This window comes from Microbispora sp. H11081, from assembly GCF_012999535.1.
GTDB lineage: Bacteria > Actinomycetota > Actinomycetes > Streptosporangiales > Streptosporangiaceae > Microbispora.
In genome coordinates this window covers 515,257-969,132 of record NZ_JABBWV010000002.1, presented here as the reverse complement: position 1 = coordinate 969,132, position 453,876 = coordinate 515,257, and the positions used below count along the sequence as shown (strand labels likewise).

The following is a 453,876-nucleotide window of genomic DNA, read 5'->3' as shown; positions in this document are numbered from 1 at the left end:
TCGGCCACGGTGATCCCGGCGGCGTCCAGTGCGCGCAGGACCTCGGGAAGCGCGGCGGATCGGTCGCGTACGGGTGCGCTGACGCGCCGGGCGTCGAGGTCCACGGAGGCTTCACCAGGGGCGCCGGCCACCTTGCCGACGATTGCGGCGGCGGCCGGCAGATCGGTGGCGTGCCGTACGACGACGTCGAGGCGGTCGCCGCCGAGCGCGGATTTGAGCTCGTCGGGGGTGCCCTCCGCGACGACGCGGCCGGCGTCGACGACCGAGACGCGGGAGGCCAGTTGGTCGGCCTCCTCCAGGTACTGGGTGGTGAGGAGCACGGTGGTGCCGGCGGCGACGAGCGCGCGGACGGCGTCCCACACCTCGGTGCGGCCGCGGGGATCCAGGCCGGTGGTTGGCTCGTCGAGGAACAGCACCGGCGGGGAGCAGATCATGCCGACCGCCAGGTCGAGGCGGCGGCGCATGCCGCCGGAGAACTGCCCGACGGGTTTGGTCCCGGCGCCGGTGAGGCCGAACCGGGCGAGCAGTTCGTCGGCGCGGGCGCGGGCCGCGGCCGGGCGCAGGTGGTGGAGGCGGCCGAACATGACGAGGTTCTGCCGGCCGCTGAGGACCTCGTCGAGAGCGGCGTGCTGGCCGACCAGGCCGATGCTGCGGCGTACGTCCGCGGCCTGGCGTACGACGTCGAATCCGGCGACGCGGGCCGTGCCGCTGTCGGGCCGCAGCAGTGTGGTGAGGATCCGGACGGCGGTGGTCTTGCCGGCGCCGTTCGGCCCGAGCAGGCCGTGCACGGTGCCTTCCCCGACGGCGAGGTCGACGCCGTCGAGGGCGGGGGTGTCCCCGTATCGCTTGCGCAGTCCTTCGGCCGTGACGGCGTGCGTCATCGCGTTCTCCCGCTTCTCTCCGTTTCCGTACGCTGTACCGTACAGCATACGGAACAAGGGTGCGCATAGAATTCGCTGGCGATGACGGAGTACAGCGCGCAGGGAGACCCGGCTCGGAGTCTGGCCCTGCTGTGGCGCACGGGTGAGCGGACCGGACGCAAGGGCAAGCCGGATATCGGCGTCGACCGCATCGTGCGCGCGGCGATCGCGGTGGCCGACACCGAGGGCCTGGCCGCCCTGTCCATGCGGAAGGTCGCCGAGCAGCTGGGCGTGGGGACGATGTCCCTGTACACCTACGTCCCTGGTAAGGCCGAGCTGATAGACGTCATGCTCGACACGGCGTACGGCGAGCTGCCCGCGCCCGCGGAGGTGCCGGGCGGCTGGCGGGGCAGGCTGGAGCTGATCGCACGGGAGAACCTGGCGTTGTACCGGCGGCACCCGTGGATGCTGCAGGTGTCGATGACGACCAGGCCCCCGCTCGGCCCCAACATCATCGCCAAGTACGACTACGAGTTGCGGGCGGTCGACGGCATCGGCCTGGACGACCTCGAGATGGACTCGGTGGTCACCCTGCTCAACGGATACGTGAGCGGGGCGGCGCGGGGCGCGGTCGAGGCGGCGCAGGCGCCGGGTGACACGGGCGTCACCGACGAGCAGTGGTGGTACGCCCACGCGCCCTATCTGGCCAAGGTGTTCGACCCTCGGCGTTATCCGGTGGCGGCCCGGGTCGGCGCGGCGGCGGGCGAGGCGTACAACGCGGCCTACGACCCTGACCAGGCGTTCGAGTTCGGCCTGCAGCGTGTGCTCGACGGCATCGAGGCGTTCGTCGCCGCGCGCGCCGCCGGATAAAAGAGTCGGCAGGGCGGGCGGGGCTCCGCGCGTGCCTGCGTGACTACCGTCCCTCGTCCGGGGAACCTGCCAGGCGGAGATCCGCACGGGCGGCGGCCGGAAGGGACGGAGGCATGGGCGATGGAGACCATCGCGGGTGAGGCCGGGGCCGGTCCTGAGCCGGCCAGTCTGCGGCTGCCGGGCATCGTGCTCGGGGTGGGGCTGGGCGGGTTCGTCGACGGCATCCTGCTGCACCAGCTCCTGCAGTGGCATCACATGCTGAGCAGCACCGACAGCGACCGCGTCGGGGTGCGCTACTACGATCCCCGCACGGTCTCGGGGCTGGAGATGAACACGGTGTGGGACGGCGTGTTCCACACGGTGTGCTGGCTGGCGGTGCTCATCGGCCTCGCGAGCCTGTACTCCCGTGTCACCAGCGAGCGGCGGCGGGTGTGGGCCTCGCGGGTGCTGTGGGGGTGGATCCTGGTCGGCTGGGGTGCCTTCAATCTCGTGGAAGGCGTCCTGGACCACCACGTCCTGGGCATCCATCACGTCCGTGGCGGCCCTAACCAGCTGTGGTGGGATCTCGGCTTCCTCGCGCTGGGCGCGCTGCTGGTCGCCGGGGGTTATCTGCTGGCGCGCGGCGGGCGGTCCTTCGACCCCGCCGGGGCTCCCAGGTGACGCATCACGGCGCTCACCTGGCGTGGGCCGCGGGCGTGCTGCCGCCGGTCGTCGTGCTGCTCGGCTATCTCCGCCTGGCTCGGCGGGCGCGCCGCCGCAACCCGGTCCTGGGCTGGAGCCGGTGGCGTACGGCGAGCTTCGCCACCGGGGTCGCCCTGGTGGCGGCGGCGCTGCTGCCGCCCGTCGCGTCCTTCGCCCACGCCGACTTCCGCGGTCACATGGCGCAGCACATGCTGATCGGGATGTACGCCCCGATCGGCCTGGTGCTGGGCGCCCCGGTCACCCTGCTGCTGCGGACCCTGCCCGTGGCCGGGGCGCGGCGGCTGACCGCCGTCGTGCACAGCCGGGCCTGCCGGGTGGTGGCCCATCCGGTGACCGCCGTACTGCTGTCCACCGGCAGCCTCGGGGTGCTCTATCTCACGCCGCTCTATGAGGCCGCGGTGGCGCATCCGGCCGGGCACTGGCTGTTGCACGCGCACTTCCTGCTGTCTGGCTGCCTGTTCGCCTATGTCATCGCCGGTCCCGACCCCGCGCCGGCCAGGCCGGGCGTCCGCGCCCGCCTGGTCTGTCTCGGCTGCGCCATCGCCGTGCACGCGATCGTCGCGCAGCTGATGTACGGCGGTTTCTGGGTGGACGTGCGGGCGCCGGTGGCAGAGGTGCGGGGTGGCGCGGAGATCATGTACTACGGCGGCGACATCGCCGAGCTGCTCCTCGCCTTCGCCCTCGTCGCGACCTGGCGCCCGGATCGCCGTCATCGCAGCGTTCGTTTCGCGCGTGGCGGGCGCTTCCGGAAAGCACACCGGCCCGCCGCCGCGGGTGCGGGGGCGGGCCGGTAGACGCGGGAGGATCCCTCAGGCGCGGCTGGCTATGCGCGTGAGGAGCGGCTGGACCAGGCGGGCCGCCAGGGGGCCGAAGGCCGCCAGGATCAGGACGTACGCCGCCGCCAGGGCCCCCAGGTCGGGGTGCGCGCCCGCGGCGACCGCCAGCCCTGCGATGACGATGTTGAACTCGCCACGGGGGATGAGGGCGATGCCCGCGCGGACCCGTCCAGCGCGGGCGATGCCCGCGCGGCGGGCGGCGTATCCGCCGGTCACCAGCTTGGTGACCATCGACACCAGGGCCAGGCCGGCGGCCAGGCCCGCGGCCGGCAGGATCTTGGTGGGGTCGGTCTGCAGGCCGAAGAAGACGAAGAAGATCGCGGCGAACAGGTCGCGCAGCGGCGCGAGCAGCGCCTGCGCGTCCTCGGCGAGTTCGCCCGACACGGCGATGCCGACGAGGAACGCGCCGACGGCGGCCGACACCTGCAGCTGCTGGGCGAGGCCCGCCACCAGCAGCGCCAGCCCGACGACCTTGAGCACCAGCACCTCGGAGTTGGGGCTGGAGACGAACGCCTCGATGTAGCGGCCGTAGCGCAGCGCGACCAGCAGCACCACGCTCACCGCGGCGAGCGCGACGGCCACGGTGATGGCCCCGGCGACCGCGCTCAGGCCCGCCAGCATGGCGGTCAGGACCGGCAGATAGACCGCCATCGTGAGGTCCTCGAAGACCAGTAACGACAGCACCACCGGGGTCTCCCGGTTGCCGATCCAGCCCAGGTCGGACAGGACCTTGGCGGTGATGCCCGAGGAGGTGGCGTACGTCACGCCCGCCATGGCGAGCGCGGCCACCGGTCCCCAGCCGAGCACGAGCGCCAGGATGGCGCCCGGCGCGGCGTTGAGCACGAGGTCGACCAGTCCCGCGCGGGCGTTGCCCTTGAGGCTGCTCACCAGTTCGCCGGCGTTGTATTCCAGGCCGAGGGTGAGCAGCAGCAGGATGACGCCGAATTCGGCGCCGGTGGCGATGAACTCCTCGCTGGTGGCCAGCGGGAGGATGCCACCGGTGCCGAAGGCCAGGCCCGCGATGAGGTAGAGCGGGATGGGGGAGATGCCGACGCGCAGGGCCAGTGCTCCGAGGATGCCGAGCCCGAGGACGACTGCGCCGAATTCCAGGAAAAGTATCGCGGTATTGTGCACGCGCTACCCTCAGCCGCTGGCGAAGAGGTCGGCGACGGCGGCGGTGCTGTCCTCACTGCCCACCACGACCACGACGTCGTCCCCGGCGAGGACGAAGTCGGGAGCGGGGCTGGCGAAGACGCGTCCGGCGCGCACCACGGCAACGATGGAGGCCCCGGTGCGGGTGCGCACCTGTGCCTCGCCCATGGGGCGGCCGACGTAGGGGGAGCTCACCGAGATCGGCAGCTGGAGGCTGACCAGCCCTTCGACCTCACGGTGCAGGGCGTTGAGTCGCTGGACGATGCGGGGAGCGCCGAGGAGTTCGACGAGCGCGTCGGCCTCTTCGTCGTTGAGTTTCACTGTCTCACAGGCCCTGTCGGGATCATCGGGATCGTAGATCACCAGGTCGCGTCGTCCGGTGCGGTGGGAGACGACCCCTATTCGACGCCCGGAACGCGTGGTGAACTCGTGCCGCAATCCGATTCCCGGCAGTACTGTCTGCTCGACGTCCAAGGCGCTGATCTCCGTTCGTATAGGGTCGAAACCTTGTGCAGGAAACCTACCAACGATGAGATGGTGCCTCATTTCCGGCTCTTCGTGAGTGCTGCTGAGGGTGTGGCAGGCTGTCGGCGTGGACGACGACCTCGAACACGCGCTCGTCTCGGTCGGGCCGCGGCTGCGTGCGCTGCGGCGGCAGCGCGAGACGACCCTGGCCGATCTGTCGGCGGCCACCGGAATCTCGGTGAGCACGCTGTCGCGCCTGGAGTCGGGAGCGCGCCGGCCGACCCTTGAGCTGCTGCTGCCCCTGGCGCGGGCGCACGGCGTCACGCTGGACGAGCTCGTCGACGCGCCGATGACGGGGGATCCCCGCGTTCATCTGCGCCCGGTCGTGCGCAACGGCATGACCATGCTGCCCCTGACCCGCAGGGCAGGGGGCATCCAGGCGTACAAGCTGGTGATCGAGGCGGGCAGCGGCAGGAGGACGCCGGAGCCGAAGACCCATGAGGGCTACGAGTGGCTCTATGTGCTGAACGGGCGGCTGCGGATGATCCTCGGCGAGCAGGATCTGGTGCTCTCCCCGGGGGAGGCGGCCGAGTTCGACACCCGGCTGCCGCACTGGTTCGGCGCCGCCGACGCGCACGCGGTGGAGTTCCTCGTCCTGTTCGGCAGCCAGGGCGAGCGCGCCCACCTGCGCGCCCGCCCGAAGGCGAAGCAGGAGCCCGCGCTGTAGGAGGCCCTCCGCGGGGCGGCGTGCTCGCCGCCCCTACCGGTCATCGGCGGCGCGGCCCAGGAACAGGGCCCGCTCCCGCTCGTTGCCCGTCAGCGACGCCGCCCGTTCGAACTCCCGCCGCGACTCCTCCGTGCGGCCCAGCCGGGCCAGCAGATCCCCTCGTACGGCGGGCAGCTGGGGGTAGCCGCGCAGGGCCTTGTCGGCGGCGACGGCGTCGGCGATCTCCAGTCCGCGCGCGGGGTCGCCGGCCATCGCGACCGCGACGGCGCGGTTGAGCTCCACGACGGGGGAGGGGGAGACGTGGGCGAGCACCCGGTAGAGGGCGGCGACGCGCTCCCAGTCGGTGTCGCGGGCGTCGGCCGCCCGGGCGTGACACGCGGCGATGGCCGCTTGCAGGGCGTAGGGGCCGAAGGCGCCGCCGAGCGACTCGGCCCGCTCCAGCGCTTCGAGCCCGCGGCGGACGAGCAGCCGGTCCCACAGCCGCCGGTCCTGGTCGGCGAGCAGGACCGGCGCGCCGCCGGGTCCCGTTCTGGCGCGCAGGCGGGATGCCTGCAGTTCCATCAACGCGGCCAGGCCGTGCGCTTCCGGTTCGCCGGGGAGCAGGCCCGCCAGGAGACGGCCCAGGCGCAGCGCCTCGTGGCAGAGGTCGGGGCGGGTCCAGTCGTTGCCCGCCGTGGCGGTGTAGCCCTCGTTGAAGATCAGGTAGACGACTTCCAGTACGGACGCCAGCCGTCCGGCCAGCTCGTCCGGGGCCGGCATCTCGAACCTGACCCCTTTCGCGGCCAGGGTGCGCTTGGCGCGGACGATCCGCTGGGCCACCGTGGGTTCCGCGGCGAGGAAGGCCCGGGCGATCTCCCCGGTGGTCAGGCCGCCGAGCAGGCGCAGCGTGAGCGCGACGCGGGCCTCGGTGGTCAGGACGGGGTGGCAGGCGGTGAAGACGAGCCGCAGCATGTCGTCGCGGATGTGGTCGTCCATGTCGAAGTCCACGTCGGCGTCCAGGCCGGGCTCCGGCCTGCTGCCGAGGTCGCGGGCGATCTCCTGGAGCTTGTGTTCGTAGCGGCCGCGCCGTCGCAGGTGGTCGATCGCACGGTGCTTGGCGGTGGCCATCAGCCAGGCGCCCGGGTTGTCCGGCACGCCCGCTTCCGGCCACTGCTCCAGCGCGACCAGCAGCGCGTCCTGGGCGAATTCCTCGGCAAGGCCGACGTCGTTGACGAGGCGGGCCAGCCCGGCGACGAGCCTGGCGGACTCGATCCGCCAGGCCGCCTCGATCGCCCTGTTTGTTGCGTGGTTCGCCGCAGGCGGCGGTTCGGTGCCGGTCATGGAGTGCTCAGGCCGGTGGGGCGAAGTCCTCGGGGCCGAACACCTTGACCACCTCGGCCTCGCCCTCCCAGCCTGCCCACAGGTCGCGGTGCAGGCGCATGAAGCGTGCGGCCCATTCGACCGCCTCCTCCTTCGACCGCACGTCGTACAGGGCGTAGCTGATCAGTTCCTTCGACTCGGCGAACGGCCCGTCGGTCACGCTGAGCCCGCCCTCGGCGAGCCGTACGGTCGCCCCGGACGCGCTCGGGGCCAGGCCGGCGGTGTCGATCAGGGCCCCGGCGACGGTCGCCTCGTGGCCGAGTTTGGCGATGGCCTCCATGAGGTCGGCGGGGGGCGGGGTGGCGGGCTGGGCGGCCCTGAGCAGAACCAGGTATCGCATTGGTCCAATCCCTCCGAGTAATGATCTATCAGGTGATGGCGGGATAGGTCAGGCGTTTCGGTAGGTGTGCACGGCCAGGGCGCCGATCCAGGCCCAGCCGAGCACCACGGCGCCGGTGAAAGCGAGGTTGGACCAGGCCGCGCCCGCGGTGGAGACCATGGCCAGGAAGCCGGCCGTGAACAGCACGCCGGTGGCGCGCGATCCCCAGGCCCAGGCCATCCGCCCGCCGCGGGTGAAGCGGCGGGCGAGCACGAAGCAGGCCGCGACCAGGCAGGCGAACCCGACGCCGCCGGAGGCCATGTGGGCGATGCCGTGCCAGCTGACCTCGCCTCCGGGCACGCCACGGGGGAAGCCCTGGGCCGGGTCGGCCCGGAAGGCTCCTGCCGCCACCAGGCTCAGGCCGTAGACGGCCATCAGGCGGGGAGCCCAGCCGGGTCCGGCGGCGCGGCGCAGGCCCAGGGCGAAGGCGATGGTCATCGCCCCGGCCAGGACGAGGTTGGTGATGTGGATCCAGCCGAGGTCGCCGTTGGCGAGCAGGCTCCAGGCGTGCCGGGTGAGGTCGAAGCCGTCCCGCGTGAGCGCCTCGGTGAGCGACACCCCGATGTAGAGCGGGCCGGCGATCACGCCGTACCCAAGCAGGCTGCGGGTGACGGCGCTCTCACGGTCGCAGGCGCGGGTGCCGGTGGTAGCGGTGGTGGTAGCGGTAGCGGTGGCGGTGGTCGCGGTGGCGGTGGTCACGGGTGGTCGTCCCTTCGGGTGGGGGCCGGTCCCTCGCCGGCCCTTCACCCACTCCTCGAACGGGACGGGCCCGGATCGACACGTCTCCCGGATCTTTTTCAAGATTTTTTCGCCGGCCGGCGTCCGGCGTCCTGCGCTCGGCGGGTGGGATACCTTCTAGCTGGCGCCGGGCCGGACAGCGGCCCGCGGAACACGAGGAGATCAGGCACGTTGCCCGACACGCACCATCCCGCGGGCTCCCCGGACGTCCCCGGCGGCGGGCGGCCCGGCCTGCGGGCCGACTGCGCCAACTGCTTCGGGCTGTGCTGCGTCGCGTTGCCCTTCGCCGCCTCGGCCGACTTCGCGATCACCAAGGACGCCGGGCGGCCGTGCCCCAACCTGCGGGACGACTACCGCTGCGGCATCCACGCCCGGCTGCGCGACAGCGGCTTTCCCGGGTGCACCGTCTACGACTGCTTCGGCGCGGGGCAGAAGGTCTCGCGGGTCACCTTCGGGCGCAGTTGGCGGGACGATCCCCGGGTCGCGGCGCGGATGTTCGAGGTCTTCCCGGTCATGCGGCACCTGCACGAGCTGTTGTGGTACCTGGACGAGGCGCTGTCCCTGCCGGCGGCCCGCCCGATCCACGCCGAGTTGGGCGGCGCGTTCGAGGAGACGGAGCGCCTGACGGCGGGCACTCCCGACGACCTTCTCGCGGTGGACGTCGCCGCCCAGCGCGAGAAGGTCAACGCGCTGCTGCTGCGGACGAGCGAACTGGTGCGCGCGTCGGCCGGAGGCCGGTCTCCCGATCGCAGGGGAGCCGACCTCATCGGCGCCAGTCTGCGGAAGGCCGACCTGCGCGGAGCGAACCTGCGGGGTGCCTACCTCATCGGGGCGGACCTGCGCGGCGCCGACCTGCGCGCGGCGGACCTCATCGGCGCCGATCTGCGCGGGGCCGATCTGCGCGGCGCCGACCTCACGGGGAGCGTCTTCCTCACCCAGGTGCAGGTGAACGCGGCCAAGGGGGACGAGGCCACCAGACTGCCGCCCGGCCTCACCCGGCCGTCGCACTGGCAGGGCCCGGCGGCCGGTCCGCCCGAGGAGCCGGGCCGGGTGCCCGCGCGCCGGCCGCGCCCCCGCCGCCGCTGAGGAGAGCGGGCCTGCTCGTCCCGCAGGACCGGTCAGCAGGCGACGTCGGCGGGCGGGAGCGTCCCGGTGGTGAGGAAGTCGTCGACGGCGCCGTTGAGGCAGGGGTCGCCGAAGGAGGGGTACGGCGCGTGGGTGTGCGCGTCGATGGTCACCAGCCGTGAGCCGGGGATGCGCGCGGCGACGGCGCGGCTGTTGGCGATCGGGACGGCCACGTCGCGCAGCGCCGCGGTCACCAGGACTCCGGGCGCCCGGTTGGCCGACAGTCGCACCGGCTCGTCCTTGACGCGGGGCCAGAAGGCGCACGGCGTGATGTTGGCGTTGGCCGGCCCGAACAACGGATACCGCGCGCTGTAGGTGGCGAGGTCGCGCAGGTAGTCGCGGGGGTCGCGCGGCCAGGGGCCGTCCCCGCAGCGGTAGGCCATGTTGGTCGCGGTGTGGTTGTCGGCGGGGACGCCGGGCACCCCGGCGGGCGGCAGCGGGCGGAGGGGGAACGGCACGAACGGCTCCCGCCCGGCGGCGAGGTCGGCGAAGGCCGCCGCGACCAGCCCGAACGAACGCTCGTCGTAGATGCCGGCGACGAGCAGCGACCCCAGTTCGCCGCCGGTCCAGGCGTGTCCCCCGCTGGCGATCGGGGATGTGGCGGCGCGGCGGATGAGCCCGGAGACGGCGTCGGTGACCTCCCGCGCGGTGGCGCCGAGCCCGTACTCGGCGTCGCGCTCGGCCGTCCAGGCGGCGAAGGCGGCCGTCCCGGCCTCGAACGCCGGGGTGCGCGCCAGTTCGTATGGCCGCCACGCCGTGTCGCCGTAGGGCGGGCTGTCCAGCACGAACCTGTCCACCCGCCCGGGGAACAGGGTGCTGTAGGTCGCCCCGAGCATCCCCGCGTACGACCCGCCGAGGTAGGAGATCTTCTCCTCGCCGAGCGCGGCCCGGATGACGTCCATGTCGCGGGCCGCGTTCGCCGTCGTGGCGTGCGGCAGTGCCCACCCGGCGGCGCGGACGCAGTCGCGGGCGTACGCGCGGGCCTCGGCCGTGTCGGCGGGGAAGCTTCCGGGGGTGGCGGTGCGCACCCAGTAGCCGCCGGTCTCCTCCACGGCCTGGCCGCAGCCGATGGGCGTGCTGCGTTCGACGAAGCGCATGTCGAAGCCGATCAGGTCGTATCGGGCCCGCACGTCGGGGGACAGCATCGGCGCCAGGGACGACGGCAGCGGCACTCCCGGGCCGCCGGGGCCGCCTCCGGTGGTGAGCAGCACGCCCCGGCGGCGGGCTGGGTCGGTCGCGGGCAGCCGCGAGATCGCGATCGTGATCGTCCGGCCGCGGGGGCGGCGGTGGTCGAGCGGCACGGTGACCTCGGCGCAGCGCAGGGCCGGGTCGTCCACGCCCGCGCAGTCGCCCCAGCGCAGGTCCGGGCGTGTGTGCTCGCCCGGATGGGGTTGTGGTGCGAAGGCCGCTGCGCTCTGCGCCTTCGCCGTCGCCGGGGCCACCGCCATCATCGATGCCACAGTGGTCGCCGCGATCGCCGCGATCCGCCATGCGCCTGCCCGGTGCGTCATGCCGCACACACTGATCAACGGCAGCCGGGCATGCCACCGGCCGGCTTCCGCGTGGCCCCGGCAGGCGAGCGTGCGCTGCTCAGGGGAGCGGCCCGGGCACCGGCGCGTGAAAGTTTCCGGGCTCTTCCGCACCGAAGACGGCGATCGGGGTTGACAACAGGCAGGCGGGCTCACCACCCTTTCACTATTCAAATAGTGAAAGGGTGGTGGCGGTTGATCGAGTTCAGCCTGGATCGCGGCTCGGGGGTCTCGACGTACCTGCAGCTCGTTCACCAGGTGAAACAGGCCCTCCGGCTGGGGACGCTGCGGCCCGGCGACCAGTTGCCGACCGCTCGCGAGGTGGTCGATAGGCTGGCCATCAATCCCAACACCGTGCTCAAGGCCTACCGGGAGCTGGAGCGCGAAGGGCTCGTCGAGGGCCGGCCGGGGATGGGGACGTTCGTCCGGCAGGGCATCGCCGGCGCGACGCTCGCCGAGCACACGCGGCTGCGGCGCGGCTTGGAGGCGTGGGTGCGTGAGGCCCGCGCGGCCGGGCTGGATCAGGAGGATCTCCGAGCGCTGTTCACCGTGGTCCTGGCCGACGCGGCGAGGGAGGGGGTGGCATGAGCTCCGCGCTGGAGGCCACCGGCCTCGGCGTCCGGTATGGCCGCACGTGGGTGTTGCGCGACTGCTCGCTGTCCGTGCCCGCAGGGCGCGTGGCGGCGCTCGTCGGACCCAACGGCGCGGGCAAGACGACCCTCATGCACACCGCCGTCGGTCTGCTGCGGCCCGCGATGGGGAGCGTCCGCGTCACCGGCGAAGCGGCGTTCGTGGCACAGGACAAGCCGTTGTACGAGAGCTTCACCGTCGCCGAGATGCTCGCCTTCGGCCGCCGCATGAACCGGCGCTGGGACGACGACGCCGCTGCCGCCCGGCTCGCCGGGCTGGGCATCCCGATGCGGCGGAAGGTGGGCAGGCTGTCGGGCGGCCAGCGGGCGCAGGTGGCGGTGACCCTGGCGCTGGCCGGTCAGCCTGACCTGCTCGTGCTGGACGAGCCGCTGGCGAACCTCGACCCCCTCGCCCGCCACGAGGTGATGCGCTCGATCATGGCGGAGGTGGCCGAGCGTCAGCTGACCGTGCTGCTGTCCTCGCACGTCGTCTCCGACCTGGAGGAGACGTGCGACTGGCTGATCGTGCTCAACGCGGGCCGGCTGCAGGTCAGCGGGGACATCGAGGAACTGCTCGCCGGGCATCTCGTGGTCACCGGGCCGGACGAGGCATCGATCGCGGGAACGCGGGTGGTGAGCGCGAGCCGCACCGGCAGGCAGGTCAGCATGCTGGTCAGGGGCGGGCCCCCGCTCGATCCCCGCTGGCAGGCGCGAAGCCCCGGGCTGGAGGAGCTCGTCATGGGCTACCTGCGCAGCCCCGAGTCGGCGGCACTGCCGAAACCGGCGGGGGTGGGGTCGTGATCTGGGTGACCTGGCGCCAGCACCGGGCGCAGATCCTCGTGACAGCGGCCTTCCTGGCGCTGCTGGGGGTGCTGCTGCTGGGCTCGGCGGTGGAGGCGGGCCTTTATGTGGCCGGGCACGCACCGCCCGGCTGCCCGGGGCCCGCCGTGGCGTGCGGAGACCTGGCGGCGGCGCTGGAGCGCCGCTATGACGCGGTCTACTCGCTGTTCGGCTGGATGCCTCTGGTGGCCCCGGCGTTGATCGGGGCGTTCTGGGGCGCGCCCCTGCTCGGCCGGGAGTACGAGCGCGGCACCCACCGCCTGGCCTGGACCCAGTCCGTGCCGGTGGGGCGGTGGCTGGCGGTCAAGCTGGCGATCCTGGGCGGGGCGGTCGTGGCCGGCGGGCTGCTGCTGTCGCTGATGGTGAGCCTGTGGCGGCCGGTGTTCAAGGCGGGGGCCGACTCCTCGTTCGGCAACATCGGCGTGTTCAACATGGTCGGGGTGGATCCGGCGGCGTGGTGGCTGTACGCGTTCGCGCTGGGCACGGCGGCCGGCGCCCTGTTCCGGCGTACGCTGCCCGCGATGGCGCTGGTCGTGGCCGGGGTGACGGTGACGATGTTCACCCTGTTCCGGCTGAGCGACTACTACGCCGAGCCGGCGCGTACGGAGCTGTCGGGCACCGTGGTGCTTGACGACGGCGACGCCCGGCTGGTGAGCGCCGCCTGGGTGGAACCGTCGGGGAGGGAGGTCGCCGACCCGTCGGACAGCCGCTGCCCGCGCCGGGTGGACGCGGGGCAGAGCAGCAGGAACACCGAGGCGTGGCAGGCGTGCCTGTTCGGCAAGGGCTACCGGTTCGCGGTGTACTACCATCCGCCGTCCAGGTTCTGGCGCTTCCAGTGGACCGAGGCGGGGATCCTCACGCTCGCGTCGGCGGCACTCGGCGGCCTGGCCGTGCGCCGCACCCTCCGCCGCTCGGCCTGACCGTGTCAGGACCGCTGGGCGGGCTCGAAGAGTTCGACGAGGTTGCCGGCGGGGTCGGGGAGCAGGATCTGCCGGCCGCCGGGGCCTGCGACCACATCCCCGCGGAACGACAGGCCCGCCGCGCGCAGCCGGGCGATCTCGGCGTACAGGTCGTCGACGACGAGGTGGATGCGGTTGCGGCCCGTGCCGGTGGCGTCGGCGGGCGTGGCCCGGGCGCCGGAGCTGGCGGGTCCCGACAGCAGCAGCCGCAGCGGCCCTCGCACCACGTCGGCGAAGGCGGGTGCGGCGCTGATGTTCAGGGTGAAGCCGAGGTGGGTCGTGTAGAAGCCGACGGCCGCCTCGACGTCGTCGACGAGGTAGCGGACGCTGGCGTAGTGGTCGGTCGCCGTCATGAGTGAGCCTCCGGAGTCTGAGCAAGGACGGGCAGTAGGTGACGGACGCGCGTGTCGATGTCCGCCGCCGCCCGGCCGAGCGCGGCATGGACGTCCTGCTCCGACCGGCCGGCAGCGGCCGGGTCGGGGGTGCTCCAATGGATCCGCCGCGCGTGGTCGCCGAACTCGGGACAGACTTCGCGGACCTTGTCGCACAGGGTGATGACGAAGTCGAACCGGCGGCCGCGGAGCGTGTCCAGATGGCGGGGCCGCTGGTCAGCGATGTCGATGCCGTACCGCTCACGCAGGACGCGTACGGCGTGCGGATTCACCCGTGCCGCGGGCCGGCTGCCGGCGCTGGTCACGGTCACGTGACCGGCGGTGCGATGGCGCAGCAGAGCTTCGGCGACCGGTGAGCGGGCGCTGTTTCCCGTGCATGTGAACAGCACAGAGAGACGGGGCCACCGCGCGGGAGGCTCCGGCGGCTCGGGAACGCCCCGCAGCGCGGGATGCAGGGCGGGATGCAGGGCGGCCCCCGCCCCTGCCAGGGCCTGGGCGCAGCGGTCCAGGTTGAGCCGGTAATAGCTGTCGCGGCCGTCGTGGCTGCTTCGCGTGGCGGTGACCAGGCCGCCGTCGCGCAGCAGCCGCAGGTGGTAGGAGACCAGGTTCTGCGGTGCCCCGACCAGTGTCATCAGCTCACGGACCCTCAGGTCGCCCACTGCGAGCTCGGTCAGCAGCCGCCAGCGCAGCGTGTGGGCGGCCAGGCGCACGAACGCCGGAAGGGCTTGCTCGGACGACGCCATGACCCGGACAATACATCAAACACATTTGATGGAACACCGTTGATTCGAAGTGGAGGAGAGATCGTGGGGGAGAACGCTGTGACGGGTTCGATTCGTGATCTGTTGCGGGGGCTTCCGGTCTTCGACACCGCACTGCCGGAGTTCGACGTCGACGCCGCGCCGTCCGACCCGGTCGACTTGTTCGTGGAATGGCTGACCTCGGCCGTCGAGGCCGGGGTGCGCGAACCGCACGCGATGTCGCTGGCGACCGCCGACGGCCGCGGCCGGCCGTCCTCCCGCGTGCTGATCTGCAAGGACCTCGCGGCGGACGGCACCTGGTATTTCGCGACGAGCGCGGGCAGCCGCAAGGGACGGGAGCTTGCCGCCACGCCGTACGCGGCTCTGTGCTTCCACTGGCCCGAGCAGGGCCGTCAGATCCGGGTGCGGGGCGTGGCCGTCCCGGCGGACGCCGAGCGCGGCGCGGCCGACTTTCTCGCGCGTTCCCCCGGCGCCCGCGCCGACGCGCTGACCGGCCGCCAGTCGCAGGTCCTGGACGACCCCGCCGACCTCGAAGCCGCCCTCCGCGCGGCACACGCCGCGATCGAGGCCGATCCCGGCGTGGTCGCGCCCGGATGGACTCTGTACGGCGTGCGCGCGGAAGAGGTCGAGTTCTGGCAGGCCGACCGCGACCGCCGGCACACCCGCCTGCGCTACACCCGCGAGGCGGCCGCCTGGGCGCGGCACCGCCTGTGGCCCTGAGACGGCACGCCGGCCGGGCCCGAACCCTCGGCCGGGAAGTACGGTGATCGATGTCGGGATCGGAGGTCGTCGTGGGAGCACCGGCCCGCGCAGGGGATGGGCCGCTGGAACGGCGGCTGGGCCTGCCCGACGCCGTGGTCATCGGGCTGGGTTCGATGATCGGCGCGGGCATCTTCGCCGCCCTGGCGCCGGCGGCGCGGGCGGCGGGGTCCGGGCTGCTGCTCGGGCTGGCCCTGGCGGCCGTCGTCGCCTACTGCAACGCCACCTCATCGGCCCGGCTGGCCGCGCGTTACCCCGCCTCCGGCGGCACGTACGTGTACGGGCGGGAGCGGCTGGGGGACTTCTGGGGCTACCTGGCGGGGTGGGCGTTCGTGGTCGGCAAGACCGCCTCGTGCGCGGCGATGGCGCTGACCGTCGGCTCCTACCTGTGGCCGGAGCGGGCCCACCTGGTGGCGGTGGCGGCGGTGGTGGCGCTGACGGCGGTCAACTACGCGGGGATCCACAAGAGCGCCTGGCTCACCCGGGTCATCGTCGCGGTGGTCGTCGCGGTGCTGGCCGTCGTGGTGGTGGCGGGCCTGACGTCCGGCGCGGCGGACCCGGGACGGCTGGACGTCGGATCCGACGCCACCGCCGGAGGGGTGTTGCAGGCGGCGGGCCTGCTCTTCTTCGCCTTCGCCGGGTACGCGCGCATCGCCACCCTCGGCGAGGAGGTGCGCGACCCCGCGCGGACCATTCCCCGCGCGATTCCCCTCGCGCTCGGGCTGACCCTGGTCGTTTACGCGGCGGTCGCGGTGGCCGCGCTCGCCGTGCTGGACAGCGCGGGGCTGGCGAACGCGATCGGCCCTCTGGCCGCCGTCGTGCGGGAGGCCGGCTATCCCGACCTGGCCCTGGTCGTACGCGTGGGCGCCGCGCTCGCCGCGACCGGGTCGCTGCTCGCGCTGATCCTCGGGGTGTCCCGCACCGTGCTGGCCATGGCCCGTGACCGGCACCTGCCTCGTGTCCTGGCCGCCGTCCATCCCCGTTTCCGGGTGCCGCACCACGCGGAGCTGGCGGTCGGCTCGGTCGTGGCGGTCCTGGCCGCGACCGCCGACCTGCGCGGCGCGATCGGGTTCTCCTCCTTCGGCGTGCTGGTCTACTACGCCATCGCCAACGCCGCCGCCTGGACCCTCGGCCCCGAGGAGGGGCGGCCGCCGCGGGCCGTGCCCGTCGTCGGCCTGGCCGGGTGCCTGGTCCTGGCCTTCGCCCTGCCCCTGTCCTCGGTGGTGTCCGGGGCCGCCGTGCTCGCGGTCGGCGCCGTCGTCTACGCCCTGCGCCGGGCGGCCACCTGACGCGTACCGGTTGAGACTCGCCGGCGGCTACCATGAGGCAAATGCGACCGAAGTCTCAACCAAGGTGGAAACGGTGAGCCGACGGGCGCTACGCCCGGTCGACCTGGCGCGGGAGGCGGGGGTCTCCACCCAGCAGATCCGCAACTACGCCGACGCGGGCGTCCTCCCGCCCGCCGAGCGGACGGCCGCGGGCTACCGCAGGTTCGACACGCGGCACCGTGACGCCCTGCTCGCCTATCGGGCGCTGGCGAAGGGGTACGGCTGGGAGGCCGCCCGTTCGGTCATGCTGGCCGTGCACGAGGGCGACCTGGCGGGCGCGCTCGCCCTCGTCGACGCCTGCCACGCGGAGCTGCACCAGCAGCGGCTGGCTCTGCGGGCGACGGGGGAGGCGGTCGAGGCGGTGGCCGGGCAGGACCCCGGCGGCCCCGCGGCGCCGCGGTCCCCCCTGCGGATCGGGGAGATGGCCGCCCTCCTCGGCGTACGGGCCTCGGCGCTGCGGGTGTGGGAGGCCGCCGGGCTGCTGACGCCGCAGCGCGAGCCCGGCACCGGCTACCGGTGGTACGGCCCGGCCGAGCTGCGCGACGCCCGCATGATCCACATGCTGCGGCAGGGGCGCTATCCGCTGGCGCGGATCGGCGACGTGCTCGACGGCCTGCGCCGCACCGGCAGCACCGAGGCGCTGCGCGCGGCCCTGGCCGAGCGCCGGGCCGCCCTCGCCGCCACGGCCGTCGCCATGCTCGAAGGCTCCGCCCGCCTGCACGACTACGTCACCGGCTCCCTCCGGTGAGCTCACGGCCGGCGTCGGAACGGGGCGAGCGTTGCCCGCACCAGATCGGCGGCGCCCCAGTCGGGGTCGAACTGGGCGATCACCGCCAGGTGCTGGCGTAACTGCAGGATCGGCATGCGTTCGCGCCAGTCGCGGTCGAGCCCGGTCAGCTCGGCGTACAGCTCGAAGAACACCTGTGCCTCGGGCGGCGGCGCCGTCGTCCAGAGGTGCGCCAGGTCGACCTCGGCCCACGTGTACGACACCGCCGGGTCGATCAGCGCGGGCCGCCCATCAGGGGTGGCCATGACGTTCAGCGCCCACAGGTCGCCGTGCGTCAGGCACGCGGGCCTGACCGGCAGCAGCTCGGGCAGCCGGTCGCACAGCCGCTCCAGCGCCGCCCGGTCCGCGGTGCCGAGCGCCTCCCGGACGCGAGGCTCGCCGAGCCAGCGCAGCAGACGGTGCCGGGCGAAGAACTCGAACCCGTCGTCATCCCAGGTGTTGACCTGCCGGCGACGGCCCAGCCAGTTGTCCCGGTGCCACCCGAATCGGGGGGATCGCGTGGTGGTGTGCAGGTGGGCGAGCGCGTGCGCGAACCGTTCCCAGAAGGCCCCGGTGTCCGGCCGGGGATTCAGCACGGACAGCACGAGCAGGTCGCGGTCCGCGAGGATGATCTCGGGTGTGGCGACGCCGCCCGCCTCGCGCAGCACCGTGAGCCCTTCGGCCTCCGCGGTGAAGACGTCGTCCGAGGGGGGCTCGCCGAACGCCTTGACGAACACCGGCGTGCCGTCGCCGCGGCGGGCGAGCCCCGCCGTCGCGGCGAGGCCGCCAGTGGCGGGCTCGACCGCGACGACGTCGGTCAGGCCGGCCGCGTGCAGGCGTTCCAGCAGGAAGGACGTCGTATTCGTCACGGGTGAGCTCCTCTGCTCCCCGGCCGGGTTCCGATCACGGCGGTCGCGTCCAGTTCGTCGTCGTGGGTCAGGCGGGCGGTGAGGCCCGCGCGGGCGACGGCCTCTGCGGTCTCCTCCGCCTGGCTCTCGCTCGTCTCCACGAGAAGGTGGCCGCCCGGGGCGAGCCAGGCGTCCGCCCCGGCGACGACCCGCCGTACGACGTCGAGCCCGTCCGCGCCGCCGTCGAGCGCGACCTGCGGCTCGTGCTCGCGTGCCTCGGGCGGCAGCAGCCCGATCGCGCCGGTGGGCACGTACGGCGGGCTGGCGAGCAGGACGTCCACCCGGCCGCGCAGCGCGGCGGGCAGGGCGGCGTAGAGGTCGCCCTCGTACACGGTGCCGACTGTCCTGCCGCACACGGGGGCGAGGTTGCGGCGGGCGCAGCGTACGGCGGCGGGGTCGACGTCGACGGCGTGCAGTTCGACCGGCCCGGCGGCTGCGGCGGCCAGCGCCGCGCCCATGGCGCCGGAGCCGCAGCACAGGTCGACGACGACGGCGCCCGGCCGGGCGAGCGCGGCGGCCTGGCGGACCAGGAACTCGGTGCGCGGCCGGGGCACGAAGACCCCGGGGTCGACGGCCAGTCGCAGGCCGCAGAACTCGGCCCAGCCGATGACGTGCTCCAGCGGCAGGCCGCGGACGCGGCGGGTCACCATGTCGTCGAGTTCGGCGGGCGTGCCCGCGGCGGAGATCAGCAGTTGGGCCTCGTCTTCGGCGAACACGCACCCCGCGGCCCGCAACCGGGCCACGACCGAGGGAAAAGCGAGGGAAAGAGACGTTGACAAGGGAGAGCCTTCCGGTGTGCCGAGGGCGCTCCCGTGGCCGCCTGCTCTACGCGACCGTACGTGTGTGGAGAGGGGAGCACCCGACCTGTTCAGCGGTAATGGGGCTCACCTCCTCGTGTCGTCGCCGCCGTGACCGGCACCCTACACCAGAGCGCCCGCTCACCGGCGGGCCGCGGGCCGGAGCGGAGATGTTGAGGCGGAATGCCCGCGGCCCTATGATCGCGATTGTGACGTTCACGTTCTTCTTCCAGCTCCGCTAGTCGCCGTCGGCGAAGCGAGGCCCCGCCCGTCGCCGACGAGGCGGGACGGCGGTGTGCCGTCCCGGGCCGACGCGGGAGAACAACGATCATCATGCGCTCAGGCGCTGTCACTGTCACTTTCTCCGCTCCGCGTCCCTGCGCTCCCTCCGTCCCATGTACGGAGGCGAGCCTGGTGGCGCGGTGCGTCCACGGACTGGAGCCCACGGTAGCCGCGGAGATACTGCGGAACGGGCTCGGCATGATCACTCATATCGGGCATCGCGAGGTGCACTTCCGCGCGGAGCGACCGGCCGGGGCGCGCCGCCTCGTGCTGGGCCTGCGCACGGCGGACGACGTGTTCCTGCTGGCCGCGCGGGGCGACGACGTCGGCACGTCGCGGAGGGGGGCCGACGCGCTGGCGGGGCTCGCCGCCGCCGCCGACCTCGCCGTCCTCGCGCGGCTGCGCCGCGACCACGGCGGCCCTGCCGGGTTCACCGGCGTCGAGGTGTCGGCGTCGTTCCTGGGCAGGCGCGGCTTCACGAGGTACGACGTGGAGGACGCGGTCGGGCGCGTCCTGGCCGCCCGGCTCGGGGTCGGCTACCACTCGCGGCGCGGTGGTGCGCCGCCGCCGGGGCACAGCGGCTGGCGGGTCACCCTCGACGGGGAGCGGGCCACGCTGCTGCTGCGCGTCGCCGAGCGCCCCCTGCACCGGCGGGCCTACAAGCGGCGCTCGGTGCCGGGGACCCTGCATCCCCCGGTCGCCGCCGCCATGGCGGCGATGGCCGGCGTCGAACCCGGCGACACGGTCCTCGATCCCTGCTGCGGCGCGGGCACCCTGCTGGCGGAGGCGGTGCGGCAGCGGCCGGACATCCGCGCCTGCGGGTTCGACCTGGCCTGGCAGGCCGTCGCGGCCGCCAGGGAGAACGCCGCGGGGCTGCCCGTCGCCGTGGCCAGGGCCGACGCCGGTCGCCTGCCGGTGCCGGACGGCGTGGCCGACCGTGTGCTGGCTAACCCGCCCTGGGGTGGCCAGGTGGCCCCGGGAGGCCTGCTCGCCGAGTCCGCCGCACGCTGGTGGGCGGAGGTGCGCCGGGTGCTCGCGCCAGGCGGCACCGCGGTGGTCCTCCTGCCCGGCGTCGCCGAGGTGCCGCTCGGCATCCGCCACGGCCTCACGCCGGTGCACCTGCAACGCGTACGGGTGGCAGGGGCGGAGTCGTTCCTCGTCCGGTGGACCGCGCCGCGGCCGGGCGGCGGGCGAGGTCAGCCGTCGCCCGCTTCCCGCGCCGTGCGCTCCAGCCGGTCGCGGTAGTCCTGCCACCATGCCGGATCGCCGGGGGGCAGGTTGAGGTTCCCGTCCCGCACCCCGGCTTTCCCGTCGGCGAGTTCCCTGACGATGTCGGCGTGACCGGCGTGCCGGTTGGTCTCCGCGATGACGTGCACGAGGATCTGGTGCAGCGTCACCGTGCTGCGCTCGTCCGGCCACCACGGCACGTGGCCGGTCGCGTCGAGCGCCAGCGTGGCGATGGTGCTGTCGGAGTGCTGCCACACCCGGCGGTACAGCCCGACGATGTCGTCGCGTGACTCGTCGGCGGTCGCCCACATGTCCGCGTTGTCTTCGGCGTCGTCCTCCATCCATGGGAGCGGTTCGCCGAACGGCCGCCCGAACGTGTCGCCGAAGTAGCCTGCCTCCACTCCGGCCAGGTGTTTGACGAGTCCCAGGAGGTTCGTCCCTGTCGGGGTCATCGGGCGGCGGATCTGGTATTCGGACAGCCCGTCGAGCTTCCACACCACGACGTCCCGTGCGGTCTGCAGATAGCGTCGAAGGTCTGTTTTCGGGTCTGGTGTCGCCATGCCGGGAGTGTGTCACCTGGCACCGACAGGCCGCACCGGGTTTCCGCCGCCCTGCCTAGGATCCCTAGGTAGACGCTTAATCGATTGCGGCGAAAAGCGATGGCGGATAGCTTCGTCCGTATGAAGCCGATTTCCGAGCGCGAGATCCGCGCCTCGTTCGTCAACTGCACCAAGGGCGAAGCCAAACGCCTCGCCATACCCAGGGATCTGGACGCGCGGCCCTGGGAGGATCTGGACTTCCTGGGCTGGCAGGACCTCGCGTCACCTGGTCGTGCGTACCTGGTCGCCGAACAGGGCGACCGGCTGGTCGGGGTGGCGCTGCGGCGGGCCGCCTCCAGCGCAGGACAGGTGCGGCGCAGCATGTGCTCACTGTGCCTGACCACCCATTCGGGCGACGGCGTGTCGCTGATGACCGCCCGCCGCGCCGTCGGCGGCGGCAACTCGGTGGGCGCCTACATGTGCACCGACCTGGCCTGCTCGCTGTATCTGCGCGGGAAGAAGGACGTCGGGCCCGGCGGGCGGATGCCCGAGTCGCTCACGCTCGAAGAGAAGATCAGCAGGACCGGGGCGAACGTGAGCGAGTTCCTCCAGAAGGTGACCCAGTAGGCGACCCAGTAGGCGACCCGGTGACCGGGACCGCCCGATCCTGACGGGGCTCCCGCGTCAGCGCGGGGCGAGGACGCAGAACTCGTTGCCCTCCGGGTCGGCGAGGACGATCCACGGGACGTCGCCCTGGCCGACGTCGGCCGGTGTCGCGCCGAGGGCCCGCAGCCGGGCCACCTCCGCGGCCTGATCGTCGCCGGGGCAGGGCAGCACGTCGAGATGGACGCGGGTCCACACGGTCTTCGCGCCCGGCGTCTCCCGGAGGAACTCGAGGTATGGCCCGACACCCTTCGCCGAGCGCAGCCTCGCGTAGTCGTCGCCGACCTCGTGCACGGTCCAGTCCACCGCCTCGCCCCAGAACCGGGCCATGGCCCGCGGGTCGGCGCAGTGGACCACCACCGCGGCGATCGGCCCGGTGTCCCGGTAGACCTCCCGAGGCTCCAGCACGCAGAACACGTTGCCCTCCGGGTCGGCCATGACCGCCCACGGGACGTCGCCCTGGCCCACGTCGGCCGGTTTCGCACCGAGCTCCTTCAGGCGTGCGACCAGCTCCGCCTGGTGGGCCGCGGAGGTGGTGGCGAGGTCGAGGTGCGCGCGGTACCGCACCTTTTCCGGGTCGGGGGTGGCGACGACGTCGACGCAGACGGCGGTGGGGTCCGGCCAGTCGAAGCCCACGGGTTCGACGTTGGTCACACCGGGCCCCTCGCTGGAGACACCCCAGCCGAGCGCCTCCGCCCAGAAACGGCCGAGCGCCTCGTCATCCCGGGCTTTGAAGTTCACCTGGACAAGCCGCAGCGCCATGCCGCCGATCTTATGGCAGCCTCCCTGCGGGTGTTCAGCGGAGGCGGCGCCGGAAGGGGGAGGGGAGCGGCGGGGCGGGCGCGAGCCGTACGCGCGCGTCCACGGCCGCGACGCCGTCCGGCGTCACGATGACGGGGTTGAGGTCGAGCTCGGCGATGTCGGGCTGGTCGTCCATGAGGCGGCCGACGCGGACGACCAGGTCGGCCAGCGCGCCGACGTCGGCCTCCGGGCGGCCTCGGTAGCCGTGCAGGAGCGGCGCGCAGCGCAGCTCGCCGATCATCCGTGCCGCCTCCGCACGGTCGATCGGCGGCACCCGGAAGGCCCGGTCGGCGAGCAGCTCGGTCGTCACCCCGCCGAGCCCCACCATGATCAGCGGCCCGAACGTCTCGTGCGCGACGCCTCCGACGATCATCTCGACGCCCTCGGCGGCCATGGCCTGGACGATCGCCCCCCGCATGGCGGGGCCGAGGCGGGCGGCCATCTCCCGGTATGCCCGCCGGACCTGCTCGGGGGTTCGCAGGCCGAGCCGTACGCCGCCGACGTCGGACTTGTGGACGAGACGAGGGCCGGTCGCCTTGAGCACGGCGGGCAGGCCGGTGAGCGCGGTGGCCTCGGCGGCGGCCTCGGGCCCGTCGACCGCGACGGATGCGGCGACCTGAACGCCGTAGGCCGACAGCAGGCCGGTCGCCGTGCGCTCGTCCAGCCAGCGCCCCCCTGGATGGTCGGCCAGGTCCGCGGCGACGATCCGGCGGACGGCGGACAGGTCGATGCCCGCGACGTCCTCGGCGGGGGCAGGCGGCCGGGCCCGCCAGGCGGCGTGGCCGACGGCCCGGGACAGGGCGTGCACGGCCTGCTCGGGGAAGGCGTACGCGGGCACCCGGCCGTCGACCAGTTCGTCATGCCCGGCCAGGCAGGCGAGCACGGGCTTGGCCGCGCCCATGGTCGTGGCCGCGATGGCCTTCCTGGTCGCATCGAGGCCCGAGCCGAACGGCGGGGTGTAGACGATCAGGACGGCGTCGGCGCCCGGGTCGGCCAGCACCGTCGAGATCGCGAAGGCGAAATCCGCGGCGTCGGCCTCGGCGGTGAGATCGACGGGGTTGGCGACCGCCGCGGCCGGGCGGAGCCGGGCTCGAAGCGCCTGCGCGGTGGCGGGGGACAGGTCCGGCACGACCAGGCCGGCCCGCTCGCAGGCGTCCGCGGTCATCGCCTGCGGGCCGCCGGAGTTGCCGACGATGACCACCCGAGGGCCGTCCGGCAGCGGCTGGAAGGCCAGCAGCCTGGCGGTGTCGAGCAGGTCCTGGACGCTGTCCTCCCTGATCGCGCCGCAGGCGCGTAGCAGCGTGTCCACGGCGACGTCGGGGGTCGCGGCGGCGGCGGTGTGCGAGCGGACGGCCCGGCTGCCCGACGTGGTGCGTCCGCTCTTCACGACGATGATCGGTTTGCGGGCGCTGATCCTGGCGGCGATCCGGCCGAACCTGCGCGGGTTGCCGAAGGATTCGAGATACAGGGCGATGACGCGGGTGGCCGGATCGTCCTCCCAATATTCGAGCAGGTCGTTGCCGCTGACGTCCGCCTTGTTCCCGACGGAGGCGAAGGAGGAGACGCCGAGGCCGACAAGTCCCGCGCGTTCGACCAGAGCGGCCGCGACCGCGCCCGACTGGGACATCAGTCCCAGCGGCCCCGCGGCAGGGCGCCCGGGCAGGAAGCCTGCGTGCAGGCGGGCGGCCGTGTTCACGACGCCGAGGCAGTTGGGCCCGATCAGCCGCATGCCCGCCTCGCGGCAGACACGCAGCAGTTCCCGTTCGGCCTCGCGGCCCCCGGCCTCGGCGAAGCCGGCGGTGAGGACGACCAGGGCGCGCACCCGGTGGCGGGCGCACTCGCGGGCGACGCCGAGCACGGCGGAGGCGGGGACGGCGATCACGGCCAGTTCCGCCGGTCCGGGCAGCGAGGCGATGCCGGGATAGGCGGGCAGGCCGCACACCTCGGCGGCCCGGGGATTGACGGGGTAGATCGGCCCGGGGAAGCCTCCGTCGACCAGGTTGCGCAGCACGCGGTGCCCCACGCGGGCCGGGTCGCGGCTGGCCCCGACGACCGCCACCGAGCACGGGGTGAACACGTGCGCGAGGGAGTTGCGCTCCGCCTCGTGCGCCCGGGCCTCGATCTCGGCCACCAGGCTGTCGGCGGGCCGCGTGGCGATGCGGATCTCCACCCGCCCCTCCTCGTACCGACTCTCCACCGGCAGGCCGAGATCACCCAGGACGCGCAGCATCACCCGGTTCTCGGGCAGGACGGTGGCGACCAGGTCCTCGATCCCCGCGTCGGCCGCGTCCAGGGCGAGGTGCTCAAGCAGCAGCGTGCCGAGCCCCTGGCCGTGCACCGGGTCGTCCAGCAGGATCCCCACCTCGGCCTCCGGCCTGCCGGGGCCGGGGACGTACTCGGCGACGCCGACCATGACTCCGCCGACCAGAGCGACCAGGGCGTGCCCCGGGTAGCCGGGGACGGTGATCCGGTCCATGTACGCGTCGGCCGAGGCGGTGCCACCGGTGAAGAACCTCAGGTACGCCGAGCGCGGCGACGCCCTGGCGACCAGCGCGTGCAGGGCGTCCCGGTCGGATGGGCGCAACGGGCGGATGTGCGCCACCCCGCCGTCCCGCAGGAGCACGTCGCACGCCTCGGCAACGGTTCTGGTCATGCTCCCAGCGTCGGCCACCGCCCGGCACGGCCCCAGGGGCCTCCTCCCCTTCCCGGCAGGGACCCTGGTCCCGGGATCGAGCGCCGCCACCGAGGTTTACGTCCGCCGATCTGCAAGGTGCGACCTCTGCGGGGGCATCACCCATGCAGGTGGAGGTGAACAATGGCTCGGTTGCGTGACTTCCTCCAGCGGTTCCGCCCGGCGGGCGTACCCGGCGCCGCGGCGCCCGCCGGCGTTCCCGCCGACTACGCGGCCGACCAGGCCGCCGAACTCGAGGTGGTCTTCTCCGCCCTGGAGGAGACACGGGCCATGTGCGCTCGTGAGCGGCTTCTCGCACGGTCAGGCGCGGACGAGACGCGAGCCCGCGCCCGGGCCCGGGCCGCCGCCATCGTCTCGGCTGCCCGCCTGGAGGCGGAGGCGGCGCGGGCGGAGGCCGCCGCCTCGGCTCGCCGCGCTTCGGAGCGGGAGAGCGACGCTCTCCTGCGAGACGCCGCGCGCTCCGCCGCCGCGACCCGCGAACGTGCCGCGGAACGCACGCCGGAGATGGTCGCCCGGGTCGTCGCGGAGGTGCGGTCGCTGACCCGTGATCTGTCGTGACCGCCTCCTGGGTCTCCGGCTCGACCCGGGCGAGGGCGCTGGTGCGTCGTGGGCTCGGGCTCCGGCGGGCCCGCCGGCTCGCCGCCTGCGGCTCCGCCGCCGAGGCGGTGGCCATGCTCGCGCTCACCTCCTACGGCCACGACGTGCGGCCCGGTCAGAGCCTGCCCGACGCCCAGCGGGCCGTGGTGGCCACGCTCGCCTGGCATATCCGCGTCCTCACCGGCTGGCTGCCGAGGGAGGGCGGGCAGATGATGCGCGTCCTGGCCCGGTGGTTCGAGATCGCCAACGTGGACGAGCTGATGTGCCGCCTGGCCGGACGGCCGGCCGATCCCGAGTTCGTCCTCGGCTCGCTGAGCACGGCGTGGCCGCGGCTGCGGCGGTCGGGGTCGCTCGCCGAGATCAGGACGACGCTGGCCGCCTCCCCGTGGGGCGACCCGGGCGGTTCCACCCGTCACGACATCCAGCTGGGCATGCGCCTGGCCTGGGCGGAGCGGCTCGCCGACGTGCTTCCTCCCACCGCCCGATGCTGGGTCCTCGGCGCGGCGGCGCTGCTGGTCGCCCGTGAACGGCATGCCGAGCGCCGTGAGCTGTCCGCCGCGGTGCGCGATCGCTGCCGTGTCCTCATCGGTCCGGACGCCGTGGCGGCGACGTCGATCACGGAGATGACCGGGCGGCTTCCCTCGGCCGCCCGCTGGGCGCTGCTCGACGTCGGCGACCCCGGCCGGTTGTGGGAGGCCGAGCCGCGCTGGTGGAAGCGGGTGGAGGACGACGGGCGCGCCCTGCTGACGGGCTCCGGCTTCTCGGCGGGCCCCGTCGTGGGGGCGGTCGCCGTGCTGGCCGCCGACGCGCGCAGGACGGGGGCCGCGCTGGAACTGGCGGCGAGGGGAGGCGCCGCCGATGCCCTCTTCTGACAGGACCCGCGTGACCTGGCGGGAGGCTCTGTGGCCGGTCCGCATGGAACGGGTCGCGATCACGGCGCCCGCCGCCGCCATGACCGACGTCCTGAGGCAGGTGGGCGGCGCGGGGGCGGTCGAGTTGTCCACGGCCGCCGACGCGCCGCTGGAGACCGTCTCGCGGGAGGCCGTGGTCCGCGATGACGTCGCGGCGCTCGCCGGTTGGATGCCCGCCACGCTGGTGACCGGCCTGTCGGCCCGCCTGGCGCCCCACGGCGGCGTGGTCGTCCCGATCTCCCGGCCGGCCGGCGTCGAGGCGCCGTCCCTGCTGCGGTCGGCCGGGCTGCGCGGCTTCCTGTCCCCGGTCGTCGCCACGTACGGAACGGTGCCCTACCGCGACATCGACCCCACTCCGCTGGCGGCCGGCGCCTACATGGTCATGTTCGGCATGATGTTCGGCGACGCCGGCCACGGGGCGCTGCTGCTGGTCGCGGCCGCCGGCCTGTGGCGCCGCCGGCCCAGGCGGCTGGCCAGGTTCCATCGGGCGTGGCCGTTCGCCCTCGGCGCGGGCCTGACGAGCATCGTCTTCGGCCTGCTGTACGGCGAGTGCTTCGGCCCGACCGGCGTCGTGCCGGTGCTGTGGCTGAAGCCGCTCGCCCATCCCGTCCAGTTGCTGCTCGCCGCCCTCGGCGTGGGCGCGCTGCTGCTCGGCTGCGCCTACGCGCTCGCGGTGGTGAACCGGTGGCGCGAGGGGGGCTGGCCGGTCGCGCTCTACTCCCCGGCCGGCATCGCCGGCGCGGCGGTGTTCACCGGGCTCGGCCTGGCCTTCGCCGGATGGTACGCACGGCTGGATCTCCTGGGCGTGGCCGGTGGCCTGGTCGCCGCCACCGGTCTCGCGCTGGCCTGCGCCGGGTTCCTCGCCGAGGCCGGCGGCGGCGCCGGCGGGATCGCCCAGGCCGCCGTACGACTGTTCGACCTGGTCGTCCGGCTGGGCGCGAACCTCGTCTCCTTCGCCAGGCTGGCCGCGTTCGGCCTCACCCACGCGGCCATCGGGTCCATCGTGTGGGCGGGCACCACCAGGCTGTGGACCGGCCACCCGGTGGCCGCGGCAATGATCTTCGTCGCGGGCAACGCGCTCGCGTTCACGATCGAAGGGCTCGTGGCCGCCGTCCAGGCGCTGCGCCTGGAGTACTACGAGCTGTTCTCCCGGCTCTTCCAGGCCGAGGGGCGCCCGTTCCGCCCCTGGCATCTTCCACCGACGTCCGAGGAGGCGAGGCCATGTCCGTCTGGACCAGACGAGGCCTGCAGGCCGTGAACGCCGTCATCGTGCTCGCCGCGCTCGTCCTCCTCGTCTCGGCGCTCACCGCCGCCGGCGCCCCGAGGGCGGACGCGGGCGCCCCGTTCACGGCCGCGGCCCCGGCGGTGAACGGCACCGCGCTGCTCGGCGCGGCGATCGCGGTCGCCGGCTCGGCGATCGGCGCGGGCATCGCCGTCGCCTACACGGGAGCGGCGGCCCTCGCCGCGATGAGCGAGCGGCCGGAACTGTTCGGCCGGGCCATCGTCATCGTCGGCCTCGCCGAGGGAATCGCGATCTACGGTCTCGTCATCGGCGTCATCCTCATCGAACGGGCCTGACCGTGGGAACCGTGACGGTCATCGGGGAGGCCGTCCGCGTGGCCGCCTTCGGCCTCGCGGGCGCCCTGGTCCGCCCCGCCGAGGACGCCGAGGCCGTCCGTGCGGCCTGGCGGACCCTGGAGCCCCACGTGGCCGTGGTGGTCCTCACCCCACGGGCGGCCGAGGCCCTGGGCGACGAGGTCGCCCGCGCGGTGAACGGCGGGCCGCTGACGGTGGTGATGCCGGAATGATCGCGCTGCGGGACGCGCTGGAGCCGGTGGCCGAAGCCCTCCTGCGGCAGGCGCGGCAGGACGCGGACGCCGTCACCCACGCGGCCCGGCGCGGCGCCGCCCAGACCATCGAGGACGCGCGACGGCAGGCCCGCGAGATCATCGACGCCGCCCGCGAGCAGGGGGAGGCCGAAGGGAAGGCCTACTCGGCCGCCACCCGCGCGCGAAGCGCGCGACAGGCCCGCCGCACGGAACTGGCCGCCCGGCGGGACGCCCTGGAGGAACTGCGCAGGCGGGCGGGCGAGGCCGTACGGGCGCTCCGCGACGAGCCCGGCTATCCGCGGCTCGTCGAACGCCTCGCGGAACTGGCCCGCGAGGCGGGCGGCGACGATCTGGTGGTGCGCGAGCACCCCGGCGGCGGCGTCGTGGCGGAGGGACCGGGCCGCCGCGTCGACTGCTCGCTGGAGGCACTGGCCGGCCGTGCCGTCGACGCGCTCGGAGCGGAGGTGGAACGCCTGTGGGCACCGTGACACGGGTCGACGGCCCGCTCGTCGAGGTCGAGGGCCTGACCGGAGCAGCGATGTTCGAACTGGTCGCCCTCGGACGCCACAACCTGCCCGGCGAGATCATCGCCCTGCGCGGCGACCACGCCACCATCCAGGCGTACGAGTACACCGGCGGGCTGGCCCCCGGCGACCCTGCCGGGCGCGCGGGCTCGCCCCTGTCGGCGCGGCTGGGCCCGCACCTGCTCGGCGGCGTGTTCGACGGCCTGCTCCGCCCGCTCACCGGCGCGGGCATGTGGCTGGACCCCGCCGCTCCGCCGCCCGCCCGTGTCGGGGGCTCCTATTCGTTCAGGCCCCTGGTCGAGGAGGGCCGGACGGCGGCACGCGGCACACCGATCGGCAGCGTCGGCAGCGGATCGTCGCCGCCCTATCTGGTGCTCTCGCCCGGCGGCGTCGTCTCACGGATCCGGGAGCCGGGCCCCTGCCTCCCCGGGGACCCCGTCGCGGTCGTCGGCGGCGCCCAGGTCACCCTCGAACGCCGGCAGCCGGTGCGGCGGCCCCTGCCGTACGCGTCCCGGTGCGATGAGCCGGTCCCCCTGACCACCGGGCAGCGGGTCATCGACCTGCTGCTGCCGGTGTCCAAGGGCGGCACGGTCGCCGTTCCCGGCGGCTTCGGCACCGGCAAGACCGTGCTGCTGCAGCAGATCGCGAAGTGGTGCGACGCCGACGTGGTCGTCTACGTCGGCTGCGGAGAACGCGGCAACGAGATGGCCGACGTCGTCGCGGAACTGGGCCGGCTCACCGACCCGCGCACCGGCGGCCGGCTGGCGGACCGGACCGTGGTGATCGCGAACACCTCGAACATGCCGATGATGGCCCGTGAGGCCAGCGTCCACACGGGCGTCACCGTGGCGGAGCACTTCCGCGACATGGGCTACGACGCCGTGGTCATCGCGGACTCGACCTCCCGGTGGGCCGAGGCCCTGCGGGAACTCGGCTCCCGCAGTGGCGCGCTGCCCGCCGAGGAGGGCTACCCCGCCGATCTCGCGTCCGCGCTCGCGGCCTTCTACGAGCGGGCCGGAAGGGTGACCACGCTCGGCGGCGCCACGGGATCGGTCACCGTCATCGGCGCGGTCTCCCCGCCCGGAGGGGACATGACGGAGCCGGTGACCGCGCACACCCAGCGGTTCGTCCGCTCCCTGTGGACGCTCGACCGCGACCTCGCCTACGCCCGCCACTACCCGGCGGTGTCCTGGGCGGGTTCCTTCGCCCGAGACGCCGACGCGATGACGGCCGCGGTCCCCGGCGCCGCCCAGCGGCGCGGCCGGGTGAGCGGCATCCTCGCCGAGGCCGACCGCCTCACCGCGCTGGCCGAACTGCTCGGCGCCGCGACGCTCCCGGCCCACGAGCGCGTCGTCCTGCTCGCCGGGCGCCTCATCCGGGAGGGCTTCCTGCGGCAGAGCGCGCTCAGCCCGCGTGACTGCTTCTGCCGGCCGGAACGCACGGCCCTGCTCGCCGACGCGCTTCTCGCGGTCGTCGACCGCTGCCAGGCCCTCGTGGAGGACCAGGTGCCGGTCGCGTGGATCGAGGGGCAGGACTTCTCCCCGGTTCTCCGGGCCAAGGAGGCCCCGGAGGAAGAGATCACGGCCAGGCGGGACACGGTGCTGGACGCATTGGGGAGATCGCGATGACGGTCTGGGCGCCTCTGGAGTACACCGACGTGGCGGAGCTGCGCGGCCCGCTGGTGATGGTCCGCGGCACCAAGGGCGTGGGCTGGGACGAGTACGCGTCGATCGAACTGGAGACCGGGCAGCGCCGGCACGGCCTCGTCCTGGAGGTCGACCACGACCTGGCCGTCGTCCAGGTCTTCGAGGGAACCGCCGGAATCCGGGCCGAGGGCACCCGGGTGACCTTCGCCGGCCGCCCGATGCGGATACCCGTCGGCCCCGGCTGGCTGGGGCGGGTCTGCGACGGCGCCGGACGGCCGCTGGACGGAGGCCCCCCGGTCACCGGGACGGCCGACGCCTCCGTCAACGGCTTCCCCCTCAATCCCACCCTGCGTGAACCCCCGTCGGAACCGGTGCTGACCGGAATCTCCGCCATCGACCTGCTGACCACGCTGGTGCGCGGTCAGAAGATCGCCGTCTTCTCCACCGGCGGACTGCCTCATCTGGCACTCGCCGCCCAGATCGCCGCCCAGGCGGGCGCCGGCGGCCGGCCGTTCACCGTCGTGTTCGCCGCCATCGGCCTCACCCACCCCGACGCGGCGGCCGTACGGGACAGACTGGAGGAACGGTCGGCCGCCGGGGAGCTGACCCTGCTGCTGAACCTCGCCGACGACCCGGTGATCGAACGGATCCTCACCCCGCGGCTCGCCCTGACCATCGCCGAGCATCTCGCCTTCACGATGGGCCGCCACGTCCTGGTGGTGCTCGCCGACATGACCAGCTACTGCGAGGCGTTGCGGGAGGTGTCGGCCGCGCGCGGGGAGATTCCCGCCCGGCGGGCGTACCCCGGCTATCTCTACAGCGACCTCGCCTCCCTGTACGAACGATGCGGGCGGGTGCGAGGACTGCCGGGCTCCGTCACCGTGCTGCCGGTGCTGACCATGCCCGCGGGGGACATCACCCATCCGGTGCCCGACCTCACCGGCTACATCACCGAAGGCCAGATCCTGCTGACCGGGGACGTCTCCGCCTACCCGCACATCGACCCGCTCTCGTCGCTGTCGCGGATGATGCGGGAGGGGGCGGGACCGGGTCGCACGCGGCCCGAGCACGTCGATCTCGCCGCCCAGATCACCGCCGCGCTCTCCCGCGCGCGGCAGGCACGGGAGCTGGCCGAACTCGTCGGAGAAGGCGCACTAAGCGCCGCCGACCGCCGGTATCTCGCCCTGGCGGAGGCGTTCGAACGCCGGCTGCTCGCGCAGCGGGAGGACGAGTCCCGCTCACTGGACGAGACCTTCGACCGCGCCTGGAACGTCGTCTCCGTCCTGCCGCGCAGGGAGCTGACCATGCTGTCGCCCGAAGCGCTGGACGCGGGCTACCGGGAGGACGGATGAGGCTCCCCGTCCCTCCCGGCAGAGCCGGGCGACTGTGGCTCAGGCGCCGCCTGGCCGTACTGCGGCGCGGACTGGCCGTGCTGGACCGCAAGCTGCGGATCCTGCGGCGGGAGCGAGAGCGCCTCGCCCTCCACGCGGCCCGCACCGGCCGGGAATGGGAAGCGGCCTGCCGGGACGCGGACACCTGGTCGCTGCGTGCGGCACTGCTCGGCGGCCGGAGGGCGGTCCGGCTCGCCGCAGGCGGCGGGCTCGCCGAGGTGTCGGTGGACCGGGTGGACGCGATGGGGACGAGCTATCCCGGCCGCGCCTCCTTCCGGGCGCCGGAGGAGGACGATCCGGCCGCCCCGCTCCCGCTGACCGCGGCGCTCGGGCCGGCCAGGGACGCCTGCCGCGACGCGCTTCGCGCCGCCGTCGAACATGCCGCGGCCAAGGAGGCGGAACGGATCGTGGCCGCGGAGGAGGAGGCCACCGGCCGCCGGATCCGCGCGCTCCGCGACCACGTCCTGCCCCGCCTGGAGGCCGCGCTGACCGAGGTCGAGCTGGCCCTCGACGAGATGGAAAGAGCCGACGGCGCCCGGGTCCGCCGCGCGATCGGCTCGCGGGCGGCGCGGCCGGAGGAGCGGTGACCGCCCTCGGAGGGCGTCGCCCTCGGTACGGAGGTCCCCCGGCCGAGGGACCTCCTGCCCTAAGCAGTAGGAGCGAACCCAGTCAGGCTGAAAAGCGGCAACGGGGTGAGTCATATGCTCACGTTGAGCGTCATCAAGGCTGGCACAGGGGGTTCGCCACTGCGCCGTCCATCCGCGGCTGCCGGCCGAGGCCAGGCGAGATCGCCCCGGCGCGTCACGTGATCCGCAGACCCCGGTCGGCAGCGGGACGAACAAGCCCATTACGGGAGAGATGAGGCAGCCATGAAAGCGGCAGTCGGCGACCGATTGATCATCGAGAGCCGTCACCTCGACGGGCCTCGCCGCACCGGCATCATCACGGGCCTCCATCACAGCGACGGGACCCCGCCATATGTGGTCAGGTGGTTGGACGAGGAGCACGAGACTCTCATTTTCCCGGGCCCGGGTGCCCACGTGGAGCACCGTCGCGAATACGGAGAGCGCGGTAGGTGACAAGGCAGGATGACAACCAAGCGCTGGAACATCGGCATCGACATCACCGAGCAGGACGACGAGACCTACGCCTGCGCCACGCTGACCACGGGCGACGGAGTCAACGTCACGGGCGCCGGTCACGCTCACCGCAGCCCAGACGACCGGTCGATCCCCGAAGTGGGCGACGAGATCGCCACGGCCAGAGCCCTGACCAGGCTGAGCCACTGTCTCAACCAGATCGCGGTCAGGAAGATAGCCCCCCAGCAGCTCGCGCTCCGGGAAGTGGTCGAACTGAACCCGCCCTGGGAGCTGCCTGAATAAGGCATCTGCGCCGAATCGGCCACCAACGCTCGCGACGGGAGGACACGCCATGAGCAAACTCATCGTGGTCGGGGCGGACGGATCGGCACAGGCCCTTTGCGCTGTGGACTGGGCCGCCGCCGAAGCCGGGCGCAGGCATCTGCCGTTGCGCATCGTGCACATCGCGGTCCGCTGGGAGTACAACGTCGCGACCCACGAACCCGGCCTGGAGGCGCCACGGCCGGAGGCCGCAGGACTGGAGGTTCTCCGGATCGCCGAGGACCGCGCCCGCACCTTCGCATCCGTCGACGTCGGCTGCAGGCTCGGGATCGGCCCCATCCCCGCCACGCTCCTTCAGGAGGCGGCCGACGCCGCCCTGCTGGTGCTGGGCTCGCACAGCACTGGGGGTTTCACACGGTCGCTGCTCGGCTCGGTGAGCCGCCAGATGGCGGAACACGCCGCGTGCCCTGTCGTCATCGTGCCCGGGACTGGAACCGGCTCCGGGCCATCTGGGATCGTCGTCGGTGTCGACGGCTCGGAAGCCTCCGTAGACGCCGTGGGCTTCGCGTTCGAGGAGGCATCCCTGCGCTCGGTCGGCCTGCGTGCGGTGCACGCCTGGGCCCACCCCGCGTACCCGAGGGAGATGCGCCCGGTCCGCTACGACATGACGGCGGTCGAACGGGAGGGTGCCAGGCTTCTGTCGGAGTCGCTGGCGGGTTGGAAGGCCAAGTACCCGGACGTTTCAGTGGCCGAAGATGTGATCGAAGGCGTCCCCACGTCGGTTCTGGTCGACGCCTCGGGTGCCGCGGAACTGCTCGTCGTCGGAGCCAGAGGACGTGGCGGCTTTCCCGGGCTCCGCCTCGGCTCGGTCAGCCACGCGGTCCTCCACCATGCGAAAGGACCGGTGGCCGTCGTGCGCGGCCTTCATCCCGGCCGAGCAGGGGCGGGACGGTGACGCCGGGCCGACTGAGCCGCAATTCATGTCGATGTCGCGGTGCGAACCGCCGTCCTCGGTCGCCTGGCGGATCTCCGCCGCGACCTGCTTCTCCCGGGCTGGTGACATCCGCCACCGCCCTTCGCCGCCGCGGACAGCGAGCCTCAGGCGGGCGACATCACGCTGGATCCGGTGCACTACGCGATGACCTCCTGGGATCTGGCCACCCGCCCCGCACAGGGTGCTTCTCGGACACCCGGCCGGGGCCGCCGCCGTGGGTGCCGCAGTCGTGGTTCAGCCCGGCTCCATCCGGGGGCGCCGGAACCGCCGTGGCACGCCGACCCACCGGGCGTGGATCGCCGTCATCGCCCGCTCCAGTGTCTGTTCCGTGGGCGCATCGGTGTCGATCTCGGTCGCGTCCGGCCAGGGCGCCATCGTCGCCGTCATCGCCGCGGCGATCGCCTGGTCCGCGTCCGATATCCCGCCGATGCGGCGCGCGAGCCGCTCGGTGGTCACTCGCGGAGGGGCGGTGCAGCACAATGCCAGGAGATCGGCGGAAGTACGCCGAGCCAGGCACACCGCGGCGGTGCGGTGCGCGGCGTCGGTCCAGGAGGCGTCGACGACGACCGGCTCGCCGAGACCGAGCAGCCTCTCGGCCCTGGACAACAGCTCGGTGTAGGTCCGTCGGGTGAACTCCGCGCGGTAGATGCCTTCGCCGAAGGGGGCGGCCGCGGGCTGGTGAGGCGATATGCCGGCGAGTTCCTTGCGAAGACGGTCGCTGGTCAGCAGCGTGCAGCCGAGCCGGTCGGCGACGGCGGCGGCCAGGGTCGACTTGCCGGTCCCCGGGAGCCCGCCGACGAGGACCATGGTGACCGCGCCCGCCTGGAGATGGCCCAGCGTGAGCTCGGCCAGACGCCGGGCCTTCCACGCCGCTGCGGTGTCTCCCTGTCCATGGCGCAGGCAGGCGACCTTGGCGCGGACGAAGGCCCGGTAGGCGACGTAGTGATGCCACAGCGAGGGCGGCGAAGGGTCGCCGGAGAACTCGGCGTACCAGCGCAGGAACAGCTCCGCCAGGCGAGGCGCGCCCAGTCGCTCCAGGTCCATGGCCAGGAAGGCGGCGTCGTCCAGGCCGTCGACGAAACGGAGCAGGTCGTCGAATTCCAGGCAGTCCAGGATCCGAGGCCCGTCGTCCAGGCAGAAGATGTCGTCGGCGAGCAGATCGCCGTGGCCGTCCACGATCCGGCCTTCCGCGACCCGGCGGGCGAAGAGCGGTTCCCGGCCGCCGAGGAAGCGCAGCGTGAGCCGTTCGATCTCGTCGAGGACCTCGGTGTCGATCACCGCCTCGGGCAGCGCCCGCAGCTCGCGGAAGCTGGCGGTCCAGCGTGATCGCAGCGCCTGCCCGTCCCCTTGTGCGTCGATCCGGGGGCTGTGCGGGGATCGGGCGTGCATGCCCGCGATCATTCGCGCGACCTGGCACACGGCGTCCTCCACCGGTTCTCCCGCGCGGACGAGCGCCGACAGGCGGCGTTCGTCCGGCATACGCCGCATCACCACGAGGTGCTCCCGGACCCGTCCGTCCGGACCGGCCACGTCGGCCACTCCTTCGTAGACGTCCGGCGCCAGCCGGCGGTTGAGCTCGACCTCCTTGTGGCACATCGCCCGCCGGGCCTCCAGCGTGGTGAAGTCCAGGAAGTCCAGATCAACGGGCTTCTTCAGCTTGAAAGCGTGATCGCCGAGGAGGATCACCACCCCGGCGTGCGTCTCCTTGACCTGCGCCCATGGCCTCATCGAGGTGCCCCCGTCCCCGGCCGGTGCCGGACGGCGTCTCCACGTCTGCTTCCCGGAGACATTCCCCGCGCACCGGCTCCACCCCTCGGTTGTGGCCCGGCGATGCCCCTGCCGGTCATGGACCACGATCAATCGGGGTGCCCGGTGACGCCAACGGTGATCTCACCGCGGCCGCCTTTTTCGTCTGCCGGACGACGGCTACGGGGCAGGGAGCCCAAGCACGGCCCGCGCAGCCGCCTCGGCATCGGGTCCCCAGCTCGCCGGCTGCGGGACGAGTGGCACGAAATACGGCCAGCGCAGCGCCGCGTACACGATCCGCAGCGGCGCACCGCGGAGCGCGGCTTCCTGGCCGGCCCAGCCGGCTGCCTGAAGCGAGGGCGTCGATCCGTCGACACCCACGACGATAGGCTCTGCCATGCCGTCACCCCTCACGCGTTCCCGATCGACGATCGGCAGGTAAGGCTGTAACAGCAGTTGTGCCCGCCTCCGTGCCCCGGCTGGCGCACCGTCAGGGGCGGGATGTCCATGTCGCGGCCTCGCCTGCGCAGTACCAGCCGGAGTTTCCCGCTATCCGAGATCGGGCTCCGACTCCGGCGCCCGGAGGTCACCGGCTCCGAACAGACCCACGAGCGTGCCATCTGCCCGGGTCACGACGACGTGCCGGATCTTGGCGTGATCCATGTGTTCGGCCAGCCGCGCGACCTCTGTGCTCGGACGGGTGGTCGTGACGCCGACGCGCATGACACGCTCGGCCGTAGCCGTGGGATCCGCGCCGATCAGCTCAAGCGAGCCGATCACCCCGTGAACGACGCCATCCCTGTCGATCACCACTGCCAGCCCTGCCGGATCCGCGATGACTCTGTCCGCTACTTCCACGAGCGGATCCTCCAGGTAAGCGATCACCGGGTCACGACGCACCTGTTCTCTCACAAGGGCAGCGTGCCCTTCATAGGGAAGATCGGCGGAGATCCAGTCCATCTTGCCCGGCGAGTAGTCGTGAACGGAGTCAAATCCCAGCCTCTCCAAGCGGTGGGCCGCTCGGGGACTCAGATCGCAGAGCCAGTCGTGGCAGTAGACGATGATCGGCCGAGACCTGTCCAGCGTGGCGGCGGACAGGTCGTCGAGATCCCGCATCGGGTGGTTGACGGCAGACGGGAGGTGCGCCCACTCGTACTGCTCCCTGGGGAGCACCTCGACCAGCTGAGCCCGCCCGGCTGAGACAAGATCCTGCACAGCTTCTCGAGTGACAACCTGCACCATGTTGCGGGGCCGTACCCCGCGGACGGAGAGTATGCCGGTTGAGAAGTCGCGGGCCGTCCTGTCGCCGTCGTCGCGGCAGCGCCACCAACCGGCCGGCGTGCGCGAAAAATCGCCGGGAACGCTGTGACCCACGACGGTATGGGGCCGATGTCCGCTCCCCAGTGATGGACGCACGCCCCCGTACACCGGCGGAATGTGGGTACGGATGGGCGCAAGGACCAGGCCCTGTGCGGTCACGGGGAATGGCCGCTTGAGCGGTGGTTCCGGGGGTGGGCGTATGTTTCTTGATCGCCATGATGCGGGGGTACGGCTCGCCGAGGAGTTGCGCCGGCGTGCCGGGGCTGAGGATGTGGTCGTCCTGGGGCTGCCCAGGGGTGGGGTACCGGTGGCGTACGAGGTGGCCCAGACGCTCGGCGCGCCGCTGGACGTGATCGTGGTGCGCAAGCTCGGGGTGCCATACCAGCCGGAGCTGGGATTCGGCGCCGTCGGCGAGGGTGGGGTAGGCGTCGTCAACCGCGATGTCGTACGGCTTGCGCATCTCAGACAAGCGGAGATGTCCGCTGTGGAGGAGCGCGAGCGGGCCGAAGTCGAGCGCCGGGCCCGGCGTTTCCGCGGTCACCGCCCGCCCGCGGACCTTTCGGGCCGTACGGTGATCGTGGTCGATGACGGGATCGCGACCGGGGGAACGGCTCGTGCCGCCTGCCAGGTCGCACGCGCGCGTGGCGCTTCACGGCTGGTGCTCGCGGTGCCGGTGGGGGCGCGGGAGACGGTCGAGAGTCTGCGCGAGGACGCCGACGAGGTGATTTGCCTTGACGTCCCCGACCACCTCTACGCGATCGGCTTCTGGTATCACGATTTCTCCCAGACCACCGACGAGCAGGTCGTCGAGTTGCTGCGGCGGGCCGCGTCCCGACATGAGGCCACCGCAGGGTCTGATCCGCAGGGTCTCGCCGAGGATGTGGAGGTGGACGCCGGGCCGGTCCGGCTCCCCGGCCGGCTGGTCGTCCCTCCGAAGGCGCCAGGTGTCGTGGTTTTCGTGCACGGCAGCGGCAGCAGCCGGCACAGCCCCCGAAACCGGTACGTCGCGACCGCACTCAACCATGCGGGTCTGGGAACGCTGCTGTTCGATCTACTCACCGCGCAGGAGGAGATCGACCGCGGCAACGTGTTCGATATCGGGCTGCTGGCGGGCAGGCTCGTCCAGGTGACCGGCTGGGTAGGTTGTCAGCGCAGGTTGGCGGGGCTTCCGACCGGCTACTTCGGTGCGAGCACCGGCGCGGCGGCAGCGCTGTGGGCGGCAGCCGAACCTGGCAGGGAGATCGCGGCCATCGTGTCCCGCGGCGGCCGGCCTGACCTCGCTGAGCCCCGTCTCGGTGAGGTGCGCGCCCCCACCCTGCTGATCGTGGGAGGCCGCGACACCGTGGTGCTCGGTCTCAACCGGGCGGCCCAGGAGCGGTTGCGCTGCGAAAGCTCGCTTCAGGTCATTCCCGGCGCAACGCACCTGTTCGAGGAGCCGGGAGCGCTCGAGACGGTCGCCCACCTCGCCTGCGACTGGTTCACCGACCACTTCACGCTCCATGCCGCATGAGGTCGCCAGCCTCGGCTGCGAAGACCGGGCAGCCGCGAAGGTGGCAAGGCCGCCGTGGCCTTCGCTGAAATCCAGGCTGTGTGCCCGGCCCTGACCTTCCGCCCGTCGTCCAGACGTCTCGCCGACAGGGATGGCGGGTTTTCCGTCCGTGTCAGAGGGGATTTCCGCTCCTACGGGTGCGTGATGAGCCAGATTCACGCCGCAGCGGAGGCTCAGCGCAACTGAGGAGGAGGCCGCGATGACCTGGGAGCCGATACGGAAAACAGGACAGGAGGCGGCGCGGTCCAATCTGACGGACTACGAACGCGAGTGCCATGGCTTCTCCTGGCAGACGGCGCGGCGATCCGTGTCCGGCCTGCCCGAGGGCCGGGGGCTGAACATCGCCTACGAGGCCGTGGACCGCCACGTGGGCACGCCGCGAAGCGATCACGTGGCGCTTCGGTGCGTCGGCAGGGACGACACCGTCACCGAGATGACCTACGAGGATCTCCGCTCCGCCACCAACCGCTTCGCCAACGTGCTGCGCGGCATGGGGGTGGGCAAGGGCGAACGGGTGTTCACGCTGCTCGGCCGGGTTCCTGATCTTTATGTCGCGGTCCTGGGGACGCTGAAGAACCTGAGCGTGCTGTGCCCGTTGTTCTCCGCCTTCGGCCCCGAACCGATCCGCGAGCGGTTACGCCTCGGCGACGGGCGTGTCCTGGTGACCACCCCGGAGCTCTACGCCCGGAAGGTCGCCGTGATCCGCGAGTCGCTGCCCGGTCTGAGGCACGTGCTGGTCACCGGCGATGCTCCCCCGCCTCAGGGCACCGTGTCCCTGCGGGGATCGATGGCCGAGGCGTCAGCGGAGTTCGAGATTCCCTCCACCGACCCGGAAGACATGGCGCTGCTCCACTTCACCAGTGGGACGACCGGCACACCCAAAGGCGCCGTCCACGTACACGAGGCAGTGGTCGCACACCGCGTCACCGCCACCTACGCCCTCGACCTTCGCTCCTCCGACGTCTTCTGGTGCACCGCCGACCCCGGCTGGGTCACAGGAATGTCGTACGGAGTCATCGCGCCGCTCAGCCTGGGAGCCACTCTCGTCACGGACGCGGGGGAGTTCGACGCGCGGCGCTGGTGCCGCGTCCTTCAGGATCAGCAGGTCACCGTCTGGTACACCGCCCCGACGGCGCTGCGCATGCTCATGCGTCATGGCGACACCCTTCCGGGCGAGTACGACCTGTCCGGGCTGCGCTTCGTCGCCAGCGTGGGGGAGCCGCTCAACGCCGAGGTGGTGGTGTGGGGGCCGCGCGCGCTCGGCCTGCCGATCCACGACAACTGGTGGCAGACCGAGACCGGTGCCATCATGATCAGCAATTTCGCCGCGATGGACATCAAGCCGGGCTCCATGGGCCGTCCACTGCCCGGCATCGAGGCGACCGTGCTGAAAAGAGGCGCGGACGGGAGAGCCCGCGTCGTCGACGGCGAGGTGCGGGTGGTGGAGGAGCCCGACATCGAGGGAGAACTCGCACTCCGCCCCGGCTGGCCCTCGATGTTCCGCGCCTATCTCGGGAACCCGGAAAGGTACCGCAAGACGTTCGCCGGAGGCTGGTATCTGAGCGGCGACATTGTGCGAAGGGACCGGGACGGTTACTTCTGGTTCGTCGGCAGGTCGGACGATGTGATCAAGTCGGCGGGGCATCTCGTCGGGCCGTTCGAGGTGGAGAGCGTGCTGATGGAGCATCCCGCCGTGGCCGAGGCGGGTGTGATCGGCAAGCCCGACCCGGTGGCCGGCGAACTGGTGAAGGCCTTCGTCACGCTCAACACCGGCTTCGAGCCGACCGAGAGGCTTCGGCTGGAGCTGATCGCCTTCGGCCGGCGCCGCCTCGGCGCGGTCGCTCCGAAGGAGCTGTGTTTCGACCAGAGCCTGCCGCACACACGCAGCGGCAAGGTCATGCGCCGCCTGCTCAAGGCTCGGGAGCTCGGACTCCCCACAGGGGATATCTCGACCCTCGAACGCCACGAAGGTAGCGCACCGTGACAGCCATTAAGGACCGGCTGCTCACGTCGCGTGGACGGCGAGGAAGTCCGCTCCGCCGGCGATGGTGGCGAAGGCCGGGTAGTCGTCCTCCTCGATCCGGCATCCGCTGGATTCGCTCAGCGTCTGCACGTAGGTGAGAAAATCGAGCGAGTCCAGCTCCAGGGCGTCGCGGATGTCGGCGTCCCGCGGCAGCGCCGCCGGGTCCGTGTCCGGTGCCACCTGGCTCAACGCGCTCGTGATGAGTTCCCGGGCTTGTTGCGGCGTCATAGCGTTTCCGGCTGGTTGAGTAGCCGGTCGACGATGCCGAGGAACCGCCCGCCGGTGTAGCCGTCGGTCGCCCGGTGATCGGCGGCCAGGGTGACGGTCACCAGCGGCCGGACGCCCAGCAGCCCGTCGACGGCCCACGGGCGATCGAGGATCTTCCCGAAACCCACCAGGGCCACCTGCGGTGGGTAGATGACGCCGTGCACCGCTTCGACTCCCTGGTCACCGAGGTTGGTGACGGTGATGGTGGCCTCGGTCATCTCGGCACCGCGCAGCCGCCCTGTACGCGCCCGGGAGACCAGGTCTTTCAGAGCGGCCATGAGATCCTCGATCGCGAGGCGGGCCGCGTCGTGCAGGGCCGGGGCGATCAGGCCGCCGCCTTTGAGGGAGATCGCCACCCCCAGATGCACGGCCTTCCCGGGTACGAAGGCATCGTCGACCCAGAAGCCGTTCAACCTCGGCACCTCGGCGGCGGCGCGGGCGGCCGCCTTGAGGAGCAGGGCCGCGGGGAGCAGCCGACGTGAGACCGGCAGATCGCGGTTGCGCTCGCGCAACCATGCGAGCGCGCCGGTGAGGTCCACCGTTGCGCTCAGGTAGTAGTGCGGAATCTCCCGTTTCGACTTGGCCATCGCCCTCGCGATCGCCTGGCGCATCGCCTCCCGCCGGCGTTCCAGGTCAGCCTCCGGTACGGCTCGCACCTCCACCGGCTCGGCAGGCGGACGGGCGGCCTCCTCCACCGCCTCGGGCGGCCGTGGCCCGGCACCCCGTTCGGCCGCCTCCCGCACATCCTGGGCGCGGATCGCTCCGGCGCGCCCCGTGCCGTGGACGTCGGCGAGGTCGACGCCGAACTGCGCGGCGAGCCTGCGCGCCAGCGGCGAGGCCTTGGCCCGCGGCGAGACCTTGGCCTGCGGTGGGGGCTCCACATGCTCGACGTCCGCGCGGGTCACCCGTCCGTGCGGACCCGTCCCCCGTACGCGGGCGATGTCCACTCCGCGTTGCTCGGCCAGATGCCGCACCAGGGGTGAGGCGACCGGTGACGGAACGTGCGGCGCGTTTGGCGTCGGCAGGCGCGCCGGCGTCGGCCGTCGTGGGCGCGCCCGCTTCCTCAGGGGCCGAGCCGGCACCGGCTCGGGAGACACCGGTTCGGCAGCGGGCGGGGTGCCGACGATGACGGCGAGGGCCGTACCGACGGGCACCCGCCGACCGGTCCCCACCAGGAGACTCTCGACCGTCCCCGTGTGAAACGACTCGACCTCGATCGTGGCCTTGTCGGTGTCTATCACCGCGATGACGTCACCCTTGCGCACCCGATCCCCTGGCTTGACCAGCCACTCGGCGACCGCGCCCGACTCCATGTCCGCACCGAGCGAAGGCATCACGAACTCCGCGCGCTCGTTCATGAGGCGACCGCCTCTCGCGCGGCGGCGACGATCGACGGCACCTGGGGGAGGGCGGCCTCCTCCAGGTGGCGGGCGTAGGGAACGGGGACCTCCGCTGTGCAGACCCGCTGGATCGGCGCGTCCAACTGGTAGAAGGCCTGCTCCACGATGCGGGTGCCGATCTCGGCCGACAGGCTGCCCGACCGCCACCCCTCGTCCACTATGACGGCCCGATGCGTGTTGCCGACCGACTCCACGATCGTGGCGTCGTCGAGCGGGCGCAGGACGCGCAGGTCGATCACGTCCGCCTCGATGCCTTCGGCGGAGAGCGCGTCGGCGGCCGCCAGTGCCTTCCCGGTCGTGCCGCCGTAGGCGATCAGTGTGATGTCCTTGCCGGAACGCCGGAGCGCGGCGGAGGTGATGTCCACCGGGCCGGGGCGCGGCTGCCCCGACATGCCGTACAGCGAGCCGTGTTCGAAGATCAGTACGGGGTCGGGGTCCTCCAGGGCCGGCCAGAGCATGTTGCGGGCGTCCTCGATCGTCGCGGGTGCGAGGATCCGCAGGCCCGGAATGTGGGCGTACCAGCCTTCGAGGCTGTGCGAATGCTGCGCGGCGAGTTGCCGTCCGGCTCCGGTGGTCATCCGGATCACCAGCGGGACGTTCAACTGCCCGCCCGACATGTGCAGGAGCGTCGCGGCGTTGTTGAGGATCTGGTCGAGGGCCAGCAGGCTGAAGTTCACCGTCATGATCTCGACGATGGGGCGCATCCCGCCCAGCGCCGCACCGATGCTCGCGCCGACGAAGGCGGCCTCCGACAGCGGGGTGTCCCGGATACGCTCGGGGCCGAATTCCTCCAGCAGGCCCAGACTCACCGCGAAGCAGCCCCCGTACGCGCCCACGTCCTCGCCCATCAGGAACACGCGGTCATCGCGGCGCAGGGCCTCGCGGATCGCCTCCCGCATGGCCTCGCGATAGGTGGTCGTCGCCGCGCTCACGACGCCGCCTCCACCGTCCCCCCGCGCGCGCCGCCGCTCGCCAGGGGCGTCTCGCTGTAGACGAAACGGGAGAGATCCTCCACGGGCTCGACCGGCGCCTGCTCAGCGAAGGCGACGGCCTGGTCGATCTCCGCTGATATCTCCTTCTCCAGCACGGCGAGATCGTCGTTCGTGATCTCGCGTTCCGCCTTCATCGAGGCGACGAGGGCATCGATGGGGTCGCGCTTCTTCCACTGCTCGATCTCCTCCTTGCTCCGGTAACGGTCTGGGTCGTACATCGAGTGGGCGCGGAAGCGGTAGGTGCGCAACTCCACGAAATACGGTCCGGCCCCGGCACGGATCGCTTCGGCCGCCCGGGTCGCCGCGTCGGCGACCGCCAGCACGTTCATCCCGTCCACCTGCCACGCCGCGACGCCGTATCCCGCCGCGCGAAGGGCCAGATCGGTCTGGGCGTGGGACTTGGCCAGCGCGGTGCCCATCGCGTAGAGGTTGTTCTCGCAGGCGAACAGCACCGGCAGCCGCCAGAGCGCCGCGAGATTGAGGCATTCGTGGAACTCGCCCTCGGCCATGGCGCCGTCGCCGAAGAAACACACGGTCAGCCGGTTGCGGTCCCGCAGTTTGTCGGCGAGGGCGAGCCCGATCGCCAGGGGAAGTCCGCCGCCGACGATCGCATTGCCGCCGTAGAAGCGGCGGGCGACGTCGAAGATGTGCATCGAGCCGCCGCGCCCCCGGCTGCACCCCGTGACCTTGCCGTACATCTCGGCCATGATCGTTGAGGCGGGCACTCCGCGGATGAGCGCGTGCCCGTGTTCCCGGTAGGTGGAGACGACCACGTCGTCCGTGGCCAGCGCGTGGCAGACGCCCGCGGCCACCGCCTCCTCCCCGATGTAGAGGTGCATGAATCCGCGGATCTTCTCGCCGCTGTACAGCTCGACACAGCGTTCCTCGAACCGCCTGACGCGCAGCATCTGGCGCAACAGGTCCCGATGCGACTCGGCCCGCGCGCTCTTCTTTCCAGCCATAGGTCCGTCCTCATGCGCGGTTGCTCGCCTCGACCGTCTGGCTCCGGGTCCAGGCCGCACCTCGTCCGGGAATAATTGATCAGGCATCTCGCTGTTCACCCTCTACCTGGCGTCCTTACCCACAGATAGGGGCAATGCGCGGATCGGACAGGAAGTGCTGGACGACGGTGAGTCACGAGGATCCGCGCACGGCGATGCCCCGGCCCTCCAGCCACGTCCGCAGTTCCCGTCCTCTGGTGGAGTACGCGGCCTGGTGGCGGCTCTGGACGCGGCAGGCACAGGCGCTTCCCGTCGTGTTCTTCACCTTGGCCAGGTTGTGTGACACGTCGTAGACCAGGGCCAAGGTGTCACCTTCGGCATGCGGTCGACCAGGGGGATCATGAACCGCACACCGGGATCGCGGACGTCGCGGACCCTGCCGAGCCGGAACACCACACCTCGCTCGTACTGCCGCACGATGGCAATGCCGAGATGGCGTCGGCTGATGCTCATGGCCAGGGTGGGTATAAGGGCCGGGACGCGAGTCATCGAGTGTGTCGGGGGCACCGATGAGCGTAACGGATATGGGCAAGAAGGCACGGGACGTGATGCACGAAGGCGTTCAGTGCATCGGTGAACACGAAACGCTGCGTACCGCCACGCAGATGATGGCCGACCTGGGAGTCGGTGCGCTGCCCATCTGCGGGGACGACGACCGGCTCAAGGGGATCATCACCGACCGCGACATCGTGGTCAAGTGCTGCGCGCACGGCATGGACATCGACCGGACGACCGCCGGCGAACTGGCCCGTGGCCTGGTGTGGGTCGATGCCGACGCCAGCGTGGAGGAGGCGCTGTTCGCGATGGAGGAGCACCACATCAAGCGCCTGCCTGTGATCGCGCGTCATCGTCTGGTCGGCATCATCAGCGAGGCCGATCTGGCCAAGGAGTTGCCGGACAGCAAGCTCGCGGAGTTCGTCCACCGCGTCTACGCGCTCGACTGACCGGCGGCGGCCGCACCTCCGCTGACCGGAGTTGCGCTCGATGACGCGGTGCAGGCTGGAACCAGGCCGACGACGCGGCCGATGGCGGAGGTGACCGGGTATGGACCGCCGTTCTCCGGGGAGCGCGCTCGATCCTTCCGAGGTACAGGTGGAGACCAGAGGATCGGTCCCGGCCGGTTCGGCCGACGAGGCCCGCGAGACGGTCGCGGGCCTCACCGCGCTCGCGCACGAACCGGTGCTCTACGCCCGGGTGAAGCTCGGCGTCTCGGCCGACCCGGCCGTCCCCCGTCCCTGCGTCGCCCAGGCCAACCTCGACGTGAACGGTCGGCTCGTCCGGGCCCAGGCGGTCGGCGAGCACATGCACCAGGCCATCCGCCTCCTGGAGGACAGGCTCCGGGTCCGGCTGCGCCGTACGTCCCGGGACTGGGAGGACCTGCGCGGGGGATATCCCCTGGACGTCGACCAGGAGTGGCGGCGTTCGAGCCCGCCTCGCCACCCGCTGCCCCACTTCCCCCGACCACCCGGCGAGCGGCAGGTCGTACGGCACAAGGCGTACGAACTCGCCTGGGCGACCCCGGACGAGGCCGCCTTCGACATGGAGCAGCTCGACTACGACTTCCACCTGTTCCGGGAGGTGGACACCGGGCAGGACAGCGTCATCTACCGCAGCGGAGAGGGATACCGGCTGGCGCAGGTGTCGCCCCGTCCCGATCGTCTGGGCCCGGTGTCCGTACCGCTCACCGTCAGCACCACGCCCGCACCGGTTCACACACTGGAGGAGGCCACGGCCCGGCTTGAGACGAGCGGTCTGCCCTTCGTGTTCTTCGCCGACAGGCGGACGGGCCGGGGCAACGTCGTCTACCACCGCTACGACGGCCACTACGGACTCATCACGCCCAGCGGCTGACCGGCGTCCCCGCTGGGACGCCGGCACTCAGGCCGGCGGCCACGACTGCGCTCCGCGGACTGCCGGGGCAGGTTCAGGGGCAGGTTCCCGGCGTTCCTGTCCACGCTCGGCCGCGGCGACGTTCTCCTTCACCGAGAAGAAGCTGTCGGGTGCGACGGAGATCGAGTCGATGCCCGCCTCGACCAGGAACCGGGCGAAGTCCGGGTCGTCGCTGGGCCGTTGCCCGCAGAGCCCGACCTTGCGCCTCTTCGCGTGCGCGGCCGAGATGAGGTGCTCGATGCTGCGGGTGAGGGCGGGATTGCGTTCGTCGAACAGGTGCGCCAGCTCGGCGGAGTCCCGGTCGACCCCGAGGGTGAGCTGGGTGAGGTCGTTGCTGCCGATGGAGAACCCGTCGAAGCGGTCGGCGAACTCCTCGGCCAGGATGATGTTGGCCGGGATCTCGGCCATGGCGTAGACCTCCAGGCCGCCTCGGCCTCGCCCCAGGTTCTCCTCGGCCATGACCCGCAGGACCCGGTCGGCCTCCTCGACCGTACGGCAGAACGGGATCATCACGATGACGTTGGTGAGTCCGATACGCTCCCGCACCCGGCGGACGGCGCGGCATTCGAGGGCGAAGCCCTCCCGGTACCCCTCCGTGTAGTAGCGGCTTGCCCCGCGCCACCCGAGCATCGGGTTCTCCTCGTGGGGTTCGAACCGCCGCCCGCCGACGAGCCGCGCGTACTCGTTGGTCTTGAAGTCGCTCATTCGTACGATCACCGGGTCGGGCCAGCGGGAGGCGGCGATGCGGGCGATGCCGTGGGCCAGCCGCTCGACGAAGTACTCCGTCAGGTCGTCGTAGCCGCGGGTGAGCTCGGTGATCCTGCGGCGGGCGTCCTCCTCGACGCGGCCGGGGTGCACGAGGGCCATGGGGTGGATCTTGACGTGGTTGTTGACGATGAACTCCATCCGGGCCAGGCCGACGCCGTCGGCGGGCAGTCGCCACCAGCGGAAGGCCGCGGCGGGGTTGGCCAGGTTGAGCATGACCCTGGTCGTGGTGGCCGGGATGTTCTCCAGGCTGATCTCCTCGTCCTCGTAGTCGCGCAGGCCCTCATAGACGAAGCCCTCGTCGCTCTCCGCGCAGGATACGGTCACCGTCATGCCGTCACCGAGCAGGGCGGTCGCGTCGCCGGTGCCGATGATCGCGGGGACGCCGAGCTCGCGGCTGACGATGGCCGCGTGGGACGTGCGGCCGCCGTGGTCGGTGACGATCGCCGCGGCCCTTTTCATGATCGGCTCCCAGTCGGGGTCGGTGATCTTGGTGACGAGCACCGATCCGTCCACGAACCGGTCGATCTCCGCCGCGCTGGTCAGGTTGCACACCGGCCCTGCCGCTATCGCGTCTCCGATGGCCAGCCCCTTCACCAGCGGCTCACCGGCGTCGCGGATGCGGTAGGTGCGCAGCAGCGACGCCTCCCGGCGCCTCTGGACGGTCTCCGGGCGGGCCTGGACGAGGAAGATCTCGCCGGTCCTGCCGTCCTTGCCCCATTCCATGTCCATCGGGGTGCCGTAGTGGTCCTCCACCGTGGTGGCCCAACGGGCCAGCAGCAGGATCTCCTCGTCGTCCAGCGCGTAGCGAACCGCCTCATCCTCCGTGGTGTCGAGCTGGCGGGTTCCTCCCGCGGCGTCATAGACCACCTTGCGTTCCTTCCGCCCCCGGGCCTTCGACACGATGGGAAACAGGCCCGGGTCGCCAAGGAGCGGCTTGAACACCACGTACTCGTCGGGATCCACCCTGCCGCCGACCACCGTCTCGCCCAGCCCCCAGGAGGCGTTGATCAGAACCGAGCGGGGGAAACCGGTTTCGGTGTCGATCGAGAACATCACTCCGGCGGCGCCCAGGTCGGAGCGGACCATGCGCTGCACCCCCACCGACAGGGCGACGTCCAGGTGACCGAACCCGCTGTCCTCCCGGTAACTGATCACCCGGTCGGTGAACAGGGACGCGTAACAGCGAAGACAGGCGCCGAGCAACGCCGCCGCTCCGCTGACGTTGAGGAAACTCTCCAACTGCCCGGCGAAGCTGGCCTCCGGCAGGTCTTCCGCGGTCGCGCTGCTCCGCACCGCGACGTCCGGGTCGATGGTGCACAGGCGATCGGCCAGCTCACCGTACGCCTGCTCGACGGCTGCCGTGACCTCCGCCGGAAGTTCAGCCGCCAGGATGGCGTCCCGTATCGCATGGCCGACATCCGGCAGATCAGTCCCCCCGTGCAGGCGGCCGATGTGCTCCGCGATCACTTCGTTCAGCCCGTTCACCTGGATGAACCGGTGATACGCCTCGGCGGTGAGGGCGAAGCCCTCCGGCACGCGAACCCCCGCTCGGGCCAGGTTGCGCGTCAGTTCCCCCAGGCCCGCGTTCTTGCCGCCCACGAGGCCGACGTCCGTCCGGCCCAGCTCGGCGAACCACTTGACCAACCGCGACATGGCCCACCCCGCTACATGTCGGCTACGGAAGTCCCTCCCACCCTGTGCCTCGCGCAGCCGGCGAGGTAGGGAACTTGGTCTTCTGCCCGTGGACGAACGTCCCGCCCTGCCGGAGGCTCGTCCAGTCGAAGTGAAATCACACCGGTCCGTGGGTACGGAGCCAAGGACCAGGGGGTGGATACGCGAGATGCCCAGTCACGTTTTCCAGGACGAGATGCGGCAGGTGCTCGACGAGGTATACCGCGAACGTGAAACGGTCGCGGTCCGGGATGTCTACGCGAACGCGTCGGCGCGTCTGCACCTGACCGCCGACATGCTCGCGCACCTGAACGAGATCCCGGAGGGCGCCTACACCAGGCAGGAGATGATCGAGGCGATCAACAGAGTGATCCGGCACCGTAACGAGCAGGACACTCTCGGCCTTATCGAGGAGCATTCCCGGACCGGGGAAGCGGGGGACACGGCCGAGACGTAACGCGGCGCCGACCCGGGAGGCGCCGCGATGACCCGCCATCGGGGGGCCGAGCACTGTCCGGACCCCACTCGGATCGACCGGGGCAGATCCGAGAGGAGCTGCGGTGAACCCGTGGTCACTGGTTTACGAGGGCTTCGATCCAGGTCACGAGGGACTGCGCGAGGCCCTGTGCACGCTCGGCAACGGCCGGTTCGCCACGCGAGGCGCGGCGCCCGAAGCCGGGGCAGACGCCGTCCACTACCCGGGCACGTATGTCGCCGGCTGCTACGACCGGCTCACCTCCGACGTCGCGGGTCACGAACTGACCAGCGAGGACATGGTCAACCTGCCGAACTGGCTGCCCCTGACGTTCGCGACCCCCGGCTCTGACTGGTTTCTCCCCGGCACGGCCGACCTGCTCCGGTATCGGCAGGAGCTGGACATGCGCCACGCCGTCCTGCACCGGCTGATCCGCTTCCGTGACGCCGAGGGACGCGTGACGTCGGTGCGGCAACGCCGTCTGGTGTCCATGGCCGACCCCTACCTGGCCGCTCTGGAGACGACCTTCACGGCCGAGAACTGGTCGGGCCCTCTGCGCGTACGCTCCGGGCTGGACGGCCGAGTGGTCAACGGGGGAGTGGCCCGATACCGCGAACTGCGCGGCGACCATCTGACGCGGCACGCGACCGGGACCGAAGGACGCCTGACCTGGCTTCGGGCACGGACCCGGTCCGCCGGTGTCGAGGTCGTCCTGGCCTCGCGGGCCGACACCTTCCCGGAGAACGTCGACGGCCCCGACGTCGAACCGCACGACGACCACGTCACGCAGACACACGTGCTGCGCCTGGAACGAGGCCATCCCGTCAAGGTCGTCAAGACGGTCGCGCTCACCACGTCGCGGGATCACGCGATCGCCGACGCGACCTCGGCCGCGCTGCGGCGGGCCGCCCTCGCCCCCGGGTTCGGCGCGCTGCTGCACCGGCACGAGATCGCCTGGCGTGACCTGTGGGAACGGGCCCGGCTTGAGGTGACGGGCCCGCACGTCCAGCGGGACATCCGCCTGGACACCCTCCACCTGCTGCAGGCCCTGTCACCGCACAGCGCCGATCTGGACGTGGGCGTGCCCGCCCGCGGGCTGCACGGCGAGGCGTACCGGGGACACGTGTTCTGGGACGAACTGTTCGTGCTGCCCTGGCTGACCCTGCGGTTCCCCGAGATCGCACGCGGGGCTCTGCGCTACCGTCTGCGGCGGCTGCCGGAGGCCCGCGCCGCCGCCCGCGCCGCCGGCCTGCGCGGGGCGATGTTCCCCTGGCAGAGCGGCAGCGACGGCCGCGACGAGACCCCGCGGTTCCACCTCAATCCCCGCTCCGGCCGGTGGACGCCCGACCACACCCGCCTGCAGCGGCACGTCGGGCTCGCCATCGCCTACAACGCCTGGCAGCACTACGCGATCACCGGCGACATGGAGTTCCTGGCCGGGACGGGCGCCTGCCTTCTGGTCGAGATCGCCCGCTTCTTCTCCTCGCTGGCCCGGCTCAACCCCGTCTCGGGCCGGTACGAGATCCAGGGCGTGATGGGGCCGGACGAGTACCACGACGGCTACCCCGGTGGGGAGTCACCCGGCCTGGACAACAACGCCTACACCAACATCATGACGGTGTGGCTGCTGCTCCGCGCCCGCCAGGCGCTCGACCTGATGCCGCGGCGCGCACGGGAGGACCTGCGCCGCCGGCTCGGCCTGACGGACGTGGAGACCGAGCGCTGGGAGGAGATCACCCGGCGGATGCGCGTGGACTTCCACGACGGCGTCATCAGCCAGTTCACCGGGTACGAGCACCTGGCGGAGCTGGACTGGGATCGTTACCGCGGCGTACGGCGGCTGGACCGGGCGCTGGAGGCCGGCGACGACAGTCCCAACCGCTACCGGGCGTCCAAGCAGGCCGACGTGCTCATGCTGTTCTACCTGCTCACGGCCCGGGAGGTGCGGCAGATCCTCGACCGGCTGGGCTATCCGGCGGCGCCCGGCCTGACCCGCCGCACCATCCGCTACTACCTCTCCCGCACCTGCCACGGCTCGACCCTCAGCGCCGTGGTGCACGCCTGGGTGCTGGCACGATCGGACCGCACCGGCTCATGGCGGTTCTTCACCGAGACGCTGACCGGCGACATCACCGACGTACAGGGAGGGACCACCGCCGAGGGGGTCCACCTGGGCGCCATGGCCGGCACGCTGGACCTGGTGCAGCGCTGCTACCTCGACCTCGCGGCGCGGCCCGACGGCCTGCACCTGAACCCGGTGCTGCCCGAGCAGCTCACCACGTTGTCGCTGTGCCTCCGCTACCGAGGCGGGGAACTCGCCGTCGACGCGGACCCCACCCGCGTACGGATCACCCGGGCCGATGACGGCCCGACCGCCCTGGATTTCGTGGTGCACGGCCACCACGCCCGGCTCCGGCGCGGCGACAGCCGCACCTTCCCCCTCCCGGCCCGGAGACCGGCCGACGTCGCCGACCTCGGCACGCCGTGACTGTCGAGGACCTCGTCTACCAGCGGTCCCAGTGCACGACCTCGGTGACCGGGACGCGGCGAGCGGGCCTGAACTGCGTGCCGATCGTCCAGGCGACGGGGATCAGCGCGCACTGAACGGTCGTCTCGTACGGCAGGCCGAGGAGCGTGGCCGCCTGGCGTTCGTAGTTGAGATGCGGGGTGGTCCACACGGTGCCGAGCCCACGGCTGCGCGCGGCCAGCATGAAACTCCACACGGCGGGCAGCACCGACCCCCAGGTGCCGGCCTGCGTCGCCGGATCGTCGAGTTCCGCCCGTGATCCGACCTGGATGCAGGGCACCATCAGGACGGGGACCTGATCCAGGATGTCGAAGAGATGGTTCAGGCTGTCGGCGATCGCCTGCCAGCCCGACTGCGCGGTGAAGGCATGGCGGGCGGGGCCGTCGTGGTGCTGCGGGGCGGTGGGATCGACCAGGCCGCGGCGCCAGAGGTCGGCCAGGGCGCGCCGCTGGGCGGGGTCGGTGACGAAGACGAAGTCCCAGCGCTGCCGGTTGCGTCCGTTGGGGGCCTGCTGGGCCAGGCGGGTGCAGTCGAGGAGCACCTCGCGCGGGACCGGCCTGGTCACATCAAGCCTGCGCCGCACCGCGCGGGTGGTGGAGAGCAGTTCGTCCGTGGTGAGGTCCAGCGTGAGCCGGTGCGTTTCAGGCCGGGACATGGTCACTCCTGGTGGGCCGGTGGCCCGTCCTGTTCGGACAGGTCGCCATCATCGATGGCCGTCGACATAGGTGTCGACACAAGTACAGGGCCGGATATACCTCACAGTCCACGTCTTTCTCGGCACCTCTGCTATGTTCCGCGGGCATAGCGCCGAGCGGACGGGTGAGGAGAGACTGTGGAGCTTCGGCACCTGCGATACTTCGTCGCGGTGGCGGAGGAGGGCTCGTTCTACCGGGCCGCCCGGCGTCTGCTGGTCTCGCAACCGTCGCTGAGCCGGCAGATCATGGACCTGGAACGGCGGCTCGGCCAGCGGTTGTTCGAGCGTACGTCTCGAGGGGCGCGGCTGACACCGAGCGGAGAGGCGCTGCTGCAGCACGCCAGACAGATTCTGGGCCTGGCCGCGGCTACGCAGGAGGTCGTCTCGGAAGCGGCGCGGGCGCGGCAGGTGGTCTCCATCGGTGTGCCACCCGCGACGCCAGGGCCCTGGTTGTCCTCCGTCGTCGAGGCGGTGGACACCACGCTGCCCCACGCCGAGCTGAGCTACGTGGAGGCTACGAGCTTCGATCAGCTCCGGCTGCTCCACGAGGGCAGGCTCGATCTGTGCCTGGTTCATCAGCGGCCACCCGGCCACCACGCCTCATGGTTGTTGCGCCGGGAGATGCTCGGGCTGGCGGTGCGGCCGGGTCATCCACTGGCCGACGAGGCCTGCTACCGGATCGGTGACCTGCACGCTCTCCGGGTGCTCGTGCACGCCCGGGAACGCGAGCCCGCACCTGAGAGTGTCACGGCGGCCGTGCTGGCCGCCGGCGTCCGGCCGCACTGGCGGTTCGCCCAGTTCACTGAACACGTCCTGGCCTGCGCGCAGGCGACACGGTCCGACGCCGCGCTGGTCGCCTCGCACGTCGCCGCGCTGAGGCTGCCCGGTTGGCGCTGGCAGCCCGTACAGGAGCTCCCGCACGCCGTGATGACGACGTGGCTGGTGTGCCAGCGGCCCACGCGTGCGGTGGTGGACGAGGTGGCCGCCATTGTGCGGTCCGTGCCGGCCTGACCAGGCGTCGCTCCGTGGGAAAGTTGATCTGCAGTGGATCGAACAGGTCTGGAGGGTGTTCCCCTTCGTAGCCCCATTCGGCCCGATCTCTTTCGCGACTGATAACGCCAGATGCGGTGCGGGTGTAATGGATATATCGTCCTGAATTCGCGCGACATAACGCCCTCTGCCAGCGGAAACTCTTGAAGCACTTCCATGGGTCATGCGCCGATTCAGGCGGTTCGCCGGAAATTAAGGGACATATCGCCACAGATAGCAGCGTGATGGGATTGTTACTGTACGTCGCGTCAACCGTTCCATCCCGTCGATCATCTCTCTTGGAGAGGGTGAATAGGGGTGGGTCTCAATGCAGAATTCGGAATCATCCTTACAGCTGGTCTATCTAGTCACATACTGGCGCGAATGGCGCAAGTGGCAGCAGGGCGGCGGTGAGGCGGAGGACCGCATCATCAGGAAACTGCTCGAATCGAGCGACGGCACGGAGCCCAGGGTGTGGCTGGCGACCTCACCGGACGGCCTGCTCGACAACGTCAGGTGGCGGACCGGAGCCGACGCCCTGACCAAGCTCGCCGAGGGCAACGCGAAGATCGACCAGGCGAACCGGGAGATCGAGATCGGTTACCTGGACGTGGCCGACCGCCTTGAGTGGTACCACATCCTCATCCACCCCGACCATCAGGTGGAACCGTTCCGGCAGGTGGGGGAGGGCAGAAAGCCGTGGATCCTGTTCGACATCCAGTTCCGCAACCGCTGGAGTTCGCGGACGATGTTCATCGGCGTCAGCTTCTGGGTCGGGGACCCGGTATGGGTGCCAGAGGCAGCCGGGGGCTGGGCGTTACCGGAGGAGGGCGCCCCGACCTGGCACGAATGGTTCGTGGACTACGAGCGGCAGGCGCGCAGGCACGTGGGGGACCACTTCAGGAAGCTGGAGCAGGACACCGTCCGGGAGTACGAGGCGCCGGAGTTCTGGATCGCCAGGGAAAGCGATGTCGTCCGCGGCTCCCAGGAATTGCACTCGGCGCGCGAACTGTACGAGGCGATGCACGGGGCCGACCCGTCCCGCAGGGAGACGAGGCGTTCCCTGCTGCGGCGGCTGGTCGGCGACGACGACGTCACTCCACCCCTGAGCAGCGCTGACGTCTGTGTGGTCTCCGCCCGGCGACCGGTCGGCGACGACGAAGCCGATCTCCTCCTGAGCGGCGCGGACGCCTCCGAGGGCTCTGACCGGCCGCACAGCCGGACGGTGCGTGAGTGCTATGTGGTGCTGCCGGACACGGCGCATGTGAACGGAACTGTCGTGAGCGGGCGGTTACGGTCGGCGGTGGTGGGGCTGCTCACGCTGGAGGCACTGGCCGCCGTCGGCAACGACATCCGCGACCAGCTGGAGGTCTGGCGTGAGCACGCCATGATCTACCAGCATGCCGCGCGCACGATGGGGACACTGTGGGACGGGGTGGCCACCCATCTGCCGATCCGGCGCTGGACCAGGTTGAACCGGGCGCATCGGGCCGTGGAGCTGATCCACCTGACGTTGCTGCAGGGCATGGCGGACCTCGCCGACGTCGCCAGTCACGTCGACGAACGGGTGAGCCGGCTCGAGCGGCTGGAGCATCTGGCCGACGAACGGTTCGCGGCGACGCTCGGCTGGGCGGGCCGGGGGGTGCGCGAGGCGCTGGACGACGCCGGCCACCTCCGCGACCACAAGCGGTTCGGAGAGCGGGCGGGAGACGTGGCGGACCGGGCGACCGAGCAGTACAAGAACCTGCTCGACTCCATGACGTTCGCCTTCGACGAACGACGGGTCCGGGAGCTCGACGTGTTGCAGCGGGCCGGGTTCGGGCTGAGCATCACAGTGGGTGCTTTCACCGTGCTGACGTTCATGGACTTCTTCACGGAGGTCCACCACTGGCCGGTCGACGCGTACTTCATGTCGGGCGGAATGCTGGGGGTCGGCGCCTGGGGTATCCTCGCGGCGCTGGCCCTGGGCGTGGTCGGCTCGTGGGCGTACTCGATGTGGTCGCGGCGGATGGGGTCGAGGTGGTTCCGCCGCAGATTCCGGGAGCTTGAACGATATTTGCGCCTCTCGTCCACCCGGGAGCTGGAGCTGATGCGCGCCTCGGACCTGCCGACCGAGAAATGGGTGGAGCGGGACAGGGACCTGGCCGCCCGGTTCGCCGAGTTGTGGGACGCGGCTGCGGGCCGGGTCATCAGCCGGCCGTCCAGGCCGCGGGTGCCGTCCCGGGCGAAGCGGGACCGGGGGCCGTCGGCTTGGCCGCAGGCGATCTGGGTGGCGCTGCGGGGCCAGTGGTGGACGGGCCGAGACCTGGCTGCCCAGGGCCGCGACATCGAGGCGCTGATCCTGCGGACACTTCTGCTGGCGGAGCGCACGCCGACCCTGCGCAGGTACGGCCTGCCGCGACTGGCCCTGCTGCACCGGCACTGCGGACGGCTGCCCAACAACTGGTTCGGTGACTTCGACGGGGTGTCGCGGGCGGAGTTGCGGGTGGTGTTCGCGGCGGCCGGTCTCAGCGAGAACCTCGCGAAGAGCATCGACGTGTCGCTGACGAAGAAGATCGCCAACACGATAGCCGGGGTGGTTCCGGCCGAGAGCGGCGAAGCGGTCACCAAGCCCGATGCGGTCCCGGTTCGAGGCGAGGAGACCGCCCCGAAGAAAGAGGAGGCCCGAGACAAGGACAGTGCGGAGGACGGTGAGGCCGAGACGATGGCCGAGGTCGCATCGGCCGAAGGGGCGACGAGGATCAGGACCGCCCGGGAGCTGTTCGCCGCGATCGAGGAGGAACTGCCCAGACCGGGTGCCTGACGCCGAGCGGTCGACCGCGCTGGGCCGCACTGAGCCGCGCCGCATCCCTTTCCTCGCCACGCCCGACGGTCGACGGTAGGGCCACCCCGGGGTCTTGACCTGCGCTCGACTCGTGTGGAGTCGCGACCTTCACCGGTGTCACCCTCCGGGGCGAGTCTCCTTCGCGGCGGCGAACCGCCGGAGCGCGTCGAGGGCGGACAGGCCGTAGACGTCCTCGACCGCGTCGGCCAGCAGGTGGCACATGCGGAACCTGTCGAGCGGGGTCAGGCCCATCCGGGTGAGGTGCAGGTAGGTGTAGTTGAGCAGCACCCGATAGCGGAGGAAGCCGGGGTCGGCGAAGACCGCCTCGTGGTAGGCCTGACTGTCGAAGATCAGGCGCTGGAGCTCGTTCGGTTCGCGCTGCGGCACCGGCAGGTCGCCGAGTTTCGCCTCGAACGTCTCGCCCGGCCGGGTCGTCGGCTGGACCAGCCGGCCGTCGTCGATCAGGGCGCCCGCCCGGGCGCGGTACCGCTCCAGCAGCGCCGCCCAGTCCCGCGCGAACGGCGCGGGCGGGGCGGCCGGGTGAGCCGGGTCGTCGAGCGCGGCGACGACGTCCCGCACTCGCGCTGTCAGTGCCTCGCGCCGCTCACGGAAGTCGCGCTCGAAGGCGGCCCGGGTGGCCTCGGGGTCGGCCGCCCAGGTGATGAAGCCCTCCGCGTGCATCCGGTAGGAGAGGTAGCTGCGGGTGATGGGGTGTGAGGTGTGCGCGACGGTCAGCATGAGGGTCAGCGCCAGGCCCAGTTTGCTGTCAGCACCCCCGCGGACATGGTCGAGCATGGCGAACAGCAGTGGCGTGCTCTCGGCGTAGAACGAGGTGAGCAGGTCTACCGCCTCGTCGCTGCCGAGGACGTGCCGCCGGGAGTCGTACGGCGCGTCGCGGATGGAGTTGTCGGGTGGCCACGGGGTGAGCGGCCCGTGCTCCTGCTCGCGTACGGCGAGCAGTCGGTGCCGCGTCAGACTCTCGTCCGGGTCGAGCACGGTCGTGGAGGGATGCTCGCGCAGGTAGGCCCCGACGACCTGGTCGACGCGCGGGCGCACGACCTCCTCCCACAGCCGGGGCGTCGCCTTGACGTTGATCCGCACGTGGGGGCCCTGCCTCCAGTGCCGCAGCACGTACGCCGCCTCCACCTGGCCGCGAAGTCCTTCCAGCAGGGGGCGTACGGCGTCGAGCAGCAGCCCGTCCTTGTCGGGGGCGTGGTAGTAGACGTGGACGCAGTGCCAGATCGGGGCGTCCTGCGTGGGCGAGCCGGTCAGGGGGACCACCTCCGGGAGCCGGCCAGGCCGGCGAGGTCGGTGAGGGCGCGGGCGACGAGGAAGGACACGTGATGCTCGGTTCCCGCGCGCAGCCCCAGCCGGTTGTGGAACAGATGGGCGCATCGCAGCAGGATCAGCGGCACCGTGCGACGCTCGGGCGGCACTGCGGTCGCGAGGAAGGCGTGCGGCGAGCCCGAGTCGGACGGCCCGCACCTGCCTGCGGCGTGCAGCGCGTCGAGGTCGTCGCGCAGGGCGCGCACCGACGACGCCCACATGCCGAGCAGGCCGCCGTCGCAGTCATGCGGATCAGCTCGGTTCGGCAGATCCCACAGCGCGCGGGTCTGGGCGAGCACGGCGTCGCCGCGGCGCAGCCAGTCGTCCTCCCCGCCGGGAATCTCGGGCCGCCGGTCCGCCTCCCCGAGGGTCTCCGCGAACGCGCGCGCGGCGGTGAGCAGGTCGGGCTCGCAGGCCGCCAGCGCGATGGTGAGCGCGGCGAGCCCGATGGCGGCGCGCTGCTCCATCAGCGCTCCCGCTCTCAGCACGTCGAGCGCGAGCGTGCTCGACACCGTGAAGTGCCGCTCGGCGGCCTCGACGCAGGCCGCGTCACCGTAGGCCGCGTGCTCGGGCCGGTAGGCGACGAACTCCACCGAGTCGGCGGGGCGCAGGCGGTCGTCGTACCGCTCGCGCCGCTCGCCCCGGGCGACGGTCGCCGCGAACGCGCGGTACGCCTCCAGGTCGACCGGGGGAGAGGGGTGCGCGGCGAAGTGGGCCGCCGCCCGCTCGCGCACGAGGCGGTGAACGCGGGAGACCCGCGAGGGGTCGGGCACCTCAAGCCGCAGCCGCACATGCTGGCCGCCCTCCCAGTAGCGGAGGAAGAAACGGCCACGCGCGGTACCGTCCGCGACCAGTTCCCGTACGACCGGGTCCACGACACCGGTGACCAGGGCGTCGAGGTCGCCGAAGTGGAACAGGTGGGCGCTGACCCAGCGGCCTCCATCCTGCTCGCCGTCATCCGTCCGCGTCGCCGTCATCGGACCGGCCTCGCCGACAGCTGGACGACGTACTCGGTGACCCGTCTCCCTGTGCCGTACAGGGGGGCGTCGGCCGGGTCGGGCAGGGCCTCCTCCAGCACCACGAGCGATCCGGGGTCGCGCAGTGAGCGCACGAACCCGGCCAGCAGCAGCGTGTCGGTGACGTCGACGTACATCGGCTTGCGGTCCTTGCTCAGCAGCCCGACCAGGAGGCCGTCGCCGAGGCCGACCACCCGGGCGAAGAAGCGGCGGGGAACGCCGTGCGTCGCCAGCCACCCGGCGAGCCGCGGCAGGTAGGCGGCCTCGCCTTCGCCCTTGGCGGGCACGGGAAAGTCGCCGGCCCGCAGCCGCCAGGCCGCACGGGCGAGCGTCACCCGCCCGACGTCCATCCGCGGCCACCGCTCCACCTCGCCCTCGGCCGGCACGTCGCCGCGCGTACGGAAGACCCAGCCCGGCACCATGGCCGTGGACGGCTCGCCGAAGGTCCGTACGAGGAACTGCAGCCAAGGCGGCAGCCAGTGCTGGGCGGTCATCCCCAGGTGGACCGGCCGGACGGCGCGGCCCTGTCCGTCGAGGAGCGCCAGCCGGTCGCGCCCGGCGTCGTAGCCGACCGCCAGACGCGCGGGCGCGAGGGGCGGCAGGTCGTCGTCCCCCGGCGCGAAGGGGTAGTCGAGGGCGAGGTCGGCCGTCGCGGGGCGCACGTTGAGCCCGCCGCCCACGAGTCCACGGCACTCCGCCACCAGCACGTCACCCTGGTCGGCCCGCAGCTCCGTGGCGGGCGGGACCTCCCCTCCGGCCAGGGCGACCAGCCGGTGCAGCCGCGACAGCCCCCGGCCGTACCCGGCGGAGACCGAGTTGACGACGGCGCGCACCCCGTCCGGCCCGTCGGACACGGCCTGCAGGTAACAGCAGACCGACCCGGGTGGCTGGACGAAGCGCGGCCACGAGGCGGCCACCTCGGCCAGGCGGGCGGCGGCGACCTGGACCGTCGCCTCCCGCGCCGAGGGCCCGGCCCCCATCAGCTCCCAGAACCCCCGCCGCAGCTCGGACAGCTCGCGCAGGCCGGGCGGGGGCTCCTCTCCGGGCACCGCGCGGGGGACGGCGACGGGGTTGCGCAGCATCCCGCGCAGCAGCGCGCCGCCCGCCCCCGGCGCTCCGGAGTGGATCCGGCGGTAGAAGTCCAGGGCGGGGATCCGGGCGCCTGGGCCGTGCAGATCGAGGAAGAAGGCGGTGGCCGCGATCTTGACGGGCAGGTCGGGATCGAACAGGCCCAGCACGCGGCGTACGGCGTCGAGGTCGTCGAACACGGGCCGCCAGGCCGTCGCGTTCAGCCGTCCCGCTACGCCGGGGATGACGGCGCTGTGCCAGAGCAGGTTCCTGTCGGGCAGCGACGACCCGGCCGGCAGCACCTCCACCAGCGCCTCCCGCGCTACGGCGGCGGGATCCGCGGTCCCCTCGTGCGGCACGCGGGGTGAGGCGTCATGGGCGGCCTCCCGCACTGCTCCGGCGATCCTGGCGACCGCCGCCGCGTGCGGCGCCGCCTCCCGGCCCTCGGCGAGCCAGGACGCCAGCAGGCTCACCGGGTCGGCCGCCTGCTCGTCGTACGGCGGGACCAGCTCCAGCAGCCCCGCGTCGACCAGCGGCTCGATCCCCGGCGCATCGACGAGGGTGGGGAAGGGCCGCCCCCGGACCCAGTCGAGGGCCTGGCGCACGGCGGGGCCGGCGGCCACGCTCGACAGCGGCTCGTCGGCTCCGGGACCGAGGAACCAGATCCGGCTCCCGTCGTCGGCCGCCGACGGGTTGACCCGCAGCCGCGCCCGCTCGCGCACGGCCCGGTGCCGCGTGAGCGCCGACCACAGCGGGCGCAGGACCGCCCGGTCGAGCTCGGCGACGACCTGCCAGGACGGCTCGCCGCCGCTTCGCACCGCGGGCCCGCCCGCCGTCCACTGGCCGAGGCCGCTGAGGGTGAACGTGGCGTACGGGCTGGTCTTGACCGTCGCCCTGGCGACGTACCTGGCCAGGCGCAGCAGCTCCTGCCGGTCCGGCGGGCGGTCCGCCGGACCCGCGAGCCACGCGTCGAGGCGGGCGGCCAGCACCGGGCTGCCCAGGGCGAGTCCGCGCCGGAAGGCGGGGTCGGCCACCACCTCGCGCAGCAACGCCGTCTTCTCCCGGGTCTCCTCCGCCAGCAGGGCGGGCAGCGCGGCACGCAGCGTGTCGGCGTGGTCCCTGCGTGCGGTCCACTCCCTGACCCGCTCGGCCAGGTCCCGGGGGAGAGCGGCCATCACCTCGGCGGAGACGGCCCGGCCGGACGGCCGGCGTCCGGTGAACACCGCGCGCCGCAGGGCGACCAGCCCCGCCTTGCGGGCGCCCGCCCCCGTTCCGCCGATCACGTCGTGCAGCGGGCCGGACAGGTCGGCGCCCTCCCGCCGCAGCCACGCCGAGACGTCCGCGAGCTCGTCCACGACCTCCCAGGTGCGGGTGCAGCGCAGCCGGTCGAGCCCGGCCAGGGGCAGGCCCGCGACGCGTACCGCGAAGATCGGCGACACGGCATAATCTCGACCGGCGAGCCGTGCGGGACCGCCGCTCTCGGTGACGGGGGCGGCGTGCGCCAGATGAGTCAAAGGAACGCGCTCCTCGTGTGGGTCGCCGGGGGCCGAGGGCGCCCGTGCCGTGGGCGCCCTCGGCCCTGCTGCTCATCTCACCGGCGGCCCGTCGGGGTCACCGGTCCTGATCGCCGCCCGAGGCTCGCGGCCCGGGCGCCGCGTGGCTTACGCCTCGGGAGTCCAGCAGCTGGTGGCCGACAGGTAGGAGGAGCAGTAGCCGGCGGCGGAGGAGGCGCCCGTCTCGACGGCGCCGTGGCCCTCCGCCACGATGGAGTCGGCGGACAGCACGTCGATGGAGTCGACGTCGAGGCCGCGCAGGTCGAGCTTCAGGCTGTCGTTGGACATGGTGCGTCTCCTTTTTCGGGAAATGTCACTGCTTGCCGTACTGTTTTCCGCTTGCCGTACGGGCCGTGCGCCGGAGGGCACGGCGTCATCCTGTGGCGGGCCTCACCTCCTCGTGCGAACCGGCCGGGATCCCGCGGGCCACGAGGGGCCCGCTGGTCAGGGGCGTGCCCATCGCCAGGAAGGACAGGCTCCGCAGCGGAGTTCCGGCGATCCCGAGCACCTCGTCGGTGGTGTCGTTCGCGCCGTCGGAGTGGATGCGCGCGGCCAGGCCGAGGGCGGCGGCGGCCAGCGCCGCCCGCTGGACGGCCAGGCCCGCCTCGGCCTGCTGAAGGCGATACCAGCGGTCGCCGAAGACGCCGGCGCCCGCCAGGGGATCGCCCATCGGCACGAGTACGGCGGCCGCTCCGCGCAGGGCGGCCCGGGTGTTGCCCAGCAGGCGCCCGGCCGCCATCGCGGGCACCGGGTCCCGGCCGGCGGCCTCGTGCAGCACCCGCCGGTCGTGGTCATACCAGTACGCGCCGGGGGGCAGCCCGTGCACCCGCAGGGCCAGCAGGCACAAGGCGGTCGCCGCGAGTCCCGTCCCGGCCCCGGGCAGGTCGGCGGGGTAACCACCGCCCGCGGCAGCCAGGACGGCGCCGAGCTCACCCGCCCGCAGGGGGACCGGGCGGTAACCGGCCGGCGGGGACGCGCGGCGCGGCACCCCCGCCGCCAGGCACACGGGCTCCGGCTCAGGGACGGGGATGGCCGGGCCGATCCCCGGGGGAGGGGCGGGCCTCAGCCGGGTGGAGGAGGACGATGACGCGGCGCCGCCGGCCTTACTCGTCCGGTGCAGCGCGGCGGCCGGGCCGTCGGGCATCGGCAGGGGGAGCGGCATGCTCTCCGCGACCGTCTCCTCGGCCGCCTCCGCGATCGCCTCCCCGGTCCCCGGGGCTTCCCGGCGGCCGGCGAGGGAGTCGTGCGCTCGGGGCAGCGTGAACGTGAGCACGGCCATCGCGGCCTCCCGCGCGCCGTCGAGCCCCAGCAGGCGGTCGACCTCCTCGTCCGGGAACCGCAGGTGCGCCCGGCCCGCCACGCGCAGCCGTCCGGCGACGGCGAGCGCCTGGGCGATGAGCACACCGGTCTCCTGGCACATCAGGCGGTAGCCGAAGTCGCCGTACTTGAACATCGACCGCCAGAACACCGCCGACAGCACGACCGTGACGTCCGGGTCCCGCGCGTCCGCGACCAGGCCGGCGAGAGCCGGGGCGTGGTCGCCCTCCCGCACGCGTTCCAGCGCGTGGTGGACGGGGTCGTAGTGGTACAGGGCGGCGGGCAGGCCGGGCACGCGGCGCTCCCCGGCCACGACGTACGCCTCGATCGGGTAGAGCCCGCCACCCGACGGCGCCGGGCGGCCGAGGAGGAACATGGGCGGCTCCCCCAGCGGGTCGCCGACGTCGTCCATCGGATGGAACCACACCACCCTGGCCATGCCGAGCAGTTCCCGCAGCAACTCGCCGACCAGGCCGAGTGGGGTGTCGTCCCGGGTGGCCCAGGGCAGGGCGACGCGCTCGGCCCCCGGATAGCGCTTGTGCCGGGTCGGGGCGTTCGCCCAGTCGACCGACAGCGGGCCCCGGTCCCGCATCGCGGCCAGGTAGCGGCGCGTGGCGTCACCCGGCGCGCTCGTCGCCGTGCTGCCGTGCATCCGGTCCGCCTCGCTTCCTTCGTCGGTGCCGATGGGGCGCGTCATGGGAAAGGATGGGGGTGCGGGTTGAGGTCCTCGGGCCGCAGGTCGTCGTCCCGGTAGCCGAGCAGCCGGGGCAGGGACAGCAGCCGCGGCAGGCCGTGGACGCGCCGGTAGCGGTGCCCGAACGTCATCGGCATCGCCCCCGGCACGATGACCTTCGCGGCGGCGAAGCCGCCCGCCCGGGCCTCGGCGGAGGTGATGTCGACGGCGATCACGTCGAGGCCGCTCGCCAGGTAGCGCCCGGCCAGTTCGGCGAGGTCCGCGGTGAGGTCGTCGTGCTCCGGCCAGCCGAGCCGGGCCGTGACCTCCGCCACCGTCAGGGCGGGCCCGTCGACCGGCAGGAAGCCCAGCCGCCCGAACGCCTCCGGGTGACCGTAGAGCAGAGGATGGTGCTCCAGGAGCCGCACCTTCTCCGGGTCGGTCGCCAGCCTGGCCGCCTCCACCGGGTCGTACCTCTCGATGTGCCCCGCCAGCATCGGGCCGAGGTCGTCGAGCGCCCGGCGCAGCGCACGCTCGGGCGTCAGATCGGCGGCGGTTCCGCACAGCGCCCGCGGCCGGTCGGGTCGTCCGGTCGCCTCGACGGCCATCACCCAGAACACCGGCACCCGCTGCTCAAGCATGGCGGCGAACGCGTGCACCTCGTAGCCCAGCCGATCCCGTACGCGCTGGGCGATCATGGGGATGCGCCGGTCGGACGCCGACGCCAGGTCGACGCGGGGGATGGGCATCCGGGCGTACCACGTGGTGAGGAACGCGTCCCGCTCGGCCACCTCGAGCAGGCCGTGCAGGATCGCCTCGGCGGGGTGGCCGCCGAGGGCGCACCCGTTGGAGCACTCGTAGGCGAACCCGCGGTCCTCCTCCGGCCGAGGGCCGAAGTAGGCGTAGCTCTCCGGCACCAGAACCGGCTCGTCCCGCTGGAACGAGTACGCCCACACCCACGACGTGGGCCGCTCCGGCCGGAAGCGGGTGAACCAGAAGCCGGGCCGGTCGTACCAGCCGTCGGGGTAGAGGCCCAGCGTCCTCGGGTCGAGTGCATGGCCGGCGACGTCGTCGTACGCGGCGCGCACGACGGTCCGCCGTCCGCGCGGATGGATGCCGGCGATCCGCTCCAGCGCCTCGGCGACCGCGGTCGCCCGCGCCGAGGCGAAGTCGTTGCTGCGTCCGTACCCGTGGTGGCTCTCGTGCGTGGTGCGCGCGGGGCTGAGCCGGGCGACCGCCATGGCGCTGCCGCCGCGCTCCTCCGCGACCAGTGCCTGCACGATTCCGGTCTCTGCGTCGACGAACCGCCCCTCCAGCTCCCCGGCCCTGCCGCTGATGCCGCCGACCCTGAACGCCCCCGGATGCGGTTTGGGCGCGGGCGCGGGGACGTAGCGGCCGGCGCCGGGCCCGTCGTCCGGCCGGTCACCGCAGTCCGGGCAGAGCGGGTCGGGCAGGAACGGATGGCGGCGCACCATCCCGGTCGGCACGTGCATCCTGAGCAGCGCGCCCGTGGTCCGCGCGGACGCGGGGTCGCGCCGCAGCCGGTCCACCTCGTCGGCCACCAGTGCCGCGACCGCATTCGCGACGAGCGGCGTGAGGAGGGCGCAGGGCCGGGTGTCCAGCTCCGTGCCGTACCGCTCACGCAGCGCGTCACGCCCCAGCGCGTCGAGCCGGTTGCCCCTGCGCCGCCGCTCGACGCAGGTCGGGCAGCCCGGCAGCGGCGGGCGTGCCGCCGGGCCGACCAGCACCCAGCCGGCGTCGACCCGGACCGGCAGCCACGGCACACCCCGCTCGGCCGCGCGGCGGGCCACGGAGGGATACGGCCGGGCGTCGTCGGCGTCGCTCGCGACGACGATCGCTCCGCCGCCAGGACCGGCGGGTCCCCGAGCCGTGACGGCCGCGCGGATCGCGGCGCCCAGCCTGCCGGTTCCCAGCACGGTCACGAAGGACGGTGACTCGGTGAGCGCGCTCGCCGGCGCGTTCTCAGCCCTCAAGGAGCACGACCTGTGTGACGTAGGGAAGCAGCCGCGAAGCCTCGGGATCACCGCCGAGCGGCACCGCGACCGGCACCCTGCCGGCCGCGCACAACGCGCCCGCCATCAACCGCACGGCCTCAGCGGGGTCCCCTTCGGGTGCCCAGAGGGGACGGGCCGCGGCGTAGGCGCTCTGCCCTTCGGCCCGGGACTGCCAGCGCAGCAGCAGCCGTTCCAGTCCGTCCCGCAGCGCGGCCGGTGCGGTGGCCGCGGCCGACACGAGGACCGGCTCGCCGGGAACGCTGAAAGACAGGGCGGGCACGCCGAGGACGGATGTGTGGTCGCGCACGTCCGGTCGCTCGCCGGCCAGCGTGAGCTGCCGCTCCAGCGCGCCGGCGGTGAGATCGACCGGCACGCCCGCCGCCGGGTCCTGCCGCAGGCGCGCGGCCAGCAGGGTTTCGCAGTGGGTCCGCAGCCCGGCGGCGACCGCCTCGGCCCAGCTCAACCCCGCCCCCGCGCCGTCGGCGGCCTGGAGTGCCCCGGCCCCGGTGAGGCGCAGGGCGGCCGCGGGCACCGGGCGCGGCCGGCCGTCCGGCAGTTCGACCCCCCACAGGACGTCCTCCCCGTCGGCGCGTCCGGCCGGCCCGGCGGCGAGCACGCCGTACGTGGCGAGCGCGGCGAGCAGGCAGCGCAGCCGTGCCGTCCGCCGGTCCTCGCCCCACCCGGCGACCCGCGGAGGCGGTGCCCAGCGGGGCAGCGCCCCGAACGGGTCGGAGACGGTCGCCAGGCAGACGGACAGCGGGGTCTGCGCCAGTCCTTGTTCGTCCAGCATGCCGAGGATGCCCAGCCGGGAGTCGACCACGTCCTTCGTCCGGTCGAGCAGTTCCCCCGCGTCGACCGAGACGCCCGCCGACAGTGACCGCACCGTGTCCAGCACCGCCTCGGCGCGCGGGACGGCCGTACGGGCGACCGCGCGGGGATGGGGGACGAACCGGTGCGGGACGGTGTCGAGGTTGCGCAGATCGACGCGGGTGAGCTGGAGCTTCTGGCTCGTGCCGACGGCGTCGAGGCCGGTCAGGTGGGAGAAACAGGCCAGGGCCAGCATGGAGGCCACCACCGCGGGCACCGGGCCCGTCAGCCAGTCCTCGCCGGAGTGGGGCGGGGTCGCGGCGGGCAGGGCGGCCAGCCGGTGCCAGCCCGACTCGGCAGCCGTCGCCGAGGGCCTGCCGACCTGGCCGAGCCACACCTCCGCGGGGCGGACGAGGGCCTGCCCCAGGACGACTCCGGCCGCCTCGCAGGCGCGGGCGCTCGTCACGAGGGTGTCGATGTCCGTGCCGATGTGGAGGACGACGTCCGCGTCCCGGGTGAGGGCGCGGTGCTGGTCCTCGGCGGAAATGGCGTGTATCTCCTGATCCGGATCGCGGCGGGCGCGGTCCGCGGCCTGGGCGACCGCCTCCGTATCGGGGCATATGACGGTGATCCGCTGCCAGCCCGACCCGGCGCACGCCTCAAGGAGCGCCACCAGCAGTGGACCGTCGCCCGCGAGGATCAGCCGGGAGCGGCGGAGCCGCTCGAACCGCCACTCGGGGGAGTCGAGCACGTAGCCGATAAAGGCGATCTCCTCCGCGTACGTGCGCAACTCGGCCTCGGTCAGGCCGTGGGGCCGCACCTGCCGGGCGTCGACGACGAACCGCTGCTCCGCCAGCCGGCCCACCAGGCCCTCGACCATGTCGCGCTTGTCGTCCGGCAACTGCGCGGTCAGCTCCGCCAGGCTGTGCCGTCCGGTCAGCACCGGAGCCAGCCTGCTCAGCCAGGCGTACGCCTGACGCCCCCGCAGCGTGCACGATCCGTAGTCGCTGTGGACGTACACCCCCTCGGGGCATTCGACGAACCGAACGTCGTCCCGCAATCGCGGCCGCATCGCCGTATCGGCGTGTGGGAGCGCTCCCATAGTTTTCGATATTAAGATCGAATGACAATTAAGTAAAGTATGTGTTGATCTTTTTTGTGCAGCCCTTTCCGTGTAGGATCCCGGCCCCGACTCCGGCGTTCGGCAGGCGGGGGAGGGCGGCGCGGGTCAGCGCGGCGGGGCCGAGCAGCGGACCTCACCCGGTCCGCTGCTCGGCCCCGCCGGTTCCTCCACGGCACCGGCCTGGCCACATCGGCGTTGATCAGGAGGACGTCGATGCGACCATGTCGGGCGGTGACCTCGGCCACCGCCTCGTCATGGCTCGGGTCTCGGGGAGGGCGCCGACTGCTGATCACCTTGAGCAGGCGCTGCGGCCTGTCGCGGCGATCGGCGACTTCGTCACCGGCCGAGGAAGCACGACAGGAGCCGCCTGAAGTCCTGCGGGTGCTCGAGTGCCGGCACGTGCCCGCACCGGCCGAACACGTGCAGACGAACATCGGCCAGGTGTTCCAGCAGGGGCAGGGCCGCCGTCCCGAGCGGGGTGACTCGGTCCTCGGCGCCGTGGACGAGCAGCACGGGCGCGCGGATCCCTGCCAGCGTTTCCGCCGAGAGGGTGAGGTCGTCGGCCCACCGTGCCCTGGGCGGAGGGAACAACGACGCGTACGCGGCCGCTCCCTCCTGCATCGCGGCCGCACGGGCGGCGACGGCCGACTCGGTCACGAGCGACTGGTCGAAGACGAGGCGACCCAGCATGTCTCGTGCCCCGAGATGGCCGGCGGGGGCGGCCCAGACCGCGTCGAGGTCGGCGGACAGCGGCGCCCCGGGGGCGCCCATCGTCGAGACCGCCACGACATGGGTGACCTGCTCGGGGCGCGCGGCCGCCAGCGCCAGCGCCACGGCACCACCCATGGAGTGGCCCACCACGGCGTAGCGCTCGACACCGAGAGCGTCCATCAGGCCCGCGGCCTGCTCCGTCCACAGCCGGAGCCCACCCCTGGAGCCGGCCGGGATCGGTGTGCGGCCGAACCCCGCCTGGTCAGGAGCGACCAGGCGCCAGGAGGTGCCCAGCGCCTGCGCCGTCGCCGCCCAGGCGCCGGATCCGGTCGTACCGGGTCCGGAGCCGTGCAGCATCAGCACCGCGGGCCCGGTGCCGCTCTCCAGGACGTGGACGGGAGAGCCGTCGACTGTGACGGTCCGAAGTGCCGTCACCGGGACACGTCGGGTGTGCTCATGCCGATGCGGAGTTGATGGACTTGGAGAAGACTTCCATCATCACCCGGCCGAACTGCGGCATGTCGGGCCATCCGCGGCAGGAGACGAGGTTGCCGTCCACGACGTCCGGAGCGTCGATGACGGTAGCGCCCGCGTTCTCCATGTCACCGGTGATGGGAGGGAAGCACGCCGTCTTCCGGCCCTTCAGCAGCCCGTACACGGCCGGCACCTGCGCGCCGTGGCACACCAGCGCGATCGGGAGGTTGCGCGCGAAGAAATGCTCGGTGATCCGCCTGACGTCGGGGTCGACCCGGATCCACTCCGGGGCGCGCCCCCCGGGGATGATGAGAGCGTCATAGCGCTCGACGTCGACCTCGGCCCAGGGCACGTCGACCGGCAGCTTGCGGCCGTTCTTCTCCACATAGGCGTCGGAGTTGGGGTCGAACTCGTGGATGACCAGCTGAACGTCACGCATCGTCCGCGACGCGACGTCGACGTCCCAGCCCCCCTCCTGCACGCGGTAGTAGGGATACATGGTGTCGAGCTCCTCGGCGGCGTCGCCGGTAAGGAGCAGTGCTCTAGGCACCTACTTCTCCTCGATCTGGGGCGGTTGAGATGAATCCGATCGGATCTGATCCGGTTGAGTCAGCATTCCTCGGCACGGCCCGCCCGTCAAGCCTTTACCGCCATTCCTTCCGCGTCCGCGTCCCTGGTCTCGCCGGACAGCAGGATGTGCCGGCGCATGGCGTAGGCGGCGGCGTCGGCCGTAATGCGAACACAACCATCACCAACGCCGTATACAGCGGCAGCACCCGGGGCCGACCCGTCGAAGCCCCACTCGGCCATCTGCGCCAACGCTGCGGAATGCTGACGCCCCACTCGGATCGTATAGGAAAGGTGGCGGATGTCGGCCATCCTCCACCCACTGCGGAACCGCCCGCCATCGCTCCGCTTCGATCAGTCGGAGCTCCTATGAGCAGGCTCGACGTCCTGCTCGGTTCGCCACCGGGCCGCACAAGGACCGAAGGACTTCTCGACTGACTGAAGACCCAGTACGGCGCGGCGTAATCGTGAGGCCCGGTCTGTGGGGCGGCGCCCGCGACAGCCCGGATGGGTCACGTGCGGCACCTACCGATGTTTCGTTGGTGATCATGAGAAGGCCGTGCATGAATCCGCGATAGTGGTGCGCTACAGCGTCAGCGCGGCGGGAGCGGCGATCCACCGCCCCCGCCGCGTGAACGGGTCAGCGGTTGCGGTTGAGGTTCTGCATCCACTCCCGCAGCTCGCGCGCCTGCCGCGCGAGCTCGGAACGCGCCGCAGCGTCGCCGGAGGCCTTGTTGTTAGCCAGGGCGACGATCGAGTTCAGCGCCGGGATGGCGGTGGTGTAGTTGGTTGCCAGGTAGCTGTTCCGCGCGATGTCCAGGGCGGCATCGGCGGCGTCCGCGGCGTCCGCGGTCAGTAGCCCGGCCGCTCGGTTGGCCTCGATCAGCAGGCTGGTCTCGCGGTAGGACGAGCAGTTGGCGGCCGTCCGGCCGGCGGTCGTCTCGATCCCGCCGAGGATGATCCGCATGAACGAGTCGTCGTAGTAATGCGTCCGGAAGTGGCCGAGGATGTTCGAGAACGCCTTGCCACCGCCCCAGTTCTGGCACCACGCGATCGGGTGGTCTCCGTTCATCAGCCGCAGCGGGTTGGTGGCCGCGTTGCCGCTGTTGAGGCTGCGCTGGTAGCTGTCCTCGTTGAGGCTCAGCAGCGTGTGCACGTCGGCCCGCATGTTGCGGTCGAAGTTGTAGAGCTCGTCGACCGTCATCCACTTGGCAGGGAGATGCGCGGTCGCCGGGTGCGTGTTGTCCTCGGTCACCACCTCGGCGTGGATGCAGCTGCCGCACTGGCCGAACCCGTTCTGGCCGCTCGGATGGTTGGTGAAGAACCCACCGACGAGGTTGCCGTACCACGGCCAGGTGCGGATCTCGAACGAGTCGGCGGCGCCGTGGATGCCGACATAGCCGCCTCCCTGGTTCATGTAGGCCTCGAAGTTCGGCTGCTCGGTGATCGCATTGAGCGGGCCCGGGTGCCCGACGTTGGACTCGAAGACGATCGTGTCGTACTTCTTGAGCGTGTCGAGGCTCAGGAACGGGCTCGTGGGCAGCGTGACGGTCGAGAGTTGCGGGTCGTAGACGTCGACGTTGAAGTTGCGCTCGATGCCGAGCTTCTGGATCGCGGCCACGGTGTGCGGGATGTGGTCGTGCCGGAAGCCCGTTGTCCTGGAGAAGACCAGGACGTTGTAGTCGGCGTCCGGGTTGTGCGGGAGCGGGGCGAGCACCGGGTCCGGGATGAACTTCGGACCCTCCGCGGGCTCAGACTCGAGGCCCGTCGCGGGCTCCGGCGCGAGCCGGCCCTTGAGCTGGTCGATCAGGTAACGCGCATCGCCCACGAGTGTGCTGCGGGCCGAGCCGGGCCTGATCTGGCTGTTGGCGAGCGAGACGAACTCGTTCATGACCTTGCTCGCCTGCTTGGCCGAATCGGCGTCGGCGAGCGCCTTCGCCTCGTCGAGCTTGGCCTGGAGCGCCGCGCCGACCTCCGCCGGGACGCTGCCGGCGGTCACGAACCGGCCGATCAGCGTGCCGACGTCCGCGAACGATGTCGTCACGATGAACGTCTGCGTGTACTTCGCGCTGTTGGAAGCAGCGTCAGAGAGCTGCACCGCGAGCGTGTGCACGCCGAGCGACAGGTCGGAGGTCTGCACCGGCAACGGCGGGACCAGCTTGCCGTCGAGGTACATGTTCAGCACAGCCACTCCGCCCGAGGCGGGGGCGGGGTCCGTGCGCGTCGGGATGAGTGTGGCGACGTGACCGACGTGACCGTCGGTGATCGCCGGGTACGATGCGACCGGCGCGCGCGTGTCGATCCGGACCGAGATCGAGCGGAACGCCGCGACGTTTCCGGACGTGTCGACCGCGCGGTACCGGACGCTGGTGTTGCCCTCCTGCGTGATCACCGCCGACGCCGTGGCCGACGCCGGCGCCCCCGCGACGGGCACGTCGATGTAGGCGGCGCCGCCGTTGAGCGAGTACTGGAACTTGGCGATGCCGACGTCGTCGGTCGCCGACATGTTCAGCGTCACCGAGCCGACGTACCAGTTGTTCTGGCCGGTCGGCGCAGAGGGCGACAGCGTCGCCACGTTGATCGTCGGCGGTGTCGTTTCCTCTGCCCACGACGGTGCCGTGGGGATGAGTGCGGCCGCCGTCACGCAGGCGACCACTGCCGATTTGCGAAATCTTCTTCGCATGAGTGTCTTCTCTCTCTTGCCGCTGTACGGACGGGTTCGCTAGCTGCCGACGCCCGTGCCGACGAACTCGGCCCAGTTGAGGTTGAACAGGTTGCCGCCCGTGGAGCCACCCGTGACCGAGCGGAACACCAGGAAAAGCTCATGCGTCCCGGACATCGAGACCGGGAACGTCTGGCTCGTCCAGGTTCCCGTCCCGCCGGTGGACACGAGGTTGGCCGTCGTCAGGATCGGTCCGTTGATCGAGTCCTGACGGACCTCGATCGCCGCCAGCGGCGACCCGGGCGTGCGGTTGTTCGCCGCGTCCGCCACGCGGAACGTGACCGAATCGATGTTGGTCAGGTTGAATGGGCCGTTGAGCTGGAGCCAGTCGCCCGAGCCCAGGCTGCCACGGTGCACGCCGGCGCCGCCGTCGGTGTTGGTCGCCGTGTTGGTGCCGGACTGGCTGACGACGAACTCCACCTCCTGGTGCTTCTGGCGGATCTGGTGCTGGCCGGTCGTGGTCAGCGCTGGGACGCCGCCCGGACCGCCGTGGTCGGTGTAGCGGGCCTGGATCACGCCGGAGACGTTGCCGCCGTGTGAGGCGTCGTCGGCGATCGTGTGGAGCACGCCAGAGCAGCCGTTGACGGACTCCTCGGCGTGGCCGTGCTCGTCGTGGGCGAGCACGAACGTCACCTGCACCTCAGAGCAATTCACCGTCCCGTCCTCGGGGTCGGTGACCGTGACCGAGAACGGGATGTCGTCGCCGAACTCGAACGTCCCGCCCTCCACCGGGGTATTGACGACCACCTTCGGGCTCGTGTTGCCCACGGTGATCACGGTGCTGGTCGAGGTGTGCTGGCCGGACGAGTCGAGCACGGTCAGCACGGCCGTGTAGCGGCCGGACTGCGTGTAGGTGTGTGCCGGGTTCGGGTCGGTCTCGATCGCCGAGCCGTCGCCGAAGTTCCACTCGTAGCGGATCGAGTCCCCGGGATCCTCATCCAGCGAGCCGGCGCTGGAGAAGTTCACGGTCAGCGGCGTCCCGCCATCGGTGCGGTCCGTGGTGAGCACGGCCTTCGGCGCGCGCTTGCCCTTGACGTACTCCCACTTGTACATGCCCGCGTCGGGGCTGATGACGTTGAACCCGTTGCCGTAGGTCAGCAGGTAGAACGCGCCGTCAGAACCGAACTGCAAGTCCATCGGGTTGTCGCACTCGAACTTGAACCTGCCTGCCCCGGCGTTCGCACGGCTGCCGCAATCCAGGAAGTTGTTGATCTTCTGGACGTGGTTGGTCTGCTTGTCGAGCTTGACCTCGCGCAGCGTGTCCTGCGTCCACTCGCTGATGATCACCGAGTCGTCGTAGTACGGCGGGAACTTGTTGGGGTTCGGGTTCTCCGGGTCGTAGTGGTACTTCGTGACCCCGTGCGGACCGACGCCGCCGGTGTAGAGCTCGGGGAACAGCCGCGGGCATTCGGTCGTCGAGCCGGGCGCGATCGGGCCCGGGGTCGGCGCGTAGCCGGCCTCGCACGGGGTGCCGAGCGGCGTGCTCGTGTTGTTGTCGCGGTAGGAGTACCAGATGTCCGGGTCGGTGACCGGCGGGACGTCCCTCAGGCCCGGCTCGACCGTCGGACCGCCCTCAATGTTCCACAGCGAGTCGTTGCGCTGCGTCGGCCCGTCGCAGTCGAACTTCTGAGCCGGGTTGTTCAGCGGCGTGCCCGCGGTGGTGGTGCCGGGCGCGAACTCGTGGAAGTTCCACTCGTAGTACGCGAGGTCGCGCTTGTAGCACGTCGGCCAGCCGTAGTTGGACGGCTTGCGCACGATCTCGTAGCGGCCGGTGCCCGACGGGCCGCGCGAGCGCTGCGGTGTCTGGGCGTCGGGCGAGTAGTCGCCGACGTAGGCCACGTCGTTCTCGTCGACCTGGATCCGGAACGGGTTGCGGAAACCCATCGCGTAGACCTCCGGCCGCGTCTTGTCCTGCGGCGCGCCCGCGACCAGCGGGAACAGATTGCCCGACGGGATCGAGTAGGCGCCCGTGCCGGAGCCCAAGTTGACCTTGTTGGCGTCGGCGGCGGAGATGTTGCCGTCCTTGACCTTGATCCGCAGCACCTTGCCGCGCAGGTCGTTGGTGTTCAGCGCGGTGCGGCGTGCGTCACCGGTGAGCCGCTGATACCAGCCGCCCGCCTGCGCCGTGTTGGTGGCGATCGCCGGCGTGGCGGTGCCGGTCAGGCCGGCGCCGTCGGCGGTGATCTGCGGCTGATCGGACTGCTGCTTGCCGCGGCGGAAGAACACGTTGACGTTCGAGGTGTTGACCGGGCCGCCGCTGGTCTGGATCTCATCCGCCTCGATGTTCGGGAGCGCCTCGAGCGCCGCGTCGATCGCATCGCGATCCGCGTTCCACGCGATCGGCTGCGTCGTCTGGCCATCGAAGGTCAGCGTGAACGTGCCGCCCGTCGCGTTGGTGACGCGCACGGTCTGCTGCTCGTCGGTCTTCTGCGAGTTGAACGGCCCGTAGCCGCCGGCGTTGATGCCGCCCGCGGGCGTGTCATCGCCGGTGACCAACCAGAGGTTGCCGTGCTTGTCGAAGTCGATGTCGCCCCCGACGTGGCAGCACTCCTGGCGGTTGACCGGCACGCGCATGATCTGCTGCTCGGAGCCCATGTCGAGGTGCGCCGGCGTGCTGTCGGTGGCGTCGACGAACTTGAAGCGGCTGAGCTGGAAGTAGCCCACGTACGGATCCCACGCGGTCTTGGACGCCGCCACGTTCGGCGGATTGGTGTTCGGCGTGGTCTGGGTGACGACCGATCCGTCGCTCAGCTTGACGTCGGTGACCTGCTTCGGCGAGTAGTAGAGGTAGACCCACTTGTTGGTCGCGAAGTTGGCGTCGACCGCCGGGCCATAGAGCCCGTCCTCGCCCGCGGAGTAGATCTGCTGCGTCATCGGCAGGCTCGTGTCGGCGAAGTTGGCGACGACCGTGGTGACGCCCGTGGTCGAGTCGTGCATGCGCAGCGAGCCGAGGCGGTCCGTCTGCAGAACGCGGCCGTCCGGCAGCTGGTCGAAGCCGATCGGCTCCTGCAGGTTCGGCGGCGAGCCGATCTTCGTCTGCTGGTAGTTGGCCAGCACGGTCGCGCCGCAGTCGCTGTAGACCGGGTCGGCCTGGCCCGCGGCCCAGCCGATCGCGCCCTTGAGGTGCTTGGTGAGGCCGGCGTCGAAGCTCGCGGCCGTGTTGCCCAGGCCGGTGTAGAACGAGCGGCCGCCCTGGAAGTCCTTACACCACGAGACCGGGTGATCGGCGCCCATCGTGCCCCCGGCGATCCCGTCGAGGTCGGCGCCCTGCGGCTGCGGCCCGAACGGGTCCTCGACGACGGTGGCGAGGACGTGTGACACACCGCGGACGTTCTTCGTGAAGTTGTACCAGTTGTCGGTCCGCGACCAGAACTGCGGCAGATCCTTGCTCGCGTCGTGGACGCGGTCGGCGACCTTCACGTCTGCCGATTGCACGTCGGTCCTGCCGGACGCACGCGTCCCCAGGAGGTCGGTCAGGAACGACCAGGACTCGTCGGTCTCGACCGCCGAGCCGACGCCGACGAAGCCGCCGCCCTTGCGGAAGTAGCTCTCGAAGTTCGCGCGTTGCGCGTCCGTGAGCGGGCTCGCGACACCCGTGTCCAAGAACACGACCGCGCGGTACTGCTCCAGCTTCTTCTCCGTGAAATGGGAGCCCACGCCAGCGGGCGCGGGCGCCACGACCGTGAAATCACCGGTTTTGGCCGCATTCCGGATCGCGTCCAGGCCGGCCGACGACACTGCGTTCTGGGTGCTGCGCACCACGAGCACCTTGAAATCGGGCTTGGCCGCCGAGGCCGCCGTGGCGGCCTCGGAGCTCACCGGGGTCGCGAGGAGCGTGATGAAAGGGGCGATGAGGGCCAAGGCCATCGTGGTCGCGGTGCGACGTCTCGGGCGTCGTCTGTTTTCTGGCGGGGCTGCGTCGAGCAGCCTGGCCCACGTTCGATGATGCGGTGACATGAAAAACCTTCCTGACTGGGGGGAGGTCAGGCAAGGCGCGCGCCGCCACGCTTGTTGCCACTTGGCGATACCGGATATTGCGGTTGCTGGAGGGTGCCATCTCCAGGTCTGTGGGGCCGTCAGTATGGTGCCGGCCTGGGTAAACCCATGATCATGGTCGGGTCGTCGATGATGTGGTTGATCTCCACGCTCGCCGCGCCACGGGAGGCGGCGCCGAAGCCGAGCCTGGAGGCGACGAATCGGTACTGGGCGGCTGGAGCGGCTACCACGAGCCGTTGCAGCTGGTCTTGTGCGTGTGGCAGCAGCCACTGGGCCAGCGAGGCGAAACAGCCTCCGATGACGATCACTCGCGGGTTGAACAGGTTGGCCAGGATCGAGTCACCGAGCCCGGCCAGGTGTGCTCATGCCGATGCGGAGTTGATGGACTTGGAGAAGACTTCCATCATCACCCGGCCGAACTGCGGCATGTCGGGCCATCCGCGGCAGGAGACGAGGTTGCCGTCCACGACGTCCGGAGCGTCGATGACGGTAGCGCCCGCGTTCTCCATGTCACCGGTGATGGGAGGGAAGCACGCCGTCTTCCGGCCCTTCAGCAGCCCGTACACGGCCGGCACCTGCGCGCCGTGGCACACCAGCGCGATCGGGAGGTTGCGCGCGAAGAAATGCTCGGTGATCCGCCTGACGTCGGGGTCGACCCGGATCCACTCCGGGGCGCGTCCCCCGGGGATGATGAGAGCGTCATAGCGCTCGACGTCGACCTCGGCCCAGGGCACGTCGACCGGCAGCTTGCGGCCGTTCTTCTCCACATAGGCGTCGGAGTTGGGGTCGAACTCGTGGATGACCAGCTGAACGTCACGCATCGTCCGTGACGCGACGTCGACGTCCCAGCCCCCCTCCTGCACGCGGTAGTAGGGATACATGGTGTCGAGCTCCTCGGCGGCGTCGCCGGTAAGGAGCAGTGCTCTAGGCACCTACTTCTCCTCGATCTGGGGCGGTTGAGATGAATCCGATCGGATCTGATCCGGTTGAGTCAGCATTCCTCGGCCCGGCCCACCCGTCAAGCCTTTACCGCCATTCCGTCAGCGCCCTTGACCTCGTCGAACAATCGCCGGAACCGCTCGCCGGACAGCAGGATGTGCCGGCGCATGGCGTAGGCGGCGGCGTCGGGGTCACGTGCGGCGATCGCGGCCAGAACCGCTTCGTGCTCGGCCATGGCCAAGTGAGTGACCTGGGTGTCGTGGAGAAGCCGGAACAGGTGCACGTGCGTGTGCAGGCGGGCGAGCGCTTCGCGGATGACCTGGTTCTCCGCGCTCAGGGCGACGAGATCGTGAAAGGCGGCGTCGCGCAGCCCGAAGGCGCCGTAGGCCATGAGCCCGTCGCCCCCCTCCAGCTCCGCCATCTCATCCAGCATTCGCCGCAGGCCTTCCACCTGCTTCAACGATGCGCGTTCCGCGGATCTGCGCGCCGCCGCCGGCTCGAGGAGCAGGCGGAGCTCAAGCATGTCCTCGAATCGCTGGCGGGTGATCTGGGGGGGAATGCGATAGCCGGCATGGGGCACACGAACGACCAGGCCCTCGGCCTCCATGCGGTTCAGAGCGTCTCGGATCGGCGTCTGCGAGACCCCCAGCTCTCGCGCCAGGACATCGATCGTGACGCGGGAGCCGGGCTCGATCCTCAGCGACATCAGCTGTCCGAGCAGCGTGTCGTACACCTCGTCGGCAAGCCGGCCGCGAGATCTTCCCCGCGGCGTTCCGCCCGTCATGGCCCCACGGCGCCGCGCGATCATCACTTCGTCGTCCATCCTGACGTGAGGTCCTTTCTTAGGCATACGGGAACCTGTTGACATCGGTCGCAACGCTGCGGGATGTTGACGCCCCCACTCGGATCGTATAGGAAAGGTGGCGGATGCCAGCCATCCTCCACCCATTGCGAAACCGCCCGCCATCGCTCCGCTTCGATCAGTTGGAGCTCCTATGAGCATGCTCGAGGTCCTATTCGGTTCGTCACCGGGCCACACAAGGGCCGCAGGACCTCTCGGCTGCTAGAAGCCCCATTACGTCGCGGCGTACTCGTGACGCCGGTCTGCGGGTCAGCCCCTGCGACAGCCGGCAACACGCCTTAACACCCCCCAAGCAACTGCTCGGCGAAGCGCGCAGTAAGGCTCCAGAGCCCCCCACTCAGAAAGCAGGCAAGAAGATGCGGTATCCGAAGCGAAGCGGACGACTGTCCGTTCCCCGTAGAACGGCGCAACTTGCGGCGGCGGCCATGTTGGTGGTCACCTCCATGGCGGCTTGCGGGGGGGACGAGGGCACGAATGCGAGCGCCCCCAAGGCGCCTGCGACCATCCCGGAGCTGACCAAGGACCCGCTGACCCTCAGCTTCATCTGGTTCGACTGGCCCCCCGCCCACGCCCTGGAGACCTTCGCGAACGCGGAGTACACCAAGGAACGGCCGAACGTGACCATCAAGGTCAACACCGTGCCGAACGCGAACTGGCACGACGCGATGTTCACCCAGTTCGCAGCGCACAAGACCGACTTCGACATCCCGATTCTGGACTCGCAGCACATCGGCGAGGCCGTGACGAACGGCAACATCCTCGACATCACCGACTTCGTCAAGCAGAACATCGAAGTCGACGCCTACAACCCGTACCTCCTGGCGGCCTACGGCCAGTTCCCCCAGGCGGAGACCGGGAAGCGTGACGAGAACGCCAGCCTGTACGGCCTGCCGCTGCTCGGCGACACCTGGACGATGATCTACCGCAAGGATCTGATCGGCGACACGCCGCCGCAGACCTGGGACGAGATGATCTCCGTCGCCGAGAAGTGCCAGACGGACAACCCCGGCGTCAGCGGACTGGCTTTCCACCAGGCCAACGGCTCCGACGCCGCGGCCGTGACCTACAACACGGTCAACGGCGTCTACGGCGGCAACCTCTGGGACGCCAAGTCGCGCAAGATCGAGGGCGTCCTCAACGACGCTGCGGGCCAGGAGGCGATGGACGTCCTGGTCAACAAGATGAAGCCGCTGACCGCCAAGGGCTCCGGCAACTGGTTCATCGACGAGGTGAACGCGGCGGTCGCCCAGGGCAAGGCGTGCATCGCGTTCAACTGGATCGCCGCGAGCGGCGCCCTGCTCGACCCGAAGGAGTCGACGCTCGGCACCACAAAGGAGGAGATTCTCAGCAAGCTGGGCTTCGCCACCCTGCCGAGCCAGAAGACGAACCTGGTGCCTCTCGGCGGCATGGGGATGCACGTCTCGGCCTACTCCTCCGAGGAGAAGCAGGCGGAGGCGCTGAACTTCATGAAGTGGTTCGAGCAGGCGGACATCCAGAAGAAGTGGGCCGCGGCCGGTGGCGTGCCGGCGCGTACGGACGCCCTGGAGTCGCCCGAGTTCCTCAACGCCGGGCCGTTCAACAAGGTGTACGCCGACTCGGTCTCGCGGATGCGGGACATGTGGAACGTCCCCGAGTACGCGCGCCTCATCGACATTGAGAACACCAACGTCAACGCGGCTCTCAACGGCGCGAAGAGTCCGCAGGACGCGCTCAACGACATCGCAAAGGAGCAGCAGGCCGTGCTCGACTCCAGCAGCCAAAAGGGCGGCGGCGGACTGTGAGTGACCCCGTCTCTCTGACGACGGACCACCCCGGGCAGGCGGCGTCCGCGACGCCGCCTGCACCGGGCAGGTCCCGCCACTTGAGCGACCGCTGGCTCGCCGTGGCCTTCATCTCTCCGGCGTTGCTGCTGTTGCTCGCGATGTCGGTGTTCCCGTTGCTGTGGGCGTTGTACCTGTCGTTCACCGACTACTCGGCCACCCGCGGGGGGCCCGCCCATTTCGTCTGGTTCGGGAACTACACCGCCATCCTGGCTTCGGAGCAGGTCCACCTGAGGGCCTTGACCACGTTGATCTACGTGGTCGGCGCGGTCACCCTGCAGACCGTGCTCGGTTTCACCATCGCCTACCTGATCTCACGGCGTACGCGCGGGCGAGGACTGCTGACCACGCTGTTCCTTATTCCGATGATGCTGTCGCCGGTCGTGGTGGGATTGTTCTGGCGGTTCATGCTCGACGCGCAGTTCGGCGTGATCAACAGCATGCTCGGCTCGCTCGGCCTGGGACAGGTGGAGTGGCTCACCCGGCAGCAGACGGCGTTGTTCTCCCTGATCGTGGTCGACACGTGGCAGTGGACGCCGTTCATCATGCTCATCGCGCTCGCCGGCCTCACCGCGGTCCCCAAGTACCTGTACGAGGCCGCCTCGATCGACCGGGCGTCCGAGTGGTTCCGGTTCCGCACCATCACTCTTCCGCTGGTGTGGCCGCTGCTCCTCATCGCCGTGCTGTTCAGGGCCATCGAGGCCTTCCGGCTGTTCGACCTCGTCTACATCCTCACCAGCGGAGGTCCGGGGGTCTCCACGGAGACGTTGTCGTTCCACGTCTACAAGGTCGCGTTCCTGGGCTTCAACACCGGAACCGCCTCGGCGTACGGGATCCTCATGGTCCTCATCGTCATCATCCTCACGCAGCTCTACCTGCGCTACCTCAACAAGCTCAAGGAGGACTGATGGCCGTCTCCGTCGACGAGGCCGTGGCCACAGGTCCTGCCCGGGATCGCACGCCCTCCGCGCGCCGCCTCGGTGGCCGGGGCCGCTCCGTGCTGGAGGTCGTGCTACTGACCGTGCTGGCCGTCGTGATGCTGTTCCCGGTGCTGTGGATGATCGAGACGTCCATCAAGGAGAACCGGGACGTCTACGCCATCCCGGCCAAGTTCTTCAACTTCACGGTCACCATGGACCATTTCAAGGACGTGTTCGTCGCTCCGGGCGGCGGTCGCTCGGCCTTGTCCGCGGCGTTCCTCAACTCCGTCCTTGTCGCCGGGGTCTCCACGGCGCTGGCCACCGTGCTGGGTGTCCCGGCGGCCTGGGCCTATTCACGCTTCTCCGTGAAGGCCAAGAAGGACCAGCTGTTCTTCATCCTGTCCACCCGTTTCATGCCGCCTGTGGTGGTCGTGATCCCGATCTTCCTCATGTACCGCCAAGTCGGACTCATCGACTCCAAGCTGGGCCTGATCCTCATCTACGCCGCGTTCAACGTCCCGTTCACGATCTGGATGATGAAGGGGTTCGTCGACGAGGTGCCCTCGGAGTACGAGGATGCCGCCATGCTCGACGGTTACACCCGTTTGCAGGCGTTCTGGCGGTTCACCCTTCCCCTGCTCCTGCCCGGGATCGCCGCGACGGCGGTCTTCGCACTCATCTTCTCGTGGAACGAGTTCGTGTTCGCCATCTTCCTCACCTCCAGCGACGGCGTGCGGACGGCCCCACCCGCCATCGCCGGCCTCATCGGTGGAACCACTGTGGACTGGGGTCTCGTGGCCGCCGCCTCCCTGGTGTTCGCCCTGCCGGTGCTCATCTTCGCCTACCTGGTGCGCAAGCACCTCGTCGCCGGTGTGACGCTCGGGGCGGTGCGACGCTGATGGCGGGCATCGAGGTGACCGCCCTGCACAAGCGCTACCCGGACGGGACGGTCGCGGTCGAACACGTGGACCTGTCCATCCGCGACGGCGAGCTGTTCGTGATGCTCGGCCCTTCGGGCTGCGGCAAGACGACCACACTGCGGGCCATTGCCGGTTTGGAGAGGCAGACGACGGGCGACATCCGCATCGGCGACACGCTGGTCAACGACCTGCCGCCGGCCGAGCGCGACATCGCCATGGTGTTCCAGTTCTACGCTCTGTACCCGCATCTGAAGACCCGCGACAACCTGGCGTTCCCGCTGCGGGCCGAGGGCCTGCCCAAGTCGGAGGTGCAGGAGCGGGTCGACGAGGCCGCCCGGCTGATGCGGCTCGGTCCGCTCCTGGACCGGCGACCGCACCGGCTGTCCGGTGGCGAGCAGCAGCGCGTCGCGCTCGCTCGCGCCCTGGTGCGGCGACCGCGCGCGTTCCTCATGGACGAACCCCTCACCAACCTGGACGCGGAGCTGCGTGCGGACATGCGCACGGAGATCAAGCACCTGCAGGGGGAGCTGGGGACGACGATGGTCTACGTCACCCATGACCAGGTCGAGGCGATGTCGCTCGGTCACAGGATCGCCATCCTCAACAAGGGGCGCGTCGAGCAGATCGGCACGCCGCTGGAGGTCTACGACCGTCCGGCGAGTCTTTTCTGCGCCGCGTTCATCGGCTCCCCGCCGATGAACCTGATCGAGGTGGAGGTGGCCGACGGGAAGCTGCGCAGTCAGGGCGGGCTGACCCTCGCCCCACCGCCAGGCCTGCCGCGCGACCGTCGCCTGGTCGCGGGCGTCCGGCCGGAGGCGCTGGAAGTCACAGAGCAGGGGGCGGAACGCTCGGTCGCGGCCCGCGTGGTCTCGGCGGAGTGGCTGGGCGACGAGATCATCTACGTGGTCGACCACGGCGGCCAGCGCGAAGTACGGGTTCGGATGCCACCGACTGTCCGTTTCGCCGCTGACGCACCGGTCGGGCTGCGGCACACCGGCGGGCCGCCGCCGGTCTACGACGTGAGCACGGAAGAGCTGGTGGCCTGATGGGAACCGTGGCAGTGGAAGGGCTGCGCAAGTCCTTCGGTAAGGTCCAGGCCCTGGACGGGGTGACGCTGGACGTGCCGGACGGCTCGTTCTTCGTCGTGCTCGGGCCCTCCGGGGCAGGCAAGACGACGACCCTGCGAGCGATCGCCGGCCTTGAGAAGCTCGACGCCGGGTCGGTGCACCTGGACGGGAAGGACGCGACCGGTGACCCCCCGGCCGCACGCGACCTGGCCATGGTCTTCCAGAGCTACGCCCTCTACCCGCGGCTCACGGCGTACGAGAACATCGCGTCGCCGCTGCGGGCACGCCGCTGCTCTTCGAGCGAGATCGCCGCCGCCGTCGAGCGGATGTCGAACCTGCTGCACATCGAACGCCTGTTGCAGCGTCGTCCCGCGCAGATGTCGGGCGGGGAGATGCAACGTGTCGCCCTGGCCCGGGCGCTGGTCCGCAGCCCGCGCGCGTTCCTCATGGACGAGCCGCTGACGAACCTCGACCTCAAGCTCCGCGTCGAGATGCGCACCGAGCTCACCCGCATCCACCGGAGCCTCGGGGGAACCTTCATCTACGTGACCAACGACCAGGTCGAGGCCCTGTCCATGGCCGACCAGGTCGCGGTCATCAAGGAGGGGAAGGTGCAACAGGTCGGAACGCCGACAGAGGTGTACGAGCGCCCGGCCAACCAGTGGGTCGCGGGCTTCGTCGGGAGCCCGCCGATCAGCCTGCTCGCCTGCCGCGCCGAGGGAGATCGTCTGATCGGGGACGGCTGGACGCTGCCGCGGCCCCGCTGGACCACGGCTGAGGACGGTCGTCCGCTGATGCTGGGGCTGCGCTCAGAGGACCTGTCCGTCGAGCAGCGCGGGGACGCGTCGCTGGCGGGTGAGCTCTACGGGCTTGAGCCGCTCGGCGACCGAACGGTGGTCGACGTCCGAGTGGGCACGGAGATCATCAAGGTCAAGGCCCGGCCCACCGTCACCGGTACGCCGGGCGAGCGGCTGCATGTCACGGTCGACCTGGACCGTGCGCACCTGTTCGACGCGGGCACCGGGCTGGCGCTGTCCGAGGCCGGGAGGTAGCCGCCCAGGAGGTAGCCCCCGGGAGGTAACCGCACAGGGCGGCGACGTCAGCAGGCGCCCGCACGTGGCGATCGAGCCTCGGCGGACCGTCACCGGTGAGCACGGCCTGACGACGCCGAAGCGGCCATGGCCGGACAAGGCGATCGGTGGCGCGGGGCGTCGCCCTGCGGTCAGGGCCAAGGCCGCTTCCGACCCGCTTCGGCGACCTCGGTCCCGACGAGGTCGTGTGACCCGTTCGCCGACGCGCGTGGCGCGATCGCCGAGGTCACGCAGGACATCACCAAGAACATCACAGGAGGCGACGCTTTGACTGACCCCATGAACGTCCTGGCCCCCGAGCACCGTCGGCTGCGGATCGGCGACGCCTGGCGCGACGCCGCCAGCGGAGCCACCTTCGCCGTCGAGGACCCGGCCACCGGCAAGACCATCGCCGAGGTGGCGGACGCCGGCGTCGCCGACGGGCTCGCCGCTCTGGACGTGGCGAGCAAGGCGATGGCGGAGTGGGCGACGACCCCGCCGCGCAAACGGTCAGAGCTGCTGACCGCGACGTACCGGGCACTGACCGAGCGGTCCGAGGAGGTCGCCCGGCTGATAACGCTCGAGATGGGCAAGCCGCTCGCCGAGGCTCGGGCAGAGGTGGCCTACGGCGCCGAGTTCTTCCGTTGGTTCGCCGAGGAGGCGGTGCGCATCGAGGGGCGCTACAACACCGCTCCCGGTGGTGGCTATCGCATCCTCACCGTGCCGAAGCCGGTCGGGCCGTGCGTCTTCGTGACGCCCTGGAACTTCCCGTTGGCCATGGGCGCCCGCAAGATCGCTCCTGCGCTGGCGGCGGGCTGCACGACGATCACCAAGCCGGCGGCCCAGACGCCGCTCACCATGCTGTTCCTGGCCCGCATCATGGAGGAGGTCGGCGTTCCCCCGGGCGTCGTCAACGTCGTGACGACCAAGCGTTCCGGCGAGGTGGTCTCAGCGCTGCTGGCCGACCGTCGGACCCGCAAGCTCTCGTTCACCGGGTCGACCGAGGTCGGGCGCGTGCTGCTACGCCAGGCGGCGGACAACGTGCTGCGCACCTCGATGGAACTGGGCGGCAACGCGGCCCTGATCGTGTGCGCGGACGCGGACCTGGACGTCGCGCTCAACGGCGCCATGGTGGCCAAGATGCGCAACATAGGGGAGTCCTGCATCGCGGCGAACCGAATCTACGTCGAGGAGCCGGTGCGCGAGGAGTTCACGGCGCGCTTCGCCGAGCGGATGGCCGCGCTCTCGGTGGGCCATGGTCTCGACGACGGCGTGGACGTCGGCGCGTTGATCGACGAGCCCTCGGTCGCCAAGATCGACGAGCTGGTCGCCGACGCGGTCGATCGCGGCGCCCGTGTCGTGGTGGGCGGCGAACGTCTTGATGGGCCCGGCCACTTCTACCCGCCTACGGTCCTCGTCGACGTGCCAGAAGACGCGCGGATCCTCGAGGAGGAGATCTTCGGCCCGGTGGCGCCGATCATCTCGTTCACGTCCGACGACGAGGTGATCGCGAAGGCCAACGACACCGAGCACGGCCTGGTCGGATATGTCTTCACCCGTGACCTCCAGCGGGCGCTCCGGTTCACCGAAGGGCTGGAGACGGGGATGGTCGGCATCAACCGTGGCCTCATCTCGGACCCGTCTGCTCCGTTCGGAGGCGTGAAGCAGTCGGGGATCGGCAAGGAGGGGTCGCACGAGGGCATCCTCGAGTACCTCGACGTCACCTACGCGGCGATCGACCTACCGTGACCGGTCCGCTGCTCCGGGCGCCCGCCAAGGGCGACGTCTTCATCGCGATGGACCCGTGGGCGCCCGGGCGCGACCGAGTCCGGGAGCCCGGCGCGCGCCTGCGCCACCCGGCAGCCAACCATGGCGACGCCGTCCCGGTCTCGCACGTGACCTGGCCGTCCGCCCAGCAAATCACCGCCGACGTTCCAGAGAGGCACTGACATGCTTGAGACCGTCCGCGGACCACGCCAGCTGATTGTGGGCGAAGGGGTCGCGCAGAACATCCCACGAGTGGTGGCCGAGTGTGGCTCGCGCGTCCTCATCGTGACCGACCGGGTTCTTCTGGAGCAGCCGGGCGTGGCCGAGATCGTGGCCGCCGTACGGGAGAAGGTGGCGGTCGTCGGGGTGTTCGCCGACGCGACTCCGGACGTGCCGCTCTCCGATGTCGACCTGGCCGTCTCGGCCGCCGCGGAGGTGGACGCCGACGTGATCCTCGCCATCGGGGGTGGCACGGTGATCGACCTCGCCAAGATCGTCGGCGTCATCCGGTGCCACGGTGGGACGCCGCGCGACTTCTACGGCGAGTCGAGGGTGCCGGGGCCGACGATTCCTCTCGTCGCGGTCCCGACGACGTCAGGCACCGGCTCAGAGCTCACGCCCGTCTCGGTGCTGACCGACCCGGACCGCGAGCTGAAGGTCGGGGTCTCCAGCGTCCACATCGTGCCCGACTTCGCCATCGTCGACCCCGAGCTCACCTACACCTGCCCTGCGACCGTCAGCGCCCACTCCGGCATCGACGCGTTCTGTCACGCGGTGGAGAGCTACACCGCGCGACCCCGGGCGTACGGACCGCGCGACACGGTGGAGCAGGTCTTCCTCGGCCGCAACCCGGTCACCGATCACTACGCGCTCCTGGCCGCGGAGCGGATCGCCCGCAGCCTGCCCAATGTCGTCAGGGACGGAGGCGACAAGGACGCCCGCGCGGACATGTCCTACGGGTCCATGCTGGCCGGGCTCGCGTTCTCCCACGCCGGCAACGCGGCTCCGCACGCCCTGCAGTACCCCATCGGCGCAGCCACCCATACGCCGCACGGCCTGGGCGTCGGGCTGCTGCTGCCCTACGCGCTGGACGCGGCCAAGGACGCCATCAGCGACCGGCTGGCCATCCTCGCCCGGGTGTGCGGGCTCGACGTGACCGGCGCCTCGGATGCCGAGGCCGCGGACATGTTCCTCACCTGGCTCGACCGGCTCCTCGCCGACATCGGCATCCCCAGCAGCCTGGCGGACATCGGCGTGGCACGCGCCGACCTCCCGCGCTTCGCGGAGATGGCCAGTGGCGTCACCCGCCTGATCCAGAACCATCCGGGCCCGACCGACACCGACAGCCTGACCGCGATCCTCGAAGCGGCCTGGAGCGGGGACCGGACCCGAAACGTCCTGACTCCCGAGCAGAGATAGTCGGGCCTTTCACACGACGACGAGTTACCCGGTCGAGGTCTTCGATGCGGGATAGCGCGGTCGCCGCGGCGGGCGGGCTTGCGGCGCTCCGGGCGCAGGCCGGGTTGGCGACGAGCAGTTCTCGGCGCTGGGCCCAGGTGGTGAAGGAGACCAGAGCGGACAGGTGCCGGTTCCAGGTGGCCGCGGCTGCGGTGGTCCAGCGGTCCATCACCGCGGCGTACTGCTCGGGGGTCAGTCCGCTGTTCCTCCTGCAGGGGATGCATCTTCCGATCTCGCGAAAACCACGACGAGCTCCAGCCCGCCGCCCGGGTTGGGGTTCGCTCGTACGTCGGCCCCGTGGGCCTTCGCGATCGCCGCGACGATCGACAATCCGAGCCCGGCGCCCTGTCCAGGAGTCGTGTGGAGCCGTCGGAAGGGCTTGAAGAGGTCGCCGAAACGTTCCTGGGGCACGTGCGGGCCGGTGTTACGGACCGCCAGAACCCCATGAGAGAGCGTTACCTCAACGGTTCCGCCGGGATGGTTGTAGCGGACCGCGTTGTCGAGGAGGTTGGTGACGAGCCGGCTCAGCAGGACAGGGTCCCCATCGACGACGAACGGCTCTGCCTGCCCCGTCACACTGACGCCGTCCGCATCTCTTTCCGCCAGGACGCGCCGTACCACCTGGTCCACCGCCACCGGACTCCTGTTGTCCAGGCCGTGTTCCGCCTGGGCCAGGACCAGCAAGGCGTCGATGAGGTTCTCCGCGCGGCGGTTGTGGCGCAGGAGCGTGCCGCGGATCTCGCCGACGTCCTCGGGAAGCCCGATCTCGATCGCCGCCCGCTGGACGGCCAGCGGAGTCCGCAACTCGTGGGAAGCGTTCGCGATGAACCGCCGCTGCCCCTCGACGGAGCGTTCGAGCCGGTCGAGCATCGCGTCGAAGGTGTCGGCCAGTTCCTTCAGCTCGTCCTTCGGCCCGGCGAGCGCGATCCGTTCGTGCAGTGTCGACAGGGACAGCCGCTGCGCGGTGGCGGTGATCCGGTGGATGGGCCGCAGGATCCGCCCGGCGAGCAACCACCCGACGGCCAACGAGACCAGTGTCAGGGCCCCGACCGTCAGCACGGTCACCTGCCACTGGTAGCCGATCACGGTGTTCACCAGTTGGGGCAGCTGTGGCAGCCGATCGTTCGGCACGCCCCGGGGCGGCGCCGCCCCTCCGCCGGACAGCCGGCCGATCCGCGCGTCCAGCGTCCGACGCAGCAGGAGGTTGACCGTGACCAGCAGCACAACCGAGGTGAGTAGGAACAGTCCGGAGTAGATCAGCGTGAGCCGTACCCGGATCGTCGTCACAGCAGGTATCCCGCGCCAGGAACGGTCTGAATGCACGGCGGGTCCCCCAGCTTGGCCCGCAGGCGGCTGACCAGGACCCGCACCACCGTGCTGAACGGATCGGCGTTCTCGTCCCAGGCCTCTTCAAGCAGCCGTTCGGAGCTCACGACCCCGCCGTCCGCCCTCATCAGCACCTCCAGGACGGCGAACTCCTTGAGTGACAGATGCAGGTGCCGCCCGTCCCGCGAGGCCTGCAGCCGGTGCCTGTCGAGCACGATCCCGTGCCGCGTCAGCACCGGTGGCACCTGCGACTGGCTGCGCCGCCCCAGCGCCTGCACTCGTGCGACCAGCTCGGTGTAGTCAAAAGGTTTGGGCAGGTAGTCGTCGGCCCCCATCCCGAGACCCGCGACTCGCTCCGGCACCGACGCCGCCGCCGTCAACATCAGGATCCGCGTACGGCTCCCGCGCGCCACCAGCTCACTGCACACGAGGTCGCCGTGGATCTCAGGCAGGTCCCGGTCCAGCACGAGAACGTCGTAGTCGTGCACCGCCAGCCGCTCCACCGCGGCGGCCCCGTCGTACACCACGTCGACGGCCATGGCATGGCGGCGCAACCCCACCGCCACGAGATCAGCCAGATCTCGTTCGTCTTCGGCCACCAGAATCCGCATCCGACATTCCTACTGGAACCGGAGTCTCAGTGGCGTTAACGGATCCGTTCACGACCGTGTAAGCCGCTTCAGGCCACGCTAGCGGCCATGATCAGAGCCCTCTGTGCGGCCGTCCTGGTGGCGGCCCCGCCGAAGGCATCGTGCTCCCGCTTGAGAGTGGACCCATCGAAGGAGTGGATCGTGAGCAATACCGCCGGCACGCCCGTACTGAGCGCCCGCGGGCTAAGGAAGGAGCACGGCGAAGGGGGAGGATTGGTGCGCGCCGTCGACGGCGTCGATCTCGACGTCAGCACGGGGGAGATGGTAGCGATCATGGGACCGAGCGGCTGCGGAAAGTCGACGCTGCTGCACCTGCTCGGCGGGCTGGATCGGCCCTCGGCTGGAGAGGTGTGGCTGAACGACCGGCGCATCGACAACATCAGCGAGAAGGCCCTGGCCGGGATGCGGCGGACCGACGTCAGCTACGTCTTCCAGTCCTTCCACCTGCTGGAGGAGCTCACCGCCGTGGAAAACGTCGAGCTGGCGGCGCTGCTGGCCGGACGCTCGCCGCGGGTCGCACGGCGGCGCGCGGAGGAGCTGCTGGATCAGCTCGGGCTCGCCGGCCGGGCGCGGTTCCTGCCCTCCGCGCTCTCCGGCGGCCAGCGGCAGCGGGTCGCGGTCGCCCGGGCGCTGAGCAACGAGCCGCTGGTCGTCCTCGCTGACGAACCGACCGGAAACCTGGACAGCGCCGCCACCTTGGACGTCCTCCAGCTCTTCAAGGACCTGCACGAGTCGGGGCAAACGCTGGTCATCGTCACCCACGACGCGCGGATCGCGGCCACCGCAGACAGGAAGTTCTCGATGCGCGACGGCGCGCTCGTGGACGAGAGCCGGCTGACCGGCGGCACCACCGGTCAGGTCGGCGTGCTCGCCGGGCTGGAGGACTGACCGGAATGGGCCGCGTCCTCCTCGTGGTCCGCCTGGCCCTGCGAGACCTCCAGCGTCGCCGCACCGAGGCCGCGCTTCTGTTGCTCGCCATCCTGGCCGCCACCACAACGCTGACGCTCGGGCTCGTCCTGCGCGACGCGGCCGGCGACCCGTACCAGAGCACCCGGGCGGCGACCAACGGACCCGACGTGGTCGCCAACGCCGGCCAGGCCGACGACCTCGCGGAGCTCGGGAAACTGGCCACCGCCTCCGGCGTCACCGAGCACAGCGGACCGTACCCCGTCATCGCGGGGAAGCTCGAGGCGTCCGGCCGGACGGCGGATGTCCAGACCATGGGCCGCGACGCCGCTATCGCGGCGGTCGATCAGCCCGCGGTGACCCAGGGCAGTTGGGTCAGCGACGGCGGCGTGGTGCTCGAGGCCGCCTTCGCCGACTCGCTCGATGTGGGCGTCGGAGACTCCGTCACACTGGGCGGTAGGTCCTTCCAGGTCGTCGGCGTCGCGATCACCGCCGCCATGCCGCCCCATCCCGGGGCGTCCTGCATCGTCTCGGCCGGCTGCATCAACGGCGCTATTCCCGACGACCGGGAACTGCCGGCAGGGTTGCTGCACAATCCCGGGCTGGCCTGGCTCACCGAGGCGGACGTGCTGAGCCTCGCCTCGGACCAAAGCTCCCTGTCATACGTGATGAACCTGAAGCTGGCCGACCCGGACGAGGCCCAGGCATTCGTCGACCGGAACAGCGGCGATCACGGCGGCGCCATGCCCATGCAGACCTGGGAGAGTATTCTCGCCGACGCCACCGACCTGGCCCGAGACTCCCAGATCCTGCTGCTGATCGGCGCCTGGCTGCTCGGCCTGCTCGCCGTGGCCAGTCTTTCGGTGCTGGTCGGCGGGCGGATGGCCGATCAGACCAGGCGTATCGGGTTGCTGAAAGCAGTCGGCGGCACACCGGGCCTGGTCGCTGCCGTGCTACTCGCGCAGTACCTCCTTGTGGCCGTCGTCGCGGCTGCGGCCGGGCTGACGATCGGAGCGCTGACCGCTCCGTTGCTCACCGAGTCCAGTGCCGGCCTCGTCGGCGGTGCGGGGACGGCGTCGTTGACCTGGTCCACGATCGGTCTGGTGACCGCCGTGGCACTCGGCGTCGCGGTCGTGGCGACCGCTGTTCCGGCCGTGCGCGCGGCCCGCTCCAGCACCGTCAGCGCGCTGGCCGACGCGGCACGCCCACCTCGCCGCACCGGTTGGCTGATCAGTCTGTCGGCGCGACTGCCCGTACCGCTGCTGCTCGCTCTGCGGGTCGCCGCCCGCCGGCCGCGACGGGTGGTGCTGGGCGTGGTCAGCATCGCGGTCACGGTCAGCGGGATGTACGTCCTGCTGGTGCTCAACGCCTTCCTCGGCGACCAGCCAGGCACCGGCGCATACACCGAAGCTCAGGTGGCGGTGCTGCGGCACGTGCTGCTCGTCTGGACGGTCGTCCTGCTCTCCCTGGCGGCGGTCAACGCCATCGTCATCACCTGGGCGACGGTGCTCGACAACCGGCATGCGGCGGCTCTGGCCCGCGCCCTCGGCGCCACCCCCCAGCAAGTGACCGCCGCCCTGGCCACCGCGCAGGTGCTGCCCACGCTCCTCGGCGCCGTCCTGGGGATCTTCCCGGGAGGCTGGGCGCTGCTCGCCGCAATCAACACGATCGCCGGCGGCGACAGCGACAAGGCCACGCTTCCCGCGCCCTGGCAGCTGATCGCCCTCGTGCTGGCAACCGTGCTCGCGATAGTGGCGCTCACCTCTGTTCCCGCCCACCTTGGCGGCCGCCGTCCCGTGACCGCGACTCTTTAAGCCGGCCACCACGGCCATAGAGCCGTCTCGAGGATCTCGAAAGGGGTGGCCGCTGAGGCGGCACCACCCGGTTCAGATAGCTTGCGAGAATTACCCATCTCCCAAGTGATCCGTGTCGTCGCGTTGCGCAACGGATCACTGTTTCTAATTTTCTATTTCCAGAAAATTAGAAAATGGGTAGGCTGAGCCGCTGTGACGACCCCTGTGACCACCACCGCCTGCAAGCACTGCGGCGCGCCCATCGAGCAGCCGGTACGGCGGGGCAGGCCGCGGGAGTACTGCCCGGACGGGGACTGCCAGGCGGCGGCCAAGAGGGAGCGGGAGATCCGCCGTGCCACGCCGGGCCTGGAGGGCGCGCTGGCGCGGGTGGAGGACCTGTACGAGCGCATGGAGAAGGGCATGGCGGCGGCGATCGAGCCGCTGGCGCTGGTGCTGGCCCAGGAGCTGAGCCCGGCCGGGGTGGAGGCGAAGCTGAGCGCGGTCCAGGCCGAGGCGCACACGAGCGTCGCCATCGCCCGGGCCGAGCGCGAGCAGGCGCTGGAGCAGGTGCGGCTGGCCCGCGAGGCCGCCGACGAGGCCCGCAGGGAGGCCGAGGAGTCCCGCCGCCGGATGGAGGAGGCCTATACCGAGCGCGACACGGCCTTCGCCGACGCGGAGACCGCCCGCGAGCAGGCTCTGGCCGCGCTGCGGGAGGCCGCGAGCACCGAACGCCGGGCCAGGCAGGAGGCCGACCAGGCCACCCGCCGGGCCGAGATCGCCGAAGCCGCCCGCGAGCAGGCCGTACGCGAACTCGCCGAGCGGGTGGACCAGGCGGAGGCCGACGTCCGCCTGGCGCGGGAGCAGGCCGAGCAGGCTGCCGGGGAACGCGACACGGCTCAGACCGAGGCGCGGGAGGCGCGCGCGGAGGCCGAACTGGCCCGCCGCGCGCACCGGGAGGCCGAGCAGGCCAGCGCCGGCGCGCTGGCGCGGGCCCAGGCGGCCGAGGCAGAACGTGACCGCTCGGTCGCCCGGGTGGAAGCCGAACGCGACCGGGCCGTGGCGCAGGCCCACGACGAGCGCGACCGGGTGCTGGCCAGGGCCGAGACGGCGGAGGCCGCCCGCGAACAGGCCGTGGCAGAGGCCGCCCGGCTGCGCGCGGAGGCGGCGCAGGCCGAGGCGCGCGCCGCCGCCGCCGGTACGGAGGCCGCCCGGGCGGGGCAGGACGCCCGGGCCGCCGCCGCCGAGCGGGAGAAGATCCAGGCGGAGCTGACGCTGGAGCGGGCCAGGCTGGCGGACCTGCGCGCGCAACTCGACGTGGCCAGGGCCGAGGCGGCCCAGCTGCGCGAACGCGCGGTCGCCGCCGAGCTCCGGCTGGGCAGGGAGGCCGCGGAACCGCCGCCGGGGCCGTGACGCCCGTCTGCGGTTGAGCGCCGGTGTTCGCGCGTCATCCTCCTGGCGTGATGATCAGCTTGCCTCGCTTGCCGGTGGCTTTGCGCTCGAACTCGGTGAGCGCCGGGATGGCTTGCGAGAGCGGGACGGTGCGGGCGATCGGCAGCCGCAGCGTTCCCCGGCCGGCGGCTCGGGCGACCTCTTCGAGGTCCTTCGTGACCGGCCGCGCGATCAGGGTGTGGAACGGCCCCGGCAGGGCGCTTCTCGCGAGGTTCGACGGGGTGGGCAGGATACTGACGATGCGGCCGCCGGGCTTGAGTATCGTCCGCGCGGCCTTGACCGGGAGGGCGCCGGCGGTGATGACGACGAGGTCGAACCGTCCGGCGAGCGAGGCGGGGTCGAAGTCGAAGTCGACGACCGGGTCGATGCCGAGGTCACGCGCTTCGGATCGGGCGGTGGCGCGGCAGCTCCCCGCGACCGTGGCCTGGTGCGCGAGGGCGAGTTGCACGGCGGAGCGGCCGACTCCGCCGAGGCAGCTGTGAACGAAAACGGACTGGCCCGGCTGTAGCTTTCCCTTCGTCATCAGGGCCTGCAAAGCGGTGATCCCGACCGTCGGGATCCCGGCGGCGTCCTCGAACGAGAGGTTCCCCGGCTTGTTCACGATGCCCTTCTCGTGGGCGACGACCACGTCGGCGAACGCGCCCGCCTCCTTGATCGACGTCCCGCCGAGCACTTCGTCGCCGACGCGCAGCCGGGTGACGCGGTCGCCGACCGCCTCGACGACGCCCGCGAAGTCATAGCCCATCGCGCGCGGGAATCGGCGACCGGTCACATGCTTCATGCGGCCGGCGCGGATCCCGAAGTCCATCGGATTGGCCGCCGCCGCGCGCACCCTGACCAGGACCTCTTCCGCGCCGAGCGGCGCCGGCTCGAAGTCTTCGAGCCGCATCACTTCCGGCCCGCCGTACTCGTGGTATTGGATCCGCTTCACTTCGCTCGTCCCCTTCATCGCTTTCCTGTGCGGCCCTGTCACGGCGTGACCAGGCCTTCGCCGCCTCGCAGGGCCAGTGATGGGACTTTGTCTCATCACTGCGGTCATCACCGTAGCACAGGTGCATGGGACCAAGTCCCGTACACTTCTGCCCATGGCTCGTTGGGAACCGAACGCGGCAGAACGGCTCGCGCACGCCGCCCTCGACCTGTTCGCCGAGCGCGGTTACGAGAACACGACCGTGATCGACATCGCGCAGCGGGCGGGGCTGGGGAAGAGCACCTTCTTCCGGCACTTCCAGGACAAGCGGGAAGTGCTGTTCGGCGGCGGCGCGATGGACGGGCTGCTCGTCGAGGCGATAGCCGCGGCCCCGGCCACCGCCACCCCGCTGGAAGCGGTCGCCCACGCGCTGGACGCGGCCGGCAGGGAGGTCTTCACGCCGGCACGCCGCGAGTTCATCGCCCGCAGGCAGGCGGTGATCGCCGCCAATCCCGAACTGCGGGAACGCGAAGCGCTGAAGAACCTCGCCCTCATCGCGTCGATGACCGACGCGCTCAGACAGCGCGGCGTTCCCGACCTGACCGCCCGCGTGGCCGCGGAACTCGGCGCGCTCGCCTCCACCATCGCCTTCGAACGCTGGAGCCGGACGGCCACCGGCGACGACTTCAGCGAGATCGCGCGGCAGGCACTCGACGACGTGCAGGCGTCCACGTCCCTCTGCTGACGGTCGCGTGCTTGGGAGACGGATCGGTGGCGAGTCAGGTGAGGGCCCGGACGTCGTCTCCGGCCGGCCGCGCGACCGAGGGCGTACGGGGCAGGACGAGGTAGGTCAGGGCCAGACCGGCCAGGCTCAGCACCGCGCCGGCCAGACCGGTCCAGCGCAGGGCGCCTGCCGAGACGATGACACCACCGATGACCGAGCCGGCGGCCGCGCCGAGGTTGAAGGCCCCCACGTTGGCGGAGACGGCCAGCGTGGGGGCATCGCCCGCGTGCCGCAGGATGAGCCCCTGCAAGGGCGCGATGGTGGCGGTGGCGAGCAGGCCGAGCACCAAGACCGCCGCTACCGCGGACGGCCGCCAGGCGGCGGCGAACGGAAAGAGGAAGAGCACCCCGGTCAGCCCGCCGAACACACCGCGCACGGTGGCGCTCAGGGACCTGTCGGTGAGCCGGCCGGCGATGAGGTTGCCCAGAAAGCTGCCCGCTCCGTACGCGAGCAGGAGCCCCGAGACCGCGGTGGGGGAGAAGCCCGACACGCGCGTGAGCAGCGGGGCGATGTAGGTGAACACCGCGGCGACGCCGGAGAATCCGACCACGGTGGTGGCGATGGCCAGCAGGACCGGGCGGCGGGTCACCACCCGGACTTCGTCCCGCAGCCTCGCGGCCGGGGCCGGCTGCTTGGGCAGGACGGCTGCGAGCAATGCAACGCCCGCCAACGCCAGTGCGGTCAGGACGGCGAAGGGGGCGCGCCATCCGGCGCTCTCTCCCAGCAGCGCGCCCAGAGGCACACCGAGCAGGGTCGCCACGGTGAAGCCGGAGGCGACCGTGGAGATCGCCGTGGCGGTCTTGTCCGGCGGCACCACGCTGGTCGCCATCACCAGGGCCAGGGCGAGGAAGGCGGCGTGGCTGAACGAAGAGACCAGGCGCCCTGCCAGCAGCAGTTCGTAGGAGGAGGCCAGAGCGCAGATCGCGCTGCCCGCCGCGAAGAGCAGCATCAGACCGAGCGCGAGCCCTTTGCGGGGCATTCTGGCGTTCAGCATGGCCACGACGGGCCCACCGACCACAACACCGAGCGCGTAAACGGTGACCGCCTGCCCGGCCGCGCCCACCGACACCTTCAGGTCGGCTCCGACCTGGGGCAGCAGCCCGGAGATCAGGTATTCCGACGTCCCCAGGACGAAGACGCTCACGGACAGGGCGGCGAGCGTCGCGAAAGTCCTTCTCATGGAGAGGACGCTAAAGTCTCACATAGATGTGAGAGTCAAGTCGCGTCGGCGACTTCCTCGCGGCGGGGCCAGGGAGGGCTATGCGCATCGGCGAACTGTCACGACGGACCGGCGTACACGAGCGCCTTTTGCGCTACTACGAGGAGCAGGGCCTGCTGCATCCCGAGCGGCGCCCCAGCGGTTACCGGGAATACGGCGACGCGGACATCGGCACCGTCCGCCGAATCCGCAGCCTCTTGGCCGCCGGACTGAACACCTCCACCATCGCCACAATCCTCCCCTGCCTCCGCGATGACGGCGACCGGCTGATCCCCACCTGCTCGGACCTGCTCGCCGATCTGCACCGGGAACGAGACAGGATCACGCAGTCGATCACAGACCTGCGGGCGTCCCGGGACGCACTCGACGACGTCATCGCCGCGGCCCCGCCCGATGTCATGAGCCGTGCGCTCGCCGCGCTCGACGACTCGGCCGCGGATCGAACCGATTAGGTTTCCGCGCCGTGCCCGTCTGTACGTGTGAGATCGACTCACGGAAGGCTGACACGATGCGGAAACTGATCTTCGCCATGAACCTGAGCCTGGACGGCTACATCGCCGCGCCCGGCGACGACCTCGGCTGGAGCGTGCCGAACAACGAGCTGTTCCAGTGGTGGTCCGACCGGGTGGGAGCGACCGACCTGGCACTGTACGGGCGCAGACTGTGGGAGACGATGAGCTCCCACTGGCCGACCGCCGACCGGCAACCCGGCGCCACACCGGCGGAGATCGAGTACGCCCGCCGCTGGCGGGACATGCCGAAGGTGGTGTTCTCCTCGACGATCAGCACGGTCGACTGGAACACCCGCCTGGTCACCGGTGACGCGGTCACCGAGATCGCCCGGCTCAGGGCCGAGGACGGCGGCCCCATGGACATCGGCGGCGCCACGCTTGCCGCAGCGGCCATGCGGGCCGGGCTGATCGACGAGTACGTGCTGGTCACCGCACCGGCGTTGCTGGGCGGCGGCACGCCGTTCTTCACGGCCCTGGACAGCTGGGTGAACCTGAACCTGGTGGAGACGCGGACGTTTCCCGGCGGCGTGATACTGACCCGGTACGAGACGAGGCGATGAACTCCGGGCATGAGGACGCCCCGCCGGCGTCGCCGGCCCGTGCGCCGCGTCGGCGACGGGGATTCGTCTGATCAGAGTGTCGGGGGCAGGCCCAGCCATGGTTTGTCGGCGGCGTCGAATCCGGTGAGCTCGGCGATCTTCCCGTCGACGATGTGCAGGACCGCGATGGTGAACAGCCGGTACGCCGGGTCGTCGGGGGTGCGGAGGTACAGCACGGCGGTGGGCATGCGGTTGACCGTCGTGGTGACACAGCGCCAGTCGTCGTAGCCGCGCTGGAAGAGTCCATTGGAGACCCAGCCGTCCACCGCGTCCTCGGCCGTCACGATCACTGTGCCCGGATCGGGCAGCATCGCGAAGCGCAGGTCGTCGCGCAGCAGGGACACCAGCCCGTCGAGGTCGTTGCGCTCGTGGGCGTCGATATACGACTTCACCACACCGCGCTCGTCGTTCGACAGCTCGTGGGTGGCGGGGCTCCGCCAGTCGAGGCGGCGGTCGGGCAGTCGCTCGCGCATTGTCACGCGGGCCCGCTGCAGCGCGCTGGTCACCGATGCGACGGTCAGTTGGAGGGCGTCGGCGGCTTTCGACGCCGGCCAGCCGAGTACGTCGCGCAGGATGAACGCCGCCCGCTGCCGGGGCGGAAGGTGCTGGACGGCGACGATGAACGCCAGCTCGATCGTTTCCCGCGCCACCACCGACTCCTGCGGGTCCTCGGGGAGCATCCAGTCGGGGTACGGCTGCAGGTACGGCAGCTCGGAGCCGGGGTCCGGCAGCCCGGACGGCACGGGTGTGCGGTCGTTGCGCTTCTCCAGGAAGTCGAGGCAGGCGTTCGTCGCGATCCGGTACAGCCAGGTCCGCAGGGCCGCATGGCCCTTGAACGACTCCCGCTTGTTCCACGCTCGCAGGAACGTCTCCTGCGTCATGTCCTGGGCATCCTCGTAGTTCGCGAGCATCCGGTAGCAGTGCACCTGCAGCTCGCGCCGGTGGCGCTCGGTCAGCAGCGCGAACCGCGCGGGATCCTCCGCGCGGACCGCCGCGATGAACGTGGCCTCGTCGGCGCCCGGCCGTCTGGCGTCGGTCATGGTCGTCAATCCTTCCACCGGTGCGAGAGGGCTGACAGAACTGACGGTGCGGCGGCGGATTTCTGATCGGTCGTCGGCGCCGGACCGCGCCCGCTGCTCAGGGACCGTGTTCGCGCGCCTCCGACCGCGAGGTGGTGGTGCTTTCCCGCTGTCCGTGTCACACTCACTGTTATAGAACTCTTCTCAGCGTTATAGAACGATCGGAGTGTGTCATGAGAGAGGCTCCGCCCCGGCATAGGTTAGTCCCGCTCGGCGGGACGATGGACGGGCCCCTAGCGCGGGGCAGATTCGGCGACTACGGCGGGCGGTACGTCCCGGAGTCCCTGGCGGAGGCGTGCCGCGAGGTGGACGAGGCGTTCCGGGAGGCCTGGGCGGATCCGGGGTTCCGCGCCGCCCTGGTGCGACTGCTCGCCGTGCACGCGGGGCGGCCGACCCCGCTCACCCCGGCAGAGCGGATGTCGGAGGCGCTGGGCGTGCGGCTCTACCTCAAACGCGAGGATCTCACCCACACCGGGTCCCACAAGATCAACAATGTGCTGGGCCAGGCCCTGCTGGCCGTCCGCATGGGGCGGCGCAGGCTGATCGCCGAGACGGGCGCGGGCCAGCACGGGGTGGCCACCGCGACCGCCGCCGCGCTGCTCGGCCTGGAGGCCACGGTGTTCATGGGCGAGCGCGACATCGAGCGGCAGGCGCTGAACGTCTTCCGCATGCGCATGCTGGGCGCCGAGGTGGTCCCGGTGACGACGGGCAGCCGTACGCTCAAGGACGCCACCAGCGAGGCCATGCGGCACTGGGTGGGCGCGACCGCCGACTCCCACTACTGCGTCGGCTCGGTCATCGGGCCGGATCCGTACCCCTGGATGGTCAGGGAGTTCCAGCGGGTCATCGGCGAGGAGGCCCGCGGGCAGTGCGCCGCCGAACTGCGGACCGGCGTGCCCGACTACGTGGTCGCGTGCGTCGGAGGGGGCTCCAACGCGGCCGGCACGTTCGCCGGGTTCGCCGACACCTCGGCACGCCTGGTCGGAGTCGAGGCGGAGGGCGGCGCGGGGGCGGCCCGCGGCAGGCTCGGCGTCCTGCACGGCTGCCGCTCGCTGTTCCTGCAGGACGGCGACGGGCAGATCGTCCAGGCGCACTCCATCGCCGCCGGGCTGGACTACCCGGGAGTCGGCCCCGAGCACGCCCACCTGCGCGACCTGGGCCGGGCTCGCTACGTCACGGTCACGGACGAGGAGGCGGCCGAGGCGGCGGTACGGCTGGCGCGCGCCGAGGGCATCGTCCCCGCGCTGGAGTCCGCGCACGCCCTGGCCTGGGTGATCGGCGCGGCACGCGGTGGCGAGTTGCCGGCGGGCTCGACGGTGCTGATGACGCTGTCCGGCCGGGGCGACAAGGACGTCTCTACCCTGAAGGAGCTGCTGTGACGGACGCGACCGTGACCGCGGGCGCGGTCGAAGGCCACCTGCGGGCCCGCAGGGACACCGGCCGCGGGCTGCTCATGCCGTACGTCACCGGGGGGATCACGCCCGGCTGGACGGACTACCTGCGGGCGTTCGCCGACGCCGGGGCGGACGCCATTGAGGTCGGCCTGCCCTTCTCCGACCCCACGCTGGACGGCGTCACCATCCAGCAGGCGAGCGACATCGCACTGGCCCGGGGGGCGAGCCCCCGCCGGATCCTCGCCGACCTGTCCCGCCTGCCCGACCTGGGCGTGCCGCTGGTCGTCAGCACCTACTACAACCTCGTGCTGCACGACGGCCCCGAGGTGTTCTGCGCCGCCCTGCGCCAGGCCGGCGTCGGCGGCCTGATCGTGCCCGACCTGCCGGTGCACGAGGCGGAGGAGCTGACGGGGGCGGCAGAGGCCGCCGGCGTCGAGCCGGCCCTGCTGGCCTCGCCCGCGACCCCGGAGCCGCGGCTCGCGGAGATCGCGCGCCGCAGCCGCGGATTCGTCTACGCGGTGTCGCTGATGGGCACCACCGGCGAGCGGGCCGCCCTCGCCGATTCGGCGGCGGAGCTCACCGAGCGGATCAGGCGCGTCACCGACCGGCCGGTCTTGCTAGGATTCGGCATCTCCACCCCGGACCAGGCACGCGAGGCCCGCCGGCACGCCGACGGCGTGGTGGTCGGCGCCGCGGTCATGCGGCGGGTGCTCGACGGGGCCGGGCCGGACGACCTGCGGGCCTTCCTCACGTCCCTGCGGCGGGCCCTCGACCAGGAGTGTGACCGACCACGATGACCCCCGACGCCGGGCACGAGGCGAGATACCGCGCCATCGCCGCCGACCTCGCCGCGAAGATCCGGTCGGGACACTACGCCCCCGGGGAGGCGCTTCCGCCGCAACGCGAGCTGAGCGCCTCCTACGGGGTGACCCTCATGACGCTGCGCCAGGCGTTGCGGCAGCTCAGCGACGAGAGACTGATCGTGCAGCAGCCCGGCAAGGGCACGTTCGTCGCCCCGCCCCATCTCGCGTACCAGCTCGACTCGCTCCGCAGCCTCGTCGACGACCTGCGCAAACAGGGCCACGACGTGCGGACGGCGGTGGCCGGGCGGGCGATGCGCCGAGCTCCCGCCCGGATCGCCACGGAGCTGCGGCTGCGGCCCGGCGACACCGCCCTGCGGCTTGAGCGGGTCCGCGAGTTCGCGGGACGTCCCGCCGTGCACCAGGTGTCCTGGGTACGCCGGCCGGCGGCCGACGAGATCCGCGACCGCGACTTCACCGCCGTCTCCCTTTACACGGCCCTCGCCGACGCGGGAGTGACGGTCGCCCGCGCGTCCGAGGTGGTCAGGCCGGGTCTGCTCGACCCCGTCGCCGCCCGCCACCTCCAGGAACCGCAGGGCAGCCCGGTGCTGGTCAGCGGCCGGGTCACCTACACGCTCGACGGCACCCCCGTGGTGTCCGACCATGCCACCATCCTCGGCAGCATGATGGAGATCCGCACCGAACGCGCCGCCACCGGCATCTCTCTCACCTGGGGCGCCACCAGCTGAGGAACCTGTGCCGAGCAGGCCCCCGCGGACCTTGGCCGTTCGCGCGGGGTCCCCTTTCGCTCGATCTCACCATCAGGGCCGCGGCCGTGGAGGTGACACGGAGGCGGCGCGCTGTGGACATCGCCCGCACGAGATCCTGAAGATCGCGGTCACCGACATGCGGGACAGCCAAATGTTGCCGGAAATCGGGATGAAACTATCTGGCGGGTCCGGACAGGTACGGGGTGTCGGACCTTTCGGATGAGAGAAGGCAGCGTGATCCGCCATGACCGCAAGCAGCGCTTCGAGGTGATTTACGTTGCCAACTATGCCGACATCCTTGCCTACGTCCGGCGGCGTACCGACTCCCACGAGGATGCCGCCGATGCCCTCGCTGAGACGTTCGCTACGGCCTGGCGCCGGCTGGACGACATCCCGGAGGGGCGGAACGCGCGCCTGTGGCTGTTCGGCGTGGCCCGCCGGGTGCTGGCCAACGGCCGCCGCGCCGATTCGCGCCGTAGCGAGTTGGTGGAGCGACTCCGTCACCAGCTCGCCGTGTGGGCGGAGCACACCGAGGCCGACGAGAGCCTGGCGGGCCTCCAGGAGGCGTTCGCGCGGCTGACCTCCGACGACCGGGAGATCCTCGCGCTGGCCGGCTGGGAAGGGCTGAGCGCCGACGAGATCGCCAACGTCCTGGGATGCTCGGGGGCCAACGCCCGGCTGCGGCTGCATCGGGCCCGCAAACGGCTGGCCAGGCACCTGAACGAGGCCGGAGTCGACGTGGCCCGCATCGGCTTGCGTGCCGTCGCGATGACGAAGGGGGTTATGTGATGCACGAGATCGACCGCCTGGTGGCCGGCATCGCACCCGATCCCGGTCCCGGCACGACGCCGATCGCCATGGAACTGCTTGAGGAGATCACCTCCGTCCCCGTCCCCGAGCGCCGCCGCAGTTGGTTCGGCCTTCCGCGGCGGCGCAGGTGGACGGCCGTGCCGGTGCTGGCCGCGCTGACGGCCCTGCTGTCTTTCGGCGTTGCTCAGGCGCCCGCCTCCGCCGCGCTCGACATCGAACTGGTGGACGACCACTACGTGATCACGGTGAAGGACCTGCTGGCCGAGCCCGAGGTGTACCAGCGGGAGCTGCGGGCCAGAGGCTTGGACATCACGCTCGATCTGGTGCCGACCTCCGCGAGCCTGACGGGCCAGATAGTTGTGATCAACGACATGGATCGGTTGCGGTCCGGCGAACCGGTGCCCGGCGACGGCCCAATCACCACCATCGACGCCCCGGGGTCGTGCGAGCGGTTCGCTGGCTGCCCTGTCGGCCTGAAGGTGCCGGTCGACTTCGACAAGAAGGCTGAGGTCACTCTCGGCAGGCGGGCCATGCCCGGCGAGAGGTACAAGATGCCGCCCGGCATCGCCCTGCCCGGCGAGCCTCTGCACTGTGTGGACTACGTCAACAAGAGCGTCGCCGAGATCTCGGCCCTGCTGCGTGAGCGGGGCGTCACGCCGTCGTACATCCAGTACGGCAAGGCCTCGGGCCCCTCGGCCCCCGGCGGCTGGTACGTGCACGACGGCGTCATGAGCGCCGACGGCCAGGCCCTCCTGCTGGTCGGCGCCGAGCCGAGCACCAGCCCGGTGCCGCGGTCCCGCTGCTGACCACGGCCCGGCGCTGAGACCTTCCACCCGGAGCGCGCGCGGCTGAGCGCGCGCCCCCATCACCGCCATGTGTTGTCCTCGGCATGCGCGGACCCCTGTCATGCCCCCGCGATCGGATTTCGTGTGCTCACCGACACCCGCGTGGCGCTGCCCTCGCAGCGCCGCCCAGCCGCCCTCGCCGACCACCGCGTCTTCGCCACGTTGCTACTGCTGGCTGCCGTGTTGCGGGTGGTGACGATGCTCGGCTACCGCCCCGTCACGCTCTACTGGTACGACTCCTTCACCTATCTCGACACCGCCGTGCACCTGGCCCCGTCGGCGACCTTCCACCCGATCGGCTACCCGCTGCTGCTGCGGGCGCTGCTGCCGTTCCACAGCGTGGAACTGGTCGCGGCTGTCCAGCACCTCATCGGCCTGAGCACCGGCATGCTGCTCTACGCGGTGCTGCGCCGCAGGTCGGTGCCCGGCTGGGCGGCGGCGTCGGCGACGGTGCCGCTGTTGTTCGACGCCTCCTTCCTGCGGCTGGAGCATGCCGTCCTGTCCGACACGCAGTTCATCTTCCTTGTCGTGGCCGGGCTGGCCGTGCTGATGTGGTCGCCACGGTTGACCGTGCGCGCCGCCGCCGGAGCGGGCCTGCTGTTCGCCGCGGCCGCGCTGACCAGGACGATCGCGCTGCCACTGCTCCTGCTCGTCGTGCTCGTGCTCGCCGGGCAACGTGTGGGGTGGCGGCCGCTGGCCGCGCTGGTCCTGGCCGGCGCGCTGCCCCTGGCCGGGTACGCCGCCTGGTACGCCCAGCACCACGGCCGGTTCGCCATCAGCGGCGCCGACGGGGTCGCCCTGTGGGCGCGCACGATGACGTTCGCCGACTGCGCCCGCATCCAGCCGCCGCCCGATCTGGCGCGCCTGTGCCCCAACGGGACGAAGGTGGATGCGGCCTCCGAGTACGTGTGGGCCCCCGGAGCCTCACTCAACCGGCTGCCCGGCGACCGCTTCGAGCATAACGACCTGGCCCGCTCATTCGCGATCGACGCGATCTTCGCCCAGCCGCTGGACTACCTGGGCGACGTCGCACGCGACACCGCCATCGCCTTCTCCTGGACGCCGATCCCGCACCCCGACCGCACCACCCCGGCGTTCGGCTTCAGGAGCGAGCACTGGGAGCTGCCCAACCAGCCGCTGATCGACAAGGTCAAACGGGAGTACGACCCGGACATCCGCGGCCTGTCGTCGGTGTCGCCGTACGCGGATTTCCTCATCGCCTACCAATACGCCGCCTACCTGCGCGGCCCATTCCTGGGCCTGATCCTCCTGGTGGGCATGGTCGCCGCGGTCCGGCGGCCCCGCGTGGCGCTGCTGCCGTGGGCCGTGGCAATGGGCCTGCTGATCGGCCCGGTCGCGGTCCTGGACTTCGACCACCGGTACGTGCTGCCCGTCATACCCGTCGCCTGCCTGGCCGCCGCCCTCGCTTTCCAAGCGGGAGAGCATCCCCGTCGTAAGGAATCTGGACGATAACGCCCGACGGGGAGCATCACGACAGAAACTCCTCAAGCTGACCGCCCAACCCACCCACTCGAAGCTGAAGTCAGGTCAACGCACCAGGGGGCGGTTCGGATCGACGGCGGCCACCGAGCAGTCCTGGCCGCTGGCCGGGTCGTCGAGGAGGGCGATCATGAGGAGCTCGTACGCCGCGGCGGCCGCTACGCCGATTTCCTCCACGTTGGTGCGGTAAGTTCCCCGGTAGCAACTAGCCAAATTTGGCTAGTGAAGTTCGGGAGGGTTCGGTTCGATGAAGCCGGTACGGCTGCTGGTCCTGGGCGCGCTGCGCAGGCGTGGGCGCGCCCACGGCTACCAGGTCCGCGCGGATCTGGAGTCGTGGGGCGCGCACGAGTGGTCGACCGCCACCTCGGGCTCGGTCTATCACGCGCTCAAGAGCATGGCCGGCCAGGGCCTGCTGGTGACGCACGAGACGGTCGCCTCCGAGGCCGGGGGGCCGCCGCGGATCGAGTACGAGCTGACCGAGCAGGGCGAGCGAGAGTACCTCGCCCTGCTGGGCCAGGCGCTGGCCGACCGCGAGCCGAGCCTGGACGTGCTGGGCGCCGCTGTCGGCCTCATCGAGGACCTTCCCCGGGAGCGGGCCCTGGAGTTGCTGCGCCAGCGGGCCCGCGCCATGCGCGAGTGGCGCGCGAGCATCACCGCGCACCTGCCCGAGGGCACGGATCTGGAGACCTGGGGCCCGGTCGGCGAGGTGCTGTCCCTGTGGCTGAGCACCGCCGACGCCGGCGCCCAGTGGACCGACCGAATGATCCGCCGCCTGGAGGAGGGCGCGTTCACCTTGGCCGGCGAATAGGAGTCCTCCGATGGCCAACGAGATCGCCATACCGCTGCTTCCCTGCCGCTCCATCGACGAGATCGCCGACTTCTACACGATGCTCGGTTTCCACCAGATCTACTACCAGGTCCGGCCGAACCCGTACGTGTTGCTCAAGCGCGAGGATCTCCAGCTGGGCTTCTTCGGCATGCCGGAGGCGTTCAAGCCCGAAGAATCCTACGGGACCTGCGTGATCGTCGTGCCGGACACCGGAGAGCTGTTCGAGGCGTTCGCCGCGGGCATGCGCGCGGCGCACGGCAAGCTCCTGGTCTCCGGCATCCCCCGGATGACCCGGCCGCGCAGGCGGAAGAACGACGGCAACCACTCCGGCTTCGCCGTCATCGACCCCGGCGGCAACTGGATCCGCTTCATGGCCGACCGCCCCCAGCCAGAGAAGGAGGAGGCCACGAGCAGGCTGACCACCTCGCTGAACCGGGCGGTTGTGATGGGCGACTCCAACGGCGACCACGAGCGGGCGGCCGAGATCCTGGACGGCGCCCTGGAGCGGGACAAGGACACCGCGTCGGCGGCCGAGCTGCTGGAGGCGCTGGTCTACCGGGCCGAGCTCGCCGTCCGCGCCAAGGACCACGCCGCCGCCGGGCACGCCCTGGCCCGGGCGCGCGCCCTCACCCTGACCGAGGCAGAACGCGAGCAACTCGCCCAGCCCCTGGCGGCCATCGACGACCTCGAGGCCGTGCTAAGTCTCTGACCGGGCACGGCGCTGCGCCGCGGTGAGCCACACCGCCCCTGCGAGGCCGAGCACGGAGGCGGCGGTGAGCCACCAAAAGGCGGCGTGGAAAGCGCCCTCCACGCCGAGGGGCAGCCGGGCGGTGAGCACCACGGCGAAAACGGTCCCGCCGAGCGCGCCGCCCAGCCGTTGCAGGATGTTGACCTGCGTGGTGGCGTCCGCGAGCTGCTCGGGGGCGACCGCCTGATAGGCCGCGATGCCGGCCGGGGTCACGGCGAGGGCGAGGGCCATGCCGCGCAGCAGCAGCAGGCCCTCCACCACGGCCGGGTTCATGTCCATGCGGAGCAGCGCGAACGGCACGGTGGTGGCCACGGCGGCGAGGCCGCCGTACACGCTGACGATGCCGCCGCCGAACCGGTCCACGAGCCGGCCGCTGACCGGCAGGAGCAGGGCGGTGCCGAGGCCGAGCGGAATCAGCGCCAGCCCGGTCCCGGTCACCCCGGCGCCCCGGCCGAGCTGGAAATACAGCGGGAACAGCAGCGTGGCGCCGAACATCGCGGCCCCGGTCAGCGCGGCGGTCGCCGTGGCGGCGGCGTACGCCGGGTTGGCGAACAGGCGGAGGTCGAGCACCGGGTGGGTGGTGCGGCGCGTGTGCCGGGCGAACGCGGCGAGTGCGAGGGCTCCGGCGGCGACCGGCCCGAGCGTGCCGCCGAAGCCACCGCCGGATCCCCCCGAGAAGACGCCGCGCGCGCCCCACGCGCTCAGGCCGTAGATCAGGAGCGGGACGCCGGCGGCGACGAGCAGCAGCCCCGGCCAGTCGAGACTCGCCGGGCGCACGGCCGGCCGATCGCGCGGCACGTGACGCACGCCGAGATACAGGGCGAGCGCGCCGAGGGGGAGGTTGACCAGGAACAGCCACGGCCAGGGGCCGAGGTGCAGGAGGACGCCGCCGAGGGCCGGGCCGAGCGCGGGTGCGAGCGTGACCGCGATGCCGAGGGTCGCCATCACGCGGCCGAGGCGATGGGCGCCGACCGCCTGGCCGAGCACGGTCTGCCCGGCGGGCAGGAGCAGGCCGGCGGTGAGCCCCTGTGTGACGCGGAACGCGACCAGCCACCCGATGTCGCCCGCGAGGGCGCACAGCCCGGAGGTGAGGGTGAAGCCGGCGAGCGAGGCGAGCCAGACCGGCCCGGCGCCGTACCGCCGCACGAGCCAGCCGCACGCGGGCAGCGACAGGCCCAGGGCGATCAGGTACGCGTTCGCCACCCATTGGGCGTCGTCCAGGCCGGCACGCAGATCCGTCGCGATCGTGTCGAGGCCGACGTTGACGACCGAGGTGTCGAGCTGGCTCATGAACGCGCCGAACGCGATCACCAGGGCGAGCCGCCAGACGGGCCAGGAGATGGGCGCGTCCCTCGTTCCGGGGGCCGTGGGCGCGGTCATCACGCGGCCGCCGGACGCCGGACGGTCCGCAGGGCGGCGCCCCAGGCGGTGAGCTGGTCGAGCAGGACGTCCAGCTCCCGATCGCGCGCGGGTCCGGGGGTGAAGTCCTCGCCGTCGAAGTCCGCCGACAGCGACAGCGCCACCTGCGCCCGGACGTCGGCGACCTGCAGCTCGCCCATGACCACGCGCAGGTGCTCGACCGCGCGGGCCCCGCCCGCGTCGATGCCATAGCTGACGAAACCCGCGGCCTTGTTGTGCCACTCCCGGTAGAGGTAGTCGATCGCGTTCTTCAGCGGGCCGGGGATCGACCGGTTGTACTCGGGAGTCACGAAGACGTAGGCGTCGAAGCGCGCGATCGCGTCCGCCCATGCCTTTGTGTGGGGCCTGTCGTAGCGTCCGTGGGCGGCCGGCCAGGGCTCGTCCAGCACCGGTAGGTGGTAGTCGGCGATGTCGACGAGCTCGGCGACGAGGCGCTCTCGGCGCACGGCCCGCCCCTGCACCCAGCGGGCGACGGCCTCGCCCCGGCGCCCCGGCCGGACGCTACCCACGATGACGGCGAGAGTGAGTTCGGGCTGCATGACGTTTCCTCCAGAGGTAAAGTAAACCGTGTACGGCAAAAATTAGCGTAACCCCGATGGAGGACATGTGGACGGGTCGGATCGGCCGGAGGGCCCGAGACGTGGAAGACCGGCCAAGGACGAGGCGATCACCCGGGCCGCCCGCGCCGTCTTCGGCCGCGACGGGTACGCCCGCACCACCACCGACGCGATCGCCCGTGAGGCGGGCGTCTCGACCCGCACGCTCTACAAGCATTTCGGCAGCAAGGAGCGATTGTTCTCGGTCGTGCTCGCCGAGAGCGCGACCCGGGTCGCCGACGCCTTCGCCGAGTACGTCGAACGCGGGCTGCGCGAGGCGAGCGGGCCGGAGGAGCGGCTCGTCGCGGTCGGCAGTGCCCTGGTCGCCCATCGCGTCGACTTCCCCGAACACTTCGCGCTCGTGCAGATGATCAACACGGAAGGGCCGCACTTCCCCCGCGAGTTGCTGGAGGAGTGGCAGGAGGCGGGACCGCTGCGCGTACGGGGCGAGGTCGTCCGCCGCCTGGAGGAACTGGCCTCCGAGGGCCTGCTCCGCATCGCCGACCCCGAGCGCGCGGCGTTGCACTTCATCGCTCTGGCGACGTTCGAGACCTCCACGCGGTCATCGGAGGGACCGCTCACCGGCGAGGACATCACGGACATGGTGGCCGCGGGCGTACGGGCCTTCCTGGACGGATACCGCAGCGCGGAGGGCTGAACGGCGGCCCGGCTCCCGCCGCTCGCCACCGCGGCTCCGAGCGGGCCCGGCGGGCGCTCTCCGCCGTGATTGGGACGCGTCGCAGGTCAGGCCATGGATGTCGGCTGCCCGGCACGACGAATTGTCAGTGGCGCGACGTAGGCTTCTCGCGTGAGCAGCAGAACCGCCCCGGAGCAGCACCTGCGCGATCTCGCGCTGCTGCGCCGCGTCCGTGACCGGATCGACCGGGAGTACGACCGGCCCCTGAACGTCGAGGCGCTCGCCCGCGGGGTGAACATGTCCGCCGGGCACCTCAGCCGTCAGTTCCGGCTCGCCTACGGCGAGTCGCCGTACGGGTATCTGATGACCCGGCGGATCGAGCGGGCCATGGCGTTGCTGCGCCGCGGTGACCTGAGCGTCACCGAGGTCTGTTTCGCGGTCGGCTGCTCGTCGCTGGGCACCTTCAGCACCCGTTTCACCGAGTTGGTCGGCGTGCCGCCCAGCACCTACCGGCGACAGGACGGGAGCGCGACGGCCGGCATGCCCTCGTGCGTGACGAAACACGTCACCAGGCCCGTCAGGAATCGAGAAGCGCGCCTCGCCGGCCGCGGCTAGCGTGAACGCCATGGACGTCACCATCCACTCGGCCTTCCTCCCGCACGACGACCCGGAGGCCGCCCTGGCCTTCTACCGGGACTCTCTCGGCTTCGAGGTCCGGGGCGACGTCGGTTACGGCGGGATGCGGTGGATCACGGTCGGCCCTCCCGGCCAGCCGGGCACGTCGATCGTCCTGCACCCGCCCGCCGCCGACCCCGGCGTCACCGACGCGGAGCGCCGCACCATCGCCGAGATGATGGCCAAGGGCACCTACGCCATGATCGTTCTGTCCACCGACGACCTCGACGGCGTCTTCGACCGGTTGCGGGCCAGCGGCGCCGAGGTCGTGCAGGAGCCGGTCGAGCAGCCGTACGGGGTCCGCGACTGCGCGTTCCGCGATCCCGCCGGCAACATGCTCCGCATCAACGAGCGGCGCATCGACGAGCCGCGCTGAACCCCCGGCCGCCGTACGCCGATTAGGGGTGGAGATCGCAAAGAACCGGGCGTACCGGGGCGAGGCTGGTGAGATCATGCCAGGCGACGCCGCCTGCCTGCACGATAGGGAGACACGATGAGCATGACCCCGAGGACGGACACGCGGTCGCCCTCGCCGCACGCCGCCGACGCCCACGATCTGATCCGTGTGTACGGCGCCCGCGAGAACAACCTCAAGGACGTCAGCATCGAGATCCCGAAGCGCCGGCTCACGGTGTTCACCGGCGTCTCCGGCTCGGGCAAGAGCTCTCTGGTGTTCGCGACGATCGCCGCCGAGTCGCAGCGGCTGATCAACGAGACCTACTCCGCCTTCGTGCAGGGTTTCATGCCGACGCTGTCCCGGCCCGAGGTCGACGTGCTCGACGGGCTGACGACGGCGATCGTCGTCGACCAGGAGCGGATGGGCCCCAACCCCCGCTCGACCGTCGGCACCGTCACCGACGCCAACGCGATGCTGCGCATCCTGTTCAGCCGGCTCGGGCAGCCGCACGTCGGCTCGCCGCAGGCGTTCTCCTTCAACGTCGCCTCGATCAGCGGAGCGGGCGCGGTCAATCTCGAGCGCGGCGGCAAGACCGTGAAGGAGCGGCGCGAGTTCAAGATCACCGGCGGCATGTGCCCGCGCTGTGAGGGCATGGGCCGGACCTCCGACATCGACCTGTCCCAGCTTTACGACGACTCCAAGTCGCTCAACGAGGGCGCGCTCACGATCCCCGGCTACAGCGTCGACGGGTGGTACGGCCGCATCTTCAGCGGCTCCGGTTTCTTCGATCCGGACAAGCCGATCCGCGAGTTCACCAAGAAGGAGCTCCACGATCTGCTTTACAAGGAGCCGACCAAGATCAAGATCGACAACATCAACCTCACCTACGAGGGCCTGGTCCCGCGGATCCAGAAGTCGATGCTGTCCAAGGACAAGGATGCGCTGCAGCCGCACGTCCGGGCGTTCGTGGAGCGTGCGGTCGCGTTCATGACCTGCCCCGAGTGCGACGGCACCCGGCTCAACGAGGGCGCCCGGTCGTCCAAGATCAAGGAGATCAGCATCGCCGACGCCTGCGCGATGCAGATCAACGACCTGGCCGACTGGGTCCGCGCGCTGGACGAGCCGTCGGTCGCGCCGCTGCTCTCCACGTTGCAGCAGCTCCTCGACTCGTTCGTGGAGATCGGGCTGGGCTACCTGTCGCTCGACCGGGCGTCGGGCACGCTGTCGGGCGGCGAGGCGCAGCGCGTCAAGATGATCCGCCACCTCGGCTCCTCGCTCACCGACATCACCTACGTCTTCGACGAGCCCACGACGGGTCTGCACCCGCACGACATCCAGCGGATGAACGGCCTGCTGCTGCGGCTGCGCGACAAGGGCAACACGGTGCTGGTGGTGGAGCACAAGCCGGAGATGATCGCGATCGCCGACCACGTCGTCGACCTCGGTCCCGGCGCCGGCACGGCGGGCGGCACGGTCTGCTTCGAGGGCGACGTCGAGGGGCTGCGCACCAGCGGCACCGTCACCGGCCGCCACTTCGACGACCGCGCCAAGCTCAAGAAGACGGTGCGCAAGCCGACAGGCGCGCTGGAGATCCGCGGCGCCAAGGCGAACAACCTGCGCGACGTCGACGTGGACATCCCGCTCGGAGTGCTCGTCGTCGTCACGGGAGTCGCCGGGTCGGGCAAGAGCTCGCTCATCCACGGGTCGATCCCTGGCGGAGCGGGGGTGGTGTCGGTCGACCAGAGCGGGATCCGCGGCTCGCGGCGGAGCAACCCGGCGACCTACACCGGACTGCTCGACCCGATCCGCAAGGCGTTCGCGAAGGCGAACGGCGTGAAGCCGGCGCTGTTCAGCGCCAACTCCGAGGGCGCCTGCCCCACCTGCAACGGCGCGGGCGTCGTCTACACCGACCTGGCGATGATGGCCGGCGTCTCCACCACCTGTGAGGAGTGCGAGGGCAAGCGGTTCCAGGCGTCGGTGCTGGAGCACCGCTTCGGCGGGCGCGACATCAGCGAGGTGCTCGCGATGCCGGTGACCGAGGCCCTGGAGTTCTTCGGCGCCGGCGATGCGCGCACCCCCGCCGCGCGTGCCATCCTCGATCGGCTCGCCGACGTCGGGCTCGGCTACATCACCCTCGGCCAGCCGCTGACCACGCTGTCCGGCGGCGAGCGGCAGCGGCTCAAGCTGGCTACCCACATGTCCGACAAGGGCGGGATCTACGTCCTCGACGAGCCCACCGCCGGCCTTCACCTCGCCGACGTGGAGCAGTTGCTCGGGCTGCTGGACCGGCTGGTCGATTCCGGCAAGTCGGTCATCGTCATCGAGCACCACCAGGCGGTGATGGCGCACGCCGACTGGATCATCGACCTCGGCCCCGGCGCGGGTCACGACGGTGGCCGGATCGTCTTCGAGGGCACCCCGGCCGACCTCGTCGCCGCCCGCTCCACCCTCACCGGCGAGCACCTCGCGGCCTACGTCGGCGCCTGACCCGGGTCCCGCGTCCTTGACGCGGGTGGTGGCCGCAGACATGGCGAGGCGCGCCGGGGGTCACCGGCGCGCCTCGGAGATCGGTGCCGGGCCGTCAGGCGCCGGCGGCGGTCATCTCGCCCGGGTACATCGGGTAGCCGTACCCGGCCACCTGCCAGGTGGGACGGGTGCGGATCTCGACGGCGCCGTTGCCGGTGTTGCCCTCGATGGTCCGGATGGTGCCGTTGCCGTTGTCGCTGACGACGAATCCGACGTGGTCGATGCCGCCGATCGACTTGCTGCCGCCCCAGTCGAAGAACACGACCGCGCCCGGCTTGGGGGTCCGGCCCCAGCGGCCGTGGTCGGCGAACCACTGGGCGTGCTGGACGGTGTAGGCGTCGGCGCCCATGACGGGCCCGATGCCCAGCTGATCCCCAACCCAGGAGACGAACATGTCACACCAGGGCGCGTTGAGGTAGCCCTTCATGGTGCCGCCGTCGCGCGCGAGGGTCTCGCGGGCACGGGGAGTGGAGATGTACCAGTCCTGGAACTTGGTGCCGCCACCGTTGGCGTTCTCCCTGATCCCGACCTGGCTCCTCGCCAGGCTCAGCACGTCGGTCGCGGTGATCTTGGGCAGGGTCGAGGCGATCGCGGCCATGGACTGGGGCTTGGAGATCCCGGGGCCCGTGCTCGCTTCCGGGTGGTCGGCGTGTGCGGCGGGCGCCGCGACCAGCACGGCTGAGGCGAGGGCCGCGCTTGCGAGAGCAGCGCGAACACAGGTGTTGAGGACGTGCATGGTGGGGCGAACTCCCTTGCTTCCATGCCGCCTACCGGGTTAGCTGACGGGTTCGGGCTGGAAGTCGCCCTACGGCACGAATGCCGATTCACCCCAGGAGAGGTGGGTCCCCGGCTCCGCGCGGACGCGGACTCGGCGGCCGGGCGGCAGACCGGGATCGGCCGGCCGCGTCGGTCTGAGGAGGGCTTCTTGACCATCTAGATGGACAATTGCCCCCTGAGTTCCCTAAAAGCTAATAGACCAGGTCAAACCGGTCAAGTGATGACAACTCGGATTTTACTCGCGAAGTAGGGGAGACCGGGCGACAGTGGGTATCGGGTCGTGATCACCCCAGGGCCCGCCCGGGCAGGCGCACGGTCACCGTCAGGCCGCCCTCCGGGCGGGCGAGCGCCTCCGCCGTGCCGCCGTGCGCCGCCGCGATGGCCCGGACGATGGACAGCCCCAGCCCCGCCCCGCGGGCGGAGCGGACGCGATCGCCGCCGAGCCGGCGGAACGGCTCGAACAGGTCGTCCACCTCGTACGGCGCAACCGGGGGCCCGGTGTTCTCCACCGTCACGCTCACCCCGGTCTCGTCCTCCCGCGACCGGACCCAGACCTCCCCGTCCCGCACGTTGTACTTGATCGCGTTTTCCAGCAGGTTGACCAGGCAGCGTTCCAGGAGGAGCGGATCGCCGTGCGCGACCGCCGGGCGGAGATCCTCGTGGACGACCACCTTCCCGCGGCGCGGTCGCGGGTCGATCTGTTCCATGGCCGAGCGGACGATCTGCCGCAGGTCGACCGGCCTGCGGGTGGTGAGCTCCTCCTCGGACTGGGCCAGCATGAGCAGGCCCTCGATCAGGCGCTCGTGCCTGGCGTTGGTGCCGAGCAGCGCCCGGGCCAGCGCTTTGAGGTCCTCCGACGCCGCCGGCTCCTCCAGCGACACCTCCAGCACCGTACGGTTGACCGCCAGCGGGGTGCGCAGTTCGTGGGAGGCGTTGGCGATGAACCGGCGCTGGGCGTCGAACACCCGGTGCAGCCGGTCGAGCATCGCGTCGAAGGTGTCGGCGAGCCTTTTTACCTCGTCCTGGGGGCCGCTCAGGGCGATCCGCTCGTGCAGCGTGCTCTCCGACAGCCGCTGCGCCGTCTCGGTCACCCGCTCCAGCGGGCGCAGCGCGCGGTCGGCCACCAGGTATCCCAGCACCACCGCGACGGCCCCGACCAGGATCATGACGATCACCGACGATCCGAGGACGTCGCTCAGCACACCGGCCGCCCCCTGCTCGACATCGGCGCGCACCCGCCGCGCGAGCATGTCGGCATCGGGGAGCGCGCTCCCCTGGACGGCGCCGGGGACGCCCGCGCCGGAAACCTTCGACGTCACCGCCACCACGAACCGCTGGTTGAGCGCCCGGGCCGTCAGCAGGTAGGTGAACCACAGCAGCACCGACCCCGCCACGACGAACAGCCCGCCGTACAGCAGGGTGAGCCGCATGCGCAGGCCCAGCCTGCCCCAGACCCGCAGGGCACGGGTCACAGCCGGTACCCCCGGCCCGGCACGTTCTCGATCACGGCAGGGGCGCCCAGTTTGCGGCGCAGTGAGGTCATGGTGACACGCAGCACGCCCGTTCCGGCGTCGGAGTGCTCGTCCCACACGTTCGCGCGCAGCCGCGCCGAGGTGACCAGGTCGCCGGCCGCCCGCATGAGCTCGTGCAGCACGTCGAACTCCCTGCGGCCCAGCGCCACCTGCCGCCCGTCCCGCAGGACCGTACGGCGGGCGGGGTCGAGCCGGATTCCGGCCCGCTCCAGCACGGGCGGCATCGCACGGGACGAGCGCCGGGCCAGCGCCCGGACCCGGGCCACCAGTTCGGCGAACGCGAACGGCTTGACCAGGTAGTCGTCGGCGCCCAGGGACAGGCCCCCGACCCGGTCCGTGACCCGCCCTGCCGCGGTCAGCATGAGAATGCGGCTCGCCCCGGCGCCGATCAGCTCCCGGCAGACCTCGTCCCCGTGCACGTCGGGCAGGTCGCGGTCCAGCACGACCACGTCGTAGTCGACGTAGGAGGTCAGCTCCAGCGCCTCCCGGCCGTCGTAGGCCACGTCCACCGCGATCGCGTGCAGCCGCAGCCCCCGGGCGACGGCGTCGGCCAGCTGTTCCTCGTCCTCGACCACGAGCACCCGCATTCCCACCTCCCGCTTGGCTCCGAGAGTGACGCAGGAGGTGTTAGCCGCGGATAAGCCGATCTCGCTTATCCGCGCTTAGCACCGCCTCCGCTGGAGTTGGGCCGCGTCCCGGGCGAACGCCCCGGGAAGGGAGGAGCCACTCATGCGCAAGCCACTCATGCGTATGCGACCGCCGCGGGCCCTGACACCGGCCCTCGGGCTCGTGTCGGCCCTGGCACTGACACTGGCCGCCTGCGGAGCGGCCCCCGACGGCGAGGGGATCGCCAGCGCCGCCGGCGCCGCGGCCGGCGCGACGGCGACGCCGTCCCCGCGGGGCCCGGCCGACCGCCAGGAGGCCCAGCTCAAGTTCGCCCAGTGCATGCGCGAGCACGGCGTGGACATGCCCGACCCCGGTCCCGACGGCCGCGTCCGCATCATCGGCGAGAAGGGCGGGGAGGCCACGATGAGCAAGGCCATGCGGGCCTGCGAGCACTTCATGAAGGACGCGGTCGCCGACAAGCCCGGCGGCGACGATCCCGAGGCGCGCGACCGGATGGTCAAGTTCGCCCAGTGCATGCGCGAGCACGGCATCGACATGCCCGACCCCGCACCCGGGCAGGGACTCCGGATCAAGATCAAGCCGGGTCAGGAGAAGGCGATGGACGAGGCGCAGAAAGCCTGCGAGGAGTTCGCGCCGGGGCGGAAGCCGTGAGGAAGGGCCTGGTGATCGCGGGCGCGGGGGTCCTCGCGCTGGCCGCGGTAACGGCCGTCGCCGTGGCGGGCGGCGACGGCGCAGGCGCGGCCGAGCCGTCCCCGCCTCCGGTCCCCGCCACCGCGCCGATCACCCGCCAGGACCTGGTCGACACCAAGACCGTCGAGGGGGCGCTGACCTACTCCGGCGAGCGACGGGTGGGCACCGACGCCTCCGGCACCGTGACCTGGGTGCCCGCCGAGGGCGCGGTCGTCCGGCGCGGCCGTCCGCTGCTCAGGGTCGACCGCAGGCCGGTCGTCCTCATGTACGGCAGGCTGCCGATCTACCGGTCTCTGGGGCAGGGCGTCGACGACGGCCCCGACGTCGAGCAGCTAGAACGCAACCTCAAGATCCTCGGCTACGGCGACGACCTGACCATGGACGGCCACTTCAGCTACGCGACCCACCTGGCCGTCATGGAGTGGCAGGACGACGCAGGACTGCCCGAGACCGGGCGGGTGGACGCCTCCCAGGTGGTCTTCCTGCCCTCCGCCGCCCGGGTGACCGACGCCGCCGTCGAGGTCGGCGACAGGATCACTCCCGGGCGCCCGGCCCTCACCGTCTCGGGCCTACGGCGGCTGGTGCACGTGGACCTGTCCACCGACGACCAGACGCTGGCCAGGAAGGGCGCCAAGGTCACCGTGGAACTGCCCGGCGGCGAGCGCGTCACCGGGAAGATCACTTCGGTCGGCACGGTGGCCGAGGCCGTCGCCTCCGGGCAGGGACAGGACGAGGGCAGCACGGTCGGCGTCGACATCACCCTGAGCAAGACCCCCAGGACCCGCCTCGACCAGGCCCCGGTCGAGGTGGAACTGGTCAGCGAGCGGCGTGAGAACGTGCTGGCCGTGCCCGTCGAGGCGCTGCTGGCCCTGCGGGAGGGCGGCTTCGGCGTCGAACTGGTCGAGGGCGCATCCACCCGCGTGGTCCCGGTGGAGCCCGGCGCCTTCGGCGGCGGCATGGTCGAGATCACCGGTGCCGGGCTCGCCGAGGGCATGAGGGTCGGGGTGCCCGCCCAATGAACCGGCCGATCCGGCCCGGCCTGCCGGGCACCGCGCACGCTCCCGGCGCCCTCGGTGACGTGCCGCCTGGGCAGCCCCCAGCGCCGGGCGGGCCGTACGTGGTGGAGCTGCGCGAGGTGACCAAGGTGTACGGCGGCGGCGTGCGGGCGCTGCGCGGAGTGGATCTGGTGATGGAACGCGGCGAGCTGGTCGCGATCACCGGGCCGTCCGGCTCGGGCAAGTCGACCCTGCTGCACCTGATCGGGACCCTGGACCGGCCCACCACGGGCACCGTGCGGATCGCCGGGCACGACGTGGCCGGCCTGGCCGACCCGGAGCTGTCGGCGCTGCGCGCCCGCCACCTGGGGTTCGTCTTCCAGCAGTTCCACCTCGCGCCCGGGCTGAGCGCGCTGGACAACGTGGCCGACGGCCTGCTGTACACCGGGACGCCGCTGCGGGCGCGGCGGGAGCGGGCCGCCGCCGCGCTGGAACGGGTGGGCCTCGGCCATCGGCTGGGCCACCGGCCCAGCGGGCTGTCCGGTGGCGAGCAGCAGCGGGTCGCGGTGGCCCGCGCGGTGGCGGGCGACCCGCCGTTGCTGCTGGCCGACGAGCCGACCGGCAACCTGGACTCGGCGGCGGGCGCCGAGGTGCTGGGGGTCCTGCGCGGCCTGCACGCCGCCGGCACCACCATCGCGGTCATCACCCACGATCCCGAGATCGCCGAGTGGTGCCCCCGGCAGGTGCGCGTACGCGACGGCCGCGTGGTCGGCGACTCCGGGACCGGCGCCGGACGCCGCACTCCCGGACCCATCCCCAAGGCGGCACCCACCCTCAGAAGGGAGCACCTCGATGCCCGGTGAAAGGCTGACCCCCGCCAGGCTCGCGCCGATCGACGTCCTGCGGACCGGCGTGGCCGCGCTACGCACCCGCCCCGCCCGGGTGGTGCTGTCCGCGCTGGGCATCGCCATCGGCATCGCCACCATGATCGCCGTGCTGGGCGTCTCGTCCTCCTCCCGTGAGCAGTTGCTGCGCCAGCTCGACCGGCTCGGCACCAACCTGCTCACCGTCACGCCGGGGCAGACGGTCTTCGGTGAGGAGGCCGCGCTGCCGGCCGAGGCCCTCGGCATGGTCCGGCGCATCGGACCGGTCCGCACCGCCTCGGCCACCGGCTCGGTCGACACCACGATCAGGCGCACCGACCGCATCCCCGAGGCCGTGACCGGCGGAATCGCCGTCCAGGCCGCCACTGCAGACCTGCTCGCCACTTTGGAGGGCCGGGTGGTGAGGGGCGCCTGGCTGAACGCCGCCACCGAGGGGCGGCCCGCCGTCGTGCTCGGCGCCAAGGCGGCGGAGCGGCTCGGCATCACCCGGACCGGCGTACAGGTCTGGATGGGCGAGCGGTGGTTCACCGTCGTCGGCGTCCTCGGCCCGATGCCGCTCGCCCCGGAGATCGAGCGCTCGGCGCTCGTCGGGTTCCCGGCCGCGCAGAAGTACCTGGGCTTCGACGGCCACCCGACGACGATCTACGAGCGGTCCGCGGAGGAGGCGGTGGAGGCCGTGCGGGCCGTGCTGCCGCGCACGGTCAACCCGCAGAACCCGGAGGAGGTCACGGTCAGCAGGCCTTCGGACGCGTTGGAGGCCCGGATGGCGGCCGCGAGCGCGTTCACCGGCCTGCTGCTCGGCCTCGGCGCCGTCGCGCTGCTGGTCGGCGGGGTCGGCGTGGCCAACACCATGGTGATCTCGGTGCTGGAGCGGCGCGGCGAGATCGGCCTGCGCCGCTCGCTGGGCGCCACTCGCGGGCAGGTGCGCCTGCAGTTCCTCGCGGAGTCGCTGCTGCTGTCGGCGCTCGGCGGGGTCGTGGGCGCGGCGCTCGGCGGCCTGGCCGCCGCCGGCTACTCGCTGTCGCGCGGCTGGCCGCCGGTGGTCCCGGCCTGGGCCTTCGCGGGCGCCGTCGGCGCCACGCTCGTCGTCGGCACGCTCGCCGGCCTCTACCCGGCGATGCGCGCCGCCCGCCTGTCGCCGACGGTCGCGCTGGCCGCCACCTGACCCGTCTACCGCCAGCCGGCCGGGTCGACCCCGCCGGGCACCGGGGCGCCCGGGTCGTACGGCTCGCGCGTGAAGATGAACGTGTTGAGATCCAGGTGGGTCACGCCGGAGGGCGAGCGGACCACCCGCAGGGTCTCCCCGGCGTAGTAGCCGTCGAGCCCGAGCCAGGTGCCGTCCGCCTGGCGCACGAACCGGGAGGCCCGGCCCTGCCCGGTCAGCGGGGTCAGCGACAGCGCCTCCTGCGGCTGACCACGGTGGGATTGGCCGCGGTGGGATTGAGCACGCTGCGGCAGGACCCGCACCGCGTACGGCGTGGGGCCCCAGTACCAGGGCCCGGTCAGCTCCAGCAGGTCGTCGTCGACGGGGGAGGGCGACCACTCGGCCGGCAGCGGCGGCTCGTGCTCGGCCAGGATGTCCAGCAGGGCGGTGTCGAGGTTGCGCATGCCCGAGGTGGTGTTGGCCATCCACAGCACGGCCACGCCGTCGGCGGGGTCGGCCCACACGCTCGCCAGGAAGCCGGGCATCGACCCGCTGTGGCCGGCCAGCCGGCGCGAGCCGCCGGGCCCGACGTGCCGGGCGAGCTGCAGACCCAGCCCGTAGCCGCGCACCCAGAGGTCGCCGTCCTCGACGACGGCCGGCTCGCGCATCTCGGCGAGCGTGGCCGGGCGCAGCACCCCGCCCGTGTCACCGCCGATGAAGGCCGCCCACCGGGCGAGGTCGGTGACGCTGGTCCACAACTGCCCCGCGGGGGCCATGGCGCCGTGGTCGTTCTCGGGCTCGGGCAGCAGCACGTCGGCCCAGGGGTGCACGGCGTAGCCGGTGGCGTGCGGGGCACGCGGCCGCGGGGTGGTGTCGCGCATGCCGAGCGGCTCCAAGACCTCCTCGCGTACGACCTCCTCCCAGGGCGCCGACCGCTTGCGCGCGACGACCTCGCCGAGCAGGGCGAATCCGAGGTTGGAGTAGTGGTAGCGGCGGCCGGGCCGGTGCCGGGCCGACTCGGGGCCGAGCGCGGCGACCAGGTCGCCCACCGGCACCCCGGGGGTGCGCTCCCACCACTGGCCGGGCGACTCCGCGGTCAGCCCGCCGCTGTGGGACAGCAACTGGGCGACCGTGACGTCGCCGAGCGGTGTGCCGGGCACGTGCTTGTCCAGGGGGTCCAGCAGGTCGAGCCTGCCCTCGTCGCGCAGCCGCATGATCACGGTCGCCACGAGGGTCTTGGTGATGGATCCGATGCGGTACTGGGTGTCCCGGGTGGGCGGCTCGCCGTCGACCCGGCCGCGCGCCCCGAACCAGGCGATCTCGCCGCCCCGCACGATCGCCGCGACCAGCGACGGCACCCGCGACTCGGCCTGCTCGACCGCCAGCCTGCGCAGCAGCGCGCGGGCCGTACCCTCCAGCACCATTCCGGCAGTCCCCTCTCCGTGATCGGCACCAGGGTAGCGCCCCGCCGTCGCTGGAGCCCTTGAGACGACGCAGGCCACGCTCGCCCGCGGGGACTTCGCGCGGGGAGCGCGGCCCGCGCGCCGCGGATCGTCACAGGAGGAACGGCAGCGCGCTTTCCGCCACGGCGGGCGCCGTTCCGCGTTCCGATGGGCCCATGTGGCCGAGGCCGCCGACGGTCTTCAGCACGGCGCTGGGAAGGGCGGCGGCCAGCGCGGCGTACTCCTCCCGGTGCGCGGGCTTGCTGCGGCCGCCCACCAGGACCAGCACGGGGACGGTGACGTCCGCGAACTCGGCGACCCTGCCGTGGTGGGCGGCGAGCTGCTCGTGTTCGGCCAGGCAGGCGCCGAGCAGGGGCCGCATCCGCCGCCAGGCCGCCCCGCGGAAGGCGACGCGGAAGACCATGCGTAAATACCAGTGCGGCAGCCTGGCCACGAAGTCCGGCGCGCCGCCCGACCCCCGGACGAAGTGGATGAACGCCCCGTAGTCGTCGCCCGCGGCCAGCCGTTCGCGGAAGGGCGCCATCCAGGCGGTGGGGACGGGTGTGCGGGACACTCCGGGCTCGTAGACCGCGATGCGGTCGAACAGCGGGAACGTGCGCGCGGTCTCCAGGACGACGAGCCCTCCGTAGCTGTGCCCGAAGGCCAGGCGCGCTCCCGTGGCGTCCCGCACCGCCCGCAGGTCCTCCACTTCCTTCGCCAGGCCGTAGCCGGGGCCCTGGGGGCCGCTGTCACCGCGTCCGCGCCGGTCGACGACGTGCACCGTGAAGGAGCCGGCCAGCGCGGAGGCCAGCGGCAGGTAGTCCTCAGAGGTCTTGAGGCTGCCGCCGACCAGGAGGAGGCCGGGGCCCGTGCCCAGCGTCCGGTAGGCGATCGGCGTGCCGTCGGCCGAGACGGCGGTGTGCCGGCGCGGGGGCGTGGTGGTTCCGGCGTTCCGGCTCACTTGCCCGCCTCCCGCTCCAGCCGGTCGAACGTCTCCAGCAGACGCGCGGTGTGCTTCGCGTACTCGGCGTACGGCACGCCGCTCTCCGCGACGACCGCGGCGAGCCGGTCTTCGAACTCCCGCCGGATGGTGGCCACCAGCCGCTTCCCCTCGTCGGTGAGGCTGAGCCGTCGCCGGTTCCCCCCGCCGGGGTCGGGCTGGACGTCCAGGAGGCCGTCGGCGGCGAGGACGGACGTCATGCGGCTCACCGACGGCTCTGTCACGCCGAGACCGTCGGCCAGGGCCCGCTGCGTCGAGGCTCCCAGCTCTCCCACGAGGGTGAGCGCCAGGAAGCGGCTGTAGGAGATGTCGTGCTCCGCCCGCAGGATCCGGTCGGCGGCCCGGTCCAGCCGGGCGGTGAGCACGTGCAGATCGAGGCTGAGGTTCCGCTCCATGCCACTAACTTAACATTCTAAGTTAGCCAAGGCAAGGTACTGCCCCGATCATGGACGGCGAGGGCTCACCGGGATTCGATCCGGCCCAGCGGATGACCGCCGTCCGCCAAGGCCGTACGCGCCGCCGACCAGCCGGAGCCGTCGACGCCGAGCGCGTGGCGAAGATAGGCCGACGTGACCCTCTGGAGCAGTGCGACGCGCTCGGGGTTCTCGTCCGTCGTCTCAGTGACGTCGTAGCCGGAGATCCCGCCGAGCGAGTGTTCGGCTCCGAACAGCGTGAGCAGGCTCTTGCCGCCGGGGCTCAGGTGGTAGGCGTCGGTGAACCAGTCGGGCCCGCGCACCGACAGAAGCGACTGGTCCTTGTCGCCCGCGACGATGAGGGCCGGCGTGGTCATCTCCGTGAATCCGGGGTTCATGAACGGGAAGTGCTCGGCCGCGAACGGCGTCAGGTCCGCGCCGCCCGTGCCGGGCAGGGCGAGCAGCACCCCGGCCGTGACCCGAGGGTCGGACATGTCTTCCCCCGGCGCGCCGTCGGCGTCGAGGACCCGCGCGCCCAGCAGCAGGCTCGCCGTCTGGGCGCCCCAGGAGTGCCCGGCGACGGCGATCCGCCCGTGGTCGAGACGCCCGGCGAGGCCGGGGAGCGCGTCCTCCAGGAGGTCGAGCCGGTCGAGCACCCGCTTCAGGTCCTCTGCCCTCGACCGCCAGATGAGCGGCGTACGGGGGTCGTCGGGGGCGAGGTTCAGCGTCCTGGAGTCGAGGTGGGTGGGCTGGATCACCGCGAAGCCATGGGCGGTCCAGAAGTCGGCCAGGGGAGCGTAGCCGTCGAGCGACCCGCCGAAGCCGTGCGAGAAGACGACGACCGGCAACTCGCTCCCGGCGGCGGGCGCCGACACGCGTACGTGCAGGTCCTGGCCACGGCCGGGCGCCGGCAGCGCGACCGGCCGCACCGAGACGACCGCGGTGGGGGCGCCTATGTGCATGAGGGTGTCGTTCACGGGGTGTGTCCTTCCAGCTGTTCGCGGAGGTGAAGGTGGGCGCGCGGCGGCCGTGCGCGGACGAGGCGTGGCGGCGCGCACTTTGTGGTCCAGGCCCCGGATCTGGCAAGATGAAACGGGACGCTGTCCCGTTTGACGATACGGAACAACGTCCCGTTTAGCAAGCCGGCTGCGGAGGGAACGACCCGATGAACGACGACGACCGGGGTGCGGGGCCCGAGGCCCGGCCCAGGCGGGCGGACGCCAGGCGCAACGAGAAGGCCCTGCTCGACGCGGCCGCCGCGGTATTCGTGACCGCGGGCGTGGACGCGCCGGTGCGCGACATCGCGGCCAAGGCCGGCGTCGGTACGGCCACGATCTACCGCCACTTCCCGACGCGGGCGGACCTCATCATCGCCGTCTACCGGCACCAGGTCGAGGCGTGCGCCGACGCCGGGCCCGCCCTGCTCGCGGCGGAGGAGAGCCCGTACGCCGCGCTCGGGCGGTGGATCGACCAGTTCGTCGACTTCCTGGTCACCAAGCACGGCCTCGCCGCCGTGCTGCGCTCCGACAGCGCGGGCTTCGAGACGCTGCACGCCTACTTCCTCGACCGGCTCGTGCCCGTCTGCGCCGAACTGCTCGGCGCCGCGGCCGCCGCCGGCGAGATCCGCTCCGACGTCGAGGCCGTCGAGCTGATGCGCGGCGTCGGGAATCTCTGCATCGGCGCCGACACCGATCCCGGCTACGACGCGCGGCGGCTGACCGGGCTCCTCGTCGCGGGACTGCGCGTCCCCCGCTGACCGCCGGGTGGGAGACAATGCGACCCATGACCAATCCCCCCGGAGGCGCGGCGGACAGGCCACCCGGCGTGCAGCTGGACGCCGTACTGGAGCGGATCACCTACGCCAACGAGGAGACCGGCTACACGATCGCCAGGGTCGCCACGGAACGGTCGGGCACCGACCTGCTGACCGTCGTCGGGCCGCTGCTCGGGGCGCAGGTGGGGGAGTCGCTGCGCCTCACCGGCCGCTGGGGCTCCCACCCCAAGTACGGCAGGCAGTTCGAGGTCTGGTCGTACACCACCGTCCTGCCTGCGACGATCCAGGGCATCCAGCGCTATCTCGGCTCCGGCCTGATCAAGGGCATCGGCCCGAAGATGGCCGAGCGGATCGTGGACCACTTCGGCACCGACACGCTGCGGGTGATCGAGGAGGAGCCGAAGCGGCTGGTCGAGGTCCCCGGTCTCGGGCCCAAGCGCACCAAGATGATCGCCGCCGCCTGGGAGGAGCAGAAGATCATCAAAGAGGTGATGATCTTCCTGCAGGGCGTCGGGGTGTCCACCTCCATCGCCGTGCGCATCTTCAAGCAGTACGGCGAGGACTCCATCGACGTGGTCCGCAAGGAGCCCTACCGGCTCGCCGACGACGTGTGGGGCATCGGCTTCAAGACGGCCGACACCATCGCGCAGGCCGTGGGCATCCCGCACGACAGCCCGGAACGGGTCAAGGCGGGGCTGCGCTACACCCTTTCGCAGGGCGCCGACGACGGGCACTGCTACCTGCCCGCGCCCAACCTGGTCGCCGACGCCGTGAAGATCCTGGAGGTGCCGTCCGACCTGGCCGCCGCCTGCCTGGAGGAGCTGGTCGCCGAGGAGGGCGTGGTCCGCGAGGAGATCCCGGCCAGGCGCGGCCACGACCAGAACGCGGACGACGGCGAGAGCACCGTCCCCGCGGTCTACCTCGTCCCCTTCCACCGCGCCGAGCTGTCGCTGGCCGGCACGCTGCGCACCCTGCTGACCACCGGGCACGACCGGCTCGGCGCGTTCGCGGACGTCGACTGGCCGGCCGCCTTCGAGTGGCTGCGCGGCCGGACCGGCGCCGACCTCGCGCCCGAGCAGGCCCAGGCCGTACGGCTCGCGCTGACCGAGAAGGTCGCGGTGCTCACCGGCGGCCCCGGCTGCGGCAAGAGCTTCACCGTGCGCTCGGTGGTGACGCTCGCCCGCGCCAAGCGGGCCAAGGTCATCCTGGCCGCCCCGACCGGCCGGGCGGCCAAGCGGCTGTCGGAGCTGACCGGGCACGAGGCCACCACCGTGCACCGGCTGCTCCAGCTGCGCCCCGGCGGGGACGCCACCTTCGACCGCGACAACCCGCTCGACGCCGACCTGGTCGTGGTGGACGAGGCGTCCATGCTCGACCTGCTGCTGGCCAACAAGCTCGCCAAGGCCGTCGCCCCCGGGGCGCACCTGCTGTTCGTCGGCGACGTGGACCAGCTTCCCTCCGTCGGCGCCGGCGAGGTGCTGCGCGACCTGCTCGCCGCCCCTGACGTCCCCCGCGTGCGCCTGACGCAGATCTTCCGCCAGGCGCAGGAGTCCGGCGTGGTCGTCAACGCCCACCGCGTCAACACCGGGCAGCACCCCCTGGTGCGGGAGTTCCCCGACTTCTTCCTGTTCCCCTGCGAGGAACCCGAGGAGATCGCCGCCCTGACGGTGGACGTGGTCGCCCGGCGCATCCCGAGGAAGTTCGCGCTGAACCCGCGCAGGGACGTCCAGGTGCTCGCGCCGATGCACCGCGGCGCGGCCGGCGCGGGAGCGCTCAACATCGCCCTGCAGGAGGCGCTGACCCCCGCCCGTGAGGGCATGCCGGAGCGCCGGTACGGCGGGCGGGTCTTCCGCGTCGGCGACAAGGTCACCCAGCTGCGCAACAACTACGACAAGGGCGCGGCCGGGGTGTTCAACGGCACGGTGGGCGTGGTCACCGCCATCACCCCCGAGGAGAGCAAGCTGACCGTGCTCACCGACGAGGACGAGAACGTCGACTACTCCTTCGACGAGCTCGACGAGCTTGCCCACGCCTACGCGGTCAGCATCCACCGCTCCCAGGGCAGCGAGTACCCGGCGGTGGTCATCCCGCTGGCCACCAGCGCCTGGATGATGCTGCAGCGCAACCTGCTCTACACCGCGATCACCCGGGCCAAGAAGCTCGTGGTCGTGGTGGGGTCGCGGCGGGCGCTCGGCCAGGCCGTGCGCACGCGGGGGGCGGGCCGCCGCCACACGGGGCTCACCCACCGCCTCCGCGTGCTCTGATCGGCGCGCCCGCCCCCCTTGGTGCTCAGGCCTTGGGTCAGGCCTTCGAGGTGTAGGTCACCAGGGACGGCTGGTTGAGCGCCGTGGTGGCGTTGTAGCAGACCACGTTGCGCACGTAGGTCACCGAGCCCGCGGTGGTCCACAGCGTCTGCAGGTTACAGAAGGCCGGCCCCGGCCCGTACGCCGTGACCTGCACGTTGTTGGGCAGGATCCCGACCTTGGGGAAGGTCACCAGGCGCATGCCGGTCCCGGACGACTGCACCGTGTTGACCGCGCCGGGGTAGTTGAAGTTGACGCCGGTGGGCACCGGCGCGTACGGCCCGGGGTTGGCCGGGGTGTTGTCGAAGGTGTAGGCGAAGTACTTCGGCGGCGCGAACGCCCCGGTGATGGACCGCTCACGCTGGTAGGTGATGGTCCAGCCGGTGTCGAGCGGGACGTTGGTCGCGTTGTGGCAGAGCACCTGGAACTTCTGCCCGCTCGCCGCCCAGCTCCACGCGCCCACCTTGCACCGCGCCGGCTGACCCGAGTCGACCGCGGTGACCTGTACGTTCCCGGCCTGCACGGCCGAGCCGAGACCGGGCATCCAGACGGTCCAGACCCCGGTGGAGGTGGGGGTCACGGTGTTCACGGCGAGCGCCGAGTTGTAGTGGGAGGCGATGGTCGAACCGTTCCAGAAGACGTAGCCGTACGCCTGGGACGCCGAGGCCAGCGCTCCGCTGCTGCTGGCGAAGACGATGGAGAACAGCGCCTTCGCCGGGCCGCCGCCGTACCGGTAGCACCGGACGGCCACGATCTCGTCGGCGCCGGACTGGCCCCACTTCTCGATCTGGCACCATTCGGCCGTCTGCGAGATCGCGGTCACGTGCGCGATCCCGCCCGACGGGATCCCGATGCCGGGGAACCGGACGAAGTACTCGCCGGGGACCCCCGGGGTGACGGTCACCGACCCGGCCCCCCAGCTGCCCGCCTGGTAGGTCGGGTTCGGGATGCCGGAGCTGGTGTCGACGTAGGCAAATCCCCATACGTCCGGTGTGGCCGCCTGAGCGGCGCTCGCCGCCGCGGTCGTCCCTCCGGCGACCATCGCCACCAAAAGCAGTAGTCGGGTGAACACGGTGCGTAACAGGCGCATGCCGTCCTCCATCGCGGTGGTGCCCAGTGGGCGTGCAGGTGTCGACGCCGGTGATCCGGCGCGTGGAGCCGGTACCTCAGTGGGGCGTGGAGCGGAGCTCGGAAGGCGCCGGGTCGTGATCGCCTTCCCGCCTGTTGATAACCCGAGCGGCGACCGTTGGAAAGGTCCAAAGCCGCATAAGCCGCACAATGCACGTTAAGGCCTGAAACATTCATGTTTCGACGGGGGTCGAAGGATCCGGGTCCTAGCCTGCCGGGATACGACGAGCCCGGAAGGAGGAGGGGGCCCGCCTCCGCGCGCCCCCGGCCACCGATGACGACAGATCCACCCGCCGCTGGAGAACGGCGGCTCACCCGGCACGCGGACGTGCGCGCCGTGCTCGCCGACCCCCGTTTCCACGTCCCGGCCGCCCCCGCCGCAGCGCTTGGAACGGGCTCCGGGCCGGGCATGGCCTGGCTGCGGGGAGCGGTCAGCAGGTTCGCCAACGGCCCCGAGCACGCCCGCCGCCGGTCGCGCGCGCAGGGACTGCTCGACGCTCTCGACCCCGTACGGCTGCGCGGCGAGGCCCGCGAACGGACACGGGCCGAACTGGCGGGCGGTGCGCCCGTCGACGTGATGGCCAGGATCGCCCGCCGCGTCCCGGTCGGCGTCCTCGCCACCCGGCTCGGCGTGCCGGGGGACCGGCGGGAGGAGGTGGTCGCCGCCGTCACGGCCATCGCCGCCGCCTACCACCTCCCGTCCGCCGGCGCGCCGCCCGGCAGGGAGGCGGCCGACGCGGCGGTGGGCGTGCTGGCCGACGCGCTCGGCGGAGGGGACGCGCCCGAGCCGGGCTTGCTGGCCGCCGTGGCCGGGGTGCTGGTCCAGGCGTGCGACGCCACCGCCGGCCTGGTGGGCAACGCCCTCGCCGTCGTCGCGCGCCTGCCGGCCACGCCCGCACCGGGGTGGCGGGCCGAGGCGCTGCTGGCCGAGATCCTCCGGTGGGACCCGCCCGTACGGCTCACGCGCCGGGTGGCCGCCGAGGACGCCACGGCCGGGGGACTCCCCGTGCCGGCGGGGGCCGTCCTCGTGCTTGACCTGGCGGCGGCCAACCGGGACCCGGAGGTCTTCCCCGACCCGCACCGTTTCGACCCGTACGGGCGGGGGCGGGGTGGCCGGCACCTGGGCTTCGGCGACGGGATCAGGCCCTGCCCGGGGGAGGACGCCGCGCTCGCCCTGGCGGCGGGCGTCGTGGAGGCCGCGGCCGGTCACCGGCTCGCCGACCCCCGGATCTCGTCCGAGCAGATCCTGTACGAGCAGATCCCGTACGAGCCGTCGCGGAACCTGCGCGTGCCGGCCAGTCTCTGGCTCGCCCATCCCGAAGGACACGGCCCAGAAAGGCACGGCCCAGAAAGGCACGGCCCAGAAAGGCACGGCCCCGAAGGACACGACACAGCAAGACACGATCGCGAGACGGCGGAGGGACCCCGATGAGCACGCACGCCGAGACGTTCCGGGCGCTTCATCACGGGGAGCGGCCCTTGGTGCTGCCCAACGCCTGGGATCACGCGTCGGCGGCCGTCCTGGCCGCCGCCGGGTTCGCCGCGGTCGGCACGACCAGCCTCGGCGTCGCGGCGGCGGCGGGCAAGCCCGACGCGACCGGCGCGACCATGACCGAGACGCTGGCGCTGGCCCGGCGGCTGGCCCGCCTGCCGTGCCCGGTGTCGGTGGACATTGAGGGCGGCTTCGCGGACACGCCGGAGGGGGTCGCCGGGGTCGCCGCCGAACTGGCCGCCCTGGGGGTGGCCGGTGTCAACATCGAGGACGGCCGTCCCGACGGCACGCTGGCCGATATCGGCGAGCGGTGCGAGACGATCGCGGCCGTCAAGTCGCGGGCGCCCGGCCTGTTCGTCAACGCCCGCACCGACACCTTCTGGCTGGGCGCCGGGGATCTGCGCGAGACCCTCGCCCGGCAGCGGGCCTTCGCCGGGGCGGGGGCCGACGGCGTCTTCGTGCCCGGGGTCGCCGACGGCGACGACGTGCGGGCGCTGGCCGAGGCGGTCGACCTGCCGCTCAACGTGCTGTTCCTGCCCGGCAGGCACACGGTCGCCGGTCTGGCCGCGCTCGGCGTCCGGCGCGTCAGCACCGGGTCGCTGCTCCTGCGGGCCGCCCTGCACGCCGTGCGGGAAACCGCCCGTGCGGTGGCCGGAGGCGGGGACGTCCCCGCGGGCCTCCCCGCGTACGCGGACGTGGTGGCGCTTCTCGCGGCGGACACTGACCAGCCACTTGATCAGTCTTGACCCGCACCTTACCGTCAACATTGACAGACGAGCGGAGCGGTGACCGAAATGTGACCTTAGCGGCGGAGAAAATGACAACTCAGGAGGCAACCCCGAATAAGGTCTTATGGTGCCCTTCGCGCTGATGGGGGAGTAGTAGCTGTGCTGAGCACTGGAAGTCGTTCGAGGTGGCCGGTCGCCGCGGTCGCCGTGACGCTGGCCGCGGCGCTGTCGGCATGCTCCGGAGGGCCGGAGGCGCCGGGCGGTCCCGCGGGCGGGAACACCGGCGACGCCGCGCCCGCCGTCCCCGCCCCCGCCATCAAGATCAGCCCCGCGACGGGCAGCGCCAAGGTGCGTCCCGACAAGACCGTGGTCGTCACCGCCGCCAACGGCGAGTTGGAGGAGGTCACGGTCCTGGCGGGCGGCGAGCCGGTCGAGGGCGAGTTCGACGCGGCCCGCACCAAGTGGACTTCCAAGCAGCCGCTCAAGCCCTCCAGCAGATACACGGTGTCGGCCAAGGCCAAGGGCGAGGGCGGCCCCGCGACCGCGACCAGCAACTTCACCACGCTCAAGCCCAAGGTGGGGCTGGAGGTCATCGACGTCACCCCCGGCATCAAGGGGGAGACCGTCGGCGTCGGCATGCCGATCATGGTGAGGTTCAACGCGCCGGTGCAGGACAAGGCCGCCGTGGAGCAGGCGCTCGAGGTGGACGCGGAGAAGCCGGTCAAGGGCGCCTGGCGGTGGATCGACGACAAGTACGTCATCTACCGGACGGCCAAGTACTGGCCCGCGCACCAGAAGGTCAAGTTCACCGCGCACCTGACCGGCGTGAAGGCCGGGCCGGACACCTACGGCGTCGAGGACCACAGCACGACCATCAAGATCGGCGCGGCCTGGATCAGCTCGGTCAGCACCAGGACCCACATGATGGTGGTCAGGCGCGACGGCAAGGTCGTGAAGACCATGAAGATCAGCGCGGGCAAGGCGACCACCCGTGAGTACACCACCACCAGCGGCGTCCACCTGACCATGGAACGCGGTAACCCGGTCACGATGATCTCTCCCGGCAAGAAGGAGGGCGAGCCCGGGTACTACAAGGAGATCGTCAACCACGCGGTGCGCATCTCCAACAGCGGGGAGTACGTCCACGGCGCGCCGTGGTCGGTCGGCTCCCAGGGCCGGGCCAACGTGAGCCACGGCTGCATCAACGCCCACCCCAACGACGCCAAGTGGTACTACGACAACTTCCACCGGGGCGACATCGTCAAGATCGTCGGCACCGACCGGGCCCTGGAGTGGAACAACGGCTGGGGCTTCTGGCAGATGCCGTTCAGCAAGTGGCAGCAGGGCAGCGCGCTGGAGACCTGATCCGGGCGGATCGACGAACTCCGGAACATCGCTGGGGCGACTGTAGCCTGGGGGCGTGGAGGAGACCGCGAGCTCACCGGACCCCGGCCTGGTCGAGGCGCTGCGCGCGCTGTCGAACCCGATGCGGCTGCAACTGCTGGTGTGGCTGCGCGACCCCGAGCGCCACTTCCCGCTGGAGGGCGCGATCGCCGACCCCGCCGAGGTGGGCGTGTGCGTGAGTCACATCCAGGCCAGGGCGGGGCTCGCGCAGTCGACGGTGTCGGCGTACATGGCCGAGTTACAGCGGGCGGGCCTGGTGAAGGCCACACGGGTGGGCAAGTGGACCCACTACAAGCGCGACGAGCAGCGCATCGCCCGGCTCGTCGCCACCTTGGGGGAGACCCTCTGATCCAGCCATAAGCCCGCGCGGGGCGCATGGGCCTCTCGGCACCTCATATCGAAAATATGCGATACTTCGATTTGAATTGGTCGCGAGTACGAGGAGATGGCGATGGGCGACCTCGACGGCCTGGATCTGGGCGGATTCGGGATCTACACCTTCGACTTCGAGCACCAGCCGGCCGCGCTGATCCGCGAGTCGGTGCGGGAACTGGAGGAACGCGGCTGGCCGGTGGTCTGGATCCCCGAACTGATGGGACGCGACGCGTTCACGCACGCCGGCTACCTGCTGTCGAGCACGCGCCGGTTGCGCGTCGTCAACGGCATCGCGCAGATCTGGTCACGCCAGGCCCGTTACGCGTACGGCGCCGCGCTACTGCTGGCCGACGCCTATCCCGGGCGGCACGTTCTCGGCCTGGGGTTCGGCGGCGTGCCGCAGCCGGGGGTCACCCCGCTGGCGGCCATGGCCGGATACCTCGACGAGATGGACGGGATCGAGACGCCCAACCCCCGGCCGGAGACCCCGATACGCCGCATCCTGGCCGCGTACGGGCCGAAGATGCTCGAACTGGCCCGCGACCGCGCCGCCGGCGCCCTCACCTACCACGTCACCGTGGCGCACACCGCGCGGGCGCGGGAGATCCTCGGGCCCGGCGCGTTCCTGGGCGTCGAGCACGCGGTGCTGTTCGAGCGCGACCCCGCCAGAGCCCGCGCGGTCGCCAGGGAGCACCTGCACCCCTACCTGACCTCGCCCTACAACATCGCCAAGTTCCGCCGGCTGGGCTACCCGGACGAGGAGATCGCGAACGGCGGCAGCGACCGCCTCGTCGACGACCTGGTGTTCTGGGGCGACCCGGACACCGTCGTTGCCAAGCTGCGCGGCCATGTCGAGGCCGGCGCCGACCACGTGGCGGTCCAGGTGATCGGCATCGAGCCGGGGCGGTCCGCGATGCCGCAGTGGCGGATGCTCGGCGACGCGCTGCTGCCCGCCAGCGGCCTCACCGGCGCGGGCGTCCGGCCCACCGCGTGAGTGGGGCGTCCTACTGGACGCCCCACTTCATCAGGAAGAACGCACCCACGATCTTCACTGCGGCGAGCGCGATGACCGCGCAGAACACGATCAGCGCGGGCCGGTGCTCGAAGTGCTTGCCCTCCTTGAGCGGAGGGCGTTTGGCGACGCGCTCGGCTATGCGCTCCTCGATGGGTTTGCGGTGGAACATGGACGCAGACTACTGCCCCCGTCCCGCGCCCGGCCGGTCGGATGGCGGCCGCTCAGCCGCCGAGCCCGAGCCGTACGGCCCGCGCGAGGGGGGTGGTGTCGCCGGGGGCCAGCGGCTCCGTCAGGAAGAACGGGATCTGCGACATGAAACGCGGCCTCGTCCCGTGGTGGGGCTGGGCGGCGTGGACGAGGTGCGGGTGGCACAGGTAGACGTCGCCGGGCAGCCCCGTCGCGTACGTCACGGGCCGGTGCGCGGTCGCCTCGTCCAGCAGCGGGCCGGAGGCGAAGAACTCCAGGCCCTGCTCGCCGTACGGCTCCAGCAGGCGGACGGTGTCGAGGTGCGATCCGGTCCTGATGCGGGTGGGCGCGTCGTCGGGGCCGACCTCCGACAGCAGGACCAGCACGAGCATCGTGCGGGACCGCAGGGCGACGGTGCCCCAGGCGCCGGCGGGGCCGGGGTCGTTCTGGTCGATGTGCCAGCCGGTGTCGCCCGCGTCGGAGGGGTGGGGGAAGCGGACCGGCGTGTTTCCGATGGTGCCGCGCGGCTCCCAGCCGCCCTTGCCGGCGATCAGGTCGAGCGCCTCGGTCAGGCGTGGGTCGCGCATCGCCTCACCGACCGGGCCCTGGCCCGTCGGGTCGGGGGCCGCCCACACCACCGGCCGCGTCCAGTCCTCGGGCCGGTCGGGGGACAGCCCGATCTGCCGCCACAGCCGCTCCCTGATCCGGTCTCCGGTCTCGCGGGGGAAGGCCTCCTCCACCTTGAGAAATCCGTCGGAGACGAAGCGGTCGAGGTCTGCGTCGGTGAATATGGCCATGCCGCGACGCTAGCGACCTCCCGTGCTCGGTGTCGACGGATTTACGCCGCCGCGCCCGGCCCGCCGCCGGAAAGCTCGCCGAGCCGGCGGGTGCGGGCCAAGGGCTTCGGTCACGAGGGCTTCGGTCAGACGAGGGCTCCACTCAGACAGGTGCTCCGGTCAGACGAGGGCGAGTTGGCGGGCGGGGGAGCGCCGGCGCCGCCAGCGCCGGGCGTCCCTGCCGATGCCGTAGGTCTCGGCGAGGGCCCGCACCTGCTCGGCGATCCGCAGCCGGTAGCCCTCCTCGGCGACCTGGCCTTTGCCGTACAACGCCTGATAACGCGGCACGAGACCGGGGTGCTCGCGCTCCAGCCACCGCATGTACCACTCCCGGGCCCCGGCCGGCAGGCGCAGCACGACGGGCGTCACGCTGACCGCGCCCGCCTCGGCCGCCCGCCGTACGGTGGCCTGCAGGTGGTCGGTGGAGTCGGTGATGAGCGGCAGGATCGGGGCCATCAGCACCCCGCAGGGGATGCCGGCCTCGTTCAGCGTGGCGCACACCTCCAGGCGCCGCTGCGGCGTCGCGGCCCCCGGCTCGACGGCGCGCCGCAGGCGGTCGTCGACGAAGCCGACCGACACCAGGGCGCCGACCTGGGTCACCTTCGCGGCGTCGCGTAACAGGTCCAGGTCGCGCAGGATCAGAGGGCTCTTGGTGAGCACGGTGAACGGGTTGGCCGCGTCGGCGAGGGCCCGGATGACACCGGGCATCAGGTGGTAGATCTCCTCGGCCGGCTGGTAGCAGTCGCCGGTGAGGCCCAGCGCGACCGGCTCGCCGTCCCAGCGGGGGGAGGCCAGCTCGCGCCGCAGTCGCCGGGCCAGGTCGGTCTTGACCACGATCTTCGTGGCGAAGTCGCCGCCGGGGTCCAGGCCCAGGTAGCGGTGGCCGCGACGGGCGGTGCAGTAGCCGCAGCCCGCCTCGCAGCCGCGATAGGGGCTCGCGCCCCACGCGAAGGGCAGCTCGGCGGCCTCGGGCACCCGCTCCAGCGCCGCGCGGGCCGGCACCTCGTAGCAGGTGATGCCGTCGAAGACGCGGGTGACGGCCTGCCGTTCGATGCGCGGCCGGGCGGGCCCCTCACCGACGAGCGGCTCCTGCACCGTCTCACGCACGCGGGGCCGCGCCGGGCTCTGGTCCCCCGCGCGGGAAGTGGCGTCGCGACGCATGAGGTTCAGTAGAACACGCATTCGACCGTCACGCCAAGCGTTCTCGCCCGCGCGTCGCGCGCGGTCACAGGCCGGCGGAGGCGGCGGCGTGACAGGCGCCGTACCCGTCCGCGCGGGCGGCCACGCGGCCCGACCGCACCAGCACGGCCGCCTCTGTCCCGTCGCTCACGGCGCTCACCCCGGCCGCCGCCGCGATCGCCCCCTCCTCGTCGTGCACCACGCGCAGGCGCGGCCAGGCCGACGCAGGCACCGCACGCCGCAGGCAGGACCGCAGCTCGGCGAGGGCCAGCCTGGCCAGCGGCCCCAGCTCGCCGGGGTCCCCGGTGACCAGGACCACGGTGACCTCCCCGGCGGGCGGCACGGCCCGCACCGCCTCCTCCACGGCCTCCAGCCGGTGCAGCCCGAGGACCGCCACCACGCCGTCGCGCGTGAGCGGGGCGGGTCCGCCGCGCAGCGCGTCCACCGCGGGCGGCGGCGACCACGGCCCGTCGCACGGCCGGGCACGAGGGACGAACGGCAGGTGGGGGGCGTCCCACCGGTCGCCGAGATCCAGGCCGGCCAGGGCGGCGCACGCCGTGACGACGTCGAACGGCTCGGCGAACCCGGGCGCCGCGTCGGCCATTTGGCTCGCGCCGTACAGGGTGGTCAGGGCGACCTCGGCGACCCGCACCATACGCCCGGAACCGCCGAGGCCCTCGAGCGCGAGCCCGAGCAGGATCGCGTTGAGCTTCATCAACTGCGCGAACGGCTGGCGGACCCGCTGGTCGGCGAGCACCTCGGGCAGCAGGTCCATGCCGAGCCTGGCCGGGCCGTCGGTGGCCAGCGGAAGCCGGGAGACCCAGGCGCGGGCGAACGCGGCGAGCGCCTCCCCCGTCGTGCCCACTCCGGACGCCGCGTCGCCCAGGTGGTCCGGGCCGTCCGGGTCGTCCAGGCCCGCCTCCCGCTCGGCGAGGTCGGCCAGCACCGAGAAGTACAGGGCCCGCTTGCCGGGGAAGTTGGAGTAGACGGCGCCGCGGGTGAGTCCCGCCCGGTCGGCGATCGCGTCGACCTTGGCGTCGCGGAACCCGCGCTCGGCGAACTCCTCCCGGGCGGCGGCCAGCACCCTGGCCCGGTTGCGCGCCTGCAGCTCGGCCCTCGTGAGGCGTTCCATCGATCTCCTCGTCCGCGTACGCCGCTTGCCGTACGGCGAGGTCCAAGATACCGTCGCCATCCAGATGACATGAACATCTGGCATTAACATTTGGAGCCGCTGTGACTTCCCTGCCCGAGGTGGACCTCACCGACCCCGAGGTCCTGCGCGACCCCTTCACCGTGTACGGACGAGCGCGGGAGGCCGCGCCGCTCGCGCGGCTGCTGATCCCGGGACTCGGCCCCATATGGGCCCTCACCAGGCACGACGGCGCGCGTGCGATGCTCGGCGACGCCCGCTTCCCCATGACCGCCGACAGCTTCATGCGCCCGCAGGTCCCCGACGACTGCCTGCCGTACATGCGGACCATGAGCGAGATGCAGGGCCCCGAGCACGCGCGCCTGCGCAAACTGGCCGCCCCCGCCTTCACCCCCCGGCGCGCGGCCGAGTTCCGCCCCCGGATCGAGGCCGCCGTCGACGCCCTGCTCGACGACCTGCCGACGCACGCGGAAGGCGGACAGGTCGACCTGCTGCGCCACTTCGCCCGGCCGCTGCCGATGGACGTCATCTGCGCGCTCGTCGGCATCCCCGAGCGGGACCGCCCGCAGTGGCGCGAATGGGGCGCCATCATCGCCGCCGGCGCGGGCGCGGACTTCGAGCGGGCCATCCCGGGCATCATCGCGGGCGCCAAGGCCGCCGTCGCCGCCGCCCGCGCGGAGCCCGGCGCGGCCGGCGGCGTGCTGGCCGACCTCGTCCGCGCCCACGGCGACGACGGCGACGGGGCCGAGGACAGCGACCGGCTGAGCGACACCGAGATCGTGACCATGGTCTGGCACCTGGTCCTCGCCGGGCAGACGCCGACCAACCTGATCGCCAACGCCGTCGCCGCCCTGCTGGCCCACCCCGGCCAACTGACCGCCGTACGCGCCGATCCCGCGCTGATGCCCGCCGCCGTCGAGGAGCTCATCCGCTGGTGCGGCCCCGCGCTGCTGGCGATCCCGCGCCATGCCCGTGAGGACGTCGAACTGTACGGCACGACCGTGCCGGAGGGCGCGAAGGTCACCGCCCTGGTCGCCGCGGCCAACCGCGACCCCCGGGTGTTCTCCGACCCCGAGCGGCTGGACGTGACCCGGGCGCCCGGCGCCGGCCACCTGGGGTTCTCCCACGGGCCGCACTTCTGCCTGGGCGCGTCCCTCGCCCGCGTGCAGACCCAGGCCGCGATCAGCGCGCTGCTGCGCCGCTTCCCCGGCCTGGCCATGGCCGCACCGGCCGACGACCTGCGCGCCCCCGACCCCGGCATGTGGCGGCTGACCGCGCTGCCGGTGACCCTGTCGCCGGTGACGCCGTAGCCACGGCCCACCGGCCGTGCGTCTGTCGCGTCAGCGACCGGCCGCCGCCGACCCGAGGTAGGCGCGCCACCCCCCGTACGCGGTGATGTCGGCCGCGCCCGCCAGCCCTTCAGGCGCGCACAGGAAGCCGGGCACGTTCGTGCCGTCGGACAGCTCCACCGGGCCCAGCGCCATCGGGCGGGGAAGGGCCGCGAGCAGGTCGCCCAGCCCCGCGGCGGGCATCTCCCACACCTCGCACTCGATCGGCGCGCCGCCCTCGGCGACCCGTACGAGCCCGGGTTTGGGCGGGTCGGTGGACAGGGCGTGCAGCCGGTAGCGCGCGGCGGTCGTGGTGGTGGCCACCAGACGCGCGCCACGCGCGGTGAGCTCGTGGTTGAGCGGCTGCCCCGACAGGTGCGCGCCGGCCACCGCCAGGCGGGCGGCCGGCCTGAGCAGCCCGGCGATGGCGGCCAGGTCGTCGTCGGCGTGGGCCCGGCCGGCCAGCATCACCCCGAACGGCAGCCCGTCCACCTGCCCGGCGGGCACGGCGAGAGCGCACATGTCGAACAGGTTGACGAAGTTGGTGAAGCGGCCCAGATCGCTGTTGACGCCGACGGGGTCGGCCGCGACCTGCGCCAGGGTGGGATGGCGGGGAGTGACCGGCAGGAGCAGCGCGTCGCGGTCGCCGAGCAGGCTCATGGCCCGCTCCCGCAGCCCGGTGAGGCGTTCCCGGTCGGCGAACAGGCGGTGGGCGGGCAGGTCACGGGCCGCGGTGATGATGGCCGCGACGGTGGGGTCCAGGTCGGGCCCGCCCTTCTCCACGAACGCGCCGACGGCGGTGTACCGCTCGGCGACGAACGCCCCCTGGTAGAGCAGCGTGGCGGCCTCAAGGAAGGGGTCAGGGTCGATCGGGTGGATCTCGGCACCCGCCGCGGCCAGCGCGCCGGCCGCGGCCTCGAACGCCTCGGCCCAGCCCGGGGCCAGCACGCCGAGCGCGGCCGTGGCGGGAACGGCCACCCGCCACGGCCCTAGCCGGCGGGCCGGGCGGGCGGCGGGCCGCGTGGAGGGGCCGGTCATGAGCGCCAGGGCCCGCTGGGCCTCGGGCAGGGTGCGGGCGAAGACGCTGACACAGTCGAGGCTCCGGCAGGCCGGCACCACGCCGTCGGCGGGGACCAGGCCACGGGTGGGCTTGATCCCCACGATGCCGTTGAACGCGGCGGGCACCCGGCCGGAACCCGCCGTGTCGGTGCCGAGCGCGAGGTCGGCCAGCCCGAGCGCGACGGCGACCGCCGAGCCCGAGCTCGACCCGCCGGAGATCCTGGCCGGGTCTCCGGCGGCGCGCACCGCGCCGTACGGGCTGCGGGTGCCGACCAGCCCGGTGGCGAACTGGTCGAGGTTGGTGGTGCCCAGCACGACCGCACCGGCGGCGCGCAGCGCCGCCACGGCGGGCGCGTCGGCGTCCGGACGGTAGGCGTAGGACGGGCAGCCGGCGGTGGTCGGCAGCCCGGCCACGTCGATATTGCCCTTGACGGCCAGCAGCCGCCCGGCGAGGGGGAGCCGCTCCCCGCCCGCCACCCGGGCGTCCACCGCCGCCGCCTCGGCCTCCACCTCGGCCTGTGGCCGCAGGTCGATCCAGATCTCAGGACGGCCGGTCTCGGCGATCCTGGCGTAGGCCCTGCGGACCCTTCGCAACGCCGTCTCAGCCACGCTCGCTCCTCAGCACCACCAGCGGGGCGCCCGCCTCCACCTGGTCACCGGGAGCGACCAGGACGCGTTCGACCACGCCGCCCGCGGGAGCCGGTACGGCGGACTCCATCTTCATCGCCTCCAGCACCACCAGCGGCTGCCCCGCGTCGATCCGCAGGCCCGGCGCGACGCTCACCTGCCAGACGCTCGCGGCGAACTCCGCCTCCACCACCGCGCAGCCCGGCGGCACCTCCAGCTCGGTCTCGGCCGGCCCTCTGGGCTGCTCGGCCCGGTCGAACTCGCCCGCCGCCTGCCAGGCGGCGCGTTCCGCGGCGAAGGCGGCGGACTGCCGCTCCTGGAAGGCCGCGATGGACTCGGCGTGCTCGGCCAGGAACCGGCGGTGGTCGGCGAGCCGGAACACCGCCTCCTCGATCTTGGGTTCGCCGCGCCCCGCCGCCAGGTCGGCGCGCAGTTCGAGCAGCTCGTCGGCCGTCACCGGATACCAGCGGATGCGGTCGAAGAAACGCAGCAGCCAGGGGGAGCCGGGCTGGAACGCCCCGCGCTGCCGCCAGCTCGACCACACCTGGGTGGTGCGGCCCACGAACTGGTAGCCGCCCGGCCCCTCCATCCCGTACACGCACAGGTAGGCGCCGCCGATGCCGACGGAGTTCTCCGCCGTCCAGGTGCGCGCGGGGTTGTACTTCGTGGTGACCAGACGGTGCCGGGGATCGAGCGGGGTGGCCACCGGAGCGCCGAGGTAGACGTCGCCGAGCCCCAGCACCAGATATTCGGCGTCGAAGACGACACGGTGCACGTCGGCCACGTCGTCCAGCCCGTTCACCCGCCGGATGAACTCGATGTTCGACGGGCACCACGGCGCGTCGTCGCGCACGCCCGCCATGTAGCGGTCGATGGCCTCCCTGGTGGCCGGGTCGTCCCACGACAGGGGCAGGTGGACGACCCGGCTCGGCACCTCCAGCTCCTCCGTCGGCGGCAGGCCGTCCTCGAGCCGGAGCAGCTCGGCCAGCAGGTCGCGCTGGGAGAGCACGGCCGGATCGAGGTGGATCTGCAGCGAACGGATGCCGGGGGTGAGGTCGACGACGCCGGACAGTTCGCGGGCGGCGAGTTCCGCCGACAGCGCCTCGGACAGGGCGTGCACCCGCATGCGCAGCCCCAGGTCCAGCATCATCGGGCCGTACTCGACGAGGATGTTGTCGTCCCCGCTGCGCCGGTAGGTGACGCAGGGCCGCTCACCGGTCTCGGGGAGGCGGTGCAGAACCCCGCCGTCGCCGGGGACGCCGACCGGGGACGGCACGGGGACGAAGGTCACGGTGTCCCCTGGCCGCAACTGGCCGAGCTTCCAGCGTTCCGAGGTGACGACTGTGGCCGGGCAGACGAACCCGCCGAGCGAGGGGCCGTCGGGGCCGAGCACCACCGGCATGTCGCCGGTGTAGTCCACCGCCCCCACCGAATAGGGCGTGTCGTGGATGTTGGAGGGATGCAGGCCCGCCTCGCCCCCGTCCAGGCGTGCCCAGCGCGGCTTGGGGCCGATCAGGCGCACGCCGGTGCGGGCGGAGTTGTGGTGGACCTTCCACCGGGCGGCGTAGAAGTCGGCGATGTCCTCGCCGGTGAAGAACTCGGGGTCGGCGTGCGGGCCCTCGACCACGCCGATCCGCCAGTCGCGCCCGAACTCCGGGCGCTCGCCGCCCTCAGGGCCGCCCTGCGCGCCGTCTTTCAGGCAGCCACCGTCTTTCTGGTAGCCACCGTGCAGGACGTCCCCGGCGCGCAGGGCCCGGCCGCCGTGGCCGCCGAACCCCCCGAGCGTGAACGTCGCGGCGCTGCCCAGATAGGCGGGGACGTCGAACCCGCCCGCCATCAGCAGGTAGACGCGCAGACCGGGCCCTTCGGCCGTGCCCACGTCCAGCACGCCGCCGGCGGGCACCGTCACCGGCTCCCACTGCGGGACGGGCACGCCGTCCACCGTCACGGGCGCGGGCGCGCCGGTGACGCACACGGTGGTGGCGTGGCTGAACCGCAGCGCCGGGCCGCGCATCGTGCACTCCAGCCCCGGCGCCCCGGGGTCGTTGCCCAGGGCCGCGTTGCCGTACCGGAACGAGCGGTCGTCCATCGGCCCCGACGGCGGCACGCCCACCTGCCAGTAGCCCGTCCGTCCCGGCCAGTCCTGCACGGTGGTGAGCGTGCCGGGGCGCACCACCTCGACGCGCCGGGAGTCGTCGGTGAGCCCGGCCAAGGTGGCGGTGCCGTGCGTGGCCGCCCGTACGGCGGGGTCGGCGACGGCGGCGCGCAGCAGCCCGAGATTGGTCTCGACGCCGTCGATCCTGGCGGCGGCCAGCGCCGCGGCCAGCCGGTCCAGGGCCTCGTCCCGGTCCGCGCCGCGGGCGACGATCTTCGCGAGCATCGGGTCGTAGGCGCTGCTCACCTGGGTGCCCGTCTCAACCCAGCCGTCGACCCGCACGCCTTCGGGGAACTCGACGCGGGTGAGCAGGCCCGCGCTGGGCCGGTGGCCGCGGCTCGGGTCCTCGGCGTACACGCGGGCCTCGACGGCGTGACCGGCGGCCCGGGGCGGGTCGCCCAGGGCGGCGCGCACGTGGCTCACGTCGCCCTGGGCGAGGCGCAGCATCCATTCGACCAGGTCGACGCCGTAGATCTCCTCGGTGACCGGGTGCTCCACCTGGAGGCGGGTGTTGACCTCCAGGAAGTACGGCTCGGCGCGCACCGGGTCGTAGATGAACTCCACGGTGCCCGCCGACCGGTAGCGCACCGACGCGCACAGGCCGGCGGCGCTGTCGGCGAGCGCGGCCCGCACCCGCGGCGGCAGGCCGGGGGCCGGGGCCTCCTCCAGCACCTTCTGGTGACGCCGCTGCAGCGAGCAGTCGCGGTCGCCGAACGTGACGACGCCGCCCATGCCGTCGCCGAAGACCTGGACCTCGACGTGCCGGCCGCCCTCGACCAGGCGTTCCAGGAACATCCCGGCCGAGGCGAAGCTCGCCGCGGCCGTGCGCTCGACGCTGTGCCACGCCTCGGCGAGTTCACCCTCGTCGCGGCACGCGCGCATGCCGATGCCGCCGCCTCCGCCGGTGGCCTTGAGCATGATGGGATAGCCGATGTCCCGCGCGGCGCTCAGGGCCGCGTCCAGGTCGGGCAGCAGGCCCGTCCCGGGGAGCAGCGGCACGCCGGCGCGCCGCGCGGCGGCGCGGGCGGTGTGCTTGGCCCCGAACAGGTCGATCTGGTCGGGTGTGGGGCCGGCGAAGGCCAGCCCGGCGGCCTCGACCCGGCGGGCGAACCCGGCGTCCTCCGACAGGAAGCCGTAGCCGGGGTGGACGGCGTCCGCGCCGCTGTCCAGGGCGGCCCGCAGCACCCGGCCGGCGTCCAGGTAGCTCTCCCGGGCGGGGGCGGGGCCGAGCCGTACGGCGTGGTCGGCCAGGCGGACGTGCGCGGCGCCGCGGTCGGCGTCGGAGTAGACGGCGACCGTGCGCAGGCCCAGGCGGCGGGCGGTGGCGATGACGCGGACGGCGATCTCGCCCCGGTTGGCGATGAGGAGGGTGTTCATCGGACCGTCATCCGCACGGGGGTCGGGTCGAAGCCGTTGCACGGGTTGTTGATCTGCGGGCAGTTGGACACCAGCACCAGCACGTCGGTCTCGGCGCGCAGGGTGACGGCGAGGCCCGGGGCGGAGATGCCGTCCACGATGCCGAGCGTGCCGTCGGCCTCGATCGGGACGTTCATGAACCAGTTGATGTTGCTGACCAGGTCGCGTTTGCCGAGCCCGTGGCGGCTGCCCTCGATGAGGAAGTTCTCCACGCAGGCGTGCTGGGAGTAGGTGTGGTGTCCGTAGCGCAGCGTGTTGGACTCCTTGGAGCAGGCGCCGCCGACGGTGTCGTGGCGGCCGCAGGTGTCGGCGACCACCGTCATCAGCGGGGTGTGCTCGTTGGACATCAGCACGGTGCCGGTGGTGAGGAAGATGGAGCCCTGGGCGTGGAGGGTGTCGGGGGCGCTGTAGCGGACGGCGGTGTCGTGCGCGTCGTACAGCAGGCAGTCGACCGCCTGGTTGCCGCCGAGGTCGGTGATGGTCAGCTCCTGCCCGGCGCGGACGACCGCCGACCAGGGCGCACGGGCCGGCACGGTGGCATCCAGCACGGTGACATCCGGCACGGTGACATCCAGTACGGGGGCGTTGAGCGGGGTCATCGGGTCACCTCCGCGGTGTTGAGGAAGGCGCGGCGGCCTTCGGGGCTCGCCTGCCACAGAAGGTCGCCGGGTCCGGTGGGCCGGGCGCGCCAGGCCAGGACCTCCAGCGGGGTGCAGGTGTAGGCGGGGCGGGGGTCGATCGGGTGGGCGGTGTTGGCGATGAGCACGATCAGCGGCATCTCGGCCCGCAGGGTGACCGACGCGCCGGGCCCGGCGGAGCCGGTGAAGGCCAGGCTGCCGTCGGAGCCGACCCTGACCCCCTGGAAGAAGGAGAGCGACGGGGGCAGGTCCCGCCGCTCAAGGCCGTGCTTGGCCGCGGCCAGCGTGAACAGCTCACGCCCGGCAGGGGAGGGGCCGTGCGGCGAGCCGTCGCCGTACCGCCCGGTGTTGCGCCGCAGGGCGGAGGTCCCGCACACCGTGTCGTGGCGGCCGGAGGTGTCGGCGACCACGGAGGCCAGCACGCGTCCCTGGTCCGACAGCAGCAGGTGGCCCTCGCCGAGGTAGGCGTTCCACAGCACCTTGACGGTGTCGGCGACGTTGAGCCGTTCCCAGGGGCGGCCGTCCACGTACAGCAGCAGGTGCGCGCAGGCGTCGCCGGCCAGGTCGGTGAGGCGCAACTCCGTGCCCCGGGCCAGCACCCTATGGGTGTAGCCGCCACCGGCGACGGTCTCCGCCCACACGAGGTCGGCGGGGGCGACGCCGTCGGGCGGGACGGGCCATTCCGAGGCGGGCACCACCGGCATCGTTTCGCTTCTGGTGCCCTCCTGGGCGCGGGCGTGCTCTCGCGCGCCGTACGTCGTGCTGGTCGCCATGACGCGATCTCCTGTGAGAGGGGGCAGGAATTTCTGTCGCACGACAGAAATTAGGCGGCGCGTGTTTCCTCCCCCGCGCCACCGGGTTTCCCGTCCGTTACCGAGACCGCACAGCCGCGGAGCCCGGCCGGGCGTGTGCGACGATCGTGGGATGAGCGCCCGTCCCGCCGTTCCCGATGCCAGCAGGCCCGCCTCTGTGAGGGCCGGTTCTGCGGGGACAGGTTCGGGGGGGACAGGTTCCGGGGGGACAGGATCCGGGGTGCGCAGAGTCGGCAGGCCGCGCGCCGTCGCGCGCCCGCGCGGCGACCTGAGCCCGCGGGAGGAGATCCTGTCGGCCGCGGCGGAGCTGTTCACGACGCACGGCTACGCCGCGACCTCGACGAGGGCGATGGCGGAGCGCGCCGGCATCAGGCAGGCGTCGATCTACCACTACTTCGGCGGCAAGGAGGACATCCTCGCCGAACTGCTGGAGAGCACGGTGCGGCCCTCGCTGGAGACCTCCCTGACGTTGACCGGAGGCACTCCCGAGGAGCGGCTGTGGCGGCTGTGCCACTGCGACGCCAGGTTGCTGTGCTCGGGCCCGCACAACCTGGGCGCGCTCTACCTCCTGCCGGAGGTGCACACCGAGCGGTTCGCCGAGTTCCGGCGCATGCGCGGCGAGCTCAAGGACACGTACGGACGGCTGCTGGCGGCCACCTCCGCGGGCGCGGCGCTGACGCCCGGCGCCAGGGCGCTGCGCACCGACCTGCTGTTCGCGCTGATCGAGGGCGTCATCCTGATCCGCAGGGACGCCCCCGGCGAGATGGCGGCCGACGTCCTGGAGACGCTGGCCGCCGCCACCGCCGACGCGGCGCTACGCCTGGCCGGTGTTGCCGACCGGGATCTGCCCGACCTGCGGGACAAGGACGGCGGGCCGGCGTAGCCGCCGGTAGAGCGCGCCGAGCGCGACGACCGCCGCGAGGAAGAGCACGGTGAACCACTGGAAGAACCAGTGGCCGGTGAGCGGGGCGTACACCTCGGCTCTCGGCCAGGCCAGGTTGACCGCCATCCCCAGCCCGTAGCACAACGCCAGCGCGTTGACCGGCAGCCCCCACCGGCCCATGCTGAACAGCCGGCTGCCGTCCTCGGCGACCCCGGCCGGCGCCCCGCCCCGCCAGCCGCCGCGCAGCCGCTGGAACAGCAGAGGGCCCGTCACCATCGCGTACGCCAGGTAGAGCAGCACGATGCAGGTGGTGCCGATGGCCAGGAACGCCTCGGGCGAGGCGAAGTTGAGCAGCAGGATGGCCCCCGCGGCCACCCCCGTGACCAGCGCGGGCCCGGTCGGCATGCCGGTGCGGGGCGAGACCCTGGCCAGCGCGCGCGACATCGGCACCACCCCGTCGCGCGCCATGGAGAACAGCATCCGGGTGGCGGCGGTCTGGATCGCCATGGTCGCCACCGTGATCGCCAGCACCACGTCGGCCAGCAGCAGCTTGCCCACCCAGTCGCCCAGGCTGCTGGTGAGCACGTACGACAGGCCCTCGGTGGCGAGCCGTCCGTCGGTCAGGCTCGGCGCGGCGAGCAGCCCGGCGAACAGGATGAGCCCGCCGAGCAGCCCGGCGGCCGTGAGCGCGGTCAGGATGGTGCGCGGGGCGACCCGCCGCGGGCTGCGGGTCTCCTCGCTGAGCTCGCCCGCGCTGTCGAACCCGATGAGGACGTAGGCGGCGGTGAACGAGCCGACCAGCAGCGCGCCGACGGCCCCGCCGTGCCCTCCGGTGCTGAACGTGATGCCCGGCCCGTGCTCGGCGTGGGTGAACAGCAGCACCACGATGAGCACCGCGCCGATGATCTCGGCGGTGACGCCGACGCTGTTGATCCGGGACAGCACGCGGTTGTCGACGGAGTTCACGACCGTGGTGAGCGCCAGCAGGACGAGGCCGAGGATCGCCGCGTTGGCCGCCCCCGTCGCGGTGGTGGGCGCGGGGTCGCCGCCGAGGAGCTGGAAGCCCGGCCAGATCGCGGGCAGCACGACCTGCAGGGCCAGCGCCGCGGCGGCGACCACGACGATCTGCCCGAGAATCATGATCCATCCGGCGAACCAGCCGAACGCCGCCGTGCTGAGCCGCGTGGACCACTGGTAGATGGCGCCGGAGATGGGGTAGCGGGCGGCCAGCTCGGCGAAGCAGAGGGCCACCATGATCTGCCCGGCCAGCACGACGGGCCAGGTCCAGAAGAAGGCCGGGCCGCCGGAGGCATACCCGAAGGCGAAGAACTGGAAGACCGTCGTCAGCACCGAGATGAAGGAGAAACCGGCGGCGAACGAGGCGTACCTGCCCATGCTGCGGTGCAGCTCCTGGCGGTAGCCGAACGCCCTCAGGGCGCTCTCGTCGGTCGTGGGCGGGGGAGGGACGGTGACAGCCATCGAGGGCTCCGGGAGCTGGGGGGATTTCTGTCGGTTGACAGATATGTACGAGGCCGTCGTTTCCCCGCCGTCACGGCGGCGTTCATCCGCCGTAACGCATCCCTCACCACGCGCCGGGGAACCCCGGGGCGCCGGCGCACAAGCCTGGAGCACCCGGTCGGCCCGCCCATGGCCTTGTGGCACCAGCCCGAGTAAAATTGGGACAAGCGTACAGTTTTATCCGAAGGGTTCCCCATGGCCTGGCTCCTGCTCGCCGCCGCGATCGTCTCGGAGGTCCTGGCCACCACCGCGCTCAAACTCAGCGACGGCCTCACCCGCTGGGGCTGGACCGCCGTGGTCGCCGTCGGCTACCTCGCCTCGTTCCTCCTGCTGGCCTGGGCGCTCAAACTCCGCATGCCCGTCGGGATCGCGTACGCGGTCTGGGCCGGCACCGGCACCGCCGCCATCGCGCTGATCGGCGCCATGTTCCTCGGCGAGAACATGAACCTCGTCAAGGCCGCCGGCATCGCTTTGATCATCACGGGGGTCGCCGTGCTCAACCTCGCGGGCGCGCACTGAGCGCCCCGGCCCGATCGAACCGGCCCGATCGAACCAGCCCGATCGAACCAGGGAAAGCCCAGGTCAGGGCGCCCATCCCGGGACGCAGGCCGGTGCGGGTCCGCACCGCCGGGGAGGATCTCCCGCGACATCGCCCGCGCCCACCGCGGAACCCTGCGGATCGAGGACTCCCCCCGCGAAGCGCGTTTTGTCCTCGCGCCGGTGCCCGGCGGCTCACGCGGATCATGCGCACGGAGGCCAGAATGCAGCCATGAGCAACGAACCCATCGCCCTGGGCCAGGCCCTGGCCTCCTTCGACGACCTGTGGAGCCCGCGCATCGTCACCCACGTCAACGACTACGACGTACGCATCGCCAAGGTGGAGGGCGACCACATCTGGCACGTCCACGACGACACCGACGAGTTCTTCCTGGTGCTCGACGGGGAACTGCTCATCTCGCTGCGCGAACCCGGCGGGGAGCGCACCGTCCGGCTCCCCAAGGGCGCGGTCTTCACCGTCCCCCGAGGCACCGAGCACCGCCCGTCCGCTCCCACCGGCGCCGCGATCCTCATGTTCGAACCCACCGGGACATCGTCGGTCGGCGACAGCCACGCCGAGATCCCCGGCCACGTCGACGCGACGACCGGACACCCGCTCGGCTCCTGAACACCGCCGGTCCCACGCTCACCCGGACGCCGGGCAGGGCATGATTGTCAGCGACCCACCGGCGATCCGGACGGCTCCCGGCCGAGGGGGAGCCCCGACGACCCAGGGGAGGATCACGCCGTGCCCGACCAGGACCGGCCCCCGCCCGTCCCCGCGGCGGCCCCCGCCCGCGGCGTCGCCGTGCGCGTGGTCTCGCCCCAGCCGCGGCGCCCGCAGGAGCGTGCCGTACGCCGCCGGGAGACGCTGCTCGACGCCGCGGTCGACCTGCTCGGCGACGGCGGCTTCGCCGCCGTGACCCACCGCGCCGTCGCCCGCCGGGCCGGTCTGCCCCTCGCCGCCACCTCCTACTACTTCACCAGCCGCGACCACCTCCTCGCCGAGGCGTTCGCCCTGCTCGTCGAGCGCGAACTCGCCCGCATGCGCGAGTCCGTCGACCACCCGCCCGGCCGTACGCCTTCCGCGGTCGCCGAGACGCTCACCGGCGTGTACGCCTCCGACCGGCTGCGGCAACTCGGCCTGTGGGAGCTGTACCTGCAGGCCGGCCGCGACCCCGCCCTGCAGGCCATCGCCCGCGCCTGGACCGACGGCTGCGACGGGATCGTCGCCACCGTGCTGGACCGGGCGGGTTACCCCTGCGGGCCGGCGGAGGTCCGCTTCGTGGCCGGCCTGCTGTCGGGCCTGTGGGTCGAAGACGTCGTCGAGGCCCGCCCCGACTCCAGGGACCGGGCCCGTGAGGCGGTGGCCCGCGCGCTCACCACGCTCCGGCCACCTGCCAGGATCAGCCCATGATCTTTCATCTCGCCCTGGCCGCCGACTGGGACGCGGCCGTCACCGCGGGCGAATACCGCGTCTCGACCCTCGGCCGCACCCTCGAACAGGAGGGCTACATCCACGCCTCCGCCGACCTGGCCCAGGCGCGGGGAGTGGCGGCCCGCTACTACCGCGACGTCACGCAACCCCTGGTGCTGCTGGAGATAGACGAGGACCGGCTCGGCTGCCCCGTCAGGCGAGAGGTGCCAGAAGGGGCGGACGAGGCATTCCCCCACATCTACGGCCCGATCCCGGTGGCCGCCGTCACGGCCGTCACGCCCTTCTCCCGCTGACCGTCCGATACGTTCAAGACGGCAGGCCCGGCCGCCCGTACGGTGGCGGACATGGCACCTGCGTTCGATCTCGTCGGCCTTGTCGTCACCGACATGGCCGCCTCCCTGTCCTTCTACCGCCGGCTCGGCCTGGACATCCCGGCCTCGGCCGACACCGAGCCCCACGTGGAGGTGACCCTCCCGGGCGGGCTGCGCCTCGCCTGGGACACCGTCGACACCATCCGTTCGCTCGACCCCGGCTGGACGCCCGGCGGCGGGCAGGGCATGTCGCTCGCCTTCCGCTGCGACGACCCCGAAGAGGTCGACCGCGTGTACGAGGACCTGGTCAAGGCCGGATACGAGGGTCACCTGCCGCCATGGGACGCGTTCTGGGGGCAGCGCTACGCCGTGGTGCACGACCCGGACGGCAACGGCGTGGACCTGTTCGCCACCCTTCCCACCGACTGACCACCACCTGACCACCACCTGACCGCCCGCGGCCGTGGTCATCACCGGTCGTCCTCCCCGTCGTGGGCGGCACCCGTACCGAACGGCGGCTCCGCCGTCAGCGCGGCGGCCAACGCCGCACCCCCGAGACCCGCCAGGGCGACCCGCGCCCCGGCGGCTCCCGGTCCCCCCGCGGCGTACAGAGCGAGGGTGACGACGGCGATGCCCAGCGCGGTGCCGACACCGCGTGACATGTTGATCAATCCTCCGGCGGTCGCCGACAACCGGGTCGGAACGGCGGCCATCACGGCCGCGTTGTTGGCCGGGACGAACACGCCGAGACCCGCGCCCAGCAAGGCCAGGCAGACGGCGAGCGGGCCGGGAGCCGTGGGCCCGGCCGCCGCCAGCCCGGCCGCCGCGGCGGCCGCCACAGCACCGGCCACACAGCGCGGCCGATTTCCCCACCGGCGCGGCAGCAGGTGATCGGCCGCGAGCGCGGCCAGCGCGAATCCGGCAGGCAGCGCGCTGAGCACCAGCCCCGCGTGCTCCTCGCTCAGACCCGCGGCGAGCAGCACCTGCGGGATGAGCACCAGCGGGCCGAACAGGACGAGATACCCGCACATCGCGCCGACCAGCCCCAGCGCCACCGCGCGCCTGCCCACCATGGCGGGATCGAGGAGAGGGACGGCCGTGTGCCGTTCCCTGGCCCGCAAGGCCAGCGCGGACGCCGCGGCGGCGGCCAGCAGCGCTATGACCGCCCAGACCGGCCATCCCATGCCGGACGCCGCCGAGACGGCCAGCAGCAGGCCCGAGGTGGCGCATGCGAGCAGCACCAGGCCGGTCAGATCGAAGGCGCGGCCATGCGCCCGCTCGCGGGTGCGAGGCAGCAGATAAAGGCCGGCGAGCACGGCCACCAGCCCGACCGGCACGTTGATCCGGAAGACCCATCGCCAGCCGGCCATGGCGACGATGAATCCGCCCACCAGCGGACCCAGGGCCAGACCCAGCGACTGGGCGGCGGCCTGGACTCCCAGCGCCGTCCTCACCCGATGCCGGGGGACACTGGTCACCACCAGAGCCACGCTGTTGGCCTGCAACATCGCCGCCCCCGCCGCCTGCGCCACCCGGCAGGCCACCAGGACGGGCAGCGACGGCGCGAACCCGCATGCCGCCGACGCGACGGTGAAGACGACGAACCCGTACAGGTAGACCAGCTTGCGCCCCGCGACGTCGGCCAGGCGACCCGCGCCGGCCAGCAAGGCGACCACGGTGAGCAGGTAGGCCAACGCCACCCACTGCACCGCCGCCAACGGCGCATGGAACCCGCGCTGAAGAGCCGGGAAGATCAACGCGACGATGCTCGCGTCCAGCTGCCCCATGAACGCGCCGACGCACACCGCCGCCACCGCGAACCACGGCGCGTACCGGTGCTCCCGCACCCGAGCCGGACGCGCCCTCTCCCGCAGCAGCCGAGCCATCCCCGCTCAACGCCCTCGGCGCCGCACACCCTGTGATGGCCGGAGAAGATGGTCCGACGAGTTGCGTGTCACAGCGAGACCCCCGAACCCGGCCGGCCGACATTATGCCGCCGCGCGGGCCCACCGGCCGCTCGTCACCTGTCGCGGAAGGCTGGGCAACCCGGCATCCGCCCCGGACAGCGTTTCGAGTCTACTCTCGCCACCCGGCGAATCCCCTGGTCAGCGGCATCGCAGCCGGGTCGCGCGCTCTCCTGCCCGCCCGGGCGACCGTCACCGGGTCAGCGCGCCGAGCGTCACCCCGGTCAGCGACCGCACCTCACGCGACAGGTGGGCCTGGTCGGCGTACCCGGCCACGGCGGCCACCGTGGCGAACGGCGCGCCCCGGCGGGCCAGCCCCACCGCCCGGTTCATCCGCAGGATGCGCCCGAGCGTCCGCGGCCCGTACCCGAACGCGTCCAGGCACCGCCGGTGCAACCGCCGCTCGCCCACGCCCGCGTCGGCCGCGATCCGCGCCACCGGCAGGCCCGCCCGTACGCCCTCGACGACCGCGCCGACGAGAGCGGCGTCGACGCGGCGGGGCGCCGCGCCCAGCCGGTGCGCCGCCGCCTCCTCCAGCACCGCGCCCAGCCGGGCGACCATATCGGCGGCCACCCCGGCCCGCTCCGTCAGCCGCCGCGCTTCGGCGCACGGCCACAGCTCGGCCAGCGGCACCCGCTGATCGCGCAACTCGTGCGCCGGGACTCCGAAGACCACCGGGCCGATGCCCGGGCCGAAGCGCAGCCCCACATAGCGGGCGCCGGGCCGGTCGTTCACCACGTGTGCGGCGGTGTCCGGCCCCGCCACCAGCAGCGCGCCGTCCGCCCAGATCACGTCCATGCACCCGTCCGGCAGTACGCGCCGCTCGCCGGCCGCGGAGCCGGGGGAGGTGCTCCACCACAGCACGGCGTCCGGCACCCGCGACGCCCTCTCCCGGTACATGCCCGGCATTATCCCTCGTGCGCGATTCCCCGTGCTCGATTCCGTACGCGCCCGGTCCAGCCCGGACAACCGGGGCCTGGCCATGATCGATCCGTACACCGAGAGGAAGCAGTGAGCATTCGCCTGGGTGGCGTGGTCATCGACGCCAACGACCTCGACGGACTCGCCGCGTTCTGGAGCCGCCTGCTGGAGCGGGACATCACCCGTCGTGAGGACGACTGGATCAGTCTCGGTCCCGATTTGTCGAGGAAGCGCCGCGCCTCGACGCCCCCACGGCTGCCGTGCCTACCGGCGGCCCGGGAACGTCGCGAGCGCCTGCGAACGCTGCGCGACCAGATCGGCGTAGGTGCCGTCGCGCTCGGCCCACCGGTGCATCAGCACACCCTTGACGAGGATCTCGTGGGGAGTGGGGTCGGCCCGGAGCAGGTCCATCACCTCGGTGACGAACCCGGCGAGGTCGAGCGCGCGGGGGTTGAGCCGCGCCTGCTCGGGCGTGGTGGCGACAGCCGGGGGAACGAGCTCGGCCACCTCAACGCCCGTGCCGTCCAACTGCGCGCGCAACGCCTCGGTGTAGGCGTGCACAGCGGCCTTTGAGGCCGCGTACGTCGGCATGACAGGGAACGGCAGGAACCCGATGCCCGAGCTGACCGTGATGACGGCACCGGCGCCACGCCCGACCAGGTGCGGGGTGAACGCGTCGATGACGCGGATGGTGCCTAGCAGGTTGGTGTCGATCATCTGCCGCGCGGCGCCGAAGTGCGCGGGATCGCGCAGGTCCTCCGGCATCCCGACACCGGACATCGTCACGATCGTGTCGAGGCCCGGGTGGCTGCGGAGGACCGCGTCGCGGGCACGGCCGACGCTGTCCTGGTCGGTCACGTCGATGGCAACGGTGCCTAGCCCCTCGGCCGCGAGCCGGTCGAGCAGGTCGGCTCGCCGACCGCCGACGACGACGGAGCTGCCGGCCGCGGCGAAGCGGCGAGCGAGCTCGAGACCGATTCCCGAGGTGGCCCCGGCGATGAAGACGGTGCGGTTGGTGACGTCCATGGATCGCTCCTGCTCACAGTGGGTCAGCGGCAACGCCGATCGGCGCTGCGCCGCGGCGTCTTCAGTGTCGATTTCAGTGTCGATTCGGACTCCGGCCCGGGACAGTGCCCCCGTCTTCCGGGGTCCTGCCAGGGCCCCCTTTGCGCGGAAAGCCCGAAATACGATGGCGAACATGAGCGACGACGACCGCGCCAACCCGCTCGGCGACTACCTCCGCGCCCGGCGGGCCCTGGTCACCCCGCAGCAGGCCGGGCTCGCGCCGGGGACGAACCGGCGCGTTCCGGGGCTCCGCCGGGAGGAGGTCGCCATGCTCGCGGGCATCAGCGCCGACTACTACCTGCGGCTGGAGCGCGGCCGCGACAGGAACCCCTCACCGCAGGTGCTCGAATCGCTCGCACGGGTCCTGCACCTCGACGAGCTCGAACAGGAATACCTTCTCGGCCTGGCCGCCGCCCGCCCCCGCCCCCGGCGGCGCAGGAAACCCGAACGCGTCCCCGCACGGTTGCACCAGCTCCTGGCGAGCGTGCAGGTCCCGGCCTTCGTGGAGGGGCGCGCGTTCGACGTGCTCGCGTCCAACCGGCTCGCGGTCGCGCTGTCCCCGCGCCTCCAGCCCGGCTACAACCGCCTGCGGTCACTGCTGCTCGATCCCGAGGAGCAGGCGTTCCAGCAGGACTGGACACGCTCAGCCGAAGGATTCGTCGCCGCCTTCCGGAAGTCCGCCGGGTACGACGTCGACGACCCGCGGTTCGTGGAACTGGTGGGCGAGCTCGCCCTGTCGAGCGAGCGCTTCCGTACGCTCTGGGCGCGCCACGACATCCGCGCCCTCGACGGCGGCACCACCACCGTGAACCATCCCGTCGTCGGCGAACTGCGCCTGCACCGAGACAAGCTCCCCGTGGACGACCTGCTCCTGGTGCTCTACTACGCCGATCAGGGCAGCGAGAGCGACGAGAAACTACGCCTGCTCGCCGCCATGGCCCACACCACACCCACCCCGGCGGACACCGGCGCACAGACCGGCGATCGTGTCACTGGTTGTCCTTGAGGAGTTGCCGTGTGCGGGCGAGGAATGCCTGGCGGACCTCCTCCGGGTGCAATATCCGGAGCGGCCGGCCGAGGCTGAGCAGATAGCGGGCCAGGCTGTCGGCGTCCGGCCCGCCGATCTCGATGACCGTGGCGTCATCGCGTCCGGGCGGTGGACGCCGACCGTTGCCGGCACCAGCCTGCGGGCCTCATCGGCCGGTACGGCCAGGCGGACGGTCACCCGCACCGGGTAGGGCCTGCGCGCGATGCCCGTGCCGACCATCTGCGCCGGATCCGGCGGGCCGGGCAGGGCGGCGGCCTGCCCGGTGGGAGTGGCGTCGACGATGCGATCGGTACGGAAGGTGCGCCAGTCCTGCCGCGTCAGGTCGTATGCGAGAAGGTACCAGCGGCGGCCTGTGTAGATGAGCCGGTAGGGGTCTACTCGACGGGTGGACGTCGTCCCGGCGCTGTCGCGGTAGGTCAATCGGGCGCGTTCGCCTCGCCTGCATGCGGTGGCCAGGTCGAGCAGCAGCGCAGGGGAGATCTGGCTGTCGTCGGGGTGTGCGGTGTGGGTGAACGCGGCGTCCAGATCGCCGAGCCGGCCCGCGACCCTGGCCGGTAGCACCTGGCGGAGTTTCAGCAGCGCCGACAGGGCCGCCTGGTCGCTGCCGGAGACTCCGCTGAAGGCGGCGGTGCGCAGCCCGACGGCGACCGCGAGGGCCTCCTCCTCGTCAAGGATCAGTGGCGGAATGCTGCTCCCGGGCCCGAGGTGGTAGCCGCCCCATGGGCCCATCTCCGATTCGATGCCGTAGCCGAGCTCACGTAGCCGGGCGATGTCCCGGCGCACCGTCCGTTCGGTGATCTGCAACTGCGCGGCAAGATCCGCGCATCTCCAGGACTGCCGTGTCGACAGCAAAGACAGCAGCCGCAGCAGCCGCGCCGAGGTGGTGACCACGGCTCACAGTCTGCTCGACGACCAGGACCGTTTCTGACCGGGTCATACCGTAACGTCGCCGGCACGGCCGAGAACTTCCCGGCCGGAAGTCCAGGACGACGATGACCGCCGCCAAGGTGCCTTGGATGACGGGCCCGGGCGGGGCGCAGGCAATCACACGATCAGGGAGCCGGCCGGCAAGGCCTGGTAAGGCGGGCAAATCATCAGGGGGCACATGACGATGAGCAACGAACCACCGGAACTGACCGTTACCGATGCCCGAGCCTGGCGGGAGTGGCTCGGTGAGCACCACGACAGCTCGGCAGGGGTGTGGCTGGTCCTCGCCAAGCAGAACACGACCCGGCCCACCAGCCTGACCTATGACCAGGCGCTCGACGAAGCCCTGTGCCACGGCTGGATCGACGGCCGGCTACGACGGCGGGACGAGACCACCTTCTTACGGCGCTTCACCCCTCGCAGCCCAGGAAGTGCCTGGTCAGCGCGGAACGTCACCATCGTCACCCGTCTGATCAGTGAAGGCCGGATGCACCCGGCCGGGATGACCGAGGTCGAACGCGCCAAAGCCGACGGCCGCTGGGAGGCGGCCTACGCGGGACAGGCCGGCATCGAGGTGCCGGCCGACCTGACCGCCGCATTGGCCGCCAATCCCCAGGCACAAGCGATGTTCGACATTCTCACCGCCCAGAACCGCTACGCCGTTCTCTATCGGATCGCGAACGCCAAACGCGCCGAGACCAGAGCCCGCCGTATCACCCAGTTCGTCGACATGCTCGCCCGCGGCGAGACGATCTACCCGCAAAAGCGCACCCTCGACAGTCTCTGATCCATGTCCGTCAGGGCGCCGGGGGTGGATCGAGGCGGCCGGGGAGCGGGGCCGCGGGCGCGCAGCCCGCGGCCCTGGCATAGCGGCGGGCCAGACGCGCGAACGCCTCCCTGAGCTCGGCCGGGCCGACGACCTCGATCTCGGCGTCGAACCTGCCGATGTCGGCGGCCAGACCCGCCCACGACCACGACCCAAGGACGAGCCGGCAACGATCCGGCGCGATCTCCTCCACCACAGCGTCGCGGGCGTACAGGGACACGGACGCGGCGGGCAGCCCGAGGATCACCTCACCCCGGCACGGCCACTCGCCGGGCCCGCCCGAGCCCCGGAACCTCGCGGACACGAAGGCGGCCACATCACCCCCGGGCAGCTCACGCGGCGTGAAGCGCGGCCCGGCAGGGGAGCGCGGGACGATCCGGTCGACGCGGAAGGTACGCCAGTCGGAACGGTCGAGATCCCACGCGACGAGATACCAGCGCCCACCCCAGGCCACCAGATGATGAGGCTCGACCCGGCGCGGCGGCCTCGGTGCACCACTGTCGCTCCCCGCCCGCACCGCGTAGTCGAAGCGCAGCACCTCACCGGCATGGACGGCGGCGCCCAGCGCCATGAGCACGGCGCCGTCCACCCGCGACCCCGCCCGCCCCGCCGGCCGTCCGACGGCGGTGACCGGCAGAGCGTCCATCCGGTGGCGCAACCGAGCGGGCATCACCTGCCGCACGGTGTTCAGCGCGCGCGCCGCGCTCTCCTCTATGCCGGCGCCGGTCGTGGCGGCCGTCTGGAGCGCCACGGCGAGGGCCACGGCTTGCTCGTCGTCGAACAGCAGCGGCGGCATCCGCGACCCGGCGTCCAGCCGATATCCGCCGTCGGGCCCCTTCAAGGTCGTGATCGGATAACCGAGCTCCCGAAGACGGTCGACGTCACGGCGGACCGTGCGCGTACTGATCCGCAGCCGCTCGGCCAGGTCCTCACCCGGCCAGTGACGACGAGCCTGCAGCAGCGACAGAAGCGCGAGCAGCCGCGCGGACGTCTTCGGCATGAGACCCATCCTGCGCCAATAGAGGACTCACCCTGTCCTCTACCAATGGAAACCTGAGGTCATCGACGACGGCCGGGACCGCAACGCGCGTCAGCGACGCATGCCCGGCCGATTCCGGCACGACCACGTCCGGCGCCGGCCCCAGTGACCCATCGCGAGGAGCGATCATGCCCATCACCACCACGACCCACCTGAACTTCCGCGGCGACGCCCGCGCGGCGCTCGACTTCTACCACTCCGTCTTCGGCGGGGACGTCGCCGCCGTCACCTACAAGGACGCCGGCAACGCGCAGAACCCGGACGAGGCGGACTGGGTGATGTGGGGCCAGGTGGTCGCGGGGAACGGCTTCCACGTCATGGCCTACGACGTGCCCTCCCACACCCCCTGGAACCCGGGCGAGAACGCCGTCTTCGTCTCCGTACGCGGCGACGACACCGACGAGATCACCACCCTCTGGGACAGGCTGACCGTAGGCTCGACCATCGTGCGGCCGCTCCAGCCCGCGCAGTGGGCGCCGCTCTACGGCATGCTCAAGGACCCCTTCGGCATCACCTGGGTCCTGGACGTCGCGGCACCCCACCACGGCTGAGACCCCAGCGAAGGAACGCGGCGGGCATCCACCCGCCGCCCCCTCACCTGTCGAATCGAAGAGGAATCGGACTCACACCATTGACGGTCCTCGGCAACCGCGCGCTGAACCGCGCCACGCTCGCCCGGCAGTTCCTGCTCGAACGCACCGCCGCCCCCGCCCTCGACGTCGTCGCGCACCTGTGCGGCATGCAGGCGCAGGAACCGCAGGAGCCGTTCGTCGGGCTGTGGTCGCGGGTGCGGGCCTTCCACCCCACCACCTTGGACGATCTGCTGACCGGACGCCACGTGGTGCGCACCCACCTGATGCGCCGCACCGTCCACCTCGTCACCGCCGCCGACGCCCTCGCCTGGCGCGCCCGGCACGACGCCATGCTGCGCCAACGAGTGCTGGCCACCTACCGCCGCGAACTCGCCGGGCTCGACCCTGGCGAGGTGGCGAAGGCCGGCCGGGAGGTCATGGCCGACGGACAGCCCCGCACAATGGCCGAACTCGTCGACGCGCTCGCCGGCCGCTGGCCCGCGCCGCCGCGCCGGGCACTGGGCGAACTGCTCGTCGCTGCCCTCATCCCGATGGCCCAACTGCCCCCGCGCGGACTGTGGCGCACCAGATCAGGGGTGCGCAACCTTCCCCTCACCACCTGGCTGGGACGCGACCTCGCCCCGCTTCCCACCGACGGACCCGACCAGGCGGGCCAGGCGCTGGTCCGCCGCTATCTGGCCGCCTACGGGCCCGCCGCGTCCGCCGACCTGCGCGCCTGGTGCGGCCTTGCCAGGCTGCCCGGCGCGGTCGAAGCCGTACGCGGAGAACTCGTCGCCTTCCGCGACGAACGAGGACGGCACCTGCTGGACCTGCCCGACGCGCCGCGCCCCGACCCCGACACCCCCGCGCCCGTGCGCTTCCTGCCCGCGTTCGACAACGCGATCCTCGGCTACCACGACCGCGGCCGAATCATCGACGACGCCCACCGCGGCCTGTCGGTCGCCGGCGCCCGCGTCGTCCTGGTGGACGGCAGGGTCGCCGCGACCTGGACCGTCACCACCGGCACCCTCGTCGTCACCCCGCTGCGCCGCCTCACCCGATCCGACCACGCCGCCGTGACCGAGGAGGGGCGGTCACTGGCGGCGTTCCTGTCGGACGACGACAGCGACCGCGTGCGGATCGGCCCGCCCGCCGCCTGAACGCCAGGACACCGGCGCGGGCCGGGAGAGGGGAGACCGCGCCGTCAGTCGCACAGCACCCGGCTCAGGCGCCGGGAGGCGAACCACACCCCCGCCCAGGCCAACGCCACCAGATAGGCCGCATGCCCCAGCAGCCCCCACTCCAGCACCCCCATGCACAGACCCCGCACCAACTCCACCGCGTGATAGAGCGGCGTGAGCTGGACCACCACCTCGACCGCCGCCGGATAGTCCCGCACGGGGGAGAACGTCCCGGAGAACAGGAACAACGCGAACTGCCCAGTGCTCATCAGGTCGAAATCCTGCCAGCCGCGCATCAGCGTGCTGACCGCCATCCCCAGCCCGCCGAAGGCCAGCCCCACCAGCACCGTCGCCGGAAACGCCGCCACCGCCCAGCCGGGCTCCGTCAGCCCCATCGCGACCATCACGACCAGGAAGATCGCGGTGTAGAGCGAACCACGCACGATCGCCCAGACCAGCTCGCCCACCGCGATCTCGATCGGCCGCACCGGCGTCGCCAGCACCGCCTCGAACGTCTTCATGTACTTCAACTTGAAGAAGAAGTTGAACGTCGTCTCCGCCAGCGCCCCCGACATCGCCGAGACAGCCAGCATCGCCGGCGCGACGAACGCCGCGTACGACATGGTCCGCCCGTCCACCGTCAGGTCACCGACCAGCGCGCCGACGCCGACCCCGATCGACAGCAGATACAGCAACGGCTCGAAGAAACCCGACACCAGGATGATCCAGTACGACGGCCCGGAGCGCAGCGCCCCCACGTTGCGGCCGATGACCGCGCCCACCCGGCCGGGGGAGACCCGGGACGCCACCAGCGCGGTCACCATCAGTCCTCCAACCTCCGCCGGAACGCCCGCACCGCCAGGAAGAACCCCACCGCCGCCCACGCCAGCAGATACCCGGCATGCACCACGACCGGCCAGGCCGGAGCCCTGCCGAGCGTCGCCGCCCGGCACAACTCCACCCCGTGCCACAACGGCGAGGCGTACGCCAGCGGGCGCAACACCGCCGTCAACTGCTCCACCGGGAAGAACACCCCCGCGAACAACGACGAAGGCAGCACCACGAACCGGAACAGCAGCGAGAAGTAACTGTCATGCTCGATCGTGGCCGCGAACGCCGTCACCGGCGCGGCCACCGACACCGTCAGCACCGCGCACACCAGCGGAGTGACCAGCGCCCACGGCGAATGCAGCCCGCCGAAGAACACCACCACGACCAGGAACGCCACCACCGCGACCGTCGCCCGGATCACCAGGTAGAGCAGCTGACCCCGCACCATGTCCGCCGGCCCCACCGGCGTCGCACGCATCGCGTGATAGGCCCGGACCCACTTGAAGTCCCCGAGAACCGAGTACGTCGACTCACCCACCGCGATCTGGAAGACCGTCGACGCGAGCACACCCGGCACGATCCACGACAGGTAGTCGACCCCCTGCAGCCTGCCGACATAACCACCCACGCCGATGCCGATGCTCAGCAGGAACAACACCGGCAGCACGAACGAGGAGAACACCGACGCCTGCCACAGCCGCCGGTACAAGGTCAGATGCCGCTCCAGCACCGCGACCGTCGGATGCGCCCCCTGGACCACGACCACCTCAGTCCACCAACGTCCGGCCGGTCAGGTGGAGGAACACGTCCTCCAGCGTCGACCTCCGCACCAGCACACTCGACGGCTCCAGCCCTCGCCGCTGGATCTCCGCCAACGCCGCGTCGCCGTCGTCCACGTAGACCAGCACCCGGTCGGGCAGCGGATCCACCCGCTTGCCGACCCCCTCCAGCGCCGCCACATGCCGCGCCGCCGACTCCGGCATGCCGGGAAAACGCAACTCGACCACCTCGGCCGTCGAGTAGGTCTCGATCAGCGACCGCGGCGACCCCTCCGCCACGATCCTGCCGCCGTCCATCACCACCAGCCGGTCGCACAACTGCTCGGCCTCGTCCATGTAGTGCGTCGTCAGCACCAGCGTGACGCCCCGCTGCTTCAGCCGGAACAACCGCTCCCACAACAGATGCCGGGCCTGCGGGTCCAACCCCGTCGTCGGCTCGTCGAGCAGCACGATCTCGGGATCGTTCACCATCGCCCGCGCGATCGTCAGCCGCCGCTTCATGCCCCCCGACAGCGGCTCGACCTTCCCGTCCGCACGCTCGGACAGCTGCACGAACCGCAGCAACTCCTCGGCCCTGCGACGGCTCTCCGCCCGCGACAGCCCGAAATAACGGGCGTACGTCACCAGGTTCTCCCGCACCGTCAGGTCCGGATCGAGGTTGTCCAACTGCGGACACACCCCCAGCCGCGCCCTGATCCTCGGCCCGTCACGCACCGCGTCCATGCCCAGGATCCGCAGCTCACCCGACGTCGGCGTGGACACACAGCCGATCATCCGCATGGTGGAGGACTTACCGGCCCCGTTGGGCCCGAGGAAACCGAACGCCTCTCCCGGCGCCACCTCAAGGTCGATCCCGTCGACAGCGGTGAAGTCCCCGAAGCGTTTGACCAGGCCGCGCGCGTAGATCAGAGGTTGACCAGCCACGATCCGAGACCCTAACCAACGGCCCCGACATTTCCGCAACAGGTTATCCGCGCCGCCCGCCGTCCCCTTGGGCCGCCTCCCCGGCCACCCCATCCGGTGCCCGCACGCCTCGGCCCACGTCGTACGCTGACTCGCGTGAGCACGTTCGAGCTGGGCACCGACGGCCCCCGGGTGATCCTCGTCGGAATCGACGGCTCGGAGACCTCCATGAGAGCCGCCGCCTACGCCTGGGGACTCGCCCGCCGCCAGGGCTCGCACGTCGTCCTCGTCCACGTCACCGACCCGGGCTCGATCAGCACGATGATGCCCGCCGCGTCGGCATCGGTGATCGAGGCGGGGGAGCAGGTCGCCGCGGAGCTACGCGACCAGGTCGAACGCTTCGCTCAGGCCGCCCATTCACGCGTCGACTACACCTTCCGCACCGAATACGGCGACGCCGTCGGCGTCCTCGCCAGAATCGCCGACGAGATCAAAGCGGACGGGGTGGTGGTCGGGGCCTCCACCCAGGCAGGCCACCGTTTCATCGGCTCGGTCGCGCTCCGCCTGGTCCGCGTCGGCCGCTGGCCGGTCACCGTCGTCCCCTGACCCGCCCGGGCGTTCAGCCGCGCACGTCGAGCGCCCGCAAGCCCTGCAGCACCCGCAGCAACGTCGCCTCGTCCGGGCCGTCCGCGCGCACGCCCACCGGATGCCGCCGCACCCGCCGTGGCAGCTCCCCGGCCGGAGACTGCCGTTCACACCGCATGGAGCCGGCGTCCTGCGCACCCGGAGGACACGCCTGGCGGGCCGCGTCCGCCGGGACGATGGCCAGCTCACACCACACGATCTTGCCCCGGTCCGGCGCCGGGTAGTGGCCCCAGCTCCGCGCCAGGTCCCCGACCAGCGCCAGCCCCCTGCCGCCCTCGCCCAGCTCGCGCTCGACCGCACCACCCGGGTCGCCACCCGCGTCACCGACCGCGCCATCGGGCCGCACCGGCTCACGCTCGCTGACGTCCCACACCTCGATGAACAGGCTGCCCCGCCCCGACGACTCCCGGACCCGCAGCGCCACCGTACGCAGGGGAACCGGGAACATCGACGCGGCGACCGGCGGGCTGACCACCGCCGCCGTCGCCCGCACCGCGTTCGTCACCAGCTCCGACACCACCAGCTCCGCCGTCTCGGCCAGATGGCCGAGCTCCCACCCCCGCAACTGGGACCGTACGAACGCACGCGCCCGGCGCGGCGCCGTCGCCGCGGAACCGAGCACCTTGAGCGCGGTCCTGAGGCCGTCCTCGGCGGGAAACGGGGAGGTCAGCATCCCGGCGGACGCGCCTGGACGGACCGGCGGGGGAGGGCCGGAACGGCTGGTCGGGGAGAACCCATGCCTCCGATCATCCGTCATGGACGGCCGCGAAGTGGATGGCTTCCCGCCATTCGCCGATATTTCTCCTTGCCCTCACCCGCAAGTCACCGCCAAACCTGACGCAGGATGACAGGAACACGCGGCACGCTGGACCCATGAACGGACACGCGACCGGAACCTTCGACGTGACGAACTGGACCGATCTGGCTACCGAGGAGAAAGAAGGCGCGACCCTCGGCCGCAACCACATCGCCAAGACCTTCCAGGGCGACCTCGTGGGCACCAGCGCCACCGAGATCCTCACCGTCGTCACCCCCGCCGGCCCCGCCGCCTACGTCGGCGTCGAACACTTCGAAGGCACCCTGCACGGGCGCAAGGGCACCTTCGTGCTCCAGCACAGCGCGGGCAGCCACAACGGCGAGGACTGGCTGAGATGGCAGGTCGTCCCCACCAGCGGCACCGGCGAGCTCGCCGGACTCACCGGCGAGGGCACGATCCGCCTGCAGGACGGTCACCACTACGTCCTCGACTACACCCTGCCCGACGCCTAACCACCCCCCGTCCGGGTAGTCGGCAGCCCATGGTGAAATCCGCTGACCGGCGGTCCACGGACGAATCAGCCACCGCCGATACCGCCGCCCCCCGCGCCAGGGCGCCCCGCGTCGCCGTCATCGCCCACCGCAAGAAGACCATCGGCGGTGGGCTCGACGAGCTCCGCAAGCTCATCACGGGACACGACGTCGCCGACCTGCTCTGGTACGAGGTGCCCAAGAGCAAGAAGGCCCCCAAGAAGGTCCGCAAGGCCCTCGAGGACGGCGCGGACCTGTTCTTCCTGTGGGGCGGCGACGGCACCGTGCAACGCTGCGTCGACGCACTGGCCGGAAGCGACGCCACCGTCGCCGTCATCCCCGCGGGGACCGCCAACCTGCTCGCCCGCAACCTCGGCATCCCCGAGGACCTGCCCGAGGCCGTACGCATCGGCTTCAAAGGCCGCCGCGCCAAGATGGACCTCGGCAAGATCAACGGCGAGCACTTCGCGGTCATGGCCGGCGTCGGATTCGACGCCGAGATGATCGCCGACGCCGACCGCGGCCTCAAGGACCGCCTCGGCCGCTTCGCCTACATCTGGACCGGCCTGCGCCACGTCGGCGGCGCCGTGACCCCGATGAGAATCAAAATAGACGGCAACGACTGGTTCGAAGGCGACGCGAGCTGCGTCCTGGTCGGCAACGTCGGCACCGTCACCGGCGGCATCGACGTCTTCGAGGACGCCCGCTTCGACGACGGCTGGCTCGAAGTCGGCGTCTCCACCGCCGAAGGACCCATCCAGTGGGCCCGCGCCCTCGGCCGGATGAGCGCCGGAAACGCTGAGAAATCCCCCTTCGTCCGCATCACCCGCGCCAGGAAGGTGTCGGTCAAACTCGGCACCTCCATGGCGTACGAACTGGACGGGGGAGCCCGTGACCGCGCCGAGCGCATCACGGTCGAAGTCGTGCCCCAGGCCATCACGGTCTGCCTGCCGGACACCCCCGCCTGACCACGAACGGCTCGATGCCGACGGCGCGTCGGCGAGACTGTGGGCGTGGAGTACGTGTCCAGAGTGCCGCGACCGCCGCTGGACGGGCTGATCGACGACCTTTACTACCTGGAGGGCACGCCGCCGTACGCCCGGCTGAGGCTGCCGCCGATGCCGGCGGCGTTGCTCATCGTCAACCTCGGCGCGCCGTTCCGCATCCGCGCCGGCGCCGGCATCGAGACGGCCGAGTACGCCGACGGCTGCGTGATCACCATGCCCACCAGCGCGCTGGAGTTCGGCTATCCACTCCCGACCCGGTCCGTCGGCGCGCACGTCAAGCCGTGGGGGCTGGCGCCGTTCCTGCCGATGCCCGCGGCCGAGCTGTGTGACCGGCCGGTGACGTTGGAGCAGTTGTGGGGCCGGCCCGCCGTCGCCGAGCTGCGGGACCGGCTGGCCACGGCGTACGGACCGCACGAGATGCTGACGCTGCTCGAGGAAGAGCTGATGCGACGGCTGAGCGAGACCGCCGGACTGAGGCTGGTCCGCCATACGAGCAGCGTCATCGCTGCCACCAGCGGGGCGGTGGCCATCGGCGACCTGACCGTGGCAGCTGGCGTCAGCAGCACTCATCTGGCACAGCGGTTCAAGGAGCTCATCGGCGTCACGCCCAAGCGGCTGGCGCGCACCCACCGCTTCACCGCCACCGTGTTCGCGATCGACCCCGCCGGACCGATCGACTGGGGCGACATCGCCGGCCGCGCAGGCTACTTCGACCAGGCCCACTTCGGCCACGAGTTCCGGGCGTTCACCGGGCTCACACCGACCCGATACGTCGAAGTCCGGCGGCGGTTCCTGCGCGAACATCCCGGCCACGCGCTGGACGGCTGGCCGCTGCCTGCCGATTGATTTCTTACAAGAGCGCCGGCTCACGGAACGCTAATTTGAGGGCACCCGAAGCAGAGGAGAGCCCCGTGGGCAAGGTGGTCATGTACAGCTCGGTGTCGCTGGACGGCTTCGTCGCGGACGAGAACGACCAGCCAGGACCGCTGTTCGACTGGCTGTCCAGCGGCGACGTCCCGTTGGACGAGAGCGGCGAGCTGAAGGTGTCGCGGACCTCCTACGACTACACCCGGGCCTACTGGGACCAGATCGGAGTCACGATCGTCGGCCGCCACGTCTTCGACCTGACCGATGGCTGGGACGGAAAGCCTCCGAGCGGGATCGACCACGTGGTCGTCGTCTCGCACCGGCCGGTGCCCGATGGCTGGGACCCCGAGGCGCCGTTTCACTTCGTCGACGGCGTCGAGGCGGCCGTGGCCAAGGCGCAGGAACTCGCGGGCGACCGCATCGTCGAGGTCGCCGGCGGCGACGTCGGCGGCCAGGTGCTCGCCGCGGGCCTGGTCGACGAGGTGCGCATGGACGTCGTACCCGTCGTGTTCGGGTCCGGCAAGCGCTACTTCGGGTCGGTCCACGCGCAGCACCTGTTGGAGGACCCTGACGTGGTGCTTCAGGGCGACCGGGTGCTTCACCTGCGCTATCGGGTGCGCCGTTGACCGATCCGAGCGGGTACGCGAAGACGTCCACTGCGAACAGCGAAGCCGCGTTAGCGCATCGCTGTCCCTGATCGGGCAGCCGCCGCTCCCCGTACGGCCCGTCATCCCCGCACCGAGAAGGCGTGGGGACGCCGCGTGACCAGCGTCGTTGACAATAGGCAGGTGAATACCTGCATAATTTCGGGTGTGAAGTCCGAAGAGACGCAGATGGACTTGGCCTTCAAGGCACTGGCCGACTCCACCCGCCGGCTCCTGCTCGACCGCCTGCGCGACCACAACGGCCAGACGCTGCGCGAGCTGTGCGAGCACCTCGCCATGACGCGCCAGTCGGCGACGCAGCACCTCGACGTCCTCGAGCGGGCCAACCTCGTCACCGTCGTACGGCGCGGACGGGAGCGACTTCACTACCTCAACCCCGTCCCGATCCACGAGATCGAGCGGCGCTGGATAGCGGAGTTCGACAGGCCCAGGCTGACCGCGATCAGCGCCATCAAGGAACAAGCGGAGGAGCACGCCATGAGCGACGAACCCACGTCCGTGCCGACCTACGTCTACGTCACCTACATCCGCGCGAGCGCGGAGCAGGTGTGGCACGCACTGACGGACGCGGACCTGACGGCACGCTACTGGGGACACGCCAACGTCTCGGACTGGCAACCGGGCTCGACATGGGAACACCGGCGCGTCGACGGATCAGGCGTCGTCGACGTCGCCGGCCGGGTGATCGAGGCCGAACCTCCGACCCGGCTGGTCATCACCTTCGGGGACGCCCAGGACACCGAGCCGGGACAAGCGTCGATCGTCACCTTTCTCGTCGAGCCGCACCAGGACATCGTCCGTCTCAGCGTGACCCACGAGAACCTCGCCAACGAGGACATGCGCGGCGCGATCTCCCACGGATGGCCGGCCGTCCTGGCGAACCTCAAGTCGCTGATCGAGACGGGCGACGTCCTCCCGCAGGCGCCATGGGAGATGTCGCCCGCACACGCCTGAAACGGCGCTCGTCACGCACGTCTCAGGACAGCGACGAAAGAGGACGGCATGCTGGACATCACTCCGCTCCGCGCGGCCTACCGCGCACTGCTGGAGGCCGCCGACACGGTGGCCGACCGTGAGGGAGCGGGCCTCGTCCCGCCTGCCGGCGAGTGGAACTTCGACCAGGTCTCCCGCGTCGCCGCAACTCCTGGCCCTGCTGCCGGACGGCGGCAGACAGGTCGAGTACGTGAGTACGGACATAAGCGGCGGACACGCCGGGGGAGAGGGGAGAGGCCACCGTCCGTGACCGGCCCAGGTCGGCTGCCGATCGGACACGACCGACGTCACGCGACGAGCACGGCGGTGAGCATCGAGAGATACGACTCGTGGGCGAGCCGCAGGCTGTCAAGGTCGGACGTCTCGAACCACGCCACAGCGTCGTGCTCGTCCGGCGCGGCGTTCACAGGTGTTCCGGTCCACCTGTCGATCAACCAGACCTGCATCTCGAACGTCGCGGTCCGGATCTCGTGCATCGGCGGGCCGGACGGCTCCGACACCGTGATCCCCAACTCCTCCCGAAGCTCGCGGACAAGGCTCTCTTTCGGATCCTCTCCATCCTCAACATGACCGCCTGGCAGGTCCCACACGTCGGGATACCAACGGCGTCCGGCGCTTCGATGACACAGCAACACCCGATCGCCGTCGCGAAGAACTGCCGTCACAATCCGGACCGGACCGGAGTCGTCAGCGGAGATCGTCATAGGCACATTCTGGAGTGCCACCGGAGGAGTGCCTGAAGAAGTCAACTTGACATAATGTTCATTATCGAGCAACGCCAGAAGGGGCTGGAAGCGCCCGGGACGTACGCCAGTCCGGAGCTTCCCAGGAAGCGACCTCCGGGCCGTCCGGACCGCCTGGGGGCGTCGACGCGACGGAGACTGTCAGTTGAGCGGCTCGGCCAGCGCGACGATGATCCCTTCGGGGCCGCGGAGGTAACAGAGCCGGTAGCTGTCCTCGTACCGCACCAGTTCGCCGACGAGTTCGGCGCCGTGCACGCGCAGGCGGGCGATGACGTCCTCGATGTCATCGACGGCGAACATGATGCGCCGTATGCCCAGCGTGTTCGGCGGCGCGTTCCGCGGCTCGCCGCTGATCGCCTCCGGCGTACGGAACCTCATCAGCTCAAGCCGGCTGTGACCGTCCGGGGTTCGCATCATCGCGATGTCGACGCGTTGCTCGTCGAGCCCGACGACGCGGGCCGCCCAGCGACCCTCGACCGGCATCTTCGCCTCCAGTTCCAGGCCGAGTTCGCCGAAGAACGCGATCGCGGCCTCGAGGTCGTCGACGACGATGCCGACGTTGTCCATCCGCAGCAGGGTCATGGCGCTTCTCCTTCTTCGCCGCGCGGCCCGTTGTGGCCGCTCGTGAACCTGGGACGGAGCCGGCGACCGATTCTCGACATCCGCGATCGTGCCGAGTTCCAAATCCCCGGCTCCGGTGGCGCCAACGCGAAACGGTAACCCGCCCACTCCCTCCCATGCGACACGAATGGAAAAACGCCCACTATAGCCATACCGGACAGAAGGTGAATTCTGTTTGGTATAACCGAAGAAGTACAGCCCATCGGATATCGCCTCTTACGGGCATTTATCCCACTGCTCCCCCGTACGCCAGAAACTGGCGCGCGCCACGTAGCGTGGTCCGCAACCGCCGTTGGGTCATCGCGCACTCCAGGCGCACATCGAGCGGTCCGGGCACGCCGGTGTCCCCCCGCCGGCCCGAAGGCAGAGCTCTTTCATCGAGGCCATCGCGCCGGGCGATGAGCAGTCCCAGTTCATATCGGCTCAGCGCGTCGGCTCCCGCGACGTGGTGGATCCCGCAGTGCTTGGACGCGGCGAGTTCGAGGAGCGCGGCAGCGAGATCGGCGACGTGCACGGGACACCGCACGTCGTCGGTGAACAGCACTCCCCTCCCCCTGCCTGTGGCCAGCGAACGCACCAGTGCCTCGTGCGGAGAACCACCGTCACCGACGATCAGTGACGTCCGTGCTATCACCGCGGCGGGCGCGATCGCGTCGACCGCCGTCTCCGCGGCGGCTTTGGCCGCGCCGTACGGTGTGATCGGATCGGGGGCGCAGGTCTCGTCATAGCGGGTGGCGGCGCCCGAGAAGACCGCGTCGCTGGACACGTGCACCAGTCGCGCGCCTACTGCGGCGGCGGCGAGGGCCACGTTCGCCGCTCCGGCCGCCGTCGTCGTCCAGTCGGCCTTCCGGTAGGCGGCGTTGACGACCGCCTCCGGCTGCCACGCGCGGACCAGCGCGTCGACGTCCTCTCGCCGACGTACGTCGAGTGGCAGCCATTCGGCGCCTGGGGCCTCCCCTGGCCGGGTGTGGTAGCTCGCGGCCACCTCATGCCCGGCCGCCGAGCACTGGCGAGCCAACTCCTGGCCGAGAAAACCGCTGCCGCCGACGACGAGGATCCTCATAGCCGGCCACCCTAGGCACTCTGTGCCCCCCCGGTGTGGAATGGCGCGTCGGCAATCTATTGCATATATTGCAACGCACTAACCGTCATATGCAATTTGCTCTTGACATCGTTGTGCATCCTCTTACGATCATGACAACGGTCAGGTCCGATTCGTTACGTCTGACCACTTTTCACTCTTCGGAGGGAGAGCAACGTGCCCGTCGCGTTTCCCCATCATTCGTCGAGAGTCCAGCGAGGTAGACGACTGCGGTCGCTTCTGGCCGGCCTGACGGCCGCGGCAGCGGTGGCCGCAGTGGGGGTGTCGGCCCCGCCGGCCTCGGCGGCACCGGCGAAGCCGCTGGGGCCGACCCTGGTCAAATCCGACGCTCCCCCGACTGGGTATGCGGTGACGTTCCGGTACCAGGCGCCCGCGGACGTCAGCAGCGTACAAATCTACGGCGACTGGTTCTTCGCTCAGCCCGATAACGTCGGCGACAACCATCCGCCGTCGGAGTGGCAGCCGGGCGACACCGCGGCCACCCCCTGGCGCATCCTGCCCATGCAACTGGGGGCCGACGGGATCTGGGAGATCACCGTCCCGTTACCCGCCGGAACGTTCCGCTACGCCTTCACCCACGACTGCGCCAACGTGGAGGCCACCGGCTGCGCCCTCCACGACGACCCGGCCAACCCGTGGGAGGTGCAGCCCCAGTATCCGACCGCGCCCGGTGCGGTGCGCAGCACGATTTTCGTTCCGGGCAGCAAGAAGTTCCCCACCTACGACAATGACTATCAGGCGCCGGTCAAGGCCCCTGCGGCCGGCAAGCTGGAGTCGCGGCGGTATCCGTCGCCGCTGTCGACCAACCCGGCCGGGGTGCATGACATCGTCGTCTACACGCCGCACGGTTACGACCCGAACCGGTCGACGCCATACCCCACGCTGTATCTGAGCCACGGCGCCGGGGACAGCTCGATCGCCTGGACGATGCAGGGCGTGGCCCACCACATCGTGGAGAACGCCATCAAGGACGGCGTGGCGCAGCCGATGGTGGTCGTGTCCACCGACTTCAACGGCCTGCCCGGTGGCAACCAGGGGTACGCCGACGAGTTGCGCAACAACGTCATCCCGTTCGTGGAGCAGAACTACCACGTCTCGACCCGGCCGGAGGACCGTGCGTTCGGCGGGTTCTCGGCGGGCGGGAGCCGCGCGTTCACCATCATGTACGACAACACCGACCTGTTCGCCTACGACGCCGCCTGGAGCATCGGCGGGCCGGCGGCCTCCCAGGCGCAGATCGACCGCCTGAAGACGGTGCCCGGCGGCCTCCTCTTCGGCACCGGACTGCAGGACGGCACCAGCGCCCAGAGCCTGCGCACTCGTGCTGAGGCGCTGCGGTCCGCCGGTGTCGAGATCAAGGAGTACTACGTCGATGGCATGCACACCTGGCATGTCTGGCGTCCGATGCTCGACTTCTACCTGCGTAACGTGGCCTTCCGCACCACCACCACGGGCCTGGACGTCACCGCCGCGCCCAACGGGAACTCCCACAACGCCACGCTCACCGCGACCGCCACGGTGGGCACCGTGACCGCGAGCGTCTCCTCCCCCACCGGGAAGGTCGAGTTCTACGCCGGTGACACCCGTCTGGGATCCGCACCGGTCAAGAACGGTGTGGCCACCTTCCGCAAGGCCGTCGACGGCACACTCCTCGACAACCCCGTGGTCGCCCGCTATCCGGGTGACAAGAAGTTCAACGCATCGCAGAGCACGCCGGCGACTGTCGACTGATCCGGTTCCTCCCACGGACCCGGCAGGGCCTTGCCGTGGCACCTCCCACCTGCGGGAGTGCCACGGCAAGGTTGCCGGACGACCTGAGTCCGCGACCTTGGGAAGCCGTGAGGGAGTCGGCGTGTCAGGCCAACGCCGACGGCACCTCGGAGCGCTCCAAAGGTCGCTGTTCAGCTCGCCGGTGGCGGTTCCTGCGTGTATCCGACTTCTTGCGAGATCAGCATCGCGGTCTCCAGCAGTAGCGGAAGTTTCTCCTTCAGCTGGTCCAGGGTCTCGATGACCTCGATCGCGGTGATGGAGACGGCGGCGATCACCTTTCCCCGTGAATCCCTGATCGGCGCGGCCACGCACATGACGTAGGCGTCGTGCTCGCCGTTGTCGACGGCCCAGCCTTGCTCGCGCACCTGGGCGAGTTCGGCTTCGAAGGAGTCGCGATCGGTGATGGTCGTGTCGGTGTGTCGCTCGAAGGCGACGTGCGCCAGCAGGCGATCGCGATCCTCCGCGGAGAGGTACGCGAGGATCGTTTTTCCGACAGCGCTCGCGTAGAGCGAGACGGCCCGGCCGATCCGGGACGGCAGCTTCACCGCGTCGAACGCGGGGCTGTCGACCTTGTCGATGTAGATGATCTCGTCGCCGGTCAGCTGCGCCAGATGCACGGTGTGGCCCGTCTGCCGCTGAAGCCGGCGCAGGTGCGCGGACGCGAACTGGCGCAGGTCCATCGAGCCGAGCGCGAGCTCGGACAGTTCGATGAGCCCGCTCCCGAACACGTAGGTCCCTGCTCCTGTCTTGCGCACGAATCGTGCGGTCTCAAGCGCTCGCAAGATCCGCAAAGCCGTGGATTTGTGGACGCCGAGCACGTCCGAGGCCTCCGTGAGAGTCAGCGGATGTTCCGCTACCACACGGATCAGGTTGATCGCGCGCTGGATGGATTGCGCCACTACTGCCCTCCCTGCGTTGCACTACGCGCAATGTAGAGCATACGGCCAGCAACCGCTCACTCCTTGACAGCGTTGCACATGTCGCTACGATCGTTGCAGAAAACGGCGTTTCGGGGGGAACGAGCGGTTCACAACGGGAGTGGCAAATGGAGTTACATCGCGTTCGCCGTAGCATCGCTGTGGCGACCACCGTCATCGGTACGACCGTCGCTCTCCTGAGCGGCTGCGGCTCTGACGGTGAATCCGGCAACGGATCCGACGGTGGAGTGACCGCGCTCACCTTCGCCGCCTCGACGTTCGGTGACCCGGGCCGCGGACCACTGCTGACGAAGTGGCTCGACGAGTTCAACAAGAGCCAGAACGCGGTCCGGGTGTCCGCCGCGGCAGTGCCGTACCCGACCTTCGGCCAGACCGTCCTGACTCAGATGGGCAGCGGGCAAGGGCCCGACCTGATCCGGTTCGACATGCCCGAGTTCGAGGCCGCCGCGGACGCCGGTCTCATCGCGCCGCTCGACGATCTGGTCGACGTCAGCAAGTATGACCTACTCAAGCAGCCGGACCAGTTCATGGTCCACGACGGCAGGCGAGACGGGATCATCTTCGAGGCGTCGAACTACGCGATGTTCTACAACGCCGACCTGATCTCGAAGCCGCCGACGACCTACGAGGAGTTCGCCGAGACGGCGCGATCGCTGACCAAGGGCGACGTCTACGGCCTGGCGTTCCGTCAGACGGAGGCCGAGGAGGCCGGCGTCTGGCAGGACATCTTCAACTACGTCTACGGTTTCGGCGGCAAGTGGTCGGACGGCAAGAACCTGACCATCAATTCGCCGGAGAACCTCAAGGGTCTGCAGGCGTACAAGGACCTGTACGACGCGAAGGTGATCCCGCGGGGCGCGGACGCGGCGACGTTCCGCCGCATGTTCGCCGAGGGCAAGGTCGGCATGGAGCTCAACAACGGCGGCTACGTGACGGCGACCCGCGGCCAGAACCCCGACCTGAACTTCAGCGTCGCGCCCATCCCGTTCCCGGTCCGCAGCCAGGGTGCGATCCTCGCGCCCATCGTGATCAACGAGGCGAGCCCGTCCAAGGAGGCGGCGGCCACCTTCATCCGCTGGGCGCTCGAGCCTGCCAACCAGGTGAAGCTGCAGGAGATCCTCGGCGCGAGCAGCGTGGCGACGGTCACCGAGCGCAGCCCCGAGAAGCTCAAGGAGACGCCCTTCCTCAAGGTCTTCGACGACCTCACCGAATCGAGCCTGCCGCAGATCGTCCTGGGATTCGAGGCGAAGACGCCGGACATCCGCAAGATCGTCGTGCAGAACGTCGTCGCGGCGCTCCAGGGCACGGTCGACCTCAAGACGGCGCTGGACCGCGCCCAGGAGCAGGCGACCCAAGTGGTCGGTTGATCGGACGAGACCGCCGGCGCGAGCATCCCTCACGCCGGCGGCGTCCTACTCGAACAAGGACCGAACTCGATGACTGTGCTGAAACAACAGCAGACCTCAGGGTCTCGATCCGAGACCCGGCGTCGAGGCAGCCCGCGGGGAAGCAAGTGGACGCCCTACCTCTTCCTGGCGCCCGCCGCCGTCTTCATCCTCGTTTTCCAGGTGGTTCCGCTCGTTCAGGAGATCTTCCTGAGCTTCACGCGGACGTCGCTGCTGAACCCCACACGCAGCACCTGGGTGGGGCTGGACAACTTCACCCGCGTCTTCGGCGACGAGGACTTCCACCGCACCCTTCTCACCACCTTCATCTATGTGATCGTGTGTGTCGCAGGCTCCGTGGGATCCGGGCTCGCCGTCGCCCTGCTCCTCAACAAAGGGTTCCGCGGCAGGGGGTGGGCGCGCGCGCTGGTGACCATTCCGTGGGCGGCGCCCGGCATCGCGGTCGCGCTCATCGCGACGTGGATGCTCAACCCGGACTACGGGATCGTGAACCGCTTCTTGGACGCGGTCGGCCTCGGCGTCCCGGGCGGCGCCATCCTCGACAGCCCGAAGTACGCCCTCCCGGCGATCCTCGCCACGACCATCTGGCAGTTGTTCCCGTTCACCTCGGTGGTGCTGCTGTCCGCGCTGCAGTCCGTGCCCGCGGACCTGACCGAGGCCGCGACGGTGGACGGCGCGGGGCGGTGGTGGACCTTCCGCGCCGTCACCTGGCAGGTCATCAAGCCCACCATCGGACTGCTCGCCATCCTCATGACCATCTGGTCGCTGCGGCGGTTCGAGCTCATCTGGCTCATGACCAAGGGGGGCCCGGTCGGCGCGACCGAGACGCTCGTCATCGACCTCTACTCGGAGGCCTTCGACTCCAAGCAACTCGGTTCCGCGGCGGCGATCGGCATGGTCGGGGTGGTCGTGTCGCTCATCGTCGTCGCCGGCAGCCGGTTCGTCGCCCGTGCCGCCGAAAGGGAGGCCCGCTGATGAGGCCGCTCCGCATCGGTCTGACCCTGCGCATCCTCGGCGTCCTCGTCGTGCTCGGTGTCGCCGTCTTCCCCCTGTACTGGATGATCGTCACGGCGCTGTCGAGCAACTCGGATCTGTTCGCCGCGAAGGCTAGGCTCGTCCCCGACGTCTCCCAATTCGGGGTCTTCATCGACGCGCTGGCCGAAGGCAAGGCTCTGGGTTGGCTGCGCAACAGCCTGGTGATCGCCGTCGGCACGACAGTCCTCTCGATCGGCCTCGGCATTCCGCTCGGCTACGCGCTCTCGCGGTTCTCGTTCTGGGGCAAGGCCGTGGTGAGCGTGCTTCTGCTGTTCACGCAGATGCTTCCCGAGGCGCTCATGGTCGTGCCGCTGTTCTCGCTCTTCCGGCGGTTCGGCCTGCTCGACTCCCTGACCGGTCTCATCCTGGTCAACTCCGCCTTCGTCCTGCCGATCGTCGCCCTGATTCTCAAGGGCGCGATCGACGGCATTCCGCGCGCGCTGGAGGAGTCCGCGCGTGTCGACGGAGCACGGCCGCTCACGGTGCTGACGCGCATCAACGTGCCGTTGATCGCGCCGTCCATCGCGGCCACCGCGGTCATCGCGTTCTTCCACGCCTGGAACGAGTACGTGTTCGCCGTGACATTCATCTTCACCCCCGGGAAGCAGCCGGCCTCGGTGGGGATCGCGAACTTCATCGGCGAGCTGGGCACGCCGATCCAGACGGTGATGGCGGTCGCGTTCATGTTCACGCTGCCCGCCGTCGTCTTCTACCTGTTCGCGCAGAGGCATGTGGTGGCCGGCATGACCGCCGGCGCCGTGAAGGGGTGAACGGGAGCATGAAGATCATCTCGGTCGACACCCTCGTCGTCGACTTCTACCGCACCAATCTCGTGATCGTGCGCGTCGCCACCGACGAGGGGATCGTCGGACTCGGCGAGGCGACGCTGGAGGGCAAGGAGCGCGCCGTCCAGGGGGCCGTCGCCGAAGTCGCCGAAGCCGTGGTGGGGCTCGATCCCACCCGTATCTCCGGCATCCTGTACGAGCTGGCGAGAGACTGGTATTGGCGAGGCGGCCCGGTCATCATGACCGCGCTGAGCTCGCTCGAAATGGCGCTGTGGGACATCTCGGCACGGGAGCTCGGTGTTCCGGTCTCCCGGCTTCTCGGCGGCGCCACCCGGGACCGGGTGCGTGCCTATGCCAACGGCTGGTTCTCGGGAGCCGTCACGCCTGAGGACTACGCGGCCGCCGCGAGGAGGACCGTCGACAGCGGCTTCCGCGGTCTCAAGTGGGATCCCTTCGAGAACTTCGACCTGACGATCACCTCCCGGCAGCTGGACCGCGTGCTCGCGCAGATCGACGCTGTCCGCTCCGCGGTCGGGCGCGACGTCGAGCTGTTCATCGAGGGCCACGGGCGGTTCGACGTCCGCCACGCCATCAAGGTCGCACGCGAGATCGCCCAGTTCGACCCTGTGTGGTTCGAGGAGCCGTGCCCCCCGGACAACCTCGACGCCCTCGTCGACATCCGCCGGGCGTCTCCGGTGCCCATCGCCGCCGGGGAGCGTTGGTTCGGCCGGCAGGGCTTCGCGCCAGCGCTCGCCCGCCAGGCGGTCGACTTCGTCCAGCCCGACGTGACGCACGCCGGCGGCATCGCCGAACTGGCCTTCATCTCGACGCTCGCCGCGACCAGCTACGTCGGTTTCGCCCCGCACAATCCCAGCGGGCCGCTGAGCACCGCGGCGACCTTGCAACTCGGGGCGACCCTGCCCAACTTCCGATACCTGGAGATCATGGCGACCGACGTGCCGTGGCGCCCGGAGATCACCAACGAGCGCCTCGTGCTCACGAAGGAGGGCGACATCATGATCCCGGCAGGGATCGGGCTCGGCATCGAACTCGATCTCGAGGCGATCGCGCGGCATCCCTTCACGCCCCACCCTCTGCGGATGTTCCGGGACGCCGTCTTCGACATCCGCCCCGAGGACGAGCGGTCCTTCTTCAACCTGGGAGACTCCGTATGAGCCAGGCATCGTCCGAGGCGTGCCCCGCCGAGGCCGACTGGTTCGGCACGGCCGCCGACGCGCTGCCGGTCGACGCCGAGGACAGCATCCTGATCGGCCGGATCTGGGATCCAGGCGTCGAAGGGCCGTCACCTGTCGTCGTACGGAACGGCGACGTCCTCGACGTCAGCGCCGAGTTCCCGACGATCCGCGACATCTGCGAACTTCCGGACCCTGCCGCCGTGGTCTCCAGGCTCGACGGCCGGCGGGTCGGCAGCTTCCAGGACGTGCTCGCCAACACCGGCGCCATTGACCGGGACCGCACGAGGCCCTGGCTGCTCACACCGGTCGACCTCCAGGCGCTCAAGGCCGCCGGGGTGACCTTCGCCGTCTCGATGATCGAGCGCATCATCGAGGAACGGGCCCGCGGTGACCTGCTGCTCGCGGCGGACATCCGCCAGCGGATTCTCGCCGGCCTCGGAGCCGACCTGCACGGTCTTTCACCGGGCTCGGAGGAGGCGACACGGCTGAAGGACCTCCTCGTCGCCGAGGGCATCTGGAGTCAGTACCTGGAGGTCGGGATCGGACCGGATGCCGAGATCTTCACCAAGGGCCAGGTCCTCTCCGCCATGGGAACCGCGGTCCCCGTCGGCGTGCTCGCCGCCTCGACCTGGAACAATCCGGAGCCCGAAGTGGCGCTCATCGTGCAGTCGAGCGGCCGGATCGTGGGGGCGACGCTGGGCAACGACGTGAACCTCCGGGACGTGGAGGGCCGATCCGCGCTGCTGTTGCCGAAGGCGAAGGACAACAACGCCTCGTGTGCGCTGGGGCCGTTGATCCGGCTCTTCGACGAGCGGTTCGGCCTGGAACAGGTACGCGGCCTCGTGGTGGGCCTGGACATCGAAGGCGTGGACGGCTTCCTCCTTGAGACCGTCTCGGAGATGGCGCGGATGTCACGTGATCCGGAAGCGCTGGTGCGGCAGATGATCGGCCCGCATCATCACTATCCCGACGGCGCGGTCCTCATGCTCGGCACCATGTTCGCGCCCATCCAGGACCGCGACCGCCCCGGCGAGGGGTTCACGCACAAGGTCGGTGACATCGTCAGGATCAGCTCCCCCGCGCTCGGCACCCTGGTCAATCGCGTCCGGTACGCCGAGGAGTGCGAACCCTGGGACTTCGGAGTCCGCGATCTCATGGGGAACCTCGTGAAGAGGGGACTTCTGTGAGCGTCGTCGCCAGCCGATCCATTCGCGCGAGCGGAACAACCGGCTGAGCGTCTCGCGGTCAGCCTGTGGGCGTGCCGATCTGGTTGCGTTCGAGCAGGGAGCGCAGCGTGGAGATGACCTGCCGGGTGGCCGCCCCGGGGGAACCGTCGAGTGTGTCTCCGACCAGTTCGGCCAGTGCGTCGGTGACGGTCGCCTCCGCCGCGTCGACGAGTCGCGAGCCGTCGTCGGTCAGGGCCAGCAGGGAGGATCGGCGATCGGCCGGGTTCGGCCGGCGGACGGCCCATCCGTGCTTTTCGAGGCGGTCGATGCCCTTGCTGGTCGCGCCGATGCCGATGGCGAATTCGGTGGCGAGGTCCGCCACGCGGGATCCGGGGTGGTCGCGCAGGTAGCGCAGGGCCTCGAACTGGGAGGTGACGATCCCGTGCCGTTCGCGCAGACGGTCGTTGAGGGCGTTGTACAGGCGGGTCTCGCATCGGACGAGATCGGCGAAGAAGCTCTGGAGGCCGGCTGCCTCCCCGCTCGATTTAGATGCCATGGCATATAGTGTACTGGAATCTACTTATGACGGGGAGTACGCATGAGCCAGGAACAGCGCGCCCGAGTCGACGCGTTACTGCGACAGCCGCGGCCCGAGGGTCCCAGGTCGGTGGAGGCGCTCCGAGCAGGCTTCGAGGCGCTGATGGCGCAGATGATCGTGCCTGACGCCCTTCGCCTGACGCGGACGACGCTCGGCGGCCGGCCCGTTCTGCATGTCGAGCCGGACGACGGGCGCCGCGCCGGGACGATTCTGTACTTCCACGGCGGCGGCTGGGTTTACGGCTCCCCCGAGACCGCCCTGTCGCTGACGGGAAACCTGGTGGCCAGGACCGGCTTCGAGGCCTATTCGGTGGACTACCGGCTTGCTCCCGAGCATCCGTTCCCCGCCGCGATCGAAGACGCCGTGGACGCATACCGCGCCATTCTCGACAGCGGCGAGGACCCGTCGGCCGTCGCGTTCGCCGGGGAGTCCGCCGGCGGCGGACTCGCGGTCACCACCTGTCTCGCCGCGCGCGACGCGGGTCTTCCGCTGCCCGCCGCGGTCGTGGCGTTCTCCCCGGGGCTCGACGCCACGCGGACGGGCGAGAGCATGGACACCAAGGAAGGCGTCGACCCGATTTTCACGCGCGAGGCCGTCGAACGCACCGGGGCCATGTATCTCGCCGGGGCCGACCCGCGCCAGCCTCTCCTCAGCCCGGCCGTCCTCGCCGATCTGACGGGTTTCCCTCCGATGCTGCTCCAGGTGGGCACCAACGAGCTCCTGCTGGACGACTCCACGCGCCTTGCCGCGCGCGCCTGGGCGGCCGGAGTGGATGTCATCCTGGACGTCACCGCCGGCGTGCCGCATGTGTTCCAGTCGTTCGCCGGGGTGCTGGACGAGGCGGACGAGGCGCTGGACCGGGCGGCCGTCTTTCTCGGCCAGCGGGTCGGCCGCCGCTCCTGATGGCTATTACATGATTACAATGCAACCATGATCCTACTTTCGCGTGGCGTGACTCCCGAGGTGGTGCTCGCATGATCGTCGAGTACGTCCGCTACCGGATCGACCAGCAGGACGCGGAAGCGTTCGAAGCCGCGTACGAACGTGCCGCGGTGCCCTTGGCGGCGGCTCCCCAATGTCTGGACTACGAACTGTCCCGGTGCGTGGACGAGCCCGAGTCGTACATCCTGCGCATCACGTGGACCTCTGCCGAGGACCACCTGCGGGGTTTCCGGGGTGGCGAGCACTTCGGGGCGTTCTTCTCTGAGATCGAACGGTATGTCCGGCAGATCGAGGAGATGCGGCACTACGAGCGCACCGCGGTGCGCGGCACCGGATCCTCCCTGCCGAGCCTGTACGACTGGGCGGGCGGCATCGAGGCGTTCGAGCGGCTCACCGAGACGTTCTACGAGCGGGTGCTCAACGACGATCTGATCGGTCCTCTCTTCGCCCACATGGACCCGGGGCACCCGAAGTATGTGGCGATGTGGCTGGCGGAGGTCTTCGGCGGCCCGTCCCGCTACACCGACGAGCGAGGCGGCTACCAGCACATGCTGGTCCAGCACCTCGGCAGGGCCATCACCGAACCTCAGCGCCGCCGCTGGGTCGACCTCCTGATGGACGCCGCCGACGTGGTCGGCCTGCCGGGCGACCCCGAGTTCCGCGCCGCCTTCGCGAGCTACATCGAGTGGGGCACCCGTCTCGCCTTCGCCAACTCCCAGCCCGGCGCCCGTCCCCCGCAGCAGGCTCCGGTCCCCCGCTGGGGCTGGGGCGTGGCCCCGCCCTACACCCCCTCCACCTGACCCGCCCCGCTTTCCGCAGATGGACGAGGAGGAACTGACAGGGGGCGGGGTCAACCGGGTCGTCCGGGTGGGGGGAACGGTGCGCCGCCCGGCGCGGCGGTGGACGCCGGCGGTGCACGCGCTGCTCGACCATCTGGCGGCGGCCGGGTTCGGCGGGGCGCCGAGAGCGTACGGGCGTGACGGCCATGGCCGGGAGGTGCTGGACTTCGTCCCGGGTGAGGTGCCCGGCTATCCCCTGCCGGCGTACGCGACGACGGACGAGACGCTGGCGGGCGCAGGGGCGTTGCTGCGGGACTACCACGACGCGACGGCGGGCTTCGCGCCCGCGCCGGCCATGGAGTGGTATTTCCCGCCACGTGCCCCGGCCGAGGTGATCTGCCATGGTGACGTGGCGCCGTACAACTGCGTCTTCCGGGAGGGGCGGCCGGTGGCGTTCATCGACTTCGACACCGCGCATCCGGGGCCGCGGGTGTGGGATGTGGCGTATGCCGCCTACCGGTTCGTGCCGTTGCATGATCCCGCCCGTGACGGGAGTGCTCCCGGTGTGGCGGAGCAGGCGCGGCGGCTGAGGGTGTTCGCCGACGCTTACGGTCTCGGGGTGGAGGACCGGGATGCGTTTGTGGAGACCGCGCGGGCGCGGCTGGAGCATCTGGTCGCCCACATGCGCGCGGAGGCCGGGGCGGGTCACGAGGCGTTCGCGGGTCATGTCGCGTCGGGGCACGATCTGCTGTATCTCACCGACAGTGCGCACCTGGCGCGTCATGAGGCGCTGTTCCTGGCGGCGCTTTCGCCGGGGGCGCCGGGCGGGTAGAGCCGCCCCGGTTCGCCGGCGCTTTGATAAGACAGGCGGGCGGGCCGGCGGAATCGCCGGGCCGGAGAGTCGAGCTTTCCTCGACGCCCGATGTGCCGAATCTGGAGGGAAATCCGATGCCTCATTCGACGGCGTACGTCGTCACCGACCGGCCCGACCGCTACATCGGGCGACTGGTGTCGCACCTGGGCCACGACGCGGAGGCCGTACTCGGCGGCGACGGCCGGGCGGTGATCGACCTGCCGTCCGGGCGGTGCGTGCTGCGGTCGTGCGCGGGCGGGATCGAGGCGATCGCGACGGCCGCCGATGAGAAGGCGCTGGCCGGGGTGCGGGACGCCGTGACCGGTCACCTGCTGCGGTTGGCCCCTGAGGAACTCGTGGTCGACTGGTCGCCGCCGGTCGGGGGCGACGCGGTGTGGGCCATGTCCCCCGTCGTGGACGACTACCTGCTCACGCACTGCTCCCCCGCCGACGAGGTGCTTGCGGATCTGGTGGTCAGGACGCGGGAGGAGACGGGCGGCTCGGCCGGCATGCAGATCTCGCACGACGAGGGCGCGCTGCTGACGATGCTGGCGCGGATGTCGGGCGCCCGTCTGGCGGTCGAGGTGGGGGTGTTCACCGGTTACTCCTCGATCTGCATCGCCAGGGGCCTGCCGCCGGGCGGGCGCCTGCTGGCGTGCGACGTGAGCACGGAGTGGACGTCGATCGCCAGGAACTACTGGGAGCGGGCGGGCGTGGCCGACCGCATCGACCTGCGGATCGGGCCGGCGCTGGAGACGCTGCGCGCGCTTCCGGCCGAGCCAGTCGTCGGCTTCGCCTTCATCGACGCCGACAAGGAGAGCTATCCGGACTACTACGAGGAGGTGGTCACGCGGCTGAGCCCGGGCGGCCTTGTGGTGGTCGACAACGTGTTCCAGGGCGGGCGGGTGTTCGACCCGGCCTTCCAGGGGGACGCGCAATTGGCCGTACGCCGCCTCAACGAGACGATCGCGCGTGACGAGCGGGTCGAGTCGGTGATGCTGCCGGTGCGCGACGGCGTCACCATCGCCCGGCGGGTGGGCTGACCTGGAGGGGCTGACTGTTACGCGGGCCGGGGTTTACGATCACCGTATGTTCGGCTTGGGCTGGGCCGAGGCGTTGATCCTCGCCGTCATCGTGATCGCGCTACTCGGGGTGGTGCTCGCGGCCGTGCGGGCCGGCGCCCGGCCCGGCGGGCCGCTGGCGTGGCGCAGCCCGGGGCTGCTGCCGCCGGTCTCGGCGGACCTGCAGCACCGGGTGCGGGAGCTGTACGCCGAGGGCAAGAAGATCGAGGCGATCAAGGTGATCCGCGAGCAGACCGGGCTGGGGCTGAAGGAGGCCAAGGACCTGGCCGAGGCCATGGCCTCCGGGCGGCCGTTGCCGGTGGCGCCGGGGCACGCGCGGCCCGACCTGGCGTCGCGTGTGCGGGAGCTGAAGGCGGCGGGGCACGCCGAGCAGGCGGTTTTCCTGGTGCGCGGCGAGACGGGCATGGGCCAGGCGGAGGCCGAGCGGTTCGTCGAGGCGATCGGCGTCGACGCCGCGGGAGACGGCGAGCCGTAGGAGACCGCCGCCGCGGGGTTTGCTGTCGGTGTGTGCCGGTACGGTGTCGATCATGCTGCCCGTACAGGTGAACAGGCTGACCGTGCAGGAGGCCGGGGACCGTTATGTGGAGCTGGTCCGGGCCAAGACGGTGACCGGTGGGCTGTCTCCCGCCACGGCTGAGGTGTACGCGCGGGACGTGGCCACGTTCGTACGGCTGGCCGGTCCTGGCCGGGTGCTGGACGACCTGACCGGTGAGGACGTGGACGCGGTGCTGCTGGCCTTCGCGCGCAAGCCGGACGAACGCAGGAAGAGCGACGCCCAGGGGAAGGCCGCGGGGAAGGACACCGCGAAGGGCGCGGGGGTGAGCACGGGGGTAAGCGCGGGGCAGAGCGCGGCGTCGCAGGCGAGGTTCCGCCGGTCGGTGTCGGCGTTGTTCCGGCACGCCACGTCGGCGGGCTGGGTGCATCTGGATCCGATGGCGGCCTCGTCGGTGCGGGCGCGCGAGCGGGGCGGGCTGCGGGCGGAGCGCCGGGCGCTGACGCGGGAGCAGGCCGAGGGCCTGATCGAGGCGGCCGCCGCTCCGGCCGCGCCCACCGCCGAGCCTCCTGCGGGGACGACACGGCGGAGGCGGGCCGACCAGCGGACGGAGGTCCGTGACGCGCTGGTGGTGCTGCTGCTGACCGCGCTGGGCCCGCGGGTGTCGGAACTGGTGCGGGCCAACGTCGAGGACTTCTACACCAACGACGGGGTGCGTTACTGGCGGATCTTCGGCAAGGGCGGGCGTACCCGCGACGTTCCGCTGCCCGATGTGGTGGCGGCGGCGCTCGACGCGTACCTGGCGGTGCGGGCGGGCGGTGACGGCGAGAAGGCGCTGTTGCTGTCGTGGCGGGGCAGGCGGCTGGCGCGGGGCGACGTGCAGGCGATCATCGACCGGGTGCAGCGGCAGGTGGAGCCGGGGCGGCGCCGGGCGGTGACCCCGCACGGGTTACGGCACACGACGGCGACGCACCTGCTGGCGGACGGCACCGACATGGACGCGGTGCGGCGGGTGCTGGGTCACAGCGATCTGTCGACGCTCGGGCGCTACCGTGACGACCTGCCGGGGGAACTGGAGGTGGCGATGGGGTCGCATCCGCTGCTGCGCCGCCGGCGCGGGCGGGCCGGGCGGGACGACGAGGCGGGTCCGGACGCGTGACGCCGGCGCGCGTGGCCCATGCGGCGGCACCCGTCGCTGACCGGGCAGGCCGCATGCCCGTTCCCCTGGGGTCAGCTGATCGGGTTCCAGCCGTCGGATCCGGCCAGGTACTTCTGCGGCGTGTAGTTCGCGGCCTGGGAGTCGCTCATCTGCGGCCGGTTGGAGTTGACCGTGGCGCCGGCGCCGGTGTTCTTGTATTCGAAGAACCGGGCGTTCTGCCACGGGTTACCGGACATGTCGGTCCAGGGCTGGGAGGTCTTGATGGCCGAGCTGAGGGTGGACTCCCGGTAGAGCACCTGGGCGTTGGGACCCCAGGGGCGGCCCAGCTGGGTGGTGTTGTTCGTCGCGCCGGTGATTCGGGACCGGTAGATGAGGAAGCCGTAGGTCTTGGCGGCGGCGGTCCTGGCGGCGGTGATCGGAGCTCCGGTGCTGCGCTTCTCGTAGATGTCGCAGTCGTCGATCACGATGGTGCCGTCGCCGAAGATGAAGTCGACGGTGCCCTCCACGTAGGAGCGGGCCATGTAGGCGCGGGCGGACGCGTTGACCAGGAACGTGTCCTGGTCGCCGAGCAGGCGCACGTTCGTCAGGACCGCCCGGTCGGCGTTCAGGTTCAGCGCGACGGCCTGCTGTCCGACGGTGGTGGAGTTCTCGACGTAGTCGTTGGAGATCGTCAGGTTGGTCAGGGCCGCGTCATGCCCGTTGACGAACGCCGTGGCGCTGTTGAAGGTGCCGTAGACGTCGGCGTTGTGGTTGTTGACGATCACGACGTCTCTGGCCGATGAGCCCAGGCCCTGCAGGGTGATGTACGGCTTGTTGGCCGGGATCGTGACGATCTCCCGGTAGGTGCCGGGCTTGATGGTGATGACCTTCCGGCTGGAGTTGCCGGTGGGCACCGCGTCGATGGCGGCCTGCACGGTCCGGTACTTGCCGGTTCCGTCGGCGGCCACCGTGGGGGTCACGCTTGTGGGAGTCGCCGTGGGCGTGGGAGTGGGAGTGGGCGTGGGTGACATCGTCGGTGTGGGGGTCGGGGTGGCCGTGGTGGCGGAGCCGGTGCAGGTGACGCCGTTGAGCGCGAAGGAGGCCGGCGTGGGGTTGGACCCCGACCAGGCGCCGTTGAAGCCGATGGACACCGAGGCGCCGGTCGCGATGGCCGCGTTGTAGTCCACGTTCCTGGCCGTGACGTTCTGCCCGCTCTGGGTCCACGTGGCCGACCAGCCACTTGTCACCTTCTGACCGGAGTCGGGGAAGGTGAAGCCGAGTGTCCATCCGTCGACGGCGCTGCCGAGGTTCTGAATGATGACGTTCGCGCTGAAGCCGCCCGGCCAGTCGCTGGTGGTGTAGGCGACGGCGCAGCCGGTGGCCGCCGACGCCTGGGTGACCGGTACTCCGGCGGCGAGGACGCCGGCGACCAGTGCGGCCGCTACGGCCGCCGCACGACGGGTCGTCTGCGTGCCGTAGAGCGTTCGTACGGGAGGTGTGCCGGGCATCTGCGCTCCTTGGACGCTCGCTGCGTGGACGGGGACCGCTGCTGCTCGCTCCGGGGATCGCGCCGGAGCGGGGCCACCGAACCGTACGATCATGCCCAGAATATGTCAATTGACTAAACTAACTGCTACCGTATCTGCGCTGATCAGCCGGGGTGGACCGGGCGCGAAAGTTTCATCCACGGTGCGGTGGGTCGTGCCGGGTTGACCCTCACGCGGCGTGAGGCCGCAGGCTTGGGCCCGGAAGGGAGGAGAGCCCGTTGAGCTATTCGGTCGGCCAGGTCGCCCGCATCGCCGGGGTTAGCGTGCGGACGTTGCACCACTACGACGAAATCGGGCTGCTGACGCCGGGCGAGCGGTCGGCGGCCGGATACCGGCGCTACACCGAGCCGGACATCGACCGGCTGCAGCGGGTGCTGTTCTACCGGGAGCTCGGGTTCTCCCTGGAGGAGATCGCCGTCGTCCTCGACGATCCGGGCGTCGATCCGCTGACCCACCTGCGCCGTCAGCACGAACTGCTGCGGGGCAGGATCGGACGGCTGGAGCAGATGGCGGCGGCGGTCCAGCGCGCGATGGAGGCGACAAGAATGGGTGTTTCCCTCACACCGGAAGAGCGGTTCGAGGTGTTCGGCGACTTCGACCCCGGCAAGCACGCCGAAGAGGCGGAGGAACGCTGGGGCGGCACCGACGCGTACGAGCAGAGCCGCCGCCGCACGGCCCGCTACACCAAGGACGACTGGCGGGCCGTCAAGGCGGAGGCCGCCGAGGTGCTGGAGGCGTTCGCCGCGGCGTTCGCGGAGGGTGCTCCGGCGGACGGCGACCGGGCGATGGACGTGGCCGAGCGGCACCGGGCGCACATCACCCGCTGGTTCTACGACTGCACGTACGAGATCCACAAAGGGCTCGGAGAGCTGTACGTGGCCGACCCGCGCTTCGGGGCCGGCTACGAGGGGGTCGCCGAAGGGCTGAGTGGTTACGTGCGCGACGCGGTGCACGCGAACGCGGCGCGGCACGCCTGACGCGCGGCACGCCGTCGGCGCACACCGATCGTTGGACTGGCTGGTTGAAGGTCTTGACGCGACGTCGGCTTGCCACAGTTCGCCTCGGCACACGGTTTCGCGCCTCGCACGCCCGGGTCGTGGCCTTTCAGGCTGCTCTTACACAGGTACCGTAGAACGATACCTATGAACGAGTCCGTGCCCGCGAAAGTCCTGGTCGTCGACGACGAGCCCAACATCCGGGATCTGTTGTCCGAGGCGCTGATTCTCAACGGCTTCGACGTGCGAACCGCGTCCAGCGGACGGGCGGCGTTGGAAGCGGTGGCGTCCGAGCGGCCCGACATCATCGTGCTGGATGTGATGCTGCCTGACCTGGACGGCTTCACGGTCGCTCGCAGGTTGCGGGACGCGCAGGACAGTCCGCTGGTGCTCTTTCTGACGGCCAAGGACGCCGTGTCGGACCGGATTTCCGGCCTGACCGCGGGCGGGGACGACTACGTCACCAAGCCGTTCAGCTTGGAGGAGGTGGTGTTGCGGCTGCGGGCGATCTTGCGCAGAGTCCGGCCTGCGACGGAGGAGGTCGACGACGGGGTTCTCCGTTATGCGGATCTGGAGCTCGACGAGGAGGCCCATCTCGTGCGGCGTGCGGGGCGGGCCATCCATCTGTCGCCGACGGAGTTCAGCCTGCTGCGCTATCTGATGATCAACGCCGAGCGGGTCGTCAGCAAGGGACAGATTCTGGAGCGGGTGTGGGACTTCAACATCGACGGTGACAGCCGGATCGTCGAGTCCTACATCAGCTACCTGCGACGGAAGATCGACGCGGAAGGCCGTCCGTTGATCCACACGTTGCGTGGTCTGGGATATCGCCTGCAGGACTCCTCATGAGGCTGGTTCGGCGCTCGTGGTCACTGCGGCATCGGCTGCTGGCCGCCTTGCTGGGCCTGTGCGCTGCTGGTCTGGCCGTCTTCGCCGTGGCGGGTGTGCTGCTATTGGATCGGGTCCTGCTGGCTCGGGTGGACACCCAGTTGACTGAACTGGTCCTCACCCTCGGGCGGCGTCCTCCGCCCACGGAGCCGCCTCCTCCACGCTTCAAGGACATGGAACTGCCGACACAGTTCCGGATGACTCTCTACGACGCCCACGGAGCCGTGGTGCGGCAGATGCCGCCCGACCTCTCCGACGGACCCGCCCTGACCGCCCAGGAAGCCGCAGCGCTGCCGGCTCGTCCCGTCACGGTGACCGGGAGGACCGGCTCGGAGGAGTGGCGCGTGCTCGGGGCGAGCGTGCCGGGTGGCGGGCGGGTGGCGGTGTCGATGTCGCTGGCGCCCAACCAGGAAACCGTGCGGCAGTTGCTGGTCATCGAGCTGGCTGCCGGCGTCCTGGTGCTGTCGCTGCTGGGTGCGGTCGCCTGGTCCGTGGTGCGGCTGGGCTTGCGTCCGCTGAACCGGATCGAGCGTACCGCGGAGGCGATCGCGGAGGGGGACACCGATCGCAGGGTCGATGACACCGATCCGCGCACCGAGACCGGCCGGTTGGGCCGGACCCTGAACGTGATGCTGGAGCGCCTGGCCCTCGCGCTGCGCGAGCGGGAGCAGTCCGAGCGGAGGCTGCGTCACTTCGTCGCCGACGCCTCGCACGAGCTCCGTACGCCACTCACATCCATCCGCGGCTTCGCCGAGCTGTACCACCACGGGCACAGGACGCGGGATCCGGCGGCTGAGCGGCTCTTCGCCCGGATCGAAGGCGAGGCTGAACGGATGGGCGTGCTGGTCGAGGACATGCTTCTGCTGGCCCGTCTGGATCAGGAACCCACGCTGGAGCCCACTGTGGTAGACCTTCGGGTCTTGGCGGGGGATGTGGTGCACGCCGCCCAAGCCCGTGACCGGGAGCGCCCCATCCTCTTGCGCATCTCCGACGACCCGGTGCTCGTGCGCGGCGACGAACACCGCCTGCACCAGGTCATCGCCAACCTGGTGGGAAACGCGATCACCCACACGGCGGCGGGCACCGCGGTGCGCGTCACGGTCAGGCGACGGACGGGCGCCGATGTCGCACCTGATGGGGCCGTGCATGCGGGATCGGGACCTGGCGCGAATGCTGAAGCGGCCTTGGTCGAGGTGTGCGACGAGGGACAGGGCATCGCGCCCGAGAATCTCCCCCATGTGTTCGACCGGTTCTATCGCGCGGACCCGAGCCGCTCGCGAGCGTACGGCGGCACCGGGCTGGGTCTGGCCATCGCCGCCGCGCTGGTGCAGGCGCACGCGGGCAGGATCGAGGCGCGCAGTGTGCCCGGCTCGGGGGCGACGTTCCGCGTCCTGTTGCCTTTGTATCGGTCTCAGGACGGCTGAGCCTGCCGCGCGAATTCGCATATCAGCTAGGACATGACGGGCAGGGATGGGAGCCGTGGCGCGGCTCGTCATCGTGCCTCGACTCGGAGGAAAGAGGCTGGTCGACGAGGCCGGTGACCGGCGGTGAGCGCACTAATTGTTCATCTCTGATCAGTGGGCGATTCACACATTATTCCCAGCTTCGTGCTGTCAGATGTGCCCTGGCACCGAAGGAGGGACATGCTGCAGAGATTCCGCAAGCGAGCCGTCTTCCAAGGTCAGACCGGAGAATCCACCGCTTCGAGCGTCTTGCCGGAAGGCGATGCCGGTCATCGGCTGCGCGCCCCGAGCAAACTGCACGCGTTCAACCGGTACGAGATCAAATACCTGATCGACGCGAACCGGGTCGACGAACTGCGCGAGGAGCTGGAGAACCGGCTCGACCGCGACCGGCACTGCCCGGACGAGGGCTACAACATCTGGAGTGTCTACTACGACACCCAGCAGCTGCGCTTCTACTGGGAGAAAATAGAGGGCCTGAAGTTCCGCAGGAAGCTGCGGGTGCGCCACTACGGCGACGGGTTCGCGGCGGCGCCGGACACCCCGGTGTTCGTCGAGATCAAGCAGCGCGTCAACCGGGTCACCCAGAAGCGCCGGGTACGCCTGCCGTACGCGGACGCGCTGCGGTTGTGCGACGGGCGGCAGATGGTCGACCACGAGCCGTCCCAGCGGGCCTTTCTGGAAGAGGTGCTCGACCTGGTCTCCCGGCTGGAACTGCGCGCCACCGCGATGACCGGCTACACCCGCCATGCCTACATGGGGCGAGATGCCGACGTGGGGCTGCGCGTCACCTTTGACCGCCGCATCAGAGGCCGGGACCGTGACTTCCACTTCGGCGCCGACGCGGAGAACCGGCTCATCGTCCCCGCCCGCAAAGCGATCATGGAAGTCAAGGCGAACGAGCGGGTCCCGTACTGGCTCACCGACCTGACCGCCAAGCGGAACCTGCAGGTGGTGCGGGTCTCCAAGTACTGCCAGAGCATCGAGGCCTACGGGCTGGCGCCGCGCTCCGTCTTCCACATTCCCGACAACGAGCACATGCCCGACCACGACCATCCTCTCGGCCGCGAGCGGTCGATGGCTCACAGGGAGGCCTGACCCCTCATGGACTTCTCCTTCCAGGATCTGTCCGGCACGTTCAGCATGGCCGACATCGCGATCGCGATGTCGCTGTCGTTCGTGCTGAGCGCGATGATCGGCTGGGTGTACCGGGCGACGCACCGCAACGTCTCCTACAGCCAGTCGTACGTGCAGACGCTCGTCGTCCTCGGCATGCTCATCTCGCTGATCATGCTGGTCGTCGGCTCGAACATCGCGCGGGCCTTCGCCCTGGTCGGCGCGCTGTCAGTCGTGCGGTTCCGCAACGCGATCAAGGAGACCCGCGACGTCGGGTTCATCTTCCTGGTCATGGGCGTCGGCATGGCCGTCGGCACTCGCTTCTACCTGCTGGCGATCGTCGCGGGGGTGGCGATCTCGCTGATCATCATGCTCATGCAGCGGTTCAACTGGTTCGCGCTCAACGTGCGCCGCCAGGTGGTCAAGGTGCAGGTGCCGGCCGACGAGGACTTCACCGCCACGATCCAGGACGTGCTGGTGCGGCACACCGACGAGTTCGAACTGGTCAGCATGGAATCGATCCGCGGCGGCGCACTCACCGAGCTCATGTACACCGTGAGGATCAAGAAGGGCAGTGAGCCCGCCGATCTCATCTCGGCTCTGCGCGAGCGCAACCACGGCCAGTCCGTCACCGTGCTCACCGGGTACGACCAGACCGACCTGTAGGCGGCCATGACCCATCCCACCAACCGGCGACGGCTACGCCACCGAATCCCGATCAAGCTCCGGCACAACTGGAAGCTCGTCGCGCTGTGCACCGCCTTCCTGGCCGCGTGCTGGGGCGTGTTCGGCAGCGGGACGATCCGCCCGTACGTGACCACGGCCCAGACCGCTTCCGCCGACACCGTCACGACGAACCTCACCGGGACCAAGGACCTGTTCGACACCACGGTCGCGCACGAGGTGGAACTGACCTTCACCGACGCGGCATACCAGGACATGCTGACCGAGTACTACTCCAGCGGTGAGAAGAAGTACGTCGAGGCGGATCTGACCATCGACGGGACGCGCATTCCCAGCGTAGGCGTCCGGCTCAAAGGCAACTCCACGCTGATGGGCCTGACTTGGAAAGGCAAGTCCCGCAGCAGCGGGCGGGGCGGCTTCCGCGACGGACGGCCGCCCGAGGGCTTCGAGCCTGCCGAAGGCTTCCAGCCGCCGGAGGGTTTCCAGCCGCCTGGCGGTGAGCGGCCCCCCGGAAACGGACAGCCGAGGACGAATGGGCGGCCAGGTGGCGGGATGTTCGGCGCCCAGTTCAAGGCGGAGGAGCCCGAGAAGCTGCCCTGGCTGATCAGCTTCGACGAGTTCGTCGAGGGCCGCCGTTACCAGGGCCACGCGCAACTGGCTGTGCGGCCCGCTGCGATGGGCTCGACGACGATGCTCAGCGAGGCGCTAGGCATCTCGGTCGTCGGCGCCGCCGGCGAGCCGACGCAGCGCTCCACATACAGCTCCTTCAACGTGAACGGACGTTCCTCCACGCCGCGCCTGCTGGTGGAGTACCTCGACGAGGGCTACGCCAAGGACCTCGGCGACGGCGTCCTGTACAAGTCGCTGGCCACCGGCTCCTTCACCTACAAGGGCGAGGACCAGACCGAATACGTCAACGACTTCAAGCAGATCAACAAGATCGGTGGCAAGGACCTTCAGCCTGTCATAGACCTGGTCAAATGGGTGGACGAAGCATCCGACGCCGAGTTCACCGCCGGCCTCGCCAACCGGCTGGAGGTGGAGTCGTTCGCCCGCTATCTGGCCCTGCAGAACCTGATGGTCAACTTCGACGACATGGCCGGGCCGGGCAAGAACTACTACCTCTGGTACGACTCGGGCAGCAAGAAGTTCACCGTCATCACGTGGGACCTCAACCTCGCCTTCAACGGCGATGCCACGGCCGGCGTCCACGACAGCATCAGCATGGGATTCGGCCGTGGCCGCCCTCGCCAGAACGGGCAGCCCCCACAGGGTGGCCGGCCTCCGCAGGGCGGCCAGCCGAGGGGCGGCATGACCATGGGCCACCCGCTGAAGGAGAAGTTCCTCAAGAACGCCACCTTCAAGAGGGTCTACGAGGAGCAGTACAGAAACCTGTACAACAAACTCCTGACCGATGGCAGCGCCGCCAAGTTGCTCGACAACCTCGTCAGCTCCTACAAACTGAACAATGGAGCCGACACGGCCGCGATCGAAACCGAAGCGAAGACACTGCGGACGTTCCTGCAGACGCGAACCGAGAGCCTGGGCTCGGACAAGGCGATCAACGGAACCTGAACACCGCGCTTCTCAAGGGCGCGGGGGCAGCCTGCTGCCCCCGCGCCCTTGGCCTTCGAGCTGATCGGATCGCGTCCAGCTCGCATTCCCAGAATCGGCCGATCCACCGCTCACGTGCCCCTCGGGGGACGCTGATCAGCACCTATCGGTGCCATGCTGCGTTTCCGCCAGTGAACCGCCAGTTAGCATCGGCGTGAGACTTTGCTCTCAGCCAGCGGGTAGCCCACCGCCCCGCAGCCGGGCCATGGCCTTGTCGACGTAGAAGGTGTTCCACCACCCGGCGGGACATCACCCGCGGGTTGGGGTGACGTCCACGAGCTCATGACAGGCAGAATCCCCCATCTGTCATCTCCCGGCGCCTTCACAGTCAGGAAACGCGACGGAAACACGGCCCGGTCAAGATTGGGTCTCGTGATCAGGGCCATTCTGTTCGACCTCGACGAGACCCTTTTCGACCACCGCCGGGCGGTCGCGCACGCCGCGACCCGCTGGACCGACTCGGTCTGTCCCGGTCACGAGCTGCTGCTGGAGGCTCCGGCGCTATGGCTCGACCTGGAGGACAAGCACGTGCCGGCGTGGCAAGCCGGTGAGTGCTCGTTCGCCGAGCAGCGGCGCAGGCGGCTGCGGGAGTTCTGCCGCCGGCTCGGGCTGCCGCAGCCGGCCGACCCGGACGCGGCGTTCGCCGCCTTCCTGACCCACTACGAGTCGGCCTGGGCCGCCTTCCCCGACGTGCACGAGACGCTGGCGGCGCTGGCGGACCTCGACGAGCCCCCGGCGCTGGGCGTTCTGACCAACGGAGCGCCGGATCAGCAGGAGGCCAAGCTGAGCCGCCTCGGGCTGCTGGACCGCATGGAGGTGGTCCTGACGCCGGACGCGCTCGGCGCGTTCAAGCCGGACGCCGAGTGCTATCGGAAGGCCGCGGCGAAGCTGGGCCTGGCCCCCGAGGAGGTGCTCATGGTGGGCGACAACCTCGTGCTCGACGCGGCCGCCCCAGCGCAGGCCGGGATGACCGGTGTATGGCTCGACCGGTACCGCGCCGAGCCCTGCCCCCGCTCCCCCTCGATCACGAGGATCACGACGCTGCGCGAGCTGCCCGGCGTGCTGGACGCGCTGAACTCGCCGCGTCCCTGGCCCTGGACTCCCGGAGCCACGACTGGGACCACGGCCGGAGCCACGGCTGGAGGCACGATCGGAGCCGCCGCCTTCGCGGCGGACCTGCGGATGGCCGGACGCGGCGAGCTCGCGCTTGTGCCGGTGAGCTGATCTCGTGATCTCACCGGGAGTCGCATACCGGCTCCCGGGAGGCGGCGCGAGGACGGTCAGGGGCGGAGCCCGGCCCCCGCGACAGGGCGGCGGACGAAGCCGAGCCGTTCGTAGACCGTGATGGCCGCCTGGTTCCAGTCGTCCACCATCAGCGCCGCCCGCCCGTGCTCGGCGATCAGCTCGGACGTCACGAACCGGCACACCCGCTCCCCCAGTCCGCGTCCCCGCGCGGGTACGGCGGTCGCGACGCCGGCGAGCAGGCCCACCGTCGGGGCCGACCAGGCGTCGGCGGCGACCGCCAGCAGGGCCCGCGACTCGTCCCGTAGCCCGGCCCACCGGCGTACGCGCGGCATTCCCGGCACCGCGTACGAGCTGGGGCTGGCGGTGGCGAGCAGGCCGGTCACCTCGGGGGCGGCGGCGTCCGTGAGCCAGGCGGCGGGCCGGTCCCGGTCCGCGCGCTGGTCCCGGGGCGGGGCGAGTCGCTCTGTCGCCATCCAGGAGAAGTGGCCCGCGAGTTCCAGCTCCGGCATGGCCGTGAGGACCTGTTCGATGAGCGCGGCGTCGCCGAGGGGCCGGTAGGACGGCCCGGTCTCGGCCAGGGCGTGCCGCAGCAGCGGGACGAGCCTGCCGGGCTCGCCCCGCACCACCAGGCGGTCGCGCCGGGCGAGCTCCGGGCTCGCCACGGCCACCGCGTCGCCGTGCGCCCAGGCGCGTACGCCGGGCCGCATGCCCTGTGCCGCCCACATCACGAGGACGTCGTCGCCCGAGGCGGCGACGACGTCGGCCTCGCTCAGCAGTTCACGCAACGCGTGTCCCTAAAGGATCTACAGGATCGCGCCCGGGGTGTAGGCGGCGTCACCGGGATGGCGCGCGGTGATCTCGCCGATCCGGGCGGCGACGGCGGCGACCTGGCCGGCGGCCGCGCCGGCGAAGGAGGCGCGGTCGGCCAGCAGCGCGTCGAGCTCGGCCCGGCCGAGCGGGAAGCGGTCGTCGGCGGCGAGGCGGTCGAGCAGTTCGTTGCCGGCGCCGCGTGAGCGCATGGCCAGCGCCGAGGCGACCGCGTGCTCCTTGATGATCTCGTGGGCGGTCTCGCGGCCGACTCCGGCCCGCACCGCCGCCATCAGCATCTTGGTCGTGGCGAGGAACGGCAGGTAGCGGCCCAGCTCGGCCTCGATGACGGCGGGGAACGCGCCGAACTCGTCGAGCACGGTCAGCATGGTCTCCACCAGGCCGTCGAAGGCGAAGAACGCGTCGGGCAGGGCGACCCTGCGGACGACCGAGCAGGACACGTCGCCCTCGTTCCACTGGTCTCCGGCGAGCTCCCCTGCCATGGATGCGTACCCGCGCAGGATCACGGTGAGGCCGTTGACGCGTTCGCAGGAGCGGGTGTTCATCTTGTGCGGCATCGCCGAGGAGCCGACCTGGCCTTCCTTGAAGCCCTCGGTGACCAGCTCGTGCCCGGCCATGAGGCGGATGGTCTTGGCCAGAGAGGAGGGGGCGGCGGCCAGTTGCACCAGCGCGGTCAGCACGTCGTAGTCGAGCGAGCGGGGGTAGACCTGGCCGACGCTGGTGAAGCGGCGGGAGAAGCCCAGGTGCGCGGCGACGCGGTCCTCCAGCGCGGCCAGCCGGTCCTCGCCGCCGAGCAGGTCGAGCATGTCCTGGGCGGTGCCGACCGGTCCCTTGACGCCGCGCAGGGGGTAGCGCTCCAGCAGGTCCTCCAGCCGCTCGTAGGCGACCAGCAGTTCGTCGGCGGCGGTGGCGAAGCGCTTGCCGAGCGTGGTCGCCTGGGCGGCGACGTTGTGGGAGCGGCCGGCCATGACGGTCGAGGAGTGCTCGGCGGCCAGGCGGCCCAGGCGGGCGAGCAGCGCCACGGTCCGGCCGCGCACCAGCAGCAGGCTGTCGCGGATCTGGAGTTGTTCGACGTTCTCCGTCAGGTCACGGGATGTCATGCCCTTGTGGACGTGCTCGTGGCCCGCGAGGGCGTTGAACTCCTCGATGCGGGCCTTCACGTCGTGCCTGGTGACCTTCTCCCGCTCGGCTATGGAGGCCAGGTCGACCTGCTCGACGACCTTCTCGTAGTCGGCGATCGCCTGCTCGGGCACCTCGATCCCGAGGTCGGCCTGGGCCTTCACGACGGCGAGCCAGAGCCTGCGCTCCAGCACCACCTTGTGCTCGGGGGACCACAGGCGGGCCAGCTCCGGCGAGGCGTAACGGGCGGCCAGGACATTCGGGATACGCGGCTTGGCATTCACGTTGGCCCAGTCTATTGAGCCCGTTCCCGCCGGTCGTCCGCAGGTGCCACGCCAGCGGGAGGACCGGGGTCCGGATCGGCCGTGCGTCGCGCCGCGCCCCGGCCGCGCAGGCGGTCCATCTCACGCCACTGCGGCAGCAGCGCGGCGAGGTTGGTGGTCAGGAAGTACGCCGCGCCGCCGATCAGCAGGGCCGGGGCGAGGCCGAGGCTGACCACGGCAGCCCCGGCGAGCAGCCCGCCGACGGGGATGCCGGCCCACGCCATGGAGTCGCCCAGGGCGTTGACCCGGCCGCGCATGCCCGGGGGCACCCGCTCGAAGGCGATCGCCCCGAGGATCGGGTTGAGGAAGCCGCCGCCTGCCCCGCTCGCGGCGAACACCGCCAGCACCGCCCACATCGGCACGTCGGCCGCGAGGACCAGGAACCGCGGCGCCCCGGCGAGCAGGAACCCGGCGAAGAACACGACCCGGCGCGGCATCCGGTGGGCGACGGCCGCGGCGACCAGGCTTCCGGCGACCGCGGCGGCGCTCCACATGCCGTTGCTCAGGCCGATCGCGGTGGGGCCGTTGCCGGACCGCTGGGCCCACACGGGCAGCAGGACGGTGTTGAACGCGGCGTCCAGCAGGTTGGTGATGCCGATCATGACGATGATCGTGAGCAGCAGCGGCTCCCCGCGCAGGAAGGTGAAGCCCTCGCCGAAACGCCGCCAGTAGCCGGTGGACGGCGGGGTCTGGTCCGCCGGGCGTCCCATGCCGCGCGGCAGCGCGAGCGCGATGATCAGCGACCCGAGTGCGAAGCACGCGGCGTTGACGGCCAGGCCGGTCAGCGGTCCCAGCAACGCCACCATGAAGCCTCCGGCGGCGGGGCCGAGGGTCGAGGCGAGCCGCTCGGTGACGCCGGACAGGCCGGTGGCCCGCTCCAGCGGCACCCGGGCGCGCTCGGCGGCCTCCGGGACCATGATCTCCTTGGCGAGGTCGCCGGGGCCGCGTACGGCGCCGATGACCGCGACGAGGGCGAGCAGCACGGGGAAGGACAGCAGGCCCGTGGCGTGCAGCAGGGGTACGGCGCCAGCGGCGGCCGCGCTGGCCAGGTCGGTGGTCCAGGAGACGACCCGGGGTCCTGTCCGGTCGACGAGGGGTCCGGTCAGTGCCTTGACCACGACGTAGGGGGCCATCTCGAAGAAGGCGACGAGCCCGGTCTGCGTCACGCTGCCGGTCGTGACCAGGACGAACCACGGCAGGGCGATGGCCGAGACCCGGGTGCCGGTCAGGGCGACCGCCATGGCCGCGAGCAGCCCGCCCAGCGGGCGCAGCCGTCGGGTGCGGGACTCCGCGGCGGTGTCGTCGTCCAGTCCCGTCATCGGTCGGCGTCTTCCTGTGCGGCGTCTTCCTGTGCGGCGTCTTCCTGTGCGGCGTCTTCCTGTGGGGTGTCTTCCTCTTGCGGGGTGGGCTGTTCCGGCTCGGGCAGGATCTGCATGATCACCGACACCCGTTCCGCGCCCTCGGGCGCGCCGGTCGCCTCCGGGGTGTCCCGGCGGTGCCGGGTGACGAGGGCCCACAGCTCCTCACGCAGGGCTTCGGCCTCCTGCGGGGTCAGCCGCAGGGCCATGTCGCTCATGTCGGTCGCGTTCCGCCACTCGGGTGGCATGGTCCGCAGTTGGGCGATGGCCCGCTGGGTGCGCATGGAGTAGGTGGCGGCGACGGACTGCAGGTAGGCCAGCGTCGCCTCGGGCTCCCGCTCGATCAGGTCCGGGTCGTTGAGCCAGGTCGCCCCGTGGGCCGCGCGCCACCAGCGCTCGCGCGCGTTGCCGCGTTCGGTGTCCTCCACGACGAACCCCGCCGCGTCGAGTCTGCGCAGGTGGTAGCTGGCCGCGCCGGAGTTGATGTCCAGCAACTCGGCCAGCCGGGTGGCAGTGGACGGGCCGTGCTTGCGCAGCAGGCCCAGCAACTGCAGGCGTACCGGATGCGCGAGAGCGCGCATCCCCTTGGCGTCGAGGACGACCGCGTCCCGCGCGGCCGGGGAGTGAGGCGTCTCGCCGTGATCGGTCATGGTGCCATGGTAAACCGCAAACAGTTCTTCGCAAACACTTGTTTGCGGCGGCCGGAAGCCGACCGCCGCGATCACTTGGCCGGTGTGAGGGCCTCCTCGCCGTACACGGTCAGGTCGCCCTCGCCCGGCGCGGACGGCTTCGGCGTACGGCGCGTGCGCTCCTTCAGCCGCTCCACGATCGTGTAGAGCGTCGGCACGAGCACCAGCGTGAGCAGCGTCGAGGAGATCAGGCCGCCGATCACGACGATGGCCAGCGGCTGGGAGATGAACCCCCCGGAACCCGTCACACCCAGCGCCATCGGCGTGAGCGCGCAGATCGTCGCGATCGCGGTCATCAGGATGGGGCGAAGCCGCCGCCGGCCGCCCTCAATGACCGCCTCCACCACGCCCAGCCCCTGCTCGCGATACTGGTTGATCAGGTCGATCAGCACGATCGCGTTGGTGACCACGATGCCGATCAGCATCAGCATGCCGATCAGCGCGGGCACGCCGAGCGCCGTGTCGGTGGCCAGCAGCAGCCCGATCGCCCCGGTCGCCGCGAACGGGATCGACACCAGCAGGATCAGCGGCTGCACCAGGCTGCGGAACGTCGCCACCATGATCATGAAGACGATCGCCACCGCGAGCAGCATGGCCAGCCCCAGGTCCGCGAACGCCTCCTGCTGGTCGGAGCTCGCGCCGCCGATCTCGTACGTCACCCCCGCGGGCAGCGTCACGGTCTTCAGCGTGTCGGTGACCTTGGCGGTGATCGCCCCCAGGTCGGACGCGTCGGCGGTGCCGGACACCGTCGCCGTGCGGCTGCCGTCCTGCCGGGTGATCTGGGTCGGCCCGTCGGCCTTCACCACGTCGGCGACGTCGCCGAGCCGCACGATGCCCGTCGCCGTGGGAATCGCGAGCTTCCTGATCGCCGCGATGTCCTCCGGCCCGTCACCGCCGGCGCGCAGGATCACGTCGCTGGAGTGGCCGTCGACGTCGACGGAGCCGACCGGCGCGCCGCGGAACGCCTGCGCGACGAGTTGCCCGATCCCGGCCTCGGTCAGGCCGCGCGCGGCGGCCTTCTCCCGGTCCACGTGCACCTCGACCCGGGGAATGCTGTCTTCCAGGTTGGAGGTGACGTCACGCAGCCCGTCCACCCCGGCCATGGCGTCACGTACGGCGGTGGCCGCTGTCTTCAGCGCGGCCTGGTCCGAGCCCTGCACGATGACCTGAACCTGGTCGGTGTTGAACCCGCCTCCGCCGCCGCCGACCGTGATGTCGCCGACGCCCGACAGCGTCTTGATCCGGTCCCTGAGCCGATCCTCAAGGGCGGTGGTGTCCGCGCCCTCCTTCAGCGTCACCGAGAACGACGCTCGGTCGGAGCCGCCGCCGACCCCGCCGAGGAAACGGTTCCCGCCGCCGACCGTCACCTGGTAGGACTCCACGTCCCCGTCGGCCTCCAGCACCGCCTCGACCTTCCCGGCCGCCGCGTCGGTGGTCGCCAGGTCGGTCCCAGCCGGCATCCGCTGGCTGATCTGCGTGGTGTCGTTGCCCGAGTTGTCGAGGAAGTTGGTCTTCAGGTTGGGCGCCAGCGCCATTGTGGCGGCGAACACCAGGAAGCCGATCAGCAGTGTGACCACGCGCCGCCGGGTCGCGAAACGCAGCACGGGAAGGTAGAGCCGCTGCAGCGGGCTGCGCAGTTCCCTGCGCTCGGCGTCCTCGCGCACCGCCTGCGCCTCCTGCGGCGTGAGCGCGGGGGCCTTCAGGAACCAGTACGCCAGGACCGGGATGACGGTCAGCGAGACCAGCAGCGACGCCAGCAGCGCCACGGTCACCGTGATCGCGAACGGGCTGAACAGCTGCCCCACCATTCCGCCGACGAAGGCGATCGGCAGGAACACCGCGACCGTGGTGAGCGTGGACGCGGTGACCGCGCCCGACACCTCGCGCACGGCCGTGAGGATCGCCCGGCGTTTCTCCTCGCCGTACGCGAGATGGCGCTTGATGTTCTCCAGCACCACGATCGAGTCGTCGACCACCCGGCCCACCGCGATCGTCAGCGCCCCCAGCGTCAGCAGGTTCAGCGAGTAGTCGCCGATCCACAGCGCGATCAGCGCGATCACCACCGACAGCGGGATCGACACCGCGGTGACCAGAGTCGAGCGCACCGACAGCAGGAACACCAGGATGACGAGCACGGCGAACACCAGGCCCAGCAGGCCCTCGGTCGTGAGGTCCTCGATGGACCGCTCGACGTACGGCGCCTGGTCGAACACCACGGTCAGCTCGGCGGTGTCGCCCAGGGCGCGCGTCAGGTCCGGAAGGGCGTCGTTCACCGCGTGGGAGATCTGGACGGCGTTGCCGTCGGGCACCATCGTGATCGACACACCCAGGGACGGGACGCCGTTGGTGCGGGTGAGCGTGGTCGCGGCGGCGTCCTCGACCTTGATGTCGGCCACGTCGCCGAGCTTGACCGGCTTCGGGCGGGCCGCGGCGGCCTGCGCCGCGCCCTGGCTCGCACCCTGCGCAGCACCCGCACCCGCACCCGCACCCTGCCCCGGGCCCGCGCCCGCACCGCCGGGCCGGGCCGCTGCGGGCGCGGCGGCCGGGGTCAGGTAGAGGTCCCCGAGGTCCTCCACCGAACGCACCGGGTCGCCGATCTGCACGGTCAGCGACTTGCCGTCCTCGGTCAGCGTGCCAGCCGGGATGGACACCCCGTTCGCGCGCAGGAGGTCGGGGATGGCCGCGGCCGACAGCCCCAGCAGGGCGAGCCTGCCCTGGTCCGGGGTGATGACGACCCGCTGCTCGCGGGCGCCGCTGACAGTGACGTCGCGCACGCCCTCGATCGACTGCAGCTCCGGCACCATGATCTTCTCGATCTTGTCGGCCATGGCCTGCTGGTCGCCGCCGTCGCCCACCGCGAGCGCCATCACCGGGATGTCGTCGGTGCTGCCCGCGATCACCTGCGGATCGACGTCGGCCGGCAACTGCGCCTTGACGCGGCTGACCGCCTGCTGCATCTTCCCGATCATCTGGTCGATGTCGGTGCCGAACTCGTAGGCCACCTGCACCTGCGCCACCCCCTCGCGGGAGGTGGAGGTGATGCCGGTGACACCGGCGATACCCTGGAACGCGCTCTCGATCGGCTTGGTGACCTGCTCCTCCACGATCTCAGGAGCGGCGCCCGGATACGACGCCACCGTGAACGCGGCGGGGAACTCCAGCGAGGGGAAGAGCTGTTGCTTCAGCGAGGGGATCGCGAACAAGCCGAAACCCGCGAGCACCACCGTGATCATCATCACGAGAGTGCGGTTGGCGAGGCTCAGCCTGGCCAGGGAGGTCATCCGGGCTCCTGACATGGGGAGGAGAGTGTCCGGGCAACCCTAACACTTCGCGCTATGCGAACATTCAGCCGTCGCATTAACGACTGGTAACCTCTCCGCTCGAGAGGTGACAGTGAACGACAGCCCAGCCGAGCGCCGCACTACAACCGGCGCGGCGGCCGCCCCCTGCCCGCAGCACGACCCCCCCACCACTCCGGCGAGGACGACCCCCCGGCACGACGCCGGGGAGGACGCCGGGGAGGACGCCGAGCGCGGGCGCATCATCGCCCGCCTCGCCGACCAGCAGCGCAGCATGGGCCGGCTCTTCGCCCGCGACCGCTCCATGCCGCTGCTCGCCTCCACCCTCACGATGCAGCAGCTCAAAGTCGTCATGTTCCTGTCGTTCGCCGGATCCGCCTCCGGGCAGGAACTGGCCCGCTTCCTCGGCGTCGGACTGACCACCGTCACCGGCATCGTCGACCGGATCGTCGCCCAGGGCCTGGCCCGCCGCCACGAGGACCCCCACGACCGCCGCGTACGCCGCGTCGAGCTCAGCGAGGACGGGCGGCGGCTCACCAGCGAGATCATCGAAGCCGGGACCGGCGGATACGTCCGCCTCCTGCGGCGTCTCGACACCGAGACCCTGCGCACCATGGAGACCGTGATGCGCAAGATCGAGGACGCGATGCGCGACATGCACGCCGACGACGACGACGGCGCCTGACCCCGCTCCCCGGACGGTCTCGCTGCTACCTTGCGGCGGTATGCCGACCTACATCCAGGAACTCTTCTCCCTCGACGGCCGGGTCGCCCTGGTCACCGGCGGCAGCTCCGGCATCGGATACGCCATCGCCGAGGCGCTCGGCTGCGCCGGCGCCGCCGTCGTCCTGGTCGCCCGCCGGCCCAAGGAGCTCGCCGAGGCCGTGGGCGGACTCCGAAACCGCGGCGTCCGCGCGGCGGCGATCAGCGCCGACCTCGCCGAGCGCGCCGGCGTCGCCCGCGTGTGCGACGAGGCGGACGGGTTCTTCGGCGCGGTCGACATCCTCGTCAACGACGCCGCCAACAACATCCGCAGGCCCATGGGTGAGCTGACCGCCGACGACTACGACCAGACCATCGCCGTCAACCTGACCGCGCCTTTCCTGCTCGGGCAGCACTTCGGCCCCCGCATGGCCGCCCGGGGCCGGGGCCGCATCATCAACATCGGCTCCCAGCAGTCCATCAGCGCCTTCGGCGACAGCGGCGTGTACGGCGTCGCCAAGGCCGCCGTCTGCGGGCTGACCCGTTCCCAGGCCGAGGCGTGGTCGGCCCACGGCGTCACCTGCAACACGATCATCCCCGGTTTCGTGCTGACCCCGCTGACCGCGCCGGCCCAAGCCGTCCCCGGGCGGGTCGAGCAACTGGCCGCCCGCTCCATGACCGGACGCAACGGCCTCCCCGACGACTTCCGCGGCCTGGCCGTCTTCCTCGCCTCCGACTCCTCGGCGTACGTCACCGGCCAGGCCATCTGCGTCGACGGGGGCTTCAGCGTCCACTAGGGGAACGGGCCCCGGCCCTTGCCGCTCCTCAAAGGCACCGGAGGTGTGCCAGCCCCCGCGCGTCCACGCCCGGCCGTCATCGGCCCTCCACCGCGACACGGACGCCGAGGGCCACCAGCACCGCCCCCGACGCCTGTTCCAACCGGCGGCGCACCGCGGGCCTGGCCAGAACCGCGCCGGCCCGGCCCACCAGCCAGATCACCCCGACATACCAGATCACGTCCACCACCACCCACAGCACCGCGAGCGCCGCCAGCGTCAGCGGCGTGTTGGCGCCATGCGGTACGAACTGCGGCAGAAACGACATCGCGAACACCGCAGCCTTGGGGTTGGCGCCACAGGTGGCGAGTCCCAGGCCATACGAACGACGCCAACCGCCGACCGGTCCCGCCTCGTCGGCCGGCGGCACCGGCGCGTCGAGGACCGGCGGGGCGTGCCGGGCCTTCCACAGCGATTGAAGGCCCATCAGGACCAGAAGCGCCGCGCCCACCGCCTTCATCGTGCCGTACGCGACCTCGGACGCCACGACGAGCGCGGACAGACCGAACACGGCTGCCATGGACCACAGGAAGATACCGGTCTCGTTCCCGAGCAGCGCGGCCACGCCGGAGGACCGCCCGGCTCTGAGCGTCTGCCGCAGGATCACCGCGGTGCTCACACCCGGGATCATCGCGAGCAGGAAGCAGGAGCCGACGAACGCGAGCCAGATCACACGGGACATCGTCCGGGCCCCGGCCGAGCGACCGCAACCGCTTTAACCGGCCGCGTCGCCAGGGCCGCGTCGTCACGGCCGCGTCGTCACGGCCGCGTCGTCACGGCCGCGTCGTCACGGCCGCGAACGAGGACCCTGCGGCAGCGGCGCGCGGCGAACAGGACGACGACGCCGAGCGAGCGCGTATCGCGGACGTATGGAGAATCGCATACGCCCCGGTGACGGCCCTCCGGCTTCGATAGGGGGCATGCACCACAGCGAATCGCTCCCGGCGCCGTCCCGCCGCACACGCGGAATCATGCTCGCCGGCCTGGTGGTCCTCGCCCTGGCGGGCCTGGCGTACGTCGTGCGGCGGCCGCTCCTGATGGCCGCCCCCACGTGCCTGTCCGGGCGGTGGCACGGCTGCTACGACACGGAGAACGGCGTGCTGCTCATGATGCTGGTCGCGCTGCCGGCCGCCGCGCTGGTGGCGTGGGCGCTGGCGCGCCGCAGACGAGCGGCCGGCGTCACATCGCCGTGGCGGACGGCGCTGGCCGATGTGGGCATGCTCTACTGGACGGTGCCGTTCGTGTGGCTCACGATGATGCCCGGCCCGGGGGCCGGCATCGTCCCCGGACGGGTGAGCCTGGTCCCGCTGCGGGACCTGGCGACCATGGGGCCGCTCGGCATCGGCGGCAACCTGCTAATCTTCGCCGCGCTGGGGTTCTTCGCCCCGATGCGGTTCGCGGCCCTGGCGTCCGTGCCGCGGATCCTGGCGCTCGGGGCAGGCTGCTCGGTCGTGATCGAGACCGCACAGTACGTCCTGCGGCTGGACCGGGTGTCCTCGGCGGACGACGTGCTGCTCAACGCCGCCGGCGCCGTGCTCGCCGCGCTGGCCTCGCGCCGCTGGTGGAACGCCACGACCGAGGCGCTCCCCGACCGGCCTCTCCCCTCCCCCGCGCGGGCCGGCTGAGACGGACGGCACCGCGGTCTGATGCCTGAAGCCGGCCGCTGCCGGCGCGTGCCACCGGTCGCGGGCGGCCGGGAACAGCCCAAAGGACCGGCAATGACCTGCGCCGATCTCCACCAGTGCCGCTGCGGCCGGCGCCCGGGCGGGTATGTGCCTCACGCCCGGCGGCACGGACGAGCGACAGCGAACGCCGGGGAAGGACCAGGAAGGCACACAACGAGATGTCCCGCTCCCGCGTACGCGGCCCGCGCAGCAGCAAGGTCTTGGCGACTGCCCCCACGACCCGGCGGCTGACCCTGGCCGCACTTGTGATCATGGTAGTGGGGAGCGCCGCCGCGCAGCCCGCGTCCGCCCGCGTCGCCCCGCGGCATCCGCAGCAAGGGCTCACAGCCTTCCGAGCCCCCGGTCCCGGCGGAGGAGGCGGCGGCCAGGTGATCAGCGGAGGGCTCGCGGGCGGCGCTCAGGCTCAGTCCGGCCAGGGCTACTCCAACCAGAGCCTGACCGGCGTCATCAGCCCCACCTTCGTGCAGGGACGGGCTCAGCAGGCCATCACCGACCAGGGCGGGTTCGAGGTGCAGTCCACCTACTGCGGATCGGAGCCGGACAGCTGCCTCGTCGGACAGAACATGCCGGTCCGCCAGTGGGGGTCGACGTCCGGCGTCGCGCAGCCCGGCATGTCGCAGCCGGGAGTCGCGCAGCGCGGCCGGCAGCGGCCGGCGGCGACCGGCGCCGTCAAACGACGCGATGGCCGGATCTCGCACCCCACCCGCCGATCAGCAGGCGCTCTCCCCGCTCGTCGGCACGGGTGAGGACCACCTCGGTCACACCGGCGCGGACCAGGGACTCCTCCCCCGGCGGCACGCCGGACGCCTCCCGCCGCGGCCGGCCCGGGCGCGGCGGGCTGAACCGCCCGTGAAACCGTGCGCGACCGGCCCATGAAAGTTGCACGCCCCGCCTAACTCGACCGCAGCTCACGGCCGTGCCCGAGGGCGCCCGCTTGACCGCTTCAGACGTCCTGATCACGATCACCTGGCGAGATCCTCCAGGAAAAGGGACGTTATGAGCACCCTGCGCACAGCCAGGCCGGCGTTCGCGCTCCTCATGGGCGCGGCGGTGACCGCCCAGCTCCTCACCGGCGTACCGGCCGCGTCCGCCGACACCCCGGCCGAGGGCACGCCCGTCAACGTCACCGTCAACACCCGCGCGGGCCTGGCAGCGGCGTCGGACACCGCCGTGGGCGCCAACCACGCGATCTGGGACAGCCACCTCGGCACGGACGAGACGGCCGACCTCCTCAAGGCCGCCGGCGTGAAGATGCTGCGCTACCCCGGAGGGTCGTACGCCGACATTTACCACTGGAAGACCCACACCGCCCCCGGCGGTTATGTCGCCCCCGGCACCGACTTCGACACCTTCATGAGCGGGGCCAAGCGGACCGGCGCGCAGCCGATCATCATCGCCAACTACGGCACCGGCAGCGCCCAGGAGGCCGCCGACTGGGTCGAGTACGCCAACGTCACCAAGAAGTACGGCGTCAAATACTGGGAGATCGGCAACGAGAACTACGGCAACGGCCACTACGGCGCCGAGTGGGAGGCCGACGACCACGCCGACAAGAGCCCGTCCGAGTACGCCAGGAACGTGGTGGCGTACTCGGACGCGATGAAGGCAGTCGACCCGACCATCAAGATCGGCGCTGTGCTCACCACCCCCGCCAACTGGCCCGACGGTCTCGTCGCCGCGGATGACCAGGGCACCTGGAACGACACCGTCCTGTCGATCGCCGCCTCGAAGATCGACTTCGTCATCCTGCACTGGTATCCCCCGCAGAACGGCGTCGCCGACGTCCTCACCAAGACCGCCCACATCCCCGACATGATCCACATGGTGCGCGGGCAGATCGCCAAGCACGCCGGCGCCCGCGCCGGGGACATCGGCATCGCCATGACCGAGATCAACAGTGGAGTCGCGCCGAACACCCAGCCCGGCGCGCTGTTCGCCGCCGACGCGTACGCCGGCCTCATGGCGCAGGGCGTCTTCACCATCGACTGGTGGAACGTCCACAACGGCGCCGGCACCATCAGCACCGTCGCCGGCCACACCGACTACGGCGACTTCGGCATGCTGTCCAACGCCACCTGCTCCGGCGACACCTGCGAACCACCGCTGAACACGCCGTTCGCCCCCTACCACGCACTCTCCATGATCAGCTCGTTCGCCCGCCCCGGCGACCGGTTCGTCCGCGCGGCGACCGACGACCCGATGGTCGCCGCGCACGCCGCACGCCGCCCCAACGGCGACCTCGCCGTCCTGCTCATCAACCGCGATCCCGACGGCGAACGCCAGGTGAAGATCGGTTACGCCGGGTTCACCCCCGCCGGCGGGGCGCCCACGGTGCTGACCTTCACCAACGGGGCCACCTCGGTCAGCACCGGCCAGGGCGGCACCGCGACGACCCAGACGCTTCCGCCGTACTCGCTGACCACGCTGGTGCTGCACTCCGCCACCAGCAGCGCCGGCGCCCCCGCCGCCCCCGGGCAGCCCACCGCGAGCGCCGTCACCGACACCACGGCCACCATCTCCTGGCCCACCGCCGCGCCGGGCGCGAGCCCCATCGCCAAGTACGAGATCCACCGTCAGAGAGGCGCCGTCACAGAACAGCTCGGCGAGACCCCCGGCACCTCCTTCACGGTCCACAACCTCGTCCCCGGCACTCGCCAGACGGTCAACGTGATCGCCCGTGACACCGCGGGCCGCGTCTCCTGGGCGTCGCCGCCGCTCACCTTCACCACCGGCACGCCCGGCACGAGCTCCTGCTCGGTACGCCTGCGGGACACCAACGACTGGGGCAACGGGTTCGTCGGCAGCGTCGACATCACCAACACCGGCACCGCGGCCGTCGACGGCTGGACCCTCCACTTCACCTGGCCCACCGGGTGGCAGACCGTCAGCAGCGGATGGAGCGGCAACTGGCAGCAGAACGGGACCTCGGTGACGGTCACCAGCACCCAGGACAACGGCAAGCTCGCACCCGGCGCGAGCACCTCGATCGGCTTCGTCGGCGCCTACAGCGGCCCCAACGTGCTGCCGACCGCCTTCACCCTCAACGGCGCCGTCTGCACCGCCCAATGACCCATGAGTGAGGAGGAGCCGCTGGACCTGCTTCGGCCTCGGTAACGAGGCTGATCATCTCCAGCGGCCCTCAGGCTCCGGGGCGGATTCCGGCCGTACGCCATCAAAGGGCTTGCATTCGGTACCCGGGTACAGGTTTACCGTCGAGGTATGACACGCAACGTCTCCCTCGACGTGGAGTGGGTCCCCTCCGCCTGCACGCTGCCCAACGCCGAGCGACCGCTTCGCGTGGCCGAGTTCGACGCCTTGTTCGCCAACGCGGTGCGGGGTGTGGCACGACCCGAGCACACCCGGCTGCGACTGGAACTCGTCTTCAGCCCGGACAACGCCGCCCGGGCCGCCGAACTGGCCGCCCGCGAGAACGGCTGCTGCTCCTTCTTCACCTTCACCCTCACCATCGCCGATGGCGGCCTGGCGCTGGAGGCGACCGTGCCGGTCCAGCATGTCGGCGTGCTGGACGCTCTGCAGGCCCGCGCTCTGTGCTGAGGAAGACGATGGCGATGGACCGCGAGCACCTGCTCGCCGATCAGGTGTCCGCCGAACTGCAGGGCTCAGGCAGGCCGTACCTGCGCAGCGGGCAGGTTGCCGAGCGAGCCGGCGTCAACCCGCAGACGCTGCGCTACTACGAGCGCCGCGGGCTCATCGCCGAACCGGCGCGCAGCCCGGGCGGGCACCGCGCCTACCCGCCCGAGACCGTCACCCTGCTGACCGTGATCAAGGCAGCGCAGCGGCTCGGCTTCACCCTGAAGGAGGTGGCCGAGCTGATCGACACCGGACGGCGCCGCCACCCCACCCCCGACCTGCGCGAGCGCGTCCAGGAAAAGATCGCCGAGGTGGACGCGCGGATCGCCGACCTGACCACCATCCGGCGCGCGCTCGGCGCGGTGGCCAGCGCCGGTTGCGACAGCCTGACCCACTGCACCTGCCCCGACTGCCCTCTGCCGTTCGCCGACATGGCCACGAGCCGTATCCCCGAGGAGAACTGACCGCAGTCGAGCGCCTACCACGACCCGCGCGCCCGGCCAGGCCCGTACCGGTGACCCTGTCCGCCCCCGGTTTTCGCTGGTTTAGGGGGTTTTGGATTGTCGAGTGTCAGTATTGCCTCAAACCCAGCACCTTTACAAAGTAGATCAAAGACTATGTTCTCCGCCTGAATGCCGGACTCGGCAAGTGGCCTGGTTGCCATCGCCGTCACCCGTACGCCGACCGGCTCGCTCACCTCCGGGTCGAGCCTGGTGCGGGCATCGACGCCCACGTCTCCCCTGCGCCCACCCGCCACCAGAAATGTCGTAGCCGCCCTGTTGGATGGCCCGATGACCGCTGCTGACCTCGCTCGAAGACTCCCTTCCATCGCCACCGTCCGGAAGCTGAGCCAGTCGTATGCCGTCCTGGACGCGATCCTGAGCGCCGGCGAATACGCCTGCTACTCCTTCGACCGGCGATGGGGTCCGCATGAGGAACTCGCTTCCATGACCAACGGCAGCGGGGACGAGTACTCGATCGTCTTCGCCGCAGGCGGCGTGTTCATCCGGGGCTTCGATCACGAGTCGCCGATGAGCCCTTATGGGGATGACGGCTACGGCCCATGGCCGGGGCTCGTCGACTCGGTCCCGTCAGAGTTCGCCGCCTACGTGACCGAGCCCGCCTTCTGTCACGATGCCGGCACCGGACCGTTTCTCGCGGCCACGGTGTGCCTGTGGCGTGGTCACGACGATGCGGCATGGCAGACCGGTGCCCTCGACTACCCCGAGACCGACGATCCTGATGGCGCTACCTATCTGTTCGACCTCCTGTCCGCGCAGACGCCCGAGGTCTACTGCGACTACGCCTCGGACTACTTCGGCCGGACGGTCGACCCATCGGATGTCACGGCCATCTTCGACCACCGCGAGATCACCCCCGACCTCGTCCGACGCCTCAACCCCGGGATCGGCCTGGCAGATCTCGCAGAGGCGCTCGACACCATCGGCTACAGGTGTTGAGAAGCGAATCGGAAACGGGCGGCTGATGAGCACTTCGGATCTCGTGGTCGACATCGTGGCCAGGGGGAACGTCCTGGGGGCCGACCACACGTGCAGCCCCGACCAGGTCGACCGGATTCTCGGGATCACGTCGGCGGAGAACCGGCACCGACGACAGATGTGGCGCGACTACGGCCTGGTCGACTTCTTCTGGGAACAGGGCCCTGGAGAGGAGAACTGGCGCGGCACCCACTTCACCGTGCAACTCCATCGGCTCGGCTCGGCCGGTCCGCAGGTAGCGGCCGGCCCGATCGAGAAGGAGTACGGCCCACTCCAGCCGCACCTGCCGTTCCACGCGCTCCGCACGGCCCTCGCCGATCTCGGCATCGACCTCGTCGAACTTCCCACCACGAACGTGGAATTCCGCGAGTACTGGCAACCCGAGTCAATGGTGTCGCTCCTGGTCACCGATGACCGGCTTGATGGTGGCGTCTACGCCGTCACCGCGCCACTGCGCGCCGAGACCGCAGCGCGGCGCACCTCGGATCCTGCTCCCGGCGGACACCGCATCGACCATCTCCTGCAGGCCACCGCATCCCAACGGCAGGCTTGGCTCAACCGGCATCGAAGCAAGGGCGTCGACGCCCCCAACTGGTGGTTGTCGCTGTTCCTCCACATCGAGGCCACGGTGAACAACCGATCCGACCAGCGAGCCGAAGCCGCGCGACTGTACATGTGGGCCGTCCGGCAGGCCCACAAGACGGGAACCTTCTCCGACGCCGAGACCGCGATCCGCATCGCGTCCTTCAGCACGGCCCGCCACGTCAGGGGCCACAGCGACGACCTGGCCGGCGTCCTTCCAGCGCCCGAAGCCATCGTCCGCGCCTGCCTCGACGCCCTGCCGATCACCCTCGACCAAGCTCAGACGCCCTGCCGGCCGAGCCTCGACGACCTCGACGCGATACGCGCGAGCCGCCAGGCCAAGAACCTGATCAACCTGGCCGCTCCCCACCTGGATCGGCTCCACGGTCCGCACCTCGCCGCGGAGCTCAACGCCTGGATCACGGCGATGCCGAACCTGGCCTGACCGGCCGCTGGTCGACCTGCGCTGATCCATGAGTTCAGCAGACCCGCCACCCGATTCGGGCAACCGCCCTACCGATAGGTAGGCTGCCGGCATGGTCGGCGAAAACTCTGTCCGCATAGCGGGCCTAACCAAGCGGTACGGCGAGCGAACGGTCCTCGACGGGGTCTCCCTGGACATCCGGCGGGGCGGCCGTACGGTTGTCCTTGGTCCCAACGGGGCCGGGAAGTCCACGTTGCTGGAAGTCGTCTCCACGGTGCGCACTCCGACGTCGGGGACGGTCGTGGTGGAGGGGCACGACGTCATGACCGACGTCCGGTCGGCACGGCGGCTGATCGGGATGGCCCCACAGTCCAACGCGCTCGATCCGCTGGCGACGCCGGTGGAGGTGCTGGAATTCCAGGGCGTGGCCCTGGGCCTCGGCAGGCAGGCCGCGCGCCGCCGGTCAGGCGAGCTGGTGGAGCTGTTCGGGCTCGGCGAGCACCGGGCCACGCGGATCGCGAAACTGTCGGGCGGGACCCGCAGGAAGGTCGATCTCGCCGTCGCCCTGGTCGGAGAGCCCTCGCTCATCGTGCTCGACGAGCCCACCACGGGTCTCGACCCGCTCGCCCGGATCGAGTTCTGGGCGGAACTCAAACGGCTGAGCACGGCGGACGGGTCGCGGACACTCCTGATCTCGACCCAGGACCTGCACGAGGCGGAGGTGCTGGCCACCGACATCGTCGTGCTGCGCGAGGGCGGGGTCGTCGCGCACGACTCACCCGAAGCGCTCAAGAACCGCGTCGGCGTACGCACCCTGACGCTGACCCTGGACACCGACGAGGCGGCACACCGCCTGGCCGAGGCCACCCGTGCCGGATTCGTCCCGGAGCCCGGCGGTCCGGCCATGGTCCGGCTCTCGCTCCCCGGTGACCCCGCCGTGCTCCGCGCGGCGCTGGACGACGTCGGCGCCGTCGCGGCGTCCGTCGAAGAGCTGCGCCTGACCGGCCCGTCACTCGACGACGTCTTCGCCGCCCTCACCACACCGGCGACCCGCCTCGACGAGAAGGAGCCGGCATGACCACCGCCGTCCTCGCCGTACGTGCCCGCCGCGCCGCGGCCCTACCCGTGACCGTCGCGGCCACGGCGCGAGCCCTGCGCACCGTGCTCCGTTCGCCCGCGCTCCTGATCAGCCCCATCGCCCAATCGCTGTTCTTCCTGCTGATCTACTCGGGACAGCTCGGCCAGGTCGGCGCCGGCTATCTCGGCGGCCGGTCCTTCATCGCCTTCCTCCTTCCGCTGATCCTGCTCACCGGCGTCGCGACCGGCGCCGGCGCCGCGGGAACGCTGACCGTGAACGACCTCACCAGCGGCTACCTCGACCGGCTCCGGATCGCGCACGGAACGGCCACCCCGTTCCTCACCGGCACGGTTCTGGCCACCATCCTCGCCGTCACCGGTGAGGGCCTCCTCACCGTCGGCGGCGCGATGGTCGCCGGATACCGGCCGAGCACATGGGCGGGGGCGCTCGGGATGCTCGGGGTCATGCTGGTCCTCGGCGTCACGGTCGCCCTGTTCAGCGTCGCCGTCGCCGTTCGCACCTCCTCCTCGTCGGCCGCCGGGCTCGTCACGCTGGTCTTCTTCGGGCTGTCGTTCTTCACCGGCGTGTTCGCTCCCGTCAGCGAGCTAACCGGCTGGATGCGGGCGATCGCCACGGTCAACCCGCTCACGTACGTCGTCGAAGCCGCCCGGCAGATCGAGAGCGGCCTCGCCCTTTCCGCCGGCCCGGCTGCCACGATCTTCCTGACCACGCTGGCCGTGGCGGGGTTCGTCGCGTGCGGCCTCGCCCTCCACCACGCCCGGAGTAACCGATGACCACCACCGACACCCGCACTCTGCTCATGGACGCGTTCAGCGACCAGCTCGCCGCGGTCGGCTACTCCGGCATCTCCCTCGTCGGCGTCGCACGTACCGCCGGAATCCGGAAGCCGTCGATCTACCACCACTTCCCCGGCGGCAAGGAGGAGCTCTACGCGTCGGTGGCGACCCGGTTCATCGACACCGCGCACGCGCGGATCGCCGACGCGCTGGCCTCCGGAACGACCTTCGAGGAACGCCTGGCGGCACTCGTCCGGGCCGCTGCGGAGCACGCGGGCGCGACGATCTCGTTCGAGCAGCGCGTCTACGACGCGCTCGACCTCGTGAGCGCCTCCACCAGGAACCGCATCTCCACGCGCTACGTCGAAGCCCTCCTTTCCCCCGTCGTCGCCCTCTTCAGGGAGGCGGTCGGGGAAGGCCGCGTCACCGGAGACCCGGAGTTCCTCATGAACGCCTTCCTCCACCTCGCCCGCGCAGTAGATCTCTCCTCGGACGACGACGCGCCGCGGATCGTCGACCTCTTCCTCAACGGAGCGCGTCCCCGAAACCGGTGAGGACGACGATCCGCCCGGTCGCCCGGGTCATCGCGACGTAGCGGTCGACGTCGCCATCGGCCTTGACGATCTCGTTGGCGCGGCGCAGCTCGCGCACCGCGCGCTCTCGGTTGAGTCGGCCTGGAGCGCGGTACTGGGATTACTCCCGGCCCGTTTCTCCAGGCCGCTCTCCGAACCCGCCGTGCGCCTCTCAGCGCAGCGGGCTCTCCACGGTCTCTGTCAGGTGGGATCTGGAACCCACAGGTTGGGGATCTTGGTGCCGCGGTAGCGATACCGGGTGACCGGAATAGCCTCTATCCGCATCATCGTGATCTCGCCCCCTGTGATCGGTAACCACCGCCCGGTTGGGGTGGTGAACCTCTTGCGGACGTCCTTCCAATTCCAGCGGTGCCGCTTGGCCAGCATGCGGATCACTCGCCTCCAGGCGAAGCGGTCCAGCATGCCGAAGACGCTCTTGGCCACGGCGTGCTTGAAGTAGTTGGCCCACCCGCGCATGATCAGATTGAGTCTGGTCAGCACGTGTCCGAGATCCTGTTGCGATGTCCTGCGGGTCAGGGCACGAATCTTCGCCTTCAGCGACCGGATCGGCCGGTTGTCGATGAAGGTGTAGACGTGCCACTGGCTCGTCCCCCGCTTGCGGCGCCATTGGATGCGGAACCCCAAGAAGGAGAATCCCTCGCTCATGTGCACCACCTGGGTTTTGGCCTCCGACAAGCGCAGGCCCAACCCGGCGAGGGTGGTGGCGATCTGTTCCCGCAATGCCTCGGCATCGTGCTGGTTCCCATACACCAGCACGGCGAAATCATCCGCATAGCGGATGAGTCGCCAGGTCGCCAGGCCCTTGCGGCGGCGGGTAATGCGTCGGCTTTCGGTGGACATGACCCCGCCGTCCTTCCATGGCCCAGTCAGGTGCTCATCCAGAGCCGTGAGGGCGATATTGAAGATCAGCGGGGACAGGATGCCCCCTTGCGGCGTACCGGTGTGCGTTTCCTGATGCTCGTTAAGTTCGGTCATGATCCCGGCTTTGAGAAACGCCTTGACCAGCCCCAGTACGCGTTTGTCCTTAACACGGCCTCGTACCCGATCCATGACGGCCGAGTGTGAGACATTGTCGAAGGCCGCCTCGATATCCGCATCCAGCACCCAGCGGTAGCCGTGAGTGCCGAAGTGGTGGATCTCGGCGATCGCATCCTGGGCGCGCCGTTTGGGCCGAAACCCGTACGAGACCGGCTCGAAATCGGCCTCGAAGATCGGTTCCAGCACCAGCTTCAGCGCCGCCTGGACAACCCGGTCCGCCACGGCTGGGATACCGAGCTTACGCAGCTTCCCCGACCCACCCGGCTTCGGGATCTTCCTCTCCCGCACCGGCAATGGATCGAACGTGCCTGCCTTCAGCTGGGCACGCAGGTCGTCCAGGAAATCCTCGACGCCAATCAGCTCTTCGACGTGGGCGACCGTCAAACCGTCCACGCCCGGGCTGCGCGCACCGAGGTTCATCGCGACCCGGTCGAACGCCACGAGCAGCGTGGCCGGGTCATGCACGAAATTAAACAGGTCATCAAACCGGCGGCCGGGATCTGCCGCCGCCCACTGATGAAGTTTGGTCTGCATCTCCGATACCTTCCGGCGCGGTCCTATCGCGACCTCGGCCGGCCAGGCACCCTCATTCGAGGATGCATCTTTCGGCATTGCAGCATCCTTCCCTTCGCGAAACCGCTGCCGCCCTTTCCCATGTGACCGGCTCTCCCGGCCTCGGAGTACTACGGCGGCTCCGCCCCACCCGGCCCATTCAGCGGTCGGTGCACCTATCCCAATCGGCCAACGACAACGGCCCGGGACCGGTACCAGGTGGTTCCCACGTTCACTGATGTTCGTTCGACGGAGGAGGAGCCCGACTCTGTCCCAGCGGCATCGCCATAAGTACGCCGCAGACCTTCCCTATGGCCTCCCAAGCGGACGAGTTAATACCCGCCTGGAAGCTCCCGCCGTGTCATATCCGGCGGGACGCACCGCGTCCGACCCTTATCCGCCAGATTTGAGTCGGCACCCCAGTTGAAGGACGTAATCACGCCGGTTCCTCGCGTACTCCTTTCCGTCACGCTCGCCGGGCCCGCGCCATCTGGCAGTTCTGCCACGCCCCGGCTTTGTCAGGGCTGCTCCCACCCTCCCCGGCACCACCCAGGGCGGGCTTCCCTCAGCTTCAGCGCCCTGCTGCGACAGGACACAGGAGGAGGTCTTCCACCTCCTCGCGAACCATCAGCGCCTCGTGGCGCACAAGCTCTTGGGGGTACTTCCTCGGGGCTGGCATCGTGACGTGATTCTCCCTTCCGCCAGCAGATGATGCTGGCTTCAGGGCCTCCACGAAAGTCGGAGTGGTTCACTCGAAGAGTTCGGCGTCAGGCTGCCATTTCCGTGGTGCCGGAGGGCGCAGGGGGTGCGTTCACGTCTTCCGCTTCCAGATCGACGCTCCAGCGCAGATGAGGCCGATCAGGAACGGGTGAACGGCACCGCGTTCGATGAGGCCGATGATGCCGATGGGGGTGTCGCCCGCGGTAAAGATCATCGCGAGGTAGAGCACCATCGAAAGCAGACCGATCACGCCGACCGTGATCAGTGCTCGCCCCATTCGCGGAGAGATGCCGATGCGCCGCCACCTGCTTCCGAGCACGATGGCCAGCGCGTTCCCACCGACGAAGCCGGCGAAGGCTCCCATGCTGTGGTACTCGCCGGTGCCGTTGTTGAGTGCCTCGCCAGATCCGGGAAACAGCGCGAGCAGGACGCCGCCGACGGCCAGCAGCGTCGCGGGGGCGAGCATGGCCCAACGGCGGCCGTCCGACAGATCGCGCAGCGTGGCCACTCCGGCCAGGATCGTGATCCCGAAGAGGAGGAATCCGGCGTTCATTACCCAGGCCAGGGGCGAGTACATGTACTGCCCGAACAGAGTCGAGGGCCCGTGAACTCCGAGGTTGCTGATGAAATGGTGCGTGTAGCTGTAGGCGGGGTCGGTCCACGCTGCGGCGGCGACGAACTCCCCGAACAGGAAGATCGCCGGCCCGGCGACGAGCAACGCTCCCGCCAGTCGGCGCTGCGCAGGCAGGCGCACGTGGGAGGCAGGCATCTCGCGACTTTTAGACCGTGAGTCAATTGCTTCGGACATGGTCGGGTCCCTTTCTGGTAGCCGGGGTTGGCGGGAGGGCCCGCCGGAGATTGACGCGGCTCGCTTGTGCCTGCGAGTCCCGATCGGCGGCGGCCGGGGAGGCCGAGCGGCTGGGCTAAGACCTCATGGCCAGGAGCCGGGTAACCGTCAACGAGTACGCCATGAGCGAGAACCTCTAACTTCACTCACTAACTAACTACATCGAGACTACTTTTACTGTCAATATCCTTAGTGTTCGGGTGTAGAGTATGCGCCATGGTGGACGCAGCGACGGCGGGGCGACGTGAGCGCAAGAAGGCGGCGACGCGGGCGGCGATACTAGAGGCGGCGACGACGCTTTTCCTCGCACGCGGCTTCGATACGGTGACTGTGCGCGAGATCGCGGATGCGGCCGATGTGTCGCCCAAGACGGTCTTCACACACTTCCCACACAAGGAGGCGCTCGTCTTCAGTGACGAAGGCGAGCGGCATGAACGCCTGATTGCTGCGGTGAGTGGCCGCATGGCGGGGACCTCGATCTCCGACGCGCTGAAGGCTCACTACCTCGCCGAAATCGCCATGCTCAAATCCGAGCCGCAGAGCCGAATACTCGCTCTCATGGAGGAGACGCCGGCTCTGGTCGACTACGCGGAGAAGATGTGGTTGCGCCACGAGGATGCCTTGGTCGCGGCGATCACCGAGGAATTCGGGCTGGAGGAGCCAACCGAAGAGATCCGCTTCTACGTCCGGTTTGCCCTGCAGATTCAGCTCATGGCCAGCCGTGAGCCCGATCCAGCGGCGGCCATCGATGCGGGGTTCCACCTTCTCGATAACGGGTGGGCGCCCTACGGCGAGGCTGGAGGGGATAAGCGCAGCCGCAAGGAGTCGTGAGCCGCCGCCATGGGGCAACTGAGGAGGAGAGAGTCTCTAGGCCAAGGCCTCACGGAGCGGCGGCGCCCCATCGGGCCCGCCGCTCCGGCGTCGTGGCCAGGGCACCGAGGGCCTCTTTCTCCGGACCGTAGATGCGGCGGATGTTGGCGAGTTGCTGGTCGCGAGACTGGCCGGATTGACCTTCTCCGGACCTCAAGTGCCCAAAGGGGCCGATAATCTCGCCCGACGAGCAACGGCGCGAAAGTGGCGACGCGTGTTCATCTACCGACCGCATCTCGGACGCGCCACCACCCGGATCGGAACGGCGAGTCCGGTAAGCGCGCCTCGACGCCTCGCTAACCACTGACCGTTCCGTTGCTGCATCTTGATTCCGGACCACACCCTTGTTACAGGCGGAGGATGACCAGGACAGTGTCGTCGGTGGCACCGGCAGGTGGGATCAGGTCGGCCAGGAGGGCGTCGGCGAGTGCTTCAGGGGCTGCGCCCTGGTGGCGGGTGAGGGAGTCGGCAAGCCGGGCCTCGCCGACATCGAGGCCCTCACCGCGGCGTTCGATCAGCCCGTCGGTGTACAGCACAAGGGTCGCCCCCTCGGTGAAGGCGGTCTCGGCCTGGATGCGGGGGAAGGGTTCAGGGCGGGCACCGAGCGGAGGATCGGTGGCCTGGTCGAGGAAGTCCACCGCGCCGGCGGGATTTAGCAGGGCTGGCGGAAGGTGGCCAGCGCTACTGTAGGCGATGGTGCGCTTGGTGCAGTCGATGATGCACAGGACCGCCGTGGTCGACTCCGCGCCATCGACCGAGCGAGCGTACAGGTCGAGGGCGTGCAGGGCCTGGGCGGGGCCGTCGGCGACGCGGGAAGCGGCGCTGAGGGCGCTGTGTAGCTGGCCCATGACGCCAGCGGCGGCCAGGCCGTGACCGACGACGTCGCCGACGGCTACCGCGATGCGGTCGCCAGGCAGGTCGAACAGGTCGTACCAGTCCCCGCACACGTTCAGGGCCCCGACCGCCGGGCGGTAGCGCACTGCTGAGCAGTGATGTCTCAAAGGCCTAGGGGCGGGCAGCATTGCCCGTTGCAGGCTCAGGGCGACTTCCCGTTCACGGGCGTGGGCCTGGCGCAGCCGTTCGGTGACCTCCTGCAGTTCTCGGGCCCGGGTGAACAGCTCGGCCTCCAGTGCCGTCATTTGGCCTCCGCCGCCTCGGCCACTGCGGGTGCGGATCAGCTCGGTGATGTCTTCCTCCCGGTGAAGCAGCAGCACCACGCGCCCATCCGGGTCCAAGATGGGGACGTTGATCGGGCTCCAGTACCGTTGCTCCCAGATCCCGGGCCGATCCGGGTACTCCACGTCGTACCGGTGCAACGTCATGGCGTCGCGGTACCCGGTGGTGGCCACCCACCGCAGTGAATCCTGCAGCTGGCGCATGCCTGTCACGGTGGGGTTCTTGGGGTCATCGGGGAAGACATCAGCCAGGTGGCGGCCCACCACCTGGTCACGGGCGCGGCCCATGATGCTCAAGAACGCCTCATTGACGTCGGCGTACACCAGGTCTGTGGTGAACAGGGCCACCGCGGTTGGCAGTGCCTGGAATACCGCCTCGTAGTCGATCTCCGATGCTTTCACCATGCCACCTGCCCGTGACGCCATGTCAGTCACCTGCTCTTTCACGATAAGCACCGGCGGCCTTCGGGCAGGTCCAAGGGTGAGGAACCAGCGGACAGTGGTTATCGCGATAAGAACTTAACCGGCATGCCTGCAAAGTAGGCCCCACCGGCAGACGGATCACCCACAGCGATCAAGCCGTTACAAGATCCCCGCCTATTCGACGCTCCACCCGGATCGGAACGGCTAGTGGCGGTAAGCCGCGCCCCGACGCCTCGCTAACGCCACTGACACATCGTCCGCGCCTGCCTGGACGCCCTGCCGATCACCCTCGACCAAGCTCAGACGCCCAGCCGGCCGAGCCTCGACAACCTCGACGCGATACGCGCGAGCCGCCAGGCCAAGAACCTGATCAACCTGGCCGCTCCCCACCTGGATCGGCTCCACGATCCGCACCTCGCCACGGAGCTCAACGCCTGGATCACGGCGATGCCGAACCTGACCTGACCGGCTGCGCGTTCTCATCCCGCCCTACTCTGGACAGCTCGGCCAGGTCGGCGCCTGCTGGATGCGGAGCGCCGCGGATCGTCGACCTCTTCCTCAACGGAGCGCGTCCCCGGAACCGGTGAGGACGACGAGTCGCCCGGTCGCCCGGGTCATCGCGACGTAGCGGTCGACGGCGCCTTCGACGCCCTCGCCGAACCTGTCCGGGTCGACGAGGACGACGAGGTCGAACTCGAGCCCCTTCGCCAGCTCCGGGGTCAGCGACCGGACGCGGGAGGTCTCCCGGAAGGCGGGGTCGCCGATGACGCAGGCGACCCCCTCGGCGTGCTCGGCGGCCCAGGCGTCGAGGATCGCGCCCAGGTCCGAGGCTGGCCCGTAGATGACGGGCAGGCCGCTGCTCCGGATGGAGACCGGCACGTTCGCGTCGGGGAGCACCGCCCTGATGACCGGCTCGGCCTCCGTCATGACCTCCGCGGGCGTCCGGTAGTTGATGCTCAGGGTGGCCAGGCCGACCCGGTCGAGCCCGATCCGTTCGAGCCGTTCCCGCCACGACTCGGTGAACCCGCGCCTGGCCTGGGCGCGGTCCCCGACGATCGTGAAGCTCCTGGACGGGCAGCGCAGCAGCAGCATCTGCCACTCCGCGTCGGTGAGCTCCTGGGCCTCGTCCACGACGACGTGCGCGAACGGACCGGCGAGCGCGTCCGGCTCCGGGCCGGACAGCGCGGTCTCGTCGACCAGTGCGTCCTGCAGGTCCTGTCCGCGGAGCATCGACATCACGAGCATCTCGGAGTCGTCGGCCTCGATCAGATTCTCGGCGACGCGCGCCATGTGCTCGCGCTGGGCGGCCACGGCGGCGTCACGCCTGCGCCTGCGCCGGGACGCCTCCGGATCACCGAGCCGTTGCCGCGCCGCGTCCAGGAGCGGCAGGTCGGAGATGGTCCACGCCTGGGGGTCGGCACGCTGCAGCTTCCGTACCTCGTCCGGGCCCAGCCAGGGCGCGCACAGCCGCAGATAGGCGGGCACCGACCACAGGTCTCCGACGAGGTCGGCCGCTTCGATCAGCGGCCACGCGCGGTTGACGGTCGTGAGCAGCTCCCTGTCGCGCAGCAGCGACCTGCGGACCAGCTCGGCCGGCGCTTCGTCGTCGTACTTGTCCACCAGGATCGCGACCAGCTCCTCCACGATCCGGTCACGCGCCTCGTTGTGCGGGGTGCCGGGGTCCGGCGCGTCGAACGCCTCGGCCCAGTCGTCGGGGCTCACCCGGACGTCGCCCCAGGGAGTCGTGAGGGTCATCGCCTCGGTGGGCGGGTTCTCGTGGAACCTGACGGCGGGCTCGATCGCCTTCACCATGTCCGCGGACGACTTCAGGCGTGCAACGTCCGGGTCGGTCTCGGCCGTCGCCGTGGCGCCCTCGGCGACGAGGTTCCGCAGGGTGCAGGTCCGCACGCCCTCCTCGCCGAGGCTGGGCAGGACGTCGGCGACATAGGCGAGGTAGGGCTGGTGGGGGCCGACGAACAGTACGCCGCCCCTGCGGTGGCCGAGGCGGGGGTCGGAGTAGAGGAGGTAGGCGGCACGGTGCAGGGCGACCACGGTCTTGCCCGTGCCCGGGCCGCCGTCGACGACGAGAGCGCCCCGGGAGTCCGCGCGGATGACGGCGTCCTGGTCGGCCTGGATGGTGCCGAGCACGTCCCGCATCCGCCCCGACCGGCTGCCGCCGAGGCTGGCGATGAAGGCCGACTGGTCGTCCAGCGCGGCGTGTCCTTCCAGCCCGTCCGGGGTGAACACCTCGTCCCAGTAGTCGCTGACCCGGCCGCGGGTCCAGCGGTACCTGCGGCGGCTCGCCAGCCCCATCGGGTTGGCGTGGGTGGCTCCGAAGAACGGCTCGGCGGCCGGGGAGCGCCAGTCGAGCAGCAGCCGGCGTCCCGTGCCGTCGGTGAGGCCGAGCCGTCCCACGTACACCGGCTCGGAGCCGTCCGCGCCGACCATGCGGCCCAGGCACAGGTCGAGGCCGAAGCGGCGCAGCACCCGCAGCCGGGAGGTCAGCCGGTGGATCTCCAGGTCGCGGTCCAGCGCCCGCTGCCCCTGGCCGCCGGGCGCCCTGAGCTCGGCGTCGAGACGGGCGGACAGCTCGGCGATCGACTGGTCGAGAGTCCGCGCGACGGCGGCGAGGTGCCGCTCGTCAGCGGAGATCAGCGCCGGGTCCGCCTTGTGCGAGAGGCGTTCCGGCAGGTCGAACGCGCTGGTGGTCAAAGGATTCACGTCATGAGCTCCGATCTGGGCGCGCCGTGCGACCGTGACGCACGACGGCGCGCGCACGCGCCTCGCGTCCCCCGTTTCCGCAGGCTGCGGTCTCGGCCGATGATTCTGCGGCATGACCCGGGTCTTGCCGCAAGACCCCCTGTGCGCTATACGTTGAAAGTGGCGGGGATCTTCGCTTCTCCCTCGCGCCGCCGCCCCGTCCCGAAGCCGTCGAAGTCGCGCGTGAGGTCAGGACGCCGGAGTCTAGCCGGGCTGGACCTCGTCGAAGAGGGCGATCGCCTGCGCGGGGTCCGGGCTCACGAGGCGTTCCAGACCGGCCGCCGTGATCGCCGCCCACTTCCCGGCCCGTGCCCACATCCGCTCCTCGAACGCGCGGACCCCCTCGTACGGATCGTGAGAGGCGGCGATGGACTCGGCGAGTTCGGCGCCTTCCAGCATCGCGAGGTTCGCACCCACTCCCAGCGGGGGCATCAGGTGGGCGGCGTCGCCCAGGAGCGTCACCCCGGGGACGTGGTCCCAGGTGTGCGGCACGGGCAGCACGTGGACGGGGCGGTGGACGAATGCGGTGCCGTGGCGGAGAAGGTCGAGCAGAGGACCGGCCCAGCCGTCGAACATGGTCAGCAGGTGTGATCGGACGGCCTCGGCGTCGGCCAGGTCAAGGTGCGCGTGCCAGTCCAGCGGCGCGCGGAACTGTGCGTACACCTTGACGTGGCCGCCGCTGTTGCGCTGGGCGACCAGGCCGCGGTTCACGCCGTACGCGGCGACGGAGCCGTCGCCGACCAGACGGGCGAGGCCGGGATGGCGGGTGTCGACGTCGTCCAGTGCGGTCTCGACCATGGTGACGCCGGTGTAGTGCGGCGTCGCGGGCGAGACGGCGGGGCGGACCCTGGACCAGGCGCCGTCCGCGCCCGCCACGAGGTCGAACGTCTCCTGCCCGCCGTCCGCGAAACGGACCAGCGTGCCGTTCCCGGCCACCGGCGCCACCTCGGTCACGCTCCTCCCCCACTGGACGTCCAGGGGGCCGAGCAGCAGGTCGCGGAGCCGCCCGCGGTCGATCTCGGGGTTGGCCCGGTCGCCCGCGCGGGGTCGCCAGTCGCGCAGGACGGTCCCGTCCACGTCCAGGATGCGCATGGCCTGCCCCTCGGGGCGGGACAGCGCCCGGAACTCCGCCAGCAGCCCGGCCTTGTCCAGTGCGAGCTGCCCCATCCCCTCGTGCAGGTCCAGCGTGCCGCCCGGAGGGCGGGCGTCCGGGGCGGGGTCGCGCTCGAAGACGGTGACGGGATGACCATGGCGGCGCAGGACGCGGGCGAGGGTGAGGCCCGCCATACCGGCCCCGACCACGGCGATACGATGCATCATGTCGATACACTGTATTTGCCCGATATAACGTATCGCAACCGTACGATGTCTTCCATGACTGTGTGGGACCGTCCGGAGCCGCCGACCCGCCCCGCGCCGCTCGACCGGGAGAGGATCGTCGCCGCCGCCGTCGCGCTCGCCGACGAGGGCGGGCTGGAGGCCGTGACCCTGCGCAAGGTCGCCGCCCGGCTGGACGTCGGCCCGATGCGGCTGTACGGATACATCGCCACCAAGGAGGAGCTGTTCGACCTCATGGTGGACGAGGTCTACGGCGAGATCCTCCCCCTGGACCGGCCCGGCGACTGGCGGGAGGCGCTGCGCGTCCTCGCCTGCCGCACCAGGCAGGCCGCTCTCCGCCACGAATGGCTGGCCGACCTGCTCGGCGGCCGTCCGGCCCTCGGCCCGAACGCCCTCGCCGTCACCGAGGCCACGCTGGCCCCCCTCGACGGCGTCGCCGACCTCGACACCGTCGTGCGCGCCGTGGAGACCGTCAGCGCCTACTTCACCGGCGCGATCAGGCGCGAGATCGCGAACCTGCGGGCCGAGCGCGCCACGGGCCTGTCCGAGCGCGAGTGGCAGCGCGCGTCCGGCCCGCACGTGACGAGGATGCTGGCCACGGGCCGCTTCCCCGCACTGGCCAAGTTCGTGCACGACGGCACGGAGGTGGACGCCGAGACGTCCTTCGCCACCGGGCTGGACTGGGTCCTCGACGCCGTGGCCGCCAAACTCGCCCGGCCGGGGAACGGCCGCTGAGGGCTCAGCCGCCGGACGGCGCGCCGTACACGCGGGACAGGTCGGCGACGGCCTCCGCCATCAGCGCGCGCAACTCGGCGGGCTCCAGCACCTCCACGAGGGCGCCCATCCGCAGGAGCAGCCACCGCGCGTGGGTGAGGGACTCGACGGGCAGCGTCAACCGGGTCCAGCCGTCGGGCTCCGGCTGCCCGTCCACCAGCGCCTTGTCGACGACGTCCCGGCTGAGGGTGTGCCGGAGCAGGTCCTCCGCTCCCGGCGCGAGCCGCACCACCGTCTCGGCCGTGTACAGGCGTGAGGCGAACTCCGCCGCGAAGGTGCGCCAGAACTCGGCGAGGTCGAAGTCCGGTGGCCGCACGAAGCGCTCGGGCAGCACCTCGGCCTCGATGATCCGGCCGACGCGGTAGGTGCGCACGGTGCCGTCGCAGCCGGCGGCGAGATACCAGGAGCCGCCCTTGAGCACCAGGCCGTAGGGATGCAGCAGCCGTTCGACCTCCGCGGGCCCCCACCGGCGGTAGCGCAGCCGGAGCACCCTTTCCTCCCACACAGCCTCCGCGACCTCCGTGAGGAACGGCGCCTCGTCCATCCCCCGGTACCAGCCCGGCACGTCGAGATGGAACCTCTCCCGCATCCTGGCCGCGTGGGACCGCGGCTCGGGCGGCAGCGCGGCGAGCAGCTTCAGCTCCGCCGCCGCGGCGAAGTCGGCGAGCCCCAGCTCGGCGGCCGGGCCCGGCAGGCCTGCCAGGAAAAGGGACGACGCCTCCTCCACGGTGAGCCCGTTCAGGCGGGTACGGTAGCCGTCGAGCAACCGGTATCCGCCCAGCGGCCCGCGATCGGCGTAGACGGGCACACCGGCGGCCGACAGGGCCTCGACGTCACGGTAGACGGTGCGGACCGACACCTCGAGCTCGGCCGCGATCTCTGGGGCGGTCATCCTGCCGCGGGTTTGGAGCAGGAGCAGGAGGGATAGCAACCGGCTCGCGCGCATATGACCAGTCTGCCACCTTTACAAAGTAGATTTATTTGCTTTCGCACATGTGCTGTGTTCAAATGCACACATGGAAAGTGCCGATCGGATCCGCGCCATCATGAACGCGCTGCGCACCTCCGACAGCGTCTCGGTGGCGGAGTTGGCACTGGCGTACGGCGTCTCGGAGATGACCATCCGGCGCGACCTGGACGAGCTCGCCCAGCAGGGAGTGGTCCGGCGCGTCCGCGGTGGCGCGCTGAGCCTGCTGCTGCGCGGCGAGGAGCCGCCCTTCGGCGTGCGGGAGCGTGAGGCGGTCGACGTCAAGCGCCGCATCGGCGCGGAGGTCGCGGCCCTGCTGGCCGATGGCGAGGCCGTGCTGCTCGACAGCGGCACGACCACGCTCGAAGTCGCCAGGGCCGTGCGCGAGCGCCGCCTGACCATCCTGCCGCTGGCCCTGTGGGCGGCCCAGGAACTGGCGAGCGCTCCCCGCGTCCGCCTCGTCCTGCCCGGCGGAGAGGTGCGGCCCGGCGAGTTGAACTTCGTGGGGCCGCTCACCGAGTCCTCGCTCAGGTCCCTCCGGTTCGACACCGCGGTGATCGGCTGCTGCGGCCTGTCGGCCGAGCACGGACTGACCGCGCACGACCTGCCCGAGGTGGCGATCAAACAGGCCGCGATCGCCTCGGCGCGCCGCGTCGTCGTCGTCTGCGACTCGGGCAAGTTCACCCGCACCGCCTTCGGCGCGGTCTGCGGGCTCGACCGGCTCGACGTGGTGGTCACGGACGAGGGCATTCCCCGGGAGCAGCACGACGCGCTCGTCGCCGCCGGCGTCACCGTCAGGACCGTCCACTCCCCCCAAGCGGCGACGATCACCGCCGCAGGCACCGCCCCGGCATCCGTCTCCAGCCCTGTCACCTGAGCGTCGCCTCTTCCACCTCTCCCGCCGCGTGCGCAGGTGAGTACGCGACAGTGAGCACCACAGTGAGCACCACGCGGACAGTGCGAGCGGGCGCGTGGCGACACAGAAGAACCTTCGGGCCCTAACCCTCAAGTGCCCCCGAGGAGCACGCCATGACCACCGCTCTGTCCGCCCCCGCCTCCCAGGCGCTCCTGCGCGCCCGGGTGGCCGTCTACGGACTGTTCCTGCTGTCCGGCATGGCCATCGGCACGTGGACCAGCAGGATCCCCGCCATCAAGGCCGATCTGGGGCTGAGCGACGGCACGCTCAGCCTGGGGCTGCTCGGCATCGCGGCCGGCGCCATCACCGGCATGCAGGTCGTCGGCCGGCTGGTCGACCGTTACGGCAGCTACCGGACCATGCTGCCGATGGCCGTCGTCCAGGGCCTCGTCCTGGTGTTCCCCGCCTACATGCCGAACCTGCCGGCGCTGGCGCTCTCCCTGTTCGCGTTCGGCGCGGTGCACGGCACCCTCGACGTGGCCATGAACGCCAACGCCGTCGTGGTCGAGCGGGCCTACGGCAGGCCGATCATGTCGTCCTTCCACGCGGTGTTCAGCGTCGGCGGGTTCGCGGGCGCGTCCGCGGGCGGCCTGTTCGCCCACGCGGAGGTGAGCCCGGAGGCGACCTTCGCGGCGATGGGCGCGGTGATCCTGCTCATCGCCCTCCTGAGCGCCCGCTGGGCCCTCCGCGACGTCCCGCACCGTGAAGCCGGGCTGGGCGCGTCCCCCGCCCCGGGCCTGGCGGGCAGGAGGCGGCGGGTCAACAGCGCCGTGCTGTTCCTCGGCGTCCTCGGCTTCTGCTGCATGATCGGGGAAGGCGCCGCGGCCGACTGGAGTTCTGTCTACCTGCGCGACGACCTGGGCTCCTCCCCCGGCTTCGCCGCGGCCGCGTACGCCGCGTTCTCGATCATGATGACGGCCGGCCGGTTCGCCGGGGACCGCCTCGCCGCCCGGCTGGGGCCGGTCATGCTGGTCCGCTGGTGCGGAGGGCTGGCCGGAGTGGGCCTCGCCGCCGGGATCCTCATCGCTCATCCCGTCGCAGGGGTGGCGGGGTTCGGGCTGTTCGGCGCGGGCCTGTCGTGCATCGTCCCCCAGGTGTTCTCGGCAGCCGGCCACCGCGACCCCGCCCAGTCGGGCCGCGCGCTCGCCGCCGTCGCGAGCCTCGGCTACACCGGCTTCCTCGCCGGCCCCGTCGTCATCGGCGGCCTGGCCGAGGTCGTCACCCTTCCGCACGCGTTGCTGGTGCCCGCCGTGCTCGCGTTGTTCGTGGCACTCGCCGCGCCGGCGCTGCGCTCTCCCCGGCCGGAACCCGGCCCGCGGCCAGTGCCGGAACCGGCGCCGGAGCCCGCGCCGGAAGCCGTACCGGAGCCTGTCGCGGGCCCGGAAGCCGCGGCCACCCGATCAGAGCCCCGGGAGCGGTGATCGGGCGGTGCCGGGTCGCCCCGACGTGGGCACGGGCCAGGGTTGGAGCCGATGACGCCGGGCAGGGGTGGGGCGTGGCCGTCACCAGTGATACGGACGAGCCGGTCCCGGCGCACCGGCGGCTCGCGGCGATGCTCCGCGAGGAGATCGTGCGGGGCCGGATCGAGCCCGACTGTCCCCTTCCGCCGGAGGAGCGCCTCGCGCGCGAGCAGGGATGCACCCCCGAGGACGTGCGGCGCGCCGTGGAGATCCTCAGCCGCGAGGGCCTCGTCTACACGGTCGAGGGCCGGGGTGCGTACGTGTCCACCCGGGCGGAGGAGACGGGCGGCGGCTGAGCGGCCGCCCGTCCCGTCCGCGAGGTGTCATCCGGCCGAGCGGGGCTCGCGCCACATCGGGAACATGAGCGGGCCGCCGGGGATCCGGAGCGGTTCCGGCATGTCGGTGTAACCGTGGCGGAGATAGAGCCGCCTGCTCGCCTCGCTGCTGGCTTCGAGGTAGGCGGGGATTCTCTCGGCGTCGAGCCTGCGGTGGTGCTCCTCCAGCAGCAGGCTGCCGAGGCCGCGGCCGGTCCTCCCCCGCTCCAGGGCGATGAACGCCAGGTAGTGGTGCGGCTCCTGGGGGTGGGTCTTGCCCATCAACTCGCCGAGGACGCGGTAGCGTCCGGCGTTGTCCCCCGCGAACGACTCGATTGTCTCCTGCTCTCCGGGGATCTCGGGGAACGGCGCGGTGAACCAGACCGCCGCACCCACCAGTTCGCCCGATTCGCGGATGCCGTACACGTCGCCGTGCTCCAGCGCGTGCCCGGCCCACATCGTGAAGAACCGCCGCTGCATGGGCAGGCGGTCCTCCGCCCGGGGGATGAGCCACCTGGTGATCTCGTCGACGTGGAACGTGTCGGCGATGAGCCCGCCCGCGGCCTCCGCGTCCGTGATCCGGGTGATCTCGGTCGTCATTTGCCGACGCCTCCGCCGGCGGCCCGCGCGCCGAGCCCGATGTTGGCGTACACCTCGGGCCGGGTCGACTTCAGCACCCGGGCCCAGATGACGCCGAGGATGATCGCGACGACGAAGATGCCGGGCAGGATCCAGCGGAGGACCGAGTCGGGCTCGACCCCGAGGACCGTGTCGAAGTTGACCAGGGTGAGCCCGATGATCACGCAGAGCGCCAGGATCGCCAGGGCCGGGGCGAAGCGGGTGCGCCAGGTCGTCTCCCCCCGCGGGTCGCGGGAGAAGAACACGATCACCGAGATCGAGGTGACGGTGAGCAGGGTCAGCAGCCCGAGGCCGCCGAAGGTGCCGAAGATGAAGAACATCTTGGTGACCGGGTCGAGACCGGAGATCGCGTACACGCTGATCACGATCAGCCCGAGCACCGTCTGCAGCAGCGACCCGGCGATCGGGGCGGCGGTGCGGGCCGAGGTGCGGCCGAAGACCGAGGGGAGGACGTTCTCCCGGCCCAGGGCGAAGATGTAGCGGGCCGTGGTGTTGTGGAAGGCGATCATGCAGGCGACGCTGCTCGTCACGAACAGCACGGCGCCGATCGTGGAGACGGCCGAGCCCAGGTGGTCGGCGGCCTGGTTGAAGATGAGCTCGGTCCCCTGCTCTGAGGATGCCTTGACGATTCCGTCAGGCCCGGTCGGCACCGTCTGCGCCCAGGCGGAGAACGAGTACAGCAGGGCGATGATCGCGATGCCCAGGTAGGTGGCGATCGGCACGGTCTTGAGGCGGTCCTTGGACTCCTCGGCGAAGACCACCGACGACTCGATGCCGGCGAAGCCCGCGACGACGGTGGCGAGCGCGGCGCCCACTCCTGGCACGAACAGCGCGCCGGGGCTGAAGCCCTCGAAGCTGAGGCCGGCCGGGCCGGCGTGCGTCACGTCGCCGAGGTCGAACAGCAGCACGATGGCGATCTCACTGATCAGCAGCACCGACAGGATCTTCCCGTTGACGTCCACCCGCAGCAGTCCGAGCACGCCGGTCAGCGCCCAGGCCACGAGCGCGATCACCCACCACGGGGGCGACGCGCCGAACCAGTCGACCAGCAGCGGCTCAGCGGCCGATCCGATGATGCCGTAGAGGCCGAGTTGCAGCGCGTTGTAGGCCAGCAGCGCCACCCAGGCGGTGGCGACTCCCTGGGTCCGGCCGAGCCCCTGGGCGGCGTAGGCGTAGAAGGCGCCCGCGTTCACCACGTGCCTGGCCATCGTCACGTAGCCGACGGCGAACAGCGCGAAGATCGCGCCCAGCAGCAGGAACGCGAACGGGATGCCGATGACGCCCGTCACCGTGTACGCCGTCGGAACCGAACCGGCGACGACCATCAGCGGCGCCGCCGCGGAGACGACGAAGAACACGATGGACGGCACGCCGAGCCGGTCCGCGGCCAGCGCGGCGTTGACGACGCTGGGCCGTTGTTCTGTTAGGGACACCTGGAACTCCGTGTGAGGGGGGTGGGAGGTCACCGGCGGCTGATGACAGCCTCGCCGACGGCGGCCTTGGTCTGGGCGACGACCCGCTGCACGGGCACGGGGAGCAGCGCGGTGGCGGCGGTCACGAACCGGGCATCGTGCTCGGACAGGATCCGCTGCGCGCTGCCGGCCGCGGCCAGCAGCGCCAGGAGGACGCAGTCCCCGATCACCGGCGGCTTGCGCCGCTGCACGGCGAGGTTCAGCCGGGCGAGCGGCCACGCGGCCGTGTTCATGTCCGCCGGGGCCGCGGGCTGCTGCTTCAGCAGGTGCCGCACCGGGGGCTTCAACAGGTTCGCCGCGATCATCCGGGCGGCGACGTCGGCGTGGATCGTCCGGGCGAAGAAGAGCAGCCACGTGCCGACCGGGTGATGCGGCTCGGCGATGATGTGCGCGAGCACCGTGCGGGTCAGCGGGTCCCCGGTGGTCTCGTGGACCGTCGCGTGGAGGCGCTCGGGGTTCGAGGCGAAGTCGAGCGCGACACGCTCGGCGAGCATCAGCTCGGCGAGGATCGCACCGGCCAGCGTCAGCCCTGTGAGCCGGGGATGGAGCAACGGATGACCCGTCACATTGTCGTGCAGGACAAAGTACAGATCATCGACAAGAGACGGGCTCGAAAGATCGCTTTCAGCCACGGTCGGCGATCATATAGGCGGATTGTTTCATTTGTCATCGGACGAAATCGCATTATCCGCGGCGCATCGCGATTAGGGGTGCGACACCCGAATTATGCCAACCGGAATACAGTTTCCGGCAATACCCTTACCACCCGGATCACCGGGGGACGCGTCCCCGTGTCAGCGGATCAAGGCGTTCGCCAGGAGCGTGAGCAGGAGCGATACGACGATCGAGATGGCGATCATCACGAGACAGCCCGCCGCTCCCCCCATCGGCCGAACCTTGAAATTCCCCGGCATGACGTCCTCCCAGCGCTGCTTCATGTGCGCCTACCCACGGCCCACAGCACAAACCGAGTGCGGTTTGTCCGTTTTGTGGCCGGGCATCGTCGGCCTATGACGACCCAGGACGACAGGGGCGCGACGGCCTTGGCCCGCGCCCACGGGCTTTTCACGATGGCGAGCGGTCTGTGGCCGCTGTTGCATCTGCAGAGTTTCGAGAAGGTGTTCGGCGCGAAGACCGACCGGTGGCTGGAACGCACCGTCGCCGGACTGCTCGTCGGAATCGGCTGGACGCAGGTCCGCGCCGCGTCCGCTCCCGGCGGCGCCGGCCACGCGCGCCGTCTCGGCGTGTCCACGGCGGCGACGCTGCTCGCCGTCGACCTGGTGTACGTGCCCACCGGCCGCATCCGGCCCGTCTATCTTCTCGACGCGGCGGCCCAGGCGATGTGGCTGCGCGCCTGGCGGGCCCGTGCCGTACGGCCGGAGCCCCCGACCACCCGCACGGGCGCGGCGTTCGCCGCGGCGGCGGCGCTGGCCGCGGGCTGCGCCACGGGCGCCGTGCTGGCCGCGCGGGTGCTGCGGCGGCGGCCGGACTCCGGCGAGGCCGAGCTCACCCAGGCCCGCTACCTGCGCCACCCCGCGGCGCGCTGACCCGGGCCACGACCACGCATGGACCCGAACCGGAGGGGCCGCCCGGGCAAGACCCGGGCGGCCCCTCCGGCCGGCTCGGGCCGTCACCCCGGCAGCGTCTCACCGCCGATCGGGGCGAGGACCTCCCCCGTGTAGTACGACGACAGCCGGTTGGCGGCGAAGAACACGTACGAGGGAGCGATCTCGTCCGGGTCGGCCGGCCGGCCCATCGGCACCTGCTCACCGAACTTCTCCACTTTCTCCTCCGGGAAGGTGGCCGGGATGAGCGGCGTCCAGACCGGGCCGGGAGCCACGGCGTTGATCCTGATCCCGCGCTCGACCAGCACCTGGGCCATCGCGTAGGTGAACGCGTTGATCGCGCCCTTGGTCGCGGAGTAGTCGATCAGTTGCTTGTTGCCGCGCAGGCCGTTGATCGACGAGGTGTTCACGATCGAGCCGCCCTCGGGCATGTGCCGCAGCGCCGCCTTCGTCACGCGGAAGTAGCTGTGGATGTTGACGGCGAAGGTCCGTTCCCACTGTTCGTCAGGGAGTTCCTCCAGCGACCGCACGGGCGTCTGGGTGGCCACGTTGTTCACCAGCACGTCGATCCCGCCGAGTTCGCGGACCGTCCTCTCGACGACGTCCTCGCAGTGGCGGGGATCGGCGAGGTCGCCCGGGATGAGCACGCAGCGGCGGCCCTCCTGCTCCACCAGCTTCCTGGTGTGCTCGGCGTCCTCGTGCTCGCTCAGGTAGGCGATCGCGACGTCCGCCCCCTCCTTGGCGAACGCCACGGCCACGGCCCGGCCGATGCCGGAGTCGCCTCCGGTGACGAGGGCGCGCTTGCCGGCCAGCAGGTCGCGTCCGGTGTAGTCGCGCATCTCGTCCCTGGGCTCGGGCGTCATCTCGCCCGTCCGGCCGGGATACCGCTGCGTCTGCGGTGGCGGTGTGGAGTTCTGCTGCTCAGACATGCACGTCGGTTACCCCTGCGCGGTCAGGGCAAACGGCCGGTGACGAGCCCCGGTACGGCCGCGACCGATACACACTGTTACCTGTCCATCACGCTTTAACGCCCCGAGGCGGGACATCGGGTATGACGATGCCATGACACCCCGGTCGCGGATGGTTCCGCTCGACGTGGTCTGGAGCACGTGCGACGCCGTGCCCGAGTGCCTGGGCGTCGCCCAGGAGCCGTACGGCAGATGCCTGGGGCACCTCACGCCGGCCGAGTCGGCCGCCTTCCTGCGGCGCCTGACCCCGGGGCAGTCCCTCGACCTGCGCGGCACCGTCCTGCCCGAGGACCTGCTCACGCGGGTTCTCGACGGGGTGGAGCGCCGTCTCGGCCGGGCCAGGTTCGACCGCGCGGTCTTCACGGGACCGGCCCGTTTCGCCGAGGTCGTCTTCGCAGGTGACGCGACCTTCGACCACGCGGGGTTCGAGCGTCTCGCCTCGTTCTACGGAGCCCGTTTCCTGCGCAACGTCTCCCTGCGGGAGGCGCGGTTCCTGCGCGAGCTGTCCCTGCACGACGCGCGGGTGTGCGGCCACGCCGCGTTCGACCGGGTCGCGGTGCGCGGCGACGCCCTGTTCGGGGGCGCGCTGTTCGGCGGGTCCCTGCCAGGGAGGGCGGGGGCGGCGTCGTTCCAGGGCGCGCGGTTCCACGGGTTCGCCGCGTTCGACGCGGCCGTCTTCCATGGGGACGCCTGCTTCCGCGACGCCCGCTTCCACCGGGCCGTATCCTTCCGCGGCTCCGGGTGCGTGGCGGGCGCCGACTTCCGGGGCGTCCGGTTCGACGGGGCGGCCTACCTCGGCCCGATGCGGATCGGGCGGCGGCTCTCGCTGGCGGGCGTGCGGGCCCACGCGCCGGTGCACCTCGACACCGGCGGGTGCCGGGTGGTGCTGCGCTCGGCGGCCGTGCTGGGGCGGCTGACCGCACGACTGTCCGACGCCGAGCTCGACCTGCGGGACGCGACGCTCGGCGGGCCATCCGCCGTTGCCCGCCGCGCCGGCCGCTTGGAGGTGACCTCGCTCGACGGTCTCGACGCCGCCGCGCTCACCCTGGTCGGCGCCGACCTGCGCGGATGCGGCCTCGGCGGGCTGCGCCGCCCGGAGGGCCTGCGCCTGCGGGAATGCCTGTTCGCCGCGCCGCCGGGCGGCCTGCGGCTGCGCCTGGGCTGGCCGCCCGTGCGGTGGTGGGGCCGCCGCAGGGTAATCGCCGACGAGCACCTGTGGCGGGGCTGGCCGCGCGAGACGGGCGGCCAGGCCGCCGCGCCCGCTCCGGACCCCGCGCGCCTGGCGGCCGTGTACGAGCGGCTGCGGCCGGGTGTCGACGACGCGCGGGTGGCCGCGGACTTCGCGTTCGGCGCGATGGAGATGCGGCGGCTGGGCAGCGCGCGCCGCGGGGCGAGACTGCTGCTGTCGCTGTACTGGCTCGCCTGCGGGTACGGCCTCCGCGCGGGCCGGGCCCTCGGATGGGCCACGCTGGTGGCGGCTCTCGCCGTGGGCGCGGCGTGCTGGTCGGCCATGGCGCGGCCCTCGGGCAAGCACGGCGTTCAGCGTGCCCGGGTCGCGGTCGTACGGCCGGCGGCGTCCGCCTCCCGCCCGGCGCACGGAACCGAGGGCTGGGCACACGGGGCCGGAGGCTGACCGGACAGGCGCTCCGTGCGGGCTGCCGCGGCGCCACCGGCCGGCGAGCATCGAAAACTTCGATGCTCAGGCCCGCAAGCGTTCACGAGTGTTACGGGCGTTACCTCCTGTCGCCAGCATAAGCTCAATCGTTCGCAAAACAGGAGGTTCCATGACAAAGCGCCTTTATGTGGCCATAGTTGGCGCGCTGATGGTGTCGGCGCTCGCCGGCGGCTGCGGGCGTTCGTCGTCCGGGACCGCGGCGGGCGAGGACGCGGCGACGACGACGGGCAAGGCCGCCAAGGACCTGGTCCCCGAGGACGTTCGCAAGACGGGCACGCTGCGGGTGGCCACGTCGGAGGGCTACCCCCCTATGGAGATGTACAAGGAGGGCACCCAGGAACTGACCGGTGTCGACCCCGATCTCGGCGCGGCCATCGCGGCCAAGCTCGGGCTGAAGTTCTCCATCACCAACGCGGCCTTCGACGGGCTCATCCCCGGCCTCCAGGGCGGGCGCTGGGACATCGTGATGTCCTCGATGAGCGACACCGAGGAGCGGCGCGCGGCGGTCGACTTCGTCGACTACTTCAACGCGGGCGGCGCCATCATGGTGAAGAAGGGCAACCCGGACGGCATCAAGAACCTCGAAGACCTGTGCGGCCGCACGGTGGTGCTGGCCAAGGGCAGCTCCAACCTCGCCATCGGCGAGAAGCAGAACGAGAAGTGCGCCACGAAGATAACGATCATGCAGAGCGAGGACGCGCCCACCGGCCTGCTCTCGATCGACTCCGGGCGCGCGGTCGCCACCATCGTGGACTACCCCGTCGCGGTCATGTACGCCAAGGACACCGGAAAGTACGACGTGCTGCCCGAGCAGTACGACGCCGGGCCCTGGGGCATCGCCATCGACAAGCGCAAGACGGCCCTGCGCGACGCGGTCGCCAAGGCGATGGAGGAGCTACAGGCCGACGGCGGCTACAAGTCCGTCCTCGACAAGTACGGCGTGACGGCCAACGCCGTCGACGGTGTGCTGGTCAACACCCAGCCGTGGAAGTGACCCGGGAGCGGACGGCCGCCGTCGAGCTGCCGGTCGAGGCCGTGCGGCCCTTGCGGCCCGGCCGGTGGCTCGGCGCGGCCGCCGCCGTCCTCTTCCTGGCCTGGCTCGCCTACACGGTCATCGTCAACGAGAACCTCCACTGGGACGTCATCGTCGCCCACATCGCCGACGGCAGGATCCTCGGCGGTCTGTGGGTCACGATCCAGCTCACCGTGCTGTCCATGGCCATCGGCCTGGGCCTCGGGGTGCTCGCCGCCGTCATGCAGCTGTCGGACAACCCCGTGCTGCGCGGCACCTCCGCCCTCTACACGTGGTTCTTCCGCGGCACGCCGCTGCTGGTGCAGCTCATCTTCTGGTTCAACATCGGGCTGGTCTTCCCCTCCTTCGGGATCGGCGTCCCGTTCGGCGGGCCCAAGCTGATCGAATGGCAGGCCAACGAGGTGATCACGCCGTTCACCGCGGCGCTGCTCGGCCTGGCCATCAACGAGGGCGCGTACATGGCGGAGATCGTCCGCGCGGGCATCCGCTCGGTCGACCCCGGCCAGCGGGAGGCGGCAGAGTCGCTCGGCATGTCGCACCGGCAGGTGCTGCGCCGCGTGGTGCTGCCGCAGGCCATGCGGGTGATCATTCCGCCGACCGGAAACCAGTTCATCTCGATGCTGAAGACCACGTCGATGGTCTCGGTGATCGCCGGGGCCGAGCTGCTGACCGTGGCGCAGCGCATCTACCTCGGCAACTTCGAGGTGATCGCGATGCTCGTGGTCGCCTCGGTCTGGTACCTGGTGCTCACCACGATCGCGAGCGTCGGCCAGCACTTCGTGGAGAAGCGGTACGAGCGCGGCCACGTGCGGCTGTCCTCCCGGGTCCGCCGCAACCTGCGGCCGCTGCGGAAGGAGCCGTCATGAGCGGCGACCAGCCGATGGTGCGCGTCCGCGCGGTCCGCAAGCGGTTCGGCGCGCTGGAGGTGCTCAAGGGCATCGACCTCGACGTCCCCGCCGGCGAGGTGGTGTGCGTCGTCGGCCCGTCGGGGTCGGGCAAGTCGACCCTGCTGCGCTGCGTCAACCGGCTGGAGACGATCGACTCGGGCCGGATCTGGGTGAACGGCGAGCTGATGGGCTACGCCGAGCGCGGCGGCCGGCTGCACGCGCTGCGCCCGGCCGAGCTGTCCCGGCAGCGGCGCGGCATCGGCATGGTGTTCCAGCGCTTCCACCTGTTCCCGCACCGCACCGCGATCGAGAACGTCATGGAGGGGCCGGTCACCGTGCTGGGCACGGCCGCCGCCCAGGCACGACGGCAGGCGGAGGAGCTGCTGGAGCGGGTCGGCCTGGCCGACCGCGCCCATCACTACCCGGCCCAGCTGTCCGGCGGCCAGCAGCAGCGGGTGGCCATCGCCCGCAGCCTCGCCATGCGGCCCAGCCTGATGCTGTTCGACGAGCCGACCAGCGCGCTCGACCCCGAGCTGGTGCAGGAGGTGCTGGCCGTCATGCGGGACCTCGCGGCGACCGGCATGACCATGATGGTCGTCACCCACGAGATGAACTTCGCACGCGAGGTCGGCGACCAGCTCGTGTTCATGGACGACGGCGTCATCGTCGAGCGCGGCGACCCGCGCGAGGTGCTCTCCGCGCCCCGACACGAGCGGCTGCGCACCTTCCTCGGGCAGGTCGGGTGACCGGCTTCGACCTGCTCATCCGGGGCGGCCTCCTGGTCGACGGCACGGGCCGCCCCGGGCGGCCCGCCGATGTCGGCGTGACCGCCGGGCGGCTGACCGTGCTGGCCCCCGGCGAGGCCCCGCGTACCGGTGCGGCGGAGGTGATCGACGCGCGCGGGCGCGTCGTCTCCCCCGGCTTCGTCGACGTGCACACGCACTCCGACGGCGTCGCGCTGCTCGGCCCGCCCGGCGACGGCCGCGGCGACGGCTCGGGCGGCGGCTCGGGCAGGGCGCTGGTGCGGGCGTCGGTGCTGCAGGGCGTCACCACCGAGATCTGCGGCAACTGCGGGTCCGGCCTCTTCCCGGCCCTGCCGGAGCGGCTGCCGGCCATGCGCGCCGAGGCGCGGATCACCTTCGGCGGCGACGTCGGCATGTACGCCGACTTCGCGGGTTTCGCCGCCGCGCACGCGCGGGTGCCCCGGGCCAACCACCTGGCCTCGCTGGTCGGCCACGGCACGCTCAGGGCGGGCGTGCTCGGCCCGGTCGACCGGCCCGCCCGGCCCGACGAGCTGCGCGCGATGTGCGCGCTGCTCGACGCCTCCCTGTCGCAGGGCGCGGCCGGGCTGTCCACCGGCCTCATCTACACCCCCGGCTCGTACGCCGGGACCGACGAGGTCGTCGCGCTGGCCGCGGTGGCCGCCCGGCACGGCAAGCCGTACGTCACCCACCTGCGGGACGAGATGTCGCGCGTGGAGGAGGCGCTGGAGGAGGCGATCGAGATCTCCCGGCGCAGCGGCGCGGCGCTGCACGTCTCGCACCACAAGACCGCGGGCCGGTACGCCTGGGGACGCACCGAGCGCACCCTGCCGCGCATCGCGGCGCTGCGGGCCGAGGGGATGGACGTCACCTGTGACGTCTACCCCTACACCGCGGGCAGCACGGCGCTGGCCGCCATGCTGCCGCCCTGGGCGAACGACGGCGGCCTGGTGGCGCTCACGGCGCGGCTCGGCCGGCCCGCCGAGCGGGACAGGATGCGCCGCGCCATCGCGGAGGGCGTGCCCGGCTGGGAGAACACGGTCGGCAACGGCGGCTGGGATCGGATCTCGGTCGCCTGCGCGCCCCGCCATCCTCAGGCCGAGGGCAGGACCATCGCCGACCTCGCGGCCTCGGCGGGCGCCGACCCTCTCGACGTGGCCGCCGATCTGCTGGTGGCCGAGGCGGGCGAGGTGACGATCATCAGCCACTCGATGGTCGAGGAGGACGTGCGGCGGGTGCTGGCCGCGCCGTACACGATGATCGGCTCCGACGGCGTGCCGAAACCGGGCGGGCGTCCGCACCCGCGCTGGGCCGGGACGTTCCCCCGGGTGCTCGGCCGTTACGTCCGGGAGCTGGGGCTGCTCAGGCTGGAGGAGGCGGTGCACAAGATGACCGGGATGGCCGCGGCGCGCTTCGGGCTGACCGGGCGCGGGGTGGTCCGCGACGGCGCGCACGCCGACCTGGTGGTCTTCGACCCCGCGACGGTGACCGACCTGGCGACGTTCACCGAGCCGCTGGTGCCGCCCACCGGGATCGACGTGGTCGTCGCGGGCGGCCGGGTGGTGGTGCGCGACGGCGGGGAGACCGGCGCGCGCCCGGGTACGGTGCTGGCTCTGTGAAAGGGGATGACGTGATGAGCGGGAAGGACGCCGGCGGCGTGCCGGGGGCGGCGCGGCTGGCTGAGGCGGCGGCCGGCTGTCCTGGCACGCTGGCCGTCTGCGTCCCCGGCCTGCTCGCCCTGAACGAGGACGTGGTGCTGCCGCTGGCCAGCACCGGCAAGGTGCTGCTGCTCGCGGCGCTCGCCCAGGACGTGGCGGCGGGCGTCGTGGACCCGGGCGAGCAGGTCACGCTGCTGGAGGAGGACTACGCGGGCGGGTCGGGCCTGCTCACCGGCCTGTCGGCCCGGGTCTGGACGGCCGGCGACCTCGCGCTGCTCACCGCCTCCGTCAGCGACAACACCGCGACGAACGCGCTGCTGCGGCGGCTCGGCCTCGGCCGCGTGGACGCGGCCGCCGCCGCGCTCGGGCTGGCCAGGACGCGGATCCACGACAGGATCCGCGAGCCCAGGCTCCCGGTGCATCCGCCGGCCTTCGCCACCGGGACGGCGCGCGAGCTGGCCGGGCTCATGCGGTCGCTGGCGCACGGACGCGAGCCGTGGCAGCGGCTGCTGCTCGGCTGGATGGCGCACAACACCGACCGCGCGCTGGTGCCCGCGCTGCTCCCGCACGAGCCCGAGGACCGCGACCCGCCGGTGGCCCTGCCGTACGCCGCGGGGGTGTGGGTGGCGAACAAGACCGGCACCGACGCCGGCACTCGGGCCGACGTGGGCGTGATGGCCGGGGCGCGGTGGGAGGGCTACGCCGTGCTCGCGCACGGACCGGTGGGCCGCGAGCACGCCCTGGTGCGGTCGATCCGGCAGGCGGGCCTCGCCGTCGGCGCCGCGGTCCTGCCGCCCCGATAGCTCACTCCCCGCTGTGACCAGCGCGGACGCCGGGTCGCCGATACTTGGGGAATGCTCAGCAGCCACCGCCTCAAGGTGCTCCTGGAGGTCTTCAGGACCGGGAGCATCGCCGGAGCCGCCAAGTCCCTGCGGCTGTCGCCCTCAGCCGTCTCCCACCAGCTCGCCCGGCTGGAGGAGGAGGCCGGGGTCGGGCTGGTGGAGCGGGCCGCGCACAGCCTGCGGCTGACCGCGGCGGGCCACCGCCTGGCCGGGCGGGCCCAGGAGGTGCTCGACCTCATCGAGTCCGCCGAGAAGGACCTGCTCGCGCAGGCTCGGGCGGACGCCGGGCAGCTGCGCATCGGGTTCTTCGCCTCGGCCGGCTACCGGCTGCTGCCGATGGCGCTGTCGTCCTTCACGGCACGCCATCCGGGCGTCGTGCTCGACCTGGTGCTCGGGCAGCCGCACGAGTTGCTGACCGACGTGGAACGCGGCGAGCTGGACGTGCTGGTCGTGTTCGAGCACGCGCTGGATCCCTGGAAGGCGCCGAAGGGCGTGGAGGTCGTCCACCTGTTCGACGAGCCGCAACTCCTCGTCATGCCGCTCGGCCACCCCGTGGGACACCGGCCCCGGGTGCGGCTGGCCGACCTCGCCGAGGAGCCGTGGATCACCACGTTCGGCACCGAGACCCCGGTGTCGGTGCTGGAGCGGGCCAGCGCCTTGGAGGGGTTCACGCCCACCATCCGCTGCCGCAGCGACCACTACGAGGTGACGCTCGGCCTGGTCAGGGCCGGGCTCGGCGTGGCCCTCGTGCCGAGTCTCGGCGCGCAGGGCGCGGCGGGGATCCAGGTCTGCCAGGTGGAGGGGCCCAAGCTCTACCGGCGGGTCGGCGCCGCCCTCCGCCCGACCAACCCCAACCCCGCCCTGCGGGCCTTCGTCGACTACCTCAAGGACGCCTCGGCCCGTCTCAGCGTCACCCTCCGCTAGGTCGTGTCTGACGCTCCCCAGCGAGCAGGACGGCGCCCGGCCCGCCTGGCACGGGCCGGGCGCCGGTTCCCTCACCAGTTGCCCAGCCTGCGCGCGCCCCGCTCGCTGCGCTCGTGCCTGCGGAAGGCCTGTGCCATCGCCAGCGCGGCGGCTCCCAGCGCGACGGTCACGATGCCGGTCACCACGTTGTTCCAGATGGTCGTCGCCGTGGCCTCGCTTCCCGCGCGCACGACGAACGGCGAGACGATCGCCCACACGCCGAGCACCGGGAGCAACCACCCCAGCCCGTAGGTGCGTCCGTAGGCGGACGCGAGCCCGAGTGCGAGGGCGGAGACCACGAGGCCTGTGACGAGGTTGCTGACGGTCAGGCCGCTGAATCCGAAGAACCCGACAATCCACGGCGAGAGGGCCAGGTACAGCCCGGCCAGGAAGGCCAATCCCTCCAATACCTGGGCGGGGGCCGTCGAACCGGCCCGATCGTACGTCTGTCGCAGTTCGGTGACGTCGGGATGACGCTCGAGGCCGGTGGGTCCAGCCATGTCTGATTCCGCCTTTCCTGCCGAGTACGTTTGCCCAGACGGCCATACCCCCAAAAATCCCGAAATTCTCGATTACTAATAATAATCGCGTCATTATTGTCCGATAAGAGCATAAAAGCGTTCGGCGTGTCCTCGGCGACATGCGGCGGCCATCGCCGGGGAGAGGTACTGGCAGGGCCCCGATCAGCGGGCCCGCGAGGAAAAGCCGGAGACGGGGCGCGGGGGGTCATGATCGCTGTTGTCCTGGCGGTGCTCGCCGCGGCGGCCAACGCCGTCGCGTCCGTGCTGCAGCGCCGGGCCGCGCGCGCCGCCCCCGCCGACGAGGCGTTCCGGCCCGGCCTGATCTGGGACCTCGTCCGGCGGCCCGCCTGGCTGGGCGGCATCGCCGCGCTCATCGCGGGTTTCCTGCTGCAGGCGGCCGCCCTGACGAGCGGAGGGCTCGCGCTCGTCCAGCCCCTGCTCGTCGCCGAACTGCCGTTCACCATGCTCCTGGTGGGCTGGATGTTCCGCGCCCGCGTCACCGCCAGGACGTGGCTGGCCGTGGGCGCGCTGACCGCGGGCCTGGCCGTGTTCCTCGTGGCGGCGTCGCCCACGCCCGGCCGGCGGATTCCCGGCCTGCCCGCCTGGGTGATCTCGGCGGGCGCGACCGCCGGGGTGGTCGCCGGCTGCGTCGCCGCCGCAGTCGTCGTCGGCGGGCTCGCCCGCGCGGTGCTGCTCGGGGTCGCCGCCGGCCTCGGCTTCGCCTACACCGCCGTGCTCATGAAGCGCACGGTGGAGGAGTTGCCCGGGGGCGTATGGGCGCTCGCCGGGTCCTGGTCGCTGTGGGCCATGGTGGCCGCCGGCCTGTGCAGCCTGTTCCTGCTGCAGAACGCCCTGCAGAGCGGTCCGCTCGTCGCGGTGCAGCCCGCGCTGACCGTGACCGACCCCGTGGCGAGCACGGCGTACGGCGTCGCGATGTTCGGCGAGGACATCCGCACGGGCCCGTGGGTGCTGCCCGAACTGACGGGCATGGCCCTGATCCTGTACGGCAGCGTGCTGCTGTCGCGCTACGCGCCGCTCAGGAAGCAGGCTCACATGCTCGGGACGCGGCGGGCCGGTCCGGGAGGAGAAGGGACTCCGCCGGCGCCGCGGCGAACAGGGCCGCCGCCCGCGCGATGAGCGCGGCTTGCCCGGGCAGGCCTGGCTGGAGCCGGTCCAGCGCCCGCAGCAGGTCCGCGCGGCAGCGCGCGTGGACGCTCACCCCGGCGCGGGCCATCGCGCGCACGCCGTCCCCGCCGTGGCCCGCGATGGGCCGGTATGTCACCACGGGCACTCCCGCGGCGAACGCCTCCCTGCAGGTCAGCCCGCCCGCGTTGTCGACCAGCGCGTAGGCGGAGGCGAGCAGGTCCGCCAGGTCGTCGCGCCAGCCGAGCGCGGCGCCCGCTCCCGCGCGCCCGAGCAGCCGCCCGAGCCGGCGGCGAAGCCGCTCGTTGTGCCCGCACAGCACGACGGGCGAGTAACGGCCCGAGCGGGCGAGGATCCGCGCGGTCTCCATCACCCGGCCGACCCCCCAGGATCCGGCGCAGACGAGGACGATCGGCCCGTCGTCCGGCAGGCGGAGCCGGGCCCGTACGTCCGCCGCACCGGCCCGGCCCCGGGACGCCGCGAACCCGGGGCCGACGATCGGGGCGCAGCGGAAGGCCGGGCGCCCGAGGGCGGCGGGCACCGCGAGGGCCGTGGCCGCGTCCGGGCACAGGTAGCGGTCGTTGCCGGGGTGCAGCCACAGGCGGTGCACGGCGAAGTCGGTGAGCACGACCACGCTCGGCGCCGCGAGCCGCCCGCGCGCCCGCAGGTGCCCCGCGGCCTGGGCTGCCACATGGAAGACCGGCACGACCAGCGAGGGCCGGACACGCCGCACCGCCCTGGCCAGCCCGGCGGCGGCGGCCACCGTCAGCGGCGAGGTGGAAGGGGCCCGGCGTGAGACGAAGAAGACGCGGTAGACCAGCGCGTACAGCCATGGCGCCCGCAGCATCACCACGCGGTACCACCAGCGCAGCAGCGCGCCCAGCCGCAGCGGCAGCAGGGCGAGCACGTCCACGATCTCGGTGGCGACCCCGGCGGAGTCAAGGCGGCGCGCCAGTTCCTCCGCGACGGCGTCGTGGCCCGAGCCCATCGAGGCGCTGACGATCAATGCCCTGTCCCTCATGGCCCTCCTTCCCGGCCGGCGGGCGGCGTGGCGGACACTGGAATGCGATGCGACCTCACGCGTTCGCCGCCGCCGGCCTGGCCCTGCTCCACGCGGGACCGGGGGCGACCTGGCTGCCTTCGGTGCGCCGCCTGCTGCCGTCCCTCGCGGGCGAGGGCGATCCCGGGCACGTGGCGCTGACCTTCGACGACGGGCCGGATCCTCGGTCGACCCCGCTGTTCCTCGACGAACTGGACCGGCTCGGGTGCCGGGCGACCTTCTTCCTCCTCGGCGAACTGCTCGATCGCCATCCCGACGTCGGGCGGAGCATCGCGCGGGCCGGCCACGAGGTGGCCGTGCACGGCTGGCGGCACGGCAACGCCCTGGTCGCCCGGCCCGGCAGGGTCACCGCGGAGATCGGCAGGGCCGCGCGCCTCGTCACCGCCGTCACCGGTGCGCGGCCCTCGTGGTACCGCCCGCCGTACGGCGTGCTGAGCGCCGAGGCGCTGTTCGCCGCCCGCCGGCACGGCCTGCGGCCGGTGCTGTGGACGGCCTGGGGCGTCGACTGGACGGCATGGGCCACGGCCGGATCGGTGCTGCGCACCCTGGAGCCCGGCCTGCGCGGCGGGGCGACGCTGCTGCTGCACGACTGCGACCACACCTCCGCCCCGGGTTCCTGGCGCTCGGCGCTCGGCGCGCTCGCCGGCGTGGTGGGCCGCTGCCGCGCCGCCGGGCTGCGGGTCGGCACGCTGGGCGCCCACGGCGTGGGTGTACCCGGCGGCGGGGCGGCCCACCGGCTCCATGCCTCGACGAGCTTTTACCCGCGGCAGGAAGCGTAAGAAAAGGGGAATGAGCCCTTCTGGGGGCGTGGCCGTTTCCCGCCGCGTTTTTACCGCTTCTTCCATTGGCGGCGCTGGGGCGTGCGCCGCTTTTCCCCGGGCGTTACGCGCGTAAAAACGCCGGCGCTCCTTGTCGGGTTTTGTGGTGAATTGCGGCGGAGATTCTTCAGGCATGTCCGCAGCGGACGTTCGCGATGCCGCGCGCCGGGAGAACTTCCCGGTGGCCGCCCGTCTGCTGCCGCGCGCGTACCGCCGCGACCTGATGGCGGTGTACTGCTTCGCCCGATACGTGGACGACGTCGGCGACGAGGGCGACCCCGCCGAGCGGCCCGCGCTGCTCGACGCGGTGGAGGCCGATCTCGGCCGCCTCTACGCCGGGGTGAGCCCCCGGCTGCCCGCCGTGCGGGCGCTGACGCCGCTGGTCGCCGGGCGGGGCGTGCCCCGGGCGCACTTCCTGCACCTCGTGGAGGCCAACCGGCGCGACCAGGTGGTGCGGCGCTACGACACGTTCGCGCAACTGCTGGCCTACTGCGAACTGTCCGCCAACCCGGTCGGCCGGATCGTCCTGCACGTCTTCGGCGCGGCCACGCCGGAGCGGGCGCGGCTGTCCGACCGCATCTGCTCGGCGCTGCAGGTGATCGAGCACTGCCAGGACGTGGGCGAGGACCACGCCCGCGGCCGGGTCTACCTCCCCGGCGAGGACCTGCGCAGGTTCGGCTGCCGCGAGGCCGACCTGGCCGCCCCGCACGCGTCCCCGCGGCTGCGCAGGGCCGTCGCGCTACAGGCGCGCCGCGCCGCCACGCTGCTGGACGAGGGGATGCCGCTGCTGGAGACGCTGAGCGGGTTCGCGCGCACCGCGGTGGCCGGGTACGTCGCGGGCGGGCGGGCCGTGCTCGCGGCGCTGGAACGCGGGCGGCACGACGTGCTCGGCCGGACGGTCCGCGCACGCCGCCGCGCGGTGCTCGGCGAGTGGGCACGCGTGCTGAGGGAGGTGAACGGTGACGCTTCCCGGCGCGATCCCTGATCCCGTTCCCGATCCCGTTCCCGACGCCGTTCCCGGTCCGGTTCCCGACGCCGTTCCCGGCGCGGGCGGGCGGCCGGGCCCCGCGCTGCGCCCCGTCGCCGCCGGGCCGATCCGCACGCCCGCGCCCGTGCCGCTGCCGGCCGCCTACCGCCACTGCGAGCGTGTCGTGCGCGACCAGGCACGCAACTTCGCCTACGGGATCCGCCTGCTCGCCCCGCCCGAGCGCCGCGCGCTCAGCGCGCTCTACGCCTTCGCCCGCCGGGTCGACGACATCGGGGACGCGGCCGGGCCCGTCGACGCGCGACTGTCGGCGCTGGAGGAGGCACGGGCGGGGCTCCGCTCGCCGCGGCCGGATCCCGCCGATCCCGTGCTGGTGGCGCTGCACGACACCGCCGAGCGCTTCCCCGTGCCGCTGGAGGCGTTCGAGGAACTGATCGACGGCTGCGCCGCCGACGTCGCGGGCGCGCGCTACCAGTCCTACGAGGACCTCGTCGGCTACTGCCGCGACGTCGCCGGGTCGATCGGACGGCTGTCGCTCGGCGTCTTCGGCCTGGCGGACGGCGCGGGCCGCGACGCCGGGGCGCTGCGGCGCGCGGCGCGGCTCGCCGACTCCCTGGGGGTGGCGCTCCAGCTCACCAACGTGCTCAGGGACCTGCGGGAGGACCGGTGCGCCGCGCGGGTGTACCTGCCGGCCGACGACCTGCGCGAGTTCGGCTGCACGCTCGGCCTCGACGCGTCGGGGGCGTTCACCGACCCGCCGGAGCGGCTCGCCAGGCTCGTGCGGTACGAGGCGGGGCGGGCGCTCGACTGGTACGCCGAGGGGACCCGCCTGATCCCGCTGCTCGACCGGCGCAGCGCGGCCTGCACCGCGGCGATGGCCGGCATCTACCGGCGCCTGCTCGACCGCATCGCCACCGACCCGGCCAGGGCGCTGGCCGGGCGCCTGTCGCTGCCACCCTGGGCCAAGGCGATGGTCGCGGCGCGGGCGATCGCGGGAGCGGCCCGATGAGCGGCCCGATGAGCGGAGCGGCGGGCGGAGCGATCGACACGGCGGCGGGCGGCCGGGTCCCGCCCGTGGCGGTGGTCGGCGGCGGCCTCGCCGGCATCACGGCGGCCCTCGCGCTCGCGGAGGCCGGCCGCGCGGTGACCCTCTACGAGGCGAGGCCCCGCCTCGGCGGGGCCACGTCCTCCTTCTCGCGGGGCGGGCTGGTCGCCGACAACGGGCAGCACGTTTTCCTGCGCTGCTGCACGGCCTACCTCGGCCTGCTCGACCGGCTCGGCGGGACCGGGCGGGTGCGGCTGCAGGAGCGCTTCGACGTGCCCGTGCTCACCCCCGGGGGCGGGCGGGCACGGCTGCGCAGGTCCGCGCTGCCCGGGCCGTTCCACCTGCTCCCGGCGCTCGCGGGCTACCGCCTGCTGTCGCCCGCCGACCGGCTGCGCGCGGTGCGCGGCGCGCTCGCCCTGCGCGGGCTCGACCCGGCGGCGCCCGCCCTCGACCGGTCCGCGCTCGGCGGCTGGCTGGCCGCCAACGGCCAGCGGGAGGCCGTACGGCGGGCCCTGTGGGACCTGTTCGCGGTGGCGGCGCTGAACGTGCCGTCCGACGAGGCGGCGCTCGGGCCGGCGGCGATGGTCTTCAGGACGGCCCTGCTCGGCCGCGCCGACGCCGCCGACATCGGCGTGCCGTCCGTGCCGCTCGGCGACCTGCACGGCGGCGCCGCGCTCGCGGCCATCACCCGGCTGGGCGGCGAGGTGCGGCTGCGGGCGAAGGTGGACGGCGTGCTGCCCGGGCCGTCGATCCTCGTCGGCGGCCGGCGGGTCGACGCGTCCGCCGTGGTCGTCGCGGCCCCGCACGGCCAGGCCGCGCGGCTCGTGCCGGCGGAGGCGGCGCCGGACCGGGACGCCTGGGCGGGGCTCGGCGCGAGCCCGATCGTCAACGTGCACGTGGTCTACGACCGGCCGGTCACCCGGCTGCCGTTCGCCGCCGTCGTCGGCTCACCCGTGCAGTGGGTCTTCGACAGGACCGAGGCGGGCGGGCTCGCCCGGGGCCAGTACCTGACGGTCTCGGTGTCGGCGGCCCGGCAGTGGATCGACGTGCCCACGGCCGTGATGCGGGAGGTGTTCCCGCACGAGCTCGCGCGGCTGCTGCCTGCCGCGCGGGAGGCGCGGGTCGTGGACCTGTTCGTCACCAGGGAGCGGCGGGCGACCTTCCGGCAGGTCCCGGGCAGCGGGAGACTGCGCCCCGGCGCGGCCACCCGGTGGCCCGGTCTCTTCCTCGCCGGCGCGTGGACCGACACGGGCTGGCCCGACACGATGGAGGGCGCCGTGCGCAGTGGACTCCGGGCGGCCCGCCTCGTGCGGCGGCATCTCGGGCGGGAGCGGACGCCGTGACCGCCGTCGCCGCCGGCGCCACCGGGGCCGCCCGCGCCGAGACGGCCCTGAACGCGGCCCGCGACCACCTGCTCGGCCTGCAGTCGCCCGGGGGATGGTGGAAGGGCGAGCTGCGGACCAACGTGACGATGGATGCGGAGGACCTGCTGCTGCGCGAGTTCCTCGGCGTGCGGACCGCGCGGGAGACGGCCGAGACCGCCCGGTGGATCAGGTCGCGGCAGGGAGCCGACGGCGGCTGGGCCACCTTCCACGGCGGTCCCGCCGACCTGTCCACCACCGTGGAGGCGTACACGGCGCTGCGGCTCGCGGGCGACCCGCCCTCCGCCCCGCACATGCGTGCCGCGGCGGCGTGCGCACGCGAGGCGGGCGGCGTCGAGTCCGCCCGGGTCTTCACCCGGATCTGGCTCGCCCTGTTCGGCCAGTGGCGGTGGGAGGACCTGCCGGTAATCCCACCGGAGATCATGTTCCTGCCGCCTTGGTGCCCGCTGAACGTGTACGACTGGGCGTGCTGGGCGCGGCAGACCATCGTGCCGCTCACGATCGTGACCGCGCACCGGCCGGTCCGCCCGCTGCCGTTCGCCCTGCCGGAACTGCGGACCGGGCGCCCGCCGCGGCGGGCCGCGCGCACCGGGTGGGACGCGGCGTTCGCGGCGCTCGACCGCGCCCTGCACCGGTACGAGCGGCGGCCGCTCGCGGGGCTCCGCGACGCAGCGCTGCGGCGGGCCGCCGAGTGGATTGTGGCCCGCCAGGAGGCCGACGGCTCCTGGGGCGGCATCCAGCCTCCCTGGGTCTACTCGCTGATCGCCCTCCGCCTGAGCGGGTACGGCCTGGACCATCCCGTCATCCGGGCCGGCCTGGCGGGGCTGGACAGGTTCACCATCAGGGAGAACGGCACGCGCCGGCTGGAGGCGTGCCAGTCGCCGGTCTGGGACACCGCGCTGGCGATTACCGCCCTCCTCGACGCCGGCCTGCCGCGCGAGCATCCCGCGCTGGCCGCGGCGGGCGAGTGGCTGCTGCGCGAGGAGGTGCGCGGGCCGGGCGACTGGGCGGTGCGGCGGCCCCGGCTCGCGCCGGGCGGCTGGGCGTTCGAGTTCGACAACGACCGCTACCCCGACGTCGACGACACGGCCGAGGTGGTCATCGCGCTGGGCCGGTGGGGCCGCCCCGACGCTCGTCCCGCGCTGGAGCGGGGGCTGCGCTGGATGGCCGGGATGGCCTGCCGCGACGGGGGGTTCGCCGCCTTCGACGCCGACAACACCCGCACGCTGTGCCTGCGCCTGCCGTTCTGCGACTTCGGCGCGGTCATCGACCCGCCGACGGCCGACGTTACCGCGCACGTGGTCGAGGCGCTGGCGGCCGAGGGCCTGGCCCGCTCCCCCGTCGTACGGCGGGCCGTGGGGTGGCTGCTGCGGGCGCAGGAGCGCGACGGCTCGTGGTTCGGCAGGTGGGGGGCCAACCACGTGTACGGCACCGGGGCGGTGCTGCCGGCCCTCGTGGCCGCCGGGGTGCCGCCAGGCGACCCCCGCGTACGGCGGGCCGTGGCCTGGCTGGAGGCGCACCAGCAGCCCTGCGGCGGCTGGGGCGAGGACATGCGCTCCTACCGCGACCCCGCCTGGATCGGGCGGGGCGAGCCGACCGCCTCGCAGACGGCCTGGGCCATGATCGGCCTGCTCGCCGCCGGGGAGCGTGGCCGGGCCGTGGACCGGGGCGCGGCCTGGCTGGCCGGCAGCCAGCGCTCCGACGGCACATGGGACGAGCCACACTACACCGGGACGGGCTTCCCCGGCGACTTCTTCATCAACTACCACCTCTACCGCCTCGTCTTCCCCCTCAGCGCGCTCGGCCGCTACCTGCGTGCCCCGGAGGTGACGCCATGACCGGTCTGATCGTGTGCACCGCGCTGGGGCTCGAGGCCCGGGCCGTCGCCCGTGGCCTGCGGCCCCCGCCCGGCCGGCCGGGCATCCGGGTCGTCAGAATCGGGATGGGCCCGGACCGGGCGGCGCGCGCGGCGGCCCTGCTCCCGCCCGCCGCCGCCCTCGCCGTGACCGGCTTCGGCGGGGCGCTCCACGACGGGCTGCGCCCCGGGGACGTCCTCGTCGCCACCGAGGTCCGCTCCGGCGACCGGGTCTGGCCGTGCCCGTCGGCGCCGCTGCTCGCCGGTGAGCTCCTCAGGGCCGGGCTGCCCGCCCGCCTGGGCCCGCTCGTGACCTCGCCGGGGATAGTGACGGGCCGCGCCAGGCTCGCGCTGGCCCGCGAGGGCGCGTGCGCCGTCGACATGGAGAGCGCGCCTCTCGCGGAAGCCGCGGGCGGGCGGCCGTTCGCGGCCGTGCGGGTCATCGTGGACGCCCCGGGCGCCCCCCTGCTGAACCCCGCCACCCTGTGCGGCGCGGTCCCCGCGCGCCGGACGCTCACCCGGATCGGCCCTGTGCTGGCGCGGTGGGCGGCGGCCGTGGGCCCGCGCCGGGTCCTGCTGGCCTCGCCCCGCTCGTTCTGCGCCGGGGTCGAGCGGGCCATCGAGATCGTGGAACTCGCCCTGGACCGGTTCGGCCCGCCCGTTTACGTGCGCAAGCAGATCGTGCACAACATCCACGTCGTACGGGATCTGGAGCGGCGCGGCGCGGTGTTCGTCGACGAACTGGCCGAGGTGCCGGAGGGCGCGGCGACCGTGTTCTCCGCGCACGGGGTCGCGCCGTCCGTGCGGGAGGAGGCGGCGCGGCGCGGACTGCGCGTCGTCGACGCGACCTGCCCGCTGGTCGCGAAGGTCCACGCCGAGGCCCGCAGGTTCGCCGCGCGGGGCGACCTCGTGGTGCTGATCGGCCACGCCGGGCACGAGGAGGTCGAGGGCGTGCTCGGGGAGGTGCCGGGCGCGGGCGTGCTGGTCGAGGACGAGGCCGAGATCGAGGGCCTGCGGCCGGGGCGCGGGGTCGCCTACCTCACCCAGACCACGCTCGCGGCCGACGAGGCGGGGCGGGTCTCGGCGGCGATCCGGCGGCGCTTCCCGGACGCCGAGGGACCGCGCGGCGACGACATCTGCTACGCGACGACCAACCGGCAGCGGGCGGTGCGCGCCGTCGCGGACGAGGCCGACCTGGTCCTGGTGGTCGGGTCGGCGAACTCCTCCAACGCCCTGCGCCTCACCGAGGTCGCCGCGCGCTCCGGGCGCGACGGGGCGCCGCTCGCCCGCCTGGTCGACGGCCCAGGCGACGTCGCGCTCGACTGGCTGCGCGAGGCGCGGACGGTCGGGGTTACCGCCGGGGCGTCGACTCCCGGCTCGGTGGTCGACGACGTCGTGGCGGCCCTCGGCGGGCTCGGCCCGCTGGAGGTGGAGGAGCGGCGGGTGACCGAGGAGAACGTCGAGTTCACATTGCCGAAGGAGGTGCGGCCCTGATGCCTATGCCCCTGCGCCAGAGCCTGCGCGTCGGCGCCTACATCCTGCGCCAGCGGCTGCGCGGGCGGGAACGGTTCCCGCTGCTGCTCGAACTCGAACCGCTGTTCGCGTGCAACCTGAAGTGCGCGGGCTGCGGGAAGATCCAGCACCCGGCCGGAGTGCTGAAACAGCGCATGCCGGTCGAGCAGGCGGTTGCCGCCGTAGAGGAGTGCGGCGCGCCGATGGTGTCGATCGCGGGCGGGGAGCCGCTCATGCACCCCCAGATCGGGGAGATGGTCGAGGAGCTGGTGGCGCGCAGGAAGTACGTCTTCCTGTGCACCAACGCGCTGCTGATCCCGCGCAAGATCGACCGGTTCGCGCCGTCGCCCTACTTCGCCTGGGCGGTCCACATCGACGGCCTGCGCGAGCGGCACGACGCGTCCGTGTGCAAGGCGGGCGTGTTCGACGAGGCGGTCGCGGCGGTGCGCGAGTGCCTGCGGCGCGGCTTCCGCGTCACCACCAACACCACGTTCTTCGCCGGGGACAGCCCGCGCACGGTCGTGGAGGTGCTCGACTTCCTCAACGACGAACTGCGCGTCGACCAGATGACGATCTCGCCGGGGTACGCCTACGAGAAGGCGCCCGACCAGGACTGCTTCCTGGGCGTGCGGCAGACGCGGGAGCTGTTCCGCGCCGCGTTCGCCGGCGGCAACCGCAGGCGCTGGCGGTTCAACCACTCGCCGCTGTTCCTCGACTTCCTGGAGGGGAGGACCGACTTCCCCTGCACGGCCTGGGCGATCCCCTCCTACTCCCTGTTCGGCTGGCAGCGGCCCTGCTACCTGATGGCCGACGGGTACGCGAAGACGTACCGGGAGCTGGTCGAGGAGACCGACTGGGACTCCTACGGCCGGGGGCGGGACGCGCGCTGCGCCAACTGCATGGCGCACTGCGGCTACGAGCCGACGGCGGTCTTCGCCACCCTCGGCTCGCTGCGCGAGTCCCTGCGCGCGCTCCGCGGCGGCTGAGGTCAGGGGCGGCCGAACCGGCGGGCGAGGATGCGGAACGCGCTGGGCGCGGCCCCATGCAGGCGGGCCGGCAGCCGCAGCCACGCCGGCACGAACACCTCGGCGCGCCCGCGCTCGACGGCGACCGCGATGGCCCTGGCCACCCGCTCCGGCGGGACGGGCGCGGGCCTGCGGCGGGTGTACGGCCTGCCGCGCCGGGCGAAGAACGCCGTGTCGACCACCCCGGGCACCACGGTCGTCACGCCGATCCCATTCCCCTTGACCGGGGGCAGTTCGTAGCGCAGGCTCTCGGCGAAGGCCAGCAGGCCCGCCTTGGTCGCGGCGTACACCGCCTCCTCGCGCACGCCGACCACACCGGCGATCGAGGCCACGTAGACGAGGTGGCCCCGGCCGCGCTCGGCCATCCCGGGCAGCAGCAGCCGGGTGAGCCGCACGTGTGCGGTGAGGTTGACCGCGACCAGCCGGTCGGCGGTGCCGCAGGGCATCCGAGTGAACGGCCCGCTCCAGCCCTCGCCCGCGCACGCCACGAGCAGGTCCACCGGCCCGGCGCGTGCGGCGAGGTCGGCGACCCCGTCGGGGGTGCCCTCAGGAGCGCCGGGGGACAGGTCGGCGGGCAGCGCCTCGCCGCCGGTCCTGGCGGCCACGCCGGCGAGCGCCTCCTCGTCGCGCCCGGACAGCACCAGGCGGGCGCCGCGCGCCGACAGCTCCAGCGCCGTGGCCGCGCCGATGCCCGACGAGGCTCCCGTGACGAGCGCCCGTGCCCCCGCGAGTCGCATGGCCCACCCCCGTACCCCGGGATGTACCCCTCCACGCTGCTCGAACGCGACTTCGCACGCCGGGAGAAACACTCAGGGCGAAGCGACCGAATAATGAGCGTACGGTCCATGATCCGCGTCTGGCCCTTTCTGGCCTCAGCTCCGAATCGAGGTTGCGTATGGCGACCGAAGCGGTTTCCGCATCTCGCCCCTCCCACCGTGGAGGAGAGCTCAACGGCCGGCACCACCGTGCCGCTCTGGGCGTCTTCGCCTTCATCGTCGTGGCCCACTGGGCCGAACACCTCGCGCAGGCCGTCCAGGTCTACGTGCTCGGCTGGAGCCTGCCCGAGGCCCGCGGCGTGCTCGGCCTGCCGTTCCCGTGGCTGGTCACCTCCGAGTGGATGCACTACGGCTACGCCCTGGTGATGCTGGTCGGGCTCATCATGCTCAGGCACGGCTTCACCGGACGGGCGCGCGTCTGGTGGAACGTCTCGCTCGGCATCCAGGTCTGGCACCACTTCGAGCACTTCCTGCTGCTCATGCAGGCCCTGATCGGGCAGAACCTGGCGGGCCGCCCGGCTCCGACCAGCATCATCCAGCTGCTGGTGCCGCGCATGGAGCTGCACCTGTTCTACAACACCCTCGTGACGATCCCCATGGTCGTCGCGATGATCATGCACCTTCGTCCCAGCGCCGCCGAGCGCGCGCTGATGGCCTGCACCTGCGCCCCCGCCCTCGCGCCGGCGCGGTGACGGAGGTGACGGCGTGACCACCGGGCACGGGGAGCGTCAAAGCTCCCCGGCCTTCTTCACCGCCGTGCTCACGTTCCTCGCGGCCTTCCTGCTCTTCCTCTCCGTGCCGAACATCGGCACCGTCGTGCGCGCCGCACGGGCGGACGGCGTCCCCGGGTCCTTCACGGCCAAGCGGGTGGAGTGCGTCGAGCATCCCGGGCACGAGTCCTGCACCTGGTCGGGCGACTTCCTGTCCACCGACGGCGCGGTACGCAAGACCGACATCGCGTTGTACGGCGCGGACCGCGAGATGCTCCGCGAGGGGCAGGTGACCGCGGCCGTGGACGTGGGGCGGGAGAACCGGGTCTACGGCCCCGGTGGTTCGATGGAGTGGGTGTTCACCGCGGTGCTGCTACTGGCCGCGCTCGGCATCCTGTACGCCGCGTACAGCCGGCTGGTGCGCTACCTGCTCCGAGCCCGCACCCCCGCCACGGCAGATCGTTGACGGCCGGTCGTCGACCGGGCGATCCACCCAGGAGGCGGCCATCCCACATCCGACGATCATGATCGTGGGTGACTCGATCAGCCACGGACTGGAGGGCGACTACACCTGGCGGTACCGGCTGGCCCGCCACTTCGCCGCCCGCGGCGCGCCCGTGCGCTTCACCGGTCCGTGGTCGGGCACCTGCGCCCTGCCCGACCTGGCGCCGCGGGAGGGCGCCGCCGCGACGCGCGCGGGCGGCTACCGGCCGGGGACCGTCTTCCCCCATGACCTGCACCACGCCCGCTGGGGCGGCCTGATGGACGAGGCGAGGGGCGAGATCGCGGACGCCGTCGCCGCCCACCGGCCCGGCCTCCTCATGGTCGCGCTGGGGTTCAACGACCTCGCCTGGGGGGTGAGCGGCCCCGAGCGGCTGCTCACCCATGTCGGGGAGTTCGTGCGCAGGGCCCGCGAGGCGCGCCCCGACCTGCGTTTCCTCGTGGCCGACGTCGTCCGGCGCACCCCGCTGCCCCACCTGCCGCACCTGCCGGAGATCGTCGAGACGTACAACGCGCGCCTGCCCGGCGTCCTGGCCGCGCTGTCGACGCCCTGCTCCCCCGTCGTCCATGTCGGCCTCGCGGCCGTCTACGACCCGCACGCCGACACCTACGACGGGCTGCACCCCAACAGCGTCGGCGAGTTCAAGATCGCCAAGGCGTTCGCCGACGCGTACTCCCGGGCCTTCCAGGGCGGGCGGCTGGACTTCGCCACGCCGGTTCCCGCCGACGCCGAGCCGTTGCCGATCAGGGCGCCCGGTGGGATCGCCGTCGCGGTACGCGGCGCCACGGCACGGATCTCCTGGTCTCGGGTCTTCGGCGCGAGCGGCTACTGGCTCGACCTGCGCGACGTGGACGCGGGATCGGGGTTCGAGCGGTCGCCGCTGCCGATCGGGGCCTGCGGCTGCGACCTGCGGCTGCGCGGCGGGGGGACGTACGAGGCGCGGGTGAGCGCGGCCCGCGGCGACCAGGAGACCCGGCCGACCAGGGCCGTCCGGTTCGTCCTGGAGGCCGGGCGCGAGTCCGCGGCGCTTTTCCGGGAACCGGTGGACCACCGGCAGTATGACTGGGTAGCCTCCCAGGTATGACCAAGAAGATCACGATCTCCTTGCCCGACGAACTGGCCGACGAGGCGCAGGCGTCGGGCAACGCCTCGGCCTACATCGCCGCGGCGCTGCGGGAGCGGCGGCGCATCCAGGGCGACCTCGCCATCATGGCCGATTTATGGGGGCCGGGCTGGCAGGACGGGATCACCGATGACGACAGCGCCCGCGCGGCGCGCCTGATGACGGGCGACGCCAAGGCGGACGCCGCGTGACCGACCCCGTCCCACCGGCCGGCGTCCTGTCCGGCCACGTGCTGGACCTCGACGCCGTCGTCCACCTGATCGAGGGCAAGAGCATGTACGGCAGGGCCGTCGTGCACCAGTCCTCGGCCCACGGCGTCACCCTCCTCATCCCCGCCCTCGCCGTCCAGGTGCTGTCCCTCGGCCCCGTCCAGCCCCGGCTCGAACGCTTCCTGCGCATGTCCATGGTGGTCACCGGCGCGCTGTCCCCCGACGACGCCGTCGAAGGCGGGCCGTACGCGCAGGCGATCATGACGAGCCTGCGCCGCCACCGGCCCGCCGCCGCCGACGCGCACCTGCCCGACGTCCTGGTGGCCGCCCACGCCGCCGTCCACGCCACCCGCCGCAACTGGCGGATCATCACCGCCACCCCCTACCTGTACGAGGGCCTCGACGTCCGCCTGGAGATCCTCCCCTAGAGGAGCCCTCGTTCCATGGCGACGACGACCGCCGCGGCCCTGCTGTCGACCCCGAGCTTGGCGAAGACGTGCTTGAGATGCGTCTTCACCGTCGTCTCGCTGATCAGCAGGGCCCTGGCGATCTCCTTGTTCGCCGAGCCCCGCGCCACCAGGCGCAGCACCTCCAGCTCGCGCGGGCTCGGCTCCTGGGCCGCGGGCCTGTTCATCAGCGCGGACGCCACCGACGGCGCCAGGACCGCTCCGCCGGCGGCGGCCGTGCGGACCGCTCTGTGCAGTTCCTCGCGCGGCGCGTCCTTCAGGAGGTAGCCCGCCACCCCGGCGGCCATGGCCCGGGCCACGTCGGCGTCCGTGTCGTAGGTGGTGAGCACGACCACCTTGATCTCCGGTTGGTCGGCCCGGAGCCGCTGGATCGCCCCGACGCCGTCCAGGCCGGGCATGCGAAGGTCCATCAGCACCACATGCGGCCGGGCCTTCCTGGCCATGGCCAGCGCCTCGAACCCGTCGGACGCCTCCGCCACCACCTCGATGTCCGCCACGTGGTCGAACATCCCGCGCAGCCCGTCGCGGACCACCGGGTGGTCGTCGACGATCATCAGTTTGAGGGGATCCGCAGGCACAGCGCCGTCCCCTCTCCCGGTGCGGACTCCACGGTCAGCGTTCCCCCGACGCCGCCGGCCCGCTCCCGCATGGCCGCCAGCCCATACCCCGCGCCGGGCGCGTCAGGGTCGAACCCCAGCCCGTCGTCGAACACGTCCAGCGTCACCTCGTCGTTCATGTACGTCAGCGTGATCGCGACCATGCCCGCCTGGGCGTGCCTGGCCGCGTTCGACAGTCCTTCCTGCGCCGCCCGCAGCAGCGTCGTCTGCACCTCACCCGGCAGTGGCCGGGGCGTCCCCTCCACCGACACGGTCGCCGTCACCCCCGACGTCCGCGACCACCGGGCGGCCACCTCCGCGAGCGCCGCCTCCGGGCCCGCGCCGGCGAGAGGGCCCGGCCGCAGCGCGTCGACCGAGCGCCGCGCCTCCCGCAGGTTGTCACGCGCCAGTTCCTTGGCCAGCGCGATCCTCTTCCGTACGGCGCCCAGGTCGGGCATCGCCTGCTCGGCCGCCTCCAGCTGGGTGATGATCCCGCTCAGCCCCTGCGCGAGGGTGTCGTGGATCTCCCTGGCCAGCCTCGCCCGCTCCTCCAGCACCCCGACCGTCCGGTTCTGCGCGCTCTGCCGGGAAACGTAGTCGACGAACAGCCCGATCGCCACGACGAGGCCGGAACTCCCGACGAGCCGCCACAAGGCGCCGGGGTCGTCCAGATAGCCCCTGGCGGCGAACGTGCTGAGGACCGTCGTCACCGCCCCCACGTACGACCAGGGGCTCGGCAGCATCAGGTAGGGCTGGGGCATCAGCCCGAAGACGACCACGTCGAACGACCGGTCCAGTGACACCAGCGCGACGTAGAGCGCGCAGACGACCGCCAGATGGAACGCCATCGGGTTCAGCCGCCCGAGCAGACGCGGCCGGCGTACGACGAAGAAGCCGTGCCAGCCGGCCATGAGCGCGACGATCCCCAGCGTCAGCGGGCCTGGGACCCTGCTCTCGCCCGTGCCCTCGCCTGACGAGAGGACCAGTCCGAGCGCCAGGCAGGCGTAGTACAGCAGGTGGAAGGCGCGTAACCAGCGCGCCTCCCAGACGTTCACTGTCCTCACTCCCATCGGAACAGCGCGGCGCCGGCGGCCGTGGCCGCCACGATTATCCCGGCCAGGATCAGCAGGGGAAAGACGGCGACGGTGCCGGACCAGGCGTCGCCCAGGGCCTCCACGGCCGGGGTCAGTGGCAGGAAGTCACCGATCTGGCGCAGCGAGCCGGGTAGCGCCTTCCTGGGCACGGCCGCGCCCGACAGAAAGATCATGGGGAACATGACCAGCATGCCGATCAGGCTCGCGCCCCTGGTGTTGCGCACGACCGCGGCGATCACGAAGCCCAGCGCGCAGACCATCACCGAGCAGAGCAGGAAGGCGGCGGCCAGCAGGACGACGTTCCCGGGGGGCCGCGCGCCGAACACCGCGATCGTCACGACCACCAGCAGCGCGGAGCCTGCCAGTCCCGCGGCGACCTGGGCCACAAGCTGGGCTCCGAGCAGCAGAACCGGCGAGATCGGCGTGGCGGCCAGCCGCTTGAGCACCTTGCGCTCGCGGTAGGAGGCCAGCAGGCCCGGCAGCGCGCCCATCCCGCCGATGGCAGCGATCATCGCGAGATAGCCGGGGACCGCCCCGCCGTCGCCGCGTTTGAGCACCAGCAGCATGAGGGGGAAGGCCACCATGAAGAACAGCGAGGCGGGATCGCGCGCCAGCAGCCTGAGCTCGGCCGCCGCCAGAGCCGTGAACGCCTTCATCGGTCGGTTCCCTCCAGGGCGAGGTATGCCTCTTCGAGCGAGGCGGTTCCGGTCCTGGCGACAAGCTCGCCCGTGGTGCCCGTCGCCGCCACCCGGCCGCGGGCGAGGACGGCGACCCTGTCACAGAGCGCCTCTATCTCGTCGAAGTAGTGGCTGACCAGCACCACGGTGGTGCCCGCCGTCTTCAGGTCGCCGACCAGCCGCCACGTATCGCGGCGCGCGATCGGGTCCAGGCCCGTGGTCAGCTCGTCGAGCACGACGACCTCGGGGTCGCCGACCAGGGCGAGCGCGAGCATCAGCCGCTGCCTCTGCCCGCCGGACAGGTCGCCGTAAGCCTTCCTCGCCAGCGGCCCCAGGCCCCAGCGTTCCATCACCCGCCGCCAGTCGGCCGGGTCGCGGTAGAAGGCGCCGAACATGCGCAGCGCCTCGGCCACCTTGATCCGCTCGGGCAGGGAGCCGTCCTGCAGTTGCACGCCCAGGCGCTGGGCCAGGGCGCGCCGCCTGCGCGCCGGATCCTCGCCGAGCACCCGGACGCTGCCCGCGTCGGCGCGCCTGAGCCCGGTCAGGCACTCGACGGTCGTGGTCTTGCCGGCGCCGTTGTGGCCGACGATCCCGAACGTCTCACCGGCCCGGACCGTGAACGTCACCCCGTCCACGGCGACGGTGTCCCCGTACGACTTGCGGAGGTCTGTGACCTCGATGGCTTCCATGCCTCAAGGTTCGCGGCGGCGCCGATCACGCGGCATCACCCGGCACGTCGCCCGGCATCCCCCTTTCGGAGGATGGTGGCGCGCGTCACCGCAGGTCAGAAGGTACGCACCCGGCTCGCCGGGGTACCAGCAGGGCATGGCCGGCCTTCCGGCGTACACGCCGATGATGGCCAGGCTCGGACCGCTGCCCGAGCCCGACGGCGACTACGCGCACGAGATGAAGTGGGACGGGGTTCGCGCCCTCGCCTACGTCGACGACGGCGTCCTGCGGCTGGTCTCCCGCAACGGCAGGGACATCACCGCCGCCTACCCCGAGCTCGCCGGCCTGGCCGGCGCGACGGGTGGGCGGGCGGCGGTGCTCGACGGGGAGATCGTCGCCTTCGACCCGCGGGGCAGGCCGTCGTTCGAGGCGCTGCAGCCGCGCATGCACCAGCGCGACCCGCTCAGGATCAGGCAGCTCGTGGTCACCACGCCCGTGACCTACCTGCTGTTCGACGTGCTGCACGCCGGCCCCGACAGCGTGATCGCGATGCCCTACACCGAGCGGCGCCGCCGTCTGGAGGACCTCGTCCACGCCGGACGCCACTGGGCCATCCCGCCCCACTACACCGACGGGGGCGAGCACGCGCTGGCCGACTCCCGGCGGCTGGGGCTGGAGGGCGTCGTGGCCAAGCGGCTCACCTCGCCCTACCGCCCCGGCCGCCGCTCCCCCGACTGGGTCAAGGTCAAGAACCTCCGTACGCAGGAGGTCGTCGTCGGCGGCTGGCGGGCCGGGGAGGGCCGCCGCGCGAACACCGTCGGATCGCTGCTCGTGGGCGTCAACGACGGCAGCGGACGGCTGCGGTACGCCGGCAGCGTCGGTACCGGGTTCACCGACGAGGCGCTGCGGCGGCTCGGCGAGCGCCTGGCGCCGCTGCGCCGGGACACGCCACCTTTCGACGGCATCACCCGGGAGGAGGCCAGAGGCGGCCGGTGGGTGGACCCGGTCCTGGTCGGCGAGGTGCGGTTCGCCGAGTGGACCGGCGAGGGGCGGCTGCGCCACCCCTCGTGGCGGGGCCTGCGCGACGACAAGGACCCCGGCGAGGTCGTCCGCGAGGACGGATGAATTCACCCGGCCCCCCGGCGTCGCGCCGCCAGAGCGCCCAGCAGCACCGCGCCCGCGAGGAACGCGACGTTGTGCGCGTACTTCGCCACCGGCGCGACCTCACCCAGCGGGACCGCGAAGAACCCGACCGCCGCCCGCGCGGCCAGGGCTCCGGCGGCGAGCGCGGCGGCGTGCCGGCCGGTCCACCCCGGCGAACGGGCCAGGCGGCAGACGGTTGCGGCGCACAGCGCGATCACCGCGAGCCCGGCTCCCACCCCGGCCCAGGTCGGCGGCAGGAAGTCGAAGACGAGGCCCGCCGCCAGGCCGCCCGCCGCCACGGCGATCGGCCGGGGCGCGGCACCGTCCCGCACGGCACCGTCCCGCACGGCACCGTCCGGCACTGTGGGGTCCCGTGATCGCCGGCTCAGCGCGAAGAGGACGAGCAGCGCGACGACGGCCAGCGATCCCCCTATCTGGGCGGCCGAGGCGTGGTCGTGCTCGGTCCGCAGGTGCTCGCGCAGGACCAGCGCCGCCGCCGCGACGTACAGCGCCGCGGCCGTGACCAGTCCGGGCGTCCGCAGCCAGGGCGTGCGCGACAGCCGCGGGTTCAGCCCCTCCGTCAGCGCGATCGGCACCCCGAAGCTCCAGACCGCGTGGCCCGCGACGAAGTTCAGCGTGGTGTGGGCCGCCAGGCCGAGCTGCGCGACGTAGGTCGGGCGGATCAGCTCCTCCCAATAGGCGATGTCCCGGTATCCCTCGCTGAACAGCGACTGGTCGACCACGCCGGCCTGCAGCACGCCGAAGGCCGCCGCGAGGGCGAGGATGCCCGGCCAGGACATGCCGAGGCGGCGGGCCGTCTCACGGATGAGCAGCGCGGGCGCGCCGTACAGCGGACTGAAGATCAGCAGGCCGGCGGCGAGCGCGAGCGGGTCGCCCGTGCTGACGTCGTACCCCGTGACGTACTCGGCGGACACCGGCGCGAGCACCAGCAGCACGGCCGCCGGGACGAGACGGCGCCGGTCAGGCGGCGTCATCACGCCTCCCGGCGGCGGCGAACACGACGACGCCGACGACGGACACGAGAAGGTTGGCGTAGACCTCGTACCCGGCCAGGGCGGGCAGACGCGGGATGACCTGCCGGTTGAAGACGTTGAGGGCGACGCCCCAGAACGGCTGCACGGCCAGGTGGTCGATGGTCCCGCTGAGGCCGGCGACCACAAGGAACGCCCCGGCGAGTTGGATGACCTTGCGCATGCCACCGACGCTAGGTATTGGCGGGACCGGCGGGGATCGGGCGTCGGTATGCTCCCGCCCGACTTTGGTATGGTCGCCGCCGCTCCGCGGACCGTACCCTGCGGGGACATGGACTCCTCCGACGCCCCCGGGCACCGGCGTAGCAGGCGCGACCGGCTCGTGGACACGGCGATCTTCGCGCTCGCCGTCGTCTTCGTCTTATACACGTCGGTGGAGCGTCTGAACACCGCGCCACTGCCCCCGGCGTGGCTGTTCACCACCGACCAGCTCGTGAGCATGCTCGGCTGCGCGGCGCTGTGGCTCCGCCGCAGGTGGCCGGTCGGGATCGCGGTGACGCTCGTCGCGCTGTCGTGCGTCTTCGAGCTGATCGCGGGCGCGATGCTGGCCGCGCAGTTCTCCGTCGCGATCCACCGCCGCCCGAGGGTCTCCGGGGCGGTGTTCGGGCTCAGCGTCCTGGCCGCGATCGTCTTCGTCTGCCTGCGGCCCGACCCGGACATGCCGCCGCTCGCGCTGTTGACGCTCGGTCTGTCCCTGCAGGCCACGGCGCTCGGCTGGGGCCTGCTCGTCCAGCACAGGCGGCGGCTGGTGCTCGCCAGGGCCGAGCAGGCGCGGCACCAGGTCCGCGAGGCCATCGCCCGCGACATCCACGACGTGCTCGGCCATCGGCTGTCGCTGCTGAGCGTGCACGCGGGGGCGCTGGAGTTCAACCCCGGCGCCGACCCCGCCGACGTCGCACGCGCGGCCCGGGTGATCAGGGAGAGCGCCCACCAGGCCCTGCAGGACCTGCGCGAGGTGATCGGCGTGCTGCGCGCCCCCACCGGAGGGCCGGCCGCCCCCACCGCGCCCGACACCGCGCCCGACATCGCGCCGAACGTTGTGCCCGGCCCGCCCTCCCTCGCCGACCTGGAACGGCTCGTCGCGGAGTCGGGCCAGGCGGGCATGCGGCTGGAGCTGCGCGACGAACTCCGCGCACGCGAGACCGTCCCAGACCGCACGGGCCGCACCGCCTACCGCGTCGTCCAGGAGGCCCTGACCAACGCGCGCAAGCACGCGCCGGGAGCGGGGGTCCTCCTGCGGCTGACGGGCGCGCCGGGCGAGGGCCTGACGGTCGAGGTGGTCGACGACGCCCCGGCGGCGGCCGGGCACGGCGGGGGGAGCGGAGGCGGGCACGGCCTGACCGGCCTGGCCGAGCGCGTCACGCTTGCGGGGGGACGGCTGGAGCACGGGCGCCTGGACGGAGGGCGGGGTGGCTGGCGCGTGCGGGCCTGGCTACCGTGGCCTGCATGATCGCGCCAGAAGCCGCGCCTATCGGCGTTCTCATCGCCGACGACGACCCCCTGGTCCGGGCCGGGCTGGTGATGATGCTCGGCGGCGCCCCGGACATCCGCGTCCTCGCCCAGGCCGGGGACGGCGCCGAGGTGCTGCCGCTGGCCGGCCGGCACCGCCCCGACGTGGTGCTGATGGACATCCGGATGCCGGTGATGGACGGCCTGGCCGCCACCGAGGCGCTGCGCGCCCGCGACGGCGCGCCCGAGGTGATCGTGCTGACCACCTTCGACGCCGACGAGCACGTGCTGCGCGCCCTGCGCGCGGGCGCCGCCGGGTTCCTGCTCAAGGACACCCCGCCAGGGGAGATCGTCGACTCCATCCGCCGGGTGGCCGCCGGTCACCCCGTCCTGTCACCTGCGGTCACCCGGCGGCTCATCGCCAGGGTGGCGGAGGACGGCCGCGACCGGCGGCGGGCCCTGGCCGCGGAGCGCCTGGCGCGGCTGAACGACCGGGAGCGCCAGGTCGCGGTGGCGGTCGGCCGGGGCAGCACGAACGCCGAGATAGGCGCCCTGCTGCACCTCAGCGTCCCCACCGTCAAGACGCACGTGTCGAGCGTCCTCGCCAAGCTCGGCCTCAACAACCGCGTCCAGATCGCCCTGCTCGTCCACGACGCCGGGCTGCTCGGCGACTGAATTTTCCCCGCGGTGAGTGTTCGGCATCCCGTCGCGGGGGCAGCGCCGCCACTATGACGGAAATCGCTTCCGAAGTACTCGTCAGGCGGCTCTCCGACTGGGGGGTCGACACCGTCTTCGGGATGCCCGGCGACGGCATCAACGGCATCATGGAGGGGCTGCGCCGCCATTCCGACCGCGTCCGGTTCGTGCTGGTGCGCCACGAGGAGGCGGCCGCGTTCATGGCCGCGGCGCACGCGAAGGCCACCGGCCGCGTCGGCGTGTGCCTGGCCACCTCGGGCCCCGGCGGCATCCACCTGCTCAACGGCCTGTACGACGCCAAGCTCGACCACCAGCCGGTGCTGGCCATCACGGGCATGCAGGAGACCAGCGTGCTCGGCACCGGCTACCAGCAGGAGGTCCACCTCGACCGGGCGTTCGAGGACGTGACCGAGTACAACCTGGTGGTGGACAACCCCGCGCAGCTGCCAGGCGTGGTGGACATCGCGATCCGCACGGCCTACGCCCGGCGCGGCGTCGCCCACCTGTGCCTGCCCAACGACGTCCAGGTGGCCCCGGCGGACGCCGACCCCTACCAGCACGTCGCCCCCGCGCGCCCGCCCGCGAGCGCCCCCGTCTACCTGCCGCCGCCCGGCGTGCCGCGCGAGCAGGACCTGACGGCCGCCGCCGAGGTGCTGAACGCGGCCAGGCGGCCCGCGATCCTCGCGGGGGCCGGCGCCCTGCACGCCCGCGCGGAGGTGCTGGCCGTCGCCGAGACGCTGGGCGCCCCCGTGATCAAGACGCTGCCCGGCAAGGCGGTCATCCCCGACGACTCGCCGTACGCGGTCGGCGGGATCGGCCTGCTCGGCACCAGGCCGGGTGAGGAGCTGGTCGAGGACTGCGACACGCTGCTGATGGTCGGCACCAACTTCCCGTACACCAAGCACCTGCCCGCGCCTGGCAAGGCCCGCGTCGTGCAGATCGACGCCGACCCCGCCCGCGCCGGCCTGCGCGTGCCGACCGAGGTGCCGATGGTCGGGGACGCCAAGGAAGGGCTGGCCGCCCTGCTGCCGCTGCTGCGCCGCGCCGAGGACCGGTCGCACCTGGGGAAGTACCAGAAGGCCATGGCCAAGTGGCGCGACAACATGACGGCCCTGGAGGATCCCCGGCGCACCCCGATCGCCCCGCAGTACCTGATCGGCTGCGTGGACCGGGCCGCCGCCGACGACGCCATCCTCACCTGCGACTCCGGCACGATCGCGACCTGGGCGGCGCGGCACTGGACGATCCGCGGCGACCGCGAGTTCTACCTGTCGGGCAACCTCGCCTCGATGGCCCCCGGCCTGCCGTACGCGATCGCGGCGCAGCTCGCCCACCCCGGCCGGCAGGTGATCGCGTTCATCGGCGACGGCGGGTTCGCGATGCTGATGGCCGAGTTCCTCACCGCGGCCCGGCTCGGCCTGCCGATCACGGTGGTGGTGAACAACAACGACTCGCTGGGCCAGATCCTCTGGGAGCAGATGGTGCTGGGGTTCCCCGAGCACGGGGTCAGGTTCGGCACGCCGGCCTCGGACTTCTCCGCCTGGGCCCGCTCCTGCGGCGGGTACGGCCGGAAGGTCACCGACCCGGCCGACGTGGACGAGGCCGTACGGCAGGCCCTCGCCCATCCCGGCCCCGCGCTGGTGGACGTCGACGTCGACCCGAACGAGCCGCCCATGCCGGGCAAGGTGTCCCGGGACCAGGCGGTCAAGTTCGCCGAGGCGTTCCTCAAGGGACAGCCGCACAAGGCGGCGATCGCCACCACGCTGTTCAAGGACAGGATCTCCCAGCTCGGGTGGTGAGGCCGTCCCTGACGGTCACGGTTTAGCGGTCCCGGTCGACGGCCAGGCGGGCCAGTGCCTCGAGGCCCGCCGCCGCCTCCGGCGCCAGTTCCGCCGACCGCAGCGCCTCAAGCGCCTCGGACAGCAGGTCGTCGATCCTGGCGAGGCTCCATGTGCGCCCGCCCGCCTCCTCCACCAGCCGTGCCGCCCGCGGCAGGTCGGCCTGCGCGAGCGGACGGCGGTACAGCACGGCGAGCGCGCCGCCCGCGCGCGTGCCCGACGACAGGGCCGCGACGACCGGCAGGGACTTCTTGCGGTTACGCAGGTCGGAATGGACGGGTTTGCCGGTTACGGCCGGGTCGCCCCAGATGCCGAGCAGGTCGTCGACGAACTGGAACGCCAGGCCCACCCGCTCGCCGAAGACACGCAGGGTGGCCACCTGCTCGCCGGTGGCGCCCCCGTGCAGCCCGCCGAGCGCGCACGCGCAGCCGAACAGCGCGCCCGTCTTGCCCTCCGCCATGCGAACGCACTCCCCCACGCTCACGTCCGCGCGCCGCTCGAAGCCGAGGTCTGCGCTCTGGCCCTCCAGCAGTGACTGGACGCCGCGCGCCAGCGTCCTGGCGCTCTCGGCCGCCCTGCCGTCCCCGGCGAGCACGGCGAAGGCAAGCGCCAGCAGGGAGTCGCCGGCCAGGATCGCCTCGGCGCGGCCGAAGGCGTTCCAGACGGTGGGGCGGTGGCGGCGGACCGTGTCGCCGTCCATCACGTCGTCGTGGACCAGGGAGAAGTCGTGCACCAGCTCGACCGCGACCGCGGCCGGCACCGCGGCCTCCGGGTCTCCCCCGGCGCCCTCCGCCGCCAGCAGCGTGAACGCGGGCCGCAGGGCCTTGCCCCAGTTGGCCCGCACCGGCCGCTCCCGCGCGTCCCACCAGCCGAAGTGATATCCCGCCATCCGGCGCATCGACGGAGGCAGCGAGCCGACCGCATGGCGCAGGGCGGGTTCGACCAGGTCGCGCGTCCGGGCGAGCACGTCCGCCGTGGTACGCACTCCCGCTGCCACCGGTTCCGTCACGCTGCCACCACCTCGGGGCTCGAATGGACCCACAGGCCGGCTGGGACTTGTCGGCATACCCCCGCCGTCACCTCACGACACGTCCCCTCGGCATCTGGTCACGCCGGGGCCGGCCGGAGATGGCGGCTGCCGTACTAACGTGTTTCCCGTGCAGGAGAGAGTGCGGGAGATGGCCCTGCGGCCGTTGGGCCGCGGCCGCCTTCAGGTCACACCGATGGGTCTCGGGCTCGCCGCGCTCGGCCGGCCCGCGTACATCACGCTCGGACGGGATGCCGACCTCGGCGGCGACCGTGACGTGGCGGCGATGCGGGCGCGCACCTGGGAGGTGCTGGACGCCGCGTGGGCGGCCGGCGTGCGGTACGTCGACGCGGCCCGCTCCTACGGCCTGGCGGAGGAGTTCCTCGCGGGCTGGCTGGCCGATCGGGGCGTCCTGCCCGGCGAGGTCGCCGTCGGCTCGAAGTGGGGCTACGAGTACGTCGGCGGCTGGCAGATGGACGCCGGCCGCCACGAGGAGAAGGACCTGTCCGCCGAGCGGCTGCGCCGTCAGCTCGGCGAGACCCGGGAGATGCTCGGCGGCCATCTGTCGCTCTACCAGATTCATTCGGCCACGGTGGAGAGCGGTGTGCTCGACGACGAGGAGGTCCTCGGTGAGCTGCGGGCGCTGCGCGCGGAGGGCGTCGCGGTCGGCCTGTCCACCACCGGCCCCCGCCAGGCCGCGACCATCGAGAAGGCGGTCGCGACCGGGCTCTTCGACACCGTCCAGTCGACGTGGAACCTGCTGGAGCGCTCGGCGGGCGAGGCCCTGGCCCGGGCGCACGCCGCCGGCCTGGGCGTGATCGTCAAGGAGGGCGTGGCCAACGGCAGGCTGACCGCCCACGGCGCGCCGCCGGCGCTGGCGCGCGCGGCACGCGAACGCGGCGTCACCCCCGACGCCCTGGCTCTCGCCGCCGTGCTCGCCCGCCCGTGGGCGGGGGTCGTGCTGAGCGGCGCGGCCACGACCGCTCAGCTCGCCGAGAATCTGACGGCGCTCGCCGTCGCCTGGGACGACGCGGCCGAGCAGACCCTCGCCGGACTGGCGGAGGACGCCGAGACCTACTGGGCCCGTCGTGCCGCCCTCCCCTGGACCTGACGGTCACCTCGGGAACTCGGCCGAGGGGCGGCCCGGTGCTGGTCAGGCCAGCTCGCGCACGAGCGTGGTGAGGGCCTTGCCGAGGGGGGCGTCGAAGGTCATCAGCGCCTCGCCGTCGCCCCGGGTCGGCCCCCGGTTGATGATCGCGACGGGGATCGAGCGGGCGGCGGCGTGCCGGACGAACCGGTAGCCGGACATGACGGTCAGCGACGACCCGAGGACGAGCAGCAGGCCGGCCCGCTCGGTCAGCGCGTAGCACTCCTCGACCCGCGACGGCGGCACGTTCTCGCCGAAGAACACCACGTCGGGCTTGAGCACGCCGCCGCAGCCGTCGCAGTCCACCGTGCGGAACGTCTCCACCTCGTCCGCGCCCAGCACCGCGTCGCCGTCGGGGTTGATCACCGCGTCGGCCACCTCCGTACGGGCGTGCCAGCCGGGGTTGGCCGCCCGCAGCCGGCGGTCGAGCGTGTGGCGCGGCGTGCGCCGCCCGCAGGTGAGGCAGCGCACACGGTGCAGGCTGCCGTGCAACTCCACGACCCCGTCCGCGCCCGCCGCCTGGTGCAGGCCGTCCACGTTCTGCGTGATGATCCCGGCGACCAGGCCGCGGCGCTGCAGTTCCGCGACCGCGCGGTGACCGGCGTTGGGCGTGGCGTCCACCATGTGACGCCACCCCAGGTGGCTCCGCGCCCAGTAGCGCCTGCGGGCGGCGGCGCTGCTGCAGAAGGTGTGGTAGGTCATCGGCTCGGCCCTGCGCCTGCGGCCGGTCTCCCCCCGGTAGTCGGGAATCCCCGACTCGGTCGACAGGCCGGCCCCGCTGAGGACCACCACCTCGCCGTCCGCCAGGAGATCGGCCAGCATGCCCCACCGTTCGGCGGTCCCCGCGTCGCGCACCACAGTCACGTTTCCATGGTGCCCGACGCGCCGCACGGGTCAGTCCCTGCCCTCCCCCAGCCGCACGTCGAAGATCACCTCTACCTCGTCGTGCAGTTTGAGCGCGCCCAGGAGCGCGGAGTAGGGGCGGATCCCCCAGTGGGACTGCACGACGGTCGCCCGGCCGCGCACCCGGCCCTCCGCGAACGCGCCGTCCACGGCGACCGGCCGGGAGACGCCGGCGATCGTCAGGTCGCCCTCGACCCGGAACGCCTCGGGGCTGCCCGTCACCCGAGACGACCGGAACGTGACCAGAGGGTGCTGATCCGCCTTCAGGACCTTGACGCGCATGTTCTTCTCGATCTCGACCCGGTCGGAGTCGGTGAGCGGCTTGATCCCGCCCGTGCCCTCCCTGACCCGCATCGAGGCCACCTCGGCCTCCAGCGACACCCGGCATTCCGCCGGGTCGTCCGGCCGCACCACGGCCTCGCCGCGCCACCGCGTGACCTCGATCGTCAGGTCGTGCCCGGCCTTGGCGCCCAGCCCGGCACGGGTGGTGAGGATCAGGAGCCTGCCCGATCTCGGCCCCAGTGCGTACGTGCCCGCCTCGACGTCCATTTCACCGACATTCCCGGCAAACGGGCCGGAGATGTCAGCACTGGACACCCTGGCGGTGATCCTCCGCCTGGTTTAGCGTGCTCGGAGCCACATCCCCTGACGAAAGGCGGAAGCACCGTGGATCAGGACGACAAGGCGCTCTCCCTGGCACCCGTCGTGCCCTGCGCGGACCTCGGCGCGGCGGTCGAGGCATGGTCGGCCCTGCTGGGAACGACCCCTACGTTCGTCGACGGCGACCGCTGGGCCCAGTTCGACCTGCCGTCGGGGCGCCTGGCGCTGGCCGGCACCGACCAGGCGACGGCCGCGCCGTCCGTCATGGTGAAGGTGGCCGGCGTCGAGCACGCCAGGGAGCGCGCCGCCGCACTCGGCCTCACGGTCGGCGAGATCGAGGAGGGCCCGCACGAGCGCAGGTGCGTGGTCCGTGGACCCAGTGGCTGGGACGTCGTCTTCTACTCACCCGCTTGATCACCACCGACTGCCTTTACATTGTAGATTCCGTACGCGTTCACCGGTCTTCCCCGCCGGTCAGCTCGCGCATGCGCCGCAGCAGCGCCGCCCGCCTGCGGTGCGCGCGCACCACCGGCACCAGTGCCACCGCGACGAACAGCCCCCCGGCCGCCAGCGCGAGCTCCGCCCCCGTGCCACGTCGCACCGCCACCACGGCCACCAGGGCCGTGGTGGCCAGCGAGGCGGCCAGCCCGATCCAGGCGGCGATCACCCGGTCGGTGGCGAACAGCGGAACCCGGCGGGTCAGCAGCCATCCGCCGTAGACGGCCCAGGCCAGGCAGAACACGGTGAACAACGCGAACCCCAGATGGGTTCGCCCGGGCAGCGGGCCGGGCTCCGACCACCACAACGCGCTCACGAACACCAGGCCGGCCGCACCGGCCAGCAGCGCCGTCACCGCCCGGATCCGCGTTCCGAGCGACAGCACCGGCGCCAGGTGCTCGATCATGTCCCCCGCCGGCCGGCGCGGCTCTTCCGTCATCTCATGTGTCCCTTCTCCCCCAGGTGCTCAGGCAGCAGGTGCTCAGGCAGCAGGTGCTCACGCAGCAGGCGACGGGCGCGGTTGAGCCGGGACTTGACCGTCCCGGCCGGAATCCGGCAGACGTACGCGCATTCCTCGACCGGCAGGTCCTCCAGGTAGAACAGGACGAGGATCTCCCGCTCCAGCACCGGCAGCGCCGACAGCACGCTCACCAACGCGGCACGGTCCACCATGGTCTCGACCGGGTCCTCCGTGATCCCCTCTGTGACCCCCGCGCCCGCGATGTCGCCGTATCCCGTGGTCTCCACGGCCCGGGCGTACTCGTCACGCAGCCGGTCGGTGACCGACCGCCGGGCGATCGTGAACAGCCACGGCGCGAACCGGCCGGGTTCCCTGAGCCGGGGCAGGCCGCGGACCACGGCCAGCCACACCTCCTGGCTCACGTCGTCGGCCCTGTCGGCGTCCAGCATGCGCCGCACGTACGTCCACACCGGCATCCGCCACCCTGCGAGCAACTCGGGCAGCGCCCCGCGCTCGCCCAGCTGAGCGCGGATCACCAACAGCTCATCGGTCATCTCGTCCTCCCGTCACCACGCACAGTCGGGCGGGAGGACGAGAAGGTTCACGGTTCCCGGGCACTGTCGACAGCCCAGGCCCGGCAAGGAACACGGCCGGGGCGGCGGCTCGTACGGCATTGATCGGCAATCGATAGGCTCACTCGTCCTGAGTCAATCAGCACACCGGCCCTCAGGGCGGCGGCATCGGGGAGTGAACACATGAGGCGCCTGGTGATCCACGCGGGCACGGTCGCGGCGTTACTCGTCTCCTGGCCGGCGGGCCCGGCCGAGGCGCGGGCGGCCGACCCCCTGGACGCGTTCAAAGCACAGGCCACGGCCACGCGGTGGGTGAAGGTGAGCGAGACGCACCAGGTCCGCATACGGAAGGAACTCTTCGAGAAGTCCGACATCCGTGGTCCCGTGCGGCTAGGGCCGCAGGGGTTGACCGCGTACGACCTCACCATCAAGGGCAAGCAGCTCAAGGGGCGGATGCGGTTGATCGCGCTGGGTGGGTACACGTACGCGTCGGGCAAGCCGGTACAGGGAGGGCTGCCGGAGGGCAAGACCTGGTGGAAGTCGCGGTTCACGGCCGAGGACCGCAACCCGTTCTACTCGGTTCCGCCGATTTTCGAGCCGGCCACCTACAAGGCGCTGCTGGCCAGCACGACCAAGCGCACCGGTGGGGTTCGCCAGGGCGCCATCAGCCTGGGAGCGCTGTACAAGGCCTCGCCGTCCCTGCGTGCGCAGCCCGACATGAAGCCCAGCCGGCGTGAGGCCGCGCTGAAGGTCCACTGGCGGTTGTGGATCGACAGGAAGGGCCTGCCGGCCCGGTTCTCCACCACCTTCGCCGACCCGGACTACCCCACCGGAGCGATGAGCGCCCGCACCGACATGCGCTTCTCGTCGTGGGGAGCCAAGGTACGGCTCACCGTCCCGGCCGGCGAGAAGACCTACCAGCCGAGCTGATCAGCGGCGCCCCCGGGCCTTCACCCGGGGGACGCCCGGCGCCCGAGCCTCAGTTCCCGGACACTCAGTGCCCGTCCTCGCGGGGCCGTACGACCGCGACGGGGCAGTGCGCGCGGTGCAGCACCGCGTGGCTCACGGAGCCGATCAGCGCGCCGCGCACGCCGCCCAGCCCGCGGGAGCCGACGACCACGAGGTCGGCCACGAGCGAGGCGTCGGCCAGCGCCGGGACCGGGTGGCCGCAGACCGACGACTCGACGAGGGGGACGTCCGGGTGCTTGTCGCGCCACGGCGCGAGCCGCAGCCGCGCCGCGCGCGACTCGTTCTCGTACATCTCCTCGAGCACCGGGCCGTATCCGACGGCGAAGGGCGAGAACGTCGGCATCTCCCAGGCGTACACCGCGTGCACCCTGCCGTGCCGCGCCCGCGCCTCCTCGAAGGCGAACTCCAGGGCCGCCTCGGAGTGAGGCGACCCGTCGAAGCCGACGACGACCTCGTGGTACTCGTCGCGGTGCGGCTTGCGCACGACCACGACGGGAGCCTCCGCGTGACCGGCCAGGCCGAGGCCGACCGACCCGAGGACCAGCCCGGAGAATCCGCCCAGTCCCCGGCTGCCGACCACGAGGGCCCCGGCCCCCGACGACCCGGCGCGCAGCGTCTCGATGACCGTCCCCTCCGCGAGTTCCGTGGTCACCTCGAGGCCGGGGGCGATCTCCTGGGCCCGGGCGGCGGCCGCGGCGAGCACACCCTCGCAGAACTCGCTGTAGGACTGGGCGAAGCCCTCGACCGCGTGGAACGGGTAATCGTGGGCCCAGGGTTCGCGCACATGGACGATCTTCAACGCGGCTCCACGGCGCCGCGCGTCGTCCGCCGCCCACTCCAGCGCCGCCGTCGCGGGCGAAGATCCGTCGACGGCGACGACGATCTGTCCGGCCATATGCGTTTCCTCCTGTGCTAAAGCGCTACCCCGGCGCCCATAGATCGGTGCTCCGGCCACCATCGCACCGCGTCCGCTACCCCTGGCGCAGCAGACCAAAGTCCTCAGGCGCCGGGACTTCCGCCCGCCGCGGCCCGGTGGCGCACGCCGCGCGTCTCAGTCCCTCGTCAGCCTGATCACGTTCCAGGAGACCGGGGGCAGCACGATCCGCAATGGGTCGCTCCGGTGATCGGTGTTGGGGCGTGGCGCCACTCTCCCCGGGTCGTCGGCCGTGTTGCGGGCGTACACGTCCTCGTGGGTGAGCGTCGTCGCCTCGGCGATCCGCACCGTACCACTCCCCGTGCCGGCGCCCGCGCCCAGCGCCCGCGCGTCGAGCTCCAGCTCCAGGGGTTCGTGCTCGGACCTGTTCACCGCGAACAGCGTCGTGTCGTCCCCGTCGACGGTGGCGACGGCGTGGAGCACGGGCACCTCGCCGAACTCGGCGGTCTCGTACGACGGGCAGGCGGGCTCCACCCGGACGACCTCTCCCCTGGCGTGCCGCGCCGCCTGCGCGAACGGGTGGAACGTCGTCTGCCGCCAGGCGCGGCCCCCGGGCTCGGTCATGATGGGCGCGATCACGTTCACTAGCTGGGCCAGGCAGGCCGCCGCCACCCGGTCGCTGTGCCGCAGCAGGGTGATGATCAGGCTGCCGAGGGCCACGGCGTCGGCGAGGTGGTAGTGGTCCTCCAGCAGCGGCGGCGCGACCGGCCAGTCCGGCGGAGGCGGCGCCGCCTGGTGGCGGCTGAGGTACCAGATGTTCCACTCGTCGAAGGAGACGGAGATCTTCTTCGACGACCCGAGCCTGGCCCCCACCCGGTCGGCCGTGGACGCCACCGTGGTGATGAAGTGTTCCATGTCGGTGGCGCAGGCCAGGAAGCCGCCGAGGTCGCCGTCCTTCTCCTCGTAGTAGGCGTGGCAGGAGATGTGGTCGACCAGGTCGTAGGTCTCCTCCAGGACGGTCTCCTCCCAGGCGCCGAAGGTCGGCATCCCGGAGCCGGAACTGCCGCAGGCGACCAGTTCGAGACCGGGGTCGACCATGCGCATGGCCCGCGCGGTCTCGGCGGCGAGCCTGCCGTACTCGCGGGCCGTCTTGTGCCCGATCTGCCAGGGGCCGTCCATCTCGTTGCCCAGGCACCACATGCGGATGTCGTGCGGCTCCTTGGCGCCGTTGGCGATCCGCAGGTCGGACAGCGCGGTGCCCGACGGGATGTTGCAGTATTCGAGCAGGTCGACGGCTTCCTGGACGCCGCGCGTGCCGAGGTTGACCGCCATCATCGGCTCCAGGCCGGCCAGGCGGGTCCACCGGACGAACTCGTCGACCCCGATCTCGTTGGTCTCCGTGCTGTGCCAGGCCAGGTCGAGCCGCCGGGGACGCCGCCCGCGCGGGCCGACGCCGTCCTCCCAGCGGTAGCCGGAGACGAAGTTGCCGCCGGGGTAGCGCACCGTGGTCACGCCGAGCTCCCGGGTGAGCGCGAGAACATCGCCGCGGAAGCCCTCCTCGTCCGCCGTGGGGTGACCGGGTTCGTAGATGCCCGTGTAGACGCAGCGGCCGAGGTGCTCGACGAAGGTGCCGAACGTACGGCGCCGCACGGGGGCCACCCGCCGGGCGGGATCGATGGTCAGCTGTGCTTGGAGCACGAGGGGTCTCCTTCGAGGGGGCGACGGCTCTCGGGGGCGATTGTTAGCGCTATCAAGCACCACGGTCAAGAGGTGATCACGCCGGTCCATGGATCGAGTAGCCCCTCTCCGGGCATGTTCCCGTCAAGGAACCGTCCGGGGCGGGAGCGAGCATTGTGACTGGCGGAGTGACGATCAGCGGGGCCGGCCTGGCCCGGCGCGCGGGACCCCGGTGGGCGGCCGTCGTGCCGGCCGTCGTGCTTGCCGTGTCCGGGCTGCTGACGGGCGCGTGCGGGAACGGCCGGGACAGCGTCGGGGCTAGCGCGTCGCCGGCCCCCTCCGCGCCCGGTTCCCTGTCCCCCGCTGTGTCTCCCTCCCTGTCTCCCTCCGTGTCCCCCTCGCTGCCGGCGGGCTCGCTCGTGGCGGGCCGTTACCAGCCGCTGTGGCCGTTCGCGGACGAGAAGCAGGCGCGGGACTGGCAGGAGAGCTACCGTTCCGGCGGCCACCAGCCCTGGCACCTGGACCCGGAGCAGACCGCGCTCTCCTTCACCCAGGGATTCCTCGGCTTCGAAGGCGTCGACCAGGTGGTCGAGCGTACGGTGACGGGCGCGCACGCCCGCGTCTCCGTCGGCATCCGGGGGGAGGGCGGCGGGCGGCCGGGCATCGCCGCCGTCATCCACCTGGTCAGGTTCGGCACCGGGACGGACGCGCCGTGGGAGGTCGTGGGCACCGACGACACCACCTTCTCCCTCACCACCCCGCGGTACGGCGCCGTCGTCTCCTCGCCCGTCAAGGTGGGCGGCAGGATCACGGGAGTGGACGAGAGCATCCGGGTGCGGGTGCGCGGAACCGGGAGCGCGCAACCCCTCGGAGAGCGCTGCTGCGTCTCCGCCGGAGGGGACGGCGCCCCCTGGTCGGCCACCGTGACCTTCCGCGCCGCCCCGGGCCGGACGCTCACGATCGTCGCGAGCACCGGCGGCCACGTGGCCGAGGTCGAACGCTTCGCGGTCACCGGGGTCCGGGTCGCGTCGTGAGGTGGTCGGGAGCCCCTGAGCTCAGTGCCCCCGGCGGATCCACTCGTCGAGGTGCGGCGACTCGGCCCCGATCGTCGTGCTGTCGCCGTGGCCGGTGTGGACGACGGTCTCGGGCGGCAGGACGAGCAGGCGGTCGCGGATCGAGTCGACGATCACGCCGAAGTCGGAGAACGAGCGGCCGGTCGCTCCGGGCCCGCCCTGGAACAGGGTGTCACCGGTGAAGACGACGCCCAGTTCCGGCGCGTGGAAGCAGCAGGCGCCCGGAGCGTGGCCGGGGGTGTGGAGCACTTCGAGGCGGGTTCCCGCGACCTCGACGACCTGCCCGTCCGACAGCGTGCCGCCGGGTTCGCGATCGGGGTGGGTGAGCCGCCAGACCGGCAGGTCCGCGGGGTGCAGCAGGACGGGCGCCCCGGTGGCATCCGACAGTTCCGGCGCGACCCTGACGTGGTCGTCGTGGGCGTGGGTCGCGAGGATGGCCAGCACGCGCCGCCCCGCGATCACGTCGGTGATCGCCTTGACATCGTGGGGCGCGTCGAACACCACGCACTCGTCGTCGTCGCCGAGCACCCACACGTTGTTGTCGACGTCGAAGGTCTGGCCGTCCAGGCTGAAGGTGCCGGATGTGACGGCATGGTCGATACGGGCACTCACGGGAAGATCACCACCGAGCGGAACATGCCCTTATTCTGCACGGGCTCCACGCGCGTACGCGACCGGGGTCCGGGACCCGGATCACGGTCCCTGCCGCTGGTCCTCGGCGGTCCTGGAGGGCTTGGGCGGCAGAACGGGCTCAAGGCGGAACATCCCGGAGGTCATCTCGTCGTCGCGGGGCGGGGTCCCGCGCCTGCCCGCGACCGCCACCAGCACGTCGGTCACGGTGACGAGCCCCTGGAGGGCGCCTGAGGCCCCCATCACCGGGACGACGTCCACTCCCGACTCCAGCATGACGGCCGCCACGGACGGCAGCGACGCGTCGGGCGGCACGTACGGGCACCTGCGCCCGGCCAGCAACGCCCGCACCTGGCTCCTCGACTGCTCGGCCGGTCCGCCGGACCAGTGGGCCGCGATGTCCTCCCTGGTGAGCACCCCGAGGATGCGCGAATGCGCGTCCACCACGGGCAGATGGTGCATCGACCCCCGGCGCATCAGTTCCCAGGCCATGAGCGGCGACTCGTCCGGTTTCACGGTCACGAGCACCCTGCTCATCACGTCGGCGGCGGTCATGTCTTCCACACTCATCGTTTCCTCCCGCGGCGCACCGGCCAACTCCATCCGACCACCGCGGGCATCCCCCGCGCAGTGCCGAACGACCCTACGACCGGGGACCTCCGGCACCTGCCCGTACGACCCCCCGGGGCGATGGAATGACCACGTCGGGGCAGAGGCGGGGATGACGCGGGAGGTGGGCGATGCTGGCCGGTGAGGTCATGACCAGCCCGGCGATCACGCTGCGGCGGGACGACTCCGTGCGGAGGGCGATCCGGGTGCTGTACGACCACGACATCACGGCGGCCCCCGTGCTCGGGGAGCACGGCGAACTGGTCGGGATGGTCAGCGAGATCGACCTGCTGTGCGCCGCCTTCGGGCCGGGCGGCCCGGCGCCGCGGACGGTGGCGGACGTCATGTCGCGCCAGGTGAGCACGGTCGAGGACACCACGGACGCGCGGGTGCTGACGGACCTCATGATCGCGAGGAGGATCAAGAGCGTGCCTGTGCTGCGCGACGAGCGGGTCGTCGGGATGGTGAGCCGGCGCGACCTCATGGCGCTGCTGGCCAGGTCGGACGAGGAACTGCGCGACGCCGTCCTGGCCGCGCTGCGCGAGCGCTACCCCTCGGAGACGTCGTGGGAGGTGACCGTGCGCGACGGCGAGATCGACCTGCACGGCCCCGGCGGCCAGGGCCCGGAGCACGTGGCCGACCTGCTCGCGCGGACGGTCCCCGGGGTCCGTCCGGCCCGTCTGTCATAGGTGCGGCCCTCTCACCACGGCGACCGGGCAGTGGGCGTGGGCGAGCAGGGCGCGGCTCACCGAGCCGAGCACGGCGGCGGTGAGGGCGTTGCGGCCGTGGGAGCCGACGACGAGCAGGACGGCCAGCGACGACGCCTGGATGAGCGCGGCGACCGGATGGCCGCGGACCATGACCAGCTCGCTGTCCACGTCGGCGTACGCGCTCTGCCACGACCGCAGCTCCTCGCGCGCGTGTTCCCCGGCGGCGCGCCCCATCTCGTCCAGATCCGTGGTGATCATCCGCCCGTACGGCACCGGCGGGTCCCAGGCGCACACGATCCGCAGCCGCCGGCGCCGCAGCCGCGCCTCCTCGAACGCGTAGGCCAGGGCGGGCCCGGAGGTCTCCGCGCAGTCGAAGCCCGCCACGACGTCCGCCGCCTCCGCCACGCCCAGGGGCGTCTGGCGTACGACGACGACCGGCACGGCGACGTGCCCGGCCACCTGGTTGCCTATCGACCCGAGCAGCATGCCGGGGAAGCCGCCCGAGCCGTGGCTGCCGATCACCAGCTCGGCCGCGACGGAGGCCTGCTCACGCAGGACGCGGCCGGGACGCCCCTCGACCAGCTCGGTGGTGACGTCGAGACCGGGCCGCCGCTCCCTGACGATCCGCGCCGTGCGGTCGAGGATCTGCCGCCCGGAGGGCGTCATCTTGTCGAAGCAGTCGGGGATCGGATAGCGCGGGCCGTCGTACAGCAGGCGGTCGACGGCGTGGACCACCCGCAGGGACGCGCCCCGCAGGGCGGCATGGTCGGCCGCCCACTCCGCCGCCGCGACCGCCCCGGGGGATCCGTCGGTGCCCGCGACGACCGGATGGTTGAACGGGGTCATGGCGCGGCGCCTCCTTGCGACGTCGGCGGCAGCGGGACACTCCAGCACAGGCGGGTGCCCCCGGTCGCGAGCGTCTCCACGGCGCAGGAACCGCCCAGGCTCTCGGCGCGGTCGCACAGATTGCGCAGGCCGCTGCGGCGTCCCGTGGCGGGGATGCCCACCCCGTCGTCCTCGACCACCAGGGTCAGCCGGTCCTGCTCCAGGCGCACGGTCACGGAGGCCCGGCCGGCGTGGGCGTGCCGCACCACGTTGGATATCGCCTCCCGCGCGACGGCCAGCAGGTGGTCCCCGACGCCCGCGGGCACGCGGGTGTCGAGCTGGCCCTCCAGGCGCAGGGCCGGCAGGAAGCCGAGGGGCTCTCGCGCGCCCTCCACCAGCTCGACGAGCCGGGCGCGCAGCCCCCGGACGCCGGCCGTGGACCGCAGGGCGAAGATCGTGGTGCGGATCTGCCTGATCGTGCCGTCGAGCTCGTCGATCGCGGTCAGCAGGCGCGCGGCCGTCTCCGGGCGCTCCTCCAGCCGGGCGGCGCCGGTCAGCGTCATCGCGACCGCGAACAGCCGCTGGATGACCACGTCGTGCAGGTCCTTGGCGATGCGGTCGCGGTCCTCCAGCAGGCCGAGCCGTTCCGCGTCCCTGCGGGCCTCGTCCAGTTCGAGCGCGACGGCGGCGTGGCCGGCGAACGAGTGCAGCATGCGCACCTCCCCGGGGCTGAACGGGACGCGCCCCGGCCGCCTGCTGAGCGACAGCACCCCCCGCACCGATCCCGGCGCGCCCAGCGGCACCGCGCACACCGCACCGGTTCCGCCCGCCTCTCCCGCGACGGTGAGCAGGCCGGTGCCGCCCAGGTCGGCGACCGCGCGGGGCTCCGCGTGGACGAACGCCTGCCCGGCCAGCGAGCCCTCGACGGGCAGCGGCCGCTCCCGCGCCGCGGCCCCGACGATCTCACCGTCCGTGATCGCGACCCGCAGCGTCCGCCCGCCCTCCTCGGGCAGGAGGATGGCCACCGCGTCGGCGGCGGCCATCCGCAGGGCGTGGCCGGCGATCATGGTCAGCACCCTGGGCGTCTCCGCGCCGGACAGCAGGCTCGTGGTGATCTCCGCCGACGCCCGCAGCCAGGTCTCCCTGCGGCGGGTGTCCTCGTACAGGCGGGCGTTCTCGATCGCCACCCCGGCCGCGGCGGCGAAGGCGACGAGGATCGCCTCGTCGTCATCGTCGAACGCCCCTCCCCCGCGCTTGTCCGTCAGGTAGAGGACGCAGAACGGCTCCCCCCGCACCCGTACGGGCACGCCGAGGAAACCGGTCATCGGGGGGTGGCCGGGCGGGAAGCCGTACGACGCGGGGTGGTCGGAGATGCGCGCGAGCCGCAGCGGCCGGGGGTCTTCGACCAGCAGCCCGAGCAGGCCGAGGCCGTGCGGCCAGTGCTCGATCCGCGCGATCTCGCTCTCGGTCAGGCCCACCGGGAGGAACCTGGCCAGCGTGTGGTCCTCGCCGATCAGGCCGAGCGCGGCGTATCGGGCGCCGGCCAGCGTCGCCGCGCTCTCGGCGACGCGGCGCAGCACGGTATCCAGGTCGAGGTCCCCGCCGACCGAGACGACCGCCTCGAGCAGCGCGTGGACCCGGTCTCGCGTCGGCAGGACCGCCTGCAGCCTGGTGTGCAGCTCGGTCAGCAACCCTTCGAGGTGCGTCTGCGGGATCATGGCCGCCTCCCCTGTCGGGGCCACGCGTTGTCCGCTATGTGCGCTACAGATGAAGTGTCGCAAACCAGGGCACCTCCGGCTCCACCCCTTTGCCAGGTCGCTACCGGCTTCTTACGGTCCGTGTACGCCCAGCCGCCCGCCATCCGGGATATACGCAGACATACTCGGAAATGAGCTGGACTGACGGGCGGGGGTGGGCCATGAGAGAGCCGCGTGACGGCGTCATCCGGGTCGCCTGGCACGGAGCCGACCGGTTCGACATCCGGATCCGGCGCCACGCGATCCGGGCCGACCAGCCCGCGGACGCCGGCGGGAGCGACACAGGGCCCACGCCGGCCGAGCTGTTCGTGGGCAGCGTGGCCGCCGGCGTCGCCTGCTGCGCGGAACGCTACCTGCGCCAGCGCCAGTTGCCCGCCGGGGTCGGGGTGACCGCGCGGTACGACTTCGGCGTGTGTCCCGGCCGGATCGACCACATCGAGCTGTCCGTCGACGCCCCCAGCCTGCCCGCCGGGCTGCGCGCCTCGCTCCTGTCGGTCCTGGAGCACTGCGCGCTCCGCACCACGTTGCGGGTGCCTCCGCAGGTCACCCTGGAGGTCCGGCAGGCCGTTCCCGGGACAGCCGTTCCCGCAGCCCACGCGCCGTACGGCGAACCGCCGCCAGGACAGGCGGGGTCATCGGGGCACCCGGGGTGAAGTCGCCGCCCTCGATCCCGACCACGACCAGCTCGCCCGGCAGCCGGCCGAGCGCCCGCCCCAGCTCGACGGCGTCGGCCAGCCCGAGCGCGTGCGAGCCGCTCGGCTGACGAGACGGCGCCGGCGGTTCGGCGGCCAGGTGGACCGTGCCGGGCGGAGCGCCGGAGCGGACGGCGTCGACCACGATCGCGAGCGCCGCGCCCGACCACGCCTCGACCAGCGCCGCCGGGTCACCGGAGCTCTCCACGACCGCGACGGACGGCGGCAGCGCGCCCCGCAGCCGCCGCGCGACCTCAAGACCCGCCGAGTCGTCGCCGCGCAGATCGCTCCCGAGGCCGATGACCACCCTGTCACCCACGGCTCACCCTGAAGTCGAGGAAGTGGGCCGAGCAGGAGATGCAGGGATCGTGGTTGCGTATCGCCTTCTCGGACAGGAGCGCCAGCTCGTCCTCCGGCAGGCCGAGCCGCGGGGCCAGCAGGTCGCGCAGGTCCGCCTCGATGCGCGCCTGGTTCTGCGCGGTGGGCGGCACGATGTCGGCCTCGGCGACCAGCCCGCCCTCGTCGAGCCGGTAGCGGTGGTAGAGCGTGCCGCGCGGGGCCTCCGACGCGCCGTGGCCGACACCCGGCCGCGGCTCGACCGGCACCCACGGCCGATCCGGTTCCGCGTACCCGCCGAGGAGGCGCAGCGCCTCGTCGCAGGCGTGCACGATCTCCACGGCCCGCACCACGATGGCGCGGTAGGGGTTGCGGCAGACCGGGCCGAGACCGGCGGCGGCGGCCGCCTCCCGCGCCAGCGGGGACAGCCGCGCCGCGTTTAGCGCGTAGCGGGCCAGCGGGCCGGTGAGATAGCCGGTCTCGCCGTCGAGCCTGGCGTGCAGCGCCGTCGAGTGCGGCACCTGCTCCTCGGTCACGTGGTCCGGCCAGTCGGCGACCGCGAAGCCCGCCGGATCCGCGCGCCCGTCGCCGGAGCCGATCGAGCCCGACAGGATGGCGTACTCGCCGGGGTGGCGCAGGGCCAGGAACCGGTAGTCGTGCTCGACGTCGGGGAAGTCGAACCCGGCGACCCAGGCGACGGTGGCGAGCGCGTGGTCGCGGGCGCGGCGCAGCCTCTCGGCGGCGGGGGCGAGCTCGCGCCGGGACGGCACCCGGTAGAAGCCGCCCACCCTGACGTTGACCGGGTGGATGGGCCGCCCGCCGATCGCCGCGACCAGTTCGTTGCCCGCCTTCTTCAGTTCGAGCCCGCGCTCCACCAGGTCGCGGTGGTCGGCGGCCATCGCGACACCGCTGTCGTAGCCGAGGAAGTCGGGCGCGTGCAGCAGGTAGACGTGCAGCGCGTGCGACTCGATCCACTCGCCGTAGTAGAGCAGCAGCCGCAGGTCGCGCAGCGGGCCGGTGACCTCGGCCCCGCAGGCCGCCTCGATCGCCTGGCAGGCGCTCATCTGGTAGGCGACGGGGCAGATGCCGCAGACGCGGGCGGTGATGTCGGGCGGCTCGGTGTGGGCCCGGCCCCGCAGCATCGCCTCGAAGAACCTGGGCGGCTCGTAGATCCGCAGCTCCAGCGTGGTGATCAGGCCGTCGCGGGCGTGCACCACCAGCGCGCCCTCGCCCTCCACCCGGGTCAGGGCGCCGATCCGCACCGTCTTGTGCGTCACTCCTCCTCCTCGCCGAACTCCTCGCCGGACCTCTGCGCCTCCTCGGCCGCCCGCCGGAACGGCTCCGTCGTGGCGTGGTAGGTCCGGTAGATCCGCACCAGCTCGGGGGTGCTCATCCCGAGGCCGCGCATCCAGTGGTTCAGCGACGCGTGGTTGGGGCTCTCCATCGGCCCGAAGCAGCCGTAGCAGCCCCGGTTGAACGCCGGGCACAGCGCCCCGCAGCCCGCCTGGGTGACCGGCCCGAGGCAGGGGGTGCCGTGCGCGACCATCACGCAGGCGTTGCCCCTGGCCTTGCACTCCACGCACACGCTGTGCGCGGGCACCTCCGGCCGCCGCCCGGCGAGGAACGCCGAGATCACTTCGAGCAACTGGCGCCTGTCGGGCGGGCAGCCGCGCAGCTCGAAGTCGACCGGCACATGTGCGGCGATCGGGGTCGAGCGGTCCAGGGTGGCGATGTAGTCGGGCCGGGCGTAGACGACCGCGGCGAACTCCTTGACGTCGGCGAAGTCGCGCAGCGCCTGGATGCCGCCCGCGGTGGCGCACGCGCCGATCGTGACCAGCCGCTCCGACACCCGGCGCACGTGCCTGATCCGCTCCAGGTCCTCCGGGGTGGTGATCGACCCCTCCACCAGCGACAGGTCGTACGGGCCAGGGCCCGGGGCGCTGGACGCCTCCAGGAAGCAGGCGATCTCGACCCGGGCCGCGACGGCCAGCAGTTCGTCCTCGCAGTCCAGGAACGTGAGCTGGCACCCGTCGCACGAGGCGAACTTCCACACGGCCAGCTTGGGCATCGCCGCTCCTCTCCACAACTCCGGGTCTACAACTCCGGGTCTACAACTCCGGGACGGCGAGCATCGGCGCCGCGCGGTCGTACCGCAGCACGGGCCCGTCCTCGCACACGAACAGCGGGCCGAGCTGGCAGTGGCCGCAGCGGGCCACCGCGCACTTCATGTTCCGCTCCAGCGACAGCTCCACCCGGCCGGGGGCGACGCCGCGCCGCACCAGCTCCGCCGCCGTCCTGCACATCATGGCCTCGGGCCCGCAGACGAACGCGCACGTGCGGCGCGGCTCGAAGACGATCCGGTCGATCAGGTCGGTGACCAGCCCCACCGGCCCGCGCCAGGCGTGGTCGGGGTGGTCCACGGTCACCCGGACGTCGGCGCCCTGCCCGGCCCAGCACGCCAGGTCCGCGGAGTACAGCAGCAGGCCGGGAGCCCGGCTGCCCGCGATCACGCTGATCCTGCCGTAGCCGGGCCGGTGCCGCAGCAGCGCCCGCACGACCGGGCGCAGCGGGGCGAGGCCCAGCCCGCCCGCGGCCACCACCACGTCGAGGCCCGCGGCGGCGTGCAGGCTCCAGCCCTGGCCGTACGGCCCGCGCAGGCCGACGACGTCGCCGGGGCGCTTGCCGCACAGGGCGGCGCTGACCGCGCCGACGGCCCTGATCGTCTGGGTGTAGCCGCCCGAGCCGGCCCGCCCGCTGATCGAGACCGGGATCTCCCCCACGCCAGGGGCGTACAGCATGGTGAACTGGCCGGGCTCGAACGGCGGGCAGGCTCCGCGTACCGGCTCCAGCGTCAGGGTCACGGTGTCGGCCCGGTCCGGGCGGCGGGAGCGCACCCGGTACGGCGCCGGCGTCATGGGGTGCGGGCCGCCGATCATGGCAGGTTCGCCAGCTCCTCTGTGACGTCGATGCCGACGGGACACCAGGTGATGCAGCGCCCGCAGCCGACGCAGCCGGACATGCCGAACTGGTCGATCCAGGTCGAGAACTTGTGGGTGAGCCACTGGCGGTAGCGGCCGGCGTTGGAGCCGCGCACCGGCGCCCCGCCGACCTCGGAGAAGCCCAGCGTGAAGCAGGAGTCCCAGCGCTCGATCCGCTCCGCCGTGCCGTCGGTGAACGACGTGGTGTCCTCGACCGTGCTGCAGAAGCAGGTGGGGCAGACCATCGTGCAGTTGGCGCAGGTGAGGCAGCGGGCGCCGACCTGCGCCCAGCGCGGCGAGTCGTGCGCGGACAGCCGTTCCTGGATCCCCTCGGTGTCCACGTGGCGGCCCATCCGCTCGGCCGCCCCCCTGGACACCTCCGCGGCGGCGTCCAGGTCGCCGGCCGTGGCGGGCCGGTGCGGCAGCGCCGCGACGATCCGCTCGCCCCGCTCGCCGCCGGTCTCGACGACGAAGCGGTGCGGCGCGGCCAGTTCCGTGAGGGCGAGGTCGAACCCGGTGGTGGCCTTGGGGCCTGTGTGCATGGAGACGCAGAAGCAGGTGCCGCCCGGCACGGCGCAGTTGACGGCGATCAGCAGCAGGGCCCGCCGCCGCCGCAGGTACGCCGGGTCGGGATGCCTGCCGCCGAGGAAGACCCGGTCCTGCACGGCGATGGCGGCCAGGTCGCAGGCCCGCAGGCCGAGCAGCGCGACCCGCGGGGCGTCCTGCCCGGCCTCCTCGATGTGCTCGCCGCGCATCCGCAGCAGCGTCTGCCGCGGCGGCTGCGTGTACGGCTTGGCGGAGTCGGGGCTCGCCGCGAACGAGAAGACCATCTCGGCGTCGCCCTCGGCCAGGCGGTAGCGTCCCGGCTCCTGGACGTCGGTCCAGCCCCGGGCCAGCCGGTCGGCGGACTCGACCTCCTCGAAGCGGATGACGCGCTCGCGCACCACCGGGCCCACGACGGCGTAGCCCTCGGCCCGCAGCCCGGCCACCAGTGGTTCCAGGGATTCGATCACGACCGCGTCCACGGCGTCCCCCTCGCCCGCAAACACACCCCTCCCGCCCACAGTACGGCGGCCCGCGGGCGCTCAGCAGGGACGAAGGTCCCATGAAACTTTCACGCCCGTGCCGGTACGACGGACCGCACCGGGCCGGTATCCATGACATCCGCCCGTGATCATGGTGACATTCCTGGAGCGAGGTTCGTCGAATCGGCCGCCGGAGACCCCGGCAGGACGAGAGGACAGGCAATGGCAGGGCTCTTTTTTTCGGGCGCTCATGAAACCGGTTTCAGGCACCGGCGGGCGGCCTGGATCGCCGCGGCCGCGCTGGCCGCCACCACGGCGGTCGGCGCTCCGGCCGCACACGCGGACACGGCGTCCTGCTCGATCTCGTTCCCGACGGTCCACCACTACGGCGTCGGGTTCACGGGAGAAGGACAGCTGGTGAACACCGGGACGACCCCCCTGAATGGATGGCGGATCTCCTGGACGTTCACAGGCGACGAGAAGCTCTTCTCCCTGCTGACCACCAAGTGGACGCAGACCGGGCGGAGCGTCACCGCCACGAACGTGTCCTGGAACGGCACCATCGCCCCGGGAGGGAGCGTCCCCATCACCGCGGTCGGCAACTCCACGGGCGGCGCGTTCGGCCTGACCGGCCTGACCTGCACTCCTCTGTGAGACGCCTCAGCCCCGCGTGACGGCGGCCCGGTAGTCGCGGGCGATGCCGGCCGCGACGGCCCGCAGGGGGTCGACCAGGCGGGGCAGCTCGCGCACCCGCCGCGAGGACACCACGATGCCGACGGCCGCGACGGGCCGGTCCCCGACCAGCACCGGCGCGGCCGCCGAGCAGGAGCCGAGCGTCATCTCCTCGTGCGTCAACGCGTACCCCTGAGCGCGCACCTGGGCCAGCTCGCGGGCCAGCCGGCCCGGCTCGATGACGGTGTGCGGGGTGGGCCGCTCCAGCGGCCGGGACAGGTAGTCCGTGACGAACCAGCCCGGCTCGTAGGCGAGCAGCGCCTTGCCGACCCCGGTCGGATGCATGGGCAGCCGGGAGCCGGTCCGCGACACGATCGGCACCGCCCGTTTGCCGTACACCTTGTCCACGAACAGCACCTCGACCCCGTCGCGCACCGCCAGGTGGACGTTCTCGCCGGTGCCGCCGAACAGCTCCTGCAGCCAGGGGTGGGCCACCTCCTGCAGCGGGTCGGGGGCGAGCTGGCCGAGCTCCCACACGCGGCGGCCGATCTGGTAGCGCCCGTCGGCGCCTCGGTGCACGGCGCGCCACTCCTCCAGCTCGCCCACGAGCCGGTGGACGGTGCTCAGCGCCAGGCCGGTCCTCGCGGCGATCTCCGTCAGCGTGAGCCGGGGATGGTGGAGGTCGAAGGCGCCGAGGATGGCCAGGGTCCGGGAGGTGACCGTACGTCCCGGGTCGCGCGCGCCGCCGGACATGATTCCCTCTTCCACTGGGCGGAAGCCAAGCCTACGCGGGGCGGCCCGTCCTCCTGATCCTCTATGGCATGCGAACCAAGGTCGGGATCATCGGAGCGGGACCCGCCGGCCTGCTGCTCTCCCATCTCCTCCATCTGCGCGGCATCGAGTCCGTGGTGCTCGAACGCCGCAGCAGGGAGTACGTCGAGCGGCGGGTGCGGGCGGGGGTGCTCGAACAGGGCACGGTGGACACGCTCGTCGAGGCGGGCGTGGGCGAGCGGCTCAGCCGGGAGGGGCTGCCCCACCACGGCATCGAACTGCGGTACGGCGGGGCGGGCCACCGGATCGCCTTCGAGCGGCTGGTGCCCGGCCGGGCGATCACCGTGTACGGCCAGCAGGAGGTCGTCAAGGACCTCATCGCCGCCCGGCTGGCGGCCGGGGGCGACGTCCGCTTCGAGGTGGACGACGTGGCCGTGCACGACATCGGCACCGACCGGCCGTACCTCACCTTCGGGGGCGAGCGGCTGGACTGCGACGTGATCGCGGGCTGCGACGGCTTCCACGGCGTGTCCCGGGCCTCGATCCCGGAAGGCGTGCTGACCGAGTACCGCCGCGACTACCCGTTCGCCTGGCTGGGCGTCCTGGCCAGGGTGAAGCCGTCGTCGGAGGAGCTGATCTACGCGCGGACCGAGCGCGGCTTCGCGCTGCACAGCATGCGCTCCCCGGAGATCAGCCGCTTCTATCTCCAGGTCGCGCCCGACGAGGACCTCGCCGCGTGGCCAGACGAGCGGATCTGGGCCGAACTGCGGGCCCGGCTGGAGACCGTGCCCGGCTTCGCCCTGGCGACCGGCGACATCGTCGAGAAGGGCATCACCCCGATGCGCGGCTTCGTGGCCGAGCCCATGCAGCACGGCAGGCTGTTCCTCGCCGGGGACGCGGCGCACATCGTGCCGCCGACCGGCGCGAAGGGGCTCAACCTGGCGGTCGCCGACGTGCGGGTGCTGACCGAGGCGCTGGCGCGCTTCTACGCCGACGGCTCGTCCGAGGCGCTGGACGCCTACTCGCGGGCCTGCCTGCCCCGGGTGTGGCGGGCCCAGCACTTCTCGTGGTGGATGACGACGCTGCTGCACACGTTCGAGTCCGACGACGCCTACGCCCGGCGGCTGCAGACCTCCTACCTCGACTACGTGACGTCCTCCGAGGCCGCCGCGACGACGCTGGCGGAGAACTACGTGGGCCTGCCCTACGAAGAGGAGACATCGTGACACACCCTCCCTACCTGTATCCGGACTACGCCAGCACCGTGCTGCGGGCGCCGTCCAGGCCGCCGCTGCCGATGAAGGACGACCCGGAGGCGGCCGAGCTGACCGGCCCGGTCTTCGGCCGCGGCGAGGTGGACCCGCTCGACGCCGACCTGACCGCCGGGCACGCGGGCGAACCGCTCGGGGAGCGGATCATCGTCACCGGGCGCGTCCTCGACGCCTCGGGCCGGCCGGTCCCTGACACGCTGGTGGAGATCTGGCAGGCCAACTCCGCCGGGCGGTACGCGCACCAGCGCGACCGGCATCCGGCCCCGCTCGACCCCAACTTCACCGGCGCAGGACGGTGCCTGACGGACGGCGAGGGACGCTACCGGTTCGTGACGATCAAGCCCGGGGCCTACCCCTGGCGCAACCACCCCAACGCCTGGCGGCCCGCCCACATCCACTTCTCGGTGTTCGGCACGGCCTTCACCCAGCGCCTGGTGACGCAGATGTACTTCCCCGGCGACCCGCTGTTCGCCTTCGACCCGATCTTCCGGTCCGTCCCCGGCCCCACCCGTGAGCGGCTCGTCTGCGCGTTCGACCTCGACGTCACCGAGCCGGAGTGGGCGCTCGGCTACCGATGGGACGTGGTGCTCGGCGGTACCCCCATGGAGGACGCGTGACCACCCCTTCGCAGACCGTCGGGCCGTTCTACGGGTTCGCCCTGCCGTACGCCGCCGACTGGGAACTCGCCCCCGAGGGCCATCCGGGCGCGGTGACGATCACCGGCCGGGTGCTGGACGGCGCGGGCGATCCGGTCCCCGACGCACTGCTCGAAGTCTGGACGGGCGAGGCGGGCGCCCGGGGCGCCCTGGACCGCGCCGGGACCGGGGCCTGCGGCTTCGGCCGGTGCGGCACCGCGGCCGACGGCTCCTACCGGTTCCGCCTCGTGCCGCCCACCCGGCCTTACCTGGCGCTGCTGGTCTTCGCGCGCGGCCTGCTCAAGCCGGTGCGGACCCGCGTCTACCTCGCCGACGTACCCGACCCGCTGCTCGGCTCGCTGGACCCGGCCGGCCGCGCGACGTTGCTCGCCCGCCCTGACGGGCAGGACGCCTACCGGTTCGACGTACGGCTGCAGGGTGAGGGGGAGACGGTCTTCCTTGAGTTCTGACGGAGGCGTTGATCGCGGGCTGCTCTCCCCGGTGTGGGCGGGCACCGAAGTGGCGGAGGTCACGGACGACGACGCCTGGCTGCGGGCGATGCTGGAGGCGGAGGTGTGCCTGGCGCGGGCACAGGCCCGCCTCGGCGTCGTCCCCGGGCCCGCCGCCGCCGCGATCGCCGAGGCGGCCCGTCCTGATCGGTTCCACGCGACCGATCTGGCCCGCCGCGCCAGGGACGCGGGCAACCCCGTCGTGCCGCTGGTGGAGGATCTGCGTACCGCGGCGGGCGAGGCGGGCTCCTGGGTGCATCACGGCGCCACCAGCCAGGACATCCTCGACACCGCGTCGATGCTGGTGGCCGCGCGGGCCCGCGAAGTGATCCTGGGCGACCTCGACCGGGTGCTCGCCGCGCTGGCGCGGCTGGCCGCCCGGCACCGCGACACGCCGATGGCGGGCCGCACGCTCGGGCAGCAGGCCGTGCCCGTCACGTTCGGGCTCAAGGCCGCCGGGTGGCTCGTCGGCTGCCAGGACGCCCGCGACCGCCTGGCGGAGGCGCGCCTGCCGGTCCAGCTCGGCGGCGCGGCCGGGACCATGGCCGGGTACGGCGAGAGGGCGCTCGACCTGCTGTCGCTGTTCGCGGCGGAGACCGGGCTGGCCGAGCCGGTGCTGCCCTGGCACGCGCTGCGCGCCCCCGTGACCGGCCTGGCCTGCGCGCTCGCCGGGGTGACGGGCGCGCTCGGCAAGCTCGCCGCCGACGTGATCCTGCTGGCGCAGAGCGAGGTGGGCGAGGTCGCCGAGCCGGCCGCGCCGGGCCGGGGCGGCTCGTCGGCGATGGCGCACAAGCGCAACCCGGTGCTCGCCACCATGATCAGGTCCGCGGCGCTGCGGGCCCCCGCGCAGGCGGGGATCCTGCTGGCCGCGCTGGCGGCCGAGCACGAGCGGCCCGCCGGGAGCTGGCACTCCGAGTGGGAGCCGCTGCGCGAGTGCCTGCGCCTGGCGGGCGGGGCGGCCGCGACGGCCGCCGAACTGGCCGAAGGGCTGGAGGTGTTCCCCGAGCGCATGCGGCGCAACCTCGATCATCTGCTCGGCGTGCTACACGAGCACGGGGAGGACCCCGGAATCGGATCAGCGCCCGCCCTCGTCGACCGGGCCCTGCGGCACCACCGGAGGGAGGGCGCGTGATCACGCACCACCGATTCGACGGGCCCCCCGATGCCCCGGTCGTCGTGCTCGGGCCCTCGCTGGGCACGACGCTCGACCTGTGGGAACCCCAGCTTCCCGCGCTCACGCGTACCTGGCGGGTGCTCCGCTACGACCTGCCGGGCCACGGCGGGTCGCCGTCCACGACCGGCGTCCCGCGTGATCTGACGGTGGACGACCTCGCCGCGGGGGTGCTCGCCCTGCTCGACCGTCATGACGTGGACACCGCGGCGTACGCGGGGGTGTCGCTGGGCGGGGCCGTCGGAACCACGCTGGCGCTGCGCGCGCCGGACCGCGTCGCGAGCCTGGTCCTGTGCTGCACCTCGGCCCGGTTCGGCGACCCCGAGAGCTGGCGCGAACGCGCCGCGCTGGTCCGGGCCCAGGGCACGCGGCCCCTGCGCGAGGCGACCAAGGGGCGCTGGTTCACCCCTGGCTTCCCCGGCGCGGGGCGCTACCTGGACATGCTGGCCGGCGCGGACCCCGAGGGATACGCCGCCTGCTGCGACGCCCTCGCCGCGTTCGACGTCCGCGACCGGCTCGGCGAGGTCCGCGCGCCCGCGCTGGTCGTCGCGGGGGCCGAGGACCCGGCCACCCCGCCCGCGCACGCCGAGGTCCTGGCCCGGGGCATCCCCGGCGCGGAACTGCTGGTGGTGCCGGGGGCCGCCCACCTGGCCACCGCCGAACGCCCGGACGTCGTGAACGAGGCGATAACGCGCCACCTGACCACCCGCTGGAGGATCGCTTGAGCTACGACGACGGCATGCGCGTGCGCCGCGAGGTGCTGGGCGACGCCCACGTGGACCGGGCGCAGGAGGGGACCACTGATTTCACCGCCGACTTCCAGAGCCTGATCACCCGGTACGCCTGGGGGGAGATCTGGACCCGGCCCGGGCTGGACCGCAGGACCCGCAGTTGCGTCACGCTCACCGCCCTGGTCGCCGGCGGGCACCTGGAGGAGCTGGCCATGCACGTGCGGGCCGCGCTGCGCAACGGGCTCACCAGAGACGAGATCAAGGAGGTGCTGCTGCAGACCGCGATCTACTGCGGCGTGCCCGCCGCCAACGCCGCGTTCGCCGTCGCCCAGCGAGTCCTCGCAGAGGACGTCCCGGAGCGGTGAAGTCCTCGTCGCGGGGTACGGGTGCCTCACGAGACGAGGAGGGACATCAATGACCGAGATCATCCCTGTCGACACCCCCTCGCTGGGCGACCGCAGCTACCTCGTCACCGACGGCGAGGTCGCCTTCGTCGTAGACCCGCAGCGGGACATCGACCGGATGCTCCGCCTGGCCGAGCGGCGCGGCGTCGACATCCGCCACGTCTTCGAGACCCACGTGCACAACGACTACGTGAGCGGCGGGCCCGCGCTGGCCGCCGCCACCTGCGCCGACTACCACGTCAACGCGGCCGACCCCGTGGCGTTCGACCGCAGCCCGATCGAGGACGGGGACGTGATCGAGACCGGCGGCCAGACGCGCCTGCGCGTCGTCGCCACCCCCGGCCACACCTTCACCCACCTGTCGTACGTGCTGGAGGCCGCGGACCGGCCGCCCGCCGTCTTCACCGGCGGCTCGCTGCTGCACGGCACGACCGGGCGGCCCGACCTGCTCGGCCCCGAGCACACCGGCACGCTCGCGCGGGCCCAGTACGCCTCGGCGCACCGGCTGGCCCGCGAACTGCCGCCCGAGACGGACGTCCTGCCCACGCACGGGTTCGGCAGCTTCTGCTCGGCCGTCCAGTCGGACGTCACAGAGTCGACCATCGGCGACGAGCGGCGGGGCAACCCGGTCCTGACCAGCGGCGAGGAGGAGTACGTCCGGTCGCTGCTGGCCGGGCTGGACGCCTACCCCGCCTACTACGCCCACATGGCGCCGCTCAACCGGGCGGGGGCGGACGCGCCCGACCTGTCCGCGCCGCGCCGGGCCGACGCCGCCGAGCTGCGCCGCCGCCTGCGGGCCGGCGAGTGGGTCGTGGACCTGCGGTCCCGTACGGCGTTCGCGGCCGGCCACCTGCCCGGGGCGCTCAACTTCGGGCTGGACGGCGACTTCGTCGTCTACCTGGGCTGGCTCGTCCCCTGGGGGACACCGGTGACGCTGCTGGGCGAGACGCCGCGGGACATCGCCGATGCGCAGCGCGAACTGGCCAGGATCGGCATCGACCGTCCCGCCGCGGCCGCCACCGGGGGGCCCGCCGACTGGACCGGCGACGACAAGCCGGAGTCGACGCCCGTGGCGACGTTCGCCGACCTGGCCGCCGTGCGCCGGCACCGGCCGGTCGTGATCCTGGACGTGCGCCGCGCCGCGGAGTGGCGCGAGTCGCACCTGCCCGGCTCGGTCAACATCCCGCTGCACGAGCTGCCGTCGCGGCTGGGCGAGGTGCCGGCCGGCGAGGTCTGGGCGCACTGCGCGAGCGGCTACCGGGCGTCCATCGCCGCCTCGATCCTCGCCGCCGCCGGCCGTGACGTCGTCGCAATCCACGACGACTACGACCCCAACACCGTGATCTTGCAGTTTGTCGCAGACAGCGGCGCCGACCTGGCACGGAACCATCCGTGATCATGCAGCGGAAGCACGCTCGGCACCGCTGACCAGGCATGACGCTATTCGTGATCATGCGATGCCGCCCGGCGGGCCGTCGTCAGCCGAGGCCCAGCAGCGCGATCACCGTACGGGCGGCCTGCCCGCCCTCCTCCTCGGCGATCGCCAGGGCGGTCGCGACGTCCAGGTCGTCCAGCAGCGCGCCAACCGCCGCCCGCTCCCCCGCCGCCGGGGCCGAGGGCCGCCCGGCAGCCGCATGGAGCCGCTCCAGCCGGGCGGCGGCCTCGTCCAGGCCGCCGGGACGGTAGTCCCAGCCGTCCGCCCACGGGTGACCGAGCAGCATCAGGCGCACGGCGCCGGCCGGATGGCGCCGCAGCAGGTCGGCGGTGAACACGAGGTTGCCCGCCGACTTGGCCATCTTCGCGCCGTCCACGCGGACCACCCCCACGTGCAGCCAGGCGCGGGCGAACGGCCGCACCCCGGTCGCCGCCTCGGCCATCGCCGCCTCGTACGCGTGGTGCGGGAAGCGCAGGTCGGCGCCGCCCGCGTGCAGGTCGAGGGCCGGCCCGTACGTCGTCAGCGCCATGGCGGCGCACTCGGCGTGCCACCCGGGCCGTCCGTCGCCCCACGGGCTCGGCCAGCCCGGCTCCCCGTCCGCCGACGGCCGCCAGATCGCGACGTCCGCCGGGTCGTCTCTTCCTGTCTCGTCTGGATCTTCGCCGAACTCCGCCAGCAGGCGGGCCGCCTCCTCGGCGCCGAGCCCGGCCCGCTCGCGCACGCCCGCGCCGCGGAAGTACACCGCGCCGTCCCGCTCGTACGCGTGGCCCAGCTCCACCAGGGCACGGGCGAGCGCCACGACCTGCGGCACGTACGTGTGCGCCCGCGGCTCGTACGTCACCGGGTGCACGTGCAAGGCCGCCATGTCCCGGTCGAAGTAGAACTGCTGCACCGCCGCGAAGCTGTCGTACGGGCTGCCGGCCCGGCGCGCCGCGGAGGTCAGCACGTCGTCCACGTCGGTGACGTTGCGGCAGACCTCGACGGGCACGCCGGTGTGCCGCAGGACCCGGGCCGCCACGTCGGCCCACACGAACGTCCTCGCGTGGCCGAGGTGGGTCGTGTCGTAGGGCGTGATCCCGCACACGTACATCCGGGCCCGGCCCACCACGGGCAGCGGCGTCCGGCCGATCGTCAGCATGGAACCCCCTTTATCGCGGGCGGAGGAACTCCCGCAGCCGGTCGAGTGGCCAGGTGTTGATTACCCGATCGGGGGTGAGCCAGCCCCGCTGCGCGGTGCCGACGCCGTACCGCATGTTCGCCAGGTGCGGCACGGCGTGCGCGTCGCTGTCGATCGCGAACAGCACGCCCCGGCCGGCGGCCCGCCTGACCAGGTCCGCGGGCAGGTCGAGCCGGTCGGGGAAGGCGTCGATCTCCAGTGCCGTGCCGGTGCGGGCGCAGGCGTCGAACACCCTCGGCCAGTCGGCGTCCACCGGCTCGCGCCGGCCGACGACCCGCGCCGTCGGATGCCCGATGACCTTCACGTACGGGTTCTCGCAGGCCCGGATCAGCCGCCGGGTCATCTCCTCGGCCGGCTGGGTGAAGTGCGAGTGCACCGAGGCCACGCACAGGTCGAACCCGGCCAGGAACTCCGGCGGCCAGTCGACCTCGCCCTCCGGGCCGATGTTGAGCTCGCACCCGTGCAGCAGCGTCATGCCGGGGTGGGCGGCGCCGAGGCGGCGGAGCCGTTCGCGCTGGGCCAGCGCCTTCTCATCGGTCATCCGCTGCATGTACAGGTCGGGCGCGTGGTCGGTCACCGCGTAGTAGTCGTAGCCACGGGCCGCCGCCGCCCCGGCCATCTCCTCCAGCGGCGCGAGCCCGTCGGTCAGGTCGGTGTGGGTGTGCAGGTCGCCGCGGATGTCGGCCATGGTCACGACCTTCGGCAGCCCCTCTCCCCGTGCGGCCTCGATCTCTCCGGTGTCCTCGCGCAGCGCCGGCTCGATCCACGGCAGGCCGAGCATGCCGTACACCTCCGCCTCGTCCGCCGAGGTGATCTTCTCGCCGGTCGCCACGTCGAACACGCCGTACTCCGACAGCTTCAGCTTCCGGTGCACGGCGATCTCGCGGGTGCGGATGTTGTGCGCCTTTGAGCCGGTGAAGTACTGCAGCGCGGCCCCCCAGGAGTCCCCCGGCACCACCCGCAGGTCGACCTGGAGCCCCGACGCCGTGCGCACCGAGCTCTTGGTCTCGCCGTGCGCGATCACCTCGGTGACGTACGGCAGCGTGGTGAAGGCCGCCATCAGGGCGGCCGGATCCTCGGCCGTGGCCAGGACGTCCACGTCGCCGATCGTGTCCTTCATCCGCCGCAGCGACCCGGCGTACGCGCACCGCTCGCAGCCCGGCACGGCCGACAGCGCGGGGACGACCTCCTCGGCGACGGCCATGGCGATCCCGATGTGCACCCGGCTGCCGGTCTTGCGCATCACGTCGATGCCGTGTAGCAGGTTCTCCTCGGTCTTCGCCCCGAATCCGCGCAGCCCCCGCAGGGCCCCGGCGTGGATGGCGTCCTCCAGCTTCTCGATCGAGTCGACGCCGCGCTCGTGAAACAGGACCATGGCCTTCTTCGGCCCGAGCGTGGGGATCGTGGTCAGCAGGCGGACCCCGGCGGGGATCCTCGTCCGCAACTCCTCCAGTTGGTGGATCGACCCGGTGCGCAGATACTCGTCGATCTTCGCGGCGATCGACGCGCCGACGTTCGGGATCGCCCGCAGGGCCGTCGCGTCCATGCCGTCGATCTCCCGGCCGTACCCGCCGACGGACCTGGCCGCCTTCTCGTAGACCCGCACCTTGAACGCGTCGCCCCCGGTGATCGCGATCAGGTCGGCGTACTCCTGCAGCAGCCCGGCGACCTCCTCGTTGCACCGTCTCATCGCAGGCACCCCCAGGCCAGGCTGCGCCGCGCCCCCGGGACCTCTCCAGATGCCGAGGTCCCCGCTCGGTGTGACCGAAGACCCTGCCACGAGGGTGTTCCTGTCCGGGTGATTCGTACCGCCGGATCCGGCACATCGCGCCCTGTCCGCTGCCGCCGCGCGCCCACGATAATGGCGGCCATGACAGAAGCGGCGGCGCGGGCGGACGGGTGCGAACCCGGATCACCCGCACCGCGCCTTTCCCCGCTGCGCCTTTCCCGGCCGCGACTGCCCGCACGGCTGCCGGGCCGGTTGCTCGTCCCGGCGCTCGCGCTGAGCGTCCTGCTGCTGATCGGACCGGCCGCCGCCGCGGCGTCGGCGGTCCCCGCGTGGCCCGCCTGGACCCTGGTGGCCGCCGCGGGGCTCTCGTTCGTGGGAGCCGTGCTGAGCTCCCGCCGGGCCCACCGGGACGCCCGTCCCCCCGCGGCCTTCGTCGCGCTGCTCGCCGCCGTCACGGTCACGGCGGCACTCGCCTACAGAACGGGCGCGTGGCAGACGCTGTTCTCCCTGCTCGCCGTGGCCGTGGCGCTCGCGCTCCCGACCCGCGTGGCGCCCCCGCTCGTCGCCGTCACGGCCGTGCTCGCCGCGATCGCCCCGGTGCACGAGGGCTCGTTCGGCGACGCGCTGTGGAGCGGCGCCCTGACGACGCTGCTCGCCGGGATCACGACGTACGGCTTCCGCCGGATGGGCGCGGTGATCGAGGAACTCGCCAGGACTCGGGAGGAACTCGCCGTCGCCGCCGTCTCGGCCGAGCGCCTGCGCTTCTCCCGCGACCTGCACGACCTGCTCGGCCACACGCTGTCGATGGTGGTCGTGAAGGCCGAGGCCGTACGCCGGCTCGCCCCGCGCGATACGGAGGCGGCGATGCGCCACGCCGCGGACATCGAGGCCATCGGGCGGCAGGCCCTGACCGAGGTGCGCGAGGCGGTCACGGGTTACCGGGACGCCGGCCTCGCCTTCGAGCTGAACGGCGCGAGAGCGGCCCTGGCCGCGGCCGGCGTCGACTGCGTGGTGGAGGAGTCGGGGCCCGCGCTGTCGCGGGAGACCGACATGCTGCTGAGCTGGGTCGTCAGGGAGGGGGTCACGAACGTCGTGCGGCACTCGGGCGCCCGGCGCTGCGTGATCACGCTCCGCCGCGACCGCGACCCGGTGCTGGTCGAGATCAGGGACGACGGCGCCGGTGACGGAGCCGGTGACGGCGCGGGCGGGGACGACGGCAGCGGCCTGCGCGGGCTGCGCGAGCGCCTGGCCGCCGCGGGCGGGCGCCTGACCGCCGTCCGCGGGCCGCGGGGGTTCGTCCTCACCGCCGAGATCCCGCACGCGGGCGTGGACGATGACGACCACCTGAAGGACGGCCTGTGACCCGTGTGCTGATAGCCGAGGACCAGACGATGATGCGCGACGCGCTCACCGTGCTGCTCGACCTGGAGGACGACTTCGAGGTCGTCGCGCAGGTCTCGACGGCGGGCGAGATCGTTCCCACCGCGCTGCGGGTCAGGCCAGACGTGGCCCTGCTCGACATCGAGATGCCCGGCGGCAGCGGTCTCGACGCGGCCGCGGACCTGCGGACCGCCCTTCCCGGCTGCGTGGTGGTCATCGTCACGACGTTCGGGCGGCCCGGATACCTGCGCAGGGCCCTGGACGCCGGAGCCCGCGGCTTCGTCGTCAAGGACCGGCCCGTCGGCGAGCTGGCCAAGGCCATCAGGCGCGTGCTGGCGGGCGAGGTCGTGGTGGACCCGGCGCTGGCCGCGGCCGCGCTCAGCGCCGGGCCCAACCCGCTGACCCCGCGTGAGCGCGACGTGCTGGCCGCCGCCTCCGACGGCTCCACCGCCGCCGACATCTCCCGCCGTCTCCACCTGTCGGAGAGCACCGTGCGCAACCACCTGTCGGCGTGCATCACCAAGACCGGCACCCGCAACCGCATGGAGGCCGTACGGGTCGCCCGCCACAGCGGCTGGCTGTGACTCCTCGGCGACCCCTCAGCGGGTGGACAGGTACTCCTCGCCGAGTGCGCGCAGGCGGGCGTGCGCGCCGCCGTACACCCCGGGGTGTCCCGCGTACGCCTTGGGCAGCTTGGCCACCATCGTGTAGTTGGTGTCGCAGACGTTGCCGACCGGCGCCTCCGCGCCCTGGCTGACGAGCTGGTAGGCGTCCAGCTCGTCGAGCCCGGTGAGGGAGGCGGTCCAGGTGACCAGGTCGTGCTGGCTGATCCGGTAGGCGTCCTCCAGGGGCCTGGCCGAGCCGGTGGACATGATGTGGCGGTCGTCCTCCAGCCGGGGCCACGGCGTGGCGACGCCCTTGATCAGCTCGACCGCGACGACGGTGTTCATCGCGGCCTCGACAGCGGTGCCGCACACCTCGCCGTGTCCCTGGCGGCAGTGGCCGTCGCCGATCGCGAACAGTCCGCCCGGCACGTTGACGCCGAGGTAGACGGTCACGCCTGCGCGCAGCTCGGGCGTGTCCATGTTGCCGCCGTGGGCGTCCGGCGTGATGGTCATCCGCGCCTCGCCGGCGGCCGGGGCGACGCCCACGGTCCCGTGCATGGGGTCGAGCGGCATCTCGACGGCGAAGTCGCCGCGCCGCGCCCGGTAGCGCACGGTCCGCCGCTCGGCGTCCACTTCGTACATCCAGACGGCCTCCTCCAGCGGCGGCTGGAGCGTCGCGGTGGTGTGCGTCGAGGTCAGCGCGCCGAAGTGCGGGAACGTCGTGGAGACCGCCCAGTCGCGGGCGGGCTCGATGGAGACGAAGTGGAGGGCCAGGGTGTCGCCGGGCTCGGCGCCGTCGACGTGGAAGGGGCCGGTGACGGGGTTCAGGTACGGGAAGTCGCACACCTGCGACGGCAGGTCGCCGGGGCCGCGCACCCGGCCGCCGAAGCAGTCCTCGGTGTAGAGCTCCAGCACCGTGCCGGGGGCGACGGACTCGACGGCCGAGCGTCCGCCGAAGGTGTAGGACAGGTCGCCGGGACGGGGACGATAGGACACGACGTTCACTCGTTGGCCTCCGGGGTGACGGCGGACAGGGTGGGGCGGCGGCCCATCAGGATGGAGCCGACGAGGATCACGGCGCCGATCGCCAGCCAGACGAACCCGAGCACCTGGGCGGCGATGTTGGCGTTGATCACGACGTAGAGCAGGATCAGGAAGCCGATCACGGGGGCCACGAGGTGGCGCCACCAGTCGCGGCTGCGGTTGCGTACGACGTAGTGGACGACGACCGACACGTGCAGGGCGAGGAAGGCGGTCATCGCGCCGAAGTTGACCAGCGTGCCGAGCAGCGTGATGCCGTCGTCGCGCGAGCTCATGTACAGGCCGAGGACCAGGGACACCCCCGCGACCAGGAACGTGGCGTTGACCGGCACCTTGTGCTTGGGGTGCACCTTCCCGAGGAACGCCGGGAGCTGGCGGTCGCGGGCCATCGCGAACAGCAGGCGCGAGGTGGCCGCCTGGGCGACCAGGGAGTTGGCGAAGCCCCAGGCGACGGCGGTGGCGACGGCCGTCAGCACGCTCAGCCAGTGACCGCCGGCGTACTCGGCGGTGTCGTAGAACGCGGTGCCCGCGGCGTCGCCCTCGCTGAGCAGCGTGGCGCGGTCGGGGGTGAGCAGCGCCGCCACCCAGGTCTGCACGACGAACAGCACGCCGGCCAGGGCGAGGGCGAAGACCATCGACCGGCCGAGGCGGCGGCTCTCGACACGGCTCTCCTCCGCGAGCATCGAGATGCCGTCGAACCCGAGGAACGACAGCACCGCGACGGACACCGCCCCGAACGCCAGGGGCCAGCTGAACGTCGAGGAGTCGAACAACGGGCTCAGCGCGTCGCCGTGCCCCTTCCCCTGCGCGAGCGCGGCGATCCCGATGACCAGGAAGATCGCCAGTACGATCAGCTCGGCGACCAGCATGATCTTGTTCATCCGGGCGGTCATCTCGATGCCGAGGTAGTTGACCACCGTGTTGAGCACGATGAAGGCGATCAGCCACACCCAGATGGGCACCCCGGGCACGAACGACGTCATGGCGGCGCTCGCCACGAGGTACAGCAGGGAGGGCACCAGCACGTAGTCGAGCAGGATGACCCAGCCCGCCAGGAAGCCGACCGGGGCGGCGATGCCCCGGCCGGCGTACGTGTAGACCGAGCCCGCCATCGGGAACGCGCGGGCCATCTGGGCGTAGGACAGCGCGGTGAACGCCATCGCGACCATGCCGATCACGTAGGCGAGCGCCACCATCCCGCCGGACGACTGGAAGACGCTGCCGAAGATGCCGAACGGCGCGATCGGCACCATGAAGATCAAGCCGTAGATCAGCAGGTCGGCGAAGCCGAGCGAGCGCCGCAGCTCCTGCTGGTAACCGAAGCGCTCTACACCGGGCGCCTCTGACTTCGAGGTGGACATGGATCCGCTCCTAAGCGTACGGGGGCAGAGCCGTACGATAGGGGGTGTTCCTTGAAATCGAAAAGGTTTCCAGTGGAAGTTTTACATCGAATGCGGCAGCGAGGTGACGACATCGAGGTCAAGCCCGTCGGCGCGGGCGAGGTACACCCGCTGACGCACCTGGCGCGATGCCATCGTGAGCGGTCCGCGCCCGGAGACGATCGTCGTGCCGTCGGCGACCGCCTCGACGGCCGGCACCGCCAGCGCGCCGGCCCGCCGCAGCAGGGCGGCCAGCATGAGCACGCCCTCGTAGCACCCATGCCCGTGCCCGTTCAGCAACGGCGCCTCCGCGCCGAACATCGCGGTGTAGCGCTCGGCCAGGCCGAGGTTGGCGTCGGTGGCGAGGCCGCCGAAGTAGCCCATCGCGGCGTACAGCCCGCCGGTCGTGTCGCCCCCCGCCGCGAGCAGGCCGTGCTCCTCCAGCGCCCCGCACAGCCGCACGCAGCGCAGATCACTCGCCGCGAAGGCCCGGTTGAAGGCGATGAGATCGCTGCCGATCAGGGTGAGCAGGACCGCGTCCGGCCGCCGCGCGGCCAGTTCCTCCAGCAGCCGGTCCACGGCGCCGGACCCCGGCGGGACGAGTCGCTCCCCCACGACCACCGCCGACCGGGCGCGCAGGTGCTCGCGGGCCGACACGTGCACCAGCCGCGGCCACACGTAGTCGTTGCCGAGCAGGAACCACCGCCTCGCCCGCCGGTGCTCGACCAGCCAGTCGATCGCCGGGCCGACCTGCAGCGCGGCCGGCTCGCCCAGGTGGTAGACGCCGGGGCGGCGGGCGCCGCCCTCGTACGGCGGGGTGTACACGAACGGCGCCGCGCCGTCCAGCGCCCGCTCCACCGCCACCCGCACGTCGCTCGCGTGGGTGCCGACGACCGCCTGGACCGCGCCGGACCGCACCAGCCCCCGCACCTCGCCGGCCACCGCGGCGGGGCCGCGGCCCCCGTCCACGAGCACGAGTTCGACCGGCCGGCCCAGCACTCCCCCGGCGGCGTTGACCTCACCGGCGGCCAGCAGAGCGCAGTTGATCGCTCCGGGCCCGAGGAGACCGAGCACCCCGGAGACCGGAACGACCAGCGCGACGCGCAGCGTGTCCGCGCGCAGCAGATGAGCTTCGAGAGTGTCGATGACGACTGTGACAGGATCGGCCACATGCACGAGTATCCCCTGACCGAACAGGTCCCCGGCCTCGGTTCGTCGCTCGCCTATCTGCTGAGCCGGGCCGAACGCAGCGTCAACCGGGGCCTGGCCGCCGCACTCGCCGCCGAGGACGTGAGCGTCGAGCAGTGGCGCATCCTTCAGGCGCTGGCGGACGGGCGGGGACACTCGATGGGCGACCTCGCCGAGGCCGCGCTGATGCCCCACCCCACTCTCACCAAGGCGGTGGACCGGCTGGTGGAGCGCGCCGTCGTCTACCGGGGGCACGACCCGGCCGACCGCCGCAAGGTCGCGGTCTTCCTCGCCGACCGCGGCCGGGACCTGCTCGCCCGCCTGGAGGCGGGCATCGCCGAGCACCAGCGCGCGATCCTCGCGGCGTACGGCAGGGCCCGCACCGACCGGCTGATGCGCGACCTGAACGCACTCGTGGACTCCTTGACGGAGTGACCGTTGCCCCGACACGCGTCCTGACGTACGTTGACAGCCCCGGTCGTCACACCGAACCCGCGGGGGTGGTCATGAGCACGTCCGGCACGACGGAGCCCGTCAACCTGTTCGACGCGGACCTGGTGCGCGATCCGTTCGGGGGCTACGCCCGCCTGCGGGAGCAGGCCCCGATGGTACGCGGGGCTTTCCCCGGCCTGGACTCCCCCGTCTGGCTCGTCACCCGGTACGACGACGTCAAGACCGTGTTGAGCGACCGCAGGTTCGTCAACAACCCCGCCAGCGTTCCCGGCGCCGACGTGCGCAACATCCGCGACGAGCTCATCGAGGCCCGCGGCGTGCCGCGCGAGTACGCCGCGTACATCCTCGACAGCGTGCTCGACTCCGACGGCGACGACCACCTCCGGCTGCGCAGGCTCGTCTCGCGCGCCTTCACCGCCCGCCGCGTGGCACAGCTGCGCCCCCGGGTCGAGGAGATCACCGCGGATCTCCTCGACCGGCTGCCCGATCACGCCGTGGACGGTGTCGCCGACCTGATCGAGCACTTCGCCTATCCCCTGCCGATCACGGTGATCTGCGAGCTGGTCGGCATCCCCGAGGCGGACCGCCCGTTGTGGCGGGAATGGGGCAGAAGCCTGACCTCGCTAGAACCCGGAGCGCTGGCCGAGCCCCTGCGACGCATGGTGACGTACATCCACGAGCTCATCGCCCGCCGCCGGGCCGATCCGGCCGGCGACCTGCTGACCGGCCTCATCCGCACCCACGACGAGGACGGCGACCGGCTGACCGACACCGAGTTGGTCACCATGGTCCTCACGCTCGTCCTCGCCGGGCACGAGACCACCGCCCATCTGATCGGCAACGGCGTCACCGCCCTGCTGACCCACCCGGACCAGCTCGCCGCGCTGCGGGCCGATCCCGGGCTGCTGCCGCGCGCAGTGCAGGAGCTGATGCGCTGGTGCGGGCCCGTCCAGGGCACCCGGATCCGGTACGCGGCCGAGGACGTCGAGATCGGCGGCATGGCCGTACGCAGGGGCGAACCGGTGATGGCGGTGCTGGTGTCGGCCAACCATGACCCCCGGCGCTTCGACGACCCCGGCAGGCTCGACATCACCCGAGAGGCCGACGGGCACAAGGAGGTCCACGTCGGCTTCGGGCACGGCCTGCACTACTGCCTGGGCGCGGCGCTGGCCCGGCAGGAGGGCGAGGTGGCCTTCGGCGCGCTCCTGCGCCGCTACCCGCGCCTCGAACTGGCCGTCGCGCCCGAGGAGCTCGACCGCCAGTTCCTCCCCTTCTCCTGGCGCCTCGCCCGCCTTCCCGTACGCCTCAGGGCTTGAGGGGACGTCAGGCGGAGGGGCCCGGCAGTCCGTGACCCGCGATCAGCGGTTCGAGGGTCAGGCCGGCGTGTTCGCGCTGGATGGAGCGCATGCGCCACTGGTCGGTGAACACGGCGAGCAGGGCATCGTCGCGGCTGCGGGAGAGCACCTCCGCGCCGCGCTGGCGCCGCAGCACCTCCGCCGACTCGGCGTCGGTGCGCAGGGCGAGCGTGTACTCCAGCCGGTCGAGGATGATCTCCGCGCCGAACTCGGTGGCCAGGCGGTGCTGCACGACCTCGAACTGCATGGGCCCGACCGCCGCGAGCACCGGGGCCTGGTCGCCGCGCAGGTCGGAGCGGAGCACCTGGATCACGCCCTCGCCGTCGAGCTGGTCGATGCCGCGGCGGAACTGCTTGGCCTTCGCGGTGCTGCGGGAACGGGCGACGGCGAAATGCTCGGGGGCGAAGCTGGGGATGGGCGGGAACTCCACCGGCGTCCCCTCGTACAGGGTGTCCCCGGGCCGCAGCGCGGTGGCGTTGACCAGGCCGACGACGTCTCCCGGGTACGCCTCGTCGATCGTGGCCCTTTCCTGGCCGAACACCGACTGGGCGTACTTGGTGGCGAAGGGACGGCCGGTGGCGGCATGGGTGAGCACCATGCCGCGCTCGAACCGGCCTGAGCAGACCCGGACGAACGCGATGCGGTCGCGGTGGGCCGGATCCATGTTGGCCTGCACCTTGAAGACCAGGCCGGAGAACGGCGCGTCCAGAGGCCGGAGCGCGGCCTCGACGTCGAGCCGGGGCGCGGGGGCGGGAGCCAGGTCGACGAGCACGTCCAGCAGCCGCGCCACGCCGAAGTTGGACAGCGCCGCGCCGAACAGCACCGGCGTGGCCTCGTGCGCCTCGAACGCCTTCTGGTCGTGCTCGGCGCCGATGGCGGCGAGCAGGTCGGCCTCCTCCCCCGCGCGCTCCCAGTCCGCCCCCAGCTCGGCGGCGGCCTCTTCGGGGGTCAGCTCGGTCTCCAGCGCCTTGGTCGCGCCGCCGGGAGTGCGGGTGTAACGGACGATGCGGTCCTCCAGGCGGTCGACCACGCCGTGGAAGTTCCCCGCGGCGCCGATCGGCCAGGTGACCGGGGTGGGACGCAGGCCGGTGCGCTCCTCGATCTCGTCGAGCAGTTCCAGCGCCTCACGACCCGGCCGGTCCCACTTGTTCACGAAGGTGATGACCGGGATGCGGCGGTGGCGGCAGACCTCGAACAGCTTCATGGTCTGCGGCTCCATGCCCTTGGCCGCGTCGAGCAGCATGACCGCGCAGTCGACGGCGGCCAGCACGCGGTAGGTGTCCTCGGAGAAGTCCGCGTGGCCCGGCGTGTCGACCAGGTTGAACACGTGGTCGCGGTAGTCGAAGCGCAGCGCGGCCGAGGTGATGGAGATGCCGCGGGCGCGTTCCATCTCCATCCAGTCGGACGTCACGCCCCGCCGGCCGGCCTTGCCGTGCACCGCTCCCGCCTGGGTGATCGCGGAGGCGTGCAGGGCGAGTGCCTCGGTCATCGTGGACTTGCCCGCGTCCGGGTGGCTGATCACCGCGAACGTGCGGCGGCGCGCCGCCTCACCCGTGACGGCGATCATCGCCTGACTCCCCTGCCGGCACAGGCGCGGGCGCGGGTCGTCGTGGTGCGGGTCGTCGTGGTGCGGTCGTACGTGCAGGCCATCCGGGCTCCCCAACAGCGGTGGACGGTTGGAGATTACCGCGCCAGGCCCCGCGCACCGGAATCGGCGGACCAATGCGGGCAGCCGGGCACGCTGTTCGGGGTGCTGTTGCGGTTCCCGCGGGGCGCGCAAACGGCGGTCCCGTCCCGGCACCCAGGCATGAGCGCGCTGGTGGCCTCGTCCGGCCCTCACCTGCAACTCCAACTAATCCGCTGGGCCGGTTGCCCCTGCAAAGATGAGCTGAAAAAATTCATACAGGTGTTCGATTCAGGTGAGGGGGGCGGGATGGATCTGTTCGATCTGGATCGTGATCTCCCTCGTCCTGCGAACAGGTCCGATGACGGCTGGTGGGATCGGCTGATCGCTGATTCTCCTTTGTGGTCGACGGACGGCTCGCTCGCCCATGACGCGTGCGGACCCGCCACCGACGCCCCGGCACCCGATGGTCCTGCACCCGATGGTCCTGCAGACGATGGCCCGGCAAGCGATGGCCCGGCCACCGGCGGCGCTGCCGGCGGCCCCGAGAACCCCGGAGTCGGTCCTGCCGGTGCGGATGCTCCTGCCGGTGCCGGTGGTGGGGGTGATCGGCGGGTTCGGTCGTCGTGGGTGCTGGTGGGGTCGTTGCGGGAGTCGGCGCAGGCGCTGGCGTTGGCTCCGGTCCCCGATGCGGTGGACATCTGTCTGGCGGAGGCTGAGGATCTGCTGTTCGTGCGGGATCGGATCACGTGTGCGCTGGCTGAGCGGGTGGGTCGGGTGCATCGCGCGGGTCAGGCCCGCCAGCATGGGCATGCCTCCACCCGCAGTTGGCTGCGCACCGCCGGGGGGATGACGGTCGGGGGTGCGGGCCGCCTGCTCACCCTGGCGACCGAACTGGCGCGGCTACCCCAAGTGCGGGAGAAGTTCGCCGCCGGAGGGTTGGCGGCGGGCGTGGTGGAAGCGATCTGCGCCGCCGTTGCCGGGCTCTCGGATGAGCAGGCTCGGTTGGCCGAGCCGATCCTGGTGGAGCTGGCCGGGCGGGCGGGCGCGGCGGAGGTGGCCAAGGCGGGGCGTTACCTGCGGGCGGTGCTGGACCCCGACGGCGAAGACCGCGACGAGCGGGCCGACTACGCGCGGCGGTCCCTGCGTGTGCGCCCGGGCAAGGGCGGCGGCCTGGAGGGGGAGTTCTATCTGCCGCGTGAGGCGGCGGCCCGGTTGCGGGCGCTGCTGGACGCCTACGCCCGGCCACGGGCGGAGGGCGATGACCGGTCACTGGCTGAGCGTCAGGCGGACGCGTTCATCGCCCTGCTGGAGCAGCAGATCACCACCGAGCTTCTCGTGCTGGTCAACGCCGAGTCCCTCCCCACCGACCCCGACCCGGAACCTGGCCCCGACCCCGAGGCTGCGTGGGGCACCGGCCCCGAGCCCGACGTCGCGACGGGCACCGACGCCGACTCCACCACCGACCCTGCGGCCGACCCAGCAGACGACCCGGCAGACGACCCGGCGAGGGAGACCGCCGAAGCCCCCGAGCAGGCCGGAAGCCTCGAAGACGGCCAGGACAGCCACGACAGCGACAACGGCGACGGCAGGCAGGACGCCGGGACTGCTGAGGGCAACCGGGACGCCCAGCACGCCCAAGGCCCCGAAGACATTGACGACACCGACGACACCTGCACGGCCGGAGAGTCCGAGGTCGCGCCGGTCAACCGGGACGGCGAGGACACCAGCGCTCCCGCCGAGTACGACACGGCCGACGCCGACATCGCGGGTAGCAGTCCGGTTGGCGACGCGGTCGCTGGTGCGGACGCTGCGCCCGACCTCCGCGACCAGGGGCGCAGCCAGCCACAGCAGGACTCGCCACACCCGTCGCATCGGGATTGGCCGAAGCAGGAGGAGCCGCAGGAGGGCGTGGGGCGTCGGCAGGAGGGGAGATCGTGGCAGTCGCGGTGGGGTGAGTGGTGCTCGCCCGATCCTGCGGGGGATACCCATGCCCACCACACCCACGCCTGGCCCCGGCCTGCGAGGGGGTTCCCGCATGGGCGCAGCAGCGGTGAGCAGGGCAGCGGTGCGACCCCGCGCGGCGAGCAGACACCGGGAGCATCGGGAGCACCGGGAGCAGCATCGGGGGCGTCATGGGGAGCACGACCGGGTGCGGGGCTGGGTGCGGGGTTGGGGATGGTGCCGGGGTTGTTGCTGGCCACCGGACAGGTCCTGCCCGTCACCAGCGTGCACCGGCTGGCCCGCACCTCCACCCTCATGCGCATCGTCATGGACGCCGACGGCCAGGTCCTCGACATGGGCCGCAAAGTCCGCCTCGCCACCCCCGCCCAGCGGCGCGCGATCTTCGCCCGCTACGCCACCTGCTGGATCGACGGCTGCCCACTACCCGCAACCCTCTGCCAGATCGACCACGCCGACAACTGGAGCACCGGCGGCCTCACCGACCTCAAACTCCTCGGCCCCGCCTGCCAGTTCCACAACCGCGACCGCTACCAACACCCCCACCGCTACACCAGACGCCAAACCGGCACAGACCGCTGGGCCTTCACCTACCACGGCCGCACCAGACGCACGCAGGTGTAGCGGGCGCGAGAGGGGTAGCCCAGCCCACCGAGACGCGAAGACCAGCCGTCGCGGGCAGCACGAGCGCGGGGGCGCGCGGGCGGCACAGCACGGGCGGCACAGATAACCAGGGCGGTCTCCAGCGTCAGGAGGGCGCGTCACCTTCGCCGACGGGCTGCCTCACGACTGTGACCGAGCCGCCTCGACCACGAAGGACTCCAGCCGGTGCAGCAGAGCGGCCATCTCGCTCTCGGGCAGGCGGGTGGTGTCGGCGTTCAGCTCCACGCCGAGTGTGCCCTTCCAGTGCATCAGAGCCACGCAGAAGTGACAGCTGCGGCGCTCCGTGCCGGGGAGCCACTCCAGCTCGGACTCCCCGTCGTCACGGATGGTGCCGATCGGATCCTCACCCACGCGCAGGTCGTTGAAGCAGCACGACGGAAATACGGAGACGCCCCGGTCGGCGCTGACCCGGTCGATCATCTTGTCGAAGGCCAGCGTGTCGAACCGGGCCCGCCGGTAGGACGCGATGACCGCCGAATACTCGTTCACGAGCGTCTCGTTGAGGCTGCCGCACGGACCTAGGGTGAACAGCCCCAGCTGGTTGAGGCTGGTGACCAGGTCCCGGGTGCGGTCGCTGAAGCGGTTGTGCACGATGGGGGTGATCGCGCACACCTTGTGCCCGGTCAGCTCACGCAACAGCATGGTGACCGCCACCAGCAGCACCGTGGCGGTGCTGACGGAGGCGCGGCGGGCGAGCATGTGCGTGGCGTGGTTGAGCCGGGGCGACGACAGCACGGCCCTCGCGAACCTCGGCGTCGAGCCCGCCGCGACCGCCTCCGGGAACATGGCGGACGGCACGGTGCGCAGAAGCGCCTCCCACTGCGCGATGGCCCGGTCCGAACGGGCCGACGCCGCCTGCTCCTCCCTGACCAGGTCGAGTAGTTGCGACGGCGGCGTGGTGATCGCTCCGCGCAGCAGCAGCATCCGCAGGTCGCGCACCACGACGTCGGCGGCCTGCCAGTCCGAGACGACGTGACTCAGCACGAGCGCCACGTGGGTGACGGCGCCGTCGCAGACCACGAGTCCGGCACGCAGCGGCTGCTCGCCGTCGCCGAAGGACCGCGCGGCCAGGCGGGTGACGAGTTCCGCCGCGGCCGCGCCGGCGTCGGCGTTGGCCACCTCGACCGTCTCGATGGGCAGAGTGCCTGCCGCCACCACCTCCTGGTGCGGCCCGGCCGCGCCGAGCCGTACCAGGGATCGTAGGCCGTCGTGCCTGGCCACCACCTGGGCCAGAGCCTCCGCCACGCTCCCCGGAGTGCGCGGGCCGCCCGCGCGCGGGACGGCGAGAACCCGGGGCACGTTGAAGTAGTGCGCGTCGTCCGGCCCCACTCTGCGGATGGCCTCCCAGATGGCCCGTTGTCCCCACGCGAGGGCCGCCGTACCGGAACGGCTGGAGGCGTAGTCCACCGAAATCCGCATGACTCTCCTCGGGGGGGACATGTGTCGCGAGCGGCGAGTGGGAACGCTCCCATGAAGGCTAGGATTCACGTCCTGGCGGGTCAAGATCTCCTTTCGCCGAGCGTTCCCGCGCGGCCGCCTCAGTCTCCGAGCGTGAGGCTCTTGAAACGGGTCGCCTGGGCCGCGATCGCCTTCTCCGTCGGGAGGCGTTCCATGGACGACGCCCCGAAGAAGCCGGCAATGCCGTGCGTGTGGTCGAGGACGAACTGCGCGTCGTCCGGTTCCGCGATGGGGCCGCCGTGGCAGAGGACGATGATGTCGGGGTTCACCGCGACGGCGGCGTCACGCATCTCCTGCACCGCGGCGGCGGCCTCTTCGAGCGTGAGAGCGGTCTGCGCGCCGATGCTGCCGCTCGTGGTCAGGCCGACGTGGGGCACCAGAACGTCGGCTCCCGCCTCGGCCATCGCCACGGCCTGCTCGGCGTCGAAGACGTAGGGGGCCGTGAGCAGATCGCGCCTGTGCGCTTCGCGGATCATGTCCACTTCGAGCCGGTACCCCATCCCGGTCTCTTCGAGGTTCTGCCGGAACCTGCCGTCGTACAGGCCCACGGTCGGGAAGTTCTGCACGCCGGCGAAGCCCATGGCCTTCAGCTCGTCGAGGAAGGGTCCCATCAGGCGGAAGGGGTCCGTGCCGCAGACCCCGGCCAGCACGGGGGTCTCGCGTACGACGGGGAGGACCTCCCTCGCCATGTCGACCACGATCGCGTTGGCGTCGCCGTACGGAAGCAGTCCGGCGAGGGACCCGCGGCCGGCCATGCGGTAGCGGCCCGAGTTGTAGATGATCAGCAGGTCGACGCCGCCGGCCTCGGCGGCCTTGGCCGACAGGCCGGTGCCCGCCCCCGCTCCGATGATGGGCCGGCCTGCCCCGGCGGCGGCGCGGAGGCGTTCGAGAGCGGTCTCGCGGTTCATCTCATTCTCCAGTTCGACGTGCGCCGATGAGGCGGTGCAGGGCTTCGGCCGCGGCCCGGCCGAAACCCGGATCGTTGATGGCGGCGTCCACGTCGTGGACGGGGACGCCGGTGTCCTTCAGGCCGTCCCTGACCGCGGCGAAGCAGGCGGCGTCGGCGTCGGGGTCGGCGAACGGCCCTCCTTCGACGTCGATCCCGGAGACGCCCTTCAGCGGCAGGAAGACCTCCACGGGCCCGCTGGCGCGGCTGAGCTTGGCGCTGATCCTGGCCCCCAGCTCGGCCATCTCTTCGCGGGTCGTCCTCATGAGGGTGACCGTGGGGTTGTGCACCAGGAACTGCCGGTCCGCGAACTTCTCGGGGACCGTTTCCCGGGGCCCGAAGTTGACCATGTCGAGCGCGCCGACGCTGACCACCTGTGGGATGCCGGCTCGCCCGGCCGCCTCCAGCCGGCCGGGGCCCGCGGTGAGCACCCCGCCGACGAGGTCGTCGGCCAGTTCTGTGGTGGTCAGGTCGAGGACGCCGTCGAGCATGCCGGAGGCGGCGAGGGACTCCATGGCGCGCCCGCCGGAACCCGTGGCGTGGAAGACCAGCACCTCGTATCCGAGGGAGGTCAGGTGCTCGCGGGCCTCGTCCACGGCGGGTGTGGTGAGCCCGAACATGGTCGCGCCGATGAGCTTGCGCCCGTCGCCGGTCCCGGTGCCTGAGGTCCCAGTGCCCGTCGCTGTGCCGCTCTCCGTACGGACCCGCGCGTACCGCTGGGCCATGCCGGCCACGGCGGCGGCGGCGTTGCCGAGAACCGCGCGCGAGAGCCGGTTGATGCCGGAGATGTCGACGACGGAGTACATGAGGGTGACGTCGGCGTCTCCGACGTAGGGGCCGACGTCGCCCGAGGCCATGGTCGAGACGAGCAGCTTGGGCACGCCGACGGGCAGGGCCTGGAGCGCCCGGGCGGCGACCGACGACCCGCCGGAGCCGCCGATCGCGAGCAGCCCGTCGAGACGCCCCTCGTCGAACAGCCGGCGCACGGTCACGGCGGCGCCGGTCGCCAGGGCGTCCATCGCGGTGCCGCGGTCGCGGTCGGCGCGGAGCCGGTCGAGGTCGGCGCCCGCGGCCCGGGCCACCTCGTCCGCGCCGACGTCGGCGAGCTCCGCCCCGGCGGCGAAGGTGCCCACGTTGACCAGGAGCACGTCGCAGCCCGCCTCTTGCAGCTGGTCACGGACCCAGCGGTACTCCTCGGTCTTGGTGTCCAGCGTTCCCAGCAGCACTACCGTCGCCACCGCGGCCTCCTGTCGTCGTCGACCTGCCCGTACGGTCGAGAATGTCCGGCCGTGGCCGAATCGGCCAGGCCAATCACGCAGAATTGGTCCACGCATACAGGGGGCCGCACATACAGGGGACGGTGAGATGGCGCGCGCGGAACACGTCGACAGTGCCGCGTTGGCCCGCCTGCTCGGGGGGTGGCGAGCGGACGACATGCCGCTGCCGCACGCCCTCGCGGACGCGCTCGACGAGCTGGTCGCCGGCAACGTGCTGGTCGAGGGGGCCGCGCTGCCGCCGCAGCGCGCGCTGGCCGCCGCGCTGGGGGTCTCCCGGGGAACCGTCGCCGAGGCGTACGCGGAGCTGGCCGCGCGGGGACGGCTGACGTCACGGCAGGGGTCAGGGTCGCGGGTCCGGCGCGACCGCAGCGCGGGCGGCGGTGACCATGTCGTCGACGGACGGCTGGCGTCCTTCGGCAGCACCCGCCGCCTGGTCGAGCTCGACCTGTCCAGCGGCGCGCTGCCCGCCCTGTCGCTGGTGCGGGACGCCGTGTCGGCGGTCGACCTGCGCGAACTCGACGTCTATCTCGCCGACGACGGCTACTACGCGGCGGGGCTGCCGCGTCTCCGCACGGTCGTCGCCGAGCAGTACCGCGCGCAGGGGCTGCCGACAGAACCGGATCAGATCCTCGTCACCTCCGGCTCCCAGCAGGCCGTCTGGTTGTGCGCATCGTCCCTGGTGACGCCGGGTGACGAGGTCCTGGTCGAGGAGCCGGGCTACCGCGGCGCCATCGAGGCGTTCCGTACGGCGGGGGCGAGGCTGACGGCGGTGCCCGTGCGGACGGACGGCCTCGACCTTGATCACCTCGACCGGGTGGCGCGCCGGGCCGCGCTGCTCTACTGCCAGCCCGCGGCGCACAACCCCACGGGGATCAGCCTGCCCGGGGCGGCCAGGGAGCGGCTCAGCGAGATCGTCGGCAGGCACGGCGTGCTGACGATCGAGGACCGTTCGTGCGCGGACCTCGTCCTCGACGACCGCGGGGTGCGCCCGCCGCTGCCCGATCCTCCCGGCCCCGGCCTGGTGATCCGGATCGGCACCGCGTCCAAGCTGCTGTGGGGCGGACTGCGGGTCGGGTGGATACGCGCGGAACGCCCGATGATCAAGCGGTTGACGCAAGCCAAGGCGGCGCTGGACCTGGCCGCTCCGGTGCTCGACCAGATGGTGACCGCCGAGCTGCTGGCGCAGGCGGACCGGGCCCGGCGGGAGCGCACGCGGCGCCTGCGAGCCCATCTCGCCGACGCGGTGGCGGTCCTGGCGGAACGCCGCCCGGCGTGGCGGTGGACGCAGCCGCACGGCGGCACGGCGCTGTGGGTCGACACCGGGACCGACGCGGTCGCCCTGGCCGGACGCGCGCGCGAACGGGGGGTTCTGGTCACCGCCGGCCCGGCCTTCTCCCCCGCGAACGCGCAGCGCTCCCGGCTGCGGCTGCCGTTCTGGCGGCCCGTGGACCAGTTCGCGCAGGCGGTCGAGCTGCTCGAATGAGCTACAGGCAATGAGCTACGGGCCGGGATCTTCACCGCACGGCGAAGCGCTGTGCGGGCGTGCCGTTGCAGTCGTAGATCTGGAGGCGGGTGCCGTTGCCGGTCGCGCCGCCGGGCGAGTCGACGCACCGGCCGGACTGGGGATTCCGGATCGACCCGTCGGACAGCCGCACCCAGTTCTGGGCTCCCGTGTCGTTGCAGTCGTAGAGCTGCAGCGGGGTGCCGTTGGCGGTGCCGCCCGACTGCACGTCGAGGCAGCGGCCGAGGGTGCGCACCGTCTGGCCGCTCCAGCTCCAGAACTGGTCCTTCGCGTAGGACTGGCAGTCCCACAACTGCACCGGCGCGCCGTTGCCGCCCGTGTCGTCGCCCGCCACGTCGACGCACTTGCCGCCGGGGCCGATGATGTTCGCGCCGCCCGTGCCTCCTGTGCCCCCGCCGAAGCTCCCGATCGTCATCCCGGCCGACGACGGGTTGGGCTGGTCGATCGTCGGGGCGAACCCGCCGACGTCGTCGTAGGAGAAGCCGTAGGCCAGGCCGTTCAGCGAGTTGGCGTGGATCGTCTTGCTGAACAGGTTCGACGCGGGCTGCCCGTAGAACCTCGTCGCGTCCGTCGTCGGCTGGGTGTCGTACATGACCCGGCCGGCAGTCGAGAGCGTCGCGCGATTGAGCGCGGCGCACACCCGGGCGCCGACCGCGAGGATGGCGGGCTGGTCGGGCTGGTTCGGCGGTTGCGTGCCGCCCGAGCACGCGAAGACGTCGCTCGTGGACGGTTTGGTGAGCGTGCCGATGACGGCGCCGGACGCGTTCCTGAACGTCCAGTTCGTGCCGCTGGTGGTGCCGGTGAACGTGCCCAGCGACGTCTGCACGGTCAACGGGCGCGTGGCGTAGTAGGACCACACCCCGTTCACGTAGGAGTCGAGATACGTCGACGGGAACAGGCCCTTGGCGATGGCGTGCACGGGCGCGAGCACGCGCAGCGGGAGACCGTCGGAGGCCCTCGTCGTCGTCAGGGCCGCCCACGGCGACCCCAGGCCGGCGAACGCGCTGAGAATGCCGGCGCGGTTGCCGGCGATGCCCTGCGTCTGGGTGCCGCCTGAGGCGTCCTTGACGCTGACCGTCACCGGGATGCTGAACATGTCGACCGTGGTCGAGTTGATGAAGATGCCCGCGCCGCCGTTGCTCGTCCGGGCGAACTCCGTCCAGTCGTAGAGGATGCCGGCGTTCGGGTCGCTGTCGACCCAGGGCGCGGGCTCGACCAGTCCGTTCGTGGTCAGGAAGAACCGCAGCTTCGCGCCCATGGACAGGTAGACGCGGCCGCCGGACAGCTTCGGCGGCAGCGTGATCGTCGTGCCGGCCCCGTTGCCCGGCCCGGGGATCGAGACGTCCGGCGCGGGGACGGGCCCGTTGGGGATCGACGAGGGGAAGGAGTACGCGCGCCACGTTCCCGAGGCGTCCACGTACCCCTGCTGGCCGGTGGCCGAGTTTCGGGCGACGACGTAGACGTACGTCGCGTCGCCCCGGCCGGAGTTGTTGGTGATCGTGAACGGCAACCGCGTGACGGCGGCGTCCGCCGCCCGCTGTCCGGCGGCGAGGACCACCGGCTGGATCAGCAGGACGACGGCGAGCAGGGCTCGCTGCCGGCGCCGCGACGACATGTGCATCTCCCGGCTCCTCTCGGGGGGTGAGAAGACAAGCCATGAGAGCGCTCTCAGGAAAGTAACTTTACAGTTTGCTGACCGCGCGTCAATCCTTGGAGTGGCCGAGCGCGACCCGGCCGCTCAGATCATGTTGTCCTCGACGGTCAGGCCGAACTCGCCCCTGCCGAACATCGCGAGTGCGCGTTCGACGTCGTTGGCCACGTGGACGCTGCCCGCGTGGGCGTCGCGCCAGGCCCGCTCGATCGGGTTGCCCCGGCTGAGCGAGTTGCCCCCGGCGGTCTTGAACAGGATGTCGATCGCCTCCAGCGCCCGCTCGGTGGCGCGCACCTGGTCGCGGCGCACCCGCAGCCGCAGCTCGACGGGGATCGTCTCGTCCCGCACCGCGTGCTCGTACACCTCCCGCACGTTGCGGTCGGTCTGCAGGATCGCCGCGTCGATCTCCGACGCCGCCCGGGCGACCGCGACCTGCGCGAACTGGTCCTCGGCGAACCGGCCGCCGCCCAGGCTGAGCCGTACGCGGTCCCGCATGGCGGTCACGTACGACCGGTAGCAGCCGGCCGCCATCCCGATGACCGGGGCCGTGATCGTGGTGGTGAACACCGTGCCGAACGGGATGCGGTAGAGCGGGCCGGTGTTCACCTTCAGGCCGGGGCCGCGCATCTGCGCCAGGTCCTGGTTGCGGGTCACGCGGTGCGCGGGCACGAAGGCGTCCTCGACGAGGATGTCGTTGCTGCCCGTGCCGCGCAGCCCGATGACGTCCCACACGTCCTCGATGAGGTAGTCGGAGCGGGGCACCAGCACGGTCATGAAGTCGACCGGCCTGCCCTGGTCGCCGAGGACCAGGCCGCCGAGCAGCGCCCACGAGGCGTGCTCGCAGCCGGAGGAGAACCGCCACCGGCCCGACAGCCGGTAGCCGCCCTCGGCGGGGACGAGCCGCCCGACCGGCGCGTACGACGAGGACATCAGCGCGTCCTGGTCGCCGCCCCACACCTCGTCCTGGGCGGCCTCGTCGAACAGGGCGAGCTGCCAGGGGTGCACCCCGAGGACGGCGACGGTCCAGCCGGTGGAGCCGCACACCGCCGAGATCTCCCTGACCACCTCGTAGAACTTCACGGGATCGCTCTCCGCGCCGCCGTGCCTGCTGGGCTGCAGCATCCGGAAGACCCCGGCCCGGGTCAGCTCCCCGATCGACTCGGCGGGGACCCTGCGGTCCTCGTCGGTGCGCCGGGCCCGCTCGGCGATGTTCGGCAGCAGCGTGCGCACCGCGTCCAGGACCTCGTTGCTCATGGGGGAGTTCTCCGTGTCGCTCGCGTCGGTCGGTTCCCGACCATGATGGTGTGCCGCGCGAGCGAGCGCGCCTCCGCCCCCGGCGTCGTCCGGGGGCGGAGGGTACGCGCCGCGTCAGCGGGCCTCGTGACGCCGCTGGCAGGTGATGCAGTAGCGGGCCATGGGCCGGATCTTGAGCCGGCCGAAGGGGATGGCCGCGGCGCAGTCGGCGCACTGGCCGTAGCTGCCCTCCTCGATCCGCTCCAGCGCCTTGCGCAGCTCGGCGACCGCCCGTTCCGTGGCGGCGACGTCGGCGAGCAGGGCGAGCCTGGCCGTGCCGTCGTTGCCGCCGTCGACGGCGGTGCGCAAGTCACGCAGCTGCACCTCGCGCCACTGGAGCTGCTCCTCCAGGTCCGCGCGCATGGCCTGCATCTGCGGCCTGCTGATCTCGGTGAACTCGTCACTTGTGGTCATCGTCGACGTCCTCTCGTCCTATGGCAGACATGCCGGGGGTGCGGTGCTCGACCGTGGACAGGAGGCATGCCAGTCCTCTGACGGTCGCGTTGGCGGGATCGGCCGCGGGGCTGACTGTCATCCGCAGGTCCGCGCAGAGCCTGCGGGCCAGCTCCGGGTCGCGGGCACCACCTCCCGTGATCAGCAGGCCCCGCTGCCTGAGGGCGGCCCGCAGGGCGGCGGGAACGCGCGCGACCAGGTCGGCGACCATCGCGACGACGCGTTCCCGCGCGTACGGCGGGCAGCCTGCGCCTTCGGCCGGGTCGCCCGCACCGGCCTGTACGGCGCCGGCGTCGGCGATCTCGCCGGCCCGGATGACGACGGCCTCGGCGATCCCCGCCCCCGCGTCGAGCAGGAGCCGGGGCCTCGGATCGGCGAGGTCCACGCCGCAGCCGACGGCCGCGGCCAGGGGCTCCTCGACCATCGTCACCCGGCAGCGGACCGCGCTGCGGACCGCCGTGTACGCGGCTCGCCGGTCCAGTCGCGTGGCCGCGACGGGCACGCCGACCAGGACGCGTTCGAGAGGCCGGTGCGGATCGGCCTCCACGTCCCGCAGCGCCGTGCGGACCAGCCGCGCGCATCCGGGCATGTCGGCGACCATGCCGTGCCGGACCGGCCAGCGGCGCGCGCCGGGATCGCCGCACGCGGAAGGCCGTTCCTCGATCGCCGTGCTGCCCGGCCGCATCAGCCGGATCCGCGCGGTGCCGAGGTCGAGGGCGAGGGCTGTCATGCCGACATCCGGGTCTCGCCCGCGCAGGCCGCGCACTGCTGGACATGCGGCGCCCGCCGGAGCCGGTCGAGCGGCAGCAGCACCTCGCATCGGGTGCACGTGCCGTAGAGGCCCTGGTCCATGCGTTCCAGGGCCGCCTCGATCGCGGCGACGTCGCGCGTCCTGGCCCGCTCGGCCCTGGCCGCGCGGAGCCGTTCCTCGAGCAGCGTGCGCAGCTCGGACAGCTGCGCGGTGTACCGCCCGCACTCCTCCATGAGGAGGCGTGGCGACCTGATCTCTGCCATAAGCGGCATCACTCCAGGTGAAGGGTGAGTCGGCGCGCGGGCGCGCGCCTTCGGCGCACCGGATCGCCGGTGCGCGAGACGGGTACGCGGGCAGGGCCCGCGGGACGAGAGGGGAGCCCCGCACGGGAGCGCGCCGCGACGACCGCCAAGGGCGGGGCGCGGATGCGCCAAAGGCCGCCGTGACCGGGTGGCGGTCAGGCGCGCGGCGAGGGAGCCCGTGTCACAGGGCCTGTGGCGGGCTGCGCGAGCCCGCGGTGCGATGCCCGGTCTGCTGCGGGCTGAGGACGATGTCCTCGTGGCTCGGGGCGGGCGCGGGGGCGGAGAGGGGAGCCGCGGCCATGGCGAGGCGCGGCCGGGACGGGGACGGCAGGTGCTCCGGAGCGGCCGGGCCCGCGGGCAGGGTCGCCGACTGCGGCGTCCACGCCCCCGGCGTCCACACCTCGGCGGCGGCCTGCGGCGCGCGTTGAGCGGGATCCCCGCCGAACCACGCGGGGGTGGAGGCGACCAGGGCGAGGGCGAGCATGAGCAGGCCCACCACCAACGTGAAGGCGGTGGACCCGCACTTGTCACGTCGTGAGGTCGCCATGTGACCGACCATAACCCACCTTCGCGAAACGGTCACTTGCGTTTTCCGCCGCCCGTTTCCTGCCATTCGTCCTACGTACCCGTTTCCCCTCGGTGGTCACCTCCGCTCGGCCATTGGGCACCCGGGCGCGTTACTCGCTACGGTGGCCGGAGGACCGGTAACCAGGGGAACGCGGAAGGGAGGGATCGATCGTGCGACGCGGGCTGACCGCCACGCTGCTGATCCTGCTGCACGCGATCCTCCTGACCGCCGGCGGCGCCCCCGCGTCCGCGTCCACGCACGTGTGGGAGACGCCTCGTCACGCGGCCGCTCAGCACGCGGCCGCGGCGGGCGACCTACGGCCCGCGGACACGCGGGTCTGCGCCCCTTCCCACGCCACACGACCGGCCCCGGGCGACGCGCCCCACGCCCAGGCGGGCCACGGCGGCCACTGGGTGTCCGGCGGGCCTGTCGTGCTGCCCAACCCCGCGGCGCCGCGTGGCGGCACCCGGGTCACCAGGGCCGGGCCGCACCACGACGACCCGCCCGCCCAGTGCCCGCGCGGGGCCGCCACGGCCCGCGCTCCCCCCTCCACGGCGTACTGAGACCTTTTCCTCTCGTACCGCCCCTGTGGAGGCTTCATGTCCCGTGCGCCCCTGTGGCGTGCGGTGGCGGCGCTCGCCGTCATCGCGACCTCATTGCTGCTCGCCCTCACCATGGCCCCGCGCCTCGGCCTCGACCTGCGCGGCGGCACCCAGCTCGTCTTCGAGACGAGAGACTCTCCCACGGTCAAGGCGGACGCCGACGCCACCGACCGTGCCCTCGACGTGCTCCGGCGCAGGGCAGACGCCCTCGGAGTCGTCGACCCCACCCTGGTCCGCTCCGGCGAGAAGCGGATCATCGTGGAACTGCCCGGCGTGCTCGACCCGCGCGAGGCCGCCGCGGTCATCGGCAAGACCGCCCAGCTCAACTTCCACTCCGTGGACGGCCCCGCCGAGGAGGGCGACAAGGACGCGATCGCCGACGAGAGCGGCCAGCGGCTGAAGCTCGGCCCGGTCGCGCTCAGCGGGGCCGGCGTCACCGACGCGGCCGCGCGCACCGACCCCCAGATGGGGCCGGGCTGGTTCGTCACGATCGACTTCAAGGAGCCGGGACCGTGGCGTGAGCTAACCGCGAAGGCGGCCTGCGCGCCTCCCGGCGACCACAAGCGCCGCGTCGCCATCGTCCTCGACAACGAGATCATCTCCTCGCCGCAGGTGGACGAGTCGATCGCCTGTGAGGCGGGGATCTCCGGCGGCACCACGCAGATCACCGGGTCGTTCACCGCCCAGGAGGCGCAGAACCTCGCGGTGCTGATCAAGGGCGGCTCGCTCCCCGTCCCGCTGGAGCTGGTCGAGCAGCGCACGGTCGGCCCGACCCTCGGCGCCGACGCCATCGAGGCGAGCGCCAAAGCCGGCATCGTCGGGGTGATCCTGACCGCGTTGTTCATCGGCGTCGTCTACCGCCTGGTGGGCGTGCTGGCCGCGGTCGCGCTCGCCTGCTACGGCCTGATCTCGTACGCCGGGCTCGTGGCCATGGGGGCCACCCTCACCCTGCCCGGCCTGGCCGGGTTCGTGCTGGCGATCGGCATGGCGGTGGACGCCAACGTGCTGGTCTTCGAACGGGCCAGGGAGGAGTACGCCGCGACGCCGAAGCGAGGCCTGAAGGCGGCACTCGAACGGGGCTTCAAGAACGCCTGGAGCGCGATCGCCGACTCCAACATCACCACACTGCTCGCCGCCGGGCTGCTGTTCTGGCTGGCCTCCGGGCCGGTCAAGGGCTTCGGCGTGACCCTGGCCATCGGCGTGCTCGCCTCGCTGGTCTCGGCCATGCTGATCACCCGGGTGCTCACCGCCGCCCTGATCTCCAGGATCGGCCCGCGGGCGTCCGGCATCGGGTCCATCGGCCGGGTCAGGACCTGGCTGAACCGGCGAGACCCGGATCTCATGGGGCGCAGGCGGCTGTGGCTCGCCGTCGCCGCGGGGCTGCTCGTGCTCGCGGGCGCGGGACTGGTCACCCGTGGCCTCAACTACGGCGTCGAGTTCACCGGCGGCCGGCTCGTCGAGTTCGGCACGAGCAGGCCCGCCGACGTCGCCGCGGCCAGGCAGGCGGTGGCGGACGCCGGGTTCCCCTCGGCCGTCGTGCAGCGGTCGGACGACGCGATCTCGGTGCGTACCGGGCAGATCAGCGCCGACGACGTGGTCCGCATGGAGGAGGCGCTGGACCGGCAGGTCGGCGAGGTCACCAAGCAGCGCGACGAGCTCATCGGGCCCAGCCTGGGCGAGGAACTGCGCCGCAACGCGATCATCGCGCTCGCCGTCGCGCTCGCCGCGCAACTCGCCTACCTGGCGTTCCGGTTCCGGTGGACGTTCGGCACCGCGGCCGTGGCGGCGCTATTCGTCGACGCGGCCGTCGTCGTCGGCGCGTTCGCCTGGATGGGCAAGCCGATCGACGGGGTGTTCCTGGCCGCGATGCTCACGATCATCGGTTATTCGGTCAACGACAAGGTCGTGCTGTTCGACCGGGTGCGGGAGCTGTGGCCGGTGCGGCGCGGCGAGCGGTTCTCCCGCGTGGTGAACGCCGCGATCCTGCAGACCGCGCCACGTACGGTCAACACCGGGCTCGGGGCGCTGTTCATCCTGGCCGCGCTCGCGGTGTTCGGCGGCGACTCGCTGCGGGACTTCGCCGTGGCCCTGCTGCTGGGCATCGTCGTGGGCACGCTGTCCTCGTCCTTCGTGGCCGGGCCGGTGGCGATCGCGCTGGAGCGGCGCTCCAACCAGCCGCCGCCCGCTCCCGTCTCGCCGCGCGTCAGGTCCGCCCGGCGCGACGGCTCCGGCGCCGTGCTCTGAGACAGGCCCTGAGACAGGCTCTGAGACAGGGCTCTAGACGCGCAGGCGCCCCCGGGCGGACGATCCGTCCCGGGGGCGCCTGCGCTCAGCGGCGGGTCAGCGGCAAGCTCAGCGGCGGCCGAGGGCGCGCAACTGCTCGGGGGTCAGCGCGGAGACGTTCTGGTCGATGGGCGTGTCCGTGTACTGGTGGATCGTCCAGGTCTTCCAGTCGGCGGGCGGCGTGATGTCGCCGGGAGCCTTGCTGTAGTGCGCCACCCACAGGGGGTAGTCGCCGAGGCCGCGGCCGTACTTGTCGGCGAAGTTCCAGCCGCTGTAGAACATCGGCTTCGTCCCGGTCTTGGCCGTGACGTACTCCAGCCAGGTCCTGGCCCACTCGTTGACGTGCTCGACCGACTGGCCGTTGGCGTCCTCCAGGTCGAGCACCAGGATGTCGCCGGGCTTGCTCGGCTGCGAGTTCACCACCTTGAGGAAGTGGTCGGCCTCGGCGATGGGGTCGTTCGAGGGATGACCGTAGTGGTAGACGCCGCGGACGATGCCCTTCTTGTCCAGCTCACCCCAGTGCCGGGGGAAGGACGAGTCGACCCAGGACGTGCCCTCGGTCGCCTTGATGAAGCCGAACTGGGCCCGGCTGTTGATCCAGTCGTGGTCGGCCTCGTAGCCGGAGACGTCCTGGCCGTACGTGTGCGGGTTGGCGTACGCGGGTGCGGGGAGGGCGACGGCGGCGGTGACGCCGGCCGTGGCGGCCGCGAGCGTGAGGGTGGCCGCCGCGAGGGCGGAGCGCAGGCGCCGGCCGGAGGGCGGGCGACCGGAGGGGCGGTGGGTGGGCATGTCGGGGTTGACTCCTTGCTTCCATGCCGCCTACCGGGTTAGCTGACGGGTTCGGGCAGGAAGTGCCCTACGGGCGCGCATCTGGGGGCTGCTCCCGATTCACCCCGGAGAGAGTGGGTCCCCGGCTCCGCTCGTGCGGATTCGGCGGCCGAGCGGTCACGAGACCGCACGGACCAGGCAACGGCACGGCAAGGGATACACCAGCGGACGCCGGTGCGTACCCTGAGCCGCGTGCCCTAAAGGTACACACAGCACCAGATTGGTGTAAACGGGACAAAGTATGTCTTTACCTGGGAAGGCCGGCTCGCTGGACAGACGGCGCGAAGAAAGGCAAGCATCCGGTTGACCGGCATCCCCCTGCCGGGCGGCAATAAGGGGGTTTGTAAGTTCGTCACCGAGGCTCCGACACGCACGCGAGGTGAGTCAATGACCGCTGCACCGGCCGACCCAGAGTTCACCGAGGTGGCGCCGCCCACGCCGGCCGAGTTCCGGCGCGCGCTGGGCATGTTCGCGAGCGGAGTGACCGTGGTGACGGGCCTCGACGACGGCGAACCGGTGGGCTTCGCCTGCCAGTCGTTCGCGTCGGTGTCCCTCGAACCGCCGATGGTCCTGTTCTGCGCCGACCACAGGGGCCGGGCGTGGCCCAGGATCAGGAGGTCGGGCCGCTTCTGCGTGAACGTGCTCGGAGAGGACCAGGTCGACCTCTGCGGCCGGTTCGGCTCCAGCAGGGGCGCCAAGTTCGCCGGGCTCGGCTGGGACCTGTCTCGATGGGGCACCCCATCGTTGCGGGGGGTGCTGCTGCGCGTCCACGGCGAGGTCCGCGACGTGCACGTCGCGGGCGACCACGACGTGGTCATCGGCGACGTCGTCGAACTCGAACCCGTGGCCACCGAGCAGCGCCCGATGCTGTTCTTCCGCGGCCGGTTCGGCGTGGACCAGGACGACCCGGCCGCCGCTCTCGGTCCGAACCTGTGGGGCTGGGGCGACCACTGGGGCTGATGGAAGGGCAGCGCACCCGTCTCGGCACGCCGGTGGACACGGCCGGGATCGTCGTCGCCACGACCTTCTTCTGCCTGTCGCTCACGCCGTCGCTGCTCCCCCGCCCCTGGTCGCTGCAAGGGGTCATCGCGGGACTGCTCTCCGCCACCGGATACCTCGTCGGGGTGACCGCCGCCGCGGCCGTACGCCCTGCCGCGGCCCGGGTCCCCGCGCGGTGGCGCGCGGGCTGGAACCGCACGGGACGGCGGCGCGTCCGGCGCCTGGTCGCGACGTTCGGCTGCGGTCTCGGCGCCGCCGCGCTCGTCTTCGGCGCCCGCGCCCAGCGGGACATCTACGCGCTGATGGGCCTGCAGCAACCGGAACGGCTCGGCTACCTCGGCGTCCCGCTCGTCGCGGCGGCCGTGTTCCTCGCCCTGCTGGCCGCCGCGCGGACGCTCCGGATCGCGGCGCGGGCGCTGGGCCGAATCCTCGGGCGCTGGTTCCCCGCGACGGCCGCGCAGTTCGCCGCCGGGCTCGGGGTGGGCGTGCTGGCCGTCTTCCTGACCGACGGCATCCTGACCGAGGCCCTGCTCAAGGGGGCCGACCACAGCTTCGCCGCGATCAACAGCGAGATCGTGCCCGGCGCCACCCGGCCCGGCGCCGCCACGCTGTCGGGCAGCCCTTCCTCACTGGTCCCGTGGGCGTCCCTCGGCCTCGAGGGCCGCGCCTTCGTCTCGCACGCGCCCACGGTGGGCGAGCTGAGCCGGTTCGGCGGGCGGCCCGCCGTCGCCCCGATCCGCGTCTACGCCGGGCTCGACTCCGCCGCGACCACGCGCGCACGCGCCGCCCTTGCGGTACGCGAGATGGAGCGGACCGGCGCGTTCGGCCGGAAGGTGATCTGCGTGGTCACGACGACCGGCACCGGCTGGGTCGACCCGCAGGCGGCCACCGCCCTGGAGTTCATGTACGGCGGCGACACCGCGCTCGTCTCGATGCAGTACTCCTACCTGCCGAGCTGGCTGTCGTTCCTGGTCGACCGCGACCGGGCCAAGACGGCCGGGCGGGAACTGTTCGACCAGGTGTACGCCCGCTGGTCGAAGCTGCCCGAGGGGCACCGGCCCAGGCTGCTGGTGTTCGGCGAGAGCCTGGGGGCGTTCGGCGCGGAGTCGGCGTTCGACGGCGATCGGGACCTGCGCGAGCGCACGGACGGCGCGCTGTTCGTCGGGCCGCCGGACAGCAGCGCCCTGTGGCGGCGCCTCGTCGCCGGGCGCGACCCCGGCAGCCGGGAGGCGCTGCCGGTCTACCGGGGCGGCGAGACCGTGCGGTTCGCCAACCGGCCGTCGGACCTGGACGCCCCCGCGTCGCCGTGGGACCCGCCGCGGATCGTCTACCTGCAGCATCCCTCCGACCCGATCGTGTGGTGGACGCCCAGGCTCGTCCTCACCCGGCCCGACTGGCTGGAGGAACGCCACGGCGACGACGTGCTGCCGGGGATCCGGTGGTATCCGTTCGTGACGTTCTGGCAGATCACTGCCGACCTGGTGTTCTCCCTCGACGCGCCGCCTGGGCACGGCCACGACTACGACGGCGAGGTGATCGCCGCATGGGCGCGCATCGCGCCGCCCGCGGGGTGGGACGACGCGCGGACGGCGGCGCTCACCACGCTGATCGCGCGCCGCCCGTGCTGTCAGGACCAGGGGTGAGCCGCCGGGGAGGCCCGCGTCACCAGTTGGCCGGCAGTCCCGGCGTCGTGGGGGGCAGGGGGCGGTTCGCCGGGTGGATGACGTACACGATCCCGCCGCTGCCGGTGCTGCGCAGCCAGACGTTCTCGAAGGCGGCCCGCGGGTAGACGCGGCGCACCGCGTCGTCGTCGGGCGAGGCCGGGTCGTTGGCGATCACGTCACCGTTGGCGGTGAAGCCGGCGATGACCATGAGGTGGCCGTTGGTGCTGTATCCGGCGCCCGGCAGTTCCTCCGCCTTGAACGACTGGGAGGTGACGACCGGGATGCCGGCCTTGATCAGCCGCTCCATCTCGGTCAGCGAGCGGAGCCTGGTGACGAACCCCTCCAGCCCGTACCGTCCCGCGTAGGCGGTGTTGAACGGCCAGTTGCCCGCGCCCTCGTACGCGTAGTCGTAGGTGTACCTGGCGGCGTAGTCGACCTCGGGGTCAGGGTCGGAGGGATCGACCCAGGCGGTGTCCTGCCTGCTCGGCCACTTCCCCCAGTAGCCGAGGACCATGGTGGTCGAGGTCGGGCTGCACCACGCCTCTCCCCCGCCGTCCCACTCCGGGTAGTGGCCCTCGTGGACGTTCTGGGAGCGGCGGGGCACCGCCAGTTCGACGCCCCAGGCGACGCCGCCGGGGCTCACGGGGACGGTCTGCCGGTCGGGCACGGCGGACGCCATCGCGCCGAGCGCGCGCACGACCGGGTTCGCGGCGGAGCCCGGCGCGCGGTAGAGGGTGACGCGCAACTGGTAGGAGGTGATCGCCTTGCCCGTCGCGGCGACGAACGTGTCGACGGACACGGTGCCGTCGGCGTCCCGCTGCCCCGGCAGCGACGTGCGCCGGATGTCCTCGTCGCCGTACGCCCAGCGGCCGAGCACGTACCACTTCGTCTGCCCGGCGGCGTGGCGGCCGCGCATCTCGACCTGCATCCAGCTTCCCGCAGGCACGTCGGCGTTCCAGGAGGCCACCAGTTCGGTGGCGGCGAACCCGATCGGCCGGTCGGGACCCGTCCACCGGGCGTACTCCCAGGTCTTCGTGCCGAGCGCGTCGGTGTAGGAGATCGTGCCCGCGGGGGCGCCGAACGACAGGGTGCCGCCCGTCCGCACGCCCTCGCGCAGGCCGGGGCCGAACTGGGCCCGCTGGTAGACGACGTCGACGGCGGACCGCGGGGGTTTGGTCCCCGCCTCGGCGGCCGTGGCGGGGACGGTGAGAACGGATGCGGTCAGGAGGGCTGTCAGGAGGGTTGAGAGAAACACGGGCAGGAACACGCTCGGCACGCGCATGGCTCACCTCTGGGTGTCGTCGGCGTCCCCGACGCTAGAGACCCGCCGCCCCGCGCGCATCGGCAGGAATACGTATCCGTTGTGTCTGGCGGGCCACACTAAACCTCCCATATCACACCTGTTTGTGCGCTTTGCTGAGTCTTTGCGAATAATCGCCCTAAAGGCCCGAATAGTCATGGCACGCTGATTCGCATGCTCGCCAGAAAGCTTTCCCTTGGTCTCTCCATGGCCGCCTTTGCCCTGGCCACGGGGGTGACGTCACCGGTTCTCGCCTCTCCCACGCTGGCCGCTCCCGCTCCGGCGCAGCAGGTTTCCGCGCCCGCGTACGCGCCGCCGCAGGTGTACGGGCGGGCCGTCTACCTGTGGGACGCCACGACCGGGCAGGACCTGCTGGACAAGAACGCCGCCAAGCGGATGCCGGTCGCGAGCCTGACCAAGATCATGACCGCGTACCTCGTCCTGCGGGAGGCGAACCTCGACGACGAGGTCGAGATCCAGCGCGCGGACCTCGAGTACGCCTGGAACAACGACGGCACGACGGCCGACCTCAAAGCCGGCGACACCCTGCGGGTGGGCGACCTGCTGTACGCGCTGATGCTCCCCTCGGGCGCGGACGCCGCGCACGCCCTCGCCCGCGTGTACGGCCCCGGGGTGCCCGGCTTCGTGGACAAGATGAACGCCACCGCACGCGAACTCGGCCTCAACGACACCCTCTACGTCAACGCCGACGGCCTGCCGACCTCCCGGGGCGACGGCTACTCCACCGCCCGCGACCAGGCCAGACTCTCCGAGATCGCGCTCCGCAACCCCGTGTTCACCGAGATCACCTCGACGCGCCGCCACGCGACGGAGGACGGCCGGTACGTCTGGTCCAACACCAACCACATGCTCGGTCTGCCCGGCGCCATCGGCGTGAAGACCGGATCCACGAACGCCGCCGGGTTCTGCCTCGCCTTCGCGGCCGACAGGAACGGCCACCGGCTGATCGGGATCATCCTCGGCGAGGGCGTCGCCAGCCGCCGCTGGGCCACCGCGGAGAGGCTTCTCGACTGGGCATCCGCGTCCGAGCGCTGAGCGCAATACCCGGGCGGGCCAGAAAACATGGTCTTCCGCGTCCGGTCAATCTTGGTTAGGTTCCCGATCAGTGTCTATCGGGGGGCCTTACAACCGGACCACTCGGACCGTCATTGGACCCGAAGGAGAGCCCAATGCGCGCCTCGCTCGGCATGCGGGCCGCCGTCGCCACCGCGGCGTCCGCCCTCGTGCTTCCCCTCCTGCCGGCCGCACCGGCCAGCGCCGACCCCGATCCGGCGCGGATCGCGCAGACCGTGGTCGCGTCCGCCGTGAAGAAGCACCTGCGCAAGCTGCAGGACATCGCGAACGCCAACGGCGGCACCCGCGCCGCCGGCACCCCCGGCTTCGCGGCATCCCGCGACTACGTCGCCGGGGTGCTGAAGAAGGCCGGCTACACGGTGACCCTGCAGAAGTTCGACTTCCCGTTCTTCAACGAGAACTCCACCGCGGTCCTGCAGCGCACCGCGCCCACCCCCAAGACGTACACGCCCACACCTCCGGACGGCAGCACCGTCGGCGAGTTCGCCACGATGACCTACTCAGGGCCCGGCGACGTCACCGCGGCCGTCCGCGGCGTCGACCTCATGCTGCCGCCGGGAGCGGAGGCCAACAGCTCGACCTCCGGCTGCGAGGCCACCGACTTCGCCGGCTTCCCGGCGGGCGCGGTCGCGCTGGTCCAGCGCGGCACCTGCACCTTCCAGGTGAAGGCCGAGAACGCGCAGGCCGCGGGCGCCGCCGCCGTGATCATCATGAACGAGGGCCAGGCCGGGCGCACCGACACCCTGCAGGGAACTCTGGGCGAGCCCACCCTTCACGTCCCCGTCGTGGGCGTGAGCTTCGCGGTCGGCCAGGAACTGGCCGCCGCAGGGACGTCCGTGCGGGTCAAGACCGACACGTCGAGCGAGATGCGGCCCACGCACAACATCATCGCCGACTCCCGGTGGGGCGACGCGAACAAGGTGGTGCAGCTCGGGGCGCATCTGGACAGCGTGGTCCCCGGGCCCGGCATCAACGACAACGGCTCGGGCAGCGCCGCGATCCTGGAGGTCGCCTCCGCGCTCGGCAAGATCCCGACCAGGAACAAGCTGCGCTTCTCCTTCTGGAGCGCCGAGGAGTTCGGCACGCTCGGCTCCGAGTACTACGTGGCGAACCTGACCCCCCAGGAACAGGCCAGGATCAAGCTGTACCTGAACTTCGACATGGTCGCCTCCCCGAACTACGCCCTGAAGGTCTACGACGGCGACGACTCCGACGCCACCGGCGCCGGTCCCGGCCCCGCGGGCTCCGACGAGATCGAGAAGCTCTTCGAGAAGTACTTCGACACGCTCCGCCAGGGCCACGTCGGCACCGACTTCGACGGACGGTCGGACTACGGCGCCTTCATCGCGGTCGGCATCCCGTCCGGCGGCCTGTTCACCGGCGCCGAGGGCGTCAAGACGCCGCAGGAGCAGGCGTTGTTCGGCGGCACCGCGGGTGTGGCGTACGACATTTGCTACCACCAGGCCTGCGACACCCTCGCCAACATCAACGACAAGGCGCTCGCGCTGAACACCGGGGCGATCGCCACCGCCGCCGTGGTGTACGCCTTCAGCCGGGACCTGCCGGGTCCCGACAACCGCACCACCGCGGCGGCCGCGCGCACCGCCGCGACCACCGCGACCGCTCCCGGCACCCGGTAAGAGAACCGGCCCAAAGAACGGGCCCCGCAGGACGTCAGTCGTCCGGCGGGGCCCGTCCCTGTTCCGACTTGGCCAGGAACGGCGAGCGGCCGAGGATGACGATGCCCGCCACGAGCGCCACCAGACCGGCGACCGTGCCCGCGAGGGCGGGCGGATCGACCCGCAGCCGCTCGCCGAAGATCGCCACGCCCAGGAGGATGCCGATGATCGGCTCGGTCGCCGTGGTGGCGGGCAGCGAGACCCGCAGCGGCGCGGCGTCGAACGCGCTCTGGTTCAGCAGGATGCCGGTCGCGGCGACAATAGGCAGCAGGTAGGGCAGCCAGGAGGTGAACAGCGCGGCCGGTCCCCGCGCCAGGGTCAGCAGGGCCCCTCGGGTCAGCGCGTCCTGCAGGCCGTACAACGCCCCCGCCGCCCCGGCCAGCAGCATCGCCTTGACCTGCAGTGGTGCCCGCAGCGCGACCGTGACCAGGCCCGCGGCCACGCCCGCCACGGCGAGCACCGAGGCCCAGATCACGGTGTCCGACGCCGGCGCGCCGCCGCCGTGGGGACGTCCGGCCAGGAGGAAGGCGACGACTCCGCCGCTGACCAGCACCGCCCCCAGCCACTCCGCCGCGCCCAGGCGCTCCTGGTAGATCAGGGCGGCCGCGGCGAGGGCGAAGATGAGGTTGGTCGCCAGGAGCGGCGTCACGGACGCCACGTCGGCCTCCCGCAGGGCCAGCCCGCCGAGAACCTGGCCGCCGATCATCGAGGCGATCCCGGCCAGCCAGATCGGTTTGCGCGCCAGGTCGAGCAGCAGCCGGAACCGCAGCATCTCGCCCAGCGGCTCGGTGTACGCGACGTGCTGCTGCGCGACCCAGCCCAGCCCCAGGAACGCCGCGCCCGTGAGACCGAGCACCACCGTGAGGATCATGGCACAGGAGCCCTCGGCGGCATGATCCGTCACTCCCCTCGGCACCGGGTCCGCCGTACTCATCCGGCCATCCCCAGTGGCGGCGGCTCTCATGTCCCGTACGCGCCGCGCACTCGGCCGGATCACGCCGGGTGACGCACCGGTAACGCCTTTTTATTCCGGATGCCGTAGTCCGGTAATCGGGCCGGACTGAAGTGGCGGTCATGGAAACGGCGGCGGAAACGGCGGCGGAAACGGCGGAGACCGGCACACCGCGAATCGCCGGGGCGCACTACCCCGTCGCGGTCGTCGGCGGCGGCCAGGCCGGGCTGTCGGTCAGTCACTGCCTGGGCCGGCGCGGCATCGAGCACGTGGTCGTCGAGGCGCGGCGGGTCGCCCACGAGTGGCGCGAACGCCGCTGGGACTCCTTCTGCCTGGTGACCCCCAACTGGCAGTGCGACCTGCCCGGCTTCCCCTACCGGGGCCCCGATCCCGACGGTTTCATGGTCCGCGAGGAGATCGTCCGCTACCTGGAGGACTACGCCGCCTCCTTCGGGCCCCCGCTGGCCGAGGGCGTGCGCGTCACCCGCCTGCGCAGGGCCGCGAGCGGGACGTTCGAACTCACGACGACCGCCGGGGACCTCACCGCCGACCAGGTCGTGGTGGCCACCGGCCCCTACCACGAGGCCGCCGTCCCCCGGCTGGCGGAACGGCTGCCACCGGGGATCGAGCAGATCCACTCCTCGCGTTACCGCCGTCCCGCGCAGCTTCCCGAAGGCGACGTGCTCGTGGTCGGCACCGGGCAGTCGGGCTGCCAGATCGCCGAGGACCTGCATCTCGCCGGGCGCCGGGTCCACCTCGCCGTCGGGAGCGCGCCCCGGGTCGCGCGCTTCTACCGGGGCAGGGACTGTGTGGCGTGGCTGCACGACATGGGCCACTACGCCAGGAGCATCGACGAGTTCGACGACGCCGACGCCGTACGGCTGCGGGCCAACCACTACGTCACGGGGCGCGACGGCGGGCGCGACATCGACCTGCGGGCCTTCGCCCGGGACGGCATGCGCCTGTACGGCCGGCTGACCGGCGTGACCGGCACGACGCTGGAGTTCGCCGGCGACCTGAAGGACAACCTCGACCGGGCCGACGCGGTGGCCGAGGGCATCAAGGACGCCATCGACGCGTACATCGCGGCGCGCGGCGTCGACGCGCCCGCCGAGCCCCGCTACGTGCCGGTGTGGGAGCCGGGCGCGCCGGCGCTCTCCCTCGACCCGGTGGCCGCCGGAATCACCTCCGTCGTCTGGGCGACCGGGTTCACCCGCGACCACCGCTGGATCGAGATCCCCGCCTTCGACGGCCGGGGCTACCCGATGCACTGGCGCGGCGTGACGAACTGTCCCGGGCTCTACTTCCTCGGGCTGCCCTGGCAGCACACCTGGGGCTCCGGCCGGTTCGAGGCCGTGGGCAGGGACGCCGAGTTCCTGGCCGGCCACATCGAGGCGTCCAGACGGCTGGCCGACGTCTGCGGCGCGCTGACCGGCGCGCCGGCCGAACTCTCCTCCGCGCTCCCCGTCGGGTGAGCCCCCCGTCCTCTCCGCCTCCGTCCACGACTATCCCGCTCATCCAAGGAGAACCACATGACCGTCGACATGACCGACCTCGAGAAGAAGAGCATCGAGGAGATCCCCCACCCGTCCCTGCCCGAGGGCTCCAGCATCTACGGCAGCACCAAGGTCTTCCCCGACTACATGGCCGAGAACGGCGAGTCGTACTTCACGCTCGTCCACGGCATCGCGCACGAGTCCTCGGTCAGCTTCGTGGCCGTGCTGCAGGCCACCCGGGCGCTGCGCAAGGGCTTCGAGACGGCCATCTACTTCTACGGCCCCGGCTCCCTTAACTGCCTGGCCACCCGCGGCTTCCCGACGACGGGCAACTCGGCGTTCCCCGGCGAGCACAACATCAACAACCAGCTCAAGACGTTCATCGCCGAGGGCGGGAAGGTCTACTGCTGCCGGTTCGGCCTGTCCCTGCACGGCGCCCGCGAGGAGGACCTCATCGAAGGCGTCATCCCGACCCATCCGCTGGACGTGCAGGACGCGCTGATCCACTACGCCCGCAAGGGCGCCGTCATCAACTCCACCTACCAGCTGTAGCGCCGTGACCGTCGATGTGCGGATCATGACCCGCGCCGAGCTGGCCCTGCGCGGCGTGGCCTTCGACACGCCCGTACGGCGGCCGGACGGCGCGGGGCCCAGCGGCGACGGCCACGTCCTCGTCGACGGCGCCGGCGCCGCGCTGCCCGTCGACCCGGGCAGCCCCTACACGGTGCGCGACGGCAGAGTGTGGCTCGGCGAGCAGGACACCGGGGTCTCCCTGGTGCCCGTGCGGCGGCCGAGGTTCTACGACCTGGCCACCGCCGAGGGCGTGCCCTACGAGAAGATCGCCCGGCTGCACGCCGCGGACGTGCTCGCCACGACCGTCGTGCAGACGTGCATCCGGTACGGCGAGGCCGACCGCTGCCGTTTCTGCACCATCGAGGAGTCGCTGCGGTCGGGCGCCACGGTCGCCGCCAAGACGCCCGCCCAGCTCGCCGAGGTGGCGGAGGCGGCGGTGCGGCTCGACGGCGTACGGCAGATGGTGATGACCACCGGCACGACCACCGGGCCCGACCGCGGCGCGCGGACTCTGGCGCGGTGCGTGCGCGCCGTGCTGGACGCGGTGCCGCGCCTGCCGATCCAGGTGCAGTGCGAGCCGCCGGGAGACCTGGCGTGGATCGGCGAGCTGCGCGCGGCCGGGGCCACCGCCATCGGCATCCACGTGGAGTCGCTCGACGAGGAGGTCAGGCGGCGCTGGATGCCGGGCAAGTCGTCGGTGCCGCTCGCCGAGTACGAGGCCGCCTGGGACGAGGCCGTGCGGGTGTTCGGGCGCAACCGCGTCTCGACATACCTGCTGGTGGGCCTGGGCGAGGACCCCGACGAGCTGATCGCGGGCGCGGGCCGGCTCATCCGGCGCGGCGTCTACCCCTTCGTGGTCCCGTTCCGCCCGATGCGGGGCACGCTCGCCGCCCGCGAGGGGATCGGCGCCCCCGGCGCCGGGCTGCTGACGTACGTCACCGAGAGCGTGGCGGCGCTGCTGCGCGCGGCCGGCATGCGCGGCGCGGACCAGGGGGCGGGCTGCGCGGCCTGCGGGGCGTGCGGCGTGCTGAGCGCGGCGGGCGGGTGAGCGCGGTGCACCTCGAAGGGAACACGCGGGCCCCGGCCCGGCGGGCGGCGCCCGGCGTCCTGCGCATCGAGCAGGCCGCGGACGCCGCGGCCCTGCGCGCCTACCGGCGGCTGCGGCACGAGGCGTTCGTCCGGGAGCAGGGCTTGTTCGACGGGCACGACCTCGACGACAGGGACGACGATCCCCGCACCGTCACTCTGGTGGCCAGGGATCCGGCGGGCACGGTCGTCGGCGGGGTGCGGCTCGGGCCCGCCTGCAACGGCCCCGACATCGGCTGGTGGACCGGCGGGCGCCTGGTCGTGGCGCCCGCCGCGCGCGGCGTCCACGGCGCCGCGGCGGCGCTGGTGCGGGCCGCCTGCGCCCGCGCGGAGGCGGAGGGCGTGCTGCGGTTCGAGGCGACCGTGCGGGCGAGGGCCGAGACGTTCTTCGGCCGCCTGGGGTGGACGCGGGTGCGGCCGGTAACGGTCGCGGGAGCCCCGCACGTGCTGATGCGCCACCCGGTCGGCCGCGTCGCCGGCCAGGTCACGCGGGCCCTCGGCGGCCAGGCGACCGGATGGGGGGCGGCGTGAGCGCCCTGCGCATGGCGGCGGTGTCCGCCGCGTTCTCCCGCGATCTCGAAGAGGACTTCGCGATCGCCGAGCGCCTCGTCAAGGAGGCGCGCGACGAGAACGTGCGGCTGCTCGCGCTGCCCGAGGCGTGCCTCGGCGGCTACCTGCTCACCCTCGACGGCGACGCCGCGGACGCGGGGCCGCCCCCGCTCGCCGTGGACGGCCCCGAGATCCGGCGGCTGGCCGCGCTGGCCGGCGACATGGTCGTGGTCGCGGGCTACTGCGAGGACGGCGGCGACGCCCGCTACAACAGCGTGGTGTGCGTCAGCGGCGACGGCGTGCTCGGCAACCACCGCAAGGTCCACCAACCGCTCGGCGAGAACGCCAGCTACTCCTCCGGTGACGGCTTCCGCGCCTTCGACACGCCCGTCGGCAGGATCGGCATGATGATCTGCTACGACAAGGCGTTCCCCGAGTCCGCCCGCGCACTGGCCCTCGACGGCGCGCAGATCGGGGTGTGCGTGTCGGCCTGGCCGGGCTCGCGCACGGACGCGGCGCCGGACCTGGAGCGTGACCGCTGGAAGCGGCGCTTCGACCTGTTCGACCGGGCCCGGGCGCTGGAGAACCAGATCGTGTGGCTGTCGGCCAACCAGGCGGGCACGTTCGGCTCGCTGCGCTTCGTCGGCAGCGCCAAGGTCGTGGACCCCGGCGGCGAGATCGTCGCGGCGACGGGCGTCGGGCCCGGCACGGCGGTCGCCGAGATCGACGTGCCGCGGGCGCTGGAGACCGCGCGCCGGTCGATGGGCCACCTGCGCGACCGCAGGCCGGAGACGTACGGCCAGGCGGCGCGCGCGGGAGAGGCGGGGCACGCGGCGTGAGCGTCCTGCGGATCGCCGCGGCGGCCGCCCATTTCGGCCGCGACCTGGACTTCGACCTGGCGCGCATCGCGAAACTGGTCGGCGACGCCCGCGCGGCAGGCGCCGGGCTGCTCGTGCTGCCCGACGCCGCGCTCGGCGGCTACCTCGCCGACCTGCGCAGGCCGGACCCTGACGCGCTGCCGCCCGCGCTGAAGCCGGACGACCCGGTGATCGCGCGGGTGGCGGCGCTGGCCGCCGAGATGGTGGTGTGCGTCGGCTTCTGCGAGGACGGCGGCGACGTCCGCTACAACGCGGCGGTGTGCGTCAGCGGCGACGGGGTGCTCGGCCTGCACCGCAAGGTGCACCTGCCGGCGGGCGAGACCGCGGCGTACGGCCCGGGCGACCGCTTCGACGCCTTCGACACCCCGGCCGGGCGGATCGGCATGCTGATCGACTACGACAAGACCTTCCCCGAGTCGGCCCGCAGCCTCGCGCTCGACGGCGCGCAGATCCTCGCCTGCCTGTCGGCGTGGCCCACCAGCGTCACCAACCGCGCGCCGCGGATGGCACAGGACCGGCAGTCGCGGCTCTTCGACCTGTACGACCAGGCGCGGGCCGCCGAGAACCAGGTGGTGCTCGCCTCCTCCAACCAGACCGGCGTGATGGGCGGCATGCGTTTCCTCGGCCAGGCCAAGGTCGTCGGGCCGGGCGGCGACGTGCTCGCCCGCACCTGGTCGAAGGCCGGGCTGGCCGTGGCCGAGCTCGACGTCGCCGCGGAGATCGACCGGGCCCGGCGGATCCTCCATCACCTCGGCGAACGCAGGGCCGACGTCTACCGGGAGGTTCCGGGGTGAGGATCGCGCTGCTCAGCTACTCGACCAAGCCCCGCGGCGGGGTGGTGCACACCCTCGCGCTCGCAGAGGCGCTCGCGGCGGCCGGACAGCACGTGACGGTGTGGACGCTCGGCCGGGGCGGCGACGCGGGGTTCTTCCGCCCGGTCGACCCGGCCGTGCGGCTGTGCGTCGTGCCGTTCCCCGACATCGCCGGCGAGGGCGTCGGCCCGCGCGTGCTGCGGTCGATCGCGGTGCTGCGCAGGGCGTTCGCCCCTGACGCGGAGTCCTACGATGTCGTCCACGCCCAGGACTGCATCAGCGCCAACGCGGCGGGCCGGTGCGTGCGGACCGTCCACCACGTCGACCACTTCACCACGCCCGAGCTGGCCGCCTGCCACGAGCGCGCCATCGTCACGCCGTACGCGCACGTGTGCGTGTCGGAGGCGGTGGCGGCCGAGCTCGCCGCCGGGTGGGGAATCAGGGCCGCCGTGATCCCCAACGGCGTCGCGTACGAGCGCTTCGCGTCCGCCGATCCCGTCGCCACCGGGATGTGGCGGCGGCGGCTCGGCACCTACGTCCTGACGGTCGGCGGCATCGAGCCGCGCAAGGGCTCGCTCGACCTGCTTGAGGCGTACGCGCTGCTGCGGAAGGCGCACCCGGACGCCCGGTTGGTGATCGCCGGCGGTGAGACGCTCTTCGACTACCGCGACTACCGCGCGCGGTGGGAGGCCCGCGCGGCGGAGCTCGGCGCCGAGCCGATGGTGCTCGGCCCGGTCTCCGACGCGGACCTGCCGCCGCTCGTGGCGGGCGCGAGCGTCTTCGCCTTCCCCTCGGTGAAGGAGGGCTTCGGGCTCGCCGCGATGGAGGCCCTGGCGGCCGGCGTCCCCCTGGTGGTGCGCGACCTGCCCGTCCTGCGCGAGGTCTTCGGCCCCGCCGCGCGTTTCGCCGCCACTGCCGGCGCCCTCGCCGTCGAGCTCGCCGACGCCCTCGAATACGCCGACGACGACAGGCGTGCGGCGGGCCGGGCGCTCGCCGCGCGGCACACCTGGAAGGCCGCCGCCGAACGGCACATCGAGCTGTACGAGTCGCTCGCGTCGTAGGCTCAGGCCGTGGTGATCAGAGTGCTGGCCTTCATCGACAGGCCCGCGGAGCGGTTCGAGGAGGCCGCGGCGTTCTGGACGGCCGTCACCGGCACGCGCCTGTCGCCGCGGCGGGGCGACGACGGGGAGTTCGCCACGCTGCTGCCCGAGACCGGCGACGCCTGCGTGAAGATCCAGGCGGTGGGCGACGGGGGCGGCGCGCACCTCGATCTGGAGGTGGACGACGTCCGTGCCGCGCTGGCGGCGGCCGTGGCGCTCGGCGCCGCCGTCGCCGAGGACCACGGCGACTGGGCCGTGCTGCGCTCCCCGGAGGGCAGGGCGTTCTGCCTCGTCCCCGGAGAGGGGACGGCGCGGCGGCCGCCCGTCTTCGCCGGCGCCCGCCTCGACCAGGTCTGCCTCGACATCGCCCCCGGCGCGTACGAGGAGGAGGTGGCCTTCTGGGCGGCGCTGACCGGGTGGCCCCCACACCGGGGGGCGCTGCCCGAGTTCACGGTGCTGGCGAAGCCGGGAATGCCGGTGCGGATCCTCCTGCAGCGGCTCGGCGACGGTCCCGGCCGGTCGGCCCACGTCGACCTTGCCTGCGCCGACCCCGAGGCCGCTCGCGTACGGCACGAGCGGCACGGCGCGGTGCTCGTCGCGCGGGGTCGGCACTGGCTCGTCATGCGCGACCCGGCGGGCGGCGTCTACTGCCTCACGGGCCGCGACCCGGAGACCGGCTCACTGCCGGGGTGACCGTCAGGCGGCGGGGCGCAGGTGCCGCAGCGCGCCGGCGAGCCGGTCCAGCTCGGCCACCATCGCGTCCGCCGCCGAGTTCATGACCTCGTTCGGCTGCAGGCGGCCCTCCTCGTCGAGGAGCTGGGCGACGAAGGGGATCGAGACCGCCTCGACCAACGGCACCATCTTCAGCGTGGTGACGACCTGCTTGAGCATCTGCACGGCCCGGGTGCCCGCGGAGACGCCGCCGTAGCTGACGAACCCGAGCGGCTTGTACTGCCACTCGTGGTGCAGGAAGTCGAGGGCGTTCTTCAGCACGGCGTTGAAGCCGTAGTTGTACTCCGGCATGACGAACACGAACGCGTCGCCGCGCTCGACGGTCGCGCTCCACTCCTTGGTGTGCTGGTGGATGTACTGCCGGAGGCGGGGGTGGTTGGGCTCGTCCAGGAACGGCAGGTTCACCTCCGCCAGGTCGACGAGCTCGACCTCGAAGGCGTCGTGGGCGGCCGCGCGCTCACGGAACCACTCCGCCACGGGCAGCCCGACGCGCCCGGGACGCGTGCTGGCGATGACGATCTGCAGAACTGGCTTGGCCATGTGTTTCTCCCCCGACAGCCAAATCGGACACAACCCGGACCACGGTACGCCCTGACCAGCGGCGGCACCGAGCGGGGTGCGCGCTTCCCCGCTCTCGCCGACCGCGACCTTCCGGGCCGGTGAGCTACTTGGCGAGGTGGCGGCTGATCACCAGGCGCTGGATCTGGTTGGTGCCCTCGAAGATCTGCATGATCTTGGCCTCGCGCATGTAGCGCTCGACGCGGAACTCGCGCGTGTAGCCGTACCCGCCGAAGACCTGGACCGCGTCGGTGGTGACCCGCATCGCGGTGTCGGTCGCGACCAGCTTGGCGACGCTGGCCTGCCTGCCGTACGGCAGCCCGGCGTCGCGGCGGCGGGCCGCGTCGAGGTAGGTCGCACGGGCGCAGTCCACGCCCGCGGCCATGTCGGCGAGCAGGAACCCGAGCCCCTGATGGTCGATGATCTTCTTGCCGAACGCCTCGCGCTCCTTGGCGTACGCGACGGCCTCGTCGAGCGCGGCCTGCGCGAGGCCGACGGCGCAGGCGGCGATGCCCAGCCTTCCCGAGTCGAGCGCGCCGAAGGCGATGGGCAGTCCCTGCCCCTCCTCGCCGATAAGGCGGCCGGCCTCGATTCGCACGCCGTCCCAGTGGGCGGTCGTGGTGGGGATCGCGTGCAGGCCCATCTTCTCCTCGGGGCGGCCGAAGGTCAGGCCCTCCGCCGCGCCGGGGGCGAGGAAGCAGGAGACACCGCGCGGGCCGGGGCCGGTGCGGGCGAACAGGGCGTAGAAGTCGGCCCGGCCGCCGTGGGTGATCCACGCCTTGGTGCCGGTGATCCGGTAGCCGTCCTCCGTCCTGTCGGCCCGGCACGTCAGGGCGGCGGCGTCCGACCCCGCCTGGGGCTCTGACAGGCTGTAGCCGCCGATCAGCCGCCCGGCCAGCATGTCCGGCAGCCACCGCTCCCGCTGCTCCGGCGTGCCGTACGTCGCGAGGGGGAAGCAGGACAGCGTGTGCACGCTGACGGCCACCGCGACGGCGGCCCATCGCGCGGCCAGTTCCTCGATCACCTGGAGATACACCTCGTACGGCTGGCCGCCGCCGCCGTGTTCCTCCGGGTAGGGCAGGCCGAGGAGCCCGGCCGCGCCGAGCGTGGCGAACAGCCCCTCGGGGTAGGTCTCGGCCCGCTCGTGCTCGTCGACGCGGCGGGCGAGTTCCTTGTCGGCGATCTCCCGCGTCAGCTCGACGAGGTCGCGGGCGTCCTGGCCGGGCAGCAGACGGTCGACGGTCACGGCACCTCCACCAGTGCGGGGTCGTCCAGCCGGGCGAGCAGGGCCGCCGCGCGGTCGCGGAACTCCGCCACCCGGGCGAGCTTCACGCCCTCGTAGCCGCGGATCAGGTCCGGCAGCGCGGCGATCTCCGCGACGGCCTGAGCGGTATCCGGGGTGAGCCGGTCGAGCGCGCGCCTTACCAGCCCGCGGTACTCCCCGACCAGCGTACGCTCCACGCGGCGCAGGGCGGCGTACCCGAACACGTCGAGCGGGGTGCCGCGCAGCACGCGGGCGGCCCTCAGCCCGCGGAACACGACGTCGGCGGACCCGCGCAGCCTGATCTTGCGCTTCAGGCCCATCGCCCGCAGCAGCGGCGGGTGCAGCAGCACCGACACGTCCGCGCCGGGCCCGAACTCCCGCTCGCGCCTGGCCCGTTCCTCCGGGTCGAGATGCAGCCGGGCGACCTCGTACTCGTCCTTGTACGCCATGAGCTTGTGCAGTCCCCTGGCGTACGCGAGCCCGATCTGGGCGCCGGCCTCCTCCCCCGCCCGCTCGGCGGCCAGCGCGGCCACCCGGCGCACGTCGCTCGCGTACGCGCGGGCGTAGGCCGCGTTCTGGTAGCCGGTGAGGTCGGCGACCCGCACGGCGAGCGTCTCCTCCAGCCCGCCGGCCACGGGCGGCGCCGCCGTCTCCGGCTGTGGGATCGCGGCCCGGAAGACGGCCTCGCGGTCGATCACGGCGGCCCGCCCCCAGCGGAAGGCGGCGAGGTTGCGCTCCACGGTCGCCTTGTTGAGGCGGATGGCGCTCTCGATCGCGCCGGCCGAGATCGGGATGCAGCCGTGCTGGTAGGCCGCGCCGACGAGCACGAGGTTGGCGGGCATGTGGTCGCCGAACAGCGCCTCGGACAGCGCTCCGGCGTCCACCCGCAGACCGGCGTCGGGCAGTGTGGCCGACGCGATGCGGGCGACCGCGTCCTGCGGCCCGGAGAGCGGGGCGCGGCCGGTGACCATGGCGGCCGTCGGCACGATCGCGGTGTTCACGACGGCGACGGTGCGGCCGGGCGAGGCGACGGCGAGCGTGTCGTCCGCGGCGGCGCCGAGCACGTCGAAGCAGAGGAGGACGTCGGCGGTGCCGCGCGCGGCGCGTACGGATCCGCCGATCGGCCGCGGGGACACGCGCACGTCGCTGACGACGGGACCGCCCTTCTGCGCCAGCCCTGTCTGGTCGAGCCCGGCGGCGTGCAGGCCGTCGAGATGGGCGGCCATCTGCAGGATCTGTGAGACGGTGACGACGCCGGTGCCGCCGATGCCGGGCATCCGCAGCAGCACCGAGCGCTCCGGGAAGCGCGGCGCGGGCTCGGTCAGCGCCACCGGCGGCTCGGGGACCGTACGCGAGACCTTGGCGCGGGGCTCGACGAGCAGGAACGACGGGCAGTCGCCCTTGAGGCAGCTGAGGTCGGAGTTGCACGACGCCTGGTGGATGCGGGTCTTGCGGCCGAACTCGGTCTCCACCGGCTGCACCGACAGGCAGGTGGAGGCGTCCCCGCAGTCGCCGCAGCCCTCGCACACGCGTTCGTTGACCACGACCCTGGCCTTCGGCGTGGGCAGTTCGCCGCGTTTGCGCAGCCGCCGCTCCTCGGCCGCGCACCGGTCGTCGTGGATCAGCACGGTCACCCCGTCGACCGCGGCGAGTTCCTTCTCCAGCGCCGGGAGGTCGTCGCGGTGCCGTACGGACGCGATCGGCGCCAGCCGGACGCCCCGGTAGGTCTCCGGCTCCGGCGTGGTGACCACGACCCGCCGCACCCCTTCGGCCGCGAGCCACCGCGTCAGCGCCGGGACGTCGAGGCGGCCCTCGGCGCGCTGCCCGCCGGTCATCGCGACCGCGTCGTTGTAGAGCAGCTTGTACGTCATCGAGACGCCCGCGGCGACGGCGGCGCGTATGGCGAGCGAGCCGGAGTGGTGGAAGGTGCCGTCGCCGAGGTTCTGGGTGAAGTGGCGGTCGGAGGTGAAGGGGGCAAGGCCGAACCACTGGGCGCCCTCGCCTCCCATCTGCGTGAGGCCGACCCGCCTGCCGCGTTTGTCGCCGTCCAGGGCGATCATGGCGTGGCAGCCGATGCCCGGCCCGACGAGCGTGTCGTCGGAGGCGCGCGTGGAGGCGTTGTGCGGGCAGCCCGAGCAGAAGTACGGCGTGCGGGCGGCGGCCAGCGGGAGCATGACGCGACGCCTCGGGTGGGCGGGCGACAGGATCGCCGCCTGACGGGGCAGGCGCTCGGGGCCGAGGCAGGTGGCGAGCGCCCCCGCCACGTCCTCGGCGCCGAGCGTGCCACGTGAAGTCAGCAGTGCCCGGCCCAGGATGTCCGGGCGCTGCCCGGTGTCGTACAACGCCTGCTTGAGGTGCCCCTCCAGGAACGGCACCTTGTCCTCGACCACGAGCACCCGGTCGAGCCCGGCGGTCATGGCGGCGAGGTCGTCGTGGGCGAGCGGGAACGGCATGGCGAGCCGGATCAGCCGCAGGCCGAGGTGGTCGAGCGCGGCCTCGTCCAGGCCGAGGTCGGCCAGGGCGCGCAGGACCACGGCGTAGGAGGGCCCGGAGGCGAGCACGCCCGTCGTGGCGCGCGGCGCGTCGTGCGTGATCCGGTTGAGGCCGTGCGCGCGGGCGTACTCGCGGGCCAGATCGAGCCTGCGGGTGAGCATGTCATGCTCGGCGTCGAGCGAGGCCGGACCGACCAGCGTGGGCGGCGCGCCGCGCTCGGCGCGGTCCGGCACCGGGACGCCGGACCGGATGCCGTCTAGCAGCGACCCGAGGTCGACGGTGGCCGAGGAGTCGGCGACGTCGGAGACGATCTTCAGGCCGGCCCACAGGCCGGTGGCCCGCGACAGCGCCACGGCGTGCAGCCCGAGCTCGACGACCTCCGCCACGGAGCCGGGGGCGAGCAGCGGCATCGCCAGGCTCTGGCACATGAGCTCGCACGCGCTGGGCACGGTCGACGACTTGCTGCCGGGGTCGTCGCCGATCCAGGCGACCGCCCCGCCGAGCGGCGCGGTGCCGGCGACGTTGCCGTGCCGGATGGCGTCGGCGGCCCGGTCGAGGCCCGGGTTCTTGCCGTACCAGAACCCGGTCACCCCCTCGTGGCGGCGGCCAGGCACCTGCCCGAGCAGCTGCGTGCCCGCGACCGCCGTGGCCGCGAGCTCCTCGTTGAGGCCGGGCCTGGCCACCACCCCGGCCTCCTCCAGGAACCGCGCGGCCCGTGCCATCTCCAGGTCGACGCCGCCCAGCGGCGAGCCGGGGTATCCGGAGACGAACACCCGCGTGTCCAGGCCGCGCGCGGCGTCGAGGCGGCGCTGCTCCAGGGTGAGCCGGACGAGGGCCTGGACGCCCGACATCAGCACGGTGCCGTTCTCCGCGGCGTACTTGTCGTCGAGCGAAACGGGAGGCGAGGACACGCGAACCTCCTGGGGTTGGGGGATGACCCACAGCACACCAACATCCCCGGTGCCCGCGCAAGCATGACACGGAAAACCACCGCGAGAACGCAAAAACATCGAGTGCCGCGCGGGTGGCGCTACTGTTCTTTGCGCACATGACGCTCGAAAGGGACATGCCCATGGCGGAGATCGACGACATCGACCACCGGCTGCTGCGCCTGCTGCGCGAGGACGGGCGCAGGACCTTCTCGGAGATGGCCGCCGAGATCGGCCTGTCGGTGGCCGCGGTGAAGCGGCGGGTCGACCGCCTGCGGGAGATCGGCGTCATCACGGGCTTCACCGTGCGGATCGACTACGCCAAGCTCGGCTGGGGCATCGAGGCGTTCACCGAACTGCGCTACCCGGGCACCACGCCGGTCGGCAAGATCGTCCGTACCGCCACGGACGTGCCGGAGGTGCAGGAGGTGTTCACCATCGCCGGCGACCCGGACGCGCTCATCCACGTACGCGTCCGCGACCTCGGCCATCTCCAGCAGGTGATCGACCGGCTGCGCCGCGCCGGCGACGTGACCGGCACCAAGACCCTGCTCGTGCTGGGGTCGTGGACGCGTGACGTCGGGCCGGTCGACGACCTCAGTCGTCGTCCCCCCCGGGCCTGACGCCGCTGGAGTTCACGAAGTCCATCAGCGGGCCGTCGGCGAGCCTGCCCGTCTGGTGCGCCCGCTGCAGCTTCACGAGCAGGTCTCGGACGCGCCGCCCCGACTTGTCACCCCTGCCCTTGCCCCTGGCCATCTCTCTGGCGGTCTTCCTGATCTCCTCGTGGGCCTCGCGGGCCAGCTTCGGATCCATGCCGCCCCGGCTCGCCTGCGCCTGGACGGCACGGTCGAAGGCGGCCAGCCATTCCATGTAGTCGCGGTAGACGTGCCGGGTCGCGGACGGCGTGGGAGACGGCTTCCGCGAGGCCTCGGGGAACGGGGCCCTGGTCAGCCGGGGCCGCGGACTCGCCGAAGCCCGCTCCGCCGGGGTGGGCGACGTCTCGGCCCGCGTGGGGGCGCTCGACGGCGACTGGGCCGCGACCGCGGGTTCCGCCCGTCCGCCGCCGTCGGACAGCGCGGCCACCCCGATCGTGACCACGGCGAGCCCCGCCACCGCGGCGCCCAGCCGGATCAGCGTCCGCCGTTCCGGCGACGACCCCGCGACGCGGCCGGCCGGGGCATCTGGGGCATCGGGCGGCGGGGCGTCGAGCAGCGGGGCGTCGAGCAGCGGGGCGTCGAGCAGTGCCGTGTCGCCCGCACGCGCGCCACCCGCCGCGTACGGCGAGGTCGTTGGAGCCGGGGCGGGGGGCGGCGCTCCGCCTTCCCACGCCGGCTCCTCCGCGGCGAGGGAGACGGCCGTCAGGACCCGGCGCACGACCTCCGCGCCCGCGGGCCGGGCGGCGGGGTCCTTCGCCAGCAGCGCCATGATCAGGTGTTCCAGCTCGGCGGGAACGCCGGGCCGGTGCCTGCCGGGCGGCACCGGAGCCTGGTGCATGTGCTGATACACCAGCTCGGGGGCCGACCCGGTGAACGGCGGATGCCCGCACAGCAGTTCGTAGCAGACGCATCCCAGCGCGTAGAGGTCGCACGCGGGGCCGCCGCCCCGGCCGTCGATCTGTTCCGGAGCGAGATACGCGGCGGTGCCGATGACGGTGCCCACCATCGTGAGCCGCGCCGCCTCCGTGGCCACCTGGGCGACGCCGAAGTCGACCACCTTGAGCACGCCGCTCTCGGTGAGATGCAGGTTCGCGGGCTTGACGTCCCGGTGCACGACCCCGGCGCGGTGCGCGGCGTCCAGCCCGGCGGCGGCCTGGGCCATGAGGCCGCACGCCTCGGCCACGCCGTACCGGCCACGGTCGAGCAGCTCGGCCGCCAGGCTGCGGCCGGTGAGCAGCTCCATCACCAGGTAGGGCCGGCCGTCCTGCTCGCCGACGTCCAGCACCGTCACCACGTTCGGGTGCACGACGCGGGCCGCGGCGCGCGCCTCACGGGCGAACCGCTCCCGCGAGGCCACCCCGGCCACCTGCGGCGCGAGGATCTTGACCGCCACGGTGCGGTGGGTCCGCAGGTCCCGGCCCCGCCAGACCTCGCCCATCCCGCCCTGGCCGATCAGCTCCTCAAGCTCGTAACGACCGCCGAGCGTGGACGGCACCACGTCCCGCACCTCCCCATGGCCACTCGCGACCCAGATGATCGTGAGCCAACCTATCCTCTCGGACAGTCGGGGCGGGAACCGTCGAGCCGTCGCCGCTCGTGGTCGGCGGCGAGGACGAGGTAGGCGCTCGCCGTCCAGGTGTAGGCGCGGTCGCGCAGCCCCTCGCCGGTCCGGGCGTCGAAGTTCTCCGCGAAGCCGGACCGTTCGCAGAGCCCGCGGAACCGGGCGCTGATCTCGTCGGCCAGCGTGACGTGGCCGGAGCGGCGCAGGCCGTCCTCGACGAGCACGGTCGAGGGGGCCCAGATCGGTCCCCGCCAGTAGCCGTCATCCTGGTAGTGCTCGGACTCGGGGTGCTCGGTGGCGGGCCCGAACGCGGTCAGGTGCGAGGCGATCCGCGCGGCCAGCGCCGAGTGCACCGGCTCGGGGAGCTCGTCTCCGAGGACGATGGGCATGAGGTCGAGCAGGCTGGAGCCGGACCAGGTGCGTCCCGAGTGCGCGCCGCGGGCGACGAACCCGTCGCCCTTCCACAGCTCGGCGAGCAGCGCGTCGCGCACCCGGTCGGCGCGGCCGGACCAGTGGGCCGCCGCGGCCTGGTCAGGGGCGAGGCGGGCCAGCTCGCGCATCTGCAGGACGAGGAAGGCGGCCAGGTCGGCGGTCTCCACGACGCGCTCGGGGTCGAAGGTGGTGGCGTTGTCCCAGCCGCTGTCGTTGCCGTGCTGGTAATGCGGCAGCTCACGACCGGGCACGCACCGCGCCGTGAGCCAGAAGGTCGTCCAGCGTTCCAGCAGCCGGTAGACCTCCTCCGGCCGGTCCGCCGCCGGGAGGCGGCCCAGGGCCCAGCCGTGGATGGGCGGCTTGACGAAGTTGTAGAGGATCTCCGAGTGGGTGACGGAGTCGGGCAGCGCGCCCGCGCCGTCCTGGTGGTCGAAGGGCAGCAGGAACTGGTCCCACGCCAGACCGGGCAGGCCGCCGGCGAGGGCGATGGCGTTGAAGCAGTGGTCCCAGCTCCACACCTTGTCCATCCAGTGCTTGGACATCAGCACGGCCGGCCGCGTGACGAACCCGGCCGGCCGTACGGTCGCCGACCACAGGACGTAGGCGGCCAGTTCGGCCGCGGGCGTGCGGTCGCTGCGCCAGGGCGCGACCGCCGCCGTGAACGCGTCGAAATCGGCCCGCGCCGCCTCGGCCACCCGCTCGAAGGCGGCCGTGCTCGCGTAGGGGGCGCGAGCGGTCTCGTACTCCTCGACGGCGACCTCCCACTCGCCGCTCAGGACGACGCTCCGTTCCGCGGCGCCGAGCTCCTGGGCGCCCCTCGCCTCGGCCTGACCGGCGAGCACCGTGACCCGATAGCGGCGGCCGGTCTGGTAGACGGTGAAGACGAACGATCCGTCCGCCGGATCCTGGTAGAAGTACGGGCCGGTGAACGGCGTCAGGACGGGGTCGGCGGCCAGGAGGCTCAGCCCGAGGTTCCGGCCGCGCAGCCGCACCGTGTCGGCGTTCTCGTAGGCGAGGTCGATCCGGCCGCCGGCGCCGCTCCAGGTGAGCTGATGCGGCGTGGCGGTGACGACGCTGTCCGCGGACGGCTCCAGCCGCAGGATCGGGTGCATGCCGGTCTGGTGGGAGACCAGATGCACGTCCCTGGCGTAGGTCTTCTGCGCGACCACCGGCGAGAAGCCGAACCAGGAACCGCGGTAGCTGAACGGGATTTCACGCAGGGAGAACACCGGGCCTGAAGCGGCGACGGTCATGAAGAGGGGGTCCCTTCTCGGAAGACTCAGTCCTTGACGGCGCCGGCGGTGACGCCCGCGGCGACGTAGCGCTGGGCGACGATGAGCAGCACGGTCGCCGGGATGGAGGCGACCACCGCGGTGGCCATGATGGCGTTCCACTGCTGGTTGTTGTTGCCGATGTAGTGGTAGATGCCCAGCGTGATCGGCTGATGGGCGCCACCCTGGTCCAGGGTGGAGGCGAACACGAAGTCCGACCATGCCCACAGGAACGCGAACAGCGACACCGTGATGACCGAGTTGCGGGACACCGGCAACACCACAGACCAGAACGTCCGCAACGCCCCCGCGCCGTCCACGCGCGCCGCCTGCAACAACTCCCCCGGGATGCCCGACATGAACGCGGCCAGGATCAGCACCGCGAACGGCACCGCCAGCGTGGAATCGGCCACGATCAGCCCCGGCACCGTGTTCAGCACACCCGTGCTCAGATAGATGGCGTAGAACCCCATCGCCATGATGATCCCCGGGATCATCTGCGCGATCAGCAGCACGAAGCTCAGCACCCCGCCACCACGCGGCCGCAGCCGCGCCAGCGAGTACGCCGCGGGCGCCGCCACCACCAGCGTCAACGCCACCGTGCCCAGCCCCACCACGAGGCTCGTCGCCAGGTACGGGCCCTGCTGCTCCAGCACCGCCCGGTAACCCTCCAGCGTCCCGCGCACGGGAAACCAGTACGGCGGCGACTTGCGCATGTCCTGGTCCCGGGTGAACGACACGTTGACCATCCAGTAGACCGGGAACAGCATGAGCGCGGTGAACACCACGCCCAGCCCGGTCCGCCACCAGCCGCCCCGCACCGCCCTCATGCCGCCCCCAGCCGCCGCTGCGCCCGGATGTAGACCAGCCCGAACACCAGCGCGATCACGATCAGCAGGTTCCCCACCGCCGCGCCCGGCCCGAACGACGGCAGCAGGTTCCCGAACCCCAGCCGGTACGACCAGGTCGCCAGCGTCGTGGACGCGTCGCTAGGCCCGCCCCTCGTCATGATCCAGATGATGTCGAACACCTTCAGCGTGTAGACCAGCCCCAGCAGCAACGTGATCCCCGACACCGGCCGCAGCAACGGGAACGTCACCAGCCGGAACCGCTGCCACCCCGACGCGCCGTCCAGTTCGGCCGCCTCATGCACATGCGAGGGAATGGCCTGCAGTCCGCTGTACAGCACCACCAGGTTGAACGGGATCCCGATCCAGATGTTGGCGATGGTCACCGACCACAACGACCAGTCGGGAGAGGTCAGCCAGTTCACCGGGCCGATCCCCACCGCCGTCAGCACCGCGTTGACCACACCAGACTCGCTGTTGAGCATCCACGACCACGTCGACGACGACACGATCAACGGCAACAGCCACGGCACCAGGAACAGCGCCCGCAACGTCGCCGACAGGCGGAAGTTGCGGCTGAAGAACACCGCCAGCGCCAGCCCGATCGTGAACTGGAAGACCAGCGACACCACCGTGAACACCACCGTGTGCCACAGCGCGGGCCCGAACGTCGCGTCCGCGAACACCTTCCCGTAGTTGGCCGGCCCCGTGAACGGCGCGTCCCCCCGCACGAACGACCGCACCGTGTAGTCGCGCAGGCTCAGATCGACGTTGCGATACAACGGATAGACGTAGAACGCCAGCAGATAGACCATCACCGGCGCGAGGAACGCCCACGCCGCCCACTGCCCCGACCGGATGCGCGCCGCCCGGAGCTCCCGCCCCCGGGTGGGAACGGAGGCGCGGGCGGGGCGCACCGGCGTCCGCGTCGCTCGGCCCGCGCTCATTACCGGGTCGCGCTCGCCGCCGCGCTCTGGGCGGCCGTCATCGCCTCCTGCGGAGACTGCGACCCGCTCAGCGCCGCCTGCACGGCCTTCCACATCGGCTCGGAGATCTTCGGATACTTCGTGCCGAGATTGTCACTGGTGCGGCCCTTGGCGGCCTTGACCGCCTCCACCCACACCTTCAGCTCCGCGTTCTGCTCGACCTGCTTGACCTGCACCTCCTCCGTCGGCGCGATGTACGACAGCGTCGTCGTGGTCGTCAGCGAATTGTCCGTGCTGGTCAGACAGCTCACGAGCTGCTGCGCAACGGCGTAACGGGCGACGTCCTGCTGCACCGGGATGCTGACGAACTCGCCCCCGGTGGGAGCGGGCGCGGTGCCCCCGCCCTTACCGGGAATCGGGATGATGCCGTAGTCGAAACCGGTCTTCTTGGCGTTGGCGAGCTGCCAGGTGCCGTTCTCCGCGAACGCGAAGTCGCCGGTGGCGAACTCCTGCCAGCTCGTCGTCTGCGTGTTGTTGATGACCGAATTGGGCGCGAGCCCCTTCTTCAGCCAATCCGCCCACAGAGCCACCGCCGAGACGCCCTCGGCCGAGTCCAGCTTCATGAGGTTCGCGCCAGAGCCCCAGAACCACGGCAGGAACTGGAAGCTGCCCTCCTCGGTGCCGATGGCGGAGAACGTGATGCCCTTCTTGCCGGCCGCCTTCACCTTCTCCAGCGCCGCGGTCAACGACGCCCAGTCCGTGACACCGGCCGCGTCCACCCCCGCCTTCTCCAGCACCTCCTTGTTGTAGTAGAGAGCCAGAGTGTTCGCCCCGATCGGAACCCCGTACGTCTTCCCCCCGGCCTGACCGGCCGCGAGCAGGTTCGGCGACAGCGCCGAGACGTCGAGCTTCGACTCCTCGGTCGTCGTCAGCACCCCCGCCTCCGCCAGCGTCGAGACCACCGGGTTGTCCACGATCAGCACGTCCGGCGAGTTGCCCTGCTGCGCCGCCAGCAACGCCTTGTTCGTCAGGTCGGTGGTGTCGTAACCCGCCCGCTCGACGGTCACCCCCGCCTGCGAGCCGCACGTGTCGAGCAGCCGCACCCAGTCGGAGCTCTTGTCGAACTGCGGATACGGATCCCAGATCGTGTACGTCCCGCCCCCCGAGGCCTGGCCCTCTCCCGCTCCCGCCGGGGCGCCGTCGTCGCCGCCGGACGACCCGCACGCGGTGAGGCCGCCCGCGATGGCGAGGACCACCACACCCAGACCGGCCGTACGCCGGCCGATTGACCCTGGTCTCATTGACGTGACCTCCACTGACAGCGTTACGCGCCCGTTTTCAGAGTCGAACCGATTCGCCAATCGGTTCGCCGAAGATAGGCCCGGTCCATCGCCTGCGTCAATGGGCTCCGCTGCACTATTTGCCGGGACGCCACCGCGACGCGCGCGGAGGCGGCGCGCCGGGCGAGGTGTCCACGACATGCCGGGAAGGTTTCCGGCCCCTGACCGCCTCGCGGCATCCGCTCATCGTGCCGTCGAATCGATTCGGCGAATCGGTTCGGCGAGCTGTCAGACTGGATCTTCGACGACGAGAGCAACGGCGGCGTGCCGAAGGCTCCCCACCAGACATCCGCGCGTGCGAGGGCCGCAGGCAGCCATCAGCCGGGGCGAGCAGGGCGAGGTTGGACGACGCGTTCGGGCGGGCGCATGAAGCCGGCGGTTCGGCAAGCACTCAAAGCCGCACCATCGGCCCAACTGGTTCAGGCGCTTTCGCGGCGCCGCCAGCGTTCCAGGATGCGCTGGTCCTGCTCAGCCTCGTCCCCCTGCCACAGCTCGGCTTCCCGCTGAGCGTAGGGGAGCCAGTGCGGGTATTCCGGATCGTCCGGGCGAACCTCACGGGTGCCGTCGACTTTGGTGCCGTCGGGCAGGGTGGTCGCGGTCGGCACACGGAGCACCCCACCAGGCAGCATTATCACGCTCATCGCCGCGCCTCTCCGTTCAACAGCCGAGACCATGGCCGCTCGGCCAGCATAACCACAATGCTTGTCCACCCACCATTACGCGCCATACCCTGAGCGCTGTCAGTCGTCATCCGATCCCGTAGCGACCCGACAGCCAGTGGTAGGCGCGTTCGGCCGACGCCTCGTCCCCGCCGAAAAGCCGGATCAGGCGGGTGACCTTCCTGATGAGCGTGCATGCGAAGGCCTCAGCGAATAACTCGCCGGCATCTTCCCGGTAGGGCCGCATCAGGCGGTCTCGGTAGCTGACCTGCAGGTGCTGCCAGAACTCCTCGCGTGAGGGGCATCCGTCCATGTGATCGCAGGCATGACCCAACTCATGGCCGCACACGCTGACGCTCGTCGACGGGGCGGTACCGATGCCGATGCGGCGGGTGTTGGGATCGTAGACCGCCGGAGTCAGATCCCAGGAGGCGTCCTGGACGGGCAGTCGCACGCTCCGCAAGGACTCAAACCCGGGCAAGTCCGGCACCGAGCCATAGCCCAAGTAGATGCCCCCAGCGAGATGAGCCGCCAAGCGGACCGCGAGGGCGTGAGGCACCGCGGCCAGCGTCATCACGGCGAGAAGCAACTCTGCGTCGGGGAATGTGTCCGGACTCCAGCCACGCGTCAGCCGCTCCTCCAGGGGCCCGACGTGCATCCACCCGGGACGTCCCCGACTCTGGCCGGCCAATCGCGAACCCTCCGCCCTCCGCTACAAGATGAGGTGCAAACTCTAGCCAGGGCCCGGGCGGCAGGGCACCGCTTCACCATGACGGACGACGTCCGGTGACAGCCGGGCGGGGCCGTCGGGCCCGCCCGGCGTTCCTGTTCGCGCCGGGATCAGGCCGGCCGGGAGCGCACGCCGTCGAGAGCCATGCGCAGCACCCGCTCCCGCTGGTCGTCGTCGACGAACCCGGCCCCGGTGATGCCGGAGATCATCCGCAGGACGTCGTCGAAGGTCGCGTCGCCGCGGATCTCCCCGGCCTCCCTCGCCCGGACGAACAGCGGCTCCCCCGCCTCGTACATGGCGGCCCGGCTCGACCGCATCATGTCCGAGTCGCGGTTGAGCGCCTCGTAGATGGCCCGCTTGGTGGCCGCGTAGGCCACGAACCGGCGCAGCCAGGCGGCCAGCGCCTCCCACGGCGGCAGGTCCGCGACCTGCCCCGCGGCCTGGCACAGCTCGTCGATCTCGTCGAGGTAGACGCTGTCGAAAAGGTCCTGCCGCGTCGGGAAGTTGCGGTAGAGCGTGCCGATGCCGACACCGGCGCGCCGGGCGATGTCCTCCAGCGACGCCTCCGTCCCGTGCTCGGCGAACGCCTCCCGGGCCGCGGCGAGCAGCGCGTCGAAGTTGCGCCGCGCGTCCGCGCGCTGGGGGCGGCGCACCCTCGTCCGGGGGCCTTCGGCCGCCTTGTCCTTCACCGGTCTCCTCTCGAAGTTGAACCGGAGGCACACCTCCGCTAATGTGGAGGCACGCCTCGACTTTAGCAGGCGGGCATTCGCGTTCGCGTCTTCCTTTCAACGCCCCCCTGATCGTCTTTTCGTCGTGCGCCGCCCCCTTCGCCGGGGCGGCGTCACCGGCGCGCCTCGTCGCGCCGGTTCCTCCTGTCGAAGGATCTCGATGTCACGCACCACCTCGCCGCAACGGCTGATCTTCCTCGCGCTGGCAGCCGCCACGGCCTCGTTCTCCCTGCTGCAATCCCTGGCCAGCCCTGTGCTGTCCACCATCCAGCATGACCTGCACACCAGCCAGACCACGGTGACCTGGGTGCTCACCGCCTGGCTGCTGTCCGCGTCCGTCGCCACGCCGCTGCTGGGCCGCATCGCCGACATGATCGGCAAGGACCGCACGCTGCTCGTCTCGCTGGCCGCCATCGTCCTCGGCTGCGTGGTCGCCGCCCTCGCCCCCAACGTGGGCGTGCTCATCGCCGGCCGGGTCATCCAGGGCCTCGGCGGCGCAGTGTTCCCCGTGTCGTTCGGCATCGTGCGCGACGAGTTCCCCGCCGCCCGGGTGCCCTCGATGGTCGGCATCCTGTCCGCCGTCATCGCGGCCGGCGGCGGCGTCGGAATCGTGCTCGCGGGCCCGATCGTCGACGCGCTGGGCTGGCGCTGGCTGTTCTGGACACCGGCGATCGTCGTCGTCGCCACCGCGTTCCTGGCCTACCGCACCGTCCCCCGGTCGCCGGTGCGCACGCCCGGCCGGGTCAACTGGCCGGCCGCGGCGCTGCTGTCCGGATGGCTGGTGGCGCTGCTGGTCCCGCTCACCGAGGCGTCCGCGTGGGGCTGGGGCTCGCCCGCCGTCGTCGTGCCGCTCGCCATCGCCGCCGTGCTGTTCGCCGCATGGATCGCGGTCGAACTGCGGTCGCGCGACCCGCTGATCGACATGCGCATGATGCGCCTGCCGGCCGTGTGGACGACCAACCTGGTCGCGCTGCTGTTCGGCGCCGGCATGTTCGCCTCGTACGCGTTCCTGCCGCAGTTCATGCAGATGCCGGTGGCCGTGACGGGCTACGGCTTCGGGTCGAGCGTGACCGAGGCCGGGCTGCTGATGCTGCCCATGCTCGTCACGATGGCCGTCGCCGGCGCGGTGAGCGGCCCGATCTCCCGCGTCGCCGGGGTCAAGACCCAGCTCGTGTGGGGGTGCGTGCTCGGGGCGCTGTCCATCGCCGGCGTCGCCCTGTGGCACGACCGGCCCTGGCAGCTCGCCGTCGCGACCGCCGTGTTCGGGCTCGGCCTGGGCCTGGCCTACGCGGCGATGACCAACCTGATCGTGCAGAGCGTGCCGGCCAGGCAGACCGCCGTCGCCGGGGGGATGAACACCAACATCCGCACCATCGGCGGCTCCATCGGCACCGCCGTGATCAGCTCCGTCGTCACGGGCCACCCGCGCCCCGACGGCCTGCCGTACGAGTCGGGCTTCACCACCGCCTTCCTGGCGCTGGCCGTGACCCTGGCGGTCACCGTCGCCGTGTCGCTGCTGGTGCCCGGAAGTCGCCGCCGTACGGCGCCCGCCGCCGCGGCGGCCGAGCGCGTCCCGGCGGGCGCGGCGCGCCGAACATCGCCGGAAGAGCGTGGGTCGGTTGTGAGTAGTTCGGCGGGGAGCACATACTTGAGAAGATGAAGCCAGCCAGCGGCGCGTCCCGCCGTCACCTGCCCACCAGTCCCTTCAAGCCCCCGCCTCCCGCTCCGCCTGTCGAGCAGTTCAGCGTGAACGACCAGGTCACGCATGATCGCTACGGTCTCGGCGTGGTCGTGGACGTCGAGGACGGAGTCGCCGTGATCGTCGACTTCCGATCCCAGCAGGAAAGAATCACGACCCCGTACAAGAAGCTGCACAAGCTCTGAGCACAGATGTCCCCTAGGGGAAGCGCGTCACGCGGGCACCGCTCCGCCGGCATGCCGGCGGCGGGCGTCCGCGCGCCGGCGCTCTCCCCTCGCGGCCAGGGCCTGGATCCCCGTCCGCCACCGGAGGCCGGCCCGTCCACACGGGCGGCGGCGCTCGCGGCACGCGAGAGCGCCTGCCCGTGAAAACGGGTCGGGGCCCGCGCTGCCTAGCGCGGGCCCCGAATCGTGATGCCGGTGTGGGTCAGGCGGGAACGATGTTCTCGGCCTGCGGGCCCTTCTGGCCCTGCGTGATGTCGAACGACACCTTCTGACCCTCCTGCAGCTCACGGTAGCCCTGGGCGGCGATGTTCGAGTAGTGGGCGAAGACGTCGGGGCCGCCGCCGTCCTGCTCGATGAAGCCGAAGCCCTTTTCCGAGTTGAACCACTTCACAGTTCCGAGAGCCATGTCGAATCTCCTTTGACAGGGGCCGAACCGGAATCCGCACCGCGCGGATTCCACGTCGCCGAATGAGGCCCCTCCGGAGATGGCCGGGAAAACAAAATGCGCCTGAAGGTCACATCCCGTCAGGCGCACACAAGTTTCATGGGTACCACAACTGCAACGTTACGAACGCTACCACAGCCCTGAGGTGCCACGTACGGCATCCGGGAAGCCGCTACCCGTTCCCGCCGTGCCGGGCGAGGCTCTCCAGCACCTCGACCGCCTCGCCGGCGCGGTCGTACGGGACGAAGAGGTGGTCGTGGTGGAAGCCGGCGACGACGTTGCAGCTCAGGCCCGCCGCGGCGAGCGCCTGCGCGACGGCGGCGGTCAGTCCCACGGCGTCGAGCGCCGAGTGGACGCGCAGCGTGATCCAGCCCGCCACGTAGTCGTAGGCCAGCCCCGCGGCGTCGGCCTCTAGCTGCGGCAGGACCGCGGTGAGGCCCTCCTCCTCAGCGACGGTGACGACCGGCCGGACGCCCGGCGGGAGGTCGCGGCCGACGGTGGTGAACACGTAGCGGCCCGGGTTCAGCTCCGGCCGCATGGTGGCGAGCAGGGTGCGGAGATCGGTCTCACCGGTCACTCACACACCATACAAATCGGCTTCCTTTACGACGTAGATTCGCCGTCTTTTGCCGTCCGTATGCTGAAATTTTCACCTTCGCGTACTCCGGACCGCCCCGGCCTCCAGGCAACTCGCGCGATCCCGCCAGGCCCCGCGCGACGGTCTTGACGCACCCCGGTCAGGAGCAAACACTGAGCGCACCAACCCCCCGATCTCGATTGTGAGATCCACGCCTCCGCGCCCCGGGAGATGTTAACGCTCACAATCGCAGGAGGCACCCCCTCATGACCCTCCTCTCACCCGTACGCGCCGCCGTCGCCGCGATGACCGCGCTGCTGCTGGCTCTGGGCCTCGGCATCGTCGCCCCCGGCCTCGCGAACGCGGCGGCGATCGACACGAGCGCGTCGTACGTGCTGGTCAACCGGCACAGCGGCAAGGTCCTGGACGTCTACGACCTCGCCACCAACGACGGCGCCCCGCTCGTCCAGTGGACCCGCAACGACGGCGCCTGGCAGCAGTGGCAGTTCATCGACTCCGGCGGCGGCTACTACCGTCTCAAGTCCCGTCACAGCGGCAAGGTCGTCGACATCTCCGGCCGCTCCACCGCCGACGGCGCCACGGTCATCCAGTACACCGACAAGAACGCCGCCAACCAGCAGTTCCGCGTCGTGGACACCGACAACGGCCATATCAAGCTGATCAACCGCAACAGCGGCAAGGCCCTCGAGATCTGGGAATGGTCCACCGCCGACGGCGGCCGCGTCTCTCAGTACACCGACCTGGGCGGCGCCAACCAGCAGTGGCGGCTGGTCAAGCTCGGCGGGTCCGGCACCCCCTCCTACCCCAACCCGGGCGTGGTCAACGGCGACGTCGGCGCGCACGACCCGGAGGTGACCAAGAGGCCGGACGGGACCTACCTGCTCGCCTACACCGGCAACGGCATCCAGCTCAAGACCTCCAGCGACCGGACCACCTGGCGCAACGCGGGCGCGGCCTTCCCCGGCGGGGCCTCCTGGACGCACGGGTACACCAACGGCGGCAACGAGCTGTGGGCGCCGGACATCACCTACGTCAACGGCAAGTACTACATGTACTACTCGGCCTCGACGTTCGGCTCCAACCACTCGGGCATCTTCCTGGCCACCAGCACGACCGGGGCGTCCGGATCATGGACCAACCAGGGCCTGGTCATCGAGTCGAACACCTCCGACAACTGGAACGCCATCGACCCCAACCTGGTCGTCGACGACCAGGGCCGCTGGTGGCTCGACTTCGGCTCGTTCTGGTCGGGGATCAAGATGATCCAGCTCGACCCGGCCACCGGCAAGCGGCTGGACACCACGATCCGCAGCATCTCGGGTCGCAACGGCGGCGCGATCGAGGCGCCGTTCATCTACCGGCACGGCGGCTACTACTACCAGTTCGTCTCCTTCGACCTGTGCTGCAGGGGCGCGTCCAGCACCTACCGCATCATGGTGGGCCGCTCGACCTCGGTCACCGGCCCGTACGTCGACAGGAACGGAACGGCGATGACGTCCGGCGGCGGCACGCAGGTCCTGGCCGGTCACGGAGGCGTCCACGGCCCCGGCCACCAGGCGGTGCTCGCCGACAGCGACGGAGACGTCCTCTTCTACCACTGGTACGCCGACGACGGGTCATCGCGACTCGGCATCAACAAGCTCGGCTGGGACGACGCGGGCTGGCCCTACGTCTACTGATCCACCCCGAACCCCTCTTGGACTCTTGGAGACCGATGTCCCTCCTCTCGAAGGGCGCGCGCCCTCGCGCCGCCCTGGTCAGGACGCTGCTGTCCGCGGCCGCTGCGATCACGCTCGCCGCCGGCCTGCTGGCCGGCGTCGCCACGCCGTCGCGGGCCGCCGGGCAGGGCCCGTGCGACATCTACGCCGCGGGCGGCACGCCGTGCGTGGCGGCGCACAGCACGACCCGCGCCCTGTACGGCAACTACGGCGGCCCGCTCTACCAGGTGCGCCGTCTCTCCGACGGCGCCACCCGCGACATCGGCGTGCTGAGCGCGGGCGGGGTCGCCGACTCGGCGGCGCAGGACGCGTTCTGCGGGAACGCCACCTGCCTGATCACCGTCATCTACGACCAGTCAGGCCGGGGCAACCGGCTCACCCAGGCGCCTCCCGGCGACTTCTCCGGACCTGCGCCGGGCGGCTACGACAACCTCGCGTCCGCGACCGCGGCGCCGATCACGGTCGGCGGGCACAAGGCCTACGGCGTGTACGTGGCTCCCGGCACCGGCTACCGCAACAACGCCACCAACGGCGTCGCCAAGGGCGACCAACCGCAGGGCATGTACGCCGTCTTCGACGGCACCCACTACAACGGCGGCTGCTGCTTCGACTACGGCAACGCCGAGACCAACAGCCGCAACAACGGCAACGGCACCATGGAGGCCATCTACTTCGGCGACAGCAAGGCCTGGGGCTACGGCGCGGGCAACGGCCCCTGGATCATGGCCGACCTGGAGAACGGCCTGTTCTCCGGGGTGAACCAGAAGTACAACGCGGGCAACCCGTCCATCAGCCACCGCTTCCTGACCGCGATCGTCAAGGGCGAGCCGAACCACTTCGCCATCCGGGGCGGCAACGCCCAGTCCGGCGGTCTGGGCACCTTCTACAACGGGCCGCGGCCCAACGTCGCGGGCTACAACCCGATGAAGAAGGAAGGCGCCATCATCCTCGGCATCGGCGGCGACAACAGCATCAGCGCCAGGGGCACCTTCTACGAGGGCGTGATGACCTACGGCTTCCCGTCCGACGCCACGGAGAACGCCGTGCAGGCCAACATCACCGCCGCCGGCTACGCCACGTGGACCGGCGGGGGCGTGCAGAACGGCACGCTCACCCCGGGCTCGGCGATCTCGCTGCGCGCGACGACGTCCGGCTACACCGACCGCTACGTCCGGCACTACGACGACCAGGCCCTCACGTCGGTGATCACCTCGTCCAGCCCGTCCCTCGACAAGAACGACGCCACCTGGATCGTGCGCCGCGGCCTGGCGAGCGGCTCGTGCGTGTCGTTCGAGTCGAAGAACTACCCCGGCGACTACCTGCGCCACCGCTACTACCAGCTCTACCGGCAGCGCGACGACGGCAGCGCGCTTTTCGCGGCGGACGCCACGTTCTGCCCGCAGGCCGGCAGGAGCGGCCAGGGCACGTCCTTCGCCTCGTACAACTTCCCGGCCAGGTTCCTGCGCCACTACAACAACACGGTCTACATCGCGAGCAACGGCGGCTCGAACGTCTTCGACAACGCCACCGCGTGGAGCGCCGACGTGAGCTGGGTCGTCTCCCAGCCCTGGGCGTAGATTCCCGCGACCGTGGCCTCCCCCGCCCCGCCGGGGGAGGCTACGACCCTCCGCCTTATACTCCGCACCTCATACCCCGGATCATCACAAAGCGGCTTCATCAGGACATCATTCGCATCACGGAAGATTATTCTGGCTAACCAGTTCCAGCGGCTGTTGTGACGATGCCTTCGATGGAATCCACCCACCTTTCCTTACAACAAAGGAGCCCACAGGTGGCCGACAACCTGGCATCGTTCGAACCGGCGCACAACGCCTTCGAACGACAGGCACGCCGCACTCCGGACCGCACTGCCGTCGTCTCCGGCACGACCCGCATCACCTACGCCGCTCTCAACGCCCAAGCCAACCGAATCGCCCACGAACTCGCCGCCCGCGGTGTGGGACGTGGCTCGACGGTCGGCGTCTGCCTCCACCGCGACCACGACCTGATCGCCGCGTTACTCGGCGTCTGGAAGACGGGCGCCGCCTACGTGCCGCTGGATCCGGCCTACCCGGCCGACCGGCTGCAGTTCATGATCGAGGACGCCGGGGTGTCGCACACGGTGACCTCCCCGGAACCTGCCGCGCGGCTGCCGCGAGGCGAGCTCGTCCTGCTCGGCGACGTCGGCGAGCGCCCCGACTCCGACCCTGGCCTGCCGAGCGCCCCCGACGATCTCGCCTACGTCATGTACACCTCCGGATCGACCGGCCGCCCCAAGGGCGTCGCGATCGAGCACCGCAACGTGATGACGCTGCTGCGCTGGGACGCCGAGTACTTCACCGCGGCGGAGCTGACCGGGTTCCTCGCCTCGACCTCGGTCTGCTTCGACCCGTCCGTACCGCAGCTCTACCTGCCGCTGCTGCTGGGCGGCACGGTGATCATGGCGGACAACCCTCTCGCCCTGCACACCCTGCCCGCCAGGGACGAGGTCACGATGATCAGCGCCGCGGCCTCGGCGCTGACCGCGCTGCTGCGGGAGCCGCTGCCGCCGAACGTCCGCACGGTGCTGTCCAGCGGTGAGCCGGTGAGCCGGGCGCTGGCCGACCGCGTCTTCGCCAACCCCGGCGTGCGGCGCATGGTGAACCTGTACGGCCCGACCGAGTGCACCGTGCACTGCTGCGCGCACGAGATCGCCAGGGACGAGCCGGGCGAGCCGCCCATCGGCACTCCGTACGCCTGGTCGGAGCTGTCGGTGCGGGCCTCGGACGGCGAGGCGCTGGGCGACGGCGAGCTCGGCGAGCTGTGGGTGGCGGGGCCGCTGGTCGGCCGTGGCTACCTGAACCGCCCCGACCTGACCTCGGAGCGATTCGTGACCGACCACGCGGGCGTGCGCCACTACCGCACCGGCGACCTGGTCCGCAGGGAGGGCGGCGTCTACTTCTACGAGGGGCGCATCGACGACCAGGTGAAGGTCGCGGGCTTCCGCGTCGAGCTCGGCGAGGTGCGGGGCCGGCTGGAACGCCACCCGCTGGTCCGGCAGGCCGTCGTGCTCGCCCCGGCCGACGAGGAGGGCACCCGCAGGCTAGTCGCCTACGTCCAGCCGGCCGGGCCCGGCCTCGACGAGGGCGGGCTGCGGTCCTGGCTGCGCGACTGGCTGCCCGACCACATGATCCCCGCAAGGATCGTGCTGATCGACGCCATCCCGATCGGTCCTACCGGAAAAGTGGACCGCTCCAGACTGCCCGAGGTCTCCTTCGCCCCGCGGGGTCACGTCGCGCCGCGCGACGAGGTGGAACGGCGCATCGCCGCCATCACCGCCGAGACGCTCGGCGTCGACCGGGCCGGCGTCCACGACCACTTCCTCGACCTCGGCGGGCACTCTCTGGCCGCGGCGAGGATCTGCGCCGGGATCGAGGAGGCGCTGGGCGTCCGCGTCGCGCTGACGGCCTTCCTGGCCAGGCCCACGGTCGCCGAGCTGGCCGCCTACGTGGGCGAGGCCGCGGCGTCCGCCGCCACGGTCGCCGCGGCGCCACTGGTCCGCCACACCGGCCTGACCCGCTATCCGGTGTCCGCCGGGCAGCGCGGCAAGCTGCTGCTGCGCGAGGTGAGCCGGAATCCGCACGCCACCGTGATCGCCTTCCGGCTCGGGTTGCGCGGCCTCACCTCGGCGGAGCCGCTGCGGGCCGCTCTCGACACGATCGTCCGGCGGCACGAGGGCCTTCGCTCCGTCGTCGTGGACGGCGACACCGTCGAGGTCCTGCCCCCGGCGCCGGTGCCGTTCGAGGAGCACCGGCCGGCCGGCGCCGCGGAGGCCGACGAGCTGCGGCGGGCCGCGGTCGCCCACGACTTCGACCTGTCCGGCGACTCGCCGCTGCTCCGGGCCACTCTGCTGTGGTCGGGGCCGGACAGCGCGGAACTGGTCCTGCTCACCGACCACACCGCTTTCGACGGCGCGTCGCTGGGGATCGTCATGCGCGAACTCCTGGACGGGCTCGCCAACGGCGGCGAGATCCACCTGCCCGAGCCGCCGCTGCAGATCGGCGACGTCGCGCTGCGCGAGCGGGAGACCACACGGGACACCGAGGCGCTGCGGGCCTTCTGGGCCGGCGAGCTCGCCGGGGCGGTCCCGCCGTACGAGCTGCTGCCCAGGGGGGACGACCGGCCGAGCCGCCTGCGCGGCGAGCGGCTGGTGCGCCGCCTCGACCCGGCGACGGCCGAACGGGTCGGCGAGCTCGCGGCCGGCTGCGGCGCCACGCCATTCGCGGTCTACCTGACCGTGCTCGGCATGCTGGTGGCGGGCCTGACCGACCGGCGGGACGTGGTGCTCGGCGCCGCCGTCGCCGACCGCGCCGCCGCCGGCCTCGACGACGTCGTCGGCGTGCTCGTCGACGTGCTCCCGGTGCGGCTGCGCCTGGACGACGACCTGACGCTGCGCGAGGGCGTACGGCAGGCCGGGGCCGCGACCGTCCGCGCGATGGACCACAGAGGGCTGACCGAGCAGGAGCTCACCGAGGCGGCCGGCATGGAGCGCCCGCCCGGCTGGGTGCCGACCCCCGTGACGCTCTCGATGCAGCCGCCCCAGGTGCCCCTGTCCCTGGACCGGGGTGACGTCGGCGTGGACCTGATCGGCGAGCTGGACGCGGGCAGCGTGCAGGTCCCGCTGATGGTCTACGTCAACGCCACGGCGTCCGGGCCCGAGCTGCAGGTCGAGTACGACCTGGAGCACCTGGACCGGGGCGCGGCGGAGACCCTGACCGACCGGCTGACCCGCCTGCTGGACGACGCTCTGGCGCACCCGGACCTGCCGCTGTCGGCGTTCGAGGTGACCGGCGCGGAGGAACGGGCCGCGCTGCTGGCCGCCGGGACCGGCGTGCCGCTGCCCGCGGACGCGCCGCGCACGGTCGTCGAGGCCGTGCTCGCGCAGGCGGCACGACGCCCGCACGCCCCGGCCGTCGCCGACGGAGAGGGCGTCCTCACCTACGGCGAGCTGGCCGGCCTGGCGCGACGGGTGGCCGCGGCCCTGGGGGCGGGATCCGCCGGCTGCTGCGTGGGGGTGTGCCTGCCGCGCGACCGCCGGCTGCCCGCCGCGCTGCTCGGAGTGCTGCTCGCCGGCGCCGCCTACGTCCCGCTCGATCCCGTCCACCCGCTCCCGCGGCTCCGCGACCAGGTGGACGACTGCGGCGCCAAGGTGATCGTCGCGGCGGGCGAGGGGCTGGCGGTCGCCCGGCGTCTGGGCCGCGCCGTCATCGACCTGGCCGAGCCGCCCGTGCCGGACGCTCTGCCAGACGGCACGGTCGCGGACGGCACAGGACTGGACGGCAGCCTGGACGGCACAGGACTGGACGGCACAGCGCCGGACGGCACGGAGGTGGACCCCGGCGACCTCGCCTATGTCCTCTACACCTCGGGCTCCACCGGCAGGCCGAAGGGCGTGGAGATCACCCACGCCAACCTCGCGGCGTTCGTCGCCTCGATGACGGTCACCCCGGGGGCCGGGTCCGGCGACGTGATGCTCGGCCTCACGCCGTTCTCGTTCGACGTGTTCGGCTTCGACGTGTGGGTGAGCCTGTGCCTGGGGATGCGGCTTGAGCTGCTCGGCCGCGACGACGCGCTCGACGGGCGGGCCGTGGCGCGGCGCGTCGAGGAGTCGGGGGTCACCCTGATGACCGCGACGCCGACCACGCTGCGCATGCTCACCGCCTCCGGCTGGCGGGACGACCCCGCGGCACGCGGCGGCGACGTACGGGTGATCAGCATCGGCGAGGAGCTCGACCCGGCGCTCGCCGCGGAACTGCTGGCCCGGGGGGTCGATCTGTGGAACGCCTACGGGCCCACGGAGACCACGATCTACTCCACCATGATCCGGGTGACCGCGCCGGTCGGCGAACGGGTGTCCATCGGCCTGCCGCTGGCCGGGGAGAGCGCGTACGTCCTCGACCGGGCGGGGCGCGTGCTGCCCGCCGGGGTGACCGGCGAGCTGTGGATCGGCGGCGCCGGCGTGGGCCGCGGCTATCGCGGCAGGCCGGAGCAGACCGAGGCCGCCTTCACCGACGACCCGCACGGACCACCGGGCACACGCCGCTACCGCACCGGCGACCTGGCCCGCTGGCGGCCCGACGGCACGCTCGACTTCCTCGGGCGGCGCGACGGGCAGGTGAAGGTGCGCGGCCACCGGATCGAGCTCGGCGAGATCGAGACCGCGCTCCGCCAGAGCGTCGCGGACGCGGCCGTCGCCGTGCGCGACGGCGACCACCTCGTCGGCTACCTCGCCGCGCCGCCGGACACCGACACCCGCGAGCTGGAGGGGCGGCTGAGCTCGCTGCTGCCCGACTACATGGTGCCCCGCAGGTGGGTGCTCCTGGACGCCCTGCCTCTCACCGCGTCCGGCAAGGTGGACCGCACGGCCCTGCCCGACCCCGGCGGGCTGGCGTCGCGGGTGCCGCCGAGCACCGAGGCCGAGCTGCTGGTGTCGGAGGTGTGGAGCGCCGTGCTGAACGGCCCGGAGCCGGGCGCGCACGACGACTTCTTCGCCCTCGGCGGCCACTCCGCCACCGCCGCCCTCGTGGCCGCCCGGCTGAGCGACGCCCTTGGGCTGACCGTGCCGGTGCGCCTGCTGTTCGAACGGCGGACCCTGGCCGGTTACGCCGCCGGGCTGGAGTCCCTGCTGCTGGCGGAGATGGAGGAGACGCAGTGACCGTCAGTGACACCCGCAGGAGCGCTCTCGCCGACCGGCTGGCGGCCGCCCGCCGCGCCGCCGCCCGCGCCGTCCCCGAGATCCCCCTCAGGGCCGGGGACGGCGGCCCCGCTCCCCTGTCGCCCGCGCAGGCCCGGCTGTGGTTCCTCGCCCAGCTCGACGACGTGGCCGCCTACAACGTGCCGACCGCCGTACGGCTGCGCGGCACGCTGGACGTCCCGGCGCTGCTGGGCGCCGTACGTGATCTCGCCGGGCGGCACGAGGTGCTGCGCAGCCTGTTCACCGACGACGGCGCGGTTCCCGTCGACGCCGGGCAGGTCCCTGTCACGGTGGAGGACCTCGGCGACGGCGGCTCGCTCGACGCGCGGCTGCGGGAGGAGCTCGCCCGCCCGTTCGCGCTCGACGCCGAGCCGCCCGCCCGCGTCCTGCTGCTCCGGCTGGGCGCGCAGGAGCACGTGCTGGCGCTGACCGTGCACCACATCGCGTTCGACGCCTGGTCGCGGAACCTCGCGCTGGCCGAGCTCGCCGCCCTGTACGCGGCGCGGCTCGGGCTCGCCGATCCGCCCGAGCCGCCGGCGGTGCAGTACGCCGACTACGCGGCCTGGCTCGCCGGGCAGCCGGGGGGCGACCTCACCTGGTGGACCGAGCGGCTGGCCGGCCTCGAACCGGTCCTGGACCTTCCGGTGGACCGGCCGCGTCCCACGGTCGCCGACTGGACGGGCGCCACCATCCCCGTCCGGCTCGCGCCCGCGCTGACCGCGCGGGTGCGCGAGGCCGCCGCGGGCACCGGCTGCACGCCGTTCATGGTGCTGCTGGCCGCCTGGCAGGAGCTGCTCGGGCGGGTCTGCGGCACCGACGACGTGCCGGTCGGCGTGCCGGAGGCGGGACGGCTCCACCCCGGCACCGCGCGGATGCTGGGCTGCTTCGTCAACACGCTCGTCCTGCGGGGGGACAGGTCAGGCGAGCCGACCGGCCTGGAGCTGCTGTCCAGGACGAAGGCCGCCGTGCTGGACGCGCTCACCCACCGCGACGTGCCATTCGACCGGATCGTGGAGCACCTGCACCCCGAGCGCAGCCTCGCCACCACCCCCGTCTTCCAGGTGCTGCTCAACGTGCTGGAGGACGGCGCCCAGACGCCGCCCTTCCCCGGCCTGACCGCCGAGCAGGTGGCGTTCCCCCTGAGCACCACCAAGTACGACCTCAACCTGTCCCTGGACAACGCGGGCGAGACGTACGAGGGAGAGCTCGTCTACCGCGTCGACCTGTTCGACGAGGCGACCGCCCGCCGGATCGCCGGCTGGTACACGACCCTGCTGGAGGGCATGCTCGCCGACCTCGGCGCGCCCGTGGCGGCCGTGCCGCTGGAGCCGGTGACCGGGCCGTCGGTCTCCGGCACGCGGATGCAGATGGACCTGACCCGGCCGCTGCACGCCTTTGTCGGCGACCACGCGCGGCGCACGCCGGAGGCGACAGCGGTGACCGACGCCTCGGGCTCGCTCACCTACGGCGAGGTGGACCGGCTGGCCGACCGCCTCGCCTGCCACCTGATCGCGGCGGGGGTGCGGCCGGACGAGCCGGTCGGCGTCCTCGTCGAGCGGCACCGCGGGCTGGTCCCTGCGCTCCTCGGCGTGCTGCGCGCGGGCGGGGCGTACCTGCCGATGGAGCCCTCCTATCCCGACGACCGGCTCCGCCTCATGGTGGAGACGGCCGGCGCGCGGGTCGTGCTCGCCGATCCCGAGCACGCGGGCAGGCTCCCCGGCGCGCTGGTCCTGCCCGAGCTCCTGGCCGCGGGGCCCGAGGATCCGCCGGACGCCGGCGTCTCCCCCGGCCACCTCGTCCATGTGATCTTCACGTCCGGCTCCACTGGGCGGCCCAAGGGCGCGGGGATCGAGCACAGGTCGGCCCTGCACTACCTGCACGGCCTGGCCGAGCTGGTGCCGGACGTGTACGAGTCGTACGGCGTGGTCTCCACCACCGCCGCCGACCTTGGGCTGACCTGCCTGTACGGCGCGCTGTTCCGGGGCGCGGCGGTCCATCTCGTGGACCAGGACACCTCCACGGACCCCGAGGCGTACGCCGCCTATCTCGCCACCCACCCCGTCGACGTGATCAAGATGGTGCCGAGTCATCTGGAGCTGCTGGCCGCCCACGGCGACCTGAGCCGGATGCTGCCGCGCCGGCTGCTGATCCTCGCCGGTGAGGCCACGTCGTGGGAGCTCGCGGAGCGCGTCCGCGCGGCCCGCCCCGACCTGGAGCTGCAGATCCACTGCGGGCCGACGGAGACGACGGTCTCGGTGCTCGGCGGCCGGGCGCCGCGCACGCCCACGGGGGCGGGCTCGGTGCCGCTCGGCCGCCCGCTGCCCGGCGTGGACTGCTACATCGTGGACCCCGCGGGACGCCCGCTGCCCGCCGGGGTGCCGGGCGAGCTGTGGGTGGGAGGCCCGAGCGTCGCCCGCGGCTACGTGAACCGGCCCGACCTCACGGAGCAGCGTTTCGTCCCCGATCCCGTGACGGGGACCCGGCGCTGCTACCGCACCGGCGACCGGGTCAGGCTCAACGCCGAAGGACTCGTGGAGTTCCTCGGCCGGGTCGACGACCAGGTCAAGATCAAGGGCTTCCGGGTGGAGCTGGGCGAGGTAAAGGCCGCTCTGCAGGAACAGCCCGGCGTCATGGAGGCCGCCGTGCTGCCGGTCGGCGAGGGACACTCACGGCGGCTGGCCGCCTGGGTCGCGCCCGCCACCGTGGACCTCGCCGTGGTCAGGGCCGGGCTGCGCGAGCGGTTACCCGGCTATATGGTCCCATCGGCGATCGCCGTCCTCGACGAGCTGCCGCTCACCCCGATCGGCAAGATCGACCGGGCCCGCCTGCCCGTCCCCGACGCGGCGCCCGCCGCCGCGAGGCAGGCGCCGAGCACCCCGGCCGAGCTGCGGATCGCCGCCGTGTGGGCCGGCGTCCTGGGGGTCACCGAGATCGGCGTCGACGACGACTTCTTCGAGCTCGGCGGCGACTCCTTCCGCGCGGTGCGGGCGGTCAGGGAGATCGACCCGGCGCTGCGGGTGATCGACCTGTTCACCCGGCCGACGGTGCGCGAGCTCGCCGCCCACCTCGACGGCGGCGCGCAGGCCCCCGCCGGGCTGCTGCACCACCTGGCGGGCCCGCGCACGGCGAGCCGCACCCTCGTCTGCCTGCCGTACGGGGGCGGTTCCGCCGCCGCCTTCCGGCCGCTCGCCGCCGAGCTGGCCCGCCTGTCGCCCGGCACGGCGGTGCTCGCCGTCGAACTGCCCGGGCACGACTCGGCGCGGCCGGACGAGGACGCGCTGCCGATCGCCGAGCTGGCCGACCGCATCACGGCGGAACTGGCCGGGACGAGCGGCCCGATCGCGCTGTACGGGCACTGCGTCGGCTCGGCCGCGACGGTGGAGCTGGCGCTGCGGCTGGAGAGCGCGGGGACGCCGCTCGCCGGTGTCGTCGTCGGCGGCAGCTTCCCCGACGCCCGGCTGCCCGGACGGCTGTCGGACTGGTGGAACCGGCGATTCCCCGCCCACCGCTGGTCGTCCGACCGCGCCCAGCGCGACTTCCTGCGCACGCTGGGCGCCGTGGACGACGACTTCGGCGACACCGGGATCATGCTGCGCGCCCTGCGGCACGACGTCGAGGAGGCGCAGGCGTGGTTCAGCCGCCACCTCGGCTCCACGGCGTACGAGGAGCGCAGGCTCGCGGCGCCGCTGCTGTGCGTCATCGGGGAGCGTGACCGGTCGACCGAGCTCTACCGGGAGCGTTACCTGGAATGGGGGGCCTTCGCCGAACGGGTCGACCTCGCCACGATCCCCCGGGCCGGGCACTACTTCCTGAAACACCAGGCGGAGACGCTGGCGCGGCTGATCGACGAGCGGCTGGACCGCTGGGCCGGCGGCGACCTGCCCGACGCGGTGGAGCGGGTCGAGGTGGCCGGGCAGAGCGCCCGGCGGGACCTGCGCCGCTTCTACACGGTCGCGGCCGGGCAGACCATGTCGCTGCTCGGCGCCGCGCTGACCTCGTTCGCCCTGGGCGTGTGGGCCTACCAGGAGAACGGCCGGGTGTTCGACTACGCCCTCGTCACCATGCTCGCGCTGCTGCCCTCGCTGCTCGCGGCGCCACTGGGCGGCGCGATCGCCGACCGGGTGGACCGGCGACTGGTCATGCTGACGTGCGACGCGGTCTCCGCCGTGGCCACCGCGGCCCTGGTGCTCCTGCTCTGGCTGGGCCGGCTGGAGATCTGGCAGGTCGGGACCATCGCGGGCGTGCTGTCGCTGGTGACGGCGTTCCACCGGCCCGCCTACCTGGCGGCCGTGGCGCAACTGGTGCCCAAGCCGTACCTCATGCAGGCCAACGCCCTGGCCAACCTCGGCACCGGGCTCGGCATGCTCGCCGGCCCGCTGGGCGGCGCCGCGCTCGTCACCACGGTCGGGCTGCACGGCGTGGTGGCGGTGAACGTCGTCACCTTCCTCGCCGGGCTCGGCACACTGCTGCTGGTGCGCTTCCCCGACAGGCTGTTCCGCCGGCTGGAGGAGTCCTTCTGGCAGGCCATCGCCGGCGGGTGGCGCTTCCTCGTACGGCGGCGCGCACTCATGATCATGATCGGGTTCTTCGTCGTGGAGAACTACCTCGGCATGCTCGCCCAGGCCGTCACCGTGCCCGCCGTACTGCCGTTCGGCGGCGTCGCGGGCGTGGGGGTGGTCACCGCCATGCAGGGGGTGGGCGCGGTGCTCGGCTCGCTGGTCATGGTGTTCTGGGGCGGCACCGAGCGGCGCGCGGTCGGCATGGTCGGCTTCGTGATCGGGTTCGGCGCCGGGGTGCTGCTCGTCGGCCTGCGGCCCTCGCTCCCGCTGGCCGCCTTCGGCGGGCTGATGTCGTGGGCGTTCCTCAGCGTGCTGAACGCGCACTGGCTGTCCATCATCCAGCTCAAGGTCGGCCTGGAACTGCAGGGGCGGGTGCTGGCCACCAACCAGATGCTCGCCGTGTCGATGACGCCGCTGGCTTTCCTCACCGCGCCGGCGCTGGCCGACGACGTCTTCGGCCCGCTGCTCGTCCCCGGCGGCGCGCTCGCGGACACGCTCGTCGGCGACGTCGTCGGCGTGGGACCCGGGCGCGGCGTCGCGCTGCTGCTGGCCGTCTGCGGAGCGCTGCTGGTGCTCTGGGGCGCGCTGGGGCTGTGGTTCAGGCCGCTGCGGCTCATGGAGGACGCGCTGCCCGACGCGGTCGCGGGCGCCGAGATCGCCGACGACCTGGACGCCGTCCAGGCCGAGGCGGACGCCACGCTGGAGGGAGGCGCCGCCAAAGCCCTGATTCGCGCCTGACACGCCGATGCCCACTTGACGAATCGTGTCGGACTCCAGTTAACGATCTCGACGATATTCGCCCGATTCGCTGGCGCCCGGCTCCGCGCGGCGGTGTGATTGCCCCGGTCTGGTCCCCCCACAGGCAACCGAGAAGGGGTCGCACACGTGAGACTCTCACTGCGCACCACCGCCGTCGCGGGCGCCGTCGCCGCGATGCTGCTGCCGGCCGTGCCGGCGGTTCGTGCCGCGGACGGCGTCGCGCCTCCCGTGTCCTGCACCGCGACGCTGTCGGCGCCGACGCGGGAGGCGGCCTTCGGCGAGGCCGCACGGGCGACGGGCGCACCGGAACCGCTGCTGAAGGCCGTGTCGTACATGCTGTCCCGCTGGGACGACCACCAGGGCAGGCCCAGCTCCGACGGCGGCTACGGCGTGTTCGACCTGAGCGACGACATGCCGGTGACGGGAGACGGGGCGGGCAAGGGCCCGGCGGCGGGGACGCGGAGCCAGATCGCGGCGGCGTCCGGGCTGACCGGGCTGCCGGCCGACCGGCTGCGCCGGGAGCCCAACGCCAACATCTGCGGCGGCGCGGCGCTCCTGGCGTCCTACCACGACGGCGGCGGCGACCTGGGCTCCTGGCGGGACGCGGTGGCGCGGTTCGGCGCGAAGCACGACTTCGCCCACCAGGTCTACCGGACCCTGCGCGCGGGCGAGAGCCGCGTCACCTCCGACGGCCAGACCGTGACGCTCGCCGCCGACGAGTCGGTCGCGCTCCCCCCGCAGGCGGAGGCGGCCGACCCCGCCGCCGACTGCCCGCCCGGCCTCGGCTGCGAGCTGATCCCCGCGCCGTACGCCAAGCACGTGCCGGCCGACCCGGACAACACGACGCGCTACGGCAACCACGACCTCGCCGACCGGACCGGGGCCGGCGGGCCGAAGCTCCGCTACATCGTCATCCACGACACCGAGGGCTACTACGACCCCTCGGTGCGGCTCGTCCAGGACCCGACGTACCTCGCCTGGAACTACACGATCCGCTCCGCCGACGGCCACGTCGCCCAGCACCTCGACGCCAAGGACGTCGGCTGGCACGCCGGCAACTGGTACGTGAACGCGCACTCCATCGGCATCGAGCACGAGGGCTTCGCGGGCGGCGCCGGGTGGTACACCGAGTCGATGTACCAGACCTCCGCCGCGCTGGTGAGGCACCTGGCCGCGAAATACGGCATCCCGCTCGACCGGGCGCACGTCATCGGCCACGACCAGGTGCCCGGGACGACCCTCGGCACGACCAAGAGCATGCACTGGGACCCGGGGCCCTACTGGGACTGGGACCACTACTTCGAACTGCTGGGCGCGCCGATCGGCGGCGACAGGGCGGCCACGACCCTGGTCTCGCCCGGCGACGTGGTCGAGGTGCGGACCGGTTACCACGACAACCCGCGGCCGCTCACCGGCTGCGCCGCCGCGTCGCCGCCGTCGCCGGAGTGCGTCGCGGGGGCGGGCACGAACTTCGTCCCCCTATACCAGTCGCCGTCCGAGACCGCGCCGCTCGCCGCCGACCCCGGCTGGAAACCCACCGGCGAGGCGGGAACGACGTACGTCAGCGACATCAGCGCCCGCGTCGTCTCCGGCCACAAGCTCGTCGTCGCGCAGGTGCTCGGCGACTGGCTGGGCGTGTGGTGGGCCGGCTCGCTGGCGTGGCTGCGCAACCCCGCCGAGCGGCCCGTCGTGGTCCCCGCGTCGGCCAGGACGGTCACCGTGAAGGCGGGGGCGGCCACCCCCGCCGCCGTCTACGGCAGGGCCTATCCGGAGGCGGCGGCGTACGACGGCACCGGCATCCCGGTGCAGGCGGTCTCCCCGCTGGAGTACACGATCCCGCCCGGGCAGGCGTACGCCGTGAGCGACGACGACATCGTCACCGACTACTACCGGGCGTCGACGTTCGACGGGTCGGCCCCCGGCGACCGCACCGACCTCAAGGGCCAGGACCGCTACTACCAGCTGTGGTACGCCCACCGGCAGGTCTTCGTCCGCGCGGCAGACGTGGACACCCACGACCCGCGGCCGGTCGCGGTGGTCAACACCGCTCTCCCGGTCGTGCGCGGGGTCCCGAAGGCCGGCCGCACGCTGACCGCGTCCCCCGGCGCCTGGACGCCGTCGCCGAAGCGGATCCGTTACCAGTGGCTGCGCGACGGCGCGGAGATCAGGGGCGCGACCGGGCGGACCCACCACGTCACGGGCCGCGACCGCGGCGCCCGGCTGTCCGTACGGGTGACCGCGTCGGCCCGCGGCTACGAGCCCGGCGTCGCCACGTCGGCGGCCACCGCGCCCGTGGGGCCCAAGCGGTCCGCGCGACCCACGCGACCTGCGCGCCCCGCGACGACACCGTGGCGCTCCGAGCCCCGGCAGGTCGACTGGTCCCGCCGCTAGGTCGTGTCAGACGCTCCCTAGCCGGCGTCGGCGGGACGGGTGCCCCGGGCGGCGGACGGGCCGCCGCCCGCCGCCCGCAGCGCCCGCATGCCGATGGCGGCGAGCGTGAGCCCGCACGCCAGGAGCACGACCAGCTGAAGGGTCGCGGCGAGACCGATGACGCCGGTCATGTCCGCGGGCAGGGTGCCCGCCCGGGCGAGCACGACCGGCACGGTCAGGATCGCCGCGGCAGGCGCCTGCGGCACGGCGGCCCGCCCGGAGGCCCGCCCGGAGGCCCGCCGGGCGACGCACCACACCGTCACCCCGAGCAGCGACAGGCACGCGAGTCCCGTCGGGTCGAGCCACATCCAGGCCTGCAGGAGGAGCCCTGCGGGGCCGGCCCCCGCCCGCGTCGCCGCGCCGAGCACGCCCACGACCACGGCGAGCAGGACGCCCACGGCGACCGGGAACGCGAGCACGCGCACGGCCCGCCGCGCGGGCAGGCGGGACGGCGGCGCGTCACGGTGGTGTCCCAGCGCCAGCGCCAGCACCGTGACCACGGCCGGGAGGACCGAGCAGGCCCACCGCGCCGCGCTGTCCCACCCCCCGGCGAACGGAGGAACCAGCACCTGCGGCACGACCAGAGCCGCCAGGGCCGCCGCCTTGGCCGCGCGGTGACGGCCGGACACCAGCGCGCCGAGACCGGCCGCCCACAGCAGGGACGACAGTTCGGCCAGCACGAGCCGCCCGCGCTCCGGCGACCCGGCGTCGCCGATGCCCATGACCCCGTCGGGAAGCGCGTCCGCGGGGACGGCGTACGTGAGCACCGCCTGCCCGAAGTACAGAGAGCCGATCATCGTCCAGAAGACGAGGCCGAGCAGGGCGGCCAGGCGGACCGACTCGCCCCACAGGTAGGACCCGGGCGGCGACCCGGGGCCGCCCAGCCGAAGCCGCAACGCGAGCGCGGCCACGCTGGCGATCTCCAGGAGGCGCGGGTGCTGGTCGTCGTGGCCCGCCCGCCCGGAGCGGGCGCCTTCGAGGAAGGCCGAGACCATCTCCTCCTCGCGCTCGGCCCGATAGGACGCCGGCAGCAGCCGCAGCCACCGCCGGTAACGCTCCTCGAGCACGCTCATGCGAAACCTCCCGCCTGCCTGAGCCGCAACCGCTCGACGGCGCGGCGCGCGTTGTCGGCGAGCCGTACGGCCTCCTCTTCCAGCGCTCGCGCCCCTTCGTCGGTCAGGCGGTAGTAGCGGCGCAGCCGTCCCTGCCGCACCTCCTCGCGGTCCGCCGCCACGAACCCGTCGGCCGCGAGCCGGTCGAGCACGCCGTACAGGGTGCCGATCTTGAGCTGGACTCGCCCCTCGGAGAGGCGTTCGACCTCCTGGGCGATGCCGTAGCCGTGCCGCGGCGCGTCGACCAGTGCGGTGAGAACGAGGAAGGCGGGCTCCGTGATCGCCCGTGCTGCTGTCACACCCGCATGATATATCGAGCGACATGATATTCGCTAGCACCGCATATTTGCCTAAAACCTGTAGGCGACTTCATAATCCCTTCAGGCGAAAGGGAGGCGGTTGTGGCACGCGCGGGGCTGACCACGGAACGCCTGGTCGAGGCGGGAGCGGAACTGGCCGACGAGGTCGGCTTCGAGCAGGTGACGGTCTCGGCGCTCGCCCGGCGGTTCGGCGTCAAGGTCGCGAGCCTGTACTCGCACCTCAAGAGCTCGCATGACCTCAAGACCAGGATCGCCCTGTTCGCCCTGGAGGAGCTCGCCGGCCGGGTCGCGGACGCGCTGGCCGGGCGCGCGGGCAAGGACGCCCTGGCCGCCTTCGCGGACGCCTACCGCGACTACGCCCATGAGCATCCCGGGCGCTACGACGCCACCCGGCTCAGGCTCGACCCGGAGACGGCGGCCCGCAGCGCCGGCGTCAGGCACGCGCAGATGACCCGGGCGATCCTGCGCGGCTACGACCTGGCGGAGCCGGACCAGACACACGCGGTCAGGATGCTGGGCAGCGTCTTCCACGGCTACGTCAGCCTGGAGATGGCCGGGAGCTTCGCCCACACCGCCGTCGACACGGAGGAGTCGTGGTCGTGGGTCGTGGACTCCCTCGACGCCCTGCTGCGGAACCGGGCCGTCCCCGGCACCACGAGCGGCACCGGCGCCCCCGAACGCGAATCCCGACCGGCAGGCTGAGGTGATGAGCATCGAGCACGAGTGGATCACCACCCCCGTAACCCCAGACATCCTGCGCGGGGCCCTCGACGTGGAACGCACGGCGCACGGCCTGCTCCCGCACCGGCTGCCCGCGTGGGCTCGCCGGCAGATCCCCGACGAGCAACTGGCCATCGCCGAGGCCCAGCCGTCCGGCGTACGGCTGGCGTTCCGCACCCGGGCCACCGTCGTCGAACTGGACACGCTGCGCACGAAGAGGGCCTATCGAGGCCTGCCTGCCCCGCCGGACGGCGTCTACGACCTGCTCGCCGACGGCCGCCTCACCGCCCAGGCCACCGTGACCGGCGGCAACGTCCGCACGATCGACCTGGCCACGCAGTCCGCCGACCTGCGCGAAGGGCCTCCCGGCACGGCCCGGTTCGCCGATCTGCCCGCGCGTGACAAGGACGTCGAGATCTGGCTTCCCCATACGGAGATCACCGAACTGATCTCCCTGCGCACCGACGCCCCGGTCGAGCCGGCGCCGGACAGCGGGCGCAGGGTATGGCTGCACCACGGCAGTTCCATCAGTCACGGCTCGAACGCCGCCCACCCCACCGCGATCTGGCCGGCCCATGCCGCCGCCCGGGGCGGGGTGGAGCTGGTCAACCTGGGGTTCGGCGGCAGCGCGCTGCTCGACCCGTTCACCGCCCGCGTGATGCGGGACACCCCCGCGGACCTGATCAGCGTCAAGATCGGCATCAACATCGTCAACAGCGACGCGATGCGCGTGCGCACCTTCGTCCCAGCGGTCCACGGCTTCCTCGACACCATCCGGGAGGGGCATCCGGCCACACCGCTGCTGGTCGTGTCCTCCATCCTTTGCCCGGTCCAGGAGGACACCCCCGGCCCCCTCGCGCCGGACTTCGACGGCGGGACCGTGCGGTTCAAGGCCACGGGCGACCCGGCCGAACGCGCCGCCGGGCGGCTGACGCTCAACGTCATCCGCGACCTGCTCGCCCGGATCGTCGCACAGCGGGCGGCCGAAGATCCGAACCTGCACTACCTCGACGGCCGTGACCTCTACGGCGAGGCGGACTACGCCGAGCTGCCGCTGCCCGACGAGGTCCATCCGGGGCCCGAGGGGCACCGCCGCATCGCCCTCAACTTCGCGCGCCTCGCGTTCGCCCCCGGCGGCCCGTTCGCTGTCGCGCTTCAAGGTGCCTGACCGGAATCTGCTGTTACGGTAGGCTGCCGTGCGCCGGGAAGTCGGGTCGGCGACGTCGTCGCATCGCCCCCTGCGGAGGTTTCCGGTGATCCCCAGGACAGCGCTCCCGCGCCCCGCCCGCTCTGGGCGCGCATTGGGCGGCGGGGACGTCGGCGAGGGCACGGAGCGGCGGCCATGAGGATGTTCTGGGCCATGCTCGGGCGCTTCCACCATCCGGCACAGGTCATCACGACGGTCTTCGGCGTGGCGATCTTCCTGGGGACCGCCCTGCTGTCCAGTCCGCTCGCCACGACCTCGGGCGAGCCGGCGGGCTGGGTCACCGCGCTGTTCACCGCGACGTCGGCGGTGTGCGTGAACGGGCTGACGGTCGTCGACACGGCCACGCACTGGTCGGTCTTCGGCGAGGTGGTCATCGCCGTGCTGATCCAGGTGGGCGGTCTCGGCATCATGACCCTCGCCACCGTCTTCACCCTGCTCGTCTCCCGCAGGCTGGGTTTGCGCGCCCGGCTGTCGGCGCAGGCCGAGGCCAAGGTGCTCAACGCCGGGGACCTGCGGCGCGTGGTGGGCAAGGTCGTCGTGTTCAACCTGACCTGCGAGGCCGTCGTGGGGACCGTCCTCACGCTCAGGTTCGTGCTCGGCTACGGCGAGCCCGTCGGGCGCGGCCTCTATCTGGGCCTTTTCCACGCGGTCTCGTCGTTCAACAACGCGGGTTTCGCGCTGTGGCCCGACAGCCTGGTGAGGTTCGCCGCCGACCCCTGGATCTGCCTGACCGTCGCGGCGGCCGTGATCGTGGGAGGGCTCGGCTACCCCGTGGTGTTCGAGCTGCGCAGGGCGTGGCGCCGCCCTGGACGCTGGTCGCTGCTCACCCGCATCACGCTCGCGGTCACCACCGTCCTGCTGGCCGGCGGCACGCTGGTCTTCCTCCTCACGGAGTGGACCAACCCCCGCACGCTCGGCCCGATGGACGACGAGACCAAGCTGCTCGCCTCCTTCTTCACCGCCGTCATGCCGCGCAGCGCCGGGTTCAACAGCATCGACATCACGCAGATGCACCCCTCGAGCTGGCTGGTCACCGAACTGCTGATGTTCGTGGGCGGCGGCAGCGCGGGCACCGCGGGCGGCATCAAGGTCACCACCCTGGGCCTGCTCGCGTTCATCGTCTGGGCGGAGCTTCGCGGCGAGAGCCGGGTGAACATCGGCCACCGCCGCCTCACCGAGGCCGCGCAGCGGCAGGCGGTCTCGCTCACCGTGCTGAGCGTGAGCCTGGTCGCGCTGTTCACCTACGTCCTGCTGGTGCTCACCCCGCACTCCCTGGACCGGGTACTGTTCGAGGTCGTCTCCGCCTTCGGGACGACGGGCCTGTCCGTCGGCGTCGCCTCCGACGTCTCCGCCGCCGCGCAGGTGCTGCTCACCCTGCTGATGTACGTCGGCAGGATCGGCCCGCTCACGCTGGGCTCCGCACTCGCGCTCAAGGAGCGCGGCCGCCGCTATGAACTACCGGAGGAGGACGTCATCGTTGGCTGACATCAGGAACGACCCCGTGGCGGTGATCGGTCTCGGCCGCTTCGGCACCGCGCTCGCCCTGGAGCTGGTCCGGCGCGGCACCGAGGTGCTGGCCATCGACCACCGTCCCAAGGTGGTGCAGAGCCTCGCGGGCCAGATCACCCACATCGCCACCGCCGACGCGACCGACCCCGAGGCCCTGCGCCAGCTCGGCCTGCCGGACTTCTACCGCGCGGTCTGCGCCATCGGCAGCGACCTGGAGGCGAGCATCCTCACCTCGTCGCTGCTGGTGGAGATGGAGATCGACGACATCTGGGCCAAGGCCGTAAGCCGCCAGCACGGCCGCATCCTCAGCCGGATCGGCGTCCAGCACGTGGTCTTCCCCGAGCACGACATGGGCGAGCGCGTGGCCCACCTGGTGAGCGGCCGCATGCTCGACTACATGGAGGTCGACGAGAACTTCGCCCTCGCCAAGACCCTCCCGCCCAAGGAGTACGTCGGGGTCCCCCTCGGCGAGTCCAGCCTGCGCCGCAAGTACGGCGTGACGGTGGTGGCGGTCAAGCGGCCGGGCGAGGAGTTCACCTACGCCACCGCCGAGACCGAGCTCGGCTACGGCGACGTCATCATCGTCTCCGGCCGTACGGAGCAGGTCGAACGCTTCGCGGAACTGCCGTGACGGACCGTCGGGTTCGTCCGATGCCCGGCCTCGTCAACCGGCACGTCACGAATTCCAGTAACGTCGGGTCTCGTGGTGATCACCTGGGGTGTGTCGTGTCATGGCTGACCGGTCCGGAAACGACGCCTTCCTGCCCCTGCGACGGGGAGTGCGCCGCGCGCAACGCGGGAAGGAGTTAAGCCATCAGGAAAGGGTTCGTGTGCTGACGTGGGGGCCGGCAATGGAGTCGCGATGAGTTCGCAGAGCGTCCTGCGTGTGTTGCCGTTCATCGCGATCTTCCTGGTCGTCGTCGTCGACCTGATAACCGGCCCCGGTGTGGGCTTCCTGCCGCTCCTCACCCTCGGCCCGGCCTTCGCCTCGGTCGCGGGCGGCGTGCGCCGCACCGCCATGGTCGGGGTGCTCGCCCTGGTCATCTGCCTCCCCCTCGCCGTCTACGACGGCCTGCTCGGCAAACCGCAGAACAACCTCACCATCGCCGCGATCATCGGCGTGACCGCGGCGAGCATGCTCGCCAGCAGGCTCAGGAACCGGCGCGAGCGCGAACTGGCCGACGTCCGCCTGGTCGCGGAGGCGGCCCAGCGGGTGCTGCTGCGCCCGGTCCCCCGCCGCGCGGGCGACCTCCGGGTGGCGCTCTCCTACACCTCCGCCGCCGCCGAGGCCCAGATCGGCGGGGACCTCTACGAGGTGGTCACGACCCCGGAAGGCGTACGCATCCTCATCGGCGACGTGCAGGGCAAGGGCCTTGAGGCGGTGGAGACCGCGGCGTGGGTGGTCGGCGCCTTCCGTGAGGCGGCCTACGACCAGTCCGAGCTAGCGGCGGTGGTCGAGCGGGTCGAGACAAGCCTGGCCCGGCACCTGAGCGGCGAGAAGTTCGTCACCGCCATCGTGGCGGAGGTCCACGACGCGGAGATCTCGCTGCTCAACTGCGGGCACCCCGCGCCTCTCGTGCTGCGGCACGACGGCGGTGTCCACTTCGCGGAGCCGCAGGAGGAGGCCCTCCCGTTGGGGCTCGGCGCGCTCGGCTCGCCGCGTCCGAAGCCGCACCGGGTGGCCTTCGGAGACGGCGACCAGATCCTTTTCTACACCGACGGCGTGGTCGAGGCCCGGGACCGGGAAGGCCGCTTCTACCCGCTCAGGGAACGGGCCCATCTGCTGCGCGGCGCCGATCCCCAGAGCGCCCTCGACGGCCTGCGCGCGGACCTGCTGCGTCACGTCGGCGGCCCGTTCTCCGACGACGCCGCCATGCTCCTGCTGCACCGGCACCGGGGCTGAACCCCGCCGCGACGTGGGCGGGCACAATCGTTCAAGACGGCCGCCGCGCCATCGGCTACAACGGTCCCCGGACAGCGGACAGCGGGACGTGCGCGGGAGGCGAACGGATGGACGTGGGTTTCGTCGGGCTCGGCATCATGGGGCAGCCCATGGCGCTCAACCTGGCCCGCGCGGGAACCCCCCTCGTGGTGTGGAACCGCACGGCCGCCAGGAGCGAGCCGCTGCGCGCCGCGGGCGCGGAGGTGGCGGGCAGCGCGGCCGAGGTCTTCCGGCGGGCGCGGGTGGTGATCCTCATGCTGGCCGACGAGGCCGCGATCGACGCGGTGCTGGAGCGCGGCACGCCCGGCTTCGCGCGCACCGTCGCCGGCCGCGTCGTGGTGCACATGGGGACCACCTCGCCCGGCTACTCGGCGGCGCTGGAGGCCGACGTGCTCGCGGCCGGGGGCCGGTACGCCGAGGCGCCGGTCTCCGGCTCCCGGGTGCCCGCCGAGCAGGGCCGGCTGGTGGCGATGCTGGCGGGCCTGCCCGGCACCGTCGACGAGGTCCGCCCGCTGATCACGCCGATGTGCGCCAGGACGGTGGTGTGCGGGCCAGCGCCGAGCGCGCTGCTGACCAAGCTCGCGGTCAACATCTTCCTGATCACGACGGTCACCGGCCTGGCGGAGGCGCTGCACTTCGGCGAGCGCCAGGGGCTCGACCTCGGTCTGCTCGTGGACGTGCTCAACTCGGGCCAGATGGCCAGCGACGTGTCCCGGGTGAAGGCGGTCAAGCTGGCCGCGCGCGACTTCACCGCCCAGGCCGCCATCGCCGACGTGCTGAAGAACAACCGGCTCATCGCCGAGGCCGCGCGGGAGGCGGGCATCGCCTCGCCGCTGCTGGACGTCTGCCACGCGCTGTTCGGCGAGACCGTCGCCCTCGGCCACGCCGGCCTGGACATGGCCGCCGTCGTCCACGCGATCGCGGCCAGGACCGACGGAGAAAGGACCAGCGGATGACCTCCCGACCGATCGTCGTCGTCACCGGAGGAACGCGCGGGATCGGCCGGTGCACGGTCGAGCGTTTGTGCGCGGACGGGTTCGGCGTCGTCTTCACCCACTCGAACTCCGACGCCGACGCCAAAGCGCTCGAGGACGACCTCGGCCGTCGTGGCGCCCTCGTCCGCGGCGTACGGCTGGACGTGACCGAGGAGGACGCGCCGGAGCGGCTGTTCGAACTGGCCGAGTCGGCAGGCCGGGTCGCGGGCCTGGTGAACAACGCGGGGGTGACCGGCAGGCTCGGGCCGTTCACCGAGTTGACCGACGCCGACCTGCGGCGGGTCGTCGAGGTGAATCTCATGGCGCCGGTGCGGCTGTGCCGGGAGGCGGCGCGGCGCTGGGCCCGCCCTGCCCCCGCGCGGGAGAACGGCCCGGTCATCGTCAACGTCTCCTCCGTCGCGGCGCGCACCGGCTCCCCGCACGAGTACGTCGCCTACGCCGCGACCAAGGCGGCGGTCGACACGCTGACCGTGGGCCTGGCCCGTGAGCTCGCCCCTGCGGGGATCCGCGTCAACGCGGTCTCCCCGGGGACGATCGACACCACCATCCACGCCAGGGCCGGGGAGCCGGGACGGGCGCAGAGGGTGGCCGCGCGGATCCCGATGGGGCGTCCCGGCAGGCCGGAGGAGATCGCCGAGGCGGTCGCGTGGCTGCTGTCGGACCGGGCGTCCTACGTCACCGGGGCCGTGCTGAACGTCGACGGCGGCCTCTAGCTAGATGGTGCCTCGCAAGGGGCGGGGCTTTGGTCTGGTGCGGCTGCCCTGTTCAGAGGCCGACGTTGCGCATCGCGTTGTCCCGCCGGCGGTCCACCGCGCGGATGTAGCCCAGCACCACCGGGGAGTTCGGCGCCCAGCGGCCGTGCGCGGCGATGACCGAGACCGGCGCACAGGCTGTGCGCGGTGACCGCCTCGGCGTTGGGAACCCCGGCCCGCCGGGACCGGATGCCGGACGACGGGGTCAGGGGGTCTGATCCCCCTCTCCCGGCGGTAGTTCGCCCGCGCCGCCTCTCCTCAGCTGGCTGATGAGACTGCCGAACAGGCCCGTGGGATCAGCGAAGGTCGTCTCCTCGCTGTGGGTGAAGGTCCCGTCCGGGTTCCTGCGGGTACGTTTGATCGTCCGCAAGCGACCCTTGGTGATGAGTAGGTGCAGGCCGTAGACGGCCGACACGGCGATGATCGCGGTCTCGGCGAGGCTGAGTTTGGCCTCGGCCTGGTCGAGGATCGTGCTGACGCGCTCGGGTCCCTCGTCGGCCCAGGCTTCCGACAGCGTCCATAGGGCGGCGTTGTCGAGGAGCAGCGCGTCGGACTCCAGGCGGTGAAGGTGATCCCGCAGTTCGCCGGCGCCGATCGCGGCGGTGAGTTCGGCGCGCATCTCCTGCGGGCTGAGGTCGGTGGATTCGGCGAGGTAATAGGTCAGGGCCCGCTGAACGGTCTCGCTGTCGGCGGCCCGTTCGTTGAGCGTCTGGCTGAGCTCCGTCAACGCCAATCTCCTTCTACGGCGAGGTTTCTGGTAATCCAGGTCGGTATTCCGGCTAACTCGGCCTGATCCGACGCCTGGTGGAGAGCCCCCGCCAGGCCGTGGTCTCCGGCGGCCCATGAGGTGAAGGCCTGGCTGAGGATGGCGACCGTGCTGGGATCTGCGTCCCAGCGCGGGGCGACCAAGGCGCGCAGTCCGGCGCGGCGCAGCGCGGCGTGCAGTCCCGCGCGCTGGCCGGCGCCTCGGGCTTGGCTGAGCCCGCTGGAGCAGGCCGCGGTGAACAGCACAGCCGCGCAGCGGTCCAGTTCGGCGGCGTCCGCCCAGGTATAGCGGTGCTGGCTGCCATAGCGGCTGGCGATGGCGCTGGAGGTGCGCACCGCGAGCCGTCCGCCGGCCGAGACGATGAGCCCCACCCCCTCATCTTCCCGCGCGTAGCCGTGACAGAGCACGAAGGCGACGTCGCTGCTGGCGAGCACGTCGGCGAGCCCACTCCGGTCGGCCTGCTCCCCCGTCAGCCGGATGACAGGCGGACGGCCCGCCAGCACGTGTGCCTCGCCTTCCCGAAACGCTCTGGTGATCGCAGATGCGTCGCGGTGCCGTACCGCGGTGAACAGGCCGACCTTGAGATCCGTGACCGGCCGGTCCGGAGGTGCCTGCATCAGGATGGCGGCGATCTGCCGCCAACTCGCGACATAGGAGACCGGGCAGGCCGGAGACAACGTGGCGTGCCAGGGCAGGTCGGCGAACGGGCCGGTGTTGATGACCACCAGATGGTCCACAGCGGCCAGATGGCCCATGACCTCCGTGTCGGCCCATCGCGCCAGCGGCGTCCAGGCTGGATGCGCGAACGCGTCGCCCGGCCGACCGGGATACCAATTGCTGAGCCGATAGCGGAGGGCGTCGGCGATCTTCTCCCCGTCACAGGGCGGCGGGCCCCCAAGCGGGATGGGGCCGGCGCCTCCCAGGATGGTCAGCACCGGCCGAGACCGTTCACGGTCGCCCAGAAACTCCAGGACGGCTACGGTCTGGTCGTTGCCGTCCAGCTCCGGGACCATCTCGTCGAGCAACTCACGCGGGCCCGGCCGGGCGCCGCCCGAGCCGACCAGTTCCCGGCGCGCCTCGGCGACATAAGTGAGGGCCCGGAGGTTCTCCGGGCCGGCCGTATCGAGGAGCACAGTCGTCAGCGCGTCGAGTTGGCGGCGGTGTACCCGGCCCGAATCGATCACCGCGGCGAGGCTGCCCGTTCCGCCCGCCTCGGCCGAGGCCGCCAGGTAAGCGGCGTCCACGTTCGCCCTGATCCCGTCGAGGTCGCCCTTTCCGGCCGCGTCGAGTGCGAACGCCAGCCATGCCGAAGCCCCGGGGTTGGCGCCCGTCTCCCGCGCCGTACGGAGAAGGGCGGCCCAGTGTGCCGTGCTTTCGGTGTGATCGCCAAGCGCCTCGGCCAGACGAGCTTGAATTTGGAGCGTGGAAAGGTGCTCCCGAGGATTCGCGTTCGCGGTCCTGGCTGCGACCCAGGGCAGCGCCTGGTAGACCAGCCGGGCGCGTTCGAGGTCGGCCGGGGTCAGGGTGTCTCCGGTGGCGACCCGGTTCGCCAGGGCGGCTGCCTCCATCAGGGCGGCGAGCGGGTCGTCCTCCGGGTGGCAGGTGGCCAGCAGATGGGACATGCCCATGATGTCATCGCCGTACAGGATGAGCGAGGACTGGAGGATCGCCGCCGCCAGGCTGGGGACGAGCAGCGAATCATTCCGCAACGCCCACCACAGGGCTTTCTGGAAGTACTCCAGCGCCTCCGTGAGACGGCCGAGGCGCACCAGGGTCGTTCCAACGGCCTCTTGGGCCAGGACGCGTTGCGGAACCGGGGCGTTCTCCGCGATGGCCTTCAGGGCTTCCAACCCCTCCTCGGGGAAGCCGGTGTCCCGATGGAGCCGCGCGAAGGTGTAGGCGCACTCCCACCATTCGACGCTATGCGGCTCCAAATCCTCGAACGCCCGGCGGATGCAGGCGAAGGCGTCGTCGAAGTGGTCCAGCATGCCGAAAGCCCGCGCTCTCGCGAGTTCCAGCGATCCGCGCACCTGCGGTTCGAGTTCCCTCTCATAGGGTTCGCCCCGTTCGCCCACCACCTCCAGCGCCTGGGCCGGAAGTCTGGCGTCCAGCACGAGCCGGGTGGCGAACCAAAGCCTCACCTGGCCGTGCGCCGACGGATCCGACGGGCCCAACGCCTCGATCATGCCGACGACGATCTCGTTCACTAGGTCGAGCCTCAGATGGCTGATCAGCGGTCCGCACCACCATCGCCGCGCCCGCTCCATCGTTCTGGCGTCCACGCCCAGCTCAAGCCGGGCCAGGATGCGGCGCTGCCCCATTTCCAGCTCCTCCGCCGTGAGGTCGCGGGGGTCCCGGCCTCCGAAGAGTTCGCCCACCTCCTCCTGCCCCCGGGCCTCCTGCACCACATCCTGATGGCCGGCCTTGCGGGCTGCCGCCTCGATCCGGGGCTCCCCCGCCGAAGAGAGCCATAAGCGGGCTGCCCGCACCGCCGACGGGCGGTCGACCGTCCCTTCCGCTCGCTCGGCGTCGATCGCGTACCGTGTTCCGGTCGGAGAGATCTCCTGCCCGAAGTAGGCGGCCGCCCAGCTGTCGGCCCGGTGGCTGGACCGCCCGGCATTGCGCGCCGCACTCGCCCAGCTCAGTTCGGCGCAGTAACGGGTCTGGTCGTCCCCCTCGTCCGCCAGTTGGGCCAGCACCGGCTCCGCCGCGTCCAGCGCGCCCGCGACGACCGGCATCCCGTCGATGTAGAACGAGGCGTCACGCTCGGCCGATAGCTCCAGATCGTCAGCGTCGTGAGACCAGGCGGCCCACGTCAGCGGCATCGAACTCCAGAGGCGCGCCTGCAGGAGGGCGATGTCGGCCTCGGTGGTGCCCGGAGGTAATCGGAGCAAGGGCGTGACGTCTTCCAGCGCCACCAGCAGTGCGGCGAACGTCGGCACGCGTAGCAGCCGCCACTGTTCCTCGGTCAGCGGATCGCTGGCGGAGCCGCCCAGGAGGGGAAGTACCCCTTCGATCCGCCGCTGCAGGCGCCCGGCGACGGCGACCTTGAATTCGGCGCCGTCGCGGAAGACGTCATGCTCACCCGCGCCGTGCAGGCGAGCGAACGCCTCGTGATGGCGCAGCACCAATTCGTCGCTGTCCTCCGGAACGCGGGCCAGCGCCTCGTTCGGCCACACCCAAGTCACGTAGAGCGCGGTGGGCTGCGGGATGGTGCACCCGGCGGCGCAGCGTTCGTTGTCGTAGTCGCCCCGGAACAGCCGGCGCAATTGGACGACGGAATGGCCGCGAATCGTGTGGGCCGTGGTGTCACGCGTGCGGGCTGCAGGCGCACCACAGGTCGGGCAGGTACCGCCGAACCAAGCGGCGGCGGAGACAGTCACATCTCAGCACGGTAGGCGGACCCGCCGTCTCGGTACAGTTCTCTGACCCGTTCCTCTCCCTGACCCGCTCCTCGTCGTGGAGCGGGCGCGGCGCGGCCGGTCAGCGCTGGCTACGGCGGGCAGTCCGGCGGTGGCCGGGGCCACGGTAGGCGGGAGCCGTTACGCTGGCCGGGGCGGCCGGGGACTTGTCGCCGGATCGGATGCAGCGTCCGTTTAACAGTGCACGCTGGGATCCCCGCCAGGTGCGCGCTGACCTGCGCGACTACGTGATGGACCACCTCGGTCACCGCGATGGCGTGCTGATCGTGGACGAGACCGGCTTCCTCAAGAATGGCGACAAGTTGGCCGGAGTGCAACGCCAGTACTCCGGTTCCGCCGGCTGGGCGCTGATCGACGCCGAACCCTACCTGCCCAAGTTCTGGTCCTGGCACGCCTGACCGCTATCACGCACCCACTCACGCACCCCTGGCCTGGTCACACCAACGCCGCATCCACCAAACCCGCGCCCGGGCAAGCCACTACCGGAGACGATTGCTTAAGCATCACGAAATCAGGCCGTAGTACTAGTCCCGCGCCGCGGCACGTTCCTCCGCCGCGTTCAGGGCGGGCGCGAGCGGGGCGAGCGCGGCGCGGAGCAGATCGGGCAGCGGACCCGACGGCACGACGAGCCCACCGGGGACGGCGGGCGCGCCGGCCGTCCCGCTCGTCCACCGGTCGAGCGCGATCCTGATCGCGGCGGCGACGCTCGCCGCGAGCACCCGGGCGGCGTCCCGGTCGCGGTCGCAGATCCGCGCGGCGATCGCGTCGGTGAGCGGCTCTTCGACCCGCGCGGCGGCGTCCACGAACGCCTCGCGCAACGCCGGTCTGGTGGTGATCAGCACCAGCGCGTCGCCTTGCCGTGTGCCTGGGTCGGTGTACTGCTCCACGACCGCGTCGGCGACGGCGTCGGCCAGGCGGACGCCGTCCGGGCGGGCGGCGATCGCCGCGGCCACCCGCGACTCGCGTTCCGCGGTGACGGCGGCGACGATCGCCTCCTCCCGGCTGGAGAAGTAGTTGTTGTAGGTCCTCGGCGAGACTCCGGCGGCCTCGGCGATGTCGTCGACCCGCACGTTGTCCGGCCCGCGTTCGAGTGCCAGCCGCAACGCCGCCTCGCGCAGGGCCTGCCGGGTGGCCTGCTTCTTCTGCTCGCGCAGTCCCGTCCGTCTCGCCGTCACCGTCCCACTGTCGCAGAATCATTGCGCGTGCGCAAATTTGCGTACGCGCACTTTTTGTATCAGCCTTGGGTCCTCCGACTCGCGACGGGAAGGGCGAGACATGCGAGCCAAGGGCATCAGCTACGACACCGGCTTCGTCAGCGGCGGGAAGGTCTCCCGCGAGCGGTTCGAGCCCGACGTGGTCCGGCGCGAGCTGACCGTGATCCGCGACGACCTGCACTGCACCGCCGTCCGGATCATCGGCGGCGACCCCGAACGGCTGGAGACGGCCGCGACGTACGCCGCCGATCTCGGGCTGGAGGTCTGGTTCTCGCCCTACCCGCTCGAACTGACCTCCGCGGAGATGCTGTCGCTGTTCGCCGACTGCGCGGAAAGAGCCGAGCGGGTCCGGCTGCGCGGAGCCGACGTCGTGTTCGTCACCGGCGCCGAACTGAGCATCATGAACAAGGGGTTCCTGCCCGGCGGCACCCACGGCGAGCGGCTCGGGCCGCTGCTGGGCGAGCGGGACTCGGCCCGCCTGCGTGAGCTGGTCGGCGAGCTGTCCGCACGAGTCGGCGACTTCCTCGTCCGCGCCGTGTCGCTGGTGCGCGAACGCTTCGGCGGCCGGGTCACCTACGCCGCCATCCCCCTGGAGCGCGTCGACTGGACGCCCTTCGACATCGTGGGGATCGACCTGTACCGGTCGGCCGAGGTCGCCGGCCGGTTCGAGGAGGGCGTGCGCGCCCTCGTCGCGCAGGGCAAACCGGTCGCGATCACCGAGTTCGGCACCGCCGCCTACCGCGGCGCCGACGACCGGGGCGGCCGGTTCATGGAGATCGTCGAGTACGGCGAGGACGGCACACCGGCCCGGCTGGACGGCGTCTACGCACGTGACGAGGCCGGGCAGGCCGCCTACCTTCGTGAGCTGCTGGAGATCTTCGACGCCGCCGGTGTCGACAGCGCCTTCGTCTTCCTCTTCGCGCTCTCCGGCTTCCCGCACCGCCCCGGCGGCGACCCCGCCGCGGACCTCGACCTGGCGAGCCCGGGGATCGTGAAGATCCTCGACGGTGGGCGCGGCGGCGCCTACCCGGACATGCCCTGGGAACCCAAGGCCGCCTTCACCGCGCTGGCCGAGTGCTACCGGAGCTGACCTCATGACGACATATCACGACAAGGAGCGAGACATGGGCACGACCGAGGCCGCCGCAGGCGGCGACTTCCTCCTGGGCGGCGACCTGCGGGTCAACCGTCTCGGCTTCGGCGCGATGAGGCTCGCGCTCGGCGGCTCCGCGCGCACCTCCGAGGCGGGCGTCGCGGTGCTGCGCCGCGCCGTGGAGCTCGGGGTGAACCACATCGACACCGCGGGCTTCTACGGGTTCGGCGACCTCCACGCCCACGGACTGATCAGGACGGCGCTGTCGCCCTACCCGGACGACCTGGTGATCGCCACCAAGGTGGGCCCGCTCTTCTCGGGCGGCCTGACGCCCGCCGGCCAGGCCGGCCCCGACGGGCTGCGCGCCCTGGTGGAGGACGACCTGCGCCGGCTCGGCCGGGACCACCTCGACCTGGTCTACCTGCGGGTGGGCGGCATGGGCCCGGCCGGCGGCGAATCGATCGGCGAACGCTTCGCCGCCCTCGCGCGGCTGCGCGCGGAAGGGCTGATCCGCCATCTCGGCGTCAGCAACGTCGACGGCGCCCAGCTCGCCGAGGCGCGATCCGTCGCCCCGGTCGCCGCGGTGCAGAACCACCACCACATCCACCACAGGAGCGACTCCGATGTCCTCGCGACGTGCGAGCGGGAGGGCATCGCCTACGTCCCCTACTTCCCGCTCGGCGGAGGCGGGCAAGGGATCGACCACGCCCGGCTCGCGAACGTCGCCGCCCGCCACGGGGCGACCACCGCGCAGGTCGCCCTCGCCTGGCTGCTGGCGACGTCCCCGGTGACGCTGCCCATCCCCGGCACCGGATCGCCCGGCCACCTCGCGGAGAACGTCGCCGCGGCCGCTCTGCGCCTCACCGCCGAGGACCTCGCCGAGCTGGACCGGCCCGGCCCGCAGGTCATCTGAGCGCGGCCGTCCACCGGGCCGGAGTGAGGCCGTAGGCCCGCTTGAACATGCGCGACATGTGCGCCTGGTCGGCGAAGCCGGCGAGCTGGGCGGCCTCGGACAGGGACACGCCGTCGCGCAGCAGCCGGCGGGCCACGTCGAGTTGCCGCATCGTGCGGAAGCGGGTGGGGCTGGTGCCGAAGGCGACGCGGAACTGGCGCGCGACCGTCCACCGGTCCAGCCCGGAGACCCGCTCGAACTCGTCGAGCGGGTGCCTGACCGCCGGGTCGTCGGCGATCAGGTCGCGCACCCTGGTCAGCGCCTCCAGTGCGAGCCGGGCCTGCCCGCCCCGCCGTACGGAGGAGTGGCGCACGAGCATGCCGACGACCCGCAGTGTCAGCGTCAGCCGTTCGACGTCGTCCAGCGGCTCGTCGATGTCCCGCAACCACGCCGCGAGCGCGGGGTCGGCCTCGCGCCGCCCGATCACGGGATCGGCGACGAACGGCAGCGGCCCTCCGTCCAGGGCCTCCCGTACGAGCCGGGGGTCGAGGTAGATGATCCGGTAGCCGAACCCCTCGTCGGTGCCCGCGACGCCGTCGTGCGGTTCGTCGGGGTGCAGGACGTGCCACTCCCCCGGCAGGCAGTGCCGCTGCTCGCCCCGGTAGCGGAACGTCTGCACGCCCCGCAGGGTCACCCCGATCGCGTACGTGTCGTGGCGGTGGGTGGCGAACCCCTCGCCGACGAGCGACGCCTCCAGCCGCTCGATGCCCTCCGCGCCGGCGCCGAACCGCAGGCGGTGGCCGGGCAGGGTCCCGCCGCCCGGCAGATGCCGGCGCAGCCCCGCGCCCGCGTCCGGTGAGTCGTGCCGCACGCGCCGAGACTACAGGCGTTCGCGTCCACCGCCGGGACCCGCCACCCGGCGTGCTCGGCGGCTCTCCGGTCAGCCGATGCGTATCGGGAGCGTACGGGGGCCCCGCACCTGGCCGGGCGCCCAGGTCACGGCCGAAGGGTCGTCGAGGCCGAACACGGGAACCCGCTCCAGCCAGACCTCCAGGGCGACCCGGAGCTCCATGCGGGCCAGGTGGGAACCCACGCAGCGGTGGATGCCGAGCCCGAACGCCGCGTGCCGGTTGATCTCCCGATCGATGATCACTTCCTCGGGCCGGTCGAACTGCGCGGGGTCGCGGTTGGCCGAGGGGAACGACAGCAGGATCCAGTCGTCGGCCTTCATGTCGACGCCGCGCCAGTGCATGTCCTCCTTCACCAGCCGCGCCATGGTGACCGGGGCGTACGCCCGGAGGAACTCCTCCATCGCGGTCGGCAGCAGGCCGGGCTCGGCGACCAGGCGCTCCCGGTCGGCCGGGGTCTTCGCCAGGTGCCACAGGGACGCGCCGATCGCGCTCCACGTCGTGTCGATTCCCGCGATGAGGAGCAGGGCGATCGTGCCGGCGACGTGCGCGGGTTCGAGCTTGCGGCCGTACAGCTCCGCCTCGATCAGATAGGTCGTGAGGTCGTCACGCGGGGTGGCGACGTGGTCGCGGATCTGGGTGTAGAGGTAGTCGAACAGCTCGTCCATCCCCGCCATCCGCTCCTCCGGCGGCAGGTTGACGCCCTCCAGCGCGCTCTCCACGAACTCGCGGAACCGCGGGCCGTCCTCGGGCGGGAATCCCAGCATGTCGGCGATGACCCGCATGGGGATGTGCTGCGCGTAGTCGCGGGCGGCGTCGACGACCTCGGCCCCCTCGAAGGAGTCGATCAGCGAGTGGCAGAACGCGCGCGTCGCCGCCTCCCGCGTCGCCACCGCCTTCTTGGTGAACGCCGGGAGCAGCAGCTTGCGCGCGTCGTGGTGGAACGGCGGGTCGGAGGAGATCGGCGGCACGCCCCCCACCGGCGCGATCTCCAGCGGAGGCCGGTAGTTGCTCATGATGATCGACCTGGAGGAGAAGCGCTCGGTGTCGTACGCGATCGCCGCGACGTCCTCGTACCGGGTCGGCAGCCACCCGCCGCCGAACCTGCCGGTGTGCGCGATCGGGCAGCGATCCCGCAGGTCGTCCAGGATCGGGTAGGGGTCGGCGGCCCACTCGGGCTCCACGTGGGAGAAGTCGGTCGCCCAGTCGGACACCGGGCCGACGACGACCTCGTTGCGCGTGCCGGTGGGCGGGTCCTGCCGCAGGTCGCGGGTGAAGCGGTCGTCGACGGTCACCTCAGGCCTCCTCGGTGAGGACGACGGCCTTCTCCGGGCAGTTGGCCGCGGCGACGCGCGCCGCCCGCTCGCCGTCCGGCGGCACGAGGCCGTCGCCGAGTACCCGCCCGTAGCCCTCGTCGTCCTCGCCGAACAACTCCGGGGCGAGGTCGTAGCAGCGGCCGTGTCCCTGGCATCGCTGCGGATCGATGGTCACTTTCACCGCGTGCTCCCCTTCGTGGAGTCAGGGCTGGTCGGGGCGAGCGCGGCCACCAGACGGGTGAGCAGCGCGGCCCACTCCTCCTCGTCGACCGCGTGCTCGTCCGGCGGGACGAGCGCGCTGCCCAGCGCGAGCAGGAGACAGAAATGGGCGATCGCGGCGGGCGACAGCGCGGGGTCCAGCTCTCCGCCGCCCTGGGCGGCGCGCACGAGTCCCGCGAGCCGGTCGGCCCGGTCGCCGACGTAGCCGCGCATCGGCCGGGCGACGTCCTCGTCGCGGCGGGCCGCGACCATCGCCTCGACGATGAGATGTCCGCCGGCGTCCCGGCGGGGCTGCAGCCTGCGCCCGACGGCGATCAGCAGGTCCGCGACGGGCCGGTCCGGGTCGGCGGCCAGCATGTCGTCCAGCAGGCGGGGCCCGTGGGTGCGCAGCGCGGCGATCAGCAGCCCCGCCTTCGAGCCGAAGTGCGCGTAGAGCGCGCCGTTGCTCACGCCCGCGGCGGCGGCGATGTCGGCCACGCGGGTGCCCTCGTAGCCGCGCCGGGCGAACACGTCGGCGGCGGCGCGCAGCAGCCGCTCCCGCGTCTCGGCGGCGGTGACACCCGCGATCCGCCCCATGAATGAATTAAATTCTCGTTCATTTGATGGCGTCAAGACCGGTTTCTTCCCCGGCCGGGGCTCCACCGTGCCGCCCGGTGTGACAACCATCCGGTAAAAGCCGCAAACTAGCATAGTGCGGCACAAATGGGGTGCTCGATATCATGACCGGTTAGTCGACGCGGCACTGGCCGCGGCGGTTCTCGCCTTCACCATTCCCACCACTGTCACCGGTGACAGCTTTTCCATCTGGGACCACGTCCCCGACGCTATCCAGATAGCCGTGGGGGTCGTCACCGCGGCGGCCATGCTGGTGCGGCGCCGCACCCCCTGGCCCGCGGTCGTCTCCTCCGCCGCGTGCGCCTGCGTCACCGGGCAGGCCGTGCCGATGATCATCGCCGTCTACTCGATGACGGCCGAGCACCGGGTGCGCCGGTGGCAGTACGTCGCCCTGGTCCTGTCCGCGGTCTATCTCGCCGTGGACCTCCGCAACCCGCACACCGACCGCTCGATCTACCTCAACGCCGTACGCGCGCTGACCCTCGTCTACCTGCCCGCCGTGGTCGGCACCTGGGCGTACGCCTACCGGAGGCTCATCAAAGAACTGCGTCTCGGGATACGCGAACGCGAGGAGATCGCCGCCTCGGAGGAACGCCGCAAGATCGCCAGGGAGATGCACGACACCGTCACCCACGCGGTCACCGCCATGGTGCTCAACGCCGGCATGGCCCGCGAGGCCGCCGGGCCTCGCGAGATCGGCGAGCTGGCCACGGCCATCGAGGACAAGGGCGTGCAGGCGCTCAACGAGCTGCGGCAGTTGCTCACCGTGCTCCGCCGCGACAGCGGAGACCTCCCCGACGGCACCGAGGCGATCACCCGGCTGGTCGGCGAGGCGCGGGAGAGCGGGCTCCGGGTCGCCCTGCGCCTCGACGCTCCCCCCGGCACGCTGCCGCGACAGGTCTCGCACGCCTGCTACCGCCTGGTGCAGGAGGGACTGAACAACGTGCGCAAGTACGCCCCCGACTCCCACGTGCTGGTCAGCTGCGAGGTCAGCGGCGACCAGGTGGCGGTCTCCGTGATCGACACGCCGGAGGCGGCGGGGCCGGGCGGCAGGAGGGTCAGGGCCGCGCCCTCCCTCGGCGGGGGATACGGCCTGGCCGGGATCCGGGAGCGCGTCCACCTCGCCCAGGGCCGGTTCTGCTCCGGCCCGACCCCCGAGGGGGGCTTCGCGCTCGCCGCCCTCCTCCCCCTTCGGGGGCCCGGCGGCTGAGGCGCGGGGGGCCGCACGGGGCCCTTCCCTCCCGTCGGCGGGGACGCCGTGGGGGCCGGTTTCCACCCCGTACGGCGGGGTACGGCCTTTCACATCGATACAGCGCGCATCGGCCTGGCCGCGTCGCGGAAGCGGCGAGCCGCGCCTGTCACCACGCCTCTGCCATAACGATCGCGTTTGAGGGGCAGCCATGAAAGCCGTGGTCTACGAGGGCCCCAGGAAGGTCAGTGTCACCGCCGTCCCGGACGCCCGGATCGAGCGGCACACCGACGTGCTCGTCCGCGTCACCACGTCCAACATCTGCGGCTCCGACCTGCACATGTACGAGGGCAGGACCGACTTCGAGCCCGGCCGGGTCCTCGGCCACGAGAACCTCGGCGAGGTCGTCGAGATCGGGGACGCCGTCGACAGGGTCAAGGTCGGCGACATGGTGTGCCTGCCGTTCAACATCTCGTGCGGGTTCTGCGCCAACTGCGAGAAGGGGCTGACCGCCTTCTGCCTGACCACCAACCCCGCGCCCGGCGTGGCCGGCGCCGCGTACGGCTACGCCGACATGGGCCCGTACAACGGGGGCCAGGCCGAACTGCTGCGCGTGCCGTACGGCGACTTCAACTGCCTCGTCCTGCCGGAGGACGCGCACGAGAGGCAGAACGACTACGTCATGCTGGCCGACGTGTGGCCCACCGGCTGGCACGCGACCGTGCTCGCCTGCGTCCAGCCGGGCGACACCGTCGTGGTCTACGGCGCGGGCCCGGTCGGCCTGATGGCCGCCTATTCGGCGCTGCTCAGGAACGCGAGCGGCGTGATGGTCATCGACCACCATCCGGACCGGCTGCGCAAGGCGGAGGAGATCGGCGCGATCCCGATCGACGACTCCCGGGCCTCCCCGGTCGAGCAGGTCCTGGAGCTCACCCAGGGGATGGGCGCCGACCGGGGCTGCGAGTGCGTGGGCTTCCAGGCGCACGACGCCGAGGGCGGCGAGCATCCCAACATGACGCTCAACGACCTGGTCAGATCGGTGAAGTTCACCGGGGTCATCGCCGTCGTCGGCCTGTTCGTCCCCCGCGACCCCGGCAGCAGGGACCTCCTCTACCAGCGGGGAGAGGTGGCCATCGACTACGGCACCTTCTGGTCCAAGGGCCAGACGATGAGCACGGGCCAGTGCAACGTCAAGAACTACAACCGCCAGCTGTGCTCCCTGATCCACGAGTCCGGGGCGCGGCCGTCCTGGATCGTCTCGCACGAGCTCGACCTCGACGAGGCGCCCGAGGCGTACGAGCACTTCGACGCGCGGGACGAGGGGTGGACCAAGGTGGTCCTGCACCCGGACAAGGCCGCCTGACGGCGGGCCTACTGTTGGGGGGAAGCCGCGGCCGCGCAGGTGCCCGGCGCGACCAGGGAGGAACAGGCGCGTGCTCACCGTCTGCGTGGCCCCGGCGGACCCGCCGCTGATCGTCGAGTCGGTCCGCGCCGCCGGAGGCGAGGTCGTCGCGCACCCGGACCGGGCGCGGGCGCTGGTCTGGACCGACCCGCGCCCCGAGGGCATGCGGGAGTACCTGACGCCGGGCGTCCGCTGGGTCCAGCTGCCCTCGGCGGGCGTCGAAAACTGGACGCGTGCGGGGCTCGTCGACTCCACCCGCCTGTGGTGCTCGGCGGCGGGAGCCTACGCCCCGCAGGTCGCCGAGCACGCCCTCGCCCTGCTGCTGGCCGGGGTGCACCGGCTGCCCGCCGCCGCCAGGAGCCCTACGTGGCGGCGCTACCAGCCCGGCACGCTGCGCGGGAGCACGGTGGCCGTCGTCGGCGCGGGCGGGATCGGCAGGGCGGTCGTCCCCGGGCTGCGCGCGCTCGGCGCGGGCGTCCTCGCGGTCAACCGCTCGGGCGAGCCGGTGGAGGGCGCGGCCGAGACCGTGCCGTTCGAGGGCCTGGCCGGGGTGTGGCGGCGGGCCGATCACGTCATCCTGGCCGCGCCCGCCACCCCGCTGACGCACCGGATGGTCGGCCGGGACGAGCTGCGCGCTCTGGGGCCGCAGGGGTGGCTGGTCAACGTGGCCAGGGGCGAGCTCGTCGACACCGGCGCCCTGCTCGCCGCGCTGCGCGCCGGCGAGATCGGCGGCGCGGCACTCGACGTCACCGACCCCGAGCCGCTGCCGGACGGGCACGGCCTGTGGTCGGAGCCGAACGTGCTGATCACCTCGCACAGCGCCAACCCGCAGGCCCGCCTCGACGAGAGCCTCGCCGAGCGGGTCCGTGAGAACGTCTCCCGCTACCTGCGGGGAGAGCCGCTGCTGGGCCTGATCGACCTCGCGCGCGGCTACTGAGGCGGCATCGGGCGAACCAAGGCGGTTTGCGCCGGCAGGCGGTTTGCGCCAGCAGGCGGGTGGCCCGAAGATCACCGGATGGCCTCCCCCCGCCCGGCACGGCGGCGGCTCCCGCTCTTCGTGCTCGCCGCCACCGTGCTGTCCGCCGCCTTCGCACTCTCCGACACGGCTCTGGTGACCGCCTCGTCGTGGACGACCTCGCTCCCGGTGGTCGTCGTCTTCGGCGAGACCCTGGAGCAGGCCGGGATCGTCCTGCTGGCGCTGCCTCTGGGAGTGCTGATCGACCGGGCGCGGCGCCGGTCGGTCTTGGTGCTGACGGCCCTGCTGGGCGCGGTGTCGGTCACGTGCGTCGCGGCAGCGGGGGCGTTCGGGGGGTTCGGATGGCCCGACTGGCCGCTTCTCCTCGCGGCGACCACGGCGACCGCTGTCCTGGCGTCGGTGGCGACGATCGGCCAGGACGCGTATCTGCCGTCCGTCGTGCGCCGCGGGCGCCTCCTTCCCGCGAACGCCCTGCTGACCCTGCTGCCGCGGATCGCCGTCCCGCCGATCGCGCTGACGGTGCTCGACTGGCCGGGTCCCGGCTTCGCGCTGGCCGTCGGCGTGGCACTGGTCGCGGCGGCGGCGCTGGTCCGCGGCGTGCCCGCCGTCGAGAGACGACCGCCGCCGAGGGCGGGGCTGTGGCGGGAGACGGCGGAGGGCATCCGGTTCACGGCCCGGCATCCGGCGCTACGGGCCATCGCCCTCTTTCTGCTGCTGTCGTCCCTGCTCTCCGAACTCGACGACGGGCCCCGTGGGACAGCCTTCCGCGACCTGAGCGGGGCGGACATCGAACTCGTCCGGTGGCTTTCCTTCTACGCTCCGTACATCCTCGGAGCGCTGGTGGCCGTGCTGCTGCATCGCAGGCTCGGCGCGTTCCGCCTCGCTTGGTGCGCCCTGCTCGTGAGCGGCCCCTTCACCCTGCTGCTCGCCCTGCCCGGACCCGGAGCGGGATGGATCTGGTACGTCCTCGGTTCCGGCGTCCCGACGGCCGGGAGAATGATCGCCGCCGTCGCCCTGCTCAGCCACCGGCAGGCCGTCACGCCCAACCGGCTGCTCGGCCGGACGGGCGCCGTGCTGCTCCTGCTCGCCAACGTCGCCGAGGGCGGGGCGGAGCCGCTGGAGCGGCTCGCGGAGTGGCTCGCCGGACCGGGCCGCGCGGCGCCCGCGGCGCTGGCCACCGCCGCCGCGCTCGCCACCGCGGTCCCGCTGCTGCTGGCCAGGCGCGCCGTGGCCCGCCACGACCACGAGCCTGACCACGACGACGAGCCTGACCACGACGACGCGAGCCACGACGACGGGACGAACCCGGGCCAGGCCGCCGCCGGTCCCCCGCCCTGAGCGCCCGCGTCGCGCGGCGGGCCGGGCCGCCCCTCGCGGTGCTCGCGTGCGCTGCTGGCCCGATCTGCCCGAATGGTCGCGCGCCTTCATGCGCGTGCTGGAGGGCGCGAACGTGTCGGTGCGACGTCGCCGCCCCGACGGGTTCGCCGATCTAGGATCCATGCCCGGCGAACCGCGCGCCACGCGTCCCTGCGCCCGCCGGGTCGCCCGGGGCGTTATGGTCGCCGCATGGAGGTCTGTTCCGTCACCGCCCCGGCCACCGTCGAGGAGGCGGAGGCGATCCAGGACGCCCTGCGGTCCCGGCTCGACCTGACCGGCCCCGGTCCCCGTGACCCCGCCCTGGTCGCGGGGGTGGACGTGGCCTACGCCGACGACATGCTGGCCGCCGCGGTCGTCGTGCTCGACGCGGCGAGCCTGGACGTGGTCGAGCAGGTGACGGTGCCGGGACGGCCCGCCTTCGACTACGTGCCCGGCCTGCTCGCCTTCCGCGAGCTGCCCAGCCTCGTCCAGGCGCTGGAGCGGCTCACCGTCACGCCCGGCCTGATCGTCTGCGACGGGTACGGCGTGGCGCACCCCCGGAGGTTCGGCCTCGCCTGCCACCTCGGTGTGCTCACCGGGCTGCCCACGATCGGCGTCGGCAAGACGGCCTTCGTCGGCTCCTTCGAGCAGCCCGGCCGGGAGCGCGGCGCGTGGACCGAACTGCTCCTGGACGGCCAGGTCACCGGCCGGGTGCTGCGCACCCGGGACGGCGTCAAGCCGGTCTTCGTCTCCGTCGGCCATCGAGTCGACCTGGAGACCGCCTGTCGGCAGGTGCTCGCCCTGACCCCGCGTCACCGGCTCCCCGAGACGACACGCGCCGCCGACCGCCTGTCGCGCACGGCGCTGAAGGCCGCCATGGCGGGGGCCTACTGACCGACGAACCGCCGTCGCGGCGGCGCGGTGGGGGGCCTGCCCGGCCGTGATCAGGACGGGCGTTCCGCGAGGTGGCGTTCCACGGTGGCGACCTTGGCGTCGAGCCTGCCCTCACCCGCCCGGGCGTCGGCCTTGAGCACCAGGCTGACGCGGGAGCAGCGGGCCTCGACGGCGGCGACGGCGTCCTTGACGACGCCGAGCACCTCGTCCCACGTCTCGCCCTCGACGGTGGTGAACATGGCGTCGGTGTGGTTGGGCAGCCCGGACGCGCGGACCACGCGCACCGCCTCCGCCACCACCTCGCCGACGTCCTCACCTGCGCCGATCGGGGTGACGCTGAACGCGACGAGAACCGACACGGGACCTCCTCGAAGATCGAAACTCCGGGGTCACGCTAACATCCCGTCACGCGCGGGTCGCCCGCTCACCGGTCCCTTGCCGGGCGGCCGCCCGGGCGTGCGCGCCGGTCAGGAGAGCGCGCACCGGTCCGGCCGTGGCGTCGCCGGGGTTGAGCACGCAGATCCACGACTGGGCGGCGTAGAGCGGGTGCGGCAGGATCCGGTCCGCGACGCGGTAGTCCAGCGTCTCGTGGTGTGCGGCGTGCGCGGCCGGCGGATAACCGAGCAGTTCCTCGAACACCGCGCGGCCGACGCCGATGTTGACCCGGAAGACGCCCGGCCGGTCGAGGTCGGAGGCGGTGTCGAACCCCTCGTAGTCCGAGACGACGATCGTGGCGAAGGGCATCTTCCGGTTGGCAGGCAGGTCGTCGGGGTCGTAGTAGAGGAAGGTGTCTCCCCATGCAGCCCGCGGGGCGCCGTTGTCCTCCGCCGCGGTGAAGGCGACGACGCCCGGGAGGCCGGTCGCGAATTCGATGACGTCGTTCTCGGTCACCCGAGGTCCTTTCTCTCTGCTGTCCCTCCTTCAAGTGTCCCATTCAACTCCTACGAGAGACTTTTCCGGAGAACTCGCAGATGAGACGTCGTGAACTCTCAACTCGGGGACGAGACTCCCGCGCGCCCGCCTCAGTCGCGGGCGGGCCGCACCACCGCGACGGCGCAGTGGGCGTGGTGCAGGACCGCCCGGCTCACCGAGCCGAGCACCGCGGCGCCGACGGCTCCGCGCCCCCGGGAACCCACGACGAGCAGGTCGGCCTTGTCGCCCGCCTCCACCAGCGCGGAGACCGGGTGCGCGCACACGGCCCGCATCTCGGCCCGGACGTCGGGATACCGGTCCTGGTGGGCCCGCAGCATGCCCGCCACGTAGTCCTCCTGCGCCTTGCGCACCTCGTCGATGTCGTAGGTGATCTCGGGCGCGAAGGCGTGCACCGGGAGCTGCCAGGCGTACAACGCGAGCAGGCGGCAGTCGCGCAGCCGCGCCTCCTCGAACGCGTAGGTCAGCGCGGTTCCCGCCTCGTCGGAGCCGTCGACGCCGACGACGACCAGCCCGTGGGGCGCGTGCACCCCGGGCCGGACCACGACGACGGGGACGCCGACCTGGCCGGCGACGTGCATGCTGACCGATCCGAGCAGCATGCCGGCGAACCCGCCGTGTCCTCTGCTGCCGACCACGATCTGCGCCGCCTCCGCGGCCTCCTGCCGCAGCACTCTGGACGGTTCACCCTCGACCATGGCGGTGGTGACGCGGACGGCCGGATGGGTCTCCCGCACGGTCTGCTGGGCGTCCTCCAGGATCCGGCGGCCCGCCCGGTCGAGCTGGTCCTCCACGGGGATGGGGTAGCGCGCGATCTCGTACGGCATGCGGTCCACGGCGTGGACGATCCGTAGCGGCAGGCCCTTGCGCGCCGCGTCGCCCGCCGCCCACTCCACCGCGGCGACCGCGGCGCGTGATCCGTCGGTGCCCACGATGACGGGTCTGGTCATGGCTCCTCCTTCTGCTCCTGCCCCCATCCGACCGCCCGCGCCTCGTCAGGGGCAGGGCCGCTGGTCCCGGCCGCGCGGGACCTTTCTCCTCCCGCGAGGTGCGGCGACCGGTACGGCGGCCGGGACAGGGGTGGGAACTCGGGGCGAAACCGCCCCGGAGGTCAGGAGCAGGTGATGCGGCTCGCCCCGGGCGTGGAGGACCCGGACGCCTGGAAGCCGAAGCTCGTCGACGTGCCCGGCGCGAGCGTCGTCGCCCACGAGGGCGCCTTCGCCGTCCAGCGGTCGCCGGCGGCCGTCACGGTCGCGCTCCAGCCGCTGACGAGGCTCACCCCGGACGGCATGTCCCAGCCGACCGTCCAGTTCGTCCAGGCCGCGGCGCCGGTGTTCTTCACCGTGACGTTCGCCGTGAACCCGCCCTGCCAGGAGTTTTCCACCCGGTAGGTCACCTGGCAGTTCCCGGGGTTCGCCGAGGGAGACGGGCTGGACGACGGAGACACAGACGGCGACACAGACGGCGACGGCGACACAGACGGGGACGGCGACGGCGACGGCGACGGCGACGGCGACGGCGACGGCGACGGCGAGGGTGACTCGCTGGGCGTCGTCGTGGTGTAGGACACCTCCGTGTAGGCGGCGGCGCACTGCGACCCGCAGGACGCGGGCAGGGCGAAGCTGTAGACCCGGCCGCCGTTCACCAGCGCGCCGGACGCGTCGCGCACCCGGATCTGGAACTGGGTGGCGCCCTGCGTGACCCCGCCGATGATGTACGACTGGCCCATGTCGGAGTTCATCTGGGCCTGCTTCCACGCGCCGCCAGCGTAGTACTCCACCCCGTGGATGCCGTTGGGCAAGTGGGAGACCGCGATGGCGGGCCACCACGCCTGGGCGCCCTTCATGAACCCGATGCGGATGTCGCCGCTGTAGCCGGGCGCGGGGATGAACGACCAGGTGACGCGGCGGTTGTTCCAGTGGCCGGGGTACATGTCCCCGACGGGCGCCCCGTTCTTGACGAACTTGTTGAGCGAGGGCTTCGACAGGTCCAGGTGGTAGCGGTCGTCGCGGCACCAGCCGTTGGGGTCGCCGCAACTGTCGGCGACGAGCATGTTCAGCGTGGCGCCGTTGTAGGCGTCCGCCACCCAGGAGCCGTTGCGGCAGAACGCCTGGCCTGCCCCGCCGTCGTTGACGCCCGTGCAGTAGTCGGAGATCGTCACCTGGATCCACCGGCCGCAGTTGAGTCCGTTGTTCCACAGCCCGGCCTTGGACGCGTTCGCGCCGGTCAGCGGCCGGGGGTAGAAGGCGTAGTCCCCCGGCGTGTCGTACACGTTGAGCGCGACGAAGTCCTGCGAGTCCAGTTCCTGCTGCGGCATGCCGCAGCCGCCGTACGGCGAGCCGAGCGCGTCGAAGTAGGTCGCGTTGCCGGTCACCGGCGCGGGCGGGTCGTCGACCGCCCCGGCCGGGGCGGCGGCGGGCCACGCGGTCAGCAGCACCGCGGCGAGGACGGCCGCCCGGACGCGGCGTCGTAAGGAAGATGCACGGCCGTTCATCGGGGCTCCCTGCGCTCGCGGTGGCTCGGGACGCGGCGATCGTGGCGGGGCGGGCCGTCCGCGTCAAGGACGCGGGGGAGGCGGGCCCACGGTGGGAACCGGTGAGCTGGACGGCCGTCCGGCGCTGACCTGTAACTTTCAGCACTCTCCGGAACCAGAGACGTGCTTAAGGCGACCTTTGGGCAGATGACACGAAAGCACTCATCGACCTCGGGAGTCACCCTATGACGGATACGGCACGGGACCTGGCCGTCGGCGTCGACCTCACGCTGTCGGGGAGGTAGGGACGACGTGTGCGGACTGAGCGGCGAGATCCGGTTCGACGGGCGGCTCGCCGACATCGGCGCGGTGGGCAGGATGACCGACGCGATGCACGACCGCGGCCCTGACGGGTCGGGGCTGTGGTCGCGGGGCCCGGTCGCCCTCGGCCACCGGCGCCTGAAGATCATCGACCTGTCCGACAAGGCGGCCCAGCCGATGGCCGACCCCGCCCTCGGCCTGACGGCGGTCTTCAACGGCTGCCTGTACAACTACCGGGAGCTGCGCGAGGAACTGCGGGCCGAGGGATACCGCTTCACCTCCGGATCCGACACCGAGGTCCTGGTCAAGGCGTTCCACCGCTGGGGACCCGAGTGCGTGCGCCGCTTCACGGGGATGTTCGCCTTCGCCGTCCACGAGACCGTGTCGGGACGGCTGACCCTCGCCCGCGACCGGCTCGGGATCAAGCCGTTGTACGTCTCCGGGGACGGGCGGCGGCTGCGCTTCGCCTCCACCCTGCCCGCGCTGCTGGCCGGCGGCGAGGTGAGCACCGACATCGACCCGGTCGCGCTGCACCACTACATGACCTTCCACTCGCTGGTGCCCGGGGAGCGCACGATCCTCTCCGGCGTGCGCAAGCTGCCCCCGGCGACCGTGCGCACGGTCGAGGCCGACGGGACGTCCCGCGACACGGTCTACTGGGACCCGCCCTTCACCCGGCTGCCGTGCCACGAGGGGATGGACGCGCACGACTGGCGCGACGCCGTGCTCGACCGGCTGCGCGCCGCCGTACGCAGGCGCACGGTCGCGGACGTGCCCGTGGGTGTGCTGCTGTCGGGCGGCCTGGACTCCAGCGTCATCGTGGCGCTGCTGGCCGAGGAGGGCCCGCGGGACCTGTCGACGTTCAGCATCGGGTTCCGGGCGGCGGGCGGCGACGCGGGCGACGAGTTCCGCTACTCCGACCTGGTCGCCGAGCGCTTCGGCACCGACCACCACCGCATCCCGATCGAGGACTCGCGGCTGCTGTCGGACCTGCCGGAGGCGGTGCGGGCGATGAGCGAGCCGATGGCCAGCCACGACTGCGTCGCCTTCCACCTGCTGTCCGCGGAGGTCGCCAGGCACGTCAAGGTGGTGCAGACGGGCCAGGGCGCCGACGAGGTGTTCGCGGGATACCGCTGGTTCCCTCCGCTGGCGACCGTGCCGCGCGAGGACGCCTTCGCGGTGTACGCCAGGGAGTTCTTCGACCGGCCGCACGAGGACCTCGGCGGCATCGTCGCGCCCGCCCACCTGGCCGCGGACGACCCGAGCTCCGGCGTCGTCCGCCGCCACCTCGACCGGCCGGGCGCCGAGACCGCGCTCGACGCCGTCCTGCGCCTGGAGACCCGGCTGATGCTCGCCGACGACCCGGTCAAGCGGGTCGACAACATGACGATGGCCCACGGCCTGGAGGCCCGCACGCCGTTCCTCGACCACGAGCTGGTCGAGCTCGCGGCGGCGTGCCCGCCGGAGCTGAAGCTCGCCGGGGGCGGCAAGGGCGTCCTGAAGGAGGCCGCGCGGGCGCTGCTGCCGCCCGAGGTGGTCGACCGGCCGAAGGGGTACTTCCCGGTGCCCGCGATCCGGCACATCGACGGCCCGTTCCTCGACCTGATGCGCGACGCGCTCACCGCGCCCGCCGCCCGCGCCCGCGGCCTGTTCGACCCGGCGTACGTCGCGCGGCTGCTGCGGGACCCCGGGGCCGACCGCGCCACCACGGGGGTCAACATGGTGTGGCAGCTCGGGCTGCTGGAGATGTGGCTGCAGTCGCAAGGGATCTGATGGCGGAGCACGTACTCGGCGCCGGGCTCCCCCACGCCGTGTCCCACGACACCGCGTTCCTCGATGCCTGGGCCTGCCGGACGCCGGCCCTGTCCCCGGACCGCCGCGCCATCGCGTATGTCAGCGACCGCGACGGCGCGCCACGGGTCTGGGTCCAGCCGGCCAGGCCCGGCGCGGAGGCGCGGCCCGTCGACACCGGGCCGGAGCCGGTCGCCGAGGTCGGCTGGTCGCCCACCGGCGAGCGGCTGGCCGTGCTGGTGGCCCCGGGCGGCGGCGAGCACACCCAGGTCTGGACGGTCCGCCCCGACGGCGGCGACCTGCGGCCGCTGGCCGCGCCGGAGGGCGGGTCGGCCTGGTTCCGCGAGTGGACCGGCCGGGGCGACCTGCTCCTGGTGACCGAGGTCTCGGCGGCCGGGCCCGCCGAGGCCCTGCTGGTCGACGCGGGCACCGGGAGCCGCCAGACCGTCGCGGCCGGGCCTCTCCTGCGTCCGGAGTCGGTGAGCCGCGACCACGCGCGCATCCTGCTGCGCCGCGGCCCGAGAGGGATGCGGCGCGTGTTCCTGGCGGACCTGACCCCGGGCGGCACGGAGCAGCCGCTGCTGGCCGGCCTGCCCGGCTCCACCGACCACGGCGTCCTGTCCCCCGACGGCGAGACCGCCTACCTGCTGTCCGACGCGGGGCGCGACCGCGCAGCGCTGGTGGCGGTGAGCCGGGGCGGCGTCCCGGTGACGCTGGCCGAGCGCGCGGACGCCGAACTGGACCGCTTCGCGCTCGGCGCGGACGGCCGCCGCCTCGTGCTGGTGTGGAACGTCGCGGGCCGCTCCGAGCTGGCGGTGCTGGAGCCCGGAGCGGGCGCCCTCGGCACGGCTCCGGTCGCGTCCGGCACCGGGAGCCCGGCGCCGCGACCGCTGCCCCCGCCGCCGGGTGAGCTGGTGACCTCGGTCAGGGTGTCGCTCGACAGCAGGACGGCCGTGCTCGCCGTGGAGGGGCCCGCCCGGCCCTCCCACGTGGTGTCGTGCGACCTGGACACGGGCCGCTACCGGACCCTCGCGGGGGCGGGACGCGTCGCCGGAGCCGTGGACGCGGAACTCGTGCGGCTGACGGCCCGCGACGGGCTGGAACTCGCCGGGTGGCTCTACCGCCCGCCCGGCGCCCGGGGCCCCGCGCCGTACGCGCTGTTCCTGCACGGCGGGCCTGAGGACCAGGAGCGGCCCGCGTTCACGCCGCTGTACCAGTGCCTGGTGGCCGCGGGGATCGGCGTCTTCGCGCCGAACGTGCGTGGTTCCGCCGGGTTCGGCAGGGCCTTCCGCGAGGCCGACGACCACGCGCTGCGGTTCCACGCCGTCGACGACGTGGCGGACTGCGCCGCCTTCCTGGTGCGGGCCGGCGTCGCCGACCCCGTACGGCTGGCCTGCATGGGCTGGTCGTACGGCGGCTATCTCACGCTGGCCGCCCTCGTCACCTATCCGGGGCTCTTCCGCGCCGGGGTCGACGTGTGCGGGATGGCCGACTTCGCCACCTTCTACGAGCGCACCGAGCCGTGGATCGCCGCCGCCGCCGTGAGCGAGTACGGCCACCCGGAGGCCGACCGCGACCTGCTGCGCGCGCTGTCGCCCCTGCACGCCTTCGACCGCCTGGCCGCTCCCCTCCTGGTGGTGCACGGCGCGCGGGACACCAACGTCCCGGTGTACGAGGCGGAACAGGTCGTCGGCGCGGCCCGGGCGCGCGGCGTCCCCTGCGAGTTGCTGCTGTTCGAGGACGAGGGGCACGAACTGCGGCGGCGGGTCAACAGGGTCACGTTCGCGCGGCGGGTCACCGAGTGGCTCGGACGGCACCTGACGTGCCCGTCCTCCCTCTGAGCGGCCCGTCCTCGCCCTGAGCGGTCAGTGCGGCTCGTGCAGCCGCGCCAGGTCGCTCTCCATCTTGGCGATGACCCGCTGGTATCCCTCCCACCCGTACATCCGGAACAGCTCGGACTTCAGGCGCAGTGTCTCCTCCTGCACCGCCTCTGGACCCTGGCGGCGTATCGCGTCGAGCGCGAGACGCGCCCGCCGTTCGCTGTCGGTGGCGCCGGCGAGATCCTCGCGTCTCATCTCAGGAGTAGGCATGGGGCTCTGCCCTCCGGGGCTGGACAACGGTGTCTACACCTGACGCGCCCGCGGCACTTGAGGTTGACCGCGCGGGGAAAATCTTCGCCGGGGCGTTATCTACGCGTCGGAAGCGAGGTCAGGGCGCCACGCCGCCGGGGACGTCGACCGCGATCTCGCCGCCGAGCCGATGGCCTCCCGCGAGGAGGAGGTTGTCGCCGCTCCAGAACCTGCCGGGGTCGTACCAGTTCGGGCGGCGGCCCTCGGGCAGCAGGCTCATCTCCTCGTAGGTCACGGCGACCACCTCCGCGCAGTAGGCGGTCTCCAGCGCCCTGTCGCGGGCCGTTGCCCGCTCCGCGTCCCGCGGCGCGCGCAGGGCCGAGGGCCGGAGCGAGGGAACCCGCCCGCGGATCCAGCGTCCCGCCAGGCGGGCGGTGGAAGGGAACGGCGTGCCGTCCAGCCGGGCGATTGTCCGCAGGACGGCGTCCTCCATCTCCCTGGTCACGCCCGGCTCAAGCTGGCGCAGCCAGGCGCGCTGGCCGTACCTCGCCGCCCAGACGCGGACCGCGTCGCGCATGTCGTGCAACTGGACGCCGCGCTGGTGCGTGCCCGACCACATGTCGGGCAGCGACCGGCCGAGTTCGGCGTGCCACATGAGCGGCGGCAGGTCCTCGATCACCACGGCCATGCCCACATGGTTGACCGGGCTGTTGGTGGTGACCTGGATTGCGCGATCCGGGACGCTGCGTCCGCGAAACACCCAGACATCGCCGGTGCGTGCCAGTTCGAGTGCCTTGTCGAGAGTTATCCGCGTCTGAGCCACGGCAGTAGCCTAGGCACATGCGCTGGTGGAAGATATTCGGTCTGGCCGCCTTCGCGGGTGTCGCGGCGACCGGTGTGGTGATCGCACGGGCCGAGCGCCGCAGGCGCGCGTACACGCCGGAGGAGATCCGGGACCGCCTGCGGGCCAGGCACGCCGAGGCCGTCGCCGCGCCGGACACGTCCCCCGGCGCCGGCGCCCGCTGACCCCCGCGCGGCCCTACGGACAGGTCACCGGCCCGCCCGGTGCCGTCCGGTGGGAGGCCGCGCGCCGCTCAGCGGCCGTACGCGTCGAAGCCCAGCTTGACCGCGACCGCGAGGCCGCAGAGGGCCGCGCCGACGCGCAGCGTCTGCCCGGGCATGCGGCGGGCGACCGCGGGGCCGATCCGGCCGCCCACGAGGAACCCCACCGCCAGCGGCCCGACGGCGGCCCAGTCGACCGGCCCCATCATGGCGAACCAGACGGCCGCGACGGCGTTGGCGAACGCGCCCACGACGTTCTTGACCGCGTTGACACCGGCCGCCGGCCGGTCGAGCGCCGCGGCGAGCACGGCGAACATCAGGATGCCGCCCGCGGCTCCGAAATACCCGGTGTAGACGGCGACGCAGAAGACGCCCGCGCGCAGGGCCACGCCGTTCTCCCCGCCGAGGTACACCCGTCCCGCGCGGGGCCGGTGCAGCAACAGCAGCAGCGAGGCGCTCGCGATCAGCGCCGGCGCGACCGCCTCGAACGTCCGCGACGGCGTGACCAGGAGCAGCGCCGCGCCCGTCGCGCCGCCGAGCGCGGTGACGAGGCCGAGACGGGCGAGCAGACGCCCCTGGCCCGTCAGCTCCTGCCGCGACCCGGCCGCCGCGCCCACTCCGGTGAACAGCAGCGCGACGGTGTTGGTGACGTTGGCCGTGAGCGGCGGCAGGCCGAAGGCCAGCAGCGCGGGGTACGACACGACCGTGGCGAGGCTCACGACCGTGCTGACAATCCCGGCGACCAGGCCGACACCGGCCAGTCCGAGCACGTCGGCAAGCACAGGAGAACCCAACCATACGAGTTCCGGTCAGCCGGAACCGGCCCGAAGGCCGCGCCACGACGGCCCGGGCACCGGTCGGCCCGTCGTGTCCGTCAGGAGGCGGGGAAGCGCAGCACCCAGCGGCGTTGCCAGGGGGTCTCGACGGCGCGCGGGTGATACTCGGCCCGCGCCCAGGCGACGGCCCGGTCGGCGGGCAGGCCCGCCAGGACGGCCAGGCACGCGATGACGGTGCCGGTGCGCCCCACTCCGCCGCCGCAGGCGACCTCCACCCGGCGGCCCGCCCGGGCCTGCTCGTGCAGGGCGCGGATGCGGCCGATCGCCTGCTCCCGGTCGCGGGGCAGCAGGAAGTCGGGCCAGTCGATCCACTCGTGCGTCCAGGTGATGCCCTGGTCGTGCGCACGCCTGAGCCGCCCGCCGCCGAGATAGAGGCCGTAGTCGGGCGCCACGCCGGCAGGAGCGGGCCGCCGCAGGCCCCGGCCGCGGACCCAGACGCCGTCGGGAAGGCTGATCGCGCCGGGGAGACGAGTTTCGGGCATGCCCAAGTATGTCTCCGCCACGGGAAAAGAAGAGCCTGGCCTCGTGTCGCGAATGGCGCGAGACCGGATGTTTTGACCGCGTCAATACGCATTATTGGCTTTTTTTGCGATTTGCGCGTCCGTTCGAGCTTCGGGGGTAGCCCGACCCTCCAGGGACGATTTCGACCCAAGGAGGCTTCAGTGAGCGACTTCCATACCGAGACGCGAACATTCGCCGGGGGAAGCGAACTGCCGCAGGACGCCGGGCGACCGCGGTCCGGGCCGCAGGGCACGAGGCACGAGGGAACAGCCCACGAGGAAGCGGGGCACGAGGGAACCGCGCACCAGATCCGGCACGCGGCGCGCGAGACGGCCCACGAGGCCGGGTCGGCCGCCGGTGAGGTGGCCGTGACCGCGCGGGATCAGGCGCGGACGGTGGCCCACGAGGCCAGGCAGCAGACGCGGCACGTCCTCCACCAGGTGCGCAGGCACACCGACGAGCAGGCCACGCAGCAGAGCAGGCGCGCGGCCGACACGCTCCGGCAGTGGACCGGCGAACTGGAGGCCATCGGCGACAACGCCAAGCCCGACTCCCCCATGCGAGGCGTGGTCCAGCAGGTCGCGGAGCGGGGTCATCGCGCCGCCGACTACCTGGAGACCGAGGGCCTGCAGGGCGCGGTGCGCGACGTGCAGGACTTCGCGCGGCGCCGCCCGGGGCTGTTCCTCGCCGGCGCCCTGGTCGCCGGGTTCCTCGCCGGGCGGGCCGTCAAGGCCGTCGCCTCGGCGGAGGACCCGCACGCGGACGGCACGGCGAAGGGCTCGCCGGACAGCACACCGAACAGGACGGCGTACGACGCGAGGTACGGCACGGCGGCCGGCGACACGAGGCCGTCCGGCCCCGGCTCCTCGTACGACCCCTCCTACGGTTCCTCGTACGGCTCCGCCACCGGCACGGGAACCGGCTACCCCACCGGAGCCCGCCACCCGGCGGACGAGATCCGGGACGGCCGCGCCGACGGGCTGAGCGACTCGGAGGGGTTCCCCCGCGCGCCGGGCGCCGGAGGTGAGCCGCGATGAGTCACCCCGTCCCGCCCGCCGAGCCCTCGCTGGGCAAGCTGGTCGGGGAGATCGGCACGGATCTGTCCACGCTGTTCCGCCAGGAGGTGGCGCTCGCGAAGGCCGAGATCCGGCAGGAGGCCGCGAAGGCCGGCAAGGCGGCCGGAATGCTCGGCGGAGCCGGCTTCGCCGGATACATGGTGGCGCTTCTCGTCACGCTGGCCGTGGTGTTCGGGCTCGGCAACGTGATGGACCCGGCCTGGGCCGCGCTCATCGTCGCGGCCGTGTGGGCGGTGGCAGGCGGGGTCCTGTTCGCCCGCGGCAGGGAGCGGATGCGCGAGGTGAACCCCACGCCCGAGCAGACCATCGAGACGCTGAAGGAGGACGTGCGATGGGCGCGAGCCCAGAGGAGATAAGGGCCGAGATCGAGGTGACGCGGGCGGAGCTCGCCGCCGACGTGGACCGGCTCACCGACCGGACGAGCCCGGCGCGCATCGTGCGGCGCCGTGCGGACAGGATGCGCGAGATGACGCACTCGGTGAAGGAGAAGGTGATGGGAGTACCGGCACGCGCCACTCACACGGTTCGCGGCCACACCGGCGACACCGCGGGGACGGTGCGCGACGCCGCCGTCCACGCCGGTGAGACGGTCCGCGAGACCGCGGCGGAGGCCGGCGGGATGGTCAGGCACGGCGCCCAGCAGGCCGCCCAGACCGTGCGCGAGGCGCCGCACCAGGCGATGCGGAGCACGCAGGGCAACCCGCTCGCCGCGGGGCTGATCGCCTTCGGCGCGGGGCTGCTGGCCGCGAGCCTGCTGCCGAAGACCTCCGCCGAGGAGCGTGCGGCCGTGCGGGTCAAGGACCGGGCCGAGGAGATGGCCGAGCCGGTCAGGCAGGCCGTCCAGGAGACCGCCCAGCGTGTCGGCGAGGACGCCAGGGAGGCGGTCCAGCAGGTGCGCGAGACGGCCGCCGAGGCGACCAGGACCACGGGCGAGGAGGCCCGCGACCAGGCGCGGCAGGTCGCCGGGCAGGCCCGTGACCAGTCGCGGGAGATGACCGGGAAGACCTGGTCATAGCGGGTCGCTGAGACGGATCGAGGGCCGGGCCGGCGGTGAGGGCCCGGCCCTCGGCGTGCGCGGGGATACGATCAAGGTGTGGGGCGGACCGAGGAGGCGGCGATGGCGCGGAGCACGGGGGCGTGAGGGCCGCCCGGCTGCACAAGACGGGCGACATCAGGCTGGCCGACGAGCCGCCGCCCGTCCCCGGGCCCGGCGAGAGCCTGGTGCGCGTCACCGCCGTCGGGCTGTGCGGCTCCGACCTGCACTGGTACTCCGAGGGCGGCATCGGCGACGCCGTGCTGGACGAGCCGCTCGTCGTGGGACACGAGATCGCGGGGGTCGTCGAGGGCGGCCCCCGGCACGGCACCCGGGTGGCGGTGGACCCCGCCATCCCCTGCGGACGCTGCGCGGTGTGCGCGACGGGATACGGCAACCTCTGCCCGCACGTCCGCTTCGCCGGGCACGGCGCGCTCGACGGCGGTTTGCGCGAGTTCCTCACCTGGCCCGGCGAGTTGCTGCACCCGCTGCCCGAAACGCTCTCCGACAGCGAAGGGGCGATGCTCGAACCGCTCGGCGTCGCGCTCCACACCGTGGACCTGGGGCACCTGGGTCTCGGGACGCCCGTCGCCGTCGTCGGCTGCGGGCCCATCGGGCTGCTGGTGGTCCGGCTCGCCCGGCTCGCCGGCGCGTCGGTGGTGGTCGCCGTCGACCCGCTGCCGCACCGCCGGGCCGCCGCCCTGCGGTACGGCGCCGACCACGCGCTCTCCCCCGAGGACGCGGGACCGGCGGCGTGGGCCGCGATCGACGGGCTGGACGGCCTCGGCGTACGGGTGGCCTTCGAGGTGGCGGGCGCCGACGACGCGGTGCGCGTCGCCATGACCGCCGTGCGGCCCGGGGGCCGGGTCGTGCTGGCCGGCATTCCCGACGACGACCGCACGTCGTTCCCCGCGTCGCTGGCCCGGCGCAAGGGCCTCACGCTCGCCCTGGTCCGGCGGATGAACCTCACCTATCCCCGGGCGATCCGTCTCGTCGCAGACGGCGCGGTGGACGTGTCGTCGCTGGTCACCGAGCGCTTCCCGCTCGCGGCCACGGCGGACGCCTTCACCGCCGCCGTCTCCCGGCGCGGCCTCAAGGTCGTGGTGGAACCTCACCGCTGAGAGCCCCGATGCGCCATAACGGGCAGAGGCGGTCGAATTGACAGCCGCGCTGTCAGAAGTGCCGCGACACGAGTCAAGGTTCTCGCGAAATCCCGGTACGGCGGGCGCGACACGGGGTATCTTCTGAGCATCGCGCAAGCGAGCAGGCTTATCCGGGGCAGTCGCCCCCGAGGGCGCGGTCTTTCTGGGCCGCGCCCTCTTTATTTCCCTCCACTGCCCCTCCACCCCCCGAGGTTGCGTCAGCATGCACGCGATTCCCGCCGGCCGTGACCCCCGGTCCCCCTACTCCCGGCACGTCACCACCCGGCTGCTCGACTTCACCAGCGCCGCCACCCCGTGGGCGCGCCGATTGTGGACCGTCAGCTCCTTCCTCGCCCTGGAGGAGCTGTACGAGGCCGGGGTGTGGGTCGACCGGCGGGTGCTGTCGCAGGCGGCGGTGGACTGGCAGCGCCACGCGCTGGAGCGCCTGCTCGGCGACGATCCCGCCCTGGGCACCGCGGCCTACCGCCGTGAGCTGCGCGACGTGCTGCGCACCACTCTCACCCTGGCCAGCGACGGCCGCCGCAAGCTACGCCACCTCGTCGACATCGGGCGGCCCGGCTATCTGGACCGCTGGTCGTCCTGCGCGGCGGCGCAGGAGCCGCCCCGGGCCGAACGCGTGGCCCGGGCCGTCGCCGCGCACCTGCTCGACAGCGGGCACAGCCTGACGGGTGTGCAGCGCTGGCTCCGGGCCGGCCATCTGAATCTGTCCGCGACGGACCTGATCGCCGAGGCGTCCGCCCTGCTGGCCCGGCCGCCGCGCCAGTGGCGGGTCGTCGTCCCCTTCCGCGCGCTGAGCCGGCACGAGGAACTGGCCGGCTGGCTGCCCAACTGGCTGACGGCCGAGCAGACGCGGCCGCTGATGGCGGGCGCGAGCGCCGGACGGCACCGGGAGGTGGTGGGCGGGCTCACCTACTCGGTCGAGGCCAGGGACGCCGAGCGCGCCGTGGAGATCGTCGCCGACTTCGTCGAACGGCTGCAGGCGCGGGCGCGCTTCACCGCCGCGGGTGCGGTCGTCCCGCTGGGCGAGGCGTACATCGGAGGCGAGGACCGGCCGCTCCCCCTCCTGCTGCCCTCGCGCGGCGCGCAGGTGCTCTCACTCGCCGCCGAGCGGCAGCTGTACGTGGTCGGCCAGGACGTGCAGCGGTTCGGCGAGCAGGCCAGGAGCACGGTCGACGAGGCCCTGGAGATCGCCTCCGGGCTCAACCAGGGGCCGCTCGCGCCCGCCATCGCGGGAGGCTGGGCGGCTCTCGAGTCCCTACTGACCGAGGCCAGGGATCCCGACGAGCGGGAGAAGGTGGTGGCCGCCTCCCGCGCCGCCGCGCTCGTCGCCTGCTCCTGGCCGCGGGCCGAGCTCACCGCGCTCTCCTACCGGATCAGGGAGGTGCCCGGTGACGCTCTCACCGACAAGCTGACGGCCTGCGTGTCCAACCGGGAACGTTCCACACTCGTCGCCGCCGAACTGGAGAGCCGGGACGGGCTCCCCCTGGTGCGGTCGTGGCGGACCGGCAGCGACGTGGCGTCGGTCTTCCGGATGAAGGCGCTGCTCGCCGACCGCCGGCACGTGCTGGGGCGGGTGCGCGGCTACCTGGAGGTGTCGCTGCGGCGGCTTTACCGGTGCCGCAACATCGTGCTCCACGGCGGTTCCACCGGCGGCGTCGCGCTTCCCGCCGCCCTGCGGGTCACGGCGCCGCTGGTGGGCGCCGCGCTCGACCGGATCGCACACTCCCATCTGGTGGCCGGGGTGCCCCCGCTCGCGCTCGCGTCGAGGGCGGAGACCGCGCTGCGCATGGTGGACGACGACCTCGGGCCCGGCCTGTGCGATCTCATCGACTGAGTCGCCGGCTCACCGGCTGAGGAACTGGTCGTACCCGAGCTTGGCGACCAGGGCGGCCACGACGCACAGCAGGACGACCCGGACGAACCCCGAGCCCCGGTTGAGCGCCATCCGCGCGCCGATCTGCGCCCCTGCGATGTTGCAGGCGGCCATGGCCAGGCCGATCGCCCACACCACGTGGCCCTGCACGGCGAAGACGATGAGCGCGCCGAGGTTCGTGCCGGTGTTGACGACCTTCGCCGTGGCGGAGGCCTGGACGAAGTCCATTCCGAGGACGGAGGTGAACGCGATCAGCAGGAAGGTGCCGGTGCCCGGCCCCACGATGCCGTCGTAGTAGGCGATGCCGACGCCCGCCACCGCGATTCCCGCCACCGCCCGCGCCGGCGTGCGCAGGTGAGGGTGGGCCAGCCGGCCGAACCCCGGCCGCAGGGTCACGAACGCCCCCACCCCGAGCAGCACGACCATCACCAGCGGCTTCAGCACGTCCGCGTCGAGCAGGGCGGCCGAGACGGCGCCCAGACCGGCGCAGGCGACCGCCAGGGCCGCGGCGGGTACGGCCACCGCCCGGTCGAGCTTGGTCTTCCTCGCGTAGGTGACGGCGGCCGACCCGGTGCCGAAGATGGCGGCGGACTTGTTCGTCGCCAGCGCCTGGACCGGGGTGAGGCCCGCCAGGAGCAGCACCGGCAGTTGCAGCAGCCCTCCCCCGCCGACGACGGCGTCCACCCATCCGGCGGCCAGGGCCGCGACGAGCAAGAGCACGATCTGTCCGGCACCCATACCGCTTCGTCCCCCTCGTACCGGTTTGAGATGACCCGACGAGCGAGCCTAGCGGGCGTCGCGCAGCCCGGCGCTGGCCAGGACCTCCTGACGGGGCGACGTCGTGCTCTCGGCGGCGGTCAGGCCGGAGGCGGACAGGTGCGCGTCGACGATCCGCAGCCCGACCGGGTACCCCGCGTGGTCGGGCAGGCCCACGGGCGGCTGACCCATCAGCTCCGCCGTGGCGTCCCCGTGCACGTACGCGACGAAGTTGTGCATGCCGGTCAGGTTCAGGGCTCCGGTGATCGTGGCGTACGCCGCGTCGAGCGCGGGCCCGTCCAGGCAGGTGCTCCATGGGCCGAGCCCCTGCGGCCCGTACAGCTCACGGACGAAGGCGTCGGCGAGCCCTTCTGACACGATCTGCTCGCCCAGGGTGACGGTCGCGGGGTCCCACGCGACGTTCGAGTACCGGATGTTGTGGTTGAGCTCATGGACGGCGCACTGCCCGAGGCGGCCGAGGTTGTCCTCCGTCGGCCAGACGAGGAGGTAGACCAGGCCGCTGCCGCTCATCCCGATGTAGCCGTGGTTGCGCCGCACCAGGTGCTCCGCGTCCGGGTCGCCGAGGACGATGTAGACCTGCAGCGTCTCGGGGCTCCGGATGCCGGGCACGGCCTCGCGCTGGTGCTTCCACGCACGGGTGAGCGCGTCGCGGACCTGCTCCCACACGCCCGCCTCGCGCATCCGCCGCACCGCGGGCAGGTAGCGCTCGTCGTCCCTGTCGACGCGGAAACCGGACCCCTTGTGGTGCATGCCGACCACGTCGTCGACGGGCATCCAGGGCACCGCGTCCCACATGGGACGGAGCATGCCGGTGAGCGCGGCGGGCCGTTCCGCGAGGGGGGCGGCCAGCAGGTCGGCCATCGCGGTGGCCGTGTCGTGAACGATGATCTCCATGCCGCCGACGCTAGAAGCTCACGCTACGTGAGACTCAAGGGGAATTCCCCGGCGACCCCATGTCACGCGTCCACCGCGATCGGCCGGCCAAGGGTCTTGCCGGAGAAGCGACAGAAGCGACAATATAAGTCGCTATACGTCTAACGACGTGTGGTCTGGCGCCAACGGAGGTGGCCTGTGACGATGATCGGCTCGGCGGTACCGCGCAAGGAGGACGCCGCACTGCTGACCGGGCGCGGCACGTTCGTGGACGACATCCATCGTCCGGGGCTGCTCCATATGGTCTACGTGCACAGCACCGAGGCCCACGCGCTCGTCACCGGGATCGACACCGAGGAGGCCAGGTCCCTGCCGGGCGTGCTCGGCGTCTGGACCGCGCGGGACTTCGCCGACCTGCCGCCCCGCCCGTCCGTCCCGGGCCTGGAACGCGGCTACCTGGCCGGCGACAAGGTGCACTACGTCGGCGAGCCGGTGGCCGTGGTGGTCGCCGCCGACCGGTACACCGCCGCGGACGCCGCGCGGGCCGTCCGGGTGGCCTACGAGCCGCTGCCGGTGATGGCCACGGTGGCCGACGCGCTCGCGCCGGGCGCCGTGCCCATCTTCGCGCCGCTGCCCGGCAACCTCGCCCTGGAGCAGCAGGTGACGCCGGACGACGTGACGGCCGATCTCGCGGCCGCCCCGCACCGCCTGCGCGCCCGGCTGGTCAACCAGCGCTGCGCGGGCACGCCGATCGAGCCGTACGGGGTGCTCGCCGACTGGACCGGGGCGGGACCGACCGTGTGGGCCACGGTCCAGGCGCCGCACCGGGTCCGCGCGGAGATCGCCGAGCGGTTCGGGCTCGCCAGGCACCTGGTCCGCGTGATCGCGCCCGACGTCGGCGGCGCCTTCGGGGTGAAGTCCTCGTTCATGCCCGAGCTCTTCCTCGCGCCCGAACTGTCCCGCCGGCTCGGCCGGCCGGTCAAGTACGTCGAGACCCGCGGCGAGCACATGGTGCACACCTACCACGGCCGCGACCAGATCCAGGACGTCGAGGTGGGGTTCGACGCCGAGGGCCGGATCCTCGCCATGGACGTGACGATCACCGTCAACATCGGCGGCGTGCCGGACCCGGTGGGCATCGGGCTCGCCACGCTGACCTCGTACATGCTGGGCGGGTGCTACCGGATCCCCAAGATCGCCGCGCGCTACCGCAGCGTCGTTACGAACACGACGCCTACCGCGTCCTACCGGGGAGCGGGACGGCCGGAGGCGAGCTTCCTCATCGAGCGGGTGGTCGACCTCGTCGCCCGCGAGCTCGGCGAGGACCCCGCCGACGTGCGGAAGGTCAACCTGATCCAGCCTGAGGAGATGCCGTACCAGACCCCGTTCGAGGGGATCGTCTACGACGAGGCCGACTACCCGGCCGCGCTGGACCTGCTGCTGGGCGAGCTGGACTACGCCGCCCTCCGCGCGGAGCAGGCCCGCAGGCTGGCCGACCCGGCCGCCCCGCTGCTCGGCGTCGGGCTGTCCACGTTCGTGGAGATGGGCGGCTTCGGGCCGACGCCGCTGTTCGAGCAGTTCGGCTACCTCGGCGGCTGGGAGTCGGCGAACGTCCGGATGCAGCCGGACGGCTCGGTGATCGTCCTGGTCGGCACCGCCCCGCACGGGCAGGGCCACCAGACCGCCCTGGCCCAGATCGTCGCCGACCAGCTGAACGTGCCCTTCGACGCCATCAGCGTGCTGTACGGCGACACCGCGGTCGTGCAGGAGGGCACCGGCACCATGGGCAGCCGCGGCATGCCGGTCGCGGGCAACGCCGTACGGCAGGCCGCGGTGGAGGTGGCCGCCAAGGCGAGGACCATCGCCGCGCACATGCTGGAGGCCGAAGCCGACGACGTGGTGCCGGTGGGCGACGGGTTCCAGATCAAGGGCGTGCCCGAGGCGACGGTCACCATGGCCGAGGTGGCCGTGCGCGCCTTCAAGCCGCACCTGCTGCCCGAGGGGACCGCGCTCGGCCTGGAGCACACCGCCTACTACGAGCCGAAGAACCTCAGCTACCCGAGCGGCGCGCACGGGTGCGTGGTGGAGATCGACAGGGACACCGGGCGGGTGACGGTCCTGCGCTACGTCTGCGTGGACGACTGCGGCACCGTCATCAACCCGCTGACGGCGCGCGGGCAGATCCACGGCGGCGTCGCCCAGGGCATCGCGCAGGCGCTGTACGAGAAGGTCGCGTTCGACCCCGGCGGCCGGCCGCTCGCCGCCTCGCTGGAGGACTACATGGTGCCGGGCCCGCTCGACCTGCCCTCGTACGAGACCCATCACATCGAGACGAAGTCCAGCTTCAACCCGCTCGGCGCCAAGGGGCTCGGCGAGGCGGGGGCGACGGCCGCGCCGCAGGCCGTGGTGAACGCCGTGGTGGACGCGCTGGCCCACCTCGGCGTACGCGACGTGGAGATGCCCTGCACGCCGGAACGAGTCTGGAAGGTCATGCACGATGCGCGTTGAGATCACCGTCAACGGACAGCCGCACACCCGGGAGGTGGAGCCCCGGCTGCTGCTCGTCCACTTCCTGCGCGACACGCTGTCCCTGACCGGGACCCACATCGGCTGCGACACCTCCAGTTGCGGAGCCTGCACGGTGCTGCTCGACGGCGTGGCCGTCAAGTCCTGCACCGTCCTGGCCGCGCAGGCCGACGGCCGCGCGGTCACCACGATCGAGGGGCTGGCCGGGGAGGACGGGCTGTCACCGGTGCAGGAGGGCTTCCGGCAGTGTCACGGCCTGCAGTGCGGGTTCTGCACGCCGGGCATGGTCATGGCCGCCACCGCGCTGCTCGCCGAACGGCCCGACCCGACGGAGCAGGAGATACGCAATGGGCTGAAGGGCAACATGTGCCGGTGCACCGGCTATCAGATGATCGTCGAGTCGGTCCGGTGGGCGGCCGCGAACGGAGGCGCGCGATGATCCCGGCCGGCTTCTCCTACGTGCGCGCGGGCTCCGTCGAGGAGGCGCTCGACGAGCTGTCCCGGCACGGCGACGCCGCCAGGCTGCTGGCGGGCGGCCACTCGCTGCTGCCCGCGATGAAGCTGCGGCGGGCCGAGCCCGGCGTACTGATCGACATCGGCAGGCTCGGCGAGCTGTCGTACGTGCGGGCGGACGGCGACCGGATCGCGGTCGGCGCGCTCACCACCCACCGGATCCTGGAGCGCGACCCGGTGGTGGCGGAGGGGGCGCCGCTGCTGGCCGCCGCCGCGCGCCGGATCGGCGACCAGCAGGTGCGCAACCGCGGCACGATCGGCGGCTCGCTGGCGCACGCCGACCCCGCGGCCGACCTGGCCGCAGCGGTGCTGGCGCTGGACGGCGTGCTGGTGGCGCGCGGCCCGTCTGGTGTGCGGGAGATCCCGGCCCGCGAGTTCTTCACCGGCCGGCACAGGAACGCGCTGGCGGCCGGCGAACTGCTCACCGAGATCCGGCTGCCGGCCGCGGCCGGCCTGTCGCAGGCGTTCGAGAAGTTCAGCCGCCGCGCCCTGGACTGGGCCGTGGTCGGGGTCGCCGCCCAGGCGCGCCCCGGAGGCGGCACCGCGATCGCGCTGATCGGCATGGGGCCGACGCCGGTGCGGGCGACGGCGGTGGAGGAGGCCCTGGCGGCCGGCGTCCCCGCCGCCGAGGCGGCGCGGCTCGCCGCGCGGGGCTGCGAACCGCCGGACAACGCGGTCGCGAGCGCCGCCTACCGCGCCCACCTCGCCGAGGTCCTGGTGGCCCGCGCCCTGGCGGCCCTGTAGCCGCCCGGGCCACCGCGCCCGGGTTCCGGGGGACGTCGGGGGCCCGGCCGTGACATCGCGGCCGGGCCCTCGCGTTCGCCCTGCTCCTCCGCCGGATCCGCCGTGGCCGCGTCCCTCGCGCGCGCCGCGGCGAGGAGTCGCCCGGTCACCCGGTGGGCGGCCTCATCCGAACACCACCGGATAGGACGCGAAGTGGTCCCGCGAGGAGTTCGGGTCCCGCCGCGGCGGCCGCTGCGGGTCGGACCTCGCGCCGGCGGCGAGCAGCGCCGACAGCATGAGCGTGACGGTGCCGAGCACCCGCTCGTGCTCCTGCTCCGCACCGTCCGCCGCCGCACCGTCCGCCACCGGGCCGTCCACCACCGCACTGTCCACCTCGGGGACGCCGCCGGCGAGCTCGGTGCCGATGCAGGCGTGCATGCCCCCGCCGAAGGCGTGGCCCCACCTGGGGACGCCGGCCGGGACCTCGCGCAGCGGGTCGAACTCGTCCGGCCGCTCGAACACCCGCGGGTCGCGGTTGGCCGCCGCGATGTCCAGCACGACGACCGCGCCCTCGGGGATCTCGGTGCCGCCGCGCAGCACGGCCGGGGCGAGCGCCCGGCGCCGCGCGACGGGGCTGGCCGGGTGCAGGCGCAGGGTCTCGTGCACGCAGCGCTGGAGCAGGACCGGGTCGTCGAGCGCCTTCCCCGCCGCGGCCGGGTCGCGGCGGAGCCAGGCGAAGAACTCGTCGGCCGAGTGCGTGAACGCGTCGGCGGTGCTGTGCGAGCCCGCCTGCAGGTAGAAGGCGCATTCGCGGAGCAGGATCTCGTGGTCGACGCCGAGCTCGTCCTGGTGGCGCAGCAGTCCAGTGAGCACGTCGCGGGGCAGGTCCTGCTCGCTCAGCTCGCCCGCCGCGTGCCGGTCCAGCAGCTCGCGGCGGCGGGCCATGGAGGGCCGCAGGAACGTCGCGTCGAACTCCTCGAGCGCCGCACGTACCTCGGCCCGTACGGTCTCCGGGTCGCGGGTGGTGTGCACCAGGGTGGCGCCCTCGGAGAACTTCTTCGCGTAGCGGTAGAGCGCGTCCGCCTCGTCCGCGCCGCCGGTGGGCCGGTCGACGCCCGCGACCAGCGCGGTCAGACTCATGATCGTGCGGTAGCCGAGCTCGACCAGGTCCGCGCGGCCTTCCGCTGCGAACGGCGCCAGCGTGTCCCGTACGACGTCGCGCAGGAACTCGCGCTCCCAGTGCCGGAACGTGCCGCGGCGGAACAGCCGGTTCTCCACCCTGCGGCGTACGCGGTGGTCCTCACCGTGCAGCACCAGAAGGCAGTCGGCCATCACGACCCCGCCCTCGTCGTAGAGCGCCTGTTTCAGGTCGCGCAGCCGGAAGGCCTCCCGTACGTCGGCGTAGCCGTCAAGGGTGATCGTCGTCATCGCCACGCGCTCCCTGAGCTCACGAGGTTAGAACGCTAACGACGCTATCAGCGGACACTGGTTCGAGAAAAGATCCTGGTGGCGCTAATGCCTGCCCCGCTCGTCGTTAGGGTCTTGACTCCGCTTAGCGCGTCACGAGACCCTCAGTGGCGACCGGGTGTCCCCCGACCCGGTCGGCGCCAACGGAGGAGCGAGTCGACATGACAGCCGTCGCCGAAGAGACCACCATCGTCCTCACCACTTTCGCCGACGCCAAGGACGCCTATCGCAGCAAGGACCTGCGCCAGTCCCTCTACGACGAGGGCGAGGTCGTGATGGCCGACGTTCTGGTGAACCTGCACGGCGAAGAGCACAGGTCCCGGCGCCGGGTGGAGAACCGGATGTTCCGGCGCGAGGTCTTCGAGCGCTACGAACGCGAGCTGTTCCCCGGGGTGATCGAGCAGACCCTGGCCCCGTACCAGGCGGAGGGCCGCGTCGACCTGGTGCACCTCGGACACGAGCTGATGCTCAACCTCGCCGCGCTGACCGCGGGCGTCGACCGCCCGGAGGGCACCGCCGAGGAGAGCCGGCGGCTCTACGCCTACATGATGAGGTTCATCGAGGGCGCCACGCTCGCGCACTCCACGAAGGCCAAGGCGGCGCAGCGGCGCGTGATCGCGCAGGCGCTGGAGGACTGGGACGCGGAGTTCCTGGCCCCCTCCATCGCCCGCCGCACCGAACTGCTGGAGCGGGAGGCCGCCGGTGAGGACGCCGACGTCCCCAGCGACGTGCTCACCACCCTGCTGCGCCACACCGGCGAGCTGCGGCTGCCGCCCGAGGTGATCCGCAGGGAGGTCGCGTTCTTCCTGCTGGCCGGCGCCCACACCAGCGCCACGGCGTTCGTCCGCTCGGTCGACCACATCCTGGGCTGGATCGAGGCGCACCCGGAGGACACCGGGCTCGCCGCCACCGACCCGCTGTTCGTCCAGCGCTGCGTGCACGAGACCGTGCGCCTCAACCCGTCGAGCCCGATCGGCCGGCGGCGCGCCCTGGCGCCGGTCTCGCTGCGCTCGGGCGTCGAGATCCCCGAGGGCGCGACCGTGGTGATCGACCTGCAGGCTGTCAACCGCGACCCTGAGGTCTTCGGCCCGGACGCCGCCGAGTTCGACCCGCACCGCACGCTCCCCGCGAACGTCGCTCCCTTCGGGTTGAGCTTCGCCGCCGGAATGCACGTGTGCATCGGCCAGGACCTGGCCGCCGGAGTCGTGCAGCGGGTCGGCGCGGATCCGGACGAGCACCTGTTCGGCCTGGTCACCGGCGTGGTCCAGCGGATGTTCGCGGCGCGGGTGCGCCGCGACCCCGACAACCCGCCGCAGCGCGACGCCAACACCCAGCGGCCCTACTGGGGCTCCTACCCGGTCCTGTTCGGAGGGGACGAGTGACGTATCGGATCGAGTTGCAGCGGGACCTGTGCATCAGCTCCGGCAGGTGCGTGGCCGAGTCGCCGGAGGTGTTCCGGTTCGACGATGACGAGATCGTCGAACTGGTCCCCGGCGGGCCGCGGCCGGCCGACGAGCAGATCTTCGCCATCGCCCGCGACTGCCCCTCCGGCGCCGTCCGCGTCTTCGACGGAGACGAGGAGATCGATGTCCACTGAGCGGGCCGTGGCGGCGGAGCGTTCTGGCGGGCGCCCCGCCATGAGGCCGGGGCCGTAGCCGTGGACCTCGGGATCCGGGGGCGCCGCGCGGCCGTGGCGGCGGCCACCGCAGGGCTGGGGTACGCCAGCGCGGCCGCGCTGGCCGCGGAGGGCGCGCAGGTCGTGATCTGCGGCTCCGACGAAGGCCGGGCCCGCGCCGCGGCCGGGCGGCTCGGGCCCGGCGTGCGCTGGCTGCGCGCCGACGTCGCGGAGCCGGACGGCGCCGCCGGCTTCGTGGAGGACGCGGCGGCGCTGCTGGGCGGCCTCGACATCCTGGTGGTGAACGGGCCCGGCCCGCCGCCCGGCACGATCGCGCGGACGCCGCCCGAGGCGTATCAGCCGGCGCTCGAACGCAGCCTGCTCGCCGTCGTCCGGATGTCCCTGGCGGCGCTGCCCTTCATGCGGGAGCACGGCTGGGGCCGGATCGTGGCGATCACCTCGCTCGGCGTGCGGCAGCCGTACCCCAACCTCGCGCTGTCTAACACCGCCCGCGCGGGGGCCACGGGCTTCCTGCGGACGCTGGCCCGCGAGGTGGCCGCGGAGGGCATCACGGTGAACTCCGTGCAGCCCGGACTGCACCGCACGGAACGCGTCGCACAGGTGTACGGCGACAGCCCGCCGCTGGGCGACGTCCCCGCGGGGCGGCTGGGCGAGCCGGCCGATCTGGGCGCGGTCGTCGCGTTCCTGTGCTCGGCGCAGGCCGGGTACCTCACCGGAGCGGCGGTGCCCGTCGACGGCGGGGCGTACCAGGCGCTCCTGTGAGCGTGTGTCGTGCCGGTTGCCCCGTGTGAACAGCTCGTGAAAGGACGCGCCATGAAGGTCCGCGATCCTTAGCGTAGTTATAGTTATGACGACGCTCTGGCAGCTGGCGGGGCAGGCCGACAAGGGGAGAGACGCAATGACGAAATGGGCCGTGGTGACCGGGGCGGCGCACGGCATCGGAGCCGTCATCGCCGAGTACGCGGTGAAAGAGGGCTACCGGGTCGCCGCGTGGGACATCGACGGCCACGCCGTCGAGCAGACGGCCCGCGCCATCGGGGAGGCGTGCCTGGGCGCGGCCGTCGACGTCTCAGACGAGGAGTCGGTGCGCGCCGCGGCGGCGCGGCTGCCCGAACCTCCGCGCCTGGTGGTGAACAACGCCGGCATCGTGCGGTTCGGCCCGCTGCTCGACCTCCCGGTGGACGAGTGGGAGGCCGCGCTGCGGGTCAACCTGACGGGTACGTTCATCGTCGGCAGGACGCTCGCGAAGACGATGGCGGAGGCCGGCGGGGGCGCGATCGTCAACCTGGCCTCGATCAACGGCCTCGCTGCGGCCCCGAACGCGGGCGCCTACTCGGCCAGCAAGGCCGGCGTCGTCCGGCTGACCGAGCACATGGCGATGGAGTGGGCCAGGCACGGCATCCGGGTCAACTGCGTGGCTCCCGGGCTGATCCACGCGGGCATGTCGGACGCCATCTACGCCGATGCCGAGGTGCGGCGGGTGCGCGAGGGCGCGGTGCCGCTGGCGCGGCTCGGCTCGGCCGAGGACGTCGCCGCCGCGGTGCTCTTCCTCGGCTCGGAGAAGTCCGCCTATGTCAGCGGCCAGACGCTCGCGGTCGACGGCGGCCTGATCAAGAGCACGCTGGCCTCGCTGCCGCGCCCCGCGTCTGTCGACTCCGTCGGCTTCGCCGAGTCCTGAGCGGATCGGGCCTGACCGGATCGGGCCTGACCGGATGGGGGCCTGACCGGATGGGGGCCTGACCGGATCGGGGTGCGTCGCGGCGAGGGGCGGCGCACCGTCGTCCGCACCCGCGCGGGTCAGCCGCGCGTGGTCCAGCGGACCGCCCGGCGCAGGATCTCGTGGTGCTCCGGCACCTCGTACGACGGCGGGTGGTGGCCGAGCGCGTCGTAGACGACCCGGCCGCCGCCGTGCTCGCGGGCCCACAGCAGAGGCTGCACGCTGCCGGTGTCCGGCCCCGCGGGCTGCCGGGCCGTCAGCAGCGGGACGATCCCCGGCGCCAGGTCCAGATCCCCGTACACCTCGTCGACGACGGTGAAGGGATCGAGGCCGTCCACCAGTTCGTGCCCGCCGCCCGGCCGCACCTCGACCGCCGGGCCGATCGGCGGGTGGTGCGAGCGGCCCCACACCCAGGCCCCGCCGAGCGTCCGCCCCCACTCCGGCCAGTCGTCGAAGCAGATGCTCGCCGTGTGCAGGCCGAGCACTCCGCCGCCCGCATCCAGGTGGGCCGCCAGCGCGGCCCTGGCGCCCGGGGACGGGCTCGCGCCCTCAGCTCCGGCGAGCATCCGGTAGCGGGCGGGGGTGCCCGGCCCGGTCATCGTCCAGCGCAGCGCGTTCACCACCAGCAGCGCCGCACCCGGCAGAGCGCGCAGGGCCGCGTCGACATCGGTGTGGACCTCGGCGGACAGGCCCTGCCCGGACAGCAGGTCCACCAGACAGGCCGTGGTGGCGGGGAAGTCGTGGGTGAGCCCGCCCGACAGCACTACGGCACGCACCGGACCTCCCCGGCGGCAGGGCCGGGCAGGCGCAGGAGCCTGCGGGCGTTGGCCGAGAGGATCTCCGGGTCGATCCCCTGGCTCTCGTGGGCGCCAGAGTCCCAGCCGGCGAAGTTGGTGCCGTAGACCAGCCGCTCGGTGCCCGCGTGCTCGGCGAGCAGCCTCAGCGACAGCTCGTCGTGCACGTGGGTGTCGAACCACAGGCGGCGGTAGTAGTGCGCGAACCCGTTCTCCCGCAGCCTCGCACCGGCCCAGGGGCGCCGGTCCACCGCCTGGGCGAACCGCCCCGCGACGAACGCGGCCGCGCCGCCCCCGTGCGAGACGCACACGTCCAGGCCGGGGTGCCGGTCGAGCACGCCACCGAAGATCAGCGCGGCCACGGCGAGCGTCTCGTCGCGAGCGAACCCGAAGAGCAGGTCGAGGTCGAAGCGCCGGAGCCTGGGGTCCGCCGGCGGCCCGTCCGGGCCGAGCGGCGACGGGTGGACGAACAGCGGCACGTCCAGGTCGACGAGCGCCTCGTAGAGCGGGTCGAGCTCCGGGTCGTCCAGGGTGCGCCCGGCGGGGTCGGTGCCGACGTACACGGCCGCCAGTCCCAGTTCGCGTACGGCACGCCGGGCCTCGGCGATCGACGCGGCGACGTCCTGCACCGGCAGCTGGGCGGCGCCGAGCAGCCGCGCCGGGTGCTTCGCCACCGTCTCGGCCAGCGCGTCATTGTGCGCACGCGCGAAGGCCACCGCCGGGCCGGTGTCCAGCCGGTCGAAGTAGGTGAGCGGGTTGGGCGACAGCACCTGCACGTCGATGCCCGCCGCGTCCATGGCCGCGACACGGACGTCCACGTCCATGAAGGGGCCGCCCGCGTAGCGCACGCCGTGCAGGACGTAGTCGCCGACGCGGTAGAAGGGCGTGCCGTCGGCCGAGACGCCGAGCTCCGGCCCCGCGGCGCCCGCCGCCCCGAGGCTGACCTCCAGCACGGCGTGCGCGTGCACGTCGATCACCGGCGCGCGCGGGCCGGCCGACGGGCCGGTCCCGGCGGCGGGGCGAGGGTCAGACACGGGCCAGCTTCTCCAGTTGCTCCTCGGTCAGGGCGAGCCCGCGGGTGAGGGGACAGGACGCGAGGAACCGGACCTGGTCGGTGGAGCGCATCCGGCGTTCGGGGATCGGGGTGGTGATGTCGATCCGCCGCCCGCCCTTGATCACCTCGGCGATCCTCGTGCGGTCCTGCAGGATCGTGACGTCCTTCAGCGGGTCGCCGTCGACGACGAGGATGTCGGCGAGCCTGCCCGTCTCCAGCGTGCCTACCTCGCCCTCCATGCGCAGCGCGAAGGCGCCGTTGCGGGTGGCGGCGACGATCGCCTCCATCGGCGTCATGCCCATGTATTGGACGAACATCTCCAGCTCGCGGGCGTGCCACTCACCGACGGGGGTGACCGCGAAGCCGGTCTCCGAGCCGGTGAGGAACGGCACGCCTGCGGCGTGCGCCTTGGCCATCTGCGCGGCGGTGACCTCGATCTCGGCGCGGAACACGTCGAGCAGCTCGGGCGCGCTGCCGATCTTGCCACCGTAGTCGGCGAGGTTGCCGAGGAGCGTGAACGTCGGGCACAGCGCGCTGCCGGACTCGACGACGGCGTCGAGCGCCTCGTCGTCCATGTACGAGGCGTGGTAGATCAGGTCGACGCCCGCCCTGGCCGCGTCGCGGGTGCTCGACGAGTTGCGGCAGTGCGCGACGACCTTGGTGTTCAGCTCGTGGGCGGTGTCGCAGACGGCGCGGAGCTCGTCGAGGCTCCAGACCTGGACCTCCGGACCCTTCATGGACGGGATGAGACCGGTGACCATGATCTTGATCCAGTCGACGCCGTACTTGATCTGGCGCCGTACCTCCTTGACCATCATGTCGCGGTTGTGCACGACGGTCGCGTATCCGGTGGTGCCCTCGTCGGCGATCATCCGGCCGGCCGTGCCGCCGAGCATGGTCATCAGGGCCTGTCCCCCGGCGCGCATCCGGGGGCCCTCCACGATGCCGGTGTCGATCGCGTCGCGCAGTTCGACCCCGATGGACCACAGGCAGTCGGCGTCGAGCACACCGGTCACCCCGGCCCGCAGCACCTTGCGCGCGTGGTAGGCCGACAGCATCGAGCTGTAGCCCTGCGTCCTGTGGTGGAAGAGCTCGTCGTTGCCGGTCGGCTCGCCGAAGCTGAGGTGGGTGTGGGCGTCGATCAGCCCCGGCATGACCGTGCGCCCGCTCGCGTCGATCCGCTCGTCCACTCCGGCCGCCTCGGCTTCGGCGAGCGCCTCCGCGCCCAGCGCGGCGATCCGGTCGCCCCGCACGAGCACCGCCTCGCCGGCTCGTGGCGCGGCGCCGGTCCCGTCGATGACGGTGCCTCCGGTGATCAGGATGCTGTCGCCCATCGGCCCTCCTCGTCAAGCGCTATGCGTGTGAAGGTTAACGACTATTGCTCGCCCTGACTAGACTGGCCCCGGCCGGGACGGGAATTCGTCCCGGACCTCCAGGAGGTGCGACGATGACAACGTGTCTCAACAGAGGGTGATCGAAGAGCTCCAGCGCCTCGGCATGTCGGGCTACGAGGCGAAGGCGTACGTCGCGCTCGTGGCGGCCGGCGCCCCGCTCAACGGCTACGAGGTGGCGAAGCGCTCCGGGGTGCCGCGCAGCACGGTCTACGAGACGCTGGGCAAGCTCGTGGGCCGGGGCGCCGCCTACGAGGTGCGGCTCGGCGAAGGGGGCACGGGCTACATCTCGCTGCCCCCGATGTCGCTCCTCGACCGGATGCGACGCGAGTTCGACCAGTCGATCGGCGCGCTGCGCGAGTCGCTGCCCGAGGTGGCCTCGCCCACCCAGGTGCGGCTGATCCACAACCTCACCGACCGGTCGTCGCTGCTCACCCGGGCCGAGGACGTGGTCGCCGCGGCGCGCAGAGACCTCTTCCTGTCCGGCTGGCCGGCGGAGATCGAGCCGCTCAAGCCGCTGGCCCGCAGGGCCGAGGCCGACGGCGTCGACGTCTCGGCCGTCGTCTTCGGCGACGACCCCGACCCCGTGGGCCGCACCACCAGGCACCGGTTCTCCAGCCCCACGGTGGCACTGGAGAACCTGGGCTGCCGGCTGCTGGTCGTGGTGGCCGACCGGGAGCAGGCCGTCATCGGCGGCGTGGTCAACGACGACGCCTGGGGCGTCTACACCGACGACCCCGCCGTGGTCCTGGTCGCGGTCGAGTACGTGCGCCACGACATCGCGATGCACCTGATCGCGGAGAAGTTCGCCGCGGAGGACTTCGAGTCCTTCTGGACGTCGGATCCGGCTCTGCTGCGCCTGCGCGCCGACCACGGCGCACCCGCGACCCTGCTCAGGAGGGGAGCAGGCGCGGCCCCCTCCCCCTCCCCCGGCGCCGGGCGGCGGCGGGGGACCGGCACGCCTCGCTGACGCGAGTCAGGGCGCCCATCTGAGCGGCGGGCGCGCACTCCCGCGCGACCTCCGCCGCCGCCCCGCGCCCGGGTTCGCGTGCGAGGCGCCCGATCAGGCGTTGGTGACGCCGAGGCCGAGGCCGCCGTCGATGGTGAGCACGGCGCCCGTCGCCCACTCCGCCGCGATCAGGTATTCGACGGCCTCGGCGACCTCGTCCACGGTGCCCGCGCGGCCCAGCGCGTGGGCCGGGCCGAGCGAGCGCATGCGTTGCGCGGCGGCGGCGTCGTCCATGAGACCCGCCCGCTGGTTGATCTCGGTCAGCACTCCGCCCGGGCGGACGCAGCCGACCCGCACCCCCTGCGGCCCCAGCTCCGCCGCCAGGACCCCGGTCAGCGTCTCGAGCGCGCCCTTGGTCGCGGCGTACGGGGAGGCGCCGGGGAAGGCGCGCTGGGTGTGCACCGAGCCGAAGAAGACCACGACGCCGGAGCGCTCCCGCAGGTGCGGCAGGGCCTTCCCGGTCAGCATCATGGGGCCGATCGTGTTGGAGGCGAACACGTCGTACAACGCCTGCTCGTCGAGCGTCTCCAGCGGGCCGCGATACATGTTGCCCGCGGCGTGCACCACCGCCTCAAGCCCGCCGCCGTGCTCCACGGCCCGGGCGACCATCCGCTCGCGGTCCGCGGCGATGGTGACGTCCGCGACGACACCGCACGCGCCGGCGCCCGCCCGCCGGGCGACCTCCTCGACCTTGACCGCGCGCCGGCCGGCCAGCGTCACCCTCGCCCCGGCCTTGACCAGCCGGTAGACCACCGCCTCACCGATCCCGGATCCGCCGCCGGTGACGAGTACCGGCATCCCTTCGAGCGAACGCCCCACGGAAGCCTCCTGATCTTTCCTGATGGACGGGATGCTAACGACGACTACATGGGGGCAGGAACCCTTCGCCACGGCTTTGTTAGAAGTTAAATTTCTAGCCACTAGCGAACCGGCCGTCGGACCACCCCGCCGAGATACTGGGCGGGTGACCGCGCGGCGGCTCCACCGCTCGCGATCACCGCCGTCCTCGGCCTGCGCGACTCCGCCTGATCGGCGTCAGATCGGGCCCCGGCCGCCGAAGAGGTCGTCGGGCCAGGGGCTTCCGCTGTCCTCGCCGCCGCCGGACGGTCCCGGCGTGGGCAACTGCGGCTCGGGCGAGGTGGGCTCCGGCGGCGGGGTCGGCACGAACTGCGTGTTCGGCAGCGGGCGGGGCGGCTCCTGCTCGTCCTCCCCGCGGAACAGCAGCATCCAGACGACGAGCAGCAGCATGAGCACAAGCGTGGCCAGCAGCGTCGAGGCCAGCACGACCGACCGCTTGGTCGCCGTCGGCGGCGGAGGCGGCGGGGGCGGGCCGGGCAGCGCGGGGGTGCGGTCGCCCAGCCAGTGGTGCACGAAGTCGGGGCCGTGCCGCCGCCCCGTCAGCGTGCCGGACACCGGCACCGGGTCGAGGAACCGCTCGGCCCCCGGGCCGTTCGCCAGATAGGGCACGGCCACCCAGGGCGCGGGCCCGTCCTGCATCGCCAGGACGGGAGGCATGTCCGCGGGCAGCCGGCCGCGCACCCGGTCGACCAGCGAGGCGCCCCACCCGCGTACGCCCGCCCTGACCTGCGCGTCCCTGATCGCGGTGACGAACCGGTCCCTGGCGGCGGCGTCGAGGGCGGCGCCGTTCGACAGGACGGCCACCGACACCACCCGGCCGTCGGGGGCCTGCCCCAGGTAGACGAGCCCGGCCGGGGCCGTGCGCAGACGTGCCTGCAGTGCGAACGGCCCCACGTGGGGCGGGTCGCCGTACTGCAGCGGAGTGACCATCCTCCACATGAAAACACACGGGCGCGGCAGGGGGTGTGGCGCGCGCCGGGACGGGCAAATGGGAGAGAAATGGATTCTCCAGCCGAGTCACGATTGAATAACAGGCATGACCGTTGCCCATGAACGCAGTGACCCCGAGCCCGGCGAGGGCGTGACGGAGCAGGAGGAGGGCGAGGCCCGGCTGGACGCCCTGCGGGAGGCGCTGGCCGAGGTCCGGCGAGTGATCGTCGGACAGGAGCACATGGTCGAGCGGCTGCTGGTGGCGCTGCTCGCCCGGGGACACTGCCTGCTCGAAGGCGTCCCGGGAGTCGCCAAGACGCTGGCCGCCTCGACGCTGGCCACCGTCGTGGGCGGGACGTTCGCCCGCATCCAGTTCACTCCCGACCTGGTGCCGAGCGACATCGTCGGCACCCGCGTCTACCACCCGAGCACCGAGAAGTTCGACGTCGAGCTCGGGCCGGTGTTCGCCAACTTCCTGCTGGCCGACGAGATCAACCGCGCTCCGGCGAAGGTGCAGTCGGCCCTGCTCGAGGTGATGGCCGAGCGGCAGGTGACGCTCGCGGGGCGCACCCACCCGCTGCCCCGGCCGTTCGTCGTGCTGGCAACGCAGAACCCGATCGAGTCGGAGGGCGTCTACCCGCTGCCCGAGGTGCAGCGCGACCGGTTCCTGTTCAAGGTGCGCGTGTCGCACCCGAGCGCGCACGAGGAGCTGGAGATCCTGCAGCGGATGAGCGTGCGCCCGCCCGTGCCCAGGCCGGTGCTCGACCCCGCCACGCTGGTGCGGCTGCAGGACATGGCCGAGGAGGTGTCGGTCCACCAGCTCGTGGCCGACTACGTCGTACGGCTCGTCATGGCGACGCGCACCCCCGAGGACTACGGCCTGGCCGACCTGCGGGACACGATCGAGATCGGGGTCAGCCCCCGGGCGACGCTGGGCCTGATCTCCGCCGGGCGGGCCCTGGCCCTGCTGCGCGGGCGCGACTACCTGCTGCCCGACGACATCCGCGACGTGGCGGTGGACGTCATGTCGCACCGGCTCATGCTGACCTTCGACGCGCTGGCCGACGAGGTGGACCCCGACGACGTCGTACGCATGGTCCTGCAGGCGGTGCCGCCGCCGCTCGTCGTGTGGAACCAGGGCATGCGGTGAGCCCGGCCAACCCCGACCAGGCACTGCGGCGGCTGGAGCTGACGGTGGTGCGGCGGCTGGACGGCCTGCTGCAGGGCCGCCACCAGGGACTGATTCCCGGGCCGGGAGGCGAGCACGGCGACAGCCGCGTCTACGTGCCGGGCGAGGACGACGTGCGCCGCATGGACTGGGCGGTGACCGCGCGCACGACGGTCCCGCACGTGCGCGACCTGATCGCCGACCGGGAGTTGGAGACGTGGGTGCTCGCCGACCTGTCGGCCAGCATGGAGTTCGGCACGGCGAGCATGTCCAAGCGCGACCTCGTCGTCAGCGCCGTCGGGGCGATCGGGATCCTCGCGAGCCGGGTCGGCGACCGGTTCGGCGCCTACATCCTGTACGGCGGCGACGTGCACCGCTATCCGGCCAAGTCCGGCCGGTCCCGGCTGTACGCTCTGCTGCACTCGCTGCTGAGCGCGCCGCCCGCGCAGGGCGCGGTGGACCTCGGGGAGGCTCTGGAGATGATGGCGCCCGCGCACCGCAAACGCGGGCTGCGGGTCGTCGTCTCCGATTTCCTCGACCCGCCGGACTCCTGGGAGCCGCCGCTGCGCCGCCTGGCCGCGCGGCACCAGGTGCTAGCCGTGGAGATCATCGATCCCCGCGAGCTGGAGCTGCCCGACGTCGGTTTCGTCACCCTCGCCGACCCGGAGACCGGGCGGTCGCGCGGGGTCCGGCTGTCGCACACGCTCAGGGCGCGGTACGCCGAGGCGGCGGCCGAGCAGCGCGGGGCGACCCGGGCGGCGCTGCGCCGGGCCGGGGCGGCCCACCTCGTGCTGCGCACCGACCGCGACTGGGTGTTCGACATCGCCGAGTTCGTGCTGCGGCAGCGGCGGACCTCCCATCTGCTGCGCCGGGCCGCCGGCGGGAAGGCGGGCGCATGACGTTCCTGTCCCCCGGATGGCTGTGGCTGTTCGTCCTGGTCGCCGCGATGGTCGCGGCGTACGTCGCGGCGCAGTTCGCGCGCCGGCGCTACACCGTGCGCTTCACGAACCTCGCGCTGCTGTCGCTGGTCGCGCCCGAGCGGCCCACCTGGCGGCGGCACGTGCCCGCCGTGCTGTTCCTCGTCATGATGAGCCTGCTGGTCCTCGGCGCGGCCAGGCCCGCGGGCGCGGTGAAGGTGCCCCGCGACCGCGCCACCATCATGGTCGCGGTGGACGTGTCGCTGTCGATGGAGTCGGCCGACGTCGCCCCCACCCGGCTCGTCGCGGCCAAGCAGGCCGCCCAGCAGTTCGTCGACGACCTGCCCGAGCGGTTCAACGTCGGGGTCGTGGCCTTCGCCAGGTCGGCCGCCGTCGTCATCTCCCCCACCACCGACCACGCCGCCGTGAACACCGCGATCTCCAGCCTGACCACCCGGCCGGGCACCGCGATCGGCGAGGCCGTGTTCGACTCGCTCGACTCGATCAGGTCGTTCGACCAGCGGGCGGTCACCGACCCGCCCCCGTCGGCGATCGTGCTGCTGTCGGACGGCGACAACACCTCGGGCCGGTCGGTCAACGAGGCCATCGAGGAGTCGGTCGGCGCCAAGGTGCCGGTGTCCACGATCGCGTACGGCACGCCGGAGGGCACGGTCACCATCGACAACCGGTCGGTGCAGGTCCCGGTCAACAAGGCCACGCTGAGGTCGCTGTCGGAGGGCACCGGGGGCCGGGCGTACACCGCGGAGTCGGGCAGCGAACTGCGCGACGTGTACGCGCAGATCGGCACCTCGCTCGGATACAAGGTCGTGCACCAGGAGATCACCCAGCGGTTCCTCGTCGCCGCGATCATCGCGGGCCTGCTGGCGGCCGCCGCCGCGATCCTCCTCGGCGCCCGCATCCCCTGAGCCGCGAGGGCCGTGCCCGTCCCCTGCGGGGACGGGCACGGCCCGGCGTCTAGCGAGTGATCCGCACGTCGTCGACCCCGGCCTCGACCAGGCTGGCGGTCGACTCGTCCCCGGCTTCGACCACCAGGCGAACGGTCTGCCCGGCGAAGGCGGAGATGTCGGCGGTGGCCGTGCTCCACGCGCCGTCGCGGTTGGACGCGGCGCCGAGTTGCTGGACCACCGTGGCGGTGGTGCCGCCGACGATCCGCACGCGGAAGAAGTCGGCGCTGGTGGCGTTGCTGCCGTGGGCGAGGTACCACGACAGCGACAGGCTCAGCGAACCGGTGGGCAGGGTGATCGGCGGCGACTGGATGGAGGTCGTCCCGCCGTCGACGTCGTAGTCGCCGGCGGAGGAGCCGGCGAGCCTGCCGGTGACCAGGTCGTTGGTGCCGCTGACGGTGGTGCCGAGCTGCTTGGTGCCGCTGGACGACGTCGCCTGGGGGTCGCCGCGCTCCCACGTGCCGATGGTCGCCGTGCCGGGGACGACGGTCCAGCCCTTGTCGCTCTCGAAGTCGTCCGACCAGACCACGGTGGGCGGGGTCGCGGTGGCAAGGGTCCACACGGCGTACGCGATCGCGTCGGCGTTGCGGTCGAGCGCGGTGTCGTTGACGTTGCTCGTCGTGTCGCAGGACCGGTGGTAGCAGGAGTCGAAGGCCTGGCCCGCCGTGCCTCCCCACAGGGACGCCTGCGCGCTGGTCTTGACGCCCTCCGCGCCGGTGAAGGTGCCGCCCGCCGGGATGCCGCGCGAGATGAACGGCCCGTAGTCGGAGCGCCCGTCGAAGTCGGTGCCGCGGGTGGGCACGCCGATCGAGGTGAAGTAGTCCTGCAGGACCCGCTCCAGCTGGGCCGAGCCCGTGGGGCCGGGGCCCGAGCCGACGCCGTCGGAGTTGTCGCCGTCGTAGACGAAGTAGCCCGGGTTCGGCGAGCCGACCATGTCGAAGTTCAGGTATCCCTTGATCTTCGACCGTTCCGTGGTGGACAGGTTGGTGACGTAGTACGACGAGCCGCGCAGGCCGAGCTCCTCCGCGCCCCACCAGGCGAACCGCAGGTGCTTGGAGGGGGCCAGCCCCTGCCGGGACACCTCCAGGGCGGTCTCCAGGATGGCGGCGCTGCCGGATCCGTTGTCGTTGATGCCGGGCCCGGCGGTCACGCTGTCGAGGTGGGCGCCGACCATGAGGACGTCGTCGGTGTTGCCGCCCGGCCAGTCCGCGATCACGTTGTAGCCCGTGGCGCCGTTGTAGCTGAACGACTGGAGGGTCGTGGTGAATCCGGCCGCGTCGAGTTTGCCCTTGACGTAGTTGGCCGAGGCCAGGTAGCCGGGACGGCCGTGTGCCCGGTTGCCGCCGTTGGCGGTGGCGATGCTCTGCAGCTGGGACAGGTGGGCCTTGACGTTCGCCAGTGAGATGTTCGGCGCGGCGAGCGCCGAGACACCGGAGGGTGATGCCGCCGCGCCGGAGGCGTGCGCCGGCGCGGCGGGCAACAGGCCGGCCGCCAGGATGGCGGCCAGGGCGAGCAGACGTGGTCTCATGCCGGTCCTCGGGGTGAGAGGGGAATGGGCGGGCCGGAGGCGCCGGGGGTGGGGCGTCGCCGGCCGGGACGGAGGCCAGGGGGTGCGGCAGGGGGGTGCGGCAGGGGCCGCGCGTGTGCCAGTGCCGGGTGGCGCCTCCGTCGGAATCGGGGAGCGATTTTTGAATCGCTACCTTTGCGGAAGTTAACCCGTTCTGACAGTTTCGCCTAGACCCGATCTTGCGGACGCGCGCACGGACGCGGCGAAGGCGCCGGAAGGCCGCCCCGGCTCCCCGGGATCACCGCGTCCACGGCCGCCTCGTGAAGAGGCGTCCCGCGCCGGAGCGCCCGCGGAACCGGGCGCGGAGATCAGGAGTCCGCGTCGTTGGTACGTTTGGGCACGTGGCCCATTACTTCGAGGAGAGTCCCCAGGCGGCGAGCCGGCCGGGCTCGGTCACCCTGGTCCTCCCCGACCTGCACCTGAGGCTGGAGACCGACCGGGGGGTGTTCTCCCCAGAACGGATCGACGCGGGGACCCGCGTGCTGCTGGAGACCGTCCCGCCGCCTCCGGCCGAGGGCGACCTCCTCGACCTCGGCTGCGGCTACGGGCCCGTCGCGCTGACGATGGCGTCGCGGGCGCCCGGCGCGACGGTCTGGGCCGTCGACGTGAACCGGCGCTCGGTGGAGCTGTGCGAGCGGAACGCCAGGAGCGCCGGCCTTGACAAAGTAAGGTCGGTGCACGCCGACGAGATGCCGGACGACGTCCGGTTCCGGGCCATCTGGTCGAACCCCGCCATCCGGATCGGCAAGGCCGCGCTCCACGAGATGCTCACGCGGTGGCTCGACCGGCTCAGCCCGGACGGCAGCGCCTATCTGGTCGTGCAGAAGCACCTCGGCTCAGACTCCCTGCAGCGCTGGCTGAACGACCGGGGCTGGCCCACCTCACGGCTGGCCTCCCGGTCGGCCTACCGTGTCCTGCGGGTCGACGCCCGCCCCGCCGCCGGCATCGAGACCCAGGAGCGATGAGCGCCCGATGAGCATCCAGAACCCGCGCAGGCAGCTCAAGCCGACGGACGTCAAGCGGCTCAACCGCACCTGGCGCCGCAACACCGAGGGCCGGCTCGCGCTGATCCTCGAATCGGTGACCGGCCCCTTCAACATCGGCTCGATCTTCCGTACGGCCGCCGCCTTCGGCGTGGAGACGGTCTGGCTGGCCGGCAACGCCACCCCGCCCACCAACCCCAAGGCGCAGAAGACCGCGCTGGGCACCGACCGGCTGGTCCAGTGGCACGAGCCCGTCCCGGTGGCCGAGGCCGTGCGCGCCGCCCGGGAGGAGGGCTTCCGGGTCGTCGCCGTCGAGCTGACCGGCGACGCCGAGCCGCTGCACGAGGCCAAGCTCGACGGCGACGTCTGCCTGGTGCTCGGCAGCGAGGACCACGGCTGCTCCCCCGCCGCCCTGGAGGCGGCGGACTCGGTGGCCTACATCCCCCAGGTCGGCAGGGTCGGGTCGGTCAACGTGGCGGTCGCCGCGGCCATCGCCATGGCGGAGGCCCGCCGGCGCGAGTGGGCGGCGCCCGCCGAGTAGGGGCCGCCCAAGGACGCGGACGTCCGGGAACGGCCCGGGGCGTCTCGGCTCAGCCCTGTGCCGGGAGCGGGCCGAACAGCCAGTTGCCGTGACATCGCGCGTCCGGGCTGCGGAAGAACTGCTCGTTGGCCAGGTGCAGCTCCTCCCGGCTCAACGAGCCGTTGCCGTCCAGGTCGAGATGGTCGAACGCGACGACGGCGTTCGCCTCCGACATGCGGAACGCGCTCCCGGCCATCCGCAGGTACTCGACCCGGGTGATCCTGCCGTCTCCGTCGGTGTCCATGAGGTCGTAGAAGGCGTCGGCGACCGGCGCGATGTGGGTCCGGTAGCCCGCCTCGGGCTGCGTGACGAACCGGCCGAATCCGGCCGTGAACTCCTGCAGCCCGACCCGCTCGTCCCCGTCCGCGTCCATGGGCAGGGTCACCTCGTCCCACAGTCTCGCGTACCGGTCCCTGACCCGCCGCGACTCCTCGGAGCCCGGCGCGAACCCGAACGCGTTCACCAGCCGGTCGGCCGAGGCGGCGTAGTCCATCTTGTCGACGGTCCCGTCGTCGTCCACGTCGAGGAGCGTGAACAGATGGGCCAGCTTGCGCTGCTGCAGGTCGTTGAGCATGCACCCTCCCGCTTAGTCACTGTGAGCGATCGTGACTTTACCTTCCGCTAGCACTCATGGGAAGGTGTCGTGGTGCGCGTCCATGTGATCGACGGGGCCAACGGCTTCGTGGCCTCCCATCTCATCGCCGCTCTGCTGGCCCGGGGAGACGAGGTGATCGCCCTCGCCCGCGCGTCCGCCGACGTGGTGCGCCGCCGGGTCGCGGACGCGCTGAGCTGCCTCGGCCTCCGCGAGTCCCCGGCGGGCCGCCTGCGCGTGCGCGGGCTCGCGCTCGACCGGCCCGACCTCGGCCTCCCTGTCGCCGAGGTCTTCGCCGAGCCGTGCGTCTACTGGCACGTCGCCGCGCTCGTCACCTTCTTCCCACGCCGCGAGGAGGAGCTCCTGAACGTGAACGTGACGGGATCGGCGAACGCACTGTCCGCCTACGAACGGCACGCCCGGCCGGGCTCGCGCTACATCCACGTCGGGACGGCCTACCAGTGCGGGCTCGAAAGCGAGGGCCCCGTTCCCGAGGACTGGCCGTCGCACGCTCCCCCTGACCGGTTCCGCAACTTCTACGAATACTCCAAACGCGAGGCGGAGATCGCGCTGGCCCGGTCGCGGTCCGTCCGCGAGGGCGCCGCCCTGGTCGCCCGGCTGGGCGTGATGGTCGGGCACTCCCGCACCGGGCGGGCGCTGACCGACTACGGCTTGTACGACTTCCTCCGGGTGATCGCCTTCTTCGCCCGGCGGACGCCGGGGGAACGGGTCCGCATCCCCTGCCATCCGGGCTCCGGCCTCCATCTGACCCCCGTCGACACCACGGTCTCCCGGCTGCTCGCGCTCGCCGCCGCCGACCCGGAGCGCCCGGTCTCCCACGTGGTGCACGGAACCACCGTGCCGGTGCGCGACCTGTTCGGCGTGATCAACGACCGGCTGCCGATCGAGCTGGTCGCCGCCACGCCGGAGGAGATCCGCGACAGGCCGTTCAGCCGCTTCGAGGCGGTGGTCAACATGCGGGCCAAGTACACCGCGACCTACTTCAGGCATCGGTACGACTTCGCGTGGCGGGAGGCGACGGCCCCGCCCGCGGTCACCCCCCAGGTCCTCGACCGGCTGGTCTCCTGGTATGTCAAGGAGGGGTTGCCCGCATGACCGACTTCGTCACGCACGTGCGGAGCCGCCTCCGTGAGGACCGGGAGCTGGTCTTCCTGCGGGACGACGGCACCCCGGTCCGGCTGGGCTTCCCCGAGCTGGACAGGCGGGCGCGCGCCACCGCCGTGTGGCTCGCCCGGCACGGCCTGACCGATCGGCCGGTGCTGCTGCTCTACCCGGCGGGGCTCGACTTCACCGTCGCGTTCCTCGGCTGTCTCTACGCCCGGGTGCCCGCGATCCCCGCGCCCCTGCCGGACACGGGCGCGCCGCACGCGAACCGCGTACGGGCCCTGATGGGGGACGCGGGGGCCCGGATGGTCCTGACCGATGCCGCGCACGCGCCCGGGCTGTCCGATCTGTCGGCGCGCGTGGCCGATCCCGGCACCGCCGATCCGGACGCCTGGACCCCGCCGGCCATGACCGCGGACACCCTCGCCTACCTGCAGTACACCTCGGGATCGACGAGCGACCCGCGCGGGGTCGAGATCTCGCACGGCAACCTGCTGCACAACCTGGAGCTGTTCCGCCTGCTGGCCCGGGAGAGGCCGGTGCGGCGGCTGGCCGGGTGGCTCCCTCACTACCACGACATGGGCCTGGTCGGCCTCCAGTTGCAGGCGCTCCACGCGGGCGCCGACCTCGTGTTCATGTCACCGGCGGCGTTCGTCGCGCGCCCGGTGCGCTGGCTCGAGCTGATCAGCCGGTACGGCGCGGACTGGACCGTGTCCCCGGACTTCGGGTACGCCTGGTGCACGCGCAGGATCACCGACGAACAACTCGCCGGCCTCGACCTGTCCACGCTGACCATGGCGATCAGCGGAGCCGAGCCGATCCGGGCGGGCACACTCGCCGAGTTCGAGCGGCGGTTCGCCCCCGCGGGCTTCCGCCCGGCCACCTGGTGTCCCGGCTACGGCCTAGCCGAGTGCACCCTGATGGTCACCTGCGTGCCGCAGGGCCAGGGCGTGACCGTGCGCGAGTTCGACCCCGCCGCCCTGGAACTGCACCGGGCGGTCCCCGCGCCCGGGGGGACGCCCCTGGTCGCGTGCGGCCCGCCCTCCGGGCTCGACCTGCGCATCGTCGATCCGCACGGCCTCGGCCCCGTCCCCGACGGCGAGATCGGGGAGATCTGGGTGGCGGGCCCCAGCGTCGCCCTCGGCTATCGAGGCCGCCCGGCGGAGACCCGCGCCACCTTCCCCGCCGACGGCTCGGCGCGGCACGGCCGCTGGCTGCGCACCGGCGACCTGGGGTTCCTGCTCGACGGCCAGCTCTACGTGACGGGACGGATCAAGGACGTGATCGTGGTCAACGGCCGCAACCTCTACCCCCAGGACCTGGAGGAGGCGGCCGCGCGGGCCAATCCCGGCGCGGGGCGCGGCGCCGCCTTCGGCGTCCGCGGCGGGGACGGCGGGGAGCACGTCGTCCTGGTGCAGGAGGTGCGCATGCGCCAGCCGGCGACACTCGGCGAGACGGCCGACCGGGTCATGGACCGGCTGACGCGGGAGTTCGGTGTCCCGCTGAGCCTGCTCCTGGTGACCCGGGGCACGGTGCGGCAGACCACGAGCGGCAAGCTTCGCCGCCGCCACATGCGCGAGCTGTTCCTCGGCGGAGGCCTCACCCCGCTGCACGCCGAACTGGCGCCCGCGCTGCGCGGCCTGCCCGAGACCGTCGCATGAGCGCCGCCCCCGGTTTGTGGACCCACGACGCCCTGCGGCACTGGCTCGTCGAGCGGGTGTCCGGCTATCTCGGGCTGCCGGCCGCGGAGATCGACCCGGCGGTCAAGCTCCGGGCGTACGGGCTGGACTCGGTCCACGCGCTCAGCCTGTGCGTCGACGTGGAAGAGGCCGTCGGCCTCCTGGTCGAGCCGACCCTGGCCTGGGACCATCCCACGATCGACGCCATCGCCGCCCACCTGGCCGGTCTCCTGGCGGAGGACGAGACCCCGCGTGAACCTCGTCACATCGCGCCGGAACCTCGCCTCGAAGAGGACAAGGGACTCTTGTGACGCAAATGTTCACCTACGTGCCCTGACTGTTCGGCCGGGACCCGGCATACTCCTCTCGTGCACCGCCGTTTCGCGTTTCTCGACCACCCGGGCCCGCTCGCCTTCGCGCATCGAGGCGGCGCGGCGGAAGCGCGCGAGAACACGATGGAAGCGTTCTCCCGTGCGGTCGAACTCGGCTACACCTACCTGGAGACCGACGCGCACGCGACCGCCGACGGCGTCCTGCTCGCGTTCCACGACCACACCCTCGACCGCGTGACCGACCGCACCGGCCGCGTCTCCCGGCTGCCCTACCGGGAGGTCCGCCAGGCCAGGATCGGCGGCAGGCACGAGATCCCGTTGATGGAGGACCTGCTCGGCACCTGGCCGGACGCCCGGTTCAACATCGACGTCAAGGAGAGCGCCGTGATCGCGCCGCTCGCCCGGGCGATCCGCCGCACCCGCGCCTACGACCGGGTGTGCCTGACGTCGTTCTCCGACGTGCGGCTGGCCCGCGCCCGGCGCGCGATCGACCGGGAGGTCTGCTTCTCGCTCGGCCCGCGCGGCCTGGCCGCGCTGCGCACGGCCGCGATGGGCGGCGGGTACGGCAGGCTGCTGTCCGGGCTGGCCAGGGCCGGGGTGCCGTGCGCGCAGGCGCCCATCGGGTTCCGCGGCCTGCGGGTGACCACCCGCGCCCTGGTGCGCACCGCGCACGCGATCGGCATGCAGGTGCACGTGTGGACGGTGAACGACCCGGTGACGATGGCCCACCTGCTCGATCTCGGCGTCGACGGCATCATGACCGACAACGTCAGCGGCCTGCGCGACGTGCTCAAGTCGCGCGGGCAGTGGCACCCCCGGTCCGCCGCGCCGTGACGGCCCCCCACACCGGCGAGGAGAGAACATGACCGCCCCCCAGGTCGTCCAGGAGGAGATCCCCGAGGCGCGACGGCGCGAGCAACGCGGCTGGTACTGGTACGACTGGGCGAATTCGGCCTTCCAGACGACCGTCCTGACCGTCTTCCTCGGGCCGTACCTGACCTCGGTCGCCACGACGGCGGCGGGCGGCGAGAGCGGCTTCGTGTCGTTCCTCGGCCTTGACCTGCGGCCGAAGGCGTACTTCACCACGCTGGTGACGATCTCGGTGCTGCTGCAGATCGTGATCATGCCGATCATCGGCGCCGTCGCGGACCACACGGGGCGCAAGAAGCAGATGCTGGGGGTCCTCGCCTACCTGGGGGCGACGGCCACGCTCGGCTTCTACCTCGTGTCGGGCGACGCCTACCTGCTCGGCGGCGCGCTGTTCCTGGTCGCCAACGTGGCGTTCGGCGCGTCGATCGTGGTCTACGACTCCTTCCTGCCGCAGATCTCCGGCGCGGAGGAACGCGACGCGGTCTCCAGCAGGGGGTGGGGCTTCGGCTACCTCGGCGGCGGCCTGCTGCTCGCGCTCAACCTGGTCGTCTACCTGTCGGGCGGGGTCGAGGAGGGCCTGGCGGTACGGATCAGCCTGGCCTCGGCGGGTCTGTGGTGGGGCGTGTTCACGCTCATCCCGATGCTGCGGCTGCGCAACCGCCGGGTGCCCGTCCACGAGGCGACCGCGGCCAGGGCCGTGGCGGGCAGCGTCCGCCAGCTCGGCCGTACGATCGCCGACCTGCGGCGCTACCCCCGCACGCTGCTGTTCCTCGCGGCCTACCTGGTCTACAACGACGGTGTGCAGACGGTGATCGGCTTCTCCGCCACGTACGCCGACCAGGAGCTGGGGCTGAGCCAGACGCACCAGATCGGGGCGATCCTCATGGTGCAGTTCGTCGCGGTCGGCGGCGCGCTCGGGCTCGCGCGGCTCGCGGCCAGGATCGGGACCAAGCGCACGGTCCTGGCCAGCCTGGTCGTGTGGACGGTGGTGGTGGGGGTGGCCTACTTCCTGCAGAAGGGCGCGGCGGTCCAGTTCTACGCGATCGCCTTCGCCATCGCGATCGTCATGGGCGGCACGCAGGCGCTGTCCCGCTCGCTGTACTCCCTGGTGATCCCGCCGGGCCGGGAGGCGGAGTATTTCAGCCTGTACCAGATCAGCGACAAGGGGTCGGCCTTCCTCGGCTCCCTGACCCTGACGCTGGCGCTCCAGCTCACCGACAGCTACCGCACCGCGATCGTCTCGCTGGTCGTGTTCTTCGTCGTCGGCTTCGTGCTGCTCGCCACCGTCAACCTGCCCAGGGCCATCCGCGAGGCGGGCAACGAGGTCCCCAGCCACATCTGAGAGCGGGTGTCACCGGGAGTGGTCGCCCGTGCCGCGCCCACCGGCCGCGGAAGGGGCCGGGAAGGGGGCGGCGGACCGCCGATGCCGGCGGCTCACTTCATGCCGCACATCTGAGACCACAGGGACGGAAAAAGCGCGATTGGATCAGGTCTCGGCTGGGAATCCACACACGGTATCAGGCGTTGTACGCGGTGGCGAACGAACCCCTCGAAGGCGGGGACCTCAGGAGGCTTGAAGACATGGGCGAGCGTGCACTTCGCGGTACCCGGCTCGGCGCGACCAGCTACGAGAACGACCGCAACACCGACCTGGCCCCGCGTCAGGAGGTGTCCTACACGTGCCCCAAGGGCCATCTGACCACCGTACCGCTCGCCGTCGAAGCCGAGATTCCCACGACCTGGGAGTGCCGTCACTGCGGCAGCCCGGCGCTGCGGGTGGACGCGGAGCAGCCCCAGCAGAAGAAGGCGAAGCCCCCGCGGACCCACTGGGACATGCTGCTGGAGCGCCGCTCGATCGAGGACCTCGAAGAGGTGCTGAACGAGCGGCTCGCCATTCTGCGCGAGCAGCGGCGCAAGAGCGCGTAGGACGCCCGAAACGCCCCCGGCGGCCCGGTTTCCGGGCCGCCGGGGGCGTTTCGCGTGTTCAGCCCCTACCGCTCAGCCCGCCTGCGCGGGGGCGCGCACCACGGCCATGGGGCACCTCGCGTGCTGCAGCATGGCCTGGCAGACCGATCCGAGGAGCAGCCCGCTGAACCCGCCCTTGCCGTGGGAGCCGATGACGAGCAGTTCGGCGTCCGCCGACGCGTGCCGCAGCGCGTCCACGGGGTGGCTCTGGACGACCTCCTCGACGACCTTGACGTCGGGGTAGAGCGCGCGACGCCCGGAGAGCGCCTCCTTGACCATCCGCGCCTCGATCTTCTCGTCGTCGAAGTCGTCGGGGATCGGCGCGAAGCCGCCGCCCGCGTCCAGCGGGCTGTAGGCGTGCACCACCCGCAGGCCCGACCCGCGCAGGGCCGCCTCGGCGAAGGCGAAGTCGAGCACCTTCTCGGAGGCGGCGGATCCGTCGAACCCCACCACGATCTCCGGGCGCGGCGCCGCCGGCCCCTCCCGCACGACGACCACGTCGCACGGAGCGTGCCCCGCGACGCCGTACGCGACCGAGCCGAGCAGCAGGCCGCGGAAGCCGCCGAGCCCGTGGTTGCCGAGCACCAGGAGATCGGCGTCCGCGGCCGCCTCGATCAGCGCCGGGCGCGGGTCTCCGGCCAGGATCGCGGTGTCGGCCTCCACCTCGGGCGCCTCCCGGCCGGCCCGCTCGGCGGCGGCCGCGAGCACGGCCGCCGCGCCGTCGCGCATCCACGCGGCGACGCTCGCGTACCGCCCCTCCTGGGTGCTCGAACACGCCCAGGCGGGGATCGCGTTGGCGATCCGCAGGGGGACGCGGCGCAGGGCGGCCTCCCTGGCCGCCCAGGCCGCGGCCGCAAGTCCGGCCTGGGAGCCGTCGACACCCACCACGATCATGAGATCCTCCTTTTCCGCTTCTTCCATCAGACCGTCCGCCCATCGGGCGTGCGAGCGCCGAAGGTCCCGCCGCGACGGGACCTCCGGCCTTCGCGTCACTTCACTTCGGCCGACTCGGGGAGAGTGGTGAGGTGGCGCCGCAGGCGCTCACCCTCGACGTCGAGGTCGGGCAGCACCCGGTCCAGGCCGCGGGGCAGCCACCAGGCGGCGCGGCCGAGCATGGACATCACGGCCGGGACGAGGGTCATCCGGACGACGAAGGCGTCGATGAGCACGCCGATGGCGAGGGCGAAGCCCATGGACTTGATGATCGGGTCGTCCATGAACACGAACCCGCCGAACACGGCCGTCATGATCAGCGCCGCCGCGGTGACGACCCGGGCGTTGTGCCCCATGCCGTTGATCGTCGCCTGGAGAGGGGTGTCGCCGTGCACGTGGTCCTCGCGCATCCGCGAGACCAGGAACACCTCGTAGTCCATGGCCAGGCCGAACAGGATGCCGATGAGCAGGATCGGCAGGAAGCTCACCAGCGGGCCCGGCACGTCCACACCCAGCAGACCGGCCAGGTGACCCTCCTGGAAGATCGCCACGGTGATGCCGAAGGTCGAGCCGACGGTCAGCAGGAAGCCCAGCGCCGCCTTGACCGGGACCAGGATCGAGCGGAAGACGAGCATGAGCAGCAGCACCGACAGGCCGACCACCAGCAGCAGGTAGACGGGCATGGCGTCGGAGAGCTTGTCCGAGACGTCGATGCCGACGGCCGTGGCGCCGGTGACGGCGATCTCGGCGCCGCCGATCGCGGCGACCTTGGCGCGGATGGCGTGGACGGCGTCCTCGGTGGCCGCGGCGGTGGGCCCGGCCTTGGGGATGATGGCCAGCAGCGCGGTGGTGCCCGCGGCGTTGGGCTGCGGCGGGGCCACGGCCAGCACTCCGGGGGTCTGCTGGATCAGCCGGGCGGCCTCACCGGCGGCGGCGGTCGTGGCCGCGGGGTCGGCGGCGGAGACCACGGCGATCAGGCGGGCGTTGAAGCCCTCGCCGAAGCCCTCGCTGGTCAGGTCGTAGGCGTCGCGGGCCGGGGTGCCGGGAGCGGCGGCGCCGGCGTCGGGCAGGGCCAGCCGCAGGTCCTGGGCCGGCAGCGTGAGCGCGCCGAGGACGACGACCCCCGCCAGCAGGATCGGCACGCGCAGCCGGGCCACCACCCGCCCCCACGTGTAGCCGAAGCCCTGGCCGCCCGCGTCCGCGTTCCCGCCCGCGCGCTGCGCGCGGGGCAGCACCCGGGCTCCGGCGTACGACAGGAAGGCGGGCAGCAGCGTGAGGGCGACCAGCACGGCGACGGCCACGGTGCCCGCGGCGGCCAGGCCCATCACGCTCAGGAACGGGATGCCGACCACCGACAGGCCGGCGAGCGCGATGACCACGGTGGCGCCGGCGAACACGACCGCCGATCCGGCGGTGCCGACCGCCCGGCCCGCGGCCTCATCCGGCGCCAGGCCCTCGGCCAGGAACTGGCGGTAGCGGGAGGTGATGAACAGCGAGTAGTCGATGCCGACGGCCAGGCCCAGCATCAGCGCCAGCACCGGCGTGACGGAGGTCAGTTCGACGACGCCGCTGAGCGCGAACAGGCCGCCCATGCCGGCCCCCACGCCGATCAGCGCGTTCAGCAGGGTCATGCCCGCGGCGACCAGCGAGCCGAAGGTGATGATCAGGACGACCGCGGCGATCACGACGCCGATCGCCTCCGACCCGCCGACCTCCGGCGCGCTCTTCAGGACCTCGCCGCCGTGCTCGACCCGCAGCCCCTGCGCCGACGACCCGGCCTTCAGGTACGCCGCGCGCTGGGCCTCGGTCACGTCCTCGGCCCCGCGGTCGAACTGCACCTGGATCAGGGCGTAGCGGCCGTCCTGGGAGACGGCGCCGGACCGGAACGGATCCATGGCGGCGACGACGCCGGGGATGGCCGCGGCCTCCTTGACCACGGGCGCGACCGCGGCCGGGTCGAGCTTCCCGCCCTGCGGCGCGGCGACGACGATGGTGCCGGTGACCCCGCTCGCCTGGGGGAACTCCTTGGCCAGGGCGTCCAGCGCCCGCTGTGACTCGGTGCCCGGCATGGCGAACTTGTCGCTGGTCGGGCCCTGGAACGCCGCGGCGGCCAGGCCCAGGACCGCGAGAAGCAGCAGCCACACGGCGGTCACGCGCCCGCGGCGGCGGAAGGAGAACCGGCCCAGCCGGTACAGCAGGGTTGCCACAACAGAACTCTTTCTTCCGAAGGTCAGCAGGCCGGCAGGCCGAGCGTGCGCAGCGCCCCGCGGGTCAGCTCCGCGCGCAGCGTCCCCTCGGGGACCCCGCACTCGCCGGCGCTGGTCAGGATGATCCCCAGCATCGCCATCCAGGCCCAGACCCGGGCCGGCTGGTCGGCCGAGCGGCCGGACAGCGCGTCCGTCAGACGTGCCATGAAGCCGTCGACGTCCGGCAGTTCCGGCCGGTTGATCAGGGTGTCGACGTCCAGCAGAAGGATCTTCACCTGGAGCCGGAAGCGCAGGGACAGGTCGACGAGCGCGTCGACGGCGGCCCGGGCGGCCGCCTCGCCGTCGAGCCGGGCGAGCCGCGCCTCGAGTTCGGCGACCTGCGCCCCGACGGGCGCCAGCAGCTCCGTCAAGATCGCGTCCTTGTTCGTGAAGTGGTAGAGCAAGGACGCCTTGGAGCAGCCGGCGTCCGTGGCGATCTCCTGCAGGGAGGTGCCGCGGAAGCCGTGCGCGGCGAACAGCCGCACCGCGGAGTCGAGAATGTCCGCGCGTAGCGTGGTTGCGGAACGCGCCATGGCGGACACCCTAGCTGACCGATCGGACAGGATTCGGGCCGCAGGTCCCGTGACCGTGCGGAGAAGAAAGAGATCCTCAGAGTCCGCCCAGGTGAGACGGGGTGTCACCGGGTCTCACCGGGTTTCGTCCGGGGCGGACCGTGGCGGATTTCACAGGTCGAGCAGGTCCACCGACACCTGCCACAGCAGGGTGGCCGCCTCGGGGTCGAGCGCGTACGCCGCCACTCCCCGCCGGGTGCCCGGCCGGTGGGGCTCCGCCTCCTGGCAGTCCTCGAAGTACCGCCCGGTGACGCCCTCCAGCAGCGGCGAGGCCGCGGCCAGCACGGAGGTGGCCGCGCCCTGCTCGGCCGTCTTCCACGCGGGACCGTCTCCGCCCACCCGGGTGCGCATGCGCTCGAGTTTCGTCGACTACCTGGCGACCAAGCGGGGGCATGGCCGGCGCGTTGCGCGCCGTGATCGCCTCCGGCGCCGATCCGTACGCGCACAGCCGTGAGCTGCTGGCCGGGACGATCGGCGCGTTGCTCGACGCGGGCGGCGCGGCGGGGACGCTGCGGCGGGACGTGGCGGCCGAGGACGTGCTCGCGGGCGTGAACGGCGTCTGCTTCGCCGCGGGGGAGCCCGCACAGAGAGAGCAGGCCGGGCGGCTGCTCGACCTGCTCATGGACGGCCTGCGCCGTACGTCGTCCGGGGCGGCGACCTGAGCCGGCGCCCTGGATCAGCTCAGACGCGGTGCCAGCGGGCCTCCGCGAAGCAGTAGGCGGCGAACAGCACCAGGCCGAGCGCGACCACGACGAGCAGCCACGGTCCCGCGGGGGTGTCGGCGAGCGACTTCAGCGCGCCGTCGATGCCGGCCGCCTTGTCGGGGTCGTAGGTGATGGCGGCCTTGCCGATCAGGACGCCGGCGGCCAGCGCGATGACGCCGCGGGCGATGTAGCCGGCCTTGCCGAGCTTGGTCACGACGCCGCGGGCGCGAGGCGTGGTCACGTGCATGTCCTTCATGAACTTCTCGGTCCAGCCCTCGTAGATCCAGTAGACGCCGAGGGCGATCACGCCGAGCGCCAGCAGGCCGACCAGGAACTGACCGCCCGGCAGCTCGAAAAGCGCCTTGGTGACGTCCTTCGACTGGCTGTCGGACGAGGAGGCGGCCTTGTTCCGCGTGAGCAGGGCCACCATCGAGAACACGAGTCCCGCGTAGACGACGGCCCTGGCCACGGACTCCACGCGGTCCTTGACCTCGGGACGGCCCCACACCGCCTCGGAGATCTGCCAGATCGCCAGCGCGGCCAGGCCGACGGCCATGATCCACAGCAGGGGGTCGCCCATGGGCGAGTCGCGCACGATCTGGATCGCGCTGCTCTTGTCGGCCTCGCCGCCCCCGCCGAAGGCGATCTGGAGGGCGACGAAGCCGATGATGGCGTAGAGGACGCCCCGGGCGGCGAATCCGACCTTGGCGAGCTTCTCCATGGCGGGGTGGTCGGCCGCTCTCCTGGCCGCACCCTCCATCCGCTGTCCGGCCTGATGCGCGGTCGTCATCACAGCTCCTCTCCTCGGGGGGTCGGTCTGCCTACTGACCCGGAGGAGGAGGATCAAACATGCGCCAGGCTCAGCCGGCCAGGCGCAGCGCCTCCGCCGCGACGGCGTGCCGCAGGTCGCGAATGCCGGGCCGTCCCCTGAGCGGATGGACGTTGTTGGTGAGCAGCACGACGGTCAGCCGGCGGACGGGATCGACGACCAGCGACGTGCCGGTGAAACCCGAGTGGCCGAACGCGCCCGTGAGCGGCCCCACGATGGCGGGATCGCCGATCCGCACCCCGAGCCCCTGGCGGAAGGCGGCCCCGGGCACCCCCTGGTCGCGCAGCATCTCCGCGGTCCACTCGGCGGGCAGCATCGGCCCGCCTCCGGTGCGCAGCGCCTCGCCGAAGCGCACGAGGTCGGCGGCCGTGGAGAACAGCCCCGCGTGCCCGGCCACGCCGCCCAGCGCGTACGCCGTCTCGTCGTGCACCTCGCCCCTGACGCACGTGCCGCGCTTGAACTCCGTGGCGACGGCCCGGCCCGGGTCGACCGGCCCGTACGTCGTGGCGGACAGGCCGAGCGGTCCGGTGACCCGCTCGCGCACCAGCACGTCCAGCGGCGCCCCGCCCGCGGCCTCGGCCACCCGCCCCGCCGTGATCATGCCGACGTCCGAGTAGAGGTGCGTGCCCGGCGGCCCCTGCGCCGGGGTGGACAGGACGAGGTCCCAGCGGGCCTCCTCCGGCTCCTCCTCCACCCGGCGGCTCGCGGGCAGGCCCGCCGAATGCGTCAGCAGGTGCCGTACGGTGATCTCCGGCCTGCTCCGGTAGAACCGGGGCAGCCGGACGGCCACCGGCTCGTCGAGGTCGAGCGCGCCCTCCCCGGCCAGCGAGACCAGCACCGCCGCGGTGAACATCTTGCTCAGGGACGCGATGTCGAAGAGCGCGTCCGCCGTCACGGGCGGCCGCTGCGGCAGCAGCCCGCCGGACGCGTCGGCGTACCGCGCGGCCTCCCCCACGGCGGCCCCGGCGACCGTGCGCCCGTCGACGGCGATCAGGGCCACCGCCGCCGAGGCCACCTCGGGCACCGCGGCCCGCAGGACGTCCTCGAGCATGTGATCGGGCCCCATTCGCGATCAGGCGCCGCGCAGCGCCGGGCCGAGCCGGTTGCCGTGCGCCGCGAGCAGCGCGCGGGCGTCGTCGGCGCCCACGCCGCGTTCGATCATCACGACGGCCGTCTTCACGTCCCGCCCGGCGTCCTCCAGGACCTCCCTGGCCCGGGGCACCCGCGTGCCGGTGATGTCGGAGACGATGCGGGCCGCCCGGTCGACCAGCTTGGAGTTGCTGGCCACGACGTCGACCATGTAGTTCCCGTACGTCCGGCCCGACCTGATCATGGTGATCGTCGAGATCATGTTGAGGACCAGCTTCTGGGCCGTGCCGGCCTTCAGCCGCGTCGAGCCGGTGACCACCTCGGGTCCCACGACGGCCTCGATCGCGTGGTCGGCCGCCCGCGCGAGCGGAGTGCCGGTGTTGCAGGCCACGCCCACGGTCAGCGCGCCGAGCCGCCTGGCCTGCTCGACCGCCGCGACGACGTACGGCGCGCGCCCGCTGGCGGAGATGCCGACGACGGAGTCGAGCGGGCCGACCGCCTTCGCGCGGATCACGGCGGCGCCCGCCTCCGCGTCGTCCTCCGCGCCCTCGACCGACCGCACCAGCGCGGCCTCGCCGCCCGCGATGATGCCCTGGACGAGGTCGGGGTGCGTGCCGAAGGTCGGCGGGCACTCGGACGCGTCGAGCACCGCGAGCCGCCCTGAGGTGCCCGCGCCGACGTAGAGGAGCCTGCCCCCGTCGGCCATCCGCGCCGCGATCGCGTCGATCGCCGCGGAGATCTCCGGGACGGCGCGGCCCACCGCGGCCGGGACGGCGGCGTCTGCGGTGTTCATGAGCCGCGCGATCTCCTCCGTCGGCAGCGTGTCGATTCCGCTGAAGCGGGGATCGCTCTGTTCTGTGGCGAGAACGGCGAGTGATTGCGTCGTGGGCTGCGTCATGGTTCCTCGGCTTCGGAGTGCTTGATGGGTCATCGCGTGCGTACGGGTCTCGAGCGGCTGGCGGGCGTGCCGGGCGCCGGACGCGGACGGGTCGGGCTCGTCACCAACCCCACAGGGGTCCTGCCCGATCTGACCGCCGCCGCACCCGCCCTGCTGGCCGCGGGAGTGCCCGTGACCACGTTGTTCAGCCCTGAGCACGGCCTGCGCGGCACGGCGCAGGCGGGCGGCGGCGAGGGCGACTCCACCGACCCGGTCACCGGCCTGCCCGTGCTCGACACCTACCGGCGGTCGGGCGACGAACTGGACGCGCTGGTCGCGTCGTCCGGGGTGAAGGCGCTCGTCTTCGACGTGTGCGACGTGGGCGCGCGTTTCTACACCTACGTCTGGACGATGTACGACCTGATGGGCTCGGCGGCCAGGCTCGGGCTGCGGTTCACCGTGCTCGACCGGCCCAACCCGATCGGCGGCGCGGTGGCGGAGGGCCCGGTGCTCGACCCGGCGTTCGCGAGCTTCGTCGGCCGCGCCCCCCTGCCCGTACGGCACGGCCTCACGCCCGGCGAGATCGCGCTGACCGTCAACCGCGCGCTCGGCGCGGATCTGGAGGTCGTGCCCGTGGAGGGCTGGCGCAGGGAGTGGTGGTTCGACCGCACCGGGCTGCCCTGGGTGATGCCGTCGGCCAACATGCCGACCCTCGACACCGCCCTGGTCTATCCCGGCACCGGGCTGCTGGAGGGCGTGAACGCCGCCGAGGGCCGCGGCACGACCCGGCCGTTCGAGCTGGTCGGCGCGCCGTACGCGGACGGCCGGTTCGCGTCGGCGCTCAACGACCTCGGCCTGCCCGGGGTGCGCTTCCGCGACACGTGGTTCACCCCGACCTTCGGCAGGCACGCGGGCGTCGGGGTGCGCGGCGTGCAGTTGCACGTGACCGACCGGCGGGCCTTCCTGCCGGTGCTCACGGGCGTGTCCGTCCTGCACGTGCTGCGGGCCCTCTATCCGGGCGACTTCGGCTGCGAGCCGTTCCTCGACCTGCTGTGGGGCTCGGCGTCGCTGCGCGAGCACCTGGAGGCAGGCCTCGACCCCAGGGAGCTGTGCCCCCCGCCTGGCCCGCCCCGGGGTGAGCTGCTGTACCGCTGACATCAGTCCAGGGCGCGGCGGTAGAGCCAGAACACCCGCTCGGCGCGGGCGCCCACCGCCCGGGAGTAGAAGCGGATCGGGCCGACCCAGCCGATCTGCGCGGACGTCTGGCCCGCGGCGGCCTGGTCGGCGAGGCAGCGGCGCAGCAGCACCCGGCCCACGCCGAGCCCGCGGGCGGCCTGCGCCGTGCCCATCGGGCCGAACCACAGCGGCCGGGCGCCCCAGGCGGCGAAGCCGAGGATCTCCCCGTCGCGCTCCGCGTAACGGAGGCCGGTCGCCTGCGCGGCCTCCCAGGCCCAGTTGTCGTTCCACTGCCCGCGGACGAAGTCAGCGATCTCCGCTCGCTCACCGGCCGGCGCCGCCGCGACCGTCACTCCGGCCTCGGCGAGCTTCGCGAGGTCGGCCTCGTGCTCGGCCTCGTCGTAGCGGGCCGGCAGTTCCGCCGTCATGTTCCAGGCGACGCGGTAGCGCTCGTAGCCCATGCGTTCGGCCAGGCAGGCCGCCGGAGTGTAGCGCACGTCGATCCCCGGCCAGGCGTAGCAGGGCGGGTTGCCGGCGAACCTCGCCTCGGTGGCGCCGTGTGCCCGCATCCACTCCTCGGCCGCGCCGGCGAGCGCCCGCCCGATCCCCCGGCCCTGGGCGGCGGGATCCACGGCGATCAGGTCGACGTGGCCCGTGGTGTGGCCGCCGTCCACGCCGACGGAGGCGAACACGACGCCCTCGCGGCCCGGCGTGGACAGGACGGTCCACTCGCGCTCCGGCGGCGGGTCGGCCAGCCGCCGGACGACCGGCGGGGCGTCCGCGGCGTCCGCCCACAGGGCGGCGGCCGCGACGTCCGCCACCCGGTCGTCGACGGCGACAGGGGCGATGTCCGTCACTCGCCCACCCCCACCGGGATCACGGCACGCCGCTGGGGATGGAAGCAGGCGTGCTCCTGCTCGGCCGGCGTTCCCTCCCCGCCGTAGCGGCCCAGCACGGGCATCTCGCTCTCGCAGCGTTCGGTGGCGAACGGGCAGCGCCGCGCGAACAGGCACCCGCCGTCGGGCAGCCCCTCCCGCTGCATCTCCCGCGGCACGACCCGCTCCGCGCCCGGCCTCTCCAGGCCGTGCAGCACCGGGGTCGCCGACAGCAGCGACTGCGTGTACGGGTGGACCGGGTCGGCGATGATCTTCTCGGTGGCGCCCCGCTCGACGACCTGACCGCGGTAGAGCACGTACAGCTCGCCGTCGCCGCCGATGTAGCGGGCGGTGGCGATGTCGTGGGTGATGAACAGCACCCCGACGCCGAGCCGCTCGCGCAGGTCCCTCAGCAGCGCGAGGATGCCCAGGCGCAGGGACACGTCGATCATCGAGACGGCCTCGTCGGCGACCAGGACCTCCGGGTCCATGGTGAGCGCGCGGGCGATCACCACGCGCTGGCGCATGCCGCCCGACAACTGGTGGGGGTAGCGCGGCAGCACGTAGCCGGGGTCGATGCCCACCATCGCCAGCAGTTCCTCGGCCCGATCGTCGATCCACGACCTCGACCGGCCCGTCTGCCCGGCGCGCAGCCGCAGCGGCGCCTCCAGCGCCTGGTGGATCGTCCTCGTGGGGTTGAGCGCCGAGTAGGGGTCCTGGTGGATGAGCTGGACCCGGCGGAAGTACGGCTGCCGCCTGCGGTGGCTCAGCGACGACATCGGCACGCCGTCGATGACGATCTCGCCGGAGTCGCACGTCTCCAGCCCGGCGACGATCCGGCCGAGGGTGGTCTTGCCGCTGCCCGACTCGCCGATGAACGAGACGGAGCCGCCCTTGGCGATGGCGAAGTCCACGCCGCGCAGCGCGCGCACCTCGCGGCCCCCGAGCAGCCCGCCGCGCTGCCTGAAGACCTTGGTGATGCCGGTCCCCGTGATCACACGAACTCCTTCCGCTTGACCAGCGTGAGGTGGCGGTCGGTGGCGTGGCAGGCGACGGTGCGGCCGTCCCTGTTGACGGCCATGGGCTCGTCGGTCTCGCACACCTCCAGGCGCCGCTCGCAGCGCTCGCGGAACACGCAGCCCTGCGTGGGCAGCGTCCCGAGCGTCGGCGGACGGCCGGGCAGCGCCCTGGCCAGCGACAGGTCGCCGGTCAGCCGCGGGATCGCCCTGATCAGGCCCTGCGTGTAGGGGTGGTGGGCGTCGCCGAGCACCTCGGTCACCGGGCCGTGCTCGACCACCCGCCCGCCGTACATGACGGCGAGGCTGTCGGCGACCTCGGCCACGGCGCCCACGTCGTGCGTGATCACCAGTGTGGTGAGACCCCGCTCCTCGTGGACCTCGCGGATGATCCGCAGGATCGTGGCCTGCGTGATCATGTCGAGGGCGGTGGTGGGCTCGTCCAGGACGACGACCTTGGCGTTCAGGGCGAGCGCGAGCATGATCCCGACCCGCTGGCGCATGCCGCCGGACAGCTCGTGCTGGTAGGAGTCGAGCACGCGGGCGCCGTCCATGCCCATGCGGGCGAGCAGGTCCTTGGCGTCGCGCACCAGCGCCCGCAGGTCCGCCACGTCGTGGGAGCGGCCGAGGTCGAGCAACTGCTTGCCGATGGTCTTCAGGGGGTTCAGCGAGTTCTGGGCCGCCTGGAAGACGTACCCGACCTGGCTGCCGCGGGCGCGCCGCAGGTCCTCGCCCCGCAGCGTCAGCACGTCGCCGAGGCCGTCGATCTCGACGGTGCCCGCGGCGATCCTGCCGGGCGGCTGCACGGCGTTGAGCAGCGAGAGCGCGAGCGTCGACTTGCCAGAGCCGGACTCGCCGACGACGCCGGTGATCGTGCCGGGGGCGAGCGTGAGGTCGACGCCGCGTACGGCGGGCAGCTCTCCGGACGGCGTCTTGTAGACGACCGTGAGGTCCCGGATCCGGACCCCCGGTGCTGCTATGTCACGTGCTTCGATGTCACGTGCTGCCGGGTGCCGTGCGGCCGTGTGAGCGGTCATAGGGGCTACTCCTCCCGCAGGCGGGGGTTGAAGATCTCGTCCATGGCGTCCACGATCAGCACGATGCCCAGGGTGAGCAGCAGGATCGCGATCAGCGGGGCCAGCAGGTACGGCAGCGCCGCCGGGGTGGTGAGCGCCCCGCCGTTGAACACCGCGAGGTTCAGCATCACCCCCCAGTTGTTCGACTCGAACGGCAGCACGCCGAGGAAGAACAGGCCCACCTGGGCGTACACCGCGCCCGTTACGGCGATGAGCATGTTCATCGCGATGTACGGCGCCATGCTCGGCAGCAGTTCGCGGCCGATGATGTGCCGCGTCGGCAGGCCGAGGCCGCGGGCCGCCTCGATGAAGCCGCGCTCGCGCAGCGACAGCGTCTGCGACCGCACGGCGCGGGCGATGCCGCCCCAGCCGAGAATCCCCAGCACCAGGCCCATCTCCAGCGGGCTCTCGAACTTCCACACCGTGGACAGCACGAGCAGCAGCGGCAGGCCGGGGATCGCGAGGTTCATGTCGGTCAGCCGCATGAGCAGCGTGTCCCACCGGCCGCGGTGGAAGCCCGCGACCAGCCCGATGAGCGTGCCGAGCGCGACCGTGATGACGGCCGTGGCCAGGCCGGTCAGCAGCACGTAGCGGGCGCCCGTGATGACCAGCGCGAGCACGTCCGTGCCCTCGAAGTCGGTGCCGAAGGGGTGGGCCAGGCTCGGCGCCGCGTACAGCGCGTTGTCGTCGCGCGGCAACTGGGCGGGGTAGAGCAGCGGCCCCGCAACGCCCATGAGCGCGAACACGGCGACGATGACCACGCCCGCCATGCGGCTGGGCTTGCGCCGCAGCACCCGCCACACCCCGCGCCAGAAGTTGCGCCGCAGCGTGGCCCGGGTGCTCCTGGCCGGCGCGGCGCCGGGATCGATCGCCCCTCCGGGGCTGACGATGACGGTCATGCCGCGCCTCCGCTCCTGACCCGCGGGTCGATCGCCGTGTACAGCAGGTCGGCGGCGATGTTGGCGACGACGATGCCCACCGTGATCACCAGGAACGTGCCGCCCATCAGGGCGTAGTCGCGGCTGCTGATGCTGTCGACGAGCAGCAGGCCGAGGCCCGGGTAGTTGAAGATCTGCTCGATGAAGATCGAGCCGCCGAACAGCATGCCGATCGACAGGGCGAGGATCGTGAACAGCGGCAGGATCGCGTTGCGCGCGAGATACCGGAACACGAAGCCGCGCCGCAGCCCGCGCAGTTCGGCCGCGAGGATGAAGTCGTCGCCGAGCACGGCGACCACGTTGGACTTCATCGCCAGGATCCATCCGCCGTAGCTGGCCAGCGTGTACGTGACGACCGGCAGCACGGCGTGGTGGACGAGCGAGCCGATGTAGCCGGCGTTGAAGCCGGGGACGAACTCGACGTCGACCGGCCCGCCCGACGGCATGATCGGCCACAGGGTTGCGAAGATCGCGGTGAGCAGCAGGCCGATGACGTACACGGGCACGCCGTGCAGCAGCGAGCCCGACAGCGCGAGCATGTCGCCGAGCTTGCCGGACCGCTTGATCGCGGCGTAGACGCCCATGGTCACGCCGAGCAGGAAGCTCAGCAGCGTGCCGGCGAGTACCGGCAGCACGGTCCACCGCGCCGCGTGCCCGATCAGCGTGGTCACCTCCACCCCGGGCGTGCTCAGCGAGCGCCCGAGGTCGAGGTGGAGCAGCGAGCCCATGTAGCCGACGTACTGCTCCCACAGGCTGCCGGTGGGCAGGAAGCCGTACAGGACGGCGGTGGCCCGCTCGGCCTGCTCGGGCGACATGCCCTTCTGGATCAGGCTCTCGTACTGCCCCAGCACGGGGTTGCCGGGAATCTCCCGGATGATGACGAAGCTGATGGTGGCGACGACCCAGATCATGACCAGGCCGCGAACCACATGGCCGCCGGCCTTCCTGGCGACGGCGCCCAGCCGGGGACGCCCCGGGACCGCGTGCGTCATGCCTGCACCTTCTCCGACTTTTTGATCATCCCGAGCTGCATCCACACGCCGGACGACAGCCGCAGGGACTCGTCGTCGTCGGGCGGGAATGCCGTGTACCGGGTGGTGTTCACGAACTGGGTGTTCACGTAGTCCCACAGCTGGACGACGGGGAGCTGCTCGTTGGCGACCCTGGCCAGGACGCCGACGATGCGCTTCTGCTCGTCCTCGGACGCGAAGCTCAGTTTGCTGGTCAGCTGGCCCGGGTCGACCATGCCGGCGGCGCGGGCGTCGACCTTCTCCGGCCCGCCCATCCAGTTGCCCTCGGTGCCCGGCGCGACGTGGCGCAGCCTGCCGCCGAACATCTGCCAGCCGTTCGCCTGCCCGAACAGCCGCTGGAAGATGTTGTACGGCGAGGGGCCGAGGCCGATGAGCCAGAACCCGAGGTCGTACTTGCCCTCGGCGAGCTCGCCGAGATAGAGCGTGTAGTCGGCCGCGGTGACCACGCTGGCGTCGATGCCGTGGTCGCTGAGCTGGCTGGTGATCGACTTGGCCGCGGCGACCCAGTCGGAGAACGACGCGGGCACGTGGATGCGGACCTTCCACGGGCTGCCGTCCGGCAGCGCCCACCGGCCGCCCCGCTTGGTCATGCCCGCCGCCTTCAGCTCGGCGTCGGCCTTGGCGGGGTCGACCCGGTAGGGCTCCAGGGTGTCGAACCCGTCGCCGAGCCAGGCCCTGGCCGCCTTGGCGTGGATGCCCGAGGTGGTGGCGGCGGGGGTGCCGCCCTCCGGCGAGGCGATCTTGGTGACCTGGGCGCGGTCGATCAGGTAGGCCATCGCCCGGCGCACGTGCACGTTGTCGTACGGCTTGTGCGACTGGTTGAACGCGAGCGACACGGCCACCGGCGAGTAGCCCTTGATCACCTTGCTGCCCTTGGCGTCGCGGATGCGCTCCATGACGGCGGTGGGCACGGAGGTGAAGGGGGCGTTGTCCAGCCGGCCGGCGATCAGGTAGTTCCAGATCTGCTCGTTGCCGGTGTAGTTGAGGATCTTCACCTTCTCCGGCGCGATGTTCTGCCTGGCGTAGAAGTAGGGGTTGCGCTTCAGCAGCGCCGCGCCCGGGTTCACCCGCTCCAGCACGAACGGTCCCGCCGACACGTCGTGGCCGGGGTCGAAGGCGATGACCTTCTCCGCGAGCCCGGTGATCTGGTTCTTCGCCTTCTCGGCCACCTCGCCCTGGCCGCGCTGGGCGACCTTGAGCGTCTCCCAGAATCCGGCCGGCAGCAGCGTCCCGAACACGTGCGCGGGCACGACCACGGTCGACAGCAGGTTCGCGAGGAACGTCGAACTGCGGTTGGCGCCCTGGGTCACCCGGATCGTCTTGGGGTCGACGACCTGGATGTCGGCGGCGGCTCCGGCCGCCTTGGGGTCGAGCGCGTACGCCGTGCCGCCCTGGGTGTAGGCGAGGCCGACGGAGACGCGCACGTCCTCACTGGTCACCGGCTTGCCGTCGGACCACCTGGCGTCGGGCTGCAGGTAGATGACGACCTCAGACCGGTCCGCGGACATGCTCCAGCTCCTGGCGATGGCCGGGTAGAACTGGTTCGGATCCGTGGGGTCGTTCTTGGGCCACGCCAGCGCCATGCCGTTGTATCCCGAGAAGACCGATCCGACGGGGTTGAACGGGTTGATCGGCGCGCTGGCGTTGATCTGCTTGCTGCCGTCGATCGTGGTGTACACACCGTCGCCCTGCTGGGCGGTGTCCGTCGTACCGGTAGTGCCGCAGGCGGTGGCTGTGACGATCGACGCCAGAGCCACGATCGCCGCGAGTCGCTTCATGGGCTGCTCCTGGTTCCCGATTGCCTGGACAATACGGGCGCTCGCACGATGGCGTCAATTTTTTCCACGCAGAGACGCTTAAGTGGAGAAAACTTTTACCAGGGCTGCTACCTGCGGATACTTCCCTGACAGCAGTGCCCGGAGGTGGGTCAGCCGCCTCCGGTGAGCCAGCGGGCCGCGGCCCGCGCGCAGGCCGTGGAGCTGCCGTGGGTCGCGAGATACAGCCGCCCGGCGGGCGGCCCCGGCACCCCGGTCTCCACCACGATCGCGTCCGGGCGGGCCCACAGCGCCTCCTCCAGGAGCCGCCGTATCCAGGCGTGCCGCACGGCGTCGTGGACCGCGATCACCACAGGGCGCTCCGCCTCGCCCAGGTCGGGCAGCCGCCCTTCCTCGTCCACCTCGGCCGTCCGCGTCCCCGGCAGGAGTTCGCCGAGCGCCTCCCCCAAGGTGAGCGGGGTCGCGCGGCCGACGGCCTGGCTGGGCCGCGCCGCCAGGCGCACCACCAGCGGCGCCCGGGTCAGCGCTCCCCCGGGCTCCGCCGGGGTCGCGCGCAGCGCCGCCGTCGCCGCCACCAGGCCGAGACCCTCGTCGGCGTCGTCGCGGGCCACCGCCTTCCTCGCCTCCGCCTGCGCGTCGTACCACGCGGCCAGGTCCGCGACCCGGCCCGCCGCCTCGGCCAGGCGCTCCTCCGCCAGCCGGCCCTCGCGGACCGCGCAGGTGATCGCGTCGCGCAGGCCGTACACGCTCTCCCCCCTGGCCGAGGACACCCCGACGCAGACGGCGTCCGCGCCCGCGGCCAGCGCGCGGACCGCGATCTCGCCGGGCGGGTGCAGGGCGGCGACGGCCCGCATCTCGATCGCGTCGGTCACCACCAGCCCTTCGAACCCCAGTTCCTCCCGCAGCAGGCCGGTCAGCACCGCCCGGCTCAGCGTCGCGGGCAGCGCGTCGACGGCGGGGACGAGCAGGTGCCCGCACATCACCGCGCGCACCCCGGCCGCGATGGCGGCCCTGAAGGGCGGCAGGTCGCGCCGTTCCAGGACCTCCCGTGAGGCCCGTACGGCGGGCAGCGCCAAGTGGGAGTCGGTCACGGTGTCGCCGTGCCCGGGGAAGTGCTTGGCGCAGGCGGCCACCCCCGCGCTCTGCAGTCCCTCGATCCACGCGGCGGCGTGGCGGCCGACCTCCCCCGGATCGGCGCCGAAGGAGCGCACGCCGATGACGGGGTTGCGGGGGTCGGCGTTGACGTCCACGACCGGGGCGTAGTCGAGGGTGACGCCCACGGCCGCGACCATCCGGCCGATCTGCCGCGCCACCCGGCGGGTCAGCGCCGGGTCTCCGGCGACGCCCAGCGCCAGGTTTCCCGGCCACGAACTGCCGCCCGCGGCCTCCAGCCTGGTGACGGAGCCGCCCTCCTCGTCCACGGCGACGACCACGTCCGGCCGTTCCCCGCGCAGCGCGGCGACCAGGGCGGCCGTCCCCTCCTGGCCGGTGACGTTGCGCGCGAACAGGACCACGCCGCCCAGGCCGTCCGCGAGCGCCCGCCGCAGCCAGGCGGGCGGCTCCGTGCCGTCGAAGCCGGGCTGGAGCACCGCCATCGCCATCCGGTCCAGCTCGCGGTCACCCATGCCGCCTCCTTGCCGGGCGGCTCGAAGCCGGATCGCGCCCGAGGCGCGCGCAGTGCTCGCCGACGCGTTCGCTTCGCACGCTCATGCGCCCTCCTGCCCGATCAGCGCGCGGTGCGCCTCGGCGGCGCGCGGGTCGCCGGGAAGGGCCGCGCGCACCGCGAGCGCTGCCGCGCCGGCCGCGGCGTCCCTCACGCGCACCAGCGTGGCCCGCCTGCCCAGCTCGGCCGTGACCAGGTGGGCGAGCTCGGTCGGCTCGGTCAGCAGCGACCCCGCGAGCACCAGGGGCCCACCGCCGCCCGCCGGCCGCGCCGCCCCGGCGGGTTCCCCTGTGACGACCCGTGCCGTACGGCACAGCCGGCGCGCCGCCTCCGCGACGACGCCACGGGCGACCTCGTCTCCCTCGTGGGCGGCGGCGTCCACCACGGGCGCGAGCGTGCCGAGCCAGGCGGGGCCGGCCTCGGCGACCCGCGCGTACACGGCCGCGACCAGGGCCTGGGCCAGCGCGGGCCCGTCGTCCTCGCCGGCCGCCCCGGCGCCCAGCACGGCCTCGGCCACACGGGCGACCAGCACGGTGGGCGCGCCACGGCCGTCGATCGCGTTCAGCGCCGCGGCCGCGGCCCGGCGGCCCAGCCACACCCCCGAGCCCTCGTCGCCCAGGATCCAGCCGAGGCCGTCGGCCCGCCGTACGACCCGGCGGTCGCGGACACGCGCGCCGATCGCGCCGGTGCCTGCCACCAGGACGGCGCCGTCCGGCTCCTCCGTGGCCCCCGCGAAGGCGACGAGCACGTCGGCGACCACCGCGGGCCGCCCGGCGAGCCCCGCCTCCCGCCAGGCCCGCTCCGCGGGCTCCGCCGCGCGGGCCGCTCCGGCCAGGCCGAACACGCCACCGGCGACCGACGTGCGATCCAGGCCCGCCAGCGCGCCGAGCAGCGCGGCGCGCAGGTTGGCGGCCGGGTCGGGGACCGAGATCGCGTTGGCGCCGCCGGCCCGCCCGCGTCCGGCGATCTCGCCCGACTCGGTGGCCACGACGCAGCGCGTGCTGGTGCCTCCCCCGTCCACGCCGACGTACAGAGCCCCCACGGCCGCCCCCCTGCAGATCTCTTCCATCAACCTACAAGGCGGCGGAAATTCTTTTCAACGGCCGCCGGCGGCGTGGGGGACCCGCCTATTTCTTGCTGTCGGTGAGATCCACGAGCGCGGTGGCCGCCCGGAAGAACTTGTTGCGGCCGAGGTCGCCGACCGTCTTGATGTGGAACGCCTTCTGCAGCATCTCCGCGTCCGACGCGCTCACCCCGGAAAGCGCGTCCACCGGCGCCTTGATGATCTCGTCCAGGGTCTTGTCCTCGTACTCGCGGTCGAGCAGCTTCGCCAGGTCAGCCGATACAGCCATGGTTCCCCCCATAGAGAATCGCCCCCGATACCTCTTGAAGTGCCCAAACGACCCATTTCCTAAGCCACGCGGGCGCGGCGCCGACGGGAGGCCGGGAGCCATCGGGGCTGCCGGGGCGCCGGTCGACCGGACCGGCGCCCCGGCCTTCTCAGGCCCTCGCCCGGCCCCGCTCCGCCACGTCCTGCCTGAGCCAGTCGGCGAAGCGCGTACGGCCGAGTTCGGCGTCGCCCTCGGGCACCAGGCTGCCCTGCTGGAGCTTGGAGCCGTAGTAGCGGGCGTCCGGGTCGGCCACCACCCGGCGGGAGTCGCCGCGGGCTTCGAGCGCCCGCCTGATCACCTCGTCGAAGCCGAAGCGCTCAGGGCCGGCGATCTCGACGCCGCCCGCGGGCGGGCTCACCGCGGCCCCGGCCACCGCGTCCGCGACGTCCGTGGCCGCGATCGGCTGGAACAGCACCGGCGCCACCCGGACGGTGTCCCCTTCGGTGGCCGCGTCGGCGATGCCGCCGACGAACTCGAAGAACTGCGTCGCGTACACGATCGTGTGGGGGATCGCCGAGGCGGTGATCAGTTCCTCCTGCGCGTGCTTGGCCCGGAAGTACCCGTTCTCCGGCAGCCGGGAGGTTCCGACGATCGACAGCGCGACGTGATGGCCCACCCCCGCCTCCGTCTCCGCCGCCAGCAGGTTGCGGGTGGCGGTGGTGAAGAACTCCAGCACCGGGCCGTCCTCCCAGGACGGCGAGTTCGCCACGTCGACCACCACCGAGGCGCCCTTGAGCGCCTCGGCGAGTCCTTCCCCCGTGACGGCGTTCACCCCCGTCCTTGGAGTGGCCACCACCGCCTCGTGCCCCTGGGCGCCGAGCCTGTCGACGACCCCGCTGCCGATCAGCCCGCTGCCGCCGACGACCACGATCTTCATTGCCGCACCTCCACGATGCTTCCCTTTCGCTCCCCGCCCTTCCGGCGGGGGCGTACGGCAGCTAGGACCGGACAGGCCCCGCTTCTGTGACAGCCAGGGGTGAACGGCCTCCAGGGCGCTCAGCCGAGCGCGGCGCTCGCGTAGTCCCACAGGCGGTCCGCCGC

Annotated in this window: 433 protein-coding genes, 2 pseudogenes and 2 riboswitches (2 of these 437 cut by a window edge); of the genes and pseudogenes, 234 read left to right on the top strand and 201 right to left on the bottom strand. The window is 72.3% G+C overall.

The annotated features are described in order from the left end of the window. Positions 1–881, bottom strand: partial view of an ATP-binding cassette domain-containing protein gene (locus HHX31_RS09555; protein ID WP_169947098.1) — the 5' portion only. 88 nt of this gene lie to the left of the window's left edge; 881 of the gene's 969 nt are visible here — the first part of the coding sequence; the start codon lies at positions 879–881; its stop codon lies off the left edge, out of view. A gap of 81 nt (positions 882–962) precedes the next feature. On the opposite strand from HHX31_RS09555, the gene HHX31_RS09550 reads away from it, so the two are divergent. From HHX31_RS09550 to HHX31_RS09540, 3 genes are all read left to right on the top strand, one after another. Beyond that, the gene (locus HHX31_RS09550) at positions 963–1,730 is read left to right on the top strand and encodes a TetR/AcrR family transcriptional regulator (RefSeq protein ID WP_169947096.1); all 768 of its coding nucleotides are present in this window, start codon (positions 963–965) and stop codon (positions 1,728–1,730) included. A gap of 120 nt (positions 1,731–1,850) precedes the next feature. Continuing rightward, positions 1,851–2,390 carry a DUF2243 domain-containing protein gene (locus HHX31_RS09545; RefSeq protein ID WP_169947094.1) on the top strand — a complete coding sequence of 180 codons (540 nt, stop codon included), beginning with the start codon at positions 1,851–1,853 and terminating at the stop codon, positions 2,388–2,390. Next, positions 2,387–3,226, top strand: coding sequence for a cytochrome c oxidase assembly protein (locus HHX31_RS09540; RefSeq protein WP_169947092.1), 840 nt, complete (start codon positions 2,387–2,389; stop codon positions 3,224–3,226). The genes HHX31_RS09545 and HHX31_RS09540 overlap by 4 nt, the downstream gene beginning before the upstream one ends. Before the next feature lie 15 nt (positions 3,227–3,241). On the opposite strand, the gene HHX31_RS09535 is transcribed toward HHX31_RS09540, so the two are convergent. Both HHX31_RS09535 and HHX31_RS09530 read right to left on the bottom strand, forming a co-directional pair. Next, positions 3,242–4,402 (bottom strand): cation:proton antiporter, encoded by a 1,161-nt coding sequence (locus HHX31_RS09535; protein ID WP_169947090.1) that lies wholly within the window; start codon positions 4,400–4,402, stop codon positions 3,242–3,244. Positions 4,403–4,411: 9 nt separating this feature from the next. Further along, positions 4,412–4,741 carry a TrkA C-terminal domain-containing protein gene (locus tag HHX31_RS09530; RefSeq protein ID WP_311931710.1) on the bottom strand — a complete coding sequence of 110 codons (330 nt, stop codon included), beginning with the start codon at positions 4,739–4,741 and terminating at the stop codon, positions 4,412–4,414. Positions 4,742–5,012: 271 nt separating this feature from the next. Between HHX31_RS09530 and HHX31_RS09525 the strand changes: the two genes are divergently transcribed. After that, on the top strand, positions 5,013–5,612 hold the full coding sequence (locus tag HHX31_RS09525; RefSeq protein ID WP_169947086.1) for a helix-turn-helix domain-containing protein: 600 nt from the start codon (positions 5,013–5,015) through the stop codon (positions 5,610–5,612). A 33-nt stretch (positions 5,613–5,645) separates the two neighbouring features. Here the strand turns inward: HHX31_RS09525 and HHX31_RS09520 are convergent, their stop codons facing one another. The 3 genes from HHX31_RS09520 to HHX31_RS09510 are packed head-to-tail and all read right to left on the bottom strand — an operon-like array spanning position 5,646 to position 8,049. Then, complete coding sequence (locus HHX31_RS09520; protein ID WP_169947084.1) at positions 5,646–6,932, bottom strand: RNA polymerase sigma factor; 1,287 nt, start codon at positions 6,930–6,932, stop codon at positions 5,646–5,648. Between the two features lie 7 nt (positions 6,933–6,939). Next, complete coding sequence (locus tag HHX31_RS09515) at positions 6,940–7,311, bottom strand: YciI family protein (RefSeq protein ID WP_169947082.1); 372 nt, start codon at positions 7,309–7,311, stop codon at positions 6,940–6,942. A gap of 48 nt (positions 7,312–7,359) precedes the next feature. Next, entirely contained in the window at positions 7,360–8,049 is a 690-nt protein-coding gene (locus tag HHX31_RS09510; RefSeq protein WP_169947080.1) for a DUF998 domain-containing protein, read from the bottom strand. Positions 8,050–8,259: 210 nt separating this feature from the next. On the opposite strand from HHX31_RS09510, the gene HHX31_RS09505 reads away from it, so the two are divergent. Then, positions 8,260–9,174 (top strand): pentapeptide repeat-containing protein, encoded by a 915-nt coding sequence (locus HHX31_RS09505; RefSeq protein ID WP_169947078.1) that lies wholly within the window; start codon positions 8,260–8,262, stop codon positions 9,172–9,174. 32 nt (positions 9,175–9,206) lie between these two features. On the opposite strand, the gene HHX31_RS09500 is transcribed toward HHX31_RS09505, so the two are convergent. Beyond that, positions 9,207–10,724, bottom strand: a complete 1,518-nt coding sequence (locus HHX31_RS09500; protein ID WP_169947076.1) for an alpha/beta fold hydrolase — start codon at positions 10,722–10,724, stop codon at positions 9,207–9,209. A gap of 213 nt (positions 10,725–10,937) precedes the next feature. Here HHX31_RS09500 and HHX31_RS09495 point away from each other — a divergent pair, with 213 nt between their 5' ends. Genes HHX31_RS09495 through HHX31_RS09485 form a run of 3 tightly spaced genes read left to right on the top strand, consistent with a single transcriptional unit; the run spans position 10,938 to position 13,131 of the window. After that, a complete protein-coding gene (locus HHX31_RS09495; RefSeq protein WP_169947075.1) occupies positions 10,938–11,330 on the top strand; it encodes a GntR family transcriptional regulator in 393 nt (130 codons plus the stop codon). Next, positions 11,327–12,172, top strand: a complete 846-nt coding sequence (locus HHX31_RS09490) for an ABC transporter ATP-binding protein (RefSeq protein ID WP_169947074.1) — start codon at positions 11,327–11,329, stop codon at positions 12,170–12,172. The genes HHX31_RS09495 and HHX31_RS09490 overlap by 4 nt, the downstream gene beginning before the upstream one ends. Next, the gene (locus tag HHX31_RS09485) at positions 12,169–13,131 is read left to right on the top strand and encodes an ABC transporter permease (RefSeq protein ID WP_169947073.1); all 963 of its coding nucleotides are present in this window, start codon (positions 12,169–12,171) and stop codon (positions 13,129–13,131) included. Before HHX31_RS09490 ends, HHX31_RS09485 begins: the two co-directional genes overlap by 4 nt. A 5-nt stretch (positions 13,132–13,136) precedes the next feature. Here HHX31_RS09485 and HHX31_RS09480 read toward each other — a convergent pair whose 3' ends face one another. Both HHX31_RS09480 and HHX31_RS09475 read right to left on the bottom strand, forming a co-directional pair. Continuing rightward, complete coding sequence (locus tag HHX31_RS09480) at positions 13,137–13,523, bottom strand: VOC family protein (RefSeq protein WP_169947072.1); 387 nt, start codon at positions 13,521–13,523, stop codon at positions 13,137–13,139. Then, on the bottom strand, positions 13,520–14,305 hold the full coding sequence (locus HHX31_RS09475) for an ArsR family transcriptional regulator (protein ID WP_169947071.1): 786 nt from the start codon (positions 14,303–14,305) through the stop codon (positions 13,520–13,522). Before HHX31_RS09475 ends, HHX31_RS09480 begins: the two co-directional genes overlap by 4 nt. Positions 14,306–14,368: 63 nt before the next feature. Here HHX31_RS09475 and HHX31_RS09470 point away from each other — a divergent pair, with 63 nt between their 5' ends. The 3 genes from HHX31_RS09470 to HHX31_RS09460 all read left to right on the top strand — a co-directional run bounded on the left by HHX31_RS09470 (position 14,369) and on the right by HHX31_RS09460 (position 17,158). Continuing rightward, positions 14,369–15,043 carry a pyridoxal 5'-phosphate synthase gene (locus tag HHX31_RS09470; protein WP_311931709.1) on the top strand — a complete coding sequence of 225 codons (675 nt, stop codon included), beginning with the start codon at positions 14,369–14,371 and terminating at the stop codon, positions 15,041–15,043. 50 nt (positions 15,044–15,093) lie between these two features. Continuing rightward, the gene (locus tag HHX31_RS09465) at positions 15,094–16,371 is read left to right on the top strand and encodes an APC family permease (protein WP_169947070.1); all 1,278 of its coding nucleotides are present in this window, start codon (positions 15,094–15,096) and stop codon (positions 16,369–16,371) included. A gap of 73 nt (positions 16,372–16,444) precedes the next feature. Next, positions 16,445–17,158 (top strand): MerR family transcriptional regulator, encoded by a 714-nt coding sequence (locus HHX31_RS09460; protein ID WP_169947069.1) that lies wholly within the window; start codon positions 16,445–16,447, stop codon positions 17,156–17,158. A 2-nt stretch (positions 17,159–17,160) separates the two neighbouring features. On the opposite strand, the gene HHX31_RS09455 is transcribed toward HHX31_RS09460, so the two are convergent. Both HHX31_RS09455 and HHX31_RS09450 read right to left on the bottom strand, forming a co-directional pair. Further along, complete coding sequence (locus HHX31_RS09455; protein WP_169947068.1) at positions 17,161–18,045, bottom strand: fructosamine kinase family protein; 885 nt, start codon at positions 18,043–18,045, stop codon at positions 17,161–17,163. Continuing rightward, the gene (locus HHX31_RS09450) at positions 18,042–18,863 is read right to left on the bottom strand and encodes a putative protein N(5)-glutamine methyltransferase (protein ID WP_169947067.1); all 822 of its coding nucleotides are present in this window, start codon (positions 18,861–18,863) and stop codon (positions 18,042–18,044) included. The genes HHX31_RS09455 and HHX31_RS09450 overlap by 4 nt, the downstream gene beginning before the upstream one ends. 498 nt (positions 18,864–19,361) lie before the next feature. Here HHX31_RS09450 and HHX31_RS09445 point away from each other — a divergent pair, with 498 nt between their 5' ends. Then, on the top strand, positions 19,362–20,408 hold the full coding sequence (locus tag HHX31_RS09445) for a TRM11 family methyltransferase (RefSeq protein ID WP_211589414.1): 1,047 nt from the start codon (positions 19,362–19,364) through the stop codon (positions 20,406–20,408). Here HHX31_RS09445 and HHX31_RS09440 read toward each other — a convergent pair. Continuing rightward, positions 20,360–20,950 carry a DinB family protein gene (locus HHX31_RS09440; protein WP_169947065.1) on the bottom strand — a complete coding sequence of 197 codons (591 nt, stop codon included), beginning with the start codon at positions 20,948–20,950 and terminating at the stop codon, positions 20,360–20,362. The genes HHX31_RS09445 and HHX31_RS09440 overlap by 49 nt on opposite strands. Positions 20,951–21,070: 120 nt before the next feature. On the opposite strand from HHX31_RS09440, the gene HHX31_RS09435 reads away from it, so the two are divergent. Continuing rightward, positions 21,071–21,556, top strand: a complete 486-nt coding sequence (locus tag HHX31_RS09435; protein WP_169947064.1) for an FBP domain-containing protein — start codon at positions 21,071–21,073, stop codon at positions 21,554–21,556. A gap of 57 nt (positions 21,557–21,613) precedes the next feature. Here HHX31_RS09435 and HHX31_RS09430 read toward each other — a convergent pair whose 3' ends face one another. Continuing rightward, on the bottom strand, positions 21,614–22,354 hold the full coding sequence (locus tag HHX31_RS09430; protein WP_169947063.1) for a VOC family protein: 741 nt from the start codon (positions 22,352–22,354) through the stop codon (positions 21,614–21,616). 34 nt (positions 22,355–22,388) lie between these two features. Continuing rightward, positions 22,389–25,046: a GNAT family N-acetyltransferase gene (locus HHX31_RS09425; protein WP_169947062.1), complete on the bottom strand. Its 2,658-nt coding sequence runs from the start codon at positions 25,044–25,046 to the stop codon at positions 22,389–22,391. A gap of 162 nt (positions 25,047–25,208) precedes the next feature. Between HHX31_RS09425 and HHX31_RS09420 the strand changes: the two genes are divergently transcribed. From HHX31_RS09420 to HHX31_RS09365, 12 genes are all read left to right on the top strand, one after another. Then, the gene (locus HHX31_RS09420; RefSeq protein WP_169947061.1) at positions 25,209–25,643 is read left to right on the top strand and encodes a hypothetical protein; all 435 of its coding nucleotides are present in this window, start codon (positions 25,209–25,211) and stop codon (positions 25,641–25,643) included. Further along, the gene (locus HHX31_RS09415) at positions 25,640–26,554 is read left to right on the top strand and encodes a hypothetical protein (protein WP_169947060.1); all 915 of its coding nucleotides are present in this window, start codon (positions 25,640–25,642) and stop codon (positions 26,552–26,554) included. The genes HHX31_RS09420 and HHX31_RS09415 overlap by 4 nt, the downstream gene beginning before the upstream one ends. Continuing rightward, positions 26,541–27,851: a V-type ATPase 116kDa subunit family protein gene (locus tag HHX31_RS09410; protein WP_169947059.1), complete on the top strand. Its 1,311-nt coding sequence runs from the start codon at positions 26,541–26,543 to the stop codon at positions 27,849–27,851. Before HHX31_RS09415 ends, HHX31_RS09410 begins: the two co-directional genes overlap by 14 nt. Then, on the top strand, positions 27,815–28,171 hold the full coding sequence (locus HHX31_RS09405) for an ATP synthase subunit C (protein ID WP_169947058.1): 357 nt from the start codon (positions 27,815–27,817) through the stop codon (positions 28,169–28,171). The genes HHX31_RS09410 and HHX31_RS09405 overlap by 37 nt, the downstream gene beginning before the upstream one ends. Before the next feature lie 11 nt (positions 28,172–28,182). Then, entirely contained in the window at positions 28,183–28,401 is a 219-nt protein-coding gene (locus HHX31_RS09400) for a V-type ATP synthase subunit F (RefSeq protein ID WP_211589413.1), read from the top strand. Next, positions 28,398–28,910 (top strand): V-type ATP synthase subunit E family protein, encoded by a 513-nt coding sequence (locus HHX31_RS09395; protein WP_169947057.1) that lies wholly within the window; start codon positions 28,398–28,400, stop codon positions 28,908–28,910. Before HHX31_RS09400 ends, HHX31_RS09395 begins: the two co-directional genes overlap by 4 nt. After that, positions 28,898–30,574 carry a V-type ATP synthase subunit A gene (locus HHX31_RS09390; protein WP_211589412.1) on the top strand — a complete coding sequence of 559 codons (1,677 nt, stop codon included), beginning with the start codon at positions 28,898–28,900 and terminating at the stop codon, positions 30,572–30,574. Before HHX31_RS09395 ends, HHX31_RS09390 begins: the two co-directional genes overlap by 13 nt. After that, positions 30,571–31,944 (top strand): V-type ATP synthase subunit B, encoded by a 1,374-nt coding sequence (locus tag HHX31_RS09385; RefSeq protein ID WP_169947055.1) that lies wholly within the window; start codon positions 30,571–30,573, stop codon positions 31,942–31,944. Before HHX31_RS09390 ends, HHX31_RS09385 begins: the two co-directional genes overlap by 4 nt. Continuing rightward, the gene (locus HHX31_RS09380; protein WP_169947054.1) at positions 31,941–32,570 is read left to right on the top strand and encodes a V-type ATP synthase subunit D; all 630 of its coding nucleotides are present in this window, start codon (positions 31,941–31,943) and stop codon (positions 32,568–32,570) included. The genes HHX31_RS09385 and HHX31_RS09380 overlap by 4 nt, the downstream gene beginning before the upstream one ends. A gap of 282 nt (positions 32,571–32,852) precedes the next feature. After that, complete coding sequence (locus HHX31_RS09375; RefSeq protein WP_169947052.1) at positions 32,853–33,062, top strand: DUF1918 domain-containing protein; 210 nt, start codon at positions 32,853–32,855, stop codon at positions 33,060–33,062. A gap of 9 nt (positions 33,063–33,071) precedes the next feature. Continuing rightward, positions 33,072–33,365 carry a dsRBD fold-containing protein gene (locus tag HHX31_RS09370; RefSeq protein ID WP_169947050.1) on the top strand — a complete coding sequence of 98 codons (294 nt, stop codon included), beginning with the start codon at positions 33,072–33,074 and terminating at the stop codon, positions 33,363–33,365. Positions 33,366–33,414: 49 nt separating this feature from the next. Next, positions 33,415–34,299, top strand: coding sequence for a universal stress protein (locus HHX31_RS09365; RefSeq protein ID WP_169947048.1), 885 nt, complete (start codon positions 33,415–33,417; stop codon positions 34,297–34,299). A gap of 273 nt (positions 34,300–34,572) precedes the next feature. Here the strand turns inward: HHX31_RS09365 and HHX31_RS09360 are convergent, their stop codons facing one another. The 3 genes from HHX31_RS09360 to HHX31_RS09350 form a co-directional block, all read right to left on the bottom strand. Then, positions 34,573–36,066 carry an AAA family ATPase gene (locus tag HHX31_RS09360; protein WP_169947046.1) on the bottom strand — a complete coding sequence of 498 codons (1,494 nt, stop codon included), beginning with the start codon at positions 36,064–36,066 and terminating at the stop codon, positions 34,573–34,575. A 198-nt stretch (positions 36,067–36,264) separates the two neighbouring features. Beyond that, positions 36,265–36,483 carry a universal stress protein gene (locus tag HHX31_RS09355; RefSeq protein WP_169947045.1) on the bottom strand — a complete coding sequence of 73 codons (219 nt, stop codon included), beginning with the start codon at positions 36,481–36,483 and terminating at the stop codon, positions 36,265–36,267. Positions 36,484–36,633: 150 nt separating this feature from the next. Beyond that, positions 36,634–37,458, bottom strand: coding sequence for a rhodanese-like domain-containing protein (locus HHX31_RS09350; protein ID WP_169947043.1), 825 nt, complete (start codon positions 37,456–37,458; stop codon positions 36,634–36,636). 145 nt (positions 37,459–37,603) lie between these two features. Here HHX31_RS09350 and HHX31_RS09345 point away from each other — a divergent pair, with 145 nt between their 5' ends. Further along, positions 37,604–38,914 carry a phosphoribosyltransferase family protein gene (locus tag HHX31_RS09345; protein WP_169947323.1) on the top strand — a complete coding sequence of 437 codons (1,311 nt, stop codon included), beginning with the start codon at positions 37,604–37,606 and terminating at the stop codon, positions 38,912–38,914. A gap of 238 nt (positions 38,915–39,152) precedes the next feature. Beyond that, positions 39,153–40,937 (top strand): acetate--CoA ligase, encoded by a 1,785-nt coding sequence (gene acsA, locus HHX31_RS09340; RefSeq protein WP_169947041.1) that lies wholly within the window; start codon positions 39,153–39,155, stop codon positions 40,935–40,937. Between the two features lie 21 nt (positions 40,938–40,958). Here acsA and HHX31_RS09335 read toward each other — a convergent pair whose 3' ends face one another. From HHX31_RS09335 to HHX31_RS35585, 6 genes are all read right to left on the bottom strand, one after another. Then, positions 40,959–41,156 carry an acyl carrier protein gene (locus tag HHX31_RS09335; RefSeq protein ID WP_211589411.1) on the bottom strand — a complete coding sequence of 66 codons (198 nt, stop codon included), beginning with the start codon at positions 41,154–41,156 and terminating at the stop codon, positions 40,959–40,961. 44 nt (positions 41,157–41,200) lie between these two features. Next, entirely contained in the window at positions 41,201–42,601 is a 1,401-nt protein-coding gene (locus HHX31_RS09330; protein WP_211589410.1) for a 2-oxo acid dehydrogenase subunit E2, read from the bottom strand. Beyond that, complete coding sequence (locus HHX31_RS09325; RefSeq protein WP_211589409.1) at positions 42,598–43,575, bottom strand: alpha-ketoacid dehydrogenase subunit beta; 978 nt, start codon at positions 43,573–43,575, stop codon at positions 42,598–42,600. Before HHX31_RS09325 ends, HHX31_RS09330 begins: the two co-directional genes overlap by 4 nt. Beyond that, positions 43,572–44,597 (bottom strand): pyruvate dehydrogenase (acetyl-transferring) E1 component subunit alpha, encoded by a 1,026-nt coding sequence (gene pdhA / locus HHX31_RS09320; RefSeq protein ID WP_169947037.1) that lies wholly within the window; start codon positions 44,595–44,597, stop codon positions 43,572–43,574. The genes HHX31_RS09325 and pdhA overlap by 4 nt, the downstream gene beginning before the upstream one ends. Positions 44,598–44,769: 172 nt before the next feature. Next, positions 44,770–44,940 carry a hypothetical protein gene (locus tag HHX31_RS09315; protein ID WP_169945649.1) on the bottom strand — a complete coding sequence of 57 codons (171 nt, stop codon included), beginning with the start codon at positions 44,938–44,940 and terminating at the stop codon, positions 44,770–44,772. Then, a complete protein-coding gene (locus HHX31_RS35585; RefSeq protein ID WP_169947035.1) occupies positions 44,898–45,089 on the bottom strand; it encodes an SPFH domain-containing protein in 192 nt (63 codons plus the stop codon). Before HHX31_RS35585 ends, HHX31_RS09315 begins: the two co-directional genes overlap by 43 nt. Before the next feature lie 71 nt (positions 45,090–45,160). Between HHX31_RS35585 and HHX31_RS09305 the strand changes: the two genes are divergently transcribed. Together HHX31_RS09305 and HHX31_RS09300 are read left to right on the top strand one after the other, a co-directional pair. Beyond that, positions 45,161–45,580, top strand: coding sequence for a CBS domain-containing protein (locus HHX31_RS09305; RefSeq protein WP_169947033.1), 420 nt, complete (start codon positions 45,161–45,163; stop codon positions 45,578–45,580). A 100-nt stretch (positions 45,581–45,680) separates the two neighbouring features. Then, positions 45,681–46,487, top strand: a complete 807-nt coding sequence (locus HHX31_RS09300; RefSeq protein WP_169947031.1) for an HPF/RaiA family ribosome-associated protein — start codon at positions 45,681–45,683, stop codon at positions 46,485–46,487. A 27-nt stretch (positions 46,488–46,514) separates the two neighbouring features. Here HHX31_RS09300 and ppsA read toward each other — a convergent pair whose 3' ends face one another. Further along, positions 46,515–48,947 (bottom strand): phosphoenolpyruvate synthase, encoded by a 2,433-nt coding sequence (gene ppsA, locus HHX31_RS09295; protein WP_169947029.1) that lies wholly within the window; start codon positions 48,945–48,947, stop codon positions 46,515–46,517. A gap of 187 nt (positions 48,948–49,134) precedes the next feature. Here ppsA and HHX31_RS09290 point away from each other — a divergent pair, with 187 nt between their 5' ends. Then, on the top strand, positions 49,135–49,422 hold the full coding sequence (locus tag HHX31_RS09290) for a hypothetical protein (RefSeq protein ID WP_169947027.1): 288 nt from the start codon (positions 49,135–49,137) through the stop codon (positions 49,420–49,422). Between the two features lie 103 nt (positions 49,423–49,525). After that, the gene (locus tag HHX31_RS09285; protein WP_169947025.1) at positions 49,526–51,928 is read left to right on the top strand and encodes a glycoside hydrolase family 65 protein; all 2,403 of its coding nucleotides are present in this window, start codon (positions 49,526–49,528) and stop codon (positions 51,926–51,928) included. A gap of 16 nt (positions 51,929–51,944) precedes the next feature. Here HHX31_RS09285 and HHX31_RS09280 read toward each other — a convergent pair whose 3' ends face one another. Continuing rightward, the gene (locus HHX31_RS09280; protein ID WP_169947023.1) at positions 51,945–52,622 is read right to left on the bottom strand and encodes a nitroreductase family protein; all 678 of its coding nucleotides are present in this window, start codon (positions 52,620–52,622) and stop codon (positions 51,945–51,947) included. Positions 52,623–52,799: 177 nt separating this feature from the next. On the opposite strand from HHX31_RS09280, the gene HHX31_RS09275 reads away from it, so the two are divergent. Both HHX31_RS09275 and HHX31_RS09270 read left to right on the top strand, forming a co-directional pair. Continuing rightward, entirely contained in the window at positions 52,800–53,672 is an 873-nt protein-coding gene (locus HHX31_RS09275; RefSeq protein WP_169947021.1) for a LysR family transcriptional regulator, read from the top strand. Positions 53,673–54,018: 346 nt separating this feature from the next. Then, complete coding sequence (locus HHX31_RS09270) at positions 54,019–56,493, top strand: hypothetical protein (protein ID WP_169947018.1); 2,475 nt, start codon at positions 54,019–54,021, stop codon at positions 56,491–56,493. 138 nt (positions 56,494–56,631) lie between these two features. Here the strand turns inward: HHX31_RS09270 and HHX31_RS09265 are convergent, their stop codons facing one another. From HHX31_RS09265 to HHX31_RS09195, 15 genes are all read right to left on the bottom strand, one after another. Further along, complete coding sequence (locus HHX31_RS09265; RefSeq protein ID WP_169947016.1) at positions 56,632–57,795, bottom strand: thiopeptide maturation pyridine synthase; 1,164 nt, start codon at positions 57,793–57,795, stop codon at positions 56,632–56,634. Beyond that, positions 57,783–58,817, bottom strand: a complete 1,035-nt coding sequence (locus HHX31_RS09260) for a lantibiotic dehydratase C-terminal domain-containing protein (protein WP_169947014.1) — start codon at positions 58,815–58,817, stop codon at positions 57,783–57,785. The genes HHX31_RS09265 and HHX31_RS09260 overlap by 13 nt, the downstream gene beginning before the upstream one ends. After that, entirely contained in the window at positions 58,814–61,438 is a 2,625-nt protein-coding gene (locus HHX31_RS09255) for a lantibiotic dehydratase (protein ID WP_169947012.1), read from the bottom strand. Before HHX31_RS09255 ends, HHX31_RS09260 begins: the two co-directional genes overlap by 4 nt. Before the next feature lie 147 nt (positions 61,439–61,585). Continuing rightward, positions 61,586–61,765: a hypothetical protein gene (locus HHX31_RS09250; RefSeq protein WP_169947010.1), complete on the bottom strand. Its 180-nt coding sequence runs from the start codon at positions 61,763–61,765 to the stop codon at positions 61,586–61,588. A gap of 85 nt (positions 61,766–61,850) precedes the next feature. After that, positions 61,851–63,491, bottom strand: a complete 1,641-nt coding sequence (locus HHX31_RS09245) for a SagB family peptide dehydrogenase (RefSeq protein ID WP_169947008.1) — start codon at positions 63,489–63,491, stop codon at positions 61,851–61,853. Then, positions 63,488–65,461, bottom strand: coding sequence for a TOMM precursor leader peptide-binding protein (locus HHX31_RS09240; protein WP_169947006.1), 1,974 nt, complete (start codon positions 65,459–65,461; stop codon positions 63,488–63,490). Before HHX31_RS09240 ends, HHX31_RS09245 begins: the two co-directional genes overlap by 4 nt. Next, on the bottom strand, positions 65,451–67,349 hold the full coding sequence (locus HHX31_RS09235) for a hypothetical protein (protein ID WP_169947004.1): 1,899 nt from the start codon (positions 67,347–67,349) through the stop codon (positions 65,451–65,453). Before HHX31_RS09235 ends, HHX31_RS09240 begins: the two co-directional genes overlap by 11 nt. Before the next feature lie 399 nt (positions 67,350–67,748). Then, positions 67,749–68,558, bottom strand: coding sequence for an alpha/beta fold hydrolase (locus tag HHX31_RS09230; protein WP_169947002.1), 810 nt, complete (start codon positions 68,556–68,558; stop codon positions 67,749–67,751). Positions 68,559–68,577: 19 nt separating this feature from the next. Beyond that, positions 68,578–69,147, bottom strand: a complete 570-nt coding sequence (locus tag HHX31_RS09225) for a DJ-1/PfpI family protein (RefSeq protein ID WP_169946994.1) — start codon at positions 69,145–69,147, stop codon at positions 68,578–68,580. 86 nt (positions 69,148–69,233) lie between these two features. Then, positions 69,234–69,476 (bottom strand): hypothetical protein, encoded by a 243-nt coding sequence (locus tag HHX31_RS09220; RefSeq protein ID WP_169947000.1) that lies wholly within the window; start codon positions 69,474–69,476, stop codon positions 69,234–69,236. 328 nt (positions 69,477–69,804) lie between these two features. Then, complete coding sequence (locus HHX31_RS09215) at positions 69,805–71,847, bottom strand: ThuA domain-containing protein (protein WP_169946998.1); 2,043 nt, start codon at positions 71,845–71,847, stop codon at positions 69,805–69,807. Between the two features lie 39 nt (positions 71,848–71,886). Further along, positions 71,887–75,753: a ThuA domain-containing protein gene (locus HHX31_RS09210; RefSeq protein WP_169946996.1), complete on the bottom strand. Its 3,867-nt coding sequence runs from the start codon at positions 75,751–75,753 to the stop codon at positions 71,887–71,889. Between the two features lie 209 nt (positions 75,754–75,962). Continuing rightward, on the bottom strand, positions 75,963–76,190 hold the full coding sequence (locus HHX31_RS09205; RefSeq protein WP_211589408.1) for a hypothetical protein: 228 nt from the start codon (positions 76,188–76,190) through the stop codon (positions 75,963–75,965). A gap of 54 nt (positions 76,191–76,244) precedes the next feature. Next, positions 76,245–76,814, bottom strand: coding sequence for a DJ-1/PfpI family protein (locus HHX31_RS09200; RefSeq protein WP_169946994.1), 570 nt, complete (start codon positions 76,812–76,814; stop codon positions 76,245–76,247). A gap of 86 nt (positions 76,815–76,900) precedes the next feature. Then, positions 76,901–77,644 carry a GntR family transcriptional regulator gene (locus HHX31_RS09195; protein WP_169946992.1) on the bottom strand — a complete coding sequence of 248 codons (744 nt, stop codon included), beginning with the start codon at positions 77,642–77,644 and terminating at the stop codon, positions 76,901–76,903. Positions 77,645–78,126: 482 nt separating this feature from the next. Between HHX31_RS09195 and HHX31_RS09190 the strand changes: the two genes are divergently transcribed. The 8 genes from HHX31_RS09190 (at position 78,127) to HHX31_RS09155 (ending at position 86,666) form a co-directional block, all read left to right on the top strand. Beyond that, entirely contained in the window at positions 78,127–79,464 is a 1,338-nt protein-coding gene (locus tag HHX31_RS09190) for an extracellular solute-binding protein (protein ID WP_211589407.1), read from the top strand. 80 nt (positions 79,465–79,544) lie between these two features. Continuing rightward, on the top strand, positions 79,545–80,411 hold the full coding sequence (locus HHX31_RS09185; RefSeq protein ID WP_211589406.1) for a carbohydrate ABC transporter permease: 867 nt from the start codon (positions 79,545–79,547) through the stop codon (positions 80,409–80,411). Further along, positions 80,411–81,322, top strand: a complete 912-nt coding sequence (locus HHX31_RS09180) for a carbohydrate ABC transporter permease (RefSeq protein ID WP_169946986.1) — start codon at positions 80,411–80,413, stop codon at positions 81,320–81,322. The genes HHX31_RS09185 and HHX31_RS09180 overlap by 1 nt, the downstream gene beginning before the upstream one ends. Next, positions 81,322–82,389 carry an ABC transporter ATP-binding protein gene (locus HHX31_RS09175; protein ID WP_169946984.1) on the top strand — a complete coding sequence of 356 codons (1,068 nt, stop codon included), beginning with the start codon at positions 81,322–81,324 and terminating at the stop codon, positions 82,387–82,389. The genes HHX31_RS09180 and HHX31_RS09175 overlap by 1 nt, the downstream gene beginning before the upstream one ends. Then, complete coding sequence (locus tag HHX31_RS09170; RefSeq protein WP_169946982.1) at positions 82,389–83,462, top strand: ABC transporter ATP-binding protein; 1,074 nt, start codon at positions 82,389–82,391, stop codon at positions 83,460–83,462. The genes HHX31_RS09175 and HHX31_RS09170 overlap by 1 nt, the downstream gene beginning before the upstream one ends. Before the next feature lie 318 nt (positions 83,463–83,780). Continuing rightward, a complete protein-coding gene (locus tag HHX31_RS09165; RefSeq protein ID WP_211589405.1) occupies positions 83,781–85,229 on the top strand; it encodes an NAD-dependent succinate-semialdehyde dehydrogenase in 1,449 nt (482 codons plus the stop codon). Further along, positions 85,226–85,429, top strand: coding sequence for a hypothetical protein (locus HHX31_RS09160; RefSeq protein WP_169946978.1), 204 nt, complete (start codon positions 85,226–85,228; stop codon positions 85,427–85,429). Before HHX31_RS09165 ends, HHX31_RS09160 begins: the two co-directional genes overlap by 4 nt. Position 85,430: 1 nt before the next feature. Beyond that, entirely contained in the window at positions 85,431–86,666 is a 1,236-nt protein-coding gene (locus HHX31_RS09155; RefSeq protein WP_169946976.1) for an iron-containing alcohol dehydrogenase, read from the top strand. 231 nt (positions 86,667–86,897) lie between these two features. Here the strand turns inward: HHX31_RS09155 and HHX31_RS09150 are convergent, their stop codons facing one another. Then, positions 86,898–87,992, bottom strand: a complete 1,095-nt coding sequence (locus HHX31_RS09150; RefSeq protein ID WP_169946974.1) for a HAMP domain-containing sensor histidine kinase — start codon at positions 87,990–87,992, stop codon at positions 86,898–86,900. Further along, complete coding sequence (locus HHX31_RS09145; protein WP_169946972.1) at positions 87,989–88,642, bottom strand: response regulator transcription factor; 654 nt, start codon at positions 88,640–88,642, stop codon at positions 87,989–87,991. Before HHX31_RS09145 ends, HHX31_RS09150 begins: the two co-directional genes overlap by 4 nt. A 180-nt stretch (positions 88,643–88,822) precedes the next feature. On the opposite strand from HHX31_RS09145, the gene HHX31_RS09140 reads away from it, so the two are divergent. The 3 genes from HHX31_RS09140 (at position 88,823) to HHX31_RS09130 (ending at position 92,790) form a co-directional block, all read left to right on the top strand. Then, positions 88,823–89,569, top strand: coding sequence for an ABC transporter ATP-binding protein (locus HHX31_RS09140; protein ID WP_311931703.1), 747 nt, complete (start codon positions 88,823–88,825; stop codon positions 89,567–89,569). 5 nt (positions 89,570–89,574) lie between these two features. Continuing rightward, positions 89,575–91,401, top strand: a complete 1,827-nt coding sequence (locus tag HHX31_RS09135; RefSeq protein WP_169946968.1) for an FtsX-like permease family protein — start codon at positions 89,575–89,577, stop codon at positions 91,399–91,401. A gap of 192 nt (positions 91,402–91,593) precedes the next feature. Then, positions 91,594–92,790 (top strand): hypothetical protein, encoded by a 1,197-nt coding sequence (locus HHX31_RS09130; RefSeq protein ID WP_169946966.1) that lies wholly within the window; start codon positions 91,594–91,596, stop codon positions 92,788–92,790. Between the two features lie 34 nt (positions 92,791–92,824). Here HHX31_RS09130 and HHX31_RS09125 read toward each other — a convergent pair whose 3' ends face one another. Next, positions 92,825–93,760 (bottom strand): NADP-dependent oxidoreductase, encoded by a 936-nt coding sequence (locus tag HHX31_RS09125; RefSeq protein WP_211589404.1) that lies wholly within the window; start codon positions 93,758–93,760, stop codon positions 92,825–92,827. Between the two features lie 154 nt (positions 93,761–93,914). On the opposite strand from HHX31_RS09125, the gene HHX31_RS09120 reads away from it, so the two are divergent. After that, the gene (locus tag HHX31_RS09120; RefSeq protein ID WP_169946964.1) at positions 93,915–94,484 is read left to right on the top strand and encodes a TetR/AcrR family transcriptional regulator; all 570 of its coding nucleotides are present in this window, start codon (positions 93,915–93,917) and stop codon (positions 94,482–94,484) included. Between the two features lie 34 nt (positions 94,485–94,518). On the opposite strand, the gene HHX31_RS09115 is transcribed toward HHX31_RS09120, so the two are convergent. After that, positions 94,519–95,703, bottom strand: a complete 1,185-nt coding sequence (locus HHX31_RS09115) for an MFS transporter (RefSeq protein ID WP_169946962.1) — start codon at positions 95,701–95,703, stop codon at positions 94,519–94,521. Between the two features lie 80 nt (positions 95,704–95,783). Here HHX31_RS09115 and HHX31_RS09110 point away from each other — a divergent pair, with 80 nt between their 5' ends. Both HHX31_RS09110 and HHX31_RS09105 read left to right on the top strand, forming a co-directional pair. Beyond that, the gene (locus HHX31_RS09110) at positions 95,784–96,194 is read left to right on the top strand and encodes a MerR family transcriptional regulator (RefSeq protein ID WP_169946960.1); all 411 of its coding nucleotides are present in this window, start codon (positions 95,784–95,786) and stop codon (positions 96,192–96,194) included. Positions 96,195–96,250: 56 nt separating this feature from the next. After that, positions 96,251–96,814: a dihydrofolate reductase family protein gene (locus tag HHX31_RS09105; RefSeq protein ID WP_169946958.1), complete on the top strand. Its 564-nt coding sequence runs from the start codon at positions 96,251–96,253 to the stop codon at positions 96,812–96,814. A 71-nt stretch (positions 96,815–96,885) separates the two neighbouring features. Here the strand turns inward: HHX31_RS09105 and HHX31_RS09100 are convergent, their stop codons facing one another. Continuing rightward, the gene (locus tag HHX31_RS09100) at positions 96,886–97,893 is read right to left on the bottom strand and encodes an RNA polymerase subunit sigma-70 (RefSeq protein WP_169946956.1); all 1,008 of its coding nucleotides are present in this window, start codon (positions 97,891–97,893) and stop codon (positions 96,886–96,888) included. 260 nt (positions 97,894–98,153) lie between these two features. Here HHX31_RS09100 and trpB point away from each other — a divergent pair, with 260 nt between their 5' ends. The 6 genes from trpB (at position 98,154) to HHX31_RS09070 (ending at position 104,024) form a co-directional block, all read left to right on the top strand. After that, positions 98,154–99,311 carry a tryptophan synthase subunit beta gene (gene trpB / locus HHX31_RS09095; RefSeq protein ID WP_169946954.1) on the top strand — a complete coding sequence of 386 codons (1,158 nt, stop codon included), beginning with the start codon at positions 98,154–98,156 and terminating at the stop codon, positions 99,309–99,311. Beyond that, positions 99,308–100,123, top strand: a complete 816-nt coding sequence (gene trpA, locus HHX31_RS09090) for a tryptophan synthase subunit alpha (protein WP_169946952.1) — start codon at positions 99,308–99,310, stop codon at positions 100,121–100,123. Before trpB ends, trpA begins: the two co-directional genes overlap by 4 nt. Further along, on the top strand, positions 100,120–100,875 hold the full coding sequence (locus tag HHX31_RS09085; protein WP_169946950.1) for a GntR family transcriptional regulator: 756 nt from the start codon (positions 100,120–100,122) through the stop codon (positions 100,873–100,875). The genes trpA and HHX31_RS09085 overlap by 4 nt, the downstream gene beginning before the upstream one ends. A gap of 255 nt (positions 100,876–101,130) precedes the next feature. Then, on the top strand, positions 101,131–101,685 hold the full coding sequence (locus tag HHX31_RS09080; RefSeq protein WP_311931698.1) for an RNA polymerase sigma factor: 555 nt from the start codon (positions 101,131–101,133) through the stop codon (positions 101,683–101,685). Continuing rightward, a complete protein-coding gene (locus tag HHX31_RS09075; RefSeq protein ID WP_169946947.1) occupies positions 101,685–102,512 on the top strand; it encodes a hypothetical protein in 828 nt (275 codons plus the stop codon). The genes HHX31_RS09080 and HHX31_RS09075 overlap by 1 nt, the downstream gene beginning before the upstream one ends. 123 nt (positions 102,513–102,635) lie before the next feature. After that, positions 102,636–104,024 (top strand): hypothetical protein, encoded by a 1,389-nt coding sequence (locus HHX31_RS09070; RefSeq protein ID WP_169946945.1) that lies wholly within the window; start codon positions 102,636–102,638, stop codon positions 104,022–104,024. 75 nt (positions 104,025–104,099) lie between these two features. Here the strand turns inward: HHX31_RS09070 and HHX31_RS35040 are convergent, their stop codons facing one another. Then, a complete protein-coding gene (locus HHX31_RS35040) occupies positions 104,100–104,228 on the bottom strand; it encodes a hypothetical protein (protein WP_283244411.1) in 129 nt (42 codons plus the stop codon). Between the two features lie 70 nt (positions 104,229–104,298). Between HHX31_RS35040 and HHX31_RS09065 the strand changes: the two genes are divergently transcribed. Together HHX31_RS09065 and HHX31_RS09060 are read left to right on the top strand one after the other, a co-directional pair. Beyond that, a complete protein-coding gene (locus HHX31_RS09065; protein ID WP_169946943.1) occupies positions 104,299–104,859 on the top strand; it encodes a PadR family transcriptional regulator in 561 nt (186 codons plus the stop codon). A 10-nt stretch (positions 104,860–104,869) separates the two neighbouring features. Next, complete coding sequence (locus HHX31_RS09060) at positions 104,870–105,589, top strand: VOC family protein (protein WP_169946941.1); 720 nt, start codon at positions 104,870–104,872, stop codon at positions 105,587–105,589. Here HHX31_RS09060 and HHX31_RS09055 read toward each other — a convergent pair. Together HHX31_RS09055 and HHX31_RS09050 are read right to left on the bottom strand one after the other, a co-directional pair. Further along, positions 105,578–107,008, bottom strand: coding sequence for a DHA2 family efflux MFS transporter permease subunit (locus HHX31_RS09055; RefSeq protein WP_169946939.1), 1,431 nt, complete (start codon positions 107,006–107,008; stop codon positions 105,578–105,580). The two genes, HHX31_RS09060 and HHX31_RS09055, sit on opposite strands and share 12 nt — an antisense overlap. Next, entirely contained in the window at positions 107,008–107,586 is a 579-nt protein-coding gene (locus tag HHX31_RS09050; RefSeq protein WP_169946937.1) for an NADPH-dependent FMN reductase, read from the bottom strand. The genes HHX31_RS09055 and HHX31_RS09050 overlap by 1 nt, the downstream gene beginning before the upstream one ends. 67 nt (positions 107,587–107,653) lie before the next feature. Here HHX31_RS09050 and HHX31_RS09045 point away from each other — a divergent pair, with 67 nt between their 5' ends. The 4 genes from HHX31_RS09045 to HHX31_RS09030 all read left to right on the top strand — a co-directional run bounded on the left by HHX31_RS09045 (position 107,654) and on the right by HHX31_RS09030 (position 111,839). Continuing rightward, positions 107,654–108,301, top strand: a complete 648-nt coding sequence (locus tag HHX31_RS09045) for a TetR/AcrR family transcriptional regulator (protein ID WP_169946935.1) — start codon at positions 107,654–107,656, stop codon at positions 108,299–108,301. 150 nt (positions 108,302–108,451) lie between these two features. Next, entirely contained in the window at positions 108,452–108,895 is a 444-nt protein-coding gene (locus HHX31_RS09040) for a helix-turn-helix transcriptional regulator (protein WP_169946933.1), read from the top strand. Positions 108,896–108,905: 10 nt separating this feature from the next. Then, positions 108,906–109,331, top strand: a complete 426-nt coding sequence (locus HHX31_RS09035) for a VOC family protein (protein ID WP_169946931.1) — start codon at positions 108,906–108,908, stop codon at positions 109,329–109,331. A gap of 117 nt (positions 109,332–109,448) precedes the next feature. Continuing rightward, positions 109,449–111,839 (top strand): excinuclease ABC subunit UvrA, encoded by a 2,391-nt coding sequence (locus HHX31_RS09030; RefSeq protein WP_169946929.1) that lies wholly within the window; start codon positions 109,449–109,451, stop codon positions 111,837–111,839. Between the two features lie 94 nt (positions 111,840–111,933). Here the strand turns inward: HHX31_RS09030 and HHX31_RS09025 are convergent, their stop codons facing one another. From HHX31_RS09025 to HHX31_RS09015, 3 genes are all read right to left on the bottom strand, one after another. Then, the gene (locus HHX31_RS09025) at positions 111,934–112,614 is read right to left on the bottom strand and encodes a CHAP domain-containing protein (RefSeq protein ID WP_169946927.1); all 681 of its coding nucleotides are present in this window, start codon (positions 112,612–112,614) and stop codon (positions 111,934–111,936) included. A gap of 14 nt (positions 112,615–112,628) precedes the next feature. Next, a riboswitch (cyclic di-AMP (ydaO/yuaA leader) is annotated at positions 112,629–112,762 on the bottom strand. Between the two features lie 177 nt (positions 112,763–112,939). After that, positions 112,940–114,127, bottom strand: a complete 1,188-nt coding sequence (locus HHX31_RS09020; RefSeq protein WP_311931695.1) for a HAMP domain-containing sensor histidine kinase — start codon at positions 114,125–114,127, stop codon at positions 112,940–112,942. Next, the gene (locus HHX31_RS09015; protein WP_169946925.1) at positions 114,124–114,774 is read right to left on the bottom strand and encodes a response regulator transcription factor; all 651 of its coding nucleotides are present in this window, start codon (positions 114,772–114,774) and stop codon (positions 114,124–114,126) included. The genes HHX31_RS09020 and HHX31_RS09015 overlap by 4 nt, the downstream gene beginning before the upstream one ends. A 142-nt stretch (positions 114,775–114,916) precedes the next feature. Between HHX31_RS09015 and HHX31_RS09010 the strand changes: the two genes are divergently transcribed. The 4 genes from HHX31_RS09010 to HHX31_RS08995 are packed head-to-tail and all read left to right on the top strand — an operon-like array spanning position 114,917 to position 118,548. Then, positions 114,917–115,465 carry a hypothetical protein gene (locus HHX31_RS09010; protein ID WP_169946922.1) on the top strand — a complete coding sequence of 183 codons (549 nt, stop codon included), beginning with the start codon at positions 114,917–114,919 and terminating at the stop codon, positions 115,463–115,465. Continuing rightward, a complete protein-coding gene (locus tag HHX31_RS09005; RefSeq protein ID WP_311931693.1) occupies positions 115,462–116,523 on the top strand; it encodes a peptidoglycan-binding protein in 1,062 nt (353 codons plus the stop codon). Before HHX31_RS09010 ends, HHX31_RS09005 begins: the two co-directional genes overlap by 4 nt. After that, complete coding sequence (locus HHX31_RS09000) at positions 116,520–117,362, top strand: ABC transporter ATP-binding protein (protein WP_169946920.1); 843 nt, start codon at positions 116,520–116,522, stop codon at positions 117,360–117,362. The genes HHX31_RS09005 and HHX31_RS09000 overlap by 4 nt, the downstream gene beginning before the upstream one ends. Then, positions 117,352–118,548, top strand: a complete 1,197-nt coding sequence (locus HHX31_RS08995) for an ABC transporter permease (RefSeq protein WP_169946918.1) — start codon at positions 117,352–117,354, stop codon at positions 118,546–118,548. Before HHX31_RS09000 ends, HHX31_RS08995 begins: the two co-directional genes overlap by 11 nt. 5 nt (positions 118,549–118,553) lie before the next feature. Here HHX31_RS08995 and HHX31_RS08990 read toward each other — a convergent pair whose 3' ends face one another. The 4 genes from HHX31_RS08990 to HHX31_RS08975 all read right to left on the bottom strand — a co-directional run bounded on the left by HHX31_RS08990 (position 118,554) and on the right by HHX31_RS08975 (position 122,344). After that, on the bottom strand, positions 118,554–119,951 hold the full coding sequence (locus HHX31_RS08990) for a serine hydrolase (protein WP_169946916.1): 1,398 nt from the start codon (positions 119,949–119,951) through the stop codon (positions 118,554–118,556). A gap of 130 nt (positions 119,952–120,081) precedes the next feature. Beyond that, the gene (locus HHX31_RS08985) at positions 120,082–120,930 is read right to left on the bottom strand and encodes an alpha/beta fold hydrolase (protein WP_169946914.1); all 849 of its coding nucleotides are present in this window, start codon (positions 120,928–120,930) and stop codon (positions 120,082–120,084) included. Continuing rightward, entirely contained in the window at positions 120,927–121,364 is a 438-nt protein-coding gene (locus HHX31_RS08980; RefSeq protein WP_169946912.1) for a MarR family winged helix-turn-helix transcriptional regulator, read from the bottom strand. The genes HHX31_RS08985 and HHX31_RS08980 overlap by 4 nt, the downstream gene beginning before the upstream one ends. A gap of 65 nt (positions 121,365–121,429) precedes the next feature. Beyond that, entirely contained in the window at positions 121,430–122,344 is a 915-nt protein-coding gene (locus HHX31_RS08975; RefSeq protein ID WP_169947311.1) for a chlorophyllase, read from the bottom strand. Between the two features lie 203 nt (positions 122,345–122,547). On the opposite strand from HHX31_RS08975, the gene HHX31_RS08970 reads away from it, so the two are divergent. Beyond that, on the top strand, positions 122,548–123,138 hold the full coding sequence (locus HHX31_RS08970; protein WP_169946910.1) for a TetR/AcrR family transcriptional regulator: 591 nt from the start codon (positions 122,548–122,550) through the stop codon (positions 123,136–123,138). A gap of 26 nt (positions 123,139–123,164) precedes the next feature. Further along, positions 123,165–125,420 (top strand): ATP-dependent RecD-like DNA helicase, encoded by a 2,256-nt coding sequence (locus HHX31_RS08965; protein ID WP_169946908.1) that lies wholly within the window; start codon positions 123,165–123,167, stop codon positions 125,418–125,420. Between the two features lie 37 nt (positions 125,421–125,457). Here the strand turns inward: HHX31_RS08965 and HHX31_RS08960 are convergent, their stop codons facing one another. Next, positions 125,458–126,549 (bottom strand): hypothetical protein, encoded by a 1,092-nt coding sequence (locus HHX31_RS08960; protein WP_169946906.1) that lies wholly within the window; start codon positions 126,547–126,549, stop codon positions 125,458–125,460. 312 nt (positions 126,550–126,861) lie between these two features. Between HHX31_RS08960 and HHX31_RS08955 the strand changes: the two genes are divergently transcribed. The 5 genes from HHX31_RS08955 (at position 126,862) to HHX31_RS08935 (ending at position 131,580) form a co-directional block, all read left to right on the top strand. Beyond that, positions 126,862–128,019, top strand: a complete 1,158-nt coding sequence (locus HHX31_RS08955) for a cytochrome P450 (protein WP_169946904.1) — start codon at positions 126,862–126,864, stop codon at positions 128,017–128,019. Beyond that, positions 128,016–128,825, top strand: coding sequence for an isocitrate lyase/phosphoenolpyruvate mutase family protein (locus HHX31_RS08950; protein WP_169946902.1), 810 nt, complete (start codon positions 128,016–128,018; stop codon positions 128,823–128,825). Before HHX31_RS08955 ends, HHX31_RS08950 begins: the two co-directional genes overlap by 4 nt. 141 nt (positions 128,826–128,966) lie before the next feature. After that, the gene (locus HHX31_RS08945; RefSeq protein WP_311931690.1) at positions 128,967–130,172 is read left to right on the top strand and encodes an Ig-like domain-containing protein; all 1,206 of its coding nucleotides are present in this window, start codon (positions 128,967–128,969) and stop codon (positions 130,170–130,172) included. Between the two features lie 55 nt (positions 130,173–130,227). After that, entirely contained in the window at positions 130,228–130,560 is a 333-nt protein-coding gene (locus tag HHX31_RS08940) for a helix-turn-helix domain-containing protein (protein WP_169946900.1), read from the top strand. 102 nt (positions 130,561–130,662) lie between these two features. Beyond that, positions 130,663–131,580, top strand: a complete 918-nt coding sequence (locus tag HHX31_RS08935) for a TIGR03620 family F420-dependent LLM class oxidoreductase (protein WP_169946898.1) — start codon at positions 130,663–130,665, stop codon at positions 131,578–131,580. A gap of 10 nt (positions 131,581–131,590) precedes the next feature. Here the strand turns inward: HHX31_RS08935 and HHX31_RS08930 are convergent, their stop codons facing one another. The 4 genes from HHX31_RS08930 to HHX31_RS08915 form a co-directional block, all read right to left on the bottom strand. Next, complete coding sequence (locus tag HHX31_RS08930; RefSeq protein WP_169946896.1) at positions 131,591–131,770, bottom strand: hypothetical protein; 180 nt, start codon at positions 131,768–131,770, stop codon at positions 131,591–131,593. A gap of 52 nt (positions 131,771–131,822) precedes the next feature. Next, a complete protein-coding gene (locus HHX31_RS08925; protein ID WP_169946894.1) occupies positions 131,823–132,584 on the bottom strand; it encodes a phytanoyl-CoA dioxygenase family protein in 762 nt (253 codons plus the stop codon). Positions 132,585–132,743: 159 nt separating this feature from the next. Beyond that, on the bottom strand, positions 132,744–133,784 hold the full coding sequence (locus tag HHX31_RS08920) for a radical SAM protein (protein WP_249345721.1): 1,041 nt from the start codon (positions 133,782–133,784) through the stop codon (positions 132,744–132,746). Between the two features lie 64 nt (positions 133,785–133,848). After that, the gene (locus tag HHX31_RS08915) at positions 133,849–134,934 is read right to left on the bottom strand and encodes a TetR/AcrR family transcriptional regulator (protein ID WP_169947307.1); all 1,086 of its coding nucleotides are present in this window, start codon (positions 134,932–134,934) and stop codon (positions 133,849–133,851) included. A 101-nt stretch (positions 134,935–135,035) separates the two neighbouring features. On the opposite strand from HHX31_RS08915, the gene HHX31_RS08910 reads away from it, so the two are divergent. Then, the gene (locus HHX31_RS08910; protein ID WP_169946890.1) at positions 135,036–136,262 is read left to right on the top strand and encodes a cytochrome P450; all 1,227 of its coding nucleotides are present in this window, start codon (positions 135,036–135,038) and stop codon (positions 136,260–136,262) included. A 30-nt stretch (positions 136,263–136,292) separates the two neighbouring features. On the opposite strand, the gene atzF is transcribed toward HHX31_RS08910, so the two are convergent. Genes atzF through HHX31_RS08890 form a run of 4 tightly spaced genes read right to left on the bottom strand, consistent with a single transcriptional unit; the run spans position 136,293 to position 142,948 of the window. Next, the gene (gene atzF, locus HHX31_RS08905) at positions 136,293–137,948 is read right to left on the bottom strand and encodes an allophanate hydrolase (protein ID WP_169946888.1); all 1,656 of its coding nucleotides are present in this window, start codon (positions 137,946–137,948) and stop codon (positions 136,293–136,295) included. Further along, positions 137,941–141,498, bottom strand: coding sequence for a 5-oxoprolinase/urea amidolyase family protein (locus tag HHX31_RS08900; RefSeq protein WP_169946886.1), 3,558 nt, complete (start codon positions 141,496–141,498; stop codon positions 137,941–137,943). Before HHX31_RS08900 ends, atzF begins: the two co-directional genes overlap by 8 nt. Next, positions 141,495–142,136 carry an urea amidolyase associated protein UAAP2 gene (locus tag HHX31_RS08895; RefSeq protein ID WP_169946884.1) on the bottom strand — a complete coding sequence of 214 codons (642 nt, stop codon included), beginning with the start codon at positions 142,134–142,136 and terminating at the stop codon, positions 141,495–141,497. The genes HHX31_RS08900 and HHX31_RS08895 overlap by 4 nt, the downstream gene beginning before the upstream one ends. Continuing rightward, on the bottom strand, positions 142,133–142,948 hold the full coding sequence (locus tag HHX31_RS08890; protein WP_169946882.1) for an urea amidolyase associated protein UAAP1: 816 nt from the start codon (positions 142,946–142,948) through the stop codon (positions 142,133–142,135). Before HHX31_RS08890 ends, HHX31_RS08895 begins: the two co-directional genes overlap by 4 nt. 259 nt (positions 142,949–143,207) lie before the next feature. Between HHX31_RS08890 and HHX31_RS08885 the strand changes: the two genes are divergently transcribed. Beyond that, positions 143,208–143,870 carry a TetR/AcrR family transcriptional regulator gene (locus HHX31_RS08885; RefSeq protein ID WP_211589403.1) on the top strand — a complete coding sequence of 221 codons (663 nt, stop codon included), beginning with the start codon at positions 143,208–143,210 and terminating at the stop codon, positions 143,868–143,870. Here HHX31_RS08885 and HHX31_RS08880 read toward each other — a convergent pair. Beyond that, the gene (locus HHX31_RS08880; RefSeq protein WP_169946878.1) at positions 143,802–145,349 is read right to left on the bottom strand and encodes an amino acid permease; all 1,548 of its coding nucleotides are present in this window, start codon (positions 145,347–145,349) and stop codon (positions 143,802–143,804) included. The two genes, HHX31_RS08885 and HHX31_RS08880, sit on opposite strands and share 69 nt — an antisense overlap. Positions 145,350–145,583: 234 nt before the next feature. On the opposite strand from HHX31_RS08880, the gene HHX31_RS08875 reads away from it, so the two are divergent. The 5 genes from HHX31_RS08875 to HHX31_RS08855 all read left to right on the top strand — a co-directional run bounded on the left by HHX31_RS08875 (position 145,584) and on the right by HHX31_RS08855 (position 148,103). Beyond that, positions 145,584–145,907, top strand: a complete 324-nt coding sequence (locus HHX31_RS08875; RefSeq protein ID WP_169946876.1) for a multidrug efflux SMR transporter — start codon at positions 145,584–145,586, stop codon at positions 145,905–145,907. A 250-nt stretch (positions 145,908–146,157) separates the two neighbouring features. Further along, positions 146,158–146,553: a cupin domain-containing protein gene (locus HHX31_RS08870; RefSeq protein ID WP_169946874.1), complete on the top strand. Its 396-nt coding sequence runs from the start codon at positions 146,158–146,160 to the stop codon at positions 146,551–146,553. A 120-nt stretch (positions 146,554–146,673) separates the two neighbouring features. Then, positions 146,674–147,342 carry a TetR family transcriptional regulator gene (locus HHX31_RS08865; RefSeq protein ID WP_169946872.1) on the top strand — a complete coding sequence of 223 codons (669 nt, stop codon included), beginning with the start codon at positions 146,674–146,676 and terminating at the stop codon, positions 147,340–147,342. Continuing rightward, positions 147,339–147,656 (top strand): DUF952 domain-containing protein, encoded by a 318-nt coding sequence (locus HHX31_RS08860; protein ID WP_169946870.1) that lies wholly within the window; start codon positions 147,339–147,341, stop codon positions 147,654–147,656. Before HHX31_RS08865 ends, HHX31_RS08860 begins: the two co-directional genes overlap by 4 nt. Before the next feature lie 51 nt (positions 147,657–147,707). Then, entirely contained in the window at positions 147,708–148,103 is a 396-nt protein-coding gene (locus HHX31_RS08855) for a VOC family protein (protein WP_169946868.1), read from the top strand. 41 nt (positions 148,104–148,144) lie between these two features. Here the strand turns inward: HHX31_RS08855 and HHX31_RS08850 are convergent, their stop codons facing one another. The 3 genes from HHX31_RS08850 to HHX31_RS08840 all read right to left on the bottom strand — a co-directional run bounded on the left by HHX31_RS08850 (position 148,145) and on the right by HHX31_RS08840 (position 151,585). Next, entirely contained in the window at positions 148,145–149,560 is a 1,416-nt protein-coding gene (locus HHX31_RS08850; RefSeq protein ID WP_169946866.1) for an MFS transporter, read from the bottom strand. 270 nt (positions 149,561–149,830) lie between these two features. Next, positions 149,831–150,538, bottom strand: a complete 708-nt coding sequence (locus HHX31_RS08845; protein WP_169946864.1) for a helix-turn-helix domain-containing protein — start codon at positions 150,536–150,538, stop codon at positions 149,831–149,833. A gap of 285 nt (positions 150,539–150,823) precedes the next feature. Continuing rightward, positions 150,824–151,585 (bottom strand): SDR family oxidoreductase, encoded by a 762-nt coding sequence (locus tag HHX31_RS08840; RefSeq protein WP_169946862.1) that lies wholly within the window; start codon positions 151,583–151,585, stop codon positions 150,824–150,826. Positions 151,586–151,757: 172 nt separating this feature from the next. Here HHX31_RS08840 and HHX31_RS08835 point away from each other — a divergent pair, with 172 nt between their 5' ends. Continuing rightward, the gene (locus HHX31_RS08835) at positions 151,758–152,630 is read left to right on the top strand and encodes a helix-turn-helix domain-containing protein (protein WP_169946861.1); all 873 of its coding nucleotides are present in this window, start codon (positions 151,758–151,760) and stop codon (positions 152,628–152,630) included. Here the strand turns inward: HHX31_RS08835 and HHX31_RS35910 are convergent. Together HHX31_RS35910 and HHX31_RS08830 are read right to left on the bottom strand one after the other, a co-directional pair. Next, positions 152,614–152,724, bottom strand: a complete 111-nt coding sequence (locus tag HHX31_RS35910; RefSeq protein ID WP_396710580.1) for a hypothetical protein — start codon at positions 152,722–152,724, stop codon at positions 152,614–152,616. The genes HHX31_RS08835 and HHX31_RS35910 overlap by 17 nt on opposite strands. Before the next feature lie 143 nt (positions 152,725–152,867). Continuing rightward, positions 152,868–153,563 (bottom strand): annotated as a pseudogene (locus HHX31_RS08830) (helix-turn-helix transcriptional regulator); the annotation flags it as partial. A 214-nt stretch (positions 153,564–153,777) separates the two neighbouring features. Here HHX31_RS08830 and HHX31_RS08825 point away from each other — a divergent pair. Next, positions 153,778–154,386: a YdeI family protein gene (locus HHX31_RS08825; protein WP_249345719.1), complete on the top strand. Its 609-nt coding sequence runs from the start codon at positions 153,778–153,780 to the stop codon at positions 154,384–154,386. A gap of 10 nt (positions 154,387–154,396) precedes the next feature. Here the strand turns inward: HHX31_RS08825 and HHX31_RS08820 are convergent, their stop codons facing one another. Next, entirely contained in the window at positions 154,397–155,425 is a 1,029-nt protein-coding gene (locus tag HHX31_RS08820) for a YafY family protein (protein WP_169946859.1), read from the bottom strand. Positions 155,426–155,592: 167 nt separating this feature from the next. On the opposite strand from HHX31_RS08820, the gene HHX31_RS08815 reads away from it, so the two are divergent. Together HHX31_RS08815 and HHX31_RS08810 are read left to right on the top strand one after the other, a co-directional pair. Next, the gene (locus tag HHX31_RS08815) at positions 155,593–156,015 is read left to right on the top strand and encodes a VOC family protein (RefSeq protein WP_169946857.1); all 423 of its coding nucleotides are present in this window, start codon (positions 155,593–155,595) and stop codon (positions 156,013–156,015) included. Positions 156,016–156,095: 80 nt separating this feature from the next. Beyond that, positions 156,096–157,196 (top strand): winged helix DNA-binding domain-containing protein, encoded by a 1,101-nt coding sequence (locus tag HHX31_RS08810; RefSeq protein ID WP_169946855.1) that lies wholly within the window; start codon positions 156,096–156,098, stop codon positions 157,194–157,196. 44 nt (positions 157,197–157,240) lie between these two features. Here HHX31_RS08810 and HHX31_RS08805 read toward each other — a convergent pair whose 3' ends face one another. Genes HHX31_RS08805 through HHX31_RS08795 form a run of 3 tightly spaced genes read right to left on the bottom strand, consistent with a single transcriptional unit; the run spans position 157,241 to position 159,751 of the window. Beyond that, on the bottom strand, positions 157,241–158,041 hold the full coding sequence (locus HHX31_RS08805; RefSeq protein WP_169946853.1) for an ABC transporter permease: 801 nt from the start codon (positions 158,039–158,041) through the stop codon (positions 157,241–157,243). Beyond that, positions 158,041–158,814 carry an ABC transporter permease gene (locus tag HHX31_RS08800; protein WP_311931683.1) on the bottom strand — a complete coding sequence of 258 codons (774 nt, stop codon included), beginning with the start codon at positions 158,812–158,814 and terminating at the stop codon, positions 158,041–158,043. The genes HHX31_RS08805 and HHX31_RS08800 overlap by 1 nt, the downstream gene beginning before the upstream one ends. Position 158,815: 1 nt before the next feature. Then, a complete protein-coding gene (locus tag HHX31_RS08795; protein ID WP_311931682.1) occupies positions 158,816–159,751 on the bottom strand; it encodes an ABC transporter ATP-binding protein in 936 nt (311 codons plus the stop codon). Between the two features lie 135 nt (positions 159,752–159,886). Here HHX31_RS08795 and HHX31_RS08790 point away from each other — a divergent pair, with 135 nt between their 5' ends. Beyond that, a complete protein-coding gene (locus HHX31_RS08790) occupies positions 159,887–160,336 on the top strand; it encodes a universal stress protein (protein WP_169946851.1) in 450 nt (149 codons plus the stop codon). Positions 160,337–160,349: 13 nt separating this feature from the next. On the opposite strand, the gene HHX31_RS08785 is transcribed toward HHX31_RS08790, so the two are convergent. Continuing rightward, entirely contained in the window at positions 160,350–161,048 is a 699-nt protein-coding gene (locus tag HHX31_RS08785; protein WP_169946849.1) for an ATP-binding protein, read from the bottom strand. A 200-nt stretch (positions 161,049–161,248) separates the two neighbouring features. On the opposite strand from HHX31_RS08785, the gene HHX31_RS08780 reads away from it, so the two are divergent. From HHX31_RS08780 to HHX31_RS08760, 5 genes are all read left to right on the top strand, one after another. Further along, complete coding sequence (locus HHX31_RS08780) at positions 161,249–161,644, top strand: DUF3224 domain-containing protein (RefSeq protein WP_169946847.1); 396 nt, start codon at positions 161,249–161,251, stop codon at positions 161,642–161,644. 29 nt (positions 161,645–161,673) lie between these two features. Next, positions 161,674–162,630, top strand: a complete 957-nt coding sequence (locus HHX31_RS08775; RefSeq protein ID WP_169946845.1) for a diacylglycerol kinase family protein — start codon at positions 161,674–161,676, stop codon at positions 162,628–162,630. Positions 162,631–162,675: 45 nt separating this feature from the next. Next, a complete protein-coding gene (locus tag HHX31_RS35580; RefSeq protein ID WP_211589401.1) occupies positions 162,676–163,515 on the top strand; it encodes a helix-turn-helix domain-containing protein in 840 nt (279 codons plus the stop codon). A gap of 65 nt (positions 163,516–163,580) precedes the next feature. Beyond that, complete coding sequence (locus HHX31_RS08765) at positions 163,581–164,162, top strand: dihydrofolate reductase family protein (protein ID WP_169946841.1); 582 nt, start codon at positions 163,581–163,583, stop codon at positions 164,160–164,162. Positions 164,163–164,348: 186 nt separating this feature from the next. After that, complete coding sequence (locus HHX31_RS08760; protein ID WP_211589400.1) at positions 164,349–165,155, top strand: metalloregulator ArsR/SmtB family transcription factor; 807 nt, start codon at positions 164,349–164,351, stop codon at positions 165,153–165,155. A gap of 326 nt (positions 165,156–165,481) precedes the next feature. Here the strand turns inward: HHX31_RS08760 and HHX31_RS08755 are convergent, their stop codons facing one another. The 3 genes from HHX31_RS08755 to HHX31_RS08745 form a co-directional block, all read right to left on the bottom strand. Beyond that, positions 165,482–165,898: an NUDIX domain-containing protein gene (locus HHX31_RS08755; protein ID WP_169946839.1), complete on the bottom strand. Its 417-nt coding sequence runs from the start codon at positions 165,896–165,898 to the stop codon at positions 165,482–165,484. A gap of 180 nt (positions 165,899–166,078) precedes the next feature. Beyond that, entirely contained in the window at positions 166,079–166,504 is a 426-nt protein-coding gene (locus HHX31_RS08750) for a VOC family protein (RefSeq protein ID WP_169947297.1), read from the bottom strand. A gap of 280 nt (positions 166,505–166,784) precedes the next feature. Then, positions 166,785–167,621, bottom strand: a complete 837-nt coding sequence (locus HHX31_RS08745; protein ID WP_169946837.1) for a sugar nucleotide-binding protein — start codon at positions 167,619–167,621, stop codon at positions 166,785–166,787. Positions 167,622–168,008: 387 nt separating this feature from the next. On the opposite strand from HHX31_RS08745, the gene HHX31_RS08740 reads away from it, so the two are divergent. Beyond that, positions 168,009–169,391 (top strand): Ig-like domain repeat protein, encoded by a 1,383-nt coding sequence (locus HHX31_RS08740; RefSeq protein WP_169946835.1) that lies wholly within the window; start codon positions 168,009–168,011, stop codon positions 169,389–169,391. Positions 169,392–169,561: 170 nt separating this feature from the next. Here HHX31_RS08740 and HHX31_RS08735 read toward each other — a convergent pair whose 3' ends face one another. Beyond that, positions 169,562–170,329 (bottom strand): IclR family transcriptional regulator, encoded by a 768-nt coding sequence (locus HHX31_RS08735; protein ID WP_169946833.1) that lies wholly within the window; start codon positions 170,327–170,329, stop codon positions 169,562–169,564. A 266-nt stretch (positions 170,330–170,595) separates the two neighbouring features. Here HHX31_RS08735 and HHX31_RS08730 point away from each other — a divergent pair, with 266 nt between their 5' ends. From HHX31_RS08730 to HHX31_RS08710, 5 genes are all read left to right on the top strand, one after another. Then, positions 170,596–171,735 (top strand): sugar ABC transporter substrate-binding protein, encoded by a 1,140-nt coding sequence (locus HHX31_RS08730; protein WP_169946831.1) that lies wholly within the window; start codon positions 170,596–170,598, stop codon positions 171,733–171,735. Between the two features lie 201 nt (positions 171,736–171,936). Continuing rightward, complete coding sequence (locus HHX31_RS08725) at positions 171,937–172,749, top strand: carbohydrate ABC transporter permease (RefSeq protein ID WP_211589399.1); 813 nt, start codon at positions 171,937–171,939, stop codon at positions 172,747–172,749. Beyond that, positions 172,749–173,579: a carbohydrate ABC transporter permease gene (locus HHX31_RS08720; protein WP_169946827.1), complete on the top strand. Its 831-nt coding sequence runs from the start codon at positions 172,749–172,751 to the stop codon at positions 173,577–173,579. Before HHX31_RS08725 ends, HHX31_RS08720 begins: the two co-directional genes overlap by 1 nt. Positions 173,580–173,587: 8 nt before the next feature. After that, positions 173,588–174,769 carry a mandelate racemase/muconate lactonizing enzyme family protein gene (locus HHX31_RS08715; RefSeq protein WP_169946825.1) on the top strand — a complete coding sequence of 394 codons (1,182 nt, stop codon included), beginning with the start codon at positions 173,588–173,590 and terminating at the stop codon, positions 174,767–174,769. Beyond that, positions 174,766–175,977, top strand: a complete 1,212-nt coding sequence (locus HHX31_RS08710) for a fumarylacetoacetate hydrolase family protein (protein WP_211589398.1) — start codon at positions 174,766–174,768, stop codon at positions 175,975–175,977. The genes HHX31_RS08715 and HHX31_RS08710 overlap by 4 nt, the downstream gene beginning before the upstream one ends. A 58-nt stretch (positions 175,978–176,035) precedes the next feature. On the opposite strand, the gene HHX31_RS08705 is transcribed toward HHX31_RS08710, so the two are convergent. Then, complete coding sequence (locus tag HHX31_RS08705; protein ID WP_169946822.1) at positions 176,036–176,512, bottom strand: MarR family winged helix-turn-helix transcriptional regulator; 477 nt, start codon at positions 176,510–176,512, stop codon at positions 176,036–176,038. Positions 176,513–176,554: 42 nt separating this feature from the next. On the opposite strand from HHX31_RS08705, the gene HHX31_RS08700 reads away from it, so the two are divergent. From HHX31_RS08700 to HHX31_RS35025, 6 genes are all read left to right on the top strand, one after another. Further along, positions 176,555–177,457, top strand: a complete 903-nt coding sequence (locus HHX31_RS08700; RefSeq protein WP_169946820.1) for an alpha/beta hydrolase — start codon at positions 176,555–176,557, stop codon at positions 177,455–177,457. A 71-nt stretch (positions 177,458–177,528) separates the two neighbouring features. Then, entirely contained in the window at positions 177,529–178,296 is a 768-nt protein-coding gene (locus HHX31_RS08695; RefSeq protein ID WP_169946818.1) for a group II truncated hemoglobin, read from the top strand. Between the two features lie 19 nt (positions 178,297–178,315). Next, on the top strand, positions 178,316–179,107 hold the full coding sequence (locus HHX31_RS08690) for a phosphotransferase enzyme family protein (RefSeq protein ID WP_169946816.1): 792 nt from the start codon (positions 178,316–178,318) through the stop codon (positions 179,105–179,107). 116 nt (positions 179,108–179,223) lie between these two features. Continuing rightward, a complete protein-coding gene (locus tag HHX31_RS08685) occupies positions 179,224–180,171 on the top strand; it encodes a DUF2218 domain-containing protein (RefSeq protein ID WP_169946814.1) in 948 nt (315 codons plus the stop codon). 46 nt (positions 180,172–180,217) lie between these two features. Further along, entirely contained in the window at positions 180,218–180,685 is a 468-nt protein-coding gene (locus HHX31_RS08680; protein ID WP_169946812.1) for a ribosomal protein L7/L12, read from the top strand. A 52-nt stretch (positions 180,686–180,737) separates the two neighbouring features. Beyond that, the gene (locus HHX31_RS35025; RefSeq protein ID WP_169946810.1) at positions 180,738–181,862 is read left to right on the top strand and encodes a tyrosine-type recombinase/integrase; all 1,125 of its coding nucleotides are present in this window, start codon (positions 180,738–180,740) and stop codon (positions 181,860–181,862) included. 71 nt (positions 181,863–181,933) lie between these two features. Here the strand turns inward: HHX31_RS35025 and HHX31_RS08670 are convergent, their stop codons facing one another. Next, a complete protein-coding gene (locus HHX31_RS08670; protein WP_169946808.1) occupies positions 181,934–183,349 on the bottom strand; it encodes a pectinesterase family protein in 1,416 nt (471 codons plus the stop codon). A gap of 257 nt (positions 183,350–183,606) precedes the next feature. On the opposite strand from HHX31_RS08670, the gene HHX31_RS08665 reads away from it, so the two are divergent. The 7 genes from HHX31_RS08665 (at position 183,607) to HHX31_RS08635 (ending at position 191,372) form a co-directional block, all read left to right on the top strand. After that, positions 183,607–184,365, top strand: a complete 759-nt coding sequence (locus tag HHX31_RS08665) for a MerR family transcriptional regulator (protein ID WP_169946806.1) — start codon at positions 183,607–183,609, stop codon at positions 184,363–184,365. Between the two features lie 165 nt (positions 184,366–184,530). Next, positions 184,531–185,232: a response regulator transcription factor gene (locus tag HHX31_RS08660; RefSeq protein ID WP_169946804.1), complete on the top strand. Its 702-nt coding sequence runs from the start codon at positions 184,531–184,533 to the stop codon at positions 185,230–185,232. Further along, on the top strand, positions 185,229–186,695 hold the full coding sequence (locus HHX31_RS08655) for a cell wall metabolism sensor histidine kinase WalK (protein ID WP_211589397.1): 1,467 nt from the start codon (positions 185,229–185,231) through the stop codon (positions 186,693–186,695). Before HHX31_RS08660 ends, HHX31_RS08655 begins: the two co-directional genes overlap by 4 nt. A gap of 219 nt (positions 186,696–186,914) precedes the next feature. Continuing rightward, positions 186,915–187,832, top strand: coding sequence for a polyphosphate polymerase domain-containing protein (locus HHX31_RS08650; RefSeq protein ID WP_169946801.1), 918 nt, complete (start codon positions 186,915–186,917; stop codon positions 187,830–187,832). A gap of 6 nt (positions 187,833–187,838) precedes the next feature. Continuing rightward, positions 187,839–188,516 (top strand): DUF4956 domain-containing protein, encoded by a 678-nt coding sequence (locus tag HHX31_RS08645; RefSeq protein ID WP_169946799.1) that lies wholly within the window; start codon positions 187,839–187,841, stop codon positions 188,514–188,516. A gap of 6 nt (positions 188,517–188,522) precedes the next feature. Continuing rightward, positions 188,523–190,109, top strand: coding sequence for a CotH kinase family protein (locus tag HHX31_RS08640; RefSeq protein ID WP_169946797.1), 1,587 nt, complete (start codon positions 188,523–188,525; stop codon positions 190,107–190,109). A gap of 411 nt (positions 190,110–190,520) precedes the next feature. Then, positions 190,521–191,372, top strand: coding sequence for an HAD family hydrolase (locus HHX31_RS08635; RefSeq protein WP_169946795.1), 852 nt, complete (start codon positions 190,521–190,523; stop codon positions 191,370–191,372). A 56-nt stretch (positions 191,373–191,428) separates the two neighbouring features. Here the strand turns inward: HHX31_RS08635 and HHX31_RS08630 are convergent, their stop codons facing one another. The 5 genes from HHX31_RS08630 to HHX31_RS08610 all read right to left on the bottom strand — a co-directional run bounded on the left by HHX31_RS08630 (position 191,429) and on the right by HHX31_RS08610 (position 198,991). Beyond that, the gene (locus HHX31_RS08630) at positions 191,429–192,178 is read right to left on the bottom strand and encodes a GNAT family N-acetyltransferase (RefSeq protein ID WP_211589396.1); all 750 of its coding nucleotides are present in this window, start codon (positions 192,176–192,178) and stop codon (positions 191,429–191,431) included. Between the two features lie 18 nt (positions 192,179–192,196). Beyond that, positions 192,197–193,624 carry an adenylosuccinate lyase gene (gene purB / locus HHX31_RS08625; RefSeq protein ID WP_169946792.1) on the bottom strand — a complete coding sequence of 476 codons (1,428 nt, stop codon included), beginning with the start codon at positions 193,622–193,624 and terminating at the stop codon, positions 192,197–192,199. An 11-nt stretch (positions 193,625–193,635) separates the two neighbouring features. After that, on the bottom strand, positions 193,636–194,982 hold the full coding sequence (locus HHX31_RS08620) for an MFS transporter (RefSeq protein ID WP_211589395.1): 1,347 nt from the start codon (positions 194,980–194,982) through the stop codon (positions 193,636–193,638). Then, positions 194,979–195,671 (bottom strand): transcriptional regulator, encoded by a 693-nt coding sequence (locus tag HHX31_RS08615; protein WP_169946790.1) that lies wholly within the window; start codon positions 195,669–195,671, stop codon positions 194,979–194,981. The genes HHX31_RS08620 and HHX31_RS08615 overlap by 4 nt, the downstream gene beginning before the upstream one ends. Before the next feature lie 71 nt (positions 195,672–195,742). Further along, positions 195,743–198,991 (bottom strand): efflux RND transporter permease subunit, encoded by a 3,249-nt coding sequence (locus HHX31_RS08610; RefSeq protein WP_169946788.1) that lies wholly within the window; start codon positions 198,989–198,991, stop codon positions 195,743–195,745. A 106-nt stretch (positions 198,992–199,097) separates the two neighbouring features. On the opposite strand from HHX31_RS08610, the gene HHX31_RS08605 reads away from it, so the two are divergent. Beyond that, positions 199,098–199,694, top strand: a complete 597-nt coding sequence (locus HHX31_RS08605) for a MarR family transcriptional regulator (protein WP_311931679.1) — start codon at positions 199,098–199,100, stop codon at positions 199,692–199,694. Positions 199,695–199,734: 40 nt separating this feature from the next. Further along, positions 199,735–200,508 (top strand): SDR family NAD(P)-dependent oxidoreductase, encoded by a 774-nt coding sequence (locus HHX31_RS08600; protein ID WP_169946786.1) that lies wholly within the window; start codon positions 199,735–199,737, stop codon positions 200,506–200,508. Between the two features lie 76 nt (positions 200,509–200,584). On the opposite strand, the gene HHX31_RS08595 is transcribed toward HHX31_RS08600, so the two are convergent. Then, a complete protein-coding gene (locus tag HHX31_RS08595) occupies positions 200,585–201,220 on the bottom strand; it encodes a LysE family translocator (protein ID WP_396710440.1) in 636 nt (211 codons plus the stop codon). Positions 201,221–201,467: 247 nt separating this feature from the next. Between HHX31_RS08595 and HHX31_RS08590 the strand changes: the two genes are divergently transcribed. The 10 genes from HHX31_RS08590 (at position 201,468) to HHX31_RS08545 (ending at position 210,757) form a co-directional block, all read left to right on the top strand. Further along, positions 201,468–202,172 (top strand): VanZ family protein, encoded by a 705-nt coding sequence (locus HHX31_RS08590; RefSeq protein WP_169946782.1) that lies wholly within the window; start codon positions 201,468–201,470, stop codon positions 202,170–202,172. A gap of 260 nt (positions 202,173–202,432) precedes the next feature. After that, on the top strand, positions 202,433–202,978 hold the full coding sequence (locus tag HHX31_RS08585; protein ID WP_169946780.1) for a hypothetical protein: 546 nt from the start codon (positions 202,433–202,435) through the stop codon (positions 202,976–202,978). A gap of 250 nt (positions 202,979–203,228) precedes the next feature. Then, positions 203,229–205,301, top strand: a complete 2,073-nt coding sequence (locus HHX31_RS08580) for a cellulose binding domain-containing protein (protein ID WP_169946778.1) — start codon at positions 203,229–203,231, stop codon at positions 205,299–205,301. Positions 205,302–205,451: 150 nt separating this feature from the next. After that, a complete protein-coding gene (locus HHX31_RS08575; RefSeq protein WP_169946776.1) occupies positions 205,452–205,787 on the top strand; it encodes a hypothetical protein in 336 nt (111 codons plus the stop codon). A gap of 8 nt (positions 205,788–205,795) precedes the next feature. Next, complete coding sequence (locus HHX31_RS08570; RefSeq protein WP_249345711.1) at positions 205,796–206,287, top strand: MerR family transcriptional regulator; 492 nt, start codon at positions 205,796–205,798, stop codon at positions 206,285–206,287. Positions 206,288–206,614: 327 nt separating this feature from the next. Further along, the gene (locus HHX31_RS08565) at positions 206,615–207,283 is read left to right on the top strand and encodes a hypothetical protein (protein WP_169946774.1); all 669 of its coding nucleotides are present in this window, start codon (positions 206,615–206,617) and stop codon (positions 207,281–207,283) included. Between the two features lie 25 nt (positions 207,284–207,308). After that, positions 207,309–208,349 (top strand): hypothetical protein, encoded by a 1,041-nt coding sequence (locus HHX31_RS08560; protein ID WP_169946772.1) that lies wholly within the window; start codon positions 207,309–207,311, stop codon positions 208,347–208,349. 91 nt (positions 208,350–208,440) lie between these two features. Continuing rightward, the gene (locus HHX31_RS08555) at positions 208,441–209,406 is read left to right on the top strand and encodes an ABC transporter ATP-binding protein (protein WP_169946770.1); all 966 of its coding nucleotides are present in this window, start codon (positions 208,441–208,443) and stop codon (positions 209,404–209,406) included. Next, positions 209,403–210,200: an ABC transporter permease gene (locus HHX31_RS08550; protein WP_169946768.1), complete on the top strand. Its 798-nt coding sequence runs from the start codon at positions 209,403–209,405 to the stop codon at positions 210,198–210,200. Before HHX31_RS08555 ends, HHX31_RS08550 begins: the two co-directional genes overlap by 4 nt. Next, a complete protein-coding gene (locus tag HHX31_RS08545; RefSeq protein ID WP_169946766.1) occupies positions 210,197–210,757 on the top strand; it encodes a TetR/AcrR family transcriptional regulator in 561 nt (186 codons plus the stop codon). The genes HHX31_RS08550 and HHX31_RS08545 overlap by 4 nt, the downstream gene beginning before the upstream one ends. Here the strand turns inward: HHX31_RS08545 and HHX31_RS35020 are convergent. From HHX31_RS35020 to HHX31_RS08535, 3 genes are all read right to left on the bottom strand, one after another. Further along, a complete protein-coding gene (locus tag HHX31_RS35020) occupies positions 210,729–210,854 on the bottom strand; it encodes a hypothetical protein (RefSeq protein ID WP_283244410.1) in 126 nt (41 codons plus the stop codon). The two genes, HHX31_RS08545 and HHX31_RS35020, sit on opposite strands and share 29 nt — an antisense overlap. A gap of 122 nt (positions 210,855–210,976) precedes the next feature. Next, on the bottom strand, positions 210,977–212,368 hold the full coding sequence (ltrA, locus tag HHX31_RS08540) for a group II intron reverse transcriptase/maturase (protein ID WP_211589394.1): 1,392 nt from the start codon (positions 212,366–212,368) through the stop codon (positions 210,977–210,979). 829 nt (positions 212,369–213,197) lie between these two features. Then, positions 213,198–213,875, bottom strand: a complete 678-nt coding sequence (locus HHX31_RS08535) for a DUF998 domain-containing protein (protein ID WP_249345709.1) — start codon at positions 213,873–213,875, stop codon at positions 213,198–213,200. Between the two features lie 294 nt (positions 213,876–214,169). Between HHX31_RS08535 and HHX31_RS08530 the strand changes: the two genes are divergently transcribed. Then, positions 214,170–214,784 carry a TetR/AcrR family transcriptional regulator gene (locus HHX31_RS08530; RefSeq protein ID WP_169946762.1) on the top strand — a complete coding sequence of 205 codons (615 nt, stop codon included), beginning with the start codon at positions 214,170–214,172 and terminating at the stop codon, positions 214,782–214,784. A gap of 386 nt (positions 214,785–215,170) precedes the next feature. On the opposite strand, the gene HHX31_RS08525 is transcribed toward HHX31_RS08530, so the two are convergent. The 3 genes from HHX31_RS08525 to HHX31_RS08515 form a co-directional block, all read right to left on the bottom strand. Continuing rightward, entirely contained in the window at positions 215,171–216,445 is a 1,275-nt protein-coding gene (locus tag HHX31_RS08525) for a SpoIIE family protein phosphatase (protein WP_211589393.1), read from the bottom strand. A gap of 534 nt (positions 216,446–216,979) precedes the next feature. Then, positions 216,980–219,142 (bottom strand): RNA polymerase recycling motor ATPase HelR, encoded by a 2,163-nt coding sequence (helR, locus tag HHX31_RS08520; protein ID WP_169946760.1) that lies wholly within the window; start codon positions 219,140–219,142, stop codon positions 216,980–216,982. A gap of 243 nt (positions 219,143–219,385) precedes the next feature. Then, positions 219,386–220,501 (bottom strand): NAD(P)/FAD-dependent oxidoreductase, encoded by a 1,116-nt coding sequence (locus HHX31_RS08515; protein WP_169946759.1) that lies wholly within the window; start codon positions 220,499–220,501, stop codon positions 219,386–219,388. A 54-nt stretch (positions 220,502–220,555) separates the two neighbouring features. On the opposite strand from HHX31_RS08515, the gene HHX31_RS08510 reads away from it, so the two are divergent. Then, positions 220,556–221,254: a TetR/AcrR family transcriptional regulator gene (locus HHX31_RS08510; RefSeq protein ID WP_169946757.1), complete on the top strand. Its 699-nt coding sequence runs from the start codon at positions 220,556–220,558 to the stop codon at positions 221,252–221,254. Positions 221,255–221,258: 4 nt separating this feature from the next. Here the strand turns inward: HHX31_RS08510 and HHX31_RS08505 are convergent, their stop codons facing one another. Then, on the bottom strand, positions 221,259–222,239 hold the full coding sequence (locus tag HHX31_RS08505; protein ID WP_169946755.1) for a YafY family protein: 981 nt from the start codon (positions 222,237–222,239) through the stop codon (positions 221,259–221,261). Between the two features lie 70 nt (positions 222,240–222,309). Between HHX31_RS08505 and HHX31_RS08500 the strand changes: the two genes are divergently transcribed. The 3 genes from HHX31_RS08500 to HHX31_RS08490 all read left to right on the top strand — a co-directional run bounded on the left by HHX31_RS08500 (position 222,310) and on the right by HHX31_RS08490 (position 224,932). Further along, positions 222,310–223,137 carry a DeoR/GlpR family DNA-binding transcription regulator gene (locus tag HHX31_RS08500; RefSeq protein WP_169946753.1) on the top strand — a complete coding sequence of 276 codons (828 nt, stop codon included), beginning with the start codon at positions 222,310–222,312 and terminating at the stop codon, positions 223,135–223,137. A gap of 152 nt (positions 223,138–223,289) precedes the next feature. Beyond that, on the top strand, positions 223,290–224,597 hold the full coding sequence (locus tag HHX31_RS08495) for an MFS transporter (RefSeq protein WP_169946751.1): 1,308 nt from the start codon (positions 223,290–223,292) through the stop codon (positions 224,595–224,597). A gap of 74 nt (positions 224,598–224,671) precedes the next feature. Continuing rightward, on the top strand, positions 224,672–224,932 hold the full coding sequence (locus tag HHX31_RS08490) for a winged helix-turn-helix domain-containing protein (protein WP_169946749.1): 261 nt from the start codon (positions 224,672–224,674) through the stop codon (positions 224,930–224,932). A gap of 27 nt (positions 224,933–224,959) precedes the next feature. Here HHX31_RS08490 and HHX31_RS08485 read toward each other — a convergent pair whose 3' ends face one another. The 4 genes from HHX31_RS08485 to HHX31_RS08470 form a co-directional block, all read right to left on the bottom strand. After that, positions 224,960–225,550 (bottom strand): GNAT family N-acetyltransferase, encoded by a 591-nt coding sequence (locus HHX31_RS08485; protein WP_169946747.1) that lies wholly within the window; start codon positions 225,548–225,550, stop codon positions 224,960–224,962. Further along, the gene (locus HHX31_RS08480; protein WP_311931675.1) at positions 225,547–227,022 is read right to left on the bottom strand and encodes an APC family permease; all 1,476 of its coding nucleotides are present in this window, start codon (positions 227,020–227,022) and stop codon (positions 225,547–225,549) included. Before HHX31_RS08480 ends, HHX31_RS08485 begins: the two co-directional genes overlap by 4 nt. A 29-nt stretch (positions 227,023–227,051) precedes the next feature. Beyond that, positions 227,052–227,693 (bottom strand): GPP34 family phosphoprotein, encoded by a 642-nt coding sequence (locus tag HHX31_RS08475; RefSeq protein WP_311931673.1) that lies wholly within the window; start codon positions 227,691–227,693, stop codon positions 227,052–227,054. A 162-nt stretch (positions 227,694–227,855) separates the two neighbouring features. Beyond that, positions 227,856–227,999, bottom strand: a complete 144-nt coding sequence (locus HHX31_RS08470) for a hypothetical protein (RefSeq protein WP_169946743.1) — start codon at positions 227,997–227,999, stop codon at positions 227,856–227,858. A gap of 72 nt (positions 228,000–228,071) precedes the next feature. Between HHX31_RS08470 and HHX31_RS08465 the strand changes: the two genes are divergently transcribed. Continuing rightward, a complete protein-coding gene (locus HHX31_RS08465; protein ID WP_211589391.1) occupies positions 228,072–228,608 on the top strand; it encodes a hypothetical protein in 537 nt (178 codons plus the stop codon). Between the two features lie 83 nt (positions 228,609–228,691). Here HHX31_RS08465 and HHX31_RS08460 read toward each other — a convergent pair whose 3' ends face one another. Next, a complete protein-coding gene (locus HHX31_RS08460; protein ID WP_169946741.1) occupies positions 228,692–229,555 on the bottom strand; it encodes an SDR family oxidoreductase in 864 nt (287 codons plus the stop codon). A gap of 133 nt (positions 229,556–229,688) precedes the next feature. Between HHX31_RS08460 and HHX31_RS08455 the strand changes: the two genes are divergently transcribed. From HHX31_RS08455 to HHX31_RS08425, 7 genes are all read left to right on the top strand, one after another. Then, positions 229,689–231,227, top strand: coding sequence for a pentapeptide repeat-containing protein (locus HHX31_RS08455; protein ID WP_169946739.1), 1,539 nt, complete (start codon positions 229,689–229,691; stop codon positions 231,225–231,227). A gap of 151 nt (positions 231,228–231,378) precedes the next feature. Then, positions 231,379–232,263, top strand: coding sequence for an ABC transporter substrate-binding protein (locus tag HHX31_RS08450; protein ID WP_169946737.1), 885 nt, complete (start codon positions 231,379–231,381; stop codon positions 232,261–232,263). Continuing rightward, positions 232,254–233,168 carry an amino acid ABC transporter permease gene (locus tag HHX31_RS08445; RefSeq protein ID WP_169946735.1) on the top strand — a complete coding sequence of 305 codons (915 nt, stop codon included), beginning with the start codon at positions 232,254–232,256 and terminating at the stop codon, positions 233,166–233,168. The genes HHX31_RS08450 and HHX31_RS08445 overlap by 10 nt, the downstream gene beginning before the upstream one ends. Then, positions 233,165–233,935: an amino acid ABC transporter ATP-binding protein gene (locus HHX31_RS08440; protein WP_283244409.1), complete on the top strand. Its 771-nt coding sequence runs from the start codon at positions 233,165–233,167 to the stop codon at positions 233,933–233,935. Before HHX31_RS08445 ends, HHX31_RS08440 begins: the two co-directional genes overlap by 4 nt. Next, positions 233,932–235,569 (top strand): amidohydrolase family protein, encoded by a 1,638-nt coding sequence (locus HHX31_RS08435; RefSeq protein WP_169946733.1) that lies wholly within the window; start codon positions 233,932–233,934, stop codon positions 235,567–235,569. The genes HHX31_RS08440 and HHX31_RS08435 overlap by 4 nt, the downstream gene beginning before the upstream one ends. Before the next feature lie 14 nt (positions 235,570–235,583). Continuing rightward, entirely contained in the window at positions 235,584–236,411 is an 828-nt protein-coding gene (locus HHX31_RS08430; protein ID WP_169946731.1) for a serine hydrolase, read from the top strand. A 51-nt stretch (positions 236,412–236,462) separates the two neighbouring features. After that, positions 236,463–237,374 carry a LysR family transcriptional regulator gene (locus tag HHX31_RS08425; RefSeq protein WP_169946729.1) on the top strand — a complete coding sequence of 304 codons (912 nt, stop codon included), beginning with the start codon at positions 236,463–236,465 and terminating at the stop codon, positions 237,372–237,374. Positions 237,375–237,445: 71 nt separating this feature from the next. On the opposite strand, the gene HHX31_RS08420 is transcribed toward HHX31_RS08425, so the two are convergent. Then, entirely contained in the window at positions 237,446–237,913 is a 468-nt protein-coding gene (locus HHX31_RS08420; protein ID WP_169946727.1) for an SPW repeat protein, read from the bottom strand. A gap of 228 nt (positions 237,914–238,141) precedes the next feature. On the opposite strand from HHX31_RS08420, the gene HHX31_RS08415 reads away from it, so the two are divergent. Then, positions 238,142–239,071, top strand: coding sequence for a DMT family transporter (locus tag HHX31_RS08415; protein ID WP_169946725.1), 930 nt, complete (start codon positions 238,142–238,144; stop codon positions 239,069–239,071). Here HHX31_RS08415 and HHX31_RS08410 read toward each other — a convergent pair. After that, on the bottom strand, positions 238,971–240,098 hold the full coding sequence (locus HHX31_RS08410) for an MGDG synthase family glycosyltransferase (RefSeq protein WP_169946723.1): 1,128 nt from the start codon (positions 240,096–240,098) through the stop codon (positions 238,971–238,973). The two genes, HHX31_RS08415 and HHX31_RS08410, sit on opposite strands and share 101 nt — an antisense overlap. Before the next feature lie 47 nt (positions 240,099–240,145). On the opposite strand from HHX31_RS08410, the gene HHX31_RS08405 reads away from it, so the two are divergent. The 7 genes from HHX31_RS08405 to hpnH all read left to right on the top strand — a co-directional run bounded on the left by HHX31_RS08405 (position 240,146) and on the right by hpnH (position 248,720). Next, complete coding sequence (locus tag HHX31_RS08405) at positions 240,146–240,916, top strand: polysaccharide deacetylase family protein (protein WP_169946721.1); 771 nt, start codon at positions 240,146–240,148, stop codon at positions 240,914–240,916. A gap of 172 nt (positions 240,917–241,088) precedes the next feature. Beyond that, positions 241,089–241,940, top strand: coding sequence for a squalene synthase HpnC (hpnC, locus tag HHX31_RS08400; protein ID WP_169946719.1), 852 nt, complete (start codon positions 241,089–241,091; stop codon positions 241,938–241,940). Beyond that, positions 241,915–242,949: a squalene/phytoene synthase family protein gene (locus HHX31_RS08395; RefSeq protein WP_311931671.1), complete on the top strand. Its 1,035-nt coding sequence runs from the start codon at positions 241,915–241,917 to the stop codon at positions 242,947–242,949. Before hpnC ends, HHX31_RS08395 begins: the two co-directional genes overlap by 26 nt. Beyond that, a complete protein-coding gene (gene hpnE / locus HHX31_RS08390) occupies positions 242,946–244,328 on the top strand; it encodes a hydroxysqualene dehydroxylase HpnE (RefSeq protein ID WP_169946716.1) in 1,383 nt (460 codons plus the stop codon). Before HHX31_RS08395 ends, hpnE begins: the two co-directional genes overlap by 4 nt. Continuing rightward, a complete protein-coding gene (gene shc / locus HHX31_RS08385) occupies positions 244,325–246,205 on the top strand; it encodes a squalene--hopene cyclase (RefSeq protein ID WP_311931670.1) in 1,881 nt (626 codons plus the stop codon). Before hpnE ends, shc begins: the two co-directional genes overlap by 4 nt. After that, complete coding sequence (gene ispH, locus HHX31_RS08380; protein WP_169946714.1) at positions 246,202–247,716, top strand: 4-hydroxy-3-methylbut-2-enyl diphosphate reductase; 1,515 nt, start codon at positions 246,202–246,204, stop codon at positions 247,714–247,716. Before shc ends, ispH begins: the two co-directional genes overlap by 4 nt. Beyond that, positions 247,716–248,720, top strand: coding sequence for an adenosyl-hopene transferase HpnH (gene hpnH, locus HHX31_RS08375; RefSeq protein ID WP_169946712.1), 1,005 nt, complete (start codon positions 247,716–247,718; stop codon positions 248,718–248,720). Before ispH ends, hpnH begins: the two co-directional genes overlap by 1 nt. Positions 248,721–248,722: 2 nt before the next feature. On the opposite strand, the gene HHX31_RS08370 is transcribed toward hpnH, so the two are convergent. Further along, positions 248,723–249,496: an SDR family oxidoreductase gene (locus tag HHX31_RS08370; RefSeq protein ID WP_169946710.1), complete on the bottom strand. Its 774-nt coding sequence runs from the start codon at positions 249,494–249,496 to the stop codon at positions 248,723–248,725. 158 nt (positions 249,497–249,654) lie between these two features. On the opposite strand from HHX31_RS08370, the gene HHX31_RS08365 reads away from it, so the two are divergent. The 5 genes from HHX31_RS08365 to HHX31_RS08345 all read left to right on the top strand — a co-directional run bounded on the left by HHX31_RS08365 (position 249,655) and on the right by HHX31_RS08345 (position 252,507). Further along, on the top strand, positions 249,655–250,227 hold the full coding sequence (locus tag HHX31_RS08365; RefSeq protein WP_169946708.1) for a hypothetical protein: 573 nt from the start codon (positions 249,655–249,657) through the stop codon (positions 250,225–250,227). 13 nt (positions 250,228–250,240) lie between these two features. Beyond that, positions 250,241–250,711, top strand: coding sequence for a hypothetical protein (locus HHX31_RS08360; RefSeq protein WP_169946706.1), 471 nt, complete (start codon positions 250,241–250,243; stop codon positions 250,709–250,711). Positions 250,712–250,775: 64 nt separating this feature from the next. Next, a complete protein-coding gene (locus tag HHX31_RS08355; RefSeq protein ID WP_169946704.1) occupies positions 250,776–251,831 on the top strand; it encodes a GDSL-type esterase/lipase family protein in 1,056 nt (351 codons plus the stop codon). Next, the gene (locus HHX31_RS08350) at positions 251,828–252,061 is read left to right on the top strand and encodes a hypothetical protein (protein WP_142559609.1); all 234 of its coding nucleotides are present in this window, start codon (positions 251,828–251,830) and stop codon (positions 252,059–252,061) included. Before HHX31_RS08355 ends, HHX31_RS08350 begins: the two co-directional genes overlap by 4 nt. Beyond that, entirely contained in the window at positions 252,058–252,507 is a 450-nt protein-coding gene (locus HHX31_RS08345) for a hypothetical protein (RefSeq protein WP_169946701.1), read from the top strand. Before HHX31_RS08350 ends, HHX31_RS08345 begins: the two co-directional genes overlap by 4 nt. On the opposite strand, the gene HHX31_RS08340 is transcribed toward HHX31_RS08345, so the two are convergent. The 4 genes from HHX31_RS08340 to HHX31_RS08325 are packed head-to-tail and all read right to left on the bottom strand — an operon-like array spanning position 252,504 to position 255,602. Then, positions 252,504–253,100, bottom strand: a complete 597-nt coding sequence (locus tag HHX31_RS08340) for a response regulator transcription factor (RefSeq protein WP_169946699.1) — start codon at positions 253,098–253,100, stop codon at positions 252,504–252,506. The two genes, HHX31_RS08345 and HHX31_RS08340, sit on opposite strands and share 4 nt — an antisense overlap. Then, a complete protein-coding gene (locus tag HHX31_RS08335; protein ID WP_169946697.1) occupies positions 253,100–254,197 on the bottom strand; it encodes a sensor histidine kinase in 1,098 nt (365 codons plus the stop codon). The genes HHX31_RS08340 and HHX31_RS08335 overlap by 1 nt, the downstream gene beginning before the upstream one ends. Before the next feature lie 5 nt (positions 254,198–254,202). Further along, positions 254,203–254,892 carry an ABC transporter permease gene (locus HHX31_RS08330; protein WP_169946695.1) on the bottom strand — a complete coding sequence of 230 codons (690 nt, stop codon included), beginning with the start codon at positions 254,890–254,892 and terminating at the stop codon, positions 254,203–254,205. Then, a complete protein-coding gene (locus HHX31_RS08325; RefSeq protein ID WP_169946693.1) occupies positions 254,889–255,602 on the bottom strand; it encodes an ABC transporter ATP-binding protein in 714 nt (237 codons plus the stop codon). The genes HHX31_RS08330 and HHX31_RS08325 overlap by 4 nt, the downstream gene beginning before the upstream one ends. Positions 255,603–255,738: 136 nt before the next feature. Between HHX31_RS08325 and ligD the strand changes: the two genes are divergently transcribed. Beyond that, complete coding sequence (gene ligD, locus HHX31_RS08320; RefSeq protein WP_169946691.1) at positions 255,739–256,707, top strand: non-homologous end-joining DNA ligase; 969 nt, start codon at positions 255,739–255,741, stop codon at positions 256,705–256,707. A gap of 2 nt (positions 256,708–256,709) precedes the next feature. On the opposite strand, the gene HHX31_RS08315 is transcribed toward ligD, so the two are convergent. Both HHX31_RS08315 and HHX31_RS08310 read right to left on the bottom strand, forming a co-directional pair. Then, positions 256,710–257,720, bottom strand: coding sequence for a hypothetical protein (locus tag HHX31_RS08315; protein ID WP_169946689.1), 1,011 nt, complete (start codon positions 257,718–257,720; stop codon positions 256,710–256,712). After that, positions 257,707–257,940 carry a hypothetical protein gene (locus HHX31_RS08310; RefSeq protein WP_169946687.1) on the bottom strand — a complete coding sequence of 78 codons (234 nt, stop codon included), beginning with the start codon at positions 257,938–257,940 and terminating at the stop codon, positions 257,707–257,709. The genes HHX31_RS08315 and HHX31_RS08310 overlap by 14 nt, the downstream gene beginning before the upstream one ends. Before the next feature lie 108 nt (positions 257,941–258,048). Here HHX31_RS08310 and HHX31_RS08305 point away from each other — a divergent pair, with 108 nt between their 5' ends. From HHX31_RS08305 to HHX31_RS08295, 3 genes are read left to right on the top strand one after another with little or no spacing between them, the layout of a single operon-like run. Beyond that, the gene (locus tag HHX31_RS08305; protein ID WP_169946685.1) at positions 258,049–259,227 is read left to right on the top strand and encodes a sensor histidine kinase; all 1,179 of its coding nucleotides are present in this window, start codon (positions 258,049–258,051) and stop codon (positions 259,225–259,227) included. After that, positions 259,224–259,901 (top strand): response regulator transcription factor, encoded by a 678-nt coding sequence (locus HHX31_RS08300; protein WP_169946683.1) that lies wholly within the window; start codon positions 259,224–259,226, stop codon positions 259,899–259,901. The genes HHX31_RS08305 and HHX31_RS08300 overlap by 4 nt, the downstream gene beginning before the upstream one ends. Before the next feature lie 53 nt (positions 259,902–259,954). Beyond that, positions 259,955–261,721: a thiamine pyrophosphate-dependent enzyme gene (locus tag HHX31_RS08295; RefSeq protein ID WP_169946681.1), complete on the top strand. Its 1,767-nt coding sequence runs from the start codon at positions 259,955–259,957 to the stop codon at positions 261,719–261,721. 22 nt (positions 261,722–261,743) lie between these two features. Here the strand turns inward: HHX31_RS08295 and HHX31_RS08290 are convergent, their stop codons facing one another. Further along, positions 261,744–262,826, bottom strand: coding sequence for a family 2 encapsulin nanocompartment cargo protein polyprenyl transferase (locus HHX31_RS08290; protein WP_169946679.1), 1,083 nt, complete (start codon positions 262,824–262,826; stop codon positions 261,744–261,746). Between the two features lie 91 nt (positions 262,827–262,917). Between HHX31_RS08290 and HHX31_RS08285 the strand changes: the two genes are divergently transcribed. Next, positions 262,918–263,898, top strand: a complete 981-nt coding sequence (locus tag HHX31_RS08285) for an aldo/keto reductase (RefSeq protein WP_311931667.1) — start codon at positions 262,918–262,920, stop codon at positions 263,896–263,898. Positions 263,899–263,940: 42 nt separating this feature from the next. Here HHX31_RS08285 and HHX31_RS08280 read toward each other — a convergent pair whose 3' ends face one another. Further along, positions 263,941–264,756, bottom strand: coding sequence for an NAD-dependent protein deacetylase (locus tag HHX31_RS08280; RefSeq protein WP_169947267.1), 816 nt, complete (start codon positions 264,754–264,756; stop codon positions 263,941–263,943). 72 nt (positions 264,757–264,828) lie between these two features. After that, positions 264,829–265,386: a YceI family protein gene (locus HHX31_RS08275; protein WP_169946677.1), complete on the bottom strand. Its 558-nt coding sequence runs from the start codon at positions 265,384–265,386 to the stop codon at positions 264,829–264,831. 117 nt (positions 265,387–265,503) lie between these two features. Between HHX31_RS08275 and HHX31_RS08270 the strand changes: the two genes are divergently transcribed. Next, positions 265,504–265,851: a VOC family protein gene (locus HHX31_RS08270; protein WP_169946675.1), complete on the top strand. Its 348-nt coding sequence runs from the start codon at positions 265,504–265,506 to the stop codon at positions 265,849–265,851. 40 nt (positions 265,852–265,891) lie between these two features. Here the strand turns inward: HHX31_RS08270 and HHX31_RS08265 are convergent, their stop codons facing one another. Both HHX31_RS08265 and HHX31_RS08260 read right to left on the bottom strand, forming a co-directional pair. Next, the gene (locus HHX31_RS08265; RefSeq protein WP_169946673.1) at positions 265,892–266,374 is read right to left on the bottom strand and encodes a hypothetical protein; all 483 of its coding nucleotides are present in this window, start codon (positions 266,372–266,374) and stop codon (positions 265,892–265,894) included. Further along, positions 266,371–266,949, bottom strand: coding sequence for an RNA polymerase sigma factor (locus tag HHX31_RS08260; protein WP_169946670.1), 579 nt, complete (start codon positions 266,947–266,949; stop codon positions 266,371–266,373). The genes HHX31_RS08265 and HHX31_RS08260 overlap by 4 nt, the downstream gene beginning before the upstream one ends. Before the next feature lie 201 nt (positions 266,950–267,150). Between HHX31_RS08260 and HHX31_RS08255 the strand changes: the two genes are divergently transcribed. Beyond that, positions 267,151–267,897, top strand: a complete 747-nt coding sequence (locus HHX31_RS08255; RefSeq protein ID WP_169946668.1) for a hypothetical protein — start codon at positions 267,151–267,153, stop codon at positions 267,895–267,897. Between the two features lie 64 nt (positions 267,898–267,961). On the opposite strand, the gene HHX31_RS08250 is transcribed toward HHX31_RS08255, so the two are convergent. Further along, complete coding sequence (locus HHX31_RS08250; protein WP_169946666.1) at positions 267,962–268,831, bottom strand: universal stress protein; 870 nt, start codon at positions 268,829–268,831, stop codon at positions 267,962–267,964. Between the two features lie 156 nt (positions 268,832–268,987). Continuing rightward, positions 268,988–270,508, bottom strand: a complete 1,521-nt coding sequence (locus tag HHX31_RS08245; RefSeq protein ID WP_169946664.1) for an alpha-N-arabinofuranosidase — start codon at positions 270,506–270,508, stop codon at positions 268,988–268,990. Between the two features lie 167 nt (positions 270,509–270,675). Here HHX31_RS08245 and HHX31_RS08240 point away from each other — a divergent pair, with 167 nt between their 5' ends. Next, on the top strand, positions 270,676–271,521 hold the full coding sequence (locus HHX31_RS08240) for a hypothetical protein (RefSeq protein ID WP_211589388.1): 846 nt from the start codon (positions 270,676–270,678) through the stop codon (positions 271,519–271,521). 21 nt (positions 271,522–271,542) lie between these two features. Here HHX31_RS08240 and HHX31_RS08235 read toward each other — a convergent pair whose 3' ends face one another. Together HHX31_RS08235 and HHX31_RS08230 are read right to left on the bottom strand one after the other, a co-directional pair. Beyond that, positions 271,543–272,172: an MBL fold metallo-hydrolase gene (locus HHX31_RS08235; protein ID WP_169946661.1), complete on the bottom strand. Its 630-nt coding sequence runs from the start codon at positions 272,170–272,172 to the stop codon at positions 271,543–271,545. Positions 272,173–272,253: 81 nt separating this feature from the next. Beyond that, positions 272,254–272,760 carry an HPP family protein gene (locus HHX31_RS08230; RefSeq protein ID WP_169946659.1) on the bottom strand — a complete coding sequence of 169 codons (507 nt, stop codon included), beginning with the start codon at positions 272,758–272,760 and terminating at the stop codon, positions 272,254–272,256. Positions 272,761–272,930: 170 nt separating this feature from the next. On the opposite strand from HHX31_RS08230, the gene HHX31_RS08225 reads away from it, so the two are divergent. Continuing rightward, positions 272,931–273,488 (top strand): HPP family protein, encoded by a 558-nt coding sequence (locus tag HHX31_RS08225; protein ID WP_169946657.1) that lies wholly within the window; start codon positions 272,931–272,933, stop codon positions 273,486–273,488. Here HHX31_RS08225 and HHX31_RS08220 read toward each other — a convergent pair. Next, positions 273,483–274,355, bottom strand: coding sequence for a universal stress protein (locus tag HHX31_RS08220; RefSeq protein WP_169946654.1), 873 nt, complete (start codon positions 274,353–274,355; stop codon positions 273,483–273,485). The two genes, HHX31_RS08225 and HHX31_RS08220, sit on opposite strands and share 6 nt — an antisense overlap. Continuing rightward, positions 274,352–276,052, bottom strand: a complete 1,701-nt coding sequence (locus HHX31_RS08215) for a GAF domain-containing protein (RefSeq protein WP_169946652.1) — start codon at positions 276,050–276,052, stop codon at positions 274,352–274,354. Before HHX31_RS08215 ends, HHX31_RS08220 begins: the two co-directional genes overlap by 4 nt. Positions 276,053–276,252: 200 nt before the next feature. On the opposite strand from HHX31_RS08215, the gene HHX31_RS08210 reads away from it, so the two are divergent. Beyond that, positions 276,253–276,744 (top strand): OsmC family protein, encoded by a 492-nt coding sequence (locus HHX31_RS08210; protein WP_169946650.1) that lies wholly within the window; start codon positions 276,253–276,255, stop codon positions 276,742–276,744. On the opposite strand, the gene HHX31_RS08205 is transcribed toward HHX31_RS08210, so the two are convergent. Genes HHX31_RS08205 through HHX31_RS08185 form a run of 5 tightly spaced genes read right to left on the bottom strand, consistent with a single transcriptional unit; the run spans position 276,635 to position 281,122 of the window. Beyond that, complete coding sequence (locus HHX31_RS08205) at positions 276,635–277,102, bottom strand: hydrogenase maturation protease (RefSeq protein ID WP_169946648.1); 468 nt, start codon at positions 277,100–277,102, stop codon at positions 276,635–276,637. The two genes, HHX31_RS08210 and HHX31_RS08205, sit on opposite strands and share 110 nt — an antisense overlap. Beyond that, positions 277,095–278,396: a Ni/Fe hydrogenase subunit alpha gene (locus tag HHX31_RS08200; protein ID WP_169946646.1), complete on the bottom strand. Its 1,302-nt coding sequence runs from the start codon at positions 278,394–278,396 to the stop codon at positions 277,095–277,097. Before HHX31_RS08200 ends, HHX31_RS08205 begins: the two co-directional genes overlap by 8 nt. Further along, positions 278,393–279,187 carry an oxidoreductase gene (locus HHX31_RS08195; protein ID WP_169946644.1) on the bottom strand — a complete coding sequence of 265 codons (795 nt, stop codon included), beginning with the start codon at positions 279,185–279,187 and terminating at the stop codon, positions 278,393–278,395. The genes HHX31_RS08200 and HHX31_RS08195 overlap by 4 nt, the downstream gene beginning before the upstream one ends. Positions 279,188–279,227: 40 nt before the next feature. Then, entirely contained in the window at positions 279,228–280,055 is an 828-nt protein-coding gene (locus HHX31_RS08190; protein WP_249345705.1) for an FAD/NAD(P)-binding protein, read from the bottom strand. Beyond that, complete coding sequence (locus HHX31_RS08185; protein ID WP_169946642.1) at positions 280,052–281,122, bottom strand: 4Fe-4S dicluster domain-containing protein; 1,071 nt, start codon at positions 281,120–281,122, stop codon at positions 280,052–280,054. Before HHX31_RS08185 ends, HHX31_RS08190 begins: the two co-directional genes overlap by 4 nt. Before the next feature lie 222 nt (positions 281,123–281,344). Between HHX31_RS08185 and HHX31_RS08180 the strand changes: the two genes are divergently transcribed. Continuing rightward, positions 281,345–281,776 carry a cellulose binding domain-containing protein gene (locus HHX31_RS08180; protein WP_169946640.1) on the top strand — a complete coding sequence of 144 codons (432 nt, stop codon included), beginning with the start codon at positions 281,345–281,347 and terminating at the stop codon, positions 281,774–281,776. Positions 281,777–281,782: 6 nt separating this feature from the next. On the opposite strand, the gene HHX31_RS08175 is transcribed toward HHX31_RS08180, so the two are convergent. After that, entirely contained in the window at positions 281,783–282,562 is a 780-nt protein-coding gene (locus HHX31_RS08175; protein WP_311931660.1) for an IclR family transcriptional regulator, read from the bottom strand. Between the two features lie 53 nt (positions 282,563–282,615). Here HHX31_RS08175 and pobA point away from each other — a divergent pair, with 53 nt between their 5' ends. From pobA to HHX31_RS08140, 7 genes are read left to right on the top strand one after another with little or no spacing between them, the layout of a single operon-like run. Beyond that, complete coding sequence (gene pobA, locus HHX31_RS08170; RefSeq protein WP_169946638.1) at positions 282,616–283,791, top strand: 4-hydroxybenzoate 3-monooxygenase; 1,176 nt, start codon at positions 282,616–282,618, stop codon at positions 283,789–283,791. Next, positions 283,788–284,453 (top strand): protocatechuate 3,4-dioxygenase subunit beta, encoded by a 666-nt coding sequence (gene pcaH, locus HHX31_RS08165; protein ID WP_311931659.1) that lies wholly within the window; start codon positions 283,788–283,790, stop codon positions 284,451–284,453. The genes pobA and pcaH overlap by 4 nt, the downstream gene beginning before the upstream one ends. Further along, a complete protein-coding gene (locus tag HHX31_RS08160) occupies positions 284,450–284,941 on the top strand; it encodes a protocatechuate 3,4-dioxygenase subunit alpha (RefSeq protein ID WP_311931658.1) in 492 nt (163 codons plus the stop codon). The genes pcaH and HHX31_RS08160 overlap by 4 nt, the downstream gene beginning before the upstream one ends. Then, a complete protein-coding gene (gene pcaB, locus HHX31_RS08155) occupies positions 284,931–286,112 on the top strand; it encodes a 3-carboxy-cis,cis-muconate cycloisomerase (RefSeq protein ID WP_169946634.1) in 1,182 nt (393 codons plus the stop codon). The genes HHX31_RS08160 and pcaB overlap by 11 nt, the downstream gene beginning before the upstream one ends. Further along, positions 286,109–286,876: a 3-oxoadipate enol-lactonase gene (gene pcaD / locus HHX31_RS35575; protein ID WP_169946632.1), complete on the top strand. Its 768-nt coding sequence runs from the start codon at positions 286,109–286,111 to the stop codon at positions 286,874–286,876. Before pcaB ends, pcaD begins: the two co-directional genes overlap by 4 nt. Next, positions 286,873–287,247: a 4-carboxymuconolactone decarboxylase gene (pcaC, locus tag HHX31_RS35570; RefSeq protein WP_311931655.1), complete on the top strand. Its 375-nt coding sequence runs from the start codon at positions 286,873–286,875 to the stop codon at positions 287,245–287,247. Before pcaD ends, pcaC begins: the two co-directional genes overlap by 4 nt. 49 nt (positions 287,248–287,296) lie before the next feature. Then, positions 287,297–288,682: a rhodanese-like domain-containing protein gene (locus HHX31_RS08140; protein WP_169946630.1), complete on the top strand. Its 1,386-nt coding sequence runs from the start codon at positions 287,297–287,299 to the stop codon at positions 288,680–288,682. 82 nt (positions 288,683–288,764) lie between these two features. On the opposite strand, the gene HHX31_RS08135 is transcribed toward HHX31_RS08140, so the two are convergent. Both HHX31_RS08135 and polX read right to left on the bottom strand, forming a co-directional pair. Beyond that, a complete protein-coding gene (locus HHX31_RS08135; protein ID WP_169946628.1) occupies positions 288,765–289,859 on the bottom strand; it encodes a class I tRNA ligase family protein in 1,095 nt (364 codons plus the stop codon). A 10-nt stretch (positions 289,860–289,869) separates the two neighbouring features. Then, positions 289,870–291,588 (bottom strand): DNA polymerase/3'-5' exonuclease PolX, encoded by a 1,719-nt coding sequence (gene polX / locus HHX31_RS08130; RefSeq protein ID WP_169946627.1) that lies wholly within the window; start codon positions 291,586–291,588, stop codon positions 289,870–289,872. 180 nt (positions 291,589–291,768) lie between these two features. Here polX and HHX31_RS08125 point away from each other — a divergent pair, with 180 nt between their 5' ends. Both HHX31_RS08125 and HHX31_RS08120 read left to right on the top strand, forming a co-directional pair. Further along, positions 291,769–292,989 (top strand): sensor histidine kinase, encoded by a 1,221-nt coding sequence (locus tag HHX31_RS08125; protein ID WP_211589387.1) that lies wholly within the window; start codon positions 291,769–291,771, stop codon positions 292,987–292,989. After that, entirely contained in the window at positions 292,986–293,591 is a 606-nt protein-coding gene (locus tag HHX31_RS08120; RefSeq protein ID WP_169946623.1) for a response regulator transcription factor, read from the top strand. Before HHX31_RS08125 ends, HHX31_RS08120 begins: the two co-directional genes overlap by 4 nt. Before the next feature lie 15 nt (positions 293,592–293,606). On the opposite strand, the gene HHX31_RS08115 is transcribed toward HHX31_RS08120, so the two are convergent. The 3 genes from HHX31_RS08115 to HHX31_RS08105 all read right to left on the bottom strand — a co-directional run bounded on the left by HHX31_RS08115 (position 293,607) and on the right by HHX31_RS08105 (position 297,202). After that, on the bottom strand, positions 293,607–294,608 hold the full coding sequence (locus HHX31_RS08115; protein WP_311931653.1) for an acetamidase/formamidase family protein: 1,002 nt from the start codon (positions 294,606–294,608) through the stop codon (positions 293,607–293,609). A gap of 5 nt (positions 294,609–294,613) precedes the next feature. Then, positions 294,614–296,014 (bottom strand): APC family permease, encoded by a 1,401-nt coding sequence (locus HHX31_RS08110; RefSeq protein WP_169946619.1) that lies wholly within the window; start codon positions 296,012–296,014, stop codon positions 294,614–294,616. 81 nt (positions 296,015–296,095) lie between these two features. After that, positions 296,096–297,202 (bottom strand): substrate-binding domain-containing protein, encoded by a 1,107-nt coding sequence (locus HHX31_RS08105; protein ID WP_169946617.1) that lies wholly within the window; start codon positions 297,200–297,202, stop codon positions 296,096–296,098. Here HHX31_RS08105 and HHX31_RS08100 point away from each other — a divergent pair, their 5' ends adjacent. Then, positions 297,203–297,655, top strand: a complete 453-nt coding sequence (locus tag HHX31_RS08100) for a MarR family winged helix-turn-helix transcriptional regulator (RefSeq protein ID WP_169946615.1) — start codon at positions 297,203–297,205, stop codon at positions 297,653–297,655. A gap of 71 nt (positions 297,656–297,726) precedes the next feature. Continuing rightward, complete coding sequence (locus HHX31_RS08095; RefSeq protein WP_169946613.1) at positions 297,727–298,989, top strand: cytochrome P450; 1,263 nt, start codon at positions 297,727–297,729, stop codon at positions 298,987–298,989. Positions 298,990–298,996: 7 nt separating this feature from the next. Here the strand turns inward: HHX31_RS08095 and HHX31_RS08090 are convergent, their stop codons facing one another. Then, on the bottom strand, positions 298,997–300,595 hold the full coding sequence (locus tag HHX31_RS08090) for a peptide chain release factor 3 (protein WP_169946612.1): 1,599 nt from the start codon (positions 300,593–300,595) through the stop codon (positions 298,997–298,999). Positions 300,596–300,835: 240 nt separating this feature from the next. Here HHX31_RS08090 and HHX31_RS08085 point away from each other — a divergent pair, with 240 nt between their 5' ends. Then, positions 300,836–303,238 carry a DUF222 domain-containing protein gene (locus HHX31_RS08085; protein ID WP_311931652.1) on the top strand — a complete coding sequence of 801 codons (2,403 nt, stop codon included), beginning with the start codon at positions 300,836–300,838 and terminating at the stop codon, positions 303,236–303,238. 159 nt (positions 303,239–303,397) lie between these two features. Here the strand turns inward: HHX31_RS08085 and HHX31_RS08080 are convergent, their stop codons facing one another. The 3 genes from HHX31_RS08080 to HHX31_RS08070 form a co-directional block, all read right to left on the bottom strand. Next, a complete protein-coding gene (locus HHX31_RS08080) occupies positions 303,398–304,696 on the bottom strand; it encodes a condensation domain-containing protein (RefSeq protein WP_169946608.1) in 1,299 nt (432 codons plus the stop codon). A gap of 119 nt (positions 304,697–304,815) precedes the next feature. Further along, the gene (locus HHX31_RS08075; protein WP_169946606.1) at positions 304,816–305,643 is read right to left on the bottom strand and encodes a phosphoenolpyruvate hydrolase family protein; all 828 of its coding nucleotides are present in this window, start codon (positions 305,641–305,643) and stop codon (positions 304,816–304,818) included. Position 305,644: 1 nt separating this feature from the next. After that, positions 305,645–306,919, bottom strand: a complete 1,275-nt coding sequence (locus tag HHX31_RS08070; RefSeq protein ID WP_169946604.1) for a Tm-1-like ATP-binding domain-containing protein — start codon at positions 306,917–306,919, stop codon at positions 305,645–305,647. A 127-nt stretch (positions 306,920–307,046) separates the two neighbouring features. On the opposite strand from HHX31_RS08070, the gene HHX31_RS08065 reads away from it, so the two are divergent. After that, positions 307,047–308,441 (top strand): PLP-dependent aminotransferase family protein, encoded by a 1,395-nt coding sequence (locus HHX31_RS08065; protein WP_169946602.1) that lies wholly within the window; start codon positions 307,047–307,049, stop codon positions 308,439–308,441. Positions 308,442–308,472: 31 nt separating this feature from the next. On the opposite strand, the gene HHX31_RS08060 is transcribed toward HHX31_RS08065, so the two are convergent. The 6 genes from HHX31_RS08060 to HHX31_RS08035 all read right to left on the bottom strand — a co-directional run bounded on the left by HHX31_RS08060 (position 308,473) and on the right by HHX31_RS08035 (position 313,477). After that, entirely contained in the window at positions 308,473–310,095 is a 1,623-nt protein-coding gene (locus HHX31_RS08060) for a beta-1,3-glucanase family protein (protein WP_169946600.1), read from the bottom strand. 123 nt (positions 310,096–310,218) lie between these two features. Continuing rightward, entirely contained in the window at positions 310,219–311,385 is a 1,167-nt protein-coding gene (gene hsaA / locus HHX31_RS08055) for a 3-hydroxy-9,10-secoandrosta-1,3,5(10)-triene-9,17-dione monooxygenase oxygenase subunit (protein WP_169946598.1), read from the bottom strand. A gap of 114 nt (positions 311,386–311,499) precedes the next feature. Next, complete coding sequence (locus HHX31_RS08050; RefSeq protein WP_169946596.1) at positions 311,500–311,838, bottom strand: TraR/DksA family transcriptional regulator; 339 nt, start codon at positions 311,836–311,838, stop codon at positions 311,500–311,502. Beyond that, positions 311,825–312,607 (bottom strand): rod shape-determining protein, encoded by a 783-nt coding sequence (locus tag HHX31_RS08045; RefSeq protein WP_169946594.1) that lies wholly within the window; start codon positions 312,605–312,607, stop codon positions 311,825–311,827. Before HHX31_RS08045 ends, HHX31_RS08050 begins: the two co-directional genes overlap by 14 nt. Beyond that, a complete protein-coding gene (locus tag HHX31_RS08040; RefSeq protein WP_169946592.1) occupies positions 312,604–312,900 on the bottom strand; it encodes a TraR/DksA C4-type zinc finger protein in 297 nt (98 codons plus the stop codon). Before HHX31_RS08040 ends, HHX31_RS08045 begins: the two co-directional genes overlap by 4 nt. Positions 312,901–313,111: 211 nt before the next feature. Next, entirely contained in the window at positions 313,112–313,477 is a 366-nt protein-coding gene (locus tag HHX31_RS08035; RefSeq protein ID WP_169946590.1) for a hypothetical protein, read from the bottom strand. 191 nt (positions 313,478–313,668) lie between these two features. On the opposite strand from HHX31_RS08035, the gene HHX31_RS08030 reads away from it, so the two are divergent. Then, complete coding sequence (locus HHX31_RS08030) at positions 313,669–314,061, top strand: hypothetical protein (protein WP_169946588.1); 393 nt, start codon at positions 313,669–313,671, stop codon at positions 314,059–314,061. A gap of 36 nt (positions 314,062–314,097) precedes the next feature. Continuing rightward, the gene (secD, locus tag HHX31_RS08025; protein ID WP_169946586.1) at positions 314,098–316,344 is read left to right on the top strand and encodes a protein translocase subunit SecD; all 2,247 of its coding nucleotides are present in this window, start codon (positions 314,098–314,100) and stop codon (positions 316,342–316,344) included. Between the two features lie 108 nt (positions 316,345–316,452). Here secD and HHX31_RS08020 read toward each other — a convergent pair whose 3' ends face one another. Beyond that, positions 316,453–317,172 (bottom strand): glycoside hydrolase family 25 protein, encoded by a 720-nt coding sequence (locus tag HHX31_RS08020; RefSeq protein WP_169946584.1) that lies wholly within the window; start codon positions 317,170–317,172, stop codon positions 316,453–316,455. A 12-nt stretch (positions 317,173–317,184) separates the two neighbouring features. Further along, positions 317,185–317,329: riboswitch (cyclic di-AMP (ydaO/yuaA leader) on the bottom strand. 269 nt (positions 317,330–317,598) lie between these two features. Here HHX31_RS08020 and HHX31_RS08015 point away from each other — a divergent pair. Both HHX31_RS08015 and HHX31_RS08010 read left to right on the top strand, forming a co-directional pair. After that, positions 317,599–318,171: a flavin reductase family protein gene (locus HHX31_RS08015; protein WP_169946583.1), complete on the top strand. Its 573-nt coding sequence runs from the start codon at positions 317,599–317,601 to the stop codon at positions 318,169–318,171. After that, on the top strand, positions 318,171–319,853 hold the full coding sequence (locus HHX31_RS08010) for an alpha/beta-hydrolase family protein (RefSeq protein WP_169946581.1): 1,683 nt from the start codon (positions 318,171–318,173) through the stop codon (positions 319,851–319,853). The genes HHX31_RS08015 and HHX31_RS08010 overlap by 1 nt, the downstream gene beginning before the upstream one ends. Before the next feature lie 19 nt (positions 319,854–319,872). Here HHX31_RS08010 and HHX31_RS08005 read toward each other — a convergent pair whose 3' ends face one another. After that, complete coding sequence (locus HHX31_RS08005; RefSeq protein ID WP_169946579.1) at positions 319,873–321,156, bottom strand: C39 family peptidase; 1,284 nt, start codon at positions 321,154–321,156, stop codon at positions 319,873–319,875. Positions 321,157–321,381: 225 nt separating this feature from the next. Between HHX31_RS08005 and HHX31_RS08000 the strand changes: the two genes are divergently transcribed. After that, positions 321,382–322,230, top strand: coding sequence for a D-alanyl-D-alanine carboxypeptidase family protein (locus HHX31_RS08000; protein WP_249345703.1), 849 nt, complete (start codon positions 321,382–321,384; stop codon positions 322,228–322,230). 134 nt (positions 322,231–322,364) lie between these two features. Further along, entirely contained in the window at positions 322,365–323,909 is a 1,545-nt protein-coding gene (locus HHX31_RS07995; protein WP_169946575.1) for a M28 family metallopeptidase, read from the top strand. A 34-nt stretch (positions 323,910–323,943) separates the two neighbouring features. Here the strand turns inward: HHX31_RS07995 and HHX31_RS07990 are convergent, their stop codons facing one another. Further along, complete coding sequence (locus HHX31_RS07990) at positions 323,944–324,882, bottom strand: DMT family transporter (RefSeq protein ID WP_211589384.1); 939 nt, start codon at positions 324,880–324,882, stop codon at positions 323,944–323,946. Between the two features lie 140 nt (positions 324,883–325,022). Here HHX31_RS07990 and HHX31_RS07985 point away from each other — a divergent pair, with 140 nt between their 5' ends. Genes HHX31_RS07985 through HHX31_RS07950 form a run of 8 tightly spaced genes read left to right on the top strand, consistent with a single transcriptional unit; the run spans position 325,023 to position 332,087 of the window. Beyond that, positions 325,023–326,375, top strand: coding sequence for an MSMEG_0569 family flavin-dependent oxidoreductase (locus tag HHX31_RS07985; protein WP_169946573.1), 1,353 nt, complete (start codon positions 325,023–325,025; stop codon positions 326,373–326,375). 57 nt (positions 326,376–326,432) lie between these two features. Further along, a complete protein-coding gene (locus HHX31_RS07980; RefSeq protein WP_169946571.1) occupies positions 326,433–326,948 on the top strand; it encodes an MSMEG_0572/Sll0783 family nitrogen starvation response protein in 516 nt (171 codons plus the stop codon). 4 nt (positions 326,949–326,952) lie between these two features. Continuing rightward, positions 326,953–328,017, top strand: a complete 1,065-nt coding sequence (locus HHX31_RS07975; RefSeq protein ID WP_211589383.1) for an MSMEG_0568 family radical SAM protein — start codon at positions 326,953–326,955, stop codon at positions 328,015–328,017. Then, positions 327,987–328,586 (top strand): MSMEG_0567/Sll0786 family nitrogen starvation N-acetyltransferase, encoded by a 600-nt coding sequence (locus tag HHX31_RS07970; RefSeq protein WP_211589382.1) that lies wholly within the window; start codon positions 327,987–327,989, stop codon positions 328,584–328,586. The genes HHX31_RS07975 and HHX31_RS07970 overlap by 31 nt, the downstream gene beginning before the upstream one ends. Next, positions 328,583–329,443, top strand: a complete 861-nt coding sequence (locus HHX31_RS07965) for a carbon-nitrogen hydrolase family protein (RefSeq protein WP_169946569.1) — start codon at positions 328,583–328,585, stop codon at positions 329,441–329,443. The genes HHX31_RS07970 and HHX31_RS07965 overlap by 4 nt, the downstream gene beginning before the upstream one ends. Beyond that, on the top strand, positions 329,440–330,276 hold the full coding sequence (locus HHX31_RS07960; protein WP_169946567.1) for a carbon-nitrogen hydrolase family protein: 837 nt from the start codon (positions 329,440–329,442) through the stop codon (positions 330,274–330,276). The genes HHX31_RS07965 and HHX31_RS07960 overlap by 4 nt, the downstream gene beginning before the upstream one ends. Continuing rightward, entirely contained in the window at positions 330,273–331,355 is a 1,083-nt protein-coding gene (locus tag HHX31_RS07955; RefSeq protein WP_169946565.1) for an MSMEG_0565 family glycosyltransferase, read from the top strand. The genes HHX31_RS07960 and HHX31_RS07955 overlap by 4 nt, the downstream gene beginning before the upstream one ends. A gap of 9 nt (positions 331,356–331,364) precedes the next feature. After that, positions 331,365–332,087, top strand: a complete 723-nt coding sequence (locus HHX31_RS07950; protein ID WP_169946563.1) for a VOC family protein — start codon at positions 331,365–331,367, stop codon at positions 332,085–332,087. A gap of 3 nt (positions 332,088–332,090) precedes the next feature. On the opposite strand, the gene HHX31_RS07945 is transcribed toward HHX31_RS07950, so the two are convergent. The 3 genes from HHX31_RS07945 to HHX31_RS07935 form a co-directional block, all read right to left on the bottom strand. Then, positions 332,091–332,666: an NADPH-dependent FMN reductase gene (locus HHX31_RS07945; protein WP_169946561.1), complete on the bottom strand. Its 576-nt coding sequence runs from the start codon at positions 332,664–332,666 to the stop codon at positions 332,091–332,093. A 124-nt stretch (positions 332,667–332,790) separates the two neighbouring features. Continuing rightward, entirely contained in the window at positions 332,791–333,930 is a 1,140-nt protein-coding gene (locus tag HHX31_RS07940; protein ID WP_169946559.1) for an acyl-CoA dehydrogenase family protein, read from the bottom strand. Then, positions 333,927–337,352, bottom strand: a complete 3,426-nt coding sequence (locus tag HHX31_RS07935; RefSeq protein WP_311931651.1) for an indolepyruvate ferredoxin oxidoreductase family protein — start codon at positions 337,350–337,352, stop codon at positions 333,927–333,929. Before HHX31_RS07935 ends, HHX31_RS07940 begins: the two co-directional genes overlap by 4 nt. A 137-nt stretch (positions 337,353–337,489) precedes the next feature. Between HHX31_RS07935 and HHX31_RS07930 the strand changes: the two genes are divergently transcribed. After that, on the top strand, positions 337,490–337,993 hold the full coding sequence (locus HHX31_RS07930) for an Lrp/AsnC family transcriptional regulator (protein WP_249345701.1): 504 nt from the start codon (positions 337,490–337,492) through the stop codon (positions 337,991–337,993). On the opposite strand, the gene HHX31_RS07925 is transcribed toward HHX31_RS07930, so the two are convergent. From HHX31_RS07925 to HHX31_RS07890, 8 genes are all read right to left on the bottom strand, one after another. Continuing rightward, positions 337,968–339,524 (bottom strand): serine/threonine-protein kinase, encoded by a 1,557-nt coding sequence (locus HHX31_RS07925; RefSeq protein WP_169946555.1) that lies wholly within the window; start codon positions 339,522–339,524, stop codon positions 337,968–337,970. The genes HHX31_RS07930 and HHX31_RS07925 overlap by 26 nt on opposite strands. A 50-nt stretch (positions 339,525–339,574) precedes the next feature. After that, positions 339,575–341,272, bottom strand: a complete 1,698-nt coding sequence (locus tag HHX31_RS07920; protein ID WP_169946553.1) for an amylo-alpha-1,6-glucosidase — start codon at positions 341,270–341,272, stop codon at positions 339,575–339,577. Between the two features lie 26 nt (positions 341,273–341,298). Further along, the gene (locus tag HHX31_RS07915; protein ID WP_169946551.1) at positions 341,299–342,120 is read right to left on the bottom strand and encodes a carbohydrate ABC transporter permease; all 822 of its coding nucleotides are present in this window, start codon (positions 342,118–342,120) and stop codon (positions 341,299–341,301) included. Then, positions 342,117–343,085 carry a carbohydrate ABC transporter permease gene (locus HHX31_RS07910; RefSeq protein WP_169946550.1) on the bottom strand — a complete coding sequence of 323 codons (969 nt, stop codon included), beginning with the start codon at positions 343,083–343,085 and terminating at the stop codon, positions 342,117–342,119. Before HHX31_RS07910 ends, HHX31_RS07915 begins: the two co-directional genes overlap by 4 nt. Next, positions 343,085–344,365, bottom strand: a complete 1,281-nt coding sequence (locus HHX31_RS07905; protein ID WP_169946548.1) for an extracellular solute-binding protein — start codon at positions 344,363–344,365, stop codon at positions 343,085–343,087. The genes HHX31_RS07910 and HHX31_RS07905 overlap by 1 nt, the downstream gene beginning before the upstream one ends. 458 nt (positions 344,366–344,823) lie before the next feature. Continuing rightward, positions 344,824–345,045 carry a hypothetical protein gene (locus tag HHX31_RS07900; protein ID WP_169946546.1) on the bottom strand — a complete coding sequence of 74 codons (222 nt, stop codon included), beginning with the start codon at positions 345,043–345,045 and terminating at the stop codon, positions 344,824–344,826. A 106-nt stretch (positions 345,046–345,151) separates the two neighbouring features. Then, positions 345,152–345,721 carry a hypothetical protein gene (locus tag HHX31_RS07895; RefSeq protein ID WP_169946544.1) on the bottom strand — a complete coding sequence of 190 codons (570 nt, stop codon included), beginning with the start codon at positions 345,719–345,721 and terminating at the stop codon, positions 345,152–345,154. A gap of 182 nt (positions 345,722–345,903) precedes the next feature. Next, positions 345,904–346,482, bottom strand: coding sequence for a TetR/AcrR family transcriptional regulator (locus HHX31_RS07890; protein WP_169946543.1), 579 nt, complete (start codon positions 346,480–346,482; stop codon positions 345,904–345,906). 199 nt (positions 346,483–346,681) lie between these two features. On the opposite strand from HHX31_RS07890, the gene HHX31_RS07885 reads away from it, so the two are divergent. After that, complete coding sequence (locus HHX31_RS07885; protein WP_169946541.1) at positions 346,682–348,181, top strand: MFS transporter; 1,500 nt, start codon at positions 346,682–346,684, stop codon at positions 348,179–348,181. Next, complete coding sequence (locus tag HHX31_RS07880; protein WP_169946538.1) at positions 348,178–348,405, top strand: hypothetical protein; 228 nt, start codon at positions 348,178–348,180, stop codon at positions 348,403–348,405. Before HHX31_RS07885 ends, HHX31_RS07880 begins: the two co-directional genes overlap by 4 nt. Positions 348,406–348,646: 241 nt before the next feature. On the opposite strand, the gene HHX31_RS07875 is transcribed toward HHX31_RS07880, so the two are convergent. Together HHX31_RS07875 and HHX31_RS35565 are read right to left on the bottom strand one after the other, a co-directional pair. Then, complete coding sequence (locus tag HHX31_RS07875) at positions 348,647–348,850, bottom strand: cold-shock protein (RefSeq protein ID WP_169946536.1); 204 nt, start codon at positions 348,848–348,850, stop codon at positions 348,647–348,649. Positions 348,851–349,061: 211 nt separating this feature from the next. After that, complete coding sequence (locus HHX31_RS35565; RefSeq protein ID WP_169946534.1) at positions 349,062–349,466, bottom strand: ACT domain-containing protein; 405 nt, start codon at positions 349,464–349,466, stop codon at positions 349,062–349,064. Positions 349,467–349,732: 266 nt separating this feature from the next. Between HHX31_RS35565 and HHX31_RS07865 the strand changes: the two genes are divergently transcribed. The 5 genes from HHX31_RS07865 to HHX31_RS07845 all read left to right on the top strand — a co-directional run bounded on the left by HHX31_RS07865 (position 349,733) and on the right by HHX31_RS07845 (position 365,647). Next, positions 349,733–351,166: a family 43 glycosylhydrolase gene (locus HHX31_RS07865; protein WP_169946532.1), complete on the top strand. Its 1,434-nt coding sequence runs from the start codon at positions 349,733–349,735 to the stop codon at positions 351,164–351,166. Positions 351,167–351,201: 35 nt separating this feature from the next. Further along, complete coding sequence (locus HHX31_RS07860) at positions 351,202–352,782, top strand: alpha-L-arabinofuranosidase B (RefSeq protein WP_169946530.1); 1,581 nt, start codon at positions 351,202–351,204, stop codon at positions 352,780–352,782. A 215-nt stretch (positions 352,783–352,997) separates the two neighbouring features. Next, a complete protein-coding gene (locus HHX31_RS07855; protein ID WP_169946528.1) occupies positions 352,998–357,899 on the top strand; it encodes a non-ribosomal peptide synthetase in 4,902 nt (1,633 codons plus the stop codon). Continuing rightward, the gene (locus HHX31_RS07850) at positions 357,896–363,235 is read left to right on the top strand and encodes a non-ribosomal peptide synthetase/MFS transporter (protein ID WP_169946526.1); all 5,340 of its coding nucleotides are present in this window, start codon (positions 357,896–357,898) and stop codon (positions 363,233–363,235) included. Before HHX31_RS07855 ends, HHX31_RS07850 begins: the two co-directional genes overlap by 4 nt. Before the next feature lie 147 nt (positions 363,236–363,382). Beyond that, a complete protein-coding gene (locus HHX31_RS07845; RefSeq protein ID WP_211589381.1) occupies positions 363,383–365,647 on the top strand; it encodes an N-acetylmuramoyl-L-alanine amidase in 2,265 nt (754 codons plus the stop codon). A 17-nt stretch (positions 365,648–365,664) separates the two neighbouring features. On the opposite strand, the gene HHX31_RS07840 is transcribed toward HHX31_RS07845, so the two are convergent. Next, positions 365,665–366,759, bottom strand: coding sequence for a hypothetical protein (locus HHX31_RS07840; protein ID WP_169946524.1), 1,095 nt, complete (start codon positions 366,757–366,759; stop codon positions 365,665–365,667). After that, positions 366,756–367,097, bottom strand: coding sequence for a PadR family transcriptional regulator (locus HHX31_RS07835; protein ID WP_311931650.1), 342 nt, complete (start codon positions 367,095–367,097; stop codon positions 366,756–366,758). The genes HHX31_RS07840 and HHX31_RS07835 overlap by 4 nt, the downstream gene beginning before the upstream one ends. 102 nt (positions 367,098–367,199) lie before the next feature. Here HHX31_RS07835 and HHX31_RS07830 point away from each other — a divergent pair, with 102 nt between their 5' ends. The 7 genes from HHX31_RS07830 to HHX31_RS07800 all read left to right on the top strand — a co-directional run bounded on the left by HHX31_RS07830 (position 367,200) and on the right by HHX31_RS07800 (position 374,204). Then, complete coding sequence (locus HHX31_RS07830) at positions 367,200–367,820, top strand: TetR/AcrR family transcriptional regulator (protein ID WP_169946522.1); 621 nt, start codon at positions 367,200–367,202, stop codon at positions 367,818–367,820. A gap of 4 nt (positions 367,821–367,824) precedes the next feature. Next, positions 367,825–369,006, top strand: a complete 1,182-nt coding sequence (locus HHX31_RS07825; protein ID WP_169946520.1) for a GDSL-type esterase/lipase family protein — start codon at positions 367,825–367,827, stop codon at positions 369,004–369,006. Positions 369,007–369,186: 180 nt separating this feature from the next. Then, the gene (locus HHX31_RS07820) at positions 369,187–370,530 is read left to right on the top strand and encodes a TrkH family potassium uptake protein (RefSeq protein ID WP_396710576.1); all 1,344 of its coding nucleotides are present in this window, start codon (positions 369,187–369,189) and stop codon (positions 370,528–370,530) included. Continuing rightward, positions 370,523–371,185 (top strand): TrkA family potassium uptake protein, encoded by a 663-nt coding sequence (locus tag HHX31_RS07815; RefSeq protein WP_249345697.1) that lies wholly within the window; start codon positions 370,523–370,525, stop codon positions 371,183–371,185. Before HHX31_RS07820 ends, HHX31_RS07815 begins: the two co-directional genes overlap by 8 nt. 231 nt (positions 371,186–371,416) lie before the next feature. Then, positions 371,417–372,457, top strand: a complete 1,041-nt coding sequence (locus tag HHX31_RS07810; RefSeq protein WP_169946514.1) for a PP2C family protein-serine/threonine phosphatase — start codon at positions 371,417–371,419, stop codon at positions 372,455–372,457. A 107-nt stretch (positions 372,458–372,564) separates the two neighbouring features. After that, positions 372,565–373,452: an NAD(P)-dependent oxidoreductase gene (locus HHX31_RS07805; protein ID WP_169946512.1), complete on the top strand. Its 888-nt coding sequence runs from the start codon at positions 372,565–372,567 to the stop codon at positions 373,450–373,452. Next, positions 373,449–374,204: an SDR family NAD(P)-dependent oxidoreductase gene (locus tag HHX31_RS07800; RefSeq protein ID WP_169946510.1), complete on the top strand. Its 756-nt coding sequence runs from the start codon at positions 373,449–373,451 to the stop codon at positions 374,202–374,204. Before HHX31_RS07805 ends, HHX31_RS07800 begins: the two co-directional genes overlap by 4 nt. 244 nt (positions 374,205–374,448) lie before the next feature. Here the strand turns inward: HHX31_RS07800 and HHX31_RS07795 are convergent, their stop codons facing one another. Further along, the gene (locus HHX31_RS07795; protein ID WP_169946508.1) at positions 374,449–374,970 is read right to left on the bottom strand and encodes a hypothetical protein; all 522 of its coding nucleotides are present in this window, start codon (positions 374,968–374,970) and stop codon (positions 374,449–374,451) included. After that, on the bottom strand, positions 374,967–378,392 hold the full coding sequence (locus HHX31_RS35560) for a CHAT domain-containing protein (protein WP_169946506.1): 3,426 nt from the start codon (positions 378,390–378,392) through the stop codon (positions 374,967–374,969). Before HHX31_RS35560 ends, HHX31_RS07795 begins: the two co-directional genes overlap by 4 nt. A 161-nt stretch (positions 378,393–378,553) precedes the next feature. Between HHX31_RS35560 and HHX31_RS07785 the strand changes: the two are divergent. After that, positions 378,554–378,817 (top strand): annotated as a pseudogene (locus HHX31_RS07785) (transposase); the annotation flags it as partial. A 138-nt stretch (positions 378,818–378,955) separates the two neighbouring features. Here the strand turns inward: HHX31_RS07785 and HHX31_RS07780 are convergent. Beyond that, positions 378,956–379,606 carry a TetR/AcrR family transcriptional regulator gene (locus HHX31_RS07780; RefSeq protein ID WP_169946504.1) on the bottom strand — a complete coding sequence of 217 codons (651 nt, stop codon included), beginning with the start codon at positions 379,604–379,606 and terminating at the stop codon, positions 378,956–378,958. Positions 379,607–379,706: 100 nt separating this feature from the next. Between HHX31_RS07780 and HHX31_RS07775 the strand changes: the two genes are divergently transcribed. Further along, entirely contained in the window at positions 379,707–380,735 is a 1,029-nt protein-coding gene (locus HHX31_RS07775; RefSeq protein ID WP_169946503.1) for a hypothetical protein, read from the top strand. 34 nt (positions 380,736–380,769) lie between these two features. Beyond that, on the top strand, positions 380,770–381,651 hold the full coding sequence (locus tag HHX31_RS07770) for an aldo/keto reductase (RefSeq protein WP_169946501.1): 882 nt from the start codon (positions 380,770–380,772) through the stop codon (positions 381,649–381,651). Here HHX31_RS07770 and HHX31_RS07765 read toward each other — a convergent pair. The 4 genes from HHX31_RS07765 to HHX31_RS07750 all read right to left on the bottom strand — a co-directional run bounded on the left by HHX31_RS07765 (position 381,644) and on the right by HHX31_RS07750 (position 384,649). Then, positions 381,644–382,501, bottom strand: coding sequence for an AraC family transcriptional regulator (locus tag HHX31_RS07765; RefSeq protein ID WP_311931649.1), 858 nt, complete (start codon positions 382,499–382,501; stop codon positions 381,644–381,646). The genes HHX31_RS07770 and HHX31_RS07765 overlap by 8 nt on opposite strands. 69 nt (positions 382,502–382,570) lie before the next feature. Then, positions 382,571–383,833, bottom strand: coding sequence for a cytochrome P450 (locus tag HHX31_RS07760; RefSeq protein ID WP_169946499.1), 1,263 nt, complete (start codon positions 383,831–383,833; stop codon positions 382,571–382,573). Between the two features lies 1 nt (position 383,834). Next, entirely contained in the window at positions 383,835–384,035 is a 201-nt protein-coding gene (locus HHX31_RS07755) for a ferredoxin (RefSeq protein WP_169946497.1), read from the bottom strand. Further along, positions 384,032–384,649, bottom strand: coding sequence for a TetR/AcrR family transcriptional regulator (locus HHX31_RS07750; RefSeq protein WP_169946495.1), 618 nt, complete (start codon positions 384,647–384,649; stop codon positions 384,032–384,034). The genes HHX31_RS07755 and HHX31_RS07750 overlap by 4 nt, the downstream gene beginning before the upstream one ends. Before the next feature lie 262 nt (positions 384,650–384,911). On the opposite strand from HHX31_RS07750, the gene HHX31_RS34170 reads away from it, so the two are divergent. From HHX31_RS34170 to HHX31_RS07725, 5 genes are all read left to right on the top strand, one after another. Continuing rightward, positions 384,912–385,898 carry a histidine kinase gene (locus tag HHX31_RS34170; protein ID WP_169946493.1) on the top strand — a complete coding sequence of 329 codons (987 nt, stop codon included), beginning with the start codon at positions 384,912–384,914 and terminating at the stop codon, positions 385,896–385,898. Positions 385,899–386,088: 190 nt separating this feature from the next. After that, positions 386,089–387,240, top strand: a complete 1,152-nt coding sequence (locus HHX31_RS07740; protein WP_169946491.1) for a glutathione-independent formaldehyde dehydrogenase — start codon at positions 386,089–386,091, stop codon at positions 387,238–387,240. Between the two features lie 70 nt (positions 387,241–387,310). Then, positions 387,311–388,216, top strand: a complete 906-nt coding sequence (locus HHX31_RS07735; RefSeq protein WP_169946489.1) for a D-isomer specific 2-hydroxyacid dehydrogenase family protein — start codon at positions 387,311–387,313, stop codon at positions 388,214–388,216. A gap of 78 nt (positions 388,217–388,294) precedes the next feature. Continuing rightward, positions 388,295–389,593: an MFS transporter gene (locus HHX31_RS07730; RefSeq protein WP_169946487.1), complete on the top strand. Its 1,299-nt coding sequence runs from the start codon at positions 388,295–388,297 to the stop codon at positions 389,591–389,593. A gap of 228 nt (positions 389,594–389,821) precedes the next feature. Beyond that, positions 389,822–390,505, top strand: a complete 684-nt coding sequence (locus tag HHX31_RS07725) for an endonuclease V (RefSeq protein ID WP_169946485.1) — start codon at positions 389,822–389,824, stop codon at positions 390,503–390,505. A 50-nt stretch (positions 390,506–390,555) separates the two neighbouring features. Here HHX31_RS07725 and HHX31_RS07720 read toward each other — a convergent pair whose 3' ends face one another. The 4 genes from HHX31_RS07720 to HHX31_RS07705 all read right to left on the bottom strand — a co-directional run bounded on the left by HHX31_RS07720 (position 390,556) and on the right by HHX31_RS07705 (position 393,929). Next, positions 390,556–390,864 (bottom strand): MTH1187 family thiamine-binding protein, encoded by a 309-nt coding sequence (locus HHX31_RS07720; protein ID WP_169946483.1) that lies wholly within the window; start codon positions 390,862–390,864, stop codon positions 390,556–390,558. Positions 390,865–390,910: 46 nt separating this feature from the next. After that, positions 390,911–391,396, bottom strand: coding sequence for a DUF6194 family protein (locus HHX31_RS07715; protein WP_169946481.1), 486 nt, complete (start codon positions 391,394–391,396; stop codon positions 390,911–390,913). 131 nt (positions 391,397–391,527) lie between these two features. Next, on the bottom strand, positions 391,528–392,385 hold the full coding sequence (locus HHX31_RS07710; RefSeq protein ID WP_169946479.1) for a universal stress protein: 858 nt from the start codon (positions 392,383–392,385) through the stop codon (positions 391,528–391,530). Between the two features lie 161 nt (positions 392,386–392,546). Then, positions 392,547–393,929, bottom strand: coding sequence for a cellulose binding domain-containing protein (locus HHX31_RS07705; protein WP_169946477.1), 1,383 nt, complete (start codon positions 393,927–393,929; stop codon positions 392,547–392,549). 291 nt (positions 393,930–394,220) lie between these two features. Between HHX31_RS07705 and HHX31_RS07700 the strand changes: the two genes are divergently transcribed. Both HHX31_RS07700 and HHX31_RS07695 read left to right on the top strand, forming a co-directional pair. Further along, positions 394,221–396,002: an N-acetylglutaminylglutamine amidotransferase gene (locus tag HHX31_RS07700; protein WP_169946475.1), complete on the top strand. Its 1,782-nt coding sequence runs from the start codon at positions 394,221–394,223 to the stop codon at positions 396,000–396,002. Continuing rightward, entirely contained in the window at positions 396,002–397,861 is a 1,860-nt protein-coding gene (locus HHX31_RS07695) for a prolyl oligopeptidase family serine peptidase (protein WP_169946473.1), read from the top strand. Before HHX31_RS07700 ends, HHX31_RS07695 begins: the two co-directional genes overlap by 1 nt. Positions 397,862–397,885: 24 nt before the next feature. Here HHX31_RS07695 and HHX31_RS07690 read toward each other — a convergent pair whose 3' ends face one another. After that, positions 397,886–398,095 (bottom strand): hypothetical protein, encoded by a 210-nt coding sequence (locus HHX31_RS07690; RefSeq protein WP_169946471.1) that lies wholly within the window; start codon positions 398,093–398,095, stop codon positions 397,886–397,888. A gap of 133 nt (positions 398,096–398,228) precedes the next feature. After that, entirely contained in the window at positions 398,229–398,912 is a 684-nt protein-coding gene (locus tag HHX31_RS07685) for a hypothetical protein (protein ID WP_169946469.1), read from the bottom strand. Positions 398,913–398,929: 17 nt separating this feature from the next. Between HHX31_RS07685 and HHX31_RS07680 the strand changes: the two genes are divergently transcribed. Beyond that, entirely contained in the window at positions 398,930–399,115 is a 186-nt protein-coding gene (locus tag HHX31_RS07680) for a hypothetical protein (RefSeq protein WP_169946467.1), read from the top strand. A gap of 68 nt (positions 399,116–399,183) precedes the next feature. Here HHX31_RS07680 and HHX31_RS07675 read toward each other — a convergent pair whose 3' ends face one another. After that, positions 399,184–399,921 (bottom strand): sulfite exporter TauE/SafE family protein, encoded by a 738-nt coding sequence (locus HHX31_RS07675; protein WP_169946465.1) that lies wholly within the window; start codon positions 399,919–399,921, stop codon positions 399,184–399,186. 104 nt (positions 399,922–400,025) lie between these two features. Next, on the bottom strand, positions 400,026–400,469 hold the full coding sequence (locus HHX31_RS07670) for a protein-tyrosine phosphatase family protein (RefSeq protein ID WP_169946463.1): 444 nt from the start codon (positions 400,467–400,469) through the stop codon (positions 400,026–400,028). A 180-nt stretch (positions 400,470–400,649) separates the two neighbouring features. Between HHX31_RS07670 and HHX31_RS07665 the strand changes: the two genes are divergently transcribed. The 5 genes from HHX31_RS07665 to HHX31_RS07645 all read left to right on the top strand — a co-directional run bounded on the left by HHX31_RS07665 (position 400,650) and on the right by HHX31_RS07645 (position 405,594). After that, entirely contained in the window at positions 400,650–401,525 is an 876-nt protein-coding gene (locus HHX31_RS07665) for a hypothetical protein (RefSeq protein WP_169946462.1), read from the top strand. Then, positions 401,522–401,920, top strand: coding sequence for a phage holin family protein (locus tag HHX31_RS07660; RefSeq protein WP_169946460.1), 399 nt, complete (start codon positions 401,522–401,524; stop codon positions 401,918–401,920). Before HHX31_RS07665 ends, HHX31_RS07660 begins: the two co-directional genes overlap by 4 nt. Continuing rightward, positions 401,896–402,579 carry a DUF3618 domain-containing protein gene (locus HHX31_RS07655; RefSeq protein ID WP_169946458.1) on the top strand — a complete coding sequence of 228 codons (684 nt, stop codon included), beginning with the start codon at positions 401,896–401,898 and terminating at the stop codon, positions 402,577–402,579. The genes HHX31_RS07660 and HHX31_RS07655 overlap by 25 nt, the downstream gene beginning before the upstream one ends. 122 nt (positions 402,580–402,701) lie before the next feature. Continuing rightward, positions 402,702–403,718 (top strand): zinc-binding dehydrogenase, encoded by a 1,017-nt coding sequence (locus HHX31_RS07650; protein WP_169946456.1) that lies wholly within the window; start codon positions 402,702–402,704, stop codon positions 403,716–403,718. A gap of 244 nt (positions 403,719–403,962) precedes the next feature. Next, on the top strand, positions 403,963–405,594 hold the full coding sequence (locus HHX31_RS07645; RefSeq protein WP_169946453.1) for an integrase: 1,632 nt from the start codon (positions 403,963–403,965) through the stop codon (positions 405,592–405,594). 9 nt (positions 405,595–405,603) lie between these two features. Here HHX31_RS07645 and HHX31_RS07640 read toward each other — a convergent pair whose 3' ends face one another. Then, complete coding sequence (locus HHX31_RS07640; protein WP_169946451.1) at positions 405,604–406,371, bottom strand: TSUP family transporter; 768 nt, start codon at positions 406,369–406,371, stop codon at positions 405,604–405,606. Between the two features lie 48 nt (positions 406,372–406,419). Continuing rightward, complete coding sequence (locus tag HHX31_RS07635; protein ID WP_169946449.1) at positions 406,420–407,304, bottom strand: DUF2268 domain-containing protein; 885 nt, start codon at positions 407,302–407,304, stop codon at positions 406,420–406,422. Positions 407,305–407,487: 183 nt separating this feature from the next. Between HHX31_RS07635 and HHX31_RS07630 the strand changes: the two genes are divergently transcribed. From HHX31_RS07630 to HHX31_RS07620, 3 genes are read left to right on the top strand one after another with little or no spacing between them, the layout of a single operon-like run. Next, positions 407,488–409,791 carry a xanthine dehydrogenase family protein molybdopterin-binding subunit gene (locus HHX31_RS07630; RefSeq protein WP_211589495.1) on the top strand — a complete coding sequence of 768 codons (2,304 nt, stop codon included), beginning with the start codon at positions 407,488–407,490 and terminating at the stop codon, positions 409,789–409,791. Next, positions 409,781–410,248 carry a (2Fe-2S)-binding protein gene (locus HHX31_RS07625; protein ID WP_169946445.1) on the top strand — a complete coding sequence of 156 codons (468 nt, stop codon included), beginning with the start codon at positions 409,781–409,783 and terminating at the stop codon, positions 410,246–410,248. The genes HHX31_RS07630 and HHX31_RS07625 overlap by 11 nt, the downstream gene beginning before the upstream one ends. Further along, positions 410,245–411,066 carry a xanthine dehydrogenase family protein subunit M gene (locus HHX31_RS07620; protein ID WP_169946443.1) on the top strand — a complete coding sequence of 274 codons (822 nt, stop codon included), beginning with the start codon at positions 410,245–410,247 and terminating at the stop codon, positions 411,064–411,066. Before HHX31_RS07625 ends, HHX31_RS07620 begins: the two co-directional genes overlap by 4 nt. A gap of 162 nt (positions 411,067–411,228) precedes the next feature. On the opposite strand, the gene HHX31_RS07615 is transcribed toward HHX31_RS07620, so the two are convergent. After that, positions 411,229–412,473, bottom strand: coding sequence for a cytochrome P450 (locus HHX31_RS07615; RefSeq protein ID WP_169946441.1), 1,245 nt, complete (start codon positions 412,471–412,473; stop codon positions 411,229–411,231). A gap of 200 nt (positions 412,474–412,673) precedes the next feature. Between HHX31_RS07615 and HHX31_RS07610 the strand changes: the two genes are divergently transcribed. The 4 genes from HHX31_RS07610 to HHX31_RS07595 all read left to right on the top strand — a co-directional run bounded on the left by HHX31_RS07610 (position 412,674) and on the right by HHX31_RS07595 (position 415,826). Beyond that, positions 412,674–413,894: a cytochrome P450 gene (locus tag HHX31_RS07610; RefSeq protein WP_169946438.1), complete on the top strand. Its 1,221-nt coding sequence runs from the start codon at positions 412,674–412,676 to the stop codon at positions 413,892–413,894. Next, positions 413,891–414,109 carry a ferredoxin gene (locus tag HHX31_RS07605; RefSeq protein WP_169946436.1) on the top strand — a complete coding sequence of 73 codons (219 nt, stop codon included), beginning with the start codon at positions 413,891–413,893 and terminating at the stop codon, positions 414,107–414,109. Before HHX31_RS07610 ends, HHX31_RS07605 begins: the two co-directional genes overlap by 4 nt. A 60-nt stretch (positions 414,110–414,169) precedes the next feature. Beyond that, the gene (locus tag HHX31_RS07600; RefSeq protein ID WP_169946434.1) at positions 414,170–414,910 is read left to right on the top strand and encodes an SDR family oxidoreductase; all 741 of its coding nucleotides are present in this window, start codon (positions 414,170–414,172) and stop codon (positions 414,908–414,910) included. Positions 414,911–415,046: 136 nt separating this feature from the next. Then, complete coding sequence (locus HHX31_RS07595) at positions 415,047–415,826, top strand: SDR family NAD(P)-dependent oxidoreductase (RefSeq protein ID WP_169946432.1); 780 nt, start codon at positions 415,047–415,049, stop codon at positions 415,824–415,826. 119 nt (positions 415,827–415,945) lie between these two features. Here HHX31_RS07595 and HHX31_RS07590 read toward each other — a convergent pair whose 3' ends face one another. From HHX31_RS07590 to HHX31_RS07580, 3 genes are read right to left on the bottom strand one after another with little or no spacing between them, the layout of a single operon-like run. Further along, positions 415,946–416,641: a ThuA domain-containing protein gene (locus HHX31_RS07590; RefSeq protein WP_169946430.1), complete on the bottom strand. Its 696-nt coding sequence runs from the start codon at positions 416,639–416,641 to the stop codon at positions 415,946–415,948. Next, positions 416,629–417,693: an amidohydrolase family protein gene (locus HHX31_RS07585; RefSeq protein ID WP_211589378.1), complete on the bottom strand. Its 1,065-nt coding sequence runs from the start codon at positions 417,691–417,693 to the stop codon at positions 416,629–416,631. The genes HHX31_RS07590 and HHX31_RS07585 overlap by 13 nt, the downstream gene beginning before the upstream one ends. Next, positions 417,686–419,047 (bottom strand): amidohydrolase family protein, encoded by a 1,362-nt coding sequence (locus HHX31_RS07580; RefSeq protein ID WP_169946427.1) that lies wholly within the window; start codon positions 419,045–419,047, stop codon positions 417,686–417,688. The genes HHX31_RS07585 and HHX31_RS07580 overlap by 8 nt, the downstream gene beginning before the upstream one ends. Before the next feature lie 121 nt (positions 419,048–419,168). Between HHX31_RS07580 and HHX31_RS07575 the strand changes: the two genes are divergently transcribed. After that, positions 419,169–420,074, top strand: coding sequence for a helix-turn-helix domain-containing protein (locus HHX31_RS07575; RefSeq protein ID WP_311931648.1), 906 nt, complete (start codon positions 419,169–419,171; stop codon positions 420,072–420,074). 93 nt (positions 420,075–420,167) lie between these two features. On the opposite strand, the gene HHX31_RS07570 is transcribed toward HHX31_RS07575, so the two are convergent. Then, complete coding sequence (locus HHX31_RS07570) at positions 420,168–420,932, bottom strand: SDR family oxidoreductase (RefSeq protein ID WP_311931647.1); 765 nt, start codon at positions 420,930–420,932, stop codon at positions 420,168–420,170. A gap of 216 nt (positions 420,933–421,148) precedes the next feature. Beyond that, positions 421,149–421,901, bottom strand: a complete 753-nt coding sequence (locus HHX31_RS07565) for a hypothetical protein (protein WP_249345695.1) — start codon at positions 421,899–421,901, stop codon at positions 421,149–421,151. A gap of 106 nt (positions 421,902–422,007) precedes the next feature. Between HHX31_RS07565 and HHX31_RS07560 the strand changes: the two genes are divergently transcribed. The 3 genes from HHX31_RS07560 to HHX31_RS07550 are packed head-to-tail and all read left to right on the top strand — an operon-like array spanning position 422,008 to position 424,912. Next, the gene (locus HHX31_RS07560) at positions 422,008–423,051 is read left to right on the top strand and encodes a MoxR family ATPase (RefSeq protein WP_169946423.1); all 1,044 of its coding nucleotides are present in this window, start codon (positions 422,008–422,010) and stop codon (positions 423,049–423,051) included. Next, entirely contained in the window at positions 423,048–423,968 is a 921-nt protein-coding gene (locus tag HHX31_RS07555) for a DUF58 domain-containing protein (protein ID WP_169946421.1), read from the top strand. Before HHX31_RS07560 ends, HHX31_RS07555 begins: the two co-directional genes overlap by 4 nt. Then, the gene (locus HHX31_RS07550) at positions 423,965–424,912 is read left to right on the top strand and encodes a VWA domain-containing protein (protein WP_169946419.1); all 948 of its coding nucleotides are present in this window, start codon (positions 423,965–423,967) and stop codon (positions 424,910–424,912) included. Before HHX31_RS07555 ends, HHX31_RS07550 begins: the two co-directional genes overlap by 4 nt. 49 nt (positions 424,913–424,961) lie before the next feature. On the opposite strand, the gene HHX31_RS07545 is transcribed toward HHX31_RS07550, so the two are convergent. Beyond that, a complete protein-coding gene (locus tag HHX31_RS07545) occupies positions 424,962–426,479 on the bottom strand; it encodes a M28 family metallopeptidase (RefSeq protein WP_169946417.1) in 1,518 nt (505 codons plus the stop codon). 380 nt (positions 426,480–426,859) lie between these two features. Between HHX31_RS07545 and HHX31_RS07540 the strand changes: the two genes are divergently transcribed. After that, on the top strand, positions 426,860–427,483 hold the full coding sequence (locus tag HHX31_RS07540) for a methyltransferase (protein ID WP_169946415.1): 624 nt from the start codon (positions 426,860–426,862) through the stop codon (positions 427,481–427,483). 7 nt (positions 427,484–427,490) lie between these two features. Further along, on the top strand, positions 427,491–428,042 hold the full coding sequence (locus HHX31_RS07535; RefSeq protein ID WP_169946413.1) for a TrmH family RNA methyltransferase: 552 nt from the start codon (positions 427,491–427,493) through the stop codon (positions 428,040–428,042). Positions 428,043–428,091: 49 nt separating this feature from the next. Here HHX31_RS07535 and HHX31_RS07530 read toward each other — a convergent pair whose 3' ends face one another. Then, positions 428,092–428,655: an EF-hand domain-containing protein gene (locus HHX31_RS07530; RefSeq protein WP_169946411.1), complete on the bottom strand. Its 564-nt coding sequence runs from the start codon at positions 428,653–428,655 to the stop codon at positions 428,092–428,094. 72 nt (positions 428,656–428,727) lie between these two features. Here HHX31_RS07530 and HHX31_RS07525 point away from each other — a divergent pair, with 72 nt between their 5' ends. The 6 genes from HHX31_RS07525 (at position 428,728) to HHX31_RS07500 (ending at position 434,605) form a co-directional block, all read left to right on the top strand. Beyond that, positions 428,728–429,789: an SDR family oxidoreductase gene (locus HHX31_RS07525; RefSeq protein WP_169946409.1), complete on the top strand. Its 1,062-nt coding sequence runs from the start codon at positions 428,728–428,730 to the stop codon at positions 429,787–429,789. After that, the gene (locus HHX31_RS07520) at positions 429,786–431,459 is read left to right on the top strand and encodes a fatty acyl-AMP ligase (RefSeq protein ID WP_169946407.1); all 1,674 of its coding nucleotides are present in this window, start codon (positions 429,786–429,788) and stop codon (positions 431,457–431,459) included. Before HHX31_RS07525 ends, HHX31_RS07520 begins: the two co-directional genes overlap by 4 nt. Then, positions 431,456–431,788, top strand: coding sequence for an acyl carrier protein (locus tag HHX31_RS07515; RefSeq protein ID WP_169946405.1), 333 nt, complete (start codon positions 431,456–431,458; stop codon positions 431,786–431,788). Before HHX31_RS07520 ends, HHX31_RS07515 begins: the two co-directional genes overlap by 4 nt. A 57-nt stretch (positions 431,789–431,845) precedes the next feature. Further along, positions 431,846–432,643 carry a glycerophosphodiester phosphodiesterase gene (locus HHX31_RS07510; protein ID WP_169946403.1) on the top strand — a complete coding sequence of 266 codons (798 nt, stop codon included), beginning with the start codon at positions 431,846–431,848 and terminating at the stop codon, positions 432,641–432,643. Positions 432,644–432,671: 28 nt separating this feature from the next. Then, the gene (locus HHX31_RS07505; protein ID WP_169946401.1) at positions 432,672–434,021 is read left to right on the top strand and encodes an MFS transporter; all 1,350 of its coding nucleotides are present in this window, start codon (positions 432,672–432,674) and stop codon (positions 434,019–434,021) included. A gap of 239 nt (positions 434,022–434,260) precedes the next feature. After that, positions 434,261–434,605, top strand: coding sequence for an RNA polymerase-binding protein RbpA (locus HHX31_RS07500; protein WP_030509898.1), 345 nt, complete (start codon positions 434,261–434,263; stop codon positions 434,603–434,605). A gap of 72 nt (positions 434,606–434,677) precedes the next feature. Here HHX31_RS07500 and HHX31_RS07495 read toward each other — a convergent pair whose 3' ends face one another. From HHX31_RS07495 to HHX31_RS07480, 4 genes are all read right to left on the bottom strand, one after another. Next, on the bottom strand, positions 434,678–435,538 hold the full coding sequence (locus HHX31_RS07495) for a universal stress protein (RefSeq protein ID WP_169946399.1): 861 nt from the start codon (positions 435,536–435,538) through the stop codon (positions 434,678–434,680). A 95-nt stretch (positions 435,539–435,633) separates the two neighbouring features. After that, a complete protein-coding gene (locus HHX31_RS07490) occupies positions 435,634–437,784 on the bottom strand; it encodes an MMPL family transporter (RefSeq protein ID WP_169946397.1) in 2,151 nt (716 codons plus the stop codon). 23 nt (positions 437,785–437,807) lie between these two features. After that, on the bottom strand, positions 437,808–438,356 hold the full coding sequence (locus HHX31_RS07485) for a TetR/AcrR family transcriptional regulator (RefSeq protein WP_169946395.1): 549 nt from the start codon (positions 438,354–438,356) through the stop codon (positions 437,808–437,810). Between the two features lie 150 nt (positions 438,357–438,506). Next, on the bottom strand, positions 438,507–438,746 hold the full coding sequence (locus HHX31_RS07480; protein WP_211589376.1) for a hypothetical protein: 240 nt from the start codon (positions 438,744–438,746) through the stop codon (positions 438,507–438,509). A gap of 41 nt (positions 438,747–438,787) precedes the next feature. Between HHX31_RS07480 and HHX31_RS07475 the strand changes: the two genes are divergently transcribed. Next, entirely contained in the window at positions 438,788–439,057 is a 270-nt protein-coding gene (locus HHX31_RS07475; RefSeq protein WP_211589375.1) for a hypothetical protein, read from the top strand. 19 nt (positions 439,058–439,076) lie between these two features. On the opposite strand, the gene HHX31_RS07470 is transcribed toward HHX31_RS07475, so the two are convergent. From HHX31_RS07470 to murQ, 3 genes are all read right to left on the bottom strand, one after another. Further along, a complete protein-coding gene (locus HHX31_RS07470) occupies positions 439,077–439,889 on the bottom strand; it encodes a DUF1206 domain-containing protein (protein WP_249345693.1) in 813 nt (270 codons plus the stop codon). A gap of 70 nt (positions 439,890–439,959) precedes the next feature. Further along, positions 439,960–440,979: a serine hydrolase gene (locus HHX31_RS07465; protein WP_169946393.1), complete on the bottom strand. Its 1,020-nt coding sequence runs from the start codon at positions 440,977–440,979 to the stop codon at positions 439,960–439,962. Positions 440,980–441,000: 21 nt separating this feature from the next. Next, entirely contained in the window at positions 441,001–441,915 is a 915-nt protein-coding gene (murQ, locus tag HHX31_RS07460) for an N-acetylmuramic acid 6-phosphate etherase (protein WP_169946391.1), read from the bottom strand. 24 nt (positions 441,916–441,939) lie between these two features. On the opposite strand from murQ, the gene HHX31_RS07455 reads away from it, so the two are divergent. Beyond that, positions 441,940–443,049: an exo-beta-N-acetylmuramidase NamZ domain-containing protein gene (locus HHX31_RS07455; RefSeq protein WP_169946390.1), complete on the top strand. Its 1,110-nt coding sequence runs from the start codon at positions 441,940–441,942 to the stop codon at positions 443,047–443,049. Between the two features lie 2 nt (positions 443,050–443,051). Here the strand turns inward: HHX31_RS07455 and HHX31_RS07450 are convergent, their stop codons facing one another. The 11 genes from HHX31_RS07450 to HHX31_RS07400 form a co-directional block, all read right to left on the bottom strand. Then, positions 443,052–443,927, bottom strand: a complete 876-nt coding sequence (locus HHX31_RS07450) for a GNAT family N-acetyltransferase (RefSeq protein WP_169946388.1) — start codon at positions 443,925–443,927, stop codon at positions 443,052–443,054. Then, positions 443,924–444,943 carry an ABC transporter ATP-binding protein gene (locus HHX31_RS07445; protein ID WP_169946386.1) on the bottom strand — a complete coding sequence of 340 codons (1,020 nt, stop codon included), beginning with the start codon at positions 444,941–444,943 and terminating at the stop codon, positions 443,924–443,926. The genes HHX31_RS07450 and HHX31_RS07445 overlap by 4 nt, the downstream gene beginning before the upstream one ends. Continuing rightward, a complete protein-coding gene (locus tag HHX31_RS07440) occupies positions 444,940–445,998 on the bottom strand; it encodes an ABC transporter ATP-binding protein (RefSeq protein ID WP_169946384.1) in 1,059 nt (352 codons plus the stop codon). The genes HHX31_RS07445 and HHX31_RS07440 overlap by 4 nt, the downstream gene beginning before the upstream one ends. Positions 445,999–446,003: 5 nt before the next feature. Further along, entirely contained in the window at positions 446,004–446,936 is a 933-nt protein-coding gene (locus tag HHX31_RS07435) for an ABC transporter permease (protein ID WP_169946382.1), read from the bottom strand. Further along, on the bottom strand, positions 446,933–447,967 hold the full coding sequence (locus tag HHX31_RS07430) for an ABC transporter permease (RefSeq protein ID WP_169946381.1): 1,035 nt from the start codon (positions 447,965–447,967) through the stop codon (positions 446,933–446,935). Before HHX31_RS07430 ends, HHX31_RS07435 begins: the two co-directional genes overlap by 4 nt. Then, the gene (locus tag HHX31_RS07425) at positions 447,964–449,784 is read right to left on the bottom strand and encodes an ABC transporter substrate-binding protein (RefSeq protein WP_169946379.1); all 1,821 of its coding nucleotides are present in this window, start codon (positions 449,782–449,784) and stop codon (positions 447,964–447,966) included. Before HHX31_RS07425 ends, HHX31_RS07430 begins: the two co-directional genes overlap by 4 nt. A gap of 149 nt (positions 449,785–449,933) precedes the next feature. Further along, positions 449,934–451,406 carry a glycoside hydrolase family 3 protein gene (locus tag HHX31_RS07420; RefSeq protein WP_169946377.1) on the bottom strand — a complete coding sequence of 491 codons (1,473 nt, stop codon included), beginning with the start codon at positions 451,404–451,406 and terminating at the stop codon, positions 449,934–449,936. Positions 451,407–451,487: 81 nt separating this feature from the next. Continuing rightward, positions 451,488–452,486: a BadF/BadG/BcrA/BcrD ATPase family protein gene (locus HHX31_RS07415; RefSeq protein ID WP_311931646.1), complete on the bottom strand. Its 999-nt coding sequence runs from the start codon at positions 452,484–452,486 to the stop codon at positions 451,488–451,490. 85 nt (positions 452,487–452,571) lie between these two features. Further along, entirely contained in the window at positions 452,572–452,796 is a 225-nt protein-coding gene (locus HHX31_RS07410; protein WP_169946375.1) for a hypothetical protein, read from the bottom strand. A 148-nt stretch (positions 452,797–452,944) separates the two neighbouring features. After that, positions 452,945–453,712 (bottom strand): SDR family oxidoreductase, encoded by a 768-nt coding sequence (locus tag HHX31_RS07405; protein ID WP_169946373.1) that lies wholly within the window; start codon positions 453,710–453,712, stop codon positions 452,945–452,947. Positions 453,713–453,831: 119 nt separating this feature from the next. Continuing rightward, positions 453,832–453,876 carry the 3' end of an SDR family NAD(P)-dependent oxidoreductase gene (locus tag HHX31_RS07400; RefSeq protein WP_169946371.1) on the bottom strand. It continues 912 nt past the right edge of the window, so 45 of the gene's 957 nt are visible here — the last part of the coding sequence; the start codon falls outside the window, past its right edge; its stop codon occupies positions 453,832–453,834.

Bases quoted from the DNA above. Each gene is read 5' to 3' on its own strand.
- HHX31_RS09550 (WP_169947096.1), top strand. From the start codon at position 963: ATGACGGAGTACAGCGCGCAGGGAGACCCGGCTCGGAGTCTGGCCCTG.
- HHX31_RS09545 (WP_169947094.1), top strand. From the start codon at position 1,851: ATGGAGACCATCGCGGGTGAGGCCGGGGCCGGTCCTGAGCCGGCCAGT.
- HHX31_RS09520 (WP_169947084.1), bottom strand. From the start codon at position 6,932: ATGACCGGCACCGAACCGCCGCCTGCGGCGAACCACGCAACAAACAGG.
- HHX31_RS09515 (WP_169947082.1), bottom strand. From the start codon at position 7,311: ATGCGATACCTGGTTCTGCTCAGGGCCGCCCAGCCCGCCACCCCGCCC.
- HHX31_RS09500 (WP_169947076.1), bottom strand. From the start codon at position 10,724: ATGACGCACCGGGCAGGCGCATGGCGGATCGCGGCGATCGCGGCGACC.
- HHX31_RS09490 (WP_169947074.1), top strand. From the start codon at position 11,327: ATGAGCTCCGCGCTGGAGGCCACCGGCCTCGGCGTCCGGTATGGCCGC.
- HHX31_RS09480 (WP_169947072.1), bottom strand. From the start codon at position 13,523: ATGACGGCGACCGACCACTACGCCAGCGTCCGCTACCTCGTCGACGAC.
- HHX31_RS09475 (WP_169947071.1), bottom strand. From the start codon at position 14,305: ATGGCGTCGTCCGAGCAAGCCCTTCCGGCGTTCGTGCGCCTGGCCGCC.
- HHX31_RS09465 (WP_169947070.1), top strand. From the start codon at position 15,094: ATGTCGGGATCGGAGGTCGTCGTGGGAGCACCGGCCCGCGCAGGGGAT.
- HHX31_RS09445 (WP_211589414.1), top strand. From the start codon at position 19,362: ATGATCACTCATATCGGGCATCGCGAGGTGCACTTCCGCGCGGAGCGA.
- HHX31_RS09440 (WP_169947065.1), bottom strand. From the start codon at position 20,950: ATGGCGACACCAGACCCGAAAACAGACCTTCGACGCTATCTGCAGACC.
- HHX31_RS09435 (WP_169947064.1), top strand. From the start codon at position 21,071: ATGAAGCCGATTTCCGAGCGCGAGATCCGCGCCTCGTTCGTCAACTGC.
- HHX31_RS09430 (WP_169947063.1), bottom strand. From the start codon at position 22,354: ATGGCGCTGCGGCTTGTCCAGGTGAACTTCAAAGCCCGGGATGACGAG.
- HHX31_RS09425 (WP_169947062.1), bottom strand. From the start codon at position 25,046: ATGACCAGAACCGTTGCCGAGGCGTGCGACGTGCTCCTGCGGGACGGC.
- HHX31_RS09420 (WP_169947061.1), top strand. From the start codon at position 25,209: ATGGCTCGGTTGCGTGACTTCCTCCAGCGGTTCCGCCCGGCGGGCGTA.
- HHX31_RS09410 (WP_169947059.1), top strand. From the start codon at position 26,541: ATGCCCTCTTCTGACAGGACCCGCGTGACCTGGCGGGAGGCTCTGTGG.
- HHX31_RS09405 (WP_169947058.1), top strand. From the start codon at position 27,815: ATGTCCGTCTGGACCAGACGAGGCCTGCAGGCCGTGAACGCCGTCATC.
- HHX31_RS09395 (WP_169947057.1), top strand. From the start codon at position 28,398: ATGATCGCGCTGCGGGACGCGCTGGAGCCGGTGGCCGAAGCCCTCCTG.
- HHX31_RS09385 (WP_169947055.1), top strand. From the start codon at position 30,571: ATGACGGTCTGGGCGCCTCTGGAGTACACCGACGTGGCGGAGCTGCGC.
- HHX31_RS09380 (WP_169947054.1), top strand. From the start codon at position 31,941: ATGAGGCTCCCCGTCCCTCCCGGCAGAGCCGGGCGACTGTGGCTCAGG.
- HHX31_RS09375 (WP_169947052.1), top strand. From the start codon at position 32,853: ATGAAAGCGGCAGTCGGCGACCGATTGATCATCGAGAGCCGTCACCTC.
- HHX31_RS09370 (WP_169947050.1), top strand. From the start codon at position 33,072: ATGACAACCAAGCGCTGGAACATCGGCATCGACATCACCGAGCAGGAC.
- HHX31_RS09365 (WP_169947048.1), top strand. From the start codon at position 33,415: ATGAGCAAACTCATCGTGGTCGGGGCGGACGGATCGGCACAGGCCCTT.
- HHX31_RS09360 (WP_169947046.1), bottom strand. From the start codon at position 36,066: ATGAGGCCATGGGCGCAGGTCAAGGAGACGCACGCCGGGGTGGTGATC.
- HHX31_RS09355 (WP_169947045.1), bottom strand. From the start codon at position 36,483: ATGGCAGAGCCTATCGTCGTGGGTGTCGACGGATCGACGCCCTCGCTT.
- HHX31_RS09345 (WP_169947323.1), top strand. From the start codon at position 37,604: ATGTTTCTTGATCGCCATGATGCGGGGGTACGGCTCGCCGAGGAGTTG.
- acsA (WP_169947041.1), top strand. From the start codon at position 39,153: ATGACCTGGGAGCCGATACGGAAAACAGGACAGGAGGCGGCGCGGTCC.
- HHX31_RS09330 (WP_211589410.1), bottom strand. From the start codon at position 42,601: ATGAACGAGCGCGCGGAGTTCGTGATGCCTTCGCTCGGTGCGGACATG.
- pdhA (WP_169947037.1), bottom strand. From the start codon at position 44,597: ATGGCTGGAAAGAAGAGCGCGCGGGCCGAGTCGCATCGGGACCTGTTG.
- HHX31_RS35585 (WP_169947035.1), bottom strand. From the start codon at position 45,089: ATGAGCATCAGCCGACGCCATCTCGGCATTGCCATCGTGCGGCAGTAC.
- HHX31_RS09305 (WP_169947033.1), top strand. From the start codon at position 45,161: ATGGGCAAGAAGGCACGGGACGTGATGCACGAAGGCGTTCAGTGCATC.
- HHX31_RS09300 (WP_169947031.1), top strand. From the start codon at position 45,681: ATGGACCGCCGTTCTCCGGGGAGCGCGCTCGATCCTTCCGAGGTACAG.
- ppsA (WP_169947029.1), bottom strand. From the start codon at position 48,947: ATGTCGCGGTTGGTCAAGTGGTTCGCCGAGCTGGGCCGGACGGACGTC.
- HHX31_RS09290 (WP_169947027.1), top strand. From the start codon at position 49,135: ATGCCCAGTCACGTTTTCCAGGACGAGATGCGGCAGGTGCTCGACGAG.
- HHX31_RS09280 (WP_169947023.1), bottom strand. From the start codon at position 52,622: ATGTCCCGGCCTGAAACGCACCGGCTCACGCTGGACCTCACCACGGAC.
- HHX31_RS09270 (WP_169947018.1), top strand. From the start codon at position 54,019: ATGCAGAATTCGGAATCATCCTTACAGCTGGTCTATCTAGTCACATAC.
- HHX31_RS09260 (WP_169947014.1), bottom strand. From the start codon at position 58,817: ATGACGGCGACGCGGACGGATGACGGCGAGCAGGATGGAGGCCGCTGG.
- HHX31_RS09250 (WP_169947010.1), bottom strand. From the start codon at position 61,765: ATGTCCAACGACAGCCTGAAGCTCGACCTGCGCGGCCTCGACGTCGAC.
- HHX31_RS09245 (WP_169947008.1), bottom strand. From the start codon at position 63,491: ATGACGCGCCCCATCGGCACCGACGAAGGAAGCGAGGCGGACCGGATG.
- HHX31_RS09220 (WP_169947000.1), bottom strand. From the start codon at position 69,476: ATGGCCGACATCCGCCACCTTTCCTATACGATCCGAGTGGGGCGTCAG.
- HHX31_RS09215 (WP_169946998.1), bottom strand. From the start codon at position 71,847: ATGCGAAGAAGATTTCGCAAATCGGCAGTGGTCGCCTGCGTGACGGCG.
- HHX31_RS09210 (WP_169946996.1), bottom strand. From the start codon at position 75,753: ATGGCCTTGGCCCTCATCGCCCCTTTCATCACGCTCCTCGCGACCCCG.
- HHX31_RS09195 (WP_169946992.1), bottom strand. From the start codon at position 77,644: ATGGACGACGAAGTGATGATCGCGCGGCGCCGTGGGGCCATGACGGGC.
- HHX31_RS09190 (WP_211589407.1), top strand. From the start codon at position 78,127: ATGGCGGCTTGCGGGGGGGACGAGGGCACGAATGCGAGCGCCCCCAAG.
- HHX31_RS09180 (WP_169946986.1), top strand. From the start codon at position 80,411: ATGGCCGTCTCCGTCGACGAGGCCGTGGCCACAGGTCCTGCCCGGGAT.
- HHX31_RS09175 (WP_169946984.1), top strand. From the start codon at position 81,322: ATGGCGGGCATCGAGGTGACCGCCCTGCACAAGCGCTACCCGGACGGG.
- HHX31_RS09170 (WP_169946982.1), top strand. From the start codon at position 82,389: ATGGGAACCGTGGCAGTGGAAGGGCTGCGCAAGTCCTTCGGTAAGGTC.
- HHX31_RS09165 (WP_211589405.1), top strand. From the start codon at position 83,781: ATGAACGTCCTGGCCCCCGAGCACCGTCGGCTGCGGATCGGCGACGCC.
- HHX31_RS09155 (WP_169946976.1), top strand. From the start codon at position 85,431: ATGCTTGAGACCGTCCGCGGACCACGCCAGCTGATTGTGGGCGAAGGG.
- HHX31_RS09145 (WP_169946972.1), bottom strand. From the start codon at position 88,642: ATGCGGATTCTGGTGGCCGAAGACGAACGAGATCTGGCTGATCTCGTG.
- HHX31_RS09135 (WP_169946968.1), top strand. From the start codon at position 89,575: ATGGGCCGCGTCCTCCTCGTGGTCCGCCTGGCCCTGCGAGACCTCCAG.
- HHX31_RS09120 (WP_169946964.1), top strand. From the start codon at position 93,915: ATGGCTCGTTGGGAACCGAACGCGGCAGAACGGCTCGCGCACGCCGCC.
- HHX31_RS09115 (WP_169946962.1), bottom strand. From the start codon at position 95,703: ATGAGAAGGACTTTCGCGACGCTCGCCGCCCTGTCCGTGAGCGTCTTC.
- HHX31_RS09110 (WP_169946960.1), top strand. From the start codon at position 95,784: ATGCGCATCGGCGAACTGTCACGACGGACCGGCGTACACGAGCGCCTT.
- HHX31_RS09105 (WP_169946958.1), top strand. From the start codon at position 96,251: ATGCGGAAACTGATCTTCGCCATGAACCTGAGCCTGGACGGCTACATC.
- HHX31_RS09100 (WP_169946956.1), bottom strand. From the start codon at position 97,893: ATGACCGACGCCAGACGGCCGGGCGCCGACGAGGCCACGTTCATCGCG.
- trpB (WP_169946954.1), top strand. From the start codon at position 98,154: ATGGACGGGCCCCTAGCGCGGGGCAGATTCGGCGACTACGGCGGGCGG.
- HHX31_RS09085 (WP_169946950.1), top strand. From the start codon at position 100,120: ATGACCCCCGACGCCGGGCACGAGGCGAGATACCGCGCCATCGCCGCC.
- HHX31_RS09075 (WP_169946947.1), top strand. From the start codon at position 101,685: ATGCACGAGATCGACCGCCTGGTGGCCGGCATCGCACCCGATCCCGGT.
- HHX31_RS09065 (WP_169946943.1), top strand. From the start codon at position 104,299: ATGAAGCCGGTACGGCTGCTGGTCCTGGGCGCGCTGCGCAGGCGTGGG.
- HHX31_RS09060 (WP_169946941.1), top strand. From the start codon at position 104,870: ATGGCCAACGAGATCGCCATACCGCTGCTTCCCTGCCGCTCCATCGAC.
- HHX31_RS09055 (WP_169946939.1), bottom strand. From the start codon at position 107,008: ATGACCGCGCCCACGGCCCCCGGAACGAGGGACGCGCCCATCTCCTGG.
- HHX31_RS09050 (WP_169946937.1), bottom strand. From the start codon at position 107,586: ATGCAGCCCGAACTCACTCTCGCCGTCATCGTGGGTAGCGTCCGGCCG.
- HHX31_RS09035 (WP_169946931.1), top strand. From the start codon at position 108,906: ATGGACGTCACCATCCACTCGGCCTTCCTCCCGCACGACGACCCGGAG.
- HHX31_RS09030 (WP_169946929.1), top strand. From the start codon at position 109,449: ATGAGCATGACCCCGAGGACGGACACGCGGTCGCCCTCGCCGCACGCC.
- HHX31_RS09025 (WP_169946927.1), bottom strand. From the start codon at position 112,614: ATGCACGTCCTCAACACCTGTGTTCGCGCTGCTCTCGCAAGCGCGGCC.
- HHX31_RS09015 (WP_169946925.1), bottom strand. From the start codon at position 114,774: ATGCGGGTGCTCGTGGTCGAGGACGAGGAACAGCTGGCCGACGCCGTC.
- HHX31_RS09010 (WP_169946922.1), top strand. From the start codon at position 114,917: ATGCGCAAGCCACTCATGCGTATGCGACCGCCGCGGGCCCTGACACCG.
- HHX31_RS09000 (WP_169946920.1), top strand. From the start codon at position 116,520: ATGAACCGGCCGATCCGGCCCGGCCTGCCGGGCACCGCGCACGCTCCC.
- HHX31_RS08995 (WP_169946918.1), top strand. From the start codon at position 117,352: ATGCCCGGTGAAAGGCTGACCCCCGCCAGGCTCGCGCCGATCGACGTC.
- HHX31_RS08990 (WP_169946916.1), bottom strand. From the start codon at position 119,951: ATGGTGCTGGAGGGTACGGCCCGCGCGCTGCTGCGCAGGCTGGCGGTC.
- HHX31_RS08980 (WP_169946912.1), bottom strand. From the start codon at position 121,364: ATGGAGCGGAACCTCAGCCTCGATCTGCACGTGCTCACCGCCCGGCTG.
- HHX31_RS08975 (WP_169947311.1), bottom strand. From the start codon at position 122,344: ATGCACATAGGCGCCCCCACCGCGGTCGTCTCGGTGCGGCCGGTCGCG.
- HHX31_RS08970 (WP_169946910.1), top strand. From the start codon at position 122,548: ATGAACGACGACGACCGGGGTGCGGGGCCCGAGGCCCGGCCCAGGCGG.
- HHX31_RS08965 (WP_169946908.1), top strand. From the start codon at position 123,165: ATGACCAATCCCCCCGGAGGCGCGGCGGACAGGCCACCCGGCGTGCAG.
- HHX31_RS08960 (WP_169946906.1), bottom strand. From the start codon at position 126,549: ATGCGCCTGTTACGCACCGTGTTCACCCGACTACTGCTTTTGGTGGCG.
- HHX31_RS08955 (WP_169946904.1), top strand. From the start codon at position 126,862: ATGACGACAGATCCACCCGCCGCTGGAGAACGGCGGCTCACCCGGCAC.
- HHX31_RS08950 (WP_169946902.1), top strand. From the start codon at position 128,016: ATGAGCACGCACGCCGAGACGTTCCGGGCGCTTCATCACGGGGAGCGG.
- HHX31_RS08935 (WP_169946898.1), top strand. From the start codon at position 130,663: ATGGGCGACCTCGACGGCCTGGATCTGGGCGGATTCGGGATCTACACC.
- HHX31_RS08930 (WP_169946896.1), bottom strand. From the start codon at position 131,770: ATGTTCCACCGCAAACCCATCGAGGAGCGCATAGCCGAGCGCGTCGCC.
- HHX31_RS08925 (WP_169946894.1), bottom strand. From the start codon at position 132,584: ATGGCCATATTCACCGACGCAGACCTCGACCGCTTCGTCTCCGACGGA.
- HHX31_RS08920 (WP_249345721.1), bottom strand. From the start codon at position 133,784: ATGCGTCGCGACGCCACTTCCCGCGCGGGGGACCAGAGCCCGGCGCGG.
- HHX31_RS08915 (WP_169947307.1), bottom strand. From the start codon at position 134,934: ATGGAACGCCTCACGAGGGCCGAGCTGCAGGCGCGCAACCGGGCCAGG.
- HHX31_RS08900 (WP_169946886.1), bottom strand. From the start codon at position 141,498: ATGAACACCCTCCTCATCGCCAACCGGGGCGAGATCGCCGTCCGCGTC.
- HHX31_RS08895 (WP_169946884.1), bottom strand. From the start codon at position 142,136: ATGACCCCGCTCAACGCCCCCGTACTGGATGTCACCGTGCCGGATGTC.
- HHX31_RS08890 (WP_169946882.1), bottom strand. From the start codon at position 142,948: ATGGCGACCAGCACGACGTACGGCGCGCGAGAGCACGCCCGCGCCCAG.
- HHX31_RS08880 (WP_169946878.1), bottom strand. From the start codon at position 145,349: ATGGCTGTCACCGTCCCTCCCCCGCCCACGACCGACGAGAGCGCCCTG.
- HHX31_RS08875 (WP_169946876.1), top strand. From the start codon at position 145,584: ATGGCCTGGCTCCTGCTCGCCGCCGCGATCGTCTCGGAGGTCCTGGCC.
- HHX31_RS08870 (WP_169946874.1), top strand. From the start codon at position 146,158: ATGAGCAACGAACCCATCGCCCTGGGCCAGGCCCTGGCCTCCTTCGAC.
- HHX31_RS08860 (WP_169946870.1), top strand. From the start codon at position 147,339: ATGATCTTTCATCTCGCCCTGGCCGCCGACTGGGACGCGGCCGTCACC.
- HHX31_RS08855 (WP_169946868.1), top strand. From the start codon at position 147,708: ATGGCACCTGCGTTCGATCTCGTCGGCCTTGTCGTCACCGACATGGCC.
- HHX31_RS08850 (WP_169946866.1), bottom strand. From the start codon at position 149,560: ATGGCTCGGCTGCTGCGGGAGAGGGCGCGTCCGGCTCGGGTGCGGGAG.
- HHX31_RS08845 (WP_169946864.1), bottom strand. From the start codon at position 150,538: ATGTACCGGGAGAGGGCGTCGCGGGTGCCGGACGCCGTGCTGTGGTGG.
- HHX31_RS08840 (WP_169946862.1), bottom strand. From the start codon at position 151,585: ATGGACGTCACCAACCGCACCGTCTTCATCGCCGGGGCCACCTCGGGA.
- HHX31_RS08835 (WP_169946861.1), top strand. From the start codon at position 151,758: ATGAGCGACGACGACCGCGCCAACCCGCTCGGCGACTACCTCCGCGCC.
- HHX31_RS08825 (WP_249345719.1), top strand. From the start codon at position 153,778: ATGACGATGAGCAACGAACCACCGGAACTGACCGTTACCGATGCCCGA.
- HHX31_RS08820 (WP_169946859.1), bottom strand. From the start codon at position 155,425: ATGCCGAAGACGTCCGCGCGGCTGCTCGCGCTTCTGTCGCTGCTGCAG.
- HHX31_RS08815 (WP_169946857.1), top strand. From the start codon at position 155,593: ATGCCCATCACCACCACGACCCACCTGAACTTCCGCGGCGACGCCCGC.
- HHX31_RS08805 (WP_169946853.1), bottom strand. From the start codon at position 158,041: ATGGTGACCGCGCTGGTGGCGTCCCGGGTCTCCCCCGGCCGGGTGGGC.
- HHX31_RS08785 (WP_169946849.1), bottom strand. From the start codon at position 161,048: ATGCTGACCTCCCCGTTTCCCGCCGAGGACGGCCTCAGGACCGCGCTC.
- HHX31_RS08780 (WP_169946847.1), top strand. From the start codon at position 161,249: ATGAACGGACACGCGACCGGAACCTTCGACGTGACGAACTGGACCGAT.
- HHX31_RS08775 (WP_169946845.1), top strand. From the start codon at position 161,674: ATGGTGAAATCCGCTGACCGGCGGTCCACGGACGAATCAGCCACCGCC.
- HHX31_RS08755 (WP_169946839.1), bottom strand. From the start codon at position 165,898: ATGACGATCTCCGCTGACGACTCCGGTCCGGTCCGGATTGTGACGGCA.
- HHX31_RS08750 (WP_169947297.1), bottom strand. From the start codon at position 166,504: ATGGACAACGTCGGCATCGTCGTCGACGACCTCGAGGCCGCGATCGCG.
- HHX31_RS08745 (WP_169946837.1), bottom strand. From the start codon at position 167,621: ATGAGGATCCTCGTCGTCGGCGGCAGCGGTTTTCTCGGCCAGGAGTTG.
- HHX31_RS08720 (WP_169946827.1), top strand. From the start codon at position 172,749: ATGAGGCCGCTCCGCATCGGTCTGACCCTGCGCATCCTCGGCGTCCTC.
- HHX31_RS08715 (WP_169946825.1), top strand. From the start codon at position 173,588: ATGAAGATCATCTCGGTCGACACCCTCGTCGTCGACTTCTACCGCACC.
- HHX31_RS08710 (WP_211589398.1), top strand. From the start codon at position 174,766: ATGAGCCAGGCATCGTCCGAGGCGTGCCCCGCCGAGGCCGACTGGTTC.
- HHX31_RS08705 (WP_169946822.1), bottom strand. From the start codon at position 176,512: ATGGCATCTAAATCGAGCGGGGAGGCAGCCGGCCTCCAGAGCTTCTTC.
- HHX31_RS08700 (WP_169946820.1), top strand. From the start codon at position 176,555: ATGAGCCAGGAACAGCGCGCCCGAGTCGACGCGTTACTGCGACAGCCG.
- HHX31_RS08695 (WP_169946818.1), top strand. From the start codon at position 177,529: ATGATCGTCGAGTACGTCCGCTACCGGATCGACCAGCAGGACGCGGAA.
- HHX31_RS08690 (WP_169946816.1), top strand. From the start codon at position 178,316: ATGGACGAGGAGGAACTGACAGGGGGCGGGGTCAACCGGGTCGTCCGG.
- HHX31_RS08685 (WP_169946814.1), top strand. From the start codon at position 179,224: ATGCCTCATTCGACGGCGTACGTCGTCACCGACCGGCCCGACCGCTAC.
- HHX31_RS08680 (WP_169946812.1), top strand. From the start codon at position 180,218: ATGTTCGGCTTGGGCTGGGCCGAGGCGTTGATCCTCGCCGTCATCGTG.
- HHX31_RS35025 (WP_169946810.1), top strand. From the start codon at position 180,738: ATGCTGCCCGTACAGGTGAACAGGCTGACCGTGCAGGAGGCCGGGGAC.
- HHX31_RS08670 (WP_169946808.1), bottom strand. From the start codon at position 183,349: ATGCCCGGCACACCTCCCGTACGAACGCTCTACGGCACGCAGACGACC.
- HHX31_RS08660 (WP_169946804.1), top strand. From the start codon at position 184,531: ATGAACGAGTCCGTGCCCGCGAAAGTCCTGGTCGTCGACGACGAGCCC.
- HHX31_RS08655 (WP_211589397.1), top strand. From the start codon at position 185,229: ATGAGGCTGGTTCGGCGCTCGTGGTCACTGCGGCATCGGCTGCTGGCC.
- HHX31_RS08650 (WP_169946801.1), top strand. From the start codon at position 186,915: ATGCTGCAGAGATTCCGCAAGCGAGCCGTCTTCCAAGGTCAGACCGGA.
- HHX31_RS08645 (WP_169946799.1), top strand. From the start codon at position 187,839: ATGGACTTCTCCTTCCAGGATCTGTCCGGCACGTTCAGCATGGCCGAC.
- HHX31_RS08640 (WP_169946797.1), top strand. From the start codon at position 188,523: ATGACCCATCCCACCAACCGGCGACGGCTACGCCACCGAATCCCGATC.
- HHX31_RS08620 (WP_211589395.1), bottom strand. From the start codon at position 194,982: ATGACGGGACTGGACGACGACACCGCCGCGGAGTCCCGCACCCGACGG.
- HHX31_RS08615 (WP_169946790.1), bottom strand. From the start codon at position 195,671: ATGACCGATCACGGCGAGACGCCTCACTCCCCGGCCGCGCGGGACGCG.
- HHX31_RS08610 (WP_169946788.1), bottom strand. From the start codon at position 198,991: ATGACCTCCCTGGCCAGGCTGAGCCTCGCCAACCGCACTCTCGTGATG.
- HHX31_RS08600 (WP_169946786.1), top strand. From the start codon at position 199,735: ATGCCGACCTACATCCAGGAACTCTTCTCCCTCGACGGCCGGGTCGCC.
- HHX31_RS08590 (WP_169946782.1), top strand. From the start codon at position 201,468: ATGCACCACAGCGAATCGCTCCCGGCGCCGTCCCGCCGCACACGCGGA.
- HHX31_RS08580 (WP_169946778.1), top strand. From the start codon at position 203,229: ATGAGCACCCTGCGCACAGCCAGGCCGGCGTTCGCGCTCCTCATGGGC.
- HHX31_RS08575 (WP_169946776.1), top strand. From the start codon at position 205,452: ATGACACGCAACGTCTCCCTCGACGTGGAGTGGGTCCCCTCCGCCTGC.
- HHX31_RS08570 (WP_249345711.1), top strand. From the start codon at position 205,796: ATGGCGATGGACCGCGAGCACCTGCTCGCCGATCAGGTGTCCGCCGAA.
- HHX31_RS08565 (WP_169946774.1), top strand. From the start codon at position 206,615: ATGACCGCTGCTGACCTCGCTCGAAGACTCCCTTCCATCGCCACCGTC.
- HHX31_RS08560 (WP_169946772.1), top strand. From the start codon at position 207,309: ATGAGCACTTCGGATCTCGTGGTCGACATCGTGGCCAGGGGGAACGTC.
- HHX31_RS08555 (WP_169946770.1), top strand. From the start codon at position 208,441: ATGGTCGGCGAAAACTCTGTCCGCATAGCGGGCCTAACCAAGCGGTAC.
- HHX31_RS08550 (WP_169946768.1), top strand. From the start codon at position 209,403: ATGACCACCGCCGTCCTCGCCGTACGTGCCCGCCGCGCCGCGGCCCTA.
- HHX31_RS08545 (WP_169946766.1), top strand. From the start codon at position 210,197: ATGACCACCACCGACACCCGCACTCTGCTCATGGACGCGTTCAGCGAC.
- ltrA (WP_211589394.1), bottom strand. From the start codon at position 212,368: ATGCAGACCAAACTTCATCAGTGGGCGGCGGCAGATCCCGGCCGCCGG.
- HHX31_RS08535 (WP_249345709.1), bottom strand. From the start codon at position 213,875: ATGCCTGCCTCCCACGTGCGCCTGCCTGCGCAGCGCCGACTGGCGGGA.
- HHX31_RS08530 (WP_169946762.1), top strand. From the start codon at position 214,170: ATGGTGGACGCAGCGACGGCGGGGCGACGTGAGCGCAAGAAGGCGGCG.
- HHX31_RS08515 (WP_169946759.1), bottom strand. From the start codon at position 220,501: ATGATGCATCGTATCGCCGTGGTCGGGGCCGGTATGGCGGGCCTCACC.
- HHX31_RS08510 (WP_169946757.1), top strand. From the start codon at position 220,556: ATGACTGTGTGGGACCGTCCGGAGCCGCCGACCCGCCCCGCGCCGCTC.
- HHX31_RS08505 (WP_169946755.1), bottom strand. From the start codon at position 222,239: ATGCGCGCGAGCCGGTTGCTATCCCTCCTGCTCCTGCTCCAAACCCGC.
- HHX31_RS08500 (WP_169946753.1), top strand. From the start codon at position 222,310: ATGGAAAGTGCCGATCGGATCCGCGCCATCATGAACGCGCTGCGCACC.
- HHX31_RS08495 (WP_169946751.1), top strand. From the start codon at position 223,290: ATGACCACCGCTCTGTCCGCCCCCGCCTCCCAGGCGCTCCTGCGCGCC.
- HHX31_RS08485 (WP_169946747.1), bottom strand. From the start codon at position 225,550: ATGACGACCGAGATCACCCGGATCACGGACGCGGAGGCCGCGGGCGGG.
- HHX31_RS08470 (WP_169946743.1), bottom strand. From the start codon at position 227,999: ATGAAGCAGCGCTGGGAGGACGTCATGCCGGGGAATTTCAAGGTTCGG.
- HHX31_RS08465 (WP_211589391.1), top strand. From the start codon at position 228,072: ATGACGACCCAGGACGACAGGGGCGCGACGGCCTTGGCCCGCGCCCAC.
- HHX31_RS08460 (WP_169946741.1), bottom strand. From the start codon at position 229,555: ATGTCTGAGCAGCAGAACTCCACACCGCCACCGCAGACGCAGCGGTAT.
- HHX31_RS08455 (WP_169946739.1), top strand. From the start codon at position 229,689: ATGACACCCCGGTCGCGGATGGTTCCGCTCGACGTGGTCTGGAGCACG.
- HHX31_RS08450 (WP_169946737.1), top strand. From the start codon at position 231,379: ATGACAAAGCGCCTTTATGTGGCCATAGTTGGCGCGCTGATGGTGTCG.
- HHX31_RS08440 (WP_283244409.1), top strand. From the start codon at position 233,165: ATGAGCGGCGACCAGCCGATGGTGCGCGTCCGCGCGGTCCGCAAGCGG.
- HHX31_RS08430 (WP_169946731.1), top strand. From the start codon at position 235,584: ATGAGCGGGAAGGACGCCGGCGGCGTGCCGGGGGCGGCGCGGCTGGCT.
- HHX31_RS08425 (WP_169946729.1), top strand. From the start codon at position 236,463: ATGCTCAGCAGCCACCGCCTCAAGGTGCTCCTGGAGGTCTTCAGGACC.
- HHX31_RS08420 (WP_169946727.1), bottom strand. From the start codon at position 237,913: ATGGCTGGACCCACCGGCCTCGAGCGTCATCCCGACGTCACCGAACTG.
- HHX31_RS08415 (WP_169946725.1), top strand. From the start codon at position 238,142: ATGATCGCTGTTGTCCTGGCGGTGCTCGCCGCGGCGGCCAACGCCGTC.
- HHX31_RS08410 (WP_169946723.1), bottom strand. From the start codon at position 240,098: ATGAGGGACAGGGCATTGATCGTCAGCGCCTCGATGGGCTCGGGCCAC.
- HHX31_RS08405 (WP_169946721.1), top strand. From the start codon at position 240,146: ATGCGACCTCACGCGTTCGCCGCCGCCGGCCTGGCCCTGCTCCACGCG.
- hpnC (WP_169946719.1), top strand. From the start codon at position 241,089: ATGTCCGCAGCGGACGTTCGCGATGCCGCGCGCCGGGAGAACTTCCCG.
- hpnE (WP_169946716.1), top strand. From the start codon at position 242,946: ATGAGCGGCCCGATGAGCGGAGCGGCGGGCGGAGCGATCGACACGGCG.
- ispH (WP_169946714.1), top strand. From the start codon at position 246,202: ATGACCGGTCTGATCGTGTGCACCGCGCTGGGGCTCGAGGCCCGGGCC.
- hpnH (WP_169946712.1), top strand. From the start codon at position 247,716: ATGCCTATGCCCCTGCGCCAGAGCCTGCGCGTCGGCGCCTACATCCTG.
- HHX31_RS08370 (WP_169946710.1), bottom strand. From the start codon at position 249,496: ATGCGACTCGCGGGGGCACGGGCGCTCGTCACGGGAGCCTCGTCGGGC.
- HHX31_RS08365 (WP_169946708.1), top strand. From the start codon at position 249,655: ATGGCGACCGAAGCGGTTTCCGCATCTCGCCCCTCCCACCGTGGAGGA.
- HHX31_RS08350 (WP_142559609.1), top strand. From the start codon at position 251,828: ATGACCAAGAAGATCACGATCTCCTTGCCCGACGAACTGGCCGACGAG.
- HHX31_RS08340 (WP_169946699.1), bottom strand. From the start codon at position 253,100: ATGATCGTCGACGACCACCCGGTGGTCCGCGACGGGCTGCGCGGGATG.
- HHX31_RS08330 (WP_169946695.1), bottom strand. From the start codon at position 254,892: ATGAAGGCGTTCACGGCTCTGGCGGCGGCCGAGCTCAGGCTGCTGGCG.
- HHX31_RS08325 (WP_169946693.1), bottom strand. From the start codon at position 255,602: ATGGAAGCCATCGAGGTCACAGACCTCCGCAAGTCGTACGGGGACACC.
- ligD (WP_169946691.1), top strand. From the start codon at position 255,739: ATGGCCGGCCTTCCGGCGTACACGCCGATGATGGCCAGGCTCGGACCG.
- HHX31_RS08315 (WP_169946689.1), bottom strand. From the start codon at position 257,720: ATGACGCCGCCTGACCGGCGCCGTCTCGTCCCGGCGGCCGTGCTGCTG.
- HHX31_RS08310 (WP_169946687.1), bottom strand. From the start codon at position 257,940: ATGCGCAAGGTCATCCAACTCGCCGGGGCGTTCCTTGTGGTCGCCGGC.
- HHX31_RS08305 (WP_169946685.1), top strand. From the start codon at position 258,049: ATGGACTCCTCCGACGCCCCCGGGCACCGGCGTAGCAGGCGCGACCGG.
- HHX31_RS08300 (WP_169946683.1), top strand. From the start codon at position 259,224: ATGATCGCGCCAGAAGCCGCGCCTATCGGCGTTCTCATCGCCGACGAC.
- HHX31_RS08295 (WP_169946681.1), top strand. From the start codon at position 259,955: ATGACGGAAATCGCTTCCGAAGTACTCGTCAGGCGGCTCTCCGACTGG.
- HHX31_RS08290 (WP_169946679.1), bottom strand. From the start codon at position 262,826: ATGCCGACAAGTCCCAGCCGGCCTGTGGGTCCATTCGAGCCCCGAGGT.
- HHX31_RS08280 (WP_169947267.1), bottom strand. From the start codon at position 264,756: ATGCTGGCCGATCTCCTGGCGGACGGCGAGGTGGTGGTCCTCAGCGGG.
- HHX31_RS08275 (WP_169946677.1), bottom strand. From the start codon at position 265,386: ATGGACGTCGAGGCGGGCACGTACGCACTGGGGCCGAGATCGGGCAGG.
- HHX31_RS08265 (WP_169946673.1), bottom strand. From the start codon at position 266,374: ATGACGGAAGAGCCGCGCCGGCCGGCGGGGGACATGATCGAGCACCTG.
- HHX31_RS08260 (WP_169946670.1), bottom strand. From the start codon at position 266,949: ATGACCGATGAGCTGTTGGTGATCCGCGCTCAGCTGGGCGAGCGCGGG.
- HHX31_RS08255 (WP_169946668.1), top strand. From the start codon at position 267,151: ATGAGGCGCCTGGTGATCCACGCGGGCACGGTCGCGGCGTTACTCGTC.
- HHX31_RS08250 (WP_169946666.1), bottom strand. From the start codon at position 268,831: ATGGCCGGACAGATCGTCGTCGCCGTCGACGGATCTTCGCCCGCGACG.
- HHX31_RS08230 (WP_169946659.1), bottom strand. From the start codon at position 272,760: ATGAGTGTGGAAGACATGACCGCCGCCGACGTGATGAGCAGGGTGCTC.
- HHX31_RS08225 (WP_169946657.1), top strand. From the start codon at position 272,931: ATGCTGGCCGGTGAGGTCATGACCAGCCCGGCGATCACGCTGCGGCGG.
- HHX31_RS08220 (WP_169946654.1), bottom strand. From the start codon at position 274,355: ATGACCCCGTTCAACCATCCGGTCGTCGCGGGCACCGACGGATCCCCC.
- HHX31_RS08215 (WP_169946652.1), bottom strand. From the start codon at position 276,052: ATGATCCCGCAGACGCACCTCGAAGGGTTGCTGACCGAGCTGCACACC.
- HHX31_RS08210 (WP_169946650.1), top strand. From the start codon at position 276,253: ATGAGAGAGCCGCGTGACGGCGTCATCCGGGTCGCCTGGCACGGAGCC.
- HHX31_RS08195 (WP_169946644.1), bottom strand. From the start codon at position 279,187: ATGCCCAAGCTGGCCGTGTGGAAGTTCGCCTCGTGCGACGGGTGCCAG.
- HHX31_RS08190 (WP_249345705.1), bottom strand. From the start codon at position 280,055: ATGATCGGCGGCCCGCACCCCATGACGCCGGCGCCGTACCGGGTGCGC.
- HHX31_RS08180 (WP_169946640.1), top strand. From the start codon at position 281,345: ATGGCAGGGCTCTTTTTTTCGGGCGCTCATGAAACCGGTTTCAGGCAC.
- pobA (WP_169946638.1), top strand. From the start codon at position 282,616: ATGCGAACCAAGGTCGGGATCATCGGAGCGGGACCCGCCGGCCTGCTG.
- HHX31_RS08140 (WP_169946630.1), top strand. From the start codon at position 287,297: ATGACCGAGATCATCCCTGTCGACACCCCCTCGCTGGGCGACCGCAGC.
- HHX31_RS08135 (WP_169946628.1), bottom strand. From the start codon at position 289,859: ATGCTGACGATCGGCCGGACGCCGCTGCCCGTGGTGGGCCGGGCCCGG.
- polX (WP_169946627.1), bottom strand. From the start codon at position 291,588: ATGAGACGGTGCAACGAGGAGGTCGCCGGGCTGCTGCAGGAGTACGCC.
- HHX31_RS08125 (WP_211589387.1), top strand. From the start codon at position 291,769: ATGACAGAAGCGGCGGCGCGGGCGGACGGGTGCGAACCCGGATCACCC.
- HHX31_RS08110 (WP_169946619.1), bottom strand. From the start codon at position 296,014: ATGTCCACCTCGAAGTCAGAGGCGCCCGGTGTAGAGCGCTTCGGTTAC.
- HHX31_RS08100 (WP_169946615.1), top strand. From the start codon at position 297,203: ATGCACGAGTATCCCCTGACCGAACAGGTCCCCGGCCTCGGTTCGTCG.
- HHX31_RS08095 (WP_169946613.1), top strand. From the start codon at position 297,727: ATGAGCACGTCCGGCACGACGGAGCCCGTCAACCTGTTCGACGCGGAC.
- HHX31_RS08090 (WP_169946612.1), bottom strand. From the start codon at position 300,595: ATGATCGCCGTCACGGGTGAGGCGGCGCGCCGCCGCACGTTCGCGGTG.
- HHX31_RS08085 (WP_311931652.1), top strand. From the start codon at position 300,836: ATGAGCGCGCTGGTGGCCTCGTCCGGCCCTCACCTGCAACTCCAACTA.
- HHX31_RS08080 (WP_169946608.1), bottom strand. From the start codon at position 304,696: ATGCGGATTTCGGTGGACTACGCCTCCAGCCGTTCCGGTACGGCGGCC.
- HHX31_RS08075 (WP_169946606.1), bottom strand. From the start codon at position 305,643: ATGAACCGCGAGACCGCTCTCGAACGCCTCCGCGCCGCCGCCGGGGCA.
- HHX31_RS08065 (WP_169946602.1), top strand. From the start codon at position 307,047: ATGGCGCGCGCGGAACACGTCGACAGTGCCGCGTTGGCCCGCCTGCTC.
- HHX31_RS08060 (WP_169946600.1), bottom strand. From the start codon at position 310,095: ATGTCGTCGCGGCGCCGGCAGCGAGCCCTGCTCGCCGTCGTCCTGCTG.
- hsaA (WP_169946598.1), bottom strand. From the start codon at position 311,385: ATGAGCAACGAGGTCCTGGACGCGGTGCGCACGCTGCTGCCGAACATC.
- HHX31_RS08050 (WP_169946596.1), bottom strand. From the start codon at position 311,838: ATGACCACAAGTGACGAGTTCACCGAGATCAGCAGGCCGCAGATGCAG.
- HHX31_RS08045 (WP_169946594.1), bottom strand. From the start codon at position 312,607: ATGACAGCCCTCGCCCTCGACCTCGGCACCGCGCGGATCCGGCTGATG.
- HHX31_RS08040 (WP_169946592.1), bottom strand. From the start codon at position 312,900: ATGCCGCTTATGGCAGAGATCAGGTCGCCACGCCTCCTCATGGAGGAG.
- HHX31_RS08035 (WP_169946590.1), bottom strand. From the start codon at position 313,477: ATGGCGACCTCACGACGTGACAAGTGCGGGTCCACCGCCTTCACGTTG.
- secD (WP_169946586.1), top strand. From the start codon at position 314,098: ATGTCCCGTGCGCCCCTGTGGCGTGCGGTGGCGGCGCTCGCCGTCATC.
- HHX31_RS08020 (WP_169946584.1), bottom strand. From the start codon at position 317,172: ATGCCCACCCACCGCCCCTCCGGTCGCCCGCCCTCCGGCCGGCGCCTG.
- HHX31_RS08015 (WP_169946583.1), top strand. From the start codon at position 317,599: ATGACCGCTGCACCGGCCGACCCAGAGTTCACCGAGGTGGCGCCGCCC.
- HHX31_RS08010 (WP_169946581.1), top strand. From the start codon at position 318,171: ATGGAAGGGCAGCGCACCCGTCTCGGCACGCCGGTGGACACGGCCGGG.
- HHX31_RS08005 (WP_169946579.1), bottom strand. From the start codon at position 321,156: ATGCGCGTGCCGAGCGTGTTCCTGCCCGTGTTTCTCTCAACCCTCCTG.
- HHX31_RS08000 (WP_249345703.1), top strand. From the start codon at position 321,382: ATGGCCGCCTTTGCCCTGGCCACGGGGGTGACGTCACCGGTTCTCGCC.
- HHX31_RS07995 (WP_169946575.1), top strand. From the start codon at position 322,365: ATGCGCGCCTCGCTCGGCATGCGGGCCGCCGTCGCCACCGCGGCGTCC.
- HHX31_RS07990 (WP_211589384.1), bottom strand. From the start codon at position 324,882: ATGAGTACGGCGGACCCGGTGCCGAGGGGAGTGACGGATCATGCCGCC.
- HHX31_RS07985 (WP_169946573.1), top strand. From the start codon at position 325,023: ATGGAAACGGCGGCGGAAACGGCGGCGGAAACGGCGGAGACCGGCACA.
- HHX31_RS07980 (WP_169946571.1), top strand. From the start codon at position 326,433: ATGACCGTCGACATGACCGACCTCGAGAAGAAGAGCATCGAGGAGATC.
- HHX31_RS07945 (WP_169946561.1), bottom strand. From the start codon at position 332,666: ATGGCCAAGCCAGTTCTGCAGATCGTCATCGCCAGCACGCGTCCCGGG.
- HHX31_RS07930 (WP_249345701.1), top strand. From the start codon at position 337,490: ATGACGCTCGAAAGGGACATGCCCATGGCGGAGATCGACGACATCGAC.
- HHX31_RS07920 (WP_169946553.1), bottom strand. From the start codon at position 341,272: ATGACCGTCGCCGCTTCAGGCCCGGTGTTCTCCCTGCGTGAAATCCCG.
- HHX31_RS07915 (WP_169946551.1), bottom strand. From the start codon at position 342,120: ATGAGGGCGGTGCGGGGCGGCTGGTGGCGGACCGGGCTGGGCGTGGTG.
- HHX31_RS07910 (WP_169946550.1), bottom strand. From the start codon at position 343,085: ATGAGCGCGGGCCGAGCGACGCGGACGCCGGTGCGCCCCGCCCGCGCC.
- HHX31_RS07905 (WP_169946548.1), bottom strand. From the start codon at position 344,365: ATGAGACCAGGGTCAATCGGCCGGCGTACGGCCGGTCTGGGTGTGGTG.
- HHX31_RS07900 (WP_169946546.1), bottom strand. From the start codon at position 345,045: ATGAGCGTGATAATGCTGCCTGGTGGGGTGCTCCGTGTGCCGACCGCG.
- HHX31_RS07895 (WP_169946544.1), bottom strand. From the start codon at position 345,721: ATGCACGTCGGGCCCCTGGAGGAGCGGCTGACGCGTGGCTGGAGTCCG.
- HHX31_RS07885 (WP_169946541.1), top strand. From the start codon at position 346,682: ATGTCACGCACCACCTCGCCGCAACGGCTGATCTTCCTCGCGCTGGCA.
- HHX31_RS07880 (WP_169946538.1), top strand. From the start codon at position 348,178: ATGAAGCCAGCCAGCGGCGCGTCCCGCCGTCACCTGCCCACCAGTCCC.
- HHX31_RS07875 (WP_169946536.1), bottom strand. From the start codon at position 348,850: ATGGCTCTCGGAACTGTGAAGTGGTTCAACTCGGAAAAGGGCTTCGGC.
- HHX31_RS07865 (WP_169946532.1), top strand. From the start codon at position 349,733: ATGACCCTCCTCTCACCCGTACGCGCCGCCGTCGCCGCGATGACCGCG.
- HHX31_RS07860 (WP_169946530.1), top strand. From the start codon at position 351,202: ATGTCCCTCCTCTCGAAGGGCGCGCGCCCTCGCGCCGCCCTGGTCAGG.
- HHX31_RS07840 (WP_169946524.1), bottom strand. From the start codon at position 366,759: ATGAGCGTGCTCGAGGAGCGTTACCGGCGGTGGCTGCGGCTGCTGCCG.
- HHX31_RS07825 (WP_169946520.1), top strand. From the start codon at position 367,825: ATGAGCATCGAGCACGAGTGGATCACCACCCCCGTAACCCCAGACATC.
- HHX31_RS07820 (WP_396710576.1), top strand. From the start codon at position 369,187: ATGTTCTGGGCCATGCTCGGGCGCTTCCACCATCCGGCACAGGTCATC.
- HHX31_RS07810 (WP_169946514.1), top strand. From the start codon at position 371,417: ATGAGTTCGCAGAGCGTCCTGCGTGTGTTGCCGTTCATCGCGATCTTC.
- HHX31_RS07805 (WP_169946512.1), top strand. From the start codon at position 372,565: ATGGACGTGGGTTTCGTCGGGCTCGGCATCATGGGGCAGCCCATGGCG.
- HHX31_RS07800 (WP_169946510.1), top strand. From the start codon at position 373,449: ATGACCTCCCGACCGATCGTCGTCGTCACCGGAGGAACGCGCGGGATC.
- HHX31_RS07775 (WP_169946503.1), top strand. From the start codon at position 379,707: ATGCGAGCCAAGGGCATCAGCTACGACACCGGCTTCGTCAGCGGCGGG.
- HHX31_RS07770 (WP_169946501.1), top strand. From the start codon at position 380,770: ATGGGCACGACCGAGGCCGCCGCAGGCGGCGACTTCCTCCTGGGCGGC.
- HHX31_RS07750 (WP_169946495.1), bottom strand. From the start codon at position 384,649: ATGGGGCGGATCGCGGGTGTCACCGCCGCCGAGACGCGGGAGCGGCTG.
- HHX31_RS07740 (WP_169946491.1), top strand. From the start codon at position 386,089: ATGAAAGCCGTGGTCTACGAGGGCCCCAGGAAGGTCAGTGTCACCGCC.
- HHX31_RS07730 (WP_169946487.1), top strand. From the start codon at position 388,295: ATGGCCTCCCCCCGCCCGGCACGGCGGCGGCTCCCGCTCTTCGTGCTC.
- HHX31_RS07725 (WP_169946485.1), top strand. From the start codon at position 389,822: ATGGAGGTCTGTTCCGTCACCGCCCCGGCCACCGTCGAGGAGGCGGAG.
- HHX31_RS07710 (WP_169946479.1), bottom strand. From the start codon at position 392,385: ATGACCAGACCCGTCATCGTGGGCACCGACGGATCACGCGCCGCGGTC.
- HHX31_RS07705 (WP_169946477.1), bottom strand. From the start codon at position 393,929: ATGAACGGCCGTGCATCTTCCTTACGACGCCGCGTCCGGGCGGCCGTC.
- HHX31_RS07695 (WP_169946473.1), top strand. From the start codon at position 396,002: ATGGCGGAGCACGTACTCGGCGCCGGGCTCCCCCACGCCGTGTCCCAC.
- HHX31_RS07690 (WP_169946471.1), bottom strand. From the start codon at position 398,095: ATGAGACGCGAGGATCTCGCCGGCGCCACCGACAGCGAACGGCGGGCG.
- HHX31_RS07680 (WP_169946467.1), top strand. From the start codon at position 398,930: ATGCGCTGGTGGAAGATATTCGGTCTGGCCGCCTTCGCGGGTGTCGCG.
- HHX31_RS07670 (WP_169946463.1), bottom strand. From the start codon at position 400,469: ATGCCCGAAACTCGTCTCCCCGGCGCGATCAGCCTTCCCGACGGCGTC.
- HHX31_RS07660 (WP_169946460.1), top strand. From the start codon at position 401,522: ATGAGTCACCCCGTCCCGCCCGCCGAGCCCTCGCTGGGCAAGCTGGTC.
- HHX31_RS07655 (WP_169946458.1), top strand. From the start codon at position 401,896: ATGGGCGCGAGCCCAGAGGAGATAAGGGCCGAGATCGAGGTGACGCGG.
- HHX31_RS07645 (WP_169946453.1), top strand. From the start codon at position 403,963: ATGCACGCGATTCCCGCCGGCCGTGACCCCCGGTCCCCCTACTCCCGG.
- HHX31_RS07640 (WP_169946451.1), bottom strand. From the start codon at position 406,371: ATGGGTGCCGGACAGATCGTGCTCTTGCTCGTCGCGGCCCTGGCCGCC.
- HHX31_RS07635 (WP_169946449.1), bottom strand. From the start codon at position 407,304: ATGGAGATCATCGTTCACGACACGGCCACCGCGATGGCCGACCTGCTG.
- HHX31_RS07630 (WP_211589495.1), top strand. From the start codon at position 407,488: ATGATCGGCTCGGCGGTACCGCGCAAGGAGGACGCCGCACTGCTGACC.
- HHX31_RS07625 (WP_169946445.1), top strand. From the start codon at position 409,781: ATGCGCGTTGAGATCACCGTCAACGGACAGCCGCACACCCGGGAGGTG.
- HHX31_RS07620 (WP_169946443.1), top strand. From the start codon at position 410,245: ATGATCCCGGCCGGCTTCTCCTACGTGCGCGCGGGCTCCGTCGAGGAG.
- HHX31_RS07615 (WP_169946441.1), bottom strand. From the start codon at position 412,473: ATGACGACGATCACCCTTGACGGCTACGCCGACGTACGGGAGGCCTTC.
- HHX31_RS07610 (WP_169946438.1), top strand. From the start codon at position 412,674: ATGACAGCCGTCGCCGAAGAGACCACCATCGTCCTCACCACTTTCGCC.
- HHX31_RS07595 (WP_169946432.1), top strand. From the start codon at position 415,047: ATGACGAAATGGGCCGTGGTGACCGGGGCGGCGCACGGCATCGGAGCC.
- HHX31_RS07580 (WP_169946427.1), bottom strand. From the start codon at position 419,047: ATGGGCGACAGCATCCTGATCACCGGAGGCACCGTCATCGACGGGACC.
- HHX31_RS07565 (WP_249345695.1), bottom strand. From the start codon at position 421,901: ATGGTCACTCCGCTGCAGTACGGCGACCCGCCCCACGTGGGGCCGTTC.
- HHX31_RS07560 (WP_169946423.1), top strand. From the start codon at position 422,008: ATGACCGTTGCCCATGAACGCAGTGACCCCGAGCCCGGCGAGGGCGTG.
- HHX31_RS07550 (WP_169946419.1), top strand. From the start codon at position 423,965: ATGACGTTCCTGTCCCCCGGATGGCTGTGGCTGTTCGTCCTGGTCGCC.
- HHX31_RS07545 (WP_169946417.1), bottom strand. From the start codon at position 426,479: ATGAGACCACGTCTGCTCGCCCTGGCCGCCATCCTGGCGGCCGGCCTG.
- HHX31_RS07535 (WP_169946413.1), top strand. From the start codon at position 427,491: ATGAGCATCCAGAACCCGCGCAGGCAGCTCAAGCCGACGGACGTCAAG.
- HHX31_RS07530 (WP_169946411.1), bottom strand. From the start codon at position 428,655: ATGCTCAACGACCTGCAGCAGCGCAAGCTGGCCCATCTGTTCACGCTC.
- HHX31_RS07520 (WP_169946407.1), top strand. From the start codon at position 429,786: ATGACCGACTTCGTCACGCACGTGCGGAGCCGCCTCCGTGAGGACCGG.
- HHX31_RS07515 (WP_169946405.1), top strand. From the start codon at position 431,456: ATGAGCGCCGCCCCCGGTTTGTGGACCCACGACGCCCTGCGGCACTGG.
- HHX31_RS07505 (WP_169946401.1), top strand. From the start codon at position 432,672: ATGACCGCCCCCCAGGTCGTCCAGGAGGAGATCCCCGAGGCGCGACGG.
- HHX31_RS07500 (WP_030509898.1), top strand. From the start codon at position 434,261: ATGGGCGAGCGTGCACTTCGCGGTACCCGGCTCGGCGCGACCAGCTAC.
- HHX31_RS07495 (WP_169946399.1), bottom strand. From the start codon at position 435,538: ATGATCGTGGTGGGTGTCGACGGCTCCCAGGCCGGACTTGCGGCCGCG.
- HHX31_RS07485 (WP_169946395.1), bottom strand. From the start codon at position 438,356: ATGGCGCGTTCCGCAACCACGCTACGCGCGGACATTCTCGACTCCGCG.
- HHX31_RS07480 (WP_211589376.1), bottom strand. From the start codon at position 438,746: ATGCGCACCCGGGTGGGCGGAGACGGTCCCGCGTGGAAGACGGCCGAG.
- HHX31_RS07475 (WP_211589375.1), top strand. From the start codon at position 438,788: ATGGCCGGCGCGTTGCGCGCCGTGATCGCCTCCGGCGCCGATCCGTAC.
- HHX31_RS07470 (WP_249345693.1), bottom strand. From the start codon at position 439,889: ATGACGACCGCGCATCAGGCCGGACAGCGGATGGAGGGTGCGGCCAGG.
- HHX31_RS07465 (WP_169946393.1), bottom strand. From the start codon at position 440,979: ATGCTCGAGGACGTCCTGCGGGCCGCGGTGCCCGAGGTGGCCTCGGCG.
- murQ (WP_169946391.1), bottom strand. From the start codon at position 441,915: ATGACGCAGCCCACGACGCAATCACTCGCCGTTCTCGCCACAGAACAG.
- HHX31_RS07455 (WP_169946390.1), top strand. From the start codon at position 441,940: ATGGGTCATCGCGTGCGTACGGGTCTCGAGCGGCTGGCGGGCGTGCCG.
- HHX31_RS07440 (WP_169946384.1), bottom strand. From the start codon at position 445,998: ATGACCGCTCACACGGCCGCACGGCACCCGGCAGCACGTGACATCGAA.
- HHX31_RS07435 (WP_169946382.1), bottom strand. From the start codon at position 446,936: ATGACCGTCATCGTCAGCCCCGGAGGGGCGATCGATCCCGGCGCCGCG.
- HHX31_RS07430 (WP_169946381.1), bottom strand. From the start codon at position 447,967: ATGACGCACGCGGTCCCGGGGCGTCCCCGGCTGGGCGCCGTCGCCAGG.
- HHX31_RS07425 (WP_169946379.1), bottom strand. From the start codon at position 449,784: ATGAAGCGACTCGCGGCGATCGTGGCTCTGGCGTCGATCGTCACAGCC.
- HHX31_RS07420 (WP_169946377.1), bottom strand. From the start codon at position 451,406: ATGGGTGACCGCGAGCTGGACCGGATGGCGATGGCGGTGCTCCAGCCC.
- HHX31_RS07410 (WP_169946375.1), bottom strand. From the start codon at position 452,796: ATGGCTGTATCGGCTGACCTGGCGAAGCTGCTCGACCGCGAGTACGAG.
- HHX31_RS07405 (WP_169946373.1), bottom strand. From the start codon at position 453,712: ATGAAGATCGTGGTCGTCGGCGGCAGCGGGCTGATCGGCAGCGGGGTC.